Below are 461,373 nucleotides of genomic sequence, written 5' to 3'. Positions count from 1 at the left end.
CAGCACTAAACACCCCCGGCAAACTATATATGCTCAATGGTTGTAATTGAGGATGGGAATAGGTTTTCCAATAATCTTGCAAGTCAAAGTGCGGTTTATTTTTCAGACAAAAATGGTACAAGCCGCAACGACGAGCGCTGTCTATTTTCGCGATATCACCAAAAGGCGCCAACATTTTTTCCACTGAACGCACACCGCAGCGATTTTCGCCCACAATCAACATTTCCTGATTTTCACTTGCATTTGCTAACAATTGCATTAATTGGAATTGCACTTCCTGTTTGTTTTTTGTCCAATAAAAAACGATCATATCTGCTTGTGAATCACAAAGTACGGAAAAATCCACCGCACTTTGCGTTCTCGCATAATCAAAATACCAAGACCAAATTTTAACAGATTGTGCATTTAATGCTGGTTTGAAAGGAAAATCATCTCTGACCCCACCAGCAAATAGCACTTTTTTCTGCTCAAAAAAGGATAAATGACGTTCAAGCACTTGGCTTTCTGCAGAAATCATACAATGTCCCATAACAAAAAATAAAGAATTGGCGAGCATTATAGCTTTCAATCACAAAATAACCAATACACCATCTGTAACGGCTATTTACGAAATGAAAAATCCCCTTTACAATAGCTTTTCATCTCAATTAACAAAGGGCAAATCAGTGAATAGACGCGATCTTTTATTGCAAGAAATGGGCATTAAACAATGGCAATTGCGCCGTCCAGAAGCGTTAAAAGGCGTGGTGAATATTTCTGTTGCTGACAATATCAAACTCATCATTGTTGCTGAACAAACGCTGTCTGTGCAAGAACCTTTTATTCAAGATGTGCTACGCAGCATTGCTATTAATGTAAAGGATTGCCTGTTAATTGATTTTAGCCAAGTGGATCATTTGCAAACAACAACACCTGTACACTATTGGTTACTCTCTCAAAATCAACAAAAAATAGACCGCACTTTATCGCACTTTAGCCAAGTAACGAGTCTATGGCAAAGCCCTGATTTACCATTGTTAAAACAAAATGGAAAAGAAAAACGTCATCTGTGGCAACAAATTCAAACCGCCTTTCATTCAGAGGAATAATTATGACCGACTTAATTGCCATGGGAAAAGCTGCTAAACAAGCGGCATTTATCCTGTCCCAATTATCACAACAAGAAAAAAATCACGCATTATTGTGCATTGCAGAACAATTAGAACAACAAAAGGATCCTATTCTCGCAGCCAATGCAAAAGATATTGAAGCAGCCAAACAAAATGGACTGAGCGAAGCAATTATTGATCGCTTGTTATTGACGGAAGAACGCCTCAAAGGCATTGCTAATGATGTTCGTCATGTGGTTTCTTTGGCAGATCCTGTGGGAAAAATCATTGATGGCGGTGTATTAGACAGCGGTTTAAAATTGGAGCGAATTCGTGTTCCGCTTGGTGTTGTTGGCACTATTTATGAGGCGCGCCCAAATGTGACTATTGATGTAGCAAGCCTATGCTTAAAAACAGGAAACGCAGTTATTTTACGCGGAGGAAAAGAAACCCAACATTCAAACCAAATTTTAGTGGATGTCGTGCAAAATGCGTTACAACAATCTGGCTTACCAAAAGCGGCAGTTCAAGCTATTACAGATCCCAATCGTGATTTGGTGATGCAATTACTCAAATTGGATCGCTATGTTGATATGATAATTCCTCGCGGTGGAGCTGGATTGCATGAATTATGCAAACAACATTCCACTATTCCTGTGATTGTTGGTGGCATTGGCGTTTGCCACACCTTTGTTGAACAAAGTGCGGATCAAAATAAGGCACTTTCTGTAATTGAAAATGCGAAAACACAACGTCCAAGCACCTGTAATACTTTAGAAACCCTCTTGGTGCAAGGTAGCATAGCCGAGGAATTTTTACCTAAATTAGCACAGCATTTGCAATCAAAAGACGTAAAATTTCATGCAGATCACACCGCACTTTCTATTCTTGAAAAAGCCGGTGCCAATGTGGTTCCAGTAAAAGACCAAGAGATGCGCCAAGAATGGTTAAGTAAAGATTTAAATGTGGTTGTGGTAGAAGATTTAGTTGCAGCAATTGAGCATATTCGTGAATACGGCAGCCAACATTCTGAGGCAATCCTAACGGAATCGCAAAAATTAGCACAACAATTTGTGGCTCAGGTTGATGCTGCGGCAGTTTATGTTAATGCTAGCACTAGATTTACCGATGGTGCACAATTTGGCTTAGGTGCAGAAGTTGCAGTAAGTACGCAAAAGCTGCATGCAAGAGGTCCAATGGGGTTAGAAGCACTCACTACTTATAAATGGGTGGCGGTTGGCGATTACACTTCTCGTTCATAACATATCCGTAACATAAAAAAGGTGCATAATCATGCACCTTTTTTTGTTAAAAATCATCTAAAATGGTTAATGCATCGGACAGCTTCTTCACTGTAAAAACTTGCATATTTGGTACCGCACTTTTTGGCTTATTAGCAAAAGGCACAATAGCTCGCTTAAAGCCATGTTTAGCTGCTTCGTGAATTCGCTCTTGTCCACTTGTCACTGGGCGAATTTCGCCAGCCAATCCTACTTCACCAAAAACAACCAAATCCTGTGGCAAAGGGCGATTTTTGAAACTGGAAATTAAGGCTAGTAATAAGGCTAAATCCGCGCTAGTTTCCGTCACTTTGACACCACCAACCACATTCACAAACACATCCTGATCAGACATTTGCAAACCACCATGACGATGTAACACCGCCAATAATAATGCTAAACGGTTTTGTTCTAATCCCACTGCAACACGTCGAGGATTCCCTAACATCGAGTGGTCAACCAAGGCTTGAATTTCAACCAATAAAGGTCTTGTACCTTCCCAAAGTACCATCACTGAACTTCCGGGCATTTGCTCTTCGCTACGGGTTAAAAAGATCGCTGATGGATTCTTCACTTCGCGTAAACCTTGCTCCGTCATAGCAAAAACGCCCAATTCATTCACCGCACCAAAACGATTTTTATGGCTACGCAAGGTACGAAAACGAGAATCCGATTCCCCTTCTAATAACAAAGAAGCATCAATGGCGTGCTCTAACACTTTTGGACCAGCAAGTGTTCCATCTTTAGTGACATGCCCTACCATAATAATGGCAACCTGTCGGGTTTTAGCATAACGGGTTAGAAAAGAAGCACATTCACGCACCTGTGCCACTGAGCCAGGAGAAGATTGAATATCTGCCAAATGCATCACTTGAATGGAATCAATCACCATAATTTGCGGTTTCAATTGATCCGCCAATTGACAAATTTGCTCAACGGAGGTTTCAGAAAGCATTTGTAAACGATCCGTCGGCAATCCTAAGCGATTGGCGCGCATTGCCACCTGTTGCAAACTTTCCTCACCTGTCACATAAAGTGCGGTCAAATTTTTCGCTAAACCACACATCATTTGCAATAATAATGTTGATTTTCCCGCGCCCGGATGACCACCAATTAAAATGGCCGAGCCTGGTACAATGCCACCACCTAACACACGATCCAATTCATTAAATCCACTGGAAAATCTTGGTGTTTCTTGCAAACTAATTTCGGCTAAGGTTTGTACTTTAGCCTGCGTATCTCCTGCATATCCACTAAAGCGATCATTTTTAACCGCTGACTTAGCCGATACTAATCGCACTTCACTAATGGTATTCCAAGCTTTACAAGCGGAGCATTGCCCTTGCCAACGGGAAAACTCAGCTCCACAATCATTACAAACATAAGCTGTTTTTGGCGCTTTTGCCATTTACTTCACCGTTAATTTCATTAAGTTAATCATACGTTTAACATATTGTGGTTGCACTAATAGCTCAACTAATTTTTTCATCGCTAAGGTATTATCTTTTGTTTCACTATGTAAACGAATAATGTCACGAATATGTTCAAATAAATATTGATGATCTTCCCAAAGATCTGCTAATAGACTTTCGTCCAGATGGACGCCATCGTCAATTTGTTCTTGCCATGCAGCTTGCAGCAATTTTCCATTCTCTAAATAATGGTGGTACAAGTTGAAAAAAGCACCAACACGTTCAACCGTTTTCATAAAATCCTGTGCAAAAAACGCACCACCAAAACACATAGTCTCTTCAATTAATTGCTGTTCATGAACTAAAAGTGCGGTTAAAACTTGGCGAGAATTCACCGCACTTTGTTCTGTTTTTAGAAAATCGCGCCATTTTTCAATCCAATCAATTAAGCTTGGCACGCCACCTTTTGCTAATTGATAACCGCGCTGTGCTTTGCTCGCACTACTCAAACGCACACCATTCATTAAGCCTAAATTTGCCACAAAGGTCAGTAAATCTTGTACTTCACCATTTTTTAGTTCAAATTCTAATTCACAAATCGGTGAAACCTGACCATTCGCCATAATTTCGCCACGATCCAAGGCAATTTCAATTTCCGTATGCTGACCACATTCAATTAACCAACTATCACGCTCAAAATCGGTACTAAAAATAGGTTGTAAGGTTAAATTTTGAGGAAAATCGAACTCTTTCAGTGCCAATAATTTCTCTATATCAGGTTGGTTTGACGTTAAAGGCATATTGTATTCTGGACGAACATGTAACCCACCCGTCACATTGCCATCAGTTTTTAAGGTCATTTCAAACTGTTGATTTTCAGAACGAACACGCAACCCCATTTTATGACGGGCAAAATGACGATCAGCACTATCATAATAAGTGTTGCCTAAACTAGAATGTTGCTGTTTTAGAATGTGGAAATCAGTCAATAATTGGGGGATATTTTCAGCAAACTCATTGCTAATGGCTAATTTTAGCTCAATTTCATTCGACATTATTATTTCCTTTATAATCAATCTTCTACTTCATTCTAGCATAGAAGTGCGGTGAAAAATCTTGCAATATTATAAATCTTTTTGATTTAAATCGTGAGTTTTTCACTTACATATTGTAATATGCTCGCAATTTATCTTAAATCACTTGGAGTTCCTTATGGCAATCAACAATATTTTAGGATTATTTGCGCATTCGCCTTTAAAGCCTCTGCAGCAACATTCAGATACGGTTACTGAAGCTTGTAGTTTGTTAGTTCCTTTCTTTGAAGCGACATTTGCAAATAACTGGCAGGAAGCAGAGGAATTACGCTTACGCATTTCTGAAACAGAACGCCGAGCAGACACGTTAAAACGTGAAATTCGTCTAAAATTACCCCGCGGTTTATTCTTACCTATCGATCGAACTGATTTATTAGAATTAGTTACCCAACAAGACAAGCTCGCTAACTACGCCAAAGATATTGCAGGCAGAATGGTGGGACGCAACCTTGGTATTCCTTCTGAATTACAAGAAAATTTCATGTCATTCTTATGTCGTAGCCTTGACGCAACTGTACAAGCCCATCGCGTTATTGATGAAATGGATCAATTACTAGAAACCGGCTTTAGAGGACGTGAATTGCATTTTGTGAATAACATGATCACCGAATTAGATACAATTGAAGACGATACGGATCAAATGCAAATTAAATTACGTTTAATGCTACGTGAAATTGAAGATCGTTATAATCCAATCGATGTGATGTTCCTATACAAAATTTTTGAATGGATTGGTGTGTTGGCCGATCAAGCCCAGCGTGTAGGATCTCGTATTGAATTAATGTTAGCGCGTTCTTAATCTTTGGCAAAAGATAAGACCTCCCAAAGCTTGTAACCAATAGGAAACAACGATGGAATTATTAAATAACTATGGCACAATTTTAATTATTATTACTGCAGCCTTCGCCTTCTTTATGGCATTTGGTGTGGGTGCAAATGACGTATCAAATGCAATGGGTACTTCTGTTGGTTCAGGTACCATTACAGCAAAACAAGCAATTATTATCGCATTAATCTTTGAAGCTTCCGGTGCTTATTTAGCCGGTGGAGAAGTAACCGAAACTATTAAAAGTGGTATCATTGATGCTTCTGATTTTATCGCACATCCTGACACTCTCGTGTTAGGTATGATGTCAGCGCTCTTTGCTTCTGGATCTTGGCTTCTCATCGCTTCCCGCTGGGGATGGCCAGTGTCCACCACCCATTCAATTATTGGTGCTATCATTGGTTTTGCTTGCGTTACCGCAGGCGTTGCAGCAGTAAAATGGGGCGTGATTGGTGGCATTGTCGGTAGCTGGTTTATTACCCCAGTTATTGCTGGTGTGCTCGCATATGGTATCTTTTTCATTATTCAAAAACTCATTTTTGATACAGAAAACCCATTGCGTAACGCACAAAAATTCGGTCCTTACTTTATGGGCTTAACCGTTTTTATTCTCATCATCGTTACCGTATCTAAAGGATTGAAACACGTTGGACTTAACCTATCTAAAGGCGAAACCGTATTAATTTCCTTAGCTTTAAGTTCCATTTCCGTTGTAATCAGTTACTTCTACTTCCGCAGCAGAAACTTCATCAAAAAAGCACGCAAAGGGGTATTTGGTGGCGTTGAACGCGTATTTAGTATTCTCATGTTAATGACCGCTTGTGCAATGGCATTTGCTCATGGTTCCAATGACGTTGCAAATGCTATCGGACCTCTTGCTGCTGTTGTTAGTATTATCGAAAGTGGTGGCGATATTATGGCGAAAAATCCATTAGCTTGGTGGATTCTGCCATTAGGTGCCGCAGGGATTGCTGCAGGTTTGATCATTATGGGGTACAAAGTAATGGCGACCATTGGTACGGGCATTACAGATTTAACGCCAAGTCGCGGATTTGCCGCCCAATTTGCCACAGCCACAACCGTTGTGGTCGCGTCTGGTACAGGATTGCCTATTTCAACAACACAAACCTTAGTGGGTGCAGTACTTGGTATCGGTTTAGCACGCGGTATTGCTGCGTTGAATCTAACTGTAATTCGTAATATTATTGCCTCATGGATTGTTACTTTACCAGCTGGTGCATTCTTCGCGATTATCATTTACTATGCGTTAAATGCAATCTTCCGCTAAATTTAATAAAAGTGCGGTAAAAAATACCGCACTTTTTCTTCTCATAACTCATAGGATGACATAATGCAGAAAAGATTAACCTTTCTTTTGTCTATTTTATTATTAGGTACAGGTATTCAAGCAGCTCAAGCAGAAACACAATATGTAACAGAAAACTTACACACTTTTTTACGTAAAGGTGCAGGCGATAATTTTAAAATTGCAGGTTCTATCCAAGCAGGCGAAGAAGTGACTGTGCTAAATCGCCAAGATCGTTACTCACTCATTCGTGACAGTAAACATCGTGAAGCTTGGATCTTAAATTCTGAATTATCTTCTACCCCAAGCAGTAAAAATGAAAATCCAAAATTAAAAGCGCAAGTGCAAGACTTAACCCTAAAACTGAGCAAAATTGATGCGGATTGGCAACAAAGAACGGTAGAAATGCAACGTCGCGCGAAAGATAGCGATCAACGTAGCAGCCAACTATTAGAAGAAAATGCCCAATTAAAACGCGAATTAGAAATCACAAAAAATAAAAATCGTGATTTAGAGGCCTTACTCGATGCGGGCAAACGTGAAATTGCAATTCAATGGTTTATTTATGGCGGATCTGTTTTAGGCGTAGGCTTACTATTAGGCTTAATTATTCCACTCATCATGCCAAAACGTCGTCGTAGAGATGGCTGGGTATAAAGAGCCCATCGCCATGCAAATTTACCTTGTGGGTGGTGCCGTTCGAGATCAATTACTCGGTTTGCCAATAACAGATCGTGATTGGCTTGTAGTTGGTGCCACACCACAACAACTCCTTTCTCAAGGTTACATTCAAGTCGGCAAAGACTTCCCTGTTTTTCTTCATCCAGACAGTAAAGAAGAATATGCTTTAGCACGCACAGAACGCAAATCAGGTGCGGGTTATACTGGGTTTATTTGCGACTTTTCACCTGATATTCGTTTAGAACAAGATCTACAACGTCGTGATTTAACCATCAATGCCATCGCTCAAGATATGCAAGGCAATTACCATGATCCCTATGCTGGCATGGAAGATTTAAAACAAGGCATTTTACGCCATGTTTCTCCCGCTTTTGCTGAAGATCCTTTACGCGTGTTGCGTGTCGCTCGCTTTGCTGCGCGATTTCATCACTTAGGTTTTCGCGTTGCCGAAGAAACCCTTGAATTGATGCAACAACTCAGTCAACAAGGAGAGCTTGATTATCTCACGCCTGAACGTGTCTGGCTGGAAACAGAAAAAGCGCTTAATGAAAAAGATCCTCAAATTTATTTTGAAATATTAAGGCAAGCGGGGGCGTTAAAGGTCCTTTTCCCTGAACTCGACGCATTATATGGTGTGCCTAATCCTGTTCAACATCATCCGGAAGTCGATAGTTTTATACACACGATGTTGGTATTGCAACAAGCCAAACAACTCAGTGCATCAGAAGATATCAATAAAAGTGCGGTTTGTTTTGCCACAGTTTGCCACGATTTAGGCAAAGCGCTGACGGATAAATCTATTTTGCCTCATCATTATGGCCATGAAGAAAGAGGAATTCAGCCGACAAGACAACTTTGCCGTCGTTTTAATGTGCCGACTTATTACAAAGAACTTGCCGAACTAAGCTGCAAATATCATACCCATGTTCACAAAGCCTTTGAGTTACGCGCCGAAACCATTATGAAATTATTTAATCAGTTTGATATCTGGCGTAAACCGCAACGTTTCTTAGAATTTCTCACTGTATGCATGGCAGATACAAGGGGAAGAACGGGATTTGAACAACGCAATTACCCACAGAAAGACTATTTATTAGCTTGCTACCACCAGGCTAAACAAGTCGATGTGCAACAAGTAATCAATGATGGCTTTCAAAAGCAAGCTATTCGAGATGAATTAAATAGACGTCGCACAATGGCGATTAAAGCAAAACAACCTGAATTACGTGCTCAATTTTCAGCGTTGCTTAACTAAAACGGCAAAAAATGACACCGCACTTTACTAAGTCAGCATAAATTCGTAGAATACAGACTTGTTATTTTTAACTCAATGATATTATGAAATCGCCTCAATTTCTGCCAGTTTTGCTGTCCGCATTTGTTATGGCAGCCTGTACTAATTTAGATATTAGTGAACATCGTCCACAAGACGTAAAAACCATTGAAAAATCCGATCTCCGTTGGCAACAACATTTAGCTCAACTCAAAAAAATCAACACCTATCAAGCACAAGGTCAACTAGGTTACATCAGCGCAAAAGAACGTTTTTCAAGCCGCTTTGAATGGCAATATTATGCCGCCAATAATTATACCCTTAAACTCTACTCCACCATCAGTTCTACTAGTCTTGTGCTGCAAATGCACAATGCCGGCATGACAATTTCTGATAATAAAGGCAATAAACGTTCAGAAGCAGATGCCAAATATTTATTAAAAGAAATCATTGGAATGGAAGTGCCATTAGAGCATTTAGCAACTTGGTTAAAAGGTCAACCTGATGAACAGGCACAATACCAAGTGGGTGAGAATCATTACTTAGCGAATTTTAGCTATCCAGTAGAAGGGACAATGTGGACTGCAGATTATCTGGTTTATCATCAAACGCAACAACCCGCGTTACCAAAAGATATTTTGTTGAAAAATAATGCCCAAACCTTAAAAATTCGGGTCGATAATTGGAAATATTAATGAAAACTTATCGATTTTCCACCGCACTTTCAGATATAAATGCCCTCAAGCAAGGGAACGAAATTCGTTTCCCTTGTCCTGCCAAGCTCAATTTATTCTTATATATCAATGGCAAACGTGCTGATGGCTACCACGAATTACAAACTCTATTTCAATTTTTAGATTATGGCGATTGGTTAAGCATTAGCTTAAGAGAAGATAATCAAATTCATCTTAGCCCAGACATTCCTCATCTAAAAAAAGAAGACAATCTCATTTACCGCGCAGCGAAACTGCTGCAACAAGAAACAGGTTGCCAGTTAGGCGCCAATATACATTTAGATAAAATTCTGCCTATGGGCGGTGGTGTTGGTGGCGGTTCATCGAATGCCGCAACCACATTGTTAGCGTTGAATTATTTGTGGAAGACCAACCTGTCTTTACCACAGTTAGCCTCATTAGGTATTCAACTTGGGGCTGATGTACCTATATTTATTGACGGACGAGCTGCCGTTGCAGAAGGTGTAGGTGAAAAAATCCTGCCTTGTTATCCTGATGAAAAATGGTATGTGGTATTAAAACCGGATGTATCTATCTCGACAGCCAAGGTGTTCCAAGATCCAAATTTAACACGTGACACACCGAAAAAAGAGATGGCAACGCTATTAGCCGAGCCATACGTAAACGATTGCGAAAAAGTTGTAAGAAATCATTATTCAGAGGTTGAAGAATTACTCTGTTGGTTGTTAAAATATGCCCCTGCAAGATTAACGGGAACAGGTGCTTGTGTTTTTGCAGAATTTAGCTCTGAACAACAAGCGCAAGCTGTTTTTGCACAGAAACCAACGCATTTTACTGGTTTTGTTGCCCAAGGATGCAATATTTCGCCATTACATATATTGCTTAATCAACTTGAACAGCAAGCTTAATTATTTCCTTATATTGTAACTATAAACCCCGAGGTTCACTAAAAATGCCTGACATAAAACTCTTTGCTGGTAATGCCACACCAGAACTTGCTAAACGAATTTCTGAACGTCTTTATACATCATTAGGCGATGCAACAGTAGGTCGTTTTAGCGATGGAGAAATTCAAGTACAAATCAATGAAAATGTACGTGGTAGTGATGTATTTATCATTCAATCTACTTGTGCACCAACAAACGATAACCTAATGGAATTAATCGTAATGGTTGATGCATTACGTCGTGCTTCTGCAGGTCGTATTACTGCGGTTATTCCTTATTTTGGTTATGCTCGACAAGATCGTCGCGTGCGTTCTGCTCGTGTACCAATCACAGCAAAAGTTGTGGCTGATTTCCTTTCTAGCGTAGGTGTTGACCGCGTACTTACTTGTGACTTACATGCCGAGCAAATTCAAGGTTTCTTCGATGTGCCAGTGGATAACGTATTTGGTTCCCCTGTTTTATTAGATGATATTTTGAAAAAAACAGATTTAGTTAACCCAATCGTTGTTTCTCCTGATATTGGTGGTGTTGTACGTGCTCGTGCTGTTGCAAAATTATTAAACGACGCAGATATGGCAATCATCGACAAACGTCGTCCAAAAGCGAACGTTTCGCAAGTAATGCATATTATTGGTGATGTTGCTGGTCGTGATTGTATTCTTGTTGATGATATGATCGACACAGGCGGTACCTTAATGAAAGCAGCAGAAGCATTAAAAGAACGTGGTGCAAAACGCGTATTCGCTTATGCAACCCACGCAGTGTTCTCAGGTACTGCTGCACAAAACCTCGCAAGCTCAGCCTTAGATGAAATTGTTGTTACAGATACCATTCCATTAAGTGCAGAAATTAAAGCATTAGGTAAAGTTCGTGTATTAACTTTATCAGGCATGTTATCAGAAGCGATTCGTCGTATTAGCAACGAAGAATCTATTTCTGCGATGTTCAACAATTAAGTTTACGTTACGTCCAAAAGCTGCCCTCTGGCAGCTTTTATTTTATCCCCTCCTACCACTGAAAAAATACTGCAATTTCCCCTGAAAAAGCATAGAATATGGAACAAGTTTGCACTGTAAACAAATTACTGATAAAGTGCGGTGTGTTTTAGGCTAATTTTCATATTAAGGAAGAAAAATGAACCAGGAATATTTAGATTTCGAACTTCCGATCGCTGAATTAGAAGCAAAAATTGAATCATTACGCTCAGTATCTGGTGATGATGAGAGTATCAATCTTGATGATGAAATCAAACGCTTACAAAAGAAAAGTGAGGAATTGACGCAAAAGACTTTTGCTAACTTAGATGCGTGGCAAATTTCTCGTATGGCTCGTCATCCAAACCGCCCTTATACTCTTGATTATATTCAGCATATTTTCACTGATTTTGAAGAATTGGCTGGTGATCGTGCATTTGCAGATGACAAAGCAATTATCGGTGGTATTGCGCGTTTAGATGGCAAACCTGTGATGGTTATTGGTCATCAGAAAGGTCGCTCAACCAAAGAAAAAGTAATGCGTAATTTCGGTATGCCAGCACCTGAAGGCTATCGTAAAGCTTTACGTTTAATGCAATTAGCTGAACGCTTTAAATTACCTATTATTACGTTCATTGACACTCCTGGAGCTTATCCAGGTGTTGGTGCAGAGGAACGAGGACAAGCAGAGGCAATCGCACGTAATTTACGCGAAATGTCAACGCTAACAGTACCTGTTATCTGTACGGTGATTGGTGAAGGTGGTTCTGGCGGTGCGTTGGCTATCGGCGTTGGCGATAAAGTGAACATGCTACAATATAGCACCTATTCTGTAATTTCACCTGAAGGCTGTGCGTCTATTTTATGGAAAAGTGCAGACAAAGCTTCTACCGCTGCAGAAGTGATGGGGTTAACGGCAAATCGTTTAAAAGAGTTAGAATTAATTGACAATGTCGTGCCTGAACCATTAGGTGGAGCTCATCGCAATTATGCGGAAATGGCGCAAAATTTAAAAGATCGCATTAAACAAGATTTAGAGGATCTCAATGCACTGTCGTCGGATGATTTACTAGATCGCCGTTACCAGCGATTAATGTCTTACGGTTATTGTTAATGATTAAAAAGTGCGGTGAAATTAACCGCACTTTTATGCTATATCAAATTTAAAGGATTAGATATGAAAAATGTACTTTCCATTCAATCACATGTTGTCTTTGGCTATGCAGGGAATAAATCTGCCACCTTCCCTATGCAGCTAAATGGTATTGATGTATGGGCATTAAATACAGTGCAATTCTCCAACCATACCCAATATGGAAAATGGACAGGCATGGTTATCCCAAAAGAACAAATTGGTGAAATTGTTCGCGGTATTGATGAAATTGGCGAATTAAGCAAATGCGACGCTGTTGTATCAGGCTACATTGGCTCGGCTGAACAAGTGGAAGAAATAATTAAAGTCGCACAAAAAGTTAAAGCTGTTAATCCTAATGCATTATATTTATGTGATCCAGTTATGGGCAACGCAGAAAAAGGTTGCGTAGTGGCTGGTGGTGTGCGTGAAGGATTAATTGATATCGCCATGCCACAAGCAGATATTATTACCCCAAATTTACTGGAATTACGCGAGCTTAGTGGCTTGCCTGTTGAAAATATCGATCAGGCCATTGTTGCAGTACAACATTTATTAACTAAAGGCCCTAAAATTGTTATCGTGAAACATTTAGGATCCGCAGGACGTGACGAAGATAAATTTGAAATGTTAATGGCAACATCTGAAGGTGTATGGAGCCTTCGCCGCCCATTATATCCATTTGCTAAACATCCTGTAGGTGTGGGCGATTTAACTGCAGGATTATTCCTTGCTAATATGTTAAATGGTCAATCCGAATTAGACGCTTTTGAGCGTATGGGAAATGCTGTTCATGACGTGATGGCAATCACTTATCAGAAAAATTCTTATGAATTACAATTAATTGAGGCCCGCCATGTAATTATGAATCCAGTTTCAAATTATAAAGCGGAAAAAATTGCTTAATTAATTCTTATATTCGGGGCAGAAATTGCCCCACTATTTTAAATGCTAGCCCATATTTTTCAACATCAACTCAAACACTCAGCTTATTTAATTGCATTTAGCGGCGGTTTAGATTCCACTGCGCTACTTTCTTTATTAGCAAAATCCCGTCAAAATCAACCGCACTTACAATTAAGAGCGATTCATGTTCATCATGGTTTGAACCTTAAGGCAGATGATTGGGCAATGCATTGCGCACAAATTTGCCAACAATTTAATATTCCATTAATCATTAAAAAAGTGCAAATCAAACAAACGAGCAATATTGAGCAAGCCGCCCGAGAAGCTCGTTATCAAGCTATTTCGGAAGAACGAATGGCACATGAAGTCGTGGTTACTGCACATCATCTACAAGATCAAGCTGAAACTTTTTTTCTAGCATTAAAACGAGGCAGTGGCCTTAAAGGGTTAGGGGCGATGCAAGCTGAAAGCCGCTTAAACGATATGCCTATTTATCGTCCATTACTTAATATTAGCAGAAGTGAATTAGAAAAATATGTGACTGATGAAGGTTTAAGCTGGGTTGAAGATGACAGTAATGAAAACAATCGCTACGATCGCAATTTTTTGCGTAACCAAATTTTACCTCAATTGCGCGAACGCTGGAATTATTTTGATCAAGCAGTCGTGCGTAGCGCACAACATTGTTATGAACAACAACAATTAATTAATGAACTTTTAGCAGAAGAATTTGCACAAAACTTCGATAAAATTCACCGCACTTTTTCGCTCCAATATTTTGCTCAATACAGTAAAACCAAACAAAATGCTTTATTAAGAATGTGGTTTGAGCAACAAAATCAAGCGATGCCAAGCGCCAAACAATTAGAAAAAATCATTGCTGATGTCGCATTTGCAAGAGCTGATGCCAATCCTCAATTTCAATTGGCTGATAAAGTTGTGCGTCGCTATCAGCAGAAACTCTATCTCACACCACAATTCATCAATCTGCAGGATTACTGTATTCCTCTAAAAATAGGTCAACAAATTACATTACCTGACAACTTAGGATTACTCAGTTTGCAGCAAAACAGCGAGGAACTAATTTTTTGTTGGCAAAATGAACAACAAATTAAGCAGACAGTTTTAGCCAATACAAATCAGCCCATTAAGGTGAAATTTGCCTATTCAGGTACAGTTTGCATAAAGTCCAATGATCTGCATCGCGATATCAAAAAAATCTGGCAACAACATCAAGTACCAATTTGGCAACGTAACCGTATTCCATTGATTTTTTATGCTGATGAGTTAAAAGCTGCAATTGGCTATTTTGTTAATTACTAGCCTAGACTAACAAGGATAAACAATGATTAAAGAAAAAGTGCGGTGAAATTTCCGCACTTTTTTGTTACTTAATCATCAACCAAATCGGCAAAACAATCAAAAAAAGCACCGCACTTAAGATCACTACGGTTTTGAATTGCCAATGCTGAGTTTTATGATGGAAATGTTGCATACCTAAATGAACGCCCACAAAACCGCCCATAAAGCAGAATGAAAAGAAAATAGATTCTGCAATACGCCATTCTTTATTTTGCGCGCGTTGCTTATCTACTCGCATTAAAAAATAAGCGGCGATATTCATCGCCGCAAAATAAATAACAATAAACCAAAGCATCAATTAAGCTGCGTAAACTGGTAAGCGTTTGCAGATTTCTAATACTTTCACTTTCGTTGCTTCAATAACTGCTTCTTCTTCTGGTTTACCTAGGACGTCTAAGATATCACACATCCAGCCTGCAAGCTCTGCTGCATCTTTCTCATTGAAACCACGACGTGTGATTGATGGCGTACCAACTCGAATACCTGAAGTCACAAATGGTTTTTGTGGATCATTCGGCACTGAGTTTTTATTTACAGTGATATTTGCACGACCTAAAGCAGCATCTGCAGCTTTACCTGTTAAGCCCTGTTTAATGAAGCTCACAAGGAATAAATGGTTTTCTGTACCGTTTGAAACAACATCATAACCACGTTGTTTAAACACTTCCACCATTGCTTTCGCATTTTTAAGTACATTTTGTTGGTAAACTTTATATTCAGGTTCTAAAGCTTCTTTAAAGCATACCGCTTTCGCTGCCATAATATGCACTAATGGACCACCTTGACCTGCTGGGAATACTGCAGATTGTAATTTTTTATAGATTTCTTCATCACCACAAGCAGATAAAATCAAACCACCACGTGGACCACCTAAGGTTTTATGTGTTGTTGTGGTAACAATATGTGCGTGAGGAAGTGGATTTGGATATACACCGGCTGCAATTAAGCCTGCCACATGTGCCATATCAACGAATAAATAAGCACCGACTTCATCTGCGATTTCACGCATTTTTGCCCAATCAACAACTTGAGAATAAGCAGAGAAACCTGCAACGATCATTTTAGGTTTAGATTCTAATGCTTTTTGACGCACATCTTCATAATCGATCAAACCATCAGCGGTAATACCATATAAAACTGAATTATAGATTTTTCCTGAGAAACTTACTTTAGCACCATGAGTTAAATGACCACCATGCGCTAAGTCCATCCCTAAAATCGTATCACCTGGATTAATCAACGCCATATAAACCGCCGCATTTGCTTGTGAGCCAGAGTGCGGTTGAACGTTAGCATAATCTGCACCAAATAATTCTTTTGCACGATCAATAGCAAGTTGCTCAACGATATCAGCATATTCACAACCGCCGTAGTAGCGTTTACCTGGATAACCTTCTGCATATTTATTGGTAAATTGAGATCCTTGCGCTTCCATGACTCGTGGGCTCGCATAGTTTTCAGATGCAATTAACTCAATGTGTTCTTCTTGACGACGATTTTCATCTTGAATAGCTTGCCATAAAACCGGATCATAATCAGCGATAGTCATACTTTTGTTAAACATAAAGGTCTCCTTCTCCTAAAGTCAAATATATGGGGTTGTAAAACGTTTGCGTGCGGTATTTTACCTCAATTCAAGATAAAAACGCAGTAAATTTTTTACTCTATTTTTTCATTTTAATGATGAATTCTATTCATCAAATAAAACGGCTCTTATCCATTAAGATAAAAGCCATTTCAGTTCTCTAAAACACAGTTTATGCGTTATTTTTTTCTCTTGCTACTGCACGATAGCCAATATCGCGGCGATAGAATCGACCTTTCCATTGTACTTTTTCTGCCAATGATAAAGCTTGTTGTTGCGCATCATAAACGCTATCGCCAAGAGCTGTTACACAAACCACACGACCACCATTGGTCACCAGTTTGCCCTCTTTATTTTCTACGCCAGCTAAGAAAACTTTTTGATTTTCCACCGCACTTTCAATACCTGTGATTTCATCGCCTTTACGATAATCGCCAGGATAACCTTCCGCTGCAAGCACAATGCCAAGTGATGCTTTTTCACACCATTGAGATTTCTTCTCATTCAATTTACCTTCACAAGCAGCAAGACAAAGCTCAACCAAGTCAGATTCTAAACGCAACATAATTGGTTGGGTTTCAGGATCACCAAAACGGCAGTTAAATTCGATTACTTTCGGTTGACCATTTGGCATAATCATCAAACCAGCATACAAGAAACCTGTATAAACATTGCCTTCCGCCGCCATGCCATTCACTGTTGGATAAATGACTTCTTTCATAATGCGATCATGAATTTCTGGTGTCACCACTGGCGCTGGGGAATACGCGCCCATACCGCCCGTATTCAAGCCAGTATCATTTTCGCCTACACGTTTGTGGTCTTGGCTAGTTGCCATCGGCTCCACATTTTTACCATCTACCATCACAATAAAACTGGCTTCTTCACCATCTAAAAACTCTTCAATGACAACTCGACTTCCTGCGTCACCGAAAGCATTGCCAGAAAGCATATCTTTCACAGCCTCTTCCGCTTCAGATAAAGTCATTGCAACAATCACACCTTTACCCGCAGCAAGACCGTCCGCTTTGACCACAATTGGCGCACCTTTTTCACGTAAATAAGCGAGTGCTGGCTCAACTTCAGTAAAGTTTTGATATTCAGCGGTTGGAATTTTATGACGAGCCAAGAAATCTTTAGTAAAGGCTTTTGAACCTTCTAATTGTGCTGCTGCTTGAGTTGGGCCGAAAATTTTCAACCCGGCTGCGCGGAACGCATCAACCACACCAATCACAAGCGGTGCCTCTGGGCCAACAATGGTTAAGCCAATATTTTTTTCTTGTGCAAATGCCACCAATTTTTCTACATCTGTCGCTGAAATTGCCACATTTTCCACTTTCGCTTCCAATGCAGTCCCCGCATTACCTGGTGCGACAAAAACTTTATCAGCTAATGGTGATTGTGCCACTTTCCAAGCTAATGCGTGTTCACGTCCGCCGTTACCGATGATGAGAATGTTCATTGTAATTTTCCTATTAATTTTTTGCTTATTTCTAATATATATCATTTTACTGATGGCAACCGACTTTTCTTTTTATGTGAATGAAGATAAAAGTGCGGTACTTTTTTAGTTACTTTTCTCTACATAAGTAAAGAAAAGTAACATCTATTTTAATGTCTAAAATGACGCATTCCAGTTAATACCATCACCATATTGTGTTCATCTGCGGCGTCAATAACTTCTTGATCACGCATTGAACCACCTGGGTGGATCACACATTGAATACCCACTTTTGCTGCAGCATCAATACCATCGCGGAATGGGAAGAAAGCATCAGACGCCATTACACAACCCGCTACATCTAAGCCTTCATCTTGCGCTTTAATACCCGCAATTTTAGCTGAATATACTCGACTCATTTGTCCTGCGCCAATACCAATGGTTTGGTTATCTTTCGCATACACAATGGCATTAGATTTCACAAATTTCGCTACTTTCCAGCAGAATAATAAGTCTTTTAATTCTTGTTCAGTCGGCTGACGTTTACTTACAACTTTTAAGTCAGCTAAGTCTACCATACCTAAATCTGCTTCTTGCACTAATAAACCACCGTTCACACGTTTAAAATCTAAACGCTGCTCTGCTTTCGCCCATTCACCACATTCTAAAACGCGTACATTTTTCTTCGCTTTAAGTAAAGCTTGCGCTTCTGCAGAAACTGTCGGTGCAATAATCACTTCGACGAATTGACGATCAATAATAGTCTGTGCAGTGGTTGCATCTAATTCTCGGTTAAAAGCAATAATACCACCGAAAGCTGAGGTTGGGTCAGTTTGATAAGCGCGGTTATAAGCTTCTAAAATATCCGAGCCTAACGCCACGCCACAAGGGTTCGCGTGTTTTACAATCACACAAGCTGGCTCATCAAAACTTTTCACACATTCAAGTGCCGCGTCAGTATCTGCGATATTGTTATAAGAAAGGGCTTTGCCTTGTAATTGTTTTGCTGTTGATACAGAAGCTTCTTTCACTTCTTGATCTACATAAAATGCCGCTTTTTGATGACCATTTTCGCCATAACGCATAGTTTGTTTGCGAATAAAATTGAGGTTTAAAGTACGTGGGAATTGACCGCACTTCGCGTCAGCATCTTCTTCCTCTGCCACAAAATAAGGTTTCACTAATTGCCCAAAATAGTTAGCAATCATGGAATCATATTGTGCGGTATGTTCAAACGCTTTAATGGCTAAATCAAAACGAGTTTCTAAAGTCAATCCATTTTGATGTTGATCCATTTCAGCCAAAATAGCGTTGAAATCATTATTATTGACTACGATCGCGACATCTTTATGGTTTTTCGCAGCAGAACGCACCATTGTTGGCCCGCCAATATCAATATTTTCTACTGCATCTTCTAATGTACAATTTGGTTTCGCAACAGTCGCAGCAAACGGATATAAATTCACCACCACCATATCAATGCCTTCAATGCCATGCTGGCTCATGACTTCATCATCAGTGCCACGACGCCCTAAAATACCACCATGTACTTTTGGATGTAAGGTTTTTACACGTCCATCCATCATTTCTGGAAAACCTGTATAATCAGATACTTCGGTAACAGGTAAACCGCTATCTGCTAATAATTTTGCAGTTCCGCCTGTAGAGAGTAATTTCACACCACGTTGTACTAAGCCTTGAGCAAATTCAACAATGCCAGTTTTATCTGACACACTTAATAATGCTTGACGAATCGGACGATGAGATTGCATTGAAAATTTCCTTTAAATTTGAAGTAAAAAATCGACAGGCATTATAACGCAATCGTTTGCTTTTATGTAGTTTTTTCATAAAAAAAGCTCGCATTTGCGAGCTTAAAGAAAAGGTAGAATAATTATTTAGCTGTTTTATTATCCAACGCCCAAGCACCTGGACCAGAGAAAACAAAGTGAAAGAATACAATGCTATATAACACTGCTAATTCACCACGATTTGCCACTGGGAACAAGACATTTCCTGTTGGCGCATGCATTTGGAAATAAGCAACTGCCATCATACCTGATAACAAGAAAGCAACTGGGCGAGTAAACTTGCCAAGAATTAACAAAATCCCACCAACGATTTCCAATACGCCACCAATACCTAATTGTGACATCAATGGAATCGCACCATTGCCACCTGTCATCGACATTGGGAATTCAAAGAATTTCGCTGTACCATGTAAGAGGAACATATAGGCAGCTAAAATACGTAAAAGCGCTAAGCTATAAGGTGCGAATTTAGTTAAGGTTTGTGAGTTCATTTTGCTTTCCTTTTAAATTAATAAAAATGGACAATCTAATGGAGAGTGCGCATTTTATAATATGAAATTTATTTAAGAAAGCGACGAATTATTGAAGAACTTTCAACTGAGAGTAAACAATCTTATTTAAGTAATTGATTTAACCAATCTGTAAAAGGTTGCGCTTGCATAAACCCTGTTACTCGCGCCCCCTCGATTTCATTCCCTTGTTTATCAAAGAAAATCATCGTTGGTAAGCCAATGACTGCTAACTTATCCATTAACTCTCGATTTTTATCGCTGTTTTTTGTCATATCAACCTGTAATAACAATATGTTCTCGAAAGCATGCTGTACTTTTGCATCAGGAAAGGTGTATTTTTCAAACTCTTTGCACGCTACACACCAATCTGCATATAAATCTAACATTGCAATGGATTTTGGATTATTGGCTAGCGCCAGTTGTAACTCATCATAACTGGTCACGCGTTGTAAGTGCACAGAAACTTCACCATTTTGCACCGCACTTTCACCACTGACCCAATGTTGAATAGGGGCTTTAAAGAAAAACATAGCACAGGCTAATCCTGTCACAATCAACCAACCTTGCCAAGAACGCCCTAATTGGAAACAGATCCAAACAATAATAGATGCAAGCCAAGTCGCTTTGATCTGAGCTTCAAAATTGGGGAATACGCGCGCTAATAAAAATACAGGAAGTAATAACAACACAAAGCCAAAGAGATTTTTGACCGTATTCATCCATTGTCCCGATTTTGGCAAAATTTTATTACCAAAAATCGTTACTAACATCAGCGGTAATCCCATGCCTAATGCCAAAAGATAAAGCGTAATTGCACCAGTAAAGAGATCGCCGCTTTGCGCAACATAAAGTAATGCACCGGACAATGGTGCTGAAGTGCAAGGAGAAGCGACTAATCCCGCGATCATTCCCATCACAAATACGCCACCAAAGGCACCACTTTTTTGTTGCTGGCTATATTGCGCTAATTTTGTTTGCAAGCGACTCGGTAGTTGTAATGTGAATACACCGAACATAGAAAGGGCGAGCAAAACAAATAAAATCGACAAACCTATTAGCACATAAGGACTTTGCAAAGCAACTTGAAATGGTAAACCGATCATGGCAACAATTAAGCCAAGCAAAGTGTAAGTCAATGCCATGCCTTGTACATAAACAAAACTGAGCGAAAATGCACGTAAAGTATTTGGGCGCTGTCCAGAGCCAATCACAATGGCAGACAACAACGGCAACATTGGTAACACACAAGGGGTGAAAGCTAAGCCAAGCCCAAGTACGAAAAACCACAATACAGAATAAGACGATTGCGACAGACGTTGTGCCAATTGATCTTGCTCACTTAATAACAAGTTATCTGAAGCAATCTTCTGCTGAAAAAGTGCGTCATTTTGCACCGCACTTTGTGCACCAATCATCGCTAAATCAACCACTTTTTGTTCTGGTGGGTAACAAAAACCTTTAGTACAACCTTGATAATTGACGATGACTTTTGAGCTTTTCGCCATTTCTAATAATGGCACATTAACTGTTAAATCATCCCGAAAAATATCAACATTGCCGAAAAATTCATCTTCATATTGTTCTGCAGGCGGAAAGATAGGATCGCCAAACTTTACATTCTCAGGTTCAACGGTGATTTCTTTTTTATACAAATAATAGCCATCCGCAATATCCCAATGTAATGCTAATGACTGTTGTTGGACGCTAGCTGAGAAGGCAAAGGCTTGATCTGGTTTGAGAAATTGTGGTTTTTTATCAAAAATGCCTGCTTGCGCCAAAAGTGCGGTGCAAAATAATAAAAATCCAACAATATATTTTTTCATATCTTCCCTTGCAAAATACTGAGCTAAAATGAAGGGTGCTAAGCACCCTTTTTTAGAAGGCTAATTCACGATCACCGTTTTCGTCTTTAATACGATTTGGCAAACCGATTTTATTTAATAAATTAATAAATGGTTTTGGATCAAGTTGTTCCACATTACACATTTCCTGTGCATCCCACTCGCCCGTAGCCACAAGCATTGCTGCAGCCACCGCAGGTACACCGGCTGTGTACGAAATCCCTTGACTACCCACTTCTTCATAGGCTTCTTTGTGATCAGCAACATTGTAAATGAAAATTTCTTTTTCTTTACCGTCTTTCTTTCCTTTAACCAAATTACCAATGCAAGTTTTGCCCGTATAATTTGGTGCTAAAGAAGCAGGATCTGGTAATACCGCTTTCACCACTTTCAATGGAATAACTTCAACACCTTCTGCTGTTTTAACTGGGAAAACAGACAATAAGCCTAAATTCTTTAACACATTGAAAACATTAATATAATGATCACCAAATCCCATCCAGAAACGAATAGTTGGCACATTTAAATGAGTGGCAAGTGAATGAACTTCTTCATGCCCTGTTAAATAGGAATTTTGCATTCCCACAATTGGTAGATCGTCCGAACGTTTGATTTCAAACATTTTATTCTCAACCCACTTACGATCTTGCCAGCTCCACACACTACCACTAAATTCGCGGAAATTTACTTCAGGATCAAAATTTGTGGCGAAATAACGTCCATGACTACCTGCGTTGATATCAATAATATCAATACTCTCTACGCTATCAAATTCTTCTTTTACAGCATAGGCAGCATAGGCATTCACCACACCTGGATCAAATCCCACGCTTAAAATTGCTGTAATCTTGTTTTGCTTACATAATTCACTGCGTTTCCATTCATAGTTCGCATAACAAGGCGGTGGCTCGCATACTTTTTCGGGGTCTTCATGCATTGCAGTATCAATATAAGCAGCACCTGTTTCAATACAAGCTTGCAATACCGACATATTAACAAAAGAAGGTCCCACATTAATCACAATTTGCGATTGAGTTTGTTGAATAAGGGCTTTGGTCGCTTCAATATCAAATACATCCACTTCAAAGCATTGAATTGTTGCTGGAATTTTAAAATTGCCTTTTTCCACTACACTGTCAGCAATGGCTTGGCATTTTTTAATATTACGCGATGCAATAGCAATATTACCCAGTAAATCATTATGTTGAGCACACTTATGAGCAACAACATTGGATACACCACCAGCACCAATAATTAATACATTTTTTTTCATTTAGTATTTTCCTCCCGGGTGCCAATTCTTCTATATTGGCATAGGCGTTAATAAAATCCCGATACATTTTGAAAACCTAAAAAGTCAATATCGGGCGGAACGGGCTTTATTCTTAACGAATACCCCCAAAATAAAGCGCGGTGTATTTTACGCTAATTTTGTAAAACAACCAAAAAATTCACCGCACTTGAATTAAGATAAGCTATCGACGTAATCTTGATAACCGAATTCTTTAACAAGGCGAATAGAACCATCCAATTCTTTAATAGCAATAGCGGGCATATTCACGCCATTAAACCAATTTTTCTTCACCATTGTGTAGCCAGCGGCATCACAAAAAGAAATGCGATCGCCAATTTGTAATGGCTTTTCAAAATAATATTCGCCAAAAATATCGCCAGCCAAACAGGATTTACCACAAACCATATAAGGATAATCGCCTTTGCCTTGGAAAGCATCAGGCAATAATTTAGCTTCAGAGCGATAAATTAATAAATCTAACATATGGGCTTCTGTCGCACTATCAACAATGGCTAACTCTTTGCCATTATTAAGAATATCCAATACCGTTACTTCTAAACTTGTGCTTAAAGTAATCGAGGCTTCACCTGGCTCCAAATACACTTGCACACCAAATTTCTGTGAAAATTGTTTTAAACGTTCAGCAAAAGCATCCAAAGGATAATGCTCACCAGTAAAATGGATTCCACCACCAAGGCTTACCCAATCAACTTGTTGCAATAATTCACCAAATTGTTGTTCAATATGATCAAGCATTTCGCAGAATTTTTCAAAATTCTCATTTTCACAGTTATTGTGAAACATAAATCCATTGATTAATGGCATTACCGTACGGATTTTTTCAATATCCCATTCACCTAAACGACTATGTGGACGAGCAGGATCGGCTAATAAAAAACTTGATGTACTTACTCTTGGATTCACACGTAATCCACGTTGTAAATCTAAAGTACGATCAAAAAAACGTTGTAACTGGCTGATTGAATTAAAAATAATTTTATCTGCGTTAGCAACCACTTCATCAATTTCTTGCTCACTATAAGCTACGCTATAAGCATGGGTTTCTCCGCCAAATTTTTGTTTTCCTAATTTGACTTCATATAATGAAGAGGATGTTGTACCGTCCATATATTGACTCATAAAATCAAATACAGACCAAGTGGCAAAACATTTCAACGCTAACAGCGCTTTTGCACCTGATTTCTCACGCAAATAAGCAATTTTTTCCATATTGCGCAATAATTTCGTTTTATCAATTAAATAATAAGGTGTTTGTAATGCATCCATTATGCCGACGCCCTTTGTAAGATTAATCAAGAAAGTGCGCTATTATAGCGAAATAGGGATGATTGGCAATTATGTCCCCCATATTTTGTTTTCATATAAGAAACAAGCCCTCTACTAGCTCATTATTTTCCAAGATTAGAGGGCTTAATTTAAAAAATCTATTATTGTTCAGTTAATGTATAAACAATATTTTTTCCATTCTCATAACTAAGAATTTGCATTTGCTCAGAATTAAACGTAATACCCTGTGGATTTTCAATACCACTAAATTCATAAACATGAGTAATTTGTTTTGTATTAGGGTTAATTCTCAATATCTGAGAAAATTGTTTACTCACAGCATATAAATCACCTTTATAGCTGGTCAATCCTGTAATGTAATACTCCCCTATATTTTTTCCTTCTTTCTGCAAAATATCAGGACCAATAGTTGGAGTAAACTCTTCTGAAAGTAAATTATCGTTTTTATCGAATCGAGAGACAATTAATGCTTGTTTTTTTACATTTGGAACAGTGATTGTATAAACACTATTTGACTCGGGAGAATAAGCCATTGAAAGCACATGGAACATACGAGAACGAATTGTGTTATAAGCCCCTCTAGCCGTTACCACATAATTTTGTAATCCTTCAATAAAACTAGGGAATCCTTCACGTTTTGAGCGAGTACTATCTTGTTTTAAGAATACAAATATTTTATTCCACCCTAAAACACCAAACTCATTTTCATTAAAGAATGTACTGCCAACAGGAACTCTACCATTCGCACCATTTAAATAATCTAATACTGAAAAATGTTTGACTTCTGATAAATCTTTATCAAACAGATACATTCCCCATTTTTCAGTGGCGACAAAATACTGATCTTTCCCATTAAAGGAAAAATCTGTCGCCGGTGCATTTAAATCTGCTTCAATCGTAATCTTATTTGAGATATTTAATTTATTAGTAGAATTTAAAGGTGCAGAGCTAACATCTGAAGTCAATGCTAACTTTGATGGTTGGCTTGGTAAATCAGGTTGTTCTACATCCCATGCATTACGTAAAGAAGTCGGTCTTTCAAGGCGTTTCCAGCTATCTGTTGTCCAATACCAGTATTCTGGATCAAAAGATAATCTTTTCGGATTCCCTACTCCTATATTTGGTGGTAACCCAGTACTCATAAATGCTTGTACCATATTCCCCCCTAAAACCACCATAAATAGAAGCATAACAGCTTTAGTTAAAGATGATAATGGCTTATAAGTTTGGCTTACGAAACCATATAAATTTTTTGAGAATAAGAAAATTAATGCTGTAAACAAAAGTACTACAGCTTGAATAACAATAGGCCATGTATAAGTATGTGCCCCTAGAATTTCATCCCACCAACCTTGATGAATATCCCAAGCAAAGCTACCTGCAGAATGTCTAAATCCAGCAAACATACCAAATACACCAATAAATATAATCCATCCAATATATTTTGGTTTTGGTCCATAGCGAACAATTAAAAATGCGAACATTGAAACACCGATCATCAACATTCTATGTGCCCAACAGAGGATACAAGGCGACTCTTTTGCAATAAATCCTAAATAAAATGAGGCACCCCCTAGTACTGCTGCTATAACTAACGCACACAAAGTCAATATAGAATTAAAAATTCGTTCATTCATACTAATTTCCTTACCTTAATAGTTTACACCAGGTAAAAGCATTGCTTTTGTAGCCATAAAGAAAACAAAAAATGCACTTAAAACAACTAAGTATGTTAAGCGATAAGCCCATTTCTCTTTTTCTGGTTTAGCAAAAATCAAGTACGCTGCAACTAAATATAAACAAAGTTGTAACAACTCCATAAGGTCATCCTCCATTAATTTAAATAAAACAAAAATATATGATCTAAAAATTAATCGCCTTATACTACCATTAAATGATAAATAAACATTTGATGAAACTCACAGAAATAGAATATATCTTATTTTAAATATATTAAAATCAATCCAACAAAAACTGTTCTCTTAATTGTTGTAGCTGATCGCGCACTGCCGCCGCTTTTTCAAATTCGAGATCCTGTGCATATTTATACATTTGTTGTTCCAGCTTTTTAATTTGTTGCTGATAGTCTTTTGGATTTTGCGGTAGCTGATAAAGTGCGGTAGGTTCGGCCACTTTTTTCGCATTTTTATTGGCTTTGGCTTTTTGATTTGCCCCTTGACCAATATCCAATAACTCGCCGACTTTTTTATTTAACGCTTGTGGAACTATGCCATTTTCTTCATTATATTTCATTTGTTTTTCACGACGGCGGTTGGTTTCACCAATGGCTTTTTCCATTGAGTTGGTGATGCGATCCGCATATAAAATGGCTTTCCCTTTTAGGTTACGTGCTGCTCGCCCAATGGTTTGGATCAATGAACGCTCAGAACGTAAAAATCCTTCTTTATCTGCATCTAAAATCGCCACAAGGGACACTTCGGGAATATCCAATCCTTCACGCAATAAGTTGATACCCACGAGCACATCAAATTCCCCTAAACGTAAATCTCGGATAATTTCCACACGCTCAACGGTATCAATATCGGAATGTAAATAACGCACACGAATACCATGTTCATCTAAATAATCCGTTAAATCTTCCGCCATTTTTTTGGTGAGCGTGGTAACTAACACACGCTCATTTTGATCCGCACGTTGTCGGGCTTCGGAGAGCAAATCGTCTACTTGAATGGCAACAGGACGGATTTCAATTTCAGGATCGAGCAACCCTGTTGGGCGTACCACTTGGTCGATAATTTCACCGCCAGATTTTTCTAACTCATAAGGACCGGGCGTAGCGGATACATAAATCGTTTGTGGAGCTAAACGCTCAAATTCTTCAAAACGTAACGGGCGATTGTCTAATGCCGACGGCAAACGGAAGCCATATTCCACTAAAGTTTCTTTGCGTGAACGGTCGCCACGATACATTCCGCCAATTTGTGGCACAGTAACATGGCTTTCATCAATAATTAATAAAGCATCAGAAGGCATATAATCAAATAAGGTCGGCGGAGGCTCGCCCTCTTTGCGTCCTGATAAATAGCGTGAATAGTTTTCAATGCCTGAGCAATACCCTAGCTCATTCATCATCTCAATATCAAATTGCGTACGCTGACTAATACGTTGTTCCTCAATTAACTTGTTACTTTCCAATAGGAATTTTTTACGCTCAACCAATTCTGCTTTAATTTTTTCAATAGCATCTAAAATGCGTTCTCTTGGGGTCACATAGTGCGTTTTCGGATAAATAGTATAACGTGGCACCGCACCGAAATTCGTATTGGTAAGAGGATCAAATAAACTTAACCGCTCAATTTCATCATCAAATAATTCGATGCGTACCGCTTTATCATCAGATTCTGCAGGGAAAATATCAATAATTTCACCTCGAACACGAAAAGTACCACGCTGGAATGCTTGGTCATTTCGAGTATATTGCAATTCGGCTAATTGTGCCAAAATTTGGCGCTGATTAATGATGGCACCTGTTTGTAAATGCAGCATCATTTTTAAATAAGAATCAGGATCGCCCAAGCCGTAAATGGCAGAAACGGAGGCTACCACAATGGTATCTCGTCGTTCTAAAAAAGATTTTGTCGCGGACAACCGCATTTGTTCAATTTGATCATTAATGGAGGCATCTTTTTCAATAAAGGTATCACTGCTCGGCACATAGGCTTCAGGCTGATAATAATCATAATAAGACACAAAATATTCCACCGCATTTTCAGGGAAAAAGGCTTTCATTTCTGCATAAAGCTGAGCGGCGAGGGTTTTATTAGGGGCCAGCAACATGGCAGGGCGATTGAGTTTGGCAATCACATTAGCAATGGTGAAGGTTTTCCCTGATCCTGTTACCCCTAATAAAGTTTGGTGAGCCAATCCATCATTTAAATTTTCTATTAGCTTTTCGATCGCCTGAGGTTGATCACCTGAAGGCTGAAAATCAGAATGTAGAATAAAAGATTTGGTATTAATTTTTTGTGCCATAAAAACTACTGATCATTTATAAAGTGCGGTGAATTTTATCACAATTTCGTTACAAAATCAGAAGAGAAAAAACTAAGTTTTACACAGACTTATATTTGTCAAGTTAAATAAAAAAATAAATTTTTAATTTTTATAAAGATTTTCCTAGATTTTATATAACTTATTGATTTCTAACAAAATGTCATTTTACAATCAATTAAAATAAGAATAGAGATGAGCTCAGTGTTCATCTAGGTTGAGCGGATTTTTCAAGAAACAATTCACAGAGTTATCCACAGATTTTGTGGATATAAAAGTGCGGTTAAAAATAGGAAAAATTTTACTCTAAGCTTGGGTGATTTTTAAACTAATTAAAACAATAGGTTAAGTTTATCAAATAAAAATAGACGCATTTTTCATCAAAAAACGTTATAAATAAATTTACATTTTGTTGTTGACAAGAGGAAAACAGATCAGTATGATACGCACCCATTATCGCAAGTGTACAGAATTATTCCTCCTTAGTTCAGTCGGTAGAACGGTGGACTGTTAATCCATATGTCGCAGGTTCGAGTCCCGCAGGAGGAGCCACTTTCTTTTGGTAAGTCTTTATTTATCTCCTTTGATAAAGGCTTATTAATCGCCAAAAGCTTTAGCCCGAGTTTCTCGGGCATTTATTTTTCTAAGCTAACTTTTCTCTCAAGCATTGTTCTAATTGTTTTCTTTCTTCAATGGTTAACGCCTTTTTGTGTTGATTTACTACAATAAAGAAGTCCTCTGCCCTCGCCCCCACTGTTGTGATTTTTGCATTAAGTAAAGTCAGTTTCAGCGCTGAGAATACTTGGCTAATTTCAGCCAATAAACCGGGTTTATCAAGCGCAAATAATTCCATTGTGGTTTGATCTTGCCGGTTGATATTCAAAAAGCGAATCTCTGTGTTAACATGAAAATGCGCTAATTTGGGATTACTGTTATGAGAATATTTTGGTAATTTATCCGACATTAACACCGCAGTTAATTGCTGTTCTAATAAACGTCTGCGATCAAATTTAAGCAAGCTACCATCTAATTCAGTGACAATAAAACTGTCCATGGCATAACCATCAAGAGTTGTGGAAATTTGAGCATCATGAATACTTAATTTTCTCGCGCCGATTCGACTCACCACCTTATAAAAAAGATTAGGTTGATCCTTGCAATAAACAAAAACCAAGGTGCCGCCATCAGAAAAACGATTACTGACTTTAACTAATAAATCACCTTCAAATTGATGTAATAATTCTGCATGCCAAACCAATTCTTTCGCGGTATTACGCACAAAATAATCTTCTTGGCAGCGTTGCCAGAGTTGCTTAACCTGCGTCAATGATAAATCCATATCGCTATTTTGAATCAGATCTAAAGCTTGTTGACGATGATATTCAATCTTTTCCTCATTGTTCAACATCTGATCCATTCCTTGCCTAAATTGTTGTAAGCTATATTCATATAGCGTAGAAAACAACGAACGCTTCCAACTATTCCACAAGGTTTGATTAGTCGCACAAATATCTGCCACCGTTAAACAAGTTAGTATATCTAAACGTACTCTATTTTGTACAACTTCAGCAAAATGTTGCACCACTTCAGGATCATGAATATCTCGGCGCTGAGCCACAATCGACATCAATAAATGTTGCTCAACTAACCAACTTATCGTTTCTACTTCCCGTTTATTAAAACCATGTTGTTGCGCAAAACGACGTACAATTTCAGCGCCTAATTCAGCATGATCGCCTCCTAATCCTTTGGCGATATCATGAAATAGAGCCGCAATATACAATAAAGTGCGGTCAAAAAAATGGCTAAATAGGCGATGGCACATTGGGTGTTCTTGCGCAGATTCCGCTTGTAAAAAATATTCCAATCTCAACATTGCCTGTAAACTGTGCTCATCTACCGTATAAATATGAAATAAATCAAATTGCATTAACCCTTCAATATTCTTCCATTCTGGAATGTACGCAGTTAATACCCCATATTTATGCATAGGTACAAAAGCACGTTGAATGGCATTGGACTGAGCAAATAAACGGATAAATTTTTCTCTCGCCAGTGACTGTTCAGACAAATAGCCTTTCAATTGAGATAGAGCAATAAGTAGTTGACGCAAGGTAGAAGAATGAATTTCCGCTTCAGGATAGCGAGTTAAATAATAAAATAAGTCCAATATTTTGTCGGGCTTTTGAGTAAAGCAATCCATATTGCGCAAAATAATGGCATTATGTTGTAAAGCAAAATCTTCATCTAACAAAACTGGGGAAATTTGCACCGCAGTTGTGAGCACATTTTCACGATAATGCTTGGTTAAAATATCACTCAGCATAGAAATATTGGCTAATGCTTGGAAAAAGTGTTTCATAAAACGTTCAACACCTTGATTTCCTTCCCTTTGATAACCCAACATTTCTGCCACTTTTAGCTGGCGCTCAAATAACAAACGATTGTCATAGCGTTTTAAAATTAAATGCAAGGCAAAACGCACGCGGAATAAAAATTGTTGGCTTTGTAGCAATAGCGCATATTCTTCCGCATAAATAAAGCCCGCTTGTAAAATTTGCTCTAAATTCATCGCATTAGAATGGCGTAAAGCAATCCAATAAATTAAATGCAGATCTCGTAATCCACCGGGGCTGTATTTTAAATCAGGCTCAAGATTATAGCTTGTGTTGTTATAGCGTTGATAACGTTGCACTTTTTCTTCTATTTTTGCATTGAAGAAAGTTTCTCTATCCCAAAAATCTTCTTGCTGTAAAAGTGCGGTCAATTTTTCAAAGATTTTCTGATTTCCACATAAAAAGCGGCTCTCTAATAAATTGGTGGCAATAGTAATATCCGCTTTTCCATCAATCTCACATTGCGTTAAGGTTCGAGTGCTCGCCCCTACATCAAAACCACAATCCCACAGAAACTGAATAAAATCGGTAATTTTTTGTTCTGTTTCAGCTGAGTTTTCTTGTTCAGATAAAATTAGAATATCAATATCAGACAAAGGGAACATTTCCTGACGTCCATATCCGCCCACTGCGATCAAGGCTAATGCAGTTTGATCTAATTGAAAATGTTGCCATAATTGCATTAATAGGTCATCGCAGAATAAAGTGCGGTTAGAAATCAATGATTTTACTTCTGTCGTCGCAAAACAAGACAATTCTTGATGTTTAAGCGCTTCTTTCTGAACTTTTACGTCATTAGGATTGAGATCAAATACAAACATAATATCAATAAGATACAAAAATGGTGGGTAACCCCCACCATCTTACTATTGGTTAATCATAAAACGCGTGATGCGTCCTTCCCGCTCTTCTTCTTCTCGGATTGTCATCACTTCACAACCATTTTCAGTGACAACAATTTGATGCTCATATTGCGCCGAATGGCTTCGATCTTTGGTTTTTACTGTCCAACCATCGCCCATTAAACGCACTTCTTTTTTACCTGCATTAATCATAGGTTCAATCGTAAACACCATGCCAGGTTTTAGAATCACGCCACCATCATCGGCATAATAATGTAAGACTTGTGGCTCGCTATGAAATTGATCACCAATCCCATGTCCACAATATTCACGAACAACGCTAAAGCCTTGTGCTTCTGTATATTTTTGTACTGCACGCCCAATTTCATTTAAACGCACACCCGCTTTAACAGCTCTTAATCCAACATAAAGTGCTTCTTGTGCGGCTTCGACTAATTTTTGGCTACGAATATTAGTTTCACCCACCACATACATTTTGGAATTATCACCATAATAGCCATCTTTAATCACTGTGACATCAATATTTAAAATATCACCGTTTTTAAGGATTTTGTCTTGGCTCGGAATACCATGACACACAACCTCATTGAGCGAAATACAAGTAGCATTAGGAAAACCATGGTAATTTAAACAAGCAGGAATTGTTTTTTGCACATTGACCATATAATCATGGCAAATACGATCTAATTCGCCAGTGCTTACACCAGCTTTGACATAGGGTTCGATCATAACCAATACATCTGAAGCTAACTGACAAGCTTCACGAATTTTTACTAATTCATCTTCATTTCTTAATGGAATTGCCATATTTTTCTCTTAACAATAAAAAAGATTGACATATATTACCATTAAACCCCTTTGATGTGAAAATATCCTTGAACGAACTTGTCGGTTATTAGATAATGGCGAAAATTTTTATTTTGTTTTTAAGGAAAGTAAATGTCTGATATCTCAGTGCCGCTCCATTTTACTGACGCTGCGGCAAATAAAGTCAAAGCATTAATTACAGATGAAGAAAACCCTGAGTTAAAACTACGCGTTTACATCACAGGTGGTGGTTGTAGCGGTTTCCAATATGGCTTTACCTTCGATGAAAAAGTAAATGATGGCGATCTTATTGTTGAAAATTCGGGTGTAAAATTGGTTATCGATCCAATGAGTTTGCAATATCTTATTGGTGGCACAGTAGATTACACTGAGGGTTTAGAAGGTTCACGTTTTATTGTCAAAAATCCAAATGCTACAACAACCTGCGGTTGTGGTTCTTCATTTAGTATTTAATTCAATAAAAAATGCTCGTAGCAATTGCGACGAGCATTTTGATTGCTAACTAAAAACCACCTTCTCTGAAGGTGGTTATCGGCTAAAAAGGCTTTGCCTGAAAAAATCGACTCATAGAAAATCCTTGTGGAAGTTATCCCCATAACCAACATAAGGAAAAAACAATGAGTCGATTTAAGAAATCATCGCATGTGATTTGGCATTGTCAATATCATTTAGTTTGGACACCGAAATGTCGCTTTCGGATTTTGAAAGATAAAGTAGGTCGAGAAGTGTATATACAGCTGAGAATCCTTTGTGAGCAGCTGAAAATAGAGATAGTTGAACTGAATGTTCAGCAAGATCATGTTCATCTTTTAGTAAAGATCCCCCCGAAATTATCGGTATCAGATGTGATGGGTCACCTAAAAGGTCGAACAGCGATAAGATTGTTCAATAAGTTTCCGTATTTAAGAAAACATAAATTATGGGGCAATCATTTTTGGGCGAGAGGTTACTGCGTAGACACCGTAGGTGTCAATGCAGAAATGATACGTAGATATGTGAAATATCAAGAGAAACATGAATTGGAAGATAAGCAGTTAAAGCTATCTTCAATGTAAAATTCGGATTCTCAGAATCGGAATTTAGAAACGCCCCTATGGGGCGTCATTCAAAGCCACCTTCTATGAAGGTGGATTTTTACTTTTAAAAACTTAAGTAATTTCCACCGCACTTTTAAGTGTTCAAACTACTTAACAAAAGGGTTATTCTGTTTCTCATATCCTATAGTTGTATGAGGTCCATGCCCAGGTAGAACGAGCATATCATCTGGTAATAAATACATTTTTTTTTTGATTGAATCCATTAAATCTTGATGACTTCCCCCTTGGAAATCCGTACGCCCAATCCCCTGTTTAAATAACACATCGCCCGTAAACGCAACTTTTTGTTGATGTTCAATAAAACCAATGTGTCCTGGCGTATGACCTGGTAAATGCAAAATCTCAAAATTAAATCCTGCGACAGAAATCATTTCGTGTTCATTATCTAACCAACGATCAGGTTCAAAGGCATCAATTTCAAATAAACCAAATTGACGAGACTGTTGCGGAAGGGATTGAAACCAATATAAATCTAAGGAATGAGGCCCAATAATTTCAACATTAAAATGTTGTTTTAATTTCATGGCTGCGCCAACATGATCTAAATGGCCATGAGTCAATAAAATCATTTGTAAATCTAATCCAAGTTCTTCAATTCGTTGGATTAATTTAGGTGCTTCACCACCGGGATCAATAATTGCAGCCTGTTTTTCATCATTCCAAATAATAGAGCAATTTTGCTGAAAAGGTGTGACTGGCACAATATCTATATTCATTATGAATTCCTTATTTAAAATATAAAACCGCAAAACTGCGGTCTTATTTTCATGATTTTATCTACCACGCCAAGTGCGTACTGGCCCTGTATCAACATGGATAAAATTACTAACTGGGTAATATCCTACTCCACCATTATTCAAACTTTCCGCCGCATTTCTAATGCTTGCTAAAGAAACGCCAGGCACACGAAAATCCACTGCTTGACCTCGAATATGATAGCTATTAGAAGCAACACCTCTGCTACGACGACGTAAACCACTATTGGTTGCTGCTGTTCTATAACCAGATAAAATTTGGATCTCTGTATTGCGCAATCCAAGTTTACTTTGAATATTATAGAGTTTTGTAAATAGGTTAGGATCCATATTACGTGAACGATTTACATGCCAATCACGCATAAACCAATTGAATTTACCTAACATTGAAGAAGAAAGCCCCTTTCCTTGTGAAAATTCAGAGCTAAAAGTTTCTCCTGTATTAATATTTCTTAAGCGCAAAATTCGTGGTTTTGGCGTAGATACAACCGCTAAAACAGAGTTAGGTAAAATCGTTGTACCCAATACAACGCCACCTAAAGATAACCACTTGCGGCGACTATGGTTAATTGTTGTCATTAAAATGTCTCTCTTTCTATGAGCCCGAATATCTTATTTAGTCAGGCTAAAGTTACTTTAGTTCATTATTTAATCAAAAATATTATAAATATTTCTGTACAGTATGCCAATTGACATAACTTGGCGCTTTAGCACGATCATAACCGTAAATATCTGGTAAGGTTTTCACTTTACCATTTTCAACCCAAGCTGTCACATAATATAAATAAACAGGATTATCCGATTGAATCGTTGCTGAAGTGGTTTTCTTACTTGCTAACACACTTTGTTTCTTAGCAGCAGACCAACCCGCTTCTTTTAATAAGATTGTCGCTAATTCATCTGATTTTGCTACACGCACACAACCAGAGCTTAAAGCACGCGCTGTTTTACTAAATAAACCGCGGTTTGGTGTGTCATGTAAATAAATCGCATCGGAACTTGGCATATTAAATTTAAAACGACCAAGAGCACTGTCATCTCCCGCTTTCTGACGAATACGGAAAGGCACTGATTTACTATTAATATATTGTGACCAATTTACACTGTAAGCACTAATTTTATTGCCTCTGCTGTCAAAAATTTCAAGACTCGCACGATCAGCATAACTTGGATCTCGTGCCAACTTAGGTACTAAATCTTTCGTCAAAATAGTATTCGGCACATTCCAAGGTGGGTTGACCACTACATTGCTTAATTTGCTGTACATCACAGGGGTTCTGCGTGATTCTTTACCCACAATAACACGTGAATTTAACACTAATTGTCCATCACGATAATACTCTAACTGATAACTTGGAATATTCACAAAAATACCATTATCAAAGCTTGGAATAATGCGTAAACGCTGAGCATTAATAGCTAATTTATATAATCCCGCTTGATTTTTCTTATCTGAAGCTAAATTCGTTGCAATATGAGCTAAGGTTTGGCGATATAAATGATTATCAGAAGACAAATTCTTCACAAATGTTAAATGTTGCTCATTTTTCACCGCACTTAACCAGGCCGCAATAGATTCATCAGATGGCTTTTCTGGCTTATAACTATTAACAGAATACAACCAACTTTGTGCTGAAGAAGACACTCTTTTCGCATAATACATATAGTCTAAAAAAGCATCCGTTAATAGCATATCGTATACAAGAGAATCATTCTGAGCCGCACTAATCGCTTCTAAGGAATTTGCTGAGCGATGAGAAATACCACTCGCCACCATCGCTGCATATTCACGTAAGAATTGTTTTTCAGCCGCTTTATCAGCCCAAATTGGCGCATAATCACGTTCAGCATAAATCGTTGCTACAGTACGCTGAAATTGTAAAGGCGTATTACCCATTAATTCCGCAACTTTCGCTTCCGCTTGCATTTGCTTCTCTTGTGCCAATTTTGCTTCTTCAGCCTTACGCTCAGCTTCTAAACGCGCAGCCTCAGCTGCCTTTTCTTGCTCCATTTGCTGAGTTGCCAAATCAACGTTAATGCTTTCTTTATTCACATTAGCATTAAAATAATTTGATACTGTGCAACTCGTACATAATCCGGAAATTAAAATTACAAGAGGTGCAAATTTGAATTTGTCAGTTTTTGCTTTCATTCAGAAATCCTTAAAAATCAACCGCACTTTATGCCATATCCCTAATAAAAGTGCGGTGTAAACTTACTTAGTTTTTCGTTTTTTCCTGTTGTTTGCGTTCTGTCTTGCCTTTCTTTAAGAACGCTAAATCCGCTGCCATTTTCTTCGCTTCTGTTAAGAAGAAATCGGGTGCTTCATAATCTTTTGGTAAATCATCGATATTTTTCAACAAGGCTTTACCTTCACGTTTAAAACGCTCATTAATGTCTTTCAAACGTTTTGCTTCATCTTTATCATTTTCTGCTTTGCGCACTTGGTAATTTAATGATAAATATTTGCGCTCACGACGCTCCTGACGAACTTTTAAATTCTCCGCTAAAGCAATAAATTCAGGATCTTTTGCAATACGTTGCTCATGTTTTGCTTCTAACTGAGGAACTGCATCACGAGCCGATTCTGATTGAGAATAATTCGCTGATGGAATTTTATCCCAAGCTAACGCATTATCTTCTTTTTCCTCGCCAGTTTCTTTTGCATCAATAATTTCAGGGAATTTGATATCAGGTGCAACCCCTTTGATTTGTGTACTGCCACCATCAATACGATAGAATTTCTGAATCGTATATTGAATAAATCCAAGTGGCTCTTGATCTAAATCATAGACAAAATTTAGCGTACGGCTTTGTTGTACCGTTCCTTTACCAAAGGTATTTTGCCCTACAACAATACCGCGATTATAGTCTTGGATTGCAGCCGAGAAAATCTCAGAAGCTGAGGCACTATGACGATTAATCATCACTAATAATGGACCAGAATAAACTTGCGCATTATCAGGGTCTTCATGCACGCGAATACGATTGTAAGCATCTCTCACTTGTACTACTGGACCATCAGAAATAAACAATCCTGTCAATCCAACCGCTTCTGTTAAAGCACCACCACCATTCTCACGTAAATCAATAATTAATGAAGACGCTTTTTTCGCTTTCATTTCTTTTAATAATTTACGCACATCGTCGGTTAAACCAATATAAAATGTTGGAATTTTAATTACTGCAACATTTTCTGAACCCACTTTTTCTACGGTTAGTTTCGCTGCACTATCTTCAATACGAACTTTATCGCGCACCAAAGTGATGATCTTGGTTTTGCCCCCTTTTGCTGGCTCAACTTCAAGACGAACTTTACTACCTTTTTTCCCTTTGATTTTGTCAACCACATCATCTAAACGCCAACCGACAACATCTTCAATTTCGCCAGTTGCCTGCCCTACACCAATAATTTTATCTCCTGCAGCTAATTTTTTACTACGTGCAGCAGGAGCACCCGGCACAAGAGATTGAATAGTTGTAATATCATCTTCTTGACGTAATGTTGCCCCAATCCCTTCTAACGACAAATTCATACTTTCGTTAAAGCTTTTGGCTGCTCTAGGACCTAAATAGCTTGTGTGAGGATCAATTTCACGCGCTAAAGCGTTCAAATATGTCTGTGTAATATCGTCTGATTTCGTCTGTGTTAAACGACGAATCGCCAAATTATAGCGTTTGACTAATGTTTTCTTAACTTCAGCCCAATTTTTATCTTTTAATTTAAGATCAATGATATCCTGTTTAACACGTTGTTCCCAAAGTTGATCTGCTTCTTCTTTTGTTTTTGGGAATGCAGCTTTGGTGCGATCAATTTCAATTTGATCTTGACCATTTAAATTAGGCTCTTTGTCTAATAAGGATAATGCATAAGCATAACGTTCATAACGTCTGCGCGTCATAAGATCATAGATCGCAAAAGCCGCTTCTAAATTACCTTCATTCAATTGATCATCTAACACATTAGCGTATTTAGCACGTAATTCATCCACATCAGATTGAATAAACAAATTATGGCTATAATCTAACTGATTGATATAACGGTCAAAAATCTTATTAGAAAAAGCATCATCTAACTGAAATTTACGATAATGAGATTGCGTCAAACGTGTTGTTACGCGTTTGGTTGCTAACGAATTTTCTTCTGTCGAAGACGGAATTTTGATCTCATTAAATTTAATATTTGGCTCAACCGCTGTGACACTCGCTGATAATAACAACGAGAAAACCGTTACAGCATACTGCTTAGAATTCATCAACTTCATTTAGACATTCCTAATAAAGAAAAAACATCAGATAGATCAATCTATTGATGTATTAATGCTGCTTGCGCAGCATTATGAAATAAATTATGCAAACAAACGATCCGCTGCAATATTAACAACTAAACCATTGTCTAACTGCACACGTGCAGAATCTTTCATTGTTTGTAGCACAACAGCATTTTTCACACTATCGCCTACTTTGACTTTAACTTTGCCACCTTCTTGCAAATCATCCAAAGAAACTGCGGTTAATTTCGGCATCGTTTTTTTATTCGCCATTGGTTTCTTAGCGAATTTTGCATTTTTATCGACCTGTGGTTTACGTGCTGGACGTTTTTTCACTTGTTCTTTGTTTGCTGCGCGTTTTTCTGCTAATTTCGCTTTAGCTTCCGCTAGCTGTTGTTGCGCATGCTCAACATGCTCTTGCTCTAGTACACCCGCTGGATTACCTTGCAAATCCACGCGAACAGCACCTAAACGACAACCATGTAAATAGCGCCAATTTGATGTGTATTGACGCAAAACGTGGCGTAATTGTGTTTTACTCACATTATCATCATCAGCCAATGCTTCTGCTAAATCTTGGAATAAACCAATTTTTAATGGCTTAGCTTCCCCCTCAACTGAAAAGCATAAAGGGAATTTTTCGGCTAAATAAGCAATCACTTCTTTATTTGACCATTTGCCGCTCACTTCTTCTGTGGCGGTTTCTGTTGATAACGCTTGTTGTTCAGTTTCAGCAATTTCAACTTCTTGATTTTGGACTTGTTGTTCCGTCATTTATGAAAACCTTTAAATAAAAAATTCCGCGTATTCTACCGCACTTTGTCAAATCTACGCAATATTTAGGCAAGTAAATTTCCTTTTCAGGCAAGCCACTCTCTCGATTATCTAAACGATTCTTAAAAAATATTGACAATGTCTAATGAAACCGCTATTTCTATGCCTATCTATTATTATTTTGGGAGAAAAACTTATGCCTCATTTATCAGTAGCAAAATTTGGCGGAACAAGTGTTGCCAATTTCAATGCAATGGTGTCCTGTGCCAAAATTATCATGGCAGATCCAAACACACGTGTGGTTATTTTGTCTGCTTCAGCAGGCGTGACCAATTTATTAGTTGAGTTAGCAAAAGGCGTTGACAGCGTACAACGTGAAAAATTAATCGGTGAAGTGCGTCAAATTCAAGAAAACATTTTATCTGAATTAAAAGATGATGCTTTGGTTCGTCCCGAAATTGAACGCTTATTACAAAATATATCTTCTCTTGCTGAAGCGGCAAGTCTTGCTACTTCTTTAGCATTAACAGACGAATTAATTAGCCATGGTGAGATGATGTCAACACGTTTATTTGTGGAAATTCTACGCGAATTAAACGTGCAATCCACTTGGATTGATGTCCGAACAATTGTGGCAACAGATAGCCATTTTGGTAAAGCAAGACCAAATGATGAACAAACCCAGAAAAATAGTGACAATATTTTAAAACCACTCATTGATCGCGGAGAACTTATTATTACACAAGGTTTTATCGGTCGTGATCCACAAGGCAAAACCACTACTTTAGGTCGCGGTGGCTCAGATTATTCTGCTGCACTGATTGCGGAAGTATTAAATGCGAAAGAAGTCTTAATTTGGACTGATGTAGCGGGCATTTATACAATAGATCCTCGTATTGCACCAAATGCGCAACGTATTGATACTATGAGTTTTGCCGAAGCTGCTGAGATGGCAACTTTTGGTGCAAAAGTACTACATCCAGCGACCTTACTTCCCGCGGTAAGAAGCAATATTCCTGTTTATGTTGGTTCAAGTAAAGCACCTGAAGATGGTGGCACTTGGGTAACTCGTGATCCACAACCTCGCCCAACATTTCGCGCTATTGCATTACGCCGAGATCAAACTTTGCTTACCTTATCCAGCTTAAATATGCTTTATGCGCAAGGATTTTTAGCTAATGTATTCAATATCTTAGCGAAATATAAAATTTCTGTTGATACCATTACCACATCAGAAGTAAGTGTCGCACTGACATTAGATAAAACAGGTTCAGCTTCTGCTGGCACTGATTTACTTTCTAACGAATTACTAACAGAATTGAGCGAAGTATGCACCGTAAAAGTGGATACGGGATTATCTCTCGTCGCCTTAATTGGTAACGATTTACATATTTCCGCAGGGATTGCGAAACGTATTTTCTCATCGTTAGAACAATATAGCATCAGAATGATTAGCTATGGTGCAAGCACAAATAATGTATGTACACTTGTGCAAAGTTCGCAAGCAGATGACGTTGTTCGTCAACTACATAAAGAATTATTTGAGTAATAAAACAGAAAGTGCGGTCAAAAACGTAAGCTTTTTTAACCGCACTTTTTTATTTATCTTCTGGCTGATAGCCAACATCTTGTAAGGTCGGGTTTTCGGCGCCTTGCTTAGCCAACTGATCGCAAATTTCATTTTCAATATGCCCGGCATGCCCTTTGACCCACTGCCAATGAATTTGATGCGCTTGAATGGCTTGATCCAATGCAATCCACAAATCCTGATTTTTTACCGCTTTGCCTGAACTGGCTTTCCAATTATTCTTTTTCCAATTAAAAATCCATTGTGTAATGCCATTTTTCATATATTGGCTGTCACTATAAATGGTCACGATACAAGGTTCTTTCAGGCTATTTAATGCTTCCGTTACCGCCAGCAATTCCATACGATTATTGGTGGTGAGGAAATAACCTTTTGAAATACGCTTTTCATGTTGTTTATAACGTAGCAATATTCCTATACCTCCCGCACCGGGATTACCTAAGCAAGAACCATCGGTAAAAATTTCAATTTGTTTTGGCATAATCTGTTACAATAAAATCAAAGTGCGGTGATAATACCGCAAATTTTTGCAAATAAATAGAAAAGAATATGAAAGTTGAAATTGATAGTAATCGCCAAATTGTACTGGATACTGAAACCACAGGGATGAACCAATTTGGTGCGCATTATGAAGGCCATTGCATTATTGAAATTGGTGCGGTCGAAATGATTAATCGACGTTATACAGGAAAAAAATTGCACCTTTATATTAAACCCGATCGTCCAGTTGATCCGGAAGCCATCAAAGTACATGGTATTACAGATGAAATGTTAGCCGACAAGCCTGATTTTCCTGCTGTTGCACAGGAATTTATTGATTTTATCAAAGGTGCTGAACTACTTATTCATAATGCCCCCTTCGATGTTGGCTTTATGGATTATGAATTTAGTAAACATGGTATTCAACTCAAAACAGATGATATTTGCCAAGTAACAGATACCTTGATGCTAGCTCGTCAAATGTATCCAGGAAAACGCAATAGTTTAGACGCACTTTGCGATCGTCTTGCCATTGATAACAGTAAGCGTACATTGCATGGTGCGTTACTGGATGCGGAAATCTTGGGTGATGTTTATCTTGCTATGACAGGGGGGCAAACCAACTTATTTGATGAAGCGGAAAATGAACCCACCACAGTTGTAACCCCATCTGAAGTCACTAAAAGTGCGGTGGATTTTGCACAAGATTTACCTGTCACTCAAATGAGTGAACAAGAAATTGAAGCTCACATGGCATATTTGCAATTCATCCATAAAAAAAGTAAGAAAGGGGGTAACAATTGCATTTGGCTAGATCGACTCAATTTACTTCCTTCTGAAGAAAATAAGGGTTAATGCGAACATTAATTAAGCAAATAAGATAAATTTCACAAAGAAAGATTGACAGTTTCTCTGTTCATGATTATTATGCGTTCCACCAGTGCGGAGTGGTAGTTCAGCTGGTTAGAATACCTGCCTGTCACGCAGGGGGTCGCGGGTTCGAGTCCCGTCCATTCCGCCAATTTCAAAGTGCAATTCCCTATTATACGGAGTGGTAGTTCAGCTGGTTAGAATACCTGCCTGTCACGCAGGGGGTCGCGGGTTCGAGTCCCGTCCATTCCGCCAATTCACTTTGAATCCATCCCATTTTCTAAGCAAATTCATCAACTAAATTTTATCTTTTATTAATTAATTTTAATAGCTCCTAAATTTTTGATTTAAAACAAAAAATCTTCAAAATAATTAAAAAATCTTTCATTTTGCTATTTAACTATTTTGAGTTAACGTTTAGAATAAAACCCAAGTTGTTATTCAAGATTTTATTTTCTTTTTTCCTTTCTCGGTCTCTTTTACTTTTCTACTTGAATACCTATTAGTGAATGGATGTAGTGATTAACGAAGATTATTTACTCTCACTGACTAAAACCATAACTAAAATACCAAATTCTATGTTGTTGGTTATGCCGACAATAGAAAATTTAACTTTATTATTTTTTAACTTTCAAATTTAAATAAGGAGATTCTTATGAAAGGCTTTGCAATGTTAGGTATTGGAAAAACAGGTTGGATTGAAAAAGAACGCCCAGCTTGTGGTCCTTTAGATGCAATCGTTCGTCCTCTAGCATTATCCCCATGTACATCTGATACTCACACAGTATGGGCTGGCGCATTGGGTGATCGCCACAATATGATTTTAGGCCATGAAGGCTGCGGTGTTGTTGAAGAAGTCGGTGCTTTAGTAAAAGACTTCAAACCAGGCGATCGCGTTATGGTTGCAGCAATCACACCAGACTGGGGTTCAATTGAAGCACAAGGTGGCTATCCAATGCACTCAGGCGGTATGCTATCTGGCTGGAAATTCTCAAACTTCAAAGACGGTGTATTTGGCGAATTTTTCCACGTAAATGAAGCAGATGCGAACTTAGCACATTTACCAGATTCTATCAGCCCAGAAGAAGCATGTATGCTTTCAGATATGGTGCCAACTGGTTTCCATGGCGTTGAATTAGCAGAAGTTGAATTCGGTGATACCGTATTAGTTGTAGGTATTGGTCCTGTTGGTTTAATGTCTGTTGCTGGTGCTGCTTTACGTGGTGCTTCACGCATTATCTGTGTGGGTACTCGCAAAATCTGCCAAGATGTAGCACGTGGTTATGGTGCAACTGATTTCATCAGCTACAAAGATGGCCCTATCGATGAACAAGTATTAAAATTAACAAATGGTAAGGGTGTTGATAAAGCGATTGTTGCAGGTGGTGAAGTCGATACTTTCGAACCAGTAATCAAATGCTTAAAACCAGGTGGTAAAATCGGTAACGTTAACTATTTAGGTGAAGGCTTATATGTCAACATCCCTCGTGCTGAATGGGGTGTGGGTATGGGTCACAAACAAATCAATGGTGGTTTAATGCCTGGTGGTCGTCGTCGCTTAGAAAAATTAGCAAGTCTAATTGAATGTGGAAAATTAGATGTAAAACCACTCATCACACATAGATTCAAAGGCTTCGAGCACGTTGAAGACGCTTTAATGTTGATGAAAGATAAACCAGCAGATTTAATTAAACCTGTTGTTGTTCTATAATTTTACTTGTTTAGGCAGGGAGTGATCCCTGCCTTATTTTTTCAGGGCTGTATATGAAAATTATAATTGTATCGGGATTTCTTGGCGCAGGAAAAACAAGCTTTATCCAAGAAATGATAAAAAAAACAGGGAAACGATTTGCAATAGTTGAAAATGAATTCGGTACATTAGGCTTTGATGGTGAATTACTAAAAAATCAAAATGAAGACCTCAAAGTTTGGGAATTAACTGAAGGCTGTATTTGTTGCTCTCTCGGTTTAGATTTCACCTATTCCATCTTAACCATCGCCAACTCCATTAATCCAGATTATTTAATCATTGAACCAAGCGGTGTAGCTTGGCCGAGCAAAATTATTCGTCAATTAGAAAAAATCACTTACGAGCAAATTCAATTTGCACCACCGATTACGATTGTTGATGGTAAACATTATCGTGAAAGTAGACAAAAATTCCCTGACTACTTCAAAGATCAACTTTCGGTTGCAGGAACCATTGTTGTTAGTAAAGCAGAATCATTTTCTGATGAAGATTTCACCGCACTTAAAGCTGATCTCAATCTTTCTGAAGATATCTTATTCCCCGCGCAAGCTTATCAAAACTGGCACGAAGATATTTGGCATGAAGTGTTATCACGCGAAGTAAGCGTTGATTCAAAATCTGACGATAAGCAAGTTTTTCTCTCATTCAGAAGCATTGAAAATCAAAAGAAAAATGATTTAGAAAATATTGGCTTGCAACAAATACACTTACCTAGTGTTGAGCAACTTGCACATACATTATTGCTTTTAACCAGTGGAATTTGTGGCAAGGTAGCTCGCGTGAAAGGATATTGCGAAATCAATAACCAGTGGATTAAATTTGATATGGTGGATAAAGAATATGCCATTACTGGTTGTGAGCCTATGCAAAATCAAGGTGCAGTGGTTATTGGACTCAATCTCAATCGACAATTAATCCAAGATTTATTCTTTGCAAGTAAATAGATGATATTTTTGATTTAGCACAAACTTTTATCATAAATTTATTTATTCCCTATTTATATTAGATAAAATACCCTTGTTTTAATAAGTTATGATTAAAACAAATAATTTGATTAACTAGATATCACAAGGGTTTCATTATGAAAATTTCAAAATGGCCTGTGGTTGCAGGTGCTGCACTTGGTATCGTTGCTCCACTTCTAACCTACAATGGCAATCCAGGTAATATGGGATTTTGTGCAGCTTGTTTCTTACGTGACACTGCAGGTTCCATCGGTCTTCATCAAGCTTCTCCACTTCAATATATTCGTCCAGAACTCATTGGTTTAATTCTTGGTGCTCTCATCATTTCTTTATTTAGCAAAGAATTCAAATCAAGAGGGGGATCATCGCCATTCATACGACTCGCTTTAGGCTTTTTCGCAATGCTAGGCGCGCTTATCTTTTTAGGTTGCCCATGGCGAGCTTATTTACGCTTAGGCGGAGGGGATCTCACTGCCATTGCGGGTATTGTGGGTTTATTTGTTGGTATCGTTGCTGGTACATTCTTCATTAATCGCGGATATTCACTCGGCAAATCCCAACCTCAACATAAAGCATTGGGTTTTATTCCTACGGTGATTGCTATCCTATTATTTATCGCTTTAATTACTCAATTCAGTTTTGGTGAAGGCCTGCCGTTCTATTTCTCACAAAAAGGACCTGGTTCTCAACATGCTAACCTCTGGCTTTCACTCTTTGCAGGTCTAGGATTGGGCGTCTTAATGCAAAAATCACGTTTCTGCACCGTAGGCGCATTTCGTAATATGATATTGCTTCGTGATCCAACCTTATTAACTGGTGTTATCGCTTTAGTTGTAGCGACACTTATCACCAATATGGTATTAGGTCAATTCCACTTAGGTTTTGAAAAACAACCTTTAGCACATAATCAATATCTTTGGAATTTTCTTGCCATGGTATTGTGTGGCCTTTGCTTCTCTTTAGGTGGCGGTTGTCCTGGCAAACACTTAGTACATTTAGGCGAAGGAGATAATGATTCTTCTATGTTCATTTTAGGCATGCTACTAGGTGGTGCAGCGGCACATCGATTAAGCTTAGCGGCTTCAGGTGCAGGCATTAGCCAATACTCCCCTTACGCATTGCTTGTTGGATTTATATTCTGTTTGTATATTGGCTTTACGAAAAAAGCCAGTGCCTAGTTCAAAAGTGCGGTGCAAAACTCACAAGTTTTCCACCGCGCTTTGAATTTATCCCCTCGTTGTTTCTCATCCGCTAGAAAATCCGCTATAATAGCCGATTATTTCATGCATAATTTTATGTAACTATTCTTTTGAGGTTTTTATGACAACGCCTGTAGTTGCACTCGTTGGTCGTCCAAATGTTGGAAAATCAACCCTATTCAATCGCTTAACACGCACTCGTGATGCCTTAGTCGCAGATTTTCCCGGCTTAACTCGAGATCGTAAATATGGTCAAGCCAATATTGCAGGCTATGATTTCATCGTCATTGACACTGGCGGTATCGATGGTTCTGAAGAAGGCGTTGAAGAAAAAATGGCGGAACAATCCTTACTAGCCATTGAAGAAGCCGATGTTGTTTTATTTCTAGTTGATGCTCGCGCAGGCTTAACTCCAGCAGATATCGGCATTGCCAACTATTTGCGCCAACGCCAAAATAAAACAACTGTTGTGGTTGCCAATAAAACTGACGGTATTGACGCCGATTCACATTGTGCCGAATTTTATCAATTAGGTTTAGGTGAAATTGCGCAAATCGCCGCTTCACAAGGACGCGGTGTCACACAATTAATTGAACAAGTTTTAGCACCATTTGCTGCACAGTTTAGTGAAGCAGATCAAAGTGCGGTACAAAATGAAGAAGATTCAGAACAAGATGAATGGGAACAAGAGTTTGATTTTTCAGATGAAAATGACACCGCGCTTTTAGACGAAGCATTAGATGAAGAACATCAAGCACCAGAAAATCAAAATATCAAGATTGCGATTGTAGGCCGCCCAAATGTCGGGAAATCTACCTTAACCAACCGCATTCTCGGCGAAGATCGTGTAGTGGTTTATGATATGCCAGGCACAACACGCGACAGTATTTATATTCCAATGGAACGTGATGGCCAGAAATACACTATTATTGATACTGCTGGCGTACGCAAACGCGGTAAAGTCCATTTAGCAGTAGAAAAATTTTCGGTCATCAAAACATTACAAGCCATTCAAGATGCCAATGTGGTCTTATTAACCATTGACGCACGTGAAGGTATTTCTGATCAGGATTTATCATTACTCGGCTTTATTCTGAACGCAGGGCGTTCGCTGGTCATTGTGGTCAACAAATGGGACGGATTAGATCAATCAGTGAAAGATCAAGTGAAATCAGAGCTCGATCGTCGTTTAGATTTTATTGATTTTGCTCGAGTACATTTTATTTCTGCCTTACATGGAAGTGGCGTAGGGAATTTATTTGAATCCGTACTGGAAGCTTATCAATGTGCGACGCAAAAAATGACCACTTCGCTACTCACTCGTATCTTACAGATGGCAACGGACGAACACCAACCACCAATGGCGGGCGGACGTCGTATTAAATTGAAATATGCGCACCCAGGTGGTTACAACCCACCAATCATTGTGGTGCATGGTAACCAAATGGATAAATTACCTGACAGTTACAAACGCTATTTATCCAATTATTATCGTCGTAGTTTGAAAATCATTGGCTCGCCAATTCGTTTGCAGTTCCAAGAAGGGAGCAATCCATTTGCAGGGAAACGCAATACCTTAACGCCTACGCAATTACGTAAACGTAAGCGCTTAATGAAATTTATTAAGAAATCAAAACGTTAACAAAAAACACCGCACTTTGATATATACCTAAAAGTGCGGTGTCTTTTTATGTACTTTATCTTCTTGGTCTGCGGTACATTAAATGCGTGATTACAAACACCAACATAGAAACCACGCCCAATATTGCCCCAATAAAGCCAATATCTTTTAATCCCATATGTTGCATTACTTGGTTACCAATTAAAGCGCCGCCGCCAATACCAATATTATAAATCCCCGAGAAAATGGAAGACGCCACATCAGTCGCATCAGGCGAAAGTTGTAGCACGCGCATTTGCAATCCCAATGTCATGGCTGAAATGCCAATTCCCCAAACAAAAATCAGCGCAAAGACCAACCATGTTGAAGTGCTTGCAAAATATAATAAGACAAGGGATAAAGTCACAATACCTAAAGCAAAAGTGATAAATTTAGCGGGGAAAAATCGGTAAATTCGTCCAAATAAGAAACTAGCCACAAAGCCCGCCAATCCAAAAACTAATAACATCAGTGTAGATAAGTTTTCACTTAACTGACTGATTTGTTTAGCAAAAGGTTCAATGTAACTATAAGCGGTAAAATGACCAGCCACAATAAACATTGTGGTGAAATAAGCGGCGATTAACAGAGGCCTTTTGATTAATAAAGGCAAACTTGACAAAGAACCAGCATTGCGACTAGGTAAACGAGGCAGTAAGTTCGCTAAAATTAACATAATGCTAAAAGCCGCAATACCAATCACAGCAAAGGTTGCACGCCAGCCTAACCATTGCCCAATGATCCGTCCAATTGGTAAGCCTAAAACCATCGCCATTGCTGATCCCATGGCAATCATCCCTAAAGCCTGTGTCTGTTTGCCTTGAGGCGCAATTCGCATTGCAAGAGAAGCCGTAATCGACCAAAAGACCGCATGCGCAAATGCAATCCCCATCCTTGATAGCAACAACACCCAATAATTCCAAGCAAATACGGATAACAGATGGCATAGCACAAATAAAACGAACAGTTTTAACAATAAACTACGACGTTCTAACTTCGATGTGGCTAACATCAGCGGTAATGACATTAACGACACAATCCATGCATAGACTGTCATCATCAACCCTGTTTGTGATAATGAAATATCAAAGCCTTGAGCGATATCAGACAATAACGCCACCGGAACAAATTCCGTCGTATTAAAAATAAAAGCGGCAAATGCCATTGCCGCTACTCGATAATAGCCGATTCGATCGACTTTATGCTGGGATAACATTATTTTAATTTTTCTCTAATAAAATCTTTTAATTGTTGACGAAAACTGCGGTTAATTTCCACCTTATATTCTAGTGAGTTGCAATTGCCAAAGAACCGCACTGGTAAGGCAACAAATTGATATTTCTTAGCCGCAATTTCTGTTTGTACATCACATTTATTTTGTGATAAATCAACGCTGCCTTTGCCTTTTAGGTCCAAATATTGATGATTAATATTCAAAGTACGAATATCAAGTTGATTATTTGCCCAAGACAATTCTGTATCCATTTGCTCAAAAGCCGTATCCATACCCGCCAAGGCATTTTCATCATAATTGATGGAAAGATATTGGCTAATTAAGGCGAGCAAATTTAGATTTCTAATTTTACCCTGCTCTACTCGAAGTATCGCATTGGCTGAAATTGGTTGGTTATGTAGCAATAAAATTTGCGCTTTAGTACTCGCCTTTCCTTCCGCTAAAACCGGTAAAGTAAATGCCTGCAACCAATTCGACAAATTGGCATTTTGAGCGATCACATGGAATTGTTGATTTTGTTGATCTGCAATGACGCCATCAATAACCACATTATCATCAATAGAAATATTTATTTTTTCAGGGGTGAGATTGGCATTAACAGTACCCAATACCACTTGATTAAGAGAAAATCCATCAGCCATTAAAGTATAATTATTTTGCTCAAAAGAAAAAATTCCCTTACCCAAACTAGCATGCCATTTATCTTGGTTTAACAAAGGCTTTTGCCACTGCACAATTGCATTTAAATAAGAAAAAGGCACATTATGCTTTGAAAGGCTGAACTTTGTTTTTAGTTGGATTTGAGCTTGTTTGGCATTTCTTGCACTAATATCCAGTTCAAAATCAGGTTGAATAACACGTCCCGCATTCCAATCAGCAATAATCTTATCTTTATCAGATAAAGATAATGAATGTGCAGTAAGCGTACCATCAATCTGATCCAGAATAAGAGATTGGTTTGCGTTCCATAATTTCCCTTGTGTTATTTGGATTAACTCAAGTTTTACTTCGCCCCACAATAAAGACCAAAGTGATAAAGTGAAATTCAGATTTTTAGCTTGGAACTCGGAGGCATTTTGCGGATAAAGGTAGCGCACATCCGTTAAATTCAATGCGGTCGGCAACAAATTAAGCGCTACTGATTTCACTTCTAACTGATTTTTAGCCAAAAGTGCGGTTAAATTTTTCTCAATTTTGCCTTTTTGCCAAAAGAGTAAAGCAAAAAAGGCAAGGATTAAAATCAATAATCCTATGCCTATTTTTTTCAACATATTACTTATCCTGATTAATACGGCTTGCCACTGCACTTTGTTGATGTTTATATTTTGCATCAACTCGGCTAGTATAAGGTCGCGCCGCATGACCGCTTAAAACTTCAAAACTCAATGCGCCAATAATCATATTTGGGCGTAGTGCAAGCGGCAGTTTACCCGAATTATAGAATTCCAATACAATTTTTCCTTCCCAGCCCGGATCAATACGATGCGCGGTAACATGCACCATCAACCCTAAACGTGCCAGAGAAGAGCGTCCATCTAACCAACCAATAATATTAGAAGGAAGTTTTACACTTTCTAATGTCGTTGCCAAAGCTAACATACCGGGATGAAGAAAAAATGCTTCATCATCGCCAATAATAATTTCATCGCTCATCACAAGATCAAGCTGTGCGGCGACTTCTTCTTTTGGCCCACTGACATCAATAAAAGGTGCACAATGTTCACGAAAAACGCGGAATGAATTGCCTAAACGTAAATCAATAGTTGCACCATTGATTTTGCTATTATCTGGGCGAGGAGAAAGTTCGATGATCTTATCATCTAAATAGCGTTCAATATCCACATCACACAATCTCATTTTTCTCTCCTATCGTCCTAATAATTTCAAAATTTGTGCTTTTAACATATTAATTGCCACTCGGTTTTTTCCACCACGAGGAATAATTACATCTGCGTATTGTTTTGAAGGTTCAATAAACTGTAAAAACATAGGGCGAACTGTTGCACGATATTGATCAATAATGGATTCCATTGAACGCCCACGCTCCACTATATCTCGTTGTAAACGACGAATAAAACAGATATCTAATGGCGTATCCACGAAAACTGACATTGACACTTCTTGGCGAACGCGTTCATCCGTTAACAGTAAAATCCCTTCTAAAATCACAATTTTACGAGGGGTGAAGTGAATGACTTCTGAAGAACGATTATGCACAGCATAATTATAAACAGGAATATCAACCGCTTCACCTTGTTTTAAAGCTTTCAAGTGAGAGATTAATAATTCTCTATCCATGGAATTTGGGTGGTCATAATTGGTTTTAGTACGAGTTTCAAAATCCAAATGGCTTTGATCTTTGTAATAACAATCCTCAGAAATAATGCCAATATCGGCACAGCCCAATTCATCGCATAATTCTTTATGTACAGTGGAAGCAATCAGACTTTTTCCTGACGCTGAAGCACCCGCGATGGCGATAATAATACAAGATGAATTTTGTGGCATATATCCATTCCCAAATAGCAGTAAATAACTGCTTATTATAAAGAAAAATAGGACTATTTAACAGTTTATCAACTAATTTTTAACCAAATTAGTTTTTTGTGATATAGCTCACTGTATTTTCTTATGAAATCAATTAATATGCTACATAATCTCACCCCTAATCTTATTTTCAATCGACGAGGTTATATATGAAATTGAAAAAACTTTCTCTTACAATTTCCACCGCACTTTTAGGTGCTGGCTTAATGTTATCTGCTCAAGCACAAGCTAAAGGTCGCTTGGTTGTTTACTGTAGTGCTACAAATGAAATGTGTGAAGCAGTCACGCAAGAATTTGGTAAACAATATGACGTAAAAACAGCTTTTATCCGCAATGGTTCTGGTAGTACTTTTGCGAAAGTAGAAGCTGAAAAAAATAACCCACAAGCTGATGTGTGGTACGGAGGTACATTTGACCCACAAGCACAAGCTGCAGAAATGGGCTTATTAGAAGCTTATCGTTCAAAACATATTGATGATGTAGTAGAAAAATTCCAAGATCCAGCCAAAGTCAAAGGAAACTATACATCTGCCATTTATATGGGCATTTTAGGATTTGGCGTCAATACTGAGCGTTTGAAAAAATTAGGTATTAATGAAGTACCAAAATGCTGGAAGGATTTAACTGATCCGCGTCTAAAAGGCGAAATCCAAATTGCAGATCCACAAAGCTCAGGTACAGCTTATACTGCTATCGCAACCTTTGTACAACTTTGGGGTGAAGAGCACGCCTTTAACTACTTTAAACAATTACATCCAAACATTTCACAATATACAAAATCAGGTATCACACCATCCAATAATACAGCACGTGGTGAAGCGACTATTGGGATTGGTTTCTTACATGATTATGCCGTTCAAAAACAAGCTGGAGCACCAATTGAAATGGTAGTACCTTGTGAAGGAACTGGTTATGAATTAGGTGGCCTAAGTATTATTAAAGGTTCTCGCAATATCGATAATGCAAAACAATTTGTTGACTTCGTTTTATCTAAGGAGGGACAAGAAGTCGCATGGCGTAAAGGTAATTCTCACCAAACATTAACCAATACAAAAGCAGAACAATCACCAACAGCATTTGATCCAACCAAATTAAACTTAATCAATTATGATTTTGAAAAATATGGTGAAACCACTGAACGTAAAAGATTAATTGAAAAATGGGTGCAAGAAATCAAACTTGCTCAATAAACTAAAAGTGCGGTAAAAATCCGCACATTTTTTCATTCATGTGAGCTAACAACTCACTTTTTCCAAATCAAATAAGGAGAAAACAATGAAACTTTCAAAAATTGCTTTGACTTTATCCGCCACGTTATTAGGCAGTTTAGCCTTTATGACTAATGCATCAGCCAAAGGGCGACTAGTTGTTTATTGTAGTGCTCAAAATATTGTTTGTGAAAAAGAAGTTCAAGCATTTTCTAAAAAGTACAATATAGACGCCAAGTTTATTCGTAATAGTTCAGGCAGTACATTAGCTAAAATAAAAGCTGAAGAAAATAATCCAGAAGCAGATGTATGGTATGGAGGTACTTTTGATACTCACTCACAAGCTGCAGAAATGGGACTATTAACGCCTTATCAATCTCCTAAACTATCTGAAGTAATGCCACAATTTAAAGATCCTGGAAAATTAAAAGGAAACTATAGCTCTGTAGTTTATATGGGAGTACTAGGTTTTGGTGTAAACACTGAAAGGCTAAAAAAACTTGGTATAAATGAAACACCCAAATGCTGGAAAGATTTGTTAGACCCTCGCTTAAAAGATGAGGTTCAAATAGCAGATCCTCAAAGTGCTGGTACTGCTTATACTGCTATAGCTACATTTGTTCAACTATGGGGAGAAGAGAAAGCCTTTGAATATTTGGGTGCACTTGATAAAAATATTTCACAATATCCAAAAGCAGGAACGGCCCCATCAAGAAATTCCGCAAGAGGAGAAACTACCATTGGAATTGGTTTCTTACAAAACTATTCTTTTGAACGAGAAAATGGTGCTCCACTTGAAGTTATCGTACCATGTGAAGGGACAGGTTATGAACTTGGCGGAGTGAGTATCATTAAAAATGCAAGAAATTTAGAAAATGCGAAACTATTTGTTGATTGGGTAATGTCAAAAGAGGCCCAAGAATTATCTTGGAAAGAAGCACAATCACATCACGTATTAACAAATATACACGCAACTCCATCTCCTTATACATTGAAACCTGGAGAATTAAAGTTAATAAACTATGATTTCAGTACATTTGGTTCGAGTGAAAAACGTAATGCTCTCATTCAAAAATGGGTTACCGAAATCAAATTAGCACAATAGCTTTTTCTTTGGAGGTATTATGAAGAAGCAAATACAAATATATAATTCTAGTATTTTTTGGATTACACTAGCTATTTTAGGCTTTATATGTCTTCCATCTAATGCTTTATATTATGGCATATTAGATTCTACATCAGATGAAATTTATTCAGCTATGGGATGGAGCTCATTCAACTTAAGTTGGATATGGTTTGGTTCACTACTATTAGTTCCATTTATTTCACAGGTATTTAGCAAGAAAGGAGAAAGAATCCAAGGAATATTTGAATTTATTATCGTTTGTTCTATCTTTGCTTTTATATTTGTATCTGCCATCTTTGCTAAAATAAGTTTAGGTTATTCTATCTTTATTTTAACTGTTGCATTAGTCGCATTAGCGACTAATGCACTAGCAAAAATGAAAGTAATGCAAAGTGATAAATTCATTATTGCATCTCTAATTAGCATAATTTTATTAATCTTCTTTTTTATAGTCTATCCTACTTTTGCAATATTTATTTCTATGTTTTATAACGGTTCTGAATTTGTACCTAGCCAAGTTCTAACTATTATAAAACAACCTTATGTCCTACGAATCATAGGCAACTCACTTAGTGTAGCTGGAACCATTGGAGTATTAGCAACGACTTTCGGTCTTATTTTTGCTCTATATACGACAAGGATCGCTAAACGTACTGCATTTATTGGAAAAGTATTTTCTATTTTACCAATTGTTACTCCTCCTTTTGTTGTTGGTTTAGGGGTAACTCTTATGCTTGGACGTTCAGGATACGTTACCAGTTTTTTAGTTGAATATTTGGGATTCAGTAGTAACTGGTTATACGGTTTCACTGGCATCGTTATTGCTCATACCTTAGCATTAACACCTATGTCTTTTATGATTTTAGAAGGTGCATTGAAATCAATCCATCCATCTATTGAGGAAGCATCCTATACATTACGAGCAAATCGCTATCAAACATTTTTTAATATTATTTTTCCTCTATTAAAACCAGCTCTTGCAAACTCATTCTTAGTTGTAGCAATACAATCTCTAGCTGACTTTAGTACTCCACTAGTATTAGGTGGTAGTTTTGATGTTATCTCTTCACAAATTTATTTCTATATTGCAGGATCTCAATTAGATTATGCATCAGCAAGTACATTAGGAACGCTATTACTAGTATTTTCTCTCCTAATATTTGTAATTCAATATTTATGGATTGGTAATCGTTCTTATGTAACAGTTTCTGGTAAATCTTATCGAGGAGATGTACAAGAGCTACCAAATACTATGAAATACACTATTATTTTCTTCTTAGTATTCTGGGTTCTATTCAATACTATACTTTACGGTAGTATATTCTTTGGTAGTTTTACAATGAACTGGGGTGTTGATTACACTCTAACATTAAAAAATTACATTACCTTATTTGGGCAAGGATTCAGTGATGGAGCTTGGCCTTCACTTATTCAAACTGTCATTTTTGCAGCAAGTGCCGCACCGATTACAGCACTATTCGGTTTATTAATAGCATACATTACAGTAAGACGAGATTTTAAAGGCAAAAAAACCTTAGAATTCTTAACATTACTTTGTTTCGCAGTACCTGGCACTGTAGCGGGTGTATCTTATATTTTGGCATTTAATGACGCACCTATTTATATTACTGGTACTAGTCTAATTATTATTTTGTCAATGGTAATGAGAAATATGCCTGTAGGTATGCGAGCCGCCATTGCTGGTTTAGGACAACTTGATAAATCTTTAGATGAAGCCTCACTTTCTTTAAAAGGAAGTTCCTTCAAAACCATTTGGTTTATTGTATTACCGCTATTAAAACCGGCATTATTATCCGCATTAGTTACTAGCTTTGTACGAGCAATGACGACTGTTAGTGCGATAGTTTTCCTTGTAACTGCTGATACAAGGGTTGCAACATCATATATTTTAAATCGTGTAGAAGACGGGGAGTACGGTGTCGCAATTGCTTATGGCTCAATCCTTATTGTTGTAATGATGTCAATTATTTTGCTCTTTGACTGGTTAGTGGGCGACACAAGAATCTCTCGCTCAAAAGCGAAAAAAATGAATTAATCCATACCGCAAAGTGCGGTGTAAAAATCAAAAGTTTTAACAAAAGGCAGTAAATATATGAACAACGATTTTTTAGTATTAAAAAACATTACCAAATCATTTGGAAAATCCGTCGTTATTGATAATTTAGATTTAACCATTAAGCGTGGCACAATGGTGACCTTACTTGGTCCATCAGGTTGTGGTAAAACCACAGTATTACGTTTAGTAGCAGGCTTAGAAAGTCCAACCGAGGGACAGATTTTTATTGATGGAGAAGATGTCACCAAATCATCCATTCAAAATCGTGATATTTGTATTGTATTCCAATCCTATGCTCTCTTCCCACACATGTCGATTGGCGATAACGTAGGTTATGGCTTACGCATGCAAGGCGTTGGCATGGAAGAACGAAAACAACGAGTAAAAGAAGCCCTTGAATTAGTGGATTTAGCTGGATTTGAAGATCGCTTTGTTGACCAAATTTCTGGTGGTCAACAACAACGTGTTGCTTTAGCGCGTGCATTAGTACTCAAACCAAAAGTGCTTTTATTTGATGAGCCATTAAGTAACCTTGATGCTAATTTACGCCGCTCTATGCGTGAGAAAATCCGCGAATTGCAACAGCGTTTAGGCATTACTTCTCTTTATGTTACTCATGATCAAACAGAAGCCTTTGCTGTTTCTGATGAAGTTATTGTTATGCATAAAGGTAAAATTATGCAAAAAGCACCTGCAAAAGAGCTTTACCTTCGCCCTAACTCACTCTTCTTAGCCAACTTTATGGGCGAAAGTAGTATTTTTGATGGTCATCTTTCTCAAGATAAAGTAACAGTGAATGGTTACAGTTTCCCTCTTTCCAATTCATCACAATTCGGATTAGCCGATGGAGAATGTTTAGTGGGTATTCGTCCAGAAGCAATTAAACTGAAAAACACTGGCGAAGAAAGCCAACACTGCCACATTAAAAGTGCGGTATATATGGGAAATCACTGGGAAATTGTGGCAGAATGGGGCGGAAAAGATCTGCTTGTCAACAGCAATCCAGAAGAGTTTGATCCTAATGCACAACAGGCTTATCTGCACCTGGCAGAACATGGCGTGTTTTTACTGAAAAAAGAAGCCTAAAGATAAAAGTGCGGTGAATTACACCGCACTTTTTCTTTGTTTTTTACTTCGCCATTTTGGTTTCTTGTAGCCAATGCTCAGTTAAGCGTTTCGCTTCTTTATCAGAACCAAAACGAATAAAATCAATATCGATTAATTTCAATTCTGTCGGATTACTGGATTTTGGTGAGATTTCCGCATGAATATTGGTTGGAAGCTGATAAGAATCTGCATTTCGCCACATCATTTCTTGTGCTTCTTTATCTAACGCAAAATCAACAAATAACTTCGCATTATCTAAATTACGCGCACCTTTAAGAATACTAATTGCGCCTAAGGTATAGCCTGCACCTTCACAAGGTATAATGCCTTTTACTGGAGCGCCTTTATCTTTTTCGCGTATATAGCTGTGCATAAAGCTCACATCAACACCGACTTCACCCGTCGCCAATTTACTAGTAGCTAAACCACTTTTGCTATATTGCACCACGTTGTTATCCAATTTTTTAAAGAATTCAAAAGCTTTTTCTTCGCCCCAAAGTTGAACTAATGTGGTTAAAAATGAATAACCTGTGCCTGATACGCGCGGATCAGGATATTGAATTTGATCTTTAAAACGAGGATCCACTAAATCAGCAAAACATTTTGGCGGTTCAATCCCCAATTTTTCTAATTTTTCTGTATTGACCCCAATAGCAAGTTCCATTAAATAAATAATCGAACTATATTCACCTAGTTTTTCTGTTAAATGCTTAAATCTAGGCATAATTTCTTTTTGCTTAGGAGAACGATATTTCTCTAACAAGCCTTCACCAGCGGCTTGGAAATGAGGCTCTAAGGTGCCGCCATACCATAAATCCGCTTGTGGATTCTCTTTCTCCGCTTTAATTTTACCTAGAATGGTACCCGTACTATTACGCACGAACTGTGCATCTACGTTATATTTTTCTGCAAAACGTTGCACAATTTTTTCACAGGTCGCATTTTGCATGCTGCAATAGACGGTTAAGCGCCCTTCTGCTTGTGCTGGCTGTGAAAGCATAAATAATGATAAACCACAAAGTGCGGTCAATTTTAGACTTGTTTTGTGAATGGATGGAAAAGTTGTCATGAATTTACTCCTCGTTTAAGTGAAAAGAAAACACAGACTAACCACTAAACGAAAAGAAAGACATAATGATAGAAAAGATAACGATATTTATCTCTAATTAGTTCCCTACGTCAGCGTTAACTGTATCAGGTTCACGGGTATCATCTCAGCTGAACATTGTTCAGCACCCCGACTAAACGCCACAACTATAAAGCTTAATACACCATTTGTAAATAACTTATACGCATTCATCTGTAACATGATACAATTCGGCAAATTTTCGTATTCTCTGTAAGGTAACCCAATGACAGAACAAACCTTTATCTTAGGTAAAGATGCCGCGCTTGAAGAAAGTATCCATAAATTTCAACAAAAATTAACCGCACTTGGTTTTGATATTGAAGAAGCCTCCTGGTTAAATCCTGTTCCAAACGTATGGTCTGTCCATATTCGTGATAAAGATTGCCCGCAATGTTTTTCAAATGGTAAAGGGGCAAGTAAAAAAGCAGCATTAGCTTCCGCATTAGGCGAATATTTTGAACGTCTTTCTACTAACTATTTTTTCGCTGACTATTATTTAGGTAAAGATATTGCTGAAAGTGATTTTGTTCACTACCCTTCAGAAAAATGGTTCCCTATCGAAGATGAAGATATGTTACCAGAAGGAATTTTAGACGATTATTTACTCGGCTATTTTGATCCCGAAGGTGAATTGACACCTGATTTATTAATTGATTTACAATCTGGCAACTATGATCGAGGGATCGTTGCCTTGCCTTATATTCGCCAATCCGATCAGAAACCCGTTTACATTCCACAAAGCATTATTGCTAACCTATATGTATCGAACGGCATGTCGGCAGGCAATACCAAATATGAAGCTCGCGTTCAAGGATTATCTGAAGTATTTGAACGCTATGTAAAAAATAAAATTATTGCCGAGGCAATCAGCTTACCTGAAATTCCTGCGGATGTTATTGCACAATATCCGAGTATTCAAGCATCCATTCAAACATTAGAACAGGAAGGTTTCCCAATTTACTGCTACGATGCCTCTTTAGGCGGTAAATACCCAGTTATCGCAGTGATTTTATTTAATCCAAATAATGGCACTTGTTTTGCTTCCTTCGGTGCGCATCCAAATTTCCAAGTTGCATTTGAACGTACAGTAACGGAATTATTACAGGGTCGTAGTCTCAAAGATTTAGATGTCTTTGCTCCCCCTTCTTTCAACAACGATGATGTGGCAGAACATGCGAATTTAGAAACGCACTTTATTGATTCAAGCGGCTTAATTTCTTGGGATCTCTTTAAACAAACTTCAGATTATCCATTTGTTCATTGGAATTTTTCTGGAACAACGGAACAAGAATACAATAATTTAATGGCCATATTTAATGCGGACAACAAACAAGTTTATATTATGGATTACAACCACTTAGGCGTGTACGCTTGCCGAATTATCGTGCCTTCCATGTCAGATATTTATCCAGTTGATGATTTAATTTATGCCAACAATAACGCAGGGATGGATTGGCGAGAAATCTTGCTCGATTTACCGCACTTTCATCATGATCAAGACACTTACCAAGAGCTATTGGATGAATTAGATGAACAAGGAATTGATGATGCAACCCGAGTTCGTGAGTTTATTGGTATTGTGGCGCCCCCTAAATCAGGTTGGTCAACCTTACGTATTGGCGAACTTAAATCAATGCTTTATTTAGCCTTAGGCGAATTAGAGTTAGCATTGGAATGGGCAAATTGGACATATAATATGAATAATTCCGTATTTACGCCAGAACGTGCTAATTATTATCGTTGTTTAATTAATACAATCGAACTTTTCCTTGATGAAGAACGCCAACCTGAACAGTATTACCATGCATTTGGAAAAATGTACGGAGAAACAGCTAGAAATTCGGCTTGGGCTGCTGTATCAGAACAAGGAAATCCATTCTACGATTTATTAGCTGATGACGAGCACTTACAACAGCTACGAGCACACCAAAAACTCTTAAATGCGTATGCAAAATTACAAAAAGCAAAGCGTGAAAATGGGTGATAAATTTATTTCAAAACTAAAAAATATGCAGTATCCTAATTTTTAGAAAAAATTATCATATTAATATAAGAGTAAAACTATGCAAGCATATGAAGCCACAGACAAACAAATAGTAATCGCTTTAGCTGCTGATTTAAACTATTCTGAGCAAGTTATTACATTAATTAAATCCGTTTGCTACCATCATCAAAATGTGAAATTCTATTTGTTAAATAAAGAATTTCCTGATGAGTGGTTTCAAGTCCTGAATAAATCGTTAAATAAAATAGAATGTCAAATTATAGATGTAAAAGTCATTACAGATATATTTGATGGATTTACCGTTCTAAATAGAATTACATCTCCAACTTGTTACCGATATTTCATCTCAGATCTTCCAGAAGATAGAATTCTTTATTTAGATTGCGATATTGTTATTGACGATAATATCGACGAATTTTATAGCATGGATTTCAAAGATAATTTAGTAATGGCTACTGAGGACCCTTACACAAATTCAAGTAAAGTTTCACATTCTTATGAAGACTTCCCTGATATGAAACCCTATTTTGGAGCAGGTGTTTTATTAGTTAACAATAAGTTATGGAAAGAACAAAATATTACAGCTACACTTTGCGAATATACATTAAAGTACCCAAACTTAATTTACCTCGATCAGGATGTGCTAAATATCGTATGTAAAAATAAATGGGGAAGTATAAACAAAATTTATAATTACCAACTACATGCAAAAGTTGTTCTTAGAGCTGCCAATATGTTAGAGGAACTGGCTGAATTTGATAAATTAGCTACTCCACCTAAAATCATACATTTTACGGGTCCTTATAAACCCTGGTTAAATATAAAAGATGAAGTAACGCCCGAATTTAGAACAAAATATTGGTTCTATAATGGACTAGAATGGTCTGATATAATTCAGAAACATATATCATGTTAGATAAAAAAGACCTTTGAAACAATCAAAGGTCTTTTTAATTGAGATATTGATTAGCTTATAAAGCTGAAACATTTAATGTTGAGCCACCAACGATACGAACTCGCGTACCTGGTTTTGCCAACTTAGCATCATATTTCTGAACAACAACAATTTCTTTGCCGTCATCTTTTTTGATTACCATCTCTAATGAATCAACTTGGCTCGCTTTTTCTTCAATTTTGCTACCAACTACAGCACCAGCGATAGCGCCAACAGCAGTTGCAATTGCTTGACCAGTGCCACCACCGACAGTAGAGCCAAGAATACCACCAATAGCACCGCCGCCCACAGAACCAAGTACGCCTTGGTTATCTGCTTGAATTTTAACAGAACGAGCAGAAACAATTGTACCATAAGTAATAGAGCGAGCTTCTTTTGATTGCTGACCAGAATAAACGTCACCGCTATAAATATCTGTGTTAGCACAGCCCGCTAACCCAAAGCTAACCAAAATCGCTAATGCTAATGTGATTTTTTTCATTTTAACTAACCTTTAATGTTATTAGTGAAAAATACCCGTTCTTGATAACCAAGAGCGTGATACTGAACGAGAAACGTTGTCAGAGCCATTATCAGTTACTTTAACGCAAGCACCAACAACGATATCTGAATCGTATTTTTGAGTTACAACAACATCTTCAGTTGCTGTATCACGTTTGTCTGCTTCGCAGTTATCTTTTCTAACAGTTAATTTTAAATTTTCGCCTTCATATTGGCTAAATAATACTGTTCCATGATAAGAATTTTCATCATCTTTATGTTGACTTGAACAAGCAGATACCCCAACAGCTGCTAAAACAGCTAATGCTAACATTTTTTTCATTCTCTAAACCTCGATTATAGTCTTTATGCTATATGGGTGAACCTTGATACATACATGATTTTTACTTTTGTCAGCAAAACTAATTGCAATAGATGGATTTGGTAATTTTTCCCCATCCACCTTAGGTTCACTCAATTTGACATCTATAGTTGTTAAATTGTTCCATAAAAATTGTTTCTCAAGACGAGAAAACCAATTTGGTGTTGTTTCACCGTCTTCAAATGGTATCACAATCTCAATATGCTCCCATGATTCCAATGGATAGCACTTATTTTTAGGGAACGGTAATTCGACAATATCCACAGGCTGCCCAATAAAATTGAGTGCATTATTTAATTGAATTAAATAAATGACTCGCCCATTTACAATATTATCGCTGAGAATTATACCGTTCTTCCTCAGTAGTTCCAACCAATTTCTTGCATTATCTTCACTATTTACTCGTAAAGCTAAGTGATCTATATGAAATTTAGTTAAATCAATCCCAATAACTTGAGCGAGTTCTTGTATTTTTTGCTGAAAATCAAGGAAATCTTGGTAATTGCTTAAATCTGATTGAAATAATTGGTGCTGTTTTTGCATTTTTTATCTCGTTTATCTTTAATAAAATGGAAAATCAAAGTATCATAACCCATTATTTTTTAATAACCAAATAACCCTTCGCATAGGTAAAAACGTGAATATTCAAACTCTTTTATCCCACAAAATTCAACAAGCTATGATCGCAGCAGGCGCTGAATCTAATACTGATCCTGTTGTACGCCAATCAGGTAAACCTCAGTTTGGTGACTATCAAGCAAATGGTATTATGGGAGCAGCGAAAAAACTCGGTTTAAATCCACGAGAATTCGCACAGAAAGTCCTCGATAACTTAGATCTCAACAACATCGCTGAAAAATTAGAGATTGCAGGCCCTGGCTTTATTAATATTTTCTTGGATAAAACTTGGCTTGCTACTCAATCAGAGCAAGCACTAAGTGCGGTGAATTTAGGTATAAAAACAGAACAGCCACAAACTATCGTGATAGATTATTCTTCACCAAATGTGGCAAAAGAAATGCATGTTGGTCATTTACGTTCAACCATCATTGGCGATGCCGTTGCGCGTGCTTTAGAATTTATGGGACATAAAGTGATCCGAGCCAATCACATTGGTGACTGGGGAACTCAATTCGGTATGCTCATTGCCTATCTTGAGAAAATGGAAAATGAACATGCAACGGAAATGGAATTAAGCGACCTAGAAGCTTTCTACCGCGCAGCTAAAGAACATTACGATAATGATGAAGAGTTCGCAGAAAAAGCACGTAACTATGTTGTTAAACTACAAAGTGGCGACCAATATTGCTTAACTATGTGGAAAAAATTGGTTGATATGACAATGTCGCAAAACCAATTAAATTACAACCGCTTAAATGTCACCTTAACAGAAAAAGATGTTATGGGTGAAAGCCTTTATAATCCAATGTTGCCTGCAATTGTGGCCGATCTCAAAGCGCAAGGTTTAGCTGTAGAAGATCAAGGCGCTTTGGTCGTTTATTTGGATGAATTTAAAAATAAAGAAGGCGAACCAATGGGCGTTATCGTGCAGAAAAAAGACGGCGGTTTCCTTTATACCACAACGGATATTGCCGCTGCGAAATATCGTTACGAAACCTTAAAAGCGGATCGTGCCCTTGTATTTTCTGATACTCGCCAAAGCCAACATATGCAGCAGGCGTGGTTAATCACACGTAAAGCCGGTTATGTGCCTGACTATTTTAGCTTGGAACATCAAAACTTCGGTATGATGCTAGGGAAAGATGGTAAACCATTCAAAACCCGTTCTGGTGGCACAGTGAAATTAGCGGATTTATTGGATGAAGCAGTAGAACGTGCGACTAAATTAATTAATGAAAAATCCACCGCACTTTCTGAGCAAGAAAAACAAGCTGTGATTGAAGCCGTTGCAATTGGCTCAGTTAAATATGCTGACTTATCAAAAAATCGTACCACTGATTATGTTTTTGATTGGGATAATATGCTCAGTTTTGAAGGTAACACTGCGCCTTATATGCAATATGCCTACACCCGAATTCGTTCAATTTTTAATAAAACTGACGTAGATTTGACCGCACTTTCTCAAGCTAAGATTCAATTAACGGAAGAGAAAGAACGCAATCTCGCATTAAAATTATTGCAATTTGAAGAAGCGGTGCAAACAGTGGCAAAAGAGGGCACACCACATATTCTCTGTGCTTATCTTTATGAGCTTGCGGGTGCATTCTCTAGCTTCTACGAACATTGCCCAATTCTTAATGCAGAAGAAAGCTTGAAATTAAGCCGTTTGAAATTAGCACAATTAACCGAGCGAACCTTAAAACAAGGATTAGATTTACTCGGCATTAAAACCGTTGAAAAAATGTAATAACAGCAAGCCATCAGCATATTTATCTGATGGCTTTTATTTAAGAGGAAAAATTATGCGCACATCAATCCTTTCATTCGCCATTCTCTCTGCCTTAGTATTAACTGGATGTAATGATAAAGAAACTCAGGCTAAGTTATTACAAGCAGAACGTGAAGTCGTGCAATTAAAAGCGGACTTAGAAAAATCCCAAGCAGAGCTTCAAGCAGCCCAAGATAAACTGAATAAAATCAGCTCAGAAATTCCAACATTAAATGTTAAACCAATTACTATCTTCAGCGCTAAAGAAGAGTTTAAACGTACTCAACCTAAAGATGATGAGTATGGTTACACAGAAAGTTATATTAATTATCATGTCGAAACGGTGGAAACAGGGTACGAGTGGCTAGATAATCTTCTTTATCAGCAATTAATAGGGAAACTTGATGAAAACTTAGCGGAGTCGCCTGAAGTACTAAAAAAAATAAAAGCATTGCCAACTAACAAAGATCGTTTTAAGGCGCTAATGCAGTTCTATTACGAAGGTGACTTACAGTCTAGCAAGAATTTTGAAAGTCTTGGCAATGAATATGAATTCTTTTTGACTTATATAGGACAAAGACAAAATGTCATTAGTTTTGCTCAATATACTAGCACTTATAGTGGTGGTGCCCATGGCATGAATTGGTCAAATTACTATCATATTGATACTGAAACCAAATCTATTATTAAATTAGAAGATCTGTTTGCCACAAAAAATCACCCTGCATTAAAAAAATTCTTATGGGAAAGTTATAAAGATTATCAATATAGATTAGATAATAAGATAAAAGAAAACGAATTTTATACGCCTGAAAGTGAATTATACATTTCCCCTGATTTCTATTTTGATGCCGAAGGAATTAATTTTGTTTATCCACCATACGCAATAGGACCGTACGCAGAAGGTGAAATTATCTTGAAAGTATATTGGGGACAAGTGAAAGATATTATTAATCCTAAATACCGTTGGTAAAACGTTGATAAACAAGACCGCACTTTAAAGTGCGGTTTATTTTTAACAAGATTCGAGTAGTTTAACAAGCGATTGTCCAAATGGAGCGCGCCAATCACGCATTAAATCAGGTAATGAATCGGGATCTTTCTGTTTAACCCAAACCCATTTCATCAAACTTTCTAATCCTCTCTTACTTGCAATCACCTCTGTTGCTAAGCCCGCTGGAGTGATTTCTTTTAATTTCTGTTGCAATAATTTCAAGGATTTTTTATAACGAGGATCATCAGATAATTTTTGGATCAAAGGTGGATATTCAGCAGAATCCACTCGTTTGGCTTGCTCAATAATATGCAATAATTTTTTACCATGAATTCGTACTTCTTGCGGATCTAATCCCCAATTTAATAATTCTGAAGTATGCTTTGGCGCGTATTTTGCCACAGTATACAAATGTTCGGCTCTGACCACAAAATTCAACGCCAAATCTCGTTTAATGGCTTCTTCTTGTCGCCATTGTGCAAGTAATTTTAATCGCATTAATTCTTCTTGTTGCAGCTTCGCCACATTGGAAATGGTCAGATAAGCTTTTTCAGGCAATTTAACTTTGCGTTGTTTTTCCAATAACAATTCACTATCAAATTGCACCGCACTTTGCCAAGGTGTTTTATCCAATTCTTCCTTCATTTTTTGATACAAAGGCAGCAAATACCACACATCTGCTGCGGCATATTCTAATTGCTTAGCAGATAAAGGGCGAGCTAACCAATTAGTGCGAGAAGCACCTTTATCCATTTCAATTTGAAAATAATGCTGAATTAACGTAGCTAATCCCATTGAAGTTGGAAAAGCAAGGAAACTCGCCATCACCTGCGTATCCGTTAACGGTTCAGGGAATTGGTTAAAATAATGCTGAAATACCTCAAGATCTTCATAGCAAGCATGCAAGACTTTATGAACTTGCTGATCTGCTAACAAATCAACAAAGGGCGAAAAATCGTTGATCTCAGTTGGGTCAATTAAACTAACTTGTTCACCGTCATAGAGTTGAATAAGCCCTAGCTTTGGATAATAGCTACGAATTCGGACAAATTCGGTATCTAAGGCAATGACTTTCTTTTGTTGCGCGCGTTGACAAATTTCTGCGAGTTGCTCATCTGTTGTGATGAGATTAAAGTGCAGTGGATTTTTTACTTCTTTTATCATATTTACTGATTAAACAATAATGCACGTTAAAAACGTGCATTATTTCTTTTATTTTCCAATTAGCTTTGAGAACGTTTCGCTAACTCTTCATCTCTTAATACACGACGTAAGATTTTCCCGATATTACTTTTTGGTAATTCATCACGAAACTCAATGTCTTTAGGTACTTTATAGCCAGTGAGATATTGACGGCAATGTTGACGTAATTCATCTCGGGTTAGACTATCATCTTTCTTCACGACAAAAATTTTGATACTTTCTCCCGATGCCTCGCTTGGCACACCAATCGCAACAACTTCTGCTACTTTGTAATTGAGCATGACCACATCCTCAATTTCGTTTGGATAAACATTGAATCCAGAAACCAAAATCATGTCTTTTTTACGGTCAACAATGCGTAAAATACCGGTTTCGTTCATCACAACAATGTCACCTGTTGCTAACCAACCCTCTTTCAAAATCTCAGCCGTTGCTTCTGGACGTTGCCAATAACCTTGCATGACTTGTTCGCCTTTAACCCAAAGCTCTCCTGCTTCGCCTAAAGCTGCTTCTGAACCATCTTCTTTGATAATTTTTACATCAGTATTCGGTACTGGCACCCCAATGCTACCATCATGGGTTAGACAATCAACCGTTGAAGCAGCCACTAATGGCGAACATTCCGTCAAACCATAGCCTTCGATAATATTGCAGCCGGTTAATTCATGCCAACGTGTTGCGACAGCTTGTTGTATCGGCATGCCTCCGCCAACACTTAATTTTAAATGGGAGAAATCAACCTCTTTAAAATTCTCATTATTTAATAAAGCATTAAATAAGGTATTCACACCGGTGATCGCGACAAATTGATGTTTTTTCAGCTCTTTAATGAATCCATCAATATCGCGAGGATTGGTAATTAATACTGCGGTAATGCCTAATTCAATAAAGAGTAAGCAGTTAGCACAGAGCGCAAAAATGTGGTAAAGCGGCAATGGTAAAACTGCTTTGCGTTGACGATTATTATTACCAACAAAAGGTTGGGCAATCCAACGCGCTTGCATCACATTTGCGACCATATTGCCATGAGAAAGCATCGCCCCTTTCGCCACGCCTGTTGTACCACCGGTATATTGCAAAAAGGCTAATGCACTAGAATCTAGCTCAGGACGTACGTATTGACGCATTTTACCGACACTCAATACTTCACGAAATGTCACTGCATGAGGCAATTTATATTTTGGCACTAGCTTTTTCACATATTTCACGACGAAATTCACTAATGTTCGCTTACCAAAAGAAAGCTGATCGCCCATACGGGTTAAAATCACATGTTTGACTTCAGTATTAAATACAATTTTTTCTAGCGTAGAAGCAAAATTTGAAACAACAACAATGGCTTTGGCTTTACTATCTTGTAATTGATGCTCTAATTCACGAGGCGTATAAAGCGGATTCACATTCACAACAACTAACCCAGCTCTCAGTACACCGAATAAAGCAATTGGATATTGCAATAAATTAGGCATCATCAACGCCACTGGATCGCCTTGTTTTAACTTTAATTCATTTTGCAAATAAGCCGCAAAAGCACGACTGCGTTCTTCAAGTTTACGAAAAGTGAGAACTTGCCCCATATTGATATAAGCAGGACGATCGGGGTGAGTACGCACCGCATTTTCAAACATATCCAACAAATTCGCATATTTTGAAGTATCTATTTCTTTCTCAACCCCTTTTGGGTAATTTTGAAACCAGAGTTTTTCCATATTCTTTCCTACTTATCACTAAAATTTTGCTGCGTAAATATATCATTAATAAAGTACATAACGCAATTTTGGTTCCATATGCCAAAAACCGCCAATACGCCAGCCTGGGAAACCAAAACGATCCTCGTACCAATCTTCCCAATCATCGCGATCATAATAATATTCTTGCACTAATCGCCACTGTTTAAATGCTGTAGCATTAATAACAGGATATACATAATCCGCTAAATCAATTTTTCCTTTTTCTTGAGATGCTAATACACCTTTTATCGTAACATATTGATTTTTCACTTGTTCAGGATCAATAAAACCTTCCACATAAGCAATAAAGCGCCCGTCACTTTGGCTATCCAATATAGGTTTTGCCGATAGCGAGCTCACTGACAGACTGAGAATTTCTAATTTTGTCTGTTTTTTCAATGCCGTTGCTGACAGCACTTTGCCACCTAATCGCACTTGTTTGCAATGGCATGAATAATCATCTGCTTTTATTTGGCTTAAACGAGTAATGGTGAATTCATCTTTTTCTAAACCGGCAGGCGGATTAACACAGCTAGCCAGTAAAAGTGCGGTGAAAATCGCACAAATTTTTCGGATCATTTATTCTCTCCCAGGAAGTTTCTTCCAAGCGACATCATTGCGTAAATAAACAGGCTCAATTTCCGTTGCATTGATAATTTGCTTCTGATACCACATTGGCAAAGCAAGAGCAATCATGTATTTCGCTGAAGGTAATAAAATATCAGTTTGCTGTCCTACTGGTTGTTGCTCAAAATAAGCTTTCCAACCTGTTCCCACTGTATGCCAGTCATCATTTACATCCTTAAGTTGTTCAAGCATCAATTGTGGAGAACAAACCTGTTCATTTATAATTTCTTGCCATTGTAAAAACGTTTGATTTTCTAACCGCACTTTTTCAAGTTTTAATTGCGAAAAATAGACTTCATTCATGCGAGCATCAATAGCGGCAATCACATTTTCCGCTTGATGTAATTCATAAGCTGCTTGTGCCATTGCTGTTAAATTCGATACTGCAATAACGGGTAAGTCAGCACCAAAAGCCAGTCCCTGTGCGACACCTGCTCCCACTCGAACGCCAGTAAAACTGCCGGGACCTCGTCCAAAAACTAAAGCATCAACTTGTTTTAATGCAATGCCTGATTGTTGCAAAATGTGTTCAATCATCGGCAAAATACGTTTGGTATGGGTGCGTTCAGCAAGCTCATCTAAATGGGTTAATTCACCTTTATGTAATAGCGCGACTGAGCAAGCTTCCGTTGAAGTATCTAAGGCAAGCAATGTGACATTATTCATAGTATTCCTTTATTTTTGTTTCTTTGACATATGAGGTGGCGATAAGTTTTTAAGAAAGCTGATTACTTTATTCAGATCTCTTGTACGCGTAGCTTTTGGCAAACTTTTTAAGAAAGTTTTACCATAAGGGCGCGTAACCAAACGACTATCACAAATAATCACAGCTCCTCGATCAGTGACATCTCGAATTAATCGCCCGACGCCTTGTTTTAAAGCAATGACGGCTTCTGGAATTTGAATATCATTAAAGGGCTCACCGCCTTGTAAACGACAATCTTCTATACGCGCTTTTAATAAAGGATCTTCTGGCGAAGTGAAGGGAAGTTTATCAATAATCACTAAAGATAAGGCATCGCCTCGCACATCAATGCCTTCCCAAAAGCTTGACGTTGCCACTAATACCGACTTTTCTTGCTGAATAAATTGTTGTAATAGCTTTGTTTTGGGACTTTCGCCTTGTAATAAAACCGAAAAATCACTTTTTTCCCTTAAATATTCTGCCAAACCTCGCATCATAAGATAAGAAGTACAAAGTAAAAAACAGCGTCCATTATTGGCTTTAATCACAGGCAAGAGCATTTCTGCCAACTGGATTAAAGTATGTTGTTGATTTGAATAAGGCAAATAGCGAGGCACACAAAGTAACGCTTGCTCCGCATAATTAAATGGGCTTTCCAACACCTTTTGAGCGGCATTTTCAATGCCTAATCGTTGACAAAAATGTTGAAAAGAACCGCCAACTTCTAAGGTTGCCGAAGTAAAAATCCAGCTTTTTTTGTCTGATTGGATTTGCTCACCAAATTTATCCGCAACAGTTAAAGGAGTGATATTCAAAGAAAATTGGCGGTTAAAGGTTTCATACCAATAACAATAACCCGTAATATTAATTTCAGTTAAACGCTGTAATTGTGCCTTCACTAAGGTTAAACGTTCATAAATATTGTCTAATGTTTGCGAACGGCCTAAAGCAAGTTTAACCACATCAATGGTGAAGTCTAATTTTTCTTGCAAAAAAACAAAGCCTTTTTGCACCGCACTTTGCTGGTATAATTCACGCCAATTGCCTTTCTGCTGCCCTTCACCTAACAACAAACGAAAATCCTGTACCACTTTAAGTAAATGATCAGAAGCCACCTCTAATTGCTTCATATCTTTTACTTCCATTCGATAAGCAATTTGCATATCTTTGCACAAATCAAACAATTGCTTGGAAGAGAAGGTTTGACCAAAATATTGGCTGGCAATATCGGGGAGTTGATGGGCCTCATCAAAAATAATGACTTCCGCGTTAGGTATTAATTCACCAAATCCATTTTCTTTTACCGCCATATCAGCACAGAATAGGTGATGATTAACCACAACAAGATCTGCTGCCAATGCTTTTTTACGGGCCAAAGCAACATAGCAATCTGCGTAATGTGGGCAATCCGATCCCAAACAGCTATCTGCAGTGCTCACTAATTGAGGTAATATAGGGCTGTCTTCAGCTAAATCTTCACATTCAGATAAATCGCCCGTTTCCGTATAAGTATGCCATTTTTGTAACTTAGAGAAATCTGATAGGATTGATTTATCACCTAACAATCCAGTATATTTAACCTGTTCAAGACGCTCTAAACATAAATAATTTGCCCTGCCTTTCAACAATGCAATTTTTCCCGAATAATTTAATGCTTTTTTTATTTCAGGTAAGTCTCGCTTAAACAATTGATCTTGTAAATTTTTAGAGCCAGTAGAAATAATTGTTTTTTTATTTGTGAGCAAGGTAGGCGCTAAATAGGCAAAGGTTTTTCCGGTACCCGTTCCCGCCTCAATAACAAGTGCGGTATTATTTTTAATAGATTTTTCAACCACCATTGCCATCTCAATTTGCTCCGTACGAGGACGAAAACCTTTGATATATTGGCTTAGAGTGCCTTTTTCAGAAAAGACCTCTGCTATTTTTAATTGATTGGACATCATATCTTTTTGATTATACTCGACTAAAGAACCTGATGGATTTGTTCTTGCATTTGGTCGAACATATTGTAGCGTTTACGATACATAGATCGTTTTTTACTAGCGATTTCTTCAAGTGGTTTCTGTTCTATATGGCAAGGAATTTGCCAATATGCGTCATTTAACGCCGCACCATTTTCTTGCCAAAATTCATCGTAGTTAAACAACAATTTTGTTGAATCATTCCAACGGTATTTTGCTTGATATTTATGAGGGATACCTAATAGTTCACAATGCCACTTCTGTGCCAACAATTTAAAGCCATTAATCAGCATAAACATAGGACGAACCCCATGTAAATTCTTAGTCGCGTTACGCACTAAGTCCTGAGCATTTTCCCCTTTAGGCCCCTGTATTGAGGCAATTAGTAATTGATTTGGATTCAGAAAAGTAAAAGAGGCATCATAAATACTTTGTCTTGTTCTTTTATCTTGAATATTTAATGAAAAAAAGCCTTCAAATGGATCGATATTATTAATATTCAAATTTAAACTAAGCTCTTCTGTGAGATCCGCTAAAATAATGGACTGCTTTTCAAGTAACAAATTTAATAGTTCTTTGCCTAATTTTTCTTCTATAACATTCAGATTAGCAATAATTAAATCCAAACGTTGTTTAGCATTACAACGCTTATCGCAGTAACTTGATAGCAAAACATTGGCTCTATATAAGTTTTGATTAAATAATGTTACACGAAAAGGGTCTTGATTAATGAATGATGTTAAGCGTTGACATTCTTTCTTAAAAAAAGAACAAGCAAGCTGATAGCGAATATATTCTCGAAAACGTTTTAATTTTCGTTTTTCATTGGGAAATAATTGTTGAAAAGTCGGGAAAGAAAAAAATGAAGACATAAATAAAGTTAAAATCGCTAAAATTAATCAATGATTTTAATCAAAAAGACTTGCGCTTTCAATATATAAAAAATGTAGACAACCATAAAAAATAAAAGAGAAGAAGAATAGTGTGTGACAAATAAAACTTCACATTTTCCCACCGCACTTTTTTCTGTTTTTTGTTTCTGCTTTCTCTTTTTTCAAAAAACAAAAATCCCAGCCATCTCTGACTGGGATTCTCTTTCTCTCTTATTCAAAACCTGGCGGTGTCCTACTCTCACATGGGGAAGCCCCACACTACCATCGGCGTTACAGCGTTTCACTTCTAAGTTCGGCATGGATTAGGTGGGTCCACTGCACTATCGCCGCCAAGATTATTCCTTCGATGTCTTTATCTATCTATTTATCGTTCTTTTCTATCACTCTTTATCAAAAACCAAAAACAAGCCTCAAACTTTCAATCTCTTCTCTCTCGTCTAAGTCCAACCCAAAAACAATTCAGGTTGTATAGTTAAGCCTCTCGGGCAATTAGTATGGGTTAGCTCAACGTCTCGCAACGCTTACACATCCCACCTATCTACGTCGTAGTCTACAACAACCCTTACCAACTTAAAGTCGGGGATGACTCATCTTGAGGCAAGTTTCGTGCTTAGATGCTTTCAGCACTTATCTCTTCCGCATTTAGCTACCCAGCAATGCCTCTGGCGAGACAACTGGAACACCAGTGATGCGTCCACTCCGGTCCTCTCGTACTAGGAGCAGCCCCTCTCAATCATCCAACGCCCACGGCAGATAGGGACCGAACTGTCTCACGACGTTCTAAACCCAGCTCGCGTACCACTTTAAATGGCGAACAGCCATACCCTTGGGACCTACTTCAGCCCCAGGATGTGATGAGCCGACATCGAGGTGCCAAACACCGCCGTCGATATGAACTCTTGGGCGGTATCAGCCTGTTATCCCCGGAGTACCTTTTATCCGTTGAGCGATGGCCCTTCCATTCAGAACCACCGGATCACTATGACCTGCTTTCGCACCTGCTCGACTTGTCTGTCTCGCAGTTAAGCTTGCTTATACCATTGCACTAACCTGACGATGTCCGACCGTCATTAGCAAACCTTCGTGCTCCTCCGTTACTCTTTGGGAGGAGACCGCCCCAGTCAAACTACCCACCAGACACTGTCCGAGAACGCGTTCCACGTCCTTCGTTAGAACATCAAACGTTAAAGGGTGGTATTTCAAGGACGCCTCCACAATCACTGGCGTGACTGCTTCTTAGGCTCCCACCTATCCTACACATCAAAATTCAATGTTCAGTGTCAAGCTATAGTAAAGGTTCACGGGGTCTTTCCGTCTAGCCGCGGGTACACCGCATCTTCACGGCGATTTCAATTTCACTGAGTCTCGGGTGGAGACAGCCTGGCCATCATTATGCCATTCGTGCAGGTCGGAACTTACCCGACAAGGAATTTCGCTACCTTAGGACCGTTATAGTTACGGCCGCCGTTTACTGGGGCTTCGATCAGGAGCTTCTCTTTCGATAACACCATCAATTAACCTTCCAGCACCGGGCAGGCATCACACCCTATACGTCCACTTTCGTGTTTGCAGAGTGCTGTGTTTTTAATAAACAGTTGCAGCCAGCTGGTATCTTCGACCGGTTCACCCTTCGTCCGCAAGGGACTACAAGCTACGCCGGCGCACCTTCTCCCGAAGTTACGGTGCTATTTTGCCTAGTTCCTTCACCCGAGTTCTCTCAAGCGCCTGAGTATTCTCTACCTGACCACCTGTGTCGGTTTTCAGTACGGTTTAGATAAACCTGAAGCTTAGTGGCTTTTCCTGGAAGCGTGGTATCAGTTACTTCAGTGCCGTAGCACCTCGTCATCAGTTCTCGGTGTTAAGAGAGTCCGGATTTGCCTAAACTCTCCACCTACCGCCTTAAACAGACATCCAACAGTCTGCTAACCTAACCTTCTCCGTCCCCACATCGCAGTTTATCCAAGTACGGGAATATTAACCCGTTTCCCATCGACTACGCTTTTCAGCCTCGCCTTAGGGGCCGACTCACCCTGCCCCGATTAACGTTGGACAGGAACCCTTGGTCTTCCGGCGAACGAGTTTTTCACTCGTTTTGTCGTTACTTATGTCAGCATTCGCACTTGTGATACGTCCAGCAAACCTCTCGATTCACCTTCTTCCGCTTACACAACGCTCCCCTACCCAACAATGTTTCCATTGATGCCGCAGCTTCGGTGACTAATTTAGCCCCGTTACATCTTCCGCGCAGGCCGACTCGACTAGTGAGCTATTACGCTTTCTTTAAATGATGGCTGCTTCTAAGCCAACATCCTAGCTGTCTAAGCCTTCCCACTTCGTTTCCCACTTAACTAGTACTTTGGGACCTTAGCTGGCGGTCTGGGTTGTTTCCCTCTCCACGATGAACGTTAGCACCCACCGTGTGTCTCCTATGCATTACTCTTCGGTATTCGCAGTTTGCATCGGGTTGGTAATCCGGGATGGACCCCTAGCCGAAACAGTGCTCTACCCCCGAAGGTATTCACATAAGGCTCTACCTAAATAGATTTCGGGGAGAACCAGCTATCTCCCGGTTTGATTGGCCTTTCACCCCCAGCCACAAGTCATCCGCTAATTTTTCAACATTAGTCGGTTCGGTCCTCCAATTAGTGTTACCCAATCTTCAACCTGCCCATGGCTAGATCACCGGGTTTCGGGTCTATACCTTGCAACTAATCGCCCAGTTAAGACTCGGTTTCCCTTCGGCTCCCTTATTCAGTTAACCTCGCTACAAAATATAAGTCGCTGACCCATTATACAAAAGGTACGCAGTCACCCATAAGGGCTCCCACTGCTTGTACGTACAAGGTTTCAGGTTCTATTTCACTCCCCTCACCGGGGTTCTTTTCGCCTTTCCTTCACAGTACTGGTTCACTATCGGTCAATCAGGAGTATTTAGCCTTGGAGGATGGTCCCCCCATCTTCAAACAGGATATCACGTGTCCCGCCCTACTTATCGTAAGCTTAGTACTTCAACCATGACTTCGAGTACGGGATTATCACCCTCTGTGATTGTGCTTCCCAGCACATTCCTCTGTCATCGCTGATATCACTTACTGGCTCTTCCACTTTCGCTCGCCGCTACTCACAGAATCTCGGTTGATTTCTTTTCCTCGGGGTACTTAGATGTTTCAGTTCTCCCGGTTTGCCTCATTAACCTATGGATTCAGTTAATGATAGTAGATTCTTCATCTACTGGGTTTCCCCATTCGGATATCTCGGATTAAACGCCTCTTATCGACTCATCCAAGCTTTTCGCAGATTAGCACGTCCTTCTTCGCCTCTGATTGCCAAGGCATCCACCTTGTACGCTTAGTCACTTAACTATACAACCTCAATTATTCTTGAGACGTCTCATCACTAAACACTTAGCTGCCTTTCTCAGCTAAGATTTTTTCTCTACTCAGACTTTCTTTCGAAAATCTCTCAGTTTTTCAGCTTGTTTCCTGGTTTTTAAAGAACAATAAGATGACCTGAATGCTTATTTTTATAAGCACTTCAATAAAAACATCTTTAAATGGCGTCCCCACGGGGATTCGAACCCCGGTTACCGCCGTGAAAGGGCGATGTCCTAGGCCTCTAGACGATGGGGACAGCATATAAAGATGTTCTTCTGTCTCTTCTATTTCATATCAAACAATCTGTGTGAGCACTTATTAAGCTTGTCTTTGTGTAAGGAGGTGATCCAACCGCAGGTTCCCCTACGGTTACCTTGTTACGACTTCACCCCAGTCATGAATCATACCGTGGTAAACGCCCCCCCGAAGGTTAAGCTATCTACTTCTGGTACAACCCACTCCCATGGTGTGACGGGCGGTGTGTACAAGGCCCGGGAACGTATTCACCGCAACATTCTGATTTGCGATTACTAGCGATTCCGACTTCATGGAGTCGAGTTGCAGACTCCAATCCGGACTACGATGCACTTTCTGAGATTCGCTCCAGGTCGCCCTTTCGCCGCCCTCTGTATGCACCATTGTAGCACGTGTGTAGCCCTACTCGTAAGGGCCATGATGACTTGACGTCATCCCCACCTTCCTCCAGTTTATCACTGGCAGTCTCCTTTGAGTTCCCGACCGAATCGCTGGCAACAAAGGATAAGGGTTGCGCTCGTTGCGGGACTTAACCCAACATTTCACAACACGAGCTGACGACAGCCATGCAGCACCTGTCTCAGAGCTCCCGAAGGCACACTCGCATCTCTGCAAGCTTCTCTGGATGTCAAGAGTAGGTAAGGTTCTTCGCGTTGCATCGAATTAAACCACATGCTCCACCGCTTGTGCGGGCCCCCGTCAATTCATTTGAGTTTTAACCTTGCGGCCGTACTCCCCAGGCGGTCGATTTATCACGTTAGCTTCGGGCACCAAACTTAAAGTCCAATCCCCAAATCGACAGCGTTTACAGCGTGGACTACCAGGGTATCTAATCCTGTTTGCTCCCCACGCTTTCGCACATGAGCGTCAGTACATTCCCAAGGGGCTGCCTTCGCCTTCGGTATTCCTCCACATCTCTACGCATTTCACCGCTACACGTGGAATTCTACCCCTCCCTAAAGTACTCTAGCGACCCAGTCTGAAATGCAATTCCTAGGTTAAGCCCAGGGATTTCACATCTCACTTAAATCACCGCCTGCGTGCCCTTTACGCCCAGTTATTCCGATTAACGCTCGCACCCTCCGTATTACCGCGGCTGCTGGCACGGAGTTAGCCGGTGCTTCTTCTGTGGCTAACGTCAATTGCTTGTTCTATTAAAACAAACACCTTCCTCACCACCGAAAGAACTTTACAACCCGAAGGCCTTCTTCATTCACGCGGCATGGCTGCGTCAGGGTTCCCCCCATTGCGCAATATTCCCCACTGCTGCCTCCCGTAGGAGTCTGGGCCGTGTCTCAGTCCCAGTGTGGCTGGTCATCCTCTCAGACCAGCTAGAGATCGCGGGCTTGGTAAGCCGTTACCTTACCAACTACCTAATCCCACTTGGGCTCATCTTATGGCAACTGGACCGAAGTTCCCAGTCTTTAGTCTTTAGACATTACGCGGTATTAGCTACAGTTTCCCGTAGTTATCCCCCTCCATAAGCCAGATTCCCAAGCATTACTCACCCGTCCGCCACTCGTCAGCAAGAAAGCAAGCTTTCTCCTGTTACCGTCCGACTTGCATGTGTTAAGCCTGCCGCCAGCGTTCAATCTGAGCCATGATCAAACTCTTCAATTTAAAAAGTTTAATCGCTCAATAAACTGCTTAGCTTAGTTTACATTCGTTTCAACATAATATTTATCACATCAAAACTATAATGAATTTCTAGTTTAAGCACTTATTCAGTCTTTATTTAATTTTCTAAACAAATCTTCAACAAGTGCCCACACAGATTGTCTGATATCTTTTTAAAGAACAATTGCATTCAGCAAGGTTTGAAATAATATCTTTTTCAGATTTTCTCGTCAAGAAAAAATTAAGCTTTTTTTTCACTTAATTTTTCAACATTGCTTACCTTGCGTTGCGGAGGTGCATTATAGGAATATTTTTGTTCCTTGCAAGTGTTTTTTATTATTTTTTTAGGTTTCACTTACCGAATGATGGTTTTTTAATCTTAACGATGGAAATCACATCAAAACGAGGTGTATTTTTAACTTTTTAAGATGTAGTCTGAAATTTTACCTAAGGCAAAAAATGAGTAAATTTATACCGCGCTTTTTTTATGTTATAAAATCAGATGAAATGATTGATTTAGATTTTTGATTAGCTTGAAGAAATGAAAGAAAGTGGTCGGCGAGATAGGATTTGAACCTACGACCCACTGGTCCCAAACCAGTTGCGCTACCAAGCTGCGCTACTCGCCGATAAGATGGGGTGGCTAATGGGACTTGAACCCACGACAACCGGAATCACAATCCGGGGCTCTACCAACTGAGCTATAGCCACCATTGAATTGGCTGTTTGCATTGTCTCCTGGCGCGCTCGACAAGATTCGAACTTGCGACCTTTGGCTCCGGAGGCCAACGCTCTATCCAACTGAGCTACGAGCGCACATTGCGTCGTTGCGGGGCGTATATTAATGATTTCTCGAAATCTTGTCTAGTACTTTTTTTACTTTTTTTAACTTTGCGCACTCATTAGCTGCTAATTTGTTCGATTTGTTTAGAATTTATCTTCTCAATGCATATTACTTCTTTTTACGAAGAAAAATAAATAGCAATCCAAATAATAAACCAATACCAGCGCCAGCTGCTATCCACAAAATGCCATCAAATACCGGCTGGATGGGTTGAGTTGGCGATTTAATATAATAATAAGCAACTAACTTATCATCTAAAGGTGAAACAGACTTCATCATATTTAATTTTGCTGACCAGTTCTCTGCATCTTGAGAGGAATTATTCTGGTTTGCTTTTACAGCTAAATTAATCTGATTAAATAAATTCTTCCATTTAATAATTAATTCATTATAAAGTACAGATTTTGCAGTCGAACTAGTATAGTCAACAAAATTTGCGAGTACTTCCACTGCTTGCTTAGGATTATCTAAAGTAATCTGAATACTATCTGGAATATGTTGGCCTTCATCACCTGCGATAAATTTTGTATTTTCAATTAATTCCTGTAATAAAGCCGCATCTCTTTCTGGCATATTCGTTTGACGTTGTTTATAAAATTCCTGATTTTGCCAGAAAGTTTGGAGATGGTCGTAGGATTGCGCTTGTTTTTTGAAGGCTGAATACACCAAAAGTGCGGTGTCTTTTTCTGTTGTTTTATCTTCTGTTAACGTTTGATACATAGAAGAAAGCGAATAATATGTACCTAATTGCTCAACTCTTGGTTTTTCAAGTTGCACTTCTGCTTGCCACTGCTCTTTTTTCAGCGAATTTACGCCATAACCAATGCCTGCACCAATAGCCGATAATAATAAAATCGTTAAAATATTCTTCAAAAACGTCATATTAATTTTTCCTTAAAATTATTGCGCCATTTTCGCTTTACGTAATGCGCGACGGCGTTGACGTCGAACCCAACGCGTAATTTTCCATGCTTTTGTAATGGAATAAGAATAGAGTAAGAATAAGCCAATAAACAAAATAAACATTAGCCATTCATTAATATAATAAATTTCCCCTAAAATACCAAAACCTGCACAAAGTGCCGCCATAAAAGTAATCACTAAGAATGCTTGTCGATGAGTAAGTCCTGAACGAACCATTAGATGATGAACATGTAAACGGTCAGGTCGGAAAGGGCTTTTCCCTTTACGGACTCGTCGAATAATAATCGCCACCATATCAATTAATGGAATAGCAATAATCCACAAAGCAGTTACGGGATTCATTGGATGCCCTTTACCTTGGGTACTCAGGAGCAGAATCCAAATAATAGTAAAACCAATGAGCGTACTGCCACTATCCCCCATAAAAATTTTATATTTTTTACCAAAAGGGATACAAAGATTAAACATCACATAAGGGATAATCGCGACAATTAAGGCTAAACACCATAGTGCTAAATCTTTTTGTCCATCCAAGTACATCAAAATTCCGACACCAGCAAAAGTCACGCTGGAAAGTCCACCTAATAAACCATCAATGCCATCAATCATATTAAATGCATTAATAATGGCAATGGTGGCAAATACTGTAATAACTACGCCAATTGAACCTAGCGTGAATTTGAATGGCCCCACAATTTGTCCTAAGTGATCCAGCGACAAACGTCCATAATAGATCATTAATACGGATAATATTGCTTGAATTCCAGCGCGCAAAAATGGACTTATATCAAAACGATCATCTAATACCCCAATGGCTAATAAGACGAAAACACTAAACAAATACAGTTGAGGGAGCTTTGTTTGATCCCATTGCAAAAGGTAGAAACAAAGATTACCGACAAATAACGAAATTCCCCCAATTAATGGAATTGCGCCTTGGTGACGTTTACGATAATTCGGCTTATCCACTAAACCAACGGCAATTGCAATTGGACGCATAATGAGAATTGTGCAGAAAGCCGCTAAAAATGTTAATCCTAAATCTAGCCACATACCTTATTAATGCCTTAAAAATAAACATAAAAAATTCTTGCAAAGAATATCACTAATCAAATTGAATTGCAGAATATTTTTTATAAAACAGCAAAATATTCATAAAATTACAGTACAATATGACCATATTTATTGAACATACGCAAAAAGAAGGAAAAACAATGTCAAATTCAACCGCACTTTTTAGTCGTGCTCAACAGGTTATTCCTGGTGGAGTAAATTCGCCAGTTCGAGCCTTTAAAGGCGTAGGCGGAACACCTGTGTTTATTCAAAAAGCGGAAGGCGCTTATATTACAGATAGTGATGGCAAACAATATGTTGATTATGTAGGTTCTTGGGGACCTATGGTTTTAGGTCATAATCATCCAGCGATCATTAAAGCGGTTCAAGATGCTATTCCTAACGGTTTAAGCTTTGGCGCACCAACTGAAGGAGAAATTACATTAGCCGAATTAGTTTGTAAGTTAGTACCATCTATTGAATTAGTGCGAATGGTCAGCTCTGGAACAGAAGCAACAATGTCCGCTATTCGTTTAGCAAGAGGATACACGCAACGAGATAAAATCATTAAATTCGAAGGTTGTTATCATGGCCATTCCGATTCGTTATTAGTCAAAGCAGGATCCGGCGCGTTAACATTGGGGCAACCTAGTTCCCCTGGGGTGCCAGCTGATTTTGCTAAGCACACTATTACTTGCACCTATAACGATATTAATTCGGTTAAAGCCGCTTTTGAGCAATATCCAGATGAAATTGCTTGCGTCATCGTTGAGCCTGTTGCAGGCAATATGAACTGTATTCCGCCTAAAAACAACTTCCTTCAGGGATTACGTGAACTTTGCGATCAATATAAATCAGTATTTATTATTGATGAAGTAATGACGGGCTTTCGCGTTGCTCTAGGTGGCGCCCAATCTTATTATGGCGTAACGCCAGATCTGACTTGTTTAGGTAAAATTATCGGTGGAGGAATGCCTGTTGGCGCCTTTGGTGGTAAACGAGAAATTATGCAACATATCGCACCAACAGGTCCTGTTTATCAAGCGGGTACTCTGTCCGGTAATCCAATTGCAATGGCTGCTGGTCTAGCTTGTTTAACTGAATTATCTAAAGCAGGCAATCAAGAAAAATTAGCTGCACAAACCGAAAAACTGGCTTTAGGTTTAAAAGCACTCGCAGATAAACATAATGTACCATTTACCGTACAATACGTAGGCGGCATGTTTGGTTTATTCTTTACCGAGCAAACAGAAATTAATAATTTCCAAGATGTGATGAAATGCGATGCAAATAAATTTAATCGTTTCTTCCATTTAATGTTAGAGCAAGGTATTTACCTCGCTCCATCAGCTTACGAGGCTGGCTTTATGTCTCTTGCTCATTCCGAACAAGATATTGACCGCACTTTAGCGGCTGCGAATAAAGCATTTGCAGCTTTAACTTAATAACAATTTATCAACCATAAAAAAATCCAACCACAACAGGTTGGATTTTTTATTTACACATTTACTTAGCAATACGTTTGTATTTGATACGATGTGGCTGAGTGGCATCAGCACCAAAAGTTTTCTTTTTCCACTCTTCATAGTCTGTGAAGTTACCTTCGTAGAAGGTCACTTTGCCTTCATCGCCGTAGTCTAAAATGTGGGTAGCTATACGGTCTAAGAACCAGCGGTCGTGGGAAATCACCATCGCACAGCCTGGGAATTCTAAGATCGCATTTTCCAACGCACGCAAGGTTTCCACATCTAAATCGTTGGTCGGTTCGTCCAGTAGCAATACGTTTCCGCCCACTTGCAACAGTTTTGCTAAGTGTAAACGACCACGTTCGCCGCCCGATAATTCGCCGACGCGTTTTTGTTGATCCACGCCTTTGAAGTTGAAACGTCCTACATAAGCACGACTTGGGATTTCAAAATTGCCGATTTTCATAATATCTAAACCGCCAGAAACTTCTTCCCATACAGTTTTCTTGTCATCCATTGCGTCTCTAAATTGATCCACCGATGCCATTACAACAGTTTCGCCCAAGGTAATTGAGCCTGCATCTGGTTTTTCTTGCCCTGAAAGCATACGGAATAAGGTGGATTTACCTGCTCCGTTCGCTCCGATAATACCCACAATCGCTCCTTTCGGAATGCTGAAAGAAAGGTTGTCGATCAAGGTGCGGTCGCCGTAAGATTTGGTTAAATTCTGCACTTCGATCACTTTATCACCTAAGCGTGGGCCAGGTGGAATAAAGAGTTCGTTGGTTTCGTTACGTTTTTGGTATTCGCCACTGTTAAGCTCTTCAAAGCGTGCCATACGGGCTTTGCTTTTCGCTTGACGACCTTTTGGATTTTGGCGAACCCACTCCAACTCTTTCTCAATGGATTTTTGGCGTGCCGATTCAGCAGCCTGCTCTTGTGCTAAACGTTTTTCTTTCTGTTCTAGCCAAGAGGAATAGTTGCCTTCCCAAGGAATACCCTCACCGCGGTCAAGCTCTAAGATCCAACCTGCCACATTATCTAAGAAGTAACGGTCGTGGGTAATTGCCACTACAGTACCTTCGTAGTCATGCAAGAAACGCTCTAACCAAGCTACCGATTCTGCATCTAAGTGGTTGGTTGGTTCATCTAATAACAACATATCCGGTTTTTCAAGCAACAAACGGCACAGTGCAACTCGGCGGCCTTCGCCCCCTGATAAATGTTCAATTTTAGCGTCCCAATCTGGCAAACGTAACGCATCAGCAGCACGCTCTAATTGGTTGTCTAAATTGTGTCCATCATGAGCTTGAATAATCGCCTCAAGCTCTGCTTGTTCCGCTGCTAATTTATCAAAATCTGCATCAGGATCAGCATATAATGCATAAACTTCATCTAAACGTGTTAGCGCATTTTTTACTTCATAAACGGCTTCTTCAATAGCTTCACGCACCGTTTGCTGAGGTTCTAATTTTGGCTCCTGTGGTAAATAACCAATTTTGATCCCCGGTTGCGGACGCGCTTCCCCTTCAATATCTTTATCAATACCCGCCATAATGCGAAGTAAAGTGGATTTACCTGCACCATTTAGACCAAGCACCCCAATTTTTGCACCAGGGAAAAAGCTCAGAGAAATATCCTTTAAAATATGACGCTTCGGTGGCACGACTTTGCCAACTCGGTGCATCGTATAAACAAATTGTGATGACATAATCAATCTCTCAATAATAAATAATGGAAAAAGTGCGGTCTTTTTCACCGCACTTTTTAATGAAAATTGGTTATCGGTTACTTACCAATGACTTCCAAACCGCCCATATATGGACGTAATACTTCAGGCACCGTAATGCTGCCATCTGCATTTTGGTAGTTTTCTAAAATAGCTACCAAAGTACGACCCACCGCTAATCCAGAACCATTTAAGGTATGTACTAAACGAGTTTTCTTGTCAGTTTTTGCACGACAACGCGCTTGCATACGGCGTGCTTGGAAATCCCACATATTTGAACAAGAAGAAATTTCACGATACGTATTTTGTGCTGGTACCCAAACTTCTAAATCATAGGTTTTGCAAGAACCAAATCCCATGTCGCCAGTGCAAAGTAAGACTTTGCGATACGGAAGATTTAATAACTGCAATACTTTCTCTGCATGACCTGTTAATTCTTCAAGGGCTTGCATTGACTTCTCAGGTTCAACAATTTGCACTAATTCCACTTTATCAAATTGGTGCATACGAATTAAACCGCGCGTATCACGACCATAAGACCCCGCTTCAGAACGGAAACAAGGAGTATGTGCCGTCATTTTGATTGGCAATTGCTCCACATCAATGATTTCATCACGCACTAAATTGGTTACTGGCACTTCAGCAGTTGGAATAAGCGCATAAGGCACTTCACCTTCTAATGGTTTAGTATGGAACAAATCTTCGCCGAATTTAGGTAATTGACCTGTTCCATATAAGGTCGCGTGATTAACTAAATAAGGCACATAGGTTTCTAAATAACCATGTTGTTCAGTGTGTAAATCAAGCATAAATTGCGATAAAGCGCGGTGCATTTTAGCAATTTGTCCTTTCATAACCACAAAACGTGCACCACTTAATTTCACACCAGCCGCGAAATCTAAACCACCCGCTAATTCTTCACTAAGGCTAACATGATCTTTAATCTCAAAATCAAATTGGCGAGGCGTTCCCCAACGTAAAATTTCTTTATTTTCTGAGTCATCTTTACCTAAAGGCACTTCATCGGCTGGTAAATTTGGGATAGTCAATGCAATTTTCATTAACTCTTCTTGCACGTCTTCTAATAAGGCTTTTGCTTGGGTTAATTCAATACCCATGCTGTCTACATCAGCTAATAGCACTTCAATATTTTCGCCACGAGCTTTGGCAGCACCAATCACTTTGGAACGCGCATTACGCTCAGCTTGTAAGGTTTCTGTTTTGATTTGTAATGCCTTACGCTGTTCTTCCAATTCAGTGATTTTAGCCACATCTAACTCAAAATTACGTTTTAATTTTAGCTGTTGTGCCACTTCCTCAAGATTATTACGCAATAAATTTGGATCGATCATATACTGTTCCTATTCATAATTAACGCTATATTCGCGTTATTTTATAACGTATTACAAAAATAAACTAGCTAGAATACGGACTATTTCCACCGCACTTTATGACTTTTTTGATCTTGTTCGCGTAGCCAATCTAGTTTTTCTTTGATTTTTATTTCCAAGCCACGATCTGTTGGGAAATAATATTGGCGATCTTTTAATTCAGGAGGGAAATAATTTTCACCAGCAGCATAAGCATTGGGCTCATCATGTGCATAACGATATTCAGCACCATAACCAAGTTCTGCCATTAATGCTGTTGGTGCATTACGTAAATGTAATGGCACATCAAAATCAGCACTTTGTTTAGCTTCTTGCTTCGCCGCATTAAAAGCCTTGTATACGGCATTACTTTTCGGTGCTACAGCTAAATACACGATGGCTTGAGCAATGGCTCGCTCGCCCTCTGCTGCTCCCACTCGCGTAAAACAATCCCAAGCAGCTAAAGCGACTTGCATTGCGCGAGGATCTGCATTTCCCACATCTTCCGAGGCAATAGCAAGCAAGCGTCTTGCGACATAAAGTGGATCGCCACCCGCAGTAATAATGCGAGCATACCAATATAATGCTGCATCTGGCGATGATCCTCGAACAGATTTATGTAGGGCTGAAATCAGATCATAAAAGCGATCGCCTTGTTTATCAAAACGAGCTTGCGATTCACCTAAAATTTCGGTTAATAAAGTGCGGTGCAAAAATTTCACTTTTTGCTCATTTTCATCCGCCATATCCACCATTAATTCTAAGCAATTCAGTGCTAAACGAGCATCACCATGCACATAATCTGCCAAGCTTTGCAATAAATTCTGCTCAAAATCCAACCGCACTTTTCCTAAACCACGTTCATTATCCGCAATGGCTTGTTGTAAAACCTGAAGAATTTCCGCAGAACTCAGCGGTTTCAGCACATATACTTTCGCGCGAGAGAGTAAAGCGCTGTTTAATTCAAAAGAAGGATTTTCTGTTGTCGCACCAATAAAAATAATGGTGCCATCTTCAATATGTGGCAAAAAGGCATCTTGTTGGCTTTTATTAAAACGATGAACTTCATCAACAAACAAAATGGTTGAACGTCCTGCGAAACGATGTTGCTTGGCTCGTTCTATGGCATCGCGAATTTCTTTCACGCCACTGGTTACCGCCGAAATGCGTTCCACTTCAGCATTAATATGGTGAGCAATAATTTCAGCTAAGGTTGTTTTGCCTGTTCCCGGAGGTCCCCAAAAAATCATTGAATGAGGGTGCCCCATTTCAATGGCTTTACGTAATGGCTTACCCACGCCAATTAAATGCGATTGTCCGCAATATTCCTCTAAATTCCGCGGACGCATTCTAGCTGCCAGTGGACGAAAATCATCTTCACTAAAATCTAAGCTGAAATTTGGCATTTCACTTCCCTATAAAATAAAAATGGCAGAGAAATCTCACACCATTTTTATTGTTCTATACGATATTATTTTTTCTTGCGCTGATCATCAAACTCTGCACCTTTCGGCACTGTGAATTGGAAAATGTTGTCAGCAATATTATCATTACGAATATTTCTTAAAATATACAAATTAGATTGTCCATCTTTTTCGATAGTACTAAATCCTTTTAATACACCATTGCTATCAATGCGAATATCAAATTGTTTGATATTGCTTTTTTTAGATTTTGGTTTGAGGACAAAGGTATCCATATTTTGTGTTACAGAATATTGATTCCAATGACTCGCATCATTACTGGTTAATAGCACGAATGGCGTATTATTGACCGCGTCTTTTACCCAATTCGCTGTAACTTGCTCTACAAAAGGATCGTAAAACCACAGCGTTTTACCATCTGAAATAATTTGGCTTTCTTGTGGTGATTTATTATCCATTCTAAACAAATTAGGGCGTTTGATTTGAATTTTACCAGCACCTTGTTGTACTTGCTTACCATCTGCCGAGCTAACATTCTGGTTAAAATCCGCACTAAACACCGACACTTTTTGCAAACGCATTTGCAATTCCGATGCAGCATCCGCTAAAGCCAAAGGTGCTGCTAAAGCAAGAGCTAAAAGTGCGGTGCATTTTTGTAATGTTTTTTTCATTCTACTTTCCTATTCATTAAAAATCAGGACTACGTGAAAGTAATTCACGTTTACCATTGCGCATTTCAGAAACAATACCTTGTTCTTCTAATTGCTCCATAATATTTGCTGCGCGGTTAAAGCCAACTTTTAAACGACGCTGAATAAAAGAGGTTGAGGTCATGCCCGTATTCACCACAATTTCTACAGCGCGGTCAAACAAAGGATCTAATTCATCGGAATCAATACCCAAATCATCGCCTGAATTTTCGTTGTCATCTGCGCTTTCCAAAATAGCAGAAATATAATTTGGTTTTCCTCTGGCACGCCAATCATCTGCAATTCTTGCCACCTCATCATCGGACATAAAGGCACCATGTATACGCACCAAATCCGTTGTGCCATTGCCGAGATACAACATGTCCCCCATTCCAAGCAAAGCTTCCGCACCATTTTGATCCAAAATAGTTCTGGAATCATTACGCTGAACAACGGTAAAAGCGATACGACTTGGAATATTCGACTTAATCAACCCCGTAATCACATCGACAGATGGGCGCTGTGTTGCTAGGATCACATGGATACCAACTGCACGCGCTTTCTGGGTTAAACGAGCAATCAATTCCTCAATTTGTTTACCCACTTGCATCATTAAATCAGCAAACTCATCCACTATGACAACAATATAACTCATTCGTTCTAAAATTGGTGCGGTGGCATCAATGGTATCGCCTGGTTTCCATAATGGATCTGGAATCGCAATTCCCTCATTACGATAGCTATCAATGCGTTCGTTATAGCCTTCAATATTACGCACACGCAAACAAGAAAGAAGATGATAACGTCGCTCCATTTCTTCAACACACCAACGCAGTGCATTTGCTGCTTTTTTCATATCCGTCACAACTTCAGTTAATAAATGCGGAATATGATTGTAAATGGATAGCTCCACAACTTTCGGGTCAATCATAATAAATTTCACTTCTTCAGGCTTCACTCTGAAAAGTAAACTTAAAATCATGGTATTAATCCCTACCGATTTCCCCGAACCTGTCGAACCGGCAACCAATAAGTGCGGCGTTTTGGCTAAATCAATGACGATCGGACGACCGCTAATATCTTTCCCTAATGCCAGTGGCAATAATGCCTTGCTTTGTCGAAATTCTTCACTATCCAACACATCACGTAAAGGCACAATTTGACGGTTTTGATTTGGGGTTTCAATACCAATGTAAGGTTTACCCGGAATAGATTCTGTAACACGAACAGCTTTAAATGTTAACGCGCGAGCAAGATCCGTATCAATTCGACTCACAGCTGACGCTTTTACGCCTGGTTGCAATTCCAATTCATAACGAGTCACCACAGGACCAATCAAAACATCTTTCACAATCGCTTTGATTTTAAAATTCTGCAACTGTTGTTCAATGCGTCTTGAGGTTTCTTGTATCCGCTCTGGTGAAATATTTTGTTGTTGAACAACACGCTTATCCAATAAATCTAATGTTGGTAAATCAGTTAGTGGCTTTTGTTTGGATTGATGATCACCAAACAATTCTGTTAATTTATCAATTGGAATTGTACGCAAACCATTATTTGTCGGTTCAGGTTCAATAACAGGCTCTGCCACATCCAACTTAATGCCCATTTCTTCTGCGCGTTGTAAACGAGTTTGTTCTTTCTCAGTTTCTTGTTGAGCAAATTGTGCGGCTAAATCACGAGAAAGATCATCAAGTGCGGTGGAATTTTCGTTAGTTTCCAGCGGACTAAGCGGCTTGGTTGGCGCTAATCTCACTTCAGGAATTGGATTATCTTGTTCAACCTCTGTTTCTGTCTCTATTGGTAGCACTGGAACAAAAGTAGATTGCGGCGTGTCTTCCAAAGGTTTCATCCAACTTGGTGCCAGTGCTGATGAATCACTGACTTCTGCTGTTGAAATACGTACTTCAGGCAACTGATTTTCTGTAATATCAATCGAAGAAAAATCGTGCAGTTTAATATCATCATATTCCGTATTCACCACTTCTGTTTCCTGCTGTGGATGAATGTTCTCTGGTTCAATATTTTCTACATGATATGTTGAAGGTTGAGTATCAAATAAATCTTCTTGCACCGGTGTTTTGACTTCAACTATTTCTGCTTCTTGTGGCAACACGTCATTCTGTTCAATTGGATCTTCATTTTTCAGGGTGAGCCAATTATAAAAACGGACAATGAGACGGATTAAAGAAGCACCTGAACAAAAGATGAAACCCACCACACTAAATACAATCGCCAATAAAAGCAGACCGAATTTGCCTAAACTTGGCAAGATAGACTTAACTAAGTAACTACCAAGCACACCGCCAGATAAATGAATATTGGTATTTTGAAACAACAAACTAGATAGCGTAGTTAAGCCAATCATTAACGCCACAAAGCCAAACATACGCAAGAAAAAGCGCGTCCAAGTCAAGCTGTCCACACGTTTGGTTCGAATAAAATAAATTGGGGCAATGGTCAATAAGAAAGGCAATAAATTTCCCACATAACCAAAGAGCATGAAAAAGAGATCAATCAACCATGCACCTAATTTTCCTGCTTTATTCTGCACCTCTAATTGATAGCTAGATACAGACCATGCACTATCAAAAGGGCTGTAACTAGACCAAGCAATAATTAAATAAAAGCCGAAAAGTGCGGTTAAAAAAAATAAAAATTCCACCAAATATTGCCTTGGTGTAAAGCCCTCTGTTATTTTTCTGATCATATTATTTCAATTGTAAATAATTGGTTTGTTTCACTTCTTCCATGACGACATAAGTTCTTGTGTCATTTACTCCAGGTAAACGCAACAGGGTTGTACCCAATAATTTGCGGTAAGCCGCCATATCAGCCACACGCGTTTTTAACAAATAGTCAAAATCACCTGACACAAGATAGCATTCATGAATATCATCTAATTCTTGCACCGCGACATTAAATTCTTCGAATACATCAGGTTTACCACGTGTAAGTGTAATTTCAACCAACACTAGCAAAGGCGCATTTAATAATTCTGGGTTTAATAAAGCACGATACCCCATGATAACACCTTGTTTTTCCAAGCGTTTTACTCGTTCCAAACAAGGTGTTGGCGATAAGCCCACTTTTTTGGATAAATCAATATTAGAGATTTTCCCATTACGTTGTAATTCATCAAGAATTTTCAAATCAATGGCATCAAAAGCCTTAGGCAATTTTTTTTCCATGAAAGTTCACCTATTATTCATTAATTGTAAAATAGCCATATAATACACTATTTTAAGATAAAATATCAGCATATTATAAAATCAATTATTGGCTAAAAAATCACTGATAATAACATTTGATCCCACATTACAGTTTCTCTATAATGCCAATTTTCTGTTGGAGTTATTATGTCAAACCTTATCTTATTACATATAGCAAGTGCTTTCTTATGCTTATTGCTATTAATTATTCGCGGCAGTATGCAACTGTCTAAACAAGACTGGCGTGCAATAAAACTATTGAAAATATTACCGCACTTAGCAGATACCTTATTGCTAACTACCGCTGTCGCTTTAGTTTATTTCTTTGGCTTTAACTTGTGGATTGCAGCTAAAATTGCTTGCTTTGTTGCCTACGTATTTTTTGCTGTGAAATGGTTTAGCAAAAAAGCGGTACAACCTAAACCTATTTTCTTTTTATTAGCAATCCTCAGTTTGATCAGTGCTATTTATCTTGGCTATTCACATTAATTACACATAAAAAGAAACCGCACAATAAAAGTGCGGTTTCTTTTTCTCTCTTTTTAGCCTCCAGCCAATTTGACTTTGAACCCTTTGGCTTCCAGTAATTGTTTTAATAATTCACGTTTATCGCCCTGAATTTCAATGTTTCCGTCTTTGACTGCTCCACCACATCCACAGCGTTTTTTTAATTCGGCAGCAAGCAATTTAAGTGCATTATCATCAAGATCTAATCCTGTAATAACAGCCACACCCGCTCCCTTACGTCCACTGGTTTGGCGTTGAATGCGTACAATACCATCACCCTTCGGTCGCTCCGTTTGAGGTTTTTCTTGCTTAATCCGCCCAACTTCAGTGGAATAAACTAAATTATTCATAACAATTAAACATTTGCTAAAGAAGCATTAATAGAACGTAATACTTCTGCAGGGTTTTCAGCTTGTGTAATTGGGCGACCAATTACTAAATAATCGGATCCAGAACGAACTGCCGCAGCAGGAGTCATAACACGACGTTGATCACCAAATTCACTACCAACAGGACGAATTCCCGGTGTAATAAGTTTGAAATTTTCACCGCAGTTTTTACGTAAAATTTCCACTTCTTGTGGCGAACAAACCACGCCATCTAACCCAGCACGTTGAGTTAAATGAGCTAAACGAATCACTTGCTCCATTGGCGATGCATTAATCCCAATTTGCAGTAAATCCAAATCTTCCATACTGGTTAATACCGTTACACTAATCAATAAAGGCGCATCTTTACCATAAGGTTCTAAGATTTTCTTTGCATCTTCCATCATGCGTAAACCGCCACTTGCATGCAAATCAACCATCCACACGCCTAAATCAGCCGCAGAACGCACTGCTCTTGCAACAGTATTTGGAATATCATGGAATTTCAAATCAAGGAATACATCAAACTGACGTTCATGTAATTGTTTGACAAAGTTTGTGCCTAAAGTAGTAAACATTTCTTTACCTACTTTTAAACGGCATAAGCTCGGATCAATTTGATCTACCAAGCTTAATGCTTCACGTTCAGTTTCATAATCAAGTGCAACAATAATTTTGTTATCCATACTGAATATCCTTTATGATAAATGATAAGTTTAATTTAAATTCTCAGTTCCTCGCGTTGGTTTAACGCTTTCCCATTGGCGACAAGAAGGGCAACACCAAATTAATTTGTGACTTTGATAACCGCAATTAGTACAACGATAATCAAATCCTTGCTTAATATGTTCTCCCACCATTTTGTGTAATAAGGTCAAACTGTCTTTGGCTCGTCCTTCTTCTGCATCATCAATTTGATATTGAATAAAACGATGAAATAAAAACATATTTGGGTGAGTTGCCATTCGTTGATAAATTTTGCTTTGTGCAGTAGCTCGACTATCTTTTTGCTCAATTAAATCAGCAAGAGCTAAATCAACACTGCTACTGGCACTCAATTGATTCGCCCGAATTAAAAATAATTCAAAAGACTCTAATTGCTGTAATTGTTGATAACAATGTTTGAGAGCTGGTAATACTTCGCCAATATAATCAGGATTTTGATGTAATACATTTTCTAAAATAGGCACCGCACTTTGCCAATTTTTCTCTTGAATAAAGAGATCGCCCAGCATGATAGAAGCTCGAACACAACTTGGTGAAACCTTTAATGCTTGTTCAAGGATAGCTTGGCTTTTTTCTTTATTCTCTGACATGATGCTACGCGCATATTCACAATAATATTGCGCCAATTCCATATTATCTTCTTTAGGCGATATTTTCGCTAATTTTTCAGCGACATTTACCGCTTTTTTCCATTCTTTCGTCTTTTGGTAAATAACAGCTAATTGTTGTAATGCCCCCTCTGCAAAATCAGGTTCATCAACTAACATAATATATAGACTTTCAGCACGATCAAAAAAGCCTACCGACATAAAATCTTTTGCTAATTGTTGTTTTGCCAGTAATTTTTGTTCAAAAGAATAATTAGGACTACGGTCTAGTGCTTGATGAATACGTAATGCACGATCAACTTCACCACGCGAACGGAATAAATTACCTAAGGTCAATTCTGCCTCAAACTGAGAACCTTGCTCAATGTCATTTTCGGTTTCCTGCTTTTCCAGCATGTGCAAAAATAAATCGACGGCTTTTTCAGTTTGATTTGATAAAAGAAAATTAACACCCGCGACATAATCGCGGGAGAGTTTATTACTCACATCTTCCTGATCTTTTTTTGCACTACGATGTCCCATATACCAGCCATATGCGGCAGCAATAGGTAAAAGTAGGAAGAGTAATTCAATCATTATTAAGCAGCCTTATTAAGACTTGCTGTTAATTCATTAATTTGTTGAGTTTGACGCTTAATTTGGCGAGATAATGCCATATTTTTAATTCGAATTTTTAGGTAGAAAATACCGGTAATTAACCAACCTAAAATTAATCCTAAGCCAAACAAAATCGCTACGAGTGTTGATAGCTTAAATTCATTTTCCGCAATAATATAATTAAAGCTTATGACTTGATCATTATTCGCTCCAACCGTTATAGCAACAAGCACCACTGCTAAAGCAATAACAAATCCTAAAAGATATTTAAACATAACATTCCCCTTTGTTAAATCTGTTCCATTATGCCAAAAATAAAAACAAAAAACGACACTTTAATAGTGCCGTTTACCATTTATTTTTGAGGGTTCTTATTTATTTACGCGTTCTCTTAATTCTTTACCCGTTTTAAAATGTAATACAGACTTCGCTTGAAGTTTAACACTCTCGCCTGTTTTTGGGTTACGTCCCATACGCGCTTTACGAGAATGTAATGAAAAACTACCGAAACCACGAATTTCAATGCGATTACCTTCTTCTAAGGTTTTGGAAAGCTGCTCTAAAATTTCTTTTACCGCACTCTCAACCACTTTTACACCAATAGAAGGATGCTTTTGAACCAATACTTCAATCAACTCTGATTTTGTCATGATATGTTCCTTGTTTTCATCAATAAAACAACGTAATTATTCTTAAGATAAGAAAATGTATAATTAAGTTGTTCAACTGCGGTGTCTTTTTTAAGACTTTTAGTATAAGAGTGGTGTGCTTTTGCACACCACTTTAATTTATGTAAGTGAATTATTCACCTTTTGCAGCTTGGAATGCCGCTGCCATTGCATTTGGAACTGCAACTTCTTCTTGTTTGCTGTTCACACTTGCAACTGCTGCTGCTTCTTCAGCTTGATCTTTCGCTTTCACTGATAAGTGAACGATACGCGCTTTACGATCTACACCAGTGTATTTCGCTTCAACAACATCGCCTTCTGCAACTTCGCTTGTTAAATCTGCTGCGCGGATATAACCTTCAACGCCACCAGCTAATTCAACTTTAGCGCCTTTTGCAGTTGCTTCAACTACAGTTGCAGATAATACTGCACCTTTTTTGTTTACTGCAACAAAGTTGTTGAATGGATCATCTTCAAGTTGTTTGATACCTAAAGAGATACGCTCTTTCGCAGAATCAACTTGTAATACAACTGCTTCTACTTCGTCACCTTTTTTGTAGTTACGTACAGCTTCTTCACCTTGAACATTCCAAGAAATGTCAGATAAGTGAACTAAACCGTCGATACCGCCTTCAAGACCGATGAAGATACCGAAATCAGTGATTGATTTGATTTTACCTGAAACTTTATCACCTTTATTGTGAGTTTCAGCGAATTGTAACCATGGGTTAGGTTTGCATTGTTTTAAACCTAAAGAAATACGACGACGTTCTTCATCGATTTCTAATACCATTACCTCAACAACATCACCTAAGCTAACTACTTTAGATGGGTGGATGTTTTTGTTTGTCCAATCCATTTCAGAAACGTGAACTAAACCTTCAACGCCATCTAAAATTTCAACGAAACAACCGTAATCAGTTAAGTTAGTTACTTTACCTGTTAATTTGCTATCTACTGGGTGATTTTGAGCGATTGCAACCCAAGGATCTTGACCTAATTGTTTTAAGCCTAAAGAAACACGAGTACGATCTTTATCAAATTTTAATACTTTAACAGTGATTTCATCGCCAACATTCACGATTTCGCTTGGGTGTTTAACACGTTTCCAAGCCATATCAGTGATGTGTAATAAACCGTCAACGCCGCCTAAATCAACGAATGCACCATATTCAGTTAAGTTTTTAACAACACCTTTAACTTCTGAACCTTCAGCTAAGTTCGCTAATACTTCATCACGATCTGCACTGCTTTCTGATTCAATTACTGCACGACGAGAAACAACAACGTTATTACGTTTTTGATCTAATTTGATAACTTTGAATTCTAATTCTTTACCTAATAAGTGATCTGCTTCACGAGTTGGACGAGTGTCAACTAATGAGCCTGGTAAGAATGCACGAACGCCGTTTAACTCAACTGTGAAGCCACCTTTAACTTTACCGTTGATTAAACCAACAACACTTGCTTGTGCTTCGAATGCTTTTTCTAATTCAATCCAAGATTCGTGACGTACTGCTTTCTCACGTGAAAGTTTAGTTTCACCGTAACCATCTTCAACAGCATCAAGCGCAACGTTTACTACGTCGCCAACTTTAACGTCAACTTCACCCTGTGCATTTGCGAATTCTTCAGCTGGGATACGTGCTTCAGATTTTAAACCTGCGTCTACATATACAAAGCCTTTTTCGATAGCAACAACAGTACCGTTGATAATTGCACCTAAACGTTGAGTTTCAAGGTTTTTTAATGATTCTTCAAAAAGTTGAGCAAAAGATTCTGACATATTTAATCTTCTTTAATTTAAGTTAATAACGTCCACCTATAAATCCATCACAAGTGGGGTTGATAGTAAAAGCCTATTCATCCTTGAATAAACCAATGAAATAAAACCGAAATACTTTATTTATCAATACGTTGATGAATATAATTCAACGCTTTTTCAATGACCTCTTCGATACTTAACTGCGTACTGTCTAGCAACAACGCATCATCAGCTGGTTTCAATGGCGCAACTGCTCGATTTCTGTCACGAAAATCACGATCTTTTATCTCGGTTAAAATCTGGTCAAAGTTACCATTAATTCCTTTATTTTGCAACTGTTTAAAGCGTCTTTTTGCACGTTCTTCTGCACTTGCGTCTAAAAAAAGTTTAACTTGCGCATTTGGGAATACCACAGTACCCATATCACGACCATCCGCAATTAAGCCTTTATCCGTCGCAAAATCCTTTTGTAATTGTAAAAGTGCGCTGCGAACCAGTGGAAAAACCGCAATTTTTGAAGCAGCTTCAGCCACTTCTTGTGTACGAATTTGTCCGCTGACATCTTCGCCTGATAGCATAATTTTAACTTCACCACCCTGTGGTAAAAATTGCACATTAAGCTGACTTGCTAATTGTGCTAAAGCTAATTCATCAGATAAATCCACCGCACTTTTTAATGCAGCAAGCGCAGTTACGCGGTAAATGGCGCCACTGTCTAATAATGCGAAACCTAATCGCTCCGCTAAGGCGTAGCATAATGTGCCTTTACCTGCGCCACTTGGACCATCTACAGTAATAATCGTTGACATATTTCCCCCATAAAAACCTGAGTATTATAAAGGTGCACTCTTCTTTGTCAATTTGATAAAAAGGCACCGTTTAACGATGCCTTATTCAATTTAAATTGCCCAATCACTTGCGTAGAATGCAACCAATGCAATCGCAATAATGACCGTACCTAAATTTAATTTTTTGACTTCTCCGCTAATGACTCGTCCAATCACTAATGTTGCAAAACCAAGCATAATCCCTGTTACGATATTTGCAGTTAATACAATAAACACCGCACAAACAAGTCCACTCATTGCACCAATAAAATCATCAAAATCTAATTTGCTCACATTACTTAACATAAGCAAACCAACGTACATTAAAGCTGGTGCTGTTGCATAAGGAGGAACTAAAGAAGCTAAAGGTTGGAAAAATAACATCAATAAGAAACCGATCCCAACCACAACTGCTGTTAAGCCAGTTTTGCCACCAACAGCTGTTCCTGCTGCAGATTCAATATAAACGGCTGCAGGTGCAGTACCGAATAAGCCTGACAAAATAGAACCTAATGAATCTGAGGTTAATGCTTTACCACCATTGATAATTTGCCCCTCTTTATCTAATAAATTCGCTTGTCCCGCTACTGCGCGAATGGTACCTGTTGCATCAAAAATCGCTGTCATAACTAAAGCGAAAACCGCAGGTAAAATCACCATATTTAAACCGCCTTCAGCAGCAAAAATGGCTCCCATAATATCAAGATTTAAAAATTGTGAATTCTCACCAAAGGTTGGCATTTTGAAGAAACCTGAATAAGTCACTTCAGGATCAAAAATTAAACCAATAATCGTGATTGCAATAATCACCCATAAAATGCTGCCTTTGATTCTTAAACGTTCTAAACCAATAATCGCCGCTAGACCTAATAATGCCATTAACACAGGGAAAGAAGTAAATTGCCCCATTTTCACCGGCAATCCTGCTTGGTTACTTACTACCAATCCCACACCATTTGCTGCAATTAATAATAAAAATAAACCAATACCAATACCTGCGCCTTGTGCAATACTTTCTGGTAGATTACGCAAAATCCATGCGCGAATCCCCGTCACAGAAATCACTGTAAAAATCACACCCATTAAGAAAATAGCACCTAATGCCACTGGCACTGGAATTTGTTGACCCAATACCAAACTAAATGCAGTAAATGCGGTTAAGGAAATTGCACAACCAATTGCCATGGGTAAATTTGCCCATAAGCCAATTAAAATGGAACCCAATCCCGCCACTAAACAAGTCGCAATGAAAACAGATTCTGCAGGAAATCCTGCTTTGCTTAACATTCCCGGTACAACAATAATGGAATACACCATTGCAAGAAAGGTGGTTAAACCCGCAATAATTTCTTGACGAACACTTGAACCTCGCGCGGAGAGTTCAAAAGTTTTCTCTAAAGACATAGATTTTCCTTCATATAATGAAATAAATTAAAGTGCGCGTATTTTACCTCAATCATTGAAATAGTAAACGTTTGCGTAAAAATTCTGTTGAAAAAAATAGGCGGATTTTAACCGCACTTTTATTATTTCTTTGCCAAAAAGCACAAAGGTTTTTATACTACCGCTAATTCATCAACGAATAAGGAAAAGATTATGGCAATTTTAGTCACTGGCGGTGCCGGCTACATTGGTTCACATACAGTTGTAGAATTATTAAACGCAGGCAAAGAAGTTGTGGTATTAGACAATCTTTGCAATTCATCAGCGAAATCTCTGGATCGTGTTGCGCAAATTACAGGAAAATCCGTTACTTTCTACTTAGGTGATATTTTAGATACCGTATTACTACAAAAAATCTTTGCAGAGCATAAAATTGAAGCTGTCATGCACTTTGCTGGCTTAAAAGCGGTTGGTGAAAGCGTAAAAAAACCGGCTGAATATTATTTAAATAATGTTACTGGTTCGCTATTGCTCGTACAAGAAATGAAAAAAGCGGGCGTATATAATCTGGTTTTCAGCTCATCTTCTACTGTTTATGGTGATCCTGAAGTTATTCCAGTGACAGAAGATTGCAAAGTGGGCGGCACAACCAATCCTTACGGCACATCCAAACTTATGGTTGAGCAAATTTTGACAGATATTGTGAAAGCCGATCCGCAATTTAGTATTACCTTATTACGTTATTTCAACCCTGCTGGTGCCCATGAGAGCGGTTTAATTGGTGAAAACCCAAATGGTATCCCAAATAATCTCATGCCATATATTGCTCAGGTCGCTGTGGGTAAATTACCGCAATTATCCATTTTTGGTAATGATTACGATACGCCGGATGGTACAGGCGTACGTGATTATATTCATGTGGTTGATTTAGCTATTGGCCATGTCAAAGCACTTGAACGTCATGAAAACGACGGCGGATTACATATTTACAATTTAGGCACTGGTGTAGGCTATTCAGTGTTAGATATGGTAAATGCCTTCGAGAAAGCCAACAATATTAAAATTCCATACGTCTTTGCACCACGTCGTGCGGGCGACATTGCCATCAACTATGCTGATGCATCTCGTTCTGCCAAAGAATTAGGTTGGAAAACAGAACGTAATTTAGAACAAATGATGAAAGATACTTGGAATTGGCAAAAAAATAACCCTAACGGTTATCAAGACTAGCTTACAAAAGTGCGGTAATTTTGACCGCACTTTTTATTCCTTTTGTGCTCACTAAATTTACATCCAATATGACGTCAACAAAAACAAGCTTATTCAAACAAATTTTCAGCCGTAATATGCTGATTTGTATCTTTACTGGTTTCAGTTCGGGGCTACCATTATACATTATTGCCTCATTACTCCCCGTTTGGCTGCGTTCTGAAAAAGTTGACTTAGAAACTCTCGGTTATTTCACCGCAGTTATGCTGCCTTTCACTTGGAAATTTCTTTGGGCGCCGTTGTTAGATCGCTATATTCCGCCATTTTTAGGACGTCGTCGCGGTTGGATGTTCATTTCACAAGTTTTACTTATTATTTCCTTAGCTTCCTTTGGGTTGATTTCACCTCAATCACAACAAGGATTAACCCTCATCGCAGGATTGGCAACGTTATGTTCTTTTTTCTCCGCCAGTCAGGATATTGTGCTAGATGCTTATCGTCGAGAAATATTATCCGATGAAGAATTGGGTTTAGGTAATTCCATTCATGTTAATGCTTATCGTATTGCAGGTTTAGTGCCAGGGTCGTTGTCGCTGATTTTGTCAGATTATTTACCTTGGAAAACAGTGTTTATTATCACCGCACTTTTCATGTTGCCTGGTATATTGATGACATTATTCCTTAGTAAAGAACCGCAAATTGAATTAGGCAAGCAACGAACATTAAAAGAAAATGTCATTGAACCTTTCAAAGAATTCTTCACCCGTAAAGGTATTTGGGCTGCGATTGGCATACTGGTATTTATCTTTTTATATAAACTGGGTGACAGCATGGCAACCGCGCTTATTTCACCATTTTATTTAGACATGGGTTATAGCAAAACACAAATTGGTATTGTGGCTAAAAATGCGTCCTTATGGCCAATGGTCGCCGCCAGTATTGTTGGTGGAATTATTATGTTACGCATTGGCATAAATCGAGCACTATGGCTGTTTGGTTTTGTGCAAATCATCACCATTCTTGGTTTTGCTTGGTTAGCGAAACATGGACATTTTGACCAAATTGGCACTTATGAAATTACCGCATTAAGCCTTGTTATCGCCGCAGAATACATTGGCGTTGGATTAGGCACTGCTGCATTTGTTGCTTTTATGGCAAGGGAAACCAACCCACTTTACACCGCTACACAATTAGCGCTTTTAACCAGTTTATCTGCATTGCCAAGAGTCACTTTTAATACTCAAGCTGGGGCTTGGATTAAGGCGCTTGGTTATTATGATTATTTTTGGCTTTGTTTCTATTTAGCCATTCCAGGCATGATCTGCTTATTTTGGGTCGCGCCTTGGAATGAGAAAACAGACAAATAAAATCAGATTTATCAAACTGTATTTATTGACTTAGCAAGCTATGCTATTTATGATCCAGACTTTGTTTATTGATATGAGGTTCGTATGAAAATTATTCTTTTGGGGGCACCTGGTGCAGGAAAAGGAACACAAGCACAATTTATTATGAATAAATTTGCTATTCCACAAATTTCAACAGGTGATATGCTACGTGCAGCGATTAAAGCAGGAACAGAATTAGGCAAACAAGCAAAAACCTTGATGGATGCAGGACTGTTAGTACCAGATGATTTAATTATTGCATTAGTAAAAGATCGTGTATCACAAGAAGATTGTGCAAAAGGTTTCTTATTAGACGGTTTCCCTCGCACCATTCCACAAGCAGACGCATTAAAAAATGTCGGCATTAAAATTGATTATGTTTTAGAATTCGATGTGCCAGATGAAGTGATTGTAGAACGCATGTCAGGTCGTCGTGTACACCAAGCTTCAGGTCGTTCTTACCACATCATTTACAACCCACCAAAAGTGGAAGGCAAAGACGATGTAACAGGCGAAGATTTAATTATTCGTGCGGATGATAAACCAGAAACCGTATTAGATCGTTTAAAAGTGTATCACAACACAACAAAACCATTAGTAGATTACTACCAAGCTGAAGCGAAAGCAGGCAACACACAATATTTCCGCTTAGACGGTACACAAAAAGTGGAAGATGTTAGCAAAGAATTAGACAAAATCTTATCTTAATTCTCTCTCAAACAAAAAGTGCGGTGAATTCCACCGCACTTTTTTATTGCTCAGCAAACTCAAGATTGATGCGTTACAAGCCAACAGTTATGAATTTGTTTATTACGTTCAAAATCGAGTGGCAAGGTTTGCGCTGAAATTTCCACCGCATGCAATCCTAATTCAGCTAAACCATCAAAATTCATTTTAAATCCACGTTTATTGTTTGAAAAAACAATAGTGCCATTTGCACGTAAAATGCGTTTTAATTGCTTCATTAATTGAATATGATCGCGTTGTACATCCCAGCTGTCTTCCATTCGTTTAGAATTAGAAAACGTTGGCGGATCAACAAAAATCAAATCAAATTGACGATCACATTTGGCTAACCATTGCAAACAATCTGCTTGTATCAATTTATGTTGCTTGCCTTCAATATCATTTAACAATAAATTTTGTTCCGCCCAGTTTAAATAGGTGTTAGACATATCAACAGTCGTGGTTGATTTTGCGCCACCTAATGCAGCATGAACAGTTGCAGAACCCGTATAAGCAAATAAATTAAGGAAATCTTTTCCTTTTGCCATTTCGCCGACCATTTTACGCGTAATGCGGTGATCTAAAAATAATCCTGTATCCAAATAATCCGTTAAATTCACCCACAATTTCGCACCATATTCATTGACGTAGAAATAATCGCCTTTGTTGGCTAATTTTTCATATTGATTGGTGCCTTTTTGTTTTTGGCGCACTTTTAAAACAAGCTTATTCGTTTCAACACCCGTTACTTGTAATGTTGCTGTTACCGCGTCCAATAAACGTTGGCGCGTTTTATTCTCATCAATATTTTTCGGTGCTGCATACTCTTGCACCACGATGTGATCGCCATAACGATCCACCGCTAAATTATAATCAGGTAAATCAGCATCATATAAACGATAAGCGTCCAACCCTTGCTGCTTCGCCCATTTTTCAATTTTCTTGATATTTTTTTGTAAGCGGTTAGCAAAATCGGTTGCCACCATTAAAGTGCGGTCAAATTCTACCGTATTTTGCACCGCACCTTGCGCTGAAGTTTGCTGAGCAGAGCGAGACGAGATGTGATAATTCTTCTGCACACAATCAAGCGGACCATTTTTCGCTTTAAATTGACGATGGGAACGTAATCGCAAACAATCCAATAACGCTGGCTCGCCACTAAAAATAGACACATTCCAATCGGAAAATTCCATTTTTAATCGTTGACCTAACACTGAATACAATGCAATTAACGCTGGCGTTGTGCCTAATCGTTCACCATAAGGCGGGTTACAAATTAAAGTGCCTTGTTGTTCTGGACTAGGATTTTTTAATGCCGCCACATCCTGTTGCTGCCATTGAATTAAATGTGCCACTCCAGCATTCTTGGCATTTTGTTTGGCTTTTTGCAACACTCGATGATCTAAATCAAAACCAAAGAAATTTTTTTGAATTTGTTGATTCGTTTGCTGTTCTGCTAGTTCTATTGCTTCCTGTTTGACTTTATCCCAAGCTGCTTGATTATGCCCTTGCCATAAATCAAATCCCCAATGCATACGATATAACTGCGGTGCAATTTTCGCTTGCATTTGTGCTGCTTCAATTAACAAGGTCCCAGAACCACACATAGGATCAACTAATACCGTACCTTGTTGCCATCCTGAACGCAAGACAATTGCCGCTGCTAAAGTTTCTCTTAAGGGTGCTGCACCAGTATCTTCGCGATAACCACGCATATGTAATGCATCACCGCTTAAATCCAGGGAAATCACCAGTTGTTCACGATTTAAATAAGCATGAATACGAATATCAGGATTATCCTTATCAACATTTGGGCGCGCTTTACCATTGCGTTCAAAATAATCCACAATCCCGTCTTTCACACGCATCGCACCAAATTGGGTATGACGAATATCTGCATTTGTTCCATTAAAATCCACCATAAAGTGAACGCGCTCATCAAAATGCGCTAACCATTGATAGCTAACCACTGCAGAATACAAATCTAAATCGCTATAAATTTTGGTATTAATTAAGGGCAACAAAATGCGAGAGGCTAAACGCGACCACAGTAAGGTGCGATATAAGGTTTCATCGTCTGCATAAAAATGCACACCACCTTGACTAATTTGACAATCTTTAGCACCAAGATCTATTAGTTCGACTTTTAATAATTCTTCAAAACCACGAGCAGTTGTGGCAAAAAGTTGTTTCATTGAGTAGATTCTCTATGATAAGGAAAATTTGCGCGATTATAGCATAGATTACGCTGTTCTTGTTGCATAAACGCTGTTTGCAATAATTCCTTGGTATAGATAAAGAAAAAGGGACATAGTAACCATGTCCCTTGTTCGCAAAGATGAATATTATTTCAAACAATCTTTGTAGCTATCTGCTGTAAATTGTAAGAAATTGGTATAAGCATTTTTACCTAATGAAATACTGTCACCCATTGGGTCTAAACGACCAACTTTAACGCCAGTTCCTTTGCTTAAGGTATCAATCACTTTTGGTGTAAATTGCGGTTCAGCAAATAAACAAGCCACTTTATGTTCTTCAATTTCTTCTTTGATTTTTGCTAAAGTTTTCGCACCCGGAGCCACTAATGGATTAATAGTAAATGCGCCAGCCTGTTTTAAATCATAGGCATCATTGAAATAACCATAAGCATCATGGAACACGTAGAAACCTTTACCTTTTACTGCTTCAAGTTCAGCTTTAATTTTGCTGCTTTTTTCAGCTAAAGTGCGGTTAAAATCCGCGTAGTTTTGTTCAATTTTCGCTTTTTGCTCTGGGTAGATTTCCACTAATTTATTTGCTAGTTGTTTAGCAACTAATTGGCTAATTTCAGGTGAATACCAAACATGCCAGTTTACCGTTAAACCATTTTCATCTACTTCATGATGATGGCCATGATGGTGGTGCCCATGATGTTCATGTTTGTGGTCATCATGCTCGTGTTTGTGCTCATGATGTTCATGGTCATCATGTTCGTGATCATCTTCATCATCGTGATGATGGTGTTCTGACTTAGATAATAACTCAGTTACGCCTTCAATCTCAGCAATGGTAACACGTTTATTTGGCGCGACTTTTTCAACACTTTTACTTAAGAAACCATCTACATCTTTGCCAATCCATAATAATAAATCTGCTGATTGAATTTTTTCCACATCAGAAAGTTTTAAATGATAATCATGTGGTGAAGCGCCTGCTGGCACGATGATTTTAGTATCAGTAACACCATCAGCGATGGAAGAAGCAATAAAACCTAATGGTTTAACAGAAGTCACAATGCTCGCTTGTGCAGTTGCAGATAAGGTAAATAATGCTACTGCTGCAGCAACTTTGTTCAATTTAGACATAATATTTTCCTTATAGATAAAATAAAGTGCGGTTAGCTTACTCCGATCCTTTATAAAAAGCCATCTTTTTTTTTGATAAAAAATAAGAGCCTAGCGCAATAATTTATCTATCACTCTGGAAACCGCAAAGAAGCCAAATGTCGCAGTAATCATAGTTGCAGCACCAAAACCATTACTGCAGTTCATAGTGGCAGAGATTTCACAATTCTCACTCATCTGAGGAAAAATCAACGGTTGTGTTGAGAATACGCAGTCAATACCAAATTTACGCTTAGGATTTTGGCTAAAATGATATTCTTTGCGTAAAATTGACCGCACTTTTGCAGCTAGCGGATCTTGAATTGTTTTACTTAAATCAGCAATCTGAATCTGAGTAGGATCGGTTTGCCCACCCGCACCACCAATAGTGATTATTTTGATTTTATTCCGTTTACAATAAGCAATTAAAGCCGCTTTTGTTTTCACCGAATCAATGGCGTCAATCACATAATCATATTGCTGATTGAGATAACTCGTTAAATTTTCACTAGAAAGGAAGTCATCAATAATCTGTACTTCACATTCAGGATTAATCAGATTAACACGCTCTTTCATCGCTTCGGTTTTTAATTTGCCAATATTGCCACTCAGCGCATGAATTTGACGGTTAATATTGGTGACACAAATATCATCCATATCAATCATGGTAATCTTGCCAATACCAGAACGGGCGAGCGCTTCCACCACCCAAGAACCCACGCCACCAATACCTATGACGCAAATATGCGATTGGCGTAATTTCATTAAACCTTGTGGCGTATATAAACGTCCAATGCCGCCGAAGCGTTGTTCATAATTATCTATTCGTTGCATAATCGTTATAAAAAATGAGCACGAGAAAACTCGTGCTTATTCTGTTATCTTAAAATCCAAACGCGGCCATAATGTTTGGATAAACCTGAAATATGTCCTGCTTGGTCACCAATTCCACGATATAAGTCAAAATGGTGTCCTTTTACTGCGCCGCCTACATCTAAAGCAACCATTAAATGTAGTTTATGCTCTCCTGTCCAATTACCTGCATTATCCATTTGCGGAACTTCTACTAATAATACAGACCCCATTGGCACTAAATTACGATCTGAAGCAACAGAGGCCATGGTTACTAAAGGCACACCAGCCGCCCCTTTCACTTTACCTGTTGGATCATTTTTAAAGAAAACATAGGATTGGTTGCGTTCTAATAAAGATTGTAAGCGTGATGGATTGCGTTCTCCCCAGTCACGAATGGCTTGAATGGACATTTTCTCTTTCGGAATTTCTCCATCTTCAACCAACAAACGACCTACCGCTGTGTAAGGGAAACCATTTTGTCCTGCATAAGCAAAATAATTTAAATTGCCATCACCAAAATCCACATATCCACTGCCCTGAACACCTAATAAGAAATTCTCTAACATGGAATCTGTATAAGCTAACTCAAGCCCTTTTCCTTCCAAAGCGCCGGCATAAATTTGTGAGCGTGTAAAACGCTTATGTTTTGGCATAGCATAAATTGGATTCACATATTGCCCTTGTGGAGAACGGCGTGCATGAATCACAGGTGAATAATAACCTGTCATTAACACATTTTGGTAGCCATCTTCCCCTGACATAATTTGCGGTCGAATACCAAATTGAGCAAGCTCATTCACATTGGCACCTGAAATAACCCATTGCTGAATTTTACTGTAATTCTGAGCAAAATTTGCGGTAATACGACTTGAATAGTTGCGTACATTAGAAAGCTGAGTTAGAAAATCGCCTTGATTTATCACCGCACTATTATTTTCCACACGAGCAACTGAAGTAAAAGGCGCACTACTATAAGTGCGTCCTTGATATTTCGCACCAAATTGTTGTAAATCGCCATTCCCAACATTCGTCTTTCTTGTTTTCTGTGATGGAGACGAAGAACAAGCGGCTAATAAAACCGCACTTAACATCGTTACACCGATTCTCAATGCCGTTTTTTTATTAAAAAATTTCATAAAATGCCCAAATTGATAAACTTAAAAATGAATTGGCTATCCTATCAAACTTTCGCCCTGTCCCCTACTATTTTTTAAGCTTTTCGTTTATTTTTAAGGCAAACAAAAAGCCTCAACATAATTTTTTGTTGCATTAAATTTTTAAACGAGTATATTACGCCAAATCAGACGCGGGGTGGAGCAGCTTGGTAGCTCGTCGGGCTCATAACCCGAAGGCCGTCGGTTCAAATCCGGCCCCCGCAACCAGAATTTAAAAAAGGCGTTAATCAATGATTAACGCCTTTTGTTTTTATACGAACGCCTGTAAAGTAGCGGATAATTTTTCCATTCCTTCCCTAATCTCTTGCTGAGAAATATTTAATGCGGGAGCAAAACGCAATACATTTGGTCCTGCGACTAAAATCATTAAACCATTCTCCGCAGCTACTTTAACAAACTCCGCCGATTTACCACGATATTTTTCCACCAATTCCGCGCCAATCAATAAACCTTCGCCACGAATTTCATTAAATAGTGCAAATTTTTCATTTAATTTGACTAATTCGGCTTTGAAGAAAGCAGAAGTGCGGTCAATTTCTGATAAGAATTTTGGATCCGCAATGATATCAATAACTTTCTCAGCAACAGCGCAAGCCAAAGGATTTCCCCCAAAAGTCGTGCCATGCACACCAGGGGCAAAACTTTTGGCAATTTCTGTTGTTGTCAGCATGGCACTGATTGGAAAGCCATTTCCTAATGCTTTGGCAGTCGTTAAAATATCTGGCACCACACCATATTTTTGATAAGCATATAATGCACCAGTACGCCCAACGCCCGTTTGTACCTCATCAAAAATCAGCAATGCTTGATGTTGATCGCAAAGTTCTCTTAACCCTTGTAAGAAGTCTTTTGTCGCAGGGATAATGCCACTTTCGCCTTGAATTGGTTCAACGATAATCGCACAAGTATGGTCGCTAATGACTGATTTCACACCGTCTAAATCGTTAAACTCTACATGAATAATATCCGCAGGTTTTGGTCCAAATCCGTCTGAATATTTAGGTTGACCAGCAACACTCACAGTAAAAAAGGTGCGACCATGGAAACTTTGTTTAAAGGAAATAATCGTGGATTTTTGATAACCATAATGATCCACTGCGTAACGACGAGCTAATTTCAACGCCGCCTCATTCGCTTCAGCACCTGAATTAGCGAACATAACACGCTCAGCAAAAGTATGCTCAACCAACTTTGATGCCAATGCCAATGTAGGTTCGCTAGTAAACCAGTTGCTTGAATGCCATAATTTTTCGCCTTGTGTTTTTAATACCGACACAATCTCATCAGGGCAATGTCCTAATGAATTCACCGCAATACCACTGGTAAAATCAATATATTCTTTATTATCTTGATCCCACACTCTGCTTCCTTTGCCTTTTACTGGGATAAAATGAGCAGGGTTATAATTTTGGATCATCACTTGCTCAAAGTGTTGGCGAGTATAGCTTGCCATATTGCGTTCCTTATGAATTTATTGATTAATCATTCAATGATTATGCATAAGAATTCATTTTAAGTAAATAAAAAACCAAAACTTGCTAAAAATCCACCGCGCTTTTCGTTCTTCATCTATTACATTGCACAAATAAGCTCATAAAATTATCAACCCAGAATAGAAAATCATTCAACATGAACGGGATTTATCAATGAATAGAAAAAAGTATAATGAGACCATAACAAAATAAAGCAGTTATGTTTCACAATTAACAAAGGATTTAAAAATGAAAAAAGTAGCAAATATTCATAATGCGCCACCGAAACATTGGGTCGGTAATGGTTTCCATGTTCAATCTATGTTCAGTTATGGAGATAAAGATAAAAATCTTGATCCATTTCTACTAATGGATTACAACCCACCACGCTATTTTGATGGTGGACGAAAATCTGATTTTCGTGGTGTTGGTGAACATCCACATCGTGGATTTGAAACCGTTACTATTGCTTATCAAGGCGAAGTAGCACATGCTGACTCTTACGGTGGCGGCGGTATTATCGGCACTGGAGATGTACAATGGATGACCGCTGGTTCTGGTTTAATGCATGAAGAATTCCATTCGGAAAATTTCTCTCAACAAGGGGGGATGTTCGAGATGGTACAACTTTGGGTGAACTTGCCTAAAGCCCACAAAATGACAACGCCAAAATATCAGGCTATTAAATCAGAAAATATTCCAGTGCTTGAATTAGCTGATTCCGCAGGAACCGCCCGTATTATCACAGGTGAATTAGAAGGCGCTATCGGTCCAGCAAGTACTTTCAGCCCAATTAATATGTGGGATGTTCGTATGAATGCAGGTAAAAGCCATACTTTCGCAGTACCTGAAAGCCATAACCTAATTGTGTTGGTATTGGAAGGTACAGTGCAATTTAATGGTAATGAAATTGCTCATCGTGGTGAATTAGTTACCTTTGAAAAAGGCGGTGCAGATGTGCAAATAGAAAGCAACAATGAATCTAAATTATTGATTTTAACTGGAGAACCATTAAATGAACCTGTGGTAGGTTATGGGCCATTTGTGATGAATAGTAAAGAGGAAATCTTACAAGCTATCAAAGATGTGCAAATGGGCACTTTCGGCAAAATCGAACATAGTAATGCTCATCAAAGCTAAACCAAACAAAAGCCCAGCTAAATGCTGGGCTTTCCTCTCAATTTAATTAGTACCACCGACGGTAATTTTCTCGATTTTACAAGCGGGTTGTCCCACACCAACAGGCACACTTTGACCATCTTTACCACAAACACCAATGCCATGATCAATTTCCATGTTGTCTGCCACCATAGAAATTTGTTGCATAACTTCAATGCCATGTCCAATCATGGTTGCGCCTTTGATTGGTTTGGTAATTTTGCCTTTTTCAATTAAATAGGCTTCTGACATAGAGAAGGTGAATTTACCCGATGTAATATCCACTTGCCCACCACCAAAGTGCGGTGCAAAAATGCCTTGTTCGACAGAAGCAATTAGATCCTCAAATTTACTCTGCCCTGCCAACATATAAGTATTTGTCATTCGAGGCATTGGTAAATGCGCATAGGATTCGCGGCGACCATTTCCCGTTGGTGCAACGCCCATTAAACGCGCATTCATTTTATCTTGCATATAACCTTGCAAAATGCCTTCTTTAATCAAGACATTATATTGACCAGGCACGCCTTCATCATCAACAGTCAATGAACCTCGACGGTTAGGTAAGGTACCGTCATCCACAATTGTACAAAGTGGCGATGTGACTAATTCGCCAATTTTCCCCGTAAATAAAGAACTTTCTTTACGATTAAAATCACCTTCTAAACCATGACCGACAGCTTCGTGTAATAACACGCCCGGCCAACCGGCACCTAACACCACTGGCATTAAACCTGCAGGTGCTGCAACGGCTTCTAAATTCACTAAGGCTTGACGTACGGCTTCTTTAGCAAAATAAATCGCGCGTTGCTCGCCCATATAGGGTTCAAAGAACCAATCTAATCCGACTCTCGCGCCAACACCTGCACTGCCTCGCTCACGTTTACCCTCTTTTTCCACCATAACAGAAATAGATAAACGAATTAAAGGGCGAATATCTGCCGCTAATGTACCATCTGTTGCAGCAACCAACATTTCTTCATAAAGTGCGGTCAAATTTGCGGTTACTTTGGTGACATAAGGGCTTTCAGCTCGTGCAGTACGATCCACTAAATGCAATAACTCAATTTTTTGTTCTTTTGTTAACGTATTTAATGGATTAATCGCCCCATAACGCTGAATGGCATTCACTTCATTAAAAGTGAGTGGTTTAATGATATTGCCTTGGCTTGCTGCTGCAATACCTTTTACTGCATTAGCACATTGTTGCAAATTAGCTAAATTAATTTGATCCGAATAAGCAAACCCTGTTTTCTCACCACTGATCGCACGTACGCCCACGCCTCGATCAATATGAAAACCGCCTTCTTTGATAATGCCATCTTCTAGTACCCAGTTTTCATCTTGGCTTAATTGAAAGTATAAATCCGCATAATCAATTTGACGGTGCGACATTAAGTCAAAAATATTGGGCAAATCATTTAATGAAAGATTGCTTTGTGTCAGTAAACTTGCCTGAACCTGATTTAACATATAATTCTCATTGTATTCATAAAAAAGTGCGGTGGATTTTAGCACAGTTTTAAAACTTTGTTAAAATCCACCGCAGTTTAAATGGCTAAATGTATAAGGCTACATCACAACCACATCGAATTGGTCCTGATTATAAAATGCTTCAGGACGAACCTGTACTTTTTTACCAATAAAGACCTCAATTTCTGCTAGCAAACCATGGCTTTCTTCCTTGATCAAATAATCAGCAACCGCTGGCGAAGCATAAACCGTAAATTGTTCACTGGAAAATAAATGATGAACCCGAATAATTTCACGCATAATTTCATAGCAGACCGTTTCAACGGTTTTTAAATAGCCACTTCCTTTACAAGCAGGGCATTCGCCACAAAGCACATGCTCCAAACTCTCGCGCGTACGCTTGCGCGTCATTTCCACTAAACCTAATTGAGTGAACCCATTAACATTGGTTTTCACTGGATCTTTCGCTAGCGCTTCTTCTAAAGATTGCAATACACGTTGTCGATGTTCTTCAGATTGCATATCAATAAAATCAATAATAATAATACCGCCCAAATTCCGCAATTGAAGCTGTTGTGCGATGGCTCGAGTGGCTTCAATATTGGTATTGAAAATAGTTTCTTCCAAATTACGACTGCCGACAAATGCGCCAGTATTAATATCAATGGTGGTCATGGCTTCTGTCTGTTCAATAATAAGATAGCCACCAGATTTTAGATTGACCCGCTTATCTAAAGCCGTATTAATGGCAGCTTCTACACCGTACACATCAAATAAAGGCTGATTACCCGAATACACTTCTAATTTATCCGTTAATTCAGGGATAAATTCTTCCGTAAATTCTTTTACTTGAGCAAAACAAAGCTTGGAGTCAATATGAATTCTCTCAATGCCCTGACCTATAAAGTCGCGTAAAATACGTTGTGTTAACGCAAGTTCGCCATAAATCATTGAACGCGTAGGATATTTTCCTTTACGTTCCATTACTTTACGCCATACACGTTTTAGAAAATCGGCATCTTGTTTTAATTCTTCTTCAGAAACGCCTTCTGATGCGGTACGAATAATATAGCCACCTAATTCATCACAATAAGGCTCTACCAAGTTTTTCAAACGAATACGTTCTTCTTCACTTTCAATACGTTGTGAAACACCCACATGACTATTTTCAGGCATAAATACGAGATAACGTGAAGGCAAAGTAATATCTGTTGTTAAACGTGCACCTTTAGTACCAAGGGGATCTTTCACTACCTGTACAACAATATCCTGACCTTCATGAACTAATTGACCAATATCTTTGACAATAAATTTCTTTTTCTCGTTTTCATCCACACATTCTGTGTGCGACACAATATCCGAAGCGTGCAAAAAAGCGGCTTTTTCTAACCCAATATCCACAAATGCAGACTGCATACCAGGTAAAACGCGAGTAACGCGTCCTTTATAAATATTCCCCACAATGCCTCGTTTCGCTTGACGCTCAATATGAACTTCTTTGAGCACGCCCATGCTAATTAAGGCAATCCGCGTTTCGTTAGGAGTAACATTGACTAACAATTCGACAGAATTCATTAAAACACCCAAATTTTTAGTTAAATTCAATTTATGCATAGGATAACTAAAAGCAAAATAGAAAAACAAGCACAAATAATGTAAAATGTGCGTTTCCTCAAATTTCTTATATTTTTTATTTGTTACTGTGTAGTATTTGGAGAATAAACATGTTTGGATGGGATCCAACTTTAGTCACATTTACCATTTATATTGTCGGCATGTTAGCCATTGGCTTACTTGCCTATCGCTATACTAATAACTTATCGGATTATATTTTAGGCGGTCGCCGTTTAGGTAGCTTTGTTACCGCAATGTCTGCTGGAGCTTCAGATATGTCTGGTTGGTTATTAATGGGCTTACCTGGGGCCGTTTATGCAGCAGGTTTAGTTGAAGGCTGGATTGCAATTGGCTTAACCATTGGCGCTTATTTAAACTGGCTGTTTGTTGCTGGTCGCTTACGCGTTCATACAGAATTTAACCATAATGCCCTAACTCTACCGGAATATTTCCACCACCGTTTTGGTACGCGATTTTTAAAAATTATCGCTGCAACCATTATTTTAGTCTTCTTTACTATTTACTGTGCGGCAGGCGTTGTTGCTGGAGCTAAATTATTCCAGAATCTCTTTTCTGTGCCATATTCCACCGCACTTTGGTATGGTGCTTTAGCCACAATTGCTTACACCTTTATTGGTGGTTTCCTTGCTGTAAGCTGGACAGACACCATTCAAGCAACATTAATGATTTTCGCCCTTATCCTCACACCCGTTTGTGTCGTGTATTCATTAGGTGGCATGGATAATCTCTCTGTGGTGTTAGCACAAGCGGAACAAACATTAAACAAAGATTTCACTGATTTATTCACAGGGCAAAGCCTACTTGGCTTATTAAGTTTATCCGCTTGGGGTTTAGGCTATTTTGGTCAACCACATATTTTGGCACGCTTTATGTCAGCAGATTCAGTAAAATCTTTAAATAAAGCGCGTAGAATCAGCATGACATGGATGGTGCTATGCTTAGTGGGTGCTATTGGTATCGGCTTCTTTGGCATCGCTTACTTCCATGCAAATCCTCAAGTAGCTGGTGTTGTTAATCAAGAAAATGAACAAGTCTTTATTGAACTAGCAAAATTATTATTCAACCCTTGGATTGCGGGCATTTTACTTTCAGCTATTTTGGCAGCGGTAATGAGTACATTAAGTGCTCAATTACTCATTTCCTCTAGCGCAATTACAGAAGATTTTTACAAAGGCTTTATTCGTCCAAAAGCAAGTGAGCGAGAACTCGTTTGGTTAGGTCGTGCAATGGTATTAATTATCGCAGCTATCGCTATCTGGATTGCTCAAGATGAAAAAAGTGAAGTGTTAAAAATCGTTCGCTTTGCTTGGGCTGGTTTTGGTAGTGCATTTGGTCCTGTGGTGTTACTCTCATTGTTCTGGAAGCGAATGACTGCTGCTGGCGCAATGGCAGGGATGTTTACTGGCGCAATTATTGTATTCCAATGGAAAAATTGGGTACCAGAAGGCAGTACTTGGTATTCTGTATATGAAATGATCCCCGCATTCAGTTTAGCCACTCTTGCAGTTATCATCGTTTCATTGTTATCAAAACAACCTGATGACAGCATTATGGAAACCTTTGATAAAGCAAACGAAGCTTACAAAAATGCTCATTAATCACTTAACGGGAGCCATTGGCTCCCCTTTTATTCAACACACAATATGATTGATTTTCGTCCTTTTTACCAACAAATAGCCACTTCGCCATTATCTTCTTGGCTAGAAACTTTGCCTTTGCAACTCAAACAATGGGAAAAACAAACCCATGGTGATTATGCAAAATGGGCAAAAATCGTTGATTTTCTACCGCAGTTATCCGCCGACCAAATTGACTTAAAAAGTGCGGTGAAATCGGAGCAAGTTTTACCTTTATCTGATGGTGAAAAGCAACGCTTAGTTTATCATCTTAAACAACTCATGCCTTGGCGAAAAGGCCCTTATCATTTGTTCGGTGTGCATATTGATACTGAATGGCGTTCCGATTTTAAATGGGATCGAGTCCTCCCACACTTATCACCTCTTAAAGATCGCCTGATTTTAGATGTAGGCTGCGGCAGTGGATATCATATGTGGCGCATGGTGGGCGAAGGTGCCAAAATGGTGGTTGGCATTGATCCAACAGAATTATTCCTTTGTCAATTTGAAGCCGTGCGCAAATTACTGAATAACGATCGCCGCGCGAACTTAATTCCTCTTGGCATTGAGGAAATGCAGCCTTTAGGTGTCTTTGACACCGTTTTTTCCATGGGTGTGCTTTATCATCGCAAATCGCCATTAGATCATTTAACTCAACTCAAAAATCAACTTCGTAAAGGCGGAGAATTAGTGTTAGAAACGCTGGTGATTGATGGCGATATAAATACTGTTTTAGTGCCAATAGATCGCTACGCTAAAATGAAAAATGTTTACTTCATTCCTTCTGTGCCTTGCTTAATTAATTGGCTTGAAAAGTCAGGTTTCCAAAATGTACGTTGCGTTGATGAAGCTATTACGACTTTGGAAGAACAACGTAAAACCGATTGGTTAGAAAATGAAAGCTTGGTGGATTTTTTAGATCCACAAGATCATAGTAAAACCATTGAAGGTTATCCAGCTCCCAAAAGAGCGGTTATTATTGCCAATAAATAGACAACAAAAAATCCTCCAATTTGGAGGATTTTTTATCGCCTTAACTAAATAAAGGTTATTTGCTATAACGTTTGAAAATAAGGGTTGCGTTAGTACCGCCGAAACCAAAGCTATTTGACATTACCGTTTGTAAACCTGCATTTTCTACGGTTTGTGTCACAATATTTAAATCTTGAGCTTGTTCATCAAGAGTTTCGATATTGATACTTGGTGCAATAAAGTCGTTATCTAACATTAATAATGTGTAAATCGCTTCATGTGCACCCGCAGCACCTAATGAGTGACCTGTCATTGATTTAGTTGAAGAAATGGCTGGTTTTTGTTCGCCAAATACATTACGAATTGCACCTAATTCTTTCACATCACCAACTGGTGTTGAAGTACCATGTACGTTAATGTAATCAATTGGACTATCTACTGTTGCTAGCGCTTGCTTCATACAACGTTCCGCACCTTCACCACTTGGTGCTACCATATCATAACCGTCTGAAGTTGCACCATACCCAACAATTTCCGCGTAGATTTTAGCACCACGTGCAAGTGCATGTTCTAATTCTTCAACCACTACCACTGCACCGCCACCAGCGATAACGAAACCATCACGATTTGCATCATAAGCACGTGAAGCTTTTGTTGGTGTATCATTATATTTAGAAGACACTGCACCCATTGCATCAAATTCAGTCGCACATTCCCAAGATAGTTCTTCTGCACCACCGGCAAAAACCACATCTTGTTTGCCTAATTGGATTAATTCTAACGCGTGACCAATACAGTGAGCTGAAGTTGCACAAGCAGAGCTAATAGAATAGTTCACACCACGAATTTTATAAGGTGTTGCCAAACAAGCTGACACACTTGATGCCATGGTTTTAGTTACTGCGTAAGGACCAACACCTTTTACGCCACGTGGACCTCTTACGGCATCACATGCTACTAATTGGCTGTGAGCAGAACCAGTACCCGCACCAATAACTAAACCAGTGCGATCATTAGATACTTGATCTTCCGCTAAACCAGAATCTTCAATCGCTTCTTTCATAGCTAAATAGGCATAGGCTGCCGCATCGCCCATAAAACGATACACTTTACGATCGATAAGTTCTGCTGGATTTAATTTAATCGTACCGGCAATTTGGCTACGCATACCCATTTCCGCAAACTCAGGCACAAACTCAATACCTGATTTTCCTGCTTTTAATGAAGCAAGTACTTCTTCTTTATTGTTACCGATACTCGAAATAACGCCAAATCCAGTGATTACCGCTCTTTTCATATTCTTTTTTCCTTACTCAATGAGAATGCTATTTTTGTTGGCTAAATTACTATGAAATAAAAATATTTCAAGCAAAAATTGATTTGTTCGACCAGTATATAAATTTCAGCTATTATAGCAAATCACCACATTATAAAAAAGGAATAAAACATTATGCTGCTTGTGCGTCCCGCGGAAATTCATTTTAATCAAGACAATACCCCTGTATCGACTTTTTTTGATGATGTGTATTTTTCCAATCAAGATGGTTTAGCAGAAAGTCGCTATGTGTTTCAAGAAGGCAACCAACTCTGGCAAAGATGGGTAGATTCAACACAAACTCATTTTACTATTGCAGAAACTGGCTTTGGTACAGGATTGAATTTTTTTGCTGTTACCTCCTTATTTCGTCAATTCCGTCAACAACATCCCGAGGCAAAATTAACGCGCTTATTTTTTATTTCTTTTGAAAAATACCCTATCCCATTACAACAATTAAAACTTGCACATCAAGCTTATCCTCAATTCCAAGCACTTAGCCAACAATTGCAGCAACATTGGGTTGAGCCTATTGTGGGTTGTTACCGTTTTCATTTTGAAGAAACCAGTTTAGATCTTTGGTTCGGCGATATTCAACAAAATCTACCGCAGTTAGGCGACTATATGTTGAATAAAATCGACGCTTGGTTTTTAGATGGCTTTGCACCAAGTAAAAATCCTGATATGTGGAATGAACAACTTTATCAACAAATGTTTGCTTATACTCGCCCACAAGGTACTTTTGCGACCTTCACTGCAGCAAGTGCGGTGCGAAAAGGCTTAGAATCCGCAGGATTTTGCGTGCATAAACGCAAAGGCTTTGGTAAAAAACGAGAATGTATTTGGGGCATAAAACTCGATGAAAATGCACCGCAGTTTTCAGCACCTTGGTATTTGCCCCAATCAGTAAAAAACAATGAAATTGAAGATGTTGCAATTATCGGTGGTGGTATTGCCTCTTTATTTACCGCACTCTCTTTATTAAAACGTGGTGCCAAAGTCACCCTTTATTGTGAAGATGAACAACCTGCACTCAATGCTTCAGGTAATAAACAAGGTGCCTTTTATCCACAATTAAGTGATGACGATGAGCGAAACATTCGTTTTTATATTCATGCCTTTGAATACGGTATCCAACAATTACATTGGGCAATTTCACAACAGATTGAATTTGAACATGATTTTTGTGGCGTGGCATTGTGCGGATATGATGAAAAAAGCATGAAAAAATTAGACAAAATCGCGCAATATGGTTGGCATTCTAATTTATATCAACCACTTAATGCAGAACAATTAAGTGAAGCTGTCGGTTTACCCGTCAATTGTCATGGTGGCTTTATTTCTCGAGGTGGGTGGTTAGCTCCCCGCCAATTTGTACAAAATGCCTTTGCTTATTTACAACAATTAGGACTTGTCATCAAAACTCAACAAAAAATCACCGCACTTTTACAACAACCATCAGTGTGGATATTGGAAAATGATCGCAATGAACAATTTACCCATCAAGTTCTCGTGTTAGCAAATGGTCATCAACTCACTGAGTTTGAACAAACCAACGATTTACCACTCTATCCAGTGCGTGGGCAAGTCAGTCAAATTCCTACTTCTGAAAATTTATTGAAGTTAAAATCAGTGGTTTGTTACGACGGCTATTTAACGCCCGTAGATCAAAGCAAAACAAGCCATTGTATTGGTGCAAGCCATATTCGCGATAATGCAAATCGTGATTTTAGCCTAATTGAACAGCAACAAAATCAACAAAAAATTCAGCAAAATTTAACCGCACTTTGGACCAATGATGTGGACACATCTGGTAATCAAGCTCGCATTGGCATTCGTTGTTCAGTTAGAGACCGTGTGCCAATGTTCGGTAATGTGCCTCATTTCAGCCAACAGCAAGAGCAATATCATAATCTATATAACTTGCGCCGCAGAAAACAAGATATTCCTGTTGCAGCTACTTATCCCAATCTTTATATGATTGCGGCTTTAGGTTCAAGAGGATTAACATCGGCACCTTTATTGGCAGAATCCCTTGTTTCACTTATTTATAACGAGCCATTGCCTTTAAGCCAAGATATTGTGCATAACCTCAGTCCAAATCGGAGCTGGCTGAGAAAATGGTTAAAAGGTTCGGTGGTAAAATAAATATAAAAAAATAAGGGCGAACTAAATTCGCCCTTTAATCTTACAAATCAACTACTTAATTTGTTGTTTAATCATATCTGCAATTAATTCAGCTTCTGGTCCTAAAATCACTTGTAAACCATTTTCAGCTAATTTCACATTACCTTTTGAACCCAATTCTTTTAATTTATCTTCATTAATTTTATTGCGATCAACCAGCTCTAAACGTAAACGTGTGATACAAGCGTCAATGGTTTTAAAATTATCTTTTCCGCCTAATGCATCAATAAAGCTTGCTGCACGTTGTTCACGAGAACGATTTTCATGTTTTTCTACAACAACTTCTGTTTCATCGTCTTCGTTACCTGGTGTTTTTAAGTTGAATGCTTTGATAACAGCGCGGAAAATCACGTAATAAAGTACAGCAAAAACAAGACCTTGTACTAACAACATATACCACTGTGTCGCTAATGGATTTTGTGATGAAAGCACCATATCCACCAAACCAGCACTAAAGCCAAAGCCTGCCATCCATTGCATTGTTGCAGCAATAAATACAGATAAACCGGTCAATAGTGCATGGATCACATATAACACTGGCGCCACAAACATAAATGCAAATTCTAATGGCTCAGTTACACCAGTAAAGAATGATGCTAATGCTGCTGCGATCATTAATGAAGCCACTTGTGCTTTTTTACCTGGTTTTGCACTATGATAGATTGCTAATGCTGCTGCTGGTAAACCAAACATCATCACAGGGAAGAAACCAGCTTGGTACATACCAGTTACCCCTAAAACTGCGGTGCCATTTGCAAGAGATTGTGCGCCACCTAAGAAATTAGGAATATCATTAATGCCTGCTACGTTAAACCAGAATACGGAGTTTAATGCATGGTGTAAACCAACTGGGATAAGTAAACGGTTTAAGAAACCATAGATACCCGCTCCTGTTGCACCTAAATCTGTAATAGATTTACCAAATCCAACTAAACCATTAAAAATAACAGGCCATAGATACATTAAAATGAAAGAAACCACGATCATCACAATAGAAGTCACAATCGGCACTAAGCGTTTACCGCTAAAGAATGCTAAGGCTGGTGGTAATTCCACTTGATAGAAACGGTTATATAATTCCGCAGAAATCACACCCACTAAAATACCAATAAATTGGTTATTAATTTTGCCAAATGCTGCTGGTACTTGATCTGTCGGAATATTTTGTAATTGAGCAACAGCACCAGGTGATAATAAGGTGGTTACAACTAAAAAGCCAACTAAACCAGATAATGCTGCAGAACCATGTTTATCTTTAGACATACCAAAAGCAACACCAACTGCAAATAAAATCGCCATATTATCAATAATGGCGGCGCCTGATTTAATCAAAAATGCGGCTAACTGACTTTCACCGCCCCAGCCATTAGGATCAATCCAATATCCAATACCCATTAAAATCGCTGCTGCTGGTAATGCTGCCACAGGAACCATTAATGCTTGTCCAATTCTTTGTAAATAACTTAGCACACTCATAGGAACTCCTCGTTTTATCGATCTTTAATTTCAATATTGTTGAGAATTTTGTAAACGGTTACTCAACTGTTTTTTACTATATGCCGATTATTTCTGAGTGCAAATTAAAACTATCAATTTCGTGATCTGCGTCACTAAAAAAATCAACTAAATTTATAAAAAAGCTATTTTTTATAAGAAAAATAAAGGTTACTTATTCAAAATAAGTAACCTTTAATATCATCAATAAAACTTAAGAAATGTAATAGATATCAAGCAAGCAGGCGTTCTACAAGTTGAGTATAAATATTCACACCTGTCACTAATTGGCTTTCATCAAAATCAAATTCAGCTTCATGATGTCCAGCAGTACGATCAGCACCAATAATAAAGTAAATAGCCTTTCCACCTCTGTCTTGTACACGTCTGCCGAGAATTGTTGCATCCTCACTAGCATTAAATGCATAGTCTTTTGTGGAATCGGTTACATCTGGTTGAGCAATGGCGATTTCCTCAATTAATTTCACTAATTCAGGATCATTATTCATATCCACCGCTTCGCCCATAATCTCCGTTTCATAGCTTACATCAAAACCAATGGCGATACCTTTTGCAATTTGCATAACCTGATCAACCATATATTGATTAATCTCTTTATTTTCTCCCCGCACTTCTAGCTGAATTTCCGCTCTGGATGGGATCACGTTGCGTCCTTCACCCGCTTTCAATACACCCACATTAATGCGCGTCATTCCTTCGCCATGTCGAGCAATGCCATGAAGTTGCGTGACCGTATGCGCTGCTGCAAGTAACGCATTCCGCCCTGTATGAGGTGAAGCACCCGCATGAGCCGGCAAGCCTTTATAGCGGATATCAATTTTAGTGGTTGATAAGAAATTACGCGGATTGGCTAACACCGTTCCTGTGCTTGCACAAAAGCTAATATGTGAGCTCGCAAAATAATTTGCGTCATCAATTACACCACTAGCAGCAATAGCAGCCGCACCTCGTACGCCCTCTTCTGCTGGTTGGAAAACAATTTTAACCTTACCATTAAATTTATCTTTATTTTGCGATAGCCAAAGAGCAGTACCTAATCCAATCGTAATATGCCCATCATGTCCGCAAGCATGCATAAAGCCATCATTTAAAGAAGCAAATCCTAACTGATTAGGCAGATGATTTTCGGCTTTGGTTTCTGTCACATTCACACAATCAATGTCAAAACGTAGAGCAACTGTTTTGCCCGGTTTACCTGAATCAATAATAGCCACACAGCCCGTATAACCATTCATTCGATCCAACCATTTTTGATTTGCGCCATAAGCAACTGCATTCGCAATTCCTTTTTCTACAACGGCTAAATTACGTCCTCGCACATATTCTGGATTAATAATTTGATCGCCTAATAAAATTTCCGCTCCCATTTGCTCCAAATAGTCAGCAATACGAGTTGTTGTCCAAAATTCTGACCAACCGGTTTCAGGGAAACGATGAAATTCTCGACGCCATTGAATTAACTGTTCACTCATAACAAATTCCTCTTTTGTCTTTACTTATTTCATAATAAAGAAACAAATAAGCACCGTAACATAAACAAAGTGCGGTGCATTTATACAAAGTTTTAAAACTTTATAAAAAATCACCGCACTTTTAACTCTTAAAAAGGGATTTTAAAATCGCCCATTACAACATAAATAATGCTAAGAATAGCGTTGCTAGTACCATACCTGGTGCGGTACGTTTTACCATTTCAACAGGGCTTACCATTGCTAAGCCAGCACATACGATGGTTACACCTGCAATTGGAGAAGCGGTACGACCAATTGCACCCGCAATTGCAGCCGCCATACCTAAATTAACGTGGGTATAGCCTAATTCAACTGCATGTGGTGTTACTGCTGTATTGAAAGCAATCGCTGCCGCATCGCCGGAACCTGTTACTAAGCCCATTAAGAATGGACCGATAGTCGCGCCCCAACGGACAAATTCAGTAGAATGTTTTAAGAATTCAATAGCAGAATCAACCGCACCTGTTGATTTTAAACCTGCCACAAATACGCTTGCAGCCACGATAATACCTAATACGTTAGCATAAGCATTACCCATACCATTGAAGAATTCGTTGGTAATTTTAGCTGGCGAAATACGTGTTACAAGAATAGCGTAGATAGAACCAATTAACATGGCTTGTGGTACGCCCATTTTTGTCCACTCTAAACCAGATACTTTTTGTAATGAGGTGCCACCGATAACCAAAATCACTAATGGCACTAAAGGCGCTAAAGCATATAATGGATTCACTTTCGCAAATTTAGTTTCTGAATTTTGATTCTCGTTTAAATAAGCTTGACGATGAACTTCACCATAATCTTTCAACACAATCGCTAAAATGGTTAGCACCACTGCACCAATCGCACCAGCAATAATAGTATAAGGCGCGTGAGAAAGGTTAACTTCAGTGATGGTTAATTTTGACATTTCACTGATCATCGCAGAATGTGAAGAACCCGGGCTCATCATTGAACCAAAAGTCCCTGCCAGAATTGCTGCACCTGCAGTTGCTGGACGAACGCCCGCACTTTTCAATACAGGAATTAAAGTGGCGCCCACTGCTGCTGCACAACCTGCCGCAGATGGAATAGCAATATTAATGAAGAAAGTAATGATTGTCGCAATTGGAATTAAAAAGAATTTCAATCCACTCAATGGTTTAGTGAGTAAATGTACTAAATGCGTATCACATTCTGTATATTTCATTACATAGGCAAAACCCATACTTGAACAGATTGCCATAATTAAACCGCCAGAAGTCATTTGCTTAGCAAAAGCATCTAACGCCCCCATTGGATTTAAAGTGACTACCGCCATAATTAAACCAACACCAATTAAAACCGTTCGGGTTTCATACTTCTTAATCAATAAATAAATAGTCACAATAATACCTAGTATTGCGACTAAAGACTTAAGTTCAGCCATATTTATACTCCTTAATAATTAAATTTAGAATTTTTTGCTAATGTGGTTAATTGCATATTTTCGCTAAAACGTAAAATATCCGCTTCGCCCAATACGGTAGCTTGTTCGCCTTGAATATGTAATGCAGTACCTTCTGGCAAGGCATAAACGAATGAAGTTGGATTAACAATTAAAAATTCGCTCAAACGTTCCTCACGACTTTCACCATTATGTCCTTGCATTTTGCCAGAGATAAAGTGCGGATTAATTTGATGAGGGAATAGATTTAATGCATCAAAAGAAGGTGGGTAAGTAATTGGCATATCGTTGGTGGTCATAATGGAACTACCTGCAACATTTGCCCCTGCACTCCAACCAAAATAAGGCGTGCCAGCATTCACTTTCTCGCGAATTGCTGGCAGCAAATGATGTTCGTACATCCCTTTTAATAAACAGAATGTATTACCACCACCAATAGCAATCACATCAGCCTGTTCAATGATATCCGTATGCTTATTGCCTCGATGAACAGAAACAATCTCCATATCTAAACTAGCTAATGCTTGTTGCACTGTTGTTTCATATTCATCATAGGTACGACGAACTCCTGCATAAGGTACAAATGCAATTTTTTTGCCACGATAATTCGCTAAAAATTGATCTAACCATGGAAGAGTGTGAACTAAATAGGCAGTATCCTTGTATTTTGAACCACTCATGAGTAACATATTTTTCATTTGAGAATTCTCCTTATTTCATTTTCGCTTTATTATGCAATGAATTAGAAAAAACTAAAAATGAACTTCTCTATTTCTTGACCTGTGTCACAAAATTAACTTGATAGGAGCTTATCCATGTCTATTAATCTCTCTCGAATTCAAAACACCATTGAAAAATTAGCAACTATGACTTCGGTTGAGGGTGAATTAACTCGTTTAGCCTTTAGCCCCGAAGATCAAATTGCTCATCAACATGTTGTTGATTTATGCAAAGACTATGATTTACAAATTCGTACTGATGAAATTGGTAATCTATTTATTCGTCGAGTAGGCGTTGAAGATCATTTGCCAGCAGTTGCCTTCGGTTCTCATATTGATACAGTCGTAAATGCCGGAAAATTTGATGGTCCTTTAGGATCTATTGGCGGACTAGAAATCTTATTACAAGCTTGTGAGAAAAATATTAAAACCAGATACCCTTTAGAGCTGATCATTTTTAATTGTGAAGAATCAAGCCGCTTTAATTACGCCACTCTTGGCAGTAAAGTCATGTGTGGTATTGCAAATCAGCAAAGCTTATCTCATTTACGCGACAAACAAGGAAACGACCTCGCAAAAGCACTTACTGACATTGGATTAGATATTAATCAGATTGATCAATGCAAACGTCATGCCAATGAATTCAAATGCTTCTTTGAATTGCATATTGAACAAGGCCCTCGTTTAGAAAATGAAAACAAAACCATTGGCGTAGTCACAGGTATTGCTGCACCGATTCGTAGCATTGTAAAGATTAAAGGACAAGCGGATCATTCAGGTGCAACAGCAATGCATTATCGTCATGATGCTTTACTTGGCGGTGCAGAATTAGCTCTCGCCATAGAGCAAGCGGCAATTGAAGCAGGACATTCAACTGTTGCTACTGTTGGTAATTTAACCGCTAAACCTGGCGTGATGAATGTCGTCCCAGGCTATTGTGAATTATTAGTAGATATCCGCGGTATTCATACTGAAGCAAGAGAATCTGTCTTTACCAAATTACAACAACAAATTGAGCAAGTTGCAGCTAAACGTGGATTAGAAATCGAATTACAACTCATTTCTAAAGATCAGCCTATTTTATTGCCTGACAATATGATCAACGCCATTAGTCAAGCTTGTGAAACCCTAAATTATAGCTATGAAATTATGCCTAGTGGTGCAGGACATGACGCAATGCACATGGCAACCTTATGCCCAACGGGTATGATTTTTGTCCCATCTCATTTGGGAATCAGTCACAATCCATTAGAATTCACTGAATGGAAAGATATTGAAGCAGGGATCAAAGTACTGCAATCTGTGGTATTAGCCCAAGCCGAAGTGCTTGATTAAACCCAAAGTGCGGTGAAAATTTGGTGAGTTTTGCTATGAAGGAGAAAGATGACAAGAATTAATGTTGTGCCTGTTGAGGAATTGTGCGATCAGCATTTGCTGGCGGAACATCGTGAACTCACGAGAATCCCAAATGCCGTAGCCAAAGGGAAATATCACTTACGTGGTCAACCCTTAGACTATAAGTTAGGCGAAGGGCATGTGCGTTTTTTCTTTAATAAATTAACGTTTCTCAAAAAACGTTATGATGAATTACATCAAGAATGTAAAAATCGAGGCTTTAATGTGCAATATATTTGGCCGGAAAATGTACCTAAAGAGGCGAATCTCTGGCTAGATTATATCCCAACAGAACAAGCCCTAATCATCAATCGCCAACGTATTCAAGAGAGAATGCCTGTAAAAGCCAGATTTACGTCTTCCTCTTAAAGCAAGCGCTTAGAAATCCAATTTCTAAGCGCTTTTCTTCTAATCAGATTCAAAATTTTTCCGCCGACTTAAATATAATTTGTCATTTTTTTATTTCTGTCATCATTCTGTCATATTTCTTTTCTACACTGCACTCTGTGAATGGTTAGTTATCAACAAAACGGAGAACAGTATGTTAATCAAATTTAATCAATCACTTGCCATTTTAAGTCTTGGCGCGGGTCTAGTTCTATCAGCTAATGCTCAAACGATTACTGGCGCAGGAGCTTCATTCCCTTATCCAATTTATGCCAAATGGGCAGCGTTATATGAACAAGAAACGGGGCATAGAGTTAATTATCAATCGATTGGCTCAGGCGGTGGGCAACAACAGATTATTGCGAAAACTATTGATTTCGGTGCCTCTGATGATCCAATGAAAGCAAAACAATTAAATGAAAATGCATTGCTTCAATTTCCAGCTATTATTGGTGGTACTGTACCAGTAGTAAATTTAGCAGAAATTCAATCAGGCAAATTACAGCTTTCAGGAGAGATTTTAGCAGATATCTATTTGGGTAAAATTACGAAATGGAACGATCCAGCCATTGTAAAACTCAACCCAACACTAAATTTACCCGATAAAAATATCATTGTAATCCGTCGCTCAGATGGTTCGGGTACAACATTTGGTTGGACAAACTATTTATCAAAAGTATCTTCAGAATGGAAAACAAAAGTCGGTGAAGGAAAATCTGTTAAATGGCCTGTCGGGCAAGGTGGGAAAGGTAATGAAGGTGTCGCTGCTTATGTTAAGCAACTCAAAAATTCAATTGGATATGTAGAATATGCTTATGCTAAACAAAATGGGCTTTCTTGGGTGAGTTTACAAAATGCAGCTGGTAAATTTGTATCACCATCCAAAGCTAGCTTTATGGCTGCTGCAAGTCATGCAGATTGGGAAAATGCCGAAGGAATGGGAGTGCTTTTAACCAATGAAAAAGGTGATGAGGCTTGGCCTATCACAGCATCGAGTTTCATTTTAGTGCATAAATATGCGGATAAACCTGCACAAACCAAAGCAGTGTTTGATTTCTTTGATTGGGCATTTAAGCAAGGGGATCAAGCTGCGGAAGAACTCGATTATGTACCAATTCCTGAAAATGTGGTAACAAAAATTAAAGCGACATGGAAAGCTGAAGCAAAAGATCAGCAAGGGAAACTATTGTATCCCTAAATCGATTGAGGATGGCTGAGTAAAAGTCATCCTTCCCTTTTTGCATAAGATGAGTTTATTACCATGTATTTTTGTAGAAATAAGAATCAATGTTTAAACCATAAAGGTATGGAATGGCTATTTCATCAATTAACTCGCCTATTTGCATTGTTAGTATTTCTGATGTTAGCAGCAATATTGGTCTCATTAGTTATTGGAAGCTGGGAATCAGTTAGTACTTTTCATTTTGGCTTTCTATGGGATAGCGAATGGGATCCAGTAAAAGAGCAATACGGAGCAGTAGTCCCAATTGTTGGAACCCTGATTTCCGCAGGGATCGCACTCATTATTGCGGTACCTATTTCTTTTGGTATCGCTGCATTCTTGACCGAACTTGCACCTCGCTGGATACAAGCACCAGTCAGTACTGCCATTGAAATGTTAGCTGCAATTCCCTCTATTATCTATGGTATGTGGGGGCTGTTTGTGTTTGTACCCCTTTTCCAAGAATATATTCAACCAACTCTCATTGCGTTTTTCGGCGAACTTCCTCTATTAAGTGCGGTATTTTCTGGCGCACCTTTTGGAATTGGCTTATTCAGTGCAGGATTAGTTCTTGCAATTATGATTATTCCTTTTATCGCTTCAGTAATGAGAGATGTATTCAGTGTGGTCCCCCCGCTAATGAAAGAATCAGCTTATGGATTAGGTTCAACCACTTGGGAAGTGATCTGGAAAGTGATTCTGCCTTACACCAAAACTGGAGTGATTGGGAGCATTATGTTGGGACTAGGACGAGCATTAGGAGAAACAATGGCAGTTACTTTTGTTATTGGTAATGCTTTCCAGCTTCCCGATTCAATCTTTTCCCCCTCCACTTCAATTGCCTCTGCGATTGCGAATGAATTTAACGAAGCTAGTGGACTACAAAAATCAGCCTTAATGGAATTAGGTTTAATTTTATTCTTAATGACTTCGATTGTACTGATTGCTTCTCGGCTATTAGTTTTACGCACCGCAAAAGGAAGGAAATAATCAATGAAATATTTACAAAATTCCCGTTTTCATTGGCGAAAATGTTGTAACAACATCATGCTAACTTTAGCTTATAGCGCAGTGATTTTTGGTCTATTTTGGTTAATTTGGATCTTATCTACATTAATCTTAAAAGGCTTACCAGCACTTTCCATCCAATTATTTATTCAAAATACACCTGCTCCAAATGAAACAGGCGGACTTTTCAACGCGCTGATAGGTTCAATTTTAATGGTTTCTGTCGCAACATTGATTGCCACTCCTATAGGACTTTTAGCCGGCACTTATTTAAGTGAATACGGACGTTATTCTTGGCTAGCAAGGATAACAAGATTTTTGAATGATATTCTTCTTTCTGCCCCTTCAATTATTATAGGCTTATTTGTTTACGCTATTTATGTTGCACAAGTTAAACACTATTCAGGCTGGGCTGGTTCTATAGCTTTAGCCATTTTGGTTATTCCAGTCGTGGTTCGTACCACTGACAATATGTTGAATTTAGTCCCCAATAATTTACGTGAAGCTGCAGCAGCCTTAGGATGCCCACAATGGCGAATCATCACTATGATTTGTTATCGTGCTGCTCGTTCGGGTATTTTGACTGGTGTATTACTTTCTATTGCTCGAATTTCAGGGGAAACAGCTCCTCTGTTATTTACCGCACTTTCAAACCAATTTATGTCGTGGAATATGAATGAACCTATGGCAAATCTCCCCGTTGTGATTTACCAATACGCAGCTAGCCCGTTTAATGATTGGAATAACTTAGCTTGGGCAGGCGCAACCTTAATTACTCTTTTCGTGCTGACCTTAAATATCTTGACCCGACTCAACATTAAAAAATAGGGAAAACTATGACTACACTACTCAACATTGATGCCAAATTAACGATTAAGCAGCTTAATTTTTACTATGACCATTTTCACGCACTGAAAAATATTAATTTGCCAATTGCTAAGAATAAGGTAACTGCATTTATTGGGCCTTCTGGCTGTGGTAAATCCACATTGCTACGTACCTTTAATCGAATGTTTGAACTCTATCCAAACCAAAAAGCAACAGGACAGATTTTATTAGATAATGAAAATTTACTCACTACTGATACGGATATTGCGATCATTCGCTCTAAAATTGGCATGGTCTTTCAAAAGCCAACACCTTTTCCGATGTCTATTTATGATAATGTTGCCTTTGGAATTCGCTTGTTTGAGAAATTACCCAAATCTGAATTGAATGATCGCATTGAATGGGCGTTAACCAAATCTGCATTATGGAACGAAGTGAAAGATAAATTACACCAAAGCGGCGACAGCTTATCTGGAGGTCAGCAACAACGATTATGTATCGCACGAGGTATTGCTGTAAAGCCCGAAGTATTGTTATTAGATGAGCCTTGCTCTGCATTAGATCCGATTTCAACAATGAAAATTGAAGAACTGATTTCTGAACTCAAACACGATTACACTGTGGCGATGGTGACACATAACATGCAACAAGCAGCACGCTGCTCTGATTATACCGCCTATATGTATCTTGGCGAATTGGTAGAATTTGGGACAACTCAACAAGTATTTGAACAGCCTAAACACCAGCAAACTGCCGATTACATTTTAGGCAAAATGGGGTAAAATACATCACATACATAATCAGTTACTAAATTTTACCAATGAATTTTAAATACAGGTTATGAAATATCATGAAAGGCAAAATTCTGATTGTTGAAGATGAACATTCTATTCGAGAGATGATCGCTTTCTATTTAACTCATCAAGAATATGAAGTCATTACAGCAGAAAATTATCTAAGTGCGGTTAAAAAATTAAACGAAAATCCCAAACTGATTTTATTAGACTGGATGTTACCTGGACGTTCAGGTATACAGCTCATTGACTATCTCAAAAAGCACGAAGAAAGCGCCAAAATACCCATTATAATGCTGACAGCTCGTAGCGCCGAAGAAGATTGCATTACTTGTTTAAATGCTGGAGCTGATGATTATATAACCAAACCATTTTCGCCTAAAATTTTACTCGCCCGAATTGAAGCTCTTTGGCGACGAACATATGATCCGCCAAGTACAATCCTCTGCATAGATAACCTCAGTATTGACCAAGAAGCTCAACGTGTTTTCTGTGACAACAAAAATATTGAACTAAGCCATACAGAATATAAACTTTTGCATTTTTTTATGTCGCATGCTGAAAAAGTGTATAGTCGAGAACAGTTACTTGATTTTATTTGGGGAAATGATAATTATGTAGAAGACAGAACAGTTGATTCTTATATCCGTCGTTTACGCAAAAGCTTAGAACCTTACAAGTTTGATCGCTATATACAAACAGTTAGAGGTTCAGGATATCGTTTTTCTAGCCACTTTGATGACTAAAGATGAAATTTAATTACCCTATTATAAAAAATGTGATTTTACAGCTAGTACTAACAGGAAGTATTTCTTTTTTATTTAGCTTATTCAGCAAAACTTTCTCATTTTGGTTCATTATTAGCTTGTTACTGCTCATCATTTGGCATAATTATAATGAAGCAATCTTATTACAACTCCTCAATCCGAACAAACCAAAGCCTAAAAAACAAAAAAGAACGGCAATAGAATACATTTCTCAAACCGCTGCATATTATCAAGAGAGTAACCGAAGAGATAAAATAAAAACATTACGTTTATTGTCCAAACTAAATCGTAATATTAAATATCTTCCCGATGCAGTGATTATTTGCAAAAACAATGGCGATATATCATGGTGTAATCAATCCGCTCAGCAACTATTCGAATTTTTTTGGGAAAAGAAAGTCAATAAAAGTATATTTAATGTCATTTTTTATCCTGAATTCAGACCTTACTTTCAACAAGAGAATACTCAACGTCCCCTCGTTTTATTAGATCATAATAAGCGCTATATTGAGCTTCACTTAAATAGATATGACAATGCGTCACTTCTCATCATCGCAAGAAATGTCACTTCATTCGTTCGATTACTTCATAGTAGACAAACTTTTTTAGCCAATATTAACCATGAATTAAGAACACCTTTAACTGTTCTGCAAGGTTATTTAGAAATGTTAGAGTCTGATCCTCATAACAACGAATTATATGAACAATCGATATCAGCAATGAAAGCACAGAGTCAAAGAATGGCTAATTTAATTCAACAATTAGGCATTTTATCCAAAATAGAAAATTCAAATAATACTGAACATTGTGCAGTGAATGTATCTGACATCATAATTTCACTGAAAAAACATTCATCAATTTTACAACAAGCCCACCGAATTCATTATGAAATAGAACCGGATATTTATGTTATGGGCGATGAAAATCAAATACAGAGTGCGATATCAAATTTAATCTATAATGCCTTACGCCATTCAGGTGATAATGCGTTTATAGAGGTTTCATGGAAACGTTGTGAACAAGGGGCACAATTTATCATTAAAGATAATGGTGTTGGCATTGAAGCGAAACATTTAGCACATCTAACAGAACGATTCTATCGAGTAGATGAATCTAGGAGTAATGAAACTGGAGGAAGTGGGCTAGGACTTGCCATAGTTAAGCACGCCTTAGAACAACACAACAGCCAGCTTCAAATTCTAAGTGAGGTAAATAAAGGTAGTGAATTTTCTTTTATTCTTAAGGAAGAAAAGCAGCTTACTTGAACTTCATTAAAATATGAATTTTCTCCTTATAAATCCAACGTTAAATACTCGCAATCACATTCAAAATCCGTTTGTCGGAAATGGGGTATTTTGTGCCCAGTTGTTGGGCGAATAAACTCACTCGTAATTCCTCGATCATATAAGGAATTTCTTTCACCTCATCAGAGTGCGGTTTGGATTTAGGCAGTTTTGCCAGTAGCTGTTGATAGGCTTGGCTCACTTGTTCCACTCGCAACATCGCCGCCCGATCACGATTGACATCTTGTAACAATTTATCAAGACGTTTATCAATGGCGGTGAGATAACGTTGCACATCATTTAAGCGGGCATAACCTGTTTTTTGCACAAAGCCGGGATAAATCAAACCACTCAATTGCACTTTAATATCAGACAGGGCAAATGCCATGGTGAAATCCATTTTGCCTTTTAAGCGTTTGTTTAACTCGTAAGTTAAGGTCAAAATCTGTTCCACTTGTTTGGCAATGTCCACCGTGGTTTCATTGAGGTTTTCACGAATAAAATCACGCAGTTTATCGAAATCCGATTCGTTCCAAACCAATCCACCAAAATCGCCGATCAGTTTATCCACCGCACAAGCGATACAGTCATCAATCAGTTCTAACACTCGCCCAAATGGGGTGAAATACAAACCGAGTTTTGATTTATTCGGGAGCTTTTCGTGCAGATATTTAATGGGGGAAGGCACATTCAGTAACAATAAACGGCGTAAACCTTGTTGCATTGCCACTTGTTGCTCAAATTCCGTTTCAAACAGTTTAATGCCAACGGCATCTTCTTCATCCACAATGGCAGGAAAGGCTTTAACGGTGAATCCACGTTTTTTCTGTTCATAACATTGTGGCAACTGATCAAAGTTCCAAAGGTGAATGCCACTTTGTTCTATGCCGTCGTCTGCCACCGCCGCAATACTTTCTTGCACCTGATCTTTAAGTTGGAATTTCAGACTGTCTAAATCCATAGATTCCGCTATTTTTTTGCCTTTATCATCAATCACTCGGAAAGTCATTTTTAAATGGCTGGGTAACTGATCCAATTGCCAACTTTCAGGCTCAACGCTGACGCCTGTCATACGGCGAAGTTCATAAATCAGGCTTTCTAATAGCGGTTTTTCAAAGGGTTTTGCTCGTCCTAAAAACGCCTCAGCATAATTGGGGGCGGGCACGAAATTTCGGCGTAACGATTTGGGTAAAGATTTAATCAAGGCAATAATTAATTCTTTGCGTAAACCTGGAATTTGCCAATCAAAGCCTGTCATCTCCACTTGATTCAATAAGGGCAAGGGAATATGCACGGTAACGCCATCGGCTTCCGTTCCCGGCTCAAATTGATAGGTGAGTTTGAATTTTAAATTGCCTTGATGCCAGAAATTCGGGAAATCCAGTTCGCTGACTTGCTCTGCATTGTCTTTGGTTAAAAAGGCTTTTTCAAAATTGAGCAATTCAGGATCTTGTTGACTGGCTTTTTTCCACCAGCTATCAAAATGTCGTTGAGACACCACTTCCGTGCCAATTCGTTGATCGTAAAAATCAAATAAGGTGCGTTCATCCACCAAAATATCACGGCGGCGACTTTTATGTTCTAAATCTTCGATCTCTTTGATTAACTTGCGATTTTGGTGAAAAAACGAATGCTTCGTGAACCAATCCCCTTCCACTAACGCCGATTGAATAAAAATTTCACGGCTAATTTGCGGATCGATAGATCCATAATTCACAGGGCGATTTGCCACAATGGGCACACCATAGAGGCTGACTTTTTCATCCGCCATCACTGCCCCTTTGGATTTTGACCAACGAGGTTCCGCATAAGATTTTTTGACTAAATGGGTTGCCAGTGGCTCAATCCATTCTGCCTCAATATCTGCCAGCATTCGTCCCCAAAGCTTGGAGGTTTCCACCAATTCTGCCGCCATCACCCATTTTGGCTGCTTTTTAAACAGAACAGAATTCGGGAAAATAGCAAAATGGGCATTGCGTGCACCTAAATATTGGCTCTTTTCAGCTTCTTTCATCCCAATGTGAGACAGCAAACCGCTTAAAAGTGCGGTATGAATTTGTGCATATTCCGCAGGTTGTGAATTAATCGGTAAGCCCATTTCTCGCACAGTTAAACGAATTTGATGATAAATATCTTGCCATTCACGAATACGTAAATAATTCAGATAATCCTTTTGGCATAAACGGCGAAATTGGTTTTTCGATAAGTCTTTTTGTTGTGTTTGGATAAATTGCCATAAATTAACAAAGGCTAAGAAATCGGATTTTTTATCAGCAAAACGGCGATGTTTATCATCGGCGGATTGTTGTTTTTCTTGCGGTCGTTCACGAGGATCTTGAATGGATAACGCCGACACAATAATCATCACTTCGTGCAAGCAATTATATTTTACGGCGGTCAGCAACATTTTGGCTAAACGAGGATCCACTGGCAATTGTGCCAATTGTCTGCCCGTTTGGGTTAATTGCCGTTTTTCACCGAATTTGGTTTTAACAAACTGGAACGCCTCTAATTCTTCTAACAGTTTGATACCGTCTTGAATGTTGCGTTTATCGGGTGCATCCACAAAGGGAAAAGCATCAATGTCATCTAAGCCCAGTGCGGTCATCTGTAAAATAACGGAGGCAAGATTGGTTCGCAAAATTTCAGGATCGGTAAATTCAGGGCGGTTATTGAAATCCTCTTCTGAATACAGGCGGATACAAATCCCTTCGCTCACCCGACCACAACGCCCTTTCCGCTGATTAGCTGAGGCTTGTGAAATAGGTTCAATGGGCAAACGTTGTACTTTTGTGCGATAACTATAACGAGAAATTCTGGCTGTACCCGGATCAATCACATATTTAATCCCCGGAACAGTTAAAGAGGTTTCTGCTACGTTGGTGGCAAGCACAATACGGTTTAAACCTGAAGGATGAAAAATTTTATTCTGTTCTTGTGCAGACAAACGGGCAAAGAGCGGTAAAATTTCCGTGTGTTTTAAATCTTGTTTTTGTAATGCCTCGGCGGTATCACGAATTTCACGCTCACCATTCAGAAAGATCAAAATATCGCCACGCCCTTCCGCCTGCAATTCATCTACCGCATTTAAAATACCTTGCAATTGGTCTTGATCTTCTTCGATAATTGGGCGATAACGCACTTCAACAGGATAGGTTCTGCCTGACACTTCAATAATCGGGGCGTTGTTAAAATGCTTGGAAAAACGTTCCACATCAATGGTAGCAGAGGTAATGATCACCTTTAAGTCAGGGCGTTTTGGCAACAACTGTTTGAGGTAACCGAGAATAAAATCATTGTTTAAACTGCGTTCGTGGGCTTCATCAATAATTAAGGTATCGTATTGATTCAGGAAAGGATCGTGCTGAATTTCCGCCAATAAAATCCCATCTGTCATTAATTTAACAAGGGTATTTTCACTGATTTGATCGTTAAAACGCACTTTATAGCCCACCAAATCGCCCAGTTCCGTTTTCAGCTCTTCCGCAATTCGTGTGGCAACGGAACGTGCGGCAATGCGGCGAGGTTGGGTATGTCCAATAAAGCCTTTCGTGCCTAAGCCTAATTCCAAGCACATCTTGGGCAATTGGGTGGTTTTTCCTGATCCCGTTTCCCCAGCAATTACCACTACTTGATGTTGTGAAATCAAGGCTTGAATTTCTGCTTTGCGTTGGCTCACAGGTAAATTTTCTGGAAATTCAATATTTTTCACCGCACTTTTGCGTTGAGTTAAACGTAATTGTGCTTGCTGGATTTGAATTGAAATTTCATCAATAATTTGTTGCTTTACTTCTTCATTCCTAACCTGAGTTAACCCTTTAATACGCGCAAATAAACGACGCTGATCGATCAACATCATATCTGTTAATTGATTTAGTAAGGATTTCTGCTGTTCTGTAAAAACAATTTTCTTTTTCTTCATAATCTGCATAGCTGAACTAAAAGGACGCCAATGCGCCCTTTATATCATTTACTTTCCACCAATCAATAAGGATAAAATGCCCCCAGCAATTAAAGGACCAACGGGAATTCCGCCTAAAAACGCAACACCAGCAATGGTACCAATTAACAATCCTGTCAGTAGCAAAGGCTGTGTTCCCATTAAATTGACACCTCGACCTCCTAACCAAGCCACTAAAATGCCAACCGCTACGGCTAACCACATTTTCCAATGTAATAGTGCAGCAAAATTGGGTAAAGGAATTTTACCCGATACAATAGGGCTTAAGACGCCAATAGTAAGAATAATAATACCAATACTTAAACCATATTTTTCAGTAAAAGGGATATATCTGGATAAAAAAGTTTGCTGCATTAACAGCAAGATGGTAGCAGAAATGGTAATGGAGCTATTATTGCCCAGCACGCCAAGCAAAATCAGCATAACTAATAATAATGCAATTGAATTAAAATGAAGCGACATAATTTTCCTAAAAGTGCGGTGGAAAAAAGAAAAGTTTTGCGAATTATAGCAAATTTATTATTTGAATGATCTTATTTATTTTGCACGCGTCGATAAAGATCTTTGCTATATAACACGCCTGTTGGATTTTTCAGACTATATCCTGCCAACAAGGGTTGAATATTCATTGCATGGGTATATTGGAAAAGCGGCAACACCACTTTTTCTTGTTGCATAATATCAATCACTTTTTGATAAATTTCCGCACGTTTTTGTTCGGAAGCTGTTAGACTTTCCAATAACAATTGATCCACATCTGAATGGCTAAAACCCATTTTATTGTCAGGATTGGTTGAATGTAACAAATTCAAAAATGCTGAAAGTTCATTATAATCCGCACACCAACCAGAGCGAATCAACTGAAAATCACCCGTTGCGCGTTTCTCCAATAACTCGGTATAGGTCACAGCCTCTGGCACAATACGTAATAAATCCGATTGAGACCAGGCGCGAATCAAACGCTCTGCAATCACATTATGAGGAAAACTATTATCATAGGTTAAACGCAAGCTAATGGGTTGTTTTATTTCTGCAAGCTGCAAAAGTCGCTCAATTTCTTGCGGTTGGAATTCCTGTTCCTGTTTAGGCTGCATATGCAACGGTAAAAAATTCAAGCCATTAGACAACACATTTGCTTTTTTCAGCACCATGCCTTTGGTGTAAATCATCGAAACTAACGCTTTTCGCACCGCACTTTTGGCTAGCAAAGGATCCTTAAAATTGAACTCATAAAAGTAGGTACAGAGTTTCGGAAAATAACGAGTGATCGTTTCTTGTTGCTTTGGCTTTTCCACAATATCAAACTGCTGAAGATCTTGTTCACCGCTTATTTTTCGATAAATAACTTGATTAAAATAACCTTTACTTGTATTCCAATAATGCGGATTTTTTTCTAATCGAATTTCCTGTTCATTTTCTGATATTAAACGATAGGCACCGTTGTAAACATGAGGTTGCTCGTTTTGCGGTAATAAAACCAAATGGGCGAGCATTTGTGGTAAATAAGGCGTTGGTTTATCCAATATGATTTTAATATGCTGCGGATCTAAGGCTTGAATACCTAAATGCTCAACTGATAATTCGCCTTGCAATACCGCACTCGCGTTTTGCATATTCATATAGCTTAAATATTGCTTTTGCGGATGATCTGATTGTGCTAAACGTTGCCAACTTGCCACAATATCCTGTGCTGAAAATACCTCACCATTTGACCACTTTAACCCTTCACGCAAAGTAAAAATCCATGTTTTTTGATCTGTTGTGGTCCAAGATTCAGCAATGCCAGGTTTAATATTACCCAGTTGATCGTAAATCACTACTCCTTCGAATAAATCTCGCATTAATGCAGCTTGTTCAGGCTGTTTTATTTGTTGGATTTCAGTGGCAAGATCTAAATAACTGCCTCGTAATAAAGTATCGACGGGCAATACTTCTGACAACGTTGGCTTCTGTTCAACGGAATTGGCAGGAACTTGTGGTTTTATCTGATCTACAGGCTCACAGGCGGTTAGTAAAACAAATAAAAAACTAACCGCACTTAAACGCAGAAAAGAAAGAAAAACCTTAACACCAATCATCTTATTACCCCAATGAATATCATCCACCAAAACTTAATTTGAAGGATATTCCTCTATAATAACGGGTAATTCTAAGGTTTTGCCTAAGCGAGAAATCAATACTTTCACTTTCGTATGTGGCGGCATATTACTAATCACAGGCATAATCTGAGCAGGAGAAGTTGCTTCAATATCATTAAATTTCAACATAATATCGCCCGCTTGAATCCCTGCCTTATCCGCCGGGCCATTTGGTACGACATTTTCAATCAAAATCCCACTGCGGTTGTAAGCACCCTGTCCATCGCTAAATAAAATATTACTTTGTACGCCAAAATAACCACGAATTACTCGTCCATCACGAATGATTTTTTGCATAACATCATTGGCAATTTCAATTGGAATCGCAAAACTCAATCCTTCAGCAATTTCATTGGCGTCTTTACCAATACTCAAGGTACTAATGCCGACTAATTCCCCTAATGAATTAATTAATGCGCCACCGGAGTTACCTCGATTGATGGAAGCATCAGTTTGGATAAAATTCTGTCTACCAACGGTTTCACCAATGGCATTACGTCCTGTGGCACTAATAATGCCTTGAGATACGCTTTGCCCTAGATTATAAGGATTGCCAATAGCTAAAGCGATGTCACCTACATGCACTTGGCGTTCAGCATTTTGAGGGATGGTTGCTAAATTATCCGCGCGGATTTTTAATACCGCTAAATCTGTTAAATCATCAGATCCAATTAAATTAGCCTCAAAAATTCGCCCATCTTGTAAAGCAACAATAATTTGATCCGCACTTTGCACCACATGCTTATTGGTTAAGATATAACCATCTTTTGACATAATAACCCCTGAACCAAGGTTATTAGTGGTAACATCGCCCGCATCCAAATTCGAATTACTAATAAAGGTTTGGTTATACACATTAACCACCGCTGGCGATGCAATACGTACCGCGTCTTTAAAAGACATCACCTCACTAGTTAATTTTAAGGCAGAGCCACCGGTAAATTTAGGAATAACAAATAAAATCAACCCTGCGCAAACTAATCCTATAAAGGCTGATTGTAATAATTTCTTAATCATAACCACTCCTAAGCTTGTTTAGGCGAATAAATCATTTTGACATCTTCGCCGATTTGCTCAATAGATTGTAACTGCCATTGGGGTGCTTTGGCTAATTGCGTAAGATGAGGTAATTTACATAATCCTCTTGCCTGATCGCCCAATAATTTTGGCGCCATATACAAGATTAACTCATTGACCGCATGCTGCTCAATCAATGCACCTGCCAATGTTGCCCCTGCTTCAACCCAAAGCGTATTAATTTGACGCTGACCTAATTCTTCCATCAATTCTAAAAGTGCGGTCTGTTTTTCACGACTTTTTAAAGTAATTTGTTGGCAAAACTCAGGAAAATTAGCAAGATCACGCGTTTTATTGCTGACCAGCCAAATTGGTGAAGATAAATGAAACAGCTGCAAATCTGGGGTAAGTTTATGCTCAAAATCTAAAATGATGCGTATTGGCTGGCGTAAATTTTCAAAATGATATTGTTGCTGAATTGATGTTGGTAGCTGCTCCCAACGTACATTTAAGCTTGGATTATCCGCTAAAACAGTAGCACTGGTCGATAAAATCGCCGACGCTTGCGCTCGTAATTGTTGCACATCGGCACGAGAATCAGCGCCCGTAATCCATTTGCTTTCACCGCTTGCCATTGCAGTACGCCCATCTAAACTCATACCTAATTTGAGTTGCACAAAGGGCTTGTTATGCCTCATTCGATACAGAAACCCTTTATTTATTGCTTCGGCTTTTTCTTGCAATAATCCCACCGCAGTTTCAATGCCTGCTTGCTGTAACATTTGCAAACCTTGTCCAGCCACAAGAGGATTGGGATCAGACATCGCTGCAATCACTTTGCTCACACCTGCATCAATTAAACCTTTGGCACAAGGCGGTGTTCTACCATAATGGGAACAAGGCTCAAGGGTAACATAAGCGGTAGCGCCTTTTGCCTTTTCCCCTGCATCGCACAACGCCATGACTTCTGCATGTGGTTGACCTGCTTTAAAATGAAACCCTTTTCCCACCACCTGATCAGCTTTTACTAACACACAGCCCACAACTGGATTAGGCGTTGTTGTAAAACGCCCTTGCAACGCTAAATCAAGCGCCATTTGCATATAATATTCATCCTGTGGGCTAAATTTCATCATAGCAAATCCTTTAATTTATCAATTTCTTTTGAAAATTCATTGATATCTTCAAAACTCAGATAAACGGAAGCGAAACGAATATAAGCGACTTTATGCAAGGCTTTCAATTCATCTAAGACCAGATTCCCCACGAATTTACTTGTTACTTCTCGCTCACCTGTTGCCTGCAATTGATGGGTAATGCGACTAATTGCCTCTTCAATTTGGTCTTCACTTACGGGCAATTTCCCTACTGCTTGTTCAATACTTCGACGCAATTTACTGTCATTAAAAGGTTCTCTTGAACCATCACTTTTTATCACTCGAGGCACAATTAATTCTGCCATTTCAAATGTAGTAAAACGTTCGTGACATTCAATACATTCACGACGACGTCTAACTTGAAATCCCTCTGCGACCAATCGGCTATCAACAACTTTGGTTTCTTCCGCAGAGCAAAAAGGACAATGCATAATAATTACCTTAATCAGAAAAGTGAGGAAAAACAGTCTAACAAAAATTTATTCAATTGACGATCAATTCTCAGCGCATTGCATTACAAATGAATCTGAAAAAATACCGCCCAAATAGGCAATGACATGCTGAGTAATAATAAAATCACGAGTTCAAAATAGGCTAATTTTTGCTTTTTAATAATATGCAGCGCAATGAAGAACATTAAAATCAAATGCAGAACAAAATATAAAATCACTGCAAATTCATTGCTTAAATGATCAAGTTGTTGGCTTAGAACTAACAAAACAAAAATCACATTTAGCAACAGCACAACTGCCATAGCAAAAGGTAATAAAGCAATAAAATTTTGCAAACGACTACGCGAAATCACTAAAGCAAAATTCGCCAACACAACACCAATAAATAGCTGACTGATTGGATTATAAATCAACAAGGAAAAATCATGAGAAGGCATTATAGTGATATAGCTTATTATTCCCACGACACCAAGCAACGCACTAAACTGCAATAATTTTGACCGCAGTTTTTCATTGTCAAAGGGTTGTTTTGCTGCAATTAAACACATAGCTAAACCGCATAAATAACTAAACAGCATTGAAATAGAAAATTGTTCTGCTGCAATATTTATTACCAACCAAACTAGCCAAAATACAGTAAAAAAATGATGAGAAAACAGCAAACGTCCACGTTGCCCTGGGCAAATATCGCCTTTCACAAATACCAAACAACATAATAATTGCGCGATCAATAGCGCAACAGCAAAAGCAGAAACTGCATGTGGTTGTAGAAACGAGATATAACTATCTGTTAATAACAATAAAAGAATTGGTAACAAGGAAAAAAGCGCGGTCTGTTTTAATGAAGTTTTCTCTGACATAAACGAAATAAAAAAATAAGCCCCAAAAATTGGGCTTATTATGCAAGATTTAGCCTAGATTTGCATTAGAAATCTCTATCAGGCACTTTATAGAGCTTATTTTTCAACGTATAAAATTTGATTTACTGGCAGTTAGAATAATGCCAATACCGTCATCAATTTGACGGTATTTTTTATCTTTCGTTAAAAATTGTCAAACGATACCGCCAAAAATACCGTCAAAAAAATGAACTACCTAGAAAAATAAAGAAAAGCTTAGAAAAAAATAAAGCCTTGAAATACAAGGCTTTATAGTTAATTTGAAATTATTAGAAATAAGCTGAAACAGCTAATTTTTATTCCCACTCAATAGTCGCTGGTGGTTTACCTGAAACATCGTACACCACGCGGGAGATGCCGTTCACTTCGTTGATGATACGGTTGGAAATTTTGCCGAGTAACTCGTATGGCAAGTGTGCCCAATGTGCCGTCATAAAGTCGATGGTTTCCACTGCACGAAGGCTTACTACCCAGTCGTATTTACGTCCGTCGCCCATTACGCCTACGGATTTTACTGGTAGGAACACAGTAAACGCTTGGCTGACTTTGTAGTACCAACCTGAGTTGTAGAGTTCTTCGATGAAAATCGCATCGGCTTTACGCAGTAAATAGCAGTATTCTTTTTTGATTTCGCCTAACACACGCACGCCTAAGCCTGGACCAGGGAATGGGTGGCGGTTGAGCATTTCTGCTGGCAAGCCAAGAGCCAAACCGATTTTACGCACTTCGTCTTTAAATAACTCACGCAATGGCTCGACAAGTCCAAGTTTCATATAATCAGGCAAGCCACCTACGTTGTGGTGCGATTTAATCACGTGGGCTTTGCCCGTTTTGCTGGCGGCAGACTCGATCACATCTGGGTAAATCGTGCCTTGTGCTAACCATTTCACTGATGTGAGTTTTTTCGATTCATCATCGAATACATCCACGAACACTTTACCGATGGTTTTACGCTTCGCTTCAGGCTCGTCAATGCCTTTAAGTGCGTCTAAGAAACGATCTTCTGCATTCACACGAATGATGTTCAAGCCGAATTTATCGCCGAACATTTCCATTACTTGATCGCCTTCATTTAAACGCAATAAGCCGTTGTCCACGAACACGCAGTGTAAATTTTTGCCGATGGCACGGTGTAATAAAAGTGCGGTTACCGATGAATCCACGCCGCCTGATAAGCCTAAAATCACTTCATCATCGCCTACTTGCTCTTTAATGCGAGCCACTGCGTCTTCAATGATGTTTTCCGCAGTCCAGTTGGTTTCGCAGCCACAAATGCCGACTACGAAGTTTTTCAATAATTCTAAACCGCTTTTGGTGTGAGTGACTTCTGGGTGGAATTGCACGCCATAGAAACGACGGCTTTCGTCTGACATTGCAGCGATTGGGCAAGTTGGAGTGACACCAGTGATGGTAAAGTGCGGTGGTAATTGGGTGACTTTATCGCCGTGGCTCATCCAAACGTCAAGTTTCGGGGCATCGCAACGGGTCAAATCATCGTTAAGTTTTGCAAATAGTGCGTCTGCGGCTTTTAAATCCACGCTTGCATAGCCGAATTCACGATGGTCAGAGGTTTCGGTTAAACCACCCAACTGCATTGCCATTGTTTGCATTCCGTAGCAAATGCCAAGCACAGGCACGCCTGCGTTGAACACATATTCAGGGGCACGCGGGCTGTTTTCTTCGGTGGTGCTTTCAGGACCACCCGAAAGAATGATCCCCGTTGGATTGAACTCACGAATTTGTTCTTCCGTCACGTCCCAAGCCCAAAGCTCACAATACACGCCAATTTCACGCACACGACGGGCGATAAGTTGAGTATATTGCGAACCGAAGTCCAAAATTAAAATTTTATGATTGTGAATGTTTTTCATTGGTTACCTTATTTATTTTCAGGAATTTCTTTGATCATATATTTAACAATGTCTTTTTCAGTATCTGTTGATATTACGATAAATTGATAAGTTTTATTATTTTTAGCTGAAAACTTATAACTTTTTCCTATATCTATATTTTTACTTACACTTTCGCCATTTTCAAATGTAAAGGTAAAATAACCATAATTATTATAAGGGTACTCTAATAAATAAATAACACCTAAAAAATCATCTATCACAGGTTCACGTTTTTTCAGTTCTTTTATTTCGTTTTCAACAAATTTACTTTCTTTGGAGTTAGCACTTTCTTTTATCCCCAATTTCGATTTTAATTGTGAATTTTCAAGCTGCAACGCTTTTACTTGTGTTTCAAGTGCCGATATTTCGGCATAACGCATATTGACATAGTCTGCTTTACTATCGCTTGTACGAGTAGCGAGTGTCCAAGTTGCACCAATCAAAGTCGTGATGGAAATTGCAGAATAGGTAAGAACTTGTTTCCACGACAAATTTTGGATAAATTCTAACTCAGCAAATTTTTTCATTTTAGTTTCCTTTTGGTCTGAAGAATTTTTACTATTATAACTGTTTAATATGATTTAAGTCATTGTACAAATTTTAATTTATGTACAAAACCGAAATTTTAAAATTTATATTCCGTTCAACGTTTAGTGACAAATTTCTCTAAAATTTTGACCCGTTGCTATTTCAGTTTTTTCTTATCCGCTAACATCTTCTTCGCCGATAACTCGCTCACCACTTTCTTGCCTGTTTTACTTTCCAACTCTTGCAACGCCACTTTGGCAACATTGCCACCTTGTTGGGCGACTTGTTGATTTTCTTCAAAAGTTTGGGGATCAACGGCTTGGGAAATATCTTTGGCGGACGCTTCGGCTAACATATTTAAAATTAGCTCGGTATTGGTCATATTATCTCGTAAGTTTTCCTTTTTTAAGCCTTTGAATTGCTTATATTCTTTAGTGGTTTTGCCACTCCAAGCCTTAGTAATAATATCAGTCAGCACCGCAAATTGTTGCCCTTCTTGCACGCCTGTGCGTTTCCATTCGTCTGTCAATTCTTTGCGAATTTCAATGCTTTTCAGCCGTTGGTTGATCCAATTTTCTGAATAGCCTAAACGTAAATAATCCTGCATTGCTCGGTTAATGGTCAGTTCAGGATCTTGGTATTCATCAATCCGCTCACTGCCGACTTGTGCCAACCACTGCTTAAATGGCTCCGCTTTCGGCGACGGAATAGATTGAATTAAGCGTAAAAGTTGTGGCACGTCTGCCACATCGGTCATTCGCATTTTTCCGTCACGGGCAAGCATTTTCAACCCGTGACAATTTGTCACGGTTTCATTGCCTTCAACTTTTAAACGCTGTTTCAATTTTCGCCAATAGGCTTGTGGATCAAGACTTTCCGTCAAAATCTCAACCACATCAACAATGGAAAAATACCACTTTTCCTGTTCTTCGTCCCAAACGGAACGCACTTCTTTTTGTTCAAATAATTGGATACTCATTATTGGTTCCTTTCACAGATGAAGACATCGGAAAATTTGCAAATTTTTCTAATTTTTGGACCCGTTGTTAAACCATTCCACATAATCAAATTGGTCGTAATAACGTTTGCCAAATAAGCCTGTGTTTTCAAAGAGATCGCCGACCATTCCTAGCTCAGAAAAGCCTGAAATTTTCACCGCACTTTTGAGTTCTGGGTAGTCTTTATAAGTGAAGACCACTTTATTGGCAAAAGGTAAGCGGTCGAATTCGACTAAGTCTTCGTAAGTGCAGCCATCGCGGTCTGTCATTAGGATAAACAGATTATCCAAATTCATACGAGCGGTACGTTCTTGCCATTTTTTTGCAGCCTCTTGCTCGCTGTGGTAGTGCATAAAATGGATGGTTAAATCAGCGAGTTTTCCAACAGGATAGCCTTTCTCCGTTTCGATAAATTCAAGGGGTTGATTGCGATAAAAATCCATCTTGCTTAAATAACGAATAAAATCTTTTGGCGTTAAATACAAATTCACAAAAGGGGAATCAAAACGTAACTGTAAATCGTGCAACATAAATGCCCCAGTGCAATTACTGGAAATCACTGTCGGGCTAGTATTTTTTATTCTTTTTCGATTTTCCGCATTGATAAATTGGCGAAAATAGCGATTAATTCGGTTGCTGATACGTTTTAATAACATCTTATTCCTTGTTAGTTAATTGTTTAATAATGGCTAATATCTCTAGCATATCTTTTCCCATATAATCGGCAAGAGATTGGTCGATTTCCATTCGGGTTTCTTCATAGCCAATACAAGTCATTCCCGCTTTTTTCGCTGCAACCATTCCAAAATAAGAATCTTCAATAGCAACCGAGTATTCAGGCAACACGCCTAATTGTTGCATTGTATATTGATAAATTTCAGGATGGGGTTTGCTTTGGGCAAATAAATCACCAGTTACAATTAAATCGAAGTCATTAATAATGCCACATTGAGTCAATATATTTTGAATATGTGGTAATGGCGACGATGACGCCACTGCTAACTTAATATGATGTTGTTTGGCAAATTGAATAATCTGCTTAATATCTTGGCGGAAAATCGTTAAATAATCCATTCCATCAAAAATGCTATGAAAAAAAGCATTGTAGCGTTCAGCCAATTCTTCTTGCGATAAACGAGAACCACTAATTGTTTTAATAATTTTAGCAATATCTTTTAAAGCTTTGCCAACCACTTGAAGATATTCTTGTTTCGTAATTTCATCGGGACGTTCTTTGACTGCTTGAATAAAATCTTTTTGCAAAGCAAATTCGACATATTCAGTATCGACAATCACACCGTCCATATCAAAAATAATGGCTTGAAGCATTTTCGTTTCCTAAAAATTACAAAGTGGCTTTGCACCCACCATATTGATGTAAGTTAAATTGACTGAATGGGGCTCGATTTTTTTATCCAAAAAGGTTTGGGTTGCTTGTAATGATGAGCCATTCAGTTGGGTAATTTTAAATTGGGCAAACGGCTTTTTTTGGTTATCTAATAAGGTAAAAGCGTTGTTGCCGATTTTGCTTAAATGCACTGTTTCGGTGCTGTTTAGGCGATAGTGTTCGCTGTCTTCGCAGCTGTAATCGTAAATTTTTACGCTACCGTTTCGTTGAAATTGGATAACTCGATAAGCATCATCAACGGGTTGCATTGCCCAGTAGCCTTTATAAACTTTTGAATTTAAATCACTTTCCGAAAATTTGTGAGAACCACCGCAAGCTGCGAGAAAAAGTGCGGTGCAAAAAACTAAACTTTTTTTCATAAATTAAAAATAAAAAACTTCCCCCACAAATGTAGGGGAAGAAAGTCGCTTGAATTAGCTCATACGATAGTTTGGTGCTTCTTTGGTGATGGTCACGTCGTGAACGTGGCTCTCTTTAATACCTGCACCGCTAATGCGTACGAATTGTGATTTGGTACGAAGTTCTTCGATGGTCGCACAGCCAGTTAAGCCCATACAAGAACGTAATCCACCCATTTGTTGATGGATGATTTCTTTTAGATAGCCTTTGTATGGAATACGACCTTCAATGCCTTCTGGTACGAGTTTGTCTGCTGCGTTATCGGATTGGAAATAACGGTCGCTTGAGCCTTTGCTCATTGCCCCTAGCGAACCCATACCACGATAAGATTTGAACGCTCTGCCTTGGTAAAGTTCGATTTCGCCCGGTGCTTCTTCTGTACCTGCGAACATTGAGCCAACCATTACACAACTTGCCCCTGCGGCAATCGCTTTGGCGATGTCGCCTGAATAGCGGATACCACCGTCAGCAATCACTGGAATGCCACGTTCTTTTAATGCAGCTGCTGCGTCTGCAATCGCAGTAATTTGTGGTACACCCACGCCTGTTACGATACGAGTGGTACAGATTGAACCTGGACCGATCCCCACTTTCACCGCACTTGCCCCTGCGTCCGCTAAAGCAATCGCCCCTTCAGCAGTCGCAATGTTACCCGCTACGATTGGTAAGTTTGGATATTTCGCACGTGTTTCACGTACACGTTGTAGCACGCCTTCTGAATGACCGTGTGATGAGTCGATCAATAAAATATCCACACCCGCTTTCACAAGAGCTTCAATACGTTCTTCGTTGCCCGGACCCGCACCCACCGCAGCACCTACGCGTAAACGACCAAATTCATCTTTACACGCGTTTGGTTTGCTTTCGGCTTTTTGGTAGTCTTTTAAGGTGATCATCCCTTTTAATTTTTCTTGATCGTCCACGATCAAGATTTTTTCAATACGGTGAACGTGCATTAAATTGAAGATTTCTTCACGTGTTGCGGTTTCTTTCGCTGTGACTAATTTCGCTTTTGGCGTCATAAAATCCGCCACTGTTTTGGTTAAATCAGACACGAAACGGGTATCACGGCCTGTGATAATACCAACTAGTTCGCCTTTTTCATCAACGACTGGGAAACTTGCAAAGCTGTTTTTTTCCACCACTTTAGCTAATTCCGCAAGGGTTAAACTTGGTAGAACGGTGATTGGCTCAGATACCACACCGCTTTCAAATTTTTTCACCTTACGCACGCGATCCGCTTGGCGTTCAATCGACATATTTTTATGGATAAAACCAATGCCGCCTTCTTGGGCAAGGGAAATCGCAAGTTTGGTTTCAGTTACTGTATCCATCGCTGCCGAAAGCAGTGGGATATTTAGACGAATTTCTTTGGTAAGTTGAGTAGAAAGGTTGGCAGTATTAGGTAATACCGTTGAGTGTGCTGGAACTAATAGAACGTCGTCAAAAGTTAAAGCTTCTTGTTTGATGCGTAACATTGCAATATTCTCTCTTATTAATATGTTGTAAAATATTGCGGCGAGATTATACAGGTTTCATTAAGTTTTGTGAATGATTTTTTGTGAAAAAACGCTCATTAATTTATCATTCATTTTTTATCAAGGACAGCGATATGCAACAATTATTAGCACTGATTTCGGATTGCCAAACACATTCTTTTGAAAAATTAACCGCACTTTTAAAATGTGATGATGCGCAGTTATTGCAAGAAATTCAACAATTACAACAACAAGGCATACAGATAGATACATCCTTCGGCGAAGTTAAGCTTATTCCACAAACAGAATTACTGGATTTATGCAGAATACAAACTGAGTTGCCTTATCAAATTATTTATCAACCTGTTATTCATTCCACCAATCAATTTCTTATTGAAAACATCAAACGCTTGAATAAAGGTGATATTTGTATTGCAGAACACCAAACTGCTGGACGAGGACGACGTGGACGTCAATGGCTTTCGCCTTTTGCCAGCCAATTAATGTTTAGCTTTATCTGGCAAGTGGATGCGAGAAAAGCGATTGATGGCTTGAGTTTAGTGATTGGAATGGCAATTTATGAAGCGATTCAAGAATTAGGCGGAAAAAATGTGATGCTAAAATGGCCAAATGATATTCTGTTAAATGGACGTAAATTGGCGGGCATTTTGATTGAAATTACCCATAATTGCAAAGGAAAATTACATTTAGTCATTGGCATTGGACTGAATATTGCTCTGCCACAGCAAAATCAAATCAATCAACCTTGGGCAAATTTAACCGAAATCTTACCGAAAATAGACCGCACTTTATTGTTCATCAAGCTAATAAAACACATTTATGCAAAACTTGCTCAATTTGAACAGCAAGGCATTAGCTCAGAATTCTGTCAGCAATGGCAAGAAAGAGATGCATTTTTTGGCGAAGAAGTACATATCATTACCGAAAAAGAAACTATTTCAGGCATTGAACAGGGAATTGATCAACGCGGATATTTACAATTGCTTGTTAATGGCAATCAACAAATGCACTTTAATGGTGGAGAAGTATCATTAAGGAAAAAATAAGATGGCTGGGGTACTAGGATTCGAACCTAGGGATGCCGAGATCAAAACCCGGTGCCTTACCGCTTGGCGATACCCCAACTGAGATTATCTTGAAAAGAGATAAAGATTTGTTCTTTAGAATAGTATGGCTGGGGTACTAGGATTCGAACCTAGGGATGCCGAGATCAAAACCCGGTGCCTTACCGCTTGGCGATACCCCACCTACTAAAAGACTGCAAGCTGATGAAATGGTGCGGAAGGAGGGACTTGAACCCACACGCACAGGCGCCAGAACCTAAATCTGGTGCGTCTACCAATTTCGCCACTTCCGCAACAAATGGTGGCTACAGCGAGATTCGAACTTGCGACCCCAACATTATGAGTGTTGTGCTCTAACCGACTGAGCTATGTAGCCATTTTTTGCGTTACCGACATCGGCTTTGCGGAGCGTATTATGCTGATTTACATCTAGTTCGTCAACTCTTTTTTGTGAGAAAATGCATTTTTCAGCTTATTCGAATAGAGTTTAAACAAATCAGCGATAAATTCTGCTTATTCCGCTAATAAATGGCGAAGCAATGTGCCATCTAATAAAGCTTGTTTCACTAAGGCAAAAGCCCCTATTACACCTTCATTTTCTAGCTGTGATTCCACTAAAGGCGTATCCACCACAAATGAAGGCAAGGCATGGTTTTCAAGCGTTCGGCGAATAGCAGCAAATAAAATATTTTTTGCTTGAGTAATTTCCCCTGAAATCACAATTTTCTCAGGATTAAACATATTCACTGACATCGCCAACACACGTCCAATTTGAGTGCCAACATGCTCAATTAATTCCGTCGCCACTGCGTCATTCTTATTGCTTGCTTTACAAATCGCCTCAATATCATGACTTTCTAAAGATAACCATTTACTTTTATAGCCATCTTCCAACATTTGTTCCATTTTATTTTCAATGGCAGAATTGCTGACCACCGTTTCCAAGCAGCCAATATTGCCGCACAAACAACGTTTGCCCAATGGATCGACCTGAATATGTCCAATTTCACCTACATTATTCCGATAGCCTTGGAAAACTTCATGATTAATCACAATCCCTGCGCCCACACCGCGGTGGACACGCAACAATAATGAATCAAAGCAATCTTGTGTGACGCCAAAATAATGCTCAGCGAGTGCCAAACTACGCACATCTTGCCCTATATAAGTGGGCAAATTAAAGGTTTGTTCAATACGTTGCGCCAAATCCCAAGGCTCTGAAAGAGAAAAGTGCGGTAAATTTTCAATGAGATTATTTTTACTATTAACAAACCCCGCCACTGTCATACCAATAGCAATCAACTCGCTCGATTTTTTTTGATTTTCAGCAATAAACTCATTTAATTCACGAAATAATAATTGCTCAAGTTGTTGAATATCTTGTAATTCAGGTAAATCAAATTGACGTTGTTTTAATAGTTTTGTTGATAAATCCATCATCGCCAAAATCACTTCTTGACGACCAAGGTGAATGAGCAATGTGCGAAATGCCTTTTGTTGTACCACTATGGAAGTGGCTCTGCGACCACCTGTCGATTCTTGTTGCTCCACTTCTTTAATTAAACCACGCGCCAAGAGGTTACGCGTAATTTTGGTCACGCTCGCAGGCGCAAGCTGACTTAATTCAGAAATTTGGATACGAGAAATCGGCCCCTGTTGATCAATGAGCTTATACACCATGGCACTATTCATTTGTTTAACCAAATCTACATTCACAATTTGATTAATCTGCATAGGATTCCACCTTTAGTTATTACACAAAATACGCCTGTTATTCTATCTGAAAATTCAAGAAAAATTAACCGCGCTTTTGTTACATTTTCTTGACACTGTTATACATTAGGGCGAACCACTCGGTTGTTTGTTGCATAATTTCAGGTAAATATTGATTTATATCCTGAGTTTGCTTCAATAGTCTACGCCAATAAGGATCCTTATCATAATGACTATATTCATTCCCATAGGCTAACTGATTCACTGCCTTAATGTAGCTTTCTTCTGTCGCATTTTTTGCTAAACAATCTTTGAGAGAACTTGTCACCACTAAGGTTAATTTCTGTTCTTTATGCAAATAAGCCGCTAAATACGTTTTTAATAAAGAATGGGGATCAAATTCATCACTCATTTCAAAATATTTTCCAACTAAGGAATCTTTTTCCCTCGCATAGAATAATGGCGATAAGACAGAGTTTGGCAGCGAGGCAGCTTGAACTAAGAAATACAACCAATTTTCAATTAAATAGCTATCTTTATGACTCGCCATACGCCAAGTGATACGACGACGCTGATTATCTACATCAAATAGATTTTCCAAATAACCTTTTAATACCACATTTTTGCCATCAATAAGGAAATTGAGCTCAATATATTCTGAAGCAGGTTGCTTATCTAAATAATCTGCCAACACTGAGCGAAATTGCATAATTTCAGACCGCACTTTTTCAATATAAACCTGAGCAAATTCACCACGAGGCAATGTGCCTTTCAGTTTTAATTGTGCAAACACCTCATCGATGTTTTCTTCTTGTAGCAACGCTTGGCGAATTTGATAAAGATCTAATCCCTGCAAAGTGAAATTTTCCGTATCCGAAATTTCCTCATCTTCACAACGGAAATAAGCACCAAGTTGTTGTTCAAAAAAGAATTTAATTGGATTTTGCACAAATTTAATCAATTGATCTAACTGAATTTCAATCACCTCTTCACTAATGTTTTTCTCCTCTATTGGCTGAATAAAATCATCAACAGGTGATTGATTTGAATTGGCCACTTTTTCCCATTCATAAGCAAAAGTGCGGTGATTTTCGCTGAAGTTTTTTGGACTAAACGCTGTCATTGCGTGGTAATTCACTAAAGCTTTCTGCCCTTTATGCTGAGTTGATGGCAAAGCATCTAAGTTATCATATAAATAATCCAAGAGCTGATTGACTAAAACCGACGGTTCTAACAGCGAATTATCAATAATTGATTGCCCAACGTAACTGATATACAAACGTTCATCCGCAGATAATAAGGCTTCTAAAAATAAATAACGATCATCGTCTCTACGAGAGCGGTCGCCTTTTTGATGATGATATTGCATAAGATCGAAGCTGTTTGGCGTTTGTTGACGCGGGTAATCTCTTTCATTCATACCAAGCAAACAAACGACTTTGAACGGAATCGCACGCATCGGTAATAAGGTACAAAAACTCACTCGCCCAACCAAAAACTTCAGACTATATTTATTATCATTTAATTGTGTCGTTAAGGCGTCAGCTAATACGTCCGCTTCAATAGGCTGATCAAAGTGTAATTGTTGTAATAAGTCCGTAATCTGCTGAATACCATCTTGAATATAACGAAAAATATCTGCTGTTTTATCCTCTACGGCAAAAAAATCCGTTAAAAGTGCGGTTAAATATTGTTGCCATTTTTCGATGCAATGAGGTGCTTGTAATTTCTGGTGCCAATCCATGAGTTTTTCAATAAACTCGCTCAAAGCGCCTGTTAATCGACTTTTTAAACCATAACTCGCATCAAAACCAAGATGTTCTTCTTGCCAAATACCATTTTCTTCACGCATAGCAAAACCAAGCAACATTCGCTCTAATCCTGCTTGCCATGAATTATAATTTGTCTCTTCCTGTTCTGATTTATTTAAACCAAAGCGAATGCCTGATTGCTCAACCCAATGCCGAACATATTCAAGATCTGATAAATCCAAGTCGAAACATGTTCTGATAGAAGGAATATCCAATAGTTCAAGCACATTTTCCGCACTAAATTGGCTTTCTTTTAAACGTAAGAAATTTAAGAAAGTCGCCAGTAAAATTTCACTTTCCGACAATTTTTCATCGGAAATAGAAAACGGAATGTATCGATGATCATAGCGATATTCTTGATGTTGCTGAGACCATATTTTTTGTTGATAACGACCAAATACCGCTTGGATATAAGGCGCATAACGATCGATATCTGATACCATTACCACAATATCTTTTGGTGTGAGATCTGGCGACTCTTGAAAACATTGCAGCAAATAATCATGTAACACTTCCACTTCACGCATTGGACTATGGCAAGCATTAAAGGAAATCGATTTATCCATTTCATCAAAATGCAATGCGCCTTTTTCACTCGGTTTTAGTTGCAAAATATGATGTTTAAGCTGCGATAATAAGCCATCTTGTTGCCATTGGCGATTAGACTGAATTTCAACCGTATCTAGTTGACTTAATAAATAGAAAAAGTCGCGCCCTAATTTTCCCCAGCTTGCCAATAAAGGATGACCCACTAATAAATGTTCATTTTCTGCGGTCAGTTCTTGTGCACCTTGTGAAAAATCTTGTAATTGCGTTTCTGTAAACAAAGGCTTCGCCGCTTGTGTTTTATAGTCAGTGAGTTGTTTTAATCTCAGTTGCTGCGCAAATTTATCATCAATAATGTCTCCCCAATAATATTCGCTTGGATTATTAAAAAAGAGATGGACATCACAATGTTGGCTAATAGCCTCAAAGGTCTCTAAATAGGTTTTCGGCAATGCTGAAATACCAAAAATAAACAGACGTTTAGGTAAATTATGATACTGAGGAAGGGAAATATATTGCGTATGTAAATTTGCACGATGTTGAATCACATTGAGTTGATTTTCGCCCGAAATATCTTGAAGCAATGCTCGCCATAATTGACCTTGCCATTGAATATCTTGCCATATTTGAGCATTGAATTTTTCATCTGCTTGAGGATGTTGAGCAATAATTTCAGCTAAAATCTCATTGTCATTTCCTTGCTCCCAAGCCAAAATCCAGTTTGGTCGATAAACTAAATATTGGTCAAAGAGATCCGCGATTTTGCAAGCAAGCTGATATAACTTTTGCTGTTCAGATTGTTTTGAACAATGCAAATAATGCAGAATTGGCTGGAAATCACTACGCTGAATTAAGCGCATAAGTCGCCAAGCCATTGCTTCTTTACTGAATTGGGCTTGTTCTAACACATTCGGCAAATTATCGACATACTGTTGCCAAATAAAACTCGCAGGCATCGGAAAGCGAAAATTAGCCGCAATGCCATTTTTCTCCGCCAATTTTAATTGTAACCACTGCGCCATTCCCGGACTTTGTACCAAGATCGTTTCAGGCTCAAAAGCATTTTGTAATGGCGCTGATTCAATAATGTAATTTAAAATATCTTTTTGAACATCAAGATCATTTGAATGATAGACTTTAAACATGGCAAACTCGTTTTGTGCATAATTTGATAACTATTATAAACGAATTTCGCCTAGAACATACCGCACTTTTACCATATTCGTTTGACAACTGACTTCAAAAACGAGCTGATTTTGTTTAATGATAGGTTGACAGTCTAACCCTAAAAATTGGCGTTGCTTTTGATTCTCTGCAATTTGAACTGCTTGATAACGTTGATAAATTTCATTAGCTTGCTGTCGTTGAGTGGATGTCCATTGGCTTAATGCTAACCAAATTCCACTAAATAAACTCAAAACGACTAATAAAGTAAACAAGGTCATGCCTCGATAACCAATTTTATGGAATAAAATCATGCCACGTTTTCTCCACATATTGCCAACGACTATAATCCTGGACCAATTTTGTTACGACTGATTTTTTATAGCTGATTGTCAAAGAATCCTGCTTAGAAAAATTGCCTTGTGTAATGATAGCGCCACTAATTTTTCCTTTTCCTGTGACGGATAAATCCCCCTCAGCAATCACAATCGCATTAATCTGCGCATCAAGATGCCAGTGATTTTGTTCTTTATTAAACCAAACCACATGGTAGTTTTGGCTAGTGGGAATTTCCTTATCGCCAGAACTAAAACGTCCTTGAAACAAACTTACAAGTTCCATATCAATAAAATGATTCAATTCACTTTCATTCAAAATTTTCTTGGGCGCTTGCTTAAACAATGCTTGGCGTTTGCACCATAAAAAATGCTGAATCCCTAATTCATGGCCATCATTAATGGAAACAATGCTGACATTATGGCTATTATCCAATGCGAGATTTTCACAAGCTGCTAACTTACGCTGTTCAAATTCCATAAGAAGCAAATCATTCTGTTCAACAAAATAACGACGTTGTTCAACCATTGAACGATGTATATTTAGATATTCCTCATTGAATAATAAGATGAGAAATAACAGACTTGATAATGCTATCAGCAACGTAATGGTGACAAAACCGCGGTGATTTTTTGCGATGTTTTTCATTTTTCCTCAGGCTGATTTAATAATGGCACCACAATGCTCGTTTCATAAGTGATCGTTTTATGTTGTTTTAATCGCCCTGCTAAATTGATTTCAATAGCCGGATAACGGGCCTCAGGCAACCAAGAAAAAACTAAATCCGTTATGTCATAACTGTCTTCATCCAAAAATTTACTCCAACCTTTTTCTAAACAGGCATTTTGCTGTAAATAAGATTGGCATTCTGCTTTCTTGCACTTATTGTTCGCTTTGTTACCATAGGTTCGACTTTCCAAAATATTGTCACGTAGGCGATAACCAAATAATTCGCGTCCCACTTCAGAAGTCATATTCTGATTATTCTTGACGCAAGTACGATTGGTCGAACCCAAACACGCATTTGCATCTAAATCATAAAAAAATAAAACACAATTATTTTTAACCGCACTTTGCATTGAGTAAATGGCAAGGCTCGTTCCTTTATCATCCACTTCAAATAAGTGAAAATTATCCTGACTCACTTTCGGCGATAAAGCTCTAAAGCCGGCTCGACGTATATCTTTTGCCATTGTTTGAATTGCGCGTTGCAATTCAGTTTGTAGCTGCAATTTCAGTAGCAATGTGCGATTTTGCTGCTGTGCTTGCGTATAGAACTGAATAATGGCAAATAATAGAAAAGAGGATAAAGTAATGCTCAGCATTAGACTTAGCAAAGTTTGTCCACGATAAAATCCGATCATTCTTCATCTCCCGTATTACAGCTACTCAAGTTTTGCCCTTCTCTTAATCGTATGCGTCCTAAATTAGAAAAGGAAAATAGCGTCGCATATTGATCGATTTGTAATAACAAACAACCTGAATCAGCCGAATTTCTAGTGCTGTTAAAACTAATTAATTTATCGGGATAATAGGATTTAGTTGCGATCATGGTTTTCTGTTGTTGTAACGGATAATAAAAAACCGGCTTTAGGGATGAACTGCAACTTTGAGGGTAAAAACAATTACAGGTTGTATCATCTTTTAATTGCACCGTTGCGCACCAACGCTGTTGGTTGAGATCTCGGTTTAGTACCAGAAACCAAATGTCCGTCGAATTTTCAATTTTTGCTTGTATTTGGCGAAGAAAAAGATAAAAACGTTGTTGTTCCTTGGCCAAAATCATTTGATTATCAGATTTCGTTAAGATAGGAAGGCTTACAACTGACAATAAAGCAATGATAAAAAGCGTAATTAGGAGTTCAAATAAGGTAAAGCCTCTTTGCATAAATCTTTCCTTTTTTACACCGCACTTTAAAAGTGCAAGATGAAAATGCAAAAAGTCTTAATGCGAAGTTGGAACAAAGATCACAAAAATAATCAAACTAAGGAGATTAAGTGGTGGGTCGTGAAGGATTCGAACCTTCGACCAACGGATTAAAAGTCCGCTGCTCTACCGACTGAGCTAACGACCCATTATTCAGATTGACTGAAATTAGGATTTGAATTTAAGTGGTGGGTCGTGAAGGATTCGAACCTTCGACCAACGGATTAAAAGTCCGCTGCTCTACCGACTGAGCTAACGACCCATTATTCAGATTGACTGAAATTAGGATTTGGATTTAAGTGGTGGGTCGTGAAGGATTCGAACCTTCGACCAACGGATTAAAAGTCCGCTGCTCTACCGACTGAGCTAACGACCCATTATTCAGATTGACTGAAATTAGGATTTGGATTTAAGTGGTGGGTCGTGAAGGATTCGAACCTTCGACCAACGGATTAAAAGTCCGCTGCTCTACCGACTGAGCTAACGACCCACTGGTTACAAAAGACAATTTATCTTACGCAACGGGTGCATATAATACGGATTTAAATTTAATAATCAACAACTATTTTATATTTTTTTGTCATTTGCCTGAATAGTCATCAATTTCAATAAAAATCAATCAACTGAAAAACAAAACAGGCTCTAAAAAGAGCCTGTTTCATAATAAAATTCTAAATTAGTATGCTAACACTGCACGACGGTTTTTAGCATATGCTGCTTCAGTGTGACCTAATACAGCTGGTTTTTCTTCACCGTAAGATACAGTTGAAACATTGTTAGCACCTTTAGCTGCTAAGTATGATTTCACTGCGTCTGCACGACGTTGACCTAATGCGATGTTGTACTCTGGAGTACCACGTTCGTCAGCGTTACCTTCAACAACAACTTTAGCTGCTGGAGTAGCTGTTAAGTATGCTGCGTGAGCATCTAATAATTGTTTGTATTCACCTTCAACTGCATAGCTGTCAAATGAGAAATAAACAGTGTTGTAACGGCTTTGTAAATCTTGAACTGAATAGCCACCGAATTGACCATTTGCGTTCGCACCGTCCATACCGTTAGCATCATTTTTTGATGAGCTACATGCAGCTAATGCTAATACTGGGGCAACTAATAATAATTTAGTTAATTTCATTAATTTGTCTCCTTAGAGTTTTATTTAGTTAAATATGGTGACCAAGCAGGGAATTTAACTTGTCCATCACTTCCTGGCAACCGCGCTTTAAAGCGTCCGTCTGCAGACACTAATTGTAGCACCTTTCCTAAGCCTTGGGTAGAGCTATAAATAATCATAATTCCGTTAGGTGAAATGCTTGGACTTTCATCTAAGAAAGTTGAGCTTAATACTTGGCTAGCCCCCGTTGCAAGATCTGTTTTAACAACGTTATCACCTGAAATCATCACCATAGTCTTTCCATCAGCACTAACCTGACCGCTATAACTACGACCAGAACCTACCAATGTTGCACCACCACCTGATGCACTCATTGAGTAAACTTGTGGTGAACCTCCTCTATCAGAGGTAAACAAAATACGGCCATCTGGCGTCCAACTTGGTTCAGTATTATTTCCTGCACCACTAGTTAATTTTGTTGGATTTCCACCATTTGAGCCCATCACATAAATATTTAATTGACCATCTTGGTTAGATGCAAATGCTAATCGCGAACCATCTGGTGAGAATGCTGGCGCACCATTATGACCTGGATAAGAAGCAACAACTTTACGTGCACCAGAACCTAAGTCTTGAACAACTAATTGAGATTTTTTATTTTCGAAAGATACATAAGCCAAGCGTTTACCATCAGGCGACCAAGCTGGTGACATAATAGGTTGTGAGCTACGATTTACAACAAATTGATTGTAACCATCATAGTCTGCTACACGTACTTCATAAGGCTGAGAACCACCATTTTTTTGCACAACATAAGCAATACGAGTTCTAAATGCACCTTTAATCGCAGTGATTTTCTCAAATACTTCATCACTTACAGTATGCGCACCAAAACGAATAAATTTAGGTGTTACTGTAAATGAATTTTGCGCCAATACTGCACCAGCCGCACCTGAAGCACCGATAGTGTCAACGAGCTGATAAGCAATATTATAACCACCGCCCGTTGCTGTAACTTGTCCAACCACAATCGCATCAACACCTAAAGATGACCATGCATCAGGCGTTACTTCAGAAGCAGAACCTGGTTGTTGTGGCATTCTATCTACAGGGATTGGGTTAAATTTACCGCTATTGCGTAAGTCAGCAGAAATAATTTCCGCAACATCAGCGGGAACTGAACCATTAGTTTTAAAAGGAACAACAGCGATAGGACGTGCCCCCTCAACCCCTTCATCAATCACGATACGAACTTCATCGTCAGCTTGTGCTGTATTAATTGCAAAAAACAACACAGCGAAAACACTCAAAACACGAGCCAATAATTTCATTAAACCACCTATTAGTTTATGTTTACTTTAATCGATTATTTTAAATCAAAATCAATAATCGGATTTTTATATTTACTATAAATAGCATCAGACGGTGCTGCTGGCACTTTCTTCGTTCTTGCAACCGCACTCAATGCTGCACTACAAATATCATCAGGTCCAGAAACACGTTGATAGCCAGCAATAGTTCCATCACGTTCTAGCTGAATTCGGATACTACATACTTTACCAGCAAAACTTGGATCTTTAATAAAGCGACGTTTTATTTCACGTTTAATAACTCCAGCGTATTGATCGCCCACTTTACCACCATCTCCAGTACCTTGCCCTGCACCAGTTCCTTGAGCGCCACCTTTGTTGGCATTTCCGCCTTTAGCAGCACTACCGCCACCAACATCACCGCCATTTAAGAAATCATCTAAGGCGGCTTGCTCTGCTTTACGTTTTGCTTTAGCTTCTTTATCTGCCTTTTCTTTTGCAGCTTTTTCTGCTTTTGCTTTAGCCTCTTTCTCCGCTTTTTCTTTAGCTTCTTTTTCAGCCTTCGCTTTAGCCTCTTTTTCTGCTTTTTCTTTAGCCGATTTTTCCGCTTTCGCTTTAGCTTCTTTTTCTGCTTTTTCTTTGGCGTCTTTCTCAGCCTTTTCTTTGGCTTCTTGGACAGCTTTCGCTTTGGCTTCTTCTTCCGCTTGTTTTGCTGCCGCAGCTAAACGTTTTGCTTCAGCTTCTTTTTTCAATTTTGCTGCCTCCGCTTCTTTTTTCGCTTTGGCTTCTTCTGCTTGTTTAGCTCGCTCTAAGGCTTCTTGCTGCGCTTTTTGTTTTTCTAATTGTTTTTGACGTTCTTGCTCACGTTGTTGTTCTAAACGTTGTTGCTCAAGCTTTTTTAATTCTTCTAAATTATCTTCCTGTTTCTTCACTTCTGGTTCAGGCTTAATCTCAGGTTCAGGCTCTTTTTTCGCTTTGTCAGTTTGCCCTTTTTTCTGCTGCTGAAGACGTCCCCATTCTTGAGCCGCTGCACCTGTATCGACCATCACAGCACCAATCATATCGCCTTCACCTTCGCCACCACCCATTGCTTGAATTGGCTCGTGAAAGAATGAACTTAGAATTAATAAACCGAACAAAATCGCATGCAAAACAACGGAAATTAGCACCGCACTTGTTTCTTTGTTTTGTCGATTATTTTTCACAATTTACCCTACTACTTAAATTGGATCTGTCATCAAACCAACAGATTTTATGCCGGCTAAATGAAGTAAATTTAATGCCTTGATCACTTCTTCATAAGGCACATCATTGGCTCCACCCACTAAAAACATAGTGTTAGGATCTTTCTCAAACTCTTCTTTCATCATCTGAGTAACCATTTCTTCTGTTAAACCTTCTGAACGTTCTCCAGCAATAGAAACGGCATATTGACCGACACCCGCCACTTCCAAAATCACAGGCACTTTATCTTCATTAGACACACTTTGGCTTTCAACAGCATCAGGTAAATCCACTTGCACACTTTGACTGATAATAGGTGCTGTTGCCATAAAAATTAAGACTAAAACTAATAATACGTCCAAAAATGGAACGATATTAATTTCAGATTTAATACTTTTTTCTCTACTACGGCGGTAAGCCATATAAACCTCTAAAACTTAGCGAAAATCAACCGCACTTTGCACAAAGTGCGGTCAAAAATATCAACATTTGTTAGTTCTTAGCGAAAACTTGACGCTGTAAAATGGTGGTAAATTCATCAATAAAGTTACCATAATTTTGTTCTAATTTATTCACGCGTAAACTTAAACGGTTATACGCCATTACAGCAGGAATCGCCGCAAATAGACCAATAGCTGTTGCAATCAAGGCTTCTGCAATCCCCGGAGCCACCATTTGTAACGTAGCTTGTTTAGCACCACTTAATGCCATAAATGCATGCATAATCCCCCAAACCGTACCAAACAAACCAATGTAAGGACTTACAGAAGCCACTGTTGCTAAGAAAGGTACACGGGTTTCTAAATCTTCTACTTCACGATTCATCGCTAAATTCATCGCTCTTGTACTTCCCATGATAATTGCTTCTGGTGCATCTGGGTTAACCTGTTTCAAACGGCTAAATTCTTTGAAACCAACATAGAAAATTTGTTCACTACCCGTCATATTGGAATCACGACGATTTTCTAAACCTTCATATAATTTATTCAAATCTTCGCCAGACCAGAAACGATCTTCAAATGCCATTGATTCTTTTAAGGCTTTTGTTAATACGCGACTGCGCTGGATAATAATTGCCCATGAAATAATAGAAAATAAAATTAAAATTAAAATTACAAGTTGAACGACGATACTCGCCTTTAGAAATAAATCTAAAAAGTTCAATTCTGCGGTCATTGCAAAGCTCCGAAAATTATGAATTAAATGCAGCCTTTAATTCCATAGGAATGGCTACAGGTTTCATTTTGCCAAGATCAACACAGGCTACCTTAACAGTAGCCATACTTAAAGTCTTATCTTCTCTTTTTATACATTGAGAAAACAGGATTGTCGCCCCTTTTACTTGCTCAACATAGGTCTCAACTGTCAAAAAATCATCTAATTTAGCTGGAAAACAATAATCAATATTCATTGATTTCACAACAAAGGCTATCTGATTTTGTTGCAACAACGTTTGTTGAGAAAAATCAAGGGAACGTAAATATTCTGTTCTTGCTCGTTCATAAAAATGTAAATAACGAGCGTGATAAACAACACCACCAGCATCTGTGTCTTCATAATAGACACGAACAGGCAATTTAAACATCTTTGTCATAAACCTATCCTTAACTGGTTAAAATCTATATAAAAACTGGCGTATTCTAAAGCGACTTATAGGAATAAGCAAGTACAAAATAGGGAATTTATTTCAAAGTGCGGTCAAAATTTATCTTATTTTTGACCGCACTTTTATATAGATAAAATGAGGTTATTCTTCTGAATGACTTTCAGAAAAACGCTCAATCTTCGCCCCTAGTAAGCGTAATTTTTGTTCAATATGTTCGTAACCACGATCAATATGATAAATACGATCCACAATGGTCTCGCCACTAGCAATACAACCTGCTAGCACCAAACTAATAGAAGCGCGTAAATCCGTCGCCATTACTTGCGCACCAGACAAGCGTTCAACACCTTGAATCAATGCTGTATTGCCTTCAATTTCCCCTTTTGCCCCCATACGATTGAGTTCAGGAATATGCATAAAGCGATTTTCAAAGATAGTTTCTGTAATTTTACTCGTGCCTTCAGCTACTGCATTTAGTAAGGTGAATTGCGCTTGCATATCCGTTGGAAATCCAGGGTGTGGCATGGTGCGGATATTCACTGCTTTTGGACGTTTTCCTAAGCTATCTAGTGTAATCGTATTTTCAGTGACATCAACTTGCATGCCTGCTTCACGTAATTTCTCAATCACAGCATCCAACGTGTCTGCTTTTGTCCCTTTACAAGTGATTTTTCCGCCAGAAATGGCTGCCGCAACTAAAAATGTGCCAGTTTCGATACGGTCTGCAACAACCGCATGTTCACAACCAGTTAAACGTTCAACACCTTCAATGCTAATTGTATCTGTTCCAGCTCCTGAGATTTTCGCACCCATTTTATTTAAAAATTCAGCGGTATCTACTATTTCAGGTTCACGCGCGGCATTTTCAATAATGGTTTGACCTTGTGCCAACGTTGCCGCCATCATGACGGATAAAGTCGCACCAACACTCACTTTATCCATATAAACACGTGCACCAGTCAAACGTCCATTTACGGTTGCTTTCACATAGCCTTCAGCCAATTCAATATGTGCACCCATTTTTTCTAAGCCAGAAATATGCATATCTACTGGACGAGCGCCAATAGTGCAACCGCCAGGTAAAGATACTTGACCTTCATGGAAACGAGCCAATAAAGGTGCTAATGCCCAAATAGAAGCACGCATGGTTTTAACTAATTCATAAGGCGCTACATAATGGTCGATTTTACTTGCGTCAATTAGTACTGATTTATCCGCATCACGTTCAACACTTACACCCAATTTGCGTAAAATTTTAAATGTGGTATCCACATCTTTTAATTCTGGCACATTGGTTAATTTAACAGGCTCTTCCGCCAAGATCGCTGCAAATAAAATAGGAAGCGCGGCATTTTTCGCACCGGAAATTTGAACTTCACCATTTAAACTGGATTGACCATAAACACGAAATTTTTCCATTGTTATTCCTCTCTAGCCTAAACCGTTTAACAAACGATCTCTTTTCCATTTTTCCTTATCATAGGTTTTAATGGTCAGAGCATGAATTTCACCTGTTTGGAAATATTGCATTAACGGTGCATAAACGGTTTGTTGTTGCTTAATGCGTGATAACTTTGCTAACTCATCATCCACAACTATGACACCAAAATGCGAATTCTCGCCTTGTGCATAAATTTCTTCAATATTCAGCGCTTGCTTTAAGATTCGTTCGATTTCTTGCGGTTCCATTCTATTTTCCGTAGTTATAAAAAAGCCTTGATCCAATTATCTAAACCAAATAGATCAGCTAAAGTGAGTAATTCGCGGGGACCATTTTCCAATTTTACCTGATAAGGCATATCCATCTCTTTTTGATAGTGATGAATAAGATCGCATAACAATGCAAAACCTGCACTATCCATTCTAGTAATATTTGAGAGATCAATAATCAGGTGCTGATTTTTGATTTTTTGTTTATCTAAAACAGCAATACGTTGCTCCCTTTGATAATAATTCCATAAGGGTAACAACGTATCACGAACAAGCTCTCCGCTTAATTGGAGAGCTATTCTATCATCATTTACAACTGTCGACCATGTAAGTTTTTCAGTCTGCATAATTATTTTTTCATTGTGACAGGAGTAGCAGCAGCTTTTAACACTTGATTAGTTAAAGCATCAATGCCATCTTTGCGTAAAATAGGACTCCACTCTTGTTTTTTCGTGTCAACCATACTAGAGCCTTCAGCTGTCATATCATACACTTGCCATTTGCCCGTTTTGCTATTTTTACGCCATAAGAATGTTAGATTCACTGGCTGCGCCTGGATTAATTTCACACGAACAGAAGCTTGACTATCACCATTTAATTGCGCTGGTTGAATTTGAATTTCTTGTCCAGTATATAAAGTTAAAGATTGCGCATAAGCTTGTTCAATAAATTTATCGAATGCCGCAAAAAAGCGCTCACGTTGTTCTGGAGTGGTTGATTTAAAATATTGACCTAACACTAAAGAACCCGCATAGTTCACATGCACATATGGCATTAAATCCTGACGTACTAATGTTTTTAATGTGTTTGGATCTGCTTTAATTTTCGCTTCGTTTGCTTTTAAATCTGCAAATAATTTGTCTGAAGCTTTTTGCATTAACTCATAAGGCCCTTCTGAAGCCATGACTGTTTGTACTGCAAAAAGTGCGGTTGAAATAACAACAATTTTTGCTAACCAATTTTTGAATTGAATTTTCATAATAAACTTTCCTAAATCTATGAATTATTGAACATTTGGCACTTCTGCCTCTGTTTCTTCTTTCTTATTTTTATCGCCATATAAGAATTGGCCAATAAGATCTTCTAATACCATTGCTGATTTAGTATCAACAATTTTACTACCGTCTTTTAACATTGGGGTTTCACCATCATCAAATCCCATACTCAACGCAATATATTGTTCGCCCAATAACCCTGAGGTTTTAATGGATAACGAACTGTTATCTGGAATTTGATTAAATTCTTCATTGATTGCAATGGTTACTTTCGGTAAGTAAGATTGCTCATCAAGAGAAATGTCTGTCACACGACCGATGACAACACCACCAACCTTTAAAGGCGAACGTACTTTAAGACCACCAATATTGTCAAAAGTTGCAGAGACTTGATAAGATTTTGTCTGACTGAACCCTTGCACATTGGCGACTTTTAGCCCCATAAAAACCAACGCTGCAATACCGAGTAATAAAAATAACCCTACCCAGAATTCATATTTAATTGTTTGTCGCATAAAATGTCCTAATTATTTTTTATCTTTATTGAGTAACAAAATTGCCCATTTTGTCACCGCACTTTTCTTTATTAACCGCCAAACATCATGGCTGTTAATACAAAATCCAGTCCTAAAACTAAAAGAGAGGCATGTACAACGGTTTTCGTTGTAGCCTGGCTTATACCTTCAGAAGTAGGAATACAATCGTAACCATTAAATAACGCGATCCACACCACCGCAAAGGCAAAAACAATACTTTTAATAAAACCGTAAAGTAAATCTTGGCTTGTCACTGCATTTTGCATAATCGACCAGAAACTGCCACCATCAATGCCTTTCCAATCAACACCGACTAAAGAACCACCAATAATCCCTACCGCTGTAAATAGAATAGCTAAAATTGGCATGGCTATAATACCGCCCCAGAATCGTGGAGCAATGACGCGGCGCAATGGATCTACCGCCATCATTTCTAAGCTAGATAATTGCTCCGTCGCTTTCATTAAACCAATCTCTGCGGTTAAGGCTGATCCTGCTCGTCCCGCAAATAAAAGTGCGGTCACAACTGGGCCTAATTCACGCAATAAGGATAACGCGACTAATTGTCCAACATTGGCTTCAGCAGCAAAATCCACTAGCACAACATAACCTTGCAATCCCAGCACCATGCCAATAAAAAAGCCTGACAATAAAATAATCAGCAAAGATTGCACACCCAGTACATGCAGTTGTTTGATCAATAATGGGGTATGCTTGCGAAATTGTGGTTGACCAATTAAAGCGCCAAATAACATAAAACCAGAGCGCCCAAGCGCTTTCAAACTATTAATGACGCTAGCACCAAATGCAGAGATACATTTCACAATCATTTGAACATCTCCTCTACATAATCGCCCGCTGGGAAATGGAAACGCACTGGTCCATCTTCTTCCCCTTTAATAAATTGAACAACTTGAGGATCTTGGCTTTGTAGTAAATCCTTCGGCGTTCCTTCTGCAATCACGCGCTTATCCGCAATAATATAAGCATAATCAGCAATACTTAACACTTCTTGCACATCGTGGGAAACCACAATAGAAGTCAAATTTAATGCTTCATTTAATCGCTTAATTAAGCTGATGATAACACCCATGCTGATTGGATCTTGCCCAGTGAAAGGCTCATCATACATAATCAAATCGGGATCTAGCGCAATAGTACGTGCCAACGCTGCTCGACGAGCCATACCACCAGATAATTCAGAAGGCATTAATTCGGCAGCGCCACGTAATCCAACTGCTTCCAATTTCATCAATACAATTTTACGAATTAATGCTTCAGGTAAATTAGTATGTTCACGAATAGGAAAAGCGACATTATCAAAGGTTGAAATATCTGTAAATAACGCGCCTGACTGAAATAGCATCCCCATACGTTGACGGATTTTATACAATTCGGCATTCGACATTTTGCAAATATCTTGTCCATCAAAAAAAATCTCGCCTTGATCTGGGTGCAACTGACCACCAATTAATTTCAGCAAAGTGGTTTTACCAATTCCCGAAGGGCCCATAATGGCAGTAATCTTACCTTTTTCAAAACGCAGGTTAAGATTATTATAAATGGTACGTTCACCACGCTTAAATGTGAGATTTTTCACTTCAACTAAGGTGTTCTCACTCATTGTTTATTTTCCATGGTTTTCTCAAAAAAATAAAAGTGGATTTTAATTCAATCCACTACTTTGTCAAACTTAACTTCTGTTAAGACTATCAATTTTAGTAAATGTTCAATTAATTTCGTTTTTGCACACAGCTTTCAATCACGCCATCTTCAACACGTGTTTTAATGATATCCCCTACTTTCACCTGTTTTAACGAAACAATGGCTTGTCCCGCTTCGTTTTCTGCAATGGAATAACCACGTGCTAACACCTTTAAAGGACTTAAACTATCAAGCTTACCGGCTAAATGCGCTAGTTTATGCTGCTTGGTTGAAGCGAACTGTTGGTAAGAAAAGGTTAATCGCGTTTGTAATTGCTGCAAATATTGCTGCTGTTTCTGCAAATGATGAGCAAGCGGATTTTTATCCAATCGCTCACAAAGTGCGGTGATCTTATAACGATTTTTTTCAAAAATTCGTTGCATTGCCAACTCAATCCGTTGACGCAATAATTCGTTATATTTTTGTTGTGATTTCAATTGCGTTTGTGGATGCTGATTTTGCAAACGTAGCAATAAACGCGATAAATATTGCTGTTTTAAATTGAATAAACGATCAAATGCCATATCTAAGCGCTGACGTTTATAGTTCAATTGTTGCAATAATTCGTCTTGGTTTCGGCTGACTAATTCCGCCGCTGCAGAAGGCGTTGGCGCACGTAAATCAGCCACAAAATCAGCAATAGTAACATCGGTTTCATGACCAACTGCACTGATAATCGGCAAATTAGAATTAAAAATAGCTCTTGCAACCGCTTCTTCATTAAAGCACCACAAATCTTCTAAAGAACCGCCTCCTCGCCCAACAATAAGTACATCCACCTCATTGCGTTTATTAGCTAATTCAATCATCTGCACAATTTCAGCCGTTGCATCTTTGCCCTGAACTTGCGTTGGATAAATCACTATTTGTAAACTTGGATCGCGTCTCTTTAAAATTTGTAAAATATCTTGTAACGCAGCACCTGTTGGCGAAGTCACAATCCCCACCGATTTCGTAAAGTGCGGTAGATTTTTCTTGAGATTTTGTGCAAATAATCCTTCAGCAGCCAAACGCATTTTCAGTTGTTCAAACTGTTGTTGCAATAAACCTTCACCTGCAGGATGCATACTTTGCAAAATTAATTGGTAATCGCCTCTTGGTTCATACAAACTCACACTCGCCTGCACCAAAACCTGCATACCATTTTGAGGACGAAAACTCACCCTGCTGGTTTTCATACGCCACATTGCACAACGTACTTGCGCATTTTCATCTTTCAATGTCAGATACCAATGCCCAGATACAGGTTGGGTAAAGTTCGAAATTTCCCCTGTTAACCAAACAGCACCGAATTGTCCTTCTAACGCATTACGGACTGCATTATTGAGTTGGCTCACTGAAAAAATATTATCCTGCATATTGATCCTATAAAAAATCCGACGACAAGCATCGGATTTTTAGGTTTTTATATCTATTATTCAGCTTGTGCTCGAGTTGGCTCACTGAAAACATGACTTACAGCACTATGATGACCTGCAGCACCTTTACCATGGAAGTAATAACGACTGTCATTCCATTGCACAATCTCAAAGGCTGGATTTAGCTCTGGGTTCGCTTGGGCTAAAGTCATCTCCGCTTTAGTGTGTTTTACCGCAGAAATCGTACCTAATCGACCTTCAAAACAATAAGTGCGGTCAGTTTTTTCCACAATTTCAACTGGTTGAGCTGATTGTTCAACTATTTCAACTTCAGGTGAAAGTTGTTGCTCTGCTTGTTGTTCAAGAATACGCTGTTCTTCATTTAAGCGTTCTAAAGATTCTTGCACTTTCTTATCCACCGCCTCATTAGCAGGTTGAGTGACTAAACCGAACGGTTGAACCACCGTTTTAGGCTCGCTCACAACCACTTCAGTCGCTGGCAGAACAGTTTCTACAACAGCATTTTGCGTATGGTTTTCTTGTTGTTCAAGCAACTCGTCAACAGATAAGAAATTCGCCTCTTTCGTTTTAGCTTCGACTTGATGGTTAATCCACACTTTACCGCTCGCTAATTCCGGCGACGCAACCGCTGCAAATAGAGGCATTGGCGACGCATTTTCATGACGGCGACGACGTTGATTATTCATACGTAAATGACGAGGTAAACGACGATTGTTGCGTTCTTGGCGACGCTCTAGGTTTTCCTCTGGTTGCTCAACTGCTGGAGTCACAGAAACTGTCTCAGTCTGCACCGCACTTTCAGCAATCTCTGCAGTATTGACCTCAGCCACTGGCATAATTGGTGCTTGTTCTTGATGTTCAGCTTCAATTCGAACACGCTTGCGTAAATCACGACGTTCACGACGTTGGCGAACAGGCGCTTTTTCTTCCACTGCCGTTTCAATGGTTTCAACAACATTGTTATCCACTACCACTTCATCAGCCACATTTTTGCGGTTGCGGCGATTATTACGATCTAATCTCGTACGCTCCGTTTTTTCTACCGTATTCTCTTCATTGGATTTTCCATTACGTTCATGGCGAGCACGACGAGGATTACGACGGTCATTACGACGATTACGATGATGACGATTATTTGGCGTTTTCTTTTGTTCTTCTTCGCTGCTAAATAACCCTTTAATTGCAGCGATAATTCGTGCAATTAATGAAGGTTTATTATTTGCTTTCGCTTCCACAACTGGTGCAGCTTCAGGAATTGTCATTGATAATGCTGCAGTTTCTGCCACATTTTCAGGACTCACTGCTGCTGTTTCAATATTGCGTGTCACCAAACTTTCTTCAGGAATAAAAATATCCTCTTGTTGCTCATGTAATTTAGCTAAATTGTAGCTCAATACATTCACATCCTCGCCTTCACGCACTCGGAATACGCTAAAGTGCGGTGTTTCCATGGCTTGATTTGGTGCAACCACAATATCAACTTGATGACGTTTTTCAATATTTTGAATGGCTTTACGTTTTTCATTCAACAAGTAAGAAGCAATTTCAACAGGCACAATGCAATGCACTTGTTTGCTGTTTTCTTTAATGCCTTCTTCTTCAATTAAACGTAAAATTGAAAGTGATAAACTTTCATTGTCACGAATTTTGCCCGTTCCCTGACAACGAGGACAAATATGGTGAGATGATTCACCTAAAGAAGGGCTTAAGCGCTGGCGTGACATTTCAAGTAAGCCAAAACGTGAAATTCGGCTAATTTGAATACGAGCACGATCTTGACGCACCGCATCACGAATACGATTTTCTACTTCACGTTGATGGCGGACTGGCGTCATATCAATGAAATCAATCACAATTAAGCCGCCTAAGTCGCGCAAACGTAATTGACGAGCGATTTCATCAGCCGCTTCTAAATTGGTATTTAATGCAGTTTCTTCAATATCACCACCTCGAGTTGCGCGAGCTGAGTTAATATCGATCGCAGTTAAGGCTTCTGTGACATCAATGACAATTGAACCACCTGAAGGCAAACGAACTTCGCGTTGGAAAGCCGACTCAATTTGTGATTCAATTTGGAAATGACTGAATAATGGCACTTCGCCTTGATACAATTTAATGCGATTAATAAAATCAGGGCGAACTAATTTAATATGCGCTTTGGCTTTTTCAAAGACTTTTGGACTATCTACCAAAATTTCGCCAATATCACGACGCAAATAATCGCGAATGGCGCGCACAATCACATCGCTTTCTTGATGAATTAAGAACGGAGCTGGGCGACTTTGAGCAACTTGCTTAATCGCATCCCAATGATGAAGCAAGACTTTTAAGTCCCATTGTAATTCTTCCGGTGATTTACCAACACCAGCTGTACGCACGATTAAACCCACGCCATCTGGCACTTCTAATGAGCTTAATGCTTCTTTTAATTCCAAGCGTTCATCGCCTTCAATACGGCGAGAAATACCACCAGCACGCGGATTATTTGGCATAATTACTAAATAACTTCCCGCAAGAGAAACGAAAGTCGTCAACACAGCACCTTTATTACCGCGTTCTTCCTTGTTCACTTGAACAATAACTTCTTGACCTTCTTGAATCACATCTTTGATATTTGGGCGACCGTTATAAACATAATCCGCAGGGAAATATTCACGCGCAATTTCTTTTAACGGTAAAAAACCATGGCGCTCCGCACCATAATCCACAAATGCCGCTTCTAAGCTTGGTTCAACACGCGTAATGCGTCCCTTGTAGATGTTTGCTTTTTTTTGTTCATGACCCGGATTTTCAATATCCAGATCGAATAAGCGCTGCCCATCGACTAGCGCCACACGCAACTCTTCTTTTTGAGTTGCATTGATTAACATTCTTTTCATTGTTTGATTTTTCTCATTTTTATTCTAAAAACTCGATTAAAAACCACCGCACTTTTGCTTTATTTCAATATCAATAGGGGCAAAATCCACAATCGACCTCGTGTTTGTCGCCTTATGCCTGTCATCACGACTGTCTAGGGCTGGGTGCATTGATTGGGTATCATATAAGCATTTAACGCATGCTTTGATAACAGATGGATTTAATCACATATTTTGTTAAAAATTAATGTCTTATGTCTAAACTGCATTAATTTTAGCTTTAACAAAAAACAACTCAATTTTGCTGAGGCAAAATCTGACATATTATGGACGGAAGTCACTAATTTGGCAAGGTATTTCGGCAATTTTAATCACAACTAAATTGTGCTAGAATTCGCCTAATTTTTATCAGCATCAAGATTTTATGGCTACTGAAAACGACAAAATTATCAATGCGAGTGTCAAATTATTTGAAATATCTGAAGATGAATCAGGTCAACGAATTGACAATTATTTATTAGCAAAATTAAAAGGCGTGCCGAAAAGCTTAATCTATCGCATTGTGCGCAAAGGCGAAGTGCGTGTGAACAAAGGGCGCATTAAGCCGGAATATAAATTACAAACTGGAGATATTGTTCGTGTGCCTCCTGTTCGTGTATCAGAAAAAACGCAAGCACCTGTTTCAAGTAAATTAAATAAGGTTTCTCAACTAGAACAACAAATTATCTTTGAAGATGATTGTTTGTTGGTATTAAACAAACCTTCAGGCATTGCTGTGCATGGTGGCAGTGGATTAAGTTTTGGAGTTATTGAAGGGCTAAGAGCATTGCGCCCAGAAGCTCGCTTTTTAGAACTCGTTCATCGTTTAGATCGTGATACCTCCGGCATTTTACTCGTAGCTAAAAAACGTTCCGCATTACGTCATTTACATGAACAACTTCGCGTTAAAACCGTACAAAAAGATTATTTGGCACTGGTAAGAGGACAATGGCAATCCCATGTAAAATCCGTACAAGCACCATTATTAAAAAATGAATTAGCCAGTGGCGAGCGTATTGTCAAAGTCAGCGATCAAGGAAAACCTTCCGAAACACGTTTCACTGTGGAAGAACGCTATCATAATGCGACCTTAATCAAAGCCTCACCAATTACAGGAAGAACACACCAAATTCGTGTGCATACATTACACGCAGGACATCCAATTGCCTTAGATGATAAATATGGCGATAAAAACTTTGACGCAGAAATGAGTGAAATAGGTTTAGATCGTTTATTTTTACATGCTGCAAGCATTCGATTTGAGCACCCAAAAACTGGGGAAACTTTGCGTTTGAATGCACCATTAGATAATAAAATGAAAAAAATATTAACTATACTCCGAGAACAATCTCGTTAGGATAATATGATGAAAAAATTGCTATTGTTATTACTCACTAGCTTGGCATTGCCTCTAAGTGCGGTGCAAAAAAATGCGATTTTACCGCAAGATATTATAGGCGAATGGACCTGCCGCATTTTATATCGTGATATCAATATTGAAACCATGGACAACCTTGATTTTCAAGAAGATGGTAAAATCGTCGCCATTGGTTACACCTTAATCAAAAAAGATTTTATGTATGAAAACAAACACATAGGTCAATGGTATTTGCAAGATAATATGCTTTCTGAACTCATTGATGAATTTGAGATAACACGACTTCATTCTAAACAAACAGAAAAACGATTAAGAAAAGAACCCCGTTTAGCTCAATGGGAAGATACCTTGTTCTATCATCTAAAAAATGGCATGAATCAAGGCGATATTATTGATTTTTCGGTTACCAAATTTGATAAAGAAAATATGGAAATTCAACATATTTGGGAAAATCAGAAACGTTATCCTGGTATTTGTAAAAAGAAAAATAAATCCTAAAATTCATCAAAAATTGACCGCGCTTTAAAAGAAAAATCCCGCTAATTGCGGGATTTTTTATGTAATTCAAATTAAAGTGCTTGATCTACAAAAGAGGCTAATTGTGTTTTTGGCAACGCACCAACTTGTGTTGCTACCACTTTACCATCTTTGAATAAAAGTAATGTTGGAATACCACGAACACCAAATTGTGCTGGTGTATTTTGGTTTTCATCAATATTCATTTTTACGATTTTCACTTTATCGCCATATTCAGCCGCTAAATCTTCCAAAATTGGCCCAACCATACGGCAAGGTCCGCACCAAGGTGCCCAAAAGTCTAATAATACGGGAACATCTGAATGTAAAACATCGCTTTCAAATGATGAATCTGTTACATGTAAAACATCTGCCATTTTTCTTTCCTTCTTAATGTTGTTTGAACCTTAAGATAAGGCTCAATAGATAAAATTCAAGGGTTGTACTACAAAATTAAACTCAGTGTAGCACAAGCTCGCCCTTATTTGAATTATTAAGCAACTCAATCAACCTTTATTTACATTGAGAAAGCGCTTGTAATAAATCGGCTTTAATATCTTCCGCATCTTCTAACCCCACAGAAAAACGTAATAAACGGTTGCATACGCCACGAGCAATGCGTTCTTGCTCCGGAATATCCATATGCGTTTGCGTTGCAGGATAGGTAATAAAACTTTCCGCACCACCTAAACTCTCAGCAAAAGTAATCAATTTTATTGACTTAAGGAATGGGTTAATCCAATTTTCATTGTGTAAACGGAAAGATAACATTCCCCCTTTATTTGGATATAACACATCTTTCACTTGCGGTTGTTGACGTAAAAACTCAGCAATTTCTTCTGCATTCTTTTGGTGTTGTTTTATGCGTAAAGACAAGGTTTTTAAACCGCGAATAATTAACCAAGAATCAAAAGGTGAAAGTACCGCACCTGCGCCATTTTGAATATAGAATAAACGGTCACAAAGCTCTTGTCCTTTCGCCACTATTAATCCTGCTAATACATCATTATGCCCCGCCATATATTTGGTTGCGCTATATAATACGATGTCAGCACCGGCGTCCATTGGTTTAAATAACACTGGCGTTAAAAACGTATTATCCACAATTAATAATAAATTATGTTTTTTCGCCACTTTAGAAATAGCAACAACATCACATTCTTCCATTAATGGGTTAGAAGGTGTTTCCACAAAAATAGCTTTTGTATTTTCCGTAATTGCTGCTTCAATTTGTTCAACAGAAGCGGTATTCACATAAACAGGTTTCACGCCATGGGTATTTTTATAGCAAAAATCCAACCAACGATAAGTGCCTCCGTAAACATCACTAGAGACAATCCATTCATCAGGTGCTTTAAACAAGGTCATCAAAGCTTGAATTGCTGCCATACCAGAAGCAAATGCTAAAGCTCGATCACCACCATCTAATTTAGCGGCAGTTTCTTCTAATACAGTTCTTGTTGGATTTTTTGTTCTTGTGTAATCAAAACCTGTACTTTCACCAATGCCATGATGGCCATAAGCTGTAGAAAGAATGATTGGTGTTGAAACCGCGCCTGTTCTAGGATCCGTTCGATTTCCTGCTTGTGCTAGAATGGTCTCTAATGCATATTCCTTGGTCATTGTGTTCACCTAATTTTTATATTTAATTATCCGAAAAGAGCTGTCATTCTGACATAAAGCGCGGTGTGATTAAAGCCTAATTTTCAATATAACCTATACTCAATTTGGTTAATCATTCAAATCAAGCAAAGAAATGTATCACAAATCGCCGAACTGCATTTTTTTTCAGCAAACGACATCTATTTTTCTATTTATTTAAAAAATCCTGTTGACACAAAATTAGATTTGCGTAAAATGCACATCCGTTGACAGCAATAAGCTGAAAGCAATGCGGGAATAGCTCAGTTGGTAGAGCACGACCTTGCCAAGGTCGGGGTCGCGAGTTCGAGCCTCGTTTCCCGCTCCATTTTAAATGCGTTGTGCCCGAGTGGCGGAATCGGTAGACGCAAGGGATTTAAAATCCCTCGCCTTTCGAGGCGTGCCAGTTCAAGTCTGGCCTCGGGCACCATTTAATCGAACACCGCAAGGTGTTTTTTTATATCTACACAACTTCCTACGGCGTGTTAGCAAAGCGGTTATGCACTGGATTGCAAATCCATGTAGCTCGGTTCGACTCCGGGACACGCCTCCATTTTATTTCCACTTCATATTCAACATATAATTCAACTATTTGTTAAATTAAATCCATTTATATTTTGATAATAAAAAAGCGACAAATTAACTTCATCGCTTCGGTTTCTAATAAAAGTGCGGTTATAATTTCACGACTTTTGCCTGTTTCACCATATTGTCTGCTACTTCCAAAATAGTGACTTTCAGCCCATTTAGTTCAAATTCTGTTCCTTCTTCAGGGATATCTTCTAAATGTTCTAAAATCAAGCCGTTAAAGGTTCGTGCCTCTTCCGTATCTAAATTCCAATCGAATAATTTATTTAGGTCACGAATATTGGTTGAGCCCTCAATTAAAATGGAGCCATCAGACTGTGGTGTCACCTCTTCTTCAATTGATGGCATGGTGGAAGTAGTGAACTCACCTACGATTTCTTCCAAAATATCCTCTAAGGTAACCAGGCCTTTGATATCGCCATATTCATCCACCACTAGACCAATACGTTCTTTATTGTTGCGGAAATTTAATAACTGCGCTGTCAAAGCTGTTCCTTCTGGAATAAAATAAATTTCATCCGCAGCTCGAATTAAGGTTTCTTTGGTGAATTCATTTTTATCTAACATTAAGCGATATGCTTCACGCACGCGTAAAAATCCCAGGACATTTTCATCCATATTATTTTTATACAACAACACTCGTCCATGAGCTGCATGGTTAAGTTGTCGCATAATAGATTTCCAATCGTCTTCAATATCAATACCGGCAATATCAGGGCGCGGCACCATAATATCGTCAACAGTAACCTCTTCTAAATCCAAAATGGATAACAACATTTCTTGGTGCGCTGAAGGAATGAATTTACCACTTTCATGTACAATTGAACGCAATTCTTCAGGACTAATATGATTGCCCTTCGCTTCTGTTTTCAAGCCTGTTATTTTAATTAAGGCTTTAATGATTAAATTCATCAAGAAAACTAATGGCGTAAAAATTTTCATTAGCAGTGAAAGCAGATGGCTAGAAATAAATGCCACTTTTTCAGGGTATAAAGCAGCCACTGTTTTCGGATAAATTTCCGCAAAAACGAGCATAAAGAAAGTCAACACCCCTGTTGCAATCGCAACCCCTGCATCACCATATAAACGCATACCGATAATGGTTGCTATCGCTGAAGCAGAAATATTGACAAGGTTATTACAAATAAGAATTAGGCTGAGTAATTTATCTGTTTTTTTCAATAATTTGTCCGCTTTTTTAGCGCCTTTATGACCTTTTTCAGCCAAATAACGCATACGATAGCGGTTAGCCGATAATAATCCAGTTTCAGAACCAGAAAAATACGCCGATGTGACTAATAGAATGGCAAGAATAATGAATAGCGTACTAAGGGGAATACTGTCCAAAGATTGTTCCTTTTGTTAATTGAATATTAAGCAAAACTGCCTCAATTTAGACCGCACTTTTAAGCGTTTAAAATGAAACTGGTAAAATTTTGCTGCCAAAATAAGCAATAGTAAGCAGGATCATACCTGAAATTGTCAAAATAATCATTCTTTTTCCGCGCCAATACCATTTCCAATGCCCTAAAATCGCCAAAGCGAAAACGATCCAAGCAAGAGCAGAAAATACGGCTTTGTGAATATTACTGTCTGCCATGGCATGCGATAAATGATAAGTCCCTGTTATAAGAATAATGCTAAGCAATGCTTCCCCTGTACACATCACTCGGAAAAAATGGCGTTCAACTAGCATTAATGGGGGTAAATCTGGAGAAGGCACTGCTTTTTTCCGTTTCAGATGACGATCTAACCACACAATTTGAATGCTATATAACATGGCAACAAAGCATACGGAATATGCCAACATGGATAAGGTGATATGAATAAATAATTCTGGCGATAAATGCACCAATTGGCTTGGAATAAATTCCGTCATTAAAAGATTAATTAATGCTAAAGCATAAACACTTGGCAATACAAAAGACAGGGTTTTCACATTCCATAACATCAATAATGTTGTGAATAACGCCATGACCCAACTAATAAGCGAGCTGATTTCAAGTAAGCTGAGATTTGTACCAGTATTCAAATAAGCGAGTAGATTAGGGAAACTGAGGTAATGACAAACAACCGCTACCAAAACTGTTGTTAAAAAGAGATGACGTTTGGGTTTGGTATGCCCATCAATTTTCAACAACATTGGCATAATCAATAGAATATTGAAGCTATAAAATAGCATTGCGAAAATGGCATAAGGAGGTGTTGTCAATTTCTTTTACCTTTTATTTGAAATAATTCGCATTTATTTTAACTGGGCTAATCTGAAATTTCAAATAGTGAAACAAGGTGATTTCAGGTATAATCAAGCAAAATCATTGAGTAATATGAGAAAGTAAAATGTTTGAAAATTTATCCGATCGTCTATCGAAAACCTTACGAAATATTACAGGTAAAGGACGCTTAACTGAAGATAATATAAAAGATACGCTGAGAGAAGTACGCATGGCGTTACTTGAAGCGGATGTTGCTTTACCTGTGGTGCGTGAATTTATCAATAAAGTGAAAGAACGCGCTATTGGTGAGGAAGTCAACAAAAGTTTAACACCAGGGCAAGAATTTCTCAAAATTGTACAAGCAGAACTTGAATCTGCAATGGGAGAAAGCAACGAAAGTTTAAACCTTGCCACACAGCCGCCAGCTGTTATTTTAATGGCGGGTTTACAGGGCGCGGGTAAAACAACTTCCGTTGGAAAATTAGCGAAATTCTTAAAAGAACGCCACAAAAAGAAAGTGCTTGTGGTGTCTGCTGACGTTTATCGCCCTGCCGCGATTAAACAACTTGAAACCTTGGCACAAGCTGTTGGCGTGGATTTTTTCCCTTCCGAAGTCAAACAAAATCCTGTTGATATCGCCAAAGCAGCTTTAGCTGATGCAAAATTAAAATTCTATGATGTTTTAATTGTGGATACTGCGGGTCGTCTACATGTTGATACCGAAATGATGGCGGAAATTCAACAAATTCACACCGCACTTAATCCAGTTGAAACTTTGTTTACTGTGGATGCGATGACCGGTCAGGATGCAGCAAATACAGCAAAAGCCTTTAATGAAGCTTTGCCACTCACTGGGGTAATTTTAACCAAAGTGGATGGTGATGCGCGTGGCGGTGCAGCACTTTCGATTCGTCAAATCACAGGTAAGCCGATTAAATTCTTGGGTGTAGGCGAAAAAACAGAAGCTCTTGAACCCTTCCATCCAGATCGTGTTGCTTCACGTATTCTTGGCATGGGCGATGTACTGTCGTTAATTGAAGATTTGCAACGTTCAGTAGATCAAGAAAAAGCGGAAAAAATCGCACAGAAATTTAAAAAAGGCGATCAATTTACTTTAGAAGATTTTCGTGAACAGTTAATTGAAATGAAAAAAATGGGCGGTATGATGTCCATGTTAGACAAACTGCCGGGTGCGAAGAACTTACCGGATCATGTTAAAAATCAAGTAGATGACAAAATGTTTATAAAAATGGAAGCCATCATCAATTCCATGACATTAAAAGAACGCGCCAATCCGGATATTATCAAAGGCTCACGTCGCCGTCGTATTGCAATGGGATCAGGCACACAAGTACAAGATGTCAATAAACTATTGAAACAATTCGATGAAATGCAACGTATGATGAAAAAAATGCGTAGCGGTGGCATGGCGAAAATGATGAGAGGCATGAAAGGCTTAATGGGCGGAGGCATGGGTGGCCTCGGCGGATTAGGAAACATGTTCCGTCGTTAAGCCAAAACTTCAGAAATTTACACCGCGCTTTACATAGCAATCACATTAATTGAGGGAGGTTAATATGAAAAAAGTACTATGGCTAACCAGTTTGATGCTACTTTCCGCATGTAGTTCTAACCAACCAACAACGCCTGTAAAAAATGAGCAGCAGTTAAATCCGCCTGAAAAAATTGAAACAGGCTTTTTCCGTCTTGCACCAAATTCTGAATACTACATTGATAGTGCATCGATTTGGGTGGATAACGATAAATCACATCTGATTAACTTTGATATTGTGATTAATCTAAAAATTGGACACGCAGTATTTGAAGACAAAAATCTGTTTAGTCATTCATTACGACAGCATAAAGTAGTCAACTGTAAGACACAGAATTTAATGCATACCGATTCTTATTTTTATTCTGAATTTTGGGGACAAGGTTTAGCAACGCCACCTAAACGCCAATCTGAACATACCGTTAAATTGCGTGAAGGTTCAAGCTTAGGTACTGCGGCACAAATTATGTGTACTAACTTCTATCGCCCTTAAAAGTGCGGTCAAAAAAGAAAACGTTCTGATAGAAAAATCCCTGAGTCGTTATCTGCTCAGGGATTTTTAATTTAACTAATTTTTTAATTTATCTAATATTTTCTGATGAATACCACCAAAACTACCATTAGACATCACTAAAATATGATCACCAGGTTTGGCTTCTTCAGCAATAAATTCTACTAATTTATCCAATTCTGCCGCCCATTTAACAGGCTGAATACAAGCGCTAGCAATCTCGGCAACTTCCCAGGGAATATTTTCAGGTTGTAATAAAAACACATTATCCGCGCGAACTAATGCTGGGGCGATTTCATCTTTATGGTGCCCCATTTTCATGGTATTTGAACGAGGTTCTAACACCGCCAAAATTCTCGCTCCACCACCGACTTTATCTCTAAGTGCGGTTAAAGTTGCTTGAATTTCTGCGGGATGGTGGGCAAAATCATCATAAACGGTAATCTGATTAACTTCGCCTTTCACTTCTAAACGACGTTTTGCATTAATAAAAGTCGATAAGGCTTTCGCGGAATTTTCAATGGAAACGCCTGCATGATAAGCTGCTGCAATTGCCATTAATGCATTGTGCATATTGTGCTGACCAACAATGTTCCAATGCACCTCCGCCGCTTTCTGCCCTTTATGATAAACCGCAAAACGCGTGCTATCTTGCGTTAAACGTTCTGCATACCATTCTTGATCCTTCCCTAAATATTGTTTTTCAGACCAACATCCCATATCCAAGGTTTCTTTTGCACTTTGTTCATTCGCAACAGACAAGACCAAACCTGATTGAGGCATAGTACGAATCATATGGTGGAACTGGCGTTGAATCGCTTTTAAATCATCAAAAATATCTGCATGATCAAAGCCAATATTGTTGATAATTAAGGTCTTAGGATTGTAATGCACAAATTTTGAACGCTTATCAAAAAATGCCGTATCATATTCATCTGCTTCAATCACAAAATATTGGCTATCGCCTAAGCGAGAAGATACGCCAAAATTGCCCGCAATACCGCCAATTAAGAATCCTGGATTTAAACCATTTTGATCTAAAATCCAGCTTAACATACCCGTTGTAGTGGTTTTTCCATGGGTGCCTGATACGGCAAATACCCAACGATTACGCAATAAATTATCATGTAACCATTGTGGGCCAGAGGTAAATGGCAACTGATTTTCTAAAATATATTCGACGCAAGGATTTCCGCGTTTGATTGCATTACCAATCAAAATCATATCAGGTGTAGGTTGCAACTGTTCAACCTCAAAATGGGGGATGATATCAATGCCACTTTCTGTTAAAAAAGTGGACATTGGCGGATAAACATTAGTATCAGAACCAGTAACATGGTAGCCCAATTGTTTAGCGATAAGAGCAACACCGCCCATAAAGGTGCCACATATACCTAAAATATGTATATGTTTTTTCTGTGAAATTTCGTTCATTTATTTAGACCAAGTAAAAAAGCGTGAGCTGGATCACATTCTTCAATATATAAAGTTGGTATCATAATCTAACTTATTCTACTCGTCTAGCAAGAAAATATAATCAAGGAATTAAGATTGTTATGAAAACATTAGATGAATTTGTCATTGAAAAACAAGCAGAATACCCGAACGCCAAAGGCGCATTAACCGGTATTTTATCGTCCATTCGTCTTGTTGCGAAAGTCATTCATAGAGATATTAATCGTGCAGGACTCAGTCATGATATTTTAGGTGCAGTTGGTAATCAGAATATCCAAGGTGAAAACCAAATGAAATTGGATGTGTTTGCCAATGATACCTTTAAACGAGCCTTAATGGCACGTGAAGAAGTGGCTGGCTTTGCGTCAGAAGAGGAAGATAGCTTTATCGCATTTGATACAGAACGTGGCCGTAATGCAAGATATGTTATTTTGACCGATCCATTAGATGGTTCTTCTAATATTGATGTCAATGTGGCAGTGGGAACAATCTTCTCCATTTATCGTCGCGTATCCCCTATTGGGACTCCTGTCACCTTAGAAGATTTTATGCAAGAGGGGAATAAACAGGTTGCTGCTGGCTATATTGTATATGGTTCCTCAACAATGCTGGTTTACACAACAGGCAATGGTGTTAACGGTTTTACCTATGATCCGACCTTAGGTACATTCTGTTTATCTCATGAGAATATTCAAATACCAACTGACGGACGCATTTATTCTATTAACGAAGGGCAATATTTGAAATTCCCAATGGGTGTTAAAAAATATATAAAATTCTGCCAAGAGGAAGATAAATCTACTGGTCGTCCTTATACATCCCGTTATATTGGTTCATTAGTATCAGATTTCCACCGCAATCTGCTTAAAGGTGGGATCTATATTTACCCAAGTGCAACAACCTATCCCAAAGGTAAACTACGTCTATTGTATGAAGGAAACCCAATGGCATTCTTAGCAGAGCAAGCAGGCGGATTAGCAAGCGATGGTTACCATCGTATTTTAGATATTAAACCAACAGAACTCCACCAGCGAGTGCCATTATTCCTTGGCTCCAAAGAAATGGTAGAAAAAGCTCAGCACTTTATGAACGAATTTAAAGATTAATAGTCTAAATAACCGCTTCTGAAAAAGCGGTTATTTATTTTTACAGTTTAGAAAATGTAAATTTATGTAAAATATGAATCCCTTTTTTGATCTTTTATACAAGATTATTTATATTTAGAAAACATTAATAATTTATTTTAAGGAAATATCTATGAAATTATCTAAAAAAGCACTATTAGCAACTGTAATGGCTGCAACAGTGACATTAACTGCTTGTGATAAATTAAATTATCAAGCACAAGCTGCAACACAAAAAACTCAAGTTCAAGAACAAAAAACTACCAATGATGCGATGATTGCCGAATTTGGTAAAAATATTCAAATAAAAACGATTGCCCGTAATTTCGTTAAAAATGACAAAAATGAACCGGGTCTTGCATATAGCTACAATATTACCAATACCGGTAACAAAGCGATTAAAACAGCTTCTTGGGTATATGCATATCAATTTGAGAATAATGTTATCCATACACATCCAATAAGCCTTAATTTTGAACAAGACTTCAATCCAAATGCGAATTTTAACTTAAATGTGATTATTCCTTTTTCAACTGTATCACCAGAAGTGAAAGCTATTTTTGAAAATCCTAAAAATGAAATTTCAAGCGTTGCCATTGCACGTGAAATTCAATTTGTTGACGGTTCAAAAATCACTGTTGAATAATAAAGACTTACCAAAGGCATCGTTCTGATGCCTTTTTTATTTTTTCATTTCTCTTAATTTACAAAATTATGGCATAATCTAACCTGTTTATTAGATAAATGGAGGAAATCATGCGTATTTTGCATACCATGTTACGAGTGGGAAACTTAGAACGCTCTATCAAATTCTATCAAGATGTATTAGGCATGCGTTTATTACGTACTAGCGAAAACCCAGAATATAAATATACGCTCGCTTTTCTTGGTTATGATGATGAAGACAAAGCAGCAGTGCTTGAATTAACCTATAATTGGGGCGTTGAAGAATACGAATTAGGCACTGCCTATGGTCATATCGCGATTGGTGTCGACGATATTTATGCGACCTGTGATGCAGTAAAAGCTGCTGGTGGAAAAGTAACGCGTGAAGCAGGTCCTGTAAAAGGTGGCACAACGGTAATCGCTTTTGTTGAAGATCCTGATGGCTATAAAATTGAATTTATTGAAAACAAAAGTGCAAAATCCGCATTAGGTAACTAAAGCGCGGTCAATTTTTACTTAATTTTATCGGTGCGTTTCGGCGTACCCTTTTTATTTTTATGACAAACGAAATTGTAGATTTTAATTTATTAAAGCACCGTTTTCGCGGTTACTACCCTGTCATCATTGATGTAGAAACAGCGGGATTAAATTGCCAAACGAATGCATTATTAGAGTTAGCTGCCATCACTGTCAAAATGGATGACAAGGGTTTGTTGCAAAAAGATCAAACCTATCATTGCCACATAAATCCCTTTGAAGGCGCAGAAATTAACCCTGATTCAATGAAGATCAATGGCATTGATTTAAATAATCCTATGCGACAATCAATGGCCATTTCTGAATTAGATGCGATAACAGGGTTATTCCAAATGGTTCGTCGCGGACAGAAAGAAGCTGGCTGCCAACGTTCCATTATCGTGGCACATAATGCGACCTTTGATCAAAGCTTTATTATGGCTGCCGCTGAACGTACTGGCATCAAACGAAATCCATTCCACCCCTTTGCCTCTTTCGATACGGCGACCTTAGGTGGATTTATGTTTGGACAAACTGTTTTAGTGAAAGCATGTCAAGCAGCTAATATCAGCTTTGATGGAAAACAAGCACATTCGGCTTTATATGATACAGAAAAAACCGCTGATTTATTTTGCTACATGGTTAATCACTTAAAACAGCTAGGTGGATTCCCTCATGTTATAAATTCATTAGATAATTCATAAAAGCGCGGTGTTTTTTTGATAAATTTTTGTAAAGCGCTAGACAAATCTTTTTTTTCCAGTAAATTTAAAAAAGACATTACAAAAACTAAGGAAACAATATGCTGACCAATCCCGTTATTATATCAATTCTCGTTTTGCTCGCCTTGAGCTTGCTACGAATTAATGTGGTGATCGCATTAGTGATCTCCGCACTTACTGCTGGTTTAACTGGCGGATTAGGCATGTCAAAAACAATTGAAGTCTTCACCGGCGGACTCGGTGGTGGTGCAGAAGTTGCAATGAACTATGCTATTTTAGGCGCATTCGCTGTCGCTATTTCAAAATCAGGCATCACTGATTTATTAGCCTATAAAGTCATTCAACGTTTAGGGCAAACGCCAACTGGTAATTCTGTTGCTGGTTTTAAATACTTCATTTTGATTGTATTGGTCCTCTTCGCTATGTCCTCACAAAACGTTTTACCAGTGCATATCGCCTTCATTCCGATTGTGGTTCCACCATTATTAAGTATCTTTAATCGCTTAAAATTAGATCGTCGAGCTGTCGCTTGCGTGCTCACTTTCGGTTTGACCGCAACCTATATGCTCTTGCCAATCGGTTTCGGTAAAATCTTTATTGAAAGTATCTTAGTCAAAAATATCAATGAAGCGGGAGCAAGTCTTGGCATTCATACTAGCGTTGCTGAAGTGTCAATGGCAATGCTCATTCCTGTAACAGGTATGGTACTGGGTTTATTATTCGCTATTTTTGTTAGCTACCGTAAACCGCGTGAATACATTGTAGATGTCGCAGAACCAACAACAGCAGAAATTGAACAGCATATTGCCAATATTAAACCATTTCATGTGTGGGTAAGCATTATTGCTATCCTTGTGACCTTTGGCTTGCAACTCTTTACAAGTTCAACCATTATTGGTGGTCTTGCTGGTTTAATTATCTTCGGTGTCTGTGGCATCTTCCGCTTAAAAGAAAGCAATGATATTTTCCAACAAGGTTTACGCCTAATGGCAATGATTGGCTTTGTGATGATTGCAGCTTCTGGTTTCGCTAGCGTCATTAAAGCAACAGGTGGCGTCACATTACTGGTTGAAAATTTCAGCCAAGGCTTAGGAGCAGATAACAAAGGCTTAGCTGTTTTCTTAATGCTAGTAGTTGGTTTATTTATCACAATGGGAATTGGATCATCTTTCTCTACTGTGCCGATCATTACCTCAATTTACGTGCCACTTTGTGTTGCATTAGGACTTTCGCCATTAGCGACCGTCGCGATTGTAGGCGTAGCTGCAGCATTAGGCGATGCAGGTTCCCCAGCCTCAGATTCAACATTAGGTCCAACGTCAGGCTTAAATATTGATGGTAAACATGATCATATTTGGGATAGCGTTGTACCAACATTCTTACATTACAATATACCATTGCTCGCATTCGGTTGGATTGCCGCAATGATTTTATAATCCCATCCCCCTATCATTAGGGGGATTTCTTTATTTAAAACAATGAAAAATTACACCGCACTTTTTGATGAGTTAGAGCGACATATTGCTGCACTTCAACAGCAATATAGCGCTTATCAAGATAAATCCTTGACAACAACATTTGCTGAACATGTATTTAGTGAAAACGGATTATCATTAAATGACTATATTGCTGAAATGCGACAAGGTGTACAACAATTACGTCAATTGTCCGCACCGACAAGCGAAGAGATAACGTTTTATTGCGACAGATTAATCGCACAATTTAGGTCATTACAAGACGCGATGATTGAAATATCCCAATCTAAGTCCAAGAAGGCCATAAATTTCAAATCAACGATGAATAACAGGGAAAAACTTCGTCAATCAATCGATCAACTCCCCCCTCGTGAGCGTTTAGATAAATACTATGAAGCCTTGCATGCATTAAATGAGAAATTAAACCAACAGAAAAGCATGTTAACTCTGGCTACTAATGACTGGGATAAACAAGCAATTAGCGCTCAAATTGAGCATACAAAACAACGACAAATACGTTGTTTAAATGCAATTGAAACCCTAGAGGAATATTTGGCATTCAAAGATGAGCAGATATAAAAACAAAACCGCAGCCCTAAGAGCTGCGGTTAAAAATTTGATGGCGGAGGAAGTGAGATTCGAACTCACGGAGGGCGTAAACCCTCGCCGGTTTTCAAGACCTACATAATATAACTATTTGTAAGCAAAAATATATTTATAAATCAAAGATCTAAACTCCTAATATTATACCATTGTTCATAATAAAGTATCATTGATTTAGTGATTTTTGTATTTATTATGTCAAATATATGTCAAACACAAAAACAAATCACAATGCAACATTGCCTTAAACCTTGCACGCAATAACATCTATATACACCACACCTATAACATCACATTAAAAATGTGATCCACATTACAAAATAAAAATAATAACTCCAAAACAATCTGGCACATAGCTAGTCATTTATAGTCCGCCGCACCATACAAAGTGCGGTGGATTTTTTAGGATTTTTTGAAACTATCGGGATATTGCTTGCGGTTTAATTCGCTTTTATAGGCGGTTTCGCAGTGATTTTTGTCAAAAAATAAGCCATTGATAACCTTAAATAACAATCGCCAACGTTTTTTCGGCTTGTCGGCTAACACCGCACCGCGATAGGCTCGGCTTGATAGCGTTTCATCCGCCGCACCACCCAGAAAAGCATTGAATAGTTGGTCAATACCAATAACGACATGATAAAAATAGTTTTTTAGCCTAAATTTAATTGCCATTGTTCAATCTCCTGTTCAAGTACGGTTAAATCTGCCTCAGTTTTAGCGGCTAAAATACGGTCCTCAAAGGCTTGACGCGTGCCGATAATATACCCCATCACTACCGCGAATTGGTCCGCTTTTTCAATCACTTTTTGACACAATAACGCCAACGGTACACCGCGATTTTCTGCCAGACTGGTAAGCATTGGTGTTGGGTAGCTATTATCCTCAACCCATCCGCGCGCCTCACGTTCTTGACGGTAAAAACTATCAATCTCTGCTTGTGGGTAGCCGATAAGGATTTTTGCTTTTAATGCGTCCGTTTTATCGGCGGTCTGTTGGATAAGAACTGTTTTTTCAATTTCAAGTTGTTCATTTTGTAATGCTTTTTGCTGGCTTGCAGTTAAAAGTTTCCACGATTTACTGCTTTTATCCCAATAGTGATTTTTTGATGGTTTATCGCCTGAATAGTGAATTACCCCATTTTCTACCCATACATCACCATCATTTGTAACACTAGCTGAAATACCATTTATATCCTCTTGTGTATACACTGGATACCAATTACTACCAGATGTTATTAACGAACCATCAGCAGCAGTTATCGGCTCATCAAAAATCAAATCATCAATATTGAATTGTTTAATCATAACAACACCCCTCCGTCTATCACATGTATTTGAAATCCACATCTTTTGCTTGCTGGTGCAAATATTTTTATTTTGTTTACGCCATGCATTACTACGCTATAACTAAATCTAGCACTGCCATTATCTGTTACATTTACCACTGCATTAGATGTTACAGCTTCTGGTAAATTAATAATTACCTCTCCATTTGTTGGCGTTTGTATATCTGGAGCATAGATTGACATGATTTTCCACCCTTTCCATCCATTACTATAGTTCATCCTTAGTTTTAAAACTTTCGCTCCTGAGTAATGTCTTGGATATAATGATTCAGTGATTAAGTTGTTTAAACTCAACCCACCGTGAGCAAAAACATCACCTGCTGATACAAAATCCCCATTTTTATGGAAATACCAATTTGACAAAGTGTTATCATCAGCACAATATGTAATTACGCCTGCACCGTAATTTTGCTGACTATATGTTCTAACCCCTAAACCAAACGTGGCTCTTTTACCATTACCGGTTGCTCCAGTAAATAACGCTTTAATGAATGGATAATAAGCATCTCCGTTCCAATTTATTTGAGGTATATATAGAGGTGACTCTTCTCTGAGTTGTTCGTTATAAGCCTGTTGGCTCGCTTTTAGTTTTAAATTACCATTTAACGCATCCCCATTTTTGTTTACTCCATCAACAATCCCGTAACCAGAAAGAGTTGTAGGCTTGCCCCTAACTCCATCCCAATCTGATCCGTCTATACGCGTCCAATCTAGCCAGTTGTTATCTTTTCTGCCTCTAACATATTTACTATTGTCAGCATAAGTTGTGTACTCTTGCTGCACGCCATACGCCGATAAACTCACCATTAATGTGCCCGCTTGATTAGTTGGATAATTCCTAGCAGTAGTTGCCTCATCAGTAAGTGGTTGTCCGTAAATACCTGGAGTGGATACATCATTAAGATTTTCTGTGTTAAGGCGACGAACAATAAAATCTGATATACCATAACCTGCTAGCGTTGTAGATGGAGATTGTTTACTTCTAACCACACTTAGCGCCTCCACACCTTTATCATAAGCAGTCTTTACCGCATTACTTGTCGCTACTGTGTCGCTTGATGCGCTATCTACCGCGTCAGATTTTTTACTATTAGGTATATAGTTAGCCAAATTCCGCGTTAAAGCATTGATTAAATCTTTAACAACTTTCACCGCTTTTGGTGTTGCAGCTTTATCTTCCGCGTTTGAATCTGTGGAGCTATCTAATTGAGTAACCCCCACCTGTTCCGTTGTTGCATTAGGTTGAGCAGCAAGTTTTTTAATGGCTTTTAGTAGTGTGTTAAGATCGTTTTCTGTTACTGCAATTTTTTGGTCTTGACACACTTTTGCAATCTGACTGTATAGCCATTGGTCTTTTTTATCGTTCCATTGCTGTAAAGCATTGAAATCCTCAACTGTAGGCGTGTCATCACCTAAAAAAGACCACCCTGTACTGTAGTTTGTTTCGGAAAAATCCACAGTATCGCCACTTTCAGCCCATTTGATTTGTTGAAACAATTTCATTAAGTCGATTTGATTTGTACTCATCGTTTTACCCATTTCCATTCATAATGTTGACTGAAACAAAAATCCCAGCGGCTGCTGGGATAAGTTTTTCTTTTATGCTTTCAATAGCTTCACTTTCAAATTTAACCGATCTGGTGACATTAACTGTCAGCTTACACTTCTCCTCTATCACTTCAACTCGGTTTGCCACAAATGCAGCTTGGCAGGCTCGAATAACATCTTCAACCGTACCGTGAGAATTGTTTTTAACAATCTTCCAACGCAGCAACCGTTTATAAAGGTTGTCTGAAATAAATCGGTATTGCTTGTTGCTTGTTTCTGAGTTTAGGCTACGAATAACTGCTTGCGAGAAACCTTTTGCTTTGCTCTGCCCTGTAAAACCAAAGTAAAACACACCGTCCACAGTCATATAAGGACGTGATAGACCTAAAATATCCCCAATTCCGTCTAACTGCTTACCAACCGCATTATCTAAATGCCGATTTAGCAATAATTCCCGAAATGCACCTTGCAATGACGCAAAAGGGGTGAAAAGTGCGGTATAAAGTGAGTGGATATTAGGTGAGCATTGAAACTGAATGAGATTGTGTTGTTTCGCTATCTCAAGATAATTTTCATCTAGTCCGTCCATTTGCCTATCCTATGGTAATTATGGTTTTATCAAATACCGCAATTTCATCAGGTGCGATCTGAATATCCTGTGCCTGATAATGCGGCTCAGAATCTGTGATTTGATTAGTTGAACCAATGGTAATAGATACGCTGTTGACACCATTAACAGATACACATTGAGCCATCAGTCGTTGCAGTACAACATCTGATCCGATTTGCAGCTTGTCGCCATATTTCATTAAATTATTTAAGATACTTACAAAATGACCTGATGCAGTCGGCTCACCTTGATCGACAAAAGTATTCACAGAAACTTTAATCCAAATATAGCGTCTGCGTGGGCGTGAGAACTTAATTGCTCGGCTTATATTCTGACTGTCTGTGACGGAAACAGTTGTATTGCCGTGCGTAGGTATGCCCGCAGGTTTTTTAGTCAAAATCGCTTGTGCTACAGCACTATCCAACCCACCTTGTACAACGCAATGAATAGCATTTGCTGGTGTGCTAAATTGGTCTTGGGTGTTGCTTGTGTTCTCATATACAAAAGCAGATGACACCCCTTTCACTTTGAGCAGATTATCTAACAGGCTTTCAACCGTTCCTGCTCCAGTTTGATACACGCCTAACTGATAACGAGCATACAATTCGGCATCGGTTTCCATTTCTCGCCCTTTTGTGCCTTGTGTAACGTTATTTACGCTTTCTAAGCCATCAATTCGAGTGATGAGTTCACTCACTTGCCCAACTTCTGCCAAATCAGTACTTGCTCCTTCCGTTTGTGCTTCGTTTAAACAGCCTAATGACGTAATCACAAGGTTTTGACTTAAATCAAGAGAAAAGCCAGAAACCGTAGTAGCTCGCAAACGCAAGCTATTACCTTGTGTTACAACGGATAAAAAATGCAGCACTTTTAATCGGTTACCCAACTGTTCGATCGCATATTGGATTGATGAGCGATCGGTTTGATAGCGATACTGCACACCGTTGATTGTGACTTGTAAAACTTCGCCTGTTGAAATTCTGCTGTTTTTAAAAGCAATCTCCACATCATAAGCACGAGAACGGTTAAGTGTTAATTCGCCGACACTGTAATACATCTCTTGGCTTTTAATGTTGCGAACAGCAGTATATTCAGGGATTACCGTATTTTCTTGTCCGTACCACGCCACATCCACAGCGGACGGTTGAGCTGGCAAGCGTTTAACCCCAGTAAACGACACCGCACGATCTAAATTCGCACCCGTTGCACTCATTGGGTACATTGCACTGTAGATACTTTCGGCAAGCTCCCAAATGGTTGCAAACCGCTCCGCTTCATTCGCAGCCAATACGCCAAGCACCGTATCAGGCGAGAGTTCCGTTTCTTCGCCAAATTCAGAGCGTAATGTTGTAAAAATCTCCTGTAACTGTTCAGGCAGTCGTTTACGCTGAAAACCTTGTGATGTTACGCCATACTTCATTGTTTCTCTCCTATTTCAACCGTATCAGCAACTAATCCTGCTGTGGTTTCTGCTTCAAAAGAGACAAAAAGTAACCGTGCTTGACGGTCAATTTTCGTCTCTAATTTTGTCACCCGTTTTACCCCTTTCACTGCGATAATCTTCTGCCGAAAAACATTCTCAACTTTCACTTTATCCGCTGATTTGAGCAGAATTTGCTCAAAGTACGGAACACCAATCGAAGTGTCCAAAAACCACTCGCCTAAAAACGTGAGTAAGGCAATTTTGATTTGTTGAGCTTTTTGGTTTGCTCCATCAACCAAAACCAAGCGATTATTTTTGAATAGCAAATCGTGCTGACTGGATAATTTTAGATCTACACTTACGCTCATTTTTTCGGACTTCCTGATTCTTTATTACCACTTTCTACGCCAGTATGGGTATGAGTTGAAAGACTAATGCCTTTTCCGCCCACTTCGCCCTGTGCAGTAATGCTACCCGTGCTTGTCATACTGCCATTTAGGGTTAAATCGCCATTGATGGTGTTTTGTGGTGCGGTAATTGTTGTGCTAGGGGCGTTAATCAACACATCACCGCTAGGCGTAATCTTTAGCGAGCCAGCACCATACTTGATACAAAGATTTTCCCCATCAGCAGACGGCGATTTGGCGTTAGTGCTAGGCATAGCAAACGCATCGGATAAATCGAACATTCTCGGATCATCTGGCGACTGCTCACTCCCACTTAACCAGTTTTCCAACGAGCGATGAGAGAAAATCAACAACACGCCATCACCTGCTTTCATCGGCAGCGTAATTTGAGCCACCGCACCGCCCACATCCGCCACTGGAAAGCACACAGGCACATTCACAATCTGCGGAGCAGGCAATGTTTCTCCATTGCTTAACCGCTTAGGAATGGTGGGTTTGACAGTGGCACGCACCGCAGACGGATCGTAACTGACAATCTTCGCTGGAATAGCGATATTGATTTCTGCAAGGGCATTAGCGATTTCGGTTTGCATTGTTACCACCAACGGATTGCACTAATAAAAGGAGTTGAGAACAGTAATGTTAATCCGACTGCAATAAAAATAATGGCAATACCTATGGATGTTTTAATAAATGGGGTTGCATAAGTTTCCATTTCTAGTCCCTCTTTTGGATGGATTTTTAATTTAGTTTTGCTATACTTAGCCATATAAATTATTTCCTCTTTGTTACGGAAAGTTGGGAATAAAAAACCCCGAACACTCGCAATGTTCGGGGTTTTGTTTTTACAACGGGTCAAAATTTGCAAATTTTTTGCAAGTAAAAATCCACCTTCATAGAAGGTGGCTTTGAATGACGCCCCATAGGGGCGTTTCTAAATTCCGATTCTGAGAATCCGAATTTTACATTGAAGATAGCTTTAACTGCTTATCTTCCAATTCATGTTTCTCTTGATATTTCACATATCTACGTATCATTTCTGCATTGACACCTACGGTGTCTACGCAGTAACCTCTCGCCCAAAAATGATTGCCCCATAATTTATGTTTTCTTAAATACGGAAACTTATTGAACAATCTTATCGCTGTTCGACCTTTTAGGTGACCCATCACATCTGATACCGATAATTTCGGGGGGATCTTTACTAAAAGATGAACATGATCTTGCTGAACATTCAGTTCAACTATCTCTATTTTCAGCTGCTCACAAAGGATTCTCAGCTGTATATACACTTCTCGACCTACTTTATCTTTCAAAATCCGAAAGCGACATTTCGGTGTCCAAACTAAATGATATTGACAATGCCAAATCACATGCGATGATTTCTTAAATCGACTCATTGTTTTTTCCTTATGTTGGTTATGGGGATAACTTCCACAAGGATTTTCTATGAGTCGATTTTTTCAGGCAAAGCCTTTTTAGCCGATAACCACCTTCAGAGAAGGTGGTTTTTAGTTAGCAATAAAAAAGCGTGACAAATTGCCACGCTTTAGATTTCAATCACTTTTTGTTCAAGTTAGTGTAAATTTGACCCTTTAGGGTAAAAATCGGCAATAATTACCACATCACCAACAACAATAAATTTTACAGAATGCCCGTATTTTAACGGGTAGATATGGAATTTCTGATCATCATAGGCAGCGGCAATAAAACTCAGTTTTTCAGCAGCAGAACGCATTGTCTCCAAGAAATGATAAGCAATTACTTCATTTTGACTATCGTTGTAGATGTAATCCGCTTTGTCTAGCAATTTGGCTTCTGCACGTTCTGACCAAAGAACACGATAATCTAGTTTCATTTACGCTGTAGCCCATTCTTCAAAACATATTCAAGTTTTTCCATCACTTCTTCGTGCGGAATAAGTTTGATTTTGCCTGTGATCACATCTTGCAAAAAACGTTGTTCTTCTGTCAAAGACTGTTCAAATGCCGACACGATCTTTTCTTGAAATCCCGTTTGTTGCAATGGAGCGTTTGTTTGAATGTCTCGCATAAAATACCCTTTATTTACTTAGCTAGGGAATTCTATCATACACCACTAAAAAGAAAAAAGTCTCATCAATTTTAGTTTACGCTCGTCTTTTCTTCCGATGTTTCGTCTTACCACCTGATTTCTTGGCTTTCTCGTCAATAATCCGCTCGACAAGATGAAGTTCGGTTTGCCAGTCGCCAGAATGACTATCGCCGATATGTTTTACGGTTTCCGCACGAAACCAACCTGTTACTGATGAGCTTTCTACTTTGACTTTATCCGCAGGGTTGATTTGTGGCAAAAGCAAACTTCGCACATTCCAGCCATCGGTAGCTTGCTTATCCGTGCTGACGGGTTGCTTTTGTTTGCTTTTTTCATCAACTTTTTTACTGCGTGCTGCTTCTCTTACTCGTTCAGGTGAGCCAATTAGTCCGCTATCGACTGCCAGTACAACACCTTGACGGCGAGTAACTTTGGCACGATTAACAACTTGTAACTCCCCATTCTGAACAGACCATTCTAAACCCGTGCCATGCACGATTTTGTCTAATGCGGTACGAGCTGCACCGTAAAAGCTAAAACCATTTGCCCATTTGCGTTCTTTAAGTTCTTCACCTGCAACGAGTTTTAATCCCATTTTGCCCGCAATATCATTCAGAATAAGCTGTGAACTCACGCCACCCGAATAGCCTAGACTAACGGCTGTATCTCGGATCTCAATCAAGCCATCAAGCACAAATAACTCCGTTACAATATCGCCATTTTCTCGGTAAGAGTAAGCGGTAGCAATATCGCCTGAACAAAGTAAGGTTGGCTCGTTTTCTTCTGCATATCCCGCATAAAGCACGCACCGCAAATTAGGCTGTTCTATGGCTTTGCGAGTGGTTTCTGATAGGTTGTAGATTTTAATACTGTTTTCGTTTGGCTCGCTTTTTACATCCTTTTGCACATCAAACGTAATTCGCATTGGTGGCTCAATCAAAATTGCATTTTTGGTTTCGCCTTTTTTGCCAATTAGCAAGCGATAAGTGCGGTCAAATCTAAAGCTCATCATCGACTCCCACATAGATTAGTACGGCTTTTTTCGCAATGAAATCATCTCGCCCAACGGTTTGCAGCTCATCATCTCGCACTACGATAAAATCGCCTAACGGTAACGTATCTTCGCTGAATTGTTGAAGTAAAAAGCGATCAGGTAATAACTTGATACCTGTCAAAATCTCATCGTTATAGGCGTTTTCAATTGCCATCGACCAAAAACCGCCTGTACTATTCCAAGAGAAGTGTAAGAAGAAAACTTCATCATCAAGTTCGACTTCTAGCAAGCTGTCATTTAGGTTAGGAATTGGGATTGTGATCATGGTTTATCTCTTAAATACCTTATTTGCAGCTTTAGCCGCTTTGTCTAGATTGGATTGCATTTTAACTTCTTCAACTTTTCCTGCTTGTTTTGGTGTAGGCGTTCCTCCACTAGCTTTACCAGCGTTCGCTTTCGTTTTGCCAGCTTTACCCGTTGCACTACCGCTTGTTTTTTCGGGCGGAATATCGGCAGTTCTAAGTGTGACTTTCTTAATCTTCTTCAAGGTTAAGCTCACATCAAACTTCTCTCCACCGTCTGCAGTACGACTAATTTCGCAGCTTTCAATGGCAAAATCGGGGTAAATATCCACCCCTGTCGTTACTGTGAGCAATGTTCTGTCTTGGTGCAACTGCCGCAAACTCTCTTTTGCTCCAATTAACTTCGCTTTACCTTGAGCTACATTAAATAACGTACCCGCACCAGTTATCACACCTTCAATTGTCAGCGTTTCTGCCTCTTGCGTAATATGATCTGAAATCACACTACCATCTTCTACGGGATATTCCGTAATTTGACTGCGTAAACTGGTGCTTTCTGTGAGTAAAGCGTCCAACTCAAGCACGCCGATAGTGGTCTTTGTGCCAAATAAAGAATTAAACAATAAACTGACTAAGCTCATATTTACCAACCATACCCATATTCAGGGCTATAAATATCAAATCCATTATTTTTCTGATGGCGTGAAATTTCATTCGCAGCCTGCTTAGGATTAGTGCTGTGTACGTTATAAGTGTTGTTTTGGGTCTGCTGAACCTGAACAGAACGATTACCAGCCTGTTGTGCTGATGCTGTACTAACAAGCGGTTGTTCTACCGTACCATTTACCGTAACAGAAGCTCCTTTACTAAAGATATTTTTGATAAAGCTAGGAATTAATTTATCAAACATATCTGTCACAGTACTGATAGCAGACTTCCAGCCGTTTTTGAAAAAGTCCGTAATGCCCGTCCAAACTTTCTTAATTGGATCAGTAATGCCATCCCACATTGATTCGGCTGTCTCTTTGATGCTATCCCACATCTCGCCACAACTGTTCTCAATGTCCGTCCAAATTTCACTGGCTTTCGTGGAAATCCAATCCCACACTTCGCCAGCAACCGCTTTGATTTCGTCCCAATAAACAACAATCGCCACTAATGCCGCAATAATAAGCGCTATTGCAAGTAAAATCGGATTGGCTGCCATCGCTGCAAACATTGCACGACTAATAGACCAAATAGCTGTAATGGCTATTTTAGCCCCCCAGAGTGCAGCTTTTCCTAACACTAAAAATGGTTTACCGATAAACCCTACTAGCATCGTGAATTTAGTGATAATAAACGAAACAGTGTAGATCACTGTTTTAGCTAGACTTACAAATGGCGATCTAACCAACCATAAAATAGTAGAACCAATCCCACCTAATACCATTAAAGCAATAGAATAAAACGGTAAGAATTTAAGTGATAAATCCCCGACAGCATTTTTTGCCAAACCAAACGCATAAGAGAAATCGCCACGCATTATGGCTCGCACAATACTAACCGCACTTCTGATGACTTTGATGAACGACTTCACGCCATCAATTACATACTGCAACGCTGCTTTTGCGAAATCCTGCCAACTTTTCCAGTCAATATCGAAGTCAATACCAGTTAGGGCAAACAGCTCTTTGGCAAGTAATTTAACGTTAAACCAAAGCGATTTAAGTAGATCGCCTATTGTTTTAAATTGCCCTGCCCAATCCTTGAAATCACCGAATAAATCGCCAGCGAGTGAATCGCCACCATTTACCCACACATACAAATCTTCAAGAATTAAGCCTATTCCAGCGAGAATTGCTGCCATTGCTAAAAACGGAGCAAAAGCCTTGATAGCCTGAACAGTAATTGCCTTTAATCCCCTTTCCACCAATTTAAGAGCAATAATGAGCTTACTACCAATCGCAGATGTCGCTAAAATCAGCACTAACTTGATATTTTTATCGATCCAGTTGGCAAGTTGAGAAAATCGCTGACCTAAATTCAACACATCATTGACCGCATAAGATAGAAAACGCCCGATCGCATTTTTCATTACGTTCATTCCGAATGAAAAAGTTTTCGGCATTTCGTCAAATTCTTTCTGAATTTTATCAGCCTGTTTCAGTAGTCCTTGAGCAAGCTCTTTGGCGGTCAGTTTACCAGCCTGACCCATTTCTTTTAGCTGACCTACACTAATACCAAAACCATCTGCAATAGCCTCTGATAAACGTGGAGCTTGATCTAAAATAGATGTAAGTTCATCACCACTCAATTTACCTGCACCTAATGCTTGCCCTAGCTGCATTAAAGCGGCTTGTTGCGAGCTGGCGTCACCACCGCCGATGGTGAGTGTTTGACCGATAATCTCGGTCATTTTTAAGGTTTCGTCAGTCCCTAACCCTAAATCCTTGGCATTGCGTTGCACTTTTTGGAACAAGTCACCACTTGCGGCAAAAGTCTGCCCTGTTCGTTGAGCAATGTTATAGATTTCATCTAAGGCGTGTTTATGCTCTTCCGCTGATGCCGTAGCCAGTTTTACACGACCGCTCACACTCGCCCACTCGTCCGCAATCTGCATTACAGATCCGCCTGCCGCCATTGCAACATAGCCCATCACAACGTTTTTAAGCGACAGCAAATTACCTTTGATTTGCCCTACATCTGCTTTGGCTTGTGTTTTGGCTTGCTTGACTTCATTCACAAACTTTTTTAAGCCTGTATTTTCGTAAGCAAACGATAATTTAGTGACTAATTCACGTACAACGCTCATTTGTATAGTACCTGTTTACAAAAGTATAAAAATAATGTATAGTCAGACTATACAAAAGGGGATAATATGATCATCTCATTTCAACATAAAGGGCTGAAATTATTTTTTGAAACTGGCTCAACAGCTGGCATTCAAGCTAAACATTCCGCAAAATTGAATATGTTATTAACCGCCTTAGATGCCACTGAAACCGTACAAGCTATGGCGGTGCCAAGTTGGAATTTACATCCTTTGCACGGTGATTTAGCTGGGCATTGGTCTGTAAAGGTGAGTGGCAATTGGCGATTAACCTTTAAGTTTGAAAATGGACACGCACACGTTGTGAATTATCAGGATTACCATTAAGGAGCAAGAAAATGCGAATGCACAATCCCGCCCATCCAGGGTTGATTTTAAAAGAGTACATTGAAGGTCATAGTGTTACTGAAATCGCCAAAAAACTCGGTGTAACTCGAGTTGCACTTTCTCGTATTTTGAATGCGAAAGCCGCTATAACACCTGAAATGGCAATGCGTTTATATGAGTTACTGCCTAATACTACACCGCAGTTTTGGCTTAATATGCAAGCTAATTACGATACTTGGCAACTAGAACAACGCCCACGTTTTGGCATTCAACCTCTTTACGCTTAATCAACTTTTCCACTTCTCCGCCTGTTTTGCTTCCATTGCTTCAATGGCATCAAGCAGGCGGTTGATTTTCAATAGCTCGCCCATATCGGTTAACCCTGACGTATTGAGTTCAGTCATCGTCACCTTTCCAGCTAAAAAAGGTCGCCAAGCGAGCATTTCACTGGCGACCTCATCGCTATAAACACCTACTGGGTTTATTTCGCTGTTAGCTTTTGCCCCACACCAAGACGGGTGAGATATTTCGTAAAAAAACCGCTGTAATTCAATTTTAGAATGAAAATAAGCAGTTCCACGATTTCGCCCATATCTTCGAAAGCGTGATCTAGGGTGTTTTTAGTGAGTTTTGTGTCGTTACCGTTGTTGTAACTGTCCTTTTGGAAAGCCACATATTCACCACGTACCAACATATCAACCAACTTCATTAAGCCGTCACCATCTAACTGTTGAGCAAGCTCACGAATGCCATCAATAAATTGACTTTCTACGGCAGACTTATCCGCACCATCTTCAGCGGTCAAGCCACTCAACGCCTTACCAAAACTAGGGATCAGTGTTTTTGATAAATCACCGAAAATTTTCATTTGCAGCATTGCAGGGAATTTTTCAACAAAATAGGTGGTTTCCCCGATTTGAATTTCTTCACGTGCCATTATTGATTACCCCCAACAGTATATGAGCCATCTGCGGTTTCAATCGTCCACTCTCGGCTGTCAACTTCTTTGCCAAAGCTCGAATTTGCCATTTTTGTGACCCACGCAGTGCTTGCGGCAAACATTGTCTTGCCACGTAGATCTTTTACAGTGATCGGGAATGTGGTGTTTTTACTTACTTTGTCCGCAGCATACAGACCACTTAACACATCATTAGTGTCACTGGTTTGTAGCAAGGTTAAAGTGAGTTTTTTGCGAGGATCAGTACTCATTGAGCGAGCCACTTCACCGTCCGCTCCAGCAACTGAAGCAACACCATCGCCGTTTTCTTCGATTTGAACAAAAGTGCCATCAGCAAAGCCAGAGGCAATATGCACACCAATTAATACAACAACCTGATCGGCTGAGTAGGTTCTTACACTCATTTGATTTCTCCAAAAAAGTGCGGTCAATTTCAGAGAAGTTTCCAAAATTGACCGCCAGTTAAATTATGCTATGTTAATTTGAATTACAGCGAATATGCCAAGTTACCTTTGATTTCAGTAACATTGATTGCTCCTGCTAACCGAGCAGAGAATTTCACATCTTGCAAGATACGCAGAGCTTTGTTGTTGTCAGAAACGCTCGCCGCTTTCGGTAAGGTAATGACGTAGTTTTTCACTTCCGCACCTGATTCATCTAATTCCACTGGTGCAATGCCGCCACGAGCCACCCCTAAATCAAGTGCTTGGCGAATTGACTGCCCGATAACTTCAATACCTGCGTCCGTGTAAGGCAATTTGCCGTAGGCGTTAATCATCGCTGATGTGGTATTGATTTGGATTTCTTGCAACAACCAATCACGGAAACGAATCACATCAATCCATTCACCACCTGCTACTTTGCCACCTTGTGTTACTGAAAAACTATCATTGAAGTTCTCAAAAGTGGTGCAGTTTTTGTTTTTCGCTGCAATAAATTCACCTTCAGCAAGTGGCGAGTGCGACACCCCAGCAAGTTTTTTCAAGTTCCAGTTTTCCGCGCCTGGATAGAACGTAAAACAGTAACTCATCAACGCCATATCAGGGTATTCACTTTCTGCTTTATGTGAGTACATTACAGCAGTTCGGAAATAATTTTTTTCCTTACAAACGCTTGCTAAGTCAGTATTTGAAGATGGCACAAGGATATTAGGGTCAGCACTTGCCGTTAAGAATAACTTACCATTAGCTTCCGCCCAATCTGCCACTTTTAATACTTCAGATTGTTCACGACTTGCCAAACCCAATCCGTACCAGCGGTTGTTTTCTTTAGCACACGCTGCCAACGCCACAGTGAAGTTTTCTGTATAAGTTGCAGTTAATACACCGCCTTGAATATCCGTTAAAACCACATCCGCATTTCCCGTTGGCTCAATAGTGAGTGTTGAACCACTGGCTGATACCGTAATCGGAGAGCTTAATCCTTCAAGTGACGATTTTAATGCGGTTGTAGTAGCTGAAGCACTCGAAGTAAAGCTCACTTCGACATCGTGCGATTTGTAATTACCATTCGTTAAAACTTGCACTTTCGCTTTGAATTTATTACCCGATTTAATTTCACTTAAATCTAATTCATAGCGATTGGCTTTCACGCGTCCAATAAAGACCTGTGAAACGTGCGAACCTTGAGCAAAGGCGGCTGATGTGGCTAAATAAAGCGGATCGGTTGGTGGTAAACCTAAATCAAGTAATTGATTAGCGTCCGTCACTACCATAATGCGACCAGTAGCAAGGCTGTGTTTGGCTAAAATCAACATATCACTGAATGATTTGCCTTGAATGGCAGTTGTTCCTAGCTCAATTTGTACATTTACAAGACGATCAATTTTCGCCATTTTGTACTCCTATTTGTGTAATGTGATGATTATCGAGATTTTCGATCTCAACCTGTTGAATGAAAGGAATGTTGTCGTCAAGCTCTACGCTATACCGCAGTCGGATTTCTACAATCGCTCGCTGCTCATAATGTTGAGCTTCGTTTAGGTAAGGCATATCCGAGATTTTGCCGATTTCTACCACCGTAATATCTGCATTTGCCCATTTTTCAAGCGTGCTTTGCAATTTCAGGCGGAAAATGGCTTGCGTAAGCAACCTTAACGCCCGTTCACCAAATACTTGCAGCTCTAACGTACTTTCAATGTGTGATACTGCTTTACCATCACCAATAGCGTTATAACAAAAATGCTCTGGCAAGGTTTCCCATCGCAAAGCGTAAGTTGCAAAAGGTTTCGGTGGCTCTTTGCCGTCTTGATAGGCTCGAATTAACGGCACATTGAATAATTCCGACAACAACGGGTAAATTTTAGTCTGCATTGTTCACTCTCACTGCGTGATAGCGATAATGGCTCAGACTCGTTGTAGGAAAATGCGAACGGCTAACCACAAGATATTCCTGATCGTCAAAAATAACCTTGTCGCCGCCTTTCAAATCTTCCCCAGCGACTGAAAGCACGTCATCATCGCTATAAATCACAATCGCACTGCTGATATGCAACCCTTGTAGCTGCGGCGAAAGTTTATCCATTGCAACGGGTCGAATTGTCGCAAAAAAATGCAAAATCGACGTTTCGCCCTTGATCCACTCGCCATTTTCATACCGTCCATCGCTTGATTGTATTTTTTGATACTCTCTACGAAATGATGTCTGCATTGATTAACTCTCCACTTCATACCGAATGCTATTCAGCAGTTGCCCTGTATCAATCAACGGCTTGCTTGACCCTTTCCGTTTGATCGTTTGCGGTGCATTAGGTTGCCACGCAAAAGTACGCAACACGGATTTCATTTTCCCTTCATACCACAAGCCAACTTGAGATAATGCGGTAAATGGTGGCGTACCATTGCTGACAAGTGACACACTTCGTTTTAACAATTGAAAGGCTTGATCTGAATGCAAGGCATAACATTGACGAATAAAAGGGCGAGATGGAATGTGCCTTGTTCCGTACTCATTCCAAACCGCCACATCTAAAACGCTAGTACCGTCTGGGTAGCTGCCACTATCCGCTTGAATGCCAATTTTGACCTGACATTTAGCCAGTTTCTCAATGTTGGTGACCGCTTTTAGAAAGCCTAAATCCCGATCAGCAACCGACATTGTTGAACCCTACTGTAATAGCACCCATTCGCTCACAAATCGCATTGAGTTCTTGCCATTTCGCCAAGAACTGTGTGGATTTACGATGTTCAAGGCTATAACTTACCGCTAAATCCCCTTCTCGTTCGCTACTTAACCCTTGCGGATTGATGTTGCTTTCGAGATGTTGAGCAAGTAAGTATGCAGTGTAATAGGCAGCGGCTAACTGCTGTTTTTCAGCGGGTAGGCACTTCGGCGCGTGATCTAATCCTAACGAAACGGACATATTTAACACCGCACTATCGGCTTTTACGTAGTCAGGGTAAATTAGCGGTAAGATTGAGATCACGTCCATAACCTAGCCTTCCTTTTTGTTACCTTTCCCATTTTGAGCTTTCGGCTCTTCTGCTTTCGGCTCTTCAACCTTAACTAAAACGCCACGGTCTAAAAACGACTGCAAGCCAACGGCATCGTCCGCAATTTCTACGGTTTGATTCGGGGCGATAAACTCGCCCCCAATGTGAATTAAACGGGGTTCCACGTTTTTGACTAGCATTATTGCACCTCCGCTTTCACCGCTGATAATGGATAACGCAAGAACACACCGCCCACACGAGCTAAGCAGTTCACTACAAGCTCAAGGTTGCGTTCCTGTGCTGGCAACTGCTCAAAGTCTTTTGGCAACTCTAAATTCAAGTTGTCGATATTTTTCTCATAGCAAATCACTAAGTTTTTGCCTGATTTGCTTGCTTTTTCAAGCTCCCAAATACCTTGAATGGTAAGTGATGGGTATTTCTTCTGGAAGAAAGCCAACACCGATGTTTTATCTGCATTAGAGAGATATTTACTGCCTAAGGTCTGATAATCCGTCAACGCCATAATTAAATGTGTTGGTTGGTGAACGCCTTTAGACTGCAACACCACGGTGTTGTAGAGATTATCTAAATCTTCTAAGATTTTCTCCGCAGTTGCAGATTTCCAGTTGCCTGTTAAAGCGGTTTCGCCTAAATTCGGGTGGTTGATAAAACCATTTAAGCCGTACTCCTCATCGCCTAATAAGGCAATTTGGTTGAGTTTGATTTCCACTGCACGGCGAGCTGCACGAGCTTTCGCAGTCGGTAAATCCGTACGGTTTGCTACTGCTGCCTGTAACTCTTGCAAGTTGTAGCCATAGCTTGCACCGATACTTTTCACTTTTACCGCACGTTCAGTTGCTGCAACGTCCGCACGTGGTAAGTCATCGGCATAATTAGCGATGATTTTCGCCATACCTGCGTGAGAGTAGGTTTTTTCTACCACTGTTTCCGCCCATTCAGGAGCTTCGCTTGAAATCGGCACTAATGCCAAACCGTTCATCTGCGGTAATTTTTCTTCATAAACTTTGTTACGCACAACTTCCAACTGACGAGCAGTAAATAAACCTGCGTCTTGGTTGAAAGTACCTGCAACACGTAAACATTTGTTGATTTCGGTCAATTCGGCTTGGTCTGCATTAAAATTTTGCATTGTCATTCTGTTTCTCCAATAAAAAAGCGACCTAATAAGATCGCCCTATGTGTGAAGTGATTAACTGATAAATACTATTTCTGTGGTGCGTGAAGTTCCACTAAGGCAATTTTGCCAAACGGTGTTGTCACTACGCCTGAGCGGAAAATTGCATTTGGTAACGCTGTGCTTGCAGCGTCCGACACTAAACCAGTAGCAGGATCGAATTTCACACCACCACGTTCAGTTACGGCATCAGCACCTTTTACCGAACACCACGCTAAACCACGGGTCATTACAGAAACTGCATCAAATTTCGCATATTGTTCCGCAACAGCGTGACTGTGCAATGCGATACCTACTGCAACTGTACCACCTAATTTTGCTTGTGTTGGTTTAGTGCCAACAGTAACAATAGTTCCAAAAGGGATTGCGGTTTCTGCTGCAAAGGTTTCAACACGATCAAAACCACTATCACCTTTCATACCAGCGAAAGCTACTGCTTGACGATCATCATAAATTTTTGCCATTTTTTGCTCCTTATTAGTTACGGCTTGCCATCATTTTGGCACGACCAGATAATGTTAATTCAGGTTTGCCGTCTTGATTCATTTGCATTTGTGGTTGTGTTAACGTAGAGCGTTGTTGAGCTTCGTTATCCGCACGAGCTTGACTATCAGCTAATGCCATATCAAACGCCGCTTCAATGTAAGCGTCTGAACGATCTTTTAAGTCCACACTATCGCCACGCACCGCTTTAATTACTGCTTCTTGTAATTGTCGGTCTGTGCTATCTGCTTTCACTTCAACTTTGTGACTTTTTGCAGCCGCTTCCAACGCTAAACGCTTTTTCGCTTGCTCAAAAGCATCTTGCTTCATCTGCTCTTGTTTACTTTCAAGCTCTTTTACTTTCGCTTCTGCGGCATCTGCACGGGCGGTTTCTTTGTCTTTTTCCGCTTGAGCATTTGCTGCGTCTTGTTTGAATTTATTGAGTTCGTTGATTACTTCAGGGGCGGCTTGATAGGTAATGCCACTGTCTAAACGAACATTTGAGAGATTTTCTGGTTTTTCCACGTTGTGTTTCTCCAAAAATTGTACGGCATCAGCCGCATCCATATTTAACCGAGCATTACCTGCTCGCCCTTTGCTTACGATAGCCAAATGATTCGGCTTGATATTACGTTGGATTGCATCGTACGGTTCACCGTCTTCAGTTATTCCGCTTGTCATCTCAAGCTCTACTTCATAGCCTACCGATAATTCTTTTTTGCCTTTTGTTGTAATCGGATTAGTGTTGTGGATAACAATATCCGCTATCAAATTTTTGCCATCTTGTCGTCCAACTGATAACACCGACCCAATTACAAGCGTTTGAGCATTATTACCCGTGATTTTGCCGTGATGCTCATCAGTAATCGGAATGCCCTTAAACGCATTCAAACTGTCCGCTTTAAACACCTCATCAGGCGGACGATATTCACGTCTTGATGTGCCATCAGGCTGCTGATAAATAAAAACCCCCGTTCTTGTTAGAACAGGGGTGTCACGAATAAACCCGTTTTGATCTTTCTCCGCCTTAAATTCAAGGCGATCGTATCGCATTGTCATTGTTACCACCATTTAATTGCGTTTACGAAAATTGCAGCCGCAACCAAAAAACCAAGTAGCCAAATACCCCAAAATCGCAATGTTGATAAACGTTCGGTCATCATTCTAAACTCCTTGATAATTGATAGGATAAGTTTTAAACTTGTCATATAAATCGTTTCCTTAATGGTTGTGATTATGGAAATGAAAAACCCCGAAAGTTCGCACCTTTCGGGGTTTGTTTTTGGAAATAAAAACCTAGCGGTTAGGCTAGGTTTGTAAAAATTGTTTGGCTTGTTGATATTTTCTCTGTCGAGATAAATCCTTTTCAGTCGTTATCGATAGGCGACTTAAATCCATATTATGTGTTAAATCTGCAATCTTAACCTTTCTCGCAATCTCGTTCGATTTCACACGTAATAAATAATCTTGATAATTTTCGCCCTGTCGCTTGGTAATTGCATTCACAGAATCAGCAACGACTTTACCAAATAAAGCCGAAATATCACTTAATGAAGTTTCTGTATCTTCAACACTATCGTGAAGCCAAGCTGTTGCGACAACTTCATCACTTTCATTTTTGACTAAATCAGCCACAAATTGCAAATGATTGATATAAGGTTGCCCTGCTTTATCAAGCTGTTTTTCGTGAGCTTTCTGAGCAAACTGCTTGGCTTTAATCGCTAACATCAATGCACCTTGATGAAATGGATAGCTTCTTTCTCGGAAATTTCTTCATAATCAGAAAAACCACTCACAAGAATTTTATCCGCCCAAAATGTACCGAATTTCTGATCCCAATCTTCTTGTTCTGGCTCGTATGTAGCAAATGAGAGCCAATCAGCAGGATTGCCACGAATGAGTTTTTGTCGATTATCGCCAAGTTCAGCTAAATAGTATTGATACATTATTTTTTCCCTTTAATTAACGATATATCTTTTGGTACTTTAAGATTAGCACTTAATTTCTGCATTTCAAGTGAAATTTTCACTTTTTCTTGTGGAGATGTTTTAGGATCACGAAATATCTCGTAAAGTTGGTGTAACTTACCGTTTTTTAGTTCAAAACTCTCTTTTGTGTGATACTGCATTTCAAAGATGATATTATCTTTTTCAACAAACGCATTTACAAAAGTATTAATCCCTTTGTAAGTTGCACCTTCTTGCCAAGTATTTTTAACAATAACTGTTCGATAGCCTTTGGTCGCCAGAATCTTTTGCATCTTCTGATACTGTGCCACAAAAGTATCGCCATCAAAGATTGATGTATAGCGAACTACATCTTTAACACTAGCAATAGCTTGCTGCTCAGAAAGTCCAGCTAACATTTCTGTTTTGATTTTACGCTCTAAAGAGTTAAGAGATTTCAGTCGATATTCAAGCCCCTCCACCTTACCACCAACTGAAGCAATAATTTGAGTTATATCACTCGTAATTTTAGGCTCTATTTTTTCAGCTCTCGCTCTCAACAATTCAGCACTTTTCACTTTTGAATTACCATATAATGTATTGTCTACAGAATATAACTCTTTCGGCTTTGCAGATCTACTACTTGCTATTGAAGTATTATACGGCTTATCCATCCCTTCTACAAAATCATCAAACTCAGGCAACACAGGCTCGGCATAACAACGGCATAAAATCGGCTGTTGTGGGTGTCCGTCTTCGGGTGCTTCTGCCCACGAAAACTGTTTACCTTCTCGCTCTTGGTGACTATCTCGCACTCGCTCATCTAGCATTGTCCGCCAAATGTAGTGTGTAATGCCGACTTGCTCTTGTCTGAGTTTAGTAAGCTGCCCGTTGAGCTTGCCGATTTGATCACGTGCGATCAATCTTGCTCGTTTTTTTGGAATAGCTAAGATATCTTCAATTTCATCTGCAACACTTTCCCAGCGTTCACCTTTTCTCACCGCTTCCACAAAACGATACCGCAGTTTTTCGTGCAACTGCGTGGGAATGCTCTTAATCAAGGCAGTGTTCTGCTTTTCAAACAGTTTTAACTGTAAGTCAAGCCAATCTTCGTGTTTGAAAATATCCACGCCATAAACGCTTTTCAGCACTTTATGGAGTTGTCGTTTGTTGAAATCGCTTGTTTGATGGGCAAAATCACGAACTAGGCGGATCACTTCATCATCTGACACCCAAAACAACAACGCAGACGCAAGTTCTTCAAGCCATTTCAGTAGCAAGTCTTCCAAGCTATCATGCCGCAACGAGTCAGTTTCTGCCCATTTTTTACAAAAATCACGAGCTTCTTTTTCTATTTGCTGAGCTAGCTTAATGAGAGTGCTTGTGTAAGCTCGCTCCACTGATGTTGGAAATAACCACGCTTTCGGTTTCTTGCGTATTTTCCGAATCTTCATCTGCTGCACCTTTCAGGTTTAACTCTTCGCTGTGTAAATCTCGCAATTCGTCATTAGATAACGCCCCTGCGTCCACCAAATCAAGCAACCGCTTCGTTTCAACTGCTTTCGTATCTGCTTTGACTTTCTCCACATTCGCAATTTCTGCGTCAGTTGGTGTTTTTAATGACGGGAATGTAATAGACCAATCGTTATTTGCTTTCACGTGCTTTTGAAGTGCGATTAATTCAAGTAGCTTTTCCAACACTGGTTTGATTTTATTTTGTTGAATGCCTTCGATTAGGTCATAGAAACTCTCAATATCATTCTCACCAGTAGCGTTCATTCCTTTTGCAGATTGTCCGAACAAAATCGACACAGGTATTTTTGTATCAGCAGAAATGGCAACTTTTAACTCGTCAAGAATATCAACTACACCGCCTAAATCAGCGTTGATGATGGTGTAATCATCTTCCTGATCGACCACCACCGCATTAAGTGAATTTCTAGCTTTTTCCACCATCGACACACGACTACGAATGCTATCTTCTAGTCCGTTTGCTATCGCTGTTGCAAGCCCTTTCATTCGATGAACAGGTTGCTGCTTACGACGTAAGATTTCATTGCTTAAATGCAGTGAATTTTCATAAATCGCAATTTTCTCAAATACTCGAGTAACCGCCCTACCTTTCCAATGAATACCATTTTTTGCTTTTTCAGGTAATGCGTCACCTGATACAAACAACATTCGGCTTTCGTGAATTTCCACTTGTGCATTATTTAACTGCACAAAATAGCTTTGATACTGCCCAAAATTCGATTTTTTCGGATCTAAATAGCGTTGACTGGTCGGCGTAATCTGATCTAACCCAAAAACACGCAACTCACTGATTTTTGTCATTCGGTCTGTGTTTAATGGCTCATTTAACAATCCGTCATCAGTGATTAACACCAACGCAGCACCACCAAATAACCGAGACCAACGTACCGCATTAGCGATTTGTGGAAGAAATGCAAGGCGTTCGAGTTCGTACAGCAGAACATCATTCTCATCGTTCTCTAACTCAATACTACGTGATACCGCTGCGTCTGCTGGAATATCAACCACATTCGCAAATAACCCACCTAGTTCGTATCGAGTAAAATCCAGCATCACGTTGTTTTTGTTGCGTTGCTCATTTAGCCCTAAAGCGTCTGAATAACTATCTTGATTAAAATTCATTTCTACGCTCCTAGCGTTGTAAATCGTCCGTACACATCAAACAAATCAATTAACTCACCATAAGCGCGAGAACAAGCGTCAATGCAATCATCATGATTGCCATTTGGGAACATCTGCATTTCATCAATGATTTTTTTGTTCCAATGCCCTTTAACCATCTTCACATTCCCAACATTCACCTGTGCAGCAAATGGCTCAGCTCTTGTTACCTTGTCGCCACTTTCAGGACTACTACGCACAATGTAACCTTGCAACATACGAGTAAGGTAAAGCACTTGTGTTTTACCTGCTTGACCAGGGTCTTGCGGCAAGCTGATCTCAACCAATCGTCCGTCAAGTGCTGCCGTCTGCTTAATCAGCTTATCTCGCTCATCAGGTGCTAAATCGCCGTGAGCTAAATCTGCGATAATCAGCGATCCATCTTCACATTTGCCGAGTTTTACCCCTGCGGTTGGATCACCACCAATCGTCGCACCCAAATCCCAACCACGTATCCAGCTGATATTACCGACAGGCAGGGTTTCAATAATCTGAATGTTGGCAGGCTTAAACACTCCACCATCTTTGCTTGATGGTCTCTGCTGATATAAAGCATTCCACGTATGTGAACCCACTGCATTTTTGATTTTAGTCAATCGTTCTAAGTCAAAACGTTCAGGGTGTAATGGCTCACCTTCCTTGCGATATTCTTCATCTTGTTCAGCAATCGCAGGAAACGAGACTACTCGCCATTGATCACCGCCATTTTCCATCTCTTGAAGTAATCGCCCAGCTAAATCATCTTCGTGCCAACGGGTCATACCTAATAACACACCACTTTTTGGCGATAAACGTGTGTATAGTGTGGTGGTGTACCAATCCCAAACGCTATTACGTACAGTTTCAGAACTGGCTTCTTTTGCGTCTTTTACGGGATCGTCTATGATCGCAATATCCGCCCCCATTCCTGTAATACCACCACCGACACCAGCGGAACGATATGCACCTTTATACCCCAAGATTTCAAAAATCTCGCTATTGCGTAAGGCTTGACCTGACACTGTGCTGATCCGTTTATTATTCAATGAAGATTGCGGGAAAATTTCGTGGTAGCTTTCATCGTCCATTATCCGCTGCACATCACGGTTCATTCGACTGGCTAAATCTGCGGAATAAGAACAGGCAATCATCTGCAAATCTGGATTTTTGCCAAATGCCCACGCAGGAAAACGGCGACTAAATAGTTCACTTTTACCGCTTCTCGGTGGTGCAAAAATCATTAAACGTGGTTGCTTGCCGTCCACCACATCTTGATAAAACTGTTGAAGTTCTTGAGCGATGATTTTATTAAACCAACCTGTGATAAAGTCGGGTTTGGTATGTAAGGTAAAATCAAGCAAATTACGCCGTGCTAATTCGCTACTCAAGCTGCTTTCGCTTAAGCTCTCTAAGAAATCTAAGTTCATCATCTGAATACACCGAAAGATCGAGTTCCTTTTTCACTTCAACCTTAACCGCACTACCATTAACGCCTGAGATTTCTTGCGTAACCCGATCACCATATTTTTTCGGAGCCACTTTAGTGATATACCATTTACGGCTATCTACTCTCAGTTTCGCCACCTGTACATCTTCAGGCGTGGCACAATCAGCAATATCTAACATTTCATCAAGTAGGCTATCCGCTTGCATTTCCCTCGCACGCGCGTATTGGTCGCAAAATTCTGAATTTTCTTTCAACCATCTAATAACTGTTGATTTATTAGGCATACTTGGTCGTTCACAAATCTTGCGTAAACTCTCCCCTTGAGCAAGCAGCATACAAATATCATCTGCAACTTCTTGCATATAGGAAGATGGTCGCCCCACTTTCTTTTTTTCGGTTTTTCCACGCCCCTTAGACGTGGATTTAACCCCGTCTTTCTTTGGCATTATGGTTAATCCTTTACTGTAAATATAAAAAAACCCAAACATTCGCCGTGTTCGGGGTTTGTTTTTACAACAGGGGGGTTCCCCGAGATTTTGCAAAAAAAACGTGACAAATAGCCACGCTTTAGATTTCAACAAACAGCTCCATTTGCTTAATTTGCCAGAACTCTTGTTCTAACTTTCGCTTTTCCGCTTTACATTCCTGCAACGCTCGCCCTTTTTCGCTAGAACGAATCTGATATTCTTGCTTTTTCAGTAGCCATTGCTCGGTTTTGTGCTTCACTTCATCGCGGCGAGCAATGCCCGTTGTCCAATAATCCCATAATGCCAAGAAGCACTCTTCTTGATAGTTTTCTAACCGCTCTTTTAAATCGGAACGTACCTTGTTTGGGTTGATTGAAAACAGCCAGCCATTGAGTTTCTTGATTGGCATACACAGCATTTCACGATTTTTGCCATCTTCAGCAACTGTTGCGATATAGCAACAGTTAAATTTTGAGCAGTTCTGATTAAGTTTAACAGATTGGCTTGCCCAGTTTAGTCCAATTCCTTCAACAACTTCACGCATTGCGACATAAGCCACGCCGTTGTTATCAATTAAGGTAATTTCTTGACCTAAAAAGTCAGTTTTTAATGCTTGCATAATGTCCTCGTTACTCCTCACGAAAATAGAACCTACAAGAAGCAATGAGTGAGGATGGAAACATTGCTTGTCGAGTGTACATCTCTATCTTGCAGGCAATAAAAAACCCCTAACAGCTAACTGCAAGGGGTTAGATCTTGATAAAAATCTGTAAATTATTTTTCACGCATCTGTGCTTGCCACTCTCTAATGCTATCGATTTGACTCGCACACAAATCCCTTTCACTAATCACTTTGATTAGATGCTCAATAGCATCACCATAGGTTGTGCCGTTAAATTCGGTGCGTTCGCAAGGCGTGAGGTATGCTTGCGGAGGAAATAAATATTTATACTCAATCCTTGCTTTTGTGGTGCAACCGCTTAATGCTGTCAATAACAGGACTAGGCATAGCAGTAACGCCGCACGGATCTTTTTGTAGAATAACTTTAACTTGTTCACGACTACGCTCCGCTTGGCTTTTTAATTGATTAACCAGTTTGTATTGTTGTTCAACTGCTCGTTGTTCAACAATAAGCTGATTGTTCAATTGTTCATTGACTTTGTTCATTTGTTCAATGGTTTGGGCTTGCGTTTGGTTTTCGGCTGTTAGGCTAGTGATTTTCTGTGATTGGTACCAAATCCAACCACACAAGCCCAAAATTAAAAAAAGTGCGCCAATTTTGACCGCACTTCTAAAATTAAACGTACCCATTTTCGAATAATGCCTTTTCACGCTGACGACGTTTAAGCAAAATCGGGCGACCGCCAGCATTTTTCCAAGCCAAAAACTGATTTGCAGCACCTTTATAATCTCCATTATTAAGTAACTTCACCAGAGTTGAACGTCTAAAAGCACCTTCGCCAATATTAAATGTCAGGCTAACTAATGCATCAAACTGATGTTGTGATAGCGAAACTAAAACACATTCATTGATAGCATTTTCAAAACGTCTTAAATCCGCTCTTAATAATTCGCGCGACTTGGTCTTACTGATAGTCATACCTCGCGTAATTGGCTGATCATCAACAAAGCCTGTATGACCTACGCCAATAGTCCAAACGTTAGCAGAACAACGATAAGAGGTTAATCGCTCCCCTTCTTCTTTTATAATAAACGCTTCGCCATTAATACTTGTTCTCATCATTTGCAGCACCTTTGTTTACCTGATTATGCAAAAACTTAAACATATATTTGCGGATCTCATCCGTACCTATATAACCAATTGCAATACCCACAAATAACGCAACATCACTTGGATTTTCTAATGGTGTCCAAGCTACCGCTAATTTACCAATAATAGGAATGGTTGAATGAGCTAATGCGCCACAAATTAATCCATCAAAAACGGTATGACAAAAATTCTGATTTTTACGCAAATAACAAACGCGAATTACGCTCATAAAAAAAGCGGCAAATGCGCCGCTTAATGGATGATTTGAAAAATTTAAGGACAGCCAAGTCCATATTGCCGCCCATATATCAGGGGATTTATCAGGCATAACATATCCTTTGTCACTAGATAATAAAAAACCCCGACCGTTTCCGATCAGGGTTATGGAAATTTGTTTGCAACTTATTGCAAGATACCATAAATACTACACTTTTAGTGCGTACTAAGCAAGTAATTTTTTGATAAAAAGCAAAAAGCCTATAAAAAATTATAGGCTTTCGAAAGATTATGCTTGCACTGTATGTAAACATACAATATAATATAACCACTTTCAAGGAGATAGCTTGAAAGTGAGTGTGAGGCTTAATCCTCACGTTTGAAGTAGGAAAATCGTATGTTAGTTAAAATTTTCCTTATCGTAGTTTTACTATTACTAAGTTTCCCAATTTATTAATAGTTACGATAAACTGGGGAGCGCCAACTCCCCAGTACTTCACAATAATAGGAGTTTCCCATGGCATTGTCAAGAACTGAAATTAATGCACGCAGTGAGGCGAAACGAGGCATTGTAACAAAAGCCTTTAAAATCCATCAATCCGTTTCACAAGATATTGATGAGCTTGCTGTTAAACTTGGTATCTCAAAAGGCAAAGTGCTAGAACAAGCAATTGCCTTACTTAAACAACAAAGCTAAAACCAGCGGAGATTAAGCATAGAAATACGCCATAATCTCCGCCCCTTCAATCGCTCCCTCGACATAACTTTTGGCTTTTGCTAATTCTTTGAAATAAGATGTTTTACTCATATTCAACACTCGCCAAATATCTTCATCAGGTAAACGATACGCATATTTCGCCATAATAATTTCATAGCGTAAATCAGACTTTTCTCTTAATCGCAAAATCTGCTCGCCGATTAAAATACAAGTATCATCAGTAAGACTGAAGATATGATGACTGCAATCATGCTCTATCGCCATCCGCATACCTGCTGCGATGTAGGGATATTCCGTTCCTATACGACTATTCGCAAAGCGACCCCATGCAATCAAAACCCGATCTATATGCTGCATTACTCCTCCTTACACTCCCTTAACCGCACAACTAACTTTCCGTCTTTTACCACACCCATTGCTGTAATGGATTGTTTAGGTATCATTTGCCAACAGTCATCATCTACAATTTTGGCGTTGACTAAACTATCTAGCAGCACTTTCCATAAGTTGTCTAAATCACGCTTGCGTTTATCTGGTAACCACACCTCAACATCAATTGATACTGGTTTTTTGAATGGCAAATAACCTAAGCAAGTTAAAAACACTTGGCTTTGATAAGCTTTCCCTTTTTCTGAAATATAGTGTCGTCCTCTTGCGTGTCGCCAATAAGTGTTTACGCTTGGAGGATAGGGCAACATTAAAGTAATTTCATTTGCGGTCATAACTTACCTTCTTGGCGTAAAATAGCTTGTGTACGGAACACTCCCTCCGCGTGAGCCAATCTTAATTCTTCGCGCGTGTAACTCGTTCTTACGCGACCATCTATTGCGTTATGGCAAGTCAGACAGCAGAAAGCGCCGAAAACATCATCAGGCTTTTGACCAATACCATTTAACCCAGCCATACGATAGTGTGCTAATACCGTTGTTTCAGGATTGTGATTACAAATACCTACCAACCGAACTTGGCACTCTCTGCCTTTCGCTTTTTTGCGTAAATCAATTTTAGCCATTTACACCTCTTGATTTTTATTAATGTTAAGCGTAGGATATCCCCAGTGGTCTCAAAAGCCATTTTCTAACTAGGTTTTCACCCCGAATGTGTGATTTTTTTGTACCTAAAATTTAGTCAGTTTAACTGCCATTATTAAATTGATTAAAAGTGCGGTGCAATTTTCAATATTTTTTCAATGATCGAGAGTGTGACTAATACAATACCGCAAGGGAATAAGTCCGCTAGAGTTAGACTAGTTTTGAGCTCTCGATCGCCCTAACTCAAAATTAGGGAATTTCTATCAAAAGGAAATCTAACTATGTCAAATTTAACTTTTCAGAACACCACTCTTACTGTCGTTCCACACAATAACCAAATTTTCTTTACATCAACTGATTTAGCTGTTGCTCTCGGTTATTCAAGATCTGACAAGATCGCACAAATTTATGAGCGTAATGCAGATGAATTTACTGCCGATATGACCGACACCCTCAAAATGAGGTTATCGGGAAATCTTGAAACAACCGTCCGTATTTTCAGCCTGCGCGGTGCTCACTTAATCGCAATGTTCTCTCGCACAAAAGTCGCCAAAGAATTTCGCAAATGGGTGTTGGATATTCTCGATAAAGAAATTAAACAATCTACATTACCAACACCAAAACCTGAAAAACGCTACCATTTCGAATTAACTGAGTTCGAGCTAGAACAACTAGCTTGGTTATGGTTTTCACACCGCCAAATGAATGACTTATTAGGTGAGCTTATCAACCCACTTAAAGCTATTGAATCAAGATATTCATCAACGGTATATAGTCATTACCACGAATATAAACGACACAATAGAGACACATTGACCGTCATTCAGCGTTTTGCTGAGCCTTTCTTACAATCCGAACGTTTAAACTGGCAACGTGTCGTAAAACGTCTTACTGCGTAAAACTCCCCCAAAATAGACCGCACTTTTTAGGTGCGGTTTTTATTACCACAAACACCACAAAATAAAACCAAATACCGCCCAAAATGAAAGCGTAGCAAGTAAAGTAAAAATTAATCCCCAGTTCATACTAGCGTCCCCAAAATCCCCATTTATCGTTAAAATGCACGCCATTAGAAACACCCCAATAGGTAATATATTCAATTAAACTCGCCAATCTCGCCACGCTCATTTGTGCAGTGCTTTCTCGCAAATTAATCACTTCACCTTCAAGCCCGATTGTCATTTCTGCCTTACCGCCTGTCGCAATTTTATGAGCGGACACAAAAATAGCTTTCCATGTATCTACGTCTCGTTTTTGCCCCTGAAATTCACACTGGTTGGCGATATCTGTCAGCATTGCGTGAAGCTTGGCATTTTGTTCGACTGAATGTTTTAACGGCTCTATGCGCACCACAAGCGGTTTCTTTTCATCCGTTGGTAATTCAGCAATCACCGCTTGGCAATTCGCCTTGATTTGCTCAGTACGTAGGAAGAATTGGTGTTTCAATCTTCTCCCCTTGAATTGCAACACATACATCATCACAAAAGGCGTTAAATTCATTCGTTGAATATATTCCTAATTCCACCCAAATTTTGCTTACTTTCACGCTTTGTAGAATGTTTTGTTTAATTTGAACCTGACAATCTCGCTCTAATTGTAGGAAATCTACTTCTTCTTTTGGTGGAGGTGGGAGTTGAGCAGTTTCCCAGCGCTCCACATCAATTTGCCATTCATCACGCACAACAAGCTGATTGGTTTTACAATCAAACAACTCACGCACACAGTCTGACGTGGTTTTTTGCTTATCCACCACTAAAAACAACACTTCAATTTGCGTATCTTCAAATGCGTTTTGAACGCGATTAAGTTCCACTAACTGATTACCAATTAAAGCTCTAAATTGTTTTTCTGTGTTGCGATAACCAACACCAGGAAACAGAATAAAAAATCCCCAACGGTTCGCATTATTCAAACCTTTAAGTGTAAAAACATCATCAACAACACCTGATTTTTTCCATGGAAATTCTGTTTGAATAGCCTGCTGTTCCGTCTCGCTCAATTCCTTAAACTTCATCGAAAAGGGCGGGTTCATCACCACGCAATCACATTTGGGTTCGCTCTCATACAGAAAAAAACTCTGATTGTGGATTTCTGCGAAAGGGTAATTTATTGCCAATGCCACACAGCTTTCCGACTGAATCTCCACCGCTATAAATTGGCTTGGCTGAATAAACTGCTCCAACTGACCGCTACCTGCTGCACCATCGAACACACTCACGTTATCGCCTACGTATTGCTTCACTTTCTCCGCAACATAACGACGGAGCGGTTCTCCTGTGATATATTCGGCGAATTGGTTCGCTTTCTTGCGGTTGTTGTGTTCTTGGAAATTACTCATCTTCCCGATACTCCACACCAAAATCCTCTAAACCAAAATAACCACAAGATTTTGTGCGAGAGAAAGGCGAAAGTTTATTGTCTTGAATCACTAATTTACCCGCACAACGAAAACGATCTTCACTCCATTCGCCCACAAACGCGCTTATTGGCTCACCGTCCCAACAGTCAGATAATTCCGCACCGCATTTAGGGCATTTGAATTTGGTTGGGTCGTAGGTCATTCATTTCCCCCTTTTTTAATAAAATCCAAGCTCACTTGACGAGTAACAAACCCTTGCATAAACGGATCGAACACTGCCACCATTGAGCCTTTATTGTTACCTTTTACTTCTTCCCCTGTTTCAGGGTGCAGAAAATTAATGCGACCACCAATAATATCGATAACCTCTGTTGCGTTATCTTGGATGACTTTGTACCATTTGGTTGATTTGTCCGCTGGCAACAACATCACAACTAGATGCCCTTCGCGCATTAACGTCGCAGCACGTTGCACAAATGGTAATGGGTTGCTGTATGGTGGATTAACGAAAATTCTGAATGATTTAATATTCCAATGCTCACTTAATTTATCGCTTAGGTTTTCTGCCAGAAAATCTTCAGCAAATTCACTTCCTGTACCAATCCAACGTTCACAAAGTGAGTTAGATTTACTGGCGCATCCGTCAAAATGAAACCACGCAAAACGATGTTCTAACCAATTAAAAACATAACGCGGTGTGCGGTAGCTGTCTTTGTCGAATAAATTACTCATAACCCCTCAAAATTCTTTTTAACTGTTTAATTCTTTCCGCTGTTTGCTCTGGTGTGAGTTTTTCTTGTTTTTTATTTTCAATTCTGACCGTTTTAGGTTGAGCGACTACCCCACCATTCTGTAAATAGTTAGCCATATCACTAATCAAGCTTTTTGCCTTAATGAGCGTTTTTTCTGTGTTTAAGTTGTCATTAAAAATCGCCCGATGAAGTTGCATAACCAAGTGATACTCCATTGCATTTTTCCAAGGATATTCCTCTGGATATTCGCAAACGCAACCTTGATATTTTTGATATATTTTTAGTAATTCCTCCGCGGTGGGTAGTCCCAAGCTTGCGTACTCATTTCCGCTATTACACCAGCTAATAAACTTGCCAATACTAGGTACAAAATCATCCTCCTTGGTTCTTAACGCTTTCATGCCAAGACGCACTTGATCAATGGTTCTAATGCCATTTTCAGCAAAAGCTAAAACCCATTGTTGCTTAGCTGTTGCGATTTGTTGAGCAGTCCAATATTGGATGCTAGGGCAGCTTGCTAAAAGCTGTTCAAAAATACGATTGACAAGATACTCAATATCGCTTGGTAATTTACCTTGCTCGGTGATTTTTGATACAGAACCGCTTGATTGAACATTTAGCGCCGTCATAACACATCTCTCCACGCTTCAGGGGTATTCCATTCCGCTTGCATGTTATCGCCACGTTTTTGAGGTTTAGGAGAATCACTTTGCCATTCCCAACTCGCCTTAAAGCCTTGCCAGTTTCGATCAATCATAATCGCCACCACCTCCTGAAGTGGCAATTTGGCTAAATCAGCTTGAATTTGCAAGCGTTCCAGCATGGTGCGAGTGATTACTGCTCGCTTGGATTTTCGCTGACCGATAAAATCTTCAGCCAGCTGACCTGTAATACCAAACTCGTTTAGCAGTTCAAGTGCGGTCGATTTTGGAGGTGTTTTTTTGGAATTACCGTTAGGTAATTCTTTTTTAGATATATTGTTTTTAATATTGTTTTTTGTGTGTGAACTTTTTTCACTAGTCACTAGTGAAGTTTTTTCACTAGTCGTTTTGTTCACTAGTGAAGTTTTTTCACTAGTTACCCGTGAACTTTTTTCACGAGTGAAATCAATATCCAAGTTGACTGAAAAAATCTTTATATTTCTTTCGCCTGTTTTTTGGTTTACCAACCCTCTCTCAGCTAAACTGACACAAGCATTAATAACTGCACGATTGCTTAACCCTGTCACTTTCATTAATTGAGTAATAGAAATAGCGTCCTCTTCCTTCCCCCAGCCTTTGGTTTTACGCACAATGGCAAGGTAGCACTTTAATTCAGCGCAGCTCATTTGTGACATTAATTCGTCAATCACCGCATTTGGCACTTGAAACGAATTAGGAATAAATTTACTCATTGCATTAACTCCGAAGCGTAACGTGACGCAATAAATTCAACACCTTTGCTTGTCACTCTTGTTTGCGTGAAATTGTGACCGTGTTCTGCGGTGCCTGTTTTGACTGAAAATAAATCCTTAGATTGAATAGATTGATAAGGCAGCAAATTGCCTGATTGACGATATAAAAACTTATCTTCAATCAAACGGTTAATCATCGCTCTTTCTGGCATTTTCAAAATCTTAGCCACCTCACGAAATGATTTTGTTGTGCCGACTTCAACATAGTGATCGACAAAATCAGCTTTTGGTTTCATTGCTAAATTTTCCAACGCTAAAGCTTGCTTTTGTTTCTCACTCTCCACTAACGCCTCAAGTGCTTGAAGATAGTTTTGAGGCAAAAGTGCGGTTGTTTTTTGTTGATTTTCCAACTCTTGCCAACGGTCAACTATTGCAGCAGTAAATTCAGGGCAATTTTGAGCAACAACAATCAAACTGTCTCTTTTATCTAAAAGATATTCATAATAAGTTTGTTTATTTTGAGGGTGGGTGTAAGCCATTGGCTGATACCCCTTAATAACTTGTTTTGCTATTAATCTCTCAATAGAGCGATATAAATCACTATGATTTTTACCTATTAATTCCGCAATCTCTCGACTGCTCATTGTGATAGTTGATTTTTGCTCTGTAATAGTAGATAATTGATTCATGTAGATAACTCCTTATGAGTTTGTAACTAGCCACCGTTGCCGCGGTGGTTTTTTATTGCTTAAATTTTCTAACTTGTTTAAAATCTGAACTCTTATTGATATCAATAGGTTCGTTATGGACATTTCCGCAATCTTCACCTCTGCTAAAACCACTCTTGATTTGCTCTCTGGCATCGAAAGTAACACCGTTTTGAGTGAGAGGGTTGCTTTGCTCAAGGATCAGATCGAAATACTCCGATACGCCTACGAAACGGCTCAAAAAGAACTGACCGACACAAAAACAAAATGCACCGAACTTGAGAATGAAATAGCGACTTATCGAACAGCGGAACAATTTGTCCTTGAGCAAGGTGCGGCGTTTAAAAAAACCACCAGCGGCTACATCAAAGCGGTGTATTGCCCCAACTGTTTTACTGTTGCTGGCGGCAGTGTTTCGCACTTCCCTTTTCAATGTGGCATTTGTAAATGGCGAAGTATGTTTAAAATCAGCGACTTCGATCGCATTTTTAATTCGTTGCCATAAACTCATTTAATCTCGCTCCAACGGTGGCTTTTTATTTGTTTAAAATTCGCTCTTTCTCTGCGTTTAACCCTTTCGCTGCAAGGTCGAACACCGTATCAAGATGTTCCATATCCACAAAAATATGTTCTTGTGGCACAACCTTTAACCCAATCGCATAAAGTAATCGGCTAAATTTTGTGATTTTTTGATCGCCTTTCCATTTTGAAATAGCGGAACCACAAACGCCCACCACCTCGCCAATATCATCAAGATCTTTTAAATCAATCGCTCTCAATATTTCGCTTTCAATATCAAGGGCGTTCATTTCTTTTGCTGTGTTATTGCGTGCCATTGCATCTACCTTGGGGTAAGTTAGTTTTCAACAGGGAAAACTTCATCAAGAGAAACTTTGGAACCTAAATCATTAAGTGCTTTCACAATACGTCTAGCGTCATCAAGTGATGGTTTGCGAGTGTTTAATTCATAGTTCGCAATTCGGCTCTGACGAAATCCAACTTGACGACCTAACTCAGATTGAGTGATACCAATTTCTTCTCTTGCTTTTGCAAGATTGTTCATAAATATCCCTTTTTGTGTTTAAAGATAAACACATTAAATCACAACAAGTGATAACAATCAATCACAAATTGAAATTTTTTAAATATAACGTTACGTGATATTATTAAAATGTATATAGAGAGGTGAAAAATGGCGACATTAGGACAAAGAATTAAAGAATTTAGAAATAAAATGGGTGTAAACCAAAAAGAATTTGCAGAGTTGTGTGGACGGATTGATAAAAGGACAAAAACTTGGGGGCAATCAAGAATTGCTAATTACGAGACAAGTGCAAGAGAGCCAAGTTTGGAAGATATTGAGGTTATAGCTCAAGTGTTAGGTATTGACGCTGCTGAATTAGCTTTTAGCAACGCAAAACCAGCTCAAATTATTAAATCATTCCACTACCCTCTACTTAGCCCTGTACAAGCGGGTTACTTTACCGAAGTCAACTTACTTAACCATATCGATAGTGATGAACAGTACGATATGATTTCATCACAAGTCAAAGCAAGCGATGGCGCATTTTTCTTAGTCCTTGATGGTGATTCCATGCTACCGCGGTTTAAATCGGGCGATATGGTATTAATCGATCCAAATTTAGCCATTAAACCCGGCGATTTCGTGGCAGCAATCAATGAAGACGGTAAGGCAACCTTTAAACAATACAAGGAAACAGGCGAAATAGATGAGTTCGGCAGACCGCACTTTAATCTTGTGCCATTAAACGATAACTTCGGCAGATTAAGCAGTAAAACCCACAAAGTAAAACTTATTGGCAAAGCGATTGAGCATAGGAGTTGCTTGTAAAAGTGCGGTTGAATTTTGTTGGGTAAATAGAGTGAAATCGCCATAAATAAAACGGGAGATAATATGGTTCCAAATGATGTAATGGTTGTACAAGAGACAGAAATTCGGGTGACAGAACGCAATGGGGAAGACTATATCAGCCTAACGGATATGTGCAAAGCCTTTGGTGACGGTGATCAACTCATCAAAAACTGGCTACAAAATAAAAATACTATTGAATTTTTGCAAGTTTGGGAAGAAATTAACAATCCAAATTTTAATTTGGTGGAATTACACCAAATTAAAAATAACATTGGATTAAACCGTTTTGTTATGTCTGTTAAAAAATGGTCGGCAACTAACGCAATTGGATTGGTTGCTAAAACAGGACGGTATGGTAGCGGTACCTATGCTCACAAGGATATTGCACTTGAATTTGGTTCTTGGCTAAGCCCTGAATTTAAGCTCTATCTAATCAAAGAGTTTCAGAGACTTAAACAAAAAGAAGCTCAAGAAAACAAAACAGAATGGAATGTTAAACGCATTTTGAGCAAGGCAAACTACCGAATTCATACCGATGCTATTCAAGCTCATCTTATCCCGCGACTACTCAATAGCAAGCAGCCAATATTTGTATACTCTGCTGAAGCAGATATTCTTAATCAAGCAATGTTTGGTATAACAGCGAAGCAATGGAGAGATCAAAATCCCGATTTAAAAGGGAATATTCGAGATTATGCCACCATTGAACAACTTACCGTATTAGCGGCATTAGAAAGCCAAAATGCTTTATTGATCGAGCAAGGTGTTACACAAGCTGAACGATTAGCTATGTTAAATCGACTTGCGATTCAACAAATGCAATCCTTATTAAAATCAAAATCGCTTGAATCATTAAAAGATAAACCATTATTGATTGAAGATGAAAAAAGTTGAGCATAGGAGTTGTTTGTAAAGTGCAGTTGAATTTTATTGGGTGAATTAGGAGAAAAAGAATGGAAACATTAACAATTACAAATGAAGATGAATTATTTTCTCTGTTAGAAAAGTATGTTAAAACAGGTGAAATTAGTGATAAAATTAACCTGGAAGATCTACCACCACTCAAGATTCGTCTTGTTGGTGAAAAATTTGATCAAAGCCTAACGCCTAATGTAATGAAAGGCTTTGTAGAAATGCAGAATTACATCAATCGCACCTATCGCCTAGTAAAATACGGGGACGTGGAAACTAAGTCGCTCTCAAAAGAAGAACGAGAAGCGTTGCAATTACAAGTTAAAGTTGAAAAAGGTTCATCTATTATTGATATCAGCTTTGATGGTCTTTGGGCTCAAATAGGACAATTAGCTAGTAAAATGAATGGTACAGAACTCGCATTAATTACACTTGGGAGCTTCGCTATTTGGGGAACAACAACTGGTGTAAAACGTTTTTTAAACAATCGTAAAGAAGTACGGTTAGCAGAAATCAAAAAAGACTCAGATAAAGAGCATTTAAAAACCTTTGAAGCAATGTCTGCTCAGGAAACTCAACGTGCTGAAATTATGGCACAAATTATACAATCTCACCCCGTGCTTGAAAATGTTGATCGCCAAGCCTATGATGCCAAAACAAGTTTATTCAAATCATTTGCAAGTGTTGATGAAGTTGAAGTTGGTGATACGACAGTAGATCAAGAATTAAGTTCAGAACTCACAAAAACAGCACGTCGCCGTTCTACTGAGATAAGATTGGATGGAACATACAGACTTGAACAAGTGAACACCACCGATCCGACTTTATTTAAGGTAAAAATTCGTAACACCAAAACAAATCAAGTTTTTGAAGCCATCGTTCAGGAGCAACTCTTAGAAGGAAATAAAAATAAACTAATGTTAATGCAGGCAGAATGGGACAGAAAACCTGTTAAGCTCAGTATTAATGCGAAAGTGCTTGATGAAAAAATTCGTGATGCCACCATTACTTCCGTCGATGAAATAGAAGTAACAACAAACTAATATCCAAACCGCCCACTTTGGCGGTTTTTCTTTCCCTAAATCTCCCCAACCAACGAAACCAAACCACAAACCACCAAACGCCGACGCGCTTCCACATCCAAGGCTAAAAAAGCATTAACCTTTGCCATCACCTCCGCTTCAGGCAAATCCGACTGCTCTAATGCCTCCACAAATAAACTCACAATCAAATCGCGCTCAATCTCACCTTTCGTTAATTTCGCCATATTTTTCCTTATTTATGCTTGTTTTCGTTAAATTTCGCATCATTTCTAAAATTTTTTTGTGATCTCGCTCACAAAATCAGCAATTAATCAAAAATAATTAAAAATTTTTTCTGTTTAAAATCAATAAAATAATCACAAATTGAAATATTTTTATAAAAATATCACATTTTGTTATTGACAATATAAACACAATTCGTGATAATAGTTCCAACAAAACAAAACAACGGAGAAACAAAAATGAACATCAACAACGTACAAGAATTAAAAGCTGCCTTTATTGACATCACCCTTGCGGAATATGCTGAAACGACAGGTAAGCCATTTGAGCAAATTAAAAAGCTTTTTGAAGATTTACCGTTCTTCCACGAAATGATTATGGAAATTGTAGAAGAAGCCGCAGAAAAAATGGCAGCGAATTTAGCTTAAGAATCTTTACTAAGCCCTTTACGGAGGGCTTGAATGCAGCGGAGAAACAAAAATGAACGCATTAACACTTGCTGAAATGGAAGAACTACTTCATGAATTTAGAGTGAGAGACGCGGCAGTTAATATCGCAAGAAAAGCAGAGAATCAAGAAATGGTTGATTTCTTAGAGAAAACACTAAAAACCCTTGAGAGAGGGGCTGTAGAAGAAGAAAAAGCAGTTTTTGATGCTGTAGTTCGTCTTTTCACCAACAAACTTAAGGCGTTTAAATCTTTCGTAAAACGCTCTTTATAGAATCTTTACTAAGCCCTTTGCGGAGGGCTTGAATAAAGGTTTTTAACCTGATTGTTCTTTAAAAATTTGGTGCTTGTGCGGATGGTATTAACAACCTCGAGCAGTTATCAAGTAAAACTTGAAAACTCGGCAAGGTTGGTTAGACCCTGATAAGTAAACTTAGGCGAATTACTCAATAGAGGGAGTAAGAGCATAGGCAACACACTCGCAAGGTGTGGAGAGCTGAAAAGGCAACACTGGTACTAGTCCTAAGCAATCTTGGCGCCCTCAAAATTGAGGGCGCTAACGAGCTCAAAATTAAGCCCGTTAAAAGATACAAGCAGCACCCGACTGAAAGGCAAAAGCAGGGCGGGCGACGGCGTGGGCAGACACGCACTATTTAAAACTGCACTCAAACCAATCTTGACATTTTGTTTTTCCGCTCCGTTAATCAAGACGAGTGCAGTTCTAAATGGTTCCTTAATGGTTGTGTAAGGTTAAATATCAACTTAATGACATAGTTCTCCTTTTAGTTAGGTTGCCCTCGTTTGAGGGCTTTTTTTACACAGAAGATTGAACTTTTTTAGGGATCATGGCAGGTAGCGTGAACGCATAAATCAAGAATAACCTAGTGAATAAACGAATATCATCTAAATCTTGCTTGGAAAATTCAAGCAATGCGTGCGATGCGCCATTCCCTAGAGTACGAATGCGATGTGCAAAATCTTTCATACTTGGTGATAATTTTCCTCTATCCGCTAATTGATTAATTCTCTGATTTAAATTTCTATCCGTAGGATTGTTATCTAATTTAGATAAAGCAAGCTCAATAACTGCGCGATAAGAGCTGCCAGCTTGTTTTAAAAACTTATTTCCTTCCACTAAACAAAACAAATCTTCCGCTTCTAAAAAAGCCTCTTCTAAATCAGAAGGTAAATATTCAGGAATATCAGGTTTAGGCGGAAGAGGGTAAAAAACAAAATTCTGATTGGGGAAAATCTCCTCCAAAGTATATTTATGTTTGGCGTGCGTTTCTATGAGATGATGAGTATGCGCAGATTGTGAGGGATCAAGTCCTAGGTTACGCATCATATTCGACACTAACACATTTGTCACCACGCCACCACCACAATTATTACAAGTACCAAGGATAGCAAAAACATCCTGATCACTTTGTATTCTTTGTCGTCTTGAAAAATCATTCACCTCAAAGGCAACATTTTTCTTTCCACAATATGGACAATCATGACCAAAGGTAATCATTATGACCCTCCAAAAATTTATTTTAAAAATCGATCAGGATTTAAATTCACCTGATGCTCTTCTTCTACTTAACACGCATTATAAGCAACTCACCGAGCAAGAAAAAGAGCTTTTTGTGGTTGCTTTAATGGGGAAAGTGATTGAGTTAAATGCGCGATTTAATCACGAAATAGAACGATAGTTATTTAACAACCGCCCTAAACTCAGGATAACATAACCGCACTTTCAACAGAAAGTCGGGATTGGTCGCACATTATGCGACCTTTTTTATTTCATCGCATATCAAGATGATTTCTTATTACGTTGATTTAATTTTTTCCACCGTTTTTTATTCATCAAAAAATTGAGTGAAATAGGCAATAAACCTAGCCCGAACAAATTAAACGTAATTTTCATTATAAAATATTCGCCATAAGATGTTGGTGATGAAAAACTTACACCTAATGCACGCATTTCATCAAAGCTGAGAGAACCTGCAGAAATAAGAGAAACAACGGTAAACAGCAGATATAATTCAAAGCCAGTGATTTTATTTAGGCTATATTTTTCATCCAAGTAATAATAAATAAACATAAAAATACAGCCACCAATAAATAAAATCATCCACTGACATTGCCAAGAAAACCAATCATTCAACACAAAACTGTAATAACCAACAGGCACAAGCAACTGTGCTGCGGATAATTTACGACCAATATCCATAAGGAACTCCAAATGCTAACCCAAGAAGATCATAACCATATCAGGAAAATCGTCAAAGAGGCAATCGAGGAAATCGACAAAGAACGAGATGAGCAGGAAGAAGAGGCAAATCGCCAGTTTCGCATTGAGTGGCTAAAAAGTTTTATAATACTCATGGTTGCATTGTTTATTATTGGATTAATACTATCTATTTGACAACCGCCCCAATTTCAGGCTAAGATAACCGCACTACTAAATCAAGTCGGTTACCTCGCTCCGATATAAAGCGGTTTTTTTATGCCTAAATTTAAGCTCTGCAGATCTGCAGAGGTTCAATGGTCGGGTCGAGAGAGCCTAATATAACACCGAAAGGAAATAAGCTCCGCCATCTTGATTTGGTAGTTGAAGCCCGATCAATCCTACTAAGATTGATCGAAAGACTAACTGAAAATCAAGGGGCATAAAAATGTCAAACTTAACTATTCTAAACACACAAGTTCGCCAAATCGACAACCTATACAGTTTAAACGATCTTCATCGTGTTGCTGGTAATGAAAGCAAACATCAACCGACTTTCTTCATTCGTTTAGATACCACACAAGAACTTGTTTCCGAAATTCAAAAAGAAGAGCCAAATACGCCAGCGGTTATCCGTAAAAATGGAATCGGCACATACGCTTGCGAAGAAATCGCACTCGCCTACGCCATGTGGATTTCCCCAAAATTCCATTTGGTTGTGCTAAGAGCGTTTTTAAAACTACACAAAAATTCCACCGCACTTTCTACGCCATACCTCACACCAGAGGAACAGCAACAAGTGCAACAAGCGGTATCAATCACCCACCACCGCACAGGATTAAGCTATGCCGAAATCTATGGACGGATTAAAGCTAAATTCAAGGTCGCCAAATACGATCAGCTGCTTTCCGCACAATTGCTTGACGTATTGCAATTTATCGCGGATATGAACGCCAGATTGCCAAACCCTGATGAAGTGCTGATTTCCATTCACACCCTTGAAGCATTGGTAAAATGCTGCCGATTAGCAAAACAACATGGCGAACAACTTGAACCCGCGATGAAAACCATCTTCGATATGCTCGGCGTTGAACGTTACAGCAGAAACCAATTCGCTGCACGTGCCTACGACCTCGCCCACGAGTTCAACGTTTGGATCAACGAAGCAGAACGCCTACTTGCTGAAAAAGGCATACAACTGCCACAACTCAGACAGTTTTAAAACATCACAAAAAACCACCGCACTTTTAACGTATGGCGGTTTTCTACACCCTAAATTTCAATTTTTGATTAAAAAAGGAACAGAAAATGAACGCAATCCAAAAATTCTTTTACGCCATATTGTGTATTGTTGGCGTTATCGCTCTCGGTATTTTCATCTTAGCAGTGATAACAACATTTCGACCAGTATTAGCGGCGAACACCATTGACCAGTGCGCAGATAAAGGCGGTATATGGCAAACCTACCCTACTCCCCACTGCGCACCGCCTGATATGACGGAAGAGCAAATAGAAAGCGCAAAAAGTTATGTGGCGTTAAAACAGATTGAAACGAGGGTAATCAATGATAGATAGATCTTACACACGAAAGTTTGAAAAATACCGCGTGCAAATGTACCGAGAGCATGAAAAAGGTTTTGTGTATGGCGTGATTAGTATTAATGGCATACAAGACTATAAAACCTATTCTTACTCAGCTGGCAACGTCAAACGCCATATGAATAAACGGATTAAGCAGATGAATCAATTACGCTGCATATCTCCCCCTATTCCGCAGATTAGAGATAGTCTTGCGACAAAAGAACACAGGATATAGCAATGAACATGGACTACTGCCTAGAGCCACTAGAGGCATATAAACCAAAACCACAACATAACGATGACTATGAGCCAGATGATGATTTTGATCCATATGATGATGATTGTGATATGTGGAAAAGTCAGTGTTATGGACGAGCTTAAGCTGTTTTTATGACAGGAGAATAAAAAATGAATCAGTTACCACAAACAAATGAGCATAAAAAAGCGTTTCCTATTAAAGAATTTTTTGAAATGCCGGCTATTAAAAAGAAAATAGAAACATTGCTAAACAAAAACGCGGCAGCTTTTACCACAAGCGTGTTGCAAGTTGTAAATAGCAGTCCAATGTTACGCAATGCTGAGCCGATGAGTGTATTTAACGCGGCTTGTATGGCTGCAACGCTTAATTTACCGCTACAAAACGGTCTGGGATTTGCTTATATCGTCCCTTACCAAAACAAAAAAGAGCGTAAAACAGAGGCACAATTTCAGTTAGGTTATAAAGGACTAATTCAACTAGCGCAACGTAGCGGACAATTTAAACGTCTTGTTGCAGTACCTATCTACGAAAAACAATTAATCACTGAAGATCCAATTAATGGGTTTGAATTTGATTGGAAACAAAAACCCACCGAAAACGAAAAGCCAATTGGCTATTACGCTTATTTTAGGCTTATTAATGATTTCACCGCTGAAATCTATATGAGTGTGCAATATATGCATAATCATGCCGCGCGTTACTCGCAAACCTATAAAAAAGGTTTTGGTGTTTGGCATGATAACTTTGAGGCTATGGCATTAAAAACGGTTTTAAAACTCCTTCTATCAAAACAAGCGCCATTATCTGTTGAAATGCAACAAGCGGTATTAGCAGATCAAGCAGTTGTAAAAGACATTGAAAAAGGCGAATTTAACTACGCCGACAATCAAATTGATGATGCAGAATTTACTGATATGAAAGTAAGTGATGAAGTGTTTGAACAATGCAAACAAAACATTATCAATGGCGAAGCAACGCTACAAGATTTATGTGATAACGGTTTTGAATTTAGCCAAGAACAGTATAAAAAACTAGAGGAAATTGAAAATGTATCAAATGAAAGCTAGATGTTCAATGCTTCATAAATTACTTGGTGAGCCTAAATCAAAAGCGGATAAAGAGGCAGGAAAAATAACCGAAACCGCTAAAAGTGCGGTGCGAGAAATTGTTAAATATGATTTGTTCGGTTATCAGTCCTTTGAGGGTAACAAATACACCGAGAAAGGTAATCAACTTGAAGATAACGCTATTAAACTCAGTGGATTAAAGCGAGGTTTGCCACTGAAGAAAAATAAAGAACGTAGAGAAAATGATTTAATCACTGGCGAATGTGATATTTATGTACCATCTCGCAAGCTGATTATTGATACTAAATGCTCTTTTGATATTGGCACACACCCGTTTTTTAGCGATGAAGCGGAAGATAAAGCGAAAAAAGCGGGTTACGATATCCAAATGCAAGGTTATATGTGGCTTTGGGATTGTGAGGAAGCACAAATTGATTTTGTATTGTTCCCTACTCCGTTAGATTTACTCTCGCCTTGGCAAGATACGGAAAAATACATTGATTTGGTTGAGCAGATACCGCAAGAAAAACGTATTACTACGGTAATTGTAAAACGAGATGAACAAATCATTGAAAAAATTAAAGAACGAGTGCCAAAAGCACAAGCTTATTATCAACAGCTTATTCAGGAGGCTATGTAATGGCTGGAATAAATAAAGTAATCATCGTGGGTCGTTTAGGTAACGACCCTGATGTCCGCACTATGCCTAATGGCGAACAGGTAGCAAATATTAGTGTGGCAACCAGTGAAAGCTGGACAGATAAAAATACAGGCGAACGCAAAGAGCTTGTAGAATGGCACCGTATTGTTTTTTACCGCCGACAAGCAGAAATATGCGGTCAATACCTGAAAAAAGGCTCGCAAGTGTATATTGAGGGCAAATTACGCACACGCAAATGGCAAGACCAAAACGGACAAGAGCGTTCCACCACCGAAATTCAAGGCGATGTAATGCAAATGTTAGGTAGCGCCCAAGATAATAACTTACAAGCTAAACCGCAAGCTAACTTACAAGCTCAGCCTAACGCTTATGAAAAAGCCAAAAACGGCAGCTTTACACCGCCACCAAGTGACGGGTTAGATGATGAGATTCCGTTTTGAGTTATCGTTAAGTCTTGCATGGATATTTGACAACCACCACCCTTTGATTTAGGATATAACCACTTTCAGCAGAAAGTCTGATTGGTGACAGCAATCATAGTTCTTTGATTAAAATTAATATTAAATAGATGGCTTACTTGGTAGGCTTTTTTATTTTGGAGGAAGACTATGAAAAAATTTAAATTAAATGAAGGTTGGTGGATTTAATGATTATAGACTGGATTTTAGTAAGTAGCATAGGTACTTGTATTGCAACAGGCTACCTTGCTATTTTTGCTAATAGACAGTTAAAAGACCAACGATTACACCATAAACAAAAATCAACCATTGAATTATTACTTGCTCACAACCATAACGCCTCATACCTAGAACAACGAAGAAAATTTGTTCAAATGCGAAAAGATGGTGTAAATTTCACCGAAATAGCTTGCCATATAAAAGATAAAAACAGTGAATATACTGAAAATAACGCAACTATTACAAGTGTCTTAAATTCCATTGAATTTATCTGTGTTGGTATTAGAGAAAATATTTTTGATGAAGCAGTTTATAAACGAATGAGTCGCAGCAGCCTAATTTATGATTGGGACACATTAAAGCCTTACATAATGGAATTAAGGCGTATTAATGGAAATAACGATAAACTATTCTGCGAATTTGAATGGCTCGCAACAAAATGGAAAGATGAACAATAAGCCTGTACCCCACAAGCTTTTTTATTTGAGATTCCCTAAAAATTTACAAACCAAAAACAGAACAATTTTGTTCTAATCTTTATAACCCAAGCCACTAAATAGTGGCTTTTTTATTGCCTAATAATCCTATGACAAAAAATAGACTACCTCATCTAACAGATCACCTTTTTCTCGCTCTTGAACGTTTAAATGATGAAGATTTATCCATTGAACAAATTCAAACGGAAGTCCAAAGAGCAAAAGCTGTCGCTGATGTTAGCGATAAAATCATCGATATAGCAAAAGTCTCACTTGAGGCTAAAAAGGTACAAGCCGACTACCTCGGCAACCAAGCTGATTTACCTACTATTTTTGACGCTACACCAAAACTGGAGAATAGTAATGCTTAATCCAATCACCGAAATGAAATCTCAAATTACGACAGCTAAAGTGTTACAGCGTGATTTACGCGCAACATTAAAAGAAAAACAAAAAGCAGTTGAAAATTTTTATGTCGCAAAAGAAAAAGCGGAGGCTATACCTCCTCAACCTAAACCTGAGCCAATAAAAATTGACACTCCCCCACCACCTAAGCGAATTATCACAGATCAAACTAAAGAAAAAGCATTGCTTAAGATGGCAAAAGAGCAATATCAAAACTATGCAGATGTAGCAAAGTTTGCTGAAACATTAAATTTGCGTGCTGGTGTAGTGTATCTTGTATTAAAACATCATGGTTTTATTAAGCAAAACGAAACCACGCAATACCGCGTGCTTGATGCATATTACAAATATAATGGGAATTTAAAAGCAATCACCGAAGAAACAGGATTAACAGTTTGGATATGTGCTAGAACGCTGCAAGAATTAGGTTTATCGCCTAATTGGGCAAGTTATAAAAATCGTGCGGAATCAACCAATAAAGGAGACTGGGCGGAAGAGGAATTTAGAAGGCTTGTTCCAGGTGCATTAGATATGAATATGCAGTATCAAATGAATAATCCTTTATTTGATTTTATTGTAAACGACAAGACTGTTGATGTAAAAATGTCAACAGTAGGAAAAAATAAAAATTCCTACCAAATACGAATAAGGCACACCAAAGATGGCGAACTTCCTGATTTTTTCTGTTTGTTTTTAATGATTGATAAGGATAAATACAACATCCTGTTAATACCTAAAGAAATCCTACCCGATAATCAAACTCAATTAAACATAGTAAGCAAAGGCACTCCTGCTAACTCCTCTATGTACTGGGATTTTGAAGTACAACCCTCCGCACTTGCCGCTATGTTGGGAGATATTTAATGATCGAAATGGAAACCGCAGAACGCAACAAACGTGATTTAGCAGAAATCGACAAAGAACTCGCAGAAGTGGAACGAAAAGTAAATTTGCTGCACGAAGAACGCAGAGAATATATCAACCGACACAATTTAAACAAGGAGAATAAATGAACGAAATGCAAATTGCTACGCCGCATAGTTTTTTTATGCAATTAATCGTTTGTTTTGTACAACATCGATTTAACTCGTTAAATCCCACTATTCGCCAAAAGGCAATTGAGGATATTAAAAAATATTGGGTTTTGTTTGATGTCGAAACAAGAAATTTTATCGAAGATTGTGCGAAGAATAATATTTTACCGGAGTTTAAAGAGCTTGGTGTTTGGATTATACAAAACAGAGATAAAACACAACAAACAGTAAAACCGCAGCAACCTTATATTGAGCTACCTGTGGTTGATGTTAAAGTCCGCTAAGTGCGGTATTTTTTTGGAGAAATAAAGATGAAACCATTTGATTTAGAAAAAGCGTTGGCTGGTGAGCAAATTGTAAATACTCAGAATGGCAAACGATATTGGGTTATCGGTGAAAGTCGATTTGATAATGTGAGTTACATCACAGAAGATGAAAATGGCGTAGTTGATGTTGAAAAAATCGACGCGTTAAATCAACATTGCAGAATGTGGGAAGAACCTCGTCCTCGAGTACAATTAGATTTACCTACACCATTAAAGCGAGCAAAAGAAGACCAGCTCGTATTTAAAAAAGGGTCGCGATGTATTATTAACTTTTATTTTGATCCGAATAACAAAAAGCATTGTGATATGTTGGAAGCAGGCTCTTTATTTGAAAGTGAAGAAAACGCACAAGAATGGCTTGACGCAATGAAAGGATCGAGAAGATGAATGATAATCAAGTAACAATTTCAAAAATGGAACTTCAATCACTTGCTATTCAATCATTCCGTTATTGTTTAGGGCGAATGACTTATGTTGTCAATGATTGCGATGAATTTATCCGTAAATACTGGCAAAACTTCACTGCAAATACAAAATTTCTCATTGTGCGTGAATTATTAACCGCACTTAAAGATCATGAAAGCGGTTTACAAGAAATCGGTATGCGGTGCGATTATGATGTTTGGAAAAATTTGTATGATTGGATGAATGAACAACACATAGAAACACAAAGCAGTGAATTTGAGGAAACAAAAAATGAATAAAAGTCTATCCACTCACAGAGTTTTTTATTTAACAACCCTAGCCAACCGCTAGGGTTTATTTTTGGAGGAAATATGGAGGAAGCCTTATCAATATCCCAAGTTGCAAGGATGTTAGGCATGAGCTATTCATGCGTTCATGGGCATAAGATAGAATGGGGATTTTTTCAAATGGAAGGATCTAACGCATGGCGGGTTTTTCCGTCAGAACTTGATCGTAGACGTAAAGAGTTGCAAAATACCAGCCGATTAGGAGTTTTGGTCGGCGATAAGGAGAAAAAATGTCGATCAGAAAAAATAAAAGCGGTATCTGGCAAATTGATTTCACCACACCAAGTGGGGAGCGAGTTCGGATCAGTAGTAAAACGACTGAAAAGAAACTTGCACAACAAATGCACGACCAACTAAAGCATGAAGCTTGGCAAGTTGAGCAATTAAATAAACGCCCAGAAAGAACCGTTGAACAAGCATTAATCCGCTTTCTTGAAGCATCGGAAAATCAAAAGGATATTGAAACAAAAATCCGTCATGCTGAATATTGGCAGAAAGCAATTGGGCATAAACGACTTAGCTCTTTAACAAGTGATGATATTTATAACAATTTACCTACTCATATCCTGAAAACAGGTAAAAAGTTATCACCATCTACACAAAATCGTTATCGCACCTCAATTATGAGAGCGTTAAATTTAGCTCGTCAGGCAGGCTGGATTGATTCAATCCCTTACTTAGCTAAAAACTCTGAACCTAAAAAACGAGTACGCTGGATCACGAAGGATGAAGCTAATACCTTATTAAACAATATTACTTTAGATTGGATGAAAGATGTCTGCTTTTTTGCGTTAATGACAGGAGCAAGAATGACAGAGATCTTAACTATGACATGGAGTAAAATTGATTTTAATCAGAATATAGCTATTGTGACAAGTGATGTAGCAAAATCAGGTAGAGCAAGAGCGCTGCCATTAAATCGTGAAGCAGTCAATTTTTTACGCCAAAAAGAAACAAAACGTATATCAGATTACGTGTTTCATCGCGGCAAAGGGAAAATGATTACAGATATAGACAGAGAACACTTACATAAAGCACTATCTGTTTCTAATATTCGTGATTTCCGCTTTCATGATTTTCGTCATACATGGGCGAGCTGGCATGTTCAAGCTGGTACACCACTACTTACATTAAAAGAGCTTGGCGGCTGGGAAACGATTGAGATGGTGCAAAAATATGCTCACTTAAATGCAGAGCATCTTTTGACATACGCAAATCATGTCAAATTTACGTCAAACTCATTCTTTGACACATCAAATATGATTGCAAAGAATGATACTCTGAGTGAATTTTCAGAAAACAAAAAAGTCGTAAGTTATTGATTTTGCAGACCAAACTTACGACTTAATAAGCACTTGATGGCGGAGGAAGTGAGATTCGAACTCACGGAGGGCGTAAACCCTCGCCGGTTTTCAAGACCGGTGCCTTCAACCACTCGACCATTCCTCCGTTGTTTAAGCGTGGTAAATAATACGGATTTCCTATATAGCTGTCAAGTTACAAAATAAAAAATATGTTTGATTGCTGATTTTTAAAACAATTCAATAAAAAACCTGAATAACAGAAAACAAGATAAAATTACACCGCACTTTAGTAAAAAATAGGCAATAAAAAAGCACCAATTAAGGTGCTTTTTTATCGTAAATAAGATTAGCGACGTAAACCTAAACGTGCAATTAAATCTGTGTATTTAGCAAGATCTGTACGTTTTAAGTAGTCTAATAATTTACGACGACGAGAAACCATGCCTAATAAACCACGACGACCATGGTGGTCTTTTTTATGTGTAGCAAAGTGTGCTTGTAAGTGGTTAATTTGTGCAGTTAATAATGCAATTTGAACTTCTGATGAACCAGTGTCTTTTGCATCACGACCAAACTCAGCAACGATAGCTGCTTTTTTTTCTACGCTTAGAGACATTTTTAACTCCTAAAAGGTTATTGTAAATACATCGTCCGCCGATCTCTAATCCAGCGGCGACAGGGAAGTTGTATTGTAACGATAAAATAAAAAATTGCAATCAATTAATAACCATCTTCATGCATATTTGGTAAAAAACGTGCCCCTTTAATTCGGTAAACATCAGTTTCAATATGACCATCATCAAAAAGCGTAATTTCTCGCCAACCTGGCTGTAATGTGTCCAATGTAAAGGCATTATGATCTGGTTTAAATTGAATACAAGTTGAAGGCGTACACATGATTTGGTAGCCCAACCATTCAGTATCAACTTCTTGATGAATATGGCCATGCAAAATCGCTCGTACATTTTCGTACTTAGATAAAACATGTGCTAATTCATTGGCATTACGCAAATTATGCTGATCTAACCAAGCAGAATTCGTCGAAACTAAATGGTGATGTAGCACGATTAAAGAATAATATTCTTGATATTCTTGCAATTTTTCTTCCAACCAATCCAGTTGATATTGACTGAGTAAACCATGTGGTACACCGAACACTTGGCTATCAAGTAATAAAATTTGCCACTTATTCCCTACCAATAAATGTTTATCAGAACGTAAATTACCTTGTTGTTCCGTTAAAATTTCTGTCATATGAGGTAAGAAATCATGATTACCGGGAATCCAATACACAGGCTTATTTAACTGGTTGATACTATTACAAAAACGTAAATAACCTTCTTTACTACTATCTTGAACAAGATCGCCCGTTGCTAAAACAAATTCGTAATCATCTGCCGATTGCTTAATTTCTGTTAATACTTGTTGAAAACTGTCAAACGTATTAATGCCAAGCAATTCGCCACTTTCATCCTTAAATAAATGGGGATCGGTAATTTGAATAAAACGAATATATTCATTTTCGCTTTGATTTGTTATTGTCATCGCGAACCTCTACAATTTAATCCATTATAACCACTTCTGTTCCAACTCTTGATAATGTAACTGCAACCATTGCAATCCCATGACAGCAATGCTGTTATCAATTTTGCCTTGCTCTACCCATTGATATGCAGTTTCACGCTTCACAACATGCACTTTAATATCTTCATGCTCATCGGCTAAACCATGTAATCCTGTTGCTTTGCTACTATCCACTTTACCCGCAAATAAATGAATGCGTTCGATCACTCCACCTGGGCTATCCCATACACTTAATGCATGCTGCAAATGAGAAACCGCGACACCAGCCTCTTCCTCACTTTCACGCTGAGCCACGCTTTCAGGCGTTTCCCCTTCTTCCACCATACCAGCGATCAATTCTAACAACCATGGTGAATTTGGTAATTTTGGATCATAAGCACCGATACGAACTTGCTCAACTAAAACAACAGAATCCTCCTTAGGATCATAAGCAATTACCGCAGACGCTGCCCCTTTGACTAATAATTCTCTTGTCACAATTCCGCTAGTGCCACCGGCAAATAATTTATGGCGAAATTGAATCTTCTTGAGCTTAAAAAAACCATCGTAAAGGGTTGTTTCATTTACAATTTCAATATCATTTTGAGTAAATTGTTGAATTTCAGACATAATAAATTTTCACAAATCAAATCACTTCATTTGAAGTAGAATACTAAAAAAAGGAAAGCATGCGACAACTTTTTTATTAGAATTTGAACTCTGTCACAAAAAACTTTTTCATTTTGTCGGATTAACCGCATAGTGCAACGCATGCGGCAGATGGGTTGGCATTAAAGTATCGTCTCGCCAGTGGAAACAATGGATATCCGTACTTTTTCCCTCTGTTGTAAATGCAGCTAAATAAAAAGGCAGATCATCGACGAATAACAGTTCTCCTTGCGGGCAATGAGATGAATACAATTGTTGATGAGTCGGATAGTGTTCCACTTCCGTTAATTTCACAATACCAACACCTTGTGATTTAAGGATGGCTTCACGCAAACACCAAATACGATAAAACGCCACTTCAGGATTATCTTGTTGTGCAAACCATTTTTGCTCAGATTGAGAGGCAAAATGTTGCAAAAGTGCGGTGTAATTTCTCGACTTTTTCGCAAACTCAATGTCAATGCCTACTGCATTTGGCTTTTCATCAATGCTCAAAATCACTGCCACCCAGTTATCCGAATGGCTAATATTAAAATCCATATGAGTTAATGGAAATTGCGGTCTGCCACTTGCAGTTCGATAGACTTGATTTAATAAGGAAGTATCAACTTGCGCACGTTCACAAAGTTGATGAAGCAAAAAATAGGCTAATTTTTGGCATTCACTGCGTTGTTTAACACGAGGATTAGAAGAAGCAACTCGTTGTTTATTTCCCCAAAATAATTCAGGTACTAGATCAGTTGGATAAGATTGTTGAATATTAGCGTAAGCGATGAAAGTTGCCATAAAATAAAAAGCCAGTCAAAACTGGCTTTGAATTATACGCAAAAATTACATTTTTGGCATTTTTTTTAGCTGTTCAAGCGCCATAGCACAGGTTTGTTCTTGTGCTGCGGCTGGTGCCATTTTCATTTGCTCTTTACTTGCATTCATTTGTTGTTTTACCGCTTCAGGCGCTTTCTCAACATAAGCATCGACTGCTTTGAAATATTCATCACATTTTGGATGTAAATCCGCTGCATTAGCCGCAAAAGCCATAGCAAATAATGCTGAACCAAATAGAACTTTTTTCATAGCGTATCCTTTTAAAATTGTTTATTCCACTCTATCGCCACATGCCATAGAGCAGATTTATTATACGTCAATCGCACAAAAAAAAAACAACTGTATTTTTAATGCACAATGCTATTTTTGTAAAAAGGCATTCATACGCTTAATAAATGCCATTGGATTTTCCAATGTGCCTCGTTCTGCAAACATTGCTTGTTCTAACAATAACTCAATCCAATCTGCAAATAATTGTTCATCAGCAACATCAGCGACTTTCTTCACTAAACTATGTTCTGGGTTAAGTTCAAAAGTATATTTCACTTCTGGCGCCTGTTGTCCCATCGCTGCAAATAATTTTGCCATTTGCGTCGTCATCTGATCATCACCAGTTGAGACAATAGCTGGTGTATCAGTTAATCGATGTGTTAAACGCACTTCTTTTACTCGATCGCCTAATAAGGTTTTCACGCGCTCAACAAAAGAAGAAAATTGTTCATCTTGCTCTTTTTGTTGCTCTGGCTCTTTATCTGCCAAATCCCCTAAATCCAAATCGGCTTTGCTGATTGTTTGTAATTGCTTGCCATCAAATTCTGTTAAATAACTTAACATCCATTCATCAATACGATCTGAAAGTAATAGCACTTCAATGCCTTTCTTATTAAAGAGTTCTAAGTGCGGTGAGTTTTTCGCAGCAACATAACTATCTGCCGTAATATAATAAATGGCTTTTTGCCCTTCTTTCATGCGTGCAACATAATCGCTGAGCGACACGTTTTGCTCACTGCTTTCATTGTGAGTTGAAGCAAATCTGAGTAATTTAGCAATGCTTTCTTTGTTAGCCACATCCTCTGCTGGACCTTCTTTCAATACCAAACCAAATTCTTTCCAAAAACCTTGATATTTCTCAGCATCATCATTGGCCAGTTTTTCCAACATTTGTAATGAACGCTTGGTCAATGCTTTACGTAACGCCGCAGTGACTTTGTTATCTTGCAAAATCTCACGAGAAACATTAAGCGGTAAATCATTACTATCAATTAAGCCACGCATAAAACGCAAATAATTTGGCATGAATTGTTCCGCATCATCCATAATAAACACTCGTTGAACATAGAGTTTCAAGCCATGTTTATGTTCACGATTAAATAAATCCCAAGGCGCTTTTGACGGCACATATAAAAGGCTAGTATATTCTTGATTTCCTTCTACTTTATTATGTGCCCATAATAATGGATCAGCAAAGTCATGGCTTAAGTGCTTATAGAATTCTTTATATTCATCATCAGAAATATCGCCTTTCGCACGTGTCCATAGCGCTTGCGCTTTATTGATTTTTTCCCATTTAATGCCAGTTTCTTTGCCTTCATCGTCATATTCTTTTGCCAAAATCTCAACAGGCAAACCAATATGATCCGAATATTTACCGATAATTTCACGTAATCGCCATTCATTTAAGAATTCTTTTTCATCTTCACGTAAATGTAAGGTAATTTCTGTACCGCGATCTTTTTTCTCAATATCAGCAACCGAATATTCCCCTTCGCCAGCAGATTCCCACAACACCCCTTTACCAGCTGCTTCGCCAGCTGCTCTTGTTTTCACCGTTACTTTATCCGCAACAATAAACGCTGAATAAAAACCAACGCCAAACTGGCCAATCAATTGGCTATCTTTCGCTTGGTCACTACCAAGTGCGGTTAAAAATTCTTTCGTTCCTGATTTCGCAATGGTACCTAAATGATCAATCGCTTGTTCACGCGTCATACCAATACCATTATCACTAATCGTCAGAGTTCCTTTGCTTTCATCAAAGCTAATGCGTACTTTTAAATCACCATCGCCTTCATAAAGTTCTGGTGCGGATAACGCTTTAAAGCGTAATTTATCTGCTGCATCTGAAGCATTTGAGATAAGTTCACGTAAGAAAATTTCTTTGTTGGAATATAAAGAATGGATCATTAATTGAAGAAGCTGTTTCACTTCTGACTGAAAACCACGCGTTTCTTGATTGGTTGACATATACTTTTCCTTTTTATCAAAATTTATTGAAATACCTCATATAAATAGGTTTAGAAAAATAAATTTCAAGTTTGGAAAAGAAAAAATACATCTGAAAACAAAGTTTGGGGAGAACTATTCATTATTGGAATAAATCAATGGAGCATTACATTTTCGGCATAAATACACCGCTCTTTTTCGTTGAATATTATGATGACGTCGAGTCGTTAAATAATGGGTTTGGCATTGGCATTCATAAGCAAAAGTACGCCCTTGTACATTCGTCACATCAAATTGATGGCAAGTATCCGCTGGCAAATTAAAAAGATGTTCCATCACAAATTGCCATTCTTTACCATGAGGTTTCACTCTACCAAATTGTTGATAGACCAATAAATGCGCCAATTCATGTGGCACAACTTGCTGGATAAATTCAGTGGGGTTTTCCAATAATAAAGTACGGTTAAATTTAATAAGGTTTTTCTGCAAATAAGCGACACCTGCTTTTACGCCTTTCAGTTCATAAGTGACAGCAGGAGAAGGGAAACGACGCTTAAAATGTTGTTCTGCAATCTGTAAACAATGGGTTAACCGCCATTGCACCTGCATTTTTAAATGTCGGAATTGGGTTTCTGTTTGCATAAAAAGAAAGGCGAGCAAGCTCGCCTTATATAGTGAAATGATTTATTTTAGGCCCGCTGCAGCACGTAATTCTTCTGCACGATCCACTTTTTCCCATGGGAATTGTTCACGCCCAAAGTGGCCATAAGCTGCAGTTTCACGATAAATGGGTTGGATTAAATCAAGCATTTTGATTAAGCCATAAGGACGTAAATCAAAGAATTCACGCACTAAGGCAACTAATAACTCGTTTGCTACTTTGCCGGTACCAAAGGTTTCCACCATAATAGAAGTAGGATCTGCCACACCAATTGCATAAGAAAGCTGAATTTCGCAACGATCTGCAAGGCCTGCAGCAACAATATTTTTCGCGACATAACGAGCCGCATAAGCAGCAGAGCGGTCTACTTTAGAAGGATCTTTACCTGAGAATGCACCGCCACCATGGCGAGCTGCACCGCCGTAAGTATCCACGATGATTTTACGACCAGTTAAACCACAATCTCCCATTGGTCCACCAATCACAAAACGCCCAGTTGGATTAATAAAATATTTGGTGTCTTTTGATAACCATTGTGCAGGCAATACAGGTTTAATAATTTCTTCCATCACAGCTTCATGCAAATCTTTTTGATTTACGCTATCGCAATGTTGAGTAGAAAGAACCACTGCGTCAACACCAACAATTTTGTTATCTTCATATTTTAGCGTGACTTGGCTTTTTGCATCTGGACGTAACCAAGATAATGTTCCATCTTTACGCACTTTTGCTTGGCGTTCCATTAAACGATGCGCATAAGTAATAGCTGCTGGCATTAATACATCCGTTTCATTGGTCGCGTAACCAAACATAATGCCTTGGTCACCCGCCCCTTGATCTAATGGATTTGCACGATCCACGCCCTGATTAATATCAGAAGATTGTTTACCAATAGCATTTAACACCGCACAAGAATGACCATCAAAGCCCATTTCTGAATGTTTATAACCAATATCGCAAATCACTTGACGCGTTAAATTTTCAATATCTACCCATGCAGAAGTGGTGATTTCACCGCCAACGAGCGCCATACCGGTTTTCACATAGGTTTCACAAGCTACGCGCGCTTTAGGATCTTGTTTTAAAATTTCATCTAATACCGCATCTGAGATTTGATCGGCGATTTTATCTGGATGGCCTTCTGATACAGATTCAGAAGTAAATAAATAGCTAGACATAATATTCCTTAATTTCATTTAGAAGTATAGACGGCTATAATACAGATTTTTGAATAAATTTCAATCTTTACATAAAAAAATTCCCTAAATTAATTATTCAGGGAATAAAAAACTTGCGCTCACAGGCATTATTTTAAACAAATTTCCGATTCCACGAAGAAATAGGCAATTTCACGTTTCGCACTTTCAGGGCTATCGGAACCATGCACTGAATTACGGGTTTTAGTTTCCGCAAAATCACGACGAATCGTACCTTCTTCTGCTAATGTCGGATCAGTAACACCAATTAAAGTGCGGTAATCTTTTATCGCGTTTTCTTTCTCTAATACAGAAACCACAATGGGCGCAGAGATCATATATTGCACCAATCCCTCAAAAAAAGACTTTCCTTTGTGTTCTGCATAAAAACCTTCTGCTTGTTCTTGATTTAAATGCAACATTTTTGTCGCTGCAATACGAAAACCAGCTGATTCAAAACGCGCTAAAATCGCACCAACTAAATTACGCTCAACCGCATCTGGCTTAATGATTGAAAATGTATATTCTAATGCCATGTTATTCTCCTTTTGTTAATAATAAGTCTGCAAGAGTTTGCACGCCAATCCCTGTTGCCCCAACTGCCCATAAATCGCTCGCCGATTTGCGATAAGTGGCTGAGCAATCAATATGTAACCAATTTTGTTGATAATTTTCAACAAAGTAAGATAAAAATGCTGTTGCAGTACTTGCCCCTGCACTCACAGCCACAGAACCTGTATTTGATATATCTGCAAAAGCAGAAGAAATTTGTCCGCGATGTAGTTCTTCAAATGGTAAACGCCAAAATGGTTCTTGAGTTTGTTGAGCTGAATGTAATAAATCTTCAACCAGCAGATTGTCCATGGAAAGTACTGAGTGATAATCGTTACCGACCGCCACTTTTGCCGCACCAGTCAATGTTGCTGCATCAATAATAAATTGTGCTTGCTGCTGGCTTGCCTCAATTAAACCATCAGCTAAAACCAAACGCCCTTCAGCATCCGTATTCATTACTTCAACCGAAACATCATTTCGATACTGAATAATATCCCCTAATTTGAAGGCATTGCTACTAATCATATTTTCCGCACAGCATAAATAAAGTTTAACTCGCAGCGTCAATCCTTGTGCGATCGCTAAACCCAATGCGCCAGTCAATAAAGCAGCACCCCCCATATCAGATTTCATGCTGTCCATATTGTTGCTTGGCTTTAGGCTATAACCACCCGTATCAAAAGTAATGCCTTTGCCCACTAAACAAGCTAAAACTGGCGCAGTTTCATCGCCCGTTGGATTAAAATCAAGCTGTAACATAGCAGGCGGATTTACCGAGCCACGCCCTACAGTCCAAATACCTTGATAACCTAATTCTTTTAACTCATCGCCTTTAATGATGTTATAACTTACAACGCCTTCTTCCCAAGCCGCAGCTTGTTGTTCAATAAATTGAGCTGCTCGATTTACCAATGCTTCAGGGGTTAAGACATCAGAGGGTAAGTTAATGATTTCACGTACAAAATCAATACATTCAATTCGGCTAAATAACTCTTCGTTCTCAAATTCAGATAGTGTTGGAAAATCTACTGAGAAATCTTGTTTTGCACTATAAAAGCCTTGATAAAATGCCCAACAAAACTCCAATGACCAATTGTTTCCAGATAAATCAGCATTAGAAATTCCTTGATTACGTAACTTACGAGCTGCTTTCTGCACTAAAGTGCGGTCTTTTTTTTCGCAGTTTTGCGAACAATGAATAATCGCCTGATTATCTTGAAAACTCAGAATAGCATTTTTACCCCATTCTGCGCTGCAAGATTCAAAAGAAAGGAAAACGTTCATTTTTATCCTTAAAAATAAAAAAACAATGATTACAATATATCAGTTTCTACACGAATTGGCAGAGATAATTTTATTTTTTCCACAAGTTTGTATGATGAAGATACCACTCTACCGTTTTGCGTAAACCCGTCACCAAATTGACTTTAGGCTGCCAACCGAGTTGTTGCTGAATTTTGCTTGAATTGATGGCATACCTTTTATCATGACCTGGACGATCCGCAACATAAGTAATTAAATCTTTATATTGAACTACACCTGCTGGCTTGTTTGGCACGAATTCTTCTAATAGGTCACAAATCATATTCACCACATCAATATTAGTTTTTTCACAGTTGCTACCAATATTGTAAGTTTCACCAACTTGCCCTTTTTGCAATACAAGATAAAGCGCCTCAATATGATCTTCCACAAATAACCAATCACGAACTTGTTGTCCGCTTCCATAAATGGGTAATTTTTTTCCCTGAATAGCATTTGAAACCATCAAAGGAATGAGTTTTTCGGGATGTTGGAAAGGCCCATAATTATTCGAGCAATTAGTCAGTAAAATTGGTAAACCATAGGTTCTATGCCAAGCTCTCACTAAATGATCACTTGCGGCTTTGGATGAAGAATAGGGACTACTTGGTTGATATCGGCTTTGTTCATCAAAGGGAGCAGCATTAGGACTTAAATCACCATAAACTTCATCTGTAGAAATATGTTGAAAAATAAACCGCGCTTTTTTATCCCCATCTAAACTAGCCCAGTAATCCCGCGCAATTTCGAGCAAGTTATAAGTACCAAAAATATTAGTTTGAATAAAATCAGCAGGACCATTTATCGAGCGGTCAACATGACTCTCGGCTGCCAAATGAATAACCGCGTCAGGCTGATGTTGCGTAAAAATTCCTTGCATCACATTTCTATCGCAAATATCTTCCCGATAAAAATGATAGCGAGGAGAAACACAGACTTCATCTAATGAAGACAAATTCCCCGCATAAGTCAATTTATCAACATTAATAACAAGATGATCTGTGTTATTGATTAAATATCGAATAAAAGCAGAGCCAATAAAACCAGCTCCGCCTGTGATAAGTATTTTCATGGTTTAATAAGCACCATCTCGTTTCAAAACCACATTTACTGTTTTAAATAAGATGGCAATATCATTCCATAATGACCAGTTTTTAACATACCAAGCATCGAAATATACTCGAGTTTCATAATCTACGTCATTACGACCACTCACTTGCCATAAACCTGTCATACCTGGTTTTGCCATTAAGTAATAATCCACATCTTCTTCGTAGCGTTCTAATTCATCTTTTACAATTGGACGAGGACCAACTAAACTCATTTCCCCTTTAAGAACATTAAAGAGTTGTGGTAGCTCATCTAAACTAGTTTTACGAATAAAATGTCCGATTTTTGTAATACGAGGGTCATTTTTAAGTTTAAAATCTTTTTCCCATTCAGCACGGGCTTCAGGATCATTTGCTAAAAGTTCTTCTAAAACCTCTTTAGAATTTACCACCATAGATCTAAATTTAAGGCAATCAAATGGCTCCCCATTACGCCCAATTCTACTATGACCATAAATTGCATCACCACCATCTCGCTTAATTAAGAAATATAGCGTTAATAATACAGGTGATAACAACAGAATAATCAAAATAGAACAAACGATATCCATTGTTCTTTTTAAAATACGGGAAGATCGTTTAGCTAAATTATTATTCACCCTTAATAAAATCATTTCATAGCTAAATAAAAACGACATATTAGTACTGTATAATGGCAAACCTCTTATGGTAGGGATGACTGATATAGAACGAAACTTATTCAATGCAAGTTTACGCAACCAATGTTCTTGTAAATCGCATTCCTCATTTTCCAATGCAATAATAAATTGAGTATATCTTTGAGAGAATTTTTCTTTAAGATTAAATTCGTCCTCATTTAACACAGGAATATTAAAATGTGAGACTAATTCTTTATTTGATGATATAAAATATTTAATATCTAAACCTAAATAGGTTTCACTTCGTAGTGCAACATAGGCATCTATCGCATTTTTCGCACTACCAATTATAACGGTTTCTTTTAGATACCATTTAGCTTTTATTAAATAAAGTTTAACTGCAATTCTAGTTAGAGGAAATAATATTAAATTAATTAACCATACAGATACGAAAAGATAACGTGAAATATATAATTTGGAAAAAGCCATCACTGACAGCTCAATAATAAAGAATATCAATAATGTTCTTATTATTTCCTTTAGTTCAAACCAAAATGGTTTACGGTAAGTATAATGTCTTAATCGTATAGCAAACCAAGTAACACAAAGAGCGCCTAAAAACAAATGTAAAGAAAATACATCTAGTATTTGCGCATCTGGCAAATACACATTTATATTTCCATAAACTATCTTTAATATATATATAGCCATAAACAAGGAAAAAGAAAATGACAATATATCCGAAATAAGTAATAATAATTTACAAACTAGTTCCTTCTGCCGTCTCATATACCCTACACCTCCAACAAATCAATTATAAATTACAATTAACATCAAATATATCTACTATACCAAAACGTTCTATTAATTTAGAGTGACAATTAGTACCGTAAAAATCTATTTTTTCTTTTGGATATTGTAAAACAGCTGTAGAAAATAATGTAATCACTCGCTCAAAGTCTACTCCCAATAATTCTAAAAGCTCAGCAGGAAGAGCATCTTCAAATATGTAAGTTTGTGGAAATAAAATGCTATAATTCGTTTTTTCTCTAGGATGAGGTTTGATCACTAAAGAGGTTTTATCATATTTTTTAACTATTTTAGAGTATAAATCTACCTTTTCTTCTTCTGTTAAAACTCCATCTTCCGATAGTGGTTGAGTGAATAAAATATGCTTCTTTTGTTTTAAGATAGATAATTTCATATCATCAATATTAAAAAAACTTAATATATAATCTTTTTCCTCTGATGTTTTTTTATTCCAAAGTTCTCTAACATCAACAAAGTCGACCTTATTTTTTATAATATCAGGGATATTCTTTTTCTGTGTAAGATAAATCTTCGTTACATTTTTATATACACCAAAAGTAGGGATAGAAAACAATTTATTTTTCCAGCTACGTTGATATGATTTAGGGTCATAATTTGCCGTACCATCCTCAATCAAGATAAAAGGAAAACGCCTTAAGAAATATTTTGCTCCAATAATATGATCACTTCCATAGACAACTCTATTAACTCTACTCCCCCTATTCAATATAAAAAACGAGTATATATTTAAATAAATCGTCATAAATATACTCTCTATTATACTTTTAGGCTTCTTGACGAAAACAGTTTTCTTTCTATAATTAAGCCACTTAAGTGATTTCAAGTTAAAATCAGCAACAAACAAACCATTTTCAATAGAATCTTTCGGAAGCAACAACAGAATTAATAATAAATTCCTAAAGCCACTAACTATAAATATAAAATTATTTTTAATTACCATTTATCCTACCTATCAAATAACACATTTTTATATGGTATATGAGTATATATTTCCTTATCCTTATGATAAGTATGAATATCTTTATAAAAAATTGAAGAACCATATAATATTAAAAAAATAAAAATAAATGGTTTTAACTTTATATCCTTGCTTAATAACCCCCCAAAATAGATCAAGTAAAAAACAAGAAAAATAGCTGATATTCTACCTGCCAAAACTCCTACATTAGAAAAAATAAAATAGGTTATTGGATAAAACAATATAAGTTGTATAATTTTATCTTGAAATAGATTTCTATAGAACAAGGCTATAGATATAATAATGAATCTCTGTAAATACGCAACAAACCCTATTGTTAGGCTTGGATCATGCTTAATAAAATAATAAAGGTGAACTCTTTTTACTAAAGAGCTATCCCCAAAATATAAAAATAAAAACTCGATAAATTTACCAACCAAATCAAAATAAGAAATCAAAAACGACAATACTATTAATACTATTAGAAATGACACCTTTCTAAAAATTGTAATTCTAACAAGAAAATATAGAGGCAACAACAACAAAGATACCTTATGGAATAGAAAACCAACAAGAACCCAAAAAGAGTATTTATATAAATTCCCATTTAATAAATTTTTAGAGTTATACAGAAATATAACCATAGCCATTGCTTGCCTATATGCTTCTATAGCATAAATCGGAAGTATAAAACAATAAAACAAAAATAACTGAATATTGTAATTTGAATAATTTTTAATACCTTTATATAAAAAATAAAATAGTATAAAATTATAAATAAGTAGAAAAATAGCATAATCTGGAGTAAAGGACTTTATTAACGATTCTAGAAGTAAATAACCCCATTCTATACTATGCTGATTATACAGAAAATAATCTAACGATAGATCCCATATAGGATAAGCATTATCAAATAAATTCTCATACTGAAAATAATCCACTCCAACCCCATATCTTAGGGTAGCTAATAGAAAAACAAAAAAGAAATGGACATTAAATATAATATTTTTTATACGGCTATTATATAAATCAAATATAGAACCTAAAATTAAGAGCAGCAAAATAAAAATATATATACTCATTAATAGTACACCCTACTTCTTAATTTCTTCATTCTTAACAATGTTTTTTCTGATATTGTGTTTCTAGTAATTTTTTTCACTTCATTAAGAACTGTAACTATCTTAAACAAACTACCTTTCATCCTTAATAAATAGAATAAACTCCAAAATATATTTGAAGTAATTCTATATTTGAATGGCATATAACGATTAAGAACAACTAGTTGATTACGATAGCGATAAAAATTTTCTTCTTCTTTTTTCATACGACCATAAGGAGAAACTTTATGATAAATAACAATATCACTTACATATAAAATATCATATCCAGCTTCCAATATTCTAAAAGAGAGGTCTCTTTCTTCACCACCATATTTACCTAAATCATTCGGATAAAGCCCTACTTGATTATAAACATCTTTTCTTATTGCATGACCTGCTCCAATATAGTAATAAGTAAGCATATTCTTAGAAAAATCAAGATTTTTATTACCATGAGGGATTTCATGACGAAGACTTTCTCTTGAATAAAAGTTCTTTATATTAAAAGCCAAAGCTCCAACATTTCTATTTTCAGAAAAGTAACTTTCAACTTTATTAACTAACTGAGTAATATTATCAATTTCAATATCATCGTCTAACGTAATTAATATATCTCCTCTAGATTTTTCAATTAAATAGTTTCTTCCTTCAGCAACACCATAGTTAACTCCATCTTGAAAATAAATAAATCTAATATTAGAATTTGATATTAACTCTTTCACTGCAGCTTCTAAAGCATTACTAGGATTATTATCAAGTAATAGTAATTCTATATCTTCACCTTGATATTGGTTTATACATTTTAAGGTTTCAAATAATTCTTCTTTGCGTCCATAAGTAATGATTATGATTGAAATCATAAAACTCCCCTAAGAAAATCAACGATATTTCATAAAACCATTATAAGCATAATGGATAAAATAATAACAAGATCTAACTACCCCTAACTTCTGATGTTTGTGATAAATATCCCAAGTCCAAACCGCACTTTTTATTTTATTTGAAGATACACTGACACCGCTTCCAATGCGGCAATATGAATCAATAGATGAATGATCTGTTAAAGAATAATTTGTTCGTTTTAAACATTCCAAGAAAAATGCATAATCTTCATGTTTGATATTCTCAAATCGATGATTTCCTATTAAATCTTTTGATAACATCATTGACATTGTTTTAAACTGATTACCTTTTAACAAACAAAAGTAATCTATCTTAGGAGTAACATTGATGGATTTGATAATATTACCTTCTAGATCACAAAAATGATAATTACCATGACTAATTTGGAGATTATTATCAATCATAAATCTTAGTTGATTTTCTAAGTGTTGTTTAGACCAGAAATCATCACTATCTAAGAAAGTAATATAATCACCTGTAGCATTATCTAATCCTACATTTCTAGTCAATGCTGGACCTAAATTATTTTTATTTTTAAATAATTTAATACGAAAATCAAAAAGATATTTGGATATAATATCAACACTTGTATCTTTAGAACAATCATCGATTAAAATTAATTCCCAATTAGTATGAGTCTGTGATAATACTGATTCAATACATTGTTGAATATACTTTTCCGAATTATATACTGGAGTAATAATACTAATTAATGGTTCCATTATCATAACCTCTATTAACTCTTATTGTCACCATATATAAAATAGGTAGCATAGATACAGCTCCGATTATACTCGCATAAGGAATATATTTAACACCAATATCTGTGAAAAACAACAAACACACTAGATATATCATTGTAGATAACACAGAACAAAAAGATATCATTTTATTTTTACCATAGTAAAATAAATAATTTACTAATATAAGATATGGAATAACTAAAATTGAAGATATAAGAAACATAATAAAATAATATTTAACACCTTCAAACTTATCTCCTAGAATCCATAATATCCATTGTTCTGGAATAAAATATGAAATCAATATTGGAAATGGCATTAGGAAAAAAGACAAAAATACTAATTTATGCAGTTTATTTAATGTTAATTTATTCTTTTTTAGGCTATCAAATAAATATGGCACTAGAGCTTTGTTAACTGACATAATAAGAACTGTCAGAATTGTGGCCAATTGAGCACCCATTGCATATAATCCCAACTCACTTTCTGAAAATTTATGGTAGATGAACATACGATCTACTTGCCCCTTAAGAAAGAAACTTACATGGTGAAATAATAAAGGGAAACCAAAGCCAACCAAATAAAGGAAATATTTCTTATATTTTATATAACTCAGTATTTTCCTTGTTTTCATTTCCTTTTTATAAAAGAAATACGAAATTAAGCATACAATGATATTAGCAAATAACATGGCTAATATTCTCTTTTCTACTAAATTAGTATCATAAAACTCTAGCATTATAACTGTTGTAATAGCTAATGCAATTGCTGACATAAATTGAATAACTGTATAAGAGATAGCCTTTTTCTGACATTGCCTAACAGAAAGTTGAACAGATAAAATAGACTGAAATACAGCTATCCAAACAGTATAAAAAAGAATTTCAGAATGAACTAGATAAGCGATAATAGAAAGAAATATTCCTAAGGTAATTGTATAACTATATCCTGTTTTTAAAACCAAATCTAAAGAACGTTTACCATAGAAATAGAAATAGCGAGCGATAGCACCATCTTGACTTAAACCTAACACTATGGCAAATAGTGAGATATAAGTCTGGAAATAACTTAATTCCCCAAACCCTTCTACTCCCAGCTTTCGAGAAAGATAAGGCAATAACAAAAATGGCATTGCCTTTGAGATTAGTTCTCCAATTAAATAAATAGCACTATCTTTGATTGCTTTCATTAATGTTCATTCTTAATTAAATTTTCTGCAATCTGCAGATCTAATGTCGAATCAATATCAATTGAACGATACGTTGGCATTAAATAAAAACGAATAGGCGAAATAAAGAAACATTTTTCTTTTAATAATGATGCAATATTATTAATATAAATCGCACCATTCGCTCGATAGGCTTTAGGTAGCCGTTGGCGTGGAGCCTCAAAATCACGTAGTTCTCGGCAAGGCATAATTTCATCGCCATCCATTGTGAAAGCCTTATATGGATGGTGTTCGCATTCACAGGCTGAAACAACAGATTTACAATGCCCACCTAAGAATATCTCCATGGCATTTCGAATATCTAGTGAGGTTCTTAAAGGACTTGTTGGTTGGAATAAAGCAATAGTCCCATCTTTAATACCTAATTCCAATAAACAATGGATTATTGTATCGATAGTCCGTGTATCACTTTGAGCTAATTCTACCGGGCGTAAAAACGGCATGGCTCCATATTTCTCTGCCTCTAATAATATTTCCTTTCCATCAGAAGTGACAACAATTTGATCAAACACGCCTGATTCTTTGGCGGCTAAAATCGCTCGACCGACTAGGGAAATACCGCCAACAGATTGTAAATTCTTATTTTTAATACCTTGTGAACCTGCTCTAGCAGGAATAATTGCAATTCTAGTCATATTATTTCTTTCTCAAAAAGTTAACCATTAAAACTAAAAAGCTTGATAAAATAAAACCAACAATACAACCAATTAATAAAATTAATGCTTTTTTCGGTTTATCCTTAATCACAGGATAATCAGGCGAACTTAAATAACTAAAGGCATTTAAATTTGCATCTTTCGTTTTTGCTGCTAGTCCATTCAATGCTCTTAATTGTGTTTGAATAGCGAGATATTCAGAAGGATACACAATAGGCTTTGCTTTTTCCATATCAATCTTCGCATTGACATATTGTTCCCCTAACACAAACAACTTAAAATCATCGTCTAATACCATTTCTGCTGAATTGTTTGACTCTGTTTTTGAACTCAATGTTGGTGATAAATCTTTGATGTCAGATTTTTTCATTGTATCCAAGATAACAGTAAGTTTTTCTAATTCAGCAGCTTTTTGATTTTTTAATTCTTCCTCTATTTTTTTAAGGGAAAATTCTAAATCAGCAATCTTTTGAGTTACCATCACATTGAAATCGTGTAACTGAGATTGACTTGCTTTAGCATTGATATGCTCAATAAATAATTTCAATGTATTTTGGGCTAATTCAGGGGTTTCTGCACTAAAACCAAAACGTTTACCGATGGCATTAGGATCTTTCTTAGGATCTGGAGTAGAAATACTAATATTTTCTCTTGCTAATATATTTAGTATTCTACGCTGAGCTTGTGTATCTTTACCTTCAGATAGTTGTTTATAAACTTCTGTTTGCACTAACATTCTTTCTCTTTCATCTAAAGAAAGAGAGAATCGCCCAAACTTTTCATATAATTCATCCGATAATTTATTGACATCTAGTTGGTTATCTATGATTCGTTCATATTCTTTTCGTAAGGCTAAATAACTGCCCATATCTGTTATGCTAGGTTTAATGATTTCAGTTCTTGATGTCCATTGCTCTTTCGCCGTAAACGCATAGGCTGCGGCTAATGCAGTACAAACAAAAGTTGATAAGATAATCCACCATTTTTTGTCCCATAACATTCTAATTAACTCAAGTAAATCAATCTCATCATTATTTACTTTTTCAGACATAAGTTCCTCACATAAAAAGACAATATCATTGATTTCAATTATACGTTCCTACCCCATACTATGCAAACATAAAAATATCTAAAACCAACTGCACTTTCAACCTAAAAACACTTTATTTTGTGAATTAGATTCCAAATTCATGACCACAAATTTGTTTTCTTTGTCGTTATGGATATGCTCAAGAAAAGCAAGGAGAGATTGACGATGAAATGGCTTAATATTATTTTTCTGAATATCCTATTTGTGCTTACCAGCTATGCAAGTTTGCCTGATTTAATGCTTGTTTCTACTTATCAAAACCAAGATTTATCTGGTTGGGTAATGAGTGAGAAATTAGATGGAGTGAGAGGTTATTGGGACGGTAAGCACTTGTACACACGCAATAAAAAGCAATTATTTCCACCGCACTATTTCACCAAGTACTTTCCCTCTTTTGCCATTGATGGTGAGCTGTTCAGTGAACGAAATCAATTCGAGAAAATCTCGTCTATTGTGCGTTCACAAAACGATACAGGTTGGGAAAATTTAACTTTACATGTGTTTGACGTCCCTCACGCAGATGGCAATTTATTTGAACGTTTAAAAACATTAGAAGATTATTTAGCCCAACATCCCATGCCTTATATAAAAATTATTCCACAAATTCCGATTAAAAATTCACAACAAGTGCAAGAATTTTTAAAAAACATAGAAGAAATGAAAGGTGAAGGCGTCATTTTGCGAGATCCACAAGCAGCTTATGAGTGGGGAATTCGCAGTCATAAAATTTTAAAATTAAAGACCGCACTTGATGAAGAATGTACGGTGGTTGCTCATCATAAAGGAAAAGGACAATTTGAAAATTTTATGGGATCACTCACTTGTGAAAATCATCGAGGTCAATTCAAAATTGGCTCTGGATTTAATTTAGCAGAAAAAAAAACGCCACCAGCTATTGGCTCCATCATTACATATAAATATCGAGGATTAACTAAAGATGGAAAACCGCGTTTTGCAACCTATTGGCGAGAAAGAAAATAACTTAATTCCCTCTTCTTATAAGAAATTTCACAAGGAGCAAACATGAAAAAATGTATTTGTTTTATGTTGTTACTGGCGCTTAGTGTAATATCAGGTTGTGTAACCCAACCGACACTGATGTTTGGTGATACTAGTCAGCGTCAGCTCAGTATCACTGAAGTGAAAAAGTTGCACAATGGCAGTTACATTAGTTTACAAGGCTATATTGTTGAGCAACTGAATCATCAAGAATATCAATTCAAGGATCTTACTGAAGATAAGATTAAAATTGAAATTGCAGACCATGTATGGAATGGGTTATCGGTAAGCTATAAAGATAAAATTAACATTCGAGGTAAACTAGATAAATCATTTGGCATAAGCGAAATTGATGTTTTGCACATTGAAAAAGTACAATAGATACTCATAAAAGTGCGGTGTAAAATTCAGTGATTTTACACCGCACTTTGCTTTATTCTTCCAAGACCACTTTGCCAATAAAGCCTAGGTTACGATGACGTTGTGCGTAATCTATGCCATATCCAACAACAAATTCATCTGGAATTGGGAATCCAATCCAATTAACTGGCACTTCCACTTCTCGACGAGATGGCTTGTCCAATAAAGTACAAATCGCTAAGCTGGCTGGCTCACGTAACAATAAAATTTGGCGAACTTTTTCTAAGGTATATCCTGTATCAATAATATCTTCTACGATAAGAACATGCTCATTTTTAATATCGCCTTCCAGATCCTGACTGATTTTGACATCATGATTTGTTGTCATGCCTGTGCCATAACTTGAAGTTGTCATAAACTCAATTTCAACAGACAATTTAATTTCTCTTACCAAATCTGCCATAAACATAAATGAACCACGCAACAAGCCAACGACAATTAACTTATCTATTTGTTTTTGTTGGTAATAGGTTGTAATTTCTTGTCCTAGTGCCTGAATTCGCTCTTTGACATCTTGTTCTGAAATAAGGACATCAACATGATGTTTTTTCATAATAATTCCTTTGTGTTAAAAAAGTAGTGCAATCATAACAAAAAAAGACCGAAGTTGTAACACTTCGGTCTTTTATACCCTAACGAATCTACTTTCTACCCTACCTGTTTAGCTATCTACGCCCTAACAGATGGGAGCATTTTAATTGAAATGGAATAATTTTGTCAATAAGAATTATTCTCATTTAAATTAATTACCTGAAATTTTCATTTCTTCTAATAAAATTGAGCCTGTTTGAATGTTAGAACGATGTTCAATATCATCGCCGACTGCAACTATGTTGCGTAACATGGATTTTAAATTGCCCGCAATGGTAATTTCGGAAACAGGGTATTGGATTTTGCCATTCTCAACCCAGAAACCTGAGGCACCACGACTATAATCGCCTGTCACCATATTAATACTCTGCCCCATCAAATCAGTCACTAACAGTCCAGTTCCCATTTGTCGTAAAAGTGCGGTTAAATTTCCTTGAGAATTTGGTTTCACCAGCCAGTTATGAATTCCACCCGCATGCCCCGTTGTTTGCATCCCCAATTTTTTAGCACTGTAACTCGTTAATAAATAGGTTTGCAAAATACCTTGCTTGATAATATCTAACGACTTTGTCCGCACGCCTTCACTATCAAATGGAGTGGAGGCTAAACGCCCCAACAAGTGCGGTCTTTCGTTGATTTCAAACCAATCAGGTAACACTTGTTGACCTAATTGATCCAATAAAAAGCTATTTTTACGATACAGGCTGCCACCACTCACTGCCGCCGCTAAATGCCCAATTAATCCTGTTGCAACATCATTTAAAAAGATCACTGGGCTTTGTTGCGTCACGATTTTTTGTGGATTTAAGCGTTTAATAGCTTTCTCTGCGGCATTTTTTCCTACCCATTCAGGCAATTCAAGTTGGTTAAAATTGCGTGAAATACTGTATTCATAATCACTTTCTAACTGTTCATCTTCACCAGCAAGAATAGAACAAGAAATAGAATAACGGCTTGATAAATAGCTTTGTAACATGCCATAGCTGTTGCCATATACGCGGATGCCAGAATGAGAATTAAACGCTGCACCATTGCTATTCACGATACGTTCATCAAATTCCAATGCTGCCGTTTCTGCTTGTAATGCTAATTCAGTCGCACGATCAACATCCACTTCTGTCGGATGATACAAATCTAAATCAGGCGCTCCAAATGCCATTAATTCTTCAGGTGCCAGTCCAGCACAATCATCAGGCGAAGTATAACGTGCTATGGCTAATGCAGCTTCTACTGTATTTTTTATGGCTTCAGGGCTTAAATCTGAAGTAGAGGCATTACCTTTCTGTTGACCTAAATAAACCGAAATACCCAAAGCGCCATCATTGTTAAATTCTACATTTTCAATTTCTTGTAAACGAGTAGAAACCGATAAACCATTGACTTTGGTCACTGCGACTTCTGCTGTTGCCCCTGCTTGCTGAGCAATTTCAACGGCATAACTCACCGCATGACGTAATTCTTGTTCTTGTTGTTTTAAAAGTGCGGTGGAATTCTGTTCAGTTTTCATTATTTACCTTTTTATTCAATCTCATCCAATGTCCTAAGTTTGTGGCATTTTAGCTTATTTGCTACAATGTCGCAAAATTAAGAAACATAGCGCCAAGCAATCAAACAGGATAAAAAATGAAAAAGCGTGGAAAAAAAGTCGACTTAGATTGGACTGATGATCAAGAAGAAATTATTTGGGTAAGTAAAAGTGAAATTAAACGTGATGCGGAAGATTTAAAAAAGTTAGGGGCAAAAATCGTTGAACTGACACAAACGAATTTAGAAAAAATTCCCTTAGATGAAACCCTATTAGATGCCATTAATTTAGCTCGTCGTTCTGAACGTGAAGCAAAACGTCGCCAACTACAATTTATTGGTAAATTGTTGCGTTCTATGGATGTGGAGCCAATCAAAGAAGCGTTAGAAAAAATTGAAAATAAACATAATCAACAACAAGCCATGTTGCATAAATTGGAATTATTGCGAGAGGAATTGATCGAGTACAATAACGAGGATTTAGCGGCTTTTTTTGAGCAATATCCACAAGCAGATCGCCAGCATTTGCGCAATTTGATTCGTTCAGCTAAAAAAGAAAAAGAGCAAAATAAACCAGCAAAAGCCTATCGTGAGATTTTCCAATATTTAAAAGAATTAATCTTAACTGACTAAATAAAATCCCCGCTATTGCGGGGATTTTTTTAATTGGTTAAATAAGCTTTCAACCCAGCCAATTCATTTTTTGCATCTGCCATACCCAAATCATACATTTTTTGAATCATTTTCGGATCTTTTTCCAATCTACTAATATTAATAGTTTGTGAAGGACGAATTACATAAATTTGTTTTTTATTATTGAGATCAATAATTTGTTCTACGGTCTGGTTGTATTCTAAGTAACGATTTTGCCAGCGTTCGATTAGTTTAGGGTATTTTTTATACATTAATTTAAACAACCACATTGAACTTGGTGTTTTGCGATAATCCAAAGGACGAGTTAACACGACAATCACTTTGTCATAGCCTAATTCAAAGCACTTTTGAATGGGAATACTGTCTGAAATACCTCCATCTAAATATTTTTTACCATTGATTTCTACTATTTTCGATACAAAAGGCATCGCCGAAGTCGCTCGGAAATACTCCATTTCCTTGAACACATCTTGAATTTTCACATATTCTGCTTCCCCCGTTTCAACATTCGTCAAAGTAAGCCAAAAATCAGTGTGGGATTGTAAAAAAGCGTCTTGATCAAAAGGGTCTAATTCAAAAGGTAATTGGTAAAAAGCGAAATCGCGATTCACAATATTTCCTGTCGTCAACAAACTATGCAACCCCATATAGCGTTTATCATTCAAATATTGTAGGTTGTAACGCAACACTCGCCCTTGCTGCTTTGAAGGATAATTAATACCAAATAATGCCCCCGCAGACACACCCACTATTCCATCAATATGCACTTGCTGTTGCATAAATACATCAAGCACGCCCGCAGTGAAAATGCCACGCATAGCGCCACCTTCAAGTACTAAACCTACCTTCATGCTGTTCCTCTTTTATTCTTAATAATCAAAAACATCTTCATTTTACACCGCACTTTTGTGTGATCAATATCACAGTTATTACTTTTTATCTTTGTTTTTTTGTTTTAATAAATTAGACTACCAAGGTTAGTCGGGGTGCTATCTACTAAATGGCTGAGATTATACCCGTAAAACCTGATACAGCTAATACTGGCGTAGGGAACTAATTTTTCTTTTTTACCGCTCCATTATTGCGTATCTTTCTTGTCGTTTTAATTAGGAAATTATATGCAGTTCAATTACTTAAATCTTGTTCGCGAACAAAACCCACTTATTCATTGTATCACCAATATTGTTGTCACCAATTTTTCTGCTAACGGTTTACTCGCTTTAGGCGCTTCGCCTTTTATGTCAACCATGCCCGAAGAAGTAGAAGAAATTCAAAATTTTGCAGGAGCATTATTGATTAATATCGGTACGATTAATAAGCTTGATGTTGAAGCAATGATACTCGCGGGTCAAGTAGCAAATAGAACTGGCGTTCCAGTGGTGTTAGATCCTGTTGGAGCAGGAGCAACTACTTATCGTCGTCAAGTCGTACAACAGATTTTAGATAAAGTTAAAGTATCCGCCATTCGAGGCAATGTCAGCGAAGTGGCATTTTTAGCGGGCGTAGAATGGGAAAGCAAAGGCGTTGACGCGGGTCAAGGCGAAGGAAATATTGCAGAAATTGCGCTAGCTGCTGCGCAAAAATATCAATGCATTGTTGCGGTTAGCGGCGAAATTGATTATATCAGCGATGGAAAACAAGTCGCGAAAATTGCCAATGGTACCGATTTATTTCCAAAAGTCACTGGTTCAGGATGTTTGTTAGGCGCTGTTGTTGGTGCTTTCTTAGCTGTAGCAGAAAAAGACGATTATTTTTCAGCTTGTGTTGAGGCTTGCACAACTTATGCTGTCGCTGGCGAATTAGCCGCTGCAGGTTTAACGACCGAAGTAGGTAGTTTCGCAGTAGAGTTTTTAAACAAATTGTCTTGTATCACAACAGAAGACATCACCAAGATTTCAAAGGTAAATTATGAATAATATTCCTCAAGCACTGACAATTGCAGGTTCGGATAGCGGCGGAGGCGCTGGTATTCAAGCGGATTTAAAAACCTTCCAAATGCGCAATGTGTTTGGTACAAGTGCAATTACGGCCATTACCATACAAAATACCATGGGCGTTTTTGGAATTGCGCCCATTCCCCTTGATGCAATTGCCGCACAAATTCGTGTAGTTGCCGAAGATTTCAATATCAATGCGGTAAAAATCGGTATGTTAGGCAATGCTGAAATTATTGAAACAGTGGCACAAAGTTTGGATACTCACAACTTTCCAGTAGTTGTGCTCGATCCTGTTATGGTAGCGAAAGGCTCAGAGCCTTTATTAGAAAAACAAGCGATTCAAGCGCTAAAACAATATATGCTACCCAAAGCACATGTGCTGACACCAAATTTACCTGAAGCTGAAGCATTAACAGGTATTAAAATTCATGATCACAAAAGCGCAGAAAAAGCCGCTCGTTTATTACAAGAGTTTGGCGTGGAAACCGTTGTGATTAAAGGTGGACACAGTGTAGATTCTCAAAGTGCGGTCTGTTTAGATTATGTTTTCACCCCAAACAAACAATTCTGCTTAGAAGCAAAACGCTTCCCAACGAAACACACTCATGGTACAGGCTGCACTTTCTCTGCTTGCATTGCCGCGGAATTAGCTAAAAGTAATAGCATAGAACAAGCTATTCGAACAGCCAAAGCATTTATAACTGCGGCAATTAGCAACCCGTTAAATATCGGACATGGTCATGGACCAACAAACCATTGGGCTTATAAAGATGAATAATATCAAACAAATGCTATCGGTGTATTTTATTGCAGGAACACAAGATTGTCGCCATTTAGCTGGCGATCCTTGCCAGAATCTATTGCACGTATTAAAACAAGCATTGGAAGCAGGAATCACTTGCTTTCAATTCAGGGATAAAGGCGAAGATTCACTGATCTCACAGCCCGAACAGCAAAAAATATTGGCAAAACAATGCTTGGAGTTATGCCGCCAATATAAAGTGCCCTTTATTGTTAATGATGATGTGGAATTGGCAATGGAAATCGGTGCGGATGGCATTCATGTGGGTCAACAAGATATGGCAGTCAGCGAGCTATTAAAACGCACCAATGGCAAATTTATTGTTGGCTTATCCACCAATAACCTTGAACAAATTCAAGACGCACAACAACTAGAGGACATTGATTATATTGGGGTAGGCCCTATTTTTGCGACAGCATCAAAAGCAGATCATTCCCAACCCATTGGTATAGAAGGTATTGAGCAACTTAAAAAAATTCCGCTTAATAAACCTTTCGTGGCAATCGGTGGCATTACCACAGAATCCGCGCCTCAACTGAAACAACTTGGTGCTGATGGCGTAGCGGTGATTTCAGCCATCACTCAAGCACAGAATATCAAAAGTGCGGTGCAAAAATTAAAAGAATTTTAAGTATATAAAAGGCATCCTAAGATGCCTTTTACTGTTCTTATAAACAAAAACGCGCGAATATTTCCTCAATGCGTTCAATCAAAATCGCTTTCGCCGCAACCTGTTCATTTTCCCAAGCGCTCATCAAAATTTCTGGGCTAAATTGCTGTTGCAATGGCTCCGCAATAGGAAAATAGCTTAAATGCCAAGGCTCTAAGCCAATTTCTTTATCTTCTTGTTCTAAAAAAGGAAAATAAAAACCAAATTGTTCTGCATTAACTAATAACCAATTAGTTAAACGTTGAAAATAGCCACCTGTTTGATATTCCCAAGGCTCAAGTTGCAATTGTTGGCCATCGGGAAGCAAATCAGGATCAAAAATATCAATTTCCGTTCCCCAATGATGACGACTAGCACCTGGCATTGCCGACCAGCGTAAAATGGCTTGGCATCTTTGCCAATCATCTAAACAGCTCAAATCAATCGCTATTCCTTTATCATCATGCACTTTCCGTTCGCCACAAAATTTGCTATTCCAAATCAGTTGTTGGCGTGCAAAATCGCGATAAGTGCTGGCGGGTTGCAAATTAAATCCCGCTTGTTTTGCTGCCTGCTGCATAGCTACAAAAGCAGATACCACTTCTGCTTGCAAAAAATAGTTAGGCGAAAGCTCGTTTGGTAACGCCAACAAATGTTCACGACTTTTACCTGTGAGAATTAACTGATTATTCATTGAGTAACTGTTCTAAAATTTGATAATAAATCTCACCGCACTTTTCTAAATCATCTATGTTTACACACTCATTCACTTTGTGAATAGTATGATTTAGCGGTCCAAATTCAATCACTTCTGTTCCCATTTGTGCGATAAAACGTGCATCTGAAGTGCCGCCACCTGTATCTAACTGCGGTGTAATTTCAGCGACTTTTTTGACTGCCTGTATTGCTGTTTCCACCAACAGTCCTTTCTCTGTTAAAAAAGGTTTTCCCGACAAATTCCACTCAATTCGGTATTTTAATCCGTATTTTTGCAACATTTCAGTGACTTTTGTTTTAATGATTTCATCCGTCACTTCGGTGCAATAACGTAAATTGAACTGTACATAAAGTTCACCAGGGATCACATTATTACTGCCTGTTCCTGCTTGAATATTCGCAATTTGTAAGCTAGTTGGTGGGAAAAAATCGTTGCCTTTATCCCATTGATAAGTGGTTAGTTCTTGTAAAAAGGCAAGGGATTTATGCACTGGATTTTCGGCTAAATGCGGATAAGCAACATGCCCTTGAATGCCTTGAATGTAAAGATTTGCAGTGATTGAGCCTCGACGACCATTTTTTATGGTATCGCCAAATTGCTTCGCACTTGATGGCTCACCAACCACACAATAATCCACTTTTTCCTGACGAGCCATTAAGGTTTCCACCACTTTGACCGTTCCATCTTTCGCAGCCGCCTCTTCGTCAGAAGTAATCAGTAATGCGATTTTGCCTTTATGATCTGGATAATTTTTAACAAAGGTTTCTGCTGCCACGACCATTGCTGCAAGCGCACCTTTCATATCAGCTGCCCCTCGTCCATAAAGCATATCGTCCACAATCTCAGCTGCAAATGGCGGATGTTGCCATGCACTTTCATCACCAACTGGCACCACATCTGTATGCCCGGCAAAAGCAATGCAAGGTTCGCCTTGACCATGCGTTGCCCATAAATTAAGAGTGTCACCAAAAGGCAACCATTCTAGCTGAAAACCAATAGCTTCCAATTTTTCCCCAATAAGTTGCTGACAATCTTGATCATTTGGGCTAATCGATTTTCTCTGAATTAATGCTTGAGCTAAGTCAAGAATATTCTGTTTCATTTTGCACCGCACTTTTAAGCAAAAGCCGCTTCATATTGCTTCACATCAAAACCCATTAATGCTTTACCATCTTGTAAAATAATAGGGCGTTTAATCAAGGTCGGTTGCTCAGTTAACACTTTTAGCGCGCTTTCACGATTAAGGTTATTTTTAATTTCCTCAGACAAATTACGCCAAGTGGTGCTGCGTTTGTTGACTAAACTTTCCCAACCAAATTGGCTTTCCGCTTGCAACAGCCAAGCTTCATCTAATCCATTTACACGAAAATCATGTAGTTGATGTTCAATATTATTATCAGCCAACCATTTCAATGCTTTCTTTACAGTATCGCAATTTTTAATGCCATAAACGGTGATCATATTACATTCCTTTATTACAAATTATGTGGGTTAGTATAGCGACAAAAATAAAGTGCGGTCAAAATTTTCCTTTTTTTGACCGCACTTTTCATTCATCCCAAATTATTTCAATAAGTAAGCTCGCAAGGAAGCAAAATCATTTTCCATTTCATCGGAAAGCAATGGCAATTTATTGTGCTTATCCAATGCTTCTGGTAAAGGTAGCTCAATATTTAAAATTCGCTCTACACTTTCTTTGAATTTCGCTGGATGCGCAGTACATAAGAAAATACCCGTTTCATCTGCTTGTAGCTGATCTTTCAACGCTTGATAAGCAATGGCACCATGAGGCTCACATAAATAACCTGTCGCATATTGCGCTTTTAAGGTTTGCTCGGTTTCAGCATCACTCAATGCAGCCGCGCCCAATTCCTTAAGTTGCCACCCATTGCGTTTAAATAATTCTTCCACACGAGGCCAGTTATTTGGACGACTCACATCCATTGCGTTTGAAAGTGTCGCAACTGTAGCATTCGGTGCCCATTCACCTGTTGACAAATAGCGTGGAACAGTATCATTTGCATTAGTTGATGCAATGAAACGTTTAATTGGTAAACCTAAACTTTTCGCAATTAAACCCGCTGTGAGATTACCAAAATTGCCACTTGGTACAGAAACCACTACATTTTCACGTTCTTGTTTTGGTAACTGGGCAACTGCTTCAAAATAATAGCAAATTTGCGCTAATAAACGGCTAATATTGATGGAGTTCGCAGAGTTCAAACCAATAGTTTGACGCAATTCCACATCATCAAATGCTTGTTTCACTAAAGCTTGGCAATCATCAAAATCACCATTGATGGCAACGGTACGAATATTGCCACCAAGGGTACAGAATAATTTTTCTTGTAATGGGCTGATTTTTCCTTTTGGATATAAAATCACCACTTCAATATTATCTAAACCGTAAAACGCATGCGCTACCGCAGCCCCTGTATCACCTGAAGTCGCGGTTAAAATCGTGATTTTGCCATCACCACGAACGGTTGCTAGCGCTTGTGCCATAAAGCGTCCACCAAAATCTTTAAACGCTAACGTTGGTCCATGAAATAATTCTAAGGCATAAATATGCTCTTCCACTTTGGCAACTGGCGCTGGAAAAGTGAATGCATTTTTAACCATTGCATTTAATTTATCCGCTGGAATTTCATCGCCAATGAAAGCAGAAAGAATTTTTTGGCTACGTTCCACTAATGGCAAATCTAATAGCGCATTAATATCATCAAAGTGCGGTATATTTTCAGGGAAAAATAATCCTTGATCCTTACCTAATCCTTGACGCACCGCTTGGCTAAAATTCACTTTTTCCTCTGGGTGCTTGATGTTATATAAATTCATTATTGTTCCTTAAATTATTTTAATGTATCGCAATAGGCAAATTCATTTCTATCATTCCACAGATTGAAATCGCCTTACATAATCCGTTCTAGTGTTTATATTCAAAAAAGTGCGGTCAATTTTTTGAACATTTTACGCAATCTCCCTTGCCCCTGCATTATCCACTCGACAAATATGCACAAAACCTTCGTTATTTTGTAAATAATGTGCTTCCAAATAGTTGGCAATTTTGGTTGCGGTTTGTAAATCTGCCGCAATGCTAAACATGGTTGGTCCTGAACCAGAAATACCGCTAGCTAAAGCACCTAAATCGCGCGTCGCTTGTTTGACTTCAGCAAAATTTGGCAATAAAGTGGCTCGATAAGGTTCCGCAATCACATCTTTCATCATCAACGCAGCAAGTACATCTTGCCCTGTGTGACAAGCATGAACAAAGCTGCCTAAATGACGCCCATGAGAAATCATATCTTGTCTAGTATAGCTTTTTGGCAAAATCGCGCGTGCTTCGGCAGTGGAGACTTCAATCCCCGGATAAGCAAGCACCCAGTACCAATGATCAAAGAATGGTAATGTTTGACTGATATTTCCCAAACTCTCTACCATTAATTGCACGCCGCCTAAATAGCAAGGCGCAACATTATCATAATGAATGGAGCCAGAAATACGACCTTCTAATTCCCCCATCATTTCCAATAATTCCATTTTAGAGAAAGGATCATTATGAAAACGATTGAGAGCCACCAATGCAGCTACAATAGAACAAGCGCTTGAGCCAAGCCCTGAACCTATTGGCATATTTTTTTCTAAGGTTAAACGTAGCGGTTTAACCGTAACGCCACGCAATTTTACTCGTTCACTAAAAAGAACATAGGCTTGATAAACGATATTCTTTTGCGGTTCTTTGGGTAATTTACGCACAAAATAACCCGCACTTTCTAGCTCAAAACCCTGTTCAATTTCTTCAATTTGAACGACATCGCCTAATAAAGATCCATCAATGGGGGATATTGCCGCCCCCAATGTATCAAAACCTACGCTAATATTTGCACTTGATGCTGGTGCATAAATTCTTAACATAATTTATCCTTAAGCTTTTAGCGTTCTCAGAATATCAGCAAAAATACCTGCCGCAGTTACTGCGTTACCTGCGCCATAGCCACGAAGTAATAACGGAATCGGTTGATAATAACGCGTATAGAAGGCTAAAGCATTTTCACCATTTTTCACTTTATACAATGGATCATCTGCATCCACTTCAAAAATGGAAACGGAGCATTTATCGCCCTCAATTTGTCCAACATAGCGTAACACTTTACCTTCGGATTTTGCTTTTTCTACACGTGCGCTAAATTCTGCGTCTAATGATGGCAATATTGCCATAAATTCATCCGCATTTTTACCTTCACTGAAACCTTTTGGTAAAACGCTATCAACTTCAATATTTTCAAGTTCCAAATCCAATCCTGTTTCACGTGCAAGGATTAATAATTTACGCGCAACATCCGTACCAGACAGATCATCACGAGGATCTGGCTCAGTGAAGCCTTTTTCACGTGCAAGTGCGGTGGCTTCTGATAAAGTATAACCTTCTTCTAACTTACCAAAAATAAATGATAACGAACCCGATAAAATACCATTGAATTTCACCACATCATCGCCTGCTGCAAGTAAATTTTGTAAATTTTCAATCACTGGTAAGCCTGCGCCTACATTAGTATCATAAAGGAATTTACGTTGGTTCTTACGTGCATTCTCGCGCAATACATTGTAATAATCCATTTCACGTGTATTCGCTTTCTTATTTGGTGTCACAACATGGAAACCTTCTTTTAATGCTCTTGCATATAAGGCAGGCACGCTTTCCGAGGAAGTACAGTCAACAAAAACAGGATTCACCACATGGTGTAATTTAATAAATGACAATAACACATCAAAATCTGATGGCTGCATTGCATTATCTAAATCCTCTTGCCAATTCTCTAAATTGAGACCATTTTCATTTAATAACATTTTGTTGGAATTCGCTAATGCACAAACGCGGATTTCAATGTCCTTCTTTGCCAAATAGTCGCGTTGGCGTTTAATTTGCTCAATTAATTCGCCACCTACACCGCCGACACCGACAAGAAACATATCAACGACTTTTTTGTTATTAAATAATGCTTGGTGTGTTGCTTTTACTGCTTCAATTGCTTTATTTAAAGGTACAACAGCTGAAATTGAACGTTCTGATGACCCCTGAGCAATTGCCACAATACTGATATTCGCATTTGCTAATGCAGAGAAGAAGCTAGCCGCGATCCCTTTTGATTGTTTCATGCCATCCCCAACAACAGAGATGATTGATAAATCGCCTGCTACCTCAATAGGATCAAGATCTTTCGCTGCAAGTTCATGGGCAAATTCAACTTCTAACGCAGATTTTGCTTTATCGACTGCTTTAGTTGGTACACAGAAACTAATACTATATTCAGAAGATGATTGGGTGATTAAAATAACGGACACACCCGCTTTTGACATAGTTGAGAAAACACGAGCAGCCATACCAACCATGCCTTGCATACCTGGACCTGATACGTTGAACATCGCCACATTATCTAAGTTAGTAATCCCTTTAACTTCTAAACCTTCGCTTGCACGTTCGTTACCATCAATAACAGAACCTGGCGCAGATGGATTGCCCGTATTTTTGATTAAACAAGGAATTTTTGGTTCAACTAATGGACCAATTGTACGAGGATGGATGACTTTCGCACCGAAATAAGAAAGTTCCATTGCTTCACGATAAGAAAGACTAGAAAGTAAACGCGCATCTGGCACTAAACGTGGATCACAAGTGAAAACACCATCCACATCAGTCCAAATTTCACACACATTAGCTTTTAAACAAGCTGCTAAGCAAGCTGCAGAATAATCTGAACCATTACGCCCTAAAAGCACCAACTCACCTTTTTCATTACCTGCTGTAAAGCCTGCCATTAGTACCACATTTTTGGTTGGAATAGATTTAGCATCCACACGTTTTGTTGATTCTTCAATATCGACGCTGCTTTCTAAATAAGAACCATGTGCTAATAATTTTTCTACTGGATTGATAACAGTTACATCATAACCACAAGCCTCAAACCAAGCTTTCATCATTGCAATTGATAATTTCTCACCACGACAATCAATCGTTGCTTTAACCGCATCTTCTACTTTACCTGCTTGACGAATCTGCTCAACTAATTGCTTAATTTGTGCAAATTCCGCATCAATTAATGCTTTAGTATTTTCTAAATCAAACTGATTATTTTTAGCATGCAATCCATTGATAATATTATAGAAAATATCAAGTGCTTCGGTGAAATGGGATTCGGTAGGTTGGTTAAGCGTCGCTTTTTCAGATAATGCAACTAAGTGGTTGGTGATTTTTGCAGGAGCAGAAAGAACGCCTGCGGCTTGTTCTTCTAAATGGGCTTTTTCGATAAGCTCCGCAGCCTGTAAAAATCGCTCTGGGTTTGCTAATGATGTGCCACCAAACTTGAGTACTCGCATAGAATTTCCTTATGTATATATGTTGTGAATATTTAAAATAAAAAAAAGACTACAAAAAAACCCGCACTTTATTTGAAAGTTGCGGGTTTTACCGAATTTGATTACGCACTAACCCGCCCCATTAATCATCATAATGGTGGTGGTCATAATAATGAAAGTGCGGTTCATTTTCATAAAATATTTCCTTCGTGAGAATGACTGTTAGAAATACCGAAATTTAATGGGATTGTCAAATAGAAAATAAAAAAATAAGCAAGAATTTTTCAATTCTTGCTTATCCTTTATCAATTCCAATTATTTAATTACGCCACAAGCCATTCTTGCACCGCCACCACCTAATTTGGCTGGATGATCTGAATGGTTATCTCCACCGGCATGAATCATTAAAGCATGTCCTTTCACTTCATCTAAGGATTTCAAACGAGGTGCCAATACAGGATTTGCAGCTTTTCCTTCAGCATCAACATATAATGCTGGCAAATCACCTAAATGAGCATCATCAGACCATGGAAAACCATGCGCTTCCGCTTTATTTGGGTTCCAATGCCCACCAGCAGCCAAACCAGCAACTAATTTGCCCTCTTTTTCTTTTGCATCACAGCTTGCATTTTCATGAATATGGAAACCATGTAACCCTGCAGTAAGCCCTGTTAATTCAGGTGTAAAGACTAAACCATATTTAGATTCAGTAATATAAACATGACCAACAGCAGTATTACCTTTTACAGGATCTAATAATTCAACTGCCACTTCTAATCCTTCCATTTTATGTTTGTCAGCATGAGAATGCCCATGTTCATGCGCAAAAGCAGAAACAGAAACGGCAGCTAAAGTGAATGCTAATAATGCTTTTTTCATAAATTTACCTACTCGCGAAAGTGTAATTAAGATAGAATGTGTTCTAACTTGTAGAACATTTCCCAATATAAAGACAAACCAGCGAATATGCAAATAAAAAACAATTTAACCCAAATTCATCAACAAATTGAACAAGCTTGTTCACAAGCGGAACGTGATAAAAGTGCGGTCAAATTATTAGCCGTTTCTAAAACCAAACCTGTTGAAGCAATTTTTGAAGCATACCAAGCGGGGCAATGCGCATTTGGCGAAAATTATGTGCAAGAAGGTGTGGAAAAAATTGATTATTTCAACCAACAAGGTATCCAACTAGAATGGCATTTTATTGGTCCATTACAATCCAATAAAAGTCGTTTAGTGGCCGAAAATTTCGATTGGATGCAAACCCTTGATCGTCAAAAAATTGCTGACCGTCTGAATGAGCAACGCCCACAAAACAAAGCACCACTGAATGTATTAATTCAAATTAATATCAGTGATGAACAAAGTAAATCAGGGATTAAACCTGAGGAAATGCTAGCATTAGCAAAACACATTGAAAATCTACCGCACTTGTGTTTGCGAGGCTTAATGGCAATTCCTGCACCAACGGAAAATACGGAACAACAAAAAGCTGTTTTTGACAAAATGTATGCGCTATTTTGCCAATTACAACAAGTACTCCCGTCACAGAAAATTGATACACTTTCAATGGGAATGTCTGATGATCTCAATGCTGCTATTTGTAGTGGTTCAACAATGGTGCGTATTGGTACGGCTATTTTTGGCCAACGAGATTATTCAAATCAATAAATATAAGCATTTAACAAATGCTGTGTTATAATTTCCACGTTTAACTTTAAAGAGCATTGAACAAATACATGAATATTCGTTGGACAGTTATTCTCTCCGTAATTGCGTTGGTATTATTAGGTTGGTTTTATTCGTTAAATCAATCAGATACAGGTCTGAGTGGTTTAATTAAAAAAGAAGAAAGCCCTGAATATATTGGCAAGCAAATGAAAACTATCGTGTATTCTCCGACTGGTGCCAAACAATATGTTGCCCATTCGCCCAAAGTAGAATATTTCGAAAACGATGGTCATACTAACTTTGAGTCGCCGTTGGTATATCTTTTTGATATAGAAAACGCAAAAACACAGCAAAAAGAAAGCTGGAAAATCAGCGCGAACAAAGCGACATTAACCAAAAATAATATGTTGTATTTAGAAGGAAATGTATTACTGCAAAGTTTATTGCCATTATCTAAATTACAACGTGTTGAAACAGAAAATGCCGTTGTTAATTTAACTACTCAGGATATTAGTTCTGATACACAAGTTAAAATTAATGGACAAAATTTTACTTCCACAGGGTTAAAATTAACCGGTAACTTACAACAACAGATTGCAACATTAAAAGAACAGGTAAAAACCTATTATGAAATCAACAAAGCAAATAACTAAAACTGCGGTAGTTTTAACCACACTTATGCTAACCTCTTTTTCTACTTTTGCTTTAAAAAGTGATACAAATCAACCGATTAATATCGTTTCTGATAATCAATCACTGGATATGGAAAACAGCGTTGTGACATTTACAGATAATGTGGTGATTACACAGGGTTCGATTTTAATCAAAGCAAGTAAAGTGGTGATTACTCGCCCACCTGAAAATTCAAATAAGAAAGAAACTGTTGAGGCTTTTGGTAGCCCAGTGACTTTCCATCAATTACTTGATGATGGCAAACCAGTTGATGGCAAAGCCAGTAAAGTACATTACGATTTAGGCGCTGAATTTTTAACCTTGACAGGTAATGCTGAACTGAAACAGCTCGACAGTAAAATTAATGGCGAACGCATTACTTACGATGTAAAAAAACAGCAATTGAAAGCAAATGGTTCAACAAAATCACGCGTAAAAACCGTACTTATTCCTAACCAACTTAATAAAAAGAAATAATAAGGTAACAAAACATGCCTATTTTATATGCTGAGAATTTAGCAAAAAGCTATAAAAGCAGAAAAGTAGTATCTGATGTCAGTTTTACTGTTCATTCGAATGAAATTGTTGGTTTATTAGGTCCCAATGGTGCGGGTAAAACCACTTCATTTTATATGGTAGTTGGTTTGGTTCGACACGACCAAGGCAGAATTTTAATTGATGACGAAGATATTAGCCTATTGCCAATGCATAATCGAGCACAAAAAGGCATTGGTTATTTACCACAAGAAGCCTCTATTTTCCGTCGTTTAAGTGTCTATGATAATTTAATGGCAGTATTGGAAATTCGCAAAGATCTCAATTCTGCACAGCGTCGCGCAAGAGCTGATGAACTCATTGATGAATTTAACATTGGCCATATTCGCAACAGTTTAGGTCAATCGCTGTCTGGTGGAGAACGTCGTCGCGTTGAGATTGCTCGCGCATTAGCCGCTAATCCAAAATTTATTTTATTAGATGAGCCATTTGCAGGCGTTGACCCGATTTCCGTTATTGATATCAAAAAAATCATTACTGATTTACGTGATCGTGGATTAGGTGTGTTAATTACCGACCACAATGTACGTGAAACCCTTGATGTATGCGAACGTGCTTATATTGTAAGTGAAGGACATATTATCGCGACAGGCACACCGAATGAAGTAATGAATAACGATCAGGTTAAACGTGTTTATCTTGGTGAAGAGTTTAAGTTGTAATTAAAGATCACAAAACAATGGCAAAATTTACCGCACTTTTAACCCCAGAATACATTCGTCAAGGTGTAATTTGTTCAAGTAAAAAAGTGGCGCTCGAAATGGCAGGTCGCCTTTTAGCGGAACAAACTCAACAACTTGGTGTTGAGTTTGATGAAGTTGAATGTTTTGAGAGCTTATTTAGCAGAGAAAAACTCGGCTGTACTGCTATTGGTAACGGCGTAGCTATGCCAAGAGCACGTTTGCTCGAAGGGGATAAGCCTGTTGCTGTTTTCTTGCAACTCGCTAATCCCATAGATTATGGTGCGGCGGATAACCGAGAAGTCGATCTCATATTTGCGATTTTAATCCCTGAAAATCTTTGTCAAACTTATTCGCCGATGCTTATTGAACTGAGTGAGCAATTAAAAGATAAAGCACTTGATAAACAGCTCCGAGCTGCACAAAGTGCGGTTGAAATTTGGCAAATTTTTGAATATGCTGACAATCATATTGAAGACAACCCTATTTCTCTAACAGAATAAACGCATTTAATCCTATGGAATTAATCATTATTAGTGGTCGTTCAGGTTCAGGTAAATCTGTTGCATTACGCACCTTAGAAGACATTGGCTATTATTGTGTTGATAACTTGCCAATTGAATTATTACCAGAACTCGCGAATATTCTATCTCAAAGTCAAAAAATGGCAGCAATTAGTGTTGATATCCGTAATCTGCCAACATCTTCTTCCTCTTTGGAACAAATTGTTAATCATCTTTCTGTAGAACATCAGATAAAAATCATTTTCCTCGATACTGAGCGCGCCGCCTTGATCCGTCGTTATAGTGATTCTCGTCGCCCACATCCACTCTCATCTATCCAGGATTTATCCCTTGAAGCCGCCATTGATGCGGAAAGAGATTATCTGGAACCCTTATTCCAACAAGCGAATATTATTTTAGACACCACCGAGTTATCAACTCATGAATTATCAGAGAAATTACGCAATTTCTTACGTGGAAAAGATGATAAAGAACTCAAAATTATTGTGGAATCTTTCGGCTTTAAATATGGCATTCCTCTTGATGCAGACTATGTTTTTGATGTTCGTTTCTTGCCCAATCCACATTGGGATCCAACACTTCGTCCAATGACAGGATTAGACCAACCTGTAATTGAATTTTTAGCACGCCATACTGATGTACATAATTTTATCTATCAAACACGTACCTTTATTGAAAACTGGTTGCCTATGCTAGAAAAAAACAACCGCAGTTATTTAACCATTGCGATTGGTTGTACAGGTGGAAAACATCGCTCTGTTTATATTGCTGAACAAATTGGGCAGTACTTCAAAGACAAAAATAAAAATGTCAGTATTCAACATAAGTCATTGTCTAAACATAAAAAATAGGATGCCATCGCATCCTATTTTTTTACTCAAACTTAATCAAAAATGACCGCACTTTTCTTAAGATACATCAACAGGTTTTACAATCTCACTTGGATAGCAGCCTAACACTTTCAAAAATTCACTATGATTTTTAAGCATTTCCAACGCCTGCTGCGTATTAGGATGATGTATATTCGCCTCAATTTCCAAATAGAACATTTCTTCCCAAGGCTTACCATAAATTGGGCGCGATTCTAATTTTGTCATCTTAATTTGATGTTGTTTAAACACCGTTAAAGCATCCACTAATGCGCCGGCTTGCTGACTGGTTGTCATCAATAAAAGCGTTTTGCTTGCAATTTGAGGTGATACAGAAAGCGGTTCACGCGCAATTACAATAAAACGTGTAATATTATTAGGTTGGTTGGCAATATCTGTTTTTAATACACGTAAACCATATAAATTACCGCCATCTTCGTTGCCTAATGCGGCAATATTTGGTTTATTTAAGCCCGAAACCAACTGCATAGCGTGTGAACTGCTCTCACAATATTCAATGTGTACTCGATTTAACCCTTTGATAAATTGACTACATTGTTGAATCACTTGAGGATGGCTATATAACGTATCGATTTGCGCTAAATCATCCTGATCATTGACCAACACGCAATGTTTAATAGGATAAGCAAGCTCACCAACTAAACATAAATCCGTATGTTGCAATAAATCGTACACTTCATTAATAGAACCAGAAGTGGTATTTTCTAAAGGTAATACACCGAAATCAGCCTCTCCAGATTTAACACGTTCAAAGACTTGCTCAAAAGAGCTGCAACTTAATTCAACCATTTGCTCCTGATAACGCATCGCATAATTACGCGAAGCTAAATGTGAATATGAACCTCTTTTACCTAAAAAAGCAATGTGAATACTTTTCTCACGTTGCTGATTCAACTTTTTCTGCAAGTACACTTGCTGCGTTAATACTGAATCCTCAATAATACGTTGAAATATTTGTGTAATATACTGAGGTTCAAGTTGATAATTTTCATTCTGTGAAAATTGAATCAGTTCTTGTAATAGCTGTAACTCACGCTCCGTATCACGCAGTGGTTTCTTCGTAATTTCTTTACTTCTCGCCACATCAAAAGCTAAACGATGACGCTCTGACAATAGCTTTAATAAACTGCGATCAATTTGCGTTATTTGTTGGCGAATTTCCGTTAAATCCAAAGACATAAATCATCCTAAATAAAAAGTGCGGTCTTTATAATACAAGATTACAGCGCCATTTGTAAAATACGCTCAACCGCTGACACATCAATATCATTACGTTCGCCAATTTTAGTAGGTCTATGTTCTGCAAATTTCTGTAATATCAACGGGAATTGGCTATTATCTAATCCACAATGAGAAAGACGCGTTTTTAAGCCCATTTGCTCAAAGAAACAACGAGTAGCATCAATAGCAAATTGCACAGCCTGTGCATCCTCATTACCAGAATAATGCCATACACGTTTGGCATACTGCACGAGTTTTTCCCATTTTCCTGTTTTTTGATGCTCTAATAATGCAGGGACAACTATAGCTAAGGTTTGTGCATGATCTAAGCCATGAATTGCTGTTAACTCATGGCCAATAGCATGAGAAGCCCAGTCTTCTGGCATTCCCACTGATAAAATATCATTTAATGCCATTGTCGCTGCCCACATCACATTCGCTCGTGCATTATAATTTGTTGGATCAACTAACAATTTCGGACCATCAGCGATAAGTGTTGATAATACACCTTCAGCAAAATAATCTTGGATTTTGCCATCAACAGGATAAGTAAGGTACTGTTCTAAAGTATGAACAAAAGCATCAACAACGCCATTCGCTGTTTGATGAGGTGGTAAAGAATAAGTCGTGGTTGGATCCAAAATAGCAAACTGAGGTTTAACGAATTCTGAGGCCATTGAGATTTTATCTTGCGTAGCACGACGACTGATTACTGCAATCCCATTCATTTCTGATCCTGTTGCAGGCAATGTCATCACACAACCGATAGGAAGTGCGGTGTAAATTTCTGCTTTTTTAGCCATCAGTTCCCAAGGATCATTTGGATAATTTACCGCTGCAGCAATAAACTTACTGCCATCAAGTACAGATCCTCCACCCACAGCAAGAATGAAATCTAACTTTTCTTTCTTCACTTTTTCAACAGCTTTCATTAAGGTTTCATATTCAGGATTAGCTTCAATTCCTACAAATTCAACCACATAATGTTCGCGTAATGCATCAATAACTTGTTGATATACCCCATTTGATTTGATACTACCACCACCATAAGTCAATAGAACCCGAGAGTTTTTCGGTATGGCATGTTCAATTTGAGCAATTTGTCCTTGACCAAAATACACTTTTGTTGGTAAGTGAAAGTAGAAATTATTAATCATATAAACCTCTTATTTAGATAAAAAAAGCTATACTTTGCAGTATAGCTTTTTCTTTATAGACCAAATTAAATTAACACTTGTTGTGTTGCCATATAGCTTTGAGGAACAGTTTGCTTATCTTCAAAGGTCACAAATTCCCAAGATGATTGATTTTCTAACAAGGCACGCAATAGTTTATTATTCAAACCATGACCAGATTTATATGCACTAAACTCACCAATGAGGTTATAGCCACACATAAATAAATCACCAATAGAATCAAGCATTTTATGACGCACTAATTCATTGTTAAAACGTAAGCCATCTTCATTTAATACACGATAATTATCCAATACAATCGCATTATCCAAACTACCACCTAATGCTAAACCTTGGGATTGCAAATATTCAATATCCTTCATAAATGCAAAGGTTCTTGCTCGGCTGATTTGGTGCACAAAATTCTGCGCGGAAAACTCTAAACTATAATAACTTAAGTTTTTAGTAATGGCAGGATGATTAAAATCAATAGTGAAATTTAAACGGAAACCATCATAAGGCGCAATTTCAGCCCATTTATCGCCATCTTCCACGCGAATTTTCTGTTTTACACGAATAAATTTTTTCGATGCATTTTGTTCTTCAATGCCAGCATCTAACAGAAGATACACAAATGGACTTGCACTACCATCCATAATTGGAATTTCAGGCGCATCCACTTCAATAATGAGATTATCAATACCTAATCCTGCTAAAGCTGCATTTAAATGTTCAACAGTAGAAATACGTACGCCATCATCATTTATTAAACAAGTACAAAGCATGGTATCACGCACAGCTTTAGCATCCGCAGGGAAAACTACTGCAGGATTTAAATCTGTACGGCAATAAACAATACCTGTATTAACAGCAGCTGGACGTAAATTAAGGGTTACTTTATTCCCACTATGTAAGCCTACGCCTGTTACTTTAACACTTTGTTTTAACGTTCTTTGTTTAATCATAATTTGTCTCAACTTTATAAACTTAAGTTGTTTATATTAGTTATTATTCCCACGTAAGAATGCAGGTTTAAAAATATCATTGTTGCCTAGGCTAGTTGGCTTCTTCAACACTTCTGGCACATCCTGAGCTACTCTATTCTCCACTTGACTTGGAGTGTCTTGAGGAATACGCGGAGGTGGTTGAATTTGACTAACAGGTTCATCATCACCAATTCCTGTTGCAACAATAGTCACTCGAATTTCATCTACCATTTCTGGTACTAAAGTCGTACCAACAACCACAGTCGCATCTTCAGATGCAAAAGCACGAATGGTATCACCCACTGTATAGAATTCATCTAAACCTAAATCCATGCCAGAAGTAATATTTACTAACACACCTTTCGCACCTGAGAGATCAACATCTTCAAGTAATGGACTTGCAACTGCTTCTTGCGCTGCTTTTTCTGCTCGACCATCGCTTGGTGAACCTTGAGCAATACCTGCCCCCATCATTGCACGTCCCATTTCAGACATAACGGTACGTACGTCCGCAAAGTCCACGTTAATTAAACCTGGAGAGGTAATCATATCTGAAATACCACTTACCGCATTACGTAAGATATCATTTACCGCAGAGAATGCTTGAACTAATGTTGTATTTTTACCTAATACTTTTAATAATTTTTCGTTAGGAATAATAATTAACGAATCCACATGTTTAGATAATTCTTTAATACCTAATTCAGCAAACGCCATGCGTTTTTTACCTTCAAAAGAGAAAGGTTTTGTCACTACAGCAACAGTAAGAATACCAAGTTCTCTCGCTACTTGCGCCACGATAGGAGCAGCACCTGTACCTGTACCACCGCCCATACCAGCAGCAATAAATACCATATCAGCACCTTCTAACATATTACGGATAGCGTCCTGATCATCTTCAGCTGCTTGACGCCCCACATTAGGGTTTGCACCAGCCCCTAATCCTCGGGTTGTATTGGCACCAATTTGAACTGTTTGTTGAACCTTACTTTTACGTAACGCTTGAGCGTCAGTATTGACTGCATAGAAAATAATTTCCCCATGCTCATCACTAATCATAGTATCTTCACCAAGAAGGACACCGCCGTTGTTGAGCATATTATCAACCATGTGGTTTACAGCATTACCGCCACCACCGCCAACACCGACAACTTTGATCAGCGTGCGACCGACTTCATCATCAAAATCATATTGTACAGGTTCAAACATTTGTATTCTCCGTAATGCTAGGCGCCCTAACATTTAAATTATTCTAAAATTCTTCCTATTGTAGATGAAAAAGCAGAAATTATCAAAATTCTGATTTCACTTTATTCAAAATTTTCTTAATTCCACCCCAAGTTTTGCCTAAAATACCGTCTTCATTCACAGAGGGTCCAAAAATTGGTGCATCTTCTTCATTGTTATAAAAACTATACTGTAATAAACCAAGCACTGTTGCATATTGAGGTTTATTAACATAATCAGTCAACCCAGCAATATTTTTAGGGTAGCCGATACGAACATGAGAGCCAAAAATTTCACTCGCACATTTAGCGATTTGATCCATATTTGAAGAACCACCCGTAAGTACTACACCAGCAATAAGGTCTGCTTTCACGCCTTTTGCAATTAATTCATGGCGTAATTTTACTAATTCATTTTGCACTACACGTAAAAAATCGCTATAACATCTTGATGTTACATCCACAATTTGTGCTTTTGTAAAGGTACGAGAGGCAGTTCCGCCTAACCCCATTACTTCGACTCTCTTCTTAGCAAATTGTTCCGCTAAATCTTCATTTGGTTTGACCGCACTTCCATAGGTAATTTTAATATTTTCCGCTTCACCACGAGAAGTCGTTAAACTTTGCGCTACATAATCTGTAATATCATTACCACCATAAGGGACAACCTTGCTGTAACGTAATGCACCGTTGGTGTAAACCATGATATTCATGGAGCCACCACCGAAATCGATCATACAAACACCAAGATCTTTATCTTCTTCATCAAGCACAGAATAAGTTGATGCTAAGCCTGAAAAGACAATTTGATCCACTTTCAAACCGCACATTTCAACGGCTTTTTGTAAATTATTTAACCAAGCTTGATGACAACCAATTAAATGTGCTTGCGCAGTTAAACGGACACCTTGTAAACCCAATGGATTTTTAATATTTTGTTGCTTATCTACTGAGTATTCCTGTGGAATCACATGCAATAAGGATAAACCTTCAGGTAATTTTACTGAACTTGCTGTATGCATAGCAGAATCGATTTCGTCTTGTGTCACTTCATTATCAACAATTGGCACAAAACCACTTTCGTTTAAACTCTGAATATGCTCGCCTGAAATAGACAGAGTAACAGAAATAATTTGGCAATCAGCAACAGCTTCCGCATTTTCAATCGCACGCTGAATAGATTTCACAACAGCATTAAGATCAGTGATATTACCTTTATCAATGCCTTTCGATGGACAACTGCCATAGCCCAACACATTAATAACACCATCACTCAAGACTTCACCTACAATAGCCACAACTTTTGAGGTGCCGACTTCTAATCCTACAACCATTTTTGAATCTACGATTTTTGCCATTTTATCACTTCACTATTCTATTCTTATTTAACGTGCATCAGTAAAATTTACCGCTGCGCCAACTTTATATCTTAAATCAACATAGTTAATTTTTTTATTCTCAGGTACTTCAATTTGTGGAAAGATAGTCACAAAACGATCAATCTTACTTTTCCACTCGCCTTTTCCTAATTTGAGAATAATATCATTATCTAGCATGACCTCCCAAGAGCCACGTTCGTCAATGGATAATGTTTTTAAATTTAACGCTTTATCCTTCAGATCTGCGTAAATTTTATGCCAAGCTTCTAAAACAACCGCACTTTGATAATCAGGTCCAAACAAACGCGGCATATCCGTTTTGGTCAATTTATCAAAAGGTAATTGAAAAATTGTGCCATCGCTAGACAATAACTGATCCTTATTCCAATAAGCAATAGGCATATATTCGGAAACAATCACGCTCACTTTATCAGGCCAAATCTTGCGCACAACCGCCCCCTTAATCCAAGGCATCATTTCAATTTGTTGGCGCACTTTATTCACATCTTGTCCAAAGAAACCTTTGAGCTCAAGCATACTTAGAATACGATCTCGAATATCCGCATGGGTAGTATATTGCGGTTTACCTAATAAAGCGAAAGAACTAATTGGGCGATCATCCAGTTTTTCTAACCAACTATTCCAGTTTGCATAAACATAATAAGCCATAACGCAAGAAAACAATAATAACAATGGTTTTACTTGAATAATATTTTTCCATTCAAAATGCGGTAACTTAATACTGCTTTGTTTTGGTTTATGCTTAATTACAGCCATTAAACACTCAACTCCAAAATTCGTTCAACAAGCTGTTCAAATGAATATCCTACTGTTGCTGCTGATTTTGGAAATAAACTATGACTTGTCATGCCCGGCGTTGTATTCACTTCTACTAAACGAAAACGACCTTGTGCGTCTGTCATCACATCAATACGGCTCCAACCACGACAACCAACCACATCATAAGCTCGTTTCACTAAGGTTTTTAATTCTTGCCAACGTTCCTCACTTAAAGGCATTGGGCAAATGTATTTTGTGTTATCTGAAATATATTTAGCATTATAATCATAAAATTCGCCTTCAGGTACGATCTGTACCGCAGGCAACACTTCGCCACCTAAAACTGGCACCGTCAATTCGTCACCGGCCAACCATTCTTCGATTAGCACCGTATCATCATGCTGCAAAGCAATATCGACAGCCTGTTTTAATTCGGTTACAGCCTTAACTTTAGTCAAGCCAACACTTGAACCTTCGCGAGATGGTTTCACCATTAAAGGTAAACCTAAACGCGCTACCACAGCTTCAGGATCTAAAGAAAGCGCGGTGTCTTTTGTGACAATTTCCATATCCGCAATAGGCAAACCAAAACCTTTCCACAACATTTTTGTGCGCATTTTGTCCATGGTTAATGCCGAAGTCATCACACCACAGCCGGTATAAGGTAAACCAATTTGTTCTAAAACTCCTTGCACAACACCATCTTCACCACCACGTCCATGCAAAATATTAAAAGCGCGGTCAAATCCTTGTTGTTTTAATGTCGCTACTTCCACTTCTTTTGGATCAATTGGATGAGCATCGTAACCTTGGTTACGCAAAGCATCTAATACCGCAGCACCAGAATTTAATGACACATCTCGTTCAGCAGAAGTTCCGCCTAATAATACTGCGATTTTTTGTTGTTTTAATTGTTTCATTTTTATTAATCCTGAATTATCGATTCACTAAGCGCGGTCTATTACGCTTTACTCCATTGTTCTGCTAATTGACGAGAAAGTTTGGTCACATTGCCAGCACCTTGCGACAAAATCAAATCGCCATCTTGTAAAACTTGATCCATAATTTCTGCTAGCTGATTATGATCAGCTACAAAGATTGGATCAACTTTGCCTAAATTGCGGATGGAACGAGCTAAAGAACGGCTATCCGCCCCAGCAATAGGTTGCTCGCCAGCCGCATACACATCTAATAAAATCAGCGCATCGACTTGTGATAACACTTGTACAAAGTCGTCAAATAAATCTCGAGTGCGCGAATAACGATGTGGTTGGAAAATCATCACAATGCGTTTATCAGTCCAACCAGAGCGAGCCGCTTGAATAGTCACGCCCACTTCTGTTGGGTGATGACCATAATCATCCACCAACATCACTTTTCCATTTGGACGAATAAATTCACCCAATTGATCGAAACGACGACCTGCACCTTGGAAATCCGCTAAAGCAGCTAAAATCGCTACATTATCAATGCCTTCTTCTTTTGCTACCGCTAAAGCAGCTGTAGCATTTAACGCATTGTGTTTTCCAGGTACATTGAGCAATACGTTAATGCGCTCGCCAGTTGGCGTAACCACATCATAATGTCCCTGAAAACCAGTTTGTTCATAATTTTCAATACGATAATCTGCTTTTTCGCTAAAACCATAAGTAATCACTTGGCGTCCCACTTGAGGCACTAAATCCATTAGCACATTATCATCCGCACACATAACAGCTAAACCATAAAATGGTAAATTATGTAAGAAATTCACATAAGTGCGTTTCATTTCTTCAAAATCGCCATGGTAAGTTTCCATATGATCTGGCTCAATGTTAGTCACCACAGAAACCATTGGCTGTAAATGTAGGAAAGAAGCATCACTTTCATCTGCTTCTGCAATTAAATAACGGCTTGCACCTAAATACGCATTAGTGCCTGCGGATTTGACTAAACCACCATTAACGAAAGTTGGATCTAATCCTGCTTGAGTATAAATCATTGAGATCATTGCCGTTGTTGTGGTTTTGCCATGTGTTCCCGCAATAGCAATACCATGACGGAAACGCATAATTTCTGCTAACATTTGCGCGCGTTGAATGACAGGAATGCGCTTTTCATGTGCCGCAACCACTTCCACATTATCTTGTTTAATGGCACTTGAAACTACTACAACACTCGCATTAAGCACATTTTCCGCTTGATGAGAAAAATAAATCTTTGCACCTAAAGAAATTAAACGATTTGTCACCGCACTTTCTGCAATATCAGAACCTGTTACGGTATAGCCTTCATTCAATAGCACTTCAGCAATACCGCCCATCCCTGCACCGCCAATTCCCACAAAATGAATTTGTTTTACGCGGCGCATACTTGGCACTGCCTGTCTAATTTTTTCTTGTCGTTGTTTCATTTATTTTCTCACTTTATTTACTCGTTAGTTCGCATTCGCCATAATCACTTCTGCTACGCGTTGTGCAGAATGAGGCGTAGCCATAGCTTTCGCTCGCTCTGCCATCTGTAACAATTTCTCACGATCTAACTGATTAATTAAATCCACCAAAATATCTGCATTTAAATCAGCCTGTTCTACAATCTTAGCCGCACCTACATCAGCCAAATATTTGGCGTTCAAATACTGTTGTCTGTCTTTGTGTCGGAACGGAACAAAAATCGCAGGCGTTCCCACCGCAGCTAATTCACAGACTGTTAAAGCACCAGAACGGCAAATAACTAAATCAGCCCAAGCATAAGCCTCAGCCATATTGTCAATAAATTCGGTAATTTTAACCGCACTTTTGCTTTGTTCATCGTAAAGTGATTCTACCATTTCTACCGCGTTAGCACCAACTTGATGGCGAACTTCTAATTTATCCGCTAAACGAGCAACCACTTGAGGAATGCATTGATTTAAAACGCGTGCGCCCTGACTTCCTCCTACTACTAATAATTTTAATCTACCTTCTGATTGTACAAAACGTTGCTGTGGTTCTGGCATTGTAAATAATTCAGCACGCACTGGATTCCCTACGACTTCTGCTTGTTGAAAAGCAGTTGGAAAAGCTTGTAACACTGATTTTGCAATTTTGGCTAACCAACGATTCGTTAAGCCAGCTACTGCGTTTTGCTCATGTAGAATGACTGGCACGCCACAAAGTTTTGCCGCAATGCCACCCGGTCCTGAAACATATCCCCCCATCCCTAAAACCGCATGTGGTTTGTAATCTTTAATAATTTCTCTTGCTTGTAATACTGCTTTGGTAATGGCAAATGGTGCTTTTAATAAGGCTTTTATTCCTTTGCCACGTAACCCTGAAATTTGAATAAATTTAATCGGAATACCATGTTTGGGCACAAGCTGTGCTTCCATACGGTCTGCGGTACCAAGCCAACAAATTTCCCACCCCTGTTGCTGTAAATACAGTGCAACAGCAATAGCTGGAAACACATGTCCACCAGTGCCTCCAGCCATAACTAATAAACGTTTTTTTTCTGAATTATTTTGCATAATTTACTTAATCATCCCTTAATCGAGCTTGTCCGCCTCTCATTAGGCGATTTTCGTGATCAATACGTAACAAGATCGCAATACTTATCGACATAATAATCAAACTTGAACCACCATAACTCACTAAAGGAAAAGTTAATCCTTTAGTTGGTAGCAAACCTAACGCCATACCTAAATTGACAAAGCCTTGGAAGAAGATCCAAAAGCTGATACCAAAAGCAAAGAATCCTTTAAAACGTTGTTCTAGCAAGAGAGACTCTTTACCAATTTTCATGGCTTTGAAAATAAGTAGCGCTAATAAAAATACAATAAATAATACGCCAAGTAAGCCAAACTCTTCGCCAACCACTGCCATAACAAAGTCAGTATGGGCTTCAGGTAAATATTCCAATTTTTGAATTGAGTTACCTAGCCCTTCGCCCGTAAATTCGCCACGTCCAAACGCCATTAAGGAATTTGATAACTGGAAACCTTTACCATAAGGATCTTTAAAAGGTTCCATAAAACTAGTCATACGATCGATACGATAAGGCGAGCTCAATACGAGTACAATAAAAAGAAAAATACCAAGAACAATCAAACCTAAAAATTGTAAGAAATGCGCACCAACAATAAAGAGTAAGCCAAAAGTAATCACAAATAATACAATGGTACTGCCTAAATCGGGTTGTTTTAATAAGAATAGTCCGAATAAACCGACTACGAGAAAAGGTTTTACAGAACTTAACTTACGACTACGCACTTCATTGTAACGACGGGTAAAATAACCCGCTAAAAAACAAATCAGTGCTAATTTAACAAATTCAGCAGGCTGGAATTGGATAATACCCAATGGAATCCAACGGCGCGCTCCATTTATGCTTTTACCAATTCCCGGGATGGCTACTAAAATAAGCAGCGCAAGAGCAATAAAGAAAATATGTACATGCCATTTCTGCCAACGATCCATTGGAATTTTCATAAAGAAATAACAGGTAAAAATAGAAACGGCGATATAAGCCGCATCTCGTTTAGCAAAATAAAAAGCGTCATTATGCAGTCTTGAACCCACAGGAATTGAAGCCGAAGTTACCGCAATTAACCCAACTAATAACAAAATAACAAATAACCACATTAAAGTGCGATCATAAAGTAAATTATTTGGGGTCATAGTTGCCCAACGGCGATAATCTTCTTTGATATTTTCAATAAACTGCATTCAATCACCTAATTAAGCTAATTTAGCTAAACGTGTAAATTCATCGCCTCGCTGCTCAAAACAACTAAATTGATCTAGGCTAGCGCAAGCCGGCGATAATAAAACAATATCCCCTGATTGTAATGTAGGGCGCAATGCGTTAATGGCTTGCTCCATCGTGTCAAATAATTGGCTTTGTTGTGATAATTTCGCTAATTCAGCACCATCTTGTCCAAAGCAATAGCAGAAAATATGAGGTTGATTCACTAATTCTTTGAGCTCAGAGAAATCAGCTTGTTTGCCATCACCACCCAATAATAAATGCAATTTACCCTTCACTTGCAATCCTGTTAAAGCCGCAACAGTACTGCCCACATTAGTGGCTTTACTGTCATTGATCCAACGAATGCCATTATTAAAATATGCTAACTGGAAGCGGTGATCCAAACCAGAGAACGTACGAAGTGCGGTTAAAATTCCGTTATTTTTTACCCCAGCCGCTTTCACTAATGCAATGGCTGCTAGCGCATTCATGTAGTTATGACGCCCCACTAATTTCACTTCATCACAAGGTAAAATCACTTCATCTTTTGCCATTAAATATTGCTGACCATTTTCTGTTTTCAGCCAATAATCAGCATTATTTTCAGCGAAACTCACTTGATATTTAGCACTTTGTTTATCATCTTCTTTAGTTAATAAATCTTCGTTATTAATCACCGCAGTTTCTGCATTATGGTAAATTTTTAACTTCGCTTGACGATAATCTTCTAAATCCTCATAGCGATTCATATGATCTTCACTAATATTTAATACGGTGGCAGATTTCGCTTTTAAACTGTAAGTGGTTTCTAACTGGAAACTAGATAGCTCTAACACATAAAGGTCATAATCGTCATTTAATAAAGACAACGCAGGAATACCAATATTACCACCCATACCAACGCGTAAGCCATCAGCTTTTGCCATTTCCGTTGCTAAAGTCGTTACCGTACTTTTGCCATTCGATCCCGTAATAGCAATAATTGGTTTATCAGCTTCACGACAAAATAATTCAATATCGCCGACCACTTCAACGCCTGCATTAAGTGCGGTCTGAATTTCCGGTGTTTTTACAGCTAATCCAGGACTAATGACGATTAAATCACTCTCCAATAACCATTGTTGATTTAAACCGCCTGTATGTAATGGAATATCTTGCCCTAATTGTTCAGCGCCAGCTGGGGTTGTTCTCGTATCAATCACACGAATTTGGGCTTGTTTTTTACGCAGGAAATCCACACAAGATAAGCCTGTTTTACCTAAACCAATTACGGTAACTTTTTTATTTTGATATTCCATAATATTCTCTTATTTATTCAGCAGTTAATTTCAATTAACGTAGTTTCAACGTAATCAAACCAAGCAATACAAGCATTAAAGAAATAATCCAGAAACGGATGATAACGCGAGGTTCTGGCCAGCCTTTTAATTCATAATGGTGATGAATCGGCGCCATACGGAATATACGTTTTTTGCGTAATTTGTAAGAGCCAACTTGTAAAATCACCGATAGGGTTTCCATAACAAACACACCGCCCATGATCACCAATAAAAACTCTTGGCGAACTAATACTGCGATAGTACCTAAAGCACCACCTAGTGCAAGAGAACCCACATCACCCATAAAAACTTGAGCAGGATAAGTATTAAACCAGAGGAAACCTAAACCCGCTCCAACAATAGCAGTACAGAAAATAACCAGCTCTGCACTATATTTCACATAGGGAATATACAAATATTTAGCAAATTCAATATTCCCTGTTGCCCAAGCAATTAAAGCAAAGGCCGCAGCAACCAATACAGTAGGCATGATCGCTAATCCATCTAAACCATCGGTAAGATTAACTGCATTACTGGTTCCTACAATAACAAAATAGGCTAACAGAATATAAAACAAACCTAATTGTGGCATGATTTCTTTGAAGAATGGCACCACTAAACGCGTCGCATCGGTGTCTTTCCCCACAATGTACATACCAATTACTGCAATCAATGCAATAACAGATAGCCAAAAATATTTCCAACGCGCAATTAAACCATCAGTATTTTTATATTTAATTTTGCGATAATCATCCACAAAACCAACAGCACCATAGCCAAGCAATACAAACAGGCTAAACCAAATGTAAGGATTACTTAAATCACCCCATAATAATGTACTTACCGTAATGGTAAACAAAATCATCAAACCACCCATTGTTGGTGTGCCGCGTTTTTGGAAATGACTTTCGGGCCCATCATTACGCACTTCTTGTCCAAATTTAAAAATTTGTAGACGACGAATCATTTTTGGACCAATCCATAATGATAATAAAAGTGCGGTTAATAATGCTAATGTGGCTCGCACAGAAAGATATGAAATAACATGGAACCCACTAAAATATTGCTCCAAATAAGAAGCTAGCCAAACTAACATAGTTAATTATCCTTCCCAAAATGATTTTTTAACATCTCAATAATCTCTTCCATTTTCTGACTACGCGATCCCTTCGCTAATAAAACAACACGTTGATGATGTGCTAATTTTTCTTCAATAATTTGTGTCAAATGTTTTGCCATTTCTGCTTTATCGACAAAATGCTGTCCAAAACAAGCTGCAGAAATCACCGTACTTTGTTGACCAAAACTAGCCACAAAATCCAATTTCGCCATAGAGGCATGCTCAGCGACTTCCTGATGACAAAGTTGTGTATTTTCGCCTAATTCTGCCATATCGCCAACAACTAAAATGCGAAACGCTTGATATTTTGCTAGCACATCAATTGCTGATTTCATTGATACCACATTCGCATTATAGGTATCATCTAATAATAAAAGATTCTGGCAAGGCTCAACTGGATATAAACGTCCTTTTACTTGCGATTTTTGCTCTAATCCTGCTTTTACATCATCAAGGGTTGCACCAACATTCATCGCTAAGGCAGCAGCAGCTAATGCATTACTTACATTATGTTCGCCTAAATAAGGTAAATTAATCTGAATTTGACCTTGTGGACTATGTAAAACAAAATGAGATCCAGTTTCTGACATCTGAACATCAGTGGCATAAAAATCAGCTTGCGAATTATCCGCAGAAAACGATTGCACTTCATGTTCTGCAATCTCTTTTTCCCACATAGATAAATACTGGCAATTTAAATTCACAATGGCTTTGCCCTTTTCTGCTAAGCCACGATAAATTTCGCCTTTTGCTTGAGCAACGCCTTCAATAGAACCAAAACCTTCTAAATGCGCGGCAGCAACATTATTTACTAACGCCACATTAGGACGCACCAACTCGGTGGTATAAGCAATTTCACCTTGATGATTTGCCCCTAACTCAATGACTGCAAATTGATGTTGTGGCTCAAGGCGCAATAAAGTCAGAGGCACGCCAATATCATTATTAAAATTACCGTTGGTAAATAAAACTTTGTCAAAATCCACCGCAGTTTTTTGTAAAATCGACGCTGTCATTTCTTTGACCGTTGTTTTACCTGAAGACCCTGTCATCGCGACGGTCAACGGATTCATCTCAGCTTTTAACCATTGTGCCAAACGTCCTAAAGCCAATCGGGTATCTTGAACAATTAATTGTGGTACTTGAATATCGCATTGTTTTTCTACCACAACAGCAACATTGCCTTGCTCAACCGCTTTATCCAAATAATTGTGTGCATCAAACTTCTCGCCTTTTAAAGCAAAAAACAAACTGTGTTTTGTTGATTGGCGCGTATCTGTGCTGACATTTTCAACTTCAACATCATCTTGCCCAATTAATTTGGCTTCTAAAATTTCGACCAGTTTTTTTATACTTAGTTTAATCATTTTTTTATATCTTATTTAATTCTATGTCATATTAGGCTAAATATTGACGAGCTGTTTCTTGATCAGAGAAATGCAGTTTTTCCGTACCAATAATCTGATAATCCTCATGCCCTTTGCCAGCAACTAAAATCACGTCATTTTGATCCGCACTTTTAATCGCTGTTTCAATCGCTTTTGCACGATTGTGAATAATTTGCACTTGTTCTTTATTGGTAAAACCCGCAACAATATCTTGCATAATTTTTGTCGGATCTTCTGTACGAGGATTATCATCCGTTGCAATCACGTTATCGGATAACTGTTCGGCAATCTGCGCCATCAATGGTCGTTTGCCATTATCCCGATCACCACCACAACCAAAAATACACCACAGTTTACCATGGCAATGTAATCTTGCTGCAGCTAACGCTTTTTCCAATGCATCTGGTGTATGGGCATAATCCACGATCACTGTTGGCTTATTGGTAGCAGTAATCATTTCCATACGACCACAAACACCAGTCAATTTTGAAACGGTTTGAATAAGCTCCTGTAATGGATAGCCTAAAACGAGCAAGGTCGCCATCACAACCATTAAGTTACTCACATTAAAAGCACCGATTAAATGGCTTTCTAAGTTGCCATCGCCCCAACTTGAAGAAAACTGAATTTGCGCGCCTTTATTGGTAAAAGAAACCGCGGTGGATTTTAACCAATTTTTATGCGAAGGTTGATAATCAGAATTTGTACTGACTGCAACCGCATGTGGTAATTCTGCTAACCAGCTGGCGCCAATTTCATCATCAGCATTGATCACTTGATGCTTAGAAGACAAATCCGTAAACAAGCGTTTCTTCGCTAAGGCGTATTCTTCCATACTGCCATGATAATCCAAATGATCACGACTTAAATTGGTAAATAATGCGGCGGAAAATTGCAACGCTTCCACTCGATGTTGCACTAAGCCATGAGATGACACTTCGATAGCTGCAAAATCAGCGCCCTGTTTCAAAAAACTTGCTAGTGACGCTTGGATTTCAATGGCTGATCCTGTTGTATTATTAGCCGGTTGCACTTGCCCAAATAAACCATTCCCAATGGTCCCCATGACTGCTGGGGTTTTACCTAAAAGTTGTGTCCATTGGGCTAATAATTGTGCAATGGTGGTTTTGCCATTGGTACCTGTGACGCCAACTAAGGTCATTTTTCGAGATGGGTGTTGATAAAAATGATCAGCAATTTCAGAGAGATGTGGCGATAAATTTAAATAAGAAATAATCGGAACATTATCTTGCCAAGTATATTGTAAATGTTCACTAGCATGTTCTGTTTCTTGTAATACAGCGCTTGCACCATTTGAAATAGCTTGGGGAATAAATTGACGACCATCAACGGAATGGCCTTTTATAGCAACGAAAAGACAGCCGGTCTTTACACAACGGCTGTCTAATGTCATATCGGTGAGTGAAATAGAATCTAGCAACGCCAGTTTTTCACCCCAAAGTGCGGTGAGTTTTTTCATTATTTTCTCGATTAATTCGTTTGTCTATCGGTATTTTTATTTAAACGCACGATACGTTTTGGCGATTTTAAATTTTGTGCCACAGAATCTGCATCAGGCGTAACATTATAAGTACGTAACGCATATCCCATAATGCTTGAGAATATTGGGGCAGAAACCGCACCACCATAATATTCACCCGCTTTTGGATCATCAATTAAAATGACTAAAGCAAAGCGAGGGTCAGTAACAGGTGCTACACCAGCGGTATAAGCCATATATTTATCAACATATCGACCTTTTTCTAATTTTTTCGCTGTCCCTGTTTTAATGGCTACGCGATAATTATCCACCATGGCTCGTTTATTTTTAATCGCCACTTTTTCCATCATGTTAACCACATCACGAGTAATTTTCTCGGAGAAAACACGATTACCAATAATTGGCGGATCCACTTTCGTAATCGACAATGGGCGATAAATACCGAAACTGCCTAAAGTGACATAAGCACGAGCAATTTGTAATGGCGTAGCATTAATACCATAACCATAGGCAACGTTAGCACGTTCAATATCAGACCAAGTTTTACGATCCGCATTTAAGAACCCTGATTGCTCACCACCTAAACCTAATTCAGTGGATTTACCTAGACCTGCGCTCTTATAACTTTCCATCAACGCTGATGGCGGCATACGCAATGCTAAACGGCTCACGCCTCGGTTAGAAGAATTCTCTAAGATTTGGTCTAAGGTTTGTTTATCGCGCGGCGCAACATCTTTAACCTCTTTACCCGTTAAGACTAATGGCCCCGTATTAATGACTTCATTACGACGAACGGCGCCACGTTGAAGTGCGGTTAAAACAACGAATGGTTTGACCGTTGAACCCGGCTCAAAGGTATCGGTAATCGCGCGGTTACGCATAATATCCGCTTTTACATTAGCACGATTATTTGGGTTGTAAGAAGGTGCATTCGCCATTGCTAACACTTCGCCAGTTCGAACATCAACTAATACCGCAGTCCCTGAAGTCGCGTTATTTTTCTCTACCGCATTAGCAATCTCACGATAAACCATAGATTGTAATTTTTCATCAATACTTAAGGTGACATTGTGAGCTTCGCGTTTACGGATATCCGAAATTTCTTCCACAACATTCCCTTTTTTATCTTTACGGAATGTGCGTAAACCAGCTTGGCCTTCAAGCAACGAATTAAAGCTTTTTTCAATGCCTTCAATACCGTTGTTATCTACATCAGTAAAACCAATTAAATGCGCAGTTTCTGCTGAACGAGGATAAAAGCGACGGAAATCATTTTCAAATACAATACCCGGAATTTTGAGCTTCTGAACATAATCCACCACTTCTTTCGTCACTTGACGTCCCAAAATAATATCTCTGGCTTTTGGTTTATTCTCAATTTTAGCTACTAATTCTTTATGGCTAATATTTAACGCTCTTGCCAAAGCTTTCCAACGTTCTTTATCGCCTAAATATTCACCTTCAATAATGAGTTTTGGATCTGCTTTAATATTATAAACTGGCACGCTAACAGAAAGCATTTGTCCATTACGATCTAAAATAGAACCTCGTGCAGATAACACTTTGACTTCGCGTAAAGAACGCTTGTCAGCTTCATCATTAAAATTTTCTACATTAACAACCTGAACAAAGGCAGCACGTGCGACTAATGCAAATAAACCCAAACAAATACAACCGACTACAAAACGATAACGCCCTTTTAGAAAGCTCGTTTCATAAGTTACTTTCGGTTTATTCGGTTTCACACTTTGTGAATTTACCGTTTTTTTCACCGCACTTCGCGGTTTCGCTGATTTGCGTGCTGAATTAAACTTAACCATTATTCTAAAATCACCACTTCTTGTACAGGATCAATTCGTTTCATACCGATGTTAGTTGCCATGGTTTCAATATATCTATTGTCACTTAAAGTTGTTTCTTCCAATCTTAAATTGACATATTCATTTTCAAGCGCTTGTTTTTCAAAGACTAATGCACCTTTTTCCGAAACTAATACGCGGGTTTGATAAGTTACCCAAATAGTGCCTAATGCAGTCAATACAATCGCTAATAAAAGAGCAATCACCACTTTATTAGCTGAGAACATGTCTTCTAAAAAGACTTCTTGTAGCGGATAGCGCTGACTATTTAATACGGGTTCATTCATATTAGATTTTCTCCGCTACACGTAAAACCGCACTACGAGAACGCGGGTTTAACGCAATTTCTTGTTCACTTGGTTGAATTGCTTTACCAATCACTTTCAATGTTTGATTGCGTTGAATTTGATCTTCGCGTAATGGTAATCCTTTAGGAATTGCCTCGCCTTTACTTTGCTTACGCATAAAATGCTTCACCATGCGATCTTCTAAAGAATGGAAGCTAATGATGGATAACCGCCCTTGAGGTGCTAATAAACTAACTGCGGAATGTAAAATGCTTTCGAGTTCATCCAATTCTGAATTAATAAAAATACGGATCGCTTGGAAAGTTCTTGTTGCTGGGTGCTTATGTTTATCTTTGAAAGGAACAGCGTTCGCAACCAGTTCAGCCAGTTGCAAAGTGCGGTGTAAAATTGGCTCGTTTTTTTGCTGAGCATTTTTATTATAATCCACGATTGCAGCAGCAATGCGTTTAGCAAAACGCTCTTCCCCAAAAGTTTTCAACACCCAAGCTAAATCTTCAACACTCACCTGTGCGAGCCATTCTGCCGCAGAAAGACCTTTTGAAGTATCCATTCGCATATCCAATGGACCGTCTTTCATAAAGCTGAAACCACGTTCTGCATCATCTAACTGTGGGGAAGAAACGCCAAGGTCAAGCAAAATACCATCAATCTTACCGATTAATCCGTATTTTTCACAGATTTCAGGCAGCTCGGAAAAACTATTATGCTCAATTTGAAAGCGATGATCTTGAATTGTTTCCGCTTCAAGAATAGCTCGAGGATCACGATCGATTGCGATTAATCGGCCATTTTGCGATAGTTGAGAAAGGATTAAACGAGAATGTCCGCCACGTCCGAATGTGCCGTCAATATAAATACCATTTTCTTTCAGCGCTAAGCCATTCACTGCTTCGTGAAGTAAAACAGTGATGTGCTCAGGGTGTGAAAAGGTATTTGCCACATTCATAAAACAACCGAAAAAATTTAACGTTAAAAAGAAAGGAAATATTTATTTTTAAGATAATGCGGGACTAGAAAACTAGCCCGCTTACCTTTTATTATCTCGCCTCAGCGAGTTGCTAGTGCCACTGTTCTCTATAATGACAGTGTTTTTAATGCTTCGGATAAGGCAAATTGCTCTGATGAACCTAATGCAATATCTTGTTCAATTTGAGCATTCCATTCAGCCTCAGACCAAATTTCAAATTTATTAAGCTGCCCCACTAACATAATATTTTTTTCTAATTTTGCGTGTTGGCGTAGCGGTGCACTTAATAAAATGCGTCCTGAATTATCTAATTCACATTCTGTTGCATAACCCAACATTACTCGCTGTAAACTGCGTTGCATTGGGTCGAAATTGGATAATTCTAATAAGCGTTTTTCAATAATTTCCCATTCATTTAATGGGTAAAGTAATAAACAAGGTTGGCGAATATCAACGGTACAAACCATTTGTCCTTGATTTAATTCAATAATTTCAGGGCGATAGCGAGTAGGAACAGCAAAGCGTCCTTTTGTATCTAAATTTACCGCTGATGCGCCACGAAACATTATGTAACCTTAAAAATAATTGATATTGGTTTCTTTTGAGTGATGATTTTGGGTCTGATTACCAATTATTACCACAAAACCCCACTTTTCCCCACTATTTGCTTCATTCTATAATCAGTTGGGTCAAGTTGCAAGTAGTTTATTAATTGAACATGATTTAGGCATAAAAAAACCGCACTTTAAAAAGTGCGGTTAATTTGAATGAAGTTCTATTATTCAGTTACAACCGAAGCTTCAGGATCTTTATCACCCAATGGTTTTAATAGAGTGAAGAATAAAATCACACAAAGAGCAGTTAAACCGAAACCGATATAGCAAGATAATTGATAATCTAAACCGAAACCAATTTTGTTATAAGCTAAATATGTGAAACATACGGTTGAAATGAACCATGCAGGGATTGAACATACCCAGTGGAATTTATTGTAACGGTATAAGTATGCCGCTGCAGTCCATAACATGATCATTGCTGTAGTTTGGTTTGCCCAAGTGAAGTAGCGCCATAATACGCTGAAGTCAATTTTTGAAACCACATAACCTAAGGCAAATAATGGAATCGCAATCATTAAACGTTTTACTAATGAGCGTTGTTCAATATTAAAGATTTCTGCTAATTGTAAACGTGCTGCGCGGAATGCTGTGTCACCAGAAGTAATTGGTAATACAACCACACCTAACACCGCAAAGATACCACCAACAATACCTAAGAAATGACGTGAGCTATCATATACCACTTTAGATGGTGAACCTGCAGAGATCGCATCTTGTAACATTTGTGGGTTTTCATAGAATGATAAACCAACCATACACCATACTAATGCAATTACACCTTCAGTAATCATCGCACCATAGAAAATGAAACGACCTTCTTTTTCATTTTGTGCACAACGCGCCATTAATGGGGTTTGTGTTGCGTGGAAACCTGATAATGCACCACAAGAAATGGTTAAGAATAATAATGGCCAAATTGGTACATTACCTTTCACTTGGAAGTTTTGTGTAAATTTCGCCCAAGTTAAACCTTCGCCATCAACATTGACAGTACGGAAGAATTCAATTGGATCAACTGCGCTGAAGTGAGAAGTCACTAGACCATACACCATACCGATTGACATGAATAACAACAAACCACCGAAGAATGGGTAGATACGACCAATGATTTTATCTACTGGTAATAAAGTCGCTAAAATGTAGTAACCGAAAATAGCGAATGTCCACACAGAAATCACAGTGGCTTTATTCATCCCCCAAACCGTTAATTCTGTTGCATCCGCAGCGGTTGCACCGAATACATCCATGGTAATGGTACTTAATAATTGAGCCGGGCTTGATACGAAAACAACACCTACTAATAATAATAGGACTAATGCCATCGCATTGATAAATAATTTAACAGGGCGACCTAAGTATTTACCCGCTAAATATGGCATTGTTGCACCGCCATGACGAATACTTAACATACCGCAGAAATAGTCATGTACAGCACCAGCAAAAATACAGCCTAGTACAATCCATAACATTGCAACAGGTCCGTATAAAGCACCAAGAATTGGACCAAAAATAGGACCAGTTCCCGCAATATTTAATAATTGGATAAGCCAAATCTTTGTTTTAGACATTGGCATATAGTCAACGCCATCTTTCATTGTGTAAGCTGGTGTTGCACGTTTTGGATTAATAACAAAGATCTTCTCAATGATCTTGCCATAAATAAAGTAGCCAGCCACAAGTGCTGCTACACAGAAAAAGAACCATAAAATAGTCATGGTTGTCGCCCTCTAATAATGATTAAAAAAAGAATCGGTAGAATTTTACGAAAATTCTTGGCAGTTGTAAAAATAAAGTAAATAAAGATCCCTCTTCATCAAACCTCAATAATAAAATTTGTGACAAAGATCACATTTATTCCTTTTTCTCTTTTACTTTATCCTCAGGTTCTGGATCAAATTTCACAACAGGAACACATCCTCGACAAGCACCTTGATTTACACCAAGTTCATCACAAAAACGGTCATATTTTTCTAATGCTTTGCGAAACCAACTTTTTTCTTTCGTTTGCTTATCCATTTTGCCCTCACTGTCAAAAAATTTGCGCAATATTAAAGAACATTGCACTTTTTTTCAATAATTTTTCAGCATCCTTACGACATTGGCTCAACCAATGTTTTTTGCCCCCCCACTTTTCCGTATTCATTTCCTGCGATAGCGCATAGTCTTGCAAGGTTTGTAACTGGTCTAATAACGCCACATCATGTTGGAAAAAATATAATAAACGCCTTATAGCAGGAACAGTTGCCGATAAAGTGCGGTAATTTTTGACAAAGTTTTGTAAATGACAAATATCTTGTGGTGTAATCTGCCAGTGAATCTCAGTAGAAAAATGTTGAGAAAATGGATGAAAACACAAAGGGAAATTACGTTTGAAATCCGCTTCTGCTTGAGAAACAAGCTGTCGCCCTTTTTCTGATATTGCGCGCAAGGCAATGGCTGAAAAACAACCGCTACTCGCTTCTTTACTATCACCAATATGCACTAAAATAAAACCGCACTTTTGCCAAAAATGCGCAAGCTCTTGGTTATAACCAAAGCTAACCGACAAAAAATCCACCGGCGTATCTTGGGCTATTTGTTCAATTAATTGCAACCCAATACCATGACGTTGCCAATTGGGTTGCACCGCAATACGCGAAATACGTAACGAATTTAATCGACAAAAATCACCATTGTGTTGGTAAGCTGCTAGCTTTTGAGCCACTAGATTGCCTTTGGGGCGACGCTCTCCATCACTAATCTGTTGAACTAACAGCTCGTCGTTAAAATTTCCTTCTTCCACCAACCAAACACCAGCAATCAGATTTTCTTCGGCGTGGGCTACCCAAAACTGCTGATGAGGCGCATCCAATAAGCGTCGCAAATCCAATGGTGATGTTCGATAATGAGCAAGCGTCAATAAACCATAAAAATCTGTGATGCGTTGTACGATTTCAGATTGCAAAACGGGTTGAAATTGCACCGCACTTTGTGGATTAAAGCTGGGTTGCTCTAATTTATCTTCAGCTTCCAATAACAATAATTCATCAATAAATTGTTCTAAAGGATCATTTTGCTGCCAACGTAAAGGCTCGACCAATTGAAAAGCTTGATAAGTGCGGTTTAAATTTGCTAAGAATTTGATTAAAAATCCTCGCCCTGTGCCCTCATAGCTATGCACTGTTGTAGAAATCACGATGTGTTTGAAACTGTGGGTTAAACGATTTAAGCTATCAATCGGTAACATAGCGGCTTCATCAATCAATAACCAATGTTGTTGAAATTGCTCTGGTTGGCGTTCAATCTGTTGAATAAGTTCGTCAGGTGCAATGAACTCAAGTGGCATTTGTACAACATCTTGCAAAATTTTCACCGCACTTTTATTCGGCGCAGTTAAGATGATTGGCGTTGAATGTTTATATAATTGTTGCGCAAGAAAACCCACAAGCGCAGACTTTCCTCGCCCACGTTTTGCAGTCAAAATAAAAATATCCGCTTGTTGCTTTAAGATTTGTTCAATAATGTGAGATTGAGATGTTGTTGGTTGATAGCCTTTGCATTGAGTGGAAAATGTGGATTGGCACGTCATTCGTTCTTGATAAACAGTCGCATATTTCTTTAATAGCGATTGAAAATGTCGCTGAAAATTAGGTGTCGGGATTCCCGTTTCGACACCCGACCAGCGCAAGCTATCCTGATCAATATGGCTTTGATCATTCAACCATAAAATTAAACGACCATTCGCTCGCAAGGTGCCTGCTGCCATAGCGAGGGCATCCAAATTGATACCTTCACGTGCATCAAATAAAATTTGGTCAAATTCTTGCCCTAATAAATTCCTCGCCTTATGAATGTTGCTAGCATCAATCACCAGCAAATTATCAGAGGCAGCTACAAAGTGCGGTGTTTTTTCAGCACAATAGACTTCAAGTTGGCGAGCAGGCAACATAATTATTCTTCGTCGTAAGAATAAGGATCTTCAAATCCTAAACCAAGCATAATTTCTGTTTCGAGACTTTCCATTTCCTCGGCTTCATCATCTTCAATATGATCATAGCCCAACAAATGCAAGCTACCATGCACCACCATATGCGCCCAATGTGCTTGTAATGGTTTACCTTGTTCTGAAGCTTCTCGTTCCACCACTTGACGACAAATAATTAAATCACCAAGCAAAGGCAATTCCACTTCGTCAGGACATTCAAAGGGGAAAGAAAGCACATTTGTGGGTTTGTCTTTGCCTCGATAAGTGCGGTTTAATTCTTGGCTTTCTTGTTCATCCACAATGCGAATTGTCATTTCGGGTTCAAGATTTTCTGCTCGTACTGCCTGCGTTGCCCAATGCGTAAATTCAGCTAAACTCGGTAACCCCGTTTCTTGCTGGCTTGCAATTTGTAAATCGACAATAACCGTTTTCATTTTTACTCGCCTTCTTGATTGGATAATTGCTTCTCGGCACGCTCTTGGCGTTTTAACTCCGCCAATTGTTGTTTACGCACTTCATCTTCGGCTTCCCATTTTTCGTAGGCTTGTACCACTTTTGCCACCACCGGATGACGCACAATATCTTGGCTATCAAAATAATTAAAACTCAGTTCAGACACTGCTGATAAAACTTCAATGGCATGTTTCAACCCTGATTTTTGGCTACGCGGTAAATCAACCTGCGTCACATCACCAGTAATTACTGCTTTTGAATTAAAGCCGATACGAGTTAAAAACATTTTCATCTGTTCTACTGTGGTATTTTGGCTTTCGTCTAAAATAATGAAACTGTCATTTAATGTTCTGCCTCGCATATAGGCTAAAGGTGCAATTTCAATCACATTACGTTCCATTAATTTTTCGACACGTTCAAAACCCAGCATTTCATATAAGGCATCATATAATGGGCGTAAATAAGGCTCAATTTTAGATCCTAAATCCCCAGGCAAGAAACCCAGCTTTTCCCCAGCTTCAACCGCAGGGCGCGTTAACAAAATACGACGAATTTCTTGACGTTCCAAGGCCTCCACCGCAGCAGCTACCGCTAAAAAGGTTTTCCCTGTTCCCGCTGGGCCAATACCAAAACTAATGTCATGGGTTAAGATATTATGCAAGTATTCAATTTGATTTTTACCCCGCGGTTTAATTAACCCGCGTTTTGTTTTAATGGTTGTCGTGTAAACTTTACTTTCAGCACGCGTTTCGGTTTCTGCTTGTGATAACATTCGACTTTCTTGAATGGCAATATGCACATCTTCCAAATCAAGTTCTTTGATTTTTCCTTTCACTGCCGCAGTTTCCACATACAAATCTTGGATTAATTTCACCGCACTTTGAATTAATTTAGCATGATAAGGTTGTTGCTTTTCTTCATTGGACTCAATAGTGAAATCAAAATTACGGCGAGAAATATTCAGATTAAATTCTTTCTCAATAAGTTTTAAATTATCATCATAAGCGCCACAAAGGGATTGTAAACGTGCATTGTCCTGTGGCTCCAAACTAAATTGTTGTTTAATTGATTCTGTCATTGTTACTCTAAAGTCGAAAAATTTGTGGCTATATTAGCAATATATTGGCTGGAACTCTAGCCTTAGAAATGGCATACAAAAAGAGCCGACTATCAATCGGCTCTTTATTTTCAATTATGGCAGTTCAGGGAATAGCATTTTAATCACATTTTGCGTTAAACGACGAGATTTGCCACTATAAGGGAAAATATGCATCATCATCATTGGGTTGAAATTAGCTTCAATCACACCCCAAGAGCTTAACTCCGATTGCGCTGGCTGTTTTAAATCAGGAATAATTAAATCTACACCACAAACTGCGGCGCCCATGGCTTTGGTAATGCCTACAGCCAATGTTTTATAACTTGGATGCATTTCATCCGTCATATCAATACTGTCACCACCAGTACTAATATTTGAATTCGCACGCAATTGAACAACTTGATCTTTGGCTGGAATAGAATCAATGGTCAATCCCTGTTCTTTCAGTTGTAATTGTTCAATTTCGCCAAGAGCAATTTTTTTCAGCGGCGTTCTGCTACCATCACCACGCAGTGGATGATTATTTTTCTCCGCCACTAATTCAGCAACGGTATTTTTGCCATTTCCAACGACATTTGCTGGCACTCGTAACAACACAGCAAGCGTTTCATCCCCTAACACAAAGAAACGATATTCAGTACCGACCAAATAATCTTCCACCATAATTTCTTTGTCTTCACGAAAAGCGATTTCCACTGCTTTGGCAAAATCATCGCGATTTTGCACACCTTGTTGGAAAATGGTAATGCCTAAACCATAATTGGTAGTTTTTGGCTTAATCACAACAGCTTTGCCTTCAAATAAAGCGTAACTAGCAATGGCTTGGTTAACATTGGTGAACTCAATACTTTGAGGCACATTAAAGCCAGCTTTCGCTAACACTTTTTTTGTCACCACTTTATTTTCCATAATCAATGGCGAAATATAGCTATCATGGCTTGTCATATTGCCATTTTTTACATATTCAAAATGATCACCAAATTGCAAACGCAGGAATTGATCGTTCTCATCCAAGATCTCCATTTGCAACCCTTTTTGAATCGCATCAAACATCAAAGCTTGCGTGGAAAGTTCCATATTGTCAAAAGCCGATAAGGCATAGAAACGCTCAAAAGCCTGTGCTTTATATTTTTTCGCTAATTTAGCACCAACTTTTTGATAGCTGCCTTCCTCATAAATTGCTTTGATTAATCTGCCACAAACAGTTTGCATTGGGTCGCCAAATTGGCTTAATTTTTCTTGTGCAATTTTCACCGCACTTTCTTCTGCACCAATAGTTTTTAACATTTCAATCATTTCTAGCAGCAACATTTCGCCTTCAACAGCATAGGCAGTTTCACAACGTGGATCTTCCAACGCTACTTCAGCCAAACGTGCTCTACCTAGTTGCACATCTTCTTGTGTTGCAGTTTCTTCAATCCATAGCATTAATAACAAGAAATGATGAATAAATCGTGCATCCGCTAAATTAATGCCATAAGGCTCGAAAGGGTTGAGGTCGAACAAACGGAATTCTAAATAACGAATACCGGTTTTTAAGAACTCACGTGCTTTCTTAGCACCACGTAAACGCACATTGGAATAAAATTCTTTTTCCGCAATTAATTTGCCTGAATTTACCCAATGCTCCAAGCTTTCCACATAAGCAGGAATACTATCAAAGGAAACGATCACTTCAGGATCGTTCACATAACCATATTTACTTGAACGTAGGCTGCGAACATATTGATTTTCACGTAAAGGCGAACCACCACGAAAATACTTATCTTCTACGGTTGGCGTAGCTGAAAGCAAATACAATAACACCCATTGATAACGTAAAAAGTTCTTCGCCATTTTCAAATACAGATTATTTTGAAAATCAAGCAAATCCTTATATTCTGATTGCGCTTTAAATAACGCTTTGATCAATTCCTCATCTAATTGAAAATTATAGTGAATACCGCTCACCATTTGCTTATTTTTGCCATAAATTTTCACAAGATATTCACGATAAGCCACATCTTCAGGATTATCTAATTGCGCCACTTTAATTTTATCTTCCTGTGGCAATCCTGCGGGCATACTCAATGGAAATACATATTCATCTTCAGGAATTGAACGTAGCACAACTTCATGAATTGCCGACAACCAACGCAGAGAATCTTCCAATTTTTTATTTGGCGGGGTAATTAATTCAAGCTGACTTTCCGCAAAATCGGTTTGAATATAAGGGTGAAAAGAACGGTTACCAAAACAATTCGGGTGAGCAGTTGTGACAATAGAACCATTCTCATACACACGCTGACTTTCTTTTTCCAAACCAAAAGAGGCTTGTTGAAATAATAAACCAAGACGATTTTCTTTGATAATTTGTTGTAAATTCATGTGGTTATCCTTATTAATACAGGGGAACATGTTTCTCATGCGCTGTTACAGTTGCTTACCATACCATTGTTTTGTTTTTTGTGCTATACAAAAAGTGTGGTGAAATCCACCGCACTTTTAAAAACGAGAATGACAAAGATGTATGTATCAGATCACAGACATAACACTTATGATTTGTGTCAAAGCAATCTATTCGCCAAATAAAAACCGTACTTTCGTACGGTTTTATTCGTTACTAATGAATTACCACTGATAGCCTACACTACCACCGTAAGTAACATCATTGCGGCTATTCACACCCACACCAAGTTTAATTGATACCTTGTTATTGTCCGAGTTACGAGAATAACCTACAGCCACAGCAGATTCACCTTTGTATCCACCAACAGCCATTGAAACCATACTCTTACCAGCTTCATTTGGACGTTGAAGGAATGCCATAGCTGTTGCACCAGCAATACCCGCACGCAAACTACGATCTAACTTGTCAATTTTATTACCAACTTGCTTGATGCTCTTATCAACATAACCGCGATTCGCTGCATCAGTATCCTTGATCGGCGTACCAACATTTTGAATACGGTTTCCGCCCATATTCACATTAGTACCTTTCACAATTTCAAGGTTTTTGCCTTGACCACCAATAGTTGTGTTCCCTTTCGATGAGAAGTCACCGTTTACTACTGTATTTTTAAGGTTAGTGTTACCATTTACAGTTAAATCTTTCTCAATAACTTGGTTTCCGCCAACTTTGCTATTGCCTTTGATGTTCGCATTGCCTTTTACAGTCAAGTCTTTCTCAATAGTTTGGTTGCCACCAATTTTGCTGTCACCTTTTACTGATTGATTTCCACCGATCACAGTATCGCCTTTAATGTTAGCTTTACCTTCAACAGTTAAATCTTTCTTCACAGTTTGGTTGCCATCAACAGTTTGGTTACCTTTAACGTGAGCATCACCGCCAACAGTCACACCAGCAATAGTTTCTAAGCTTGAGAACGTTGGGTTATCAGCAATTTGAATTTCAATCTTACCTTCAGAACCCACTGTTTTCACGTTCTTCGTACTGTATGAGCCAGTACCATTACCACCAGTAATATCTAAAGTTTCACCTAATTTACGATTCACAGTGAAATTAGAGTTATCGCCACGGAATTTCAAACCTTTATCTTCTAAGGTATCTATTGCGTCTTGAACATTTTGCATATTCGCAGCATCCGTTGGAGCTGTACCTTTACCAATATTGGTGATAGTGTTTCCACCCATATTTACAGTCGTATTTCCTGCAATATTAAAAGTTTTACCTTCACCACCAATGGTTGTATTACCATTAAGGTTAGTGTCGCCATTAACTGTTAAGTTCTTAGCAATTGTTTGGTTACCACCAATATTGCTATTGCCTACAACGGTTTGGTTACCTACGGTCGTACTATCGCCCATAACTGTCTGATTACCATCTACAGCCTGGTCACCACGAACTAACTGGTCACCGTTAATAGTGCTATTACCTGCAACTGTTTGGTTGCCACCAATGTGTGTATCACCATTTAGGTTAGTTGTACCATTAACCGTTAAGTCTTTCTCAACTGTTTGATTTCCGCCAATATAGCTATTGCCCACAACAGTTTGGTTACCTACGGTCGTACTATCGCCCATAACTGTCTGATTACCATCTACAGCTTGGTCACCACGAACTAACTGATCACCATTAATGGTGCTATTACCAGCAACTGTTTGGTTTCCACCGATATGGGTATCGCCATTTAAGTTAGTTGTTCCATTAACAGTTAAGTTTTTCTCAATGGTTTGATTTCCACCAATATAGCTATTGCCCACAACAGTTTGGTTACCTACAGTCGTACTGTCTCCCATAACTGTCTGATTGCCATCTACTGCTTGGTCACCACGAACTAACTGATCGCCATTAATAGTGCTATTACCCGCAACAGTTTGATTTCCACCGATATGGGTATCGCCATTTAAGTTAGTTGTTCCATTAACCGTTAAATCTTTCTCAACGGTTTGATTTCCACCAATATAGCTATTGCCCACCACAGTTTGGTTACCTACGGTCGTACTGTCTCCCATAACTGTCTGATTGCCATCTACAGCCTGGTCACCGTTAATAATGCTGTTACCTGCAACTGTTTGGTTGCCACCGATGTGCGTATCACCATTTAAATTAGTTGTTCCATTAACCGTTAAATCTTTCTCAACTGTTTGATTTCCGCTAATGGTGCTATTACCTGCAACTGTTTGGTTACCACCAACAGTTACATTTCCTGTGGTAGTTAAATCTGTGAAAGTCGGTTTATCCGAAATTTCAATCGTAACCTTATCTGTTGTAGCATTAGTTCTGACATTCTTTGTACTGAATGGACCTGTTCCATTACCACCAACTATATTCAAAGTTGTGCCTAATTTCTGTTTGGTTGAGCCTGTATCACCGTTAAAGGTTAAGCCCCCATCCGTCAATTCTTTTGTTGCTGTAGAAATCCATTTTTCAACCTGTCCTTTATTGACTGCATCTGTGTCATTTTTAGCATCACCAATATTAGTGATAGTGTTTCCACCCATATTTACAGTCGTATTTCCAGCAATATTAAAAGTTTTACCTTCACCACCAATGGTTGTATTACCATTAAGGTTAGTGTCACCATTAACTGTTAAGTTCTTAGCAATTGTTTGATTTCCAGCAATAGTGCTATTACCCGCAACGGTTTGGTTGCCACCAATATGCGTGTCGCCATTTAAATTAGTTGTTCCATTAACAGTTAAATCTTTCTCAACAGTTTGGTTTCCTGCAATGGTGCTATTACCCGCAACTGTTTGGTTTCCACCAATATGCGTATCGCCATTTAAATTCGTTGTTCCATTAACAGTTAAATCTTTCTCAACTGTTTGATTTCCGCTAATGGTGCTATTACCCGCAACAGTTTGGTTGCCACCGATGTGCGTATCACCATTTAAATTAGTTGTTCCATTAACCGTTAAATCTTTCTCAACTGTTTGATTTCCGCTAATGGTGCTGTTACCAGCAACCGTTTGGTTACCATTAACAGTTACATTTCCTGTGGTAGTTAAATCAGTAAAGGTCGGTTTATCCGAAATTTCAATCGTAACCGTATTTTCTGTCGCTTTAGTTCTTACATTATTAGTACTGAATGAACCTGCTCCATTACCACCAACTATATTCAAAGTTGTGCCTAATTTTTGTGTGGTTGACCCTGTATTACCGTTAAAGGTTAAGCCCCCATCCGTCAATTCTTTTGTTGCTGTAGAAATCCACTTTTCAACCTGTCCTTTATTGACTGCATCTGTGTCATTTTTAGCATCACCAACATTAGTGATAGTGTTTCCACCCATATTTACAGTCGTATTTCCAGCAACATTAAAAGTTTTACCTTCACCACCAATGGTTGTATTACCATTAAGGTTAGTGTCGCCATTAACTGTTAAGTTCTTAGCAATTGTTTGATTTCCAGCAATGGTGCTATTACCTGCAACGGTTTGGTTTCCACCAATATGCGTGTCGCCATTTAAATTCGTTGTTCCATTAACAGTTAAATCTTTCTCAACAGTTTGGTTTCCGCTAATGGTGCTATTACCTGCAACACTTAAATTACCTGTTGTAGTTAAGTTAGCAAAAGTTGGGTTTTTATCTATACGAATCTCAATGCCACCATCTTGAGTTGCAACTGTTTTCACATTTGACGCATCATATTGTTCGTCTGCTTGTTTACCTGTACCCACGATTTGCATTGTTGAACCTAACGTACGATTAACTTCAACACCACTATTGCCAGAGAATTTCAAGCCTTTGTTTATTAACGTATCAGTTAAATCTGTTTTCGCATCATTAACGGCTTTATAAACTTCAGCACCATTTACTGCATTTGTACTTGTCGCATTCACACCACCATTAGAGACATTGGTGATTTGTTTGCTATTTGCGTCAATGCCATTTTTTGCGGTTAATTTACCTCCAACAGTGGCATCACCAGTAGTATTTAAAGTTGTAAATGTTGGATTTTGTGAAACAGCAACAGTGATGTTATTCGCTTCTTTAGTTACTACAACATTATCGCCTTGTTTAATTCGCACAATATTCGCTGTACTATTCACGTTAGTTGCTTCAGCATCGGTTTGATTATTGATACCCAATAACCAGTTACCTGAAGCGCTTTTCACTGCATCTTTCACTGCTTTATCAACAGCCGCATCTAATTGACCTTTGTTAACAGCGTCTGAATTGTCTGTTGCATCGCCTAACCCTGTAATTTTGTTGTTAGACATATTCACTATTGTACCACCAGCCACAGTGAAGTTTTTGCCATTACCGCCAATTGTGGTGTTCCCAGTTGCAGTTAAGTCACCCGTATTTACGCTTGTGAAAGTTGGAGTATCATTTACTGCGATACTGATTTTATTTTCAGATTGGGTAATATTCACATTTTTACCAGCGTCAATCGTAACAGTTTCACCCATATTGATTTTATCGGTACGAACTCCTGCCAAATTACCACCAGTTGATTTACTTGCTGTTAAACTCCAACCTTTGTTCACTTCGTTTTGTACAGCCTGCGCTTTATTATCTGCAGCAACAGCTTTTGCGTCTGCGTTTGCAGCAGCTGTTTTTGCTGCATCAGCTTTAGCGTCCGCAGCAACAGCTTTTGCATCTGCAGTTGCCGCTGCTTCTTTAACAGTGTTTAACTGAGCACCATTTACTGCATCTTTACTAGTTGCAGAAACATCACCTGCACCCACATTAGTAATTTTATTACCACCCGCGTCTAAGCCGCCTTGTGCAGTCACTTTACCTGCAAAGGTTGGAGCATCGACCGTTTTCACCGTAATGTTGTTGCCCGAACGGCTTACATCGATATTTGTGCCTTTAATCACACGCACAACATTGTTGGTTTTGTTTACAGTGGCTAAGTTAGTTTCTGAATTTGCTCCTAACTGCCAGCTGCCACCAGCATTTGCAACTGCGTCATCTAATTGTTTTCTGTTTACTGCGTCAGTAGGCTGTTCTCCTGCTTTAACCCCAGAGATTATGTTTCCCCCCATATTGATGGTTGTACCAGCACCTGCAGTAAAACCTCCATTGGCGTTAATCGCATTATTAAATGTTGCCGCCCCAGTAAATGTTGTTGCTCCGCCAAATGTTGCTGGACCACTCACGTTTAATTTTGTTGAGGTCACATTGGTGAATGTCACATCATCTTCTGTTTTAATGGTAATTTGGTTATTCTTTTTAGCCACAACAATGTTTTTGCCTTGGGCAATATCAACTGTTCCGTTGTTGGCAATAAATGAATCGCTCTCCCCATTGGCTGTCAAATGGAAACCTGAGTTGTTGATTGCTGTCACTACTTCGCTGGATTTGGCTAAACCAGTACCAGTCGCAATAGCTTCTCCTTGTTTTGTTGAAGTAATTGCTTTCGTTTTTACTTTGAAACGAACAATTGCATTGTCACCATCATCTTTTACATCGGATTGAATCAGCTCATCGTCACCTTCACTGTGCATAAATTTCACAATGCCGTTGTTATTGATACGAGACTTAGCTTTTCCATCATTTCCAGCTACGTTAAATCCAGTATTTTTTACTACATCATAAAGTTGGCTACCGTTTACCGCATCAGTTGACTCTGCAGTTACTCGGCCTTGTGCTACGTTCACAATTTGACGTTTGTGGCTTGCATTACCCACAGAAAGCACAGAACCTTGATTATTTTGATCTTTTGGATTAACCGTAGTGCCACTATCGTTTGCAAATGCATAGCTTAAATTTTTGCTCTTATCTTCTGTTGCAGAGCCAGCACCTAATGCAAGAGCATTTTCGTGAGTTGCACGTGCTTTTCGACCTAATGCAATACTGTCTGTAGCTGTTGCTTGGGTGTTTTCTCCATCGCCATAGTAATCTGAATTACCCGTTGTTTTGTCCGAACCAATCGCAATAGAACCAGTACCAGAACTTAATACAGATTTACCTATACCGATTGCTCGATCACCACTTACAGCGGCTACCGTACCAATAGCCATTGAGTAATCACCTTTTGCCCCTGCTTGACGCATAATCGCAAGAGAGTTCGCCCCATTGCAGATGCAGCTGCACCAACAGCAACAGCACCTGAAGACGCATCACCTGTATTAGCGTGCCCGCCAAGAGCGACGGACAAGGCTCCATGAGCTTTTGCATTATCACCATAAGCAACCCCACCATTCTTGGCATAAGAATTTGCACCTAACGCTCTAGGCAGATCAGCTCCACCACCATAGTTACCAACACCCGTAGCTCCAAACGGATGTTGATTCACAGGGTTATTATAGTTTTCTACCGCAGCACCGCCCGGATCCTTTGGATTTTGATATGTACCACCGTCAGGGACCGCAAATGCATTCACTGATAACAATGCTAATGAAAGAATAGTTAATTTAAAGAAAACACCTTTCTCACAATTTGACTGGCTAGATGCCTTAACACGACCTTTTGCTAACTCCGACACAGCAGTCCAAGTTTGTGTTGAATGATTCCAAATGATTCGGAAAATTTTGTTCATATAAATGACCTTTTTCTTGTAAATTTTAGAAAAAAACAGGGTATTTTGAGTTCACAAAAACACCCTGTTTTGATAATTAGTAAAAAACGAGGCTACAATACACCAAAATCGCTCAAAAAACTAGCGAAAAATGATGGAAAAATGTAAATATTTAGTAAATTAATTCGGTTAATCTGACTATTTATCACATTACATTTAAAACAAAGAACGCTACAATAGCCACTGATTAAAAATTAAAAAGAGATACATTGGTATCTCTTTTATATAAAGTGCGGTGTAAATTGAAGCTGTTTTTACCCAGTAAAACGCCCGACGCCTAATTCATCTTCTTTGCGGGTGCGATTGATGACCGATTGTGGCGATTGCACAACGCGTAGCCCCATTTGATCTTCAGTACGCACCACGTCACCACGCAATGAGTTAGTGAATACATCCGTAATTTTAATATCAACGAATTTACCAATCATATCTGGTGTCCCTTTGAAGTTCACAATACGATTGGTTTCCGTACGACCTGTTAACTCCATAATGTCTTTTTTAGAAGGGCCTTCCACCAACACGCGTTGTTCCGTCCCCAGCATTGCGCGGCTAAATTGTGCCGCTTGATTATTAATTCGTTGTTGCAACAAGTACAAGCGTTGTTTTTTCTCATCTTCTGTTACATCATCGGGCATATCCGCTGCTGGCGTGCCTGGGCGTGCAGAATAGATAAAACTAAAACTCATATCAAAATTGACTTGTGCGATTAAATTCATGGTGTCTTCAAAATCTTGATCAGTTTCCCCTGGGAAGCCCACGATAAAATCAGAACTGATTTGAATATTTGGACGCACTTTGCGTAATTTACGGATAATGGCTTTGTATTCTAGCGCGGTATGATTACGTTTCATCATAGTTAATACGCGATCTGAACCACTTTGTACCGGCAAATGCAAGAAACTCACTAATTCTGGCGTGTCGCTATACACATCAATAATGTCATCTGTAAATTCAATTGGATGGCTTGTGGTAAAACGTAAGCGGTCGATACCGTCAATTGCTGCCACTAAACGCAACAATTCCGCAAAAGTGCAAATATCGCCATCATGAGTTGCGCCACGATAAGCGTTCACATTTTGCCCTAATAAATTTACTTCACGTACGCCTTGCTCAGCTAACTGTGCAATTTCAAATAAAATATCGTCCACAGGTCTGCTGACTTCTTCACCTCGTGTATAAGGCACCACGCAGAATGAACAATATTTATTACAACCTTCCATAATGGAAACAAACGCCGTTGGACCTTCTGCTTTCGGCTCAGGCAAGCAGTCGAATTTCTCAATTTCAGGGAAACTCACATCGACGACGGAACTTTTACCACCACGAATTTGGTTAATCATTTCAGGCAAACGGTGCAAAGTTTGTGGTCCAAAAATAATATCCACAAAAGGCGCACGCTCACGAATATGGGCGCCTTCTTGTGACGCCACACAACCACCTACACCAATCACTAAATTCGGATTATGTTTTTTTAATTGTTTCCAACGTCCTAATTGATGAAACACTTTTTCTTGTGCTTTTTCACGAATAGAACAAGTATTGAGCAGCAACACATCCGCTTCTTCCGCTTCTTCTGTTAATTCCAAGCCATGTGTGCTTAAAAGCAAATCTGCCATTTTTGAGCTGTCGTACTCATTCATTTGACAGCCCCAAGTTTTAATATGTAATTTCTGTGCCATATTTATATGATGTATTTTAATGGTTTATAAAATTGGTTGGCTATTGTACAGTTTTGTGCTTTTGATGACTAGTAATAATTTTGGGTAAGCATGGCGCAAAGTGCGGTGAAATTTTGCTATGTTTTTGCTATTTCTCTTATTTGAACAAAATTAATACTTTCAGAATAAGCCACAAAAGAGTATAATTCGCCCGTTTTATTTTTACCTCATCATACTAAGGATTATTTTTATCTATGGCTAAAGAAGATAGCATTGAAATGCAAGGCACTATTTTGGAAACCCTGCCAAACACAATGTTCCGCGTGGAACTCGAAAATGGTCATGTGGTTATCGCTCATATTTCAGGCAAAATGCGTAAAAACTATATTCGCATTTTAACTGGCGACAAAGTAACTGTGGAAATGACCCCATACGATTTAAGCAAAGGTCGTATCGTTTTCAGAGCGAGATAATCATTGACAAGGCTCGATTTTTCGAGCTTTTCTTTTCTAAAACATCCCGTTTTTTCACCGCACTTTTCTAGCCCCAATAAAAAGGAATAGAAAACCCCGCTAAAATATGCTAATTTCACTCAAGTCAAATACTGACGAAACTATTAGCATAATTATGACTGACGAATTTTCAAACAATACCACTCATACTGACATTCTACAAAAGAAATCCTTTTTCCAGTCTTTATTTGGTCGTTTTTTCCAAGGCGAGCTTAAAAATCGTGATGAATTAGTCGAAGTGATTCGAGATTCTGAGCAAAATGAATTAATCGATCAAGACACTCGCGAAATGATCGAAGGTGTGATGGAAATTGCAGAATTGCGTGTGCGTGACATTATGATTCCACGCGCACAAATCGTATTTATTGAAAACACACAAGATTTAGAAAGTTGCTTAGACACCATTATTGATACCGCGCACTCTCGTTTTCCTGTGATTACAGACGAACGCGACAATGTGCAAGGCATTTTGCATGCGAAAGATTTACTCAAGTTTTTACGCGAGCAACCCGAAGAATTTAATATGCAAAGCCTGTTACGCCCTGCAGTGATAGTGCCAGAAAGCAAGCGCGTGGATCGAATGTTAAAAGAATTCCGTTCACAACGTTTTCATATGGCGATTGTGGTGGATGAATTCGGTGCAATTTCAGGCTTGGTAACCATTGAAGATATTTTGGAACAAATAGTGGGTGATATTGAAGATGAATTTGATGAAGAAGAAACCATCGCGAATATCCGTCAACTTTCGCGCCATACTTATGCAGTGCGTGCATTAACAGATATTGACGATTTCAATCAACAATTCAATACCCATTTTGAAGATGAAGAAGTGGATACCATTGGCGGTGTGGTGATGCAAGCCTTTGGTTATTTACCAAATCGAGGCGAAGAAATTACCCTTGAAAATATCCATTTCAAAGTGACTTCAGCAGATAGTCGTCGATTAATTCAACTTCGCGTGACTGTCAGCGATGAGCATTTAGCTGAAATGGTCGCCTCAACTAACGAACAAACAGAAGAATAATTTAATGGAGGAATTTTTCTTCCTTTTTTAACCTATGAAAACATATTTCCCTTATCTTATCGCCCTCATTTCAGGCTCCATTGGTATTTTCGCATTTTCGCCTTACGATTATTGGTGGGTCGCTTATATTTCCGCTTTGGGCTTAATTTATATTGCCAAAACACCTTCAAAAAAGACCGCACTTTTCGCTACATTTTTATGGGGTATTTGCTTTTTTAGCATTGGTACCAGCTGGCTTCATGTTAGTATTCACCAATTCGGTGGTGCGCCCATTTGGCTAAGCTATATGCTGGTGGTGCTGCTAGCTGCCTATTTGTCCCTTTATCCTGTATTGTTCACATATCTCGTGCAAAAATTCCAAGTCAAAAGTGCGGTGATTTTTGCGGCAATTTGGACAATCACCGAGTTTCTACGTGGATGGGTATTTACTGGTTTCCCTTGGTTACAATTTGGTTATAGTCAAATTGATACTGTGTTCTCTGGTATCGCTCCTATCTTCGGTGTAACTGGATTAACCTTCTTTGTGATTTGGTTAAGTGCGGTCATTTTTAGTACGATTTCGGCGCTTTTTCAAGGTAAAAACGCCTATGCGATTGTTATTGCCAATGTCATTTTGGCGGGACTAGTCATCGCTGCCACCACTTTTGCACCTAAGAACTATGCAAAACCCGTTGAGAGCAAAGCGATGACGATTACCTTAGCCCAAGGCAATATTGAACAATCATTAAAATGGGACCCAGAATATTTATCATCCACTCTGCAAATTTACAGTGAGTTGATCAAACAACATTTAGGCAAATCCGACTTAATTATTTTGCCTGAAAGTGCGTTACCCGTATTGGAAAATCATATCCCGACATTCTTTGAAGGATTAAAAGTCGCGGCAAAACATACCAATACAGATGTGATGATTGGCACCGTTTATCGAGATGAGCACATTGGTAAATTATTTAATTCCATTGTGTTAGTGAATGAAAATTATCAGCTTGATCAAGCGAGCAGATACAATAAACATCATTTGGTGCCTTTTGGTGAGTACGTTCCTTTAGAAAATCTTTTACGTCCTCTGGGCTCGGTGTTTAATCTGCCAATGTCTGCATTCCAAAGTGGAGCACCAATCCAAGCACCACTACTGAGCAAAAACCGAGCATTTACCGCTGCTATTTGCTATGAAATTATTGAAGGCGCACAGTTACAACGCAATTTACAAGAAAATACCGATTTTATTCTTACAGTTTCTAATGATGCTTGGTTTGGCGACAGTCAAGGTCCTTGGCAACATTTTCAAATGGCAAGAATGCGCGCGTTGGAATTGGGTAAACCTGTCATTAGAGCAACTAATACAGGTGTGAGTGCCTTTATCAATGCACAGGGTGAAATTATTGCTCAAGCACCACAATTTGAGCAAACCACGCTAACACAAAAAATTGCCCCAACGGAAGGTAAAACACCTTATGCCGTTTTAGGCGATAAACCTTTATATTTACTTATTGTGATTTTCTTATTGCTCAGAACTATTCATTTCTTGATACAAAGAAGACTGTTTAAGCAAAAATAAGTAATAATGAATAAAAAAAGTACGGTGTATTTTTATTTCGTTTTAAAACGTCGTAAAAATACACCGCACTTTATGTTTTTAAGAAAACGAATTATTCTGCTTTCTTGTCGTCGCTACCAAATGTTAACCAAGAAGGTAAGCTTAAGAATGGTTTTTCTGGCTCTGCAATTTCTTCTAAATGTTTGCCTTCATTTGCTTTTACCAACGCAGCTGCTTGTTGTTCAAGCTGAGTTAAGCCCATTTTTTGATAAGCTTCTTGCATTAATGGTAATGCTTTGATGGTTGATACGGTATCTGGGTAGGTTCTTAACATGCTAGTCACGCGATTTGCTACAGCAACCCAAGCATTACGTTTAGCATAAAATCTTGCGATTTCTAATTCATGGCGAGCAAGGCTGTCTTTAATATAAGCCATACGCGCTAACGCATCTGGTGTATAAGGACTATTTGGGAAATTCGTCACTAAGGTTTGGAAATTAGAAAACGCGGTTTTCATTGTGGTATTTTCACGTGTTGCGCGATCAATACCAAAGAAATCTTGCATATAATTGTCGCCCATAGACGCATTGGTTAATGCTGCCATGTATAACACATAATCACGATGTGGACTTTGTGGGAACATACGTAAGAAATTATCCGCAGTCACTAAAGCTTTGGTGTAATCATCGGTTTTATAGGCTGCATAAATTAAATTTAATTTTGCTTGTTCGCTATATGTGCTGCCTGGGAAACGCGTTTCTACGGCATCAAAATAACGAATCGCTTGGCTATAATCCGCATCTTGAATATAAGTTTGAGCCGTATTGAAAAGCTCCTGTTCACTTGCTCGTTCTACTTCTTTTTTGCCAGAACAAGCCGAAATAGCCAATGAGGCTAACACAACTAAAGTAAGCGATTTGAATTTACGCATAACCGGATAATCCTTTTCTATGTAAAAATAATGTATTGAGTTACAATATCTGTCATATTCTATATGACATTATAAAATAATTCACGGATTTTTATTCTTTATGGCACAAATTACTCTTTCAGCTGAAGTACAACCAGAGCAAATGGGACAACGTTTAGACCAAACTTTAGCCGAATTGTTCCCCGATTATTCGCGTTCACGTTTGAAAACTTGGATTGAAAACGACTTGGTTTTCGTTAATGGCAAAATTTTAAATGTGCCTCGCACAAAAATGTTAGGTGGAGAACAAATTGAAATTAATGTGGAAGTAGAAGACGAAATCCATTATCTACCTGAAAATATCCCTTTAAATATTGTTTACGAAGACGAACATATTCTCGTTATTAATAAACCAAAAGATTTTGTCGTTCACCCTGGGGCTGGCAATTACAACGGCACTGTGCTCAATGCTCTACTTTACCATTATCCTAGCTTGTCGGAGGTACCTCGCGCGGGTATCGTGCACCGTTTAGATAAAGATACAACAGGTTTAATGGTTGTTGCGAAAACCATCCCCGCACAAACTCAATTAGTACGTGATTTACAACAACGCAAAATTACGCGTGAATATGAAGCAGTTGCTTTTGGTGTGATGACAAAAGGCGGTAAGGTAGATCAACCTATGGCGCGTCATCCAACAAAACGCACCGCAATGGCAGTGCATCCAATGGGCAAACCTGCAGTCACACATTATCGTATTATGGAACATTTCCGTAATTACACACGCTTACGCCTTCGCTTAGAAACGGGTCGTACACACCAAATTCGTGTTCACATGGCTCATATCGCTCATCCTTTACTTGGTGATCAAACCTATGGTGGCCGTCCTCGCCCACCAAAGAATGCTAGCGAACAATTTAGCGAAACCTTACGTAATTTCCAACGCCAGGCATTGCATGCAGTGATGTTACGTTTAGAACATCCTATCACTCGCGAATTAATGGAATGGTATGCGCCATTGCCTGAAGACTATGTGGAATTGATTAATGCTTTAAAAGAAGATTATCAATTACACAAAGACGAACTTGATTATTAAAACGAGGCGAAAAATGACCGCACTTTTTCCTCAATGGCAAGCACCACCACAGGTTCATGCCTTCACGACTTTTCGTCAAGGTGGTGTGAGCCAAGCGCCTTATGATAGTTTTAATCTTGGCGATCATGTGGGCGATGATAAAAACTCAGTAAAAATAAACCGCACTTTATTGACTGAGAAATTTGCTTTGCCGCATATGCCTTTGTTTTTAAATCAAACCCATAGCACAAAAGTCATCCAACTGCCTTACTATGAAACAGATTTAAATGCAGACGCAGTTTATAGCAACCAACCTAATCAAGTGTGTTTGGTGATGACTGCAGATTGTTTACCCGTCTTGTTCTGTAATAAAACAGGCAATGAAGTAGCGGCAGCTCACGCTGGTTGGAGAGGCTTATGTGATGGCATTTTGGAACAAACGGTCGCACAATTTCAATCTCCAACAAATGAAATTATTGCTTGGTTTGGACCAGCCATTGGGCCGACAGCATTTCAAGTCGGGCAAGATGTAGTGGATCAATTTGTCGCACAGGATCCACAAGCTATTTCAGCTTTTACTAAAGATGAAAACAATGCTGGGAAATACTTTGGGAATCTCTATCAGCTTGCTACACAACGCTTGCATAAATTAGGGATTACAGAAATTAGCGGCGGCGAACATTGTACGTATTTAGATAAAGAACGCTTTTTCTCTTATCGCCGAGACAATAAAACAGGTCGCATGGCAAGCTTAATTTGGTTTGAATAATTTTATATTGCAGTTGAATTTTCAGCATAAATCACAATCTAAACAAAAAAATAACCGCACTTCATTCATAAGGAAGCACGATGAACTTTATTGGTAAACTTTTAGGTTTTTTTATTGGCTATAAAATCGGTGGGGGTTTTATTGGCGCAATGGCTGGCGTTATGCTTGGACATTGGGTGGATAAAAAATTATATGAATTGGGCAGCGTCAATTCGTCCTTTTTCCATCATAAACTCACTCGCCAATCCTTGTTTATGCAAACGACTTTTTCTGTGTTAGGGCATTTGAACAAATCAAAAGGCAGAGTAACAGAAGGAGATATTCAGCTCGCCAATAATTTGATGGCACAATTGCAATTAGATGCAGCTAATCGTCGTTTGGCCCAAGAAGCTTTCAATCGAGGAAAAGAAGCTAGTTTTCCATTGCGTGAAGTCATAAGAGAATTTCGCATTGGATGTGGCCAGCGCGCTGATTTGTTGCGTATGTTCCTCAGCGTACAAGTGCAAGCAGCATTTGCTGATGATAATTTACATGGTAACGAAAAAGAAATTTTGCGTATTGTTGCGGAAGAATTAGGTTTATCTCAGCTCCAATTTGAACAAATGATCATGATGGAAATGGCGCGCCGTCAATTCTCTAACGGTGGTTTCTATCAACAATATCAGCAAGGCAATTATCAACAGCGTAGCTACCAACAAAATGGTGGTTATCAACAAAGCGGTTATCATTCAGGTCCAACAGTTGAAGATGCTTATAAAGTACTGGGCGTTAATGCTAATGATGATCAACAAACCGTTAAACGCGCTTACCGCCGATTAATGAATGAAAACCATCCCGATAAGCTCGTATCAAAAGGCTTACCAAAAGAAATGCTTGAAATGGCAAAAGAAAAAGCACAACAAATTCAAGCCGCTTATGATCTTATTTGTAAGAATAAAGGTTGGAAATAATTGCGAGTCATTCTTGCACCTATGCAAGGCGTATTAGATCCGCTAGTACGCCAATTACTCACATCTGTAAATGATTATGATCTCTGCATTTCCGAGTTTGTTCGGGTAGTTGATCAACTCTTACCTAAAAAAGTGTTCTATCGTTTAGCGCCCGAATTGCAGAATGACGGAAAAACGCCTTCTGGCACGCCTGTGCGAGTGCAATTGCTCGGTCAATTTCCTGAATGGCTTGCCGAAAATGCACAACGCGCCATTGAATTAGGTTCTCATGGTGTGGATTTAAACTGTGGTTGCCCTTCTAAAACCGTCAATGGTAGCAATGGTGGTGCCAGTTTATTAAAAAATCCAGAATTAATTTATCAAGCCACAAAAGCAATTCGTCAAGCAGTACACACTCACTTGCCTGTGAGCGTTAAAGTGCGGTTAGGGTGGGACGACATTTCCCAAGCTTTTGAAATCGCAGATGCGGTGCAACAAGGTGGTGCAACAGAAATTACGATCCATGGCAGAACAAAAATGGATGGTTACAAAGCAGATCGTATAAATTGGCAACAAATTGCGAAAGTACGTCAAACCTTATCCATTCCAGTGATCGCCAATGGCGAAATTTGGGATTGGCAAGATGGGCAAACTTGCTTACAAGTGACAGGCTGTCAAGATTTAATGATAGGACGAGGGGCATTAAACACGCCAAATTTGAGTTTGGTGGTGAAGCATAATCATCCCATCATGCCTTGGTTACGAGTTTACGAGTTGCTGCAACAATATGCGCAAATGGAAAATATTCATGATAGTGGTTTTTACCATATCGCGCGAATCAAACAATGGCTGCAATATTTGAAAAAGGTCTATCCTGAAGCAACAATCACTTTTGAACAAATTAAAACCTGTCAAAGTGCGGATGATTTACGCCAAAAATTAGGTTAATCAAATAGATGAAGTGAAGTTTGCCAAATCTGCTGAGCGATAAATTCAGGATCTTCTTTTCTCAATTGGCAAAGATGTTGAAAAATATGAGCAATACGTTCAGGGCGATTGACTTGCCCTTGAAAACCAAAGACAGGCATATCAGGGCTATCCGTTTCTAACAATAAACAATCCAATGGCAATTTAGCAATGGTTTCACGAGTTTTATTGGCTCGTTGATAACTAATAGTACCTCCAACACCAATTTTATAACCTAAATCTACCAAGCGTTTGGCTTGTTCATAGCTGCCCGCAAAACCATGAATAACGCCTGTTTTCGACAACGCAATTCGTTTAAGGAAAGTAAAAACTTGATCATGCGCCTTACGACTATGCACATTAATAGGTAACTGATATTGCTTTGCTAATTGCAACTGTGCATCAAAGAAATCACATTGCTTCCGCCAAAGATCTGGCGACAACAATTCAGGTACAGCACGTTCTAAACCAATTTCTGCTACAGCAGTACAATGCTCGGCTTGTTGGGCAAGTTGCTGTGCAAGGATATCCAAATCTTCTGTTTGATGTTGTTGGATATAAAGTGGATGCAATCCCAAACCATAACGCAACTGTGCGGGATAAAGTGCGGTCATTTTTTGGATCTTTTTGAAATCGCGCGCCAATACTGCAACGATCAATATTCGTTCCACATCGGCAGCCATTGCTGATTGCAATAGCTGCTCAAGAGACTCACCTGTTTCTTGTTGCAAATAATCAAGATGTGTGTGAGTATCAAAAAAAGGCATTATTCCACCGTCACCGACTGAATCACAATGGCTTCTTTTGGCACATCGCGGTGCATACCTGCATAACCCGTTTTGACTTTCGTAATTTTATCCACAACATCCATGCCGGCAATTACGTTACCAAAAACAGCATATCCCCAACCTTGATTGGTTTCACTGGTAAAATTCAGAAAGTCGTTATCTTTCAAATTAATAAAGAATTGCGAGGTTGCTGAATGAGGATCCGAAGTGCGCGCCATCGCAATGGTTCCTCGGGCATTTTTCAATCCATTATTGGCTTCATTTTTGATTGTTGCTGTAGCTCTTTTCTGATTCATTTGCGCATCAAAACCACCACCTTGAATCATAAAATCATCAATAACACGATGAAAAATTAATCCATCATAAAAACCACTTTGTGCATAATGAATAAAGTTTTGGGTGGAAATTGGTGCATTTTTTTCATCTAACGACAATTTAATATCGCCTAAATTCGTATGCAAAGTAACCTCTTTCGCATACACTGAAAATGCCAATAACAAACTTGAAAGTGCGGTCAAAATTTTAAAGGTTTTCATCTTATTGTTCTTCACATCAAATAAAAAAGGCGTATTTGCTACGCCCTATGTAATATACTATTTAAGGCTCTTTTTTATTCACAAGAAAGAGTTTTAGTCTGCTAAACTAAATTTTCTTTTTATACACTTTTCCGTTTTTAGATAAAGTGAATTGATCTTTATCTATCGTACCCACTAAGCTATCATCACTTAAATCGTATAATGAATTTTCTTTCTTATAAACAACGACTTTATAGGGAGCCAGCTGTTCTTTTCCACTAATTATTGCCTTGATAGTAATTCTTGTACTTAAAACAAATTTTTTACCATCTTCACTTTTATTGATAGTCAAATTTTGTTTTTCATCATTTGAATATGTTCCACTAATATCTGCTGAGTCGTTACAAGCAGTTAATCCTAAAGCAAATAAAGTTGAAATTATTATTGTTTTAAGCTTCATCTGTTTTTTCCTCACGTTTTAAAGGATTTTCTACCGAATTATGTTTAGCTAGCTCTTCTATTGTTTCAAAATTAGAATATTGCTCTATAAAGTGAACAATATCGCTTACTCTTAAAAGAGCTAGCCTCTAAGGCTATTCCACTGTCACGCTAGTGATGACCACATCTTCTTTTGGTACATCTTGGTGGAAACCTGCATTGCCGGTTTTAACTGATTTGATTTTATCAACCACATCCATACCTTCAACGACTTCGCCGAAGACTGCATAACCCCATTCTTGCACTACTTCGCGACCAAACATTTCTTTTGAACGATAATCTAAGAATGTATTGTCAGCTACATTGATAAAGAATTGTGCTGTTGCAGAATGTGGATCGCTGGTACGTGCCATTGCGATAGTACCACGTTTATTGCTCAAACGATTGTTTGCTTCGTTTTGGATTGGCGTATTGGTATTTTTTTCCTTTAATCCAGCTTCCATACCACCACCTTGGATCATAAATCCATCAATAACTCGATGGAAAATTGTGTTATTATAGAAACCCGATTTGCAATAATTCAAAAAGTTTTCCGCTGTAATCGGTGCTTTTTCGTGGTTTAATGCAATTTTAATATCGCCAAAATTAGTATGTAATGTAACCATTCTATTTTCCTTTGTTGTTACCCATAATTATTTTACAAAATATCGGCAAGCATTATTCCATAAATTGCAAATGAGTGCTATAAAGTGCGGTGCAAAATTAACGAATTTTCTATTTCATCTTTTAAATCGAATAACAACCCCATAAACGAGAATATACAATGTTAAAAATTTTCAATACCCTTACTCGCGAAAAACAAGAATTCAAGCCAATCAATCCTCAACAAGTCGGTATGTATGTTTGTGGGGTAACGGTTTATGATTTATGCCATTTTGGTCATGGTAGAACATTTGTTTCTTTTGATGTGATTGCACGCTATCTACGTTATTTAGGTTACAACCTACGTTATGTGCGCAATATTACCGATGTGGACGATAAAATTATTAAACGTGCGTTAGAAAACAATGAAAGCTGCGATCAACTTGTGGATCGTATGATTGCGGAAATGCACAAAGATTTTGATGCGTTAAATATTTTGCGTCCAGATGTCGAACCACGAGCAACGCAGCATATTGCCGAAATTATCGCGATGGTCGAAGCATTAATCAAACGAGGGCACGCCTATGTTGCAAAAGATGGCGATGTTATGTTTGACGTGGAAAGCTATCAACAATATGGCAGATTATCACGTCAAAATTTGGAACAATTGCAAGCTGGCGCAAGAGTTGAAATTAAATCAGTGAAGAAAAATCCAATGGATTTCGTGTTATGGAAAATGTCCAAACCAAATGAACCAAGTTGGGACAGCCCATGGGGAAAAGGTCGTCCAGGTTGGCACATTGAATGTTCCGCAATGAACAGTAAAGAATTAGGCAATCATTTTGATATTCATGGTGGTGGCTCGGACCTAATGTTCCCACATCATGAAAATGAAATCGCACAATCTTGCTGTGCCCATGATGGCGACTATGTCAATTATTGGCTACACACAGGTATGTTGACCATTAATGAAGAAAAAATGTCAAAATCGCTCAATAACTTCTTCACTATCCGCGATATTTTGAGCAAATACGATTGCGAAAGCGTGCGCTATTTCTTCTTAACAGCGCAATACCGCAGCTTATTAGATTATAGTGAAGAAAATATTGGGTTAGCCCGTAAAGCATTGGAACGCCTTTATACCGCATTAAGAGGTTGCAATACAGCAGCTGAAATTGAAAAAGAAGATCAATATGTTGTCGCGTTCAAAGAAGCGATGGATGACGATTTCAACACCCCGGGCGCTTTAGCCGTATTATTTGAATTAGCACGTGAAATCAATAAGTTAAAAACTGAAAATGCACAACAAGCCGATAAATTAGCCACACGTTTGAAAGAGCTCGCAGGTGTATTAGGTTTACTTGAACAAGATCCTGAAACCTTCTTACAAGGTGAAGCCGCAGATGATGAAGTAGCAAAAATTGAAGCATTAATCAAGCAACGTAACGATGCGCGCGCCGCAAAAGATTGGGCAACCGCCGACGCAGCACGCAATCAGTTGACTGAAATGGGCATTGTATTAGAAGATGGTCCAAACGGAACCACTTGGCGCCGTCAATAAAGAAAAATGAGTAAAAAAGTGCGGTTAAAACAACATAAGTTTTGACTGCACTTTTTATTTAGCTCAATAAAGTCGTTCAAATAATGAGCATGCAGTAACGAAATTTTTACAAAATTCACCACACTTATGGTAGGATTTTTGTTTATTTTAATTTTTGAAAGGTATTTTATGCTCGCTCATTTACAACGATTTTTTAAAATGGAATCAGCAAGTGGTATCTTATTATTCACTTTTGCCCTACTTGCTATGCTATTTGCTAACAGTGGTTTACAACCTTTCTATTTTGATTTTTTAGACATTCCCGTCGTAGTGCAAATCGGTAGCTTTGCTATCAATAAAACCCTTATTCATTGGATAAATGATGGGTTTATGGCGGTATTTTTCGTCTTAGTGGGAATGGAAGTTAAACGTGAAATGCTAGAAGGCTCGCTTTCAAGCTATCAACAAGCTATTTTCCCTGCTTTTGCGGCCATCGGCGGAATGATTATTCCTGCGGCAATCTATTGGCTTCTTACTCATAATCAACCTGAACTTGCAGATGGTTGGGCAATACCGATGGCAACAGATATCGCTTTTGCATTAGGAATTGTTGCTTTATTAAGTAAGCAGGTGCCACCCGCATTAAAAGTATTCTTGCTTGCCTTAGCCATTATTGACGACCTAGGCGCCATTGTGGTTATCGCCCTCTTTTTCTCATCTGATTTAAGTAGCACCGCGCTCATTATTTCTGCTGCCGCCATTGTTGGTTTAATTATCCTAAATCGCCTCAAAGTAGGTCATCTTTGTGCTTATTTATTTGTGGGCTTAATTCTTTGGACTGCTGTATTAAAATCAGGTGTTCACGCCACTCTTGCTGGTGTCATTATTGGCTTTAGCATTCCACTCAAAGATAAAGAAGGCAACAGCCCACTTCACAGCTTCGAACATATTTTGGCGCCTTGGTGTTCCTTCTTTGTGTTACCACTTTTTGCCTTTGCCAATGCGGGCGTCTATTTAGGTAATGTGGATTTAAATACCATTTTCTCTGCCTTGCCACTAGGTATTAGCCTAGGTCTATTAGTGGGCAAACCGCTAGGGGTTTTTGGTTTTAGCTACCTTTCCGTTAAATTAGGGCTAGCGAAATTACCAGAACAGATTAATTTTAAACAGATTTTCGCGATCGCAGTGTTATGTGGTATCGGTTTCACCATGTCGATGTTCTTAGCAAGTCTTGCCTTTATTGGCGACACTGACGATACCATTAATACACTTTCTCGTCTCGGTATTTTATTAGGTTCTTGCTTATCTGCAATCATTGGTTTCTTATTATTAAAAGCCAGTACTAAAAACAGATTGCAATCTGCCTAAACAAAAAATTGTTAAAAATAGACCGCACTTTGCGGCTATTTTTTTATGTATAAGGTGTTTTCTCCACGTTGTTCAGTTACAATGTCGTTGTCTGTCATGATTATAGGAGGCATTTATGGACATCCTTACCCTCGCGCAAACTTGGTTAGCACAAGATCCCGATGTAGAAACCCGAACAGAACTCGAACAATTAATCTCAGAAGTGAAAGCGGGCAATGAAAAAGCCAAAACAGAATTAAACAACCGCTTTGATGGGCGTTTACAATTTGGCACTGCAGGCTTACGTGGGCCTTTACAAGCGGGATCTATGGGAATGAACCGCGTATTAGTTGCCCAAGCCGCTGGCGGATTAGCGGAATACTTAAAAGGCTACGACAACGAGCCTTCTATTGTGATTGGTTATGATGGACGTAAAAACTCCGATGTTTTCGCACGTGATACCGCTGAAATTATGGCTGGTGCAGGTATCAAAACCTATTTATTACCGCGTAAATTGCCAACTCCAGTGCTTGCTTATGCGATCAACTATTTGGACACCACTGCTGGTGTTATGGTGACAGCAAGCCATAACCCACCAGAAGATAACGGTTATAAAGTGTACTTGGGCAAAGCCAATGGTGGTGGTCAAATCGTTTCGCCTGCGGACAAGGATATTGCTCAATTAATCGATAAAGTGGCAATGGGTTCAATCAACGATTTACCTCGCAGTGATGATTACAGCGTACTATGCGACAAAGTGGTTGACTCTTATATTGAAAAAACAGCGGCTATTGCCAAAGAACCAAAAACAGATATTAACTATATTTATACCGCCATGCATGGTGTCGGCTATGAAGTATTTAGTAAAACCTTGGCTAAAGCAGGTTTACCACAACCCACTATTGTTGCAGAGCAAGTATGGCCTGACGGCACTTTCCCAACAGTTGCATTCCCTAACCCTGAAGAAAAAGGCGCATTAGATTTAGCCATTGAATTAGCTAAAGCGAAAAATGCGGAATTGATTATTGCAAACGACCCTGATGCAGACCGTTTAGCTGTGGCGGTGCCTGATTCACAAGGCAATTGGAAAGCCTTACATGGCAATATGATTGGTTGTTTCTTAGGCTGGTATTTAGCCAAACAATATCAAGCACAGGGCAAAAAAGGCATTTTAGCCTGTTCTCTCGTTTCTTCACCTGCATTAGCTGAAATCGCCAAAAAATACGACCTACAATCTGAAGAAACTCTGACTGGTTTTAAATATATCGGCAAAGTAAATGGCTTATTATTTGGTTTTGAAGAAGCATTAGGCTATTTAGTAGATCCTGACAAAGTACGTGATAAAGACGGTATTTCCGCTGCCATTATGTTCTTAGATTTATTGTGTTATTTGAAAAAACAAAGCAAAACCTTAGCAGACTACGCAGCAGAATTTATGCAAACCTTTGGTGCTTTCATCAGCGGACAAATTTCAATTCGTGTGGATGATGTGAGTAAAATTGCGAAATTAATGACCGCACTTCGCGACAATCCACCAATGCAAATTGGCGAAGTTAAAGTCAGTCAATTCTTAGACCATAAAAAAACCGATCGTCAAAGTAATATTTTAGTCTTTATGCTCGAAAATGGTTGTCGTCTAATTGCTCGCCCATCAGGTACTGAGCCAAAAATCAAATTCTATTTGGACGCCAAAGGAAAAGATCCAGAAGATGCCGAACAAGTGCTCGCTCAATTTGAGGAAAATGTACGTCAAATTCTGCGTAAAGAGGAATTTGGCAGACAGGATTGTTAATTGTCTAACAGCAAGGATTGATAACTTTATAGCACTCAGTTAATGAGTGCTATCTTATTTGCACTATGAAACGACAATATTTTCTTTTTTCTTGTTTAGCGTTATTCCTCTTGTTCAGTAATAGCGCTAAAGCAGATTGCATCCACACCTATTCACAAAACGACTATATTCATATCAGTCGCATTGATTTGAACTGTAAAAATATTGAATTAGTAACCAGTCAGCAAACAGATCAAGGACTTAGCGTATCCAAATTTGCCGAAAAGTATCAAACTGCGGTGGCAATTAATGGCAGTTTTTTCCGCAAAGACGGTTCACCAATTGGGTTGAATATCAGCAACTATAAAAAATGGGGAAAATACCAAGACACTCGCTCACGTTCTTTTTTGGCTTGCAACGCCAATAATCAATGTATTATCGACCCGAAAAACAGCCTAGCCAAAATCAATCCAAAATGGAAAACCGCTATTGCAGGCTGGCACTATTACCATCAAAGATCGGGAAAATTTGAATGCAGTAAAAATGACAAAATCGGTTGCCAACAATCGATTTTTACCGATAAACACCCTCGTACAATGATCGGCTTAGATAAACAACACAACTGGCTCTATTTTGTCGTCGTGGAAGGAAGACAGCTCACATACAGCGGAATGACAATGGATGAATTAAGCGAACTCGCCAACAAATTACAGCTAACCGAAGCGGTAAATTTAGACGGCGGTGGTAGCTCGACTATGGTCATCGGCACAAAACGAGTTTCTGATTTGCCTTTGTGGCAAGGAAGCGAACGAAAAGTGGGGAATGTGATTGGTGTGAAGCTGAAATAAATAAAAGCCAACACATAAAAATGTTGGCTATTGACCTAAGAGTTATAAGGAATATATTAAAATCCTTTCTCTTCTTTAACGAAAGGAGAATTTTGTCCAGTGACAATAGTCTTCTCCAGCCTTGCTAATTCCGCCATATTGCCACCATTCAGGATGGTTTGGGGTGTCAGGCAAGGCTTGAGTTTCTAAAGCAATGCCGCTGTAGTCTTGATATTCTGTACCAATACGCGTTGGGTTACCTTGCAAATAATTGCCCGTATAAATTTGCAATGCTGATTGCGAAGTACTGATTTCTAGACGTAAAGAACGATCAAGTGCGGTTAAAATCGCACAAGTTTTAGCGGGTTGATTTAATAAGAAAGAATGATCATAGCCTTTGGTTAACTTCTGCTCTTCTTGTAAGAAGTCAGTGCCAATCATTTTTTCCTGACGGAAATCAAAACTGGTATTTTCCACTGATTTTAACGGTGAATTTGGAATACCCTCAGCGTCCACTGGTAAAAATGCATCGGCATTTAACTGCAAGAAGTGAGTACGAACATCACAGCCATCAATGGCATTATTCAAATTAAAATAAGCGTGATTGGTAAGGTTAAGCGGTGTGTCTTCGCCATTTATCGCTTCAAAACTAACGATCACTTCATTTTGTTCAGTCAACTGATAAGTCACAAAAGCAGCAACATTGCCAGGGAATCCTTGATCTTGATTCGGCGAGAAATGGTAGAAACAAACAAAATCTTCGCCAAAATCATCAATTTTCCACCGCACTTTATCAAACCCCTGCGGTCCACCATGCAATTGGTGCTCGCCCTGATTCGCGGCAAGAATAATTTTGCCATCATCAGATACGGTTTTAGGGTCCAAACGTCCGGAAGACAATCCTTCAAAATTATCCACATAGCGAGCATGTGCAATGCGATTAGCATAACGCCCAATACTTGCCCCCATAAAAGCTTGCTGAACTGGATAATCCTCAGGCTTGCAACCTAATAGCACTTCCCTTAATTCATCTTTTACAGGGACTTGGCAAGAAATCCAACTCGCCCCCCAATCCATAAACTGCACGCGCATGCCTTGATTATTTCGCAATGTAATCAATTTATAAGGTGCGTTATCAGGCGCAAGCGCGGTGGTTTCTTCCCATAAATTTAGCATACTTGAACCCCTTGTGATGCGGTACAAACATAGAAATCTTCTTTAATGCCTGTTTGTTTTTCATAGTTATCGGCGATGATTTTACGCACAGCTTCGACTTTTTCGGTTGGCGCCACAACCACAATGCAGCCGCCAAAGCCACCACCTGTCATACGCGCACCGCCACTATTACCAATTGCCACTTGCGCTAATTCTACTAAATAATCAATTTCAGGCGTGGTAATTTCAAAATCATCTCGCATGGAATCATGGGATTCCCCCATTAATTCGCCTAATTTCTTGATATCGCCTTGTTTTAATGCTTCAACGGCGTCCAACACGCGTTGATTTTCCGTTATCACATGGCGTGCGCGTCGAGCCATTTCTTCATTAAGTGCGGTTAATTCGGCCTCTCTTTTCTTAAATTGTTCAATAGACACATCACGCAATGCTTTTACACCAAAGAATTCAGCTGCTGTTTCACATTGTTGGCGGCGAATATTGTACTCTCCTGTGACTAAATCATGCTTAACATGAGAGTTCACAATCATAACCGCGATATTTTCGGGGACAGGCGTTGGCTGAGTGTCTAATGAACGGCAATCAATCATAAGCAGATGATCTTGTTGCCCTAAAGCAGAAATCAGTTGATCCATATTGCCACAATTTGCGCCAACGAATTGGTTTTCCGCTTTTTGACCAATTAAAGCTATCTCAGTATTATTCAATTCAAGATCCGCAAGCTGTTGACAGAATTTACCAATTGCTACTTCTAAAGACGCGGAAGAACTCAATCCCGAAGAATGAGGTACATTACCACTAATCACTAAATCGGCACCTTGCTTAAAATGAGGACAGCGCTGTTGAATAAACTTCACCACGCCTCTGACATAGCCAGTCCATTTTGCTTGTGGATTTGGTACAATTTCCTGTGCTAAATCAAATTCATCATACTCATTAAGATCGGCAGCATAAACGCGGAAAATACTGTCATCTCGTTTTGCTCCAGCTACCGCTGTACCATAATTAATAGCACAAGGCATCACAAAACCATCGTTGTAATCGGTATGTTCTCCAATAATGTTTACACGACCTGGTGCATAAACGCAGATGTCAAAAGTGCGGTTAAATTTTTGATTAAATAATTGTTGAGCGGTTTGTATCGGTGACATAACTTATTCCTTTCACATTCAATTCATTATTTGCTCAGTTTATAATGGACTTCACTCAAATTGCTTAAGCGTTCTGCAGCTTGCTCTGCGGTCAAATCACGTTGACTTTCAGCTAGCATTTCATACCCCACCATAAATTTTCTCACTGTTGCAGAACGTAATAACGGTGGATAGAAATGAGCATGTAGCTGCCAATGAGAATTATCTTGCCCATTAAAAGGCGCTGCATGGAATCCCATAGAATATGGGAACGAAGTTTCAAACAAGTTATCGTATTTAGTGGTTAACCGTTTTAATGCTAATGCCAAATCTTTGGATTGCTCTTCATCTAAATCAGTTAAACGCTTAATGTGCGCTTTTTTCGGCATTAATAGAGTTTCAAATGGCCAAGTTGCCCAATAAGGCACTACTGCAAGCCAATGCTCCGTTTCCACTACAATACGTTCTTTCAGTGCTAATTCTTTTTGTGCGTAATCTAATAACATCACTGAATTATATTGGGAAAAATAATCACGCTGCGTGCGATCTTCTGTTGCAACTTCATTTGGTAAGAAACTATTTGCCCAAATTTGTCCATGAGGATGCGGATTTGAGCAGCCCATTGCGGCACCTTTATTCTCAAAAATTTGTACCCATTGGTATTTTTGCCCTAATTCTTGTAACTGTTGTTGCCATAAATCAATCACTTGTTTGATCTCGTCAACAGATAACAGAGGCAAGGTTTTACTATGATCAGGAGAGAAACAAATCACGCGACTTTCGCCTCGTGCTTGTGCCATTTGGAATAAAGGAGAATCTGATTTTTCTGGACTCGGCGTATCCTCTAATAACGCAGAAAAATCATTTTTAAAAACATAGGGGCTTTTATAATCAGGATTTGGTTCCCCTGTAATGCGTTTATTGCGTGGACATAAATAACAAGTAGGATCATGAGAAGGCTTTTGCTCTTCTGCTGTTTTTTCCTGTTGCCCTTGCCATGGACGCTTCGCTCGATGAGGTGACACTAAAACCCATTGATCAATGAGTGGGTTATAGCGACGATGTGGGTGTTCGGTCGGTTCAAATCGCATATGACACTCCAAAATATGAAAACGATTACAAAAAGGTTTTGCCATAAGATAGCATAATCTTATAAATAAACTGTGATTAAGATCACAAATTCAGCAATAACCCCCTATTGAATATCCCTTTTTTGTGACATAGGTAACACTTTTACAACGTAACCGTTTTCAACTTCTTTTTGTTTTCTTATGATGAACAAAATATTTTCTGAATAAGGAGAAATACGATGATTACCATTCGTGATGTTGCAAAACAAGCTGGCGTATCAGTTGCAACAGTTTCTCGTGTTCTTAATAATGCCTCTTGCAGTGAAAAAGCACGCTTAGCAGTAGAAAGTGCGGTGCAAAAATTAGGTTATTCTCCCAACGCCAATGCACAAGCATTAGCACTACAAACGACAGATACTATCGGTGTTGTAGTAACGGATGTATCAGACCCGTTCTTTGCAATTCTCGTTAAAACAGTGGATCAAGTTGCTTCAGAATATAATAAAACAATTTTAGTGGGTATGGGTTATCACCATGCAGAGAAAGAACGCAGCACCATTGAAACATTACTACGCAAGCGTTGCAGCTGCTTGGTAGTCCATTCTAAAGCGCTTTCTGATGAAGAACTAAAGAATTACTTAGACTATGTACCCGGCATGGTCATTATCAACCGTAATATCAAAGGATATGAAAATCGCTGTGTTAGCCTTGATAACCAAAGAGGTACTTTTTTAGCCACTGAAATGCTGATTAAATTAGGGCATAAACGCATTGGTTATATTGGTTCTAATCATCAAATTAATGATGAACGCGATAGAAAGTTGGGATATTTAACCGCACTTCAGCAATATAAATTACCCATTATTGAAAATAGTGCGGTGCAAAGTACACCTGATTTTGAGGGTGGCGAAGCGGCAATGATTGATTTATTAAGCTATCACTCTGATTTAACTGCGGTTGTTGCTTACAATGACAGCATGGCAGCAGGCGCATTATCTGTCTTACACGAAAACAATATCAATGTACCACACCAATTCTCAATCATTGGTTTTGATGATATGCCAATTTCTCGCCAGCTGGTACCAAAACTAACAACCATTCGTTATCCTATTGATTTAATGGCAAATTATGCCACAAGACTGGCATTAAGTTTGGTGAATAAGGATATTGAAACACCTATTCATACGCAATTTAATCCAACTGTGGTGCGACGTTTTTCTACATCAAGCCATCAATCACAAGATATTTTGTAAACGTTTTCATGTTTTTTCTGATATTGTGAAATAGATCACAGTATTCAAGTAAAAAAAAAGGTATGGTAATACATATTACTCAATGCAGTAACTTGAGTTGTAAAAAAATCTATTGAGTAATCTTACATTTATTCACTTAAAAAGAGGAATATCACTATGAAAAAATCAGTATTAAGTGCAGTAGCGTTAGCTGTAGGTTTAGGTGCATTAACAACATCAGCTCAAGCAGCGGATCGTGTTGGTGTAACTATTTACAAATACGATGATAACTTTATGTCATTAATGCGTAAAGAAATCGAAAAAGAAGCAACGCAATATAAAGGTATTGAATTATTAATGAACGACTCGCAAAATGCACAGTCTGTTCAAAATGACCAAGTTGACGTGTTAATTTCTAAAGGCGTAAAAAGCTTAGCAATCAACTTAGTTGATCCTTCAGCTGCAAAAACCATCATTGGTAAAGCAAAACCTGACAATATTCCAGTGATTTTCTTCAATAAAGACCCTGGCGATAAAGCCATTATGAGCTATGAAAACGCTTATTATGTAGGTACTAACCCACAAGAGTCAGGCGTTATTCAAGGTGACTTAATTGCTAAATACTGGAAAGCGCATACAGAAGCTGACTTAAATAAAGATGGTAAAATCCAGTTCGTATTATTAAAAGGTGAACCGGGTCACCCTGACGCAGAAGCTCGTACTAAATATGTTGTTGAACAATTAAATGCTGTTGGCATCCAAACTGAGCAATTGTTCCAAGATACAGGCATGTGGGATGCAGCGTTAGCAAAAGACAAAATGGATGCATGGTTATCTAGCTCAAAAGCGAAAGACATCGAAGTTATCATTGCAAACAATGATGGTATGGCGATGGGTGCATTAGAAGCAACTAAAGCACATGGTAAAAAATTACCAATCTTTGGTGTGGACGCATTACCTGAAGTATTACAATTAATCCAAAAAGGTGAAATTGCAGGTACCGTATTAAATGATGGCGTGACCCAAGGTAAAGCTATTGTTCAATTATCAAACAACTTAGCCGCAGGCAAACCAATTGCTGAAGGCACAAAATGGGAATTAAAAGATAAAATCTTACGTATCCCATATGTTGGTGTTGATAAAGACAATCTTTCTGAATTCTTAAAATAATCATCCACTTATAGGGGAGAACTGTCTCCCCTTTTGTTTTTATGAGGTTGGATATGACAGCACAAAGGATACAACAAGGTGAAGTGCTACTGACAATGAAAAATGTCAGTAAATCCTTTCCTGGCGTAAAAGCGCTTGATAACGCAAATCTCACTGTAAAATCGCACTCTGTTCATGCCCTAATGGGTGAAAATGGCGCAGGAAAATCGACGCTACTTAAATGTTTATTTGGTATTTATGCCAAAGATGAAGGCGAAATTCTTTTTTTAGGTAACCCCGTCAATTTTAAAACATCAAAAGAAGCCCTTGAAAATGGGATTTCCATGGTTCACCAAGAATTGAACCTCGTTCGCCAACGTAATGTAATGGATAATCTATGGCTTGGTCGCTACCCATTGAAAGGGGTATTTGTTGATCATGCCAAAATGTATCGAGATACAAAAGCCATTTTTGATGAATTAGACATCAATATTGATCCAAAAGAGAAAGTAGCAAATCTTTCTGTTTCACAAATGCAGATGATCGAGATTGCAAAGGCCTTCTCTTATAATGCCAAAATCGTGATTATGGATGAACCGACGTCTTCTCTATCCGAAAAAGAAGTGGAACATCTGTTTAAAATCATTGAGAAATTAAAAGAACGTGGTTGTGGCATTATCTATATTTCGCACAAAATGGACGAAATATTTAAAATTTGTGATGAAATCACGATTTTACGAGATGGTAAATGGATCAACACTGTTGCAGTAAAAGATTCCACCATGGATAGTATTGTATCAATGATGGTAGGACGTGAATTAACCCAACGTTTCCCGCCAAAAACCAATACGCCACAAGAAGTGATTTTGCAAGTTGAAAACCTAACGGCTAAAAATCAACCTTCTATTCAAAATGTCAGCTTTGAACTGCGTAAAGGCGAGATTTTGGGCATTGCAGGACTTGTAGGTGCAAAACGAACCGATATTGTGGAAACCATATTTGGTGTACGCGAACGCGCAAGTGGCGAAATCAAGTTGCATGGCAAAACAATGAAAAATTCCACCGCACTTGAGGCCATTAACAATGGATTTGCACTTGTGACGGAAGAACGTCGCTCTACAGGGATTTATGCCAACCTAAGCATTGAATTTAACTCATTGATTTCCAATATGAAATCCTATATCGCTTCTCTTGGTTTACTCAGCAGTAAAAAAATGAAAAGCGATACACAATGGGTAATTGATTCAATGAATGTAAAAACCCCGTCTCACAAAACAAACATTGGTTCACTTTCTGGTGGTAATCAACAAAAAGTCGTTATTGGCCGTTGGTTATTAACCCAACCCGAAATACTCATGTTAGATGAACCAACTCGAGGCATTGATATCGGGGCAAAATATGAGATTTATCAGTTAATTATGCAACTGGCACAAAAAGAGAAAGGGATTATCATGATTTCATCTGAAATGCCTGAATTATTGGGTGTGACCGACAGAATTCTGGTGATGAGTAATGGTAAAGTCGCTGGCATTGTGGAAACAGCCAACACATCCCAAGAAGAAATCTTGCAATTAGCTGCAAAATATTTATAAAAATAGAAGGAAAGTATTATGTCCGCACTCAATAAAAATAAATCCTTAGATTTTCTGAAACAGAATGCGATTTACTTCGTATTATTGGTGCTTTTGGCAATTATTATTGCACAAGACCCAAGTTTCTTAAGTTTACGCAATTTTAGTAATATTCTGACACAATCATCTGTTCGCTTAATCATCGCACTCGGTGTAGCTGGGTTGCTTGTTACACAAGGGACTGACTTATCCGCTGGTCGTCAAGTGGGTTTAGCAGCGGTGATTTCCGCAACCCTATTACAAGCTATGGACAATATGAATAAGGTATTCCCAAATTTAGGGGAAATACCAATTCCTGTCGTTATCCTCGCAGTTTGTGCAGCGGGTGCAGTAATTGGATTAATCAATGGTTTAGTTATTGCTTATCTGAATGTAACGCCATTTATTGCCACAATGGGGACCATGATTATCGTCTATGGTATTAACTCTCTCTACTACGATGCCGTAGGTTCATCACCAATTGCTGGCTTTAATGACAGTTTTGCAGATTTCACTCAAGGTTTCTTCCGCGTTGGATCATTTAACCTTTCCTACATCACGATTTATGCAGCCATTGCATCTATCATTGTGTGGATTATGTGGAATAAAACACGCTTCGGTAAAAATATCTTCGCTATCGGCGGAAACCCTGAAGCTGCGCGCGTGTCTGGGGTAAACGTAGCACGTAACCTCGTGGTTATTTATATGATCGCTGGGATGTTCTACGGTTTCGGTGGTATGTTAGAAGCAGGTCGTATCGGTTCTGCAACCAACAACTTAGGTTTTATGTATGAATTAGATGCTATCGCCGCTTGTGTGGTAGGTGGTGTATCATTCGCTGGTGGTGTGGGTACCGTTATCGGTGTAGTAACTGGGGTATTAATTTTCACTGTTATCAACTACGGCTTAACCTACATCGGCGTTAACCCATATTGGCAATACATCATCAAAGGTAGCATTATCATCTTCGCAGTAGCAATTGACTCACTCAAATATGCGAAGAAAAAATAATTTCTTTCTATCTAAACCAAAGGACGCTCATCGCGTCCTTTATTTATTTTGGCGCTACGCTGCCACTGCACACAACCCAATAGATGCAATGGATTGTAGGGACATCATTGCGGATATCCATCAATAAAATAAATTAAGATCACTTGACAGCAACATGGCGTCCCTAGATGTTAATTTAAAATTCATGGTGTATGCGCTAGTGATATAATCTATATTCACTTAAAAAGTTGGCAAAAATCCACCGCACTTTTAAGCAAATTGATTCCACAACATGACACCAATGATAATGGCGAGGAATAGAATTAACCAAAACAACTGGACTTTTTGGTTTTGCTTATTTAACTGTTCATTATGCAAACGACGTTGTTCTAACTTCTGACGATACAATGCTAAATCACTTTCTAAAAAAGAGAAACCACAATGAGGGCAGGATTTCGCACTATCGCTGATTTTATGCCGACATTCAGGACATTTTTGTAACGCCATTATGCCTCCTTAATTTGCTTAAATGTAAGGAAATAGTAACAACATACCGCTAAAATCACACAACCACCCATGGTATAAAGCATCGGCGCTGCACTGTCCATTTTCATTAGCGCTACCAGTGAACCAACAGAAGCGCCAATACCAAAACGTACAGTTCCTGCTAAAGAATTTGCAGTGCCTGCCATATTAGGAAATTTTTCCAAAATAGATGCCATTGCATTTGATGAAATTAAGGAATTTTGCCCGACAAATAAGGCGATACCTAGTGCCATTGGCCAAAAACCTAAATCAAACAAAGCCACTAAAATCAACCATAATCCTGCAGCCAATTGAATAGCCAATCCAATTTGTAACATACGTTCAGCGCCCATCTTAAATACCAAACGACCATTTAAAAACGAACCTAACGCTAACACGCTGATATTAAGCATAAAGAAATAACCGAAATTTTCGGGAGCAATACCGTATAAACCGATATACACAATAGAACCGGAAGTAATAAAAGCAAACATACCACCAAATCCTAAACCTGAGGAAAACATATAGCCAAGTACTTCCTTTTGTTTCCATAAGCTCACAAAGTTTTTTGCAATAATATTTAAACGCAATGGAATACGATTTTCTTTTTTATGGGTTTCAGGAATGATCAATGCGACTAAAAGGGTTGCCAAAATACCAATCGCCATAATCACATGAAAAATACTGTGCCAATGCCAGAATTTAATGATATAGCCACCCACAATAGGTGCTAGTAAAGGAGCAACCATAAACACAAGGGTAATAGTGGACATCATTTTTGATAATTCATTTTTGTTAAACAAATCACGTAATAATGCCCCGACTAACACTACTGGCGCCGAACTGAAAAAACCTTGTGCAAAGCGAAGTGCGGTGAAATTTTCAATAGAATTGATACTGGTTAGCACAAAGGAAACGCCAGCACTGATACTCACGCCTAGCAACATAATGGGTTTTCGCCCAAAACTATCCCCCACAGGTCCCCAAAAAAGTTGCCCTGCTGCCATACCAAAGGTAAAAAAAGTGAGCGTATATTGCACTTGTTCTGGACTCACTTCCAAGTCTTTCGCCATTTGTAAAAACGAAGGCAAGTACATATCAATGCCCAAAGGTGGAAGCATTGATAACATGGCTAACGTTAAAATAAATAATGCTCGATTTTTCAATATCATAAAAAATGTTCTACTTCTTCTTGTGTTAAGGCGCGAAAATCACCTTCATCTAATTGTTCATCTAATTGAATATCACCGATTCGCCAACGGTGCAAAGCCACCACTTTATTGCCCAATGCGGCAAACATACGTTTAACTTGATGATAGCGCCCCTCACTAATGGTTAAATTCACATTATAGTCATCAATAATTTCTAACTTCGCTGGCTTTGTAGGATCTTTTTCGCCTCGTAATAAAATGCCTTGCTCACAAGCTTGTTGATAATGGCTTTCAACAGGATCAGCCAAGGTAACCAAATAGGTTTTCTCACAATGGAACTTTGGCGAAGTAATACGATGCGACCATTGTCCATCGTCAGTGAGTAAAACTAATCCTGTGGTATCTACATCTAAACGCCCTGCACTATGCAATTTTCCTGCGAGAGGATAATCAAAAAATTGATAAATGGTCGGATAATCGCCATCATCATTAGAACAAACATAGCCTTGTGGTTTATGTAGCATAAAATATTGAGGGCCATCCAACCATTCCAAAGGCTCGCCTTCAAAAAGAATTTCATCTTCTGCACTCACTTTCCTTGCGCCATTTTTTTCAATTTCTCCGTTAATTTGCACCGCACTTTGACGTAATACTTTGTTGGCTTGTGAGCGCGTTAATCCCGTTTGTTCTGCTAGAAATTTATCTAATCTCATCATGTTATATTGTTCTCCATTATTTATCCGCTATTCTACGCTTCTCATCTAAAAAATTCATCCCACTTTCTCAGTATATAAATCAGAATTCTTTTAACAGAAAATAGGCATTTTTAATGATCTAAATCAAGAATTCTGCTAATATAAGCCCATCTTTATAGACATTTGTCTAAAAAGTAAATAGCACAACTAACGATTAACCTTAGCCCTTGTCGGCTACATCGTCCCTAACAAATTAGCTCTACGATTAAGGAGAATTTTATGGCTTATACTTTACCTGAATTAGGCTACGCCTATGATGCATTAGAACCTCATTTTGATGCACAAACAATGGAAATTCATCACAGTAAACATCATCAGGCTTATGTCAATAATGCAAATGCAGCATTAGAAAGCATCCCAGAGTTTGCTGAATTAGCAGCACAAGGTTGCCCAGGCTCATTCTTGAAAAAACATTTAAGCAATGTACCAGCAGACAAATTTACTGCATTACGTAACAATATCGGTGGTCATGCGAACCACAGATTATTCTGGAAATCATTAAGAAAAGGAACAACCTTACAAGGTTCATTAAAAGCAGCTATCGAACGCGATTTCGGTTCTGTAGACGCATTCAAAGCTGAATTCGAAAAAGCGGCAACAACGCGTTTCGGTTCGGGTTGGGCATGGTTAGTGGTTTCAGATGAAGGTAAATTATCTGTTGTTTCAACTGCAAACCAAGATAACCCATTAATGGGTAAAGAAATTGCAGGTTGTGAAGGCTACCCATTATTTGGTTTAGACGTTTGGGAACACGCTTATTACTTAAAATTCCAAAACCGTCGTCCAGACTACATCAAAGAATTCTGGAATGTAGTTGACTGGGAATTCGCAAATACACGCTTTGACAAAAAAGTGTCTTCTGGTTGCGGTTGCCAAGGTAAATAATTTATTTTATCAATGAAAAATCGGCTCTCAATGAGCCGATTTTTTATACATTCATACACAGATATTTTATTTCAAGAAATTCCTCTAAGCCATAACGAGAGCCTTCCCTTCCCAGACCAGACTGCTTCACGCCTCCAAACGGCGCCATTTCATTAGAAATCACTCCTTCGTTAATTCCAACAAGCCCTACTTCTAAAGCTTCGCTCACTCGCCATACTCGACTTAAATCCTTAGTGTAAAGATAAGCAGCCAAACCAAATTCACTATTATTTGCAAAATCAATCACTTGCTGTTCCGTATCAAACTCGATTAATGGCGCCAAAGGTGCAAAGGTTTCCTCATGGCAAACTTGCATATTCTGAGTAACATTTTCCAAAATAGTTGGCTCAAAGAAAGTACCACCTAATTGATGGCGTTGTCCCCCAAGCCTAATAGTCGCACCTTGTTTTACGGCATCCGCAATATGAGCTTCAATTTTTTGCACCGCACTTTGATTAATTAAAGGACCAATATCCGTTTTAGGATCAGTAAAAATCCCTACTGAAAAAGACCGCACTTTTTGCGCTAATTTGTCGGCAAAAGCACGATAAACACCTGATTGCACATAAATTCGATTAGTACAAACACATGTCTGCCCTGCATTACGGAATTTAGACGCAATCACCGCGTCCACCGCCTGATCTAAATCAGCGTCATCAAATACAATAGAAGGTGCATTGCCTCCTAATTCTAAGCTGAGTTTTTTTACTGTATTGGCGCATTTTGCCATTAAACTTTTGCCCACTTTAGTGGAACCTGTAAAAGTCAATTTACGCACATCTTCACTTTGTGTTAAAACATCACCCACTTCTTCTGCTTTATCCGTTGGTAACACATTGAACACGCCTTGAGGAATACCCGCTTGATGAGCAAGCTCTGCCAATGCCAAAGCAGATAATGGTGTTTCAGGTGATGGTTTAATAATAATGCTACAACCTGCAGCAAGTGCTGGAGCGGCTTTACGCGTAATCATTGCATTAGGAAAATTCCAAGGCGTAATTGCGGCTACAACTCCAACAGGTTGCTTAATCACTAATAAGCGGCGATTTTCTTTATCTTGCGGAATAATGTCACCATAGGCGCGTTTGCCTTCTTCCGCAAACCATTCAATAAAACTCGCACCATAAGCGATCTCGCCACGACTTTCTGCTAAAGGTTTCCCTTGTTCCAAGCTTAGCAAATACGCAAGTTGCTCCTGGTGTTGCATCACTAACTCATACCATTTCATCAGCATTTTTGAACGCGACTTCGCCGTTAATTTCTTCCAGCTTTGCTGTGCAATTTTTGCTGCTTGAATCGCTTGCTCCGTTTGTGTTTGACCAATATTGGCGACCTTCGCAATGAGTTGTCTATCAGCAGGATTGTATACATCAAAGGTTTGCTGATCTTCCGCCTCAACAAATCGCCCATTAATATATGCTTGCGTCCGCAATAAACTTAATTCCATTTTTCACTCCTTTAAAAACAACAAAGCTCGGGCATTACCCAAGCTTTGCAAAAATTATAAATTATTTAACCGCACTTGTGCTTCTTGTCGTTCAAGATCAGATCCTGATTTTATTGCAGTTTCAAAACTCTGTTTAGCAGCTGCTTTATCGCCTTTTGCTAATTGAATTTCACCAGTGATTAACGCTTTACGTCCATCCCAACTTGTATCTTTAACAGAAGTTAATGTTTGCAATGCTTTATCCCATTGTTGCTGCTGCAATTGCACTTCGGCTAAACGGATCGCCGCAATTGAAGCTAAAATGCTATCTGGCGATTGGGCGACAGCTTGGCTTAAAGCTTGTTCTGCAGCTACGTAATCTTGCTTAGTCACTGCCACTTTCGCTTGTTCTAATAATGCAAACGTTGCATAAGCAGTTTTACTATTCTCTTTCACAAAAGCATCAATTTGTGCTTTTTGTGTTGCTTCATCTGCATTTGAATAAATGATTTGATCATATTGCGCCGCAGTTTCTTGGATTTTATTCGCTTGATAACTTTGCCAATAGTTCCAACCTGTTACACCACCAAAACCTAAAACAGCCGCCGCAATAAGCGTTTTGTAGTTTTCTTTCCACCAAGATTTAATTTCATTTAATTCTTGTTCTTCTAAACTGGTATAAGCCATTTTACTTTCCTTTTAAATATGTTGTTCAATATAGGCAACAACTTCATCTAATGCCACAGTTTGCTGCTCGGCACCGCTCAACAAATGTTTGATAACAACTTGTTTATTCTGCACTTCTGTTTCGCCAATCACTATCGCTAAGGTTGCCCCGACTTTATCCGCACGTTTAAATTGCTTTTTAAAGTTACCGCCACTGCAATGCAACATGGTGCGTAAGTGCGGTAAATTTGAGCGAAGTTTTTCAGCCAATTGGAATGCTGCAAGTGTAGTGCCTTCGCCTTGGAAAACCACATAAATATCCACCGCACTTGGTAATGGAATGGCTTTATTCACTTCTTGAACTAATAGCACCAAACGCTCTAATCCCATGGCGAAACCAACGCCTGTCGTCGCATGGCCACCCAATTGTTCCACTAAGCCATCATAACGTCCACCACCGCACACAGTACCTTGCGCACCTAATGCTGTCGTTACCCACTCAAAAACGGTTTTATTATAATAATCTAAACCGCGCACCAGTTTTGGATTGACTTCATATTTAATACCGACTGCATCCAATAATGCACAAAGTTGTGCAAAATGCTCGCGACTATCATCATCCAAATAATCCAACAATTTTGGCGCATCATTAAGCACTTCTTGCAAAGCTTGGTTTTTAGTATCCAAAATACGCAGTGGATTTTTCACTAAGCGTTCTTTTTCTTCATCACTTAACAAATCAATATGTTGTTGCAAGAACGCGACTAAAGCAGAACGATAATTTTGACGTGCTTCTAATGAACCAATAGAATTTAGTTGCAAACTCACGTGCTGATCAATACCTAACTCTTTCCATAAACGCGCCGTTAAAATAATGAGTTCAGCATCAATTTCTGGATTAGGAATACCGAATACTTCCACGCCAGCTTGGTGGAATTGACGGTAGCGCCCTTTTTGTGGACGCTCGTGACGGAACATAGGTCCCATATACCATAAACGTTGTTCTTGGTTATAAATCCAACCATGTTCTATCGCCGCGCGCACGCAGCCCGCTGTACCTTCTGGACGTAAAGTGAGTTGTTCATCATTATCCCAAAAGGTGTACATTTCTTTAGAAACAACATCCGTTACTTCACCAATTGCACGCGCAAAAAGCGGTGTGCTCTCAACAATTGGCATACGTACTTCTGCATAACCATAATTCTGTAAAACTGAGCGCACTTTTCCTTCAATCCATTGCCATAATGGACTTTCAGTTGGGGAACAGTCATTCATTCCGCGAATAGCTTGAATTGTTTTCGCCACGTTATTTTCCTACTTGTAATTCTGTTTAAATAATTCGATTTTTAGGGTCTTGCGCTGCCACTCTGGCGCGAATTTTTGCTTCCAATTGATTAATGAGATCATCATTATCAAAGCGTTCTTTTTGGCGCTCACCATCTAAATAGAAGCCACTTTTTTTGTTGCCACCCGTTACGCCTAAATCAGAAACTAATGCTTCACCTGGACCATTTACCACGCAACCAATAATGGAAACATCCATTGGTGTGATGATATCCTCTAAACGTTGTTCAAGGGCATTCACTGTACCAATTACATCAAATTCTTGGCGCGAACAAGTTGGGCAAGCAATAAAATTAATGCCACGTGAACGAATACGTAATGATTTAAGAATATCAAAACCCACTTTGATTTCTTCCACTGGATCAGCTGCTAATGAAATACGCAAAGTATCACCAATGCCTTCAGCTAAAAGCATGCCTAAACCCACCGCACTTTTTACGGCGCCAGCACGAAAACCGCCCGCTTCAGTAATGCCTAAATGCAAAGGTTGCTTAATAGCTTTGGCTAATAAACGATAACTTTCCACCGCTAAAAACACATCCGAGGCTTTCACGCTCACTTTAAATTGATCAAAGTTAAGGCGATCTAAAATTTCCACATGACGTAACGCCGATTCCAATAAGGCTTCCGGTGTTGGTTCGCCATATTTTTCCTGTAAATCTTTTTCTAAAGAACCTGCGTTCACACCAATACGGATAGGGATATTTTTATCTCTAGCGCAATCTACTACTGCACGAATACGATCTTCACGTCCAATATTACCTGGATTAATACGTAAACAATCCACACCATATTCCGCGACTTTTAAGGCAATGCGATAGTCAAAATGAATATCTGCAACTAGTGGCACATTCACTTGTTGCTTAATTAATTTGAAAGCTTCCGCTGCATCCATTGTTGGCACCGAAACACGCACAATATCCGCGCCAACACGTTCTAAAGATTTAATTTGTGCAACAGTGGCTTCCACATCAGTGGTACGCGTATTAGTCATTGATTGCACTGCAATAGGCGCATCTCCACCGACCGGCACATTTCCCACATAAATTTTTGTCGATTCACGACGTTTAATTGAAGGTTTAAATGATGACATAATTTTTATTGTAATTTGATTCGAGCAACACGACCGTCAATTTTTAACGGATAAGCTTCGCCCTTATAAGTAATTTTCACATTTGCTGGCGCACCAATGGTTAAAGCATAAGGTCCTTTACCATCAAAGGTTAATACTTCACCTTGCTTGTATTCTTTTTGTGCTAAATTTTTACGATTCGCATCTTTTACCGTAATCCAGCTGGTTGCGGCGGTAATTTCGATTTGTAAATCGCCACTTACCACTTTATTTTCTTCTGCGTTGCTTTCAACCGCATTATTTTCCACGTTGGTTGCCTGATTTAAATGCTGACTCAACATGTTTTCAGCGGTAGCAGGGGCAGAATTTTCCATTGCTGGAGCCACTTCTGTGGTTGCAACAGCAGGCACTGTTGTTAGGTCTGGTGCAGCTTCTGTTGTCACAGGTGCTGATGCTACATTTGTATTTTCTACAGCTGGTGTTGTAGGTGGCAATAAGGCTGCATTGGTCTTTTCTGTATTTGTGGTTTGCTCTTCACTTGCTACATAGTTTTGAACCATATTATCTCGTTCAGAGTTAGATTGTTGGTAATTTTCCCACCACCAAAGAGCAGTCATACTTGCAACAACTAAAAGCACTAAACCAGTTAAAATACCTAACCAACGACTATATGAAGCATGAGGCGTCGTCGCACGTCTCACTCGTGCATTACGATTTAAATCATTTTTCGGATCTTCACCAAAGATCGCGTCATTATCCCATAGACTTTCTGGTAATTTTAGAAACTTCGCATAATTACGCACATAACCTTTCATAAAGGTCGCAGGAATATTTTTCTGAATAAATTCATTATTTTCCAAATATTGTAAAATCACTGGGCGTAAATTAATTTTTTCTGCGGCTTCTTCAAGGGTTAAATTTAACCCTTGGCGCGCTTGACGAAACTGCTCACCAAGTGAAAGTACTTGTTCTGCTTGATTTTTTGGTGTATCCATAAGCGAAATTTTTCCAAATTGAAAAGAAATAAAATTCAAGTGAGTAAGTTTAAAGTTGTATCCCCTGTTTTGCAACTTTTATTCACAAAACTCGGGCAAAATACACCGCACTTTTAGGCATTAGAAATACCAAATGACATCACTTCTTCAATGTTTTCCACACCTAAAGCGATCATCAATAAACGATCTACGCCAAGCGCAACCCCGGAGGTATTAGGTAAACCTGATTGCAATGCGGCTAATAATCGATGATCAATATCTCTTACAGGCAATCCCAATTTTTCTCTTAAACGGTTATCCTGTTCAAAACGATGTTGTTGCTCGCTTGCATCCGTTAATTCATGAAAACCATTAGCAAGCTCTAAGCCTTTGTAATAAAACTCAAAACGTTCTGCCACGCGATGATCTTCTGAACTAATTTGCGCTAACGCTGCTTGAGTGGCAGGAAAATGATAAATAGCAACAGGTCTTTTCTGCCCTATTTGAGGTTCAACGACAGTACTAAATAAAAATTGCAACAACACATCTCTGGATTCGTCTTCGTCACAAATAAAATGATACTCTTTAGCTTTAGCAATCAGTTCGGTTTTACTCGCTGAAAGGGGATCTAAACCCACATATTCTTGGAAAGCAAATTGATAACTTAAACTTTCCGCTGGCTCACAATCTAAAATTTGTTGCAATAAATCATCGACTTCATTGATTAAGCGATACATATCAAAGAATGGGCGATACCATTCCAACATCGTAAATTCAGGATTATGTTTTCTGCCGGCTTCTTCATTGCGAAAGACATGACAAATTTGGAAAATGGCACCTGAACCGGCCGCGAGCAAACGCTTCATATGATATTCAGGGCTGGTATTTAGCCATAAGGTTTTCGATTGTTCCGCAAAAGGCGAGCTAAATTCTGTGCTAAAAGTAGCTAAATTCACATCCGTTACACCAAATTCACTGAGAATTGGGGTATCGACTTCAAGTACGCCGCGTTCCGTAAAGAAATGACGGATTTCTGCGATAATTTTTGCTCGTGCGATTAAATTTTTAATTGACGCCGTTGGCTGCCATACAATTTGTTCAGACATATGTTATTCCACTCAAAAATTTCGGCTATTTTACCCGTAATTCAGACAAACAACAAATTGCGACTTATTCTTATTTTTCTTTAAGTGCGGTGAGATTTTGACAGTTTTTGAGATAGATCACATTTCTTTACATTATAGTAAAAAATAGGTAGTAATTTGTTTAAATTTAAGTAACATATCTTTCGATCTTTTCTATTTTTTGGGGGATATTATTGTGCAAATCGTTAATGTAGATATTGCAATTGTTGGTGCTGGTGGTGGCGGTTTACGTTCCGCAATCGCAGCAGCAGAAGCAAATCCAAATTTAAAAATTGCTTTAGTTTCTAAAGTTTATCCAATGCGTAGCCACACAGTTGCCGCCGAAGGTGGTGCAGCTGCGGTAATAAAAGAAGAAGACAGCTACGATAAACATTTCCAAGATACAGTCGCTGGTGGTGACTGGCTATGTGAACAAGATGTAGTTGAATATTTTGTTGAACATTCACCAGTTGAAATGACACAGTTAGAACGTTGGGGTTGCCCTTGGTCTCGTAAAGAAGATGGGGATGTCAACGTGCGTCGTTTCGGTGGAATGAAAATCGAACGTACTTGGTTTGCTGCCGATAAAACCGGTTTCCACTTATTACACACCTTATTCCAAACCTCTATCCAATATCCACAAATTCAACGTTTTGATGAATACTTTGTGTTAGATATTCTGACAGATGATGGTCATGCTTGTGGTTTAGTTGCCATGAATATGATGGAGGGCACATTAGTTCAAATTAACGCGAAAGCCGTTATCATCGCAACAGGCGGTGGTTGTCGTGCGTTCAAATTCAATACCAATGGTGGTATTGTAACTGGTGATGGTTTATCTATGGCATATCGTCATGGCGTACCATTACGTGATATGGAATTCGTTCAGTATCACCCAACAGGTTTACCAAATACGGGTATTCTAATGACCGAAGGTTGTCGTGGTGAAGGTGGTATCTTATTAAATAAAGATGGTTATCGTTATTTACAAGATTATGGTCTAGGACCTGAAACACCAATTGGTAAACCACAAAATAAATATATGGAACTTGGTCCTCGCGATAAAGTTTCACAAGCATTCTGGCAAGAATGGAAAAAAGGTAACACATTGAAAACTGCAAAAGGTGTTGATGTTGTTAACTTAGATTTACGTCATTTAGGCGAAAAATACTTACACGAACGCTTACCATTTATTTGTGAATTAGCACAAGCTTATGAAGGTGTAAACCCTGTTCATGACCCAATTCCAGTTCGTCCAGTCGTACACTACACCATGGGTGGTATTGAAGTCGATTTCAATAGTGAAACACGTATCAAAGGCTTATTTGCAGTAGGTGAATGTGCATCTTCAGGATTACATGGTGCAAACCGTTTAGGTTCTAACTCATTAGCTGAGTTAGTGGTATTAGGTCGCGTCGCAGGTGAATATGCTGCAAGACGTGCACTTGAAAATCATCCTGTCAATCAAACTGCGGTTGATGCACAAGCGCGTGATGTAATTCGTCGTTTAGAAGATTTATACAACCAAGAAGGCACTGAAAACTGGGCAGACATCCGCGAAGAAATGGGTACTGCAATGGAAGAAGGCTGTGGTATTTATCGTGACCAAGCAAGCATGCAAAGTGCGGTGGATAAAATTGCAGAATTAAAAGAACGTTACAAACGTATTCGTATTCAAGATCGCTCAAGCGTGTTCAATACCAATGTGCTTTATACCGTTGAATTAGGTTACATCTTAGATGTTGCACAATCGATTGCAAATTCAGCAATTGAACGTAAAGAATCACGTGGTGCTCACCAACGTTTAGACTATGTTGAACGTGATGATGTGAACTATTTGAAACATACACTTGCGTTCTACAATGAAAACGGTGCGCCTCGTATTGAATACAGCCCGGTGAAAATTACAAAATCACAACCAGCGAAACGTGTGTATGGTGCTGAAGCTGATGCAGCAGAAGCAGAAAAAGCGAAGGAGAATGCAAATGGCTAACCAATCTATTATGAATGTAGAAGTGCTACGCTATAATCCTGAAGTGGACAAAGAACCGTATTTACGCACTTATCAAGTTCCTTATGATAACCAAACTTCTTTATTGGATGCACTCGGTTATATTAAAGATAAACTTGATCCTGAATTGGCTTACCGCTGGTCTTGTCGTATGGCGATCTGTGGTTCTTGCGGTATGATGGTAAATAACAAACCGAAATTAGCTTGTAAAACGTTCTTACGTGATTACAGCGGTCATATGCGCATTGAAGCATTAGCAAACTTCCCTATTGAACGTGACTTAATTGTTGATTTAAGCCATTTCATTGAAAGTTTAGAAGCAATTAAACCTTATATCATTGGCAATAAAATGCCTGAATTAGATGGCAAACCACATCCATCTTCAGAATTAGCGAAAAGCCGTACTAAACAAACACCGAAACAATTGGAAAAATATCGCCAATTCTCTATGTGTATTAACTGTGGTTTATGTTATGCAGCTTGCCCTCAATTTGGTTTAAATCCTGAGTTCGTTGGCCCTGCCGCATTAACACTTGCACATCGTTATAACTTAGACAACCGCGATAGCGGTAAAGATCAACGTATGCCAATCATCAATGGCGACAATGGTGTTTGGTCTTGTACGTTCGTAGGTGCTTGCTCTGATGTATGTCCAAAACATGTTAATCCAGCAGCAGCAATTAACCAAGGCAAATTAGAAAGTGCGAAAGACTATCTAATTTCAATGCTTAAACCAAAAGCATAGGGAGAATGTTATGACTGAATTAGCAAGCAAACGTAAAAAATATGTACGAGAAATGACACCAACTTGGTGGAAAAAAGTCGATTTTTATCGCTTTTATATGCTACGCGAAGCAACAGCTATCCCTACCGTTTGGTTCTGTTTAGTGTTGTTGTATGGCATTGTCTGCCTAGGTAAAGAAAATGGTATGGTAGAAAGTTTCATTCCATTCTTACAAAATCCATTGGTCATTATTTTAAATATTATTTCTTTGGGTGGGTTAATCCTACATGCGATTACGCTATTTGATATGACAGGCGAAGTGATGTCTGGCACAACAGGACTAAAAGCAAGCCTTATCCGTAATGCATTACGCGTTGCTTTTGGTGTAATCAGTGTTCTCACCTTAATTTTATTGTTTATTTAAGGAGGAAATATGGTTAATCAAAATCCAAAGCGTTCAAATGAACCACCTGTATGGTTAATGTTTAGTGCTGGCGGAATGATTAGCGGGTTAGTATTTCCCGTATTAATCCTTGCCATTGGTTTATTACTTCCTTTTGGCATTATTTCGGTAGATAACATCGTTGCATTTGCACACAATTGGTTTGGTAAATTAGTGCTATTAGCCATTACCATTTTCCCAATGTGGGCAGGCTTACACCGACTTCATCATGGTATGCATGATCTGAAAGTACAGGTGCCAGCAGGACATTTCATTTTTTATGGATTAGCGGCGCTTTATTCGATTATCGTGTTCTTAGCAGTCATTGCAATCTAATCCACGACAATTCAAAATAGGCATCAAATGATGCCTATTTTTATTTCATAAACATTATAAAATTCCACCGCACTTTTGTGCTAGAATCAGCTGAATTCTATTATCAAGTTAAGGATAAAATATGACTGGCATTTACAAACTCACAGGCACATTACAGCAATATGCTTGGGGTGGCGAAAATTATATTCCGACATTAATTCAATTCGATAAACAACCTCAACAAACTTATGCAGAATGGTGGCTTGGTGCTCATAATTCCTCACCATCGCAAATTGACATTGACGGAGAAACACAAAGCCTACTTACTTTTTTACGACAAAATCCTTCTGCTCTTGGCACACAAAGTAGAAACACTTTTGGCGATGAACTGCCTTATTTACTCAAAATTCTTGATGTGAAATTACCGCTATCAATTCAGCTACATCCAACGAAAAAGCAAGCTGAAATCGGTTTTGCACAAGAAAATCAACGTGGCATTGACTTAAAAGATCCTAAGCGGACTTATAAAGATAATAATCACAAACCTGAAATGATGATCGCATTATCTGATTTCTGGTTATTACATGGCTTTAAACCAAAAGCAAAAATTATTGAAACCCTACGTCAATATCCGCATTTTGCTCAACTAGCAGATAAATTAGAAACTCAAGACTTACACAGTTTCTATGCTGAGATTATGCAAGCAAACCAATCACAGTTAGAAGGTTGGTTAAATCCAATATTCAGCAGCAATAAATTAGAAAACCTCACGCCAGAAAATCCGGATTATTGGGTGCTTTATAGTTGCGAGGCAATGGAAATCCCTGCCGACAAATTAGATCCTGGTTTAATGTGTTTTTATCTATTCAATATTGTACATGTTAAAAAAGGCGAAGGTATTTTCCAAGATGCGGGAATTCCTCATGCTTATTTGCGTGGACAAAATATCGAATTAATGGCTTGTTCTGATAATGTTATTCGTGGCGGTTTAACACCAAAACACGTGGATATTGACGAATTATTAAAAGTCATTGATTGCAGCGAAGTTATCCCCAAACTAATCCCTCCTGCACCTCAAACCCAAGGCAGTTTTACTTACCAAACTCCCGCAAAAGATTTTGCCTTAGAGAATCTAAATTATCATGCTGAAACCCTAATTAAAGGAACCGCAGATAATACCTCTATCTTATTTGTGATGGAAGGAAAAGTACAGTTACAAGCCAACGGCAAATCCCTAGAGCTCAATCAAGGCGAATCAGCATTTATATGTGCAGAAACGCAATATGAAATACAAGGAATGAAACAAGGATATGCAGTGATTGCAAAACTACCGTAAAATACACCGCACTTTATGGAGTTATAAGGACAAAAAATCCGCTGGCATCAGCGGATTTTATTTTATTCATATTCTTCTAACCAAATGGTTAAAATCGCTTCGAGGATATGCTCGTTGGACGCTTCGGGATCATCATCAAAATCCTCCATTTCAACAATCCATTTATGCATATCAGTAAAACGAACGGTTGTTGGATCTAAATCGGGATTCATATCATACAGATTTTCCGCGATCATGCGTGTATCAGTCCATTTCATTAATGTGCCGCCTCATTTGCATGGTTTAAGTTATATTTTGGAATTTCAACAACTAAATCTTCTTCACCCACAACACATTGACAAGACAAGCGGCTATCCATTTCTAAACCCCAAGCCTTATCTAACATATCTTCTTCTTGATCTGTTGTTTCATTTAGGCTATCGAAGCCCTCTCTAATTACCACATGGCAAGTTGTACAAGCGCAAGAACCATCGCAAGCATGATGAATTTCAACACCGGCATTATGTGCAACATCTAATAAATTCTCACCTGTCGCAGCATCAACGACCATGCCTTCAGGGCAGAATTCTTCATGAGGTAAAAAAACAATTTTTGGCATAATACTTTCCTATAAAATTATAAATTTTCGACTGATTGTCCCGTTAATGCTTTACGAATTGACTTATCCATTCTTCGTGCAGCAAATTCTTGAGTCGCTTGGTCTAAGGCTTTAATTCCTTGTTTGATCGCTAGGGTGTCTGTGCCCTGTTGCAATTCATCCAGAGAAACTAATGCATTTTTGACCGCACTTAATTCTTCTTCATTTAACAATTCTTGATCATCATTCAATGCTGCCAAGACAGCTTCAATAACACGTTTTGCTTCAACTCGTTGTTCCGCTAATAAACGTGCATCAATATCTTGTTTCGCATTTTCCATTGATGATTTTAACATTTGTGTAATTTCATCATCGGTTAAACCATAAGAAGGCTTAACTTGAATTGAGGACTGAATCCCCGTTGATTTTTCCATCGCTGTGACGCTTAATAATCCGTCTGCATCTACTTGATAGGTGACACGAATATGTGCCGCGCCCGCCGCCATAGCAGGAATGCCACGCAAGGTAAAACGCGCTAAAGAACGGCAATCATCTACCATTTCTCGTTCGCCTTGTACAATATGTACTGACATCGCGGTTTGCCCATCTTTAAATGTGGTAAACTCCTGTGCTCTAGCCACAGGGATTGTGGTATTGCGCGGAATGATTTTTTCCACTAATCCACCCATAGTCTCAATACCCAATGAAAGCGGTATCACATCAAGCAGTAACATTTCCGCATCAGGCTTATTACCCACCAAAATATCCGCTTGAATTGCTGCTCCAAGAGCCACAACTCGATCAGGATCAATGGAAGTTAAAGGCTGTTTACCAAATAATTCAGCGACTTTTTCTCTCACAATAGGCACTCGCGTGGAACCTCCCACCATGACAACTTCACGTACTTCATCTAAACTTACATTTGCGTCTTTTAATGCTCGACGGCAAGCAAACAATGAACGTTTCACTAAAAGCGCAACCAATTGATTAAACTGTTCGCGCTGAATTGTGCCTTTCCAATCTTGATAAACAATTTCCGCTTGCAAATTATCTGTTAAAGCAATTTTCGTTTGAGTTGCTAATTCGATTAGCTGACGTTGTTGCTGCGCTGTTTTAGGCTCAATACCAGATTGTTCAATAATCCAATTCATCAGCAATTGGTCAAAATCATCACCACCAAGAGCTGTATCGCCCCCAGTTGACAACACTTCAAACACACCTTTTGATAAACGAAGAATTGAAATATCAAAGGTGCCTCCACCTAAATCATAGACGGCAATTACCCCTTCTTGACCACTATCTAAACCATAGGCAATAGCTGCAGCGGTGGGTTCATTTAATAAACGTAAAACATTGATTCCTGCTAATTTTGCAGCTTCTTTTGTACTTTGACGTTGCGCATCATCAAAATAAGCAGGAACAGTAATCACAGCACCCGATAAGTCGCCAGCCAAGCGTTTTTCTGCAAGTGCGGTTAATTTTTTCAAAATTTCAGCCGACACTTCAATTGGACTGCGTAAACCTTGGCGTGTTTTTAATAAAGGTAAGCCATTCTCACTTGCTTCAAAATCATAAGGTAAATCTGGGCTTTGTTGCTTCACATCCTCAAGGCTACGACCAATTAACCGTTTCACTGAAATAATCGTGTTTAGTGGATCTTTGCTAGCTAACAGAGCAGCTTCATAGCCAACAATTACTTGATCATCTTGAAAATTAACAATGGATGGCGTTAATGGGCGTTCTTGTTCATCAAGTAAAATATCCGCTTGACCATTACGTACCGTTGCGACTAACGAATTTGTTGTACCTAAATCAATCCCTACTGCTAATTTATGCTGATGAGGAGCTGCACTCTGACCGGGTTCTGCAATTTGAAGTAATGCCATTATCGTTCTCTCATTTAGGGTTAAAAATCAAACAATTGTTCTTCAATTCGTTCAATTTCTTGTAATAATTTTTTGATAAAACGAAGTTTATCATTAATTGCTTTCGCTTGCTGCCATTGTTGGCTTAAAAGTGCGGTGGATAATTCGGATAAAATATCCTGTTGTTCTTGTTCTATTTCCGCTAAAAATACCGTTAATTGTTCGCTATTCTGATTTTGCTCAATTTGTTCTAAATGCTCGCGCCATTCCATTTGTTGCATTAAAAATGCCATATCTTTGGTGCTTTTTTCTTCTAAATTTTGTTGTTCACCGGTATGAATGGCAATAATCGCATCTGCACGTAAAATAGGATCTTTCAATATTTGCAATGCATCGTTTATTTCTGCTGACTTTTGCATGGCTAAACGCTGCTCTTGCGGCGAACAATGTGCAAAATTATCAGGGTGCAACGATTTTTGTAAAGCAAGATAGCGTTCCGATAGGATCGCTTGTTCAATATGGAAATTTACAGGTAAATCAAATAAAGCAAAGGGATTTTTCATAATTTATACGTTAAAACTTTCACCACAACCGCATTGATCTTTGACATTTGGGTTACTAAATTTGAAACCTTCATTCAAGCCTTCTTTGACAAAATCAAGCTCGGTGCCATCAAGATAAACAAGACTTTTTGTATCCACAATGACTTTGACACCATCTTGTTCATATACATTGTCATCTTCATTGAGTTCATCTACAAATTCAAGCACATAAGCTAAACCTGAACAACCAGAGGTTTTAATGCCTAAACGTAATCCAATACCTTTACCGCGATTTTGTAAAAATGTTCTTACTCGATTTGCCGCACTTTCCGTTAATGTGATTGCCATACTTAACCTCAAAACAAAGAATACTTATTACATCAATATATTAGAACAAAGGCAAACGAATGCTCACCTTTATTGTTCAAATAGCTACTAAAACATAAAAAAGAAGGGGAAAGACGTTAGTTTCTTTCACCTAGTAATTAATAAAGTGCGGTGAAAAATACCGCACTTTTTTATTATTTACCTTGTTTTGATTTGTAGTCAGCAATCGCTGCTTTGATAGCATCTTCAGCAAGAATTGAACAGTGAACTTTTACTGGTGGTAATTCTAATTCTTCTGCAATTTGGCTGTTTTTAATCGCACCAGCTTCATCCAATGATTTGCCTTTTACCCATTCAGTGATTAATGAGCTTGATGCAATCGCAGAGCCACAACCGTAAGTTTTGAATTTTGCATCTTCAATAATGCCACTTTCATTCACTTTAATTTGTAATTGCATTACGTCACCGCAAGCTGGTGCACCCACCATACCTGTACCTACATCAGCCGCTTTTTTATCCATTGCACCAACGTTACGCGGGTTTTCATAATGATCTAATAATTTTTCACTATATGCCATTTTATTGTTCCTTTTATTTATCTTGTGATGGGCAATTAAAGCCCATCTACATTTATTGATTATGCGAAATTTGTTTAATTTCTTGCAGTAAAAGTAAAAATGCAAGTAAATAAACGCAAATTAGTGAGCGGTCCACTCAATCGTATCTAAATCAATACCTTCTTTGAATAAATCCCACAATGGAGATAAATCTCTTAATTTTTGCACCGCACCTTGCATAAGGCTAACGGTGTAATCAATTTCTTCTTCTGTTGTATAACGACCTAAAGAGAAACGAATAGAACTATGTGCTAATTCATCATTTAAACCTAAGGCACGTAATACGTAAGAAGGTTCTAAACTTGCTGAAGTACAAGCAGAGCCAGATGATACCGCAATATCACGCAATGCCATCATTAAGCTTTCACCTTCAACATAGTTGAAACTGATATTTAGGTTGTTATCTAAACGATGTTCCATTGAACCATTTACATAGGTTTCTTCAATATCTTTTAAGCCATTGTATAAGCGGTCACGTAATGCTTTTAAGCGTGGCATTTCAGTTGCCATTTCTTCTTTTGCAATACGATATGCTTCACCCATACCCACAATTTGATGTACCGGCAATGTACCTGAACGCATACCACGTTCATGACCACCGCCATGGATAATTGCTTCTAAACGAATACGTGGTTTACGACGAACATATAATGCCCCAATACCTTTTGGTCCATATAATTTATGGCTTGACATTGAAAGTAAATCAACAGGTAATTCTGCTAAATTAATGTCAACTTTACCCACACTTTGGGTTGCATCAGTATGGAAAATCACTTTATTGGCACGACAAAGTTCACCAATTGCTTTAATATCTTGAATCACGCCAATTTCGTTATTCGCATGCATAATTGATACTAAAATCGTATCCGGACGAATAGTTGCTTTTAACACATCTAAATCAATTAAACCATCTGATTTAGGCTCTAAATAAGTGACTTCAAAACCTTCACGCTCTAACTGACGGCAAGTATCTAATACGGCTTTATGCTCAGTTTTGCATGTAATAATGTGTTTACCTTTTGTTTGATAGAAATGTGCAGCACCTTTGATAGCTAAGTTATCTGCTTCTGTTGCACCTGAAGTGAAGACAATTTCACGTGAATCCGCACCAATTAAATCTGCGATTTGGTTACGTGCAATATCAACAGCTTCTTCTGCTTGCCAACCAAATTTATGCGAACGAGAGGCCGGGTTACCAAAGTTGCCTTCGATGGTTAAAAATTCCATCATTTTTTTAGCAACTCGCTCATCAACTGGGCAAGTTGCTGCATAATCCAAATAAATAGGTAATTTCATTATTCACTCCTAATAAATATCTTTCTCAATAATTAATGCCATTAATTATCTACTACCAATAAGTTTTCAAAATCTGGATGTTTTTGAAGCACTTTATTATTTTGCTTATTTACCAATTCTGCTAGCGTAATCTGATCTAAAAAACTCTCAATGCGATGACTTAATTCTTCCCACAAAGAATGAGTTAAACATTCATGACCTGCTTGGCAATTTCCTTTACCTAAACATTTTGTCACTGAAATATTTTCATTCACTGCCGCAATAATCATGCCAATTGAGATTTCTTCGGATGGCAAGCCTAATTGATAGCCACCGCCAGGACCACGTACACTTTTCACAATTCCGCCTCGACGCAATTTTGCAAAAAGTTGTTCTAAATAAGAAAGGGAAATATGTTGACGTTCAGAAATATCAGATAACGTAACGGGACCCTCTTGTGCATTTAATGCAATATCAAGAATAGCAGTCACCGCATAACGCCCTTTAGATGTTAATTTCATCCTTCTCTTTCCTTCAAAAAACGGATGCGCCTAGTTTACTTAACCCTGAATAATAGTCAACTATTATTCCGACTTAAACTTTTTGTTTTTCCACCGCACTTAACATTCCTCGCAGAATATTAAGTTCATTTTTTTCCAAACCAGCACGTTGATATAAACGTCGCAATTTTGGCATAACCCCTTGATTTTGAATAAAACCAAGAGATTTGAATACGCGCTCAGTATGTTCAAAAAAATATTCCAATTCCTGCGCATTAGCTAATGCTGAAATGCTTTGATTGGTATTATCTATTAATTCAACAGGAGATGTTTGCAAGAAAGCCATTCGCAATTCATAACATACCAGCTGCACAGCCATCGCTAAATTTAACGAACTATATTCAGGGTTGGCAGGAATGGTTAAATGGTATCGACACTTCAACAATTCTTCATTGGTTAACCCAATACGCTCACGCCCAAAAACGATCGCAATTTCACCGCACTTTGCGGCATTAATCGCTATTTCACCACATTGTCTCGGCTCAATTAAACTATTTTGTAAATGACGCAAACGTGCACTTGTGCCAATTACTAAATGACAATCCGTTATCGCATCCTCTAACTGATTGACCATTATCGCATTTTTCACTACATCTTCAGCACCGGCTGACAAAGCAATAGCTTGTTCATCAACTGGCTGCTTAGGAGACACCAAATACAGCTTGGTTAGCCCCATGGTTTTCATTGCACGTGCGGCAGAGCCAATATTGCCACTATGAGAGGTTTCAACTAATACAATGCGAATACGATCTAACATCTTCTTTTATTATTCTCAATATCGATGGTGTATTTTAGCATAATATCCCTAAAATTTACTGGGTTTCTATAAAAAATTTTAACTCTGGCAAATTGGAGAAAAAATGACTATAATGCACCGCACTTTAAGGCAATAACGATTGCCCTTGTTCTTTCCACAATTTCTCTAATGGACAATACTATGAACCCAATGTTAAATATCGCAATTCGTGCAGCACGAAAAGCAGGTAATATTATCGCAAAAAGCTATGAACGTCGTGATGATATTGAAACCAATGTAAAAGGCAGTAACGACTTTGTTACCAATATTGATAAAGCGGCTGAAAATGCAGTGATTGAAACAATCCGAGCCTCTTACCCAGAACACAGCATCATTTCGGAAGAAATCGGTAGCTTAGAGGGTAATGAACAAGACGTTCAATGGATAATTGATCCATTAGATGGCACCACTAATTTTATCAAAGGTTTCCCTCATTTCGCTGTTTCTATTGCTATTCGCGTTAAAGGTCGCACTGAAGTCGGCGTAGTTTATGATCCAATTAAAAATGAATTATTTACTGCAGTTCGTGGTAAAGGTGCTAAATTAAACGAAATTCGTTTACGCATTGCTGATCGCCGCGATATGAAAGGCGCTGTATTAGCAACCGGTTTTCCATTCAAAAATACGAAATTAATGCCAACTCAAATGGCAATTATGAATTCATTAATTGCAGATACAGCAGATTTCCGTCGCACTGGATCAGCAGCATTAGATTTATGCTATGTGGCAGCAGACCGAATTGACGGTTATTTTGAAATGGGATTTAAACCTTGGGATTGTGCAGCAGGTGACTTAATCGCACGTGAAGCTGGTGCATTAGTGTGTGACTTTGTTGCAGGCCATAATTATTTAACCTCAGGTCATTTAATTGCCGCTCATCCTCGTGTTGTAAAAGATATTTTAAATAAAATCCAACCTTGCTTAGCGCAAGACTTCAAATAATAAGTAAAAAGGGCAATATGCCCTTTTTATTTTTCACCATTTAACCAATGCTTTAATACAGATAAACTCTTATCTATATCCATTTCTAATTGTTCTACCCAAGGACCGATATTAACAATCCACTGTGGCGACTCAAATTGTTGCGCTAAATTCGCCGTTTGCTGGACAGATTGCATAGCCAGACTAGAAGCTGCGCCTTTTAACTTATGCATAATTTCTGCTAATTGCTGCGCTGAAATCTTCCCTTGTAAAAATAACTGATATGACATAACAAAATTCAATTCAGATTGAATGGCTTGTTCAAATAACAGCACATTATGTTTGTATGTTTCAATTCCAATGAAATCAAGTAATTCTTGTAATACTGTCAAATCAAACCAAGGCAATAAACGTTCTCCTACAACGCTATTTGGTTTTTGAGGTTTATTCGCTGAGCTAACGACAAAATCCGCTTCAAAATAACGATTTAAACAAGCATTTAATTGGTTAACTGACAACGGTTTCTTTAACACATCATCAATACCACAGGCTTGATATTCCGCCTTGTTATGCACTACATTCGCTGTCAAGGCAATTAAAAGCGGTAAACAATCCAATTCATCATTTTCATAAGCAGCTTTTAAATGCTTAGCAACATCTAATCCTGTCATATCAGGAAGTTGAATATCCAATAAAACTAAGTCGTACGTTGCTTTATTAAAAGCATTAATAGCATCCTTACCTGACATCGCAACATCAACTTGGTGCCCTAGTTTTTCCAATAATGCAATGGCAACAAGAATGTTCAATTGAATATCTTCAACAAGTAAAATTCGTAAATTTTTAACCGCACTTTGAGATACTGTTTCTTGTTGTTCAGCTGTTTTCGCTTCAATTTCTAAAGTAAAAGTTGAACCTATCCCTAATTGGCTTTTAACCGTCAAATCGCCCCCCATTAAGCGAGCGATATTACGGGAAACAGAAAGACCGATACCACTACCGACAGATTTTTTCGATGAAAATTCCGATTGATAATAAAGCTCAAAAATTTTATCTAATTCATGAGGATCGATACCTATTCCTGTATCTTGGATTGAAAACTCATAACGATTATTTTCTTTGCGCTTTACTGAGAGTACCACTTTGCCTGATTCAGTAAATTTCACTGCGTTATGCAACAGATTCCATAATATTTGACTTAAACGCGTACGGTCTAACAAAAGGAAACTCGGCAAATCATCCGTATATTTCAGCTCAAATACCAGATCTTTTTGCGTGGTCATTAAATTCGCAACATTTTGAATGTCCATAAGAAAACGATGAACATCCGTTTCAGATAAATAAAGTTCAATATTTTCCGTATCAATTTTTTCTAAATCAATAATATCGTTGAAAATATGCCCTAAAGAAACCGCACTTAGATTAATCGTCTGTAAATAATTACGCTGAGACTTAGTCAGATTCGTATCTAGTAACATATTACTTAAACCCAATATGCCATTTAGAGGAGTTCGCAATTCATGACTAATAGTGGCTAATAAAGTACTTTTATCTTGAATAGTTTTTGCTAATTCCTGACGGGAAAGTTCTAATTTCTCTACTAAAACGGTAAAAAAATAAATAACTGAAGGGGCTGAAATTAAACCAAAAATCACTGAGTAAATAAGATTATGCCAATTAATATTATCTAAAAAAATAATACTTAGGATAATCTGCGTGCATAAAGCAAAAATTGAAAGAATAAGAAAGCCAAGTAAAGAAAACTTAACCTTTCCTAGTTTGATAACCCAATCAATGTATCTTTGAGTAAAATGCTTAACGTTCTTCATAATTTAATCAAATATCAATTTTTGCTTCATTCTAACAAAATAAAAGAGAAGAAGAATAGTGTGTGACAAATAAAACTTCACATTTTCCCACCGCACTTTTTTCTGTTTTTTGTTTCTGCTTTCTCTTTTTTCAAAAAACAAAAATCCCAGCCATCTCTGACTGGGATTCTCTTTCTCTCTTATTCAAAACCTGGCGGTGTCCTACTCTCACATGGGGAAGCCCCACACTACCATCGGCGTTACAGCGTTTCACTTCTAAGTTCGGCATGGATTAGGTGGGTCCACTGCACTATCGCCGCCAAGATTATTCCTTCGATGTCTTTATCTATCTATTTATCGTTCTTTTCTATCACTCTTTATCAAAAACCAAAAACAAGCCTCAAACTTTCAATCTCTTCTCTCTCGTCTAAGTCCAACCCAAAAACAATTCAGGTTGTATAGTTAAGCCTCTCGGGCAATTAGTATGGGTTAGCTCAACGTCTCGCAACGCTTACACATCCCACCTATCTACGTCGTAGTCTACAACAACCCTTACCAACTTAAAGTCGGGGATGACTCATCTTGAGGCAAGTTTCGTGCTTAGATGCTTTCAGCACTTATCTCTTCCGCATTTAGCTACCCAGCAATGCCTCTGGCGAGACAACTGGAACACCAGTGATGCGTCCACTCCGGTCCTCTCGTACTAGGAGCAGCCCCTCTCAATCATCCAACGCCCACGGCAGATAGGGACCGAACTGTCTCACGACGTTCTAAACCCAGCTCGCGTACCACTTTAAATGGCGAACAGCCATACCCTTGGGACCTACTTCAGCCCCAGGATGTGATGAGCCGACATCGAGGTGCCAAACACCGCCGTCGATATGAACTCTTGGGCGGTATCAGCCTGTTATCCCCGGAGTACCTTTTATCCGTTGAGCGATGGCCCTTCCATTCAGAACCACCGGATCACTATGACCTGCTTTCGCACCTGCTCGACTTGTCTGTCTCGCAGTTAAGCTTGCTTATACCATTGCACTAACCTGACGATGTCCGACCGTCATTAGCAAACCTTCGTGCTCCTCCGTTACTCTTTGGGAGGAGACCGCCCCAGTCAAACTACCCACCAGACACTGTCCGAGAACGCGTTCCACGTCCTTCGTTAGAACATCAAACGTTAAAGGGTGGTATTTCAAGGACGCCTCCACAATCACTGGCGTGACTGCTTCTTAGGCTCCCACCTATCCTACACATCAAAATTCAATGTTCAGTGTCAAGCTATAGTAAAGGTTCACGGGGTCTTTCCGTCTAGCCGCGGGTACACCGCATCTTCACGGCGATTTCAATTTCACTGAGTCTCGGGTGGAGACAGCCTGGCCATCATTATGCCATTCGTGCAGGTCGGAACTTACCCGACAAGGAATTTCGCTACCTTAGGACCGTTATAGTTACGGCCGCCGTTTACTGGGGCTTCGATCAGGAGCTTCTCTTTCGATAACACCATCAATTAACCTTCCAGCACCGGGCAGGCATCACACCCTATACGTCCACTTTCGTGTTTGCAGAGTGCTGTGTTTTTAATAAACAGTTGCAGCCAGCTGGTATCTTCGACCGGTTCACCCTTCGTCCGCAAGGGACTACAAGCTACGCCGGCGCACCTTCTCCCGAAGTTACGGTGCTATTTTGCCTAGTTCCTTCACCCGAGTTCTCTCAAGCGCCTGAGTATTCTCTACCTGACCACCTGTGTCGGTTTTCAGTACGGTTTAGATAAACCTGAAGCTTAGTGGCTTTTCCTGGAAGCGTGGTATCAGTTACTTCAGTGCCGTAGCACCTCGTCATCAGTTCTCGGTGTTAAGAGAGTCCGGATTTGCCTAAACTCTCCACCTACCGCCTTAAACAGACATCCAACAGTCTGCTAACCTAACCTTCTCCGTCCCCACATCGCAGTTTATCCAAGTACGGGAATATTAACCCGTTTCCCATCGACTACGCTTTTCAGCCTCGCCTTAGGGGCCGACTCACCCTGCCCCGATTAACGTTGGACAGGAACCCTTGGTCTTCCGGCGAACGAGTTTTTCACTCGTTTTGTCGTTACTTATGTCAGCATTCGCACTTGTGATACGTCCAGCAAACCTCTCGATTCACCTTCTTCCGCTTACACAACGCTCCCCTACCCAACAATGTTTCCATTGATGCCGCAGCTTCGGTGACTAATTTAGCCCCGTTACATCTTCCGCGCAGGCCGACTCGACTAGTGAGCTATTACGCTTTCTTTAAATGATGGCTGCTTCTAAGCCAACATCCTAGCTGTCTAAGCCTTCCCACTTCGTTTCCCACTTAACTAGTACTTTGGGACCTTAGCTGGCGGTCTGGGTTGTTTCCCTCTCCACGATGAACGTTAGCACCCACCGTGTGTCTCCTATGCATTACTCTTCGGTATTCGCAGTTTGCATCGGGTTGGTAATCCGGGATGGACCCCTAGCCGAAACAGTGCTCTACCCCCGAAGGTATTCACATAAGGCTCTACCTAAATAGATTTCGGGGAGAACCAGCTATCTCCCGGTTTGATTGGCCTTTCACCCCCAGCCACAAGTCATCCGCTAATTTTTCAACATTAGTCGGTTCGGTCCTCCAATTAGTGTTACCCAATCTTCAACCTGCCCATGGCTAGATCACCGGGTTTCGGGTCTATACCTTGCAACTAATCGCCCAGTTAAGACTCGGTTTCCCTTCGGCTCCCTTATTCAGTTAACCTCGCTACAAAATATAAGTCGCTGACCCATTATACAAAAGGTACGCAGTCACCCATAAGGGCTCCCACTGCTTGTACGTACAAGGTTTCAGGTTCTATTTCACTCCCCTCACCGGGGTTCTTTTCGCCTTTCCTTCACAGTACTGGTTCACTATCGGTCAATCAGGAGTATTTAGCCTTGGAGGATGGTCCCCCCATCTTCAAACAGGATATCACGTGTCCCGCCCTACTTATCGTAAGCTTAGTACTTCAACCATGACTTCGAGTACGGGATTATCACCCTCTGTGATTGTGCTTCCCAGCACATTCCTCTGTCATCGCTGATATCACTTACTGGCTCTTCCACTTTCGCTCGCCGCTACTCACAGAATCTCGGTTGATTTCTTTTCCTCGGGGTACTTAGATGTTTCAGTTCTCCCGGTTTGCCTCATTAACCTATGGATTCAGTTAATGATAGTAGATTCTTCATCTACTGGGTTTCCCCATTCGGATATCTCGGATTAAACGCCTCTTATCGACTCATCCAAGCTTTTCGCAGATTAGCACGTCCTTCTTCGCCTCTGATTGCCAAGGCATCCACCTTGTACGCTTAGTCACTTAACTATACAACCTCAATTATTCTTGAGACGTCTCATCACTAAACACTTAGCTGCCTTTCTCAGCTAAGATTTTTTCTCTACTCAGACTTTCTTTCGAAAATCTCTCAGTTTTTCAGCTTGTTTCCTGGTTTTTAAAGAACAATAAGATGACCTGAATGCTTATTTTTATAAGCACTTCAATAAAAACATCTTTAAATGGCGTCCCCACGGGGATTCGAACCCCGGTTACCGCCGTGAAAGGGCGATGTCCTAGGCCTCTAGACGATGGGGACAGCATATAAAGATGTTCTTCTGTCTCTTCTATTTCATATCAAACAATCTGTGTGAGCACTTATTAAGCTTGTCTTTGTGTAAGGAGGTGATCCAACCGCAGGTTCCCCTACGGTTACCTTGTTACGACTTCACCCCAGTCATGAATCATACCGTGGTAAACGCCCCCCCGAAGGTTAAGCTATCTACTTCTGGTACAACCCACTCCCATGGTGTGACGGGCGGTGTGTACAAGGCCCGGGAACGTATTCACCGCAACATTCTGATTTGCGATTACTAGCGATTCCGACTTCATGGAGTCGAGTTGCAGACTCCAATCCGGACTACGATGCACTTTCTGAGATTCGCTCCAGGTCGCCCTTTCGCCGCCCTCTGTATGCACCATTGTAGCACGTGTGTAGCCCTACTCGTAAGGGCCATGATGACTTGACGTCATCCCCACCTTCCTCCAGTTTATCACTGGCAGTCTCCTTTGAGTTCCCGACCGAATCGCTGGCAACAAAGGATAAGGGTTGCGCTCGTTGCGGGACTTAACCCAACATTTCACAACACGAGCTGACGACAGCCATGCAGCACCTGTCTCAGAGCTCCCGAAGGCACACTCGCATCTCTGCAAGCTTCTCTGGATGTCAAGAGTAGGTAAGGTTCTTCGCGTTGCATCGAATTAAACCACATGCTCCACCGCTTGTGCGGGCCCCCGTCAATTCATTTGAGTTTTAACCTTGCGGCCGTACTCCCCAGGCGGTCGATTTATCACGTTAGCTTCGGGCACCAAACTTAAAGTCCAATCCCCAAATCGACAGCGTTTACAGCGTGGACTACCAGGGTATCTAATCCTGTTTGCTCCCCACGCTTTCGCACATGAGCGTCAGTACATTCCCAAGGGGCTGCCTTCGCCTTCGGTATTCCTCCACATCTCTACGCATTTCACCGCTACACGTGGAATTCTACCCCTCCCTAAAGTACTCTAGCGACCCAGTCTGAAATGCAATTCCTAGGTTAAGCCCAGGGATTTCACATCTCACTTAAATCACCGCCTGCGTGCCCTTTACGCCCAGTTATTCCGATTAACGCTCGCACCCTCCGTATTACCGCGGCTGCTGGCACGGAGTTAGCCGGTGCTTCTTCTGTAGTTAACGTCAATCAAGCTTGCTATTAACAAACTCGCCTTCCTCGCTACCGAAAGAACTTTACAACCCGAAGGCCTTCTTCATTCACGCGGCATGGCTGCGTCAGGGTTCCCCCCATTGCGCAATATTCCCCACTGCTGCCTCCCGTAGGAGTCTGGGCCGTGTCTCAGTCCCAGTGTGGCTGGTCATCCTCTCAGACCAGCTAGAGATCGCGGGCTTGGTAAGCCGTTACCTTACCAACTACCTAATCCCACTTGGGCTCATCTTATGGCAACTGGACCGAAGTTCCCAGTCTTTAGTCTTTAGACATTACGCGGTATTAGCTACAGTTTCCCGTAGTTATCCCCCTCCATAAGCCAGATTCCCAAGCATTACTCACCCGTCCGCCACTCGTCAGCAAGAAAGCAAGCTTTCTCCTGTTACCGTCCGACTTGCATGTGTTAAGCCTGCCGCCAGCGTTCAATCTGAGCCATGATCAAACTCTTCAATTTAAAAAGTTTAATCGCTCAATAAACTGCTTAGCTTAGTTTACATTCGTTTCAACATGAATTTATCACATCGAAACTATAATGAATTTCTAGTTTAAGCACTTATTCAGTCTTTATTTAATTTCTTCTAAACAAATCTTCAACAAGTGCCCACACAGATTGTCTGATATCTTTTTAAAGAACAAAAAAGAACGACGCGGGTTGCTTTTTACAAAATTGACAACGGCGTCGTTGTGGAGGCGTATTATAGGGAAAATTTAAATTCACGCAAGTACTTTTTGCAAAAAAAATTTGAAAATTTTTTCTTTTGCTGAAAAAAAATCCAAAACGTTCAAATTCACATCTATTCATAGATAAAAAAAAGCCTCTTCTATTCCCTATTCCAAATTTAGCAATAACAATTCTTCGAATCCCCAAAAATCAAGTACTTGTTGGAAATGTTGTTGTTCAGGGAATGATTGAGTGCAAAAAATAACATTTTTTTGTGAAATTTTTGACTGCACTTCAATGCCTTGTAATAAAAATTGCACTCGTTTAGCAATGGCTTTTCCTGAGTCAATAAAAGATTTAACTTGCGGTAGACACCAAGCGATTTCTTCCTTAATAAGTGGGAAATGGGTACAACCTAAAACAACAGCATCCAAATTAGTAATCTGACTCCAAGGTTCCAGTTCTTGTTTTAATGCAACCAAATCAACAGCTTCTCCTCGAAGTTTTTGCTCCGCAATTTCCACTAATTTAGTGCTGCCAATTTTTTCTACCTGACAGTCTGCAGCATATTGTTGAATTAAATCTGCTACATATTGACGTTTAACCGTCCCCTTTGTTGCCAATAATCCAATGTGTTTATTTTCTGATGTTTCTGCTGCCGGTTTAATCGCAGGCACAGTTCCCACAATGGGAATGGAAAAATGTTGACGCAGTACAGGCAAAACGACAGTACTTGCTGTATTACAAGCAATGACGATTAAATCCAATGGAAAATCTTGATTAATGTTCTGACAAATCGCTAATGTTCGTTCAATGATATTTTGCTCTGTCTTTTCGGAATAAGGAAAAAATGCGTTATCAAAGCAATATAAATAATGGCAATCAGGCAAAAGCTGTTTGGTTTCTTTATATACACTGAAGCCACCGACACCCGAATCGAAGAAAAGAATTGTGGGTTGTGATTGTTGCATAATAATTTCCTAAAACTCGTTAAAAAGACACCGCACTTTTATGCGTTGGAGTAAATTTCTTTTTGATTAAGCCAACGTTTAATTAAAGCTTCTGATAACTCAGGATATTTTACGATAAATTGTTTGGCATAATGCTGTACAGTAGGAATCATTCGGCGATCTCGCATTAAATTCGCCACTTTAAATTCTGCCACACCAGTTTGTTTTGTGCCTAATACTTCACCGGGTCCACGAATTTCAAGATCTTTCTCAGAAATAAGGAATCCATCTTGGCTTTCTCTCAATACTTGCAATCGTTTCTGCGATACTTTACCCAACGGCGGTTTGTACATAAGAACACAAAAGGAGGCTGTACTGCCTCGACCCACACGACCTCGTAATTGATGTAACTGAGAAAGACCTAAGCGTTCCGCATTTTCAATGATCATTAAACTGGCATTTGGCACATCAACACCGACCTCAATCACCGTTGTTGCCACCAACAAATCCAACTCGGCCTGCTTAAATGCCATCATAATATCTTGTTTTTCGCTCGGTTTCATTCGTCCATGCACCAAACCTATGCGTAAGTGCGGTAGAATTTTACGCAAATCTTCCGCAATGGCTTCTGCTGCCTGCGCTTCAAGCACTTCTGATTCATCAATCAACGTACAGACCCAATAGGCCTGACGCTTTTCATTAATACAAGCATGATTGACACGTTCAATAATTTCCGCTCGTCGTTCTTCTGACATTACCACTGTTGTAATTGGCGTTCGCCCCGGTGGTAATTCATCAATAATTGACGTATCCAAATCCGCATAGACGGTCATTGCCAGTGTACGAGGAATTGGCGTTGCAGTCATAATAAGCTGATGTGGATAAATGCCCGCTTTTTCCCCTTTTTCTCGCAACATTAAACGTTGATGAACGCCAAAGCGATGCTGTTCGTCAATGATGATTAATGCCAAATCAGCGAATTCCACTTCTTCTTGAAATAGCGCGTGCGTGCCCACAATCATCTGCACATCGCCTTGTTTAATCCGTTCTAATTCGGTTTGACGTGCTTTGCCTTTTACCTTACCCGCTAGCCAACCTACTTGAATACCTAATGGATTAAGCCAACGTTTAAAATTTTCTGCATGCTGTTCTGCCAAGATTTCCGTTGGTGCCATCAATGCCACTTGTTTTTGGTTATCAATCGCGAGCAAAGCGGCTAAAGCTGCCACTAATGTTTTACCCGAACCGACATCGCCTTGCACTAAACGCATCATAGGATGGGATTGAGTGAGATCTTGCTCAATCTCTGCAATCACTCTTAATTGCGCATTCGTCGGTTGAAAAGGTAATTGGCTTAGAAAACGTTGTTTTAAATCAGATTGATAATGTAACGCTTGCGCTTGATATTGCTGAACACCCAATTTCATTTTTTGCATAACCAGATTATGCGCCAATAACTCTTCAAAAATTAACCGCACTTGTGCAGGATGCTGCCCTTTTTCAAGAAGTTCTAACGAAATATCTGGTGGCGGTCGATGTAAAAATCGAATCGCTTCTTTTAAACTAAAAGGATTAGGGTTAAATTCAGTAGGTAGAATTTCGGTAATCTGTAAGGAATCTAATAATTCTAATGCTTGATCCGTTAATTTCCGCAACGTATTTTGCTTAAGTCCATCCGTTGTTGAATAAATAGGCGTCAAATTTTCTTCTAACAAAAGAGGTTTGTCATCACGAATAATTTGATATTCAGGATGATGAATTTCAGCCATAAAACGACCGCGCTTTACTTCGCCAAATGCCTTCACCCTTGTGCCAATTTGAAAACTATTTTTCATACCCGCGTTAAAATTGAAAAAACGCAGCATAATTTTGGATGAACCATCGGATAAGCTGACCATTAACATGGGACGTTTACCAAATTGCACTTCGCAAATTTGTACCTGTCCCTCAATAGTGGCATATTGTTCAGGGCGTAAATCAATTATTGCCGTAATTCGCGTACGATCTTCATAACGAAGGGGAAAATGAAACAGGAGATCTTGCAAATTATAAATTCCAAGTCGTCCTAATTTTTCAGAAATGGCTGCCCCTACACCAGACAAGGTCGTCAATGGAACAGCATTAAGAAGTTGCGTATTCATAACTAATCTGTGAGTGCATTAATATTACGTTTAACCGAAGTTACACCGGTAATATTTTCAATTTTACGCATCACTTTGACAAGTTGTTTTAAATTTGATGTGGTTAACACAAGGATGACTAAACATTGTTCCCCATCTTCTTCAGTCCAAACGCTATGGATATTACTTTGCGCAGCTGAAACCACTGACATAATATTTCCCAAAGCTCTTTGATCGACCATTTCGATACGTAATTCAGCTTCAAATTGCACTGAAGAAAAATGCTCATCCCAACTGAATACTTGTAAATCTTGGCCATGGCGTAATAGCGTGGCACAATTTTCATGGTGAACAACTAGTTCATTCTGATGGTTTTCATAAGCAAAAACAGGATCACCAAACACAGGATGACAACAATCTGCCAATACATAGTTCTTATTTTGAAGAGAAGAATGTGTATTTTGTTCTTCTAACGTTTTTAATACTTGACGAATTGTAGAGCGTGCTTTTCCTGTTACCACAAAATTGAGCCAACTTGCTTGCGGTTTGGCTTTTGGGGAAGTCACAATATCAACAGTTTGACCAGACACCAGCGGTTGAGAAAGCGAATAATCCATACGTTCAACTTTTGCTGCAACACAATGATTACCCACATCAGTATGTACTGCATAAGCAAAATCCACAGCAGTCGCGCCTCTTGGTAATTCAATAATGCGTCCTTTAGGCGTAAACACATAGATCTCGTGTGAAAATAAATCTGATTTTACACTTTCAATAAATTCAAAAGAATTACCCGCACTTTGTTGTAATTCAATGATATTTTGTAGCCAACGTTGCGCCTTAATTTGTGGCGTAGTGGCATCATTTTTACCATCTTTTTTATAGACCCAATGCGCCGTGATGCCCATTTCTGCCATACGATCCATTTCTTCAGTACGAATTTGCACTTCAACAGGTACGCCTTTTGGACCTATGGTTGAAGTATGTAACGCTTGGTAACCATTGGCTTTAGGCACAGCGATATAATCTTTAATGTATCTGGCTTTTGGTTTATATAAATGATGCACCTGCCCTAATGTGCGGTAGCAATCATCTACGGTATTTACAATAACGCGGAAATCATAAATATCTAAAAGAGAACGAAATTCTTGCTCTCGCTGTTTCATATTTTGATAAATATAAAACTGAGGCTTTTCTTGCCCAAATACACGAGCAGCAATTCCGACAGATTGTAAGCGCTGTTGTAATTCATCAATAATAGGTTGAATAAGCTCTTGGTGTTTACCTCGGATAATTTGCAATACTTTTTGCAATACCGCATAACGCTGAGGATACATGGCTTGAAAACAAAGATCTTCTAACTTGTTTTTAATGTTTTCAATACCAAGACGGTGGGCTAACGGGCTATAAATTTCAAGGGTTTCTTTAGCAATACGGCGACGTTTATCAGGACGTAATGCGCCCAACGTTTGCATATTATGTGTGCGGTCAGCTAATTTAATCAAAACCACACGAATATCTTTGGTCATCGCCAAAATCATTTTGCGAAAACTTTCGGCTTGCGCTTCCTGACGTGTTCTAAATTTTAGTTTATCTAATTTAGATACGCCATCCACAATATCAGCAACGCTATGACCAAATTCGTCCGTTAATTGTTGTTCTGTGTAGGGAGTATCTTCAATCACATCATGCAACAACGCCGCCATAATGGCTTCATGATCAAGGCGCATTTCTGCAATAATGCAAGCAACTGCAACAGGATGGGTGATGTAAGGCTCGCCACTTGAACGAAATTGACCTTCATGTCCGTCTTTTGCAATAACAAAAGCACGCTTAATCAGATCAATCTGCTCTTCGGGTAAATATTGTTGGATGATTTTATTTAAAGGTTCAAAAAAATGCATTACCAACCCCCTGTTCAAATAACAAGCCTAAAATGAGGTGAAAAAAGACCGCACTTATTCAGTAACAAAAGCGGCTGCTTGTGTTTTTTCTTCATAAACAAAAACATCTTGACGCTCTTGCGCATTCATAATGTCATTGTTAATTAAACCTTTTTCAATCTCACGCAACGCAATCACTGTTGGTTTGTCGTTATCTTCTGGCACCAAAGGTTCACTTTGATGAAGTTGTAATTGTCTTGCACGACGAGCTGCAACTAAAATTAAATCAAAACGGTTGCCAATTTTTTCTACTGCATCTTGCACAGTAACACGAGCCATATTTTACTCCAATTCATTCGTATTTTTAAAATAAGGGGAAATATAATACTAAAGTGTGGTCTATTTTGCTAGCAATTCTGCGATTAAGCACTGATTTTCCCGTTGTTGATAATTCATCGTCAATTTTTCAGCAGTTAAAATCGCTTTTAATTCGCATAATGCCTGTTCAAAATCATCATTTACAATCACATAATCATATTCATTGTAATGCGAAATTTCACTTATTGCTTTTGACATACGATCGGCAATCACTTCCGCACTATCTTGACCTCGACCAATCAAACGACGCTCTAATTCAGTCAATGAAGGGGGTAAAATAAAAATACTTTTGACTGAAGGCACTTTCTCTCGAATTTGTTGCGCACCTTGCCAGTCAATATCAAGGAAAACATCAATACCTTGGGCCAAATTTTGCTCAATAGCTCGCAATGAAGTGCCATAATAATTGCCACCGAAAACCTTGGCATATTCTAAAAACACATTTTGTGCGATCAGCTGTTCAAATTCATCCACCGATACAAAATAATAATGTACGCCATCTTCCTCTCCAGGTCTGGGTTGACGCGTTGTATGCGAAACCGACACCATCGTTTTTTTCTGCTCGTCTTGTTTTAACAAAGCTGAAATTAATGAAGATTTTCCCGCGCCACTTGGTGCTGACAGAATATAAAGATTCCCTTGTGACATAATTTGCTCCCACTTATTTAATTTCACCATCTTATTATGCCTCATAAAAAGGATAAATTTCATCAAAAGTGCGGTGAAAAATATAATTTTTTTATAAAAAACTGGTTTCTTATTTTTATTCGTTAATAGATTTAAAATTTCTTGTTATTCATCCACTAAAAATTTGATATAGATCACAAAATCATTGTGTTGTATTATGTCTTTCCGTTTCGTTATAAACTGAAATCGTGCTATAATCTCGACGTGACAGCAAGTTGACTTTTAAAAGCGACAAACTGTAATAAATTTTGTTTAACTTTAAATATAGGTGAAAAACTTATGGCAATTAAAATTGGTATCAATGGTTTTGGTCGTATCGGCCGTATCGTATTCCGCGCTGCACAACTTCGTGATGATATCGAAGTTGTAGGTATCAACGACTTAATCGACGTTGATTACATGGCTTACATGTTAAAATACGATTCAACTCATGGTCGTTTTGACGGTTCTGTTGAAGTTAAAGATGGTAACCTAATCGTTAACGGTAAAACTATCCGTGTAACTGCAGAGCGCGATCCAGCAAACTTAAAATGGAACGAAATCGGTGTTGATATCGCAGTTGAAGCAACTGGTATCTTCTTAACTGATGAAACAGCTCGCAAACACATCACAGCTGGTGCGAAAAAAGTTGTTTTAACTGGTCCATCTAAAGACAGCACACCAATGTTCGTTCGTGGTGTAAACTTCCAAGATTATGCAGGTCAAGACATCGTTTCTAACGCTTCTTGTACAACTAACTGTTTAGCACCTTTAGCACGTGTTATCCACGAAACTTTCGGTATCAAAGATGGTTTAATGACAACTGTTCACGCAACTACAGCAACTCAAAAAACTGTAGATGGTCCATCTGCTAAAGACTGGCGCGGTGGTCGTGGTGCGTCACAAAACATCATCCCATCTTCAACTGGTGCTGCAAAAGCTGTAGGTAAAGTATTACCAGCATTAAACGGCAAATTAACAGGTATGGCGTTCCGCGTTCCTACTCCAAACGTATCTGTAGTTGACTTAACTGTAAACTTAGAAAAAGCAGCAAGCTATGAAGAAATCAAGAAAGCAGTTAAAGATGCAGCTGAAGGTAAAACTTTCAACGGCGAATTAAAAGGCGTTTTAGGTTACACTGAAGATGCTGTTGTTTCTACAGACTTCAACGGTGCAGTTGAAACTTCTGTATTCGACGCAGACGCAGGTATCGCATTAACTGATACATTCGTTAAATTAGTTTCTTGGTATGACAACGAAACTGGTTACTCAAACAAAGTATTAGACTTAGTTGCTTTAGTTCACAACTACAAAGGCTAATCTAAGCTTATTCTAATCGCAGACCGTACTGCAAAGTGCGGTCTGTTTTTATTTGATTTTATTGAAAACTTTGCTAAAATCCACCGCACATTTATTAATCAATAATTCAACATCTTCGTGGTTCGAAAACCTCCCACGTAAAAAAACTAAGGAAAATTATGCAACTCTTTAACCCAAACCGCGATCGTAAAGCGGTTGTTATCTTTTCTGGCGGACAAGATTCCACCACTTGTTTAATTCAAGCTATTCAAGAATATGGCACAGAAAATGTTGAAGCAGTCACTTTCCAATATGGTCAACGTCATCATATTGAATTAGAAAAAGCGCGTTGGATAGCGCAAGATCTCGGCGTGAAGCAAACTCTTATCGATACGAGTGTTATTAAAGCCATCACTCATAATGCGATGATGAGCGACAGTGAAATTAAGACAGATGATAAAGGCATGCCAAATACTTTTGTGGACGGCCGCAATGCCTTGTTTTTACTTTACGCGGCTATTTATGCCAAAGGGCAAGGTATTAGCGATATTATTACGGGCGTATGCGAAACGGATTTCAGCGGTTATCCCGATTGTCGAGACATATTTATCAAATCAATGAATGTCACGCTTAATCTTGCAATGGATTATAATTTCAACATTCGCACTCCGTTAATGTATCTTACCAAAGCTCAAACGTGGCAACTCGCGGATGAATTAGGGGCGTTAGATTATGTCCGTCGTTATTCACATACTTGCTACATTGGGGTTGATGGTGGCTGCGGGGAATGCCCAAGCTGCGTGCTGCGTGAAAATGGCTTAAATGAATATTTACAATCTAAAAAATAAAAGTGCGGTGAAAATGTTTAAAGTTTCTAAAGAATTTAGTTTTGATATGGCTCACATCTTGGACGGACATGATGGGAAATGCCAAAATTTACATGGTCATACTTATAAACTACAAGTAGAAGTCAGTGGTGATTTAGTTGCCGATGGTGCCAAAAAAGGCATGGTGATTGATTTTTCTGATCTCAAATCTGTTGTACAAAAAGCAATTTTAGACCCTATGGATCATGCTTTTATTTACGATACTACCAGCGAAAGAGAATGTAAAATTGCCAATTTACTCAATGAGTTAAATTCTAAAACATTTGGTATCCCAACACGCACAACCGCAGAAGAGATGGCTCGCTTTATGTTTAACCGATTAAAAGCTGAATTGCCTATTTCCGCTATTCGTTTATGGGAAACTCCCACTTCATTCTGTGAATACCGCGAATAATAACAATGACTTATTCTACATCAAATCATAAAGTGGCGCTGATTTCTAATCCAAGTTATCCAATTGTGGAGATTTTTGAAAGTTTACAAGGCGAAGGTTTCAATACAGGGATGCCTAGCATTTTTGTACGTTTTGGTAAATGTAATCTCACTTGTCCTTGGTGTGATACTAACTACAACCAATTTAAACAATGGACATTGCAAGCCATTTTACAAAAAGTGCGGTCATTTTCAGCAAAGAATATTATTATTACCGGTGGAGAACCGACCATTCAGCCAAGCTTATCCTTATTGCTTGATCAGCTGAAAACTGAAGGCTATTTTCTCGCCATTGAAACCAATGGATTAAAAGAGATCCCGCCACAAATTGATTACATTGCGACTAGCCCAAAGCGAATGTATCAAGAAAAATATCAACAACGTTGTATTCCTTTTGCCCATGAAGTACGCATTGTAGCTGATGGCGATGTACTAACATTTTGTGAGCAAATCGAACAGAAAATTCAGGCTAATCACTATTACCTTTCCCCTTGTGAAATCAATGGTGAAATGAATTTGTTAGAAACAATTAGCCAATTAGGGATGCTTAATCAACGCCCAAATAAACAAAAATGGCAACTCAGTATTCAGACACATAAGCTGATTGGTATTGAATAAAAAAATCCCACTAATAAGTGGGATTTTTGTTGCTGAATAGAATTAAACTAAACGTTTTGATACTTCTAATAATTCAGCTTTGAATGGACGACGCATATTATCAATTGCATCAATAATGTCGTGATGAACTAAATGTTCATTTTGAATACCAATACAACGACCTTTTTCACCTTGTAGTAATAATTCCACTGCATAGACCCCCATGCGAGAAGCAAGGATACGGTCAAATGCACAAGGTGAACCACCACGTTGAATATGGCCCAATACGGTTGCACGTGTTTCATTGCCCACGCGTGCTTCAATATCTTTTGCCAATTGATGAACATCTGTGATTAATTCTGTGATCGCAATGATTGCATGGCTTTTACCATTGGCAAAACTGCGCTCAATTTCTTCAATTAATTCTTCTTTATCAAAACCCACTTCTGGTGCAATCGCATATTCACAACCACCAGCAATCGCTGCGTTAATTGTTAAATCGCTACAATGACGCCCCATGATTTCTAAAATAGAAATACGATGGTGTGAGCTACTTGTATCACGTAAACGGTCAATTGCAAGTACTGCGGTTTCTAATGCGGTTTGATAGCCAATAGTATAGTCTGTACCAGGAATATCATTATCAATGGTGCCAGGAATACCAATACAAGGGAAACCATGTTCTTCAGTTAATAATTTAGCACCAGTATAAGAACCATCACCGCCAATAACCACTAATGCATCAATACCATGAGAACGTAAAATTTCCGCACATTTTGCACGCACTTCTGGCTTTTTAAACTCAGGAAAACGCGCAGAACCTAAGAACGTACCACCATGAGTAATAATATCAGATACACTAAAGCGGTTTAATTGAGTAATTTTGTTATGGTATAAACCTTGATAACCATCACGAATACCATAAACTTCTAAGCCTTCATGTAAAGCGGTACGCACAACAGCACGAATTGCGGCATTCATACCTGGTGCATCGCCACCACTTGTTAAGACTGCAATTTTTTTGATCATAATATTTACCTTTAAACTTAAATGAAATCCGAGAAAATCGTGTCGCTAAGCTTACACTATTCAGCGGTTAGCCTCTACTATATTTTAGCAGATTTTCATCATTTTTTGCTAAAAATCAAAGATTATTCTACCCTTCAGGCATTGCACATTGCCAATCCCATTTTAATTCATGTAAACGCGCCAATTCTTTATCTATGGCGTATTTTTTCAGATAACCAATGAGTTTAACTTTCCCCATTTGCATCAGCTTATGAGATTGTGGCACTTTCACTGAATATTGGAACTGCACGAATCCACAGCCTTTAACATCAGCACCTCGTGCTACTTCAACTTGCCAGTTCGCTTGATTTGGATTAGGTGAATAAATCACAAAAGCGTATAAATCATCCCCTTCTAAATTAAGATTAAAATGCTCAACACCATTAGTTCTGTACACTTTCTCTCTTAACTGAATACGATCGGATAATGCCATCTTTTCTGCATTACGATCATGTAATAATTCCACCGCACTTTTCCAATTTTGATTATTCTCTTTTTTCTCAAAATACACATAGCGTGCCATACTGCCTAAATCTTTTTGATTTCTTAACTGATAGCTCGACTCATGATATTTAATAACTTTCGGCACATTCAATTTTACCATTTCAGAAATCACTTCTGGCTTGCTTGACTTTATAGCGCAACCTGATAGCAATAAGATGGAAAAAAGTGCGGTGCATTTTTTTAACATTTTATTCTCCTCTATCACGTTTGAAGATCCATTCCTGTGCAGTTGATGACTCTTCATCGAACCAATAACCTTCTAAATTAAATGCTTTGAGCTGTTCCGGTTTTGTTAACGCATTTTGGATCATATAGCGGCACATCAAACCTCGGGCTTTTTTAGCATAAAAACTAATCACTTTAAACTTACCAGCTTTCGCATCTAAAAACACAGGTTTAATAATGTTTGCGTTCAACAAATGAGGTTTTACGACTTTATAATATTCATCAGAAGCTAAATTAATCAACACATTATCGCCTTGTTGATCTAATGCTTGTTGTAAATGCTCAGTTACGATATCGCCCCAGAATTGATACAAATCCTTACCTCTTGTATTAGCCAGTTTCGTGCCCATTTCTAAACGATAAGGCTGCATTAGATCCAAAGGACGCAACAAGCCATATAATCCCGATAACATGCGCAGATGTTGTTGCGCAAAGGCAATATCTTGTGAGTTCAACTCTTCAACTGATAATCCAGTATAAACATCGCCTTTGAATGCATAAATCGCAGCGCGTGAATTTTGCTCATTGTGTTCCACTGCCCATTCAGCAAAACGTGCGGTATTTAGTGTTGCCAATTTATCACTAATAGACATTAAAGAGGCAATCTGAGCTGGCGATAAGTCACGACAAACTGCCATTAACTCAGCACTATGAGCCGTCAACTGCGGTTGTGAAAATTCAAATTTTGGCACCGCACTTTCATAATCCAATGTTTTCGCGGGCGAAATAATAGCTAACATATCTATCCTCAAATATTATTCAAATGCCAATTAATTTCCGTCAATTGATGTTGACGCAAATATTCATTGGCTTTCATAAAATGACCGCACCCCAGAAAACCACGATGTGCTGAAAGTGGCGAAGGATGTGGCGCAGTCAATACTAAATGTTTTTTACGATCAATGAACCGACCTTTTTTCTGTGCGTGACTTCCCCACAATAGAAAGACCAAGTTTTCACGCTGTTCATTTAACACTGCAATGACACGATCAGTAAAAGTTTCCCAACCAAAATTCGCATGAGAATTGGCATTTCCCTCTTCAACAGTTAAAACGGTATTGAGTAGCAACACGCCTTGTTCTGCCCATGAAATCAGCGAACCATGATTAGGAATTTGGAAATCAGCATATTCTAACTGCAGTTCTTTATACATATTCTGCAATGAAGGGGGTGCTGGCACTGGTGGTCGAACAGAAAAAGCTAAACCATGAGCCTGATTTGGGCGATGATAAGGATCTTGTCCTAGAATCACCACTTTGACCTGGCCAAATTCTGTTAATTTAAAAGCATTAAAAATATCAGCCTGTGGCGGATAAACAACTTTTCCTTCAGAACGAGCTTGCTGTACCTTGGCCAAAATCTGTTGAAAATAGGGCTGCTCTTTTTCAGCACCAATCGCCATTTTCCAAGTATCCATTGCGCTTTCCTATACCGATTTCAATTGTGCTAAGTATAGTAATTTTCTTGTCTTTTCTCTAGCTTTTATTAGTAAAAGTGTTTATATTAGCGAACACTTGTACGCTAGAAACAGGAACAATACATGAACTTGGATTTTCATTTTATTCAACGAGTTCGACAACAAGCAAAAACTCAAGCCAAACGCACCGCACTTCGTTATAAAAAAGAGGGACAATGGCAAGATATTTGTTGGACAGATTTTCAACAACAAATAGATAATATCAGCTTAGCCTTAATTCACTCAGGTATTCAAGTTCAGGATAAAATCGGTATTTTTGCACAAAATATGCCTAACTGGACGATTGCTGATATCGGCGGTTTACAAATTCGCGCAGTCACAGTGCCGATTTATGCTACCAATACCGCAAACCAAGCCGCATTTATTGTCAACAATTCAGATATGAAAATTTTGTTTGTGGGTGACCAAGAACAATATGATCATATGCTTGAAGTCATAGAAAAATGCCCACGTTTAGAAAAAATTGTGGCAATGAAAGACAGCATTGAATTACACAATTGCTCAATTGCTTACCACTGGCAAGATTTTATTCAAAATACGTCAGAACAAGCAGAAGCAGAGTTACAACAACGTCTCACACAAATTAGTTTAGATGATCTCTTCACGATCATTTATACATCAGGTACCACTGGCGAACCTAAAGGGGTAATGCTCGATTATGCAAACTTAGCCCATCAACTTTGGGCACATGATCAATTACTTGATGTTACTCCTGAGGACGTGTCTTTATCTTTCCTTCCTTTCTCACATATTTTTGAGCGCGCTTGGGTAGCTTATGTGTTACATAAAGGTGCAACCAATGCGTATTTGGAAGACACTAACCAAGTAAGAGAAACGCTGGCGGAAGTTCGTCCAACGCTGATGTGTGCGGTACCTCGCTTTTATGAGAAAATTTACACCGCGGTTTGGGATAAAGTACAACAAGCACCAGCGTATCGCAGAAAATTATTTAATTGGGCAATCAAGGTCGGCGAAATGCATCTCCATGCAAAAGCTCAAAAGCAGTCGATTTCATGGTGGTTAAAAACACAATATCGCTTAGCGGATAAATTAGTACTAAGTAAATTACGTCAACTATTAGGTGGACGCATTAGAATGATGCCTTGCGGTGGCGCCAAACTGGAATCCACTATTGGTTTATTTTTTCATAGCATTGGCTTAAATGTAAAACTGGGTTATGGCATGACAGAGACTACCGCAACCGTTTCTTGTTGGAATGACTTAGTCTTTAACCCAAATTCTATTGGGACATTAATGCCTGGTGCAGAAGTAAAAATCGGCGAAAATAATGAAATTTTAGTCAAAGGCGGCATGGTCATGCGTGGCTATTATAAAAATCCACAGCAAACAGCGGAAAGCTTTACAGAAGATGGTTTCCTCAAAACAGGGGACGCTGGAGAATTTGATGCGGAAGGTAACCTTTATATTACAGATCGTATTAAAGAACTAATGAAAACTTCCAATGGCAAATATATTGCCCCGCAATTGATTGAAGGCACTGTTGGCAAGGATAAATTCATTGAGCAAATTGCAGTGATTGCTGATGCTAAGAAATACGTGTCCGCCCTTATCGTACCTTGTTTTGAGAGTTTAGAATCTTACGCTAAACAATTGAATATTAAGTACCAAGATCGATTAGAATTAATCAAACATTCTGACATTGTACAAATGTTTGAAAAACGCATTAATGATTTGCAAAAAGAATTGGCGCATTTTGAACAAATTAAGAAATTTACCCTATTGCCAAAGGCATTTAGTACAAAAATGGAAGAAATCACGCCAACCTTAAAATTACGACGCAAAGTCATTTTACAGCGTTATCGTGAACAAATTGAAGCCATGTACAATTCAAAGAAAAACAGCAAGAGCGACAATGAATAAAACAAAACCGCACTGAAAAGTGCGGTCTTTTTTTAATTAATTTTTAACGATAATATCCGTAGTGATAGCCAATAGACGGCATCAATACAACAGGATATCTGGATGAGCCTCTTGTAGAAACTTTTGGTTGAGAATCACTTGCGTTTATTGGCATATCAACCGCAGTTTCTTTTACTTGCTTATGCTGCACTGTTTTACCGCTATATACTTTTGCATTATAAGCTTCTACAGCTTTCATATCCAATGGCGCTTGTGGTTCACCGACAGTTTGATGGCTACTACAAGCAGCTAAAAATAGAGATAAAATAATAACAACTTTCTTCATTTTAAATACCTTTAATTTGTATGACAGACATCATTGGATAGCATATTACCTCTATCCTTTAAATTCTGTTCTGCAATTTTTCTACCTTTCAATTTATCTTGTTCTTTTAGACGATTTGATAAGGCTTCATCATTGACATTAAACACCGACGCATATTGCACTTTCCTCGCAATGCCCTTGTCATTCAACACTCCACCAGAAACATTAGCATAATATTCGTCTTTAGAATCATCTTTTATATAATAAGTCGCTGAGTCCGTTACTTCAACTCCTCTATTTTTGTAGCCATCACATACGCCTTCTCCAGCTAAAAAAACTGTATGAGTTTGACTATCCTCATTGATCCGATAAACTTCAAATTCAATACTATTTGCTAATTTATTAGCATCTTGTTGATTCTTAGGATCTAATGTTTTTAAATTATCCTCATTAATATAAATCTTTTTTGCATTATCAGCCTTAACTGGTGTTTGAGGAGTACTTATAATACCATCTTCTGAAATATGAATAGATACAGAATTATTTGCAATAACATTCAAACTGCAAAAACTAGCCAAAATGATAGCCACAAACAATTGATATTTCATAAATAAAAATTCCCTTATTAAGTTATGCACAAAATAAAAAACAATCCTATTAGAGAGATAAAATTACAACCATAGATCATTATATAATGACTTTTGGTCAAATTTAAAGCTAAATATATAAAATCGGATCAGTAAGAATAGTAAACAATGGCACGCCCTATTGGATTCGAACCAATGACCTACGGCTTAGAAGGCCGTTGCTCTATCCAGCTGAGCTAAGGGCGCATTTCAAATGGATATGATAAGAAGTGGTCGGCGAGATAGGATTTGAACCTACGACCCACTGGTCCCAAACCAGTTGCGCTACCAAGCTGCGCTACTCGCCGACGAATGTTGGTAATTATAGATGGCTTTCTGTTTCAGTCAATCATTTTTTTTGCTTTTTAACTCAATCGATTAAAATTATCTCAATTTAATAAATTTATTCGCATTTCCATATGTTTTCTGACAAAATAGCAAACGTTTCCGTAACTTCTTGAATGAAAGGTAAATCGAATGACTGCACAAGTAATTTCTGGCACAGAACTTGCTAAAAAGATCAAATCTGAAGTAGCGCAAAAAATAGAGAGCTATGTTACTCAAGGAAAACGAAATCCAGGTTTAGCCGTAATCTTAGTGGGTTCAGATCCTGCTTCTCAAGTCTATGTAGGCAGCAAACGTAAAAGTTGTGCTGAGATTGGTATTCAATCAAAATCTTATGACTTAGCCGAAAGTACATCAGAGCAAGAATTGCTGAGCTTAATTGATCAACTCAATAATGATGAAAGTATCGATGGTATTTTGGTTCAATTACCTCTCCCCGCTCATATTGATAGCACAAAAGTCATTGAACGCATTGCACCAAATAAGGATGTTGATGGTTTCCACCCATACAATGTTGGCCGTTTATGCCAACGTATCCCTACGCTACGTGCATGCACCCCCTACGGCGTGATGAAACTACTAGAAACTACGGGGGTAGATTTATATGGTCAACATGCAGTGGTTGTTGGCGCCTCTAATATTGTAGGGCGCCCAATGGCGTTGGAATTACTGCTCGCTGGCTGTACAGTAACAGTAACACATCGTTTCACGAAAGATTTAGAAAGCCATGTTCGCCAAGCGGATATTCTCGTTGTAGCGGTGGGTAAACCTGAATTTATCCCTGGCGATTGGGTTAAGTCGGGTGCTATTGTAATTGATGTCGGTATAAATCGTGGAGCAGACGGCAAACTCAAAGGCGATATTGAATATGATAAAGCCACTGAAAAAGCAAAATTCATCACACCTGTTCCGGGCGGTGTCGGTCCAATGACTGTAGCAATGCTAATGCATAATACCTTAGCTGCTTACGAAACCCATTAAGAACAAACAAAAAAACGCTCAATATATTGAGCGTTTTTTTATGAGAAGCGCGGTGAAAAAATTCAACGTTTTTTAACCGCACTTTTTGATTATTGAATAATTAATTCGGCAATCGCTACACCCACGACACAGGCTGTAATCACACCGATTAAACCAGGCATCATGAAACTGTGGTTAAAATAGTATTTACCAATCTTCGTTGTACCTGATACGTCAAAGTTAACCGTTGCAATATCCGATGGGTAATTAGGAATAAAGAAGTACGCATAGGTTGCTGGCATTAAACCCACTAAAATTGGCGCTGGAATACCTAACTCTAATCCCACCGGCAAGAGCATGACTGCAGTTGCTGCTTGGCTATTAATTACCACAGACACGACAAATAATGCTAATGCAAAGGTCCAAGGGTAAGTTTTCACCATATCCATAATTGCTGTTTTAAATGTTGGCATCGCGAATTGGAAGTAAGTATCACTCATCCAAGCAATACCAAAGATTGCGATAGCCGCAACCATACCTGATTTAAACACCACACCATTTGGTACAGTTTGTGGATTTGTTTTTGTCACTAACAAAATGATACCGCCAAAACACAACATCATCATTTGAATAATCAATGACATTGAAATTGGTTTAATTTTTTCACCGATACCAACCGTACGAATCTCAGGTAGCATTGCAATGATAGTAATCACTACGAAAGACAATAGGAAAAGATATACCGATTGTTTTGCTGAGGCAGGTAATTTTTCATTTAAAGTTGTACTTGTTGTATTTAAAATACGCTCACGCCAAACAGGATCTTGTAAACGACGTTGATATTCAGGATCATCTTCTAATTCTTTACCGCGACGAATACTATATAAAGATAATGCAATAGTACCCACAAACGTAGCTGGTACAGTCACACCAATAATATGCAGTAATGAGATATGCTCAAAACCTGGAATTTGAATGATCTTACCTAAATAGAATACTACTGCTGCTGATAATGGGCTTGAGGTAATTGCCAATTGAGAAGCAACAGAAGCGGCAGCCATCGGACGCTCTGGACGAATTTTATTTTTTAACGCAACGTCACCAATAATTGGCATGATGGAATAAACTGAGTGGCCCGTACCAAGCATAAATGTCATTAAATAGGTGACGATTGGACCTAATAAAGTCACGCGTTTTGGATTGCTACGCAGTACTTTTTCCGCAATTTGAAGCATAAATTTTAAGCCACCCGCGGCTTCAAGTACAGAAGCACAGGTCACTACCGCTAAAATAATTAGCATCACATCAACGGGTGCTTTACCAACTGGCATACGGAAAATGAATACTTCAATCACTAAACCAATACCAGAGACGACACCAAGGCCGACACCACCGAAACGGCTCCCTACATACAACATTAATAGTAGGAATAAAAATTCTAAATAGAGCATAAATATACCTTTAAAGAGTTAATTGATTCAGGTCGGGAATGATACTGAATTTATAAAAATTTACAATCTTTTTAACTAAAAGATAGGAAAATCTTTATCTAAATCAAACTTTAACTTAAATATAAAAGAATAAAGGAAATTTATGCACAGAATTGTGCAGAAAGTTCAGTTAATTGTGACCAAGAATCTGCGGAAAAGTCCATTTTGGTTTGGCGTTCAATTTCGGCTAGTTGTTGAATAATTAAATAGAGTCTTTGATAAGTTAGGCGTTGGAAAGCTGCTACATAAAAAGTGCGTCGATTTTGCCAGATCTTCATGCGATCAAAATTCTGGCGCAATTGCTCAACGGGTAACTTCTGAGTTAAATCAGCGATGGATTGTTGTGGTTTGGACAACTCAAGCATGATCATCAATTCACGTTGGAAAATACGTAGCAAGACGACAGGCTGCACATCTTCCATTTTCAGACCTTGCAACACGCGTTTTGCACGTTGAAATTTACCCTCTAACAATGCATCAATCCATTGAAAAGGGGTAAAAATAGAAGATTGCTCCACCACTTGTTGAACTTTCTGCAAACTCAGTTTTTTATCTTGATGCAATAAAAACAACAAATCTAAACTTTGTTTTAGGGCAAGTAAATTATTTTCATGGCTATAACATAGGAACTGAATGGCATCTTGTTCCAAATTCATTCCCATATTTTTGGTTCGGTGGGTAAGCCATTTGGGTAATTGTTCAATGGTTGGTGTTTGGCAGTTGACTAAGACTAAGTGCGGTTCAAATTCGAGGGATTTTTTTACCCAAGCTTGTTTTTCCGCTGTTTTAGGAAATTTCGCCATTTGGAAAACGAAAAGCAAATCTTCATTGATTAATGAAATCAATTCATCCAATTTACTTTGTAAAGCAACGGTGAGGTTTTCTGGCAGATTAAGATAAATAATCTGCTTATTAAAAAATAAACCTAAGGATTGGCAACGTTCAAGTAAATCATCCCAATCCGTATTATTATCAATATCGGCTTCGATCTTTTCATCAAAGCCTTGTTGATTAGCCACTTTCCAAATTAAATCTGCACTTTCACTCAGCAATAAAGGATCTTGCCCAACCAAATAATAAATTTGCTGTAACCTATTATTTAGTGAAGCCGCCAATTGCTCAGTAAAGATACGATTCATATTTGCCAATAACTATTGAACTTGGTGCTGTAACGCTACCATTTTGCTGATAATTTGACGAGCAGCTTGCTCATTCATATCACGTAAAATAATCTCTTTTTCCGCTGATTTTGCCAAAGCTGCACGTGGGTTATCAAAGAAAGTGCGGTTAACTTTTACAGAGATTGGATAAGCATCTTTATGCGGAAATTTCACGCTTGCCTCAACTTGTAAAAACAACATTTTCTCTGCTTCACGACCATATTTAAATACAGAAACGACGCTATCGTTGCTAGCAATTTTATTAATACGCAATACAGGCACATCATTTTGTTCCACTACAGTAATATTATTGACTTGTAGCTGTTTGCGCATTGCTAATGACATATCGCTATAAGGATCGCTACTTTCTAGTTTGATCACTTGCAAACTTTTTGGTACTAATTGCCCATTTTGGAAATGAAAACCACAAGCGCTTAGTAATAAAATGCCCGTAGTGATAAAAGCGACTTTAACTTGTTTTAACATAGATTAAACCTTTATTTACAAAGAATATTAAATAAAATACTGGCTTTTTCTAACACATTATCTTGTGCTATTTTTTTACCCTTTTTTTGTTCCGAAGTCCGTATTTCCTGCTGCAAACGATCATTATTACCCGTAAAACTTGGTGTGTAGCCAATTTCTTTTGGTGCGGACTGCGCATGCAATTTTACATTGATTAAACTTGTATAAAAATCTGTAAAGCTATTTTCAGGGTAATAATTGGTGGTCATAATTAAATCTACACCATTTTTTCCCTTGAAATCTTGGCAAACCGCTTGTTTACCACTGAATCTCGCATGCCCTAATCGAAATTGCCCAAACTCATAAAAATCAACTATTTTTGCCTTCGCTAAGTTTGCCAAATCATCAGGACGTTGAGGATTAAGGGATTGACCTTGCACATTAAAAATCGTTGCCATATATCCCTCGGCATTACGCAATAATGCAAGGTAGCCAATGCGTTGTTCCACACCTTCATTACGACTTACCGCATAACCTTGAAAATGCGTAAGATCGCGTTTTTCTGCGGGTTGCTCATATTCCATCGCAGTTGTTTCTTCTGCAAAACGCATTTGTTTGATGACACCATCAATATCTTTATAAGGGCGCCATTCAAACTCCTCTACACCACTCGTACAACCTAAAAGTGCGGTGCAAATAAGGCTAATTTTTGCGGTTCTAAGCCAATTCATAACAATATCCCGTAATAATGGGCGGAAGAGCTTTTCCTGCCCATTCTAACAAATTATTTTGCTACAAAGCTGAATAATTTGCCCGGCACATAAATGGTTTTCACAATGGTTAAACCTTCAAGGAATTTCTGTACATTGACATCAGCAAGTGCCACAGCTTTAATATCTTCTTCAGACATATCCGCAGGCACAGTCACTTTGCCACGCACTTTACCATTTACTTGAACCACGACGAGTTTTTCGTCTTCCACCATCGCTTTTTCATCGGCTTGCACCCAAGGTGCGAAGTCGATGCTGTCTTGGTTGCCCAAATTTTTCCACAATTCAAAGCAGATGTGCGGTGTGATTGGGTAAAGCATACGCACTACAGCACTTAAGGCTTCCGCCATAATCGCTTTATCTTGATCGCCTGTAAGTGGTGCTTTGGTCAATTTGTTCATCAACTCCATAATCGCTGCAATTGCAGTGTTGAAAGTTTGACGGCGACCAATATCATCACTCACTTTAGCGATGGTTTTATGCACTTCACGACGAAGATTTTTCTGATCAGCTGAAAGTGCGGTTGGATCTAACGCAGTTTTTGCAGGATCTTTTTGGTATTCAAACGCTAAATTCCATAAACGACCTAAGAAGCGTTTTGCCCCTTCCACGCCTGATTCTTGCCATTCCAACGTCATTTCAGCCGGAGAAGCGAACATCATAAACAGACGAACCGTGTCCGCACCGTATTTTTCCACCATTTCTTGTGGATCGATACCGTTGTTTTTCGATTTGGACATTTTGGTCATACCCGAATGCACCAACTCACGTCCTTCTTTATCAAAGGCTTTGACGATACGGCCTTTTTCATCACGCTCAAGAGTCACTTCCGTTGGGCTGACCCAAATACGTTCGTTAGTTGGGCTGGTGTAGTAAAATGCATCAGCAAGCACCATACCTTGACAGAGTAATTTATCCGCTGGTTCATCACTGCTGACTAAACCCGCATCACGCAACAATTTGTGGAAGAAACGGAAGTAGAGCAAGTGCATTGTAGCGTGTTCGATACCGCCGATATATTGATCCACTGGCAACCAGTAATTCGCTTCTTCGCTGTCTAACATACCTTGTTGATATTGTGGGCTGGTGTAGCGTGCATAATACCAAGACGACTCCATAAAGGTGTCGAAAGTGTCCGTTTCTTTTAACGCAGGTTGTCCGTTGTAAGTGGTTTTCGCCCAATTTGTATCGGCTTTGATTGGGCTCTTCACGCCGTCCATTACCACATCTTCAGGCAATACAATCGGTAAATCTTGGATTGGGGCTGGCACTACGTCGCCATTTTCAAGGGTTAGCATTGGAATTGGAGCCCCCCAATAACGTTGGCGAGACACGCCCCAGTCACGTAAGCGGAAATTCACTTGGCGTTTACCCACGCCTAGTGCGGTCAATTTATCCGCAATAGCGTTGAATGCACCGTCAAATTCCAAGCCATCAAATTCCGCAGAATTTACTAATTTACCGTATTCAGTAAAGGCTGCTTGGCTGAAATCCCACTCGCTGTTATCAAGCGGTGCGATCACTTGTTTAATTTGCAAATCGTATTTTTGTGCAAATTCAAAGTCACGCTGGTCGTGTGCAGGCACTGCCATTACTGCACCCGTACCGTAGTGCATTAACACAAAATTTGCCACCCAAATTGGCACCGCTTGTTTTGTGAGTGGATGAATAGCGTATAAACCGGTCGCCATTCCTTTTTTCTCCATTGTGGCTAATTCGGCTTCTGCCACTTTGGTGTTTTTGCATTCTTGAATAAATTGAGCTAAATCAGGATTATTTTCTGCTGCTAAAGTTGCTAATGGATGCGCTGCTGCCACTGCCACATAGCTCACACCTAAGAACGTATCAGGACGCGTGGTGTAGACCGCTAATTTTTCTTGGCTGTCTTGAATATCAAAGGTAATTTCCACCCCTTCAGAGCGACCGATCCAGTTGCGTTGCATCGTTTTCACTTGATCAGGCCAGTTCGGAAGGTGATCTAAATCACCTAAAAGTTGTTCAGCGTAATCCGTGATTTTGATGAACCATTGCGGAATTTCTTTTTGCTCCACAGGCGTATCACAACGCCAGCAACAACCTTCGTGCACTTGTTCATTCGCCAACACGGTTTCATCGTTCGGACACCAGTTTACTGTGGATGTTTTTTTGTACACTAAACCTTTTTTATACAACTCGGTAAAGAACCACTGTTCCCATTTGTAGTAATCAGGTTTGCAGGTGGCAATTTCACGATCCCAGTCGAAGCCAAAACCTAAGGATTGCAACTGTTTCTTCATATAGGCAATGTTTTCGTATGTCCATTTTGCTGGTGCAGTTTTGTTTTTAATCGCTGCCCCTTCCGCAGGCAAACCGAACGCATCCCAACCCATTGGTTGCAACACATTTTTCCCGTTCATTCGTTGGTAGCGAGAAATCACATCGCCAATGGTGTAGTTACGCACGTGTCCCATATGCAGACGACCTGACGGATACGGGAACATAGAAAGACAATAGTATTTCTCTTTTGAAGTATCTTTAATCGCTTTGAACACCTTGTTTTCAGCCCAAAATTGCTGAATGCGAGGTTCAATTTCGCTTGGATTATATTGTTGTTGCATAAAATCACCTTAAATTTAACCGCACTTGCGGTAAAAAACTAAATTAGAAAATGTGGTATAGGATAGCCTAAAATCGTAAAAATTGCATTAAGCTTCAAGTAATTTTGCTGATTTAATCGACTAAAATAAAATTGGCTCTTTCGCTAATTCATTGCTTTCAAACATCCATGGCTCAAAACGGCAAATATTATCATTGGAATTGATAAAATTTTGTAATGATTGTTCAAATTGGTTAATAGTCTCAATATAGCTCGGTTTAGCGTAACGATGGGTGAGTTGATAGCACACTCGCGGAGTTGGTGGTTCTTGGATTCGATAGCAAGAAATATCTAAATATTGGCGTAAAAAAGAAACTAGCGACATAGGAGCAATCGCCCAATGCTCTTTTTTTGTTAAATATCTTGAGATTAATGAGCCGGTATTCACAGTAATAAATGGGTGTTCATAAGGACTCCAATGCGCATCATGCCATTGTCGAAAATCAGGTCCCCATGCAAGAAATATCTCATTTTTCACAGACAATTCATTTGGATGAATAAAATCATAATAAGGGCTATTTTTGTTACAAATCAAGTACATCTGCTCACGATAAACAGGCTTAGAAATAATGTCGTTATATTTCATCTGACTAAAAACAAACCCAATATCCATTTGCCGACTTTCGACTAAATTATGAATTTCAGAAGAATGAAAGGTATGAATACCCAATTTAACATTTGGATGCTCTGTCGCGTAACGCTGAAAGAATGGTACAAAAGTAAAATTATTCACTAAATCTACACTACCAATATTTAACGTTTTAATATCCTGTATTTGCTGTAATTGCCTCGTATCTTTCCACAAAGACATCCATTGCTGAGCAATGGGAACAAACGCTTTCCCTTGGGAAGTTAATTCAATATTTCTTATTCCTTTACTGCGCACCATTAAACAAACATCTAATTCTTGCTCTAAAGATTGTAAGCGACTACTGATTGTTGATTGGGTGACAAACAAACTGTCAGAAGCGGCTGAAATATTGCCAAATTCAACAACAGTTAAAAAGGTTTTTATCTGATCAAATGTCATATCCCCTCCGAAAATATCGAATATATCGATATTATATATCTAAAATATTCGTTTTACTATAATTTACAAGCTTGCTATTTTTAAGCCGATTTTAAGTAAATAGTGGAGAAAAAAATGCAAAATCCTGGTTTTAAAATTGTGAAAGACTTTTCAAGAGTTGAAAAAGACAAAATTGAACAGCTGCGTAGCATTCCTGTCACTATTCTAGGTGACAGCTCAAATCGTACTGCTTGCTGTTCAAATAATATGTTTGCAACAAGCAAAAACCGCTTATTAGGTAGCGCTTATACTGTGCGTGTACCAGCAGGTGATAATCTGCTATTTTATTATGCGATTGAAAACGCTAAAGCTGGCGATGTCATCGTAGTTGATGGGGAAGGATATACAGGCAGAGCTCTTTGTGGAGAGATTATGGTTGAATATGCGAAACAACGGGGCATAGCAGGTATTGTCGTATATGGCGCAATTCGTGATAAACAAGATGTGAGTGATATTGGCTTACCCGTTTTTGCGTGCGCAACAAATCCAAATGGTCCATATAAAAATGGTCCAGGAGAAATCAATGTACCCGTCAATATTGCAGGAAAAACCATTTGTCCTGGCGATATTCTCGTTGGCGATGAAAATGGTGTAATCGCGATTAAACCAGAATATCTAGATACCGTTTTAGTTCGTTCTAAAGAAATTATCGAAAAAGAAAAACAAATGTTAGATGAAATCCGAACACATAAAAAATTAAATCTAAGTTGGTTACATAAAAAATTAGCCGATAGCCAATGCGAGTTTATTGAGGAAGCATAATATGACTATTACTTTTGATCTATTACAAACCGTAGGTTTAGCCGCAATTGTATTTTTATTAGGTAGCTATATCAAAACAAAAGTGCGGTTCTTTCAAATCTATTTTATTCCAGCACCAGTTATTGGTGGATTAATATTTAGTTTTCTCACATTTATAGTCTTAAAATTAGGCTTATTTGAGATTAAGTTAACTGGAACTTTACAAAATTTCTTTATGAACCTCTTCTTTACTTGTACTGGCTTTACTTGCAGTATTAATGTAATGAAAAAGAGTGGGCGTTTAGGTGCTATTCTTGCTATTGGCGCAGTATTATTCCTCTTTGTTCAAAATCTTGTTGGTGTAGGTTTAGCTTCACTCTTTGGTTTAAATAAACTACTAGGTGTTGCAATGGGTTCTATTTCAATGTCAGGTGGTATTGGATCTGGTGCAGCATTTGGTCCAACGCTAGAATCATTTGGTGCAGAAGGTGGAACAACCGTAGGTATCGCTGCAGCAACCTTTGGTTTACTATTAGGCAGTATTATTGGTGGACCTGTTGCTAAACGTTTAATCGCAAAACATAATCTGAAAAGTGAAGATCTCGCTGATGATAATCAAAAGAAATCAGAAATCTTTGAGCTAAACAGTAAAAATATGTTCAATAGTGTCGTAATGATTTTAATTGCTGCATTGATAGGATCCTATATTTCTATTTTATTAAACAAGACAGGATTAACATTCCCATACTATGTGGGCTGTTTATTTGGCGGTGCAATCATTCGTAATATCGCAGATTTAAATATTCTAAAAATTAGAATGAAAGAAATTGATGTGATTGGCGATATTTCACTTAATTTATTCTTATCAATGGCATTAATGACATTAAATATCAATAAATTATTAGATCTCGCACTCCCAATGATTGTGATCCTCATTGCGCAAGCTGTGGTAATGATGCTATGGGCATATTTCATCACATTCCGTACAATGGGTGGCAATTATAATGCTGCAGTTATGGCAGCAGGACATTGCGGCGTTGGTTTAGGTCAAACGCCAAATGCGATGGCAAATATGGCAGCAGTTATTGAGAAAAACGGTCCCGCACCAACTGCTTGGTTTATATTGCCTGTAATTACTGTTATCTTTATCAATATCAGTAATCCATTAATCATTACATTATTTATTAACCTATTCAAATAACTTAAAAGGGAGCATAAAGCTCCCTTTTTTCACATATAAAAACTCACCGAAAATGTACCGCACTTTTCCCTACTCTACAATCTCTGCGGAATAGTTGAGCTTATAAATGGCTTGTTTTAGGCTTTCATTATCAACGGAATTTTTAGCGAGAATATTCACATTTCGTTCTTTAATATTTGCTTTGGTATGCAGCACGCCTTCCACATTTCGTAGTTCTTTGTTCACCAAGTAAACGCAAAGTTGGCACGTCATTTCTTTAATATGCATAACCACTTTTTTCTCATCATTTTGTAACGTAGTGGCTTGGACAGAACCAATAAGCAAGCCCCACATTGTGAGCAGTTGAATTAATTTTTTCATTCTAAAAACCAAGGTAAAATTGTCGGGTACAGTAAGAAAAATAAAATAACGATAAACATTATCCAATATAAGACTAACAATTGGCGATGCGGAAGGTATTTAGTACAAATAATGCGCTTAGAAAATACCAATAACCAAAAGCCGTAGCCAAAAGCCCCCAAAGAGAGAATTAGCATGGGAATACGTAAATATTCATATTCGCCAAACCCAATCAACCACGTGGAAGAAACGCCAAATAATAAGTAAATGAGCGGTCCAATACAACACAGGGTTGAAGTTACTGCTGCAACGACAGCAGTAACACAGCTTACAATAAAACGTCGATTAGCGTTGTTTTGAGATAAATTCATATTTGAACTCTTTTGGATCGAATGAATTTAATGGGTCACCGCCAATTTCTGCATAAGGATAGCCAAAATTATTTAATGGTGCGATTTCTGGTAACGGGAAAAGATCGAAATCACGCGCATAATTAAAGCCAATCCAGTTCATTTCCCAGTTACCAAATAAATAATTCGCCACTTGCTGCACATCAGGATCTTGTACCGCTTTTTTCTCTGCTAAACGCATTTTAGCTACATCAGCAGAATCCACTGGCACCCAACCAAAACCCGCTAAATAAAATTCTGCGCGGCAATGTTGTCCACCTCTGACATCAGCAACACCTTTATCATCTGCTTTCCCAAAAGCCCCTTTTGAATATTTCCCCATTTTTATCGCTTGACCTAAACGGATACCAAACACTTCTCGAGCAGGAATTCCCGAAGCGCGAGCCAAAGCAACAAAGACAGAATTAATATCCGTACATTTACCTTTTAGTACGCCTGTGGTAAGAATTTTTTCTACATCTCCATCACCGCAACCTAACACTGAATTATCACGTTCCATATTGTTCACAATCCAACGATGAATCAATTCCGCTTTTTTCAATGGATTCGTTTCAGTACCGACAATTTTATCGGCATATTGCTTAACAATACCGTCAGTTTTTATATGATCCGTTGCTTGTAAATAAGGCAACACATCAACAGGATAAGTAATTTTTTCTGGTGTTTGATAAGCAGATAACGCCTTTTGTAACATAGGTTCGCGATCTTTCGTCTGCACTAACAAAGTCACTTTTAATTCACGTTTATCCGCATTTTTATCCCAAGTTGCAAATAAGGTTTTCGCACCATAGGCATTATTTTCTGTAATATAAGCCTGCTGATAATTGCCTTCAAACTGAATGGACTCCACTTCTTGATATTCATTATTAAAAGGCAAAGGCACCCATAATTTCATTTCGCCTTGTGATCCTTTCGGCACTTGGAGATCATAATTTTGTGTTAATTCATATTTATGTGAAGTCGTGTGATAATTTGGAAGCGTATCCGCTTGCACAAAGAGAGGTGCACATAAAAGTGCGGTGGATAAAAACCATTTTTTCATAGGAAAACTCCATGTGATAAATAAACAAACTTGCTATATTTTTATACTTTCTCGCAGTAAGAAAATATGTTTTAAGCATACGCTCAAATCAGCAAAATAGAAAGTGCTATTTTTGACGAAATTTTGTTTCCTTTTGTGATGTAAATTCCAAAAGTGCGGTGAAATAATTGCAAGATTTTATGCCTTCGACAAAAGTAACCTCGTTGAGCAAACTCAACAGTTCTATATTAATGAAAGGAAAAAATCTATGAAATTAATCAAAACCTTATTAGGTTCTGCCATTTTATTGGGAACCTTATTAAATAGCCAATCCTTGTTTGCAGAAACTCAGACGGCAAATTCTGAATCCAATAGCGCAGTGAAAACAGAAATGCCCATTGTCGTTGGAGAAAAGCTGAATATTAACACAGCAACTGCAAGTGAAATTCAAAAAGCATTGCTTGGTATTGGAGCAAAGAAAGCTGAAGCCATTGTGCAATATCGTGAGAAGCATGGCGCTTTTACCGCAGCAGAACAGTTACTTGAAGTTCAAGGTATTGGCAAAGCCACATTAGAAAAAAATAGAGATCGTATTGTGTTCTAAAAAACAAAATGGCGGAATAACCGCCATTTTTTATTCATTAGCATAACCGTTATCTGGTAGCTGTTGATTATCCAAATAAGCTTTACCATTAATTTGTTGTAAACGATCATCTACAAACCACTTAACCACCAATGGATAAATTTGCGTTTCTTGAATTTTGACCCGTTGTTCAATGTCTTCAACTGTATCTTCTGGAAAAATAGGTACTTTGGCTTGCAAAACAATTGCGCCACCATCCACTTCTTCATTCACAAAATGAACTGTCGTGCCATGTTCAGTATCGCCCGCCTCTAATGCACGCTGATAGGTATTTAACCCCGGATATTTTGGCAGAAGTGAAGGATGAATATTTAGAATTTTTCCGTCAAAACGTTGAGTAAATGCCGAGGTCAAGATTTTCATATAACCAGCTAAGACAATTAAATCCGCCTCAAGATGATCAATATAATCAGCAATCGCCTTATCCATTTCAAGATTATTGTCATAATCTTTACGCTCAAAAACTGCGGTGGGAATTTTTGCAGTTTTTGCTCTTTCTAAACCTAGTACACCCGCTTTATTACTGATCACCGCGCAAATTTCGGCATTGATCATTTTGGTTTCACAAGCGTCCATAATGGCTTGTAAGTTAATGCCCGTTCCAGAAATTAAAATAACAATTTTTTTCATAAAATTTACATAAAAATAGGGTGAGCCATATCTATAAATCACTCACCCTATATTTAATTAAGCAATAATAACTTGTTTCTCGCCTGCGTTTAATGGCTCAACTTGACCAATTAACCAAGCGTCTTCACCTGCTGCACGCAATACAGATAATGCTTTCTCCACATCTGCTTGTGGTAATGCAATAACCATACCAACACCACAGTTAAATGTGCGATACATTTCATAGGTTTCGATATTGCCTTTTTCTTGTAACCATTTGAAAACAGGTTGCCATTCCCAGCTTTTCTCATTAATCACTGCTTTCACGTTATCTGGTAATACGCGAGGGATATTTTCCCAGAAACCACCACCGGTTAAATGCGCAATCGCGTGAACATCAACATTTTCAATTAATTCTAAAACAGATTTCACATAAATTTTGGTTGGTGCAAGCACTTGCTCAGCCAAAGGTTTACCCGCTAATTGTTCTGTTGCAGGATTAACGCCTGCTACTTCAATCACTTTGCGAACTAAAGAATAACCATTAGAATGTGGACCGCTAGACGCCAATGCAATTAACGCATCGCCTGATTGCACTTTAGAACCATCTAAAATTTTTGATTTTTCTACCACGCCAACACAAAAACCTGCTAAGTCATAGTCACCTTCGTGATACATACCCGGCATTTCAGCAGTTTCACCACCAACTAATGCACAACCAGATTGAACACAGCCTTCAGCAATGCCTTTTACCACATCAGAAGCTACATCCACTTCTAATTTCCCGGTTGCATAATAATCAAGGAAGAATAAAGGTTCAGCACCTTGTACAACCAAGTCATTCACGCACATAGCAACTAAATCAATGCCGATGGTATCATGTTTTTTCAAATCAATCGCTAAACGTAATTTAGTACCCACACCATCAGTGCCTGAAACTAAAATTGGTTCTTTATATTTAGTTGGCAAAGCACATAATGCACCGAAGCCACCTAATCCGCCAATCACTTCAGGGCGAGTAGTACGTTTAACGTGCGGTTTGATACGTTCAACCAGTTCATTGCCAGCATTAATATCTACACCAGCGTCTTTATAACTTAAAGATTGTTTGCTCACAGTTCTGTCCTTTACAGTTCAAAATTTTGCGTATTATACAAGGTTACGTAATCGTTTGCGATAGTTTTATGTTGTACATTCAAGCTATTTTACTCAAACTCCAATTCCACTGCGTTATCACCAAGCAAGTCCACCAAAGCAGAAAGCAATTCATCTTGAGGATGAATACTCCATTGCACACCTAATTTCAGCAAAGCTCGCCCTTTTGGACTGTCGTAATACATATTAATCGGAATGGTTCCACCACTATAAGGCTCAATAATATCCTTTAATTGTCGGATAAAGTGCGGTGTAATTTGCGCTTGTTTTATACTTAGTGCCAGACTCTTCGCATATCGGCTGCGCGCTTCGTCTAAGGTTTCTAATTCGCGGACAGACATTCGCAAGCCTTGGGTAAACTCATCAAAACTCACTTGTCCTGAAACAATAACAATGGCATCTTTTTGTAGTTTCTCACCATATTTTTCCAACGCTTCGGCAAATAACGTAATATCGAGTTTGCCCGAACGATCATCTAAGGTCGCAATACCCAAACGACTGCCTTTTTTGGTTACCGCAAATCGAGAAGCGATAATTAAGCCACAGGCTTTGCTGGTTTTGCCTCTTTGATTTGGTGTTAAATCTGCCAAACGTGAGGAGCTGTAATGGGAAAGCTCTTTTAAATAAGGACTGATCGGATGGCTACTCAAATAAAGCCCAAGGGTTTCACGCTCGCCCTCTAAAATTTGTTTTTCACTCCATCGCGCCGTTTTCGCGTATTTACGTTCCACATCTTCATGACTTTCCGTCAACACGCCAAACATATCCGCCTGACCAATTTCCTCATCTTTTGCAAATTGATTTGAGGAATGTAACGCGTCTTCTAAATTCTTCGCCAATGCTGCGCGATGAGGACCTAATTTATCAAATGCCCCTGATTTAATTAAACTTTCAAAAGTTCGGCGGTTAATTTGTTTCAAATCTACACGCGCACAAAGATCAAATAAATCTTTAAAAATTCCACCGCGGTTACGTGCTGAAACTAAGGCTTCAATTGGACCTTCGCCCACACCTTTAATAGCACCAATGCCATAAACAATTTCGCCATTCTCGTTAACGCTAAAATGATGTTTACCCAAATTAATATCAGGTGGTAACACCTTTAATCCCATGCGCAAACATTCATCATAAAGCCCAACGATTTTATCAGTGTTATCCATCTCCGAGGTCATTACTGCTGCCATAAACTCTGCAGGGTAATGGGTTTTCAACCAAAGTGTTTGGTAAGACACCAAAGCATAAGCTGCAGAGTGCGATTTGTTAAAGCCATAGCCTGCGAATTTTTCTACCAAGTCGAAGATTTTCAACGCAAGATCGCCCTTTATTCCTTTTTTAACCGCTCCTGCTTCAAAAATGTCACGTTGAGCCGCCATTTCTTCTGGCTTTTTCTTACCCATTGCACGTCGCAGCAAGTCCGCTCCACCAAGCGTGTAACCTGCCAATTCTTGCGCAATTTGCATCACTTGCTCTTGATAAACAATTACACCATAGGTTGGATCTAAAATAGGTTTTAAACTTTCGTGTTGATATTCAGGATCTGGATAAGCAACTGGCTCATGCCCATGTTTTCGGTCAATAAAGTTTTGCACCATGCCCGATTCTAATGGACCTGGGCGGAATAATGCCACCAAAGCGATGATATCTTCAAAACAGTCAGGTTGAAGGCGTTTAATCAGATCTTTCATCCCGCGCGATTCCAACTGGAAGACCGCTGTGGTTTCAGCTCGTTTCAATAAAGCAAAGGAATCAGGATCATCCAATGGAATTGCAGAAATATCCACCGCACTTTTTCCTTCTTTGGCTAAACGTGCATTGATCATATCTAACGCCCATTTAATAATGGTCAGCGTGCGCAGACCTAAGAAGTCGAACTTCACTAAGCCCGCATATTCCACGTCATTTTTATCAAAATGCGTAACAGGATGTAACCCTTCAGAATCGCAATAAAGTGGTGAGAAATCCGTAATTAAGGTCGGCGAAATTACTACGCCCCCCGCATGTTTCCCTGCATTTCGTGTCACCCCTTCCAATTTACGCGCCATGTCTATTAAGGCTTTGACCTCTTCATCTGCATCATAGGCTGCTTGTAATTGTGGTTCAGCATCAAAGGCTTTGGCTAAAGTCATGCCGGGATCCGGTGGAATCATTTTAGAAATGCGATCCACAAAGCCATAAGGATGCCCAAGCACGCGCCCTACATCTCGAATTACCGCTTTCGCTGCCATGGTTCCGAAGGTAATAATCTGTGAAACCGCGCCACGCCCATAGGTTTCTGCCACGTGTTCAATCACGCGATCTCGCCCATCCATGCAGAAATCCACATCAAAATCGGGCATGGAAACACGTTCAGGATTCAAGAAACGCTCAAATAGCAAATCAAATTCTAAGGGATCTAAATCGGTAATTCTTAACGCATAAGCCACCAAAGAACCCGCACCAGAACCACGCCCTGGTCCCACCGGAATATCATTATCTTTCGACCATTGGATAAACTCCATCACGATCAAAAAGTAACCAGGAAAACCCATTTGGTTAATCACATCTAATTCCACTTGCAAGCGATCATCATATTCTTTACGTTTTTCTAACCGCACTTTTTCATCAGGAAAGAGCACTAATAAACGTTCTTCTAATCCCTCTTTCGCTTTTTTAATCAAGAAATCTTCAGTGCTCAGTTCACCTGTTGGGAATTGTGGCAAGAAATACTCGCCTAGACGAATGGTTACATTGCAACGTTGCGCAATTAACAAACTATTTTCCAACGCAGAAGGAATGTCCGCGAACAAATCGCACATTTCTTGCTCAGAACGGAAATATTGTTGCGTGGTATAGCGCTTCGGGCGTTTTGGATCATCCAAGGTATAACCATCATGAATTGCCACCCGAATTTCATGAGCTTCAAAATCGCTCGGTTGTAAAAACAACACATCGTTGGTAGCGACAACGGGAATTTGGTGGGTTTTGGCTAACTCCAACGCTGCTTGAATATAAATCTCATCTTCAGGATGACCAATTCGGGATAGGGTTAAATAAAAATGGTCAGGGAAAAATTCTTGATAAAAATGCACCGCACTTGTGACATCAGCAGCATTTGATTTTAATAGTTTTTTGCCAATATCACCATTTCGCCCACCAGAAAGCACAATAATGCCCTCTCGCAATTCAGCAAGCCATTCTTGATCAATATAGGGCAAGTCATCATAACCTCGCTGGTAAGCCTTTGATAATAAAAGCGTTATATTTTTATAACCCTCATTATTTTTAGCTAACAAGGTTAATTCAAATAATTCATCACCGCATAATGCACTTTTTACTAATACATCGGCACCAACAATAGGTTTAACGCCAGAACTCAAGGCTTCGCCATAAAAACGCACTAACCCACAAAAATTCGTAAAATCCGTTATTCCCAAGGCAACCATTTGATTTTGCACACAGGCTTTTACCAATGGTTTCACTTTGGCAATACCATTGATCATAGAAAAATCACTGTGAGTACGAAGATGAACGAAACGAGGGGATGACATGCTTATTCCTTGAAAATAAAAAGTGCGGTCTATTTTAGCGAGATTTTAAAACTCGGTCGAGTATCTCGCTCAGTTAATCATTCTGTAACAGACCTTGGCTTTTTAACTTACGACTAATACGAATGGCAGTTTCTGTCTCACAACCAGCAAATTCAGCAATTTCACGATAAGTCCAATGATAATTGGGGTAATTATCTGTTAAAAAACGAATACTCGAAGCGATACGTTCAGTGCTACGCTGATAAGAAACCTGTGATAAACGATGCTCTGCATCCTGTAATTCAATGGCTAATTGTTTAATCAAAAACGTGGCTAAATGCGGATTTTTTGACAGAAACTGCGGTAAATCTTGCGGTTTAATACGAATAATTTCCGCAGGTTGCAAAATACGGGCAGTACAATGATAAAAATGATCACCAAAGAAAGTACGGAAACCAAAATATTGATGATGTTGATAAAGGCGAACTAAACTTTCTTTACCATTTTCCAGCATATGATAAAGACCAATTAACCCGCTTTTAAGATAATAAAAATCCTGTGCTTGCTCCCCTTGGGAGTACACAATGAGTCCTTTATCAAGATGAATATGTGTTAATTGACAATTAATTAAGTTCTCAGGCTGAAGTAATTCAATCGCATCCATACTGTCTCCTTGCGAAGCTACTATACAATTTTTTCAATATGGATGCGATGATTATCCGCTAAATTTGTGATCCTGCTGGCAAAATTTGTGGTCGTTGTTCTTTAGCAATCACCATTTGATCACCCAATTTTTGACGCAATTCTATACGTACTGCTTCATAATTTGGATCACTCACAAGATTTGTTAATTCATAAGGATCTTTTTCTAAATCATATAAAAAGTCCTCTACATATAAATCACTGCCCGAGTGCTCACCACCATTTTTATTCGGTGCGGTAACCGCGTAAAGATACTTATCGGTACGTAATGCTCGCCCTACTCGACTTTCACTGATTTGAATAAAGACTTCATTTAAACGTTGCGGATTGGTGTTCTCAATAACTTGGTATAGATCCTCACCAACCATATTATCACCCACATCAATCCCCGCCATCGCTAAGAATGTTTTTGGTAAACTCGCGGTACTAACCAGTTGCTTAATCCGTTTTCCGCCCACATATTTTCCGCCTGTAATCACCAATGGCACATGGCAAGCGGAAGAATGGCAAGAACGTTTATAATCGTCGTAACCATTTAAATTAGCATCACGATTACGCGTCATAAAATGCGAACCATGATCGGAAGCAAACACAATAATGGTATTCTCGTATAACCCTTTTTCTTTCAATTTATCAATGAGTCTTGCTAAATTATCATCAAGACTACGACAACAACCGAGATAGTCTGGATACATTTCATCTGCATTGCCCTTTAGCACCGCCAAATCATGCGGAAGTTGATAATTTTTAAACCGCACTTTTGAACCATTAGGGCCTTCATAACAGTGGCGATCATTTTGATGATGTGGCTCAATATGTGAAATTGTCATAAAGAAAGGTTTATCGCCTTGATATTGATCGAGATATTCGAGCGCATAGTCCGTAATACAATCCACACGATAGCCTTTAAACTCACATTTATTCATATTTTCATCAAACACAAAGCCATCGTAACCATGGGAAGTAAACTCTAATACATCTGCTGCACGCCAGAAGCCTTTATAACCACCTCGTCGTTCAGGCGGAATTGCTGTAACAGTGTAATCAATAGTTGGCGTTTCTTCTAATTCCCCATCGCTCGCTAAATGCCATTTACCAATGTAAGCGGTGTCATAGCCATTTTCAGTAAAATAGTCAGCGACGGTTTTGATATCTAAAGGCAAAGCAACATTATTGCGGAAACAGCCTGTTTCTGTTGGATATAAGCCACTTTGGAAAATTGAACGACAAGGACCACATACAGGCTGAGAAGAAAAGGCTTCCTCAAATAATACTCCTTCCTCTGCCATTTTATCTAGTGTTGGCGTAATATCTAAAGGCTGTCCATAAGCACCAACAGTATCCCAACGTTGTTGATCGGTAAAATAAAATACAATATTCGGTCTGTTCATTATTTATCCTTATTGACACAAAGTGCGGTCAAAATTAGCGTAGTTTTTTATAATTGGTATAAAGAATACTAATGATGGTCAGTAAAATTAGTATGCAAAAAGCCAATGAGAATGGGCGTTCAAGAAAAATGCTCCATTCACCGTCCGAAATCATTAAAGAGCGGCGTAAATTTTTCTCTGTTAATGCTCCCAATACTAAGCCTAATAAAGTCGGCACCGCAGAGAAACCTAATTTATCCATAATGTAAGAAATCACGCCAAAGGCAATAGCTGTGCCCACATCAAACATACTTTCTTTTAACGAATAAGCCCCTGCAAAACAGAAAATAGCAATACATGGAATTAAAATTTGCTGCGGAATACGAACCACGCGAGCAAATAATTTCACTAAATATTTTCCTTGAATTAGCATAAAGATATTAACGAAAATTAAGCCAATCATAATGGCATAAACCGCTGTGCTATGGGTTGTGAATAGATTTGGTCCTGGTGTTAAGCCATTGATCATTAGTGCCCCTAACATCAACGCCACTGCGGCATCGCCTGGGATACCTAAGGTTAACAATGGAATTAGGGTTGTACCGGTAATCGCATTATTTGCACATTCCGCAGCAGCAATGCCCTCAATAGAGCCATTCCCAAATTCTTTTGGTTTTTTTGATACTTTACGAGTAAAGTCATAGCTTAAAAAAGACGCAATAGACGCCCCTGTGCCAGGGATAATTCCGACTAAAATACCTGATAATGATCCAATTGAAATCGGCTTAGTCAAACGTCCCCATTCTGATTTAGATAAACGTCCTTTATCCAATGGCAGATTTTGTGGTTTATCCTTATCTTGCTGATTAGTTAGTGCAATGCTTTTATGAATAATTTCAATTAAAGCAAATAAACCTATAAGGACCACCACCAAATCGAATCCGCTATACAAATTAATATTATCAAAGGCAAAACGCATAGTGTCGCCACTCATTAAATCCATACCAATAAAGGATAAAAACAAGCCAACACAACCTGAAATAATGCCTTTTAGTAGGCTTTCACCACTGACACCCGCAATAATGGTTAAGCCGAAAGCACAAATTAAGAAATATTCGGGCGATCCCATTTTCATCGCCACTTTGGCAACTTCAGGGGCTAAAAATAACAACACTAATGCACTGATAATGCCTCCCGCAAAAGAAGCATAAAGGGCAACATTTAGCGCTTTTTGTGCTTGTCCTCGTAAGGCTAAAGGGTGACCATCCATCATCGTTGCGGCAGCATGTGGTGTGCCAGGTGTTTTAATTAAAATAGCTGAAATCGATCCCCCGTAACTACCAGCACAATAGATCCCAAGTAAAAACATGAAAGAATGGATTGCATCGAGGGAGTAGGTAATAGGTAAAAATAAGACTAAGCACAGCATGACGGTTAAACCAGGTACAGATCCGAATACAATACCGAGGAATAACCCCAAATTCATGTAGAAAAAACTACCCCAATTGAAAAAAGCAGAAAAGCCAGACAGGATTTGATCAAGCATAATTCACTTCCTTATTTCCTTTTAAGGCAACGAAACATTGAGCACATATTGAAAGAAAACAGATACAGAAATAACAACACTGATCACAATGGCATAATATATCCAATTCTTACAACGAAAAAACAGCAATAATAAAATAGAGAAAATCATTGAGGCTATCATAAAAGGCAGCCAGTTTAACATTGCCCAATATAACAGCAATAAAGCAATAACGATCAAACTACGAAGTTCTTGATCAAATCGTAATTCCACCATTTTTACTGGTTGTTTACGAAACCACTTAACCAACTCTTTCACCAATAAAATGAAACTACAAATTCCCATTAAACCAATCACTAAGCGAGGGAAAGTTTGTGCCGTAATAACTTCCTCATCATCAGTTACCATAATTTGATAAGGTATTAATAACCAAAGGCTAATTGATAAAATGAGAAAAACGACTGCACCGACTAAATCTTGGCGAAAGCTAATTTTCATATCAACCTCTTAATAAAAAAGTGCGGTGAGATTTTCAGTTATTTTACACCGCACTTTATGCCTATTTATTTCACTAATTTAGAATATTTTTCCGCTTTTGACATGGTTGAATCGATATAATCTTTTACCCATTTACCATCGCGAATATCCAATCTTAAACCAATATTTTTTGCAGTTTGTTGTAATTTTGGATTTTCTAAAATGGTTTTAAGTGCGGTGTAATTTTTCTCTACAATCGCAGGATCAGTTCCAGCACGAATAAATACCGCGCAGGTATTGGTCATCCAAGTATCTAAACCATAATCACCCACACTTTCTAAGTTATACACTTCATCAACGAGTTTTTTCTCATCAAACGCAATGACTGGTTTTACGTTACCGGCTTTAACGAATTCACGTGCTAAAGAAGCATGTGTAGTTGCGAAAGTCACTTCACCAGAAACTACTGCTGTTAAGGCTTCATTTGCACCTTCATAAGGAATTAATTTGAATTTAGCGCCTAATTCAGTTAATAAAGCTGCAGTTTGTAAAGCTTCAGAAGAGTTGGTACCATTTACCCCTACTTTTACTGTTTTGCCTTTAGCAATATAGTCTTTTAAAGTCGCCATTCCATCTACTTTTGCTTTTGGATTCGCTAAGAACACAAAGGTAGAAGAATAAATATTAATCACAGGTACAAAATCATCAAATTTGTACGCGACTTTCATTGTGAGTGGCGCGATAGCAAAACTACCTTCACCACCTAAAATTAATTTATGTGTATTTGGTGCTTCTTTTACATATTCTGTTAAAGCCACAGCACCGCCAGATCCTAAAATATTATCCGCTAACAATGGCTGACCATATTGCTCTTTTCCGTATTCAGACATCGCGCGGTTAATTTGGTCAGCTAATCCCCCAACTGCCCAAGGGGTAATAATTGTAACAGGTCCTGTAGGCCAATTAGGTTGCGCTTGTGATGTGATCGCACAAAGTCCTAGTAACCCCACTAAACAACTCTTAATTGCAGTTTTCCAATTTTTCATAATAATCTCCCAAGTTATGATTAATTTCAGCTTTAGCATACAAATCATTTAGGCTAATGAAATATGATAATTGTCATATCTACGCTGTGAGCTAGATCACAAATTTAAAAACTTCTTTGCTTTAACTGTTGTGCAAGCTTCTGTAAATAAGGTGACATATAAGAAAGTGCGGTGTAATACGCCTCACATAATTGATTATGTGGTTCACCAAAACCCTGTACAGTACGATGTTTTGGGCAACCTCCATGACAAGCAAAGCGAAATTGGCATTGCTGACAACGCTCGGACAACTTGGATTTCAATAACGAAAACTGTTGTTGTTTCGTTGAGTTGGTAATATCTAATAAAGGTGTTTCAATTAAATTACCGATTTTATAATGTGGATAGACATAATGATCGCAGCTATAAATATCACCATTTTGCTCTATGACCATTTGATCACCACAGTCTTTGCGGAAAATGCATAAGCTCGGTTGAAAGCCTAAAAAAGCCATTAACCATTGTTCAATAAATTGCACACCAATTTTACCAATATCCTGTGGATACCATTGGTTAAAAATATCAATCATTAATTGCCCATAATCTTTCGCACTAGCTTGCTGAGCATAATCACCCATTAATGGAATAAATTGTAGATAGGTTGAGCCAATGGATTTTAAGAATTGGTAAATATCAGCACCATGCAGCACATTTTTTTGATGGATAACCGTTAAGGTATTAAAAGACACTTGATATTTAATTAAATTTTCCAGTCCTTGCATCACTTGCTTAAAACTGCCTTTTTGACTTTTAGTGACACGATAAGCATCATGTAGTGGTTGCGGTCCGTCAATTGATAATCCCACTAAAAACTGTTGTTCCTTTAAAAATTCACACCACTGTTGATCAAGCAAAATACCGTTAGTTTGTAAGGCATTATAAATTTTCTTTCCGTTCGCATATTTTTGCTGAAAATGCACCGCACTTTGATAAAAGTCTAATCCTGCTAGTGTCGGTTCACCACCCTGCCAAAGAAACGTAACTTCTTTTTGTGGTGCAAATTGCAAATATTGTTGAATATAACGTTCTAAGACTTCATCCGTCATTCGACGTTGATTTAAATGAGGTTTTTCTAAATAAAAGCAATAGTGACAATCTAAATTACAAATCGACCCTGTGGGTTTTGCCATTAATTGAAATGCCTTATTCATACTGCCTCCTACTCTATTTATCTCATCATATAAAAAAGATTTTTTAATAGATATGATAATGATCATAACCGAATAAGAACAGAAGTTGGCAGAATAAAAATCTCTTATTATCCACTGAGCATTTGTAATGGCATTAACGACCCTTTGTATTCTGATTGTTTGTGGTATCATCGTGAATATGGTGTCCGCCCTATTTGGTATTGGCGGCGGCGTACTCATGGTGCCGATTTTGCGCACACTCTTTCCACAATTCCCCATTCAAATGGTCGCAGCTACTTCATTAACCATTGTGATGGCAAGTTCACTTATTAATTTGCTTTCATTTCGGCGTCAACATATTCAAATTGATATAAAAAGTCTGCTATTTTGGTCGCTCGGCATGGTGATAGGCGTACAATTAGGTTTTGAACTCAGCTTTCTATTGTCTGATCTCGCAATTACTTTAGTGTTCACCATTACCCTTACACTACTTGCGCTAAAAACCCTTTTTATTAAAAGCAAAGCCAATCTCCACCAATATCAAGCAAACGCAAAAGAAAGAATATATGGTGCACTCACTTGTGCCTCTGGCGGCTTTGTTGCCGGCATTACAGGCATTGGCGGCGGCTCAATTATGGCGCCATTAGTTGCACAATTAAAATCCGTACAAACGAAGCAAATCGCCGTTTACACAAACTATATGATGGTGATTGGTGGAATTGGTAATTTATATGGTTATCTGTCAAAAAGTGCGGTCATTTCTGAGCCTATTTTCCCGCAATGGCAATATGGTTATGTCAATTTTGCAATTGTCGGTATTGTGACTTTTAGTTCATTTCTCACCAGCTTTTTCTCTATGAAATTACGGGGAAAATTAAGCCCTCATCTCACGACAAAATTATTAGGTGTAATCCTCTTACTAATTGCCTCTTACACCTTTATTTTACAGATGTATTTTAAATAAGCAGATAAATGGAGCATGGCATAGGTAAAACTGGTCTAACTTGTAGCCTGATTAACAATTATTTGATCTATATCGTTGATTAATTATACTAAATAAATAAACTCACTACAGTTTTCTACTATTATTTCTAGGAGTGTCTTATGTTAAATCGTAGTTATCGCATTATTTGGAACGCAGTGCAACAAACGTGGCAAGTGGCTTCCGAACTCGCCAAAGGCAAGGTAAAATCCCACCAATCAATCAATCAATCAATCAATCAATCAATCAATCAATCAATCAATCAATCAATCAATCAATCAAAACATTTAAACCGTCTTTAATCTCTCTTTCAATCCTTTCTATTTTTCTTTTTCCCCTTTCTGTGGAGGCTTATACCGCTTCAATTATCAATGAAAGAGCAAATAGCTATGTAACAGCCTTAAATCATGATGGTTCCATCGTGGGCACCTTTAATACAAATCCATTAGATACCATTTGGAGTGGTGCAAATTGGGCAAACAGAGCGGATCTTCCTGTAGCTCCAAATAAAAACCATAATAGAAACCGCACTTACATTGAGGCTCTTAATAAAAATGGTGATATTGCAGCTGGATCATCTTATCATCCTATTGGATTATATATTGGTCAGCAAGCGACTATCTGGATAGGTAATAATTGGAGTTTTGCAATCAATTTAGAAGAGGGTAGAAAGGGAGAATCTAACACTTCTTTTGTTTCTGCGTTAAGTGCGGATGGTCGAGTTGCTGCAGGATCACTTAGAGATGAAGGATCGCCAGTAGAATGGAATAGAGCGACTATTTGGTATGGAAAAAACTGGCAAGATCGAGAAATTTTAGGTTCAGGACAAGTATTTGCTCTCAATCATAATGGTGATATTGCTGGTGGACGCAGTTATGATCCTCAGAAAACCAATATGCCTAAAGTGGAGTATTCAACAGCAGCGATTTGGTCTGGTGAGTATTGGCAAACGGAAACCTTGCTCCCCACACCAAATAGTAAACCCAATTCTTTAGTATTTGCTTTAAGTGCTGATGGTCGTATTGCAGGGGGGATATTTGGTACTGTCTCACATCTTGAATCAGGTAAAGAGAAGAATGACAAAACGGGGGATTACTGGAAGAATGATCATCAAGCGATCCTTTGGGTGGGAGATAATTGGCAAACGCCCGTAACGCTCGGCACACTACGACAAGATAACCGAGGTGAATCAAGTGTTAGAGCATTAAGTGCTGACGGCTCTGTGGCTGCTGGCTATGCAGCAAATGAAGAATGGGAAACTTCTGCGACATTGTGGTCAAACGTCAATACTAGTAAATTTAACTACTATTTAGAAAGACCTGAAGATTATTGGCAAGTAAAAACCAATTTAGGTTCATTAAGACCAGATAAAAAAGGATATTCTGCCGCTTATACGTTAAGTGATGATGGAACTGTTGTAGGGGGAAGAGCACAGGCGGCTAAAAATGGACCAACCTATGCTACCTTATGGCGTGTTAAATATGATAATTTTAGTGAAAGAGTGTTAAGTGAAGTCTTAACCCAAGAAATTGCTGACTTTGGCATTAATGGCAGCGGTGTAACTATAGAACTTCCAATTTTTGATATTTCAACATTAAAACAACCAAGCACACTTCCAGAAGAACCAACAAATGGCACAACGAATCCAACAAATGGTGCTAATGATCCAACAACGTCAGTGGACAATACAACTACACCAACGACAGAGCCAACCATTCCCCAAAAAACAGTGGAAATGGGCAAAGGTGTAACGATTGAATTACCAATTTATGATATTTCTAAACTGAAAAAAGCGGCTGAGAAAAATCAAAGTAATAGTGCTGTTGCAAACAATTCTCCTACCTCTGATACATCCAAACCAAAATCACCAGTAGAAGTGTTAGGAGCGATTAATTTAGATTTCACCATTAACGCCTTGCAACAATTCGGGACAGATAGTATTAAACTGATGGCAATGCAACAACATGCTTTGAGCCGTTTGCAACAAGGTTGCCACACCAACCAAACTTTCTGTTATGACGTTCGTACGGACATAGCAAAAAGTGGTGAGACCAAAGATACCGCAGCAAGTTTTACAGCTGGTTATCACTTTGGTAATGGCTTAACGCTAGGCGTAAGCTTTGATCGCTCACTACGTCGCAATTTACCAGACACCTACAAACGCAATAGCAGTAATTTAGGTTGGGGTGTGTTTGGTCGTTGGCAAAGCGAAAATTGGTATGTACAACCAGCGGTGGCTTGGGATTACTACAATGCGCAAGTTAAACGCCCGGTTTATGACAACACAGAATCTGAACAACATGTTAGTCGAATCAAAGGTTTAGGAGCTAGTTTAACTATTGGACAAGATTTTGCGTTAGACAATGCAGAATTGGGTTGGTATGTATCAGGACGTTACAACCGCATTTCTCGCACAGGTTATACCGAGAAAAATCTATTATTCCCTGTGAAATTTGGTGATTTAAGCCTCACTGATACCACTGTGGCGTTAGGAACTAAACTTGCCTTACCAGTAACAGATAAGTTGAAATTCTTAGCCAAAGCGGAAGTTGAACAGCGTGTCGGTGGTAAGAATCCAACCTACACCGCAGCGGGGCAATATATCGGTAATTTCCGCTACGAAGGCAAGCTAAACAAAACTCGTGCGAAATTCAGCACTGGCGTGAGCTATGCATTTAGCCCTGCGTTCAAAGTGGAAGTTAGCCCTTATGTTGAACGTAATACATTCGGCAAAACTCGCTATGGCGGAATGTTATCGTTCAATGGAGAATTCTAATTTGCTCTGATTGGCAAAATTGAAAAAATACCCCGTTGTAAACTCACAACGGGGTATTTTTTGCGTGAAATTTGCAAGTTAAGTGATTTCAATTTGATTGGAGGACTCTAGTTTTTTTGCCCTAATGCTCCCCAAGCTTTTACTAATGAAATCTTACTTCGCTAATTTTGCACGAATAGCATTTGCTAATTCAGAACTTACTTTTTCGAAATGAACCATTTGTTTTTCAACGATTTCAGGGAAAGTTACACCTGATAACGCTGCAGCGAAGTTACCTGCCAAGCGGTCTTTTTCTTCAGCAGTGAAGATGTTGTAAAGTGCCGCTGGTTGTGAGTAGTAATCTTGATCGTACTCACGGAAATCAAAGTGTGCCGCTTCACGTTCAATTTGTAATGGTAATTGGTCGTGAGTTGGAACATAAGTATCGAAACGGTTTGGCGCGTAGTTCGGGTGGTTACCACCATTGTTGTCAACACGCATTGCACCATCACGATGAGTTGTGTGGTATGGGCATTTTGGTGCGTTAACAGGGATTTGGTGGTGGTTCACGCCTAAACGGTAACGTTGTGCATCTTGGTAAGAGAACAAACGACCTTGTAACATACGGTCTGGTGAGAAACCAATTCCCGGTACGATGTTGCTTGGTGCGAATGCCGCTTGCTCAACTTCCGCAAAGTAGTTTACTGGGTTACGGTTTAACTCTAACACACCCACTTCGATACAAGGGTAGTCCGCGTGTGGCCATACTTTAGTTAAGTCGAATGCATAGTTGTGTTTGTGTGCATCTGCTTCTGGCATAATTTGCACTTGAACAGTCCAACGTGGGAATTCACCACGCTCGATTGCTTCGTATAAATCTTGTTGGCTTGATTCACGATTTTCACCTACAACTTTAGCTGCTTCTTCGTTGGTGAAGAATTTGTGACCTTGTTGAGTTTTTAAGTGGAATTTCACCCAGAAACGCTCGTTTGCTTCGTTTACAAAGCTATAAGTGTGGCTGCCGTAACCGTTCATATTACGTAAAGTCGCAGGAATACCACGATCTGAGAATAAAATCATGATTTGATGCATTGATTCAGGGTGACGTGACCAGAAATCCCATGCTGCATTTGCATCACGTAAGTTTGTTTGTGGGTTACGTTTTTGTGTGTGAATAAAATCTGGGAATTTTAATGGATCACGAATAAAGAATACTGGTGTGTTGTTACCTACTAAGTCCCAGTTACCTTGCTCAGTATAGAATTTGATTGAGAAACCACGCACATCACGTTCAGCATCTGCTGCACCACGCTCACCAGCAACAGTTGAGAAACGTAATAAAACTTCAGTTTCTGCGCCTGGTTTGAATACTGCTGCTTTAGTGTATTTAGTGATGTCTGCTGTTACAGTGAATTTACCGTAAGCTGCAGAACCTTTAGCGTGAACCACACGCTCAGGAATACGCTCGCGAGCAAAGTGAGCTAATTTCTCTTGGAACCAAACATCTTGTAAAAGTAATGGACCACGTGGACCTGCTGACATTGTATTGTCGTTTTCAACAACAGGTGCACCTGCTGCGTTAGTTAAGGTTTTTGAGCCATGATCAAATGGACATTTAGACATAATTCCCCCCCATAGGAATGTGATATAGAATATGAAACAAACATAATATTTCTTTGAGTTGGAGGAAATTATATAAAATTGCAACCAAATAGCAATTGATTAATTTAATAGAAATTAACTATCGAAACATTAAATTTAATAGATTAAATTAGATTTAATGTTTTGTAATCGCTTTAGCACAAGCAAAAGCTGAACTCCACGCCCATTGGAAATTATAACCACCAAGCCAACCTGTCACATCCAGTACTTCACCAATAAAATAAAGCCCTTTGTTCTGATTTGCTTCCATAGTTTTCGATGAAATTTGTCTGGTATCCACTCCGCCCATGGTGACTTCAGCAGTACGATAACCCTCAGTACCATTAGGTTGGAATTGCCAATGATGAATCAAAAAAGTTAATTTTTCTAACCGCGCTTTGCTCAGATTCGCCAGTATTTCATCTTGTAACAATCCTTGTTCTAGCCATAATTCAATCAGTTTTTTAGGAAGAAATCTCGCCAAGGCAGTTTTAAGTTGCAATTTTGGCGATTCCATTCGGAGCTGTTGTAGCACCTCGCTAATTGAATCTGTTGGCAATAAATCAATTTCTAAACCTTCATTAGGCTGCCAATAGTTCGATATTTGCAACATAGCGGGGCCTGACAGCCCTCTATGAGTAAACAGCATAGAATTCGTAAAAATTTGACCGCACTTTGCTTTAACTGAAACGGGCAGCGCTACGCCCGAAAGTGCGGTGTAAAATTTATCTGTTTCTCGCCAAGTAAAAGGGACCAGGCTTGCACGTGGTGCAATCACATTTAAATCAAATTGTTCAGCGACTTGGTAACCAAATGGCGTTGCTCCCAAGCCCGGCATAGAAAGCCCGCCCGTTGCAATCACAAGGGAATGACAGCTCCAACGTTCGCCATTGGCAAATAATGTAAATCGAACATTATCATCATTTTCCACCGCTTCAATTTGGCTAACTTGCTGACGTAAGTGGATATTCACTGCATATTTATCACATTCGCTTTCGAGCATAGCAACGATTTGTTCCGCGCCTTCATCACAAAAAAGCTGCCCTAACTCTTTTTCATGATAAGCAATACCATATTGCGCCACCATGGCGATAAAATCCCATTGATTAAATTGTGCTAATGCGGATTTAACGAAATGCGGATTTTGCGACAGATAATGTTGAGCAGTCACCTCCAAATTAGTGAAATTACAAAATCCACCACCCGACATTAAAATCTTACGCCCAATCTTTTTCCCATTGTCAAAGACCGTAACTTGTTTGCCTTGTTTTGCTGTTTGGCTTGCGCAGAATAACCCCGCAGCACCGGCACCAATAATAATGACTTCACTGTATCGCATTATGGATTACCTTTCGCATTCAATAAACGCTCTGCCAATTGCATACTTTCAATAGTTTTGCGACGATCTACTTCGGAACGCTCACTATCTAATATTTTTTGCCATAACATCAATGCATTAGCATAATCATTACGTAAAAATGCATCTGAAGCGAGCAAAGACAAACTAGCAATTTCATAGCCATCTTGTTGTAACGCCGTATCAATTAACGTCTGCGCTTTTGGTGTGATTTTTTGTCCTGCCTGATAATACAACGCAGTCGCCGCTAAACCTAAAATAGCAGGTTTGCTGCCCGACAATTGTTCCGCATTACCATAAGCAATGAGGGCATGATCAAATTCACTATTCAACGCATAAGCCTGCCCTAATTCAAGCCAAAGATTGCTATCGTTTGGGTCTGCCTTTAATTTGTTTTGAATGGACAAAATATAATCATCATTTTTTTCGCTTGAGGAAGCGGTGCGCAATTGATGTTGCTTTTGTTTGAATGCTTGCTCGCCTTGTTGAATGTAATCCAAACGGTTTAAGGAAAAATAATAAACAAGAGGCACAATAATTAAACTGCCCCATAGCGCCAAAGATAAAAAAGGTGAAAAAGACACCGCACTTTTTATCTGTTTTTGGTTGGATTGTAAGCACTGTTCATCATCCAGCAAGCGTTGGCTTAATTCATCAGCTAAATCGGCAGAAGGCTGAGATGCCATTTGTTGTTGATACAATTCAATATTTTTATTTTGACGATAATTTTTCTGCCAATTGATTTTACGCCCAAAAGGTATAAAAACAATCAAGCTAATTAGCGCAAAAAGAGCAATGCCCCAATATAAAATATCTTGATTAAAACTCATTGTTTTTTCTCTAATAGTTCTGCTAATGCCTGCTTCTGTTCAGTTGAAAGTGCGGTCTGTTTTTTTTCAGTTTTTGCACGTTGGCGCACATAATTAATCATTAACATAAATGCCAACAGGAATAATAAAACGGGCAATCCCCATAATAATGCGGTGGTCCATTGAAATGGCGGCTTATACAACACGAAATGTCCAAAACGAGAGGTCATCACTTCTACAATTTGCTCATTAGTTTTGCCTTCATTCACCATATTGTAAACTTCAATACGCAAATCATAGGCAATCGGCGAATTCGATTCCACAAGGTTTTGGTTTTGGCATTGAGGACAACGCAAAGACTTCGCCAATTCAACCGCTCGAGTGCGATCTTGAACATTCTTAAATGCGAAAGTATCGACCATTTCCGCAAAAGAAGAAGTGGAAAAAAGAAGTAAAAATAACAAGATGACTTTTTTCATTTTCTTGTTATCTCCATTTTTCTAACTCAGGCAAAATGATCTTTTGTACGGTTTCACGATCAAATGCGCCAGAATAGCGGTAACGAATAACGCCATATTTATCAACAATATAGGTTTCTGGTGCACCATCAACGCCTAATTGCATGGCTAGCTTGCCTTGGCTATCATCGATACTAAACACAAAAGGATTTCCTGAATGTTGTAAGTATTCCAACGCATTTTGTTTTTTATCGCGATAATTTAAACCAACAATTTTTACACCTTGTTGAGCAAGTTCAAGTAACAAAGGATGTTCCTGTTTGCAATAATAACACCAACTTCCCCATACATTGATCAAGTGCGGTTCTTTTGGTAACTGTTTGTTATTACGAATAATATTATTATCTTGCAAATCTGCTTGGAAAAATTCGGGTACGGGTTTGTCAATTAATGCAGACGCAATTTTTTTGGGATCTTGCTGTAATCCCACTAACAACAAGGCACAAATGCCCAAAATCAACACCAATGGAATGAAAAAGAAAATCTTTTTATTCATATTTCTTCCTTAATCCTAAACAAGCCAATAGCGCCCCTAATGCCATAAGAACACCACCAATCCATAACCAACGTACGAAAGGTTTATAATGTAAACGGAAGGTGAATTCGCCATTAATTCCGCTGTTATGTGTGAGTTTATCGCCCATCACAATATAAATATCGCCGAACCATCCCCATTCAATACCGACTTCGGACATATTCATTGTTCTCACGTCGTAATAGCGGCGTTCAGGGAAAAGTGCGGTCACTTTTTTGCCATTTTTTAGTACATCAAAATGCGCTTTTTCACTGGTGTAGTTTGGTCCAATTTCATTGCTAAAGCCAAGGTAGCGGAATTCATATCCACTTAAATGCTGGCTTTGTTGTGGTGCTAATCGCACACCAATTTCAGAGCCAAAATAGCTCGACATCACTGCGCCAATAACCGTCACCGCCACACCACAATGCGCCAATATCATACCGAATTGCTTTAAATTGAGTTTTAACCAGTTGGTGTAAATTGTTGCTAACAACAACCAAATCGCTAAAGTCAGCAAAAGATAAGCAGTAAAATGGAAGCCTAAGCTTTCTTCTTGTGCGACCGTATATGCAATTAATCCATAAGCAATGGCAGCAGCGGGCAATAGCATGATTACGCGTTTAATAAATTGTGCAAAATGGAAACGTTGCCATCTTGTCGCTAAAACCACCACCATGGCAATTAATAACACAATAATTAACGGCAGGAAAATGCTATTAAAATAAGGCGCACCAACAGAAATCGAACCCCATCCTAAACTGGTAAATAACATTGGATAGAATGTACCAATGAACACACTGACCGTTGCAATGGTTAATAGCACATTAACAAGTAACATAGCACTTTCTTTAGAAACGATGGCAAAACGCACCGCACTTTGTTGTAAATTAGTCTTAAAAGCGAACAGACTTAGTGAGCTAACAGTAAGCAAAAAGAAAAGCACTAATAGTACGGTTCCACGTTCGCCATCAACAGCAAACGCATGCACAGAAGTCAGTACGCCAGATCGGACAATGAAAGTACCTAGCACACTAAATGCAAAAGCGAACAGTGAAAATAGAATGGTCCAATAGCTGAAAATCCCGCGTTGTTCTGTAACAGATAAACTATGTAATAAAGCAAGACTTAACAACCAAGGCATTAAAGATGCATTTTCAACAGGATCCCAGAACCACCAACCGCCCCAGCCTAATTCATAATATGCCCACCAAGAGCCCAGCATAATACCAAGGGTTAAAAATAACCAAGACGTGAGAATCCAAGGTCGCATCCAACGTGCCATAGCTGCATCTAAATGCCCGCTTAATAAGGCTGCAATAGTTAAAGCAAAATTAACCGCGAAACCCACATAACCAAGATATAACAAAGGCGGATGAAAAATGAGTCCAACATCTTGCAACATTGGGTTTAAATCTCGCCCTTCTGGTGGAATGGGAAATTGACGGATAAACGGATTTGAAAAATAAATGATAAAAATGGCAAGACCAACACAAATTAAACCTAAAACAGATAGCGTTCTGCTGGCAATAATAGGATCGATTTTTCGACTGAAAAAGGCAAATAACATTACCCAAATGCTGATTGAAAACAGCCAAAATAGCATGGAACCTTCATGCCCGCCCCAAGTGGCAGCTAACTTAAAGAAAAGCGGTAATTGCGAATTAGAATGTGCGGCGACATAATCAACAGAAAAGTCATCAACTGCAAAAGAATAAGCTAATAAGCTGATTGATATAATGCTAAATATTCCCAACGCATAGCTCAACTGCCATGAAGTGCGGATCAAATTAACATTGTTTTTCGCAATGCCGATCTGTGGCAAAATTGCCAATAATAAGGAACTAAAAAACGCAAAGAGTAACGCAATAAAGCCAAGTTCAGGAATCATAAAGTGCTTTTAAATTTAACAAATAATACAATAAAAAGGGCGTTATAAAACGCCCTCATTTTACAATATCTTAACTAAATTATGCGACTGTTAATTGACCTGCGTACAAAATAAAGTAACGCAAGCAAAGTACACCAATTAAGTCAAAAATAGAAACCCAGATAATAAAACCGCGGTTATATTTAAATCTATCAGAAGCAAACATATTTGCTGCCAACGGAATTAAAATACCAATTAAGAATACGCCTATCCAGAAAATCGCTCCCCAGAAACCACTTAATGCATTTTGTAGCGCCAGTAATTTTTGACCACCACCAAAGTATAGTCCCACAAAGAAGCAAACTAATAGACCTAATTCAGTGATCATAATAGGTACTTCAAATTTATGGATAAAATGAACTTCTTCACTATCGCCAGCTAATTTACCTGCAATCAGGATGATTAGGAAGGTAGCTGCGATACCTGATGATGTACCAGAAGCCAAGAATAAAGCTGGTAATACAGGGTTATTCAACATTGGATAACTGATTAATGCCGAGAGTAAGAAACCAGTATAAGCCCCTAATACTGCTGCAAGAACGAATAATACGAACTCTAATGGTTTTAAGAAACGCTCAACAAATTCAATCCATTTCACCGCAAACTTCAATGGCGAGTTTGCTATCCAGTCTTTAAACATAACAGCGGCCCATACCACAAGCACTGCCATATATACTTGGAATAACATTACCCCCATCGACATCACAGAATTGAATTGATAATTAAACATCAATTTCCAGAATGTCCAAGGACGAGCTAAATGGAAAATCAGCAACGTTAAACCAATTAAAGTTGGAACTATCCCTAAAATCACCGCACTTCGAATAACCCAGTTTGCACTTGGTTTTTCGAATTTCACATGATTGCGGTAAGCAATACCTAATTGTACTGCACCAGAGGAAATACCTAAGAGAAATAAGTAAATCGCAATGGTGCCATCCCATACAAGATTTGGGGTTTGAAATGCGACTTCATTCATGATCTGTGCTCCCCTTTACCGAATGGAACGTGATATAAATTCGGTTCTGTACCTAATTGAACTTTTGTACGATAAACTGGATTCTCACGTACTTTACGAGCGACAGCACTGCTTGGGTCATTCATATCACCAAAGGTTAATGATTTGGTTGGGCAAGCCTCAACACAAGCAGGTTGTTTACCATTTGCTAAGTTCGTATCACGACAGAAATTACATTTATCCGCTGTTTTATGAATTGGATGAATAAAACGGACACGATACGGACAAACTGCCACACAATATTGACAGCCAACACATAAATCTTTTTCAACATCCACAATACCTGTTTTCGGATCAATGAAAGAAGCGCCCGTAGGACAAACCGAAACACAAGGGGCGTTGCTACAATGTTGACAAGATTGGCGGAAAAATTCATATTCCACGTCAGGAAATTCGCCAATAGGTTTACTACGAATAATTTCCAAACGAGAAACACCTTCTGGCACTTGGTTTACTTCACGACAAGCATCCATACAAGCGGTACAACCGATACAAGAGGTTTCATCATGCACCATTGCATAGCGAATGGTTTTTTCTTGCTTATCGGATTCACCTTGTGCCGTTAAACTAACTGTTGTTCCGGTCGTTAGGATTAACGCTCCCATACCAGAAACAAAGTTTCGGCGTGAGCAAGCGGTCATTTTTTATCCTTTTGTTCAGTAGAAAGTTGTTTTTCACGTGCTTCTTTCTGTTTTTGTTGTTCGCTATGGCAATCAACACAAAGTTTCACACGCTCTTTTGGCTTAATTTCTTTCATTTTATCTTTTGCTGGGTGCAAGGTATGGCAATCAGCACAAGGTAATTTGATAGAGTGAACATCATGTGCCCAGAATTTTTCTTTTAATTTCTCAGGTTGGTGACATGAAAAACAAACCTGGTTTTGTTCTGCTGGCGTAAATTTAATGGTCTGCTCTTTATCCCATAATCCATGGAAACGCATCACATCTTTCACGCCACGACGATGCTCTTCACTAATATTGCCATGACAAGTTACACAGTTAATTGGCTTGCCTGTTGTTGGATTTGTTTTCGTTAAGTGCGTACCATGGAACTTACCAGTATGAAATTCGCCTTTTGCTTGATCCGCATTGGTATCCAAATTATGACACTTCGCACAATACTGATTTGGATCTCGCACGTTTTCAATGGTTGGTTCATACGTCAATTTACTTTCATTTGCTGACGCTGTCATTGGCACTGCAACTAACATCACACCACAAAGTGCGGTCAATTTTGCAAGTGTTTTTAATACAGAGTTCATTTTTGTTACCTCAATTCTTGATTTAAAGTGACCGCACTTAAGCAAGTTTCACAAAAGTGCGGTTGCTTTTTTCATTATTTTGCAGGTGGTACGTCGTTGATGAGTAGACCTTTCGCTTTCGCTTCTTTATTCCACTCAGGAACCACTTTATTCAAGAACTCTGCTTTTTCTCTACGTTCTTTTTCGATATCAACACCAATGACTTTCCATGCTTTTTCTGCTGTTGAAGTATCTGGATAGTTAATTGGTTGTTTAACATCATGTTTAGCTAACACAACTGCTAATTTTGCACGAGCATCTGCAATACGATCTAAACCAGATGCAATCACTTTTAAGGTGATATCAGGTGCGTGCATGTGGTTACCATGACCTGCTGCTGAGTAATCCCAACGCCATTGTGCGTGACGAATACCTTTTAATGCATCAGCCATTTCTTCTTTCGTTGCACCTGCATCCCAAGCAGCTTTCGCTTCAAAGTGTGCTTTCACGATTTGATCTTCTAATTTAAGCATCACTTCTTTCACGTCATGTTTATGACCAGCAACGATTTTTTGTAAGGTTTCTTTGCTTTGGTCATGACATTTCGCACAAGTATGTTCAAATTGATCAAATGGGTTGCCAATTTTGTGGTCGGTATAGACTTTGCCATCCGCACCTTGAACTTTAGGCATGTGACAGTCAATACAGGTTACGCCATTTTTACCATGGGTACCTTGCATCCAAATTTCATAATCAGGATGCTGTGTTTTCAACATTGGTGCTTTAGAAATGGCGTGTTGCCAGTCAACGAAGTCGATCTCATCATAGTATTTTTCGATACTATCTACATCAACACCTTTGAACCATGGGAACACCACGTTATTCACATTATCTTTATCAAAATAATATTCTACATGGCAGTTCGCACAGATTGCTGCACGCTTATCAGTACGATCTAAATCGGCAAATTTTTTGTCAATCGCTTCTAATGCACGTAATGCATTTGGACGTGCGATGCGTAATGCTGGTTTACCTTCTTCAAAATCTTTTGAAGTAGTATCGTGACAGTCAGCACAACCAATCGCATTGACAATTTCTGCCCCTGCTTTCACCCATTTGCCGTTGAAGTAACCTTCTTCGCCCCATTCAGCCATTAAGCGTGCCACATCTGGACCTTTACAAGTCCAACAAGCCATTGGCATACCGCTGTTAAGGTCTTTTGGTGCGCCTGTACGTAAAATATTGCGCACATCAGTAACAGAATAGAAGTGGCCACGTGGTTTGTTATACTCTTTTGAGAATGCATAACCCGCCCACATAACAATCATTCTTGGATCTAATTCAATTGCAGGGGAAATTTCTGTTGAATTTGAGGTTGCTTTCCAGCTTTTATATTGGCTTGGATATTTTTCCGCAAAACTTTCATTCACAGACTCAATTTTTAAATTAGGATTTGCTGGTGCTAACTCACCTTTTTTAGGTGCGTATTGCATTTTCTCTACTTTAGCTTCAGCAGAAGGTTGCTCACTCGCCGAAGCCGTTTGCAACATAACCAAGCTCATTCCAGCAATCGCTAGAGAAGATAATGTTTTTTTGAGGATGTTCACGATAATCACTCCATTAAAAATTAATTAACCAAGGTTAAAATTGTATATACAAGTTTGAATTTGCTTTATTAATCTAGTCATTACAAATGAGAATTTTTATCATTAATAACAACAAGATAATTAATAAAAAGCTAAAAAATCAATGGTAAATTAACAAATTGAAAAAACCTTTGCTGAGCTTTCACACTTTTTCTTGCGTTTGATCAAGCAAAATACTTCTTTAGGGGTAGAGGGTATAAATACCTCTTTTTGAGAACGGAAAAAGAATAAACAAAGTGCGGTGAAAACATCGACAATTTCCACCGCACTTTTAGAAAGGAATTACTTCACAAGTCCACCGCTCGCTTGTAAATCCGCATGATAAGAAGAACGAACAAAAGGACCACAAGCTGCATGTTCAAATCCCATTTCTTCGGCTTTCTGACGCATTTCATCAAACTCCTCAGGTGGAACATAACGCGCAACAGGCAAATGGTGACGACTTGGTTGTAAATATTGCCCTAATGTCAACATTGTCACACCATGATCCCGTAGATCTTGCATAACCGCTAAAATTTCTTCATTTGTTTCACCTAATCCCACCATTAATCCAGATTTTGTTGGAATATTAGGGAACATCGCTTTGAAGTCTTTTAATAATTTTAACGACCATTGATAGTCAGCACCCGGACGAATTTCACGATATAGGCGAGGCACATTTTCCAAATTATGATTAAACACATCTGGTGGATTTTCTTTCAGAATTTCAAGGGCTTGCTCAATTCTGCCTCGAAAGTCAGGAACGAGAATTTCAACTTTGGTATTTGGATTTAAAGCGCGAATTTCACGTACAGTGGCTGCAAAATGTGCGGCACCACGATCAGGTAAATCATCACGATCCACCGAAGTAATCACCACATATTTTAATTTCATATCCTGTACGGTTTCCGCCACTTTACGTGGTTCATCAGGATCTAGAGCAAGTGGTTTACCATGTGCCACATCACAGAATGGACAGCGGCGAGTACAAATTGCCCCCATAATCATAAATGTAGCAGTACCATGATTAAAACATTCATGCAAATTAGGGCAAGAGGCTTCTTCACATACCGAATGTAGACCATGGCGACGCATACCATTTTTAATACTATTAATTTTCTCAGAATTTGCAGGTAATTTGATTTTCATCCATTCTGGTTTTTTTAATAATTCCTGATCTGGATTGATATTTTTTACCGGAATAATGGATGTTTTTGCAGCATCACGATATTTTACTCCGGGTTCCATTTTGAAGGGTTTACCCATTTTATTCCTTATTCATTGCTAAACTAACTGTTACACTCAAATAAAAGTGCAATTTTTAAAAAAATTTTAGATATTATAGCCTAAAAGTTGACAGAAATGTGTAACTAATTGAGGAGATACCTTGTCGCATTCCGCTTCTTGTACAGGGATAAAATCTGCTAACTGGCACATTTCTAATCCAATGTAGCCACAAGGATTGATCATGCGAAAAGGGCTGAGATCCATATTGATATTCAAAGCTAAACCATGAAATGAACAACCTTTGCGAATGCGTAATCCTAAAGAACAAATCTTTTTCTCAATACCATCACAATTTATATATACGCCTGGTGCATCGGCCTTGGCATAGGATTGAATACCATAATCAGCCAACGTCAACACAACTGTTTGTTCCAATGCAGTAACTAATTGTCGTACATTAAAATCTCTACCTTCCGCTTTATGACGTTTAATATCAATCAACACATACATCACTTGCTGCCCAGGTCCATGATAGGTAATTTGTCCACCACGATCGGACTGCACAACAGGAATATCACTACGTTGTAATAAATGTTCCGCTTTACCTGCTTGACCTTGCGTAAATACAGGATAATGTTGCACTAACCAAATTTCATCAGCGGTATTTTCACTGCGATTATCAGTAAAATCCTGCATTTTTTGCCAAATTTGTTGGTAATCTTGCATACCCAATTGGCGAATAATTAAAGGAATATTGTGCATATTCAGCCCTGATTAAAGCACCATTCTCACGCCATTAATTTTCGCTAATTCAGCATAAAGCGTTTCTACTTGTTCAATATTTTCTGCAACAATATCAATGGAGATAGAATTATAAGTGCCTTTGCTACTCACATTTTCACGAGGATTATAATCCCCCTTGGCATATTTTTGCACCACGACTACAACATCATCAACCAGATGTTCTCTGTTTTGCCCAACCACTTTGAATGTAAAAGGGCAAGGAAACTCCAACAGATCTTTTAATTGTTTTTGTGGTACTTCTGCGAGATTAACTTGTTTTTTATCCGACATAATCTTTTCCTAAAATAAGCTAAAAAAGTACCGCACTTTATAAAAAGTGCGGTGAAAATAAATTGAGTTTTCTAACTTAGAATAAACCTTTGATAGTGAGCACTAACCAATCCCAAGCACGCCCGAAAATGCCAGCTTCTTGCACATCTTGCATAACTTGGAGATTTACCGTCGCAATATCTTTTCCATCCAATTGATAAACGACTTTACCCACATTTTGTCCCTTGGCTAATGGCGCTTCTAAATATTTTTTATCATATTCAACTCGTGCTTTTAAATCCGCCTGGCGACCTTTGGAAACAGTAATAAAACCATCTTGTAGCACACCAATTACGACTTTATTGGCATCACCATAATATACTGATTTTTCTTCAACTCCTTTGCCTGCTTCTAAGGTTTTGAAAGTCTCAAAGCTATTAAATCCCCATTGGAGTAATTTTTTGCTCTCAACTTCACGACCTTTATAAGTTGGCACGCCCATCACCACAGAAATTAAACGCATATTGTTGCCATTGGTTGCTGAAGCCACCAAGTTATAGCCTGCATTATCAGTATGACCTGTTTTCATCCCATCAACATTAAGGGTTTTATCCCAAAGTAAACCATTGCGGTTAGGTTGTTTAATTTTATTGAAGGTAAATTCTTTTTCTGCATACACTTTATATTTTTCTGGCAAATCACGAATGATATGGGCACCAATAATTGCCATATCTCTTGCTGAAGAATATTGTTGAGGATCATCCAATCCATGCGGTGTCGTAAAATGCGTATTTTTTAAGCCAAATTGTTCAACATATTTATTCATCAATTCAACAAATTTATCTGTTGAGCCAGACACATGTTCTGCCATCGCAACGCAAGCATCATTCCCGGATACGACAATAATGCCTCGGTTTAAATCGGCAACTGAAACCTGTTGATTGAGATTTAAGAACATTTTTGATGAACCAGGGAAATTTTTACCCCAAGCACTTTCACCAATAGTCACCGTATCCGTTAAATTGATTTTCCCCTGTTTGATCGCATCACCTACCACATAACTTGTCATCATTTTCGTTAACGACGCTGGATATTGACGCTGATCTGGATTGAAAGATGCCAACACTGCACCTGAATGATAATCCATTAAAACATAGGTTGCGGCATTAACTTGAGGTGGCGAAATACCAAAATTTACGTCTTCCGCAAAGCTTGATAAAGAAAATGACAACAAACCTGCCATTAATGCAAGCTTGGGCTTTTTAACAGAAACATTCAACATAAAAAATCCTTAAATATGTGCAATTAAGTTATTGTGCAAGATGTAATTTTTCAACTCTTACATTCGCAATTCCAGAAGAAATCATACCAATATCCGCTGCTGCTGCGCGCGAAAGATCAATGATTCGGCCTCGAACAAAAGGACCACGATCATTAATACGTACCACAACTTTTCGATTATTGCGTAAATTGGTGACTAATACATGGGTGCCTAATGGCAAACTTCTATGTGCTGCGGTATATTTCTTGCCGCTATAAGGCTCACCGCTCGCTGTGCGACGACCATTAAATTTAGAATGATAGTAACTGGCACCACCGCGTTTATCATAATGATAAGATTTATTTTTATGCTCCGTCGTATATGAACGACCGTTCACCTTATAAGTATTTGGCTTATCCACTTGCTTTTGGACAATCTGTGGATTTTTCGTTGCTCTTTTGGCTTCTGCATGAGAAGTACAAGCCGTAAGTACAACAGCAAATATCATCAAGAATATGTATTTTGCTATTTTCATAAATAATGTTATATCCTGTTTTTATGATTACCTTTTATAAGAGTAATCAAATTCAAATTAGTTCCGTTGCGTATATAAACCTGTTCGTTTATGCGTATGAATTGACATGACCAAACCGAATCCAGCCATTAAAGCGACAAATGATGTGCCGCCATAGCTAATAAGAGGAAGTGGCACGCCCACCACAGGTAAAATACCGCTTACCATACCAATATTCACGAAAATATATACAAAGAAAATAAGGAAAGTCGCACCAGTTAAAATACGCCCAAAGGCATTTTCTGCTTGCGCTCCAATCATCAACCCACGAATAATAATAAAGAAATAAATGGCTAATAAAATTAATACACCAATCATACCATGCTCTTCACTCAATACGGCAAAAATAAAATCTGTATGAGGTTCTGGTACAAATTCTAACTGAGATTGCGTCCCCGCCATCCAACCTTTACCTGTAATGCCACCTGAGCCAATCGCAATTTTCGATTGTAGAATATGGTAACCCGCACCTAAGGGATCTTTTTCTGGATCAAGTAAAGTCAACACCCTAGTGCGTTGATAATCATGCATTAAATATAGCCACATAATTGGAATAAATGCAGCAAGGCCAACAACTGCTGCTAAAATAATCCACCAGCTCATTCCTGCAAGGAAAACCACAAAAATACCGGAAGCACTGACCAATATGGATGTTCCCAAATCAGGCTGAATTGCCACTAATAATGTTGGCACTAAAATCATTGCAAGGGCGATAAAGGTTTGCTTCCAATTAATCGGTTGCTGCTTATTACCTAAATATACCGCTACCATCAAAGGCACAGCTAATTTCACAATTTCTGAGGGTTGAAAACGAATAACCCCTAAATCAAGCCAACGTTGCGCACCTTTACTTGTGGTACCAATCAAATCTACCAAAATCAACATCACTAAACCTGCCAAATAAAGCAAAGGCGCAATTTGTTGATAAAAACGTGGCGGTAGCTGCGCCATCACAAACATGACAAAAAAGCCTAATGTCACCTGAATGATACGGTTACGAAACATGACTTCACTACCACCAGAAGCACTGTATAACACCAACAAGCCATAACCTGAAATCACCACTAAGCCGACAAAAAGCCATAAATCGAGGTGCAGTTTAGACCATAAGGAAAAAATCAAAGGACGTTTTTCTTTCATTCTGTCACCTCAGATTCTATCGTTTTTTCCACCGCACTTTTCTCATCAACATTGTCTGACTTTTTCATTTTCGGCAAACGTACATTCAAATAATAATCCATTACTTTACGCACCACCGGCGCCGCAGCACTCGAACCACCACCTGCATTTTCTAAAATAACAGCCACCACCACTTTTGGATCTTGATACGGTGCATACCCCATAAACCAAGCATGGTCATGTAAGTATTTTTTTAAATTACGCGCATCATATTTTTGCCCTTCTTTTAGGCTAAAAACTTGCGCTGTTCCAGATTTTCCTGCTGCATCATAAGCTGCGCCAGCAAAAGCTTTTCGTCCCGTACCAGCAGCTGAATGCACCACACCAAACATACCTCTTTTTGCTGCTGCCCAAGCGGCTTCATTTGGTTCTTTAATATCTTCATAAAGCAATGGATCTTTATAAGGCTCAATAACCGAACCATGTAATGCTTTCATTAAGTGCGGTGTATTTACGCGTCCATTATTCACTAAAACTGCGGTGGCTTTAGCTAACTGTAATGGCGTCGCCGTCCAATAACCTTGCCCAATCCCCACTGGAATCGTATCTCCCATCACCCATGGTTTCTTATGACGTTTTTGCTTCCAAGTTCGATCAGGCATAATCGCAGCGGTTTCCTCTTTAATATCAACGCCTGTTGGCAAACCAAAACCAAACTTTTTCATCCAAAGAGAAAGCTTATCAATGCCCAGCTTATAAGCCACTTGATAAAAATAGGTATCTGAAGATTCCACGATTGCTTTCTGTAAATCCGTATTACCATGTCCTGATTTTTTCCAATCGCGGAAACGCTTTGTGGTATTTGGCAAAACCCAATAACCCGGGTCTGAAATCGTGGTACTTGGTGTAACAACCGATTCTGTTAACGCAGCTACTGCAACAAAAGGTTTTACTGTAGAAGCTGGAGGATACGCCCCTTGGGTTGCACGACTATATAAAGGACGATCCTCATCTTGTAATAAACGTTTATAATCCGCCCCTGAAATACCACCCACAAATAAATTATTATCGTAACTTGGGCTGGAAACCATCGCCAAAATACTGCTATCTTTTGGGTCTAGCACCACAACGGAGCCTTTTTGCTTACCCAATAAATCCGTAATATATTGTTGTAGAGGTAAATCAATGGTGAGATGGATACTCTTTCCAGCAATAGGTTCTTGCTCGCTTAATTTGCGAATAACCTTGCCTCGATTATTGATTTCTACCTGTTCATAGCCCGCAATACCATGCAATTCATCTTCATAATAGCGTTCAATGCCCAGTTTACCAATATCGGTTGTCCCTGCATAATTCGCTGATTTTTCTTCTTTTTTTAATCTGGCTTCATCTTTGTCATTAATTTTAGATACATAACCTAAAATATGCGTCATTGCCTCGCCATATAAATAATTGCGTTTAAAATAAGGACGAACATCTGCACTTGGATAGGCATATTGATTAACAGAAAAACGCGCGATTTGCTCTTCATTCAAATTCGGTTTAAGCAAAATCGGGGTGTAGCGAGTGGAACGGCGACGCTCTTTTTTGAATTGCTCAATATCTTCATCTGTCAAGCCGACGATATATCTTAGCTCATCAAAAGTGCGGTCTAAATCTTCGACTTTTTCAGGCACCAAATACAAACCAAAAAAAGTGAGGTTTTCCGCTAATAAGGTGCCATTACGATCGTAGATTAACCCTCGGGTAGGCGGCACTGGCAATAATTTAATACGGTTGCCGTTGGAACGCGTTTGATATTTATCGAACTCAACAACCTGTAAATGATATAAATTAGCCAATAAAATCGCAGCGAGTACTAAAGTCCCCAGAAAAGCAACCAACGCCCGACGTACGAACAGATTCCGTTCCGCTTTATTATCGCGAATCGGTTCATGCTTCGGTGGGGCAAAAAGCTTGCTTAAAAGACGCATAGAATTGATTTCTTATTCTCGATGATAGGGATGATTAGTCGTCAACGACCAAGCACGATATAAACTTTCCGCCACAACAACACGCACCAGCGGATGTGGCAAAGTTAAAGGAGACAATGACCAGCTTTGTTCTGCCAATGCTTTACATTCTGGTGACAAGCCTTCAGGCCCACCAATTAAGAGGCACACATCTCTCCCATCATTTTTCCAACTTTCTAATTGCTGTGCTAATTGCGCTGTCGTCCAAGGCTTACCAGGAATATCTAAAGTCACAATCTTGCCTTTACCACAGCTTGTTAGCATCGCTTTGCCTTCTTGCTCTAAAATGCGTTTAATATCCGCATTTTTACCGCGTTTTCCGGCAGGAATTTCCACTAACTCTAATGGCATATCTTTCGGAAAGCGGCGCTGATATTCTTCAAACCCTGTTTTTACCCAATCAGGCATTTTGGTACCAACAGCAATTAATTGTATTTTCATAAAGTGCGGTCAAATTTATTAAAGTTTTACGCCCACAATTTCTCAAGTTGATACATATCACGACTATCTTGTTGCATGATATGCACAATTGCTTGACCAAAATCCACCACAATCCAATCTGCCGTTGCTTTGCCTTCTTCACCAAAAGTCGCAAAACCGGCTTGTTTGCTTTCATCAATCAGCTTTTGCGCTAAGGAAGCCACATGGCGACTCGAAGTACCAGTGCAGATTATCATATCATCGGTAATTGAAGACTTACCACGCACATCAATGGCTTGAATTTCGGTGGCTTTTAAATCATCTAATTTGTTCACTAAAAAATCGACTAAATTCATATTCTCTTATTTGTTTTTGGATATTCGAACGTGGAATTTTAGCATAGGATGAGAAAGATAGGAAATAATTGGTGCCCCCAGCTGGGATTGAACCAGCGACCAAACGATTATGAGTCGTCTGCTCTGACCGCTGAGCTATGGGGGCAACAGAAAAGTGCGGTCGATTATATGCAAATATTGAAATGAAGTCTAGTTTTTCCCCTCATATTCCTTTTTAGTTGTAGAATTTTTGCCAAATTCCATCGAGATTATAGTATGATGCCAATCATTCCCTATAAATCACAGATTGAACAACAGATTAAATAACAATTTCATTTATTCATTATGAAAGGATTATTTTTACGCATTATCGCAGCAGTTGCCTTATTACTTTGGGCAATTGATATGGTTTTCCCTTGGCAACAAATTATGCGTTCCGAGGCAAATCATTACACAGCTATAAAAGAACGCAAAACCTTGGTTGTTGGCACTATTAACAACCCAGTGTCCTATTTTATTCATGCCAATGGACAAGCAGGTTTAGAATATGAGTTAAGCAAAGCCTTTGCTGATTATTTAGACGTGAATTTAGAAATTAAAACGTTGGATAACAGCCAATCTTTATTTGACGCTTTGAATAAAAATGAAATTGATATTGCTGCCGCTAACTTGTTTTATCAACCACAAAGAACAGATCACTTCCAAATTGGTCCAGCCTATTATTCAGCTTCTTGGCAACTGGTTTACCGAAAAGGTGAAGCGCGTCCAACCTCTTTAGACCAATTAAATGGTCGCCTCGTTATTGCAGGTGGTTCTGAATTAGAACAATTATTACAAAACAAACAGGAAAAACACCCTCAACTCACTTGGAAAGTTGAAAATAAATACACGCAAGAAGAACTCTTATTACAACTTGCGGAAGGAAAAATTGATTATACTATTGCAAATTCCATTGATGTATCAGCCGCTAAACAAATTAAACCCCAGTTAGGTGTTGCCTTTGATGTTACCGATGAATCCACTGTGCATTGGTATTTACCCAATAGCTCTTACAGTGAATTACAAGCTGCGTTGCTCGATTTTATGAATAACGCCTTAGAAAGCGGACTCATTGCCAAAATTGAAGAAAAATACTTTAACCATTTCTCCAAATTTGATTATGTGGATATGCGTTCTTATACCAACGCCATTGAGACAATTTTGCCAAAATACACCGCACTTTTTCAGAAATATCAAGGCGATTTAAATTGGCAACTTCTTGCTGCTATTGCTTATCAAGAATCCCATTGGGACAAAGATGCCACTTCTCCGACAGGCGTTCGAGGCATAATGATGCTGACAAAAGCAACCGCAGATCGAATGAAAATTACGGATCGAACCGATCCTGAACAAAGCATTAAGGCAGGTTCAGGCTATTTACATTGGCTAATTTCTCAAGTGCCGGATACTGTGCCACAAGAAGATCGTATTTGGTTTGCTTTGAGTGCTTATAATATGGGGCTTGGGCATATGTTAGATGCCCGCCGTTTAACTAAAAATCTCGGTGGCGATCCTGATAATTGGCTAGATGTGAAGAAAAATTTACCGCTTCTCGCTGAAAAACGCTATTATGCAAATTTGAAATATGGTTATGCTAGAGGATATGAAGCCTTTCAATATGTTGAAAATATTCGCCGCTATATGAATAGCATCATTAACTACTATCGCGTGCAAGAAAATCAACAAACAAACGCTGAACAAACTCAACTTTCTATCGAGAAATCAGAATGAAGAAACTATTCGCTATTTTTACCGCTATATTCCTATTAGCAACCTCAGCTCATGCTCAGGTTAATCATACAATCAAAGGCAACATAAAAAGATACCAGGTTACTGAGCATTATTTAAAAGTAAAGAAAGGTGAACAATTAAAAATAGATCTAACAAGTCATAACCGTTTCATCTATTTTAGCTTGTTCGAACCAAATCATGCTCAAGCTATTTTTTCAAATATGGAAAATGAACATTTTCAAGGAAAAGCCAAATATAATGGAAAATATAAAATTCGAGTCTATTTAGTCAGAGCTGCTGCACGACGTAATGAAAGTGCGAGCTATCAATTAAATATTCGTCAACATTAAAATCAATCATAAAAGGGGAGCATTATGGCTGTTAGACGTACAAAACATTTAAAAAAGAACCGTTCATTTGCATTATCACAGGCACGTCGTTCTGTGCGTATCCGTAGTTTAAAGCAAGCTAAAAGTCGCTTAGCTGCTCGCCACGCCCTCTTTTTTGTGGTGCAAGAAAAAAATTAATCAGGTAAAACACATCAAATTATCACCGCACTTTTAGACGTTCATCAAATGAATGAAAAGTGCGGTGTTTTTTTTACTGATTTTTACTATCTTTTGCTTGAGTTTCTGCGCTAAATCTGTATAATCCGCACCCTACAGTCACATCCATTTTTAGTTCCTTGCTTCCGCAGATTGGTGACTGGTCTATCCCGGAGGCTGATTAACCCGTAAGGAGCAGTAATGCGTCACTACGAAATCGTGTTTATGGTTCACCCGGACCAAAGCGAACAAGTACCAGGCATGATTGAACGTTACACAGGTTCTATTAAAGAAGCTGGCGGTCAAATTCATCGCTTAGAAGATTGGGGTCGTCGTCAATTAGCGTACCCAATTAATAAATTACACAAAGCACATTATGTGTTAATGAATGTAGAAGCGCCTCAACAAGTCATCGACGAGCTTGAAACAACTTTCCGTTACAATGACGCAGTTCTTCGTAACGTAATTATTCGTACTAAGCACGCCGTAACAGAAGCGTCCCCAATGGTTAAAGCAAAAGACGAACGTCGTCCAGCTTTAGCTGAAGTTGAAACCAACGATTTTGAGGATGCTGAGGAGTAATTTGAATATTGATAATCGTTTGTCGCTCATCGGTAAAGTTGCCGAAAAGCCCAAACGAAGTATAAGCCCTAATGGCGTACAACACTGCCAATTTTTACTCGAACATCGTTCCAATAAAATAGAAGCAGATTTAACGCGCCAAGCTTGGTGTAAACTACCAGTTCAAATTAGTGGCAATGCATTAATTCAAAAAACTCAAAGCATTACGGTCGGCAGTCAACTTTTGGTCGTGGGATTTATTAATACTCACAGAACCGCAAAAGGTTCATACCAATTAGTATTACATGCCGAGCAAATCGAATTTATAGATTAGGAGACTAGCCAAATGGCACGTTATTTCCGTCGTCGTAAGTTCTGCCGTTTCACAGCGGAAAACGTAGTTGAAATCGATTACAAAGATATCGCTACATTAAAGAACTATATCACAGAGAGCGGCAAAATTGTTCCAAGCCGTATTACCGGTACTCGTGCGAAGTATCAACGTCAATTAGCTCGTGCTATCAAACGCGCACGCTATTTAGCGTTACTTCCATACACTGACAATCATCAGTAATTAAGGAGACTCGGTAATGCAAGTTATTTTATTAGATAAAATTGCTCACCTAGGTAATGTAGGTGATCAAGTTGAAGTGAAATCAGGTTTTGCTCGTAACTTCTTAATCCCACAAGGTAAAGCAGTTATGGCAACTAAAGCAAACATTGAACACTTTGAAGCACGTCGTGCAGAACTTGAAGCAAAAGCAGCAGCTTCTTTAGCAGAAGCACAAGCTCGTGCAGCACAAATCGCAGCGTTAGAAAATGTAACTATCGTTTCTAAAGCAGGTGATGAAGGTCGTTTATTCGGTTCTATCACTACTCGCGATGTAGCTGAAGCTGTAACAGCAGCAGGCGTTCAAGTAGCGAAATCTGAAGTTCGTTTATCAACAGGTCCATTACGTACTACTGGTGATCACGAAGTTCGTTTCCAACTTCATGGCGAAGTATTCGCAACATTAAATGTTGTAGTTGTTGCAGAATAATAGCTAAACATATAGATAAAACCCAGCATATGCTGGGTTTTTTATTATTTAATGTACTTCTTTAATACGTAATTCTTTAGGTACTTCAAAAACCGTATTTTCTTCACACCCCTGTAATTCTTCTACTACGGTCGCACCCAATTCTTTTAATCGGCTTATCACTGATTGCACTAGAACTTCTGGTGCAGAGGCACCCGCAGTTAAACCAATTGTTTTCACATTTTGCAACCAATCAGGATCAATATCATTTGCCTCGTCGAGTAACTTAGCAGGCGTTCCCAAACGTTCCGCCAATTCGGCTAATCGATTAGAATTTGAAGAGTTCTTTGAGCCAACAACAATCACTAAATCCGATTGCTGTGCTAATTCGCGCACAGCTTGCTGACGGTTTGTTGTTGCATAGCAAATGTCATTCTTACGTGGACCTTGAATATTAGGATATTTTAATTTCAGCGCCTCAATCACATCTGCAGTATCATCAATGGATAAGGTTGTTTGTGTCATAAACGTAAGATCATCGTCATTTCCTAAGGCTAACTTTGCAATATCCTCCACATTCTCAACCAAAAAGATACCCCCTTCTTGATTATCATATTGCCCCATAGTGCCTTCTACTTCTGGATGCCCTTCATGACCGATTAAAATAGCTTTAGTCCCTTTACGGCTTGCTCTTGCTACTTGCATATGCACCTTTGTAACCAAAGGGCAAGTTGCATCAAACACTTTAAGATTACGGCGTTTTGCTTCTTGGCGAACCGCCTGTGACACCCCATGAGCAGAGAAGATCACGATAGAATCATCTGGCACTTCGTCTAATTCTTCTACAAAGATTGCCCCTCGTTCACGTAAACTGTTCACTACGAAACGATTATGCACCACTTCATGACGAACATAAATTGGCGAACCATGGATTTCCAGTGCTAATTCCACAATGCTAATTGCTCTATCCACTCCCGCACAAAAACCTCGCGGGTTTGCTAAAATGATTTTCATATTTTAATTACAATAAATTCGTTAAGTTATTTTTGTTTTTTCGGATCATTTTTAAAAGCATCGAGCGCCAATAATCCTGCACCAATACAAATAGCAATATCCGCGACATTGAAAATTGGATAGTGCCAATCTTGCCAATAAAAATCAAAGAAATCGACAACAAATCCATGATATGCACGATCAGCCATATTCGCTAATGCACCACCAATAATCAGCGCATAAGCTGCATTTTGTAATTTCTGAAGTGCGGTATTTTTTTTCAGAAAATAAATTAATATGGCTGAAATTACCAATGCTAAAGCGATAAAGAAATACTTCTGCCAACCTGCATGATCAGCTAAAAAGCTAAATGCCGCTCCTGTATTACGAGCGTAAGTTAAGTTAAAAAATGGCAGAACATTGACACTTTCATAAAGAGCAAAGTTCTTTACCACTAAGTACTTTGTCCCTAAGTCTAAAACAAAAGTGATTATACTTAGCCATAAAAAAGATAATCCAGTTCGATTATTCATAATTTCCTAAAATAGAGAGAAATCAGATTTTTATTAGATAAAAAGTGCGGTCAATTTCACCGCACTTTTTCTACTTATTAAGCAAATTGACGTTTTTCACCTTCGCCAGCCACATTCTCCACACAACGTCCGCAAATATGTGGATGTTCTGCATTGGCACCAATATCTGTCGCAAAGTGCCAACAACGTGGGCATTTTTCGCCGTCAGCTCGTTCAACTTTTACTGCTAAACCAGCTAGTTCACCTTCAGCAACGTCTGCTTCTGATAATGGTTTCACAACGGCTTGTGAAGTAATGAGCACAAAACGTAATTCATTGCCCAATTGTTCTAATAATGGACGAATGTCATCGTTTGCATAAACCGTTACTTTCGCTTCTAAGCCAGCACCGATAAGTTTCTCATTACGAGCCACTTCTAAAACGCGGTTCACTTCTGAACGCACTTTTAACAGTTGCTGCCAGTAGTTGTCGTCTAATTTTTCGCTCTCGCCTAAGCCAAATAAGCCATCATAGAACTCTTCTGTAAAGACAAACTCTGAACGACCATCTACTTTCGGTAAGTAGTTCCAAATTTCATCTGCTGTGAATGAAAGAATTGGGGCAATCCAACGTACTAAGGCTTCGCTAATATGCCATAACGCCGTTTGGCAGCTACGGCGAGCCAAGCTATCCGCTTTGGTTGTATATTGACGGTCTTTGATAATATCCAAATAGAATGAGCCCATTTCAATAGAGCAGAAACGCATTAAACGTTGTACAACCGTATGGAATTGGTAATTATCATAAGCTTCTTTAATTTCATTTTGTGCATCTAACGCACAGCTAACTGCCCAACGGTCTAAGCTAATCATCTCTTCTGGTTTCACTAAGTCACGTTTTGGATCGAAACCGTTTAAGTTCGCCAATAAGAAACGTGCTGTGTTACGGATACGACGGTAAGTGTCGCCCGCACTGTCTAAAATTTTGTGAGAAACAGCGATTTCACCCGTATAGTCTGTTGAAGCAACCCATAAACGTAAAATATCAGCACCGTTTTTGTTCCACACTTCGCTTGGTAAAATCACATTACCAAGGGATTTCGACATTTTGTAGCCTTTTTCATCCACAGTGAAACCGTGAGTTAATACCTGTTTATAAGGTGCTTTGTTATCTGTTGCCGTTGAAAGCATTAATGAAGACATAAACCAGCCACGATGTTGGTCTGAACCTTCAAGGTACATATCCGTTTCATTGCCGTTAAATTCAGGGCGATCTTTTACTACGGTGAAATAAGTAGCCCCAGAGTCAAACCATACATCTAAAGTATCTGGCACTTTCATATATTGGTCTGCATCTGCACCTAATAATTCTTTTGGATCAAGATCCCACCAAGCCTGAATACCTTTCTGTTCAACACGTTTCGCAACTTCTTCCACTAATTCTACTGTACGTGGATGTAGTTCTTCGGTTTCTTTATTGATAAATAACGCAACAGGCACACCCCAAGTACGCTGACGAGAGATACACCAATCTGGGCGATTTTCTACCATCTTCTCAATACGAGCCTGACCCCAGCTTGGAATCCAACGCACTTTTTTGATTTCACTTAACGCTTGTTGGCGTAAGCCTTGTTTTTCCATACCAATGAACCATTGTGGTGTCGCACGGAAAATAATAGGTGTTTTATGTCGCCAGCAATGTGGATAGCTATGTTTCAGTTTACTGAATTTCAGTAATGCACCCACTTCTTTGAGTTTTTCAACCACAAGATCATTCGATTCAAACACGCCTTTGCCTGCAAAGAATGGCACATCCGCTTTAAATAAACCGTCGTTACCAATTAATCCAGCCATTTCAATGCCATTTTTCATTGAAATCACATAGTCGTCTTGACCGTGGTCTGGTGCAGTATGAACTAAACCGGTACCACCATCCGTAGTAACGTGATCACCTAAAATAAATGGTACGCTGAACTCATAGAATGGATGGTTAAAACGCAACCAAGTTAAATCAGCACCTTTTGCTTCACCAAGCACTTCAAATTGTTCAACGCCAACCGCTTTAGCGACATCTTCAACCAGATCTTTAGCTAAAATCACTCGTTCATCATTAAATTGAACAACTTGGTAATCTAAATTTTCGTGAATTGCAATCGCTCGGTTTGAAGGCAATGTCCAAGGAGTTGTTGTCCAGATAACTGCTGAAAGCTTGCCGTTACCTTTACCCGTTGCATTGAATTTTGCTAAAACTTCTTCAGAATCGACCGCTTGGAAACGCACATAAATTGAAGGAGAAACTTTATCTTCATATTCCACTTCTGCTTCTGCTAAAGAAGATGCACAGTCTAAACACCAGTGAACAGGTTTTGAGCCTTTGTATAAATGCCCATTTTCTACCGCTTTACCAAAGGCACGAATGATGTTCGCTTCGGTACGGAAATTCATCGTCAAATACGGATTATCCCAGTCACCTAAAACGCCCATACGAATAAAGTCCGCTTTTTGACCTTCTACTTGTTCAGCCGCATATTTACGACAAGCATCACGGAATTCTGCCGCAGAAATTTTCTCATTCGGTTTACCCACAATACTTTCTACTTTTAATTCAATCGGCAAACCATGGCAGTCCCAACCAGGAATAAATGGTGAATCAAAACCCGCTGCAGTTTTAGATTTAATAATAATATCTTTTAGAATTTTATTAACCGCGTGGCCTAAGTGAAGGGAACCATTCGCATACGGAGGGCCATCGTGAAGAATAAAGGTTTTTCTGCCTTTACGTGCATCACGTACTTGTTGGTAAAGATTTTTATCATACCAATTTTTCAACATTGCAGGCTCACGCTTAGCTAAATCTCCACGCATAGGGAAGCCTGTAGCTGGAAGGTTTAATGTGTTTTTGTAATCAAATTGTTCAGACATATTTTGTACCAAATGATAAATTAAAATACTGAGTTTGCTTAGCGCAAAAAATCTTAAATATTATACGCTTAAATGCAAAAAGATTAAAGAAAAGGAATAGCTTAGCCCGAGTTTTTCTCAGCTTTTTTCTGCTCACGACGTTGCTTGAAAAAATCACTTAATTTTTGACCGCACTTTTCCGCCAAAATCCCGCCAGTGATGGTGAGAAAATGGTTCATTTTGTAATCATCAAAGAAATGGAAACGCGATCCCACTGCACCTGTTTTGTAATCATAAGCACCAAAAACTAAGCGTTTAATTCGACTATGCAGAATGGCGCCAGCGCACATGGTGCAGGGTTCAAGCGTGACATATAAGGTGGTATTTAATAAACGATAGTTTTGGATTTTAGCCGCGCCTTTGCGTAAGGCAATAATTTCAGCATGCGCGGTAGGATCATGTTGTGAGATTGAGCAATTCCACCCTTCCGCAATGATGTCACCATTTTCATCAACAAGCACAGCGCCAACAGGAATCTCGCCCAAGGACTGTGCTTTATCTGCGAGCGATAATGCATATTGCATCATTTGCTCATCAAATTGTTGTTGGGAAAATTGCTGTTCCATGCTTAAACAGAAAACGGATATTTAATGGGCTCATGACATTCATAGCCAATCACTTTGAAGTCATCCATGGTTACCCAAGTTTCTAAATCTTCCAAGGTTTTAATATCTGGGTTAATTTCTAAACGCGGGGACGGAAAAGGCTCACGCTTTAATTGCACATCTCGCATTAAGGCAAGCTGATCTTCATAAATATGCGCATTGACAATTTTATGATAGGCTTGTCCCGCTTTTTTGCCAGTAATTTGTGCCATTAATGCTAAGAAGGTAAATACTTGAATTTGATTGAAATTCAAGCCCAAAGGCACATCACAAGAACGTTGGTAACTGGTTAAGTAAAGGGTGTCACCTAATAATGAAAAAGTATGGCTATACATGCAGGGGCGCAAACAACCTAACTCAAATTCACCAGGATTAAGGAAAGTCAGAATTTCACCACGATCATCAATACCTTTACTGAGGTTATTCACAATTTTTCGCAACTGATCGACAGTTTCGCCATTAGGTTTACGCCAAGCACGCCCTTGTACACCATAAACGCGTCCCATATCATCAGTGCCTTTACGCGCGGGATTATTGAGCCAAGCTTCATTTTCATTGGCATTGGCGTCCCAAGTTTTTGTGCCTAACTGACGAAAATCTGCAGCATTATCATAGCCTCGAATATAGCCTAAAAATTCAGCAATAGCCGCTTTCCAATAGCTTTTACGTGTGGTAATCAGTGGAAATTGGTTGTTCGCCACATCATAGGTCAAATCGGCATTAATCACCGTTAAACAACGTTTACCTGTGCGCTCATTTTCTACCCAAACACCTTCATCAACAATACGTTGGCATAAATCTAAATATTGACGCATAAAAACTCCCTATTTTTGCACCGCACTTTGACGGCGATATGCCCAGATCATAATCCCAATACCCGCAATAATCATCGGTAAAGATAACATTTGACCACGAGTAATCAGATCTGTTGCACTATTTACGTTATGGTCAATTTCACGTACATATTCAACAAGGAAACGGAAAAGACCATAGCCTAATAAAAATAATCCTGACACCGCGCCCATAGGTCGAGAGCGACGAATAAAGAGGTTAAGAATAAGGAATAACAACACGCCTTCAAGTAACATTTCATATAATTGGGAAGGATGTAATGGCAAACTTCCTTGGTAACCATAAGGATACATTGCCCAAGGTACCGCATCTAAGTTTTCGACAGGACGTCCCCAAAGTTCATTGTTAATAAAATTGCCTAAACGCCCTAGACCTAAACCAAAAGGAACCAGTGGCGCAATTAAATCTGAAGTCTGCCAGAAAGAGCGTTTTTGACGGAAAGAAGTCCACAACATTGCAACAATGACGCCAATTAAGCCACCATGAAAAGACATTCCCCCTTCCCAAATACGGAATAAATACAAAGGATCTTGTATAAATTGATCAATATTGTAGAAGAACACATCGCCAATACGTCCACCTAAAATCACGCCAACAAAACCGTTATAAAGGAGTTGTTCAAATTGCTCTTCAGTCCATTGTCCATGTGAATGTTTAACGCGACGTGAGCCTAGCCAATAAGCAAAACCAAAGCCTAATAAATACATTAATCCGTACCAGCGCAAGCTTAAAGGGCCGATGGAAAAAATAACAGGATCAATATAAGGCAAATGGATAAATTGTTGCATATAAAATGAAGTTTCCTTTTAAATTAACTAAATAACATTTTAATCGCCATAATAATTAAAAATACGGCAAAGTAGCGTTTTAATGTTGGCACCGGCAGACGAGTGGCGGTTCTTACACCAATTTTCGTTGTAAACATAGAGGTTAAAGTTATACCTAGTACTGCGGGTAAATAAATGTAACCGATTGACCATTCTGGCATTTCTGTATTACCCCAACCGCTGTAAATATAACTCGCTACACCAGCAGTGGCTAATAGCATGCCACAAAAGGAAGAAGAACCAATGGCTTGTCTCATTTCATATCCTCTTGCATTTAAAAAAGGCACAATAAAACTGCCACCACCAATACCTGCACCACTTGAAGCTAAGCCAATTAGACTACCACCAACAACCGCTGAAGTAGTGGTAAAAGGTTTGTTACCTGTTTTTAATTTAACGGATAAAATCATTTTCGTGGCAAGATACACCACCAATACAGCAAAAATTTTACTTGAATATTCTTTTGGTAGCTTACTAACAAACAAACTAGCAATATAGGTTGAAACCATCACAACAGGAGCAAAAACTTTTAGGGATTGCCAAATAATATTGCCCACTTTGTAATGATTGTAAGCAGAAGACGCGCCGGTAATAATAATAGTGGCAAAAGACGTACCTAGCGCTACTTTCATTAACATATGTTCAGGTACGCCCACCATTGGCAGCAAATGAACAAGGACTGGCACGATGACCAATCCACCACCAATACCAAACAAACCTGCTAAAAAACCAGCCAAACATCCTACAACTAAACAAATGAGAAATAATGTGATCATCGGAATTTTCTCTCTTTTTTATGTGATTTTGATGGGTATTTATGATAATAAGGTGCTTTTTTCGCTGCTTCTGCTGGCTTATGAGAGGCTGCTGTCAAATTTTGAGCTGCACGATCTGTATCAAATAAGAAACTCGCAAATTCTTTCATCGCTTTACGATACACATCTTGTTTAAAAGAAACCACTTGACGAACAGGATACCAAAAACTCACCCAACGCCAACCGTCAAATTCTGGCGATTTACTGCAATTCATATTAATGGCCTTTTCATCGCTCACTAATTGCAATAAAAACCAACGTTGTTTTTGCCCAATGCACATGGGTTTGCTGTCATAACGTAATAAACGCTTAGGTAATTTATAACGCAACCAATGCTTTGAAGCATAAAGCAAACGAACGTCTTTTTTAGACAGGCCTACTTCTTCATATAATTCGCGGTACATCGCCTGCTCGGGTGTTTCATTTTCATTAATTCCCCCTTGCGGAAATTGCCAAGAATTTTGTCCGTACCTTTTTGCCCATAGCACTTGTCCCTGCGTATTACAAATGACAATGCCCACATTAGGACGGTAGCCATCGAAATCGATCACTATCGTTCACCTTAACTTTAAAAACAATCTCAATAATAACCGGAGATTATGGCACAGTATGCTATTTTCGCCAATAGTTATTCCCAATATAGAACTCCTTATTGTCAATAAGTGCGGTGAAAAATAGATACTTTTTGTATAACTCTGTGGATAACCTAGGTATAAATCAAGGATAATCTGAGATAACATTGACATTTATCGCAAAGTCGCCTGAAAAGACTTAATCCATTGAAGGCTGTTTAAAGATCAGGCAAGAAAAAAGTCGTTCCAAATACACCGCACTTTTCCACAGAATCTTCCACAATGAATTGAATATAACTGTTCTAAATACAGACAAAAATTACTCATGTAGGATTTATCCAAATGTTATGTGGATAAATTTGTGACTGAAGACAGAATAAATGAGGAGAAAAGATAATTAACAATAAGACAAGATAAATTTTCATATATAAATCAATAATATAAATACAATAATCTAACTAAAACTATTCAGTAGAAAAAAGTGGAAGAAAATTGTCTAATTATTAAACGCGTTGGAAAATAAAAAAATCCCTCTACATCATAGAAGGATTTTATTTAGGTTATAACGATCTGCAATTTCCCAAAGTGCCGTCATCAATAAATTCACTCTCCACACCCTGTACTTCATATTGCTTTTCGCCGTCTTTAAAAAAGACAAAACCACCTTTACCCATTTTCACCCAATGTTCATTTTTAGTTAAAGGGAAGGTGGTGATAATGGTGACTTTATCATTACTCTTAGTGTAATCATTGAAATCAATGACACCATCATCATCAACGCGCTGTGCTTTACCAAAAGGCGCTTGACGAGTAATGTAATGCAAATTGGTTGAGCAATGGGCAATCATCCATTTTCCATTGGATAAAATAAAATTAAAGGTGCCATACTGCACTAATATTTGGGTTACCTCCTGAATCGCCTGAAAAAGCTCTGCATCTGCCGGCTTAGTAGGAAAATGTGTTTTTAAATATTCCGCAATATAACAAAATGCCGCTTCTGAATCGGTATCACCAATAGGTTGCATAAAATGAGTGGAAAGCTCTGGCAACTGCGTTAAGTTGCCATTATGTGCAAAAACCCAATTTTCTCCCCAAATTTCACGAATAAAAGGGTGGGTGTTTTCAATACTCACTTCACCTTGTGTCGCTTTGCGAATATGCGCAATCACGTTCAATGATTTAATGTTGTATTGCTTTACACAATCAGCAATCGGTGATAATGCAGCAGGTCGATTATCGCGGAAAATTCTGACACCTTTACCCTCAAAAAAAGCAATACCAAAACCATCTGAATGACAGTCTGTCAGTCCTGCTCGGCGGCGGAATCCTTCAAAAGAAAACACAATATCTGTTGGCGTATTACAATTCATTCCGAGTAATTGACACATAATAAAACTCACATAAAAACGACATAATGCTGATGATTTAACACCATCAGAACAAAAATAACAATCGATTTTAACAAATTGCTTAGAGCAAAATGCTATAAGATCAAACAAAACTATCTAAAAATAGACCGCACTTTTTTCACAAAATAAAAACCCTCGCGATTCACGAGGGTTGAAAGCAATGATTTTCGTTATAGCACGCCTTGCGCTAGCATTGCATCCGCCACTTTAACGAAACCTGCAACATTGGCGCCAACAACATAGTTAATATTGCCTTTTTCGTCGCTGCCGTATTTTTTACAGTTCGCGTGAATATCTAACATAATATTATGTAATTTTTTATCCACTTCTTCAGCCGACCAATATAAACGTTGTGAGCTTTGCGCCATTTCTAAACCTGAAGTTGCCACACCACCTGCGTTCGCTGCTTTACCAGGTCCAAATAAGACACCAGCTTCTAAGAAAGCATCTGTTGCTTCAATGGTAGTTGGCATATTTGCACCTTCCGCTACAAGCTGTACGCCATTTGCGATCAAAGCTTTTGCATTGTCTAAATCAAGCTCATTTTGAGTTGCACAAGGTAAAGCAATATCCACTTTTACTTCCCAAGGGCGTTTACCTTCCACATATTTTAAGCCAAATTGTTCTGCGTATTCTTTTACACGACCACGTTTAACGTTTTTGATTTCCATTAATGCCGCTAATTTTTCAGGGGTAAATCCTGCTTCATCATAAACATAACCCGCTGAATCCGAACAAGTCACCACTTTTGCACCTAATTGCAGTGCTTTTTCGATTGCGTATTGCGCAACGTTACCTGAGCCAGAAACTGACACTGTTTTGCCTGCAAAAGATTGTCCTTTTTCAGCTAACATCGCTTGAGCAAAATAAACTAAACCATAACCCGTTGCTTCTGGGCGAATTAAGCTACCACCAAATGACAAACCACGACCGGTAAAGACACAAGCAGCTTGGTTAGATAATTTTTTCATATAGCCAGATAAGTAGCCCACTTCACGACCACCAACACCGATATCGCCCGCTGGCACGTCAGTATCTGCGCCAATATGGCGATATAATTCGGTCATTAATGCTTGACAGAAACGCATAACTTCGCCTTCTGATTTGCCTTTTGGATCAAAATCAGAACCGCCTTTACCACCACCCATAGGTAATGTAGTTAAGGCATTTTTGAAAATTTGTTCAAAGCCTAAGAATTTTAAAATAGATAAGTTTACTGATGGGTGGAAACGCATTCCGCCTTTAAATGGACCAATTGCACTATTGAATTGAACGCGGAACGCGCGGTTGACTTGAGTTTGACCTTTATCATCAGTCCATGCTACACGAAATTGGATAACTCGCTCCGGTTCAACTAAACGTTCAAGTAAGGCTTGTGAACGGTATTTAGGATTTTTTTCTAAGAATGGCCATAATGAAGTTAATACTTCACGCACAGCTTGTAAAAATTCAGGTTGGTGTCCGTCACGCTGAGCCACATAACTCAGGAATTCCTCTAAAGAAGCAAGTTGGTTAGACATAATTTGTTTCCCTTTTTATTTTAATCATTGTGTTTGCATATCATAGCCAATCGTTTGGCTCCCAGATAATATGCAATAATTCTCAATAAAATCACAAATATTTTTTTGATGAATTAATAAAAAAATAGAGAGAATGAATATTTTTCAAAATTTTATTCAATTAAATAAATTTAATTTAACTTTAGAGCAAAAGAGAAAGTTTGAAAATGATTTAGAGAAGATTTTGTTAAACCACATATACAAAAAGTGCGGTAGAATTTACCGCAATTTTTTGTTTAGAACACGCCAATATTTCGCAACCCAGAGGTAATAATTTCTACACCTAAGGACATAAGCAACAAACCCATAATACGAGTGATGACGTTTGAACCTGTGGTACCTAGCTTATTAATCACTGGTTTGGAATAACGGAATAAGATGTAACAACAGAGTCCAAATAAGCTGATTGTAATAGAAGAATAAACATAATCGATAAATTCATGTTGGCTAGAACCAAAAACAATAGTCGCACTGATTGAACCCGGCCCCGCCATAATTGGCATGGCTAATGGCACGACCGCAATATTATTATAATCTGCGATATGCGCATGCTCTGTTTTTTCTTCTTTATTGATTTTATGTTCACCAATTTTACCGTTAATCATAGTAAGCGCAATGAGTACAACAATAATCCCGCCAGCGATACGGAAAGAATCAATGGAAATACTAAAAGATTTCAGAATAAAATTACCGAAATAGAAACTCACCAATAAAATCACAACGATAGAAAAACAAGTGACCATTGCAGTACGATTTTGCTGTTCTTTCGTCAGATCTGATGTCATTGTATAGAAAATGGGCACAACACCAATAGGGTTAACCAACGCTATTAACCCAATAAAGAATTGCAAATAGGTGGATAAATCCATATTTTCTCCATTAAACTGAAATAATCAGGCGTATGCTAAGAAAAATAAGCCGCACTGTCAATTTGTGTATTAACGCTCTTTAGATGAATCTAATTGTATTGGCAAAAATAAACTTAACGGTCTTTGCTTAATAATTTGACATAACGATTGCCCAATGTTTTTCCAACTGTCAATTTCTGTTCCAAGGGATCTTAATGCGACCCATAATGTTAATGAAAAACTGACCACTAAATTCACCAATCCAATAAGTAACACATATAGCAATCCTTGTAAAAAAACAGCTGAAGATAAATCACCGCTAACAGTCGCATAGCCTAAATTCGCAGAGGAAAAAGCAACATGACGAATGTCTAGTGGTAATCCCGTCCAATAACCAACTAACCCTGTTAAACCAAGTAATAAACCGAAACATAGGTTACCCATAATTGAGCCATAATTATCATGTACATAATCGGCAAAAACTTCACGCACTTTTTTAGTCATAATGCGTTTTAATAAAGGATGATGTCTTAAGCGCATTTTTAAATTCAGGTAATTTGTTCGGTTATCAAAGAAACCAGAAATAATGCCCGAACAAAAGAGCCATACGCCAGCAATTGCCGCAAACCAAAGTGTTCCTGAGAAAAGATCAATTGAATGTAATTGGTAAGCAACGGCTTCACTATTGAGTAATGGGGTTCCACTTATGGATTGGTAAAGGATCGCGATAATCATCGCCAAACTGATCGCAATAGAAATATTACCTAATACCGCAATACTTTGTGAACGAAATACATCCACTAACAGCTGCGCAAGCTTCATATCAACGATCTTACCCTGTGGATTTTTCTCTACGGCTTCTGCAAAACGGGCAGCAGTCATTGCTGGCTGTTTTGTTGCAACGGTACAATGCAACATAAAGATCACCACAAACCCAATGCCATAATTTAACACATACAGCAGACTTTTTAGTACCTTTCCATCAACCACATTACCAATGTAAATTTTAATTAACGCCATAAAGGCAATTAAAACACCGCCAGCTGCCGCGGAATAAAACATAGAAAAATATTCTTTCTTATTACGCGTAATATAATGTTCGCCATGATCACTGGTATTTTGCGTAATACTACGGGCCAACATTCGCACACTTTGTTTCCATAAACGAGAAACACTATGCTGATCTGCTGAAGCTATAGCTAAATTCCCTGTTAAATGAATTAAGCGACGAGGCAGAAAACGATTTGAACCAAAGGCATCCATTAATTCAGCTAAACGAACTAAGGTCTGCGATAAACGTTCTAATAAATGTGCCACACCTAAAGACGATCCCTCTGTGCTACCTTTCTTTTGTAAACGCTCAATCAACTCTTGGCTTTGCTCAAACATCACTTCTAAATGGTCAGTATCATAATTCTCATTATTCCGTTGTGCATTGACCCAATTATGTACTTCACGTTGTAAGCTTACAAATGGACTATCAGCCTCTAATAATTCAGGATCAAGACGCATTAATTCTGGATCCATATCTTCCGCAGCAATCCAAATAGAAAGCATTTCAATCGCAAATAGGCCTTCATAACGCAGATGATTGTATAAGGTTTCTCGCTCATGGGCGCTGGCATAGCGACTTAATAAACTCACTAAAAATTGCCAATATTGATTGGGAATATGGTTTATCCAATCTGCATCATTTTTATCATTGAACAATAAGAAAAATACATCTCGCAAATCTGTTGGGTCTTTATAAGAAGGATTAATTTTCTCATAAATACGATTTTTCATTTCTCGTCCAAATCCTTCGCGCGCCAGAATTCCACAGCTAATAAGCAGCGGATAAATGCGCATACTGCAAATCCAACGACACAATTGAGAAGCAAATTTTTGTCCTAAATCTTCATTGTGTTTTAGCGTTTTTATAATGAAATAAAAACGAGGTTGAGCATCATCTTTCCCCTGTCGTAACCAAGTGAATAATTCATCAAATAACCCAAAAACATCCTGCTGTGCTAATTTCTGTTCAATTAATTTTTCCAGTTGATGATGGTCTTGAAAATCGTTATGTAACAAAATCGTTTCCTATCGTAAATATTTATTCTGCTCAATTATAGAGAAATCCGAAGAAAGAAAAAAGTGCGGTAGATTTTGAGCAACTTTTAAGCATCGCCATTTCTATTAACCATCCCAAGACAGCTACATCATTTGGTGATGTTGATAAATCTCATTCCAATCTAAATTAGCATAATCCCAATACAATGAGCGGAAACGGGTTAAATTTTCTAATAACCAAGGTTTGGCTTCTGTATTAAAATGCACAATTAGTGGGAGCTCCTCCCCTAAATCTTCAATGTATTGAGCCATATTAAACCGTTGAAAGAGATAATCACAACCAATTAAATAATTGAATCCTCTATTTAATCGTAGCCAATGGTGTTGATTAAAAATCAAATTTAAAATGCTTTGGTCAGCATCGGGCATTTGATCAATATATTTATTAGATAAATCAATCGCCAATTCGGAAATGTTGTTCTTCCGCCATGCTTCAACATTAATAAGCATGACACCAGCGTTAAAATCAGTTTTCTGATGTATTTTTTCTGCAACATTATCTTTTACCGCAGCTAAAAAATAATTTTCAATATCAATCTGATATAACGACATTAAGTCGCCATTTACAACCAAATCACAGTCAAGATAAAGTGCTTTGGGTTCAATCACATAATCAGCAATAAAATAACGAAAAAAAGTGGAAGCGGAACTAATATGTTGATAGGTTCGATATTGCGCAATTTGCTGATTATTAATTTTTATATCAATAATTTCACTATTCAGGTGAGCTAACTTTTGGTTTAAATGATTAAAGGTTTCTGATGGAATATCTTTATTAAATAAGTAAAATTTAATGTTACGATTATGGTAACAGATAGACTTTATTACTGTGTAAATTTGCGGTAAATAGCGATTATCAGCGCCAAGAACAATAGGCAAACGAAATGGTTGTGAAGATGGCATGGTTTTATCCAATTAATTAGCTATAGATTTGACCAAAGTATAGCAGAATACTCTTCTGTGAGCGCTGATAAAAGAAAAAAGTGCGGTGGATTTTTACAGCGTTTTTACCTCAAAACCAATTTGGCGATAAAACTTTTGAAAAGATCCGATAAATGACTATAATTTTGATTAACAATCATTCATCAATAATAAGGAAGCGCTATGCTTGCAAATACACCTAATCTAAAAAATCGTCATTTCCTACGCTTAATGGATTTTACTCCCAATGAAATTCGTTATTTGCTTGATTTATCTGCGAAATTAAAAGCAGATAAAAAGGCAGGTACAGAAAAACAAACAATGAAGGGTAAAAATATAGCACTCATTTTTGAGAAAAGCTCAACACGTACTCGTTGTGCTTTTGAAGTAGCCGCATTTGATCAGGGTGCAAAAGTGAGTTATATCGGACCGAGCGGCTCACAAATTGGGCATAAAGAATCAATGAAAGATACAGCACGTGTGCTAGGCAGAATGTATGACGGTATTCAATATCGTGGCTTTGGACAAGAATTAGTACAGTTCTTGGCTGATTTCTCAGGCGTGCCGGTGTGGAATGGTTTAACGGATGAATTCCATCCAACGCAAATTTTAGCTGACTTTTTAACCATGCTTGAATATAGCGATAAACCGTTAAATCAAATTAAAATGGCTTATTTAGGCGATGCGCGCAACAATATGGGCAATTCTTTTGTTGAAGGCGCAGCATTAATGGGAATGGATTTACGATTGGTTGCACCAAAACAATTTTTCCCAGAACAAAAATTGTTAGATGAAGTTGCTGAACTTGCTACACAAACAGGGGCAAAAATTACTTGTACAGAAGATGTCGCAGAAGGCGTAAAAGATGTTGATTTCGTTTATACTGATGTTTGGGTATCAATGGGCGAGCCAGAATCAGCTTGGGAAGCAAGAATTAATCTGATGAAGCCTTATCAAGTCAATGCAGAATTAATGAAATTAACGCAAAATCCGAAAGTGAAATTCTTACATTGTTTACCTGCATTCCATGATTCAGAAACCACAGTAGGGAAAGAAATTGCAGAAAAATATGGAATGAATGGTTTGGAAGTAACAGATGAAGTATTTGAATCTGAGGCATCCATTGTGTTTGACGAAGCTGAAAATAGAATGCATACCATTAAAGCTGTGATGGTCGCTACATTAGGTGAATAAGACCATAAAAAGATAACTTTCACCGCCAAAAATAAAAGGACTGTTGCTGATATATTCAGAAACAGTCCTTTAAATTGTGGATTGTTGGGGGGAATTACATCATTCCGCCCATGCCTCCCATTCCGCCCATGCCAGCACCTAGGTCAGCTTTTTCATCTTTCGGTAATTCTGTTACCATACATTCTGTAGTAATCATTAAACCAGCAACAGAAGCTGCGAATTGTAATGCAGAACGAGTCACTTTAGTTGGATCTAAAATACCCATTTCAATCATATCGCCATATTGTTCTGTGCTTGCATTATAACCGAAGTTACCTTCACCAGCTTTAACTGCACTTGCCACAACAGAACCTTCTTCACCTGCATTTTCAACGATTTGACGTAATGGCGATTCCATCGCGCGTAATGCTAAACGAATACCCACATTTTGTTCTTCATTGTCACCGGTTAAGTGCGTTGCAACTTTGCTTGCTGCACGAACTAATGCAACACCACCACCCGCAACGATACCTTCTTCAACCGCTGCACGCGTTGCGTGTAGTGCATCTTCCACACGATCTTTCTTCTCTTTCATTTCAACTTCAGTTGCAGCACCTACTTTGATAACAGCAACACCGCCAGCTAATTTAGCTACGCGTTCTTGTAATTTTTCTTTATCGTAATCAGAAGTAGTTTCTTCAATTTGTTGACGAATTTGAGCTACGCGACCTTTGATTTGTGCTTCATCGCCGATACCATCAATAATAGTGGTATTATCTTTGTTAATTACAACACGTTTAGCTTGACCAAGATCTTCTAAAGTTGCTTTTTCTAACTCCATACCGATTTCTTCTGAAATCACTGTACCTGCAGTAAGAATCGCGATATCTTGTAACATCGCTTTACGACGATCACCAAAACCTGGTGCTTTCACAGCTGCTACTTTTACGATACCACGCATGGTATTCACAACTAAAGTTGCAAGTGCTTCACCTTCCACATCTTCTGCGATGATCAATAATGGTTTACCCGCTTTCGCCACACCTTCTAATACAGGTAATAATTCGCGAATATTAGAGATTTTTTTATCCACTAATAAAATAAATGGATTATCTAATTCAACAGTCGCTGTTTCAGGTTTGTTGATAAAATATGGTGATAAATAACCGCGGTCGAATTGCATACCTTCTACAACCGCTAATTCATCTTCTAACCCCGTACCATCTTCAACAGTGATAACGCCTTCTTTGCCCACTTTTTCCATTGCTTGAGCGATTAATTTACCCACAATGTTGTCAGAGTTTGCAGAAATCGTACCCACTTGCTCAATTTCTTTTGAAGTTTCACATGGTTTTGAAAGTGCTTTTAATTCTGCAACAACTGCAGTAACCGCTTTATCAATACCACGTTTTAGATCCATTGGATTCATGCCTGCAGCAACCGCTTTCAAGCCTTCGTTAACAATAGCTTGCGCTAAAACTGTCGCTGTTGTTGTACCATCACCAGCAGCATCATTGGCTTTAGAAGCAACTTCTTTCACCATTTGTGCCCCCATGTTTTCGAATTTATCCGCTAATTCAATTTCACGAGCAACTGACACACCATCTTTTGTAATGGTTGGCGCGCCAAAGGCTTTATCTAATACCACATTACGACCTTTAGGACCTAAAGTTACTTTCACTGCATCTGCTAATACATTCACGCCTGCTAACATTTTTACACGAGCATCGTTACCAAATTTTACGTCTTTTGCTGCCATTTTATTTTTCCTTTTTTAACGGACGCCAATATGACATCCCTATAAATTTAAACCAAAGTATTTGAGGGACAAATTATTCTACAATCGCTAAAATATCGTTCTCAGAAACGATTAATACTTCTTCGCCATCAATTTTTTCGCTTTTTACGCCGTAACCATCATTGAAAATCACAGTATCGCCAACTTTTACATCTAAAGGTTGCACTGTGCCATTTTCTAAAATGCGACCTTTGCCCACTGCAATCACTTTAGCGCGGGTTGATTTGGTTGCTGCTGAGCCGGTTAATACGATACCGCCTGCTGACTTAGTTTCAACTTCTTCACGTTTGATAATTACACGATCGTGTAAAGGACGAATTGCCATTTTGAATTTCCTCTAAAGTAAGATTTGTAACAAATGTGAGGATTATATGGGGAAGAAATTTATGCTTTCAAGAGTGAAATGTAAAATAATTTGATTTTAATAAAAGAAAGTACAAAAAGTGCGGTGCATTTTGAAGACTTTTTTGAGAGAAAGAAAAAATGGCTCACAACGAGCCATTTAGAAGAGATCTTAAGCCAATCAATTAGCCCATACCATATTGTTTTAATTTTTTGCGTAATGTGCCACGATTGATACCCAACATTAATGCTGCACGAGTTTGGTTACCACGAGTATGTTGCATAACCATGTCTAACATCGGTTGTTCAACTTCTGCTAAAACCAGTTCATAAAGATCGTTAACATCTTGCCCATCAAGTTGTACTAAGTAATTTTTTAATGCACGTTTTACTGAATCACGTAAAGGTTTGCTCACAGTTTGAGATTGTGCATTTAATTCTGGCACGATAAACATATTTGTAGAAGTTGTAGTTTGTTCAAACATTGTTGTTTCCATAGCGAATAAAATTAAAAAAATCTTCCAATGCAACTAATTGTTCATCCGCAGATGTAATCGCATTAAAAGTCTGTTTAAAATCGGAATCAGGAAAAATTCCTTGTAAATACCAACCCACATGTTTGCGCGCAATTCTGTAGCCTTTTTCAGCACCATAGAATTGATGTAATGCCGCAATATGTTGCAAAATTACACCGCACTTTTCTGCTAGGTCAGGTTCCGATAATAATGAATTTGTTTCAATTAAGCTGACCATCGACCGAAATAGCCAAGGCTGACCTAATGCCCCACGCCCAATCATTATGGCATCCGCTCCCGTATAATCGAGAACAAATTTTGCTTTTTCTACGGTTGTAATATCACCATTAGCAATGATTGGAATCGAAACTGCTTGTTTAACCGCTTTAATATTGTCGTATTCTGCCTCACCTTCAAATAAACATTCTCTTGTGCGTCCATGAATAGTGAGTGCTTGAATACCGCTTTGTTGTGCGATTTTAGCAATTTCTACGCAATTCCGATGTTGGCGATCCCAACCTGTGCGAATTTTTAATGTGACAGGCACGTCCACTGCATTGACCACCGCCTCAAGTATTTTTGCGACCAAATCGGGATATTGTAACAAGGCAGAACCTGCCAGTTTTTTATTTACCTTTTTAGCTGGACAACCCATATTAATATCAATAATTTGAGCGCCATATTCCACATTTACTTGAGCCGCTAACGCCATTTCTTCAGGGTCTGCGCCTGCAATTTGTACCGCATTTATACCCGCATCTTGATGATGAGATAAACGCAGTTTTGATTTTTCTGTATGCCAAACCTGAGGATTTGTGGACATCATTTCAGAGAAGGTCAACCCTGCACCATAACTTGCACAAAGTTTACGAAATGGTTGATCCGTAATCCCCGCCATTGGTGCCAACAAAATGCGATTTTTTAATTGATATTGACCAATTCGCATTATGGACTCCAATGTAAACAAAACAGAAAAAAGAAACCGAATATTATTGGTTAAATATTCGGCTATCGTTACCGACAAGGGATGCTATGATACGCACTTTTGAAGGGTTTGAAAAGCATAATTTTTAAACAAAACACAGAAAAATATGCCTTTCTCTAGTTGACTTTTACGAATTAAGCCAATTTCCCTGTAATTCGGCACCATTCCTCACGTTCTACCACAGGATCAAGACTGAATTTTTGTTGGTAAGTTTCACATACTGAAGGCGCTTGACTCGCTAAAATCCCTGATAAACCTAAATCACCATTGTCATTTGCCAGTTGGCTAATAATCGGGTAAAGCTCTTTTAGTGGCCCTGCCAAAATGTTCGCCACCACAATATCGGCTTTTAAATCTTCTGATTTTTCGTGCGATAAGAAAAGTTGTAGGCGATCTGCTACACCATTTTGTTCCGCATTATTGCGGCTCGCTAAAATTGCTTGCGGATCAATATCAATTCCCACCGCACTTTTCGCGCCTAATTTGAGTGCAGCAATCGCTAAAATACCTGAGCCACAACCAAAATCAATCACTGTTTTTCCTTCAAGATCTAAACTATCCAACCATTCTAAACAAAGCGCTGTAGTGGGATGTGTGCCTGTACCAAATGCCAAACCGGGATCAAGCATCACATTAACCGCATTTTCATCGGGCACTTCACGCCAAGTTGGGCAAATCCATAAACGCTTGCCGAATTGCATTGGATGGAAATTATCCATCCACTCACGTTCCCAATCCTTATCTTCAATTTGCTCAATTTTATAAGCAAAATCAGTTTCCAATAAGCCACTCTGCTGAAGTGCGGTTAAAATAGGCTGCATATCTGTTTCTGCATCAAATAACGCCATTACATCTGTATTGCCCCAAAGACGTGTTTCGCCCGGTAATGGCTCGAAAATCGGGGTATCTTGGCTGTCCATAAAGGTAACAGATACGGAACCTAATTCTTCCAAAAAATCGCTAATTTTTTCTGCTTTTTCATTGGTGCTATTCAAACGAATTTGTACCCAAGCCATAATCATTCCTTCTTATTCAAGTAAAAAGTGCGGTTATTTCCACCGCACTTTTGTTTGTTACTGTACTACAATCAACCCAATCGCGCCTTTATCTGCCTGCATTAAATCTGCCGCGCCAAAAATAAAGGGCTGCGAATTGGAGGATAAATTATCAAATTTCACTAATAATGAGGCTTGTTTTTCAATCCAAACCGCATCTTTCCACACCAGCTCATCACTTGTCGTTTGCACATTGTCTTTGCTTTCAATCAGGAATTTTGCCCCTTGAATACGAAAGCCAGTCGCGGACGAAACAGACAACGTCCAACGTTCCACTGAACCTTGTTTCGCATTCACATCAATGCGGCGAGGATCAAAACGTTTTTGATTAATCATTGAGTTGAGCGTATCCAAATGGAATTGGCGCTCTTGTGCAATTTCCGTTGGTAAACTAGCATACTGACTAAATTGGTAATCAGGTTTATTGGTGAAAACAGAAAGTAAACCTTCTGGACGCAATTCTAATACGGTATTGTCGCTAAGTTGGTTATCACTATCGAAGAAAAGTCCCACTTTATCAATAAAACCACGTTTTTTACCCACAATTAAACTAACGTTGCCACCTTCATTGAGATCCACCAATAATTCAATACGTTCACTTATTCCAAGCATGACAGAAGTCACTTTTTTAGGCTGTGGAAGAAATCCTTGATCCTGTGCAATAACGAAAAACTCGCGATCATCATCTAAACGTAATTCATAGGCTCTGGATAACGAAGCATTGACTAAGCGTAAGCGAACCCAACCACGTGCCACATTTAAATAAGGAGCTTCTTGCCCATTAACCAACAAACGATTACCGAAAAAGTGCGGTTCATTTTGTTGAAATAATTGCGTTCCCTCATCATTGAGTTGTACATCCTGCAGAATTAGCGGAATATCGTTGACACCATATTTATTCGGTAAATTAGCTTTGCGGCTTTCATCATCTTCAATAATCCACATCCCAACTAAACCGCGGTAATTTTGATAAGCGGAGCTCGCAAGGGAACAAGATTGATAATAACAAGTCGCGGCTGATTGCGTAATTGGCACAATAGGGGCCCAATGTTGCCCTGTTTTTAAGCCATGACCAATACCGCCGAGGATATCACTACTTACTTGCAATCCCTGAATATTCATCGCCACAAGTTGTGGCAATAAATTGCGATAATTCAGCTTAACAAAATCCCCTTTTCTCACCTTAACAGTTGGTCCTAAATATTGTCCGTTAAAACCCCAAAGTTCTACGATTTTTTCATTGTTGACCTTAACTTGCGTGCTTTCTAAGCTAAGAAAAATAGGTTTACCTCGACGACTTTCTAACAATGGTGGAATACGCAAAGCCTCTCTGCTTGCCGCAATTAACGACATTGGCAATAGACTAATTGCTGAAGCAATAGCGGTTTGACGAAATAATTGGCGACGAGATAGCTTCATAGATTAACTCTGCTGTGATTGCGCAATTTCTTGATCTAATTCATTAATACGTTGTAGCATAATCTGATGGCAATAGCCGGCAAATTCACGTACATTTTCTTTGCTAAATTGACGACTATCAATAGGCGGCAACATTTCGCAAATCACCTTGCCATTATCCCAACGATTAAGATCAATTTTTCCTTGTGTCGTCGAACAAACCACAGGCACAATAGGCACATCTGCTGCTAAAGCTGCGTGAAATGCACCCGTTTTAAATGGTAGTAAACCTCGACCGCGACTACGAGTACCTTCAGGGAACATCCAAACGGATAAATCATCTTCATTGATACGACGAGCCAATTCGCCCATTGTATTATGCGCTTTATTACGATTATCTCGATCTAAAAGAATATTCCCCGTTGCCCAATACACTAAACCAAAAAAGGGAATCCAAATCAGGCTTTTTTTGCCCACACTAACAGTTCGAGGTCTCATCATATAAGCGATGGTCACCATATCATAATTATTTTGGTGATTGCCGATGTAAATACAACGCCCAAATTCCTCCACGTTATCAGGAAAACGATGTTCCACTTTTAAGCCAAACAAAGGATATAAACGTCCAAACCAACGCGCGACTACACTGACATTATTCGGGTTTCTAAAATGAATAAGCGAATAAATTGTGCCTAATAAACAAATCAAAATACAACAAAGCACAACAACAATAATTCTCGCAATTTTTAGCATAATAAAGTCCTTACAAAAATTTTAGCCAGTATAGCGGAAATCATGACTACTGTGTAGGATTTCGGATAAATGAAATAAAAAGTGCGGTTAAAAATAAATGAGTTTTAAAAGCCCCAATCGCAAGATTAGGGCTTTGATAAAGAAAATTAGATTTGAACTCTCTCTTTTGCTTCCGCAATGGCTTCGGCAACACGAATTGGAGAGACACCACCTTTTGCACAACGTTTATCAAGACAAGATTGTAATGAGAGAATGTCGTAAACATCTTCATCAACTACATCGCTGAATTGACGGAATTCGGCAACACTGAGATCTTCTAAACCTTTTTGTACTTTGATTGCATATACCACTGTTTCACCAACAATATGGTGTGAATCGCGGAATGGTACGCCTTTCGCCACTAAGTAATCGGCTAATTCTGTTGCATTTGAATAGCCTTTTAATGCTGCTTCGCGTGTACGTTCTACATTCACTTTGATATCTTCAAGTACAAAAACAGCCATGCCTAAACAATCATGCCAAGTGTCTAAGGCATCAAAAATGCCTTCTTTATCCTCTTGCATATCTTTGTTGTAAGCGAGAGGCAAGCCTTTTACTGTGGTTAACATACCCATTAACGAGCCGATTACACGCCCTGTTTTACCACGAATGAGTTCACATGCATCGGGGTTTTTCTTCTGTGGCATTAATGAAGAGCCTGAAGTAACACGATCAGATAATTCGACAAAATCTGCTTCCCCGCTGTTAAAAATAATCATATCTTCTGCAAAACGCGAAAGGTGCGCCATACTTAAAGACGCTGCGGAAAGTAATTCAATAATATGATCGCGATCAGATACGCTATCTAAACTGTTACGTGTCGCGCTACTAAAACCTAAGTCTTTTGCTAATAATTCACGATCAATCGGATAAGCCGTCCCTGCTAAGGCACCACTCCCCAATGGACAAGTATTCATTCGGTTATAAGCATCTGTTAAACGAGAATAATCACGTTCTAACATTTCCACATAAGCCATGCACCAATGAGCAAAACTAATGGGTTGTGCACGTTGTAAATGCGTATATCCTGGCATAACTGCATGTTGATTCTGCTCAGCTGTTTGCACTAATTTGGCTTGAAATTCACGAATAGCATATTTCAAATCAATCACTTGCTGTTTGCACCACATTTTGATATCAAGTGCAACTTGGTCATTTCGGCTACGACCTGTGTGCAATTTTTTACCAAGATTGCCCACTTTATCAATTAACTTACTTTCAACCCAGCTATGAATATCTTCCGCGTCATCTTGCAAAATCGCTTGTGGATTTGACCGCACTTCGATTAATAATTCATTGAGCGCTTTCTCTAATTGTTGTTGTTCCTCTTGGCTCAGCACATTTACGGTGACTAAAGCCTTTGACCAACCAATCGAGCCTTCAATATCTTGTTCTGCTAAACGATAATCAAAACGTAGTGAATCATTAAAATCTTTAAAACGTTTATCTGCCGCTTGGGTAAAACGACCGCCCCATAGAGCCATATGTTATTCCTTTTATATTTTAAGTTATTTAATTAGGTGAAAGCGAAGTTAAGGTGTAATTCGGGTACCAATGATTTCGCCTGCAAAAAGTGCGGTGAGTTTTTCAGGATATTTCCAATTAGCAATATCAACCCCACTATTAAGCATTTTTGCTGCTTCCAATGCGGCATTCACTTTAACAATCATACCATCAGTAATCACTTTATCTGCGATTAACTGCTCAATTTGTGCGGCATTTAATTGCGGAATAAGTTGTTTATTGCCATCAAGCACGCCATTTACATCAGAAAGCATAACTAAATCAGCACCAATCAATGCAGCAATCGCAGTTGCGGCTTGATCTGCATTAACATTCATCAATCGACCTTGTTCATCAACAGCAATGGAGGTAATGATCGGTAAAAATGCGCCAGCGAGTAAATTGTCTAATAAAGTAGGATCATTTGGCACAACGTTCGCCACATGACCTAATTCTTCGTCTAATTGAGAGGCTTTGGTCATGTTACCATCGGCTAAGCAAAGCCCCACAGGATTGAGGTTAAATTTTGCAGCCTGCGCGACCAAAGTTTTGTTCGCGGTTCCCGCTAAGGCACCAACAATAATGTCGATTTGATCACTTGGTGTAACGCGCAATCCATTTTTCTTTTGCACTGGTAGATTTAAGCGTTTCATTAAATCATCCACTAGGCAGCCACCACCATGAACAATAAGCAGTGGACGAGCAAAATCTTTCGCATAATTAGCTAAAGCAGTGAATAAATTTTCCATTGCAACAGGTGTATCGAGCAATACACCACCAAGTTTTATCACTAAAGGTTTCATCTTATTTTCCTTATATTAATGCCAAGGCTTCAGGGTAACCAAAACGAATATTAGCACATTGGACTGCTTGCGCTGCCGCCCCTTTTAATAAATTGTCCTCTGCGCCCACAATAATAATGTGACCATTTTGGGTTGCAAAACCAATATCGCAATAAGGCGTGAATTCAACCGCTTTAATGCTAGGTAAACCCTGCTCATATAAACGCACTAATGGGCGATGATTATAATATTGTTGATAAGCCGATTTGATTTGTTCATCTGTTACGCCCGCTTTTAATTTAGCTGTAATGGTCGCGAGAATGCCACGTTTGAAATTCCCTAAGTGCGGTGTAAAAATCACTTCCGTTCCTAAATGTGTGGCTATTTCAGGTTGATGACGATGATTAAATACGCCATAAGCATTTAAGCTCACCTCACAGAAACTGCTAGTTAAAGAAGCCTTACGCCCCGCGCCACTAACACCACTCACCGCATTAATAACAGGCAAATGTGTTAACTCTAATAAATGATTTTCAATCAGAGGTTTGAGGCAAAGTTGAGAAACCGTCGGATAACACCCCGCCACAGCAACCAAATCCGTTTCTTCAATTTGTTTATAATTCCATTCCGCTAACCCATAAACTGCTTGCGCTAATAATTCAGGATATTTATGTTCAAAGCCATAGAATTGCTGATAAAACTCTGGGTTATTTACGCGGAATGCACCTGATAAATCAAAGACTTGGCAGCCATTTTGCAAGAAAATAGGTGCAATATTATGGCTGACTTCATGTGCAGTAGCTAAAAATACCATATCCGTCTGAATCGCTAAGTTTTCTAATTGCTCAGGCAAAGGCTGTAACACAAGATCACAAATTGAACGCAGCTGAGGATATAAATGAGAAATCGGTTTATGCGCATCTTGGCTTTGGCTCGACACATAAAGTCCGGCTAAGTCAAAATGGGGATGGCGAGTGAGAATTTGTGCAAGTTCTGCGCCAGTATAACCACTTGCGCCAATAATGATTGCTTTTTGTGTCATGATTTATCCCGTATAATATAAGAAACAGCCATTCTATTGATTATTTATGCTATTATTCTGCATAAATATTTAAAAATCAACCATTATAGGTTAATGCAATGAAAAAATTTCCATCATTTCTTAATATGTATGCTGACCTCATCGCTTCACCAACGATTAGTAGCCTCTCACAAAACGAAGATCAATCTAACCGCGCTTTAATTGAATTGCTCGCGACTTGGTTGCAAGATTTAGGTTTCCGAGTGGATATTTTACCCATTGAGAATACGCATAAGTATAATCTACTTGCTACTTATGGTGAAGGTGAAGGAGGATTATTGCTATCTGGGCATACGGACACCGTTCCTTTCGATGAAGGACGTTGGCAATTCAATCCCTTCAAACTTACCGAAAAAGACGGAAAATTATATGGGCTTGGTACAGCGGATATGAAAGGCTTTTTTGCTTTTGTATTGGATGCTATTCAACAAATTGACCTAACTAAATTAACTAAGCCATTGCGCATATTAGCTACCGCAGATGAGGAAACTTCTATGCTCGGCATTCGCACTTTTGTACAACATAGCCATATTCGTCCTGATTGTGCCATTGTGGGCGAGCCGACCTCCTTACGTCCTGTACGAGCGCACAAAGGGCATTTAGCCAAAGGGCTGCGCATTATTGGTAAAAGTGGACATTCAAGCGATCCTGCTCGTGGCATTAACGCCATTGATATCATGCACCAAGCAACAGGTTATTTGATTGAAATGCGCAATGAATTACAACAAAAATATCATCATGCTGGTTTTGAAGTGCCTTATCCAACCATGAATTTTGGTTCAATTCAAGGAGGAGATGCGGTCAATCGTATTTGTGCTTGTTGTGAATTACATTTTGATTTACGTCCTTTGCCTGCGATGACCGTCAATGATTTGGATGATATGTTACGTGAAAAACTGGCCCCACTCTTTGAACAATATGGCGATCGATTGAGTTTACAAAATTTGCATGAACCAACTCCAGGTTATGAATGTGAACATTCTGCCCAAGTGGTGCAAGTGGTCGAAAAATTACTAGGTGAGAAATGTGAAATTGTGAATTACTGCACAGAAGCACCATTTATCCAACAACTTTGCCCAACATTAGTGCTTGGACCGGGTTCAATAGAACAAGCTCATCAACCAGATGAATACCTGTCCACTGAATTTATTCAACCAACAAGAGACTTGTTGACCAAATTAATCGCTCACTTCTGCTAATCAAAAAGTGCGGTGAATTTCACCGCACTTTTGTTTTTTCTGACTCAAACCACTGCCTTGCTTCTCGTTCATCTTGCTGAATTTGTTCTTTAAGCGCCTCAAGTGAAGGGAATTTCATTTCATCCCTTAGCTTATGGCAAAATTCAACTTGAATATTTTCACCATATAAATTCTGATTGAAATCAAAGAGATGCACTTCCAACAATTGACGAACACCATTTACTGTTGGGCGTAATCCTATATTCGCAACGCCTTGTACTAACAATCCATTTTTCAATATCACTTGTACCGCATACACGCCTTTAATTGGTGTAACTTGCCGTTGTAAGCGGATGTTCGCAGTGGGAAAACCAATGGTGCGTCCCAATTTTTTACCATGAATCACTTTGCCCCAAATGCGATAAGGACGCCCCAATAAAGTCTGTGCTTGTGCCAACTGATTGTCGGCTAATGCTTCTCGAATCGCAGTGCTACTAACACGCAGTTCATTTAGACAAAAAGTGCGGTTATTTTCTACCTCAAATCCATATTTATTGCCGACCTCTTGCAACAAGACGAAATTACCTTGCCTCATTGCGCCAAAATGAAAATCATCGCCAATACTGAGAAACTTCACTTTTAATTTTTCAACTAATAAGGTATCAATAAAGGCCTGAGCTGTTTGTTCAGCAAAAGTGCGGTCAAATTTAGCGCAAATCACATAATCTACACCGGCTTGCTGTAAATAATGCAATTTATCACGTAACCGCATTAAACGAGCAGGCGCTTTTTCCCCCAGAAAATATTCTCGAGGTTGTGGCTCAAATATCATTACCGCTGTAGGCAAATTGAGCGTTTTCGCCTTTTGTGTTAGATGGCGCAAAATAGCTTGATGACCTAAATGGACACCATCAAAATTACCAATCGTTAGCGCACAAGCAGGAAAGTCTGAGGGAATTTGTCTTATTCCACGAATAAGCTGCATATTAATCTAAGATAAAATCTGTTTTATAAAAATGTGTCGACATTTTAATTAAAAATAATAAAAAATCCACTCAACTTTTCAGTTGAGTGGATAATTCATTAGTGAAAACTAATTACATCGCTTGAGTAAAGGTACGAGTAATTACGTCTTGTTGTTGCTCTTTAGTTAAAGAGTTGAAACGAACTGCGTAACCAGATACACGAATGGTTAATTGAGGATATTTCTCTGGATTTTCCATTGCGTCTAGTAACATTTCGCGGTTCATTACGTTAACATTTAAGTGTTGACCACCTTCTACTGTTGCTTCGTGGTGGAAATAACCATCCATTAAGCCCGCAAGGTTACGTTTTTGTGCTTCATAATCTTTACCTAACGCATTTGGTACGATTGAGAAGGTATAAGAAATACCGTCTTTCGCATAAGCAAATGGCAATTTAGCAACTGAGGTTAATGAAGCTACCGCACCTTTTTGGTCACGACCATGCATTGGGTTAGCACCTGGTCCAAATGGTGCACCTGAACGACGACCATCTGGAGTATTACCTGTTTTCTTACCATAAACCACGTTAGAAGTAATAGTAAGTACTGATTGTGTAGGTACTGCATTACGATAAGTTTTGTGAGTTTGAATTTTCTTCATGAAACGTTCAACTAAATCTACCGCAATATCATCTACACGTGGGTCGTTATTACCGAATTGTGGATATTCGCCTTCGATTTCGAAGTCAATTGCAACATTAGATGCAATAACATTGCCTTCTTTATCTTTGATATCGCCACGAATTGGTTTTACTTTCGCATATTTAATCGCAGATAATGAGTCAGCCGCAACAGAAAGACCTGCGATACCACAAGCCATTGTGCGATAAACATCGCGATCATGGAATGCCATTAACGCAGCTTCATAGCTGTATTTATCATGCATAAAGTGGATGATATTTAATGCAGTAACATACTGAGTTGCTAACCAATCCATAAAATTATCTAAACGAGGCATTACATCGTCAAAGCTTAATACTTCGTCTTTGATTAGATCTGTTTTTGGACCAACTTGTAAGCCTGATTTTTCATCAATACCACCGTTGATTGCGTATAATAATGTTTTCGCTAAGTTTGCACGTGCACCGAAGAATTGCATCATTTTACCTACAATCATTGGGCTCACGCAGCAAGCAATTGCGTAGTCATCATTATTGAAGTCTGGGCGCATTAAGTCATCGTTTTCATATTGAACTGATGAAGTATCAATAGATACTTTCGCACAATAACGTTTGAATGCTTCAGGTAATTGTTCAGACCATAAAATAGTTAAGTTTGGCTCTGGTGATGGCCCCATTGTGTAAAGGGTGTGTAAGATACGGAAGCTGTTTTTAGTTACTAAAGTACGACCGTCTAAACCCATACCCGCTAAGGTTTCTGTTGCCCACATTGGGTCGCCTGAGAATAATTGATCATATTCTGGTGTACGTAAGAAACGAACCATACGTAATTTCATTACTAAGTGGTCAATTAATTCTTGTGCTTCTTGTTCAGTGATAACACCTTTTTGTAAGTCACGTTCGATGTAAATATCTAAGAAGCTAGATACACGACCGAATGACATAGCTGCACCATTTTGAGATTTAACCGCTGATAAATACGCAAAATAGGTCCATTGAACCGCTTCTTGTGCATTTGTTGCTGGATTTGAAATATCAAAACCATAAGATGCAGCCATTTCTTTCATTTTGCCTAAAGCGCGGTGTTGTTCAGCAATTTCTTCACGTAATTGAATTGTTGCTTGGATATCTTCACCCGCTTCTAAGCGAGGTTGTAATGAAGCAAATTGTTTTTTCTTATCTGCCATCAAGAAATCTGCGCCATATACAGCTAAACGACGGTAGTCACCGATAATACGGCCACGACCATAAGCATCTGGTAAACCAGTGATTACGCCAGATTTGCGGCAGCGTAAAATGTCTGGGGTGTAAACATCAAATACACCTTGGTTATGCGTTTTACGATATTCAGTAAAAATATGTTCAACTTGTGGATCAAGTTTACGACCATAAACTTCACAAGACCCTTTAACCATTTTGATACCACCAAATGGCATGATAGCGCGTTTTAATGGCGCATCAGTTTGTAAACCAACAATCTTTTCAAGATCTTTATTGATGTAACCAGGTTTGTGTGAAGTAATTGTTGATGGGTTGTCTGTATCGAAATCTAACGGCTCATGCGTTTTATTTTCGATTTTGATGCCTTCCATCACTTGAGCCCACAACGCTTGAGTTGCAGGAGTCACTTCAGCTAAAAAAGACTCGTCGCCTTCATATGGGGTGTAGTTTGTTTGAATGAAGTCACGTAAGTTAACTTCTTCTTGCCAAACACCAGGTTTAAAACCTTCCCATGCTTTTTTTTGCGCTTCAGTTAATTGAGCCATAATACTTCCTTTAGTACTAATAATTGAAAGAAAAACGTTTATAAGTGCGGTCAAAACCCATACAGTTTTGACCGCACTTTTGAACTAAAATTCAGCAGTATTTGTTACTATTAATGATGATCATGTGGTCTATTAGTATACCACTGCATTAACGCAACACAAACACCGCCACCGACAATATTACCAAGGGTAACTGGAATTAAATTTTTCACTACAAAGTGATATACATCCAAATCCGCATATTGTTCTGGATTAATCCCTAGTGCTTGCCAAAACTCTGGGGTACTAAAATGTGCGGTAACCATGCCCATTGGGATCATAAACATATTCGCCACACTGTGTTCAAAACCAGCTGATACAAATAAGCCGATTGGTAAAATCTGAACTAAAATTTTATCCGTTAAGGTTTTACCTGCATATGTCATATATACAGCTAAACACACCATGATGTTACACAAAATACCTAAGCAGAATGCTTCATACCAAGTATCATGATGAATTTTATGTTGTGCGGTTTTTAATATTGTTAAACCCCATTGACCATTCGCTGCCATCGTCTGACCAGCAAACCAGATCAACATGACAATAAATAACGCTCCAACAAAATTACCAAAATAAACAACTACCCAGTTGCGAAGCATTTGGAAAAGAGAAATTTTTCCTTCTGCTTTTGCTACCATGGTCATGGTTGATGATGTAAATAATTCACATCCCAAAATAACAACCATAATTACCCCAACAGAGAAAACTAATCCCCCAACTAATTTAGTTAATCCCCAAGGAGCACCTGCACTGGCAGTTTGAGTAGTAGTATAGAAAACAAAGGCTAGAGCAATTAATGCACCGGCAGTAATTGCAGATAGGAAAGAATAGAATTGATGTTTTTTGGCTTTATACGCACCAGCTGATGAACAAATTTCCGCCATGGTAGCAGGTGTCGCCATTACCGTTGATACATTTTCTTCGTTTTTCATAGTTTAGTACCTTTTATGAATTATATTAATTAAGCACCCTAAACGACAGAGTAAAACTAAAATTTTTTTGAAAATTTACAACTTTTTTTAGGTCTCTAATTATAATCCTCTCGCCACTGAATGCCAAATAGATTTTTAATATAATACGCCCAAAAAATTGAGCTGGGTCAAAAGTTAGTGATTAAATTGCTA

449 protein-coding genes, 24 tRNA genes, 6 rRNA genes, 1 pseudogene and 3 riboswitches (1 of these 483 running past the window's edge) are annotated in these 461,373 nt (G+C 38.6%); of the genes and pseudogenes, 143 read left to right on the top strand and 337 right to left on the bottom strand.

Translation table 11 applies throughout. The features are described 5' to 3' along the window. Positions 1-517, bottom strand: the 5' portion of a protein-coding gene (gene rsmC, locus ACUXZ4_RS05500) for a 16S rRNA (guanine(1207)-N(2))-methyltransferase RsmC (RefSeq protein ID WP_464972224.1). It extends 482 nt beyond the left edge of the window; only the first 517 of its 999 coding nucleotides appear in the window; the start codon lies at positions 515-517; its stop codon lies beyond the left edge, outside the window. Positions 518-665: 148 nt separating this feature from the next. On the opposite strand from rsmC, the gene ACUXZ4_RS05495 reads away from it, so the two are divergent. Both ACUXZ4_RS05495 and proA read left to right on the top strand, forming a co-directional pair. Continuing rightward, a complete protein-coding gene (locus ACUXZ4_RS05495; RefSeq protein WP_464973996.1) occupies positions 666-1,088 on the top strand; it encodes a DNA polymerase III subunit psi in 423 nt (140 codons plus the stop codon). A 2-nt stretch (positions 1,089-1,090) separates the two neighbouring features. Continuing rightward, the gene (gene proA, locus ACUXZ4_RS05490) at positions 1,091-2,350 is read left to right on the top strand and encodes a glutamate-5-semialdehyde dehydrogenase (protein ID WP_464972223.1); all 1,260 of its coding nucleotides are present in this window, start codon (positions 1,091-1,093) and stop codon (positions 2,348-2,350) included. 46 nt (positions 2,351-2,396) lie between these two features. On the opposite strand, the gene radA is transcribed toward proA, so the two are convergent. Both radA and ACUXZ4_RS05480 read right to left on the bottom strand, forming a co-directional pair. After that, positions 2,397-3,776 carry a DNA repair protein RadA gene (radA, locus tag ACUXZ4_RS05485; protein WP_464972222.1) on the bottom strand — a complete coding sequence of 460 codons (1,380 nt, stop codon included), beginning with the start codon at positions 3,774-3,776 and terminating at the stop codon, positions 2,397-2,399. Further along, positions 3,777-4,835, bottom strand: a complete 1,059-nt coding sequence (locus ACUXZ4_RS05480) for a CYTH domain-containing protein (RefSeq protein WP_464972221.1) — start codon at positions 4,833-4,835, stop codon at positions 3,777-3,779. It lies immediately after the preceding gene. A gap of 157 nt (positions 4,836-4,992) precedes the next feature. Here ACUXZ4_RS05480 and ACUXZ4_RS05475 point away from each other — a divergent pair, with 157 nt between their 5' ends. The 10 genes from ACUXZ4_RS05475 to tilS all read left to right on the top strand — a co-directional run bounded on the left by ACUXZ4_RS05475 (position 4,993) and on the right by tilS (position 14,937). Further along, on the top strand, positions 4,993-5,673 hold the full coding sequence (locus ACUXZ4_RS05475; RefSeq protein ID WP_464972220.1) for a TIGR00153 family protein: 681 nt from the start codon (positions 4,993-4,995) through the stop codon (positions 5,671-5,673). A 52-nt stretch (positions 5,674-5,725) separates the two neighbouring features. Next, complete coding sequence (locus ACUXZ4_RS05470; RefSeq protein ID WP_464972219.1) at positions 5,726-6,988, top strand: inorganic phosphate transporter; 1,263 nt, start codon at positions 5,726-5,728, stop codon at positions 6,986-6,988. Between the two features lie 63 nt (positions 6,989-7,051). Continuing rightward, positions 7,052-7,663, top strand: coding sequence for a TIGR04211 family SH3 domain-containing protein (locus ACUXZ4_RS05465; protein ID WP_464972218.1), 612 nt, complete (start codon positions 7,052-7,054; stop codon positions 7,661-7,663). Between the two features lie 13 nt (positions 7,664-7,676). After that, positions 7,677-8,942, top strand: a complete 1,266-nt coding sequence (locus ACUXZ4_RS05460) for a multifunctional CCA addition/repair protein (RefSeq protein ID WP_464972217.1) — start codon at positions 7,677-7,679, stop codon at positions 8,940-8,942. Between the two features lie 83 nt (positions 8,943-9,025). Beyond that, positions 9,026-9,655 carry a lipoprotein insertase outer membrane protein LolB gene (gene lolB, locus ACUXZ4_RS05455; RefSeq protein WP_464972216.1) on the top strand — a complete coding sequence of 210 codons (630 nt, stop codon included), beginning with the start codon at positions 9,026-9,028 and terminating at the stop codon, positions 9,653-9,655. Continuing rightward, the gene (ispE, locus tag ACUXZ4_RS05450) at positions 9,655-10,563 is read left to right on the top strand and encodes a 4-(cytidine 5'-diphospho)-2-C-methyl-D-erythritol kinase (RefSeq protein ID WP_464972215.1); all 909 of its coding nucleotides are present in this window, start codon (positions 9,655-9,657) and stop codon (positions 10,561-10,563) included. The genes lolB and ispE overlap by 1 nt, the downstream gene beginning before the upstream one ends. A gap of 44 nt (positions 10,564-10,607) precedes the next feature. Then, positions 10,608-11,558, top strand: a complete 951-nt coding sequence (locus tag ACUXZ4_RS05445) for a ribose-phosphate pyrophosphokinase (RefSeq protein WP_464972214.1) — start codon at positions 10,608-10,610, stop codon at positions 11,556-11,558. Positions 11,559-11,736: 178 nt separating this feature from the next. Continuing rightward, positions 11,737-12,690: an acetyl-CoA carboxylase carboxyl transferase subunit alpha gene (gene accA, locus ACUXZ4_RS05440; RefSeq protein WP_464972213.1), complete on the top strand. Its 954-nt coding sequence runs from the start codon at positions 11,737-11,739 to the stop codon at positions 12,688-12,690. A 63-nt stretch (positions 12,691-12,753) separates the two neighbouring features. Next, positions 12,754-13,614, top strand: coding sequence for a pyridoxal kinase PdxY (pdxY, locus tag ACUXZ4_RS05435; protein ID WP_464972212.1), 861 nt, complete (start codon positions 12,754-12,756; stop codon positions 13,612-13,614). Between the two features lie 42 nt (positions 13,615-13,656). Further along, entirely contained in the window at positions 13,657-14,937 is a 1,281-nt protein-coding gene (tilS, locus tag ACUXZ4_RS05430; RefSeq protein ID WP_464972211.1) for a tRNA lysidine(34) synthetase TilS, read from the top strand. A gap of 64 nt (positions 14,938-15,001) precedes the next feature. Here the strand turns inward: tilS and ACUXZ4_RS05425 are convergent, their stop codons facing one another. The 11 genes from ACUXZ4_RS05425 to uvrB all read right to left on the bottom strand — a co-directional run bounded on the left by ACUXZ4_RS05425 (position 15,002) and on the right by uvrB (position 28,761). Then, a complete protein-coding gene (locus ACUXZ4_RS05425) occupies positions 15,002-15,271 on the bottom strand; it encodes a DUF1294 domain-containing protein (RefSeq protein ID WP_464973995.1) in 270 nt (89 codons plus the stop codon). Positions 15,272-15,274: 3 nt separating this feature from the next. Continuing rightward, complete coding sequence (glyA, locus tag ACUXZ4_RS05420; protein ID WP_464972210.1) at positions 15,275-16,540, bottom strand: serine hydroxymethyltransferase; 1,266 nt, start codon at positions 16,538-16,540, stop codon at positions 15,275-15,277. 193 nt (positions 16,541-16,733) lie between these two features. Beyond that, positions 16,734-18,023, bottom strand: a complete 1,290-nt coding sequence (gene purD, locus ACUXZ4_RS05415) for a phosphoribosylamine--glycine ligase (protein WP_464972209.1) — start codon at positions 18,021-18,023, stop codon at positions 16,734-16,736. 149 nt (positions 18,024-18,172) lie between these two features. Beyond that, positions 18,173-19,774, bottom strand: a complete 1,602-nt coding sequence (purH, locus tag ACUXZ4_RS05410; RefSeq protein WP_464972208.1) for a bifunctional phosphoribosylaminoimidazolecarboxamide formyltransferase/IMP cyclohydrolase — start codon at positions 19,772-19,774, stop codon at positions 18,173-18,175. Positions 19,775-19,896: 122 nt separating this feature from the next. Further along, positions 19,897-20,304 carry a DoxX family protein gene (locus tag ACUXZ4_RS05405; RefSeq protein ID WP_464972207.1) on the bottom strand — a complete coding sequence of 136 codons (408 nt, stop codon included), beginning with the start codon at positions 20,302-20,304 and terminating at the stop codon, positions 19,897-19,899. Positions 20,305-20,426: 122 nt separating this feature from the next. Beyond that, positions 20,427-22,148, bottom strand: coding sequence for a protein-disulfide reductase DsbD (locus ACUXZ4_RS05400; protein ID WP_464972206.1), 1,722 nt, complete (start codon positions 22,146-22,148; stop codon positions 20,427-20,429). 52 nt (positions 22,149-22,200) lie between these two features. Next, positions 22,201-23,439: a saccharopine dehydrogenase family protein gene (locus tag ACUXZ4_RS05395; protein ID WP_464972205.1), complete on the bottom strand. Its 1,239-nt coding sequence runs from the start codon at positions 23,437-23,439 to the stop codon at positions 22,201-22,203. Positions 23,440-23,631: 192 nt separating this feature from the next. Then, a complete protein-coding gene (nspC, locus tag ACUXZ4_RS05390) occupies positions 23,632-24,747 on the bottom strand; it encodes a carboxynorspermidine decarboxylase (RefSeq protein WP_464972204.1) in 1,116 nt (371 codons plus the stop codon). Positions 24,748-24,908: 161 nt separating this feature from the next. Further along, a complete protein-coding gene (locus tag ACUXZ4_RS05385) occupies positions 24,909-26,405 on the bottom strand; it encodes a disulfide bond formation protein B (protein WP_464972203.1) in 1,497 nt (498 codons plus the stop codon). Between the two features lie 15 nt (positions 26,406-26,420). After that, entirely contained in the window at positions 26,421-26,588 is a 168-nt protein-coding gene (locus ACUXZ4_RS05380) for a hypothetical protein (RefSeq protein WP_464972202.1), read from the bottom strand. Positions 26,589-26,727: 139 nt separating this feature from the next. Beyond that, complete coding sequence (gene uvrB, locus ACUXZ4_RS05375; RefSeq protein ID WP_464972201.1) at positions 26,728-28,761, bottom strand: excinuclease ABC subunit UvrB; 2,034 nt, start codon at positions 28,759-28,761, stop codon at positions 26,728-26,730. A gap of 494 nt (positions 28,762-29,255) precedes the next feature. Between uvrB and ACUXZ4_RS05370 the strand changes: the two genes are divergently transcribed. After that, positions 29,256-29,331 (top strand) — tRNA-Asn (locus ACUXZ4_RS05370). A gap of 91 nt (positions 29,332-29,422) precedes the next feature. Here ACUXZ4_RS05370 and glnD read toward each other — a convergent pair. After that, entirely contained in the window at positions 29,423-31,996 is a 2,574-nt protein-coding gene (gene glnD, locus ACUXZ4_RS05365; RefSeq protein WP_464972200.1) for a bifunctional uridylyltransferase/uridylyl-removing protein GlnD, read from the bottom strand. A gap of 45 nt (positions 31,997-32,041) precedes the next feature. Beyond that, the gene (map, locus tag ACUXZ4_RS05360; RefSeq protein WP_464972199.1) at positions 32,042-32,845 is read right to left on the bottom strand and encodes a type I methionyl aminopeptidase; all 804 of its coding nucleotides are present in this window, start codon (positions 32,843-32,845) and stop codon (positions 32,042-32,044) included. Positions 32,846-32,977: 132 nt separating this feature from the next. On the opposite strand from map, the gene erpA reads away from it, so the two are divergent. Both erpA and tnpA (ACUXZ4_RS05350) read left to right on the top strand, forming a co-directional pair. Next, a complete protein-coding gene (gene erpA / locus ACUXZ4_RS05355) occupies positions 32,978-33,319 on the top strand; it encodes an iron-sulfur cluster insertion protein ErpA (protein ID WP_464972198.1) in 342 nt (113 codons plus the stop codon). A 164-nt stretch (positions 33,320-33,483) separates the two neighbouring features. After that, on the top strand, positions 33,484-33,921 hold the full coding sequence (gene tnpA, locus ACUXZ4_RS05350; RefSeq protein ID WP_464972197.1) for an IS200/IS605 family transposase: 438 nt from the start codon (positions 33,484-33,486) through the stop codon (positions 33,919-33,921). A 128-nt stretch (positions 33,922-34,049) separates the two neighbouring features. On the opposite strand, the gene ACUXZ4_RS05345 is transcribed toward tnpA (ACUXZ4_RS05350), so the two are convergent. From ACUXZ4_RS05345 to proQ, 5 genes are all read right to left on the bottom strand, one after another. Further along, positions 34,050-34,679: an MBL fold metallo-hydrolase gene (locus ACUXZ4_RS05345; protein WP_464972196.1), complete on the bottom strand. Its 630-nt coding sequence runs from the start codon at positions 34,677-34,679 to the stop codon at positions 34,050-34,052. A gap of 57 nt (positions 34,680-34,736) precedes the next feature. Continuing rightward, entirely contained in the window at positions 34,737-35,297 is a 561-nt protein-coding gene (locus ACUXZ4_RS05340) for a peptidoglycan L,D-endopeptidase MepK (protein ID WP_464972195.1), read from the bottom strand. 82 nt (positions 35,298-35,379) lie between these two features. After that, positions 35,380-36,870: a L,D-transpeptidase family protein gene (locus ACUXZ4_RS05335; RefSeq protein ID WP_464972194.1), complete on the bottom strand. Its 1,491-nt coding sequence runs from the start codon at positions 36,868-36,870 to the stop codon at positions 35,380-35,382. 67 nt (positions 36,871-36,937) lie between these two features. Next, positions 36,938-38,983 carry a carboxy terminal-processing peptidase gene (prc, locus tag ACUXZ4_RS05330; protein ID WP_464972193.1) on the bottom strand — a complete coding sequence of 682 codons (2,046 nt, stop codon included), beginning with the start codon at positions 38,981-38,983 and terminating at the stop codon, positions 36,938-36,940. Positions 38,984-39,067: 84 nt separating this feature from the next. Continuing rightward, a complete protein-coding gene (gene proQ / locus ACUXZ4_RS05325) occupies positions 39,068-39,763 on the bottom strand; it encodes an RNA chaperone ProQ (protein WP_464972192.1) in 696 nt (231 codons plus the stop codon). Positions 39,764-39,959: 196 nt separating this feature from the next. Between proQ and lysC (ACUXZ4_RS05320) the strand changes: the two genes are divergently transcribed. Beyond that, the gene (gene lysC / locus ACUXZ4_RS05320; protein ID WP_464972191.1) at positions 39,960-41,312 is read left to right on the top strand and encodes a lysine-sensitive aspartokinase 3; all 1,353 of its coding nucleotides are present in this window, start codon (positions 39,960-39,962) and stop codon (positions 41,310-41,312) included. A gap of 49 nt (positions 41,313-41,361) precedes the next feature. On the opposite strand, the gene rnhA is transcribed toward lysC (ACUXZ4_RS05320), so the two are convergent. Beyond that, positions 41,362-41,832 (bottom strand): ribonuclease HI, encoded by a 471-nt coding sequence (gene rnhA / locus ACUXZ4_RS05315; RefSeq protein ID WP_464972190.1) that lies wholly within the window; start codon positions 41,830-41,832, stop codon positions 41,362-41,364. A gap of 68 nt (positions 41,833-41,900) precedes the next feature. On the opposite strand from rnhA, the gene dnaQ reads away from it, so the two are divergent. From dnaQ to der, 7 genes are all read left to right on the top strand, one after another. Continuing rightward, positions 41,901-42,686 carry a DNA polymerase III subunit epsilon gene (gene dnaQ, locus ACUXZ4_RS05310; protein WP_464972189.1) on the top strand — a complete coding sequence of 262 codons (786 nt, stop codon included), beginning with the start codon at positions 41,901-41,903 and terminating at the stop codon, positions 42,684-42,686. Between the two features lie 89 nt (positions 42,687-42,775). Continuing rightward, a tRNA-Asp gene (locus ACUXZ4_RS05305) sits at positions 42,776-42,852 on the top strand. A gap of 27 nt (positions 42,853-42,879) precedes the next feature. Beyond that, positions 42,880-42,956, top strand: a tRNA-Asp gene (locus tag ACUXZ4_RS05300). A 400-nt stretch (positions 42,957-43,356) separates the two neighbouring features. Continuing rightward, a complete protein-coding gene (locus ACUXZ4_RS05295) occupies positions 43,357-44,412 on the top strand; it encodes an NAD(P)-dependent alcohol dehydrogenase (RefSeq protein WP_464972188.1) in 1,056 nt (351 codons plus the stop codon). A gap of 53 nt (positions 44,413-44,465) precedes the next feature. Then, entirely contained in the window at positions 44,466-45,395 is a 930-nt protein-coding gene (locus ACUXZ4_RS05290) for a GTP-binding protein (RefSeq protein WP_464972187.1), read from the top strand. A gap of 137 nt (positions 45,396-45,532) precedes the next feature. Next, the gene (gene yedE, locus ACUXZ4_RS05285; protein ID WP_464972186.1) at positions 45,533-46,594 is read left to right on the top strand and encodes a YedE family putative selenium transporter; all 1,062 of its coding nucleotides are present in this window, start codon (positions 45,533-45,535) and stop codon (positions 46,592-46,594) included. A 142-nt stretch (positions 46,595-46,736) separates the two neighbouring features. After that, positions 46,737-48,257 carry a ribosome biogenesis GTPase Der gene (gene der / locus ACUXZ4_RS05280; protein ID WP_464972185.1) on the top strand — a complete coding sequence of 507 codons (1,521 nt, stop codon included), beginning with the start codon at positions 46,737-46,739 and terminating at the stop codon, positions 48,255-48,257. Positions 48,258-48,312: 55 nt separating this feature from the next. On the opposite strand, the gene ACUXZ4_RS05275 is transcribed toward der, so the two are convergent. From ACUXZ4_RS05275 to udk, 4 genes are read right to left on the bottom strand one after another with little or no spacing between them, the layout of a single operon-like run. Next, positions 48,313-49,491, bottom strand: a complete 1,179-nt coding sequence (locus ACUXZ4_RS05275; RefSeq protein WP_464972184.1) for a sugar transporter — start codon at positions 49,489-49,491, stop codon at positions 48,313-48,315. Further along, positions 49,491-50,780, bottom strand: coding sequence for a hypothetical protein (locus tag ACUXZ4_RS05270; protein WP_464972183.1), 1,290 nt, complete (start codon positions 50,778-50,780; stop codon positions 49,491-49,493). Before ACUXZ4_RS05270 ends, ACUXZ4_RS05275 begins: the two co-directional genes overlap by 1 nt. A gap of 1 nt (position 50,781) precedes the next feature. Next, positions 50,782-51,366, bottom strand: a complete 585-nt coding sequence (dcd, locus tag ACUXZ4_RS05265) for a dCTP deaminase (protein ID WP_464972182.1) — start codon at positions 51,364-51,366, stop codon at positions 50,782-50,784. A 9-nt stretch (positions 51,367-51,375) separates the two neighbouring features. Further along, the gene (gene udk, locus ACUXZ4_RS05260) at positions 51,376-52,017 is read right to left on the bottom strand and encodes a uridine kinase (RefSeq protein WP_464972181.1); all 642 of its coding nucleotides are present in this window, start codon (positions 52,015-52,017) and stop codon (positions 51,376-51,378) included. A 188-nt stretch (positions 52,018-52,205) separates the two neighbouring features. On the opposite strand from udk, the gene ACUXZ4_RS05255 reads away from it, so the two are divergent. The 4 genes from ACUXZ4_RS05255 (at position 52,206) to fbpC (ending at position 57,553) form a co-directional block, all read left to right on the top strand. Further along, on the top strand, positions 52,206-53,246 hold the full coding sequence (locus ACUXZ4_RS05255; RefSeq protein WP_464972180.1) for an ABC transporter substrate-binding protein: 1,041 nt from the start codon (positions 52,206-52,208) through the stop codon (positions 53,244-53,246). A gap of 85 nt (positions 53,247-53,331) precedes the next feature. After that, positions 53,332-54,369 (top strand): ABC transporter substrate-binding protein, encoded by a 1,038-nt coding sequence (locus tag ACUXZ4_RS05250; RefSeq protein ID WP_464972179.1) that lies wholly within the window; start codon positions 53,332-53,334, stop codon positions 54,367-54,369. A gap of 19 nt (positions 54,370-54,388) precedes the next feature. Continuing rightward, positions 54,389-56,446, top strand: a complete 2,058-nt coding sequence (locus ACUXZ4_RS05245) for an ABC transporter permease (protein ID WP_464972178.1) — start codon at positions 54,389-54,391, stop codon at positions 56,444-56,446. A 57-nt stretch (positions 56,447-56,503) separates the two neighbouring features. After that, a complete protein-coding gene (gene fbpC, locus ACUXZ4_RS05240; protein ID WP_464972177.1) occupies positions 56,504-57,553 on the top strand; it encodes a ferric ABC transporter ATP-binding protein in 1,050 nt (349 codons plus the stop codon). A gap of 43 nt (positions 57,554-57,596) precedes the next feature. Here fbpC and ACUXZ4_RS05235 read toward each other — a convergent pair whose 3' ends face one another. Further along, positions 57,597-58,643 (bottom strand): ABC transporter substrate-binding protein, encoded by a 1,047-nt coding sequence (locus ACUXZ4_RS05235; RefSeq protein WP_464972176.1) that lies wholly within the window; start codon positions 58,641-58,643, stop codon positions 57,597-57,599. 85 nt (positions 58,644-58,728) lie between these two features. Beyond that, positions 58,729-58,824: riboswitch (TPP riboswitch) on the bottom strand. Positions 58,825-58,926: 102 nt separating this feature from the next. On the opposite strand from ACUXZ4_RS05235, the gene ycaO reads away from it, so the two are divergent. Together ycaO and ACUXZ4_RS05225 are read left to right on the top strand one after the other, a co-directional pair. Beyond that, positions 58,927-60,687 (top strand): 30S ribosomal protein S12 methylthiotransferase accessory factor YcaO, encoded by a 1,761-nt coding sequence (ycaO, locus tag ACUXZ4_RS05230; protein ID WP_464972175.1) that lies wholly within the window; start codon positions 58,927-58,929, stop codon positions 60,685-60,687. Between the two features lie 79 nt (positions 60,688-60,766). Next, positions 60,767-61,624, top strand: a complete 858-nt coding sequence (locus ACUXZ4_RS05225) for a glycosyltransferase family 8 protein (RefSeq protein WP_464972174.1) — start codon at positions 60,767-60,769, stop codon at positions 61,622-61,624. Positions 61,625-61,679: 55 nt separating this feature from the next. Here ACUXZ4_RS05225 and ACUXZ4_RS05220 read toward each other — a convergent pair whose 3' ends face one another. From ACUXZ4_RS05220 to ACUXZ4_RS05210, 3 genes are read right to left on the bottom strand one after another with little or no spacing between them, the layout of a single operon-like run. Next, positions 61,680-62,144 carry an outer membrane lipoprotein gene (locus tag ACUXZ4_RS05220; RefSeq protein WP_464972173.1) on the bottom strand — a complete coding sequence of 155 codons (465 nt, stop codon included), beginning with the start codon at positions 62,142-62,144 and terminating at the stop codon, positions 61,680-61,682. A 21-nt stretch (positions 62,145-62,165) separates the two neighbouring features. Beyond that, a complete protein-coding gene (locus ACUXZ4_RS05215) occupies positions 62,166-62,486 on the bottom strand; it encodes a hypothetical protein (protein ID WP_464972172.1) in 321 nt (106 codons plus the stop codon). 3 nt (positions 62,487-62,489) lie between these two features. Next, entirely contained in the window at positions 62,490-63,068 is a 579-nt protein-coding gene (locus tag ACUXZ4_RS05210; protein ID WP_464972171.1) for a VOC family protein, read from the bottom strand. Between the two features lie 94 nt (positions 63,069-63,162). On the opposite strand from ACUXZ4_RS05210, the gene argS reads away from it, so the two are divergent. Both argS and ACUXZ4_RS05200 read left to right on the top strand, forming a co-directional pair. Further along, positions 63,163-64,893, top strand: coding sequence for an arginine--tRNA ligase (gene argS / locus ACUXZ4_RS05205; protein ID WP_464972170.1), 1,731 nt, complete (start codon positions 63,163-63,165; stop codon positions 64,891-64,893). Between the two features lie 55 nt (positions 64,894-64,948). Continuing rightward, a complete protein-coding gene (locus tag ACUXZ4_RS05200; RefSeq protein ID WP_464972169.1) occupies positions 64,949-65,887 on the top strand; it encodes a DUF3298 and DUF4163 domain-containing protein in 939 nt (312 codons plus the stop codon). A gap of 42 nt (positions 65,888-65,929) precedes the next feature. Here the strand turns inward: ACUXZ4_RS05200 and rnd are convergent, their stop codons facing one another. From rnd to wecA, 15 genes are all read right to left on the bottom strand, one after another. Continuing rightward, positions 65,930-67,072 carry a ribonuclease D gene (gene rnd / locus ACUXZ4_RS05195; protein WP_464972168.1) on the bottom strand — a complete coding sequence of 381 codons (1,143 nt, stop codon included), beginning with the start codon at positions 67,070-67,072 and terminating at the stop codon, positions 65,930-65,932. Between the two features lie 59 nt (positions 67,073-67,131). Further along, positions 67,132-68,820, bottom strand: a complete 1,689-nt coding sequence (gene fadD / locus ACUXZ4_RS05190) for a long-chain-fatty-acid--CoA ligase FadD (protein WP_464972167.1) — start codon at positions 68,818-68,820, stop codon at positions 67,132-67,134. A 45-nt stretch (positions 68,821-68,865) separates the two neighbouring features. Further along, positions 68,866-69,420, bottom strand: a complete 555-nt coding sequence (locus ACUXZ4_RS05185; RefSeq protein WP_464972166.1) for a Slp family lipoprotein — start codon at positions 69,418-69,420, stop codon at positions 68,866-68,868. Further along, positions 69,421-70,134 carry a tRNA (adenosine(37)-N6)-threonylcarbamoyltransferase complex dimerization subunit type 1 TsaB gene (gene tsaB / locus ACUXZ4_RS05180; RefSeq protein WP_464972165.1) on the bottom strand — a complete coding sequence of 238 codons (714 nt, stop codon included), beginning with the start codon at positions 70,132-70,134 and terminating at the stop codon, positions 69,421-69,423. A 9-nt stretch (positions 70,135-70,143) separates the two neighbouring features. Beyond that, on the bottom strand, positions 70,144-72,093 hold the full coding sequence (locus ACUXZ4_RS05175; RefSeq protein WP_464973994.1) for an ATP-dependent DNA helicase: 1,950 nt from the start codon (positions 72,091-72,093) through the stop codon (positions 70,144-70,146). A 23-nt stretch (positions 72,094-72,116) separates the two neighbouring features. After that, complete coding sequence (locus tag ACUXZ4_RS05170; protein ID WP_464972164.1) at positions 72,117-72,986, bottom strand: VirK/YbjX family protein; 870 nt, start codon at positions 72,984-72,986, stop codon at positions 72,117-72,119. A gap of 240 nt (positions 72,987-73,226) precedes the next feature. Further along, positions 73,227-73,341, bottom strand: a 5S ribosomal RNA gene (gene rrf / locus ACUXZ4_RS05165). Positions 73,342-73,475: 134 nt separating this feature from the next. Beyond that, a 23S ribosomal RNA gene (locus ACUXZ4_RS05160) occupies positions 73,476-76,369 on the bottom strand. A 192-nt stretch (positions 76,370-76,561) separates the two neighbouring features. Continuing rightward, positions 76,562-76,637, bottom strand: a tRNA-Glu gene (locus tag ACUXZ4_RS05155). A 79-nt stretch (positions 76,638-76,716) separates the two neighbouring features. After that, a 16S ribosomal RNA gene (locus ACUXZ4_RS05150) occupies positions 76,717-78,256 on the bottom strand. The 16S, 23S and 5S rRNA genes sit together here with 1 tRNA gene alongside, the layout of an rRNA operon. Before the next feature lie 549 nt (positions 78,257-78,805). Continuing rightward, positions 78,806-78,882: transfer RNA gene (locus ACUXZ4_RS05145), tRNA-Pro, on the bottom strand. 6 nt (positions 78,883-78,888) lie between these two features. Next, positions 78,889-78,964 (bottom strand) — tRNA-His (locus tag ACUXZ4_RS05140). Between the two features lie 28 nt (positions 78,965-78,992). After that, positions 78,993-79,069, bottom strand: a tRNA-Arg gene (locus ACUXZ4_RS05135). Positions 79,070-79,205: 136 nt separating this feature from the next. Next, positions 79,206-79,979, bottom strand: a complete 774-nt coding sequence (locus ACUXZ4_RS05130) for a chain-length determining protein (protein WP_464973958.1) — start codon at positions 79,977-79,979, stop codon at positions 79,206-79,208. An 18-nt stretch (positions 79,980-79,997) separates the two neighbouring features. Next, positions 79,998-81,074, bottom strand: a complete 1,077-nt coding sequence (gene wecA, locus ACUXZ4_RS05125; RefSeq protein ID WP_464973957.1) for a UDP-N-acetylglucosamine--undecaprenyl-phosphate N-acetylglucosaminephosphotransferase — start codon at positions 81,072-81,074, stop codon at positions 79,998-80,000. Positions 81,075-81,235: 161 nt separating this feature from the next. On the opposite strand from wecA, the gene hemL reads away from it, so the two are divergent. Then, on the top strand, positions 81,236-82,519 hold the full coding sequence (gene hemL / locus ACUXZ4_RS05120) for a glutamate-1-semialdehyde 2,1-aminomutase (RefSeq protein ID WP_464973956.1): 1,284 nt from the start codon (positions 81,236-81,238) through the stop codon (positions 82,517-82,519). A 61-nt stretch (positions 82,520-82,580) separates the two neighbouring features. On the opposite strand, the gene ettA is transcribed toward hemL, so the two are convergent. The 6 genes from ettA to lrp form a co-directional block, all read right to left on the bottom strand. After that, positions 82,581-84,251 carry an energy-dependent translational throttle protein EttA gene (gene ettA, locus ACUXZ4_RS05115; RefSeq protein WP_464973955.1) on the bottom strand — a complete coding sequence of 557 codons (1,671 nt, stop codon included), beginning with the start codon at positions 84,249-84,251 and terminating at the stop codon, positions 82,581-82,583. Between the two features lie 77 nt (positions 84,252-84,328). Next, positions 84,329-85,621: a serine--tRNA ligase gene (gene serS / locus ACUXZ4_RS05110; protein WP_464973954.1), complete on the bottom strand. Its 1,293-nt coding sequence runs from the start codon at positions 85,619-85,621 to the stop codon at positions 84,329-84,331. A gap of 80 nt (positions 85,622-85,701) precedes the next feature. Continuing rightward, complete coding sequence (locus tag ACUXZ4_RS05105; protein ID WP_464973953.1) at positions 85,702-87,045, bottom strand: replication-associated recombination protein A; 1,344 nt, start codon at positions 87,043-87,045, stop codon at positions 85,702-85,704. A gap of 65 nt (positions 87,046-87,110) precedes the next feature. Then, positions 87,111-87,734, bottom strand: a complete 624-nt coding sequence (gene lolA / locus ACUXZ4_RS05100; RefSeq protein WP_464973952.1) for an outer membrane lipoprotein periplasmic chaperone LolA — start codon at positions 87,732-87,734, stop codon at positions 87,111-87,113. A 16-nt stretch (positions 87,735-87,750) separates the two neighbouring features. Beyond that, entirely contained in the window at positions 87,751-90,462 is a 2,712-nt protein-coding gene (locus tag ACUXZ4_RS05095; protein WP_464973951.1) for a DNA translocase FtsK, read from the bottom strand. 1 nt (position 90,463) lies between these two features. After that, positions 90,464-90,943: a leucine-responsive transcriptional regulator Lrp gene (gene lrp / locus ACUXZ4_RS05090; protein ID WP_464973950.1), complete on the bottom strand. Its 480-nt coding sequence runs from the start codon at positions 90,941-90,943 to the stop codon at positions 90,464-90,466. 168 nt (positions 90,944-91,111) lie between these two features. Between lrp and ACUXZ4_RS05085 the strand changes: the two genes are divergently transcribed. Next, positions 91,112-91,453 carry a SirB2 family protein gene (locus ACUXZ4_RS05085; RefSeq protein WP_464973949.1) on the top strand — a complete coding sequence of 114 codons (342 nt, stop codon included), beginning with the start codon at positions 91,112-91,114 and terminating at the stop codon, positions 91,451-91,453. A 53-nt stretch (positions 91,454-91,506) separates the two neighbouring features. Here ACUXZ4_RS05085 and yciH read toward each other — a convergent pair whose 3' ends face one another. The 8 genes from yciH to ACUXZ4_RS05045 form a co-directional block, all read right to left on the bottom strand. After that, a complete protein-coding gene (yciH, locus tag ACUXZ4_RS05080; protein WP_464973948.1) occupies positions 91,507-91,821 on the bottom strand; it encodes a stress response translation initiation inhibitor YciH in 315 nt (104 codons plus the stop codon). Between the two features lie 5 nt (positions 91,822-91,826). Beyond that, positions 91,827-92,525 carry an orotidine-5'-phosphate decarboxylase gene (gene pyrF, locus ACUXZ4_RS05075; RefSeq protein ID WP_464973947.1) on the bottom strand — a complete coding sequence of 233 codons (699 nt, stop codon included), beginning with the start codon at positions 92,523-92,525 and terminating at the stop codon, positions 91,827-91,829. Between the two features lie 30 nt (positions 92,526-92,555). Then, complete coding sequence (gene lapB, locus ACUXZ4_RS05070) at positions 92,556-93,749, bottom strand: lipopolysaccharide assembly protein LapB (protein WP_464973946.1); 1,194 nt, start codon at positions 93,747-93,749, stop codon at positions 92,556-92,558. 2 nt (positions 93,750-93,751) lie between these two features. Then, entirely contained in the window at positions 93,752-94,045 is a 294-nt protein-coding gene (locus tag ACUXZ4_RS05065; protein ID WP_464973945.1) for a LapA family protein, read from the bottom strand. 96 nt (positions 94,046-94,141) lie between these two features. Then, on the bottom strand, positions 94,142-94,420 hold the full coding sequence (locus ACUXZ4_RS05060) for an integration host factor subunit beta (RefSeq protein WP_464973944.1): 279 nt from the start codon (positions 94,418-94,420) through the stop codon (positions 94,142-94,144). A gap of 151 nt (positions 94,421-94,571) precedes the next feature. Further along, positions 94,572-96,224, bottom strand: a complete 1,653-nt coding sequence (gene rpsA, locus ACUXZ4_RS05055) for a 30S ribosomal protein S1 (RefSeq protein ID WP_464973943.1) — start codon at positions 96,222-96,224, stop codon at positions 94,572-94,574. A gap of 116 nt (positions 96,225-96,340) precedes the next feature. After that, positions 96,341-97,012 carry a (d)CMP kinase gene (gene cmk, locus ACUXZ4_RS05050; protein WP_464973942.1) on the bottom strand — a complete coding sequence of 224 codons (672 nt, stop codon included), beginning with the start codon at positions 97,010-97,012 and terminating at the stop codon, positions 96,341-96,343. 90 nt (positions 97,013-97,102) lie between these two features. After that, positions 97,103-98,434: an NCS2 family permease gene (locus tag ACUXZ4_RS05045; protein WP_464973941.1), complete on the bottom strand. Its 1,332-nt coding sequence runs from the start codon at positions 98,432-98,434 to the stop codon at positions 97,103-97,105. A gap of 192 nt (positions 98,435-98,626) precedes the next feature. Between ACUXZ4_RS05045 and galE the strand changes: the two genes are divergently transcribed. From galE to adk, 3 genes are all read left to right on the top strand, one after another. Further along, positions 98,627-99,643: a UDP-glucose 4-epimerase GalE gene (galE, locus tag ACUXZ4_RS05040; RefSeq protein ID WP_464973940.1), complete on the top strand. Its 1,017-nt coding sequence runs from the start codon at positions 98,627-98,629 to the stop codon at positions 99,641-99,643. Between the two features lie 68 nt (positions 99,644-99,711). Continuing rightward, positions 99,712-100,989, top strand: a complete 1,278-nt coding sequence (locus tag ACUXZ4_RS05035; RefSeq protein ID WP_464973939.1) for an AmpG family muropeptide MFS transporter — start codon at positions 99,712-99,714, stop codon at positions 100,987-100,989. 84 nt (positions 100,990-101,073) lie between these two features. Then, entirely contained in the window at positions 101,074-101,718 is a 645-nt protein-coding gene (adk, locus tag ACUXZ4_RS05030) for an adenylate kinase (RefSeq protein ID WP_464973938.1), read from the top strand. A 59-nt stretch (positions 101,719-101,777) separates the two neighbouring features. On the opposite strand, the gene rlmKL is transcribed toward adk, so the two are convergent. The 4 genes from rlmKL to mltA form a co-directional block, all read right to left on the bottom strand. Continuing rightward, positions 101,778-103,931 carry a bifunctional 23S rRNA (guanine(2069)-N(7))-methyltransferase RlmK/23S rRNA (guanine(2445)-N(2))-methyltransferase RlmL gene (gene rlmKL / locus ACUXZ4_RS05025; RefSeq protein WP_464973937.1) on the bottom strand — a complete coding sequence of 718 codons (2,154 nt, stop codon included), beginning with the start codon at positions 103,929-103,931 and terminating at the stop codon, positions 101,778-101,780. 150 nt (positions 103,932-104,081) lie between these two features. Next, positions 104,082-105,080, bottom strand: coding sequence for a zinc ABC transporter substrate-binding protein ZnuA (gene znuA / locus ACUXZ4_RS05020; protein WP_464973936.1), 999 nt, complete (start codon positions 105,078-105,080; stop codon positions 104,082-104,084). Between the two features lie 90 nt (positions 105,081-105,170). Then, the gene (gene tcdA / locus ACUXZ4_RS05015) at positions 105,171-105,932 is read right to left on the bottom strand and encodes a tRNA cyclic N6-threonylcarbamoyladenosine(37) synthase TcdA (RefSeq protein WP_464973935.1); all 762 of its coding nucleotides are present in this window, start codon (positions 105,930-105,932) and stop codon (positions 105,171-105,173) included. A 44-nt stretch (positions 105,933-105,976) separates the two neighbouring features. After that, a complete protein-coding gene (gene mltA / locus ACUXZ4_RS05010; protein WP_464973934.1) occupies positions 105,977-107,089 on the bottom strand; it encodes a murein transglycosylase A in 1,113 nt (370 codons plus the stop codon). 169 nt (positions 107,090-107,258) lie between these two features. Between mltA and ACUXZ4_RS05005 the strand changes: the two genes are divergently transcribed. Beyond that, positions 107,259-107,335: transfer RNA gene (locus ACUXZ4_RS05005), tRNA-Met, on the top strand. 43 nt (positions 107,336-107,378) lie between these two features. Here the strand turns inward: ACUXZ4_RS05005 and ACUXZ4_RS05000 are convergent. Then, positions 107,379-108,581 carry an aspartate aminotransferase family protein gene (locus ACUXZ4_RS05000; RefSeq protein ID WP_464973933.1) on the bottom strand — a complete coding sequence of 401 codons (1,203 nt, stop codon included), beginning with the start codon at positions 108,579-108,581 and terminating at the stop codon, positions 107,379-107,381. 268 nt (positions 108,582-108,849) lie between these two features. Between ACUXZ4_RS05000 and ACUXZ4_RS04995 the strand changes: the two genes are divergently transcribed. Then, complete coding sequence (locus ACUXZ4_RS04995) at positions 108,850-109,740, top strand: pirin family protein (RefSeq protein WP_464973932.1); 891 nt, start codon at positions 108,850-108,852, stop codon at positions 109,738-109,740. Positions 109,741-109,782: 42 nt separating this feature from the next. Here ACUXZ4_RS04995 and tldD read toward each other — a convergent pair whose 3' ends face one another. Together tldD and rng are read right to left on the bottom strand one after the other, a co-directional pair. Beyond that, entirely contained in the window at positions 109,783-111,231 is a 1,449-nt protein-coding gene (gene tldD, locus ACUXZ4_RS04990) for a metalloprotease TldD (RefSeq protein ID WP_464973931.1), read from the bottom strand. 99 nt (positions 111,232-111,330) lie between these two features. Then, entirely contained in the window at positions 111,331-112,806 is a 1,476-nt protein-coding gene (gene rng, locus ACUXZ4_RS04985) for a ribonuclease G (protein WP_464973930.1), read from the bottom strand. Positions 112,807-112,955: 149 nt separating this feature from the next. Between rng and putP the strand changes: the two genes are divergently transcribed. Together putP and cmoB are read left to right on the top strand one after the other, a co-directional pair. Then, positions 112,956-114,464: a sodium/proline symporter PutP gene (putP, locus tag ACUXZ4_RS04980; RefSeq protein WP_464973929.1), complete on the top strand. Its 1,509-nt coding sequence runs from the start codon at positions 112,956-112,958 to the stop codon at positions 114,462-114,464. A 45-nt stretch (positions 114,465-114,509) separates the two neighbouring features. Then, positions 114,510-115,475 carry a tRNA 5-methoxyuridine(34)/uridine 5-oxyacetic acid(34) synthase CmoB gene (gene cmoB / locus ACUXZ4_RS04975; RefSeq protein WP_464973928.1) on the top strand — a complete coding sequence of 322 codons (966 nt, stop codon included), beginning with the start codon at positions 114,510-114,512 and terminating at the stop codon, positions 115,473-115,475. A gap of 55 nt (positions 115,476-115,530) precedes the next feature. On the opposite strand, the gene fabB is transcribed toward cmoB, so the two are convergent. Further along, complete coding sequence (fabB, locus tag ACUXZ4_RS04970) at positions 115,531-116,751, bottom strand: beta-ketoacyl-ACP synthase I (protein WP_464973927.1); 1,221 nt, start codon at positions 116,749-116,751, stop codon at positions 115,531-115,533. A gap of 153 nt (positions 116,752-116,904) precedes the next feature. On the opposite strand from fabB, the gene mnmC reads away from it, so the two are divergent. Further along, positions 116,905-118,917: a bifunctional tRNA (5-methylaminomethyl-2-thiouridine)(34)-methyltransferase MnmC2/FAD-dependent 5-carboxymethylaminomethyl-2-thiouridine(34) oxidoreductase MnmC1 gene (mnmC, locus tag ACUXZ4_RS04965; RefSeq protein WP_464973926.1), complete on the top strand. Its 2,013-nt coding sequence runs from the start codon at positions 116,905-116,907 to the stop codon at positions 118,915-118,917. Between the two features lie 51 nt (positions 118,918-118,968). Here mnmC and nagE read toward each other — a convergent pair whose 3' ends face one another. From nagE to pepE, 4 genes are all read right to left on the bottom strand, one after another. After that, on the bottom strand, positions 118,969-120,432 hold the full coding sequence (gene nagE, locus ACUXZ4_RS04960; protein ID WP_464973925.1) for an N-acetylglucosamine-specific PTS transporter subunit IIBC: 1,464 nt from the start codon (positions 120,430-120,432) through the stop codon (positions 118,969-118,971). 251 nt (positions 120,433-120,683) lie between these two features. After that, positions 120,684-121,943 carry a M20 family metallo-hydrolase gene (locus ACUXZ4_RS04955; protein ID WP_464973924.1) on the bottom strand — a complete coding sequence of 420 codons (1,260 nt, stop codon included), beginning with the start codon at positions 121,941-121,943 and terminating at the stop codon, positions 120,684-120,686. A gap of 154 nt (positions 121,944-122,097) precedes the next feature. Beyond that, positions 122,098-123,390, bottom strand: a complete 1,293-nt coding sequence (dcuC, locus tag ACUXZ4_RS04950) for a C4-dicarboxylate transporter DcuC (protein ID WP_464973923.1) — start codon at positions 123,388-123,390, stop codon at positions 122,098-122,100. Between the two features lie 11 nt (positions 123,391-123,401). Beyond that, the gene (pepE, locus tag ACUXZ4_RS04945) at positions 123,402-124,106 is read right to left on the bottom strand and encodes a dipeptidase PepE (protein ID WP_464973922.1); all 705 of its coding nucleotides are present in this window, start codon (positions 124,104-124,106) and stop codon (positions 123,402-123,404) included. A 117-nt stretch (positions 124,107-124,223) separates the two neighbouring features. On the opposite strand from pepE, the gene ACUXZ4_RS04940 reads away from it, so the two are divergent. From ACUXZ4_RS04940 to phoR, 8 genes are all read left to right on the top strand, one after another. Beyond that, positions 124,224-125,462, top strand: coding sequence for an allantoate amidohydrolase (locus ACUXZ4_RS04940; RefSeq protein ID WP_464973921.1), 1,239 nt, complete (start codon positions 124,224-124,226; stop codon positions 125,460-125,462). Between the two features lie 48 nt (positions 125,463-125,510). Further along, positions 125,511-125,891: a pyrimidine dimer DNA glycosylase/endonuclease V gene (locus ACUXZ4_RS04935; protein ID WP_464973920.1), complete on the top strand. Its 381-nt coding sequence runs from the start codon at positions 125,511-125,513 to the stop codon at positions 125,889-125,891. A gap of 172 nt (positions 125,892-126,063) precedes the next feature. Next, a complete protein-coding gene (gene pstS, locus ACUXZ4_RS04930) occupies positions 126,064-127,107 on the top strand; it encodes a phosphate ABC transporter substrate-binding protein PstS (RefSeq protein ID WP_464973919.1) in 1,044 nt (347 codons plus the stop codon). 63 nt (positions 127,108-127,170) lie between these two features. Next, positions 127,171-128,121 (top strand): phosphate ABC transporter permease subunit PstC, encoded by a 951-nt coding sequence (gene pstC, locus ACUXZ4_RS04925; protein WP_464973918.1) that lies wholly within the window; start codon positions 127,171-127,173, stop codon positions 128,119-128,121. Between the two features lie 3 nt (positions 128,122-128,124). Beyond that, a complete protein-coding gene (gene pstA / locus ACUXZ4_RS04920; RefSeq protein WP_464973917.1) occupies positions 128,125-128,967 on the top strand; it encodes a phosphate ABC transporter permease PstA in 843 nt (280 codons plus the stop codon). A gap of 8 nt (positions 128,968-128,975) precedes the next feature. Further along, complete coding sequence (gene pstB / locus ACUXZ4_RS04915) at positions 128,976-129,749, top strand: phosphate ABC transporter ATP-binding protein PstB (RefSeq protein ID WP_464973916.1); 774 nt, start codon at positions 128,976-128,978, stop codon at positions 129,747-129,749. Positions 129,750-129,817: 68 nt separating this feature from the next. Next, positions 129,818-130,507, top strand: a complete 690-nt coding sequence (phoB, locus tag ACUXZ4_RS04910) for a phosphate regulon transcriptional regulator PhoB (protein WP_464973915.1) — start codon at positions 129,818-129,820, stop codon at positions 130,505-130,507. A gap of 2 nt (positions 130,508-130,509) precedes the next feature. After that, complete coding sequence (gene phoR, locus ACUXZ4_RS04905) at positions 130,510-131,793, top strand: phosphate regulon sensor histidine kinase PhoR (protein WP_464973914.1); 1,284 nt, start codon at positions 130,510-130,512, stop codon at positions 131,791-131,793. Positions 131,794-131,833: 40 nt separating this feature from the next. Here phoR and hrpA read toward each other — a convergent pair whose 3' ends face one another. The 14 genes from hrpA to guaB all read right to left on the bottom strand — a co-directional run bounded on the left by hrpA (position 131,834) and on the right by guaB (position 148,138). Then, positions 131,834-135,733, bottom strand: a complete 3,900-nt coding sequence (gene hrpA / locus ACUXZ4_RS04900) for an ATP-dependent RNA helicase HrpA (RefSeq protein WP_464973913.1) — start codon at positions 135,731-135,733, stop codon at positions 131,834-131,836. A gap of 48 nt (positions 135,734-135,781) precedes the next feature. Further along, a complete protein-coding gene (locus ACUXZ4_RS04895; RefSeq protein ID WP_464973912.1) occupies positions 135,782-136,234 on the bottom strand; it encodes a DUF441 domain-containing protein in 453 nt (150 codons plus the stop codon). A gap of 71 nt (positions 136,235-136,305) precedes the next feature. After that, complete coding sequence (locus tag ACUXZ4_RS04890; protein ID WP_464973911.1) at positions 136,306-137,850, bottom strand: peptide ABC transporter substrate-binding protein; 1,545 nt, start codon at positions 137,848-137,850, stop codon at positions 136,306-136,308. A 33-nt stretch (positions 137,851-137,883) separates the two neighbouring features. Next, positions 137,884-138,927 (bottom strand): outer membrane-stress sensor serine endopeptidase DegS, encoded by a 1,044-nt coding sequence (gene degS, locus ACUXZ4_RS04885; RefSeq protein ID WP_464973910.1) that lies wholly within the window; start codon positions 138,925-138,927, stop codon positions 137,884-137,886. 8 nt (positions 138,928-138,935) lie between these two features. Beyond that, positions 138,936-140,063: a bifunctional diaminohydroxyphosphoribosylaminopyrimidine deaminase/5-amino-6-(5-phosphoribosylamino)uracil reductase RibD gene (ribD, locus tag ACUXZ4_RS04880; protein WP_464973909.1), complete on the bottom strand. Its 1,128-nt coding sequence runs from the start codon at positions 140,061-140,063 to the stop codon at positions 138,936-138,938. Continuing rightward, positions 140,060-140,515 (bottom strand): transcriptional regulator NrdR, encoded by a 456-nt coding sequence (gene nrdR / locus ACUXZ4_RS04875; protein ID WP_464973908.1) that lies wholly within the window; start codon positions 140,513-140,515, stop codon positions 140,060-140,062. Before nrdR ends, ribD begins: the two co-directional genes overlap by 4 nt. Before the next feature lie 83 nt (positions 140,516-140,598). After that, positions 140,599-141,396: a hypothetical protein gene (locus ACUXZ4_RS04870; RefSeq protein ID WP_464973907.1), complete on the bottom strand. Its 798-nt coding sequence runs from the start codon at positions 141,394-141,396 to the stop codon at positions 140,599-140,601. Positions 141,397-141,731: 335 nt separating this feature from the next. Next, positions 141,732-143,306 carry a glutamine-hydrolyzing GMP synthase gene (gene guaA / locus ACUXZ4_RS04865; protein WP_464973906.1) on the bottom strand — a complete coding sequence of 525 codons (1,575 nt, stop codon included), beginning with the start codon at positions 143,304-143,306 and terminating at the stop codon, positions 141,732-141,734. Between the two features lie 8 nt (positions 143,307-143,314). Further along, complete coding sequence (locus ACUXZ4_RS04860; RefSeq protein ID WP_464973905.1) at positions 143,315-143,854, bottom strand: hypothetical protein; 540 nt, start codon at positions 143,852-143,854, stop codon at positions 143,315-143,317. A gap of 158 nt (positions 143,855-144,012) precedes the next feature. Further along, on the bottom strand, positions 144,013-144,834 hold the full coding sequence (locus ACUXZ4_RS04855) for a BRO-N domain-containing protein (RefSeq protein ID WP_464973904.1): 822 nt from the start codon (positions 144,832-144,834) through the stop codon (positions 144,013-144,015). A 48-nt stretch (positions 144,835-144,882) separates the two neighbouring features. Next, positions 144,883-145,509 (bottom strand): DUF1919 domain-containing protein, encoded by a 627-nt coding sequence (locus ACUXZ4_RS04850; RefSeq protein WP_464973903.1) that lies wholly within the window; start codon positions 145,507-145,509, stop codon positions 144,883-144,885. 1 nt (position 145,510) lies between these two features. Continuing rightward, positions 145,511-146,182: an HAD family hydrolase gene (locus ACUXZ4_RS04845; RefSeq protein WP_464973902.1), complete on the bottom strand. Its 672-nt coding sequence runs from the start codon at positions 146,180-146,182 to the stop codon at positions 145,511-145,513. 9 nt (positions 146,183-146,191) lie between these two features. Beyond that, positions 146,192-146,620: a hypothetical protein gene (locus tag ACUXZ4_RS04840; protein WP_464973901.1), complete on the bottom strand. Its 429-nt coding sequence runs from the start codon at positions 146,618-146,620 to the stop codon at positions 146,192-146,194. A gap of 54 nt (positions 146,621-146,674) precedes the next feature. After that, on the bottom strand, positions 146,675-148,138 hold the full coding sequence (gene guaB / locus ACUXZ4_RS04835) for an IMP dehydrogenase (protein ID WP_464973900.1): 1,464 nt from the start codon (positions 148,136-148,138) through the stop codon (positions 146,675-146,677). Positions 148,139-148,272: 134 nt separating this feature from the next. Here guaB and birA point away from each other — a divergent pair, with 134 nt between their 5' ends. After that, complete coding sequence (gene birA, locus ACUXZ4_RS04830; RefSeq protein ID WP_464973899.1) at positions 148,273-149,205, top strand: bifunctional biotin--[acetyl-CoA-carboxylase] ligase/biotin operon repressor BirA; 933 nt, start codon at positions 148,273-148,275, stop codon at positions 149,203-149,205. Between the two features lie 2 nt (positions 149,206-149,207). Here birA and ACUXZ4_RS04825 read toward each other — a convergent pair. The 29 genes from ACUXZ4_RS04825 to rne form a co-directional block, all read right to left on the bottom strand. Then, positions 149,208-149,282, bottom strand: a tRNA-Gln gene (locus ACUXZ4_RS04825). A 48-nt stretch (positions 149,283-149,330) separates the two neighbouring features. After that, a tRNA-Gln gene (locus tag ACUXZ4_RS04820) sits at positions 149,331-149,405 on the bottom strand. A 28-nt stretch (positions 149,406-149,433) separates the two neighbouring features. Then, positions 149,434-149,516, bottom strand: a tRNA-Leu gene (locus tag ACUXZ4_RS04815). Positions 149,517-149,522: 6 nt separating this feature from the next. Then, a tRNA-Met gene (locus ACUXZ4_RS04810) sits at positions 149,523-149,599 on the bottom strand. 137 nt (positions 149,600-149,736) lie between these two features. Then, complete coding sequence (locus tag ACUXZ4_RS04805) at positions 149,737-150,957, bottom strand: ROK family protein (RefSeq protein ID WP_464973898.1); 1,221 nt, start codon at positions 150,955-150,957, stop codon at positions 149,737-149,739. A gap of 79 nt (positions 150,958-151,036) precedes the next feature. Continuing rightward, positions 151,037-154,438: an exodeoxyribonuclease V subunit gamma gene (gene recC, locus ACUXZ4_RS04800; RefSeq protein WP_464973897.1), complete on the bottom strand. Its 3,402-nt coding sequence runs from the start codon at positions 154,436-154,438 to the stop codon at positions 151,037-151,039. A gap of 33 nt (positions 154,439-154,471) precedes the next feature. Continuing rightward, positions 154,472-154,771: a DUF5374 domain-containing protein gene (locus tag ACUXZ4_RS04795; RefSeq protein WP_464973896.1), complete on the bottom strand. Its 300-nt coding sequence runs from the start codon at positions 154,769-154,771 to the stop codon at positions 154,472-154,474. Continuing rightward, positions 154,755-155,441 carry a DUF2572 family protein gene (locus ACUXZ4_RS04790; protein WP_464973895.1) on the bottom strand — a complete coding sequence of 229 codons (687 nt, stop codon included), beginning with the start codon at positions 155,439-155,441 and terminating at the stop codon, positions 154,755-154,757. Before ACUXZ4_RS04790 ends, ACUXZ4_RS04795 begins: the two co-directional genes overlap by 17 nt. Further along, positions 155,438-156,157, bottom strand: coding sequence for a hypothetical protein (locus ACUXZ4_RS04785; RefSeq protein WP_464973894.1), 720 nt, complete (start codon positions 156,155-156,157; stop codon positions 155,438-155,440). The genes ACUXZ4_RS04790 and ACUXZ4_RS04785 overlap by 4 nt, the downstream gene beginning before the upstream one ends. Continuing rightward, positions 156,154-156,681, bottom strand: coding sequence for a prepilin-type N-terminal cleavage/methylation domain-containing protein (locus tag ACUXZ4_RS04780; protein WP_464973893.1), 528 nt, complete (start codon positions 156,679-156,681; stop codon positions 156,154-156,156). The genes ACUXZ4_RS04785 and ACUXZ4_RS04780 overlap by 4 nt, the downstream gene beginning before the upstream one ends. 111 nt (positions 156,682-156,792) lie before the next feature. Then, a tRNA-Lys gene (locus ACUXZ4_RS04775) sits at positions 156,793-156,868 on the bottom strand. Between the two features lie 38 nt (positions 156,869-156,906). Beyond that, a tRNA-Lys gene (locus tag ACUXZ4_RS04770) sits at positions 156,907-156,982 on the bottom strand. Positions 156,983-157,020: 38 nt separating this feature from the next. Next, a tRNA-Lys gene (locus ACUXZ4_RS04765) sits at positions 157,021-157,096 on the bottom strand. A gap of 38 nt (positions 157,097-157,134) precedes the next feature. Continuing rightward, a tRNA-Lys gene (locus ACUXZ4_RS04760) sits at positions 157,135-157,210 on the bottom strand. Positions 157,211-157,396: 186 nt separating this feature from the next. After that, on the bottom strand, positions 157,397-157,855 hold the full coding sequence (gene pal / locus ACUXZ4_RS04755) for a peptidoglycan-associated lipoprotein Pal (RefSeq protein ID WP_464973892.1): 459 nt from the start codon (positions 157,853-157,855) through the stop codon (positions 157,397-157,399). A gap of 20 nt (positions 157,856-157,875) precedes the next feature. Next, complete coding sequence (tolB, locus tag ACUXZ4_RS04750; protein ID WP_464973891.1) at positions 157,876-159,165, bottom strand: Tol-Pal system beta propeller repeat protein TolB; 1,290 nt, start codon at positions 159,163-159,165, stop codon at positions 157,876-157,878. Positions 159,166-159,200: 35 nt separating this feature from the next. Continuing rightward, positions 159,201-160,349, bottom strand: a complete 1,149-nt coding sequence (gene tolA / locus ACUXZ4_RS04745) for a cell envelope integrity protein TolA (protein WP_464973890.1) — start codon at positions 160,347-160,349, stop codon at positions 159,201-159,203. Positions 160,350-160,364: 15 nt separating this feature from the next. Next, positions 160,365-160,790 (bottom strand): colicin uptake protein TolR, encoded by a 426-nt coding sequence (gene tolR / locus ACUXZ4_RS04740; RefSeq protein ID WP_464973889.1) that lies wholly within the window; start codon positions 160,788-160,790, stop codon positions 160,365-160,367. 70 nt (positions 160,791-160,860) lie between these two features. Further along, entirely contained in the window at positions 160,861-161,544 is a 684-nt protein-coding gene (gene tolQ / locus ACUXZ4_RS04735; protein WP_464973888.1) for a protein TolQ, read from the bottom strand. 16 nt (positions 161,545-161,560) lie between these two features. Continuing rightward, positions 161,561-161,962 carry a tol-pal system-associated acyl-CoA thioesterase gene (gene ybgC, locus ACUXZ4_RS04730; RefSeq protein ID WP_464973887.1) on the bottom strand — a complete coding sequence of 134 codons (402 nt, stop codon included), beginning with the start codon at positions 161,960-161,962 and terminating at the stop codon, positions 161,561-161,563. Between the two features lie 153 nt (positions 161,963-162,115). Then, positions 162,116-163,393, bottom strand: coding sequence for a UDP-N-acetylglucosamine 1-carboxyvinyltransferase (murA, locus tag ACUXZ4_RS04725; protein WP_464973886.1), 1,278 nt, complete (start codon positions 163,391-163,393; stop codon positions 162,116-162,118). A gap of 12 nt (positions 163,394-163,405) precedes the next feature. Then, on the bottom strand, positions 163,406-163,663 hold the full coding sequence (locus tag ACUXZ4_RS04720) for a BolA family protein (RefSeq protein ID WP_464973885.1): 258 nt from the start codon (positions 163,661-163,663) through the stop codon (positions 163,406-163,408). Between the two features lie 14 nt (positions 163,664-163,677). Further along, on the bottom strand, positions 163,678-164,031 hold the full coding sequence (locus ACUXZ4_RS04715) for an STAS domain-containing protein (protein ID WP_464973884.1): 354 nt from the start codon (positions 164,029-164,031) through the stop codon (positions 163,678-163,680). 2 nt (positions 164,032-164,033) lie between these two features. Continuing rightward, entirely contained in the window at positions 164,034-164,666 is a 633-nt protein-coding gene (gene mlaC, locus ACUXZ4_RS04710; protein ID WP_464973993.1) for a phospholipid-binding protein MlaC, read from the bottom strand. A 21-nt stretch (positions 164,667-164,687) separates the two neighbouring features. Then, positions 164,688-165,194, bottom strand: coding sequence for an outer membrane lipid asymmetry maintenance protein MlaD (mlaD, locus tag ACUXZ4_RS04705; protein ID WP_464973883.1), 507 nt, complete (start codon positions 165,192-165,194; stop codon positions 164,688-164,690). 71 nt (positions 165,195-165,265) lie between these two features. Continuing rightward, a complete protein-coding gene (mlaE, locus tag ACUXZ4_RS04700; RefSeq protein WP_464973882.1) occupies positions 165,266-166,045 on the bottom strand; it encodes a lipid asymmetry maintenance ABC transporter permease subunit MlaE in 780 nt (259 codons plus the stop codon). Next, positions 166,042-166,839, bottom strand: coding sequence for a phospholipid ABC transporter ATP-binding protein MlaF (mlaF, locus tag ACUXZ4_RS04695; protein WP_464973881.1), 798 nt, complete (start codon positions 166,837-166,839; stop codon positions 166,042-166,044). The genes mlaE and mlaF overlap by 4 nt, the downstream gene beginning before the upstream one ends. A gap of 109 nt (positions 166,840-166,948) precedes the next feature. Beyond that, complete coding sequence (gene xseA, locus ACUXZ4_RS04690) at positions 166,949-168,277, bottom strand: exodeoxyribonuclease VII large subunit (protein ID WP_464973880.1); 1,329 nt, start codon at positions 168,275-168,277, stop codon at positions 166,949-166,951. Positions 168,278-168,333: 56 nt separating this feature from the next. Then, positions 168,334-171,177 (bottom strand): ribonuclease E, encoded by a 2,844-nt coding sequence (gene rne / locus ACUXZ4_RS04685; protein WP_464973879.1) that lies wholly within the window; start codon positions 171,175-171,177, stop codon positions 168,334-168,336. Between the two features lie 403 nt (positions 171,178-171,580). Here rne and rluC point away from each other — a divergent pair, with 403 nt between their 5' ends. Together rluC and ACUXZ4_RS04675 are read left to right on the top strand one after the other, a co-directional pair. Continuing rightward, positions 171,581-172,552 (top strand): 23S rRNA pseudouridine(955/2504/2580) synthase RluC, encoded by a 972-nt coding sequence (gene rluC / locus ACUXZ4_RS04680; protein WP_464973878.1) that lies wholly within the window; start codon positions 171,581-171,583, stop codon positions 172,550-172,552. Positions 172,553-172,558: 6 nt separating this feature from the next. Next, positions 172,559-173,071: a hypothetical protein gene (locus ACUXZ4_RS04675; protein ID WP_464973877.1), complete on the top strand. Its 513-nt coding sequence runs from the start codon at positions 172,559-172,561 to the stop codon at positions 173,069-173,071. Positions 173,072-173,142: 71 nt separating this feature from the next. On the opposite strand, the gene trxA is transcribed toward ACUXZ4_RS04675, so the two are convergent. Both trxA and ACUXZ4_RS04665 read right to left on the bottom strand, forming a co-directional pair. Continuing rightward, positions 173,143-173,466 carry a thioredoxin TrxA gene (trxA, locus tag ACUXZ4_RS04670; protein WP_464973876.1) on the bottom strand — a complete coding sequence of 108 codons (324 nt, stop codon included), beginning with the start codon at positions 173,464-173,466 and terminating at the stop codon, positions 173,143-173,145. Between the two features lie 136 nt (positions 173,467-173,602). Then, positions 173,603-174,712, bottom strand: coding sequence for a methionine biosynthesis PLP-dependent protein (locus tag ACUXZ4_RS04665; protein WP_464973875.1), 1,110 nt, complete (start codon positions 174,710-174,712; stop codon positions 173,603-173,605). A gap of 270 nt (positions 174,713-174,982) precedes the next feature. Here ACUXZ4_RS04665 and ACUXZ4_RS04660 point away from each other — a divergent pair. From ACUXZ4_RS04660 to ACUXZ4_RS04650, 3 genes are all read left to right on the top strand, one after another. Further along, positions 174,983-175,058, top strand: a tRNA-Gly gene (locus ACUXZ4_RS04660). A gap of 15 nt (positions 175,059-175,073) precedes the next feature. Continuing rightward, positions 175,074-175,160 (top strand) — tRNA-Leu (locus tag ACUXZ4_RS04655). Positions 175,161-175,209: 49 nt separating this feature from the next. Then, positions 175,210-175,283 (top strand) — tRNA-Cys (locus ACUXZ4_RS04650). Positions 175,284-175,405: 122 nt separating this feature from the next. Here the strand turns inward: ACUXZ4_RS04650 and ACUXZ4_RS04645 are convergent. Further along, positions 175,406-176,665 carry an HlyC/CorC family transporter gene (locus ACUXZ4_RS04645; RefSeq protein ID WP_464973874.1) on the bottom strand — a complete coding sequence of 420 codons (1,260 nt, stop codon included), beginning with the start codon at positions 176,663-176,665 and terminating at the stop codon, positions 175,406-175,408. A gap of 67 nt (positions 176,666-176,732) precedes the next feature. After that, a complete protein-coding gene (locus ACUXZ4_RS04640; protein WP_464973992.1) occupies positions 176,733-177,500 on the bottom strand; it encodes a cytochrome C assembly family protein in 768 nt (255 codons plus the stop codon). A 158-nt stretch (positions 177,501-177,658) separates the two neighbouring features. On the opposite strand from ACUXZ4_RS04640, the gene ffh reads away from it, so the two are divergent. Together ffh and ACUXZ4_RS04630 are read left to right on the top strand one after the other, a co-directional pair. Continuing rightward, positions 177,659-179,047, top strand: a complete 1,389-nt coding sequence (ffh, locus tag ACUXZ4_RS04635) for a signal recognition particle protein (RefSeq protein WP_464973873.1) — start codon at positions 177,659-177,661, stop codon at positions 179,045-179,047. A 64-nt stretch (positions 179,048-179,111) separates the two neighbouring features. Beyond that, the gene (locus ACUXZ4_RS04630; RefSeq protein ID WP_464973872.1) at positions 179,112-179,579 is read left to right on the top strand and encodes a surface-adhesin E family protein; all 468 of its coding nucleotides are present in this window, start codon (positions 179,112-179,114) and stop codon (positions 179,577-179,579) included. Positions 179,580-179,654: 75 nt separating this feature from the next. On the opposite strand, the gene mpl is transcribed toward ACUXZ4_RS04630, so the two are convergent. Continuing rightward, the gene (gene mpl, locus ACUXZ4_RS04625; protein WP_464973871.1) at positions 179,655-181,031 is read right to left on the bottom strand and encodes a UDP-N-acetylmuramate:L-alanyl-gamma-D-glutamyl-meso-diaminopimelate ligase; all 1,377 of its coding nucleotides are present in this window, start codon (positions 181,029-181,031) and stop codon (positions 179,655-179,657) included. Positions 181,032-181,153: 122 nt separating this feature from the next. Between mpl and fbp the strand changes: the two genes are divergently transcribed. The 6 genes from fbp (at position 181,154) to priC (ending at position 186,134) form a co-directional block, all read left to right on the top strand. After that, a complete protein-coding gene (gene fbp / locus ACUXZ4_RS04620; RefSeq protein WP_464973870.1) occupies positions 181,154-182,158 on the top strand; it encodes a class 1 fructose-bisphosphatase in 1,005 nt (334 codons plus the stop codon). A 151-nt stretch (positions 182,159-182,309) separates the two neighbouring features. Next, positions 182,310-182,822 (top strand): hypothetical protein, encoded by a 513-nt coding sequence (locus ACUXZ4_RS04615; protein WP_464973869.1) that lies wholly within the window; start codon positions 182,310-182,312, stop codon positions 182,820-182,822. A 110-nt stretch (positions 182,823-182,932) separates the two neighbouring features. Next, positions 182,933-183,340: a lactoylglutathione lyase gene (gene gloA, locus ACUXZ4_RS04610; RefSeq protein WP_464973868.1), complete on the top strand. Its 408-nt coding sequence runs from the start codon at positions 182,933-182,935 to the stop codon at positions 183,338-183,340. A gap of 59 nt (positions 183,341-183,399) precedes the next feature. Next, positions 183,400-184,062 carry a ribonuclease T gene (rnt, locus tag ACUXZ4_RS04605; protein ID WP_464973867.1) on the top strand — a complete coding sequence of 221 codons (663 nt, stop codon included), beginning with the start codon at positions 183,400-183,402 and terminating at the stop codon, positions 184,060-184,062. A 98-nt stretch (positions 184,063-184,160) separates the two neighbouring features. Next, a complete protein-coding gene (locus ACUXZ4_RS04600; RefSeq protein WP_464973866.1) occupies positions 184,161-185,516 on the top strand; it encodes a Na+/H+ antiporter family protein in 1,356 nt (451 codons plus the stop codon). Between the two features lie 42 nt (positions 185,517-185,558). Next, complete coding sequence (priC, locus tag ACUXZ4_RS04595) at positions 185,559-186,134, top strand: primosomal replication protein PriC (RefSeq protein WP_464973865.1); 576 nt, start codon at positions 185,559-185,561, stop codon at positions 186,132-186,134. 426 nt (positions 186,135-186,560) lie between these two features. Here priC and ACUXZ4_RS04590 read toward each other — a convergent pair whose 3' ends face one another. From ACUXZ4_RS04590 to ACUXZ4_RS04520, 15 genes are all read right to left on the bottom strand, one after another. Continuing rightward, the gene (locus ACUXZ4_RS04590) at positions 186,561-186,830 is read right to left on the bottom strand and encodes a DNA helicase UvrD (RefSeq protein WP_464973864.1); all 270 of its coding nucleotides are present in this window, start codon (positions 186,828-186,830) and stop codon (positions 186,561-186,563) included. Continuing rightward, complete coding sequence (locus ACUXZ4_RS04585; RefSeq protein ID WP_464973863.1) at positions 186,809-187,462, bottom strand: hypothetical protein; 654 nt, start codon at positions 187,460-187,462, stop codon at positions 186,809-186,811. Before ACUXZ4_RS04585 ends, ACUXZ4_RS04590 begins: the two co-directional genes overlap by 22 nt. Continuing rightward, complete coding sequence (locus tag ACUXZ4_RS04580; RefSeq protein WP_464973862.1) at positions 187,459-189,042, bottom strand: tail fiber protein; 1,584 nt, start codon at positions 189,040-189,042, stop codon at positions 187,459-187,461. Before ACUXZ4_RS04580 ends, ACUXZ4_RS04585 begins: the two co-directional genes overlap by 4 nt. Then, positions 189,035-189,640 carry a baseplate wedge 1 family protein gene (locus ACUXZ4_RS04575; protein WP_464973861.1) on the bottom strand — a complete coding sequence of 202 codons (606 nt, stop codon included), beginning with the start codon at positions 189,638-189,640 and terminating at the stop codon, positions 189,035-189,037. Before ACUXZ4_RS04575 ends, ACUXZ4_RS04580 begins: the two co-directional genes overlap by 8 nt. 4 nt (positions 189,641-189,644) lie before the next feature. Then, the gene (locus ACUXZ4_RS04570) at positions 189,645-191,081 is read right to left on the bottom strand and encodes a baseplate J/gp47 family protein (RefSeq protein ID WP_464973860.1); all 1,437 of its coding nucleotides are present in this window, start codon (positions 191,079-191,081) and stop codon (positions 189,645-189,647) included. After that, entirely contained in the window at positions 191,078-191,452 is a 375-nt protein-coding gene (locus ACUXZ4_RS04565) for a contractile injection system sheath initiator (protein ID WP_464973859.1), read from the bottom strand. Before ACUXZ4_RS04565 ends, ACUXZ4_RS04570 begins: the two co-directional genes overlap by 4 nt. Continuing rightward, positions 191,449-192,084 carry a Gp138 family membrane-puncturing spike protein gene (locus ACUXZ4_RS04560; RefSeq protein ID WP_464973858.1) on the bottom strand — a complete coding sequence of 212 codons (636 nt, stop codon included), beginning with the start codon at positions 192,082-192,084 and terminating at the stop codon, positions 191,449-191,451. The genes ACUXZ4_RS04565 and ACUXZ4_RS04560 overlap by 4 nt, the downstream gene beginning before the upstream one ends. Before the next feature lie 2 nt (positions 192,085-192,086). After that, positions 192,087-192,260: a hypothetical protein gene (locus ACUXZ4_RS04555; protein ID WP_464973857.1), complete on the bottom strand. Its 174-nt coding sequence runs from the start codon at positions 192,258-192,260 to the stop codon at positions 192,087-192,089. 193 nt (positions 192,261-192,453) lie between these two features. Continuing rightward, positions 192,454-192,891 (bottom strand): IS200/IS605 family transposase, encoded by a 438-nt coding sequence (tnpA, locus tag ACUXZ4_RS04550; protein WP_464972197.1) that lies wholly within the window; start codon positions 192,889-192,891, stop codon positions 192,454-192,456. A 176-nt stretch (positions 192,892-193,067) separates the two neighbouring features. Then, positions 193,068-193,349: a type II toxin-antitoxin system RelE/ParE family toxin gene (locus ACUXZ4_RS04545; protein WP_464973856.1), complete on the bottom strand. Its 282-nt coding sequence runs from the start codon at positions 193,347-193,349 to the stop codon at positions 193,068-193,070. Then, on the bottom strand, positions 193,346-193,543 hold the full coding sequence (locus ACUXZ4_RS04540) for a hypothetical protein (RefSeq protein ID WP_464973855.1): 198 nt from the start codon (positions 193,541-193,543) through the stop codon (positions 193,346-193,348). Before ACUXZ4_RS04540 ends, ACUXZ4_RS04545 begins: the two co-directional genes overlap by 4 nt. Before the next feature lie 76 nt (positions 193,544-193,619). After that, positions 193,620-194,573: a phage protein gene (locus tag ACUXZ4_RS04535; RefSeq protein ID WP_464973854.1), complete on the bottom strand. Its 954-nt coding sequence runs from the start codon at positions 194,571-194,573 to the stop codon at positions 193,620-193,622. Continuing rightward, positions 194,563-194,883, bottom strand: a complete 321-nt coding sequence (locus ACUXZ4_RS04530) for a phage baseplate plug family protein (protein WP_464973853.1) — start codon at positions 194,881-194,883, stop codon at positions 194,563-194,565. Before ACUXZ4_RS04530 ends, ACUXZ4_RS04535 begins: the two co-directional genes overlap by 11 nt. Positions 194,884-194,886: 3 nt before the next feature. Further along, positions 194,887-195,501: a phage baseplate protein gene (locus ACUXZ4_RS04525; RefSeq protein WP_464973852.1), complete on the bottom strand. Its 615-nt coding sequence runs from the start codon at positions 195,499-195,501 to the stop codon at positions 194,887-194,889. Positions 195,502-195,503: 2 nt separating this feature from the next. After that, positions 195,504-197,654, bottom strand: a complete 2,151-nt coding sequence (locus tag ACUXZ4_RS04520; RefSeq protein WP_464973851.1) for a tape measure protein — start codon at positions 197,652-197,654, stop codon at positions 195,504-195,506. Positions 197,655-197,720: 66 nt separating this feature from the next. Between ACUXZ4_RS04520 and ACUXZ4_RS04515 the strand changes: the two genes are divergently transcribed. After that, entirely contained in the window at positions 197,721-197,999 is a 279-nt protein-coding gene (locus ACUXZ4_RS04515; protein WP_464973850.1) for a type II toxin-antitoxin system RelE/ParE family toxin, read from the top strand. A gap of 17 nt (positions 198,000-198,016) precedes the next feature. Then, positions 198,017-198,286 carry a HigA family addiction module antitoxin gene (locus ACUXZ4_RS04510; RefSeq protein ID WP_464973991.1) on the top strand — a complete coding sequence of 90 codons (270 nt, stop codon included), beginning with the start codon at positions 198,017-198,019 and terminating at the stop codon, positions 198,284-198,286. A 194-nt stretch (positions 198,287-198,480) separates the two neighbouring features. Here ACUXZ4_RS04510 and ACUXZ4_RS04505 read toward each other — a convergent pair whose 3' ends face one another. From ACUXZ4_RS04505 to ACUXZ4_RS04400, 22 genes are all read right to left on the bottom strand, one after another. Beyond that, positions 198,481-198,936 (bottom strand): phage tail assembly chaperone, encoded by a 456-nt coding sequence (locus ACUXZ4_RS04505; RefSeq protein WP_464973849.1) that lies wholly within the window; start codon positions 198,934-198,936, stop codon positions 198,481-198,483. Next, complete coding sequence (locus tag ACUXZ4_RS04500; protein ID WP_464973848.1) at positions 198,936-199,361, bottom strand: phage structural protein; 426 nt, start codon at positions 199,359-199,361, stop codon at positions 198,936-198,938. Before ACUXZ4_RS04500 ends, ACUXZ4_RS04505 begins: the two co-directional genes overlap by 1 nt. 83 nt (positions 199,362-199,444) lie before the next feature. Then, positions 199,445-200,791, bottom strand: coding sequence for a DUF3383 family protein (locus ACUXZ4_RS04495; protein ID WP_464973847.1), 1,347 nt, complete (start codon positions 200,789-200,791; stop codon positions 199,445-199,447). Continuing rightward, a complete protein-coding gene (locus ACUXZ4_RS04490; RefSeq protein ID WP_464973846.1) occupies positions 200,778-201,269 on the bottom strand; it encodes a phage neck terminator protein in 492 nt (163 codons plus the stop codon). The genes ACUXZ4_RS04495 and ACUXZ4_RS04490 overlap by 14 nt, the downstream gene beginning before the upstream one ends. After that, positions 201,259-201,606, bottom strand: a complete 348-nt coding sequence (locus tag ACUXZ4_RS04485) for a hypothetical protein (RefSeq protein ID WP_464973845.1) — start codon at positions 201,604-201,606, stop codon at positions 201,259-201,261. The genes ACUXZ4_RS04490 and ACUXZ4_RS04485 overlap by 11 nt, the downstream gene beginning before the upstream one ends. A 3-nt stretch (positions 201,607-201,609) precedes the next feature. Next, positions 201,610-202,053 carry a phage virion morphogenesis protein gene (locus ACUXZ4_RS04480; protein ID WP_464973844.1) on the bottom strand — a complete coding sequence of 148 codons (444 nt, stop codon included), beginning with the start codon at positions 202,051-202,053 and terminating at the stop codon, positions 201,610-201,612. After that, positions 202,040-202,387 (bottom strand): hypothetical protein, encoded by a 348-nt coding sequence (locus ACUXZ4_RS04475; protein ID WP_464973843.1) that lies wholly within the window; start codon positions 202,385-202,387, stop codon positions 202,040-202,042. The genes ACUXZ4_RS04480 and ACUXZ4_RS04475 overlap by 14 nt, the downstream gene beginning before the upstream one ends. Positions 202,388-202,390: 3 nt before the next feature. Further along, positions 202,391-202,588 (bottom strand): hypothetical protein, encoded by a 198-nt coding sequence (locus ACUXZ4_RS04470; protein WP_464973842.1) that lies wholly within the window; start codon positions 202,586-202,588, stop codon positions 202,391-202,393. Further along, positions 202,588-203,544 (bottom strand): DUF2184 domain-containing protein, encoded by a 957-nt coding sequence (locus tag ACUXZ4_RS04465; RefSeq protein WP_464973841.1) that lies wholly within the window; start codon positions 203,542-203,544, stop codon positions 202,588-202,590. The genes ACUXZ4_RS04470 and ACUXZ4_RS04465 overlap by 1 nt, the downstream gene beginning before the upstream one ends. Positions 203,545-203,612: 68 nt before the next feature. Beyond that, entirely contained in the window at positions 203,613-204,047 is a 435-nt protein-coding gene (locus tag ACUXZ4_RS04460; protein WP_464973840.1) for a structural cement protein Gp24, read from the bottom strand. 13 nt (positions 204,048-204,060) lie between these two features. Further along, positions 204,061-205,125, bottom strand: a complete 1,065-nt coding sequence (locus tag ACUXZ4_RS04455; protein ID WP_464973839.1) for a DUF2213 domain-containing protein — start codon at positions 205,123-205,125, stop codon at positions 204,061-204,063. 249 nt (positions 205,126-205,374) lie between these two features. Further along, on the bottom strand, positions 205,375-205,794 hold the full coding sequence (locus ACUXZ4_RS04450) for an HD domain-containing protein (protein WP_464973838.1): 420 nt from the start codon (positions 205,792-205,794) through the stop codon (positions 205,375-205,377). After that, on the bottom strand, positions 205,794-206,012 hold the full coding sequence (locus ACUXZ4_RS04445; RefSeq protein WP_464973837.1) for a hypothetical protein: 219 nt from the start codon (positions 206,010-206,012) through the stop codon (positions 205,794-205,796). The genes ACUXZ4_RS04450 and ACUXZ4_RS04445 overlap by 1 nt, the downstream gene beginning before the upstream one ends. Next, positions 206,012-207,466, bottom strand: coding sequence for a phage minor head protein (locus ACUXZ4_RS04440; protein WP_464973836.1), 1,455 nt, complete (start codon positions 207,464-207,466; stop codon positions 206,012-206,014). The genes ACUXZ4_RS04445 and ACUXZ4_RS04440 overlap by 1 nt, the downstream gene beginning before the upstream one ends. Beyond that, a complete protein-coding gene (locus ACUXZ4_RS04435; protein WP_464973835.1) occupies positions 207,381-208,667 on the bottom strand; it encodes a phage portal protein in 1,287 nt (428 codons plus the stop codon). The genes ACUXZ4_RS04440 and ACUXZ4_RS04435 overlap by 86 nt, the downstream gene beginning before the upstream one ends. A gap of 2 nt (positions 208,668-208,669) precedes the next feature. Beyond that, positions 208,670-210,115: a phage terminase large subunit gene (gene terL, locus ACUXZ4_RS04430; RefSeq protein WP_464973834.1), complete on the bottom strand. Its 1,446-nt coding sequence runs from the start codon at positions 210,113-210,115 to the stop codon at positions 208,670-208,672. Further along, the gene (locus ACUXZ4_RS04425) at positions 210,066-210,578 is read right to left on the bottom strand and encodes a terminase small subunit-like protein (protein WP_464973833.1); all 513 of its coding nucleotides are present in this window, start codon (positions 210,576-210,578) and stop codon (positions 210,066-210,068) included. The genes terL and ACUXZ4_RS04425 overlap by 50 nt, the downstream gene beginning before the upstream one ends. Before the next feature lie 121 nt (positions 210,579-210,699). Continuing rightward, positions 210,700-211,218: a phage antirepressor N-terminal domain-containing protein gene (locus ACUXZ4_RS04420; protein ID WP_464973832.1), complete on the bottom strand. Its 519-nt coding sequence runs from the start codon at positions 211,216-211,218 to the stop codon at positions 210,700-210,702. A gap of 155 nt (positions 211,219-211,373) precedes the next feature. After that, positions 211,374-211,658 carry an Rz1-like lysis system protein LysC gene (gene lysC, locus ACUXZ4_RS04415; protein WP_464973831.1) on the bottom strand — a complete coding sequence of 95 codons (285 nt, stop codon included), beginning with the start codon at positions 211,656-211,658 and terminating at the stop codon, positions 211,374-211,376. Then, complete coding sequence (locus ACUXZ4_RS04410; RefSeq protein WP_464973830.1) at positions 211,552-211,911, bottom strand: DUF2570 family protein; 360 nt, start codon at positions 211,909-211,911, stop codon at positions 211,552-211,554. The genes lysC (ACUXZ4_RS04415) and ACUXZ4_RS04410 overlap by 107 nt, the downstream gene beginning before the upstream one ends. After that, positions 211,898-212,344 carry a lysozyme gene (locus ACUXZ4_RS04405; RefSeq protein ID WP_464973829.1) on the bottom strand — a complete coding sequence of 149 codons (447 nt, stop codon included), beginning with the start codon at positions 212,342-212,344 and terminating at the stop codon, positions 211,898-211,900. Before ACUXZ4_RS04405 ends, ACUXZ4_RS04410 begins: the two co-directional genes overlap by 14 nt. Continuing rightward, positions 212,325-212,699, bottom strand: coding sequence for a phage holin, lambda family (locus tag ACUXZ4_RS04400; protein ID WP_464973828.1), 375 nt, complete (start codon positions 212,697-212,699; stop codon positions 212,325-212,327). The genes ACUXZ4_RS04405 and ACUXZ4_RS04400 overlap by 20 nt, the downstream gene beginning before the upstream one ends. Positions 212,700-213,104: 405 nt before the next feature. On the opposite strand from ACUXZ4_RS04400, the gene ACUXZ4_RS04395 reads away from it, so the two are divergent. Next, entirely contained in the window at positions 213,105-213,284 is a 180-nt protein-coding gene (locus ACUXZ4_RS04395; RefSeq protein WP_464973827.1) for a ribbon-helix-helix protein, CopG family, read from the top strand. A gap of 12 nt (positions 213,285-213,296) precedes the next feature. Here ACUXZ4_RS04395 and ACUXZ4_RS04390 read toward each other — a convergent pair whose 3' ends face one another. The 3 genes from ACUXZ4_RS04390 to ACUXZ4_RS04380 are packed head-to-tail and all read right to left on the bottom strand — an operon-like array spanning position 213,297 to position 214,317. Continuing rightward, the gene (locus tag ACUXZ4_RS04390) at positions 213,297-213,662 is read right to left on the bottom strand and encodes an antiterminator Q family protein (RefSeq protein WP_464973826.1); all 366 of its coding nucleotides are present in this window, start codon (positions 213,660-213,662) and stop codon (positions 213,297-213,299) included. After that, complete coding sequence (locus tag ACUXZ4_RS04385) at positions 213,662-214,027, bottom strand: RusA family crossover junction endodeoxyribonuclease (protein ID WP_464973825.1); 366 nt, start codon at positions 214,025-214,027, stop codon at positions 213,662-213,664. The genes ACUXZ4_RS04390 and ACUXZ4_RS04385 overlap by 1 nt, the downstream gene beginning before the upstream one ends. Then, positions 214,024-214,317 carry a DUF1364 domain-containing protein gene (locus tag ACUXZ4_RS04380; protein ID WP_464973824.1) on the bottom strand — a complete coding sequence of 98 codons (294 nt, stop codon included), beginning with the start codon at positions 214,315-214,317 and terminating at the stop codon, positions 214,024-214,026. The genes ACUXZ4_RS04385 and ACUXZ4_RS04380 overlap by 4 nt, the downstream gene beginning before the upstream one ends. 300 nt (positions 214,318-214,617) lie before the next feature. On the opposite strand from ACUXZ4_RS04380, the gene ACUXZ4_RS04375 reads away from it, so the two are divergent. Continuing rightward, positions 214,618-215,235, top strand: a complete 618-nt coding sequence (locus ACUXZ4_RS04375; protein ID WP_464973823.1) for a P22AR C-terminal domain-containing protein — start codon at positions 214,618-214,620, stop codon at positions 215,233-215,235. A 127-nt stretch (positions 215,236-215,362) separates the two neighbouring features. Here ACUXZ4_RS04375 and ACUXZ4_RS04370 read toward each other — a convergent pair whose 3' ends face one another. From ACUXZ4_RS04370 to ACUXZ4_RS04325, 10 genes are read right to left on the bottom strand one after another with little or no spacing between them, the layout of a single operon-like run. Further along, on the bottom strand, positions 215,363-215,812 hold the full coding sequence (locus ACUXZ4_RS04370) for a recombination protein NinB (protein WP_464973990.1): 450 nt from the start codon (positions 215,810-215,812) through the stop codon (positions 215,363-215,365). Then, positions 215,754-216,674: an N-6 DNA methylase gene (locus ACUXZ4_RS04365; protein ID WP_464973822.1), complete on the bottom strand. Its 921-nt coding sequence runs from the start codon at positions 216,672-216,674 to the stop codon at positions 215,754-215,756. The genes ACUXZ4_RS04370 and ACUXZ4_RS04365 overlap by 59 nt, the downstream gene beginning before the upstream one ends. Beyond that, the gene (locus ACUXZ4_RS04360) at positions 216,667-216,897 is read right to left on the bottom strand and encodes a hypothetical protein (protein WP_464973821.1); all 231 of its coding nucleotides are present in this window, start codon (positions 216,895-216,897) and stop codon (positions 216,667-216,669) included. Before ACUXZ4_RS04360 ends, ACUXZ4_RS04365 begins: the two co-directional genes overlap by 8 nt. Continuing rightward, positions 216,894-217,427 carry a phage N-6-adenine-methyltransferase gene (locus ACUXZ4_RS04355; RefSeq protein ID WP_464973820.1) on the bottom strand — a complete coding sequence of 178 codons (534 nt, stop codon included), beginning with the start codon at positions 217,425-217,427 and terminating at the stop codon, positions 216,894-216,896. Before ACUXZ4_RS04355 ends, ACUXZ4_RS04360 begins: the two co-directional genes overlap by 4 nt. Beyond that, positions 217,420-218,076 (bottom strand): replication protein P, encoded by a 657-nt coding sequence (locus ACUXZ4_RS04350; RefSeq protein WP_464973819.1) that lies wholly within the window; start codon positions 218,074-218,076, stop codon positions 217,420-217,422. Before ACUXZ4_RS04350 ends, ACUXZ4_RS04355 begins: the two co-directional genes overlap by 8 nt. After that, entirely contained in the window at positions 218,073-218,840 is a 768-nt protein-coding gene (locus ACUXZ4_RS04345; protein WP_464973818.1) for a replication protein, read from the bottom strand. The genes ACUXZ4_RS04350 and ACUXZ4_RS04345 overlap by 4 nt, the downstream gene beginning before the upstream one ends. Beyond that, the gene (locus tag ACUXZ4_RS04340) at positions 218,837-219,529 is read right to left on the bottom strand and encodes a phage antirepressor KilAC domain-containing protein (RefSeq protein ID WP_464973817.1); all 693 of its coding nucleotides are present in this window, start codon (positions 219,527-219,529) and stop codon (positions 218,837-218,839) included. Before ACUXZ4_RS04340 ends, ACUXZ4_RS04345 begins: the two co-directional genes overlap by 4 nt. 52 nt (positions 219,530-219,581) lie before the next feature. Further along, positions 219,582-220,058, bottom strand: coding sequence for a hypothetical protein (locus tag ACUXZ4_RS04335; protein WP_464973816.1), 477 nt, complete (start codon positions 220,056-220,058; stop codon positions 219,582-219,584). 25 nt (positions 220,059-220,083) lie between these two features. Continuing rightward, positions 220,084-220,383: a CII family transcriptional regulator gene (locus ACUXZ4_RS04330; RefSeq protein ID WP_464973815.1), complete on the bottom strand. Its 300-nt coding sequence runs from the start codon at positions 220,381-220,383 to the stop codon at positions 220,084-220,086. A 20-nt stretch (positions 220,384-220,403) separates the two neighbouring features. Continuing rightward, entirely contained in the window at positions 220,404-220,610 is a 207-nt protein-coding gene (locus ACUXZ4_RS04325) for a helix-turn-helix transcriptional regulator (protein WP_464973814.1), read from the bottom strand. A gap of 129 nt (positions 220,611-220,739) precedes the next feature. Here ACUXZ4_RS04325 and ACUXZ4_RS04320 point away from each other — a divergent pair, with 129 nt between their 5' ends. The 3 genes from ACUXZ4_RS04320 (at position 220,740) to ACUXZ4_RS04310 (ending at position 223,375) form a co-directional block, all read left to right on the top strand. Continuing rightward, on the top strand, positions 220,740-221,399 hold the full coding sequence (locus tag ACUXZ4_RS04320; RefSeq protein ID WP_464973813.1) for a helix-turn-helix domain-containing protein: 660 nt from the start codon (positions 220,740-220,742) through the stop codon (positions 221,397-221,399). A gap of 63 nt (positions 221,400-221,462) precedes the next feature. Beyond that, positions 221,463-222,314 (top strand): KilA-N domain-containing protein, encoded by an 852-nt coding sequence (locus ACUXZ4_RS04315; RefSeq protein WP_464973812.1) that lies wholly within the window; start codon positions 221,463-221,465, stop codon positions 222,312-222,314. 59 nt (positions 222,315-222,373) lie between these two features. Further along, positions 222,374-223,375, top strand: a complete 1,002-nt coding sequence (locus ACUXZ4_RS04310) for a hypothetical protein (RefSeq protein ID WP_464973811.1) — start codon at positions 222,374-222,376, stop codon at positions 223,373-223,375. A 35-nt stretch (positions 223,376-223,410) separates the two neighbouring features. Here the strand turns inward: ACUXZ4_RS04310 and ACUXZ4_RS04305 are convergent, their stop codons facing one another. Beyond that, positions 223,411-223,599: a hypothetical protein gene (locus ACUXZ4_RS04305; protein ID WP_464973810.1), complete on the bottom strand. Its 189-nt coding sequence runs from the start codon at positions 223,597-223,599 to the stop codon at positions 223,411-223,413. A 237-nt stretch (positions 223,600-223,836) separates the two neighbouring features. Here ACUXZ4_RS04305 and ACUXZ4_RS04300 point away from each other — a divergent pair, with 237 nt between their 5' ends. Together ACUXZ4_RS04300 and ACUXZ4_RS04295 are read left to right on the top strand one after the other, a co-directional pair. Beyond that, positions 223,837-224,025, top strand: coding sequence for a hypothetical protein (locus tag ACUXZ4_RS04300; protein ID WP_464973809.1), 189 nt, complete (start codon positions 223,837-223,839; stop codon positions 224,023-224,025). A gap of 52 nt (positions 224,026-224,077) precedes the next feature. After that, a complete protein-coding gene (locus tag ACUXZ4_RS04295; RefSeq protein ID WP_464973808.1) occupies positions 224,078-224,317 on the top strand; it encodes a hypothetical protein in 240 nt (79 codons plus the stop codon). 540 nt (positions 224,318-224,857) lie between these two features. Here the strand turns inward: ACUXZ4_RS04295 and ACUXZ4_RS04290 are convergent. After that, the gene (locus tag ACUXZ4_RS04290) at positions 224,858-225,559 is read right to left on the bottom strand and encodes a DUF4145 domain-containing protein (protein ID WP_464973807.1); all 702 of its coding nucleotides are present in this window, start codon (positions 225,557-225,559) and stop codon (positions 224,858-224,860) included. A gap of 1 nt (position 225,560) precedes the next feature. Between ACUXZ4_RS04290 and ACUXZ4_RS04285 the strand changes: the two genes are divergently transcribed. Continuing rightward, the gene (locus ACUXZ4_RS04285) at positions 225,561-225,740 is read left to right on the top strand and encodes a hypothetical protein (protein WP_464973806.1); all 180 of its coding nucleotides are present in this window, start codon (positions 225,561-225,563) and stop codon (positions 225,738-225,740) included. 101 nt (positions 225,741-225,841) lie between these two features. Here ACUXZ4_RS04285 and ACUXZ4_RS04280 read toward each other — a convergent pair whose 3' ends face one another. Further along, positions 225,842-226,261, bottom strand: a complete 420-nt coding sequence (locus ACUXZ4_RS04280) for a hypothetical protein (protein ID WP_464973805.1) — start codon at positions 226,259-226,261, stop codon at positions 225,842-225,844. Positions 226,262-226,273: 12 nt separating this feature from the next. Between ACUXZ4_RS04280 and ACUXZ4_RS04275 the strand changes: the two genes are divergently transcribed. From ACUXZ4_RS04275 to ACUXZ4_RS04205, 15 genes are all read left to right on the top strand, one after another. Beyond that, positions 226,274-226,456, top strand: coding sequence for a hypothetical protein (locus ACUXZ4_RS04275; protein WP_464973804.1), 183 nt, complete (start codon positions 226,274-226,276; stop codon positions 226,454-226,456). Between the two features lie 250 nt (positions 226,457-226,706). Further along, positions 226,707-227,480 (top strand): KilA-N domain-containing protein, encoded by a 774-nt coding sequence (locus tag ACUXZ4_RS04270; protein WP_464973803.1) that lies wholly within the window; start codon positions 226,707-226,709, stop codon positions 227,478-227,480. Positions 227,481-227,566: 86 nt separating this feature from the next. Then, on the top strand, positions 227,567-227,833 hold the full coding sequence (locus ACUXZ4_RS04265) for a hypothetical protein (protein ID WP_464973802.1): 267 nt from the start codon (positions 227,567-227,569) through the stop codon (positions 227,831-227,833). A gap of 243 nt (positions 227,834-228,076) precedes the next feature. After that, positions 228,077-228,220 (top strand): hypothetical protein, encoded by a 144-nt coding sequence (locus ACUXZ4_RS04260; RefSeq protein WP_464973801.1) that lies wholly within the window; start codon positions 228,077-228,079, stop codon positions 228,218-228,220. 27 nt (positions 228,221-228,247) lie between these two features. After that, a complete protein-coding gene (locus tag ACUXZ4_RS04255; RefSeq protein WP_464973800.1) occupies positions 228,248-229,165 on the top strand; it encodes a recombinase RecT in 918 nt (305 codons plus the stop codon). After that, positions 229,146-229,805: a translocation protein TolB precursor gene (locus ACUXZ4_RS04250; protein ID WP_464973799.1), complete on the top strand. Its 660-nt coding sequence runs from the start codon at positions 229,146-229,148 to the stop codon at positions 229,803-229,805. The genes ACUXZ4_RS04255 and ACUXZ4_RS04250 overlap by 20 nt, the downstream gene beginning before the upstream one ends. After that, positions 229,805-230,266, top strand: a complete 462-nt coding sequence (ssb, locus tag ACUXZ4_RS04245; RefSeq protein ID WP_464973798.1) for a single-stranded DNA-binding protein — start codon at positions 229,805-229,807, stop codon at positions 230,264-230,266. The genes ACUXZ4_RS04250 and ssb overlap by 1 nt, the downstream gene beginning before the upstream one ends. Positions 230,267-230,472: 206 nt before the next feature. Beyond that, the gene (locus ACUXZ4_RS04240; protein WP_464973989.1) at positions 230,473-230,961 is read left to right on the top strand and encodes a DUF4760 domain-containing protein; all 489 of its coding nucleotides are present in this window, start codon (positions 230,473-230,475) and stop codon (positions 230,959-230,961) included. A gap of 101 nt (positions 230,962-231,062) precedes the next feature. Beyond that, a complete protein-coding gene (locus ACUXZ4_RS04235) occupies positions 231,063-231,350 on the top strand; it encodes a bL17 family ribosomal protein (protein WP_464973797.1) in 288 nt (95 codons plus the stop codon). Then, on the top strand, positions 231,343-232,248 hold the full coding sequence (locus ACUXZ4_RS04230) for a riboflavin synthase subunit alpha (RefSeq protein WP_464973796.1): 906 nt from the start codon (positions 231,343-231,345) through the stop codon (positions 232,246-232,248). The genes ACUXZ4_RS04235 and ACUXZ4_RS04230 overlap by 8 nt, the downstream gene beginning before the upstream one ends. After that, positions 232,248-232,397 carry a hypothetical protein gene (locus ACUXZ4_RS04225; protein WP_464973795.1) on the top strand — a complete coding sequence of 50 codons (150 nt, stop codon included), beginning with the start codon at positions 232,248-232,250 and terminating at the stop codon, positions 232,395-232,397. The genes ACUXZ4_RS04230 and ACUXZ4_RS04225 overlap by 1 nt, the downstream gene beginning before the upstream one ends. Then, positions 232,394-232,702, top strand: a complete 309-nt coding sequence (locus ACUXZ4_RS04220; protein ID WP_464973794.1) for a hypothetical protein — start codon at positions 232,394-232,396, stop codon at positions 232,700-232,702. The genes ACUXZ4_RS04225 and ACUXZ4_RS04220 overlap by 4 nt, the downstream gene beginning before the upstream one ends. Before the next feature lie 27 nt (positions 232,703-232,729). Next, positions 232,730-233,131, top strand: a complete 402-nt coding sequence (locus tag ACUXZ4_RS04215; RefSeq protein ID WP_464973793.1) for a hypothetical protein — start codon at positions 232,730-232,732, stop codon at positions 233,129-233,131. Continuing rightward, positions 233,128-233,448, top strand: coding sequence for a preprotein translocase subunit SecG (locus ACUXZ4_RS04210; protein ID WP_464973792.1), 321 nt, complete (start codon positions 233,128-233,130; stop codon positions 233,446-233,448). The genes ACUXZ4_RS04215 and ACUXZ4_RS04210 overlap by 4 nt, the downstream gene beginning before the upstream one ends. 278 nt (positions 233,449-233,726) lie before the next feature. Continuing rightward, positions 233,727-234,818 carry a tyrosine-type recombinase/integrase gene (locus tag ACUXZ4_RS04205; protein ID WP_464973791.1) on the top strand — a complete coding sequence of 364 codons (1,092 nt, stop codon included), beginning with the start codon at positions 233,727-233,729 and terminating at the stop codon, positions 234,816-234,818. Positions 234,819-234,855: 37 nt separating this feature from the next. On the opposite strand, the gene ACUXZ4_RS04200 is transcribed toward ACUXZ4_RS04205, so the two are convergent. The 20 genes from ACUXZ4_RS04200 to ACUXZ4_RS04105 form a co-directional block, all read right to left on the bottom strand. Then, a tRNA-Ser gene (locus tag ACUXZ4_RS04200) sits at positions 234,856-234,945 on the bottom strand. A 201-nt stretch (positions 234,946-235,146) separates the two neighbouring features. Then, positions 235,147-235,416 (bottom strand): 30S ribosomal protein S15, encoded by a 270-nt coding sequence (gene rpsO / locus ACUXZ4_RS04195; protein ID WP_464973790.1) that lies wholly within the window; start codon positions 235,414-235,416, stop codon positions 235,147-235,149. A gap of 104 nt (positions 235,417-235,520) precedes the next feature. Further along, on the bottom strand, positions 235,521-236,345 hold the full coding sequence (gene cpdA / locus ACUXZ4_RS04190) for a 3',5'-cyclic-AMP phosphodiesterase (protein ID WP_464973789.1): 825 nt from the start codon (positions 236,343-236,345) through the stop codon (positions 235,521-235,523). 24 nt (positions 236,346-236,369) lie between these two features. Further along, complete coding sequence (gene nudF / locus ACUXZ4_RS04185) at positions 236,370-236,993, bottom strand: ADP-ribose diphosphatase (protein ID WP_464973788.1); 624 nt, start codon at positions 236,991-236,993, stop codon at positions 236,370-236,372. 108 nt (positions 236,994-237,101) lie between these two features. Beyond that, the gene (locus ACUXZ4_RS04180; protein WP_464973787.1) at positions 237,102-237,818 is read right to left on the bottom strand and encodes a 4'-phosphopantetheinyl transferase family protein; all 717 of its coding nucleotides are present in this window, start codon (positions 237,816-237,818) and stop codon (positions 237,102-237,104) included. Between the two features lie 45 nt (positions 237,819-237,863). Then, a complete protein-coding gene (locus ACUXZ4_RS04175; RefSeq protein ID WP_464973786.1) occupies positions 237,864-238,106 on the bottom strand; it encodes a DUF5339 family protein in 243 nt (80 codons plus the stop codon). A gap of 111 nt (positions 238,107-238,217) precedes the next feature. Continuing rightward, complete coding sequence (gene htpG, locus ACUXZ4_RS04170; protein WP_464973785.1) at positions 238,218-240,101, bottom strand: molecular chaperone HtpG; 1,884 nt, start codon at positions 240,099-240,101, stop codon at positions 238,218-238,220. 114 nt (positions 240,102-240,215) lie between these two features. Further along, positions 240,216-240,722 carry a SprT family zinc-dependent metalloprotease gene (locus tag ACUXZ4_RS04165; protein ID WP_464973784.1) on the bottom strand — a complete coding sequence of 169 codons (507 nt, stop codon included), beginning with the start codon at positions 240,720-240,722 and terminating at the stop codon, positions 240,216-240,218. Positions 240,723-240,764: 42 nt separating this feature from the next. Next, the gene (gene metK, locus ACUXZ4_RS04160) at positions 240,765-241,919 is read right to left on the bottom strand and encodes a methionine adenosyltransferase (protein ID WP_464973783.1); all 1,155 of its coding nucleotides are present in this window, start codon (positions 241,917-241,919) and stop codon (positions 240,765-240,767) included. A gap of 128 nt (positions 241,920-242,047) precedes the next feature. Continuing rightward, a complete protein-coding gene (gene ndk / locus ACUXZ4_RS04155; protein ID WP_464973782.1) occupies positions 242,048-242,473 on the bottom strand; it encodes a nucleoside-diphosphate kinase in 426 nt (141 codons plus the stop codon). A gap of 1 nt (position 242,474) precedes the next feature. After that, positions 242,475-243,776 carry an aminopeptidase PepB gene (gene pepB, locus ACUXZ4_RS04150; RefSeq protein ID WP_464973781.1) on the bottom strand — a complete coding sequence of 434 codons (1,302 nt, stop codon included), beginning with the start codon at positions 243,774-243,776 and terminating at the stop codon, positions 242,475-242,477. A gap of 70 nt (positions 243,777-243,846) precedes the next feature. Next, the gene (gene rfbB / locus ACUXZ4_RS04145) at positions 243,847-244,866 is read right to left on the bottom strand and encodes a dTDP-glucose 4,6-dehydratase (RefSeq protein ID WP_464973780.1); all 1,020 of its coding nucleotides are present in this window, start codon (positions 244,864-244,866) and stop codon (positions 243,847-243,849) included. Between the two features lie 3 nt (positions 244,867-244,869). After that, positions 244,870-246,291 (bottom strand): undecaprenyl-phosphate galactose phosphotransferase WbaP, encoded by a 1,422-nt coding sequence (gene wbaP, locus ACUXZ4_RS04140; protein WP_464973779.1) that lies wholly within the window; start codon positions 246,289-246,291, stop codon positions 244,870-244,872. Between the two features lie 25 nt (positions 246,292-246,316). Next, positions 246,317-247,273 (bottom strand): glycosyltransferase family 52, encoded by a 957-nt coding sequence (locus tag ACUXZ4_RS04135; RefSeq protein WP_464973778.1) that lies wholly within the window; start codon positions 247,271-247,273, stop codon positions 246,317-246,319. Positions 247,274-247,278: 5 nt separating this feature from the next. Beyond that, positions 247,279-248,373 carry an EpsG family protein gene (locus tag ACUXZ4_RS04130; protein ID WP_464973777.1) on the bottom strand — a complete coding sequence of 365 codons (1,095 nt, stop codon included), beginning with the start codon at positions 248,371-248,373 and terminating at the stop codon, positions 247,279-247,281. Then, positions 248,373-249,254 (bottom strand): glycosyltransferase family 2 protein, encoded by an 882-nt coding sequence (locus tag ACUXZ4_RS04125; protein WP_464973776.1) that lies wholly within the window; start codon positions 249,252-249,254, stop codon positions 248,373-248,375. Before ACUXZ4_RS04125 ends, ACUXZ4_RS04130 begins: the two co-directional genes overlap by 1 nt. A gap of 18 nt (positions 249,255-249,272) precedes the next feature. Continuing rightward, positions 249,273-250,019: a glycosyltransferase family 2 protein gene (locus ACUXZ4_RS04120; protein ID WP_464973775.1), complete on the bottom strand. Its 747-nt coding sequence runs from the start codon at positions 250,017-250,019 to the stop codon at positions 249,273-249,275. After that, positions 250,003-251,229, bottom strand: a complete 1,227-nt coding sequence (locus ACUXZ4_RS04115) for an oligosaccharide flippase family protein (RefSeq protein ID WP_464973774.1) — start codon at positions 251,227-251,229, stop codon at positions 250,003-250,005. The genes ACUXZ4_RS04120 and ACUXZ4_RS04115 overlap by 17 nt, the downstream gene beginning before the upstream one ends. Continuing rightward, the gene (locus tag ACUXZ4_RS04110; RefSeq protein WP_464973773.1) at positions 251,229-251,903 is read right to left on the bottom strand and encodes an acylneuraminate cytidylyltransferase family protein; all 675 of its coding nucleotides are present in this window, start codon (positions 251,901-251,903) and stop codon (positions 251,229-251,231) included. The genes ACUXZ4_RS04115 and ACUXZ4_RS04110 overlap by 1 nt, the downstream gene beginning before the upstream one ends. Before the next feature lies 1 nt (position 251,904). Continuing rightward, positions 251,905-252,975 (bottom strand): LPS O-antigen chain length determinant protein WzzB, encoded by a 1,071-nt coding sequence (locus ACUXZ4_RS04105; protein WP_464973772.1) that lies wholly within the window; start codon positions 252,973-252,975, stop codon positions 251,905-251,907. 204 nt (positions 252,976-253,179) lie between these two features. On the opposite strand from ACUXZ4_RS04105, the gene ACUXZ4_RS04100 reads away from it, so the two are divergent. Together ACUXZ4_RS04100 and ACUXZ4_RS04095 are read left to right on the top strand one after the other, a co-directional pair. Then, positions 253,180-253,995 (top strand): DNA ligase, encoded by an 816-nt coding sequence (locus ACUXZ4_RS04100; protein WP_464973771.1) that lies wholly within the window; start codon positions 253,180-253,182, stop codon positions 253,993-253,995. A gap of 42 nt (positions 253,996-254,037) precedes the next feature. After that, positions 254,038-254,394, top strand: coding sequence for a YgiW/YdeI family stress tolerance OB fold protein (locus ACUXZ4_RS04095; protein ID WP_464973770.1), 357 nt, complete (start codon positions 254,038-254,040; stop codon positions 254,392-254,394). A gap of 52 nt (positions 254,395-254,446) precedes the next feature. Here the strand turns inward: ACUXZ4_RS04095 and hpt are convergent, their stop codons facing one another. Both hpt and pmbA read right to left on the bottom strand, forming a co-directional pair. Next, entirely contained in the window at positions 254,447-254,986 is a 540-nt protein-coding gene (gene hpt / locus ACUXZ4_RS04090) for a hypoxanthine phosphoribosyltransferase (RefSeq protein WP_464973769.1), read from the bottom strand. Between the two features lie 189 nt (positions 254,987-255,175). After that, on the bottom strand, positions 255,176-256,531 hold the full coding sequence (gene pmbA / locus ACUXZ4_RS04085) for a metalloprotease PmbA (RefSeq protein ID WP_464973768.1): 1,356 nt from the start codon (positions 256,529-256,531) through the stop codon (positions 255,176-255,178). Positions 256,532-256,647: 116 nt separating this feature from the next. Between pmbA and yjgA the strand changes: the two genes are divergently transcribed. Continuing rightward, positions 256,648-257,181, top strand: a complete 534-nt coding sequence (yjgA, locus tag ACUXZ4_RS04080; protein WP_464973767.1) for a ribosome biogenesis factor YjgA — start codon at positions 256,648-256,650, stop codon at positions 257,179-257,181. 29 nt (positions 257,182-257,210) lie between these two features. Here yjgA and ACUXZ4_RS04075 read toward each other — a convergent pair whose 3' ends face one another. Continuing rightward, complete coding sequence (locus ACUXZ4_RS04075; RefSeq protein WP_464973766.1) at positions 257,211-258,053, bottom strand: patatin-like phospholipase family protein; 843 nt, start codon at positions 258,051-258,053, stop codon at positions 257,211-257,213. A gap of 121 nt (positions 258,054-258,174) precedes the next feature. Further along, positions 258,175-258,271: riboswitch (TPP riboswitch) on the top strand. A gap of 49 nt (positions 258,272-258,320) precedes the next feature. Between ACUXZ4_RS04075 and thiM the strand changes: the two genes are divergently transcribed. The 3 genes from thiM to thiE are packed head-to-tail and all read left to right on the top strand — an operon-like array spanning position 258,321 to position 260,572. After that, positions 258,321-259,118, top strand: coding sequence for a hydroxyethylthiazole kinase (gene thiM, locus ACUXZ4_RS04070; RefSeq protein WP_464973765.1), 798 nt, complete (start codon positions 258,321-258,323; stop codon positions 259,116-259,118). Beyond that, on the top strand, positions 259,111-259,917 hold the full coding sequence (thiD, locus tag ACUXZ4_RS04065) for a bifunctional hydroxymethylpyrimidine kinase/phosphomethylpyrimidine kinase (RefSeq protein WP_464973764.1): 807 nt from the start codon (positions 259,111-259,113) through the stop codon (positions 259,915-259,917). Before thiM ends, thiD begins: the two co-directional genes overlap by 8 nt. Further along, on the top strand, positions 259,910-260,572 hold the full coding sequence (gene thiE, locus ACUXZ4_RS04060) for a thiamine phosphate synthase (protein WP_464973763.1): 663 nt from the start codon (positions 259,910-259,912) through the stop codon (positions 260,570-260,572). Before thiD ends, thiE begins: the two co-directional genes overlap by 8 nt. A 37-nt stretch (positions 260,573-260,609) precedes the next feature. Here thiE and ACUXZ4_RS04055 read toward each other — a convergent pair whose 3' ends face one another. The 7 genes from ACUXZ4_RS04055 to sodC all read right to left on the bottom strand — a co-directional run bounded on the left by ACUXZ4_RS04055 (position 260,610) and on the right by sodC (position 268,541). Continuing rightward, positions 260,610-261,284 (bottom strand): M15 family metallopeptidase, encoded by a 675-nt coding sequence (locus tag ACUXZ4_RS04055; RefSeq protein ID WP_464973762.1) that lies wholly within the window; start codon positions 261,282-261,284, stop codon positions 260,610-260,612. Next, positions 261,277-262,410: a succinyl-diaminopimelate desuccinylase gene (dapE, locus tag ACUXZ4_RS04050; RefSeq protein WP_464973761.1), complete on the bottom strand. Its 1,134-nt coding sequence runs from the start codon at positions 262,408-262,410 to the stop codon at positions 261,277-261,279. Before dapE ends, ACUXZ4_RS04055 begins: the two co-directional genes overlap by 8 nt. Before the next feature lie 14 nt (positions 262,411-262,424). After that, positions 262,425-262,769 carry an ArsC family reductase gene (locus tag ACUXZ4_RS04045; RefSeq protein ID WP_464973760.1) on the bottom strand — a complete coding sequence of 115 codons (345 nt, stop codon included), beginning with the start codon at positions 262,767-262,769 and terminating at the stop codon, positions 262,425-262,427. 102 nt (positions 262,770-262,871) lie between these two features. Then, positions 262,872-264,146, bottom strand: coding sequence for a threonine synthase (gene thrC, locus ACUXZ4_RS04040; RefSeq protein ID WP_464973759.1), 1,275 nt, complete (start codon positions 264,144-264,146; stop codon positions 262,872-262,874). A gap of 132 nt (positions 264,147-264,278) precedes the next feature. Next, the gene (thrB, locus tag ACUXZ4_RS04035) at positions 264,279-265,223 is read right to left on the bottom strand and encodes a homoserine kinase (protein WP_464973758.1); all 945 of its coding nucleotides are present in this window, start codon (positions 265,221-265,223) and stop codon (positions 264,279-264,281) included. A gap of 9 nt (positions 265,224-265,232) precedes the next feature. After that, complete coding sequence (thrA, locus tag ACUXZ4_RS04030; RefSeq protein ID WP_464973757.1) at positions 265,233-267,683, bottom strand: bifunctional aspartate kinase/homoserine dehydrogenase I; 2,451 nt, start codon at positions 267,681-267,683, stop codon at positions 265,233-265,235. Positions 267,684-267,977: 294 nt separating this feature from the next. Next, positions 267,978-268,541 (bottom strand): superoxide dismutase [Cu-Zn] SodC, encoded by a 564-nt coding sequence (gene sodC / locus ACUXZ4_RS04025; RefSeq protein ID WP_464973756.1) that lies wholly within the window; start codon positions 268,539-268,541, stop codon positions 267,978-267,980. A gap of 87 nt (positions 268,542-268,628) precedes the next feature. Between sodC and ACUXZ4_RS04020 the strand changes: the two genes are divergently transcribed. The 6 genes from ACUXZ4_RS04020 (at position 268,629) to rapZ (ending at position 272,615) form a co-directional block, all read left to right on the top strand. Beyond that, positions 268,629-269,333 (top strand): YggS family pyridoxal phosphate-dependent enzyme, encoded by a 705-nt coding sequence (locus ACUXZ4_RS04020; protein ID WP_464973755.1) that lies wholly within the window; start codon positions 268,629-268,631, stop codon positions 269,331-269,333. A 68-nt stretch (positions 269,334-269,401) separates the two neighbouring features. Beyond that, positions 269,402-269,986, top strand: a complete 585-nt coding sequence (lptC, locus tag ACUXZ4_RS04015; RefSeq protein WP_464973754.1) for an LPS export ABC transporter periplasmic protein LptC — start codon at positions 269,402-269,404, stop codon at positions 269,984-269,986. Beyond that, positions 269,961-270,482: a lipopolysaccharide transport periplasmic protein LptA gene (gene lptA / locus ACUXZ4_RS04010; RefSeq protein WP_464973753.1), complete on the top strand. Its 522-nt coding sequence runs from the start codon at positions 269,961-269,963 to the stop codon at positions 270,480-270,482. The genes lptC and lptA overlap by 26 nt, the downstream gene beginning before the upstream one ends. Before the next feature lie 14 nt (positions 270,483-270,496). Continuing rightward, entirely contained in the window at positions 270,497-271,222 is a 726-nt protein-coding gene (gene lptB / locus ACUXZ4_RS04005; protein WP_464973752.1) for an LPS export ABC transporter ATP-binding protein, read from the top strand. A gap of 17 nt (positions 271,223-271,239) precedes the next feature. Beyond that, positions 271,240-271,743, top strand: coding sequence for a PTS sugar transporter subunit IIA (locus tag ACUXZ4_RS04000; protein ID WP_464973751.1), 504 nt, complete (start codon positions 271,240-271,242; stop codon positions 271,741-271,743). Between the two features lie 14 nt (positions 271,744-271,757). Beyond that, positions 271,758-272,615, top strand: a complete 858-nt coding sequence (gene rapZ, locus ACUXZ4_RS03995; RefSeq protein ID WP_464973750.1) for an RNase adapter RapZ — start codon at positions 271,758-271,760, stop codon at positions 272,613-272,615. A gap of 57 nt (positions 272,616-272,672) precedes the next feature. Here the strand turns inward: rapZ and ACUXZ4_RS03990 are convergent, their stop codons facing one another. The 27 genes from ACUXZ4_RS03990 to miaB form a co-directional block, all read right to left on the bottom strand. Then, positions 272,673-273,833: a chorismate mutase gene (locus ACUXZ4_RS03990; protein WP_464973749.1), complete on the bottom strand. Its 1,161-nt coding sequence runs from the start codon at positions 273,831-273,833 to the stop codon at positions 272,673-272,675. A gap of 41 nt (positions 273,834-273,874) precedes the next feature. Then, positions 273,875-275,029: an iron-containing alcohol dehydrogenase gene (locus ACUXZ4_RS03985; RefSeq protein WP_464973988.1), complete on the bottom strand. Its 1,155-nt coding sequence runs from the start codon at positions 275,027-275,029 to the stop codon at positions 273,875-273,877. 68 nt (positions 275,030-275,097) lie between these two features. Beyond that, positions 275,098-276,015: a UDP-3-O-acyl-N-acetylglucosamine deacetylase gene (gene lpxC, locus ACUXZ4_RS03980; protein WP_464973748.1), complete on the bottom strand. Its 918-nt coding sequence runs from the start codon at positions 276,013-276,015 to the stop codon at positions 275,098-275,100. A 36-nt stretch (positions 276,016-276,051) separates the two neighbouring features. Further along, the gene (gene ftsZ / locus ACUXZ4_RS03975) at positions 276,052-277,245 is read right to left on the bottom strand and encodes a cell division protein FtsZ (protein WP_464973747.1); all 1,194 of its coding nucleotides are present in this window, start codon (positions 277,243-277,245) and stop codon (positions 276,052-276,054) included. Between the two features lie 82 nt (positions 277,246-277,327). After that, positions 277,328-278,620, bottom strand: a complete 1,293-nt coding sequence (gene ftsA, locus ACUXZ4_RS03970) for a cell division protein FtsA (protein WP_464973746.1) — start codon at positions 278,618-278,620, stop codon at positions 277,328-277,330. A 27-nt stretch (positions 278,621-278,647) separates the two neighbouring features. Further along, positions 278,648-279,418 carry a cell division protein FtsQ/DivIB gene (locus ACUXZ4_RS03965; RefSeq protein WP_464973745.1) on the bottom strand — a complete coding sequence of 257 codons (771 nt, stop codon included), beginning with the start codon at positions 279,416-279,418 and terminating at the stop codon, positions 278,648-278,650. Next, positions 279,418-280,341 (bottom strand): D-alanine--D-alanine ligase, encoded by a 924-nt coding sequence (locus tag ACUXZ4_RS03960; protein WP_464973744.1) that lies wholly within the window; start codon positions 280,339-280,341, stop codon positions 279,418-279,420. Before ACUXZ4_RS03960 ends, ACUXZ4_RS03965 begins: the two co-directional genes overlap by 1 nt. Positions 280,342-280,382: 41 nt before the next feature. Continuing rightward, on the bottom strand, positions 280,383-281,813 hold the full coding sequence (gene murC / locus ACUXZ4_RS03955; protein ID WP_464973743.1) for a UDP-N-acetylmuramate--L-alanine ligase: 1,431 nt from the start codon (positions 281,811-281,813) through the stop codon (positions 280,383-280,385). A 24-nt stretch (positions 281,814-281,837) separates the two neighbouring features. Further along, a complete protein-coding gene (gene murG / locus ACUXZ4_RS03950) occupies positions 281,838-282,908 on the bottom strand; it encodes an undecaprenyldiphospho-muramoylpentapeptide beta-N-acetylglucosaminyltransferase (protein ID WP_464973742.1) in 1,071 nt (356 codons plus the stop codon). Positions 282,909-282,915: 7 nt separating this feature from the next. Continuing rightward, positions 282,916-284,106 (bottom strand): putative lipid II flippase FtsW, encoded by a 1,191-nt coding sequence (gene ftsW / locus ACUXZ4_RS03945; protein WP_464973741.1) that lies wholly within the window; start codon positions 284,104-284,106, stop codon positions 282,916-282,918. 12 nt (positions 284,107-284,118) lie between these two features. After that, positions 284,119-285,426, bottom strand: a complete 1,308-nt coding sequence (gene murD / locus ACUXZ4_RS03940; protein WP_464973740.1) for a UDP-N-acetylmuramoyl-L-alanine--D-glutamate ligase — start codon at positions 285,424-285,426, stop codon at positions 284,119-284,121. 34 nt (positions 285,427-285,460) lie between these two features. Next, positions 285,461-286,543 (bottom strand): phospho-N-acetylmuramoyl-pentapeptide-transferase, encoded by a 1,083-nt coding sequence (mraY, locus tag ACUXZ4_RS03935; RefSeq protein ID WP_464973739.1) that lies wholly within the window; start codon positions 286,541-286,543, stop codon positions 285,461-285,463. Positions 286,544-286,545: 2 nt separating this feature from the next. Then, a complete protein-coding gene (gene murF / locus ACUXZ4_RS03930; RefSeq protein WP_464973738.1) occupies positions 286,546-287,934 on the bottom strand; it encodes a UDP-N-acetylmuramoyl-tripeptide--D-alanyl-D-alanine ligase in 1,389 nt (462 codons plus the stop codon). Between the two features lie 31 nt (positions 287,935-287,965). Continuing rightward, entirely contained in the window at positions 287,966-289,435 is a 1,470-nt protein-coding gene (murE, locus tag ACUXZ4_RS03925; protein WP_464973737.1) for a UDP-N-acetylmuramoyl-L-alanyl-D-glutamate--2,6-diaminopimelate ligase, read from the bottom strand. A gap of 11 nt (positions 289,436-289,446) precedes the next feature. Further along, the gene (gene ftsI / locus ACUXZ4_RS03920; protein WP_464973736.1) at positions 289,447-291,276 is read right to left on the bottom strand and encodes a peptidoglycan glycosyltransferase FtsI; all 1,830 of its coding nucleotides are present in this window, start codon (positions 291,274-291,276) and stop codon (positions 289,447-289,449) included. Then, the gene (ftsL, locus tag ACUXZ4_RS03915; RefSeq protein WP_464973735.1) at positions 291,276-291,602 is read right to left on the bottom strand and encodes a cell division protein FtsL; all 327 of its coding nucleotides are present in this window, start codon (positions 291,600-291,602) and stop codon (positions 291,276-291,278) included. The genes ftsI and ftsL overlap by 1 nt, the downstream gene beginning before the upstream one ends. 1 nt (position 291,603) lies before the next feature. Then, positions 291,604-292,569: a 16S rRNA (cytosine(1402)-N(4))-methyltransferase RsmH gene (gene rsmH, locus ACUXZ4_RS03910; RefSeq protein ID WP_464973734.1), complete on the bottom strand. Its 966-nt coding sequence runs from the start codon at positions 292,567-292,569 to the stop codon at positions 291,604-291,606. Positions 292,570-292,697: 128 nt separating this feature from the next. Next, positions 292,698-293,156, bottom strand: coding sequence for a division/cell wall cluster transcriptional repressor MraZ (mraZ, locus tag ACUXZ4_RS03905; RefSeq protein ID WP_464973733.1), 459 nt, complete (start codon positions 293,154-293,156; stop codon positions 292,698-292,700). Between the two features lie 212 nt (positions 293,157-293,368). After that, positions 293,369-294,916, bottom strand: coding sequence for a carbon starvation CstA family protein (locus tag ACUXZ4_RS03900; protein WP_464973987.1), 1,548 nt, complete (start codon positions 294,914-294,916; stop codon positions 293,369-293,371). A 142-nt stretch (positions 294,917-295,058) separates the two neighbouring features. After that, complete coding sequence (locus tag ACUXZ4_RS03895) at positions 295,059-295,223, bottom strand: DUF5363 domain-containing protein (protein ID WP_464973732.1); 165 nt, start codon at positions 295,221-295,223, stop codon at positions 295,059-295,061. Positions 295,224-295,236: 13 nt separating this feature from the next. Further along, complete coding sequence (locus ACUXZ4_RS03890; RefSeq protein WP_464973731.1) at positions 295,237-297,135, bottom strand: tRNA(Met) cytidine acetyltransferase TmcA; 1,899 nt, start codon at positions 297,133-297,135, stop codon at positions 295,237-295,239. Positions 297,136-297,137: 2 nt separating this feature from the next. Next, a complete protein-coding gene (gene ybeY / locus ACUXZ4_RS03885) occupies positions 297,138-297,605 on the bottom strand; it encodes an rRNA maturation RNase YbeY (RefSeq protein ID WP_464973730.1) in 468 nt (155 codons plus the stop codon). A 2-nt stretch (positions 297,606-297,607) separates the two neighbouring features. Further along, positions 297,608-298,702, bottom strand: coding sequence for a PhoH family protein (locus ACUXZ4_RS03880; RefSeq protein WP_464973729.1), 1,095 nt, complete (start codon positions 298,700-298,702; stop codon positions 297,608-297,610). A gap of 114 nt (positions 298,703-298,816) precedes the next feature. Continuing rightward, a complete protein-coding gene (gshAB, locus tag ACUXZ4_RS03875; protein ID WP_464973728.1) occupies positions 298,817-301,090 on the bottom strand; it encodes a bifunctional glutamate--cysteine ligase GshA/glutathione synthetase GshB in 2,274 nt (757 codons plus the stop codon). 243 nt (positions 301,091-301,333) lie between these two features. Beyond that, entirely contained in the window at positions 301,334-307,138 is a 5,805-nt protein-coding gene (locus tag ACUXZ4_RS03870) for a YadA-like family protein (protein ID WP_464973727.1), read from the bottom strand. Next, positions 307,120-307,656: an ESPR domain-containing protein gene (locus ACUXZ4_RS03865; protein ID WP_464973726.1), complete on the bottom strand. Its 537-nt coding sequence runs from the start codon at positions 307,654-307,656 to the stop codon at positions 307,120-307,122. The genes ACUXZ4_RS03870 and ACUXZ4_RS03865 overlap by 19 nt, the downstream gene beginning before the upstream one ends. A gap of 293 nt (positions 307,657-307,949) precedes the next feature. After that, positions 307,950-309,374, bottom strand: coding sequence for a tRNA (N6-isopentenyl adenosine(37)-C2)-methylthiotransferase MiaB (gene miaB, locus ACUXZ4_RS03860; RefSeq protein ID WP_464973725.1), 1,425 nt, complete (start codon positions 309,372-309,374; stop codon positions 307,950-307,952). A 233-nt stretch (positions 309,375-309,607) separates the two neighbouring features. Between miaB and infA the strand changes: the two genes are divergently transcribed. The 3 genes from infA (at position 309,608) to lnt (ending at position 312,447) form a co-directional block, all read left to right on the top strand. Continuing rightward, complete coding sequence (infA, locus tag ACUXZ4_RS03855; RefSeq protein WP_464973724.1) at positions 309,608-309,826, top strand: translation initiation factor IF-1; 219 nt, start codon at positions 309,608-309,610, stop codon at positions 309,824-309,826. A gap of 154 nt (positions 309,827-309,980) precedes the next feature. Further along, entirely contained in the window at positions 309,981-310,889 is a 909-nt protein-coding gene (gene corC, locus ACUXZ4_RS03850) for a CNNM family magnesium/cobalt transport protein CorC (RefSeq protein WP_464973723.1), read from the top strand. Positions 310,890-310,923: 34 nt separating this feature from the next. Further along, the gene (gene lnt, locus ACUXZ4_RS03845) at positions 310,924-312,447 is read left to right on the top strand and encodes an apolipoprotein N-acyltransferase (protein WP_464973722.1); all 1,524 of its coding nucleotides are present in this window, start codon (positions 310,924-310,926) and stop codon (positions 312,445-312,447) included. Positions 312,448-312,538: 91 nt separating this feature from the next. Here the strand turns inward: lnt and ACUXZ4_RS03840 are convergent, their stop codons facing one another. Beyond that, on the bottom strand, positions 312,539-313,357 hold the full coding sequence (locus ACUXZ4_RS03840; RefSeq protein WP_464973721.1) for an outer membrane protein assembly factor BamD: 819 nt from the start codon (positions 313,355-313,357) through the stop codon (positions 312,539-312,541). Positions 313,358-313,457: 100 nt separating this feature from the next. Between ACUXZ4_RS03840 and rluD the strand changes: the two genes are divergently transcribed. From rluD to dusC, 4 genes are all read left to right on the top strand, one after another. Next, the gene (rluD, locus tag ACUXZ4_RS03835; protein ID WP_464973720.1) at positions 313,458-314,432 is read left to right on the top strand and encodes a 23S rRNA pseudouridine(1911/1915/1917) synthase RluD; all 975 of its coding nucleotides are present in this window, start codon (positions 313,458-313,460) and stop codon (positions 314,430-314,432) included. A 13-nt stretch (positions 314,433-314,445) separates the two neighbouring features. Beyond that, entirely contained in the window at positions 314,446-315,180 is a 735-nt protein-coding gene (pgeF, locus tag ACUXZ4_RS03830; RefSeq protein ID WP_464973719.1) for a peptidoglycan editing factor PgeF, read from the top strand. A gap of 80 nt (positions 315,181-315,260) precedes the next feature. After that, positions 315,261-316,130: a co-chaperone DjlA gene (djlA, locus tag ACUXZ4_RS03825; protein ID WP_464973718.1), complete on the top strand. Its 870-nt coding sequence runs from the start codon at positions 315,261-315,263 to the stop codon at positions 316,128-316,130. Continuing rightward, entirely contained in the window at positions 316,131-317,057 is a 927-nt protein-coding gene (dusC, locus tag ACUXZ4_RS03820; RefSeq protein ID WP_464973717.1) for a tRNA dihydrouridine(16) synthase DusC, read from the top strand. On the opposite strand, the gene ACUXZ4_RS03815 is transcribed toward dusC, so the two are convergent. The 4 genes from ACUXZ4_RS03815 to ACUXZ4_RS03800 form a co-directional block, all read right to left on the bottom strand. Beyond that, the gene (locus tag ACUXZ4_RS03815) at positions 317,054-317,842 is read right to left on the bottom strand and encodes a TatD family hydrolase (protein ID WP_464973716.1); all 789 of its coding nucleotides are present in this window, start codon (positions 317,840-317,842) and stop codon (positions 317,054-317,056) included. The genes dusC and ACUXZ4_RS03815 overlap by 4 nt on opposite strands. Beyond that, a complete protein-coding gene (locus ACUXZ4_RS03810; RefSeq protein ID WP_464973715.1) occupies positions 317,842-318,399 on the bottom strand; it encodes a peptidylprolyl isomerase in 558 nt (185 codons plus the stop codon). The genes ACUXZ4_RS03815 and ACUXZ4_RS03810 overlap by 1 nt, the downstream gene beginning before the upstream one ends. Positions 318,400-318,505: 106 nt before the next feature. Further along, the gene (locus tag ACUXZ4_RS03805) at positions 318,506-318,838 is read right to left on the bottom strand and encodes a hypothetical protein (protein WP_464973714.1); all 333 of its coding nucleotides are present in this window, start codon (positions 318,836-318,838) and stop codon (positions 318,506-318,508) included. A gap of 133 nt (positions 318,839-318,971) precedes the next feature. Next, entirely contained in the window at positions 318,972-319,481 is a 510-nt protein-coding gene (locus ACUXZ4_RS03800; protein WP_464973713.1) for a peptidylprolyl isomerase, read from the bottom strand. 158 nt (positions 319,482-319,639) lie between these two features. Here ACUXZ4_RS03800 and cysS point away from each other — a divergent pair, with 158 nt between their 5' ends. The 4 genes from cysS to ACUXZ4_RS03780 all read left to right on the top strand — a co-directional run bounded on the left by cysS (position 319,640) and on the right by ACUXZ4_RS03780 (position 324,964). Continuing rightward, positions 319,640-321,019 (top strand): cysteine--tRNA ligase, encoded by a 1,380-nt coding sequence (gene cysS / locus ACUXZ4_RS03795; RefSeq protein WP_464973712.1) that lies wholly within the window; start codon positions 319,640-319,642, stop codon positions 321,017-321,019. Between the two features lie 168 nt (positions 321,020-321,187). Next, positions 321,188-322,366: a Na+/H+ antiporter NhaA gene (gene nhaA, locus ACUXZ4_RS03790; RefSeq protein ID WP_464973711.1), complete on the top strand. Its 1,179-nt coding sequence runs from the start codon at positions 321,188-321,190 to the stop codon at positions 322,364-322,366. Between the two features lie 115 nt (positions 322,367-322,481). After that, positions 322,482-324,137, top strand: a complete 1,656-nt coding sequence (locus ACUXZ4_RS03785; protein WP_464973710.1) for a phospho-sugar mutase — start codon at positions 322,482-322,484, stop codon at positions 324,135-324,137. A 65-nt stretch (positions 324,138-324,202) separates the two neighbouring features. Further along, on the top strand, positions 324,203-324,964 hold the full coding sequence (locus ACUXZ4_RS03780) for a phosphodiester glycosidase family protein (protein ID WP_464973709.1): 762 nt from the start codon (positions 324,203-324,205) through the stop codon (positions 324,962-324,964). A gap of 75 nt (positions 324,965-325,039) precedes the next feature. On the opposite strand, the gene galM is transcribed toward ACUXZ4_RS03780, so the two are convergent. The 3 genes from galM to galT are packed head-to-tail and all read right to left on the bottom strand — an operon-like array spanning position 325,040 to position 328,340. Beyond that, positions 325,040-326,119 carry a galactose-1-epimerase gene (galM, locus tag ACUXZ4_RS03775; protein WP_464973708.1) on the bottom strand — a complete coding sequence of 360 codons (1,080 nt, stop codon included), beginning with the start codon at positions 326,117-326,119 and terminating at the stop codon, positions 325,040-325,042. Beyond that, positions 326,113-327,270, bottom strand: a complete 1,158-nt coding sequence (gene galK, locus ACUXZ4_RS03770) for a galactokinase (protein ID WP_464973707.1) — start codon at positions 327,268-327,270, stop codon at positions 326,113-326,115. The genes galM and galK overlap by 7 nt, the downstream gene beginning before the upstream one ends. Before the next feature lie 26 nt (positions 327,271-327,296). Then, positions 327,297-328,340 carry a galactose-1-phosphate uridylyltransferase gene (gene galT / locus ACUXZ4_RS03765; RefSeq protein WP_464973706.1) on the bottom strand — a complete coding sequence of 348 codons (1,044 nt, stop codon included), beginning with the start codon at positions 328,338-328,340 and terminating at the stop codon, positions 327,297-327,299. Positions 328,341-328,558: 218 nt separating this feature from the next. On the opposite strand from galT, the gene ACUXZ4_RS03760 reads away from it, so the two are divergent. From ACUXZ4_RS03760 to mglC, 4 genes are all read left to right on the top strand, one after another. Next, the gene (locus tag ACUXZ4_RS03760) at positions 328,559-329,572 is read left to right on the top strand and encodes a substrate-binding domain-containing protein (protein ID WP_464973705.1); all 1,014 of its coding nucleotides are present in this window, start codon (positions 328,559-328,561) and stop codon (positions 329,570-329,572) included. A 156-nt stretch (positions 329,573-329,728) separates the two neighbouring features. Next, positions 329,729-330,721, top strand: a complete 993-nt coding sequence (mglB, locus tag ACUXZ4_RS03755; RefSeq protein WP_464973704.1) for a galactose/glucose ABC transporter substrate-binding protein MglB — start codon at positions 329,729-329,731, stop codon at positions 330,719-330,721. Positions 330,722-330,774: 53 nt separating this feature from the next. Next, the gene (mglA, locus tag ACUXZ4_RS03750) at positions 330,775-332,292 is read left to right on the top strand and encodes a galactose/methyl galactoside ABC transporter ATP-binding protein MglA (RefSeq protein WP_464973703.1); all 1,518 of its coding nucleotides are present in this window, start codon (positions 330,775-330,777) and stop codon (positions 332,290-332,292) included. A gap of 18 nt (positions 332,293-332,310) precedes the next feature. Continuing rightward, positions 332,311-333,321 (top strand): galactose/methyl galactoside ABC transporter permease MglC, encoded by a 1,011-nt coding sequence (mglC, locus tag ACUXZ4_RS03745; RefSeq protein WP_464973702.1) that lies wholly within the window; start codon positions 332,311-332,313, stop codon positions 333,319-333,321. 249 nt (positions 333,322-333,570) lie between these two features. Here the strand turns inward: mglC and ACUXZ4_RS03740 are convergent, their stop codons facing one another. Genes ACUXZ4_RS03740 through rsuA form a run of 3 tightly spaced genes read right to left on the bottom strand, consistent with a single transcriptional unit; the run spans position 333,571 to position 335,689 of the window. After that, a complete protein-coding gene (locus ACUXZ4_RS03740) occupies positions 333,571-333,807 on the bottom strand; it encodes a zinc ribbon domain-containing protein (protein WP_464973701.1) in 237 nt (78 codons plus the stop codon). Then, on the bottom strand, positions 333,807-334,997 hold the full coding sequence (locus tag ACUXZ4_RS03735) for a Bcr/CflA family multidrug efflux MFS transporter (protein ID WP_464973700.1): 1,191 nt from the start codon (positions 334,995-334,997) through the stop codon (positions 333,807-333,809). Before ACUXZ4_RS03735 ends, ACUXZ4_RS03740 begins: the two co-directional genes overlap by 1 nt. Beyond that, a complete protein-coding gene (gene rsuA / locus ACUXZ4_RS03730) occupies positions 334,994-335,689 on the bottom strand; it encodes a 16S rRNA pseudouridine(516) synthase RsuA (RefSeq protein WP_464973986.1) in 696 nt (231 codons plus the stop codon). The genes ACUXZ4_RS03735 and rsuA overlap by 4 nt, the downstream gene beginning before the upstream one ends. A 261-nt stretch (positions 335,690-335,950) precedes the next feature. Between rsuA and sodA the strand changes: the two genes are divergently transcribed. Continuing rightward, the gene (gene sodA, locus ACUXZ4_RS03725) at positions 335,951-336,616 is read left to right on the top strand and encodes a superoxide dismutase [Mn] (RefSeq protein WP_464973699.1); all 666 of its coding nucleotides are present in this window, start codon (positions 335,951-335,953) and stop codon (positions 336,614-336,616) included. Between the two features lie 43 nt (positions 336,617-336,659). Here sodA and ACUXZ4_RS03720 read toward each other — a convergent pair whose 3' ends face one another. The 6 genes from ACUXZ4_RS03720 to epmA form a co-directional block, all read right to left on the bottom strand. Next, positions 336,660-338,102 carry an NAD-dependent succinate-semialdehyde dehydrogenase gene (locus ACUXZ4_RS03720; RefSeq protein WP_464973698.1) on the bottom strand — a complete coding sequence of 481 codons (1,443 nt, stop codon included), beginning with the start codon at positions 338,100-338,102 and terminating at the stop codon, positions 336,660-336,662. A gap of 54 nt (positions 338,103-338,156) precedes the next feature. Further along, a complete protein-coding gene (locus ACUXZ4_RS03715; protein ID WP_464973697.1) occupies positions 338,157-338,768 on the bottom strand; it encodes a YfgM family protein in 612 nt (203 codons plus the stop codon). A 12-nt stretch (positions 338,769-338,780) separates the two neighbouring features. After that, positions 338,781-340,052 (bottom strand): histidine--tRNA ligase, encoded by a 1,272-nt coding sequence (gene hisS, locus ACUXZ4_RS03710; RefSeq protein WP_464973696.1) that lies wholly within the window; start codon positions 340,050-340,052, stop codon positions 338,781-338,783. A 25-nt stretch (positions 340,053-340,077) separates the two neighbouring features. Then, positions 340,078-341,184 (bottom strand): flavodoxin-dependent (E)-4-hydroxy-3-methylbut-2-enyl-diphosphate synthase, encoded by a 1,107-nt coding sequence (ispG, locus tag ACUXZ4_RS03705; RefSeq protein WP_464973695.1) that lies wholly within the window; start codon positions 341,182-341,184, stop codon positions 340,078-340,080. Between the two features lie 5 nt (positions 341,185-341,189). Then, on the bottom strand, positions 341,190-342,158 hold the full coding sequence (locus ACUXZ4_RS03700; RefSeq protein WP_464973694.1) for a RodZ domain-containing protein: 969 nt from the start codon (positions 342,156-342,158) through the stop codon (positions 341,190-341,192). Between the two features lie 113 nt (positions 342,159-342,271). Beyond that, positions 342,272-343,243, bottom strand: a complete 972-nt coding sequence (gene epmA / locus ACUXZ4_RS03695; protein ID WP_464973693.1) for an elongation factor P--(R)-beta-lysine ligase — start codon at positions 343,241-343,243, stop codon at positions 342,272-342,274. A gap of 214 nt (positions 343,244-343,457) precedes the next feature. Between epmA and frdA the strand changes: the two genes are divergently transcribed. The 5 genes from frdA to manA all read left to right on the top strand — a co-directional run bounded on the left by frdA (position 343,458) and on the right by manA (position 348,089). Then, a complete protein-coding gene (gene frdA, locus ACUXZ4_RS03690) occupies positions 343,458-345,254 on the top strand; it encodes a fumarate reductase (quinol) flavoprotein subunit (protein WP_464973692.1) in 1,797 nt (598 codons plus the stop codon). Continuing rightward, positions 345,247-346,017 carry a succinate dehydrogenase/fumarate reductase iron-sulfur subunit gene (locus ACUXZ4_RS03685; RefSeq protein ID WP_464973691.1) on the top strand — a complete coding sequence of 257 codons (771 nt, stop codon included), beginning with the start codon at positions 345,247-345,249 and terminating at the stop codon, positions 346,015-346,017. The genes frdA and ACUXZ4_RS03685 overlap by 8 nt, the downstream gene beginning before the upstream one ends. Before the next feature lie 10 nt (positions 346,018-346,027). Next, entirely contained in the window at positions 346,028-346,420 is a 393-nt protein-coding gene (gene frdC / locus ACUXZ4_RS03680) for a fumarate reductase subunit FrdC (protein WP_464973690.1), read from the top strand. Positions 346,421-346,429: 9 nt separating this feature from the next. Beyond that, positions 346,430-346,774, top strand: a complete 345-nt coding sequence (gene frdD / locus ACUXZ4_RS03675; RefSeq protein WP_464973689.1) for a fumarate reductase subunit FrdD — start codon at positions 346,430-346,432, stop codon at positions 346,772-346,774. A gap of 121 nt (positions 346,775-346,895) precedes the next feature. Continuing rightward, positions 346,896-348,089 (top strand): mannose-6-phosphate isomerase, class I, encoded by a 1,194-nt coding sequence (gene manA / locus ACUXZ4_RS03670; protein WP_464973688.1) that lies wholly within the window; start codon positions 346,896-346,898, stop codon positions 348,087-348,089. A gap of 62 nt (positions 348,090-348,151) precedes the next feature. On the opposite strand, the gene iscX is transcribed toward manA, so the two are convergent. From iscX to trmJ, 9 genes are all read right to left on the bottom strand, one after another. Then, positions 348,152-348,346 (bottom strand): Fe-S cluster assembly protein IscX, encoded by a 195-nt coding sequence (gene iscX, locus ACUXZ4_RS03665; protein WP_464973687.1) that lies wholly within the window; start codon positions 348,344-348,346, stop codon positions 348,152-348,154. Beyond that, positions 348,346-348,687 carry an ISC system 2Fe-2S type ferredoxin gene (fdx, locus tag ACUXZ4_RS03660; RefSeq protein WP_464973686.1) on the bottom strand — a complete coding sequence of 114 codons (342 nt, stop codon included), beginning with the start codon at positions 348,685-348,687 and terminating at the stop codon, positions 348,346-348,348. The genes iscX and fdx overlap by 1 nt, the downstream gene beginning before the upstream one ends. Positions 348,688-348,704: 17 nt before the next feature. Then, positions 348,705-350,552, bottom strand: coding sequence for a Fe-S protein assembly chaperone HscA (gene hscA, locus ACUXZ4_RS03655; RefSeq protein WP_464973685.1), 1,848 nt, complete (start codon positions 350,550-350,552; stop codon positions 348,705-348,707). 20 nt (positions 350,553-350,572) lie between these two features. Next, entirely contained in the window at positions 350,573-351,094 is a 522-nt protein-coding gene (hscB, locus tag ACUXZ4_RS03650) for a Fe-S protein assembly co-chaperone HscB (protein ID WP_464973684.1), read from the bottom strand. A 3-nt stretch (positions 351,095-351,097) separates the two neighbouring features. Then, positions 351,098-351,421 carry an iron-sulfur cluster assembly protein IscA gene (gene iscA, locus ACUXZ4_RS03645; RefSeq protein ID WP_464973683.1) on the bottom strand — a complete coding sequence of 108 codons (324 nt, stop codon included), beginning with the start codon at positions 351,419-351,421 and terminating at the stop codon, positions 351,098-351,100. A 173-nt stretch (positions 351,422-351,594) separates the two neighbouring features. Beyond that, positions 351,595-351,978, bottom strand: a complete 384-nt coding sequence (gene iscU / locus ACUXZ4_RS03640; RefSeq protein ID WP_464973682.1) for a Fe-S cluster assembly scaffold IscU — start codon at positions 351,976-351,978, stop codon at positions 351,595-351,597. Between the two features lie 120 nt (positions 351,979-352,098). After that, positions 352,099-353,313 (bottom strand): IscS subfamily cysteine desulfurase, encoded by a 1,215-nt coding sequence (locus tag ACUXZ4_RS03635; protein WP_464973681.1) that lies wholly within the window; start codon positions 353,311-353,313, stop codon positions 352,099-352,101. A gap of 41 nt (positions 353,314-353,354) precedes the next feature. Next, positions 353,355-353,813, bottom strand: a complete 459-nt coding sequence (gene iscR, locus ACUXZ4_RS03630) for a Fe-S cluster assembly transcriptional regulator IscR (RefSeq protein WP_464973680.1) — start codon at positions 353,811-353,813, stop codon at positions 353,355-353,357. A gap of 73 nt (positions 353,814-353,886) precedes the next feature. After that, on the bottom strand, positions 353,887-354,609 hold the full coding sequence (trmJ, locus tag ACUXZ4_RS03625) for a tRNA (cytosine(32)/uridine(32)-2'-O)-methyltransferase TrmJ (protein ID WP_464973679.1): 723 nt from the start codon (positions 354,607-354,609) through the stop codon (positions 353,887-353,889). A 180-nt stretch (positions 354,610-354,789) separates the two neighbouring features. On the opposite strand from trmJ, the gene suhB reads away from it, so the two are divergent. Further along, a complete protein-coding gene (suhB, locus tag ACUXZ4_RS03620; protein WP_464973678.1) occupies positions 354,790-355,590 on the top strand; it encodes an inositol-1-monophosphatase in 801 nt (266 codons plus the stop codon). Positions 355,591-355,616: 26 nt separating this feature from the next. Here the strand turns inward: suhB and ACUXZ4_RS03615 are convergent, their stop codons facing one another. From ACUXZ4_RS03615 to gmk, 10 genes are all read right to left on the bottom strand, one after another. Next, entirely contained in the window at positions 355,617-357,398 is a 1,782-nt protein-coding gene (locus ACUXZ4_RS03615; protein ID WP_464973677.1) for an ATP-binding protein, read from the bottom strand. Between the two features lie 188 nt (positions 357,399-357,586). Then, positions 357,587-357,701, bottom strand: a 5S ribosomal RNA gene (gene rrf, locus ACUXZ4_RS03610). Positions 357,702-357,835: 134 nt separating this feature from the next. Next, positions 357,836-360,729: ribosomal RNA gene (locus ACUXZ4_RS03605) — 23S ribosomal RNA — on the bottom strand. 192 nt (positions 360,730-360,921) lie between these two features. Then, positions 360,922-360,997, bottom strand: a tRNA-Glu gene (locus ACUXZ4_RS03600). A gap of 79 nt (positions 360,998-361,076) precedes the next feature. Further along, positions 361,077-362,616, bottom strand: a 16S ribosomal RNA gene (locus ACUXZ4_RS03595). Between the two features lie 374 nt (positions 362,617-362,990). Next, positions 362,991-363,794 carry a glutamate racemase gene (murI, locus tag ACUXZ4_RS03590; RefSeq protein WP_464973676.1) on the bottom strand — a complete coding sequence of 268 codons (804 nt, stop codon included), beginning with the start codon at positions 363,792-363,794 and terminating at the stop codon, positions 362,991-362,993. Between the two features lie 38 nt (positions 363,795-363,832). Further along, positions 363,833-365,914 carry an ATP-dependent DNA helicase RecG gene (recG, locus tag ACUXZ4_RS03585; protein ID WP_464973675.1) on the bottom strand — a complete coding sequence of 694 codons (2,082 nt, stop codon included), beginning with the start codon at positions 365,912-365,914 and terminating at the stop codon, positions 363,833-363,835. Between the two features lie 2 nt (positions 365,915-365,916). Beyond that, positions 365,917-367,797 carry a RelA/SpoT family protein gene (locus ACUXZ4_RS03580; protein ID WP_464973674.1) on the bottom strand — a complete coding sequence of 627 codons (1,881 nt, stop codon included), beginning with the start codon at positions 367,795-367,797 and terminating at the stop codon, positions 365,917-365,919. A 54-nt stretch (positions 367,798-367,851) separates the two neighbouring features. Continuing rightward, positions 367,852-368,115, bottom strand: coding sequence for a DNA-directed RNA polymerase subunit omega (gene rpoZ, locus ACUXZ4_RS03575; RefSeq protein ID WP_464973673.1), 264 nt, complete (start codon positions 368,113-368,115; stop codon positions 367,852-367,854). A gap of 60 nt (positions 368,116-368,175) precedes the next feature. Beyond that, positions 368,176-368,802 carry a guanylate kinase gene (gene gmk / locus ACUXZ4_RS03570; RefSeq protein ID WP_464973672.1) on the bottom strand — a complete coding sequence of 209 codons (627 nt, stop codon included), beginning with the start codon at positions 368,800-368,802 and terminating at the stop codon, positions 368,176-368,178. Between the two features lie 318 nt (positions 368,803-369,120). On the opposite strand from gmk, the gene gap reads away from it, so the two are divergent. The 4 genes from gap to ACUXZ4_RS03550 all read left to right on the top strand — a co-directional run bounded on the left by gap (position 369,121) and on the right by ACUXZ4_RS03550 (position 372,056). Continuing rightward, positions 369,121-370,140, top strand: coding sequence for a type I glyceraldehyde-3-phosphate dehydrogenase (gene gap / locus ACUXZ4_RS03565; RefSeq protein ID WP_464973671.1), 1,020 nt, complete (start codon positions 369,121-369,123; stop codon positions 370,138-370,140). Positions 370,141-370,251: 111 nt separating this feature from the next. Next, positions 370,252-370,296, top strand: a riboswitch (PreQ1 riboswitch). Between the two features lie 2 nt (positions 370,297-370,298). Further along, complete coding sequence (gene queC / locus ACUXZ4_RS03560; protein WP_464973670.1) at positions 370,299-370,967, top strand: 7-cyano-7-deazaguanine synthase QueC; 669 nt, start codon at positions 370,299-370,301, stop codon at positions 370,965-370,967. Positions 370,968-370,980: 13 nt separating this feature from the next. Next, positions 370,981-371,400 (top strand): 6-carboxytetrahydropterin synthase QueD, encoded by a 420-nt coding sequence (gene queD / locus ACUXZ4_RS03555; RefSeq protein WP_464973985.1) that lies wholly within the window; start codon positions 370,981-370,983, stop codon positions 371,398-371,400. A gap of 5 nt (positions 371,401-371,405) precedes the next feature. Then, positions 371,406-372,056: a 7-carboxy-7-deazaguanine synthase QueE gene (locus tag ACUXZ4_RS03550; RefSeq protein ID WP_464973669.1), complete on the top strand. Its 651-nt coding sequence runs from the start codon at positions 371,406-371,408 to the stop codon at positions 372,054-372,056. A 42-nt stretch (positions 372,057-372,098) separates the two neighbouring features. Here the strand turns inward: ACUXZ4_RS03550 and pfkA are convergent, their stop codons facing one another. The 4 genes from pfkA to ung all read right to left on the bottom strand — a co-directional run bounded on the left by pfkA (position 372,099) and on the right by ung (position 375,249). Continuing rightward, a complete protein-coding gene (gene pfkA / locus ACUXZ4_RS03545; RefSeq protein ID WP_464973668.1) occupies positions 372,099-373,064 on the bottom strand; it encodes a 6-phosphofructokinase in 966 nt (321 codons plus the stop codon). Between the two features lie 127 nt (positions 373,065-373,191). Further along, positions 373,192-373,794, bottom strand: a complete 603-nt coding sequence (locus ACUXZ4_RS03540; protein WP_464973667.1) for a 6-phosphofructokinase — start codon at positions 373,792-373,794, stop codon at positions 373,192-373,194. A gap of 1 nt (position 373,795) precedes the next feature. Then, positions 373,796-374,572 carry a peroxide stress protein YaaA gene (gene yaaA, locus ACUXZ4_RS03535; protein ID WP_464973666.1) on the bottom strand — a complete coding sequence of 259 codons (777 nt, stop codon included), beginning with the start codon at positions 374,570-374,572 and terminating at the stop codon, positions 373,796-373,798. Positions 374,573-374,580: 8 nt separating this feature from the next. Further along, positions 374,581-375,249 carry a uracil-DNA glycosylase gene (gene ung, locus ACUXZ4_RS03530; protein ID WP_464973665.1) on the bottom strand — a complete coding sequence of 223 codons (669 nt, stop codon included), beginning with the start codon at positions 375,247-375,249 and terminating at the stop codon, positions 374,581-374,583. A 123-nt stretch (positions 375,250-375,372) separates the two neighbouring features. Here ung and ACUXZ4_RS03525 point away from each other — a divergent pair, with 123 nt between their 5' ends. Continuing rightward, complete coding sequence (locus tag ACUXZ4_RS03525; RefSeq protein WP_464973664.1) at positions 375,373-377,190, top strand: AMP-dependent synthetase/ligase; 1,818 nt, start codon at positions 375,373-375,375, stop codon at positions 377,188-377,190. Positions 377,191-377,233: 43 nt separating this feature from the next. Here ACUXZ4_RS03525 and ACUXZ4_RS03520 read toward each other — a convergent pair whose 3' ends face one another. The 4 genes from ACUXZ4_RS03520 to ACUXZ4_RS03505 all read right to left on the bottom strand — a co-directional run bounded on the left by ACUXZ4_RS03520 (position 377,234) and on the right by ACUXZ4_RS03505 (position 378,428). Beyond that, entirely contained in the window at positions 377,234-377,515 is a 282-nt protein-coding gene (locus tag ACUXZ4_RS03520) for a hypothetical protein (protein WP_464973663.1), read from the bottom strand. 11 nt (positions 377,516-377,526) lie between these two features. After that, positions 377,527-378,102: a DUF8095 domain-containing protein gene (locus ACUXZ4_RS03515; protein ID WP_464973662.1), complete on the bottom strand. Its 576-nt coding sequence runs from the start codon at positions 378,100-378,102 to the stop codon at positions 377,527-377,529. A gap of 148 nt (positions 378,103-378,250) precedes the next feature. Further along, positions 378,251-378,327 (bottom strand) — tRNA-Arg (locus ACUXZ4_RS03510). A gap of 24 nt (positions 378,328-378,351) precedes the next feature. After that, positions 378,352-378,428, bottom strand: a tRNA-Pro gene (locus ACUXZ4_RS03505). Positions 378,429-378,597: 169 nt separating this feature from the next. On the opposite strand from ACUXZ4_RS03505, the gene folD reads away from it, so the two are divergent. Beyond that, positions 378,598-379,446 carry a bifunctional methylenetetrahydrofolate dehydrogenase/methenyltetrahydrofolate cyclohydrolase FolD gene (folD, locus tag ACUXZ4_RS03500; RefSeq protein ID WP_464973661.1) on the top strand — a complete coding sequence of 283 codons (849 nt, stop codon included), beginning with the start codon at positions 378,598-378,600 and terminating at the stop codon, positions 379,444-379,446. 89 nt (positions 379,447-379,535) lie between these two features. On the opposite strand, the gene ACUXZ4_RS03495 is transcribed toward folD, so the two are convergent. The 6 genes from ACUXZ4_RS03495 to ACUXZ4_RS03470 form a co-directional block, all read right to left on the bottom strand. Then, complete coding sequence (locus tag ACUXZ4_RS03495; protein ID WP_464973660.1) at positions 379,536-380,876, bottom strand: anaerobic C4-dicarboxylate transporter; 1,341 nt, start codon at positions 380,874-380,876, stop codon at positions 379,536-379,538. 140 nt (positions 380,877-381,016) lie between these two features. Then, on the bottom strand, positions 381,017-382,054 hold the full coding sequence (gene holA / locus ACUXZ4_RS03490; RefSeq protein ID WP_464973659.1) for a DNA polymerase III subunit delta: 1,038 nt from the start codon (positions 382,052-382,054) through the stop codon (positions 381,017-381,019). A 12-nt stretch (positions 382,055-382,066) separates the two neighbouring features. Beyond that, positions 382,067-382,561: an LPS-assembly lipoprotein LptE gene (locus ACUXZ4_RS03485; protein ID WP_464973658.1), complete on the bottom strand. Its 495-nt coding sequence runs from the start codon at positions 382,559-382,561 to the stop codon at positions 382,067-382,069. An 11-nt stretch (positions 382,562-382,572) separates the two neighbouring features. Then, complete coding sequence (locus tag ACUXZ4_RS03480) at positions 382,573-383,271, bottom strand: DUF8095 domain-containing protein (RefSeq protein WP_464973657.1); 699 nt, start codon at positions 383,269-383,271, stop codon at positions 382,573-382,575. A 53-nt stretch (positions 383,272-383,324) separates the two neighbouring features. Beyond that, on the bottom strand, positions 383,325-385,907 hold the full coding sequence (gene leuS, locus ACUXZ4_RS03475) for a leucine--tRNA ligase (RefSeq protein WP_464973656.1): 2,583 nt from the start codon (positions 385,905-385,907) through the stop codon (positions 383,325-383,327). Between the two features lie 120 nt (positions 385,908-386,027). Beyond that, complete coding sequence (locus tag ACUXZ4_RS03470; RefSeq protein WP_464973655.1) at positions 386,028-386,975, bottom strand: LysR family transcriptional regulator; 948 nt, start codon at positions 386,973-386,975, stop codon at positions 386,028-386,030. A 114-nt stretch (positions 386,976-387,089) separates the two neighbouring features. Here ACUXZ4_RS03470 and ACUXZ4_RS03465 point away from each other — a divergent pair, with 114 nt between their 5' ends. Both ACUXZ4_RS03465 and gltS read left to right on the top strand, forming a co-directional pair. Beyond that, positions 387,090-387,776, top strand: coding sequence for an RraA family protein (locus ACUXZ4_RS03465; protein WP_464973654.1), 687 nt, complete (start codon positions 387,090-387,092; stop codon positions 387,774-387,776). 1 nt (position 387,777) lies between these two features. Beyond that, the gene (gene gltS / locus ACUXZ4_RS03460) at positions 387,778-388,956 is read left to right on the top strand and encodes a sodium/glutamate symporter (RefSeq protein ID WP_464973653.1); all 1,179 of its coding nucleotides are present in this window, start codon (positions 387,778-387,780) and stop codon (positions 388,954-388,956) included. 69 nt (positions 388,957-389,025) lie between these two features. Here the strand turns inward: gltS and ACUXZ4_RS03455 are convergent, their stop codons facing one another. The 3 genes from ACUXZ4_RS03455 to ACUXZ4_RS03445 are packed head-to-tail and all read right to left on the bottom strand — an operon-like array spanning position 389,026 to position 390,747. After that, positions 389,026-389,316 carry a heavy-metal-associated domain-containing protein gene (locus ACUXZ4_RS03455; RefSeq protein ID WP_464973652.1) on the bottom strand — a complete coding sequence of 97 codons (291 nt, stop codon included), beginning with the start codon at positions 389,314-389,316 and terminating at the stop codon, positions 389,026-389,028. Then, entirely contained in the window at positions 389,313-389,666 is a 354-nt protein-coding gene (locus ACUXZ4_RS03450; RefSeq protein ID WP_464973651.1) for a hypothetical protein, read from the bottom strand. Before ACUXZ4_RS03450 ends, ACUXZ4_RS03455 begins: the two co-directional genes overlap by 4 nt. Further along, a complete protein-coding gene (locus tag ACUXZ4_RS03445; RefSeq protein ID WP_464973650.1) occupies positions 389,641-390,747 on the bottom strand; it encodes a transglutaminase-like domain-containing protein in 1,107 nt (368 codons plus the stop codon). The genes ACUXZ4_RS03450 and ACUXZ4_RS03445 overlap by 26 nt, the downstream gene beginning before the upstream one ends. A gap of 247 nt (positions 390,748-390,994) precedes the next feature. On the opposite strand from ACUXZ4_RS03445, the gene ACUXZ4_RS03440 reads away from it, so the two are divergent. Continuing rightward, positions 390,995-391,330 carry a helix-hairpin-helix domain-containing protein gene (locus ACUXZ4_RS03440; RefSeq protein ID WP_464973649.1) on the top strand — a complete coding sequence of 112 codons (336 nt, stop codon included), beginning with the start codon at positions 390,995-390,997 and terminating at the stop codon, positions 391,328-391,330. 30 nt (positions 391,331-391,360) lie between these two features. Here ACUXZ4_RS03440 and purN read toward each other — a convergent pair whose 3' ends face one another. From purN to ACUXZ4_RS03395, 9 genes are all read right to left on the bottom strand, one after another. Further along, the gene (gene purN, locus ACUXZ4_RS03435) at positions 391,361-391,999 is read right to left on the bottom strand and encodes a phosphoribosylglycinamide formyltransferase (protein ID WP_464973648.1); all 639 of its coding nucleotides are present in this window, start codon (positions 391,997-391,999) and stop codon (positions 391,361-391,363) included. A gap of 57 nt (positions 392,000-392,056) precedes the next feature. Next, the gene (purM, locus tag ACUXZ4_RS03430; protein ID WP_464973647.1) at positions 392,057-393,094 is read right to left on the bottom strand and encodes a phosphoribosylformylglycinamidine cyclo-ligase; all 1,038 of its coding nucleotides are present in this window, start codon (positions 393,092-393,094) and stop codon (positions 392,057-392,059) included. An 89-nt stretch (positions 393,095-393,183) separates the two neighbouring features. Beyond that, positions 393,184-396,660 (bottom strand): DNA polymerase III subunit alpha, encoded by a 3,477-nt coding sequence (gene dnaE / locus ACUXZ4_RS03425; RefSeq protein WP_464973646.1) that lies wholly within the window; start codon positions 396,658-396,660, stop codon positions 393,184-393,186. Between the two features lie 73 nt (positions 396,661-396,733). Beyond that, a complete protein-coding gene (locus ACUXZ4_RS03420) occupies positions 396,734-397,303 on the bottom strand; it encodes a Crp/Fnr family transcriptional regulator (RefSeq protein WP_464973645.1) in 570 nt (189 codons plus the stop codon). Between the two features lie 58 nt (positions 397,304-397,361). Next, positions 397,362-398,732, bottom strand: a complete 1,371-nt coding sequence (locus ACUXZ4_RS03415) for a sulfatase-like hydrolase/transferase (RefSeq protein ID WP_464973644.1) — start codon at positions 398,730-398,732, stop codon at positions 397,362-397,364. 34 nt (positions 398,733-398,766) lie between these two features. Then, positions 398,767-400,257 (bottom strand): tripartite tricarboxylate transporter permease, encoded by a 1,491-nt coding sequence (locus ACUXZ4_RS03410; RefSeq protein ID WP_464973643.1) that lies wholly within the window; start codon positions 400,255-400,257, stop codon positions 398,767-398,769. A gap of 21 nt (positions 400,258-400,278) precedes the next feature. After that, positions 400,279-400,734 carry a tripartite tricarboxylate transporter TctB family protein gene (locus ACUXZ4_RS03405; RefSeq protein WP_464973642.1) on the bottom strand — a complete coding sequence of 152 codons (456 nt, stop codon included), beginning with the start codon at positions 400,732-400,734 and terminating at the stop codon, positions 400,279-400,281. Positions 400,735-400,799: 65 nt separating this feature from the next. Continuing rightward, on the bottom strand, positions 400,800-401,759 hold the full coding sequence (locus ACUXZ4_RS03400; RefSeq protein ID WP_464973641.1) for a tripartite tricarboxylate transporter substrate binding protein: 960 nt from the start codon (positions 401,757-401,759) through the stop codon (positions 400,800-400,802). Positions 401,760-401,863: 104 nt separating this feature from the next. Then, entirely contained in the window at positions 401,864-402,949 is a 1,086-nt protein-coding gene (locus tag ACUXZ4_RS03395) for an anaerobic sulfatase maturase (protein WP_464973640.1), read from the bottom strand. Between the two features lie 127 nt (positions 402,950-403,076). Here ACUXZ4_RS03395 and ACUXZ4_RS03390 point away from each other — a divergent pair, with 127 nt between their 5' ends. The 3 genes from ACUXZ4_RS03390 to ACUXZ4_RS03380 all read left to right on the top strand — a co-directional run bounded on the left by ACUXZ4_RS03390 (position 403,077) and on the right by ACUXZ4_RS03380 (position 406,686). Next, positions 403,077-403,892, top strand: coding sequence for a sulfite exporter TauE/SafE family protein (locus ACUXZ4_RS03390; protein ID WP_464973639.1), 816 nt, complete (start codon positions 403,077-403,079; stop codon positions 403,890-403,892). 140 nt (positions 403,893-404,032) lie between these two features. Continuing rightward, a complete protein-coding gene (locus ACUXZ4_RS03385; RefSeq protein WP_464973638.1) occupies positions 404,033-404,212 on the top strand; it encodes an ESPR domain-containing protein in 180 nt (59 codons plus the stop codon). Positions 404,213-404,253: 41 nt separating this feature from the next. Then, positions 404,254-406,686 (top strand): hypothetical protein, encoded by a 2,433-nt coding sequence (locus ACUXZ4_RS03380; protein ID WP_464973637.1) that lies wholly within the window; start codon positions 404,254-404,256, stop codon positions 406,684-406,686. Between the two features lie 153 nt (positions 406,687-406,839). Here ACUXZ4_RS03380 and ACUXZ4_RS03375 read toward each other — a convergent pair whose 3' ends face one another. From ACUXZ4_RS03375 to ACUXZ4_RS03280, 20 genes and pseudogenes are all read right to left on the bottom strand, one after another. Then, on the bottom strand, positions 406,840-408,288 hold the full coding sequence (locus ACUXZ4_RS03375) for a catalase (protein ID WP_464973636.1): 1,449 nt from the start codon (positions 408,286-408,288) through the stop codon (positions 406,840-406,842). 154 nt (positions 408,289-408,442) lie between these two features. Then, on the bottom strand, positions 408,443-409,648 hold the full coding sequence (locus ACUXZ4_RS03370) for a BaiN/RdsA family NAD(P)/FAD-dependent oxidoreductase (RefSeq protein WP_464973984.1): 1,206 nt from the start codon (positions 409,646-409,648) through the stop codon (positions 408,443-408,445). Then, complete coding sequence (locus ACUXZ4_RS03365) at positions 409,645-410,493, bottom strand: TPR domain-containing protein (RefSeq protein WP_464973635.1); 849 nt, start codon at positions 410,491-410,493, stop codon at positions 409,645-409,647. The genes ACUXZ4_RS03370 and ACUXZ4_RS03365 overlap by 4 nt, the downstream gene beginning before the upstream one ends. Positions 410,494-410,555: 62 nt before the next feature. Next, positions 410,556-410,951 (bottom strand): annotated as a pseudogene (gene nrfF, locus ACUXZ4_RS03360) (heme lyase NrfEFG subunit NrfF); the annotation flags it as partial. A gap of 7 nt (positions 410,952-410,958) precedes the next feature. After that, entirely contained in the window at positions 410,959-411,486 is a 528-nt protein-coding gene (locus ACUXZ4_RS03355; RefSeq protein WP_464973634.1) for a DsbE family thiol:disulfide interchange protein, read from the bottom strand. Beyond that, entirely contained in the window at positions 411,479-413,395 is a 1,917-nt protein-coding gene (nrfE, locus tag ACUXZ4_RS03350) for a heme lyase NrfEFG subunit NrfE (RefSeq protein ID WP_464973633.1), read from the bottom strand. Before nrfE ends, ACUXZ4_RS03355 begins: the two co-directional genes overlap by 8 nt. A gap of 79 nt (positions 413,396-413,474) precedes the next feature. Beyond that, on the bottom strand, positions 413,475-414,413 hold the full coding sequence (gene nrfD, locus ACUXZ4_RS03345; protein ID WP_464973632.1) for a cytochrome c nitrite reductase subunit NrfD: 939 nt from the start codon (positions 414,411-414,413) through the stop codon (positions 413,475-413,477). Next, positions 414,410-415,093: a cytochrome c nitrite reductase Fe-S protein gene (gene nrfC / locus ACUXZ4_RS03340; protein ID WP_464973631.1), complete on the bottom strand. Its 684-nt coding sequence runs from the start codon at positions 415,091-415,093 to the stop codon at positions 414,410-414,412. Before nrfC ends, nrfD begins: the two co-directional genes overlap by 4 nt. Continuing rightward, the gene (nrfB, locus tag ACUXZ4_RS03335) at positions 415,090-415,713 is read right to left on the bottom strand and encodes a cytochrome c nitrite reductase pentaheme subunit (protein ID WP_464973630.1); all 624 of its coding nucleotides are present in this window, start codon (positions 415,711-415,713) and stop codon (positions 415,090-415,092) included. Before nrfB ends, nrfC begins: the two co-directional genes overlap by 4 nt. A gap of 74 nt (positions 415,714-415,787) precedes the next feature. Further along, positions 415,788-417,254, bottom strand: a complete 1,467-nt coding sequence (gene nrfA / locus ACUXZ4_RS03330; RefSeq protein ID WP_464973983.1) for an ammonia-forming nitrite reductase cytochrome c552 subunit — start codon at positions 417,252-417,254, stop codon at positions 415,788-415,790. 366 nt (positions 417,255-417,620) lie between these two features. Next, positions 417,621-418,583, bottom strand: a complete 963-nt coding sequence (gene lipA / locus ACUXZ4_RS03325; protein WP_464973629.1) for a lipoyl synthase — start codon at positions 418,581-418,583, stop codon at positions 417,621-417,623. 66 nt (positions 418,584-418,649) lie between these two features. Next, positions 418,650-419,306, bottom strand: coding sequence for a lipoyl(octanoyl) transferase LipB (gene lipB / locus ACUXZ4_RS03320; protein WP_464973628.1), 657 nt, complete (start codon positions 419,304-419,306; stop codon positions 418,650-418,652). A gap of 12 nt (positions 419,307-419,318) precedes the next feature. Continuing rightward, positions 419,319-419,618: a DUF493 family protein YbeD gene (gene ybeD, locus ACUXZ4_RS03315; protein ID WP_464973627.1), complete on the bottom strand. Its 300-nt coding sequence runs from the start codon at positions 419,616-419,618 to the stop codon at positions 419,319-419,321. Positions 419,619-419,694: 76 nt separating this feature from the next. Next, positions 419,695-420,879, bottom strand: coding sequence for a serine hydrolase (locus ACUXZ4_RS03310; protein WP_464973626.1), 1,185 nt, complete (start codon positions 420,877-420,879; stop codon positions 419,695-419,697). A 28-nt stretch (positions 420,880-420,907) separates the two neighbouring features. Continuing rightward, the gene (locus ACUXZ4_RS03305) at positions 420,908-421,393 is read right to left on the bottom strand and encodes a septal ring lytic transglycosylase RlpA family protein (RefSeq protein ID WP_464973625.1); all 486 of its coding nucleotides are present in this window, start codon (positions 421,391-421,393) and stop codon (positions 420,908-420,910) included. Positions 421,394-421,450: 57 nt separating this feature from the next. Beyond that, complete coding sequence (gene rodA / locus ACUXZ4_RS03300; RefSeq protein ID WP_464973624.1) at positions 421,451-422,572, bottom strand: rod shape-determining protein RodA; 1,122 nt, start codon at positions 422,570-422,572, stop codon at positions 421,451-421,453. After that, a complete protein-coding gene (gene mrdA / locus ACUXZ4_RS03295; RefSeq protein ID WP_464973623.1) occupies positions 422,569-424,524 on the bottom strand; it encodes a penicillin-binding protein 2 in 1,956 nt (651 codons plus the stop codon). Before mrdA ends, rodA begins: the two co-directional genes overlap by 4 nt. A 12-nt stretch (positions 424,525-424,536) precedes the next feature. Next, positions 424,537-425,004 (bottom strand): 23S rRNA (pseudouridine(1915)-N(3))-methyltransferase RlmH, encoded by a 468-nt coding sequence (gene rlmH / locus ACUXZ4_RS03290; protein ID WP_464973622.1) that lies wholly within the window; start codon positions 425,002-425,004, stop codon positions 424,537-424,539. Positions 425,005-425,030: 26 nt separating this feature from the next. Next, complete coding sequence (rsfS, locus tag ACUXZ4_RS03285; RefSeq protein WP_464973621.1) at positions 425,031-425,339, bottom strand: ribosome silencing factor; 309 nt, start codon at positions 425,337-425,339, stop codon at positions 425,031-425,033. 69 nt (positions 425,340-425,408) lie between these two features. Next, positions 425,409-425,484 (bottom strand) — tRNA-Ile (locus ACUXZ4_RS03280). A 179-nt stretch (positions 425,485-425,663) separates the two neighbouring features. Between ACUXZ4_RS03280 and mltF the strand changes: the two genes are divergently transcribed. From mltF to rplI, 7 genes are all read left to right on the top strand, one after another. Further along, positions 425,664-427,088 (top strand): membrane-bound lytic murein transglycosylase MltF, encoded by a 1,425-nt coding sequence (gene mltF / locus ACUXZ4_RS03275; protein ID WP_464973620.1) that lies wholly within the window; start codon positions 425,664-425,666, stop codon positions 427,086-427,088. Then, the gene (locus tag ACUXZ4_RS03270) at positions 427,085-427,438 is read left to right on the top strand and encodes a hypothetical protein (RefSeq protein WP_464973619.1); all 354 of its coding nucleotides are present in this window, start codon (positions 427,085-427,087) and stop codon (positions 427,436-427,438) included. Before mltF ends, ACUXZ4_RS03270 begins: the two co-directional genes overlap by 4 nt. Positions 427,439-427,462: 24 nt before the next feature. Next, complete coding sequence (locus ACUXZ4_RS03265) at positions 427,463-427,615, top strand: hypothetical protein (protein WP_464973618.1); 153 nt, start codon at positions 427,463-427,465, stop codon at positions 427,613-427,615. Between the two features lie 219 nt (positions 427,616-427,834). Further along, positions 427,835-428,215 (top strand): 30S ribosomal protein S6, encoded by a 381-nt coding sequence (gene rpsF, locus ACUXZ4_RS03260; protein WP_464973617.1) that lies wholly within the window; start codon positions 427,835-427,837, stop codon positions 428,213-428,215. Then, positions 428,202-428,528 carry a primosomal replication protein N gene (priB, locus tag ACUXZ4_RS03255; RefSeq protein WP_464973616.1) on the top strand — a complete coding sequence of 109 codons (327 nt, stop codon included), beginning with the start codon at positions 428,202-428,204 and terminating at the stop codon, positions 428,526-428,528. Before rpsF ends, priB begins: the two co-directional genes overlap by 14 nt. A gap of 12 nt (positions 428,529-428,540) precedes the next feature. Then, entirely contained in the window at positions 428,541-428,768 is a 228-nt protein-coding gene (gene rpsR, locus ACUXZ4_RS03250) for a 30S ribosomal protein S18 (RefSeq protein ID WP_005759927.1), read from the top strand. A 16-nt stretch (positions 428,769-428,784) separates the two neighbouring features. Further along, complete coding sequence (rplI, locus tag ACUXZ4_RS03245; RefSeq protein WP_464973615.1) at positions 428,785-429,234, top strand: 50S ribosomal protein L9; 450 nt, start codon at positions 428,785-428,787, stop codon at positions 429,232-429,234. Positions 429,235-429,282: 48 nt separating this feature from the next. Here rplI and ispH read toward each other — a convergent pair whose 3' ends face one another. The 13 genes from ispH to ACUXZ4_RS03180 form a co-directional block, all read right to left on the bottom strand. Continuing rightward, entirely contained in the window at positions 429,283-430,227 is a 945-nt protein-coding gene (ispH, locus tag ACUXZ4_RS03240) for a 4-hydroxy-3-methylbut-2-enyl diphosphate reductase (RefSeq protein ID WP_464973614.1), read from the bottom strand. Between the two features lie 26 nt (positions 430,228-430,253). Further along, complete coding sequence (gene lspA / locus ACUXZ4_RS03235; protein ID WP_464973613.1) at positions 430,254-430,739, bottom strand: signal peptidase II; 486 nt, start codon at positions 430,737-430,739, stop codon at positions 430,254-430,256. A 77-nt stretch (positions 430,740-430,816) separates the two neighbouring features. Then, entirely contained in the window at positions 430,817-433,639 is a 2,823-nt protein-coding gene (ileS, locus tag ACUXZ4_RS03230; RefSeq protein ID WP_464973612.1) for an isoleucine--tRNA ligase, read from the bottom strand. A gap of 101 nt (positions 433,640-433,740) precedes the next feature. Beyond that, the gene (tadA, locus tag ACUXZ4_RS03225) at positions 433,741-434,244 is read right to left on the bottom strand and encodes a tRNA adenosine(34) deaminase TadA (protein ID WP_464973611.1); all 504 of its coding nucleotides are present in this window, start codon (positions 434,242-434,244) and stop codon (positions 433,741-433,743) included. 2 nt (positions 434,245-434,246) lie between these two features. Continuing rightward, entirely contained in the window at positions 434,247-435,098 is an 852-nt protein-coding gene (locus tag ACUXZ4_RS03220; RefSeq protein ID WP_464973610.1) for a thymidylate synthase, read from the bottom strand. Positions 435,099-435,107: 9 nt separating this feature from the next. Beyond that, positions 435,108-435,923, bottom strand: coding sequence for a prolipoprotein diacylglyceryl transferase (lgt, locus tag ACUXZ4_RS03215; RefSeq protein ID WP_464973609.1), 816 nt, complete (start codon positions 435,921-435,923; stop codon positions 435,108-435,110). A gap of 23 nt (positions 435,924-435,946) precedes the next feature. Beyond that, complete coding sequence (locus ACUXZ4_RS03210) at positions 435,947-436,738, bottom strand: sulfite exporter TauE/SafE family protein (RefSeq protein ID WP_464973608.1); 792 nt, start codon at positions 436,736-436,738, stop codon at positions 435,947-435,949. Further along, on the bottom strand, positions 436,735-437,328 hold the full coding sequence (gene rppH / locus ACUXZ4_RS03205) for an RNA pyrophosphohydrolase (RefSeq protein ID WP_464973607.1): 594 nt from the start codon (positions 437,326-437,328) through the stop codon (positions 436,735-436,737). The genes ACUXZ4_RS03210 and rppH overlap by 4 nt, the downstream gene beginning before the upstream one ends. A gap of 581 nt (positions 437,329-437,909) precedes the next feature. Then, positions 437,910-438,737, bottom strand: coding sequence for a class II glutamine amidotransferase (locus ACUXZ4_RS03200; RefSeq protein WP_464973606.1), 828 nt, complete (start codon positions 438,735-438,737; stop codon positions 437,910-437,912). Between the two features lie 191 nt (positions 438,738-438,928). Then, positions 438,929-440,278 (bottom strand): NADP-specific glutamate dehydrogenase, encoded by a 1,350-nt coding sequence (gdhA, locus tag ACUXZ4_RS03195; protein WP_464973605.1) that lies wholly within the window; start codon positions 440,276-440,278, stop codon positions 438,929-438,931. Between the two features lie 275 nt (positions 440,279-440,553). Then, positions 440,554-441,186 (bottom strand): YchE family NAAT transporter, encoded by a 633-nt coding sequence (locus tag ACUXZ4_RS03190; protein ID WP_464973604.1) that lies wholly within the window; start codon positions 441,184-441,186, stop codon positions 440,554-440,556. Positions 441,187-441,255: 69 nt separating this feature from the next. Beyond that, positions 441,256-443,235: a site-specific recombinase gene (locus ACUXZ4_RS03185; RefSeq protein ID WP_464973603.1), complete on the bottom strand. Its 1,980-nt coding sequence runs from the start codon at positions 443,233-443,235 to the stop codon at positions 441,256-441,258. A 123-nt stretch (positions 443,236-443,358) separates the two neighbouring features. Further along, entirely contained in the window at positions 443,359-444,177 is an 819-nt protein-coding gene (locus ACUXZ4_RS03180; RefSeq protein WP_464973602.1) for a glycosyltransferase family 8 protein, read from the bottom strand. A gap of 201 nt (positions 444,178-444,378) precedes the next feature. On the opposite strand from ACUXZ4_RS03180, the gene argF reads away from it, so the two are divergent. Continuing rightward, positions 444,379-445,389, top strand: a complete 1,011-nt coding sequence (gene argF, locus ACUXZ4_RS03175) for an ornithine carbamoyltransferase (protein WP_464973601.1) — start codon at positions 444,379-444,381, stop codon at positions 445,387-445,389. A gap of 94 nt (positions 445,390-445,483) precedes the next feature. Here the strand turns inward: argF and groL are convergent, their stop codons facing one another. From groL to argC, 10 genes are all read right to left on the bottom strand, one after another. Further along, positions 445,484-447,127, bottom strand: coding sequence for a chaperonin GroEL (gene groL / locus ACUXZ4_RS03170; protein ID WP_464973600.1), 1,644 nt, complete (start codon positions 447,125-447,127; stop codon positions 445,484-445,486). A 73-nt stretch (positions 447,128-447,200) separates the two neighbouring features. Next, positions 447,201-447,491, bottom strand: a complete 291-nt coding sequence (locus ACUXZ4_RS03165; RefSeq protein WP_464973599.1) for a co-chaperone GroES — start codon at positions 447,489-447,491, stop codon at positions 447,201-447,203. Positions 447,492-447,693: 202 nt separating this feature from the next. Further along, complete coding sequence (fis, locus tag ACUXZ4_RS03160; protein ID WP_464973598.1) at positions 447,694-447,993, bottom strand: DNA-binding transcriptional regulator Fis; 300 nt, start codon at positions 447,991-447,993, stop codon at positions 447,694-447,696. Further along, positions 447,986-448,969, bottom strand: a complete 984-nt coding sequence (gene dusB, locus ACUXZ4_RS03155) for a tRNA dihydrouridine synthase DusB (RefSeq protein ID WP_464973597.1) — start codon at positions 448,967-448,969, stop codon at positions 447,986-447,988. The genes fis and dusB overlap by 8 nt, the downstream gene beginning before the upstream one ends. 173 nt (positions 448,970-449,142) lie before the next feature. Beyond that, the gene (gene prmA, locus ACUXZ4_RS03150) at positions 449,143-450,024 is read right to left on the bottom strand and encodes a 50S ribosomal protein L11 methyltransferase (protein WP_464973596.1); all 882 of its coding nucleotides are present in this window, start codon (positions 450,022-450,024) and stop codon (positions 449,143-449,145) included. A 57-nt stretch (positions 450,025-450,081) separates the two neighbouring features. Beyond that, complete coding sequence (locus ACUXZ4_RS03145) at positions 450,082-451,482, bottom strand: multicopper oxidase domain-containing protein (RefSeq protein ID WP_464973595.1); 1,401 nt, start codon at positions 451,480-451,482, stop codon at positions 450,082-450,084. Positions 451,483-451,485: 3 nt separating this feature from the next. Further along, positions 451,486-452,214, bottom strand: coding sequence for a 1-acylglycerol-3-phosphate O-acyltransferase (locus tag ACUXZ4_RS03140; protein ID WP_464973594.1), 729 nt, complete (start codon positions 452,212-452,214; stop codon positions 451,486-451,488). Positions 452,215-452,360: 146 nt separating this feature from the next. Further along, the gene (argH, locus tag ACUXZ4_RS03135; RefSeq protein ID WP_464973593.1) at positions 452,361-453,737 is read right to left on the bottom strand and encodes an argininosuccinate lyase; all 1,377 of its coding nucleotides are present in this window, start codon (positions 453,735-453,737) and stop codon (positions 452,361-452,363) included. Positions 453,738-453,785: 48 nt separating this feature from the next. Further along, the gene (gene argB / locus ACUXZ4_RS03130) at positions 453,786-454,559 is read right to left on the bottom strand and encodes an acetylglutamate kinase (protein ID WP_464973592.1); all 774 of its coding nucleotides are present in this window, start codon (positions 454,557-454,559) and stop codon (positions 453,786-453,788) included. A gap of 10 nt (positions 454,560-454,569) precedes the next feature. After that, positions 454,570-455,580 (bottom strand): N-acetyl-gamma-glutamyl-phosphate reductase, encoded by a 1,011-nt coding sequence (argC, locus tag ACUXZ4_RS03125; protein WP_464973591.1) that lies wholly within the window; start codon positions 455,578-455,580, stop codon positions 454,570-454,572. A gap of 98 nt (positions 455,581-455,678) precedes the next feature. Here argC and argE point away from each other — a divergent pair, with 98 nt between their 5' ends. Beyond that, positions 455,679-456,818 (top strand): acetylornithine deacetylase, encoded by a 1,140-nt coding sequence (gene argE / locus ACUXZ4_RS03120; RefSeq protein ID WP_464973590.1) that lies wholly within the window; start codon positions 455,679-455,681, stop codon positions 456,816-456,818. Between the two features lie 19 nt (positions 456,819-456,837). Here the strand turns inward: argE and ribF are convergent, their stop codons facing one another. The 3 genes from ribF to focA all read right to left on the bottom strand — a co-directional run bounded on the left by ribF (position 456,838) and on the right by focA (position 461,181). Further along, on the bottom strand, positions 456,838-457,782 hold the full coding sequence (gene ribF / locus ACUXZ4_RS03115; RefSeq protein ID WP_464973589.1) for a bifunctional riboflavin kinase/FAD synthetase: 945 nt from the start codon (positions 457,780-457,782) through the stop codon (positions 456,838-456,840). A 112-nt stretch (positions 457,783-457,894) separates the two neighbouring features. After that, complete coding sequence (pflB, locus tag ACUXZ4_RS03110; protein ID WP_464973588.1) at positions 457,895-460,207, bottom strand: formate C-acetyltransferase; 2,313 nt, start codon at positions 460,205-460,207, stop codon at positions 457,895-457,897. A 110-nt stretch (positions 460,208-460,317) separates the two neighbouring features. Beyond that, complete coding sequence (gene focA / locus ACUXZ4_RS03105) at positions 460,318-461,181, bottom strand: formate transporter FocA (RefSeq protein WP_464973587.1); 864 nt, start codon at positions 461,179-461,181, stop codon at positions 460,318-460,320. Between the last annotated feature and the right edge of the window lie 192 nt (positions 461,182-461,373).

The sequence above is a fragment of the Reella acinonychis genome (assembly GCF_052828705.1).
The sequence above is the reverse complement of the archived record's forward strand: the minus strand, read 5'-3'. Positions and strand labels throughout refer to the sequence as shown.

Excerpts from the sequence above, each read along its gene's own strand:
- ACUXZ4_RS03200 (WP_464973606.1), bottom strand. The coding sequence starts at position 438,737 with ATGTGTCAATTACTCGGAATGAATTGTAATACGCCAACAGATATTGTG.
- queD (WP_464973985.1), top strand. The coding sequence starts at position 370,981 with ATGTTTAAAGTTTCTAAAGAATTTAGTTTTGATATGGCTCACATCTTG.
- ACUXZ4_RS03960 (WP_464973744.1), bottom strand. The coding sequence starts at position 280,341 with ATGAAACAATTAAAACAACAAAAAATCGCAGTATTATTAGGCGGAACT.
- ACUXZ4_RS03265 (WP_464973618.1), top strand. The coding sequence starts at position 427,463 with ATGGCTGTTAGACGTACAAAACATTTAAAAAAGAACCGTTCATTTGCA.
- ffh (WP_464973873.1), top strand. The coding sequence starts at position 177,659 with ATGTTTGAAAATTTATCCGATCGTCTATCGAAAACCTTACGAAATATT.
- rpsA (WP_464973943.1), bottom strand. The coding sequence starts at position 96,224 with ATGTCAGAATCTTTTGCTCAACTTTTTGAAGAATCATTAAAAAACCTT.
- ACUXZ4_RS03390 (WP_464973639.1), top strand. The coding sequence starts at position 403,077 with ATGGCATTAACGACCCTTTGTATTCTGATTGTTTGTGGTATCATCGTG.
- ACUXZ4_RS04580 (WP_464973862.1), bottom strand. The coding sequence starts at position 189,042 with ATGGGTAAAACGATGAGTACAAATCAAATCGACTTAATGAAATTGTTT.
- ACUXZ4_RS04590 (WP_464973864.1), bottom strand. The coding sequence starts at position 186,830 with ATGGCAATTAAATTTAGGCTAAAAAACTATTTTTATCATGTCGTTATT.
- nhaA (WP_464973711.1), top strand. The coding sequence starts at position 321,188 with ATGCTCGCTCATTTACAACGATTTTTTAAAATGGAATCAGCAAGTGGT.
- yedE (WP_464972186.1), top strand. The coding sequence starts at position 45,533 with ATGAAAATTTCAAAATGGCCTGTGGTTGCAGGTGCTGCACTTGGTATC.
- gap (WP_464973671.1), top strand. The coding sequence starts at position 369,121 with ATGGCAATTAAAATTGGTATCAATGGTTTTGGTCGTATCGGCCGTATC.
- hscA (WP_464973685.1), bottom strand. The coding sequence starts at position 350,552 with ATGGCATTACTTCAAATTGCAGAACCCGGTCAGAGTGCAGCTCCTCAT.
- ACUXZ4_RS03455 (WP_464973652.1), bottom strand. The coding sequence starts at position 389,316 with ATGAAAAAATTAATTCAACTGCTCACAATGTGGGGCTTGCTTATTGGT.
- fdx (WP_464973686.1), bottom strand. The coding sequence starts at position 348,687 with ATGCCAAAAATTGTTTTTTTACCTCATGAAGAATTCTGCCCTGAAGGC.
- dcuC (WP_464973923.1), bottom strand. The coding sequence starts at position 123,390 with ATGGCTGAACTTAAGTCTTTAGTCGCAATACTAGGTATTATTGTGACT.
- ACUXZ4_RS04570 (WP_464973860.1), bottom strand. The coding sequence starts at position 191,081 with ATGAAGTATGGCGTAACATCACAAGGTTTTCAGCGTAAACGACTGCCT.
- ACUXZ4_RS04385 (WP_464973825.1), bottom strand. The coding sequence starts at position 214,027 with ATGACCGCAAATGAAATTACTTTAATGTTGCCCTATCCTCCAAGCGTA.
- ACUXZ4_RS03815 (WP_464973716.1), bottom strand. The coding sequence starts at position 317,842 with ATGCCTTTTTTTGATACTCACACACATCTTGATTATTTGCAACAAGAA.
- ACUXZ4_RS03450 (WP_464973651.1), bottom strand. The coding sequence starts at position 389,666 with ATGAATTTATCTCAAAACAACGCTAATCGACGTTTTATTGTAAGCTGT.
- ACUXZ4_RS04335 (WP_464973816.1), bottom strand. The coding sequence starts at position 220,058 with ATGAGTTTATGGCAACGAATTAAAAATGCGATCGAAGTCGCTGATTTT.
- ACUXZ4_RS04560 (WP_464973858.1), bottom strand. The coding sequence starts at position 192,084 with ATGCAAACCGAAATCGCTAATGCCCTTGCAGAAATCAATATCGCTATT.
- ACUXZ4_RS05400 (WP_464972206.1), bottom strand. The coding sequence starts at position 22,148 with ATGAAAAAATATATTGTTGGATTTTTATTATTTTGCACCGCACTTTTG.
- ACUXZ4_RS05475 (WP_464972220.1), top strand. The coding sequence starts at position 4,993 with ATGGCAATCAACAATATTTTAGGATTATTTGCGCATTCGCCTTTAAAG.
- ACUXZ4_RS05215 (WP_464972172.1), bottom strand. The coding sequence starts at position 62,486 with ATGAAAAAAATGTTAGCATTAGCTGTTTTAGCAGCTGTTGGGGTATCT.
- ACUXZ4_RS04360 (WP_464973821.1), bottom strand. The coding sequence starts at position 216,897 with ATGACCTACGACCCAACCAAATTCAAATGCCCTAAATGCGGTGCGGAA.
- mglA (WP_464973703.1), top strand. The coding sequence starts at position 330,775 with ATGACAGCACAAAGGATACAACAAGGTGAAGTGCTACTGACAATGAAA.
- ACUXZ4_RS04475 (WP_464973843.1), bottom strand. The coding sequence starts at position 202,387 with ATGGACGTGATCTCAATCTTACCGCTAATTTACCCTGACTACGTAAAA.
- ACUXZ4_RS03700 (WP_464973694.1), bottom strand. The coding sequence starts at position 342,158 with ATGGATACACCAAAAAATCAAGCAGAACAAGTACTTTCACTTGGTGAG.
- rluC (WP_464973878.1), top strand. The coding sequence starts at position 171,581 with ATGGCTACTGAAAACGACAAAATTATCAATGCGAGTGTCAAATTATTT.
- lrp (WP_464973950.1), bottom strand. The coding sequence starts at position 90,943 with ATGGAAAAAAAATTGCCTAAGGCTTTTGATGCCATTGATTTGAAAATT.
- ACUXZ4_RS05395 (WP_464972205.1), bottom strand. The coding sequence starts at position 23,439 with ATGAAAAAAAATGTATTAATTATTGGTGCTGGTGGTGTATCCAATGTT.
- hpt (WP_464973769.1), bottom strand. The coding sequence starts at position 254,986 with ATGAAAAAACATCATGTTGATGTCCTTATTTCAGAACAAGATGTCAAA.
- ACUXZ4_RS04500 (WP_464973848.1), bottom strand. The coding sequence starts at position 199,361 with ATGAGTGTAAGAACCTACTCAGCCGATCAGGTTGTTGTATTAATTGGT.
- ACUXZ4_RS04795 (WP_464973896.1), bottom strand. The coding sequence starts at position 154,771 with ATGATTTTATTCCATAAAATTGGTTATCGAGGCATGACCTTGTTTACT.
- mpl (WP_464973871.1), bottom strand. The coding sequence starts at position 181,031 with ATGAACGAAATTTCACAGAAAAAACATATACATATTTTAGGTATATGT.
- galE (WP_464973940.1), top strand. The coding sequence starts at position 98,627 with ATGGCAATTTTAGTCACTGGCGGTGCCGGCTACATTGGTTCACATACA.
- ACUXZ4_RS04480 (WP_464973844.1), bottom strand. The coding sequence starts at position 202,053 with ATGTCGGTTGCTGATCGGGATTTAGGCTTTCTAAAAGCGGTCACCAAC.
- ftsW (WP_464973741.1), bottom strand. The coding sequence starts at position 284,106 with ATGCAGTTTATTGAAAATATCAAAGAAGATTATCGCCGTTGGGCAACT.
- ACUXZ4_RS04305 (WP_464973810.1), bottom strand. The coding sequence starts at position 223,599 with ATGGCGAAATTAACGAAAGGTGAGATTGAGCGCGATTTGATTGTGAGT.
- djlA (WP_464973718.1), top strand. The coding sequence starts at position 315,261 with ATGAACTTTATTGGTAAACTTTTAGGTTTTTTTATTGGCTATAAAATC.
- ACUXZ4_RS03635 (WP_464973681.1), bottom strand. The coding sequence starts at position 353,313 with ATGAAATTACCTATTTATTTGGATTATGCAGCAACTTGCCCAGTTGAT.
- ACUXZ4_RS04455 (WP_464973839.1), bottom strand. The coding sequence starts at position 205,125 with ATGACAATGCGATACGATCGCCTTGAATTTAAGGCGGAGAAAGATCAA.
- ACUXZ4_RS04530 (WP_464973853.1), bottom strand. The coding sequence starts at position 194,883 with ATGATCACAATCCCAATTCCTAACCTAAATGACAGCTTGCTAGAAGTC.
- ACUXZ4_RS03410 (WP_464973643.1), bottom strand. The coding sequence starts at position 400,257 with ATGCTTGATCAAATCCTGTCTGGCTTTTCTGCTTTTTTCAATTGGGGT.
- ACUXZ4_RS03385 (WP_464973638.1), top strand. The coding sequence starts at position 404,033 with ATGTTAAATCGTAGTTATCGCATTATTTGGAACGCAGTGCAACAAACG.
- rluD (WP_464973720.1), top strand. The coding sequence starts at position 313,458 with ATGGCACAAATTACTCTTTCAGCTGAAGTACAACCAGAGCAAATGGGA.
- ACUXZ4_RS04715 (WP_464973884.1), bottom strand. The coding sequence starts at position 164,031 with ATGCAGACTGAAAAACTTACATGGTCGACAGTTGTAAATGATGATAGA.
- ACUXZ4_RS05385 (WP_464972203.1), bottom strand. The coding sequence starts at position 26,405 with ATGAATGAACGAATTTTTAATTCTATATTGACTTTGTGTGCGTTAGTT.
- ACUXZ4_RS04665 (WP_464973875.1), bottom strand. The coding sequence starts at position 174,712 with ATGACCAAGGAATATGCATTAGAGACCATTCTAGCACAAGCAGGAAAT.
- fadD (WP_464972167.1), bottom strand. The coding sequence starts at position 68,820 with ATGGAAAAACTCTGGTTTCAAAATTACCCAAAAGGGGTTGAGAAAGAA.
- ACUXZ4_RS03145 (WP_464973595.1), bottom strand. The coding sequence starts at position 451,482 with ATGAAGCTATCTCGTCGCCAATTATTTCGTCAAACCGCTATTGCTTCA.
- ACUXZ4_RS04350 (WP_464973819.1), bottom strand. The coding sequence starts at position 218,076 with ATGACGGCGCTAAATGTTCAATCAAGCGGTTCTGTATCAAAAATCACC.
- ACUXZ4_RS04850 (WP_464973903.1), bottom strand. The coding sequence starts at position 145,509 with ATGTTATTAAAACGTATCAGCAACCGAATTAATCGCTATTTTCGCCAA.
- erpA (WP_464972198.1), top strand. The coding sequence starts at position 32,978 with ATGTCTGATATCTCAGTGCCGCTCCATTTTACTGACGCTGCGGCAAAT.
- ACUXZ4_RS03445 (WP_464973650.1), bottom strand. The coding sequence starts at position 390,747 with ATGAAAAAATGGTTTTTATCCACCGCACTTTTATGTGCACCTCTCTTT.
- nrfA (WP_464973983.1), bottom strand. The coding sequence starts at position 417,254 with ATGAGCTTGGTTATGTTGCAAACGGCTTCGGCGAGTGAGCAACCTTCT.
- ACUXZ4_RS03800 (WP_464973713.1), bottom strand. The coding sequence starts at position 319,481 with ATGGTTACATTACATACTAATTTTGGCGATATTAAAATTGCATTAAAC.
- ACUXZ4_RS05000 (WP_464973933.1), bottom strand. The coding sequence starts at position 108,581 with ATGGCAAGCTATACTCGCCAACACTTTGAGCAAGTGATGATCCAAAAT.
- ftsZ (WP_464973747.1), bottom strand. The coding sequence starts at position 277,245 with ATGTTTGAACCTGTACAATATGATTTTGATGATGAAGTCGGTCGCACG.
- ACUXZ4_RS03740 (WP_464973701.1), bottom strand. The coding sequence starts at position 333,807 with ATGGCGTTACAAAAATGTCCTGAATGTCGGCATAAAATCAGCGATAGT.
- ACUXZ4_RS05275 (WP_464972184.1), bottom strand. The coding sequence starts at position 49,491 with ATGTTATCCCAGCATAAAGTCGATCGAATCGGCTATTATCGAGTAGCG.
- ACUXZ4_RS03355 (WP_464973634.1), bottom strand. The coding sequence starts at position 411,486 with ATGAATAAAAAGATTTTCTTTTTCATTCCATTGGTGTTGATTTTGGGC.
- ACUXZ4_RS04020 (WP_464973755.1), top strand. The coding sequence starts at position 268,629 with ATGCAAATAAAAAACAATTTAACCCAAATTCATCAACAAATTGAACAA.
- ACUXZ4_RS04785 (WP_464973894.1), bottom strand. The coding sequence starts at position 156,157 with ATGATCGGATTTTATCGTGGACAAACTTTGCTAAGTCTAATGCTGAGC.
- lolA (WP_464973952.1), bottom strand. The coding sequence starts at position 87,734 with ATGAAAAAAACATTACAAAAATGCACCGCACTTTTAGCTCTTGCTTTA.
- ybgC (WP_464973887.1), bottom strand. The coding sequence starts at position 161,962 with ATGACAAAGATGTTTAAATTGCCTGTTCGTGTCTATTATGAAGACACA.
- ACUXZ4_RS05045 (WP_464973941.1), bottom strand. The coding sequence starts at position 98,434 with ATGTCTTTAGAGAAAACTTTTGAACTCTCCGCGCGAGGTTCAAGTGTT.
- ACUXZ4_RS04490 (WP_464973846.1), bottom strand. The coding sequence starts at position 201,269 with ATGCAGACTAAAATTTACCCGTTGTTGTCGGAATTATTCAATGTGCCG.
- phoB (WP_464973915.1), top strand. The coding sequence starts at position 129,818 with ATGAAAGGCAAAATTCTGATTGTTGAAGATGAACATTCTATTCGAGAG.
- ACUXZ4_RS04365 (WP_464973822.1), bottom strand. The coding sequence starts at position 216,674 with ATGAGTAATTTCCAAGAACACAACAACCGCAAGAAAGCGAACCAATTC.
- pstS (WP_464973919.1), top strand. The coding sequence starts at position 126,064 with ATGTTAATCAAATTTAATCAATCACTTGCCATTTTAAGTCTTGGCGCG.
- galK (WP_464973707.1), bottom strand. The coding sequence starts at position 327,270 with ATGTCACCGATACAAACCGCTCAACAATTATTTAATCAAAAATTTAAC.
- rodA (WP_464973624.1), bottom strand. The coding sequence starts at position 422,572 with ATGAAAGAAAAACGTCCTTTGATTTTTTCCTTATGGTCTAAACTGCAC.
- ACUXZ4_RS03395 (WP_464973640.1), bottom strand. The coding sequence starts at position 402,949 with ATGAATAAGGCATTTCAATTAATGGCAAAACCCACAGGGTCGATTTGT.
- murE (WP_464973737.1), bottom strand. The coding sequence starts at position 289,435 with ATGAAAAAACTCACCGCACTTTGGGGTGAAAAACTGGCGTTGCTAGAT.
- ACUXZ4_RS04295 (WP_464973808.1), top strand. The coding sequence starts at position 224,078 with ATGAACGCATTAACACTTGCTGAAATGGAAGAACTACTTCATGAATTT.
- znuA (WP_464973936.1), bottom strand. The coding sequence starts at position 105,080 with ATGTCTAAATTGAACAAAGTTGCTGCAGCAGTAGCATTATTTACCTTA.
- ACUXZ4_RS03540 (WP_464973667.1), bottom strand. The coding sequence starts at position 373,794 with ATGTTAAAAAAATGCACCGCACTTTTTTCCATCTTATTGCTATCAGGT.
- ACUXZ4_RS04255 (WP_464973800.1), top strand. The coding sequence starts at position 228,248 with ATGAATCAGTTACCACAAACAAATGAGCATAAAAAAGCGTTTCCTATT.
- dusB (WP_464973597.1), bottom strand. The coding sequence starts at position 448,969 with ATGCGAATTGGTCAATATCAATTAAAAAATCGCATTTTGTTGGCACCA.
- fbpC (WP_464972177.1), top strand. The coding sequence starts at position 56,504 with ATGAACAACGATTTTTTAGTATTAAAAAACATTACCAAATCATTTGGA.
- ispE (WP_464972215.1), top strand. The coding sequence starts at position 9,655 with ATGAAAACTTATCGATTTTCCACCGCACTTTCAGATATAAATGCCCTC.
- gloA (WP_464973868.1), top strand. The coding sequence starts at position 182,933 with ATGCGTATTTTGCATACCATGTTACGAGTGGGAAACTTAGAACGCTCT.
- hrpA (WP_464973913.1), bottom strand. The coding sequence starts at position 135,733 with ATGAAGAAAAAGAAAATTGTTTTTACAGAACAGCAGAAATCCTTACTA.
- lpxC (WP_464973748.1), bottom strand. The coding sequence starts at position 276,015 with ATGATTAAACAAAGAACGTTAAAACAAAGTGTTAAAGTAACAGGCGTA.
- rlmH (WP_464973622.1), bottom strand. The coding sequence starts at position 425,004 with ATGAAAATACAATTAATTGCTGTTGGTACCAAAATGCCTGATTGGGTA.
- ACUXZ4_RS03840 (WP_464973721.1), bottom strand. The coding sequence starts at position 313,357 with ATGCGTAAATTCAAATCGCTTACTTTAGTTGTGTTAGCCTCATTGGCT.
- ACUXZ4_RS05175 (WP_464973994.1), bottom strand. The coding sequence starts at position 72,093 with ATGTCCAATCAATTAAAAATAGCAGAGGTCTTTTCTGAAAAAGGCACT.
- ACUXZ4_RS04615 (WP_464973869.1), top strand. The coding sequence starts at position 182,310 with ATGAAATTATCTAAAAAAGCACTATTAGCAACTGTAATGGCTGCAACA.
- ACUXZ4_RS04630 (WP_464973872.1), top strand. The coding sequence starts at position 179,112 with ATGAAAAAAGTACTATGGCTAACCAGTTTGATGCTACTTTCCGCATGT.
- ACUXZ4_RS03305 (WP_464973625.1), bottom strand. The coding sequence starts at position 421,393 with ATGAAAATAGCAAAATACATATTCTTGATGATATTTGCTGTTGTACTT.
- holA (WP_464973659.1), bottom strand. The coding sequence starts at position 382,054 with ATGAATCGTATCTTTACTGAGCAATTGGCGGCTTCACTAAATAATAGG.
- tcdA (WP_464973935.1), bottom strand. The coding sequence starts at position 105,932 with ATGCAACGAATAGATAATTATGAACAACGCTTCGGCGGCATTGGACGT.
- ACUXZ4_RS04390 (WP_464973826.1), bottom strand. The coding sequence starts at position 213,662 with ATGCAGCATATAGATCGGGTTTTGATTGCATGGGGTCGCTTTGCGAAT.
- ACUXZ4_RS05345 (WP_464972196.1), bottom strand. The coding sequence starts at position 34,679 with ATGAATATAGATATTGTGCCAGTCACACCTTTTCAGCAAAATTGCTCT.
- ACUXZ4_RS04285 (WP_464973806.1), top strand. The coding sequence starts at position 225,561 with ATGACCCTCCAAAAATTTATTTTAAAAATCGATCAGGATTTAAATTCA.
- purN (WP_464973648.1), bottom strand. The coding sequence starts at position 391,999 with ATGAAAAAAATTGTTATTTTAATTTCTGGAACGGGCATTAACTTACAA.
- ACUXZ4_RS05065 (WP_464973945.1), bottom strand. The coding sequence starts at position 94,045 with ATGTTTAAATATCTTTTAGGATTTGTTATTGCTTTAGCAGTGGTGCTT.
- tnpA (WP_464972197.1), top strand. The coding sequence starts at position 33,484 with ATGAGTCGATTTAAGAAATCATCGCATGTGATTTGGCATTGTCAATAT.
- prmA (WP_464973596.1), bottom strand. The coding sequence starts at position 450,024 with ATGGCTTGGGTACAAATTCGTTTGAATAGCACCAATGAAAAAGCAGAA.
- der (WP_464972185.1), top strand. The coding sequence starts at position 46,737 with ATGACAACGCCTGTAGTTGCACTCGTTGGTCGTCCAAATGTTGGAAAA.
- argH (WP_464973593.1), bottom strand. The coding sequence starts at position 453,737 with ATGGCTCTATGGGGCGGTCGTTTTACCCAAGCGGCAGATAAACGTTTT.
- lipB (WP_464973628.1), bottom strand. The coding sequence starts at position 419,306 with ATGCACAATATTCCTTTAATTATTCGCCAATTGGGTATGCAAGATTAC.
- ACUXZ4_RS05255 (WP_464972180.1), top strand. The coding sequence starts at position 52,206 with ATGAAATTGAAAAAACTTTCTCTTACAATTTCCACCGCACTTTTAGGT.
- ACUXZ4_RS04485 (WP_464973845.1), bottom strand. The coding sequence starts at position 201,606 with ATGCAGACATCATTTCGTAGAGAGTATCAAAAAATACAATCAAGCGAT.
- ACUXZ4_RS03165 (WP_464973599.1), bottom strand. The coding sequence starts at position 447,491 with ATGGCAATTCGTCCTTTACACGATCGTGTAATTATCAAACGTGAAGAA.
- ACUXZ4_RS05185 (WP_464972166.1), bottom strand. The coding sequence starts at position 69,420 with ATGATCCGAAAAATTTGTGCGATTTTCACCGCACTTTTACTGGCTAGC.
- mrdA (WP_464973623.1), bottom strand. The coding sequence starts at position 424,524 with ATGCGTCTTTTAAGCAAGCTTTTTGCCCCACCGAAGCATGAACCGATT.
- pal (WP_464973892.1), bottom strand. The coding sequence starts at position 157,855 with ATGAAATTAACTAAATTATTATTAGTTGCCCCAGTATTAGCATTAGCT.
- ACUXZ4_RS04640 (WP_464973992.1), bottom strand. The coding sequence starts at position 177,500 with ATGCTATTTTATAGCTTCAATATTCTATTGATTATGCCAATGTTGTTG.
- rlmKL (WP_464973937.1), bottom strand. The coding sequence starts at position 103,931 with ATGAAACAACTTTTTGCCACAACTGCTCGTGGTTTTGAAGAATTATTA.
- ACUXZ4_RS04575 (WP_464973861.1), bottom strand. The coding sequence starts at position 189,640 with ATGGACGGACTAGATGAAAATTATCTTGAGATAGCGAAACAACACAAT.
- ACUXZ4_RS04270 (WP_464973803.1), top strand. The coding sequence starts at position 226,707 with ATGTCAAACTTAACTATTCTAAACACACAAGTTCGCCAAATCGACAAC.
- ACUXZ4_RS05085 (WP_464973949.1), top strand. The coding sequence starts at position 91,112 with ATGTCAAACCTTATCTTATTACATATAGCAAGTGCTTTCTTATGCTTA.
- ACUXZ4_RS03865 (WP_464973726.1), bottom strand. The coding sequence starts at position 307,656 with ATGAACAAAATTTTCCGAATCATTTGGAATCATTCAACACAAACTTGG.
- ACUXZ4_RS05225 (WP_464972174.1), top strand. The coding sequence starts at position 60,767 with ATGCAAGCATATGAAGCCACAGACAAACAAATAGTAATCGCTTTAGCT.
- tnpA (WP_464972197.1), bottom strand. The coding sequence starts at position 192,891 with ATGAGTCGATTTAAGAAATCATCGCATGTGATTTGGCATTGTCAATAT.
- mlaD (WP_464973883.1), bottom strand. The coding sequence starts at position 165,194 with ATGCGACAAACAATTAAATATGAATTCTGGGTAGGGTTATTTTTATTA.
- ACUXZ4_RS03810 (WP_464973715.1), bottom strand. The coding sequence starts at position 318,399 with ATGAAAACCTTTAAAATTTTGACCGCACTTTCAAGTTTGTTATTGGCA.
- nrfB (WP_464973630.1), bottom strand. The coding sequence starts at position 415,713 with ATGAACTCTGTATTAAAAACACTTGCAAAATTGACCGCACTTTGTGGT.
- ACUXZ4_RS03895 (WP_464973732.1), bottom strand. The coding sequence starts at position 295,223 with ATGGATAAGCAAACGAAAGAAAAAAGTTGGTTTCGCAAAGCATTAGAA.
- nrfE (WP_464973633.1), bottom strand. The coding sequence starts at position 413,395 with ATGATTCCTGAACTTGGCTTTATTGCGTTACTCTTTGCGTTTTTTAGT.
- iscA (WP_464973683.1), bottom strand. The coding sequence starts at position 351,421 with ATGGCAATCACATTAACGGAAAGTGCGGCAAATCGAGTAAGAACATTT.
- ACUXZ4_RS04315 (WP_464973812.1), top strand. The coding sequence starts at position 221,463 with ATGGTTCCAAATGATGTAATGGTTGTACAAGAGACAGAAATTCGGGTG.
- ACUXZ4_RS04375 (WP_464973823.1), top strand. The coding sequence starts at position 214,618 with ATGTCAAATTTAACTTTTCAGAACACCACTCTTACTGTCGTTCCACAC.
- rsuA (WP_464973986.1), bottom strand. The coding sequence starts at position 335,689 with ATGAGATTAGATAAATTTCTAGCAGAACAAACGGGATTAACGCGCTCA.
- ACUXZ4_RS03880 (WP_464973729.1), bottom strand. The coding sequence starts at position 298,702 with ATGACAGAATCAATTAAACAACAATTTAGTTTGGAGCCACAGGACAAT.
- pstC (WP_464973918.1), top strand. The coding sequence starts at position 127,171 with ATGTATTTTTGTAGAAATAAGAATCAATGTTTAAACCATAAAGGTATG.
- ACUXZ4_RS04330 (WP_464973815.1), bottom strand. The coding sequence starts at position 220,383 with ATGGCACGCAATAACACAGCAAAAGAAATGAACGCCCTTGATATTGAA.
- ACUXZ4_RS03365 (WP_464973635.1), bottom strand. The coding sequence starts at position 410,493 with ATGAGTTTTAATCAAGATATTTTATATTGGGGCATTGCTCTTTTTGCG.
- rapZ (WP_464973750.1), top strand. The coding sequence starts at position 271,758 with ATGGAATTAATCATTATTAGTGGTCGTTCAGGTTCAGGTAAATCTGTT.
- nspC (WP_464972204.1), bottom strand. The coding sequence starts at position 24,747 with ATGGATGCATTACAAACACCTTATTATTTAATTGATAAAACGAAATTA.
- dapE (WP_464973761.1), bottom strand. The coding sequence starts at position 262,410 with ATGAAACAGAATATTCTTGACTTAGCTCAAGCATTAATTCAGAGAAAA.
- mlaE (WP_464973882.1), bottom strand. The coding sequence starts at position 166,045 with ATGATTGTGAAATGTATCTCTGCATTTGGTGCTAGCGTCATTAATAGT.
- ACUXZ4_RS04290 (WP_464973807.1), bottom strand. The coding sequence starts at position 225,559 with ATGATTACCTTTGGTCATGATTGTCCATATTGTGGAAAGAAAAATGTT.
- folD (WP_464973661.1), top strand. The coding sequence starts at position 378,598 with ATGACTGCACAAGTAATTTCTGGCACAGAACTTGCTAAAAAGATCAAA.
- ACUXZ4_RS04520 (WP_464973851.1), bottom strand. The coding sequence starts at position 197,654 with ATGAGCGTTGTACGTGAATTAGTCACTAAATTATCGTTTGCTTACGAA.
- ACUXZ4_RS03140 (WP_464973594.1), bottom strand. The coding sequence starts at position 452,214 with ATGCTAAAAATTGCGAGAATTATTGTTGTTGTGCTTTGTTGTATTTTG.
- gltS (WP_464973653.1), top strand. The coding sequence starts at position 387,778 with ATGACTATTACTTTTGATCTATTACAAACCGTAGGTTTAGCCGCAATT.
- serS (WP_464973954.1), bottom strand. The coding sequence starts at position 85,621 with ATGATCGATCCAAATTTATTGCGTAATAATCTTGAGGAAGTGGCACAA.
- prc (WP_464972193.1), bottom strand. The coding sequence starts at position 38,983 with ATGAAGTTGATGAATTCTAAGCAGTATGCTGTAACGGTTTTCTCGTTG.
- ACUXZ4_RS05425 (WP_464973995.1), bottom strand. The coding sequence starts at position 15,271 with ATGCTTTGGTTTATTGTTATTTATTTTGCGGCGATGAATATCGCCGCT.
- ACUXZ4_RS03515 (WP_464973662.1), bottom strand. The coding sequence starts at position 378,102 with ATGAAATATCAATTGTTTGTGGCTATCATTTTGGCTAGTTTTTGCAGT.
- recC (WP_464973897.1), bottom strand. The coding sequence starts at position 154,438 with ATGTTTAAAGTCTATCATTCAAATGATCTTGATGTTCAAAAAGATATT.
- ACUXZ4_RS04940 (WP_464973921.1), top strand. The coding sequence starts at position 124,224 with ATGTCTATTAATCTCTCTCGAATTCAAAACACCATTGAAAAATTAGCA.
- ettA (WP_464973955.1), bottom strand. The coding sequence starts at position 84,251 with ATGTCATCACAATTTGTTTATACGATGCACCGAGTTGGCAAAGTCGTG.
- udk (WP_464972181.1), bottom strand. The coding sequence starts at position 52,017 with ATGCCACAAAATTCATCTTGTATTATTATCGCCATCGCGGGTGCTTCA.
- ACUXZ4_RS04210 (WP_464973792.1), top strand. The coding sequence starts at position 233,128 with ATGAATGATAATCAAGTAACAATTTCAAAAATGGAACTTCAATCACTT.
- ACUXZ4_RS04495 (WP_464973847.1), bottom strand. The coding sequence starts at position 200,791 with ATGGCGAAAATTGATCGTCTTGTAAATGTACAAATTGAGCTAGGAACA.
- groL (WP_464973600.1), bottom strand. The coding sequence starts at position 447,127 with ATGGCAGCAAAAGACGTAAAATTTGGTAACGATGCTCGTGTAAAAATG.
- ACUXZ4_RS05460 (WP_464972217.1), top strand. The coding sequence starts at position 7,677 with ATGCAAATTTACCTTGTGGGTGGTGCCGTTCGAGATCAATTACTCGGT.
- lipA (WP_464973629.1), bottom strand. The coding sequence starts at position 418,583 with ATGGGTAAACCCTTCAAAATGGAACCCGGAGTAAAATATCGTGATGCT.
- ACUXZ4_RS05130 (WP_464973958.1), bottom strand. The coding sequence starts at position 79,979 with ATGACGTTTTTGAAGAATATTTTAACGATTTTATTATTATCGGCTATT.
- murC (WP_464973743.1), bottom strand. The coding sequence starts at position 281,813 with ATGAAACAACGACAAGAAAAAATTAGACAGGCAGTGCCAAGTATGCGC.
- sodA (WP_464973699.1), top strand. The coding sequence starts at position 335,951 with ATGGCTTATACTTTACCTGAATTAGGCTACGCCTATGATGCATTAGAA.
- purD (WP_464972209.1), bottom strand. The coding sequence starts at position 18,023 with ATGAACATTCTCATCATCGGTAACGGCGGACGTGAACACGCATTAGCT.
- ACUXZ4_RS03780 (WP_464973709.1), top strand. The coding sequence starts at position 324,203 with ATGAAACGACAATATTTTCTTTTTTCTTGTTTAGCGTTATTCCTCTTG.
- ACUXZ4_RS03715 (WP_464973697.1), bottom strand. The coding sequence starts at position 338,768 with ATGGCTTATACCAGTTTAGAAGAACAAGAATTAAATGAAATTAAATCT.
- tolR (WP_464973889.1), bottom strand. The coding sequence starts at position 160,790 with ATGGCTTACCGCCGTAGTAGAGAAAAAAGTATTAAATCTGAAATTAAT.
- ACUXZ4_RS04505 (WP_464973849.1), bottom strand. The coding sequence starts at position 198,936 with ATGGCACGTGAAGAAATTCAAATCGGGGAAACCACCTATTTTGTTGAA.
- ndk (WP_464973782.1), bottom strand. The coding sequence starts at position 242,473 with ATGGCATTAGAATATACATTTTCAATCATTAAGCCAGATGCGGTTGAG.
- ACUXZ4_RS05200 (WP_464972169.1), top strand. The coding sequence starts at position 64,949 with ATGCGCACATCAATCCTTTCATTCGCCATTCTCTCTGCCTTAGTATTA.
- ACUXZ4_RS04120 (WP_464973775.1), bottom strand. The coding sequence starts at position 250,019 with ATGGAACCATTAATTAGTATTATTACTCCAGTATATAATTCGGAAAAG.
- ACUXZ4_RS03495 (WP_464973660.1), bottom strand. The coding sequence starts at position 380,876 with ATGCTCTATTTAGAATTTTTATTCCTACTATTAATGTTGTATGTAGGG.
- ACUXZ4_RS04355 (WP_464973820.1), bottom strand. The coding sequence starts at position 217,427 with ATGAGTAATTTATTCGACAAAGACAGCTACCGCACACCGCGTTATGTT.
- ACUXZ4_RS03310 (WP_464973626.1), bottom strand. The coding sequence starts at position 420,879 with ATGTTGAATGTTTCTGTTAAAAAGCCCAAGCTTGCATTAATGGCAGGT.
- purH (WP_464972208.1), bottom strand. The coding sequence starts at position 19,774 with ATGCAATCTCATCGTCCGATTCGTCAAGCATTATTAAGTGTGTCAGAT.
- ACUXZ4_RS03210 (WP_464973608.1), bottom strand. The coding sequence starts at position 436,738 with ATGATCACATTATTTCTCATTTGTTTAGTTGTAGGATGTTTGGCTGGT.
- ACUXZ4_RS04465 (WP_464973841.1), bottom strand. The coding sequence starts at position 203,544 with ATGACAATGCAAAATTTTAATGCAGACCAAGCCGAATTGACCGAAATC.
- ACUXZ4_RS04260 (WP_464973801.1), top strand. The coding sequence starts at position 228,077 with ATGAACATGGACTACTGCCTAGAGCCACTAGAGGCATATAAACCAAAA.
- xseA (WP_464973880.1), bottom strand. The coding sequence starts at position 168,277 with ATGCAGGATAATATTTTTTCAGTGAGCCAACTCAATAATGCAGTCCGT.
- ACUXZ4_RS04400 (WP_464973828.1), bottom strand. The coding sequence starts at position 212,699 with ATGCCTGATAAATCCCCTGATATATGGGCGGCAATATGGACTTGGCTG.
- ACUXZ4_RS04410 (WP_464973830.1), bottom strand. The coding sequence starts at position 211,911 with ATGGGTACGTTTAATTTTAGAAGTGCGGTCAAAATTGGCGCACTTTTT.
- ACUXZ4_RS04325 (WP_464973814.1), bottom strand. The coding sequence starts at position 220,610 with ATGAACAATCTTGCAAAAGCAAGAGAAGAAATTGGTATCACTCAATCT.
- rpoZ (WP_464973673.1), bottom strand. The coding sequence starts at position 368,115 with ATGGCTCGTGTTACTGTGCAAGATGCAGTAGAAAAAATTGGCAACCGT.
- ACUXZ4_RS05170 (WP_464972164.1), bottom strand. The coding sequence starts at position 72,986 with ATGTCTTCATTTTTTTCTTTCCCGACTTTTCAACAATTATTTCCCAAT.
- ACUXZ4_RS04395 (WP_464973827.1), top strand. The coding sequence starts at position 213,105 with ATGGCATTGTCAAGAACTGAAATTAATGCACGCAGTGAGGCGAAACGA.
- dnaQ (WP_464972189.1), top strand. The coding sequence starts at position 41,901 with ATGAAAGTTGAAATTGATAGTAATCGCCAAATTGTACTGGATACTGAA.
- recG (WP_464973675.1), bottom strand. The coding sequence starts at position 365,914 with ATGAATACGCAACTTCTTAATGCTGTTCCATTGACGACCTTGTCTGGT.
- wecA (WP_464973957.1), bottom strand. The coding sequence starts at position 81,074 with ATGTGGCTAGATTTAGGATTAACATTTTTAGCGGCTTTCTGCACAATT.
- accA (WP_464972213.1), top strand. The coding sequence starts at position 11,737 with ATGAACCAGGAATATTTAGATTTCGAACTTCCGATCGCTGAATTAGAA.
- ACUXZ4_RS04100 (WP_464973771.1), top strand. The coding sequence starts at position 253,180 with ATGAAATGGCTTAATATTATTTTTCTGAATATCCTATTTGTGCTTACC.
- mlaF (WP_464973881.1), bottom strand. The coding sequence starts at position 166,839 with ATGAGTGAGAACACCTTAGTTGAAGTGAAAAATCTCACATTTAAGCGT.
- ACUXZ4_RS04240 (WP_464973989.1), top strand. The coding sequence starts at position 230,473 with ATGATTATAGACTGGATTTTAGTAAGTAGCATAGGTACTTGTATTGCA.
- ispG (WP_464973695.1), bottom strand. The coding sequence starts at position 341,184 with ATGTCATCATTTAAACCTTCAATTAAACGTCGTGAATCGACAAAAATT.
- ACUXZ4_RS04180 (WP_464973787.1), bottom strand. The coding sequence starts at position 237,818 with ATGGCAACTTTCATCGCTTACGCTAATATTCAACAATCTTATCCAACT.
- ACUXZ4_RS04540 (WP_464973855.1), bottom strand. The coding sequence starts at position 193,543 with ATGCGAGACATTCAAACAAACGCTCCATTGCAACAAACGGGATTTCAA.
- map (WP_464972199.1), bottom strand. The coding sequence starts at position 32,845 with ATGGCAATTCCATTAAGAAATGAAGATGAATTAGTAAAAATTCGTGAA.
- trxA (WP_464973876.1), bottom strand. The coding sequence starts at position 173,466 with ATGGCAGATGTTTTACATGTAACAGATTCATCATTTGAAAGCGATGTT.
- priB (WP_464973616.1), top strand. The coding sequence starts at position 428,202 with ATGCTGAGGAGTAATTTGAATATTGATAATCGTTTGTCGCTCATCGGT.
- argB (WP_464973592.1), bottom strand. The coding sequence starts at position 454,559 with ATGAAACCTTTAGTGATAAAACTTGGTGGTGTATTGCTCGATACACCT.
- manA (WP_464973688.1), top strand. The coding sequence starts at position 346,896 with ATGACTGGCATTTACAAACTCACAGGCACATTACAGCAATATGCTTGG.
- ACUXZ4_RS04370 (WP_464973990.1), bottom strand. The coding sequence starts at position 215,812 with ATGTATGTGTTGCAATTCAAGGGGAGAAGATTGAAACACCAATTCTTC.
- ACUXZ4_RS04425 (WP_464973833.1), bottom strand. The coding sequence starts at position 210,578 with ATGCCAAAGAAAGACGGGGTTAAATCCACGTCTAAGGGGCGTGGAAAA.
- thrC (WP_464973759.1), bottom strand. The coding sequence starts at position 264,146 with ATGAATTTATATAACATCAAGCACCCAGAGGAAAAAGTGAATTTTAGC.
- lptB (WP_464973752.1), top strand. The coding sequence starts at position 270,497 with ATGCCTATTTTATATGCTGAGAATTTAGCAAAAAGCTATAAAAGCAGA.
- ACUXZ4_RS03470 (WP_464973655.1), bottom strand. The coding sequence starts at position 386,975 with ATGACATTTGATCAGATAAAAACCTTTTTAACTGTTGTTGAATTTGGC.
- tolB (WP_464973891.1), bottom strand. The coding sequence starts at position 159,165 with ATGAAATTATTGGCTCGTGTTTTGAGTGTTTTCGCTGTGTTGTTTTTT.
- rsmH (WP_464973734.1), bottom strand. The coding sequence starts at position 292,569 with ATGAATGTGGCAAATACCTTTTCACACCCTGAGCACATCACTGTTTTA.
- ACUXZ4_RS04525 (WP_464973852.1), bottom strand. The coding sequence starts at position 195,501 with ATGAGCTTAGTCAGTTTATTGTTTAATTCTTTATTTGGCACAAAGACC.
- rfbB (WP_464973780.1), bottom strand. The coding sequence starts at position 244,866 with ATGAAAATACTTATCACAGGCGGAGCTGGTTTTATTGGCTCTGCTTTT.
- tsaB (WP_464972165.1), bottom strand. The coding sequence starts at position 70,134 with ATGAATAATGTCACATTGCTTGCCTTAGATACTTCAACGGAAGCTTGC.
- wbaP (WP_464973779.1), bottom strand. The coding sequence starts at position 246,291 with ATGAGACGGCAGAAGGAACTAGTTTGTAAATTATTATTACTTATTTCG.
- yciH (WP_464973948.1), bottom strand. The coding sequence starts at position 91,821 with ATGAATAATTTAGTTTATTCCACTGAAGTTGGGCGGATTAAGCAAGAA.
- trmJ (WP_464973679.1), bottom strand. The coding sequence starts at position 354,609 with ATGTTAGATCGTATTCGCATTGTATTAGTTGAAACCTCTCATAGTGGC.
- ACUXZ4_RS05035 (WP_464973939.1), top strand. The coding sequence starts at position 99,712 with ATGACGTCAACAAAAACAAGCTTATTCAAACAAATTTTCAGCCGTAAT.
- pepB (WP_464973781.1), bottom strand. The coding sequence starts at position 243,776 with ATGAACGTTTTCCTTTCTTTTGAATCTTGCAGCGCAGAATGGGGTAAA.
- ACUXZ4_RS03465 (WP_464973654.1), top strand. The coding sequence starts at position 387,090 with ATGCAAAATCCTGGTTTTAAAATTGTGAAAGACTTTTCAAGAGTTGAA.
- ACUXZ4_RS03405 (WP_464973642.1), bottom strand. The coding sequence starts at position 400,734 with ATGAAAATTAGCTTTCGCCAAGATTTAGTCGGTGCAGTCGTTTTTCTC.
- ACUXZ4_RS04870 (WP_464973907.1), bottom strand. The coding sequence starts at position 141,396 with ATGTCAGAGAAAACTTCATTAAAACAGACCGCGCTTTTTTCCTTGTTA.
- metK (WP_464973783.1), bottom strand. The coding sequence starts at position 241,919 with ATGTCTAGCTATTTATTTACTTCTGAATCTGTATCAGAAGGCCATCCA.
- ACUXZ4_RS05245 (WP_464972178.1), top strand. The coding sequence starts at position 54,389 with ATGAAGAAGCAAATACAAATATATAATTCTAGTATTTTTTGGATTACA.
- rplI (WP_464973615.1), top strand. The coding sequence starts at position 428,785 with ATGCAAGTTATTTTATTAGATAAAATTGCTCACCTAGGTAATGTAGGT.
- ACUXZ4_RS05060 (WP_464973944.1), bottom strand. The coding sequence starts at position 94,420 with ATGACAAAATCAGAGTTGATTGAAGTATTGGTTCAAAAGCATCCTTCT.
- guaA (WP_464973906.1), bottom strand. The coding sequence starts at position 143,306 with ATGAAAAACATTCACAATCATAAAATTTTAATTTTGGACTTCGGTTCG.
- ACUXZ4_RS04115 (WP_464973774.1), bottom strand. The coding sequence starts at position 251,229 with ATGAAAGCAATCAAAGATAGTGCTATTTATTTAATTGGAGAACTAATC.
- ACUXZ4_RS05465 (WP_464972218.1), top strand. The coding sequence starts at position 7,052 with ATGCAGAAAAGATTAACCTTTCTTTTGTCTATTTTATTATTAGGTACA.
- ACUXZ4_RS04125 (WP_464973776.1), bottom strand. The coding sequence starts at position 249,254 with ATGATTTCAATCATAATCATTACTTATGGACGCAAAGAAGAATTATTT.
- ACUXZ4_RS04805 (WP_464973898.1), bottom strand. The coding sequence starts at position 150,957 with ATGCAGATTAATCAAATTGTGAATGTAGATTTGGTTAAACAAATGAAT.
- ACUXZ4_RS04380 (WP_464973824.1), bottom strand. The coding sequence starts at position 214,317 with ATGGCTAAAATTGATTTACGCAAAAAAGCGAAAGGCAGAGAGTGCCAA.
- dcd (WP_464972182.1), bottom strand. The coding sequence starts at position 51,366 with ATGAGATTGTGTGATGTGGATATTGAACGCTATTTAGATGATAAGATC.
- ACUXZ4_RS04175 (WP_464973786.1), bottom strand. The coding sequence starts at position 238,106 with ATGAAAAAAGTTCTATTTGGTTCAGCATTATTTGCTATGGCTTTTGCG.
- pmbA (WP_464973768.1), bottom strand. The coding sequence starts at position 256,531 with ATGAAAACTGAACAGAATTCCACCGCACTTTTAAAACAACAAGAACAA.
- murA (WP_464973886.1), bottom strand. The coding sequence starts at position 163,393 with ATGGAAAAATTTCGTGTTTATGGTCAATCCAGTTTAAATGGTGAAGTT.
- ACUXZ4_RS04845 (WP_464973902.1), bottom strand. The coding sequence starts at position 146,182 with ATGCTTCAAGCCATTATTTTTGATATGGACGGTGTGATTGTCGATACT.
- cysS (WP_464973712.1), top strand. The coding sequence starts at position 319,640 with ATGTTAAAAATTTTCAATACCCTTACTCGCGAAAAACAAGAATTCAAG.
- glyA (WP_464972210.1), bottom strand. The coding sequence starts at position 16,540 with ATGTTTAACAAAAGTATGACTATCGCTGATTATGATCCGGTTTTATGG.
- cpdA (WP_464973789.1), bottom strand. The coding sequence starts at position 236,345 with ATGACAATAACAAATCAAAGCGAAAATGAATATATTCGTTTTATTCAA.
- nudF (WP_464973788.1), bottom strand. The coding sequence starts at position 236,993 with ATGTCTGAAATTCAACAATTTACTCAAAATGATATTGAAATTGTAAAT.
- ACUXZ4_RS03870 (WP_464973727.1), bottom strand. The coding sequence starts at position 307,138 with ATGGCTATTGGTACGGTAGCCGCTGTAAGTGGTGATCGAGCAATCGGT.
- ACUXZ4_RS03180 (WP_464973602.1), bottom strand. The coding sequence starts at position 444,177 with ATGCCATCTTCACAACCATTTCGTTTGCCTATTGTTCTTGGCGCTGAT.
- ACUXZ4_RS04165 (WP_464973784.1), bottom strand. The coding sequence starts at position 240,722 with ATGCAAACAGAAACCCAATTCCGACATTTAAAAATGCAGGTGCAATGG.
- epmA (WP_464973693.1), bottom strand. The coding sequence starts at position 343,243 with ATGTCTGAACAAATTGTATGGCAGCCAACGGCGTCAATTAAAAATTTA.
- frdC (WP_464973690.1), top strand. The coding sequence starts at position 346,028 with ATGACTGAATTAGCAAGCAAACGTAAAAAATATGTACGAGAAATGACA.
- rnhA (WP_464972190.1), bottom strand. The coding sequence starts at position 41,832 with ATGCCAAAACAAATTGAAATTTTTACCGATGGTTCTTGCTTAGGTAAT.
- ACUXZ4_RS04445 (WP_464973837.1), bottom strand. The coding sequence starts at position 206,012 with ATGTATCAATACTATTTAGCTGAACTTGGCGATAATCGACAAAAACTC.
- ACUXZ4_RS04130 (WP_464973777.1), bottom strand. The coding sequence starts at position 248,373 with ATGAGTATATATATTTTTATTTTGCTGCTCTTAATTTTAGGTTCTATA.
- rpsR (WP_005759927.1), top strand. The coding sequence starts at position 428,541 with ATGGCACGTTATTTCCGTCGTCGTAAGTTCTGCCGTTTCACAGCGGAA.
- ACUXZ4_RS05220 (WP_464972173.1), bottom strand. The coding sequence starts at position 62,144 with ATGAAAAAAATCACATTAGCATTAGCGATTTTGGTTAGCTTTGGGTTA.
- gmk (WP_464973672.1), bottom strand. The coding sequence starts at position 368,802 with ATGTCACAAGGGAATCTTTATATTCTGTCAGCACCAAGTGGCGCGGGA.
- proQ (WP_464972192.1), bottom strand. The coding sequence starts at position 39,763 with ATGACGGAACAACAAGTCCAAAATCAAGAAGTTGAAATTGCTGAAACT.
- mglB (WP_464973704.1), top strand. The coding sequence starts at position 329,729 with ATGAAAAAATCAGTATTAAGTGCAGTAGCGTTAGCTGTAGGTTTAGGT.
- ACUXZ4_RS05470 (WP_464972219.1), top strand. The coding sequence starts at position 5,726 with ATGGAATTATTAAATAACTATGGCACAATTTTAATTATTATTACTGCA.
- ACUXZ4_RS04790 (WP_464973895.1), bottom strand. The coding sequence starts at position 155,441 with ATGAAAAACATCGCAAAAAATCACCGCGGTTTTGTCACCATTACGTTG.
- ileS (WP_464973612.1), bottom strand. The coding sequence starts at position 433,639 with ATGTCTGAACAATTTGATTACAAAAACACATTAAACCTTCCAGCTACA.
- murD (WP_464973740.1), bottom strand. The coding sequence starts at position 285,426 with ATGGAATATCAAAATAAAAAAGTTACCGTAATTGGTTTAGGTAAAACA.
- ACUXZ4_RS05210 (WP_464972171.1), bottom strand. The coding sequence starts at position 63,068 with ATGCAAAAACAGCACCAATTATTTCAATCAGATTTAAGCAATTACCAA.
- ACUXZ4_RS04565 (WP_464973859.1), bottom strand. The coding sequence starts at position 191,452 with ATGAGCGTAAGTGTAGATCTAAAATTATCCAGTCAGCACGATTTGCTA.
- ACUXZ4_RS05270 (WP_464972183.1), bottom strand. The coding sequence starts at position 50,780 with ATGTTGAAAAAAATAGGCATAGGATTATTGATTTTAATCCTTGCCTTT.
- ACUXZ4_RS03525 (WP_464973664.1), top strand. The coding sequence starts at position 375,373 with ATGAACTTGGATTTTCATTTTATTCAACGAGTTCGACAACAAGCAAAA.
- terL (WP_464973834.1), bottom strand. The coding sequence starts at position 210,115 with ATGATGAACTTAGATTTCTTAGAGAGCTTAAGCGAAAGCAGCTTGAGT.
- ACUXZ4_RS04995 (WP_464973932.1), top strand. The coding sequence starts at position 108,850 with ATGAAAAAAGTAGCAAATATTCATAATGCGCCACCGAAACATTGGGTC.
- ACUXZ4_RS03615 (WP_464973677.1), bottom strand. The coding sequence starts at position 357,398 with ATGAAGAACGTTAAGCATTTTACTCAAAGATACATTGATTGGGTTATC.
- tilS (WP_464972211.1), top strand. The coding sequence starts at position 13,657 with ATGCTAGCCCATATTTTTCAACATCAACTCAAACACTCAGCTTATTTA.
- mraZ (WP_464973733.1), bottom strand. The coding sequence starts at position 293,156 with ATGTTTCGTGGCGCATCAGCGGTAAATTTAGATACAAAAGGACGCTTT.
- mglC (WP_464973702.1), top strand. The coding sequence starts at position 332,311 with ATGTCCGCACTCAATAAAAATAAATCCTTAGATTTTCTGAAACAGAAT.
- ACUXZ4_RS03550 (WP_464973669.1), top strand. The coding sequence starts at position 371,406 with ATGACTTATTCTACATCAAATCATAAAGTGGCGCTGATTTCTAATCCA.
- lolB (WP_464972216.1), top strand. The coding sequence starts at position 9,026 with ATGAAATCGCCTCAATTTCTGCCAGTTTTGCTGTCCGCATTTGTTATG.
- ACUXZ4_RS04220 (WP_464973794.1), top strand. The coding sequence starts at position 232,394 with ATGAACGAAATGCAAATTGCTACGCCGCATAGTTTTTTTATGCAATTA.
- ACUXZ4_RS05340 (WP_464972195.1), bottom strand. The coding sequence starts at position 35,297 with ATGACAACAATTAACCATAGTCGCCGCAAGTGGTTATCTTTAGGTGGC.
- ACUXZ4_RS04600 (WP_464973866.1), top strand. The coding sequence starts at position 184,161 with ATGCTGACCAATCCCGTTATTATATCAATTCTCGTTTTGCTCGCCTTG.
- ACUXZ4_RS04110 (WP_464973773.1), bottom strand. The coding sequence starts at position 251,903 with ATGACTAGAATTGCAATTATTCCTGCTAGAGCAGGTTCACAAGGTATT.
- nrdR (WP_464973908.1), bottom strand. The coding sequence starts at position 140,515 with ATGCATTGTCCTTTTTGCTCTGCGGAAGAAACCAAAGTTGTTGATAGC.
- ACUXZ4_RS03270 (WP_464973619.1), top strand. The coding sequence starts at position 427,085 with ATGAAGAAACTATTCGCTATTTTTACCGCTATATTCCTATTAGCAACC.
- radA (WP_464972222.1), bottom strand. The coding sequence starts at position 3,776 with ATGGCAAAAGCGCCAAAAACAGCTTATGTTTGTAATGATTGTGGAGCT.
- rnd (WP_464972168.1), bottom strand. The coding sequence starts at position 67,072 with ATGATAAAAGAAGTAAAAAATCCACTGCACTTTAATCTCATCACAACA.
- ACUXZ4_RS04955 (WP_464973924.1), bottom strand. The coding sequence starts at position 121,943 with ATGAGTGAACAGTTAATTCAATGGCGTCGAGAATTTCATCGTTTCCCT.
- ACUXZ4_RS05290 (WP_464972187.1), top strand. The coding sequence starts at position 44,466 with ATGAAAATTATAATTGTATCGGGATTTCTTGGCGCAGGAAAAACAAGC.
- fis (WP_464973598.1), bottom strand. The coding sequence starts at position 447,993 with ATGTTTGAACAAACTACAACTTCTACAAATATGTTTATCGTGCCAGAA.
- ACUXZ4_RS05335 (WP_464972194.1), bottom strand. The coding sequence starts at position 36,870 with ATGAAAGCAAAAACTGACAAATTCAAATTTGCACCTCTTGTAATTTTA.
- rpsO (WP_464973790.1), bottom strand. The coding sequence starts at position 235,416 with ATGTCTCTAAGCGTAGAAAAAAAAGCAGCTATCGTTGCTGAGTTTGGT.
- argF (WP_464973601.1), top strand. The coding sequence starts at position 444,379 with ATGCTTGCAAATACACCTAATCTAAAAAATCGTCATTTCCTACGCTTA.
- ACUXZ4_RS04230 (WP_464973796.1), top strand. The coding sequence starts at position 231,343 with ATGCTTAATCCAATCACCGAAATGAAATCTCAAATTACGACAGCTAAA.
- priC (WP_464973865.1), top strand. The coding sequence starts at position 185,559 with ATGAAAAATTACACCGCACTTTTTGATGAGTTAGAGCGACATATTGCT.
- ACUXZ4_RS03685 (WP_464973691.1), top strand. The coding sequence starts at position 345,247 with ATGGCTAACCAATCTATTATGAATGTAGAAGTGCTACGCTATAATCCT.
- fabB (WP_464973927.1), bottom strand. The coding sequence starts at position 116,751 with ATGAAAAGAGCGGTAATCACTGGATTTGGCGTTATTTCGAGTATCGGT.
- ACUXZ4_RS05295 (WP_464972188.1), top strand. The coding sequence starts at position 43,357 with ATGAAAGGCTTTGCAATGTTAGGTATTGGAAAAACAGGTTGGATTGAA.
- ACUXZ4_RS03760 (WP_464973705.1), top strand. The coding sequence starts at position 328,559 with ATGATTACCATTCGTGATGTTGCAAAACAAGCTGGCGTATCAGTTGCA.
- queC (WP_464973670.1), top strand. The coding sequence starts at position 370,299 with ATGCAACTCTTTAACCCAAACCGCGATCGTAAAGCGGTTGTTATCTTT.
- thrA (WP_464973757.1), bottom strand. The coding sequence starts at position 267,683 with ATGCGAGTACTCAAGTTTGGTGGCACATCATTAGCAAACCCAGAGCGA.
- nrfD (WP_464973632.1), bottom strand. The coding sequence starts at position 414,413 with ATGAATGAAGTCGCATTTCAAACCCCAAATCTTGTATGGGATGGCACC.
- dnaE (WP_464973646.1), bottom strand. The coding sequence starts at position 396,660 with ATGTCATCCCCTCGTTTCGTTCATCTTCGTACTCACAGTGATTTTTCT.
- ACUXZ4_RS04535 (WP_464973854.1), bottom strand. The coding sequence starts at position 194,573 with ATGAGCTTTAGATTTGACCGCACTTATCGCTTGCTAATTGGCAAAAAA.
- pyrF (WP_464973947.1), bottom strand. The coding sequence starts at position 92,525 with ATGGATAACAAAATTATTGTTGCACTTGATTATGAAACTGAACGTGAA.
- thiM (WP_464973765.1), top strand. The coding sequence starts at position 258,321 with ATGCAGTTCAATTACTTAAATCTTGTTCGCGAACAAAACCCACTTATT.
- ACUXZ4_RS03580 (WP_464973674.1), bottom strand. The coding sequence starts at position 367,797 with ATGCATTTTTTTGAACCTTTAAATAAAATCATCCAACAATATTTACCC.
- tldD (WP_464973931.1), bottom strand. The coding sequence starts at position 111,231 with ATGTTAAATCAGGTTCAGGCAAGTTTACTGACACAAAGCAATCTTTCA.
- mnmC (WP_464973926.1), top strand. The coding sequence starts at position 116,905 with ATGCTGCTTGTGCGTCCCGCGGAAATTCATTTTAATCAAGACAATACC.
- ACUXZ4_RS04720 (WP_464973885.1), bottom strand. The coding sequence starts at position 163,663 with ATGGAACCGCAAGAAATCGAACGAATCTTAAAGCAAGCGCTGAATATT.
- ACUXZ4_RS04895 (WP_464973912.1), bottom strand. The coding sequence starts at position 136,234 with ATGTCGCTTCATTTTAATTCAATTGCATTATTATTAGTTATGCTGATT.
- pflB (WP_464973588.1), bottom strand. The coding sequence starts at position 460,207 with ATGGCTCAATTAACTGAAGCGCAAAAAAAAGCATGGGAAGGTTTTAAA.
- ACUXZ4_RS03190 (WP_464973604.1), bottom strand. The coding sequence starts at position 441,186 with ATGGATTTATCCACCTATTTGCAATTCTTTATTGGGTTAATAGCGTTG.
- ACUXZ4_RS04515 (WP_464973850.1), top strand. The coding sequence starts at position 197,721 with ATGATCATCTCATTTCAACATAAAGGGCTGAAATTATTTTTTGAAACT.
- uvrB (WP_464972201.1), bottom strand. The coding sequence starts at position 28,761 with ATGGCACAAAAAATTAATACCAAATCTTTTATTCTACATTCTGATTTT.
- ACUXZ4_RS04075 (WP_464973766.1), bottom strand. The coding sequence starts at position 258,053 with ATGAAGGTAGGTTTAGTACTTGAAGGTGGCGCTATGCGTGGCATTTTC.
- pepE (WP_464973922.1), bottom strand. The coding sequence starts at position 124,106 with ATGAAAAATATGTTACTCATGAGTGGTTCAAAATACAAGGATACTGCC.
- ybeD (WP_464973627.1), bottom strand. The coding sequence starts at position 419,618 with ATGTCGGATAAAAAACAAGTTAATCTCGCAGAAGTACCACAAAAACAA.
- ACUXZ4_RS04840 (WP_464973901.1), bottom strand. The coding sequence starts at position 146,620 with ATGAAAAAAAGTTTAGTTTTTTGCACCGCACTTTTTCTCGCAGCTTGC.
- ybeY (WP_464973730.1), bottom strand. The coding sequence starts at position 297,605 with ATGAAAACGGTTATTGTCGATTTACAAATTGCAAGCCAGCAAGAAACG.
- hscB (WP_464973684.1), bottom strand. The coding sequence starts at position 351,094 with ATGAAAAATCCCTTTGCTTTATTTGATTTACCTGTAAATTTCCATATT.
- degS (WP_464973910.1), bottom strand. The coding sequence starts at position 138,927 with ATGATTAAGAAATTATTACAATCAGCCTTTATAGGATTAGTTTGCGCA.
- ACUXZ4_RS04250 (WP_464973799.1), top strand. The coding sequence starts at position 229,146 with ATGTATCAAATGAAAGCTAGATGTTCAATGCTTCATAAATTACTTGGT.
- leuS (WP_464973656.1), bottom strand. The coding sequence starts at position 385,907 with ATGCAACAACAATATAATCCAAGCGAAATTGAACCTCGCATTCAGCAA.
- ACUXZ4_RS05480 (WP_464972221.1), bottom strand. The coding sequence starts at position 4,835 with ATGTCGAATGAAATTGAGCTAAAATTAGCCATTAGCAATGAGTTTGCT.
- ACUXZ4_RS03400 (WP_464973641.1), bottom strand. The coding sequence starts at position 401,759 with ATGAAAAATTGGAAAACTGCAATTAAGAGTTGTTTAGTGGGGTTACTA.
- murI (WP_464973676.1), bottom strand. The coding sequence starts at position 363,794 with ATGCAACAATCACAACCCACAATTCTTTTCTTCGATTCGGGTGTCGGT.
- lptA (WP_464973753.1), top strand. The coding sequence starts at position 269,961 with ATGAAATCAACAAAGCAAATAACTAAAACTGCGGTAGTTTTAACCACA.
- sodC (WP_464973756.1), bottom strand. The coding sequence starts at position 268,541 with ATGAAAAAAGCATTATTAGCATTCACTTTAGCTGCCGTTTCTGTTTCT.
- iscR (WP_464973680.1), bottom strand. The coding sequence starts at position 353,813 with ATGAAATTAACATCTAAAGGGCGTTATGCGGTGACTGCTATTCTTGAT.
- ACUXZ4_RS04935 (WP_464973920.1), top strand. The coding sequence starts at position 125,511 with ATGACAAGAATTAATGTTGTGCCTGTTGAGGAATTGTGCGATCAGCAT.
- cmk (WP_464973942.1), bottom strand. The coding sequence starts at position 97,012 with ATGTCAACGATTATTACTGTAGATGGTCCAAGTGGCGCAGGTAAAGGC.
- phoR (WP_464973914.1), top strand. The coding sequence starts at position 130,510 with ATGAAATTTAATTACCCTATTATAAAAAATGTGATTTTACAGCTAGTA.
- iscX (WP_464973687.1), bottom strand. The coding sequence starts at position 348,346 with ATGAAATGGACTGATACACGCATGATCGCGGAAAATCTGTATGATATG.
- nagE (WP_464973925.1), bottom strand. The coding sequence starts at position 120,432 with ATGAGTGTGCTAAGTTATTTACAAAGAATTGGACAAGCATTAATGGTT.
- suhB (WP_464973678.1), top strand. The coding sequence starts at position 354,790 with ATGAACCCAATGTTAAATATCGCAATTCGTGCAGCACGAAAAGCAGGT.
- ACUXZ4_RS04435 (WP_464973835.1), bottom strand. The coding sequence starts at position 208,667 with ATGAATTTTAATCAAGATAGTTATTCAGACGCTTTAGGGCTAAATGAG.
- ssb (WP_464973798.1), top strand. The coding sequence starts at position 229,805 with ATGGCTGGAATAAATAAAGTAATCATCGTGGGTCGTTTAGGTAACGAC.
- ACUXZ4_RS04860 (WP_464973905.1), bottom strand. The coding sequence starts at position 143,854 with ATGAAAAAATTTGCTGAGTTAGAATTTATCCAAAATTTGTCGTGGAAA.
- lnt (WP_464973722.1), top strand. The coding sequence starts at position 310,924 with ATGAAAACATATTTCCCTTATCTTATCGCCCTCATTTCAGGCTCCATT.
- ACUXZ4_RS03440 (WP_464973649.1), top strand. The coding sequence starts at position 390,995 with ATGAAATTAATCAAAACCTTATTAGGTTCTGCCATTTTATTGGGAACC.
- ACUXZ4_RS04420 (WP_464973832.1), bottom strand. The coding sequence starts at position 211,218 with ATGCAAGCATTAAAAACTGACTTTTTAGGTCAAGAAATTACCTTAATT.
- focA (WP_464973587.1), bottom strand. The coding sequence starts at position 461,181 with ATGAAAAACGAAGAAAATGTATCAACGGTAATGGCGACACCTGCTACC.
- htpG (WP_464973785.1), bottom strand. The coding sequence starts at position 240,101 with ATGTCAACCAATCAAGAAACGCGTGGTTTTCAGTCAGAAGTGAAACAG.
- ACUXZ4_RS03485 (WP_464973658.1), bottom strand. The coding sequence starts at position 382,561 with ATGTTAAAACAAGTTAAAGTCGCTTTTATCACTACGGGCATTTTATTA.
- ACUXZ4_RS04890 (WP_464973911.1), bottom strand. The coding sequence starts at position 137,850 with ATGATTGGTGTTAAGGTTTTTCTTTCTTTTCTGCGTTTAAGTGCGGTT.
- ftsL (WP_464973735.1), bottom strand. The coding sequence starts at position 291,602 with ATGAATGAACCCGTATTAAATAGTCAGCGCTATCCGCTACAAGAAGTC.
- ACUXZ4_RS04000 (WP_464973751.1), top strand. The coding sequence starts at position 271,240 with ATGGCAAAATTTACCGCACTTTTAACCCCAGAATACATTCGTCAAGGT.
- ACUXZ4_RS03520 (WP_464973663.1), bottom strand. The coding sequence starts at position 377,515 with ATGAAGAAAGTTGTTATTATTTTATCTCTATTTTTAGCTGCTTGTAGT.
- ACUXZ4_RS03375 (WP_464973636.1), bottom strand. The coding sequence starts at position 408,288 with ATGTCTAAATGTCCATTTGATCATGGCTCAAAAACCTTAACTAACGCA.
- ACUXZ4_RS04780 (WP_464973893.1), bottom strand. The coding sequence starts at position 156,681 with ATGCAAAGAGGCTTTACCTTATTTGAACTCCTAATTACGCTTTTTATC.
- birA (WP_464973899.1), top strand. The coding sequence starts at position 148,273 with ATGCAACAATTATTAGCACTGATTTCGGATTGCCAAACACATTCTTTT.
- ACUXZ4_RS04675 (WP_464973877.1), top strand. The coding sequence starts at position 172,559 with ATGATGAAAAAATTGCTATTGTTATTACTCACTAGCTTGGCATTGCCT.
- ribF (WP_464973589.1), bottom strand. The coding sequence starts at position 457,782 with ATGCAGCTTATTCGTGGAATAAGACAAATTCCCTCAGACTTTCCTGCT.
- yjgA (WP_464973767.1), top strand. The coding sequence starts at position 256,648 with ATGAAAAAGCGTGGAAAAAAAGTCGACTTAGATTGGACTGATGATCAA.
- ACUXZ4_RS04320 (WP_464973813.1), top strand. The coding sequence starts at position 220,740 with ATGGCGACATTAGGACAAAGAATTAAAGAATTTAGAAATAAAATGGGT.
- ftsI (WP_464973736.1), bottom strand. The coding sequence starts at position 291,276 with ATGGTTAAGTTTAATTCAGCACGCAAATCAGCGAAACCGCGAAGTGCG.
- lptC (WP_464973754.1), top strand. The coding sequence starts at position 269,402 with ATGAATATTCGTTGGACAGTTATTCTCTCCGTAATTGCGTTGGTATTA.
- ACUXZ4_RS05445 (WP_464972214.1), top strand. The coding sequence starts at position 10,608 with ATGCCTGACATAAAACTCTTTGCTGGTAATGCCACACCAGAACTTGCT.
- gdhA (WP_464973605.1), bottom strand. The coding sequence starts at position 440,278 with ATGTCTAACCAACTTGCTTCTTTAGAGGAATTCCTGAGTTATGTGGCT.
- mltA (WP_464973934.1), bottom strand. The coding sequence starts at position 107,089 with ATGAAATTTTTTAATAAAAAAACGGCATTGAGAATCGGTGTAACGATG.
- murF (WP_464973738.1), bottom strand. The coding sequence starts at position 287,934 with ATGATTAAACTAAGTATAAAAAAACTGGTCGAAATTTTAGAAGCCAAA.
- ACUXZ4_RS05095 (WP_464973951.1), bottom strand. The coding sequence starts at position 90,462 with ATGATCAGAAAAATAACAGAGGGCTTTACACCAAGGCAATATTTGGTG.
- galT (WP_464973706.1), bottom strand. The coding sequence starts at position 328,340 with ATGCGATTTGAACCGACCGAACACCCACATCGTCGCTATAACCCACTC.
- ACUXZ4_RS03735 (WP_464973700.1), bottom strand. The coding sequence starts at position 334,997 with ATGATATTGAAAAATCGAGCATTATTTATTTTAACGTTAGCCATGTTA.
- ACUXZ4_RS04280 (WP_464973805.1), bottom strand. The coding sequence starts at position 226,261 with ATGGATATTGGTCGTAAATTATCCGCAGCACAGTTGCTTGTGCCTGTT.
- ACUXZ4_RS05235 (WP_464972176.1), bottom strand. The coding sequence starts at position 58,643 with ATGACAACTTTTCCATCCATTCACAAAACAAGTCTAAAATTGACCGCA.
- ACUXZ4_RS04460 (WP_464973840.1), bottom strand. The coding sequence starts at position 204,047 with ATGGCAAAAATTTATGATGATCGTCAAGCAGTAGCTTTCGCTGGTATG.
- pstB (WP_464973916.1), top strand. The coding sequence starts at position 128,976 with ATGACTACACTACTCAACATTGATGCCAAATTAACGATTAAGCAGCTT.
- cmoB (WP_464973928.1), top strand. The coding sequence starts at position 114,510 with ATGATTGATTTTCGTCCTTTTTACCAACAAATAGCCACTTCGCCATTA.
- ACUXZ4_RS03965 (WP_464973745.1), bottom strand. The coding sequence starts at position 279,418 with ATGGCTGTAATTAAGCATAAACCAAAACAAAGCAGTATTAAGTTACCG.
- ACUXZ4_RS04855 (WP_464973904.1), bottom strand. The coding sequence starts at position 144,834 with ATGAGTATCCAATTATTTGAACAAAAAGAAGTGCGTTCCGTTTGGGAC.
- ispH (WP_464973614.1), bottom strand. The coding sequence starts at position 430,227 with ATGAAAATCATTTTAGCAAACCCGCGAGGTTTTTGTGCGGGAGTGGAT.
- corC (WP_464973723.1), top strand. The coding sequence starts at position 309,981 with ATGACTGACGAATTTTCAAACAATACCACTCATACTGACATTCTACAA.
- rne (WP_464973879.1), bottom strand. The coding sequence starts at position 171,177 with ATGAAAAGAATGTTAATCAATGCAACTCAAAAAGAAGAGTTGCGTGTG.
- tolQ (WP_464973888.1), bottom strand. The coding sequence starts at position 161,544 with ATGACCGCAGAATTGAACTTTTTAGATTTATTTCTAAAGGCGAGTATC.
- ACUXZ4_RS03990 (WP_464973749.1), bottom strand. The coding sequence starts at position 273,833 with ATGTCTTTGGATTTAACGGAAATTCGCCAACAAATAACGCAAATTGAT.
- mltF (WP_464973620.1), top strand. The coding sequence starts at position 425,664 with ATGAAAGGATTATTTTTACGCATTATCGCAGCAGTTGCCTTATTACTT.
- ycaO (WP_464972175.1), top strand. The coding sequence starts at position 58,927 with ATGACAGAACAAACCTTTATCTTAGGTAAAGATGCCGCGCTTGAAGAA.
- ACUXZ4_RS03805 (WP_464973714.1), bottom strand. The coding sequence starts at position 318,838 with ATGAAGCTTAAAACAATAATAATTTCAACTTTATTTGCTTTAGGATTA.
- lysC (WP_464972191.1), top strand. The coding sequence starts at position 39,960 with ATGCCTCATTTATCAGTAGCAAAATTTGGCGGAACAAGTGTTGCCAAT.
- rnt (WP_464973867.1), top strand. The coding sequence starts at position 183,400 with ATGACAAACGAAATTGTAGATTTTAATTTATTAAAGCACCGTTTTCGC.
- pfkA (WP_464973668.1), bottom strand. The coding sequence starts at position 373,064 with ATGATCAAAAAAATTGCAGTCTTAACAAGTGGTGGCGATGCACCAGGT.
- ACUXZ4_RS05105 (WP_464973953.1), bottom strand. The coding sequence starts at position 87,045 with ATGCCAAATTTCAGCTTAGATTTTAGTGAAGATGATTTTCGTCCACTG.
- argC (WP_464973591.1), bottom strand. The coding sequence starts at position 455,580 with ATGACACAAAAAGCAATCATTATTGGCGCAAGTGGTTATACTGGCGCA.
- ACUXZ4_RS04215 (WP_464973793.1), top strand. The coding sequence starts at position 232,730 with ATGAAACCATTTGATTTAGAAAAAGCGTTGGCTGGTGAGCAAATTGTA.
- ACUXZ4_RS03415 (WP_464973644.1), bottom strand. The coding sequence starts at position 398,732 with ATGAACAGACCGAATATTGTATTTTATTTTACCGATCAACAACGTTGG.
- ung (WP_464973665.1), bottom strand. The coding sequence starts at position 375,249 with ATGGATACTTGGAAAATGGCGATTGGTGCTGAAAAAGAGCAGCCCTAT.
- adk (WP_464973938.1), top strand. The coding sequence starts at position 101,074 with ATGAAAATTATTCTTTTGGGGGCACCTGGTGCAGGAAAAGGAACACAA.
- pstA (WP_464973917.1), top strand. The coding sequence starts at position 128,125 with ATGAAATATTTACAAAATTCCCGTTTTCATTGGCGAAAATGTTGTAAC.
- ACUXZ4_RS04045 (WP_464973760.1), bottom strand. The coding sequence starts at position 262,769 with ATGATCACCGTTTATGGCATTAAAAATTGCGATACTGTAAAGAAAGCA.
- argE (WP_464973590.1), top strand. The coding sequence starts at position 455,679 with ATGAAAAAATTTCCATCATTTCTTAATATGTATGCTGACCTCATCGCT.
- ACUXZ4_RS04135 (WP_464973778.1), bottom strand. The coding sequence starts at position 247,273 with ATGGTAATTAAAAATAATTTTATATTTATAGTTAGTGGCTTTAGGAAT.
- ACUXZ4_RS04345 (WP_464973818.1), bottom strand. The coding sequence starts at position 218,840 with ATGAGTAAATTTATTCCTAATTCGTTTCAAGTGCCAAATGCGGTGATT.
- ACUXZ4_RS03220 (WP_464973610.1), bottom strand. The coding sequence starts at position 435,098 with ATGCGTCAATATTTAGATTTATGCCAACGTATTGTTGATGAAGGTGTT.
- rpsF (WP_464973617.1), top strand. The coding sequence starts at position 427,835 with ATGCGTCACTACGAAATCGTGTTTATGGTTCACCCGGACCAAAGCGAA.
- proA (WP_464972223.1), top strand. The coding sequence starts at position 1,091 with ATGACCGACTTAATTGCCATGGGAAAAGCTGCTAAACAAGCGGCATTT.
- lspA (WP_464973613.1), bottom strand. The coding sequence starts at position 430,739 with ATGAATAATCGAACTGGATTATCTTTTTTATGGCTAAGTATAATCACT.
- ACUXZ4_RS04095 (WP_464973770.1), top strand. The coding sequence starts at position 254,038 with ATGAAAAAATGTATTTGTTTTATGTTGTTACTGGCGCTTAGTGTAATA.
- ACUXZ4_RS04585 (WP_464973863.1), bottom strand. The coding sequence starts at position 187,462 with ATGATTAAACAATTCAATATTGATGATTTGATTTTTGATGAGCCGATA.
- thiE (WP_464973763.1), top strand. The coding sequence starts at position 259,910 with ATGAATAATATCAAACAAATGCTATCGGTGTATTTTATTGCAGGAACA.
- mraY (WP_464973739.1), bottom strand. The coding sequence starts at position 286,543 with ATGTTAGTTTGGCTAGCTTCTTATTTGGAGCAATATTTTAGTGGGTTC.
- thiD (WP_464973764.1), top strand. The coding sequence starts at position 259,111 with ATGAATAATATTCCTCAAGCACTGACAATTGCAGGTTCGGATAGCGGC.
- lapB (WP_464973946.1), bottom strand. The coding sequence starts at position 93,749 with ATGATTGAATTACTCTTCCTACTTTTACCTATTGCTGCCGCATATGGC.
- ACUXZ4_RS03720 (WP_464973698.1), bottom strand. The coding sequence starts at position 338,102 with ATGGAATTAAGTTTATTGCGGACGCAAGCATATATTAATGGGCGATTT.
- iscU (WP_464973682.1), bottom strand. The coding sequence starts at position 351,978 with ATGGCATATAGTGAAAAATTATTAGATCATTATGAAAACCCGCGTAAC.
- putP (WP_464973929.1), top strand. The coding sequence starts at position 112,956 with ATGTTTGGATGGGATCCAACTTTAGTCACATTTACCATTTATATTGTC.
- nrfC (WP_464973631.1), bottom strand. The coding sequence starts at position 415,093 with ATGACCGCTTGCTCACGCCGAAACTTTGTTTCTGGTATGGGAGCGTTA.
- ACUXZ4_RS04105 (WP_464973772.1), bottom strand. The coding sequence starts at position 252,975 with ATGTCTGAAAAAGTAAATAATGATGAGATTGATTTACTTGAGTTAATT.
- ACUXZ4_RS03785 (WP_464973710.1), top strand. The coding sequence starts at position 322,482 with ATGGACATCCTTACCCTCGCGCAAACTTGGTTAGCACAAGATCCCGAT.
- ACUXZ4_RS04275 (WP_464973804.1), top strand. The coding sequence starts at position 226,274 with ATGCTAACCCAAGAAGATCATAACCATATCAGGAAAATCGTCAAAGAG.
- ACUXZ4_RS04510 (WP_464973991.1), top strand. The coding sequence starts at position 198,017 with ATGCACAATCCCGCCCATCCAGGGTTGATTTTAAAAGAGTACATTGAA.
- ACUXZ4_RS04470 (WP_464973842.1), bottom strand. The coding sequence starts at position 202,588 with ATGCTAGTCAAAAACGTGGAACCCCGTTTAATTCACATTGGGGGCGAG.
- ACUXZ4_RS04055 (WP_464973762.1), bottom strand. The coding sequence starts at position 261,284 with ATGAATAATCAGTTAATTCTCACAGGTAAAAGTCGTGAACATTTGTTG.
- ACUXZ4_RS04300 (WP_464973809.1), top strand. The coding sequence starts at position 223,837 with ATGAACATCAACAACGTACAAGAATTAAAAGCTGCCTTTATTGACATC.
- lgt (WP_464973609.1), bottom strand. The coding sequence starts at position 435,923 with ATGCAACAATTTATCCATTTGCCTTATATTGATCCTGTTATTTTTTCC.
- ftsA (WP_464973746.1), bottom strand. The coding sequence starts at position 278,620 with ATGGCAAAAATCGTAGATTCAAAAATGGTTGTAGGATTAGAAGTCGGC.
- ACUXZ4_RS04265 (WP_464973802.1), top strand. The coding sequence starts at position 227,567 with ATGAACGCAATCCAAAAATTCTTTTACGCCATATTGTGTATTGTTGGC.
- ACUXZ4_RS04340 (WP_464973817.1), bottom strand. The coding sequence starts at position 219,529 with ATGAATCAATTATCTACTATTACAGAGCAAAAATCAACTATCACAATG.
- ACUXZ4_RS03420 (WP_464973645.1), bottom strand. The coding sequence starts at position 397,303 with ATGGATGCGATTGAATTACTTCAGCCTGAGAACTTAATTAATTGTCAA.
- rsfS (WP_464973621.1), bottom strand. The coding sequence starts at position 425,339 with ATGAATTTAGTCGATTTTTTAGTGAACAAATTAGATGATTTAAAAGCC.
- galM (WP_464973708.1), bottom strand. The coding sequence starts at position 326,119 with ATGCTAAATTTATGGGAAGAAACCACCGCGCTTGCGCCTGATAACGCA.
- ACUXZ4_RS04205 (WP_464973791.1), top strand. The coding sequence starts at position 233,727 with ATGTCGATCAGAAAAAATAAAAGCGGTATCTGGCAAATTGATTTCACC.
- ribD (WP_464973909.1), bottom strand. The coding sequence starts at position 140,063 with ATGATGAAATTTAGCCCACAGGATGAATATTATATGCAAATGGCGCTT.
- tadA (WP_464973611.1), bottom strand. The coding sequence starts at position 434,244 with ATGGAACAGCAATTTTCCCAACAACAATTTGATGAGCAAATGATGCAA.
- guaB (WP_464973900.1), bottom strand. The coding sequence starts at position 148,138 with ATGTTACGCATCAAACAAGAAGCTTTAACTTTTGACGACGTTCTATTA.
- infA (WP_464973724.1), top strand. The coding sequence starts at position 309,608 with ATGGCTAAAGAAGATAGCATTGAAATGCAAGGCACTATTTTGGAAACC.
- ACUXZ4_RS03890 (WP_464973731.1), bottom strand. The coding sequence starts at position 297,135 with ATGTTGCCTGCTCGCCAACTTGAAGTCTATTGTGCTGAAAAAACACCG.
- thrB (WP_464973758.1), bottom strand. The coding sequence starts at position 265,223 with ATGTTAAGAATTTATGCACCAGCATCAAGTGCAAATATTAGCGTAGGT.
- yaaA (WP_464973666.1), bottom strand. The coding sequence starts at position 374,572 with ATGTTAGCTATTATTTCGCCCGCGAAAACATTGGATTATGAAAGTGCG.
- rng (WP_464973930.1), bottom strand. The coding sequence starts at position 112,806 with ATGAATTCTGTCGAATTGTTAGTCAATGTTACTCCTAACGAAACGCGG.
- ACUXZ4_RS04450 (WP_464973838.1), bottom strand. The coding sequence starts at position 205,794 with ATGTTAGCGATTAAAGCCAAGCAGTTTGCTCAGAAAGCTCACGAAAAA.
- gshAB (WP_464973728.1), bottom strand. The coding sequence starts at position 301,090 with ATGAATTTACAACAAATTATCAAAGAAAATCGTCTTGGTTTATTATTT.
- pdxY (WP_464972212.1), top strand. The coding sequence starts at position 12,754 with ATGAAAAATGTACTTTCCATTCAATCACATGTTGTCTTTGGCTATGCA.
- ACUXZ4_RS04405 (WP_464973829.1), bottom strand. The coding sequence starts at position 212,344 with ATGATGAGAACAAGTATTAATGGCGAAGCGTTTATTATAAAAGAAGAA.
- miaB (WP_464973725.1), bottom strand. The coding sequence starts at position 309,374 with ATGGCACAGAAATTACATATTAAAACTTGGGGCTGTCAAATGAATGAG.
- ACUXZ4_RS04310 (WP_464973811.1), top strand. The coding sequence starts at position 222,374 with ATGGAAACATTAACAATTACAAATGAAGATGAATTATTTTCTCTGTTA.
- pgeF (WP_464973719.1), top strand. The coding sequence starts at position 314,446 with ATGACCGCACTTTTTCCTCAATGGCAAGCACCACCACAGGTTCATGCC.
- fbp (WP_464973870.1), top strand. The coding sequence starts at position 181,154 with ATGAAAACATTAGATGAATTTGTCATTGAAAAACAAGCAGAATACCCG.
- ACUXZ4_RS05380 (WP_464972202.1), bottom strand. The coding sequence starts at position 26,588 with ATGGAGTTGTTACAACTTTGTTTATATTTAGTTGCAGCGTACTTGATT.
- ACUXZ4_RS04555 (WP_464973857.1), bottom strand. The coding sequence starts at position 192,260 with ATGGCTAAGTATAGCAAAACTAAATTAAAAATCCATCCAAAAGAGGGA.
- frdD (WP_464973689.1), top strand. The coding sequence starts at position 346,430 with ATGGTTAATCAAAATCCAAAGCGTTCAAATGAACCACCTGTATGGTTA.
- glnD (WP_464972200.1), bottom strand. The coding sequence starts at position 31,996 with ATGTTTGTATTTGATCTCAATCCTAATGACGTAAAAGTTCAGAAAGAA.
- ACUXZ4_RS05250 (WP_464972179.1), top strand. The coding sequence starts at position 53,332 with ATGAAACTTTCAAAAATTGCTTTGACTTTATCCGCCACGTTATTAGGC.
- ACUXZ4_RS04545 (WP_464973856.1), bottom strand. The coding sequence starts at position 193,349 with ATGAAACTAGATTATCGTGTTCTTTGGTCAGAACGTGCAGAAGCCAAA.
- ACUXZ4_RS04225 (WP_464973795.1), top strand. The coding sequence starts at position 232,248 with ATGATCGAAATGGAAACCGCAGAACGCAACAAACGTGATTTAGCAGAA.
- murG (WP_464973742.1), bottom strand. The coding sequence starts at position 282,908 with ATGCAAAATAATTCAGAAAAAAAACGTTTATTAGTTATGGCTGGAGGC.
- ACUXZ4_RS04440 (WP_464973836.1), bottom strand. The coding sequence starts at position 207,466 with ATGAAGATTCGGAAAATACGCAAGAAACCGAAAGCGTGGTTATTTCCA.
- hemL (WP_464973956.1), top strand. The coding sequence starts at position 81,236 with ATGTCAAATTCAACCGCACTTTTTAGTCGTGCTCAACAGGTTATTCCT.
- ACUXZ4_RS03480 (WP_464973657.1), bottom strand. The coding sequence starts at position 383,271 with ATGAATTGGCTTAGAACCGCAAAAATTAGCCTTATTTGCACCGCACTT.
- ACUXZ4_RS05405 (WP_464972207.1), bottom strand. The coding sequence starts at position 20,304 with ATGAACTCACAAACCTTAACTAAATTCGCACCTTATAGCTTAGCGCTT.